This is a genomic window from Alteromonas sp. KUL42 (assembly GCF_006538325.1).
Taxonomy (GTDB): domain Bacteria; phylum Pseudomonadota; class Gammaproteobacteria; order Enterobacterales; family Alteromonadaceae; genus Alteromonas.
Genome location: NZ_BJKK01000004.1, coordinates 1 through 363,140, shown reverse-complemented (window position 1 = coordinate 363,140; position 363,140 = coordinate 1). Strand labels below are relative to the sequence as shown.

The following is a 363,140-nucleotide window of genomic DNA, read 5'->3' as shown; positions in this document are numbered from 1 at the left end:
AAAACCACTGGCCTTGATATTCCACAATAGAGTGGTGATTATTGCTTTGGTGCTCTTGCTCCATAAAAGCACCTTTGTATTCCCAAGGCCCAGTGGGCGACGTTGCCATGTAGTAGGTTAAAACGCGATTATTTTCAGGCATGGTGTAGTAGTAATATTTACCGCGCTTAAAAATCCATGGGCCTTCCATTTTAGGTTCATAGCCGCCCATATCCATCTTGATAAAATCGCCTTCAACGCCACGCATGTCATCACGCATTTTTATCACGTTGTAATCTTGACCCTTTCCGTGAAAATACAAATAAGCTTGGCTATCATCATCAATGAAAATACTGGGGTCGTTAGCGTAGGGTGTTGTCCAAAGTGGCTTGCCAATCATGTCTTTGAAAGGGCCAGTAGGTGAGTTGCTCTCTGCAATGCCAATACTCATCCACTTGGTACTGTTCTCTGGATTGACTCTGTCTTTAAACCCTGTGCCAGCGGGAAATACAAGGTAGTATTTTCCGTTCTTGTAAGCCGCATCGGGCGCCCATGCGTAATTGTCAGCCCAGCTCAAATCTTCAAGGCTTAAAATAGCGCCATGATTAGTCCAACTCTTTAAATCAGTTGAAGAGAACGCCATCCAATCTTGCATGTGAAAGTCTTTTTGGCATTCCAGGTCATGGCTAGTATAAATATACATTTTACCGTCTGGCCATACGCGGGCAAAAGGGTCGGCTGTGCGTAAGCCCTCACCTAACGGGAGGGGGTTAGCTTGTACGCTTAGTGCAACACTTAGGAGCGTAAAAATACTCAGTTGACGAACATGCTTATTGCACATTATTTTCATCGTCTTTTCCTTTAATTAGCATGCATCATAGAAACGTTTTAGGTGTGAACGCCAATGTTTACACTGAGTTCAAAGTTCACCGGTCAACGATTACTGCGCTTAATAGCTTAACTTCAAGTGCTTTGGGTCTACCCTGCGCAAGGGTTTTGACAAAGGGTGGTTTGCTGCTTTTAATTCAGCCAATACCAATTGCGCAACCTCCCGCGCACCTAATTCATTAAAATGTGTATTGTCTTTTACCCCGTTAGGGTAGTTAGGGTGTGTGTTGGGCTTTATGTGCATAAAGCGCAGTTGCGACAGTGCATCGCCTTGCTCTTGAAAATAGCGGCGGGTTATTTCATCCATATCAATAAACAGAAATTTGCTTTCATCAGAATTATTGTACGATTTCGCCAGCTTTCTTACGTATTGAGAATAGGCATGAGTTTGCTCAATGTGTTCATTTTCATCAAAGTAACGTCGGGTGACAGGGGTCATCAAAATTACACTCATTTCCTTTTCTTGCGCAAAGGCAATCATGTTGCTGATGTTTGTTTGATATTCTTCAGGTGTGGTGTATCTGTCTTTTTTAGCTTCAGACTCGTCGTTGTGACCAAACTGAATGATCAGAAAGTCACCTTTCTTGGCATTGTCTACGATGTGTTGCCATAAGCCTTCTTCTATAAAGGTTCTTGTACTTCTACCATTTTTAGCAAGATTAATAACATCTACTTGGTCTGAAAAGAAAGTAGCAAAAGGAACACCCCAGCCTGTCTCAGGGTAATCTTTAGGATCCTTAATCGCCATTGTAGAGTCGCCAGCCATAAACAATTGCTGTTTTGCACAAGCCGTAAGTGAGAAAGCCACTAATAAAATTGTAGAGAGAATACGAGTACAAGTTGCCATTTTTTACCTTATTCTTAGATATGTTTGAACTGAACGTTGCCAACAGGCCCTTGATGATAGGGCGTAGTATACCTACTTTAAATATAATTGCCACCGGTGGCAATTATATGAATTAAGTGTAAAGCTTTTGTGGGTGTAGAGGGGGAGCTATTAGAGTGTGCTGACCTTAGCGCTTTACAACTGCGAAAGTGCAATATCAGTTTGACGTTGTAGCTCGCTATTTATTTTCCAGTGTTCAGGGCTCCATCCGGCTAAAAAGCGATGAAAGTCGGCACACGCAAAACTATACAAGTATTTCCATTCTTCAATGAGTTCATCTATCTGTTGTGTATTAAGACATGTCTTTTCATTGGGACTTATAATATTGCGCTGGGTGAGGGCTTGTTTTAATAGGGTAAAATAGTCAGATAAACAGCTTTCGCCATGTGCCCGCTGATCTTCATCACTTAATGCGCTTCCCAGAAAGTAGGCGACATCTTTGACGCCTATTCCAAACCCTACGTATTGAAAGTCTACGGCGGCGCAAGCGCTAAAATCAGAAGAAAAACAGAAGTTAGCCACTTTGGCATCGCCGTGAATCAATGTTTTATATTTCGCATTGGCAAGCCTCATTGCGATAGTTGCTGCATGCGTTTTCAGTGCTCCCTTTGGCATGCGTTGGTACTCATCTTGTCGGGTATCTAAATGCCAATAGCTTCCTTCTGACCAAACATCCACATCCTTTAATACTGTGCTTGCATCGAATGATAAAAACCGAGCGTGAAAGTTTGCAAGCCATGCTAGTACCGTTTTTGCTCGCTTCACGGTTAAGGTGAGCGTGGTATTGGAAAAACCCGCTGATACTAAATCTTCCATGACTAACATTGAGCCTTGTTGCCATTGTTTAACGGCAATACACCTTGGTACATAACAATCTTGATTGGTAAGCGGCTGAAGGTGTTGATAAAAGCTATTTTCAATTTTAAAAGAAGCTAATTTTCTATTGTGGCCGGCTTCGCCGTTCCAGCCTTTTGGGTGCGATAAAACATCCGGTGGTGTTACGCATTTTGCCACCACAGGCGTTGGTTTTGAGAAGCGCTTATTTGAGGTGTTAACCGAAGATAGGGTGGCACGAAAGCATACACCATATCCACTCCACAAATGTTGAATAATTTGAGGTTCACTGACTGAGGCGCCGCAGGCATCTTCAAGGTACTGAATAAATCGAGTATCTATGGTTTCTGGCATGGATTTAAGGTTACTTTTGACGAACTTTCCATTGGCAATTCTTTATATACTTCACAATACATCATAACGTCGATAAAAGAACATTTGTTTTTAAATTCATGAATGTAACGTGTTTGCTTGCTAAAAGATCTAAAGAGATATCACTCGATAAATAGTTCATAATAAAGTAGGACCGAACGGAACGAAAGAGTACTGGTTTAGTTTTCATAAAAAGGGTATTAAGTTTACATGGTGAAAGTTTTGGACAGTGAAAAGTTAAACGGATTTGAAGTTGCGGATTTTTTAATACAGCGAATCGAAGCGAAGCTTCCAACATCTCTAATTCGCCTTGGCGATGGCGAAGGTGAACTAATGGGATTTCCAACTATCTCGTCTAGGAAAGAAGTGAATAGAAGCTTGAGGGTATGGTTTGATGATGTGAGTATGCCTGATGAAGAGCTAGAAGTGCTGAGTCATTCAATAAGGGAGGCTGTTCGGAATGCAGATGTTTTGGGTATTCCTAGGGAAAAGCAAAAATTGCGTCATAAGGGTTACCAACAAGTTTTCGATACAATTGAGCATTATAACTTAGCCAAGAGTAATATGGCTTTTACTGATGCCGGTATTCACCGCTATCTAACGTTCTGTCAGCTTTATAGAAAAATACTAAAAGACAGAGAGTTCGTTGGGTTAATTGGTGCGAGAGATATCAGTGGCATAATTAAGGAATATTTTCGAGTAAACGAGACTAAGAATTACATTGTACGCGCTGAACGTGAATTTTTAGGCGAAGAGCTTGGGTGCCATTTTCCCGATAGATATAAAGAAATATATGAAACGCTTGATGTCCCTTATCAAGGTGCGCTGTTTTTAGTTGGTGCTGGTGGACTGGGAAAAATATACTGTCATTGGATAAAGCAACGTGGAGGTATAGCCATAGATGTTGGCGCGTTGTTCGATGCGTGGTCAGGTGTTCGCTCGCGACTTGTTCATCCTTGTCATCATATTGAAAGGTACATTGAAACACCGATTATCACTATGTCAGATGCAATAGAAAAATATAATGCTTGTTGCGATATCTGGGACTTAGATACTCCGAGGGTCGATATAGGTAATTATCAACACAGATTAGATGAAGTTTGGTAATTCCCTCATTTGATCGCTAAAAAGTTGCATAATTCACTGCTGGCTTTGATTTCCTATTTGTAGGGCTCATTAAAAAAGCCGCTTAATGAAAATCATTAAACGGCTTTTGCGTGTTTTAAACTACTTGCAACTCGCTGTTAGGCTTCGACTGCTTGTGTAGTTTCATCACTGTTTTCTATTGCGTCAACTGTTGCAGGTAGCGTCATAGGCGCAGATGCCTTGGCTGTTGCAAACGACAATGCTGCTGCTTTGCCTGATACGCTCAGTACTGGGCGAGCATCGTCGGCTTTAGCAGTTAATGCGACGTCAACAAATGTGTCATTTACTGATGTAGGAAGGGCCATAGCGTGCGATGCACGGCGTTTGCCTGCTCCGCTTGCCGCTAGACTTGGCGCAGTTGCTTCGGTTGCTGCTGAAACTCTGCTTTCAATTGCTGGAGTTTCATCTTTTGCTACCGCAGCAGGCTTATCATCATTTGCTGTTTCTGTAACAGGCGCTTCGTTTTCTGCGCTAGTAACTTTGCTTACTTCAGTGTCCGACGCGGTTTCATCTGAGCTAGATAAGTTTATTTCTACTTGCTCAGGTGGAGTTGCGGCATCAGAAACTTCAGCTTTCGCTTCAACAGCTTCTTCTACTGGCGCTTGCGTAACCGTTTCAGGCTGCTCAATCTCAGTAGATTGTTCAGTTTCAGAAGGTTTGTCCTCGGCTGAAGTTTCACTTTCAGTTGAGGGCTCTTTCTTCGCTGAAGGCTCTTCTTGCGCTGAAGGCTCTTTCTCAACGGAAGGTTGGCTATCTTCTGAAGATTTATCAGTTGTAGGTTCAGCAACAGGTGCCTCTACCTTCTCTGAAGCGACCGGTGCTGGCTCAACATCAAATTGAAGTTCATCTTGAACCGCTTCAGTCTTAGCAGGCTGCGTTTGCGTTACGCCATCTGAAATGCTGTCTTCATCGTGCTGTTGCGCTTCTTTCTTACGGCGTTGACCCGCTGCACGTACATGACGCGGAGAACGACGTGAACGTCCACGGCCTTCGCGTTTTTGCGCCGTATCGTCTGAAGTATTGTCCTGCGTTTGTTCAGTCTCAACTACGTCGGCCGCTTTTTCTTCCACGTTGCTTTGCGCAATATCTTTACTATCTTCGATACCATCGCTTTGCTTTGCAGAATTGGCTTTTTCAGCCACAGCTGCCTTTGCTTTAGTTTTTTCTGTATTTTCAACGCGCTGCGTTTCTGGTTTTGTAGTAGATTCAGGTTTATCAGCCTTTTGTTGTTTAGGCTTAGATTCTGATTTTACTTCTTTTGGCACAGCAGGTGTGTTGTCTGCGCTAATTACACCAGAGTCGCTTTGTTCGTTTAACGCTTGACCGTTTTCATCTTTCTTCACACGCACTGTACGGCGTTTATCACGACGTTTTCTGCGCTCTGCAACTTCACGCTTTTTCTGCGCTTGATTTTCTTGTTGCTCACCTTCTGGCTTGTCATGCTTAGGCTTTTGCTGCTCATCACGCGGCTGCTGTTGCTTACGAGGCTTGCGACCTTTGTTATTGCGCTTGTCATCTTGCTCTGAACGTTGTTCTGTGCGTGACCTGCGATTGTCTTGCTGCTCGTTATCTTTGTTTTGATCACGGCCTTGAGCATTGCGGCGATTATTCTTGTTGCGCGGCTTACGGCGACGATCGTCATTGTTGCGGTTACGTGCGTTTCTATTATTACTTTCAGAACTCTGTTTTTTCTCTTTTGAACTGTCTTGCTCGCTATCACTGCCAAACAGATCGCTTATCCATTTGCCAAAACGTGCAAACATCGATGGAACGTCATCGCTCTTCGTCGCTACAGTTTCTTCTTTAGGCGCAACTACAGGGGCTGCTGTTGGCGCAACAAGGCCTTTAAGCGCTGGTTCTTCACGCTTAGCTGGGGCTGTCGTTGTCGATTCCGTTTCAGCTTCAACTGCAGGCATTAGCTCAACGTCGTAGCTTGCTTCTGACACTATGTCATCTGGACGACGACGCAATACTTGATAGTGTGGTGTTTCCAAATTTGCATTTGGAATAAGTAGCAAATTCACACCGTGACGTTTTTCTAATAGTTGAATAGACTTACGCTTCTCGTTAAGAAGGTAAGTTGCAACTGGCACAGGTAATTGCGCTTCAATTTGCCCGGTGTTTTCTTTAATACTTTCTTCTTCAAGAATGCGAAGAATAGACAATGCAAGTGATTCTGTACCACGGATAGTACCGTGACCAGAGCAGCGCGGGCATACGTGGTGGGCAGACTCACCTAGTGATGGACGCAAACGCTGACGTGACATTTCAAGCAGGCCAAAGCGAGATATTCGACCTAACTGTACACGTGCACGGTCACTTCTTACCGCATCTTTCATACGGTTTTCTACTTCGCGTTGGTGTCTTACTGGTGTCATATCGATGAAGTCGATAACCACTAAACCACCTAAGTCGCGAAGGCGCAATTGACGAGCGATTTCGTCTGCAGCTTCTAAGTTAGTGTTAAGTGCTGTTTCTTCAATATCACCGCCTTTTGTCGCGCGTGCTGAGTTGATATCGATAGAGGTTAGTGCTTCAGTTGGGTCGATAACAATTGAACCGCCTGAGGGCAGGCGCACTTCGCGTTGAAACGCAGATTCAATTTGGCTCTCAATTTGATAGTGACTGAACAGAGGAACTTCGCCTCTGTATAACTTCACACGACTAGCAAAGTCAGGGCGAACCAACTGGATATGCTGAAGTGCTTGTTCGTAAATACTGGTCTTGTCGATAAGAATTTCACCAATGTCACGACGCAGATAGTCGCGAATTGCACGAACAATAACATTGCTTTCCTGGTGAATAAGAAATGGCGCTTCGCGCTCTTCAGCGACACTTGAAATTGCTTCCCAGTGAGTAAGTAGAACTTTTAAATCCCACTCTAATTCTTCGTATGATTTACCTACACCTGCGGTACGTACAATGAGACCCATGCCATCAGGTAAATCTAATTTGCTCAGTGATTCTTTTAACTCGGTACGCTCATCGCCCTCTATGCGGCGAGAAATACCACCAGCACGTGGGTTGTTCGGCATAAGAACAAGGTAACTACCGGCTAGCGACAAAAAGGTTGTTAACGCTGCGCCTTTTTGTCCGCGCTCTTCTTTGTCAATTTGAACGATAACTTCTTGACCTTCCTTGATAACATCTTTGATGTTTGGACGGCCTTCAAATTTATAACCTTTGGGGAAGTAAGTGCGCGCTATTTCTTTTAGAGGAAGGAAGCCGTGGCGTTCTGCGCCATAATCGACGAAAGCAGCTTCAAGACTAGGTTCTACGCGGGTTATTTTACCTTTGTAGATGTTGGCTTTCTTTTGTTCGTGTCCAGGACTTTCAATATCTAAATCGTACAACCGTTGCCCGTCAACAAGGGCAACGCGCAACTCTTCTTGCTGAGTTGCATTGATCAACATTCTTTTCATTGTATCTAACTCTGTTTTTGTACAGCCGTTTAGACACAAAATTAAAGTGACATGTGCAAACCCTCACCGCGCAACCTCACGGCTGGACGGGGACTTTGTTGTAACACCGCATTATCCATTTGTAGATGACCATTGCGTTTTATTGAACGCGTAAGTTTTAATCCTGTGCATACACGCGAACGTTTGAATTTCCACGAGTCAGCTTAAGTTAGATCACACTACATTAAAGATGTCGGGAGCGATAAACCCTTATTACTCTTTACTTTATTTATACAAGCGACTTTTTTATATCGCTTGTTTGTCATTTAATTCTGTTAGCTAAACGGCGAACTTATTTTATGTTACGCAAGTAAGACTTCGCTGTTTACGGCAGTGTAGTCGTTGCCTCTGAGGCGGTGTTGGTATGAAAGTGATTTCATTGCTGATGCTACCAACGTTAAGCCTTACTTTTTCGTTTACAAGTTAAAGCAACCCACAAATTGGTTTGTGTGCACTGCTTTTTTCGGTCTTGTTAAAATGTTTTTATAACGTTGTGATCCGCATTCAATTCGCATTCAAGCTGTCTGGCTTTTCAAGCCGATGCTTATTTGTTCGAGCGCCTTGAAGTCGCTCACGAATTGTTGTGAAGTTAATCGTATTAAAAACGTTGGCAATTATCGCACCAAATACTCAATTTACGCAAGGAATGCAATCTAATAAATTGAGCTTATTCACATTTATTGCTGCCAAATTACCACTCTTGTACAAAAAAAGAGCTAGGCAAAGAGTTTTTCACAATTTTCATCTTTCCCAGTGTGGCTAATTCTCACAATGAGGTATACTAGCGGCATGAAAGAAGAAACCCCTCAAAAAGTTCGTTTTGTAACTATCGAAGCTGATTTAGCTGGACAGCGCGTTGACAATTTTCTGCGTACTCAGTTAAAAGGCGTGCCCAAAAGTATGATTTACCGTATTTTGCGAAAAGGCGAAGTTCGTGTGAACAAAGGGCGTGTAAAGCCAGAATATAAATTGCAAGCTAACGATATTATTAGAATTCCGCCCGTAAGAGTGTCGGAAGGTGCGCCTGCGCCATCGCCAAAACTCGATAAAATCGCTTCACTTGAATCACATATTCTTTTTGAAGATGATCGTATCCTCGTTATAAATAAGCCCTCAGGTATGGCCGTTCACGGCGGCAGTGGATTGAGCTTTGGGCTAATTGAAGGCTTACGAGCATTAAGGCCAGATGCAAAATTCATGGAGCTTGTACATCGTCTCGACAGAGATACCTCTGGGTGTATTTTAATTGCCAAAAAGCGCTCAGCACTTCGACACATGCACGAGCAATTGCGAACTGGGAAAATGGACAAACGCTATAATGCGCTGGTTGCTGGGGAATGGCCTGAAAACCGATTTAAAGTAAAAGCGCCGCTTCGCAAGAATATTCTCCAATCTGGTGAGCGGATGGTAAGCGTTAGCGAAGATGGTAAACCGTCTGAAACCCGTTATCGAATTTTGCAAACCTATTCGGGAGCAACACTGGTTGAAGCATCGCCAATAACAGGGCGTACTCATCAAATACGTGTACATTGTTTACATGCTGGGCATCCCATTGCTTGCGATCCAAAGTATGGCGATAGCGATTTTGATAGTGCAATGCGCCAAAAGGGTTTGAACCGATTGTTCTTGCACGCAAAAAGCATTTCTCTTCTGCACCCTGCAACTGAGGAACGTGTGACGTTTACGGCACCACTTGACGATACACTGACCGCGACACTAAAAGCACTTTAGATGATGAATAACAACGCTTCTACGCCAATACAAGATGTATTGGAATCTCCACGCTATAAACTCGTGATCTTTGATTGGGACGGCACCTTAATGGATTCAGCCGATAAAATTGTTAGCTGCATGCAAATGGCCGCCAAACAATGTGATATGCCCATACCCACGCCAGAAGAGGTTGGGCACATCATAGGAATAAGTTTAAAGCCCGCCATTATGCAGTTATTTTCGATTTCTGATAATGTGTTAGCAGATAATCTTGTTGCGGCATATAAAGATGCATTTGTTTCTAAAGACGTCACGCCTTGCCCCCTATTTAGTGGCGTAGAGGCAATGTTATCTCGACTTAACTCTGCCAATTGCACACTAGCTGTTGCAACAGGTAAAGCGCGCAGAGGATTAGATAGAGCGTGGAAGCAAACCGACACAGGGCATTATTTCAGTGCTTCGAGAACGGCAGATGAAGCAGAATCTAAGCCTTCATCAGATATGTTGTTGCAGCTTCTTGATGAGCTAAATATGAATGTTAGCGATGCGGTTATGATTGGTGACACAACGTATGACATGCAAATGGCAAAAACCATAGGTATGGATAGAATAGGGGTGTCATATGGTGTGCATGCGCAGGTGCATTTAGAAGCGTTGCAACCTGTAGCATTGGTTCATAGCATCGAAGAGCTTGAGCAAGCTTTGTTTCAACAGGCATAGAGCCTTAACTAGCGAAGTTATGCTTCGCTAGTTGCTAGTGCCAGTAAATCAACGTCAAAATAGGTGCTCAACATTTCATTGAGTAACATTATTGGTAACCCAATAAGGCTATTGGGGTCGCGACTTTCAATGCTCTCAAAAAGCAACACGCCTAGTCCTTCACTTTTAAAACTGCCTGCGCAGTCTAAAGGGCGCTCCTTTTTAATGTAAGCGCGCAGTGATGATTCTGTGTTGTGCCTAAAGTGAACGCGGGTCTCGTCTACTTTAGTTATTGTCGTGTTAGTTGACGCTTGATGAAGGCATAAGGCAGTAAAGAAAGAGACTGTTTTTCCTTGGCAAGCTAGAAGTTGTTCTAATGCGTTTTCTTCTGTTCCAGGCTTCCCCAACAATTGCTGGCTTTTTTGATTGCTCAATGGATTGTAGATTTGATTATTGGGTTGATAGTCATTGAGCGTACCCACAAGGGCAACTTGGTCGCTACCAATAATAATGTTGTCTGCTTTGTCTTTCCCCAAGCACAATGCAACTTTCTTTGCTTTTTGCTCTGCAAGACGCACACTTAGTGCGGTAGGGAGCTCTCCTTGCAAAGGTGTTTCATCAATATCGGGGGAAAAGGTGTCTAGGGCAATGCCAATGTTAGTGAGCAACATTTTTCTATAGGGAGATGACGAGGCAAGTACAAGTGTTGTCACACAATATCCTTCATTTAAAAATCAACATGTTGTATGTGAAATTAGAAACAAACAATGCTACCTTATTCCTTCAGGCAAATTACAGCCTTTTATTGTGCGCGAAATAGTAATTATACTTTGACAGAACTGGGTTGACCCTATATCATGCGCGCCCTATGCAGAAAGTGAAACTCCCTCATTCGGTTGAACCGACTAAAAGTGCCATGAAACGCTCCGATTATCGGGGTGTGATTGCGTCTAAAGATATGGAACGATTGACCGAGGCAGTTGTTAGATGCAACGACTATGTGGACGCAGAAGTACAGTTCGAAAAAGACGCGCAGGGTCTTACTGTCTTTCACGGCCGCTTAGCCACGCAGGTAACACTTATCTGTCAAAGGTGTAATGGTGAACTCGATTATCCCGTGGAAGCGGAATTCTGTTTTACTCCAGTGCAGGGAGAAGAACAGGAAAGCGATGACATCATTCCCGAAGCTTACGAACCGGTAGAGGTCAACGACCACGGAGAAGTCAATCTGCTTCAAATTTTTGAAGATGAACTTCTGTTGTCATTGCCAATTGTGCCCCTTCATGCAGAGTCGGAGTGTGCAGTAACGCAAGATGATATGACGTTTGGAAAGATTGAACCGGAACAAGAGCGAGAAAACCCTTTCGCGGTTTTGAAAGAACTTAAGCGAGACCAGGAGTAAGTTATGGCAGTACAACAAAATCGTAAAACGCGTTCTAAGCGCGGCATGCGTCGCTCACACGATGCATTGACAGGCGCGACTTTGTCTGTCGATTCAACGTCAGGCGAAACTCACCGTCGTCACCATGTGACCGCTGACGGTTATTACAAAGGCAAGAAAGTAATCGGCGCGTAATACGGCGACTACATTTTGTCTACACTAACCATCGCGTTAGATATCATGGGGGGCGATCATGGTCCCCCTGTTATCCTTCCCGCTGCCGTTAAGGCAATCCAATTACACGCTCATATTCATTTCATACTGTGTGGTGATGAAAACGTCATTCAATCCGGTATTCTTTGCTTAACTGACTCAGAGCGCAAACGCGTTACTGTTGTGCATTGCAGTCAAGTGGTTGAAATGGGTGAGCAACCTACATCTGCGCTACGCAATAAAAAAGACTCGTCGATGCGACGGGCAATTGAGCTAGTTGAAAGTGGCGAAGCGGATGCTTGTGTTAGTGCCGGAAACACTGGTGCACTATTAACCTTATCTTTTTATCTTCTTAAAACGTTACCTGGAATAGATAGACCAGCACTAATTAACATGATGCCAACCACAGGGCATCACAATGTGTTTTTGCTCGATTTAGGGGCCAATGTAAATTGTACACCTGAAATTCTATTTCAATACGGTGTAATGGGCTCGGTACTTGCGCAGTCTGTTTCTGGTATTGCCTCACCAAGAGTGGCGCTACTGAACGTGGGTGAAGAGGATATTAAAGGCAATGCGCAGGTCAAATCTGCTGACCAACTTTTCAAAGATGCTCCCGGCATAAATTATATTGGCTATGTTGAAGGTGATGACATTTTCACTGACCATGCCGATGTGGTGGTCACGGATGGGTTTACCGGCAATGTTGCGTTAAAATCAAGCGAAGGATTGGCCAAGCTCGTGATAAACGAGGTTAAACGTCAATCACAAAAGAATTTCTACACGCGTTTACTCGCGAAAATTGCGTTCCCTTTACTGAAATCTATCTATAACAGTGTGAACCCCGACCAGTATAACGGTGCGAGTCTGATAGGATTGCGCGGCATTGTTATCAAGAGTCATGGTAATGCACAAAAAGATGCCTTTTATTACGCCATCGTACAGGCGATTAAAGAAGCAAAAATGCATTTACCAGAAAAGATAAAAACAAAGATAGAAACGGTATTGTTGGAGCAGCTTTGAGCATATATTCACGCTTTATAGGAACAGGTAGCTATTACCCCAGTGACGTGCGTACTAACGCCGATTTAGAATTAATGGTGGATACCAGTGACGAATGGATCACTGATCGCACAGGCATTAAAGAGCGACGCATAATAGGTGCAGATGAAACTGCTGCAACCATGGGGGCTGAGGCCAGTAAGAAAGCCATTGAGATGGCTGGTATCGACCCAAAATCCATTGACATGATAGTATGCGCTACTACAAGTGGACGTTACGCGTTGCCCAGTACCGCGTGTGAAATTCAGCGCATACTCGATTTAGACGGTATTCCTGCTTTTGACGTTGCCGCCGCTTGCGCAGGGTATTGCTACGCACTAAGTGTGGCAGACCAATATATCAAGTCAGGTATGGCCAAGCGCATTCTCGTTATTGGAACAGATTGTTTAAGCCGCCTGATTAACCCCGAAGACCGCACTATGGTTATTTTATTTGGTGATGCGGCGGGTGCAACAATTATAGAAGCCAGTGACGAGCCTGGTATTTTATCCACGCACATTAATGCAGCAGGTTCACATGGCGACTTGTTGTATGTAGGAAACCCAACCCGCGGCGATGAACAGTCTGTGCATGAGAACTGGGGTGTAATGCGTGGCAACGAAGTATTCAAAGTTGCAGTTACCAAATTGTCAGAAGTGGTTGAACAGACACTTGCAGCTAATGGTATGCAAAAATCTGATCTTGACTGGTTAGTGCCTCACCAAGCAAACTTTAGAATTATTAAGGCGACAGCGAAAAAGCTTAATATGTCCCTTGATCAAGTTGTACTAACATTAGAACAATACGGTAACACGTCTGCCGCAACTGTACCTACCGCGCTCGATACTGCGATCCGCGATGGGCGTATTCAGCGTGGGCAGCATTTATTACTAGAAGCGTTCGGTGGTGGTTTTGCATGGGCTTCAGCGTTAGTGCGATATTAACGGCTAAGTGTGTGTAAAAACACTTTCATATTACCGATGTATTTTACAACGTTTTCTCGTTTCTAGTAGTGTAAGAATAATAAGGAATCGACATGACAAAGACAGCCTGCGTATTTCCAGGTCAGGGCTCGCAAAGTGTGGGAATGCTAAAAGAGTTAGCTGAATCTTATCCCGTAATTGAAGCGACATTCCAAGAGGCGTCTGACGCATTGGGTTATGACCTTTGGGCTTTGGTACAAAACGATACTGATGGCAAGTTGAATGAGACCCATGTCACTCAGCCAGCGCTATTGACCGCCAGTGTCGCTATTTGGCGAGTCATTCGCGAGCAGGGTCTTGAAGTGAGCTATCTTGCCGGTCACAGCTTGGGTGAATATTCTGCCTTGGTTTGTGGTGGCGCAATGGCCTTCAGTGATGCAGTAAAATTAGTTGAAGCTCGTGGTAAGTACATGCAAGAAGCCGTGCCTGCTGGAGCGGGTGCTATGTATGCCATCATTGGTCTTGAAGATGCCGCCATTGCGGATATCTGCCAACAAACGGCTATTGCTACGGGTGACGTGGTTGCCCCAGTTAACTTTAACTCACCGGGTCAAGTGGTTATCGCGGGAGAGAAAAGCGCTGCTGAACAGGCCGCAACTGCCTGTAAAGAAGCGGGCGCGAAACGCGCATTGCCACTAGCGGTAAGTGTACCGTCACATTGCGAATTAATGCGTCCGGCAGCAGATAAGCTTGAAGATGCGCTGTCTTCACTTGACGTTCATGAACCTGCAATCAATATTGTGAACAATGTTGACGTGACAATAGAAACACAAGGCGATGCGATTAAGAACGCGCTAATTCGTCAACTTTATTGCCCCGTTCAATGGACTCGCAGTGTTGAGTATCTAGCCGCAGCAGGCGTAGAAAGAGTAATTGAAGTGGGGCCAGGCAAAGTACTTACTGGCCTAAATAAAAGAATTAGCAAAAATCTTGAATGCCTTTCTGTTAATACGCCTGAAGGCGTGGAAGCATTAAAACAATAAGGAAAAGCAATGAGTCAATTAGACGGTAAAATTGCCCTTGTCACTGGCGCAAGCCGTGGTATTGGTAAAGCCATCGCAACTCAGCTTGCACAACAAGGTGCAACGGTTATTGGCACGGCAACAAGCGACAATGGAGCCAACGCAATCAGTGAATACCTTGCTGAGTTTGGCGGTAAAGGTTTGGCGCTAAATGTCACTGACAAAGACAGTGTTGATGCAACAATAAAAGCCATAAACGAAGACCATGGCGGTATTGATATTTTGGTCAATAATGCGGGTATCACACGCGATAATCTGTTAATGCGTATGAAAGACGATGAGTGGCAAAGTATTATTGATACCAACTTGAGCTCAATATTTACTTTGTCAAAAGCGGTTTTACGCGGCATGATGAAAAAGCGTTTCGGACGTATTGTAAACATTGGTTCAGTGGTGGGAAGCGCGGGTAATGCCGGTCAAGCAAACTATGCTGCAGCCAAAGCAGGTGTTATTGGTTTTTCTAAATCAATGGCACGGGAAGTGGCTTCAAGAGGCATTACTATTAACGTAGTGGCGCCTGGATTTATCGATACGGACATGACAAAAGCACTGACCGACGATCAAAAAGACGCCATTTTTAAAGATATTCCGGCAAGTCGTTTGGGTCAGCCTGATGAAATTGCCGCCACTGTTGCTTTTTTTAGTGAGCGATGGTGCTGCCTATATTACAGGCGAAACCATCCATGTAAATGGTGGCATGTACATGGGTTAAATTCGTAAAAATTACGAATTTAACGTAGATTAGGGTGGTATTTACCCTAACTTGGATGTAAAAATAGAAACAACAAAATTTGGAATGTCGCTGGTTTGACCAGAAAATTAGTTTAAACTGGTACTTGCAAGGGCGGACCTTGCAAAATAAACTAGCGACACTTTTATTATCTAGTGACGTTTAAGGGAAACCTAGAATTATGAGTAACATTGAAGAACGCGTTAAGAAAATCATCGTTGAACAACTTGGCGTGAAAGAAGAAGAAGTAAAAGCAGAAGCTTCATTCGTTGACGACTTAGGCGCTGATTCACTTGACACAGTTGAACTGGTAATGGCTTTGGAAGAAGAATTCGATACTGAGATTCCAGACGAAGAAGCTGAAAAAATCACTACAGTTCAATCTGCTATTGATTACATCAACGCGAACAAAGACGCTTAAGTCTTAAGTAGCGAAAAAACGGCTCTTATCAAGAGCCGTTTTTGTATCTCCTACCTTTAGTTCCAAAGCGAGGGCTTTTTGTGACAAAACGTCGCGTAGTTGTTACTGGTCTTGGAATGCTTTCACCATTGGGTCTTAACAGTGAAGACACATGGCGCAAACTGCTCGCAGGCGAGAGCGGCATTGGTGAAATCACCCATTTTGATTGCAGTAACTATTCAACCCGTTTCGCAGGTCAAATAAACGATTTTGACCCGCAAGAATACATCGAAAAGAAAGAAACCAAAAAGATGGACCGCTTTATCCAGTTGGGTATTGCTGCGGGTAAGCAAGCATTAGCTGACTCGGGTTTGTCTATCACTCCAGACAACGCACACCGCGTAGGTGTGGCTATCGGCTCTGGAATTGGTGGTTTAGAGCAAATTGAGCAGAATCATATTAAATTGCTTAATAGTGGCCCTAAGCGCGTTTCTCCTTTCTTTGTACCTTCAACTATTACAAACATGATTTCAGGCTTTCTGTCTATCATGGAAGGGTTGAAAGGACCAAATTTGAATATTGTGACCGCATGTACAACCGGTGTTCACAATATTGGTGTTGCCGCAAGAACGATTGCTTACGGTGACGCTGACGCCATGCTTGCAGGCGGCGCAGAAGCGACCATTACACCATTAGGTATTGCTGGTTTCGCTGCAGCGCGTGCACTGTCTTCGCGCAATGACGACCCTAAGGCCGCTAGCCGTCCTTGGGACAAAGATCGAGATGGTTTTGTCATGGGTGAAGGAGCAGGTGTTGTCATGCTAGAAGAGTATGAGTCTGCCAAAGCACGTGGTGCGACTATTTATGCCGAGCTTGTTGGCTTCGGTATGAGTGGTGATGCATATCATATGACTTCGCCTCCAGAAGATGGCGAAGGTGCAGCAGCATCGATGGAAAATGCCTTACTTGACGCGAAAATCGATCCGAAAGAGATTGGTTATGTAAATGCGCATGGTACGTCAACGCCCGCAGGTGACATCGCTGAAGTGTCTGCGGTCAAACGTGTGTTTAACGAACACGCTTATGACCTGATGGTAAGTTCGACAAAATCGATGACTGGTCACCTTTTAGGTGCAGCGGGTTCCGTTGAGGCTATTTTTACGATCCTTGCTTTGCGTGACAAGATGGCACCGCCAACCATTAACTTAGATGAACCTAGTGAAGGTTGCGATTTAGATTTTGTCGCCAATAAAGCTAAACCATTTTCAGCTGCATATGCACTATGCAACTCATTTGGATTTGGTGGCACAAATGGCTCGTTAATTTTTAAGCGAATTAATTAAGCTTTATTGATAAAGCATTAATTAACCATCGATTAAGTTCAGAAAGGCGGCAATTATGCCGCCTTTCTTGTTTGCTCTCAGCATCTTGGTATACTCCCCAGATAGCATCAAGTCCAGCACAAGCAAGAGCCTGTAGTGAAAATAGTACCGAGTGATACTCTCATTTTAGCTTCCGATCGCGCGTTCAATTATGGCGATGGAGTTTTCACTACGATTTGTGTTGAAAACTATACGCCTCAGCTTATCGACTTGCATCTTATGCGTTTGTGCCACGATGCAAATGCTATTGGTCTTCAACTTGAGCAGAATAGGCTTATGCCAGCTATTTGTAATGAGATAGAGCGCTTAAAAGTCGATGCCCTTCAAAGTAACCTTCATGCTGATTCGTCGAATGATGATAGATACGTATTAAAAGTACATGTTTCAGGTGGCGATTCTGGACGAGGATATGCGCGAGACAAACACACTCCGCCAATTGTTCGATTTAGTCAGCATGCCTACCCAGCGAACTACGCCTCACTTGAAAAATCTGGCTTATCACTAATTTGCGCACAAACTACACTTGCTATTCAACCTTTACTCGCAGGTGTAAAGCATTTGAATAGGTTAGAGCAAGTTTTAGTAAAACAGGAAGTAGTCGCAAAGGGCGTGGATGATGCCATTGTTTGTGACACTCAAGACAATGTTATTGAAGCAAGTGCGGGAAATGTGTTTTTTTTCGCTCACGGCACATGGTATACACCTTCGCTAAAAGGGTGTGGCGTTAATGGTGTAGTTAGACAAGCGCTGGTTCAGGCCCTTCATAATGAAAATGCGCCTTTGCACGTGGGAGAATATTCCCTAAAGTCGGTTGAAGAAGCCGAGGCTGTTGTTGTGACCAATGCGCTAATGGGCGTTATGCCGGTTAAACGTATTGCGTTTAATGACGAACATTGGGTGGATTACAATATAGATAACGCAGCTATAAGATACCTTCAGAGTTTGTTGCGTATCGCGGTGTATGGAAAGTAGAAGAGCCTAAGTAAAGCTAACAGAAAGCAACACAACAGCTAAAAGTAGTAATGAAAGGAATGAATGGGAATGAAGCGAATTATTATTTTGCTTATAGCGATGTTGTTTATTGGAACCGTGAGTATTGCTGGCAGCGTACTGTATATTTCAAACATGGTTACGCGCCCACTTACAATTGAGCACGACACGTTTTTCACCATTGAAAAGGGCAGTAATGCATACCGAATAGTTAAACAACTCAGAAATAATGGGGTTACACAGGTATCCCCATTTATTGCCAAAGTGTGGTTAAAGTTCTTCGCGGGTAACACGTCTGTTAAATCTGGTACTTATTTACTGTCTCCTAATCTTTCCTTGGTCGATGCCTTCACGGTATTTACTCAGGGTGAAGAACACTTATTTGCGGTAAGCCTAGTGGAGGGGTTAACACTTTCCCAGTGGTTAGAGACCCTACAAGGACATGGCGAAATAACCTTTGATATCGATGAACAAAGTCTGTCAGATACAACGTCTTCAAATGGTGTAGATTGGTGCTGCGATGAGGTAGAACATTATGAAGGGCTGTATTTAGCCGACACGTATTTTTTCACCAAAGGAACACATGCCAGTGATATTTTGCGCCGTGCTCACCGTGCGCTGGTTAATTTTACCGCTGAAGCATGGCGCAATAGAGCACTGGAGTTGCCACTTACCACGCCTTATGAAGCGTTGATCCTTGCCAGTATTATAGAAAAGGAAACCGCAGTACCTTCTGAACGCGAGCAAATAGCGGGGGTTTTTGTAAATAGGCTCAATAATAATATGCGCCTTCAAACAGACCCCACTGTTATTTACGGTATTGGCGCAGATTTCGACGGCAACATAACACGTAAACACTTGCGCACAGCCACACCATACAATACTTATGTAATAAAAGGGTTACCGCCTACGCCAATTGCGATGGCAGGAAAAGAAGCAATTGTAGCAGCTCTTATGCCTGAGCAAACAGATGCGTTATACTTTGTGGCTAAAGGTGATGGTACCCATCAGTTTTCTACAACGTTGGAAGCACATAATGCCGCGGTTCGAAAATATCAGCTAAACCGTTAATAGCTATATCAAAAATGTCAGCAGATAACGGCCATGCTCCAGTGGGGCTGGGCAATTTTGACCGCCAAAACAAAAAACTGAACGAAGATACACAGGCTCTAGGCTAGTTTAACGATGCATAAACTAAATAGGAGTTACCTAGAAGCAGTTACAAGCTCTTAATTTGGGATTTACTCTAAATATCTAATTTAAAAAACTTTTTACAATTAAAGCGTTGAGCTTTGTTTTTTCGCTGTTTATAGTGCGCCAAAAGTATTTAAGCCATCATATGTACCTTCACACGAATCTTAAGCTAAGATCTACTAATTACGCACCGGTATGGGGGTGTTTGTGTGCGACAAGCATTGCCATTGGGTGGACTGTCATTTTTATCATCCAACCTGAATTTTTAACTGATCTAGACGCTAGACAGCAACTCATCAACAAGCATAGTGCTCTGCTGATACTTTGGTATATCATTGATTGGCTTGTATTTGGTTTGTCACTTGCATTTTTTAGTTTCTCAATAACGGGGTTAATCAGGAGTCAGTTTAGTATCAAAGAACTCTTGATTAATCTGACCAGTATTCTTTCCGCTTCATATTGCATTTCTGTGGGGTTAGCAGAAATTTTAGGCTTATTAAGTCAAATGTCTGCGACCCCTTATGGTAATAGCCAGCTACAGTTTCAAGCCTTTATCATGGTCCTCCAAAAACTACGAGGCAGTACAGAGTTCTCCTGTGATATTTGGTTACTACTTTTAAATACCTGGTTATGGTCAAAGAAATTAGTTCACAAATCAGTATGTCTACTAGGTATTATCGTTGGCCTACTTGGTTTTCTCATTTTGTTTTATCAGTTTTATATACTTGTGATGTGTTATGTCGCACTCCACTGTTTCTGGTTTGGGAGTATTTCAATGCTACTGTTATTCAAATCTGACCAAATTAAGGAAAGCTTGAATACTCAAGCAGAACCCCACCGATAATCAAATGCAATTTAATTATTGAGCTGTTAGAGGCGAATTTGAACAATGACAAACAGGCTCTAGTGGCTGAATAAGGTTTAAGCGTACCATTGGCTATAGCATCTTATGTATCGTTGTCAGTGAATTTTATCCAATAAATTTAGTATGCTACTCGCTAGCTCTTTATTTCTAGCTGAACCTTTAACCGCTTTAGATGTGTCTTCTGCGAGCGAATCAACATTACCAGCAACTAAATTCAGTTTTTCTCCAACTTCAGTAAGTGACTTATTGAAGTGGTTTAGTTTAGTAACTACGTCTTCTGAAGCTTTTGAAACCGAATGGGTCGAGGTTTGGATGGAGTTTCCGCTGGCATCTGTTGCCGATGTTGCGTTTACCATATACGTATTTAGTTGTGTTAACGCTTGGCTGACATTGTTTTGTTTTTCAGACAGTTTATTTAAGTGTGAATTAATTTGCTCTGAGTTTTGTTTCGTTTTCTGTGCAAGGGCTTTAACTTCATCAGCAACTACGGCAAAGCCTCTACCAGCTTCTCCTGCCCGAGCTGCTTCTATCGCTGCATTGAGCGCGAGCAAATTCGTTTGTTCAGATGTACCTGAAATTTCTACGGCTAACGTTGAGATACTTTTAAACTCAGCCAAGAATTCATCGAGCTGACTTGTTAATTTTGTACCTGCAATATAAGCATTATTGATTTCAGCAGTTATATTTTGTATTTGATGACAAACCGCGTTAAACGCATTCACCATATCATCCAAACGCAGTTTACTTTGCTCAGTTTCTTTTATGAGCATTTCGTTTGTTTCGATTGTTAGACGTGCAGTTGATGCTAGGTCTTCCACAAATATTACGCGTTGAGTCGAGGCAATGTTTACATTATGTGCATTTTGCTCAATTTGTTCTGCGAAAGTTTTAATTTCTGTTTTAGCAGGTTCGTTGAAATTGACTATATCGGCATGTTCAATACAGTTTTTCTTTAACTCCATTTGTTCTATCGCGCATTTGTATGAACTGCTTGCTCCTGAATATGTTGTTACACAGTACGGTACGCAATAGGTTAGAAACAGCTTTGACCAGGTGATTGTTGCCCCAAAAAACAAACCGTCAAATTGATTAATAATATTTAAAATACTGCCTACTATGAGCGCTACAGTGAACGAACGTTTGATTAATTCTCTTCTGAATGCAAAATCTACCCAAGATAAATGAGAAGTAGAAATAGTGGTTTCGGTCATCAACAGGTTCCTATTATTGATTAAGGATGACATATAGCTAATAAAATCGGATAGTAGACCTTATGTTGAAAAATAAACTTTCAAAATTTCTTAATTTTGTGCTGATGTTTGGTTATCGATATAAAGTATTGAAAAATTGCTTACGATCGTAACAATTAGATGCAGAATTTAATTCTGAAGAGACCCACATTGTCTAATGAAACAATGTTTCGCAATATGTTAAATGTTCCAGCGGGCTGGTTAGCACTGAGAGTTGTTATTTGAGCTCGTATATACCAAAAATCACGTAAGCAATAGTAGCTGCCCTTATGCCTGAGCAAACAGATGCGTTATACTTTGTGGCTAGAGGTGATGGTACCCATCAGTTTTCCACAACGTTGGAAGCACATAATGCCGCGGTTCGAAAATATCAGCTAAACCGCTAATTACTGTGAAGTTTGAACGGATTAAGCGGCTACGTAAAAACAAGAAAGAGATAAAGAAAAATACATGCGCGGAAAATTTATTGTTGTAGAAGGCTTAGAAGGTGCGGGAAAGAGCTCGGTGATAAGCCTAATTGTTGATGCGCTAACGGCATCGGGAAAAACGGTTGAGCAAACTCGCGAACCCGGTGGTACACCAATGGCAGAAGCCATTAGGGAATGTGTTAAGCACGATTGGGGTGAATCTGTTGCTGAGGAAACTGAGTTACTGTTGATGTATGCCGCACGAGTACAGCTACTGACCAATCGTATATTGCCGGCACTGAACGACGGCAAGTGGGTAGTGGGTGATAGGCACGATTTGTCCTCTCAAGCCTATCAAGGTGGTGGCCGAGGTGTGAGCGCAGACACTATGTCGGCCATCAGTCATATAGCACTAAAAGGTTTTAAACCTGATTTAACGATTTATTTAGACGTTGAACCTGCAGAGGGCTTGGCTCGGGCCCGTGGTCGCGGCGAACTCGATCGTATAGAGCAAGCTGGATTGGCTTTTTTTGAGCGTACTCGTGAGCGATATTTAGCATTGGCGAAAGAGGATGACAGCATTAATGTTGTTAGTGCTATGCAGCCAATGAAAAAGGTGCATCAAGATGTTATTGAAATTGTTGAGCGCTATGCACGCAGTGTTCAACCTACGTTAAAGCGTGATGACTGATGTTACCTTGGTTCTCTAGTATTTATACCTCACTGACAACGCGCTATTTGGCTAAGTCACTTCACCACGGTTTGTTATTTAGTGGCGTCAAAGGAATTGGAAAATTTCAATTGGCGCTTGAGTTGAGTCACACTTTGCTATGTAAGCAGTCATCGGTACAAGGTCCCTGTGGCCAATGTCAAAGTTGTAATTTACGCCAAGCTGGTAACCATCCAGACTTTCACATTCTTGAAAGCGAGAAGCAACTAGGGGTGGATAAAATTCGAGAAGGCATTGCGAAACTAATTGGCACAGCGCAAATGGGAGGGAATAAAGTGTTGTTGATCCCCAAAGCGGATTCAATGACAGAAGCTGCGTCGAATGCCTTATTGAAAACACTTGAAGAGCCGACGTTAAATACCTACTTAATACTGATAACAAACAGTGTTAATAAGCTCATGCCCACGATTTTAAGTCGTTGTGAGAAACACACCCTTGGCCTGCCTACGGAGCAAGAGAGTATGCAGTATTTAGTGCAGAAGGGGTTTAATGATGTGAGCCCTGCGCTATTAGGGGCGTACGGCAATGCTCCGCTTAGTGTGGAAGATGCATTGAGTGGTGAAGATGATTTCAGCTATCGCCTATTTAGTGATGGTATGCGGGCTCTTTTAGCAGGCGACGCTGATAAGCAACCGCAAATGCTGGCCAATAAATGGAAGGATAACGCGGGCCAAGTTGCACTTTGGTGCCAACAACATGCTCACGAGCGTTTCATGCAACGTCAGCAGCCAGATGATTATGTGCGTTATAAGGCTTGCGTAGACGCCGTTAAAACCCTACAGCACCCGGGGGTAAATAAATCTATGGTGCTATTTGGTTTGCTAAAGCAATTTCAGCGCTAGTAAAAGGAAAAAATTAGGGCAGGCGATTTGGGGGCAAAAAGCATAAGGTAAAAAGCCTAACGCAAAAAACCTAAAGCAAAAAAACGTGAGCATCAGGTTAACTTCCTAACCCTTAATTTTGAACCTTATATACATAAATGCGTATTGCAGTTTAGCTTTGACCAACGTTTTTCATTTTTTCATTAGTTATACAGGTGTAATTTGTTTGTAGATTCTCATTGTCATTTAGATAGATTAAAGCAAGGGCCACAAGCACTGGCAGAAACCTTAGATTTTGCGAGAACTCGCGGTGTTGAGCACTTTTTGTGTGTTTGTGTATCGGTTAAAGACTACGACAGTATGTTAGACACAGTCGCGCAATTTGACGATGTGTCTGTATCTTGTGGTGTCCATCCACTGCATCAAGACGATGCATGTACCTATGAAGAACTGTTAGAAAAGGCACAACGAGATGAAGTGGTAGCCATTGGCGAAACGGGGTTAGACTATTTTTACAGCCCAGAAAGCAAAGAAGTGCAATTAACATCGTTTATCGACCATATCAAAGTGGCCAACGAAACACGAAAGCCACTAATCATACATACCCGAGATGCACGGGAGGATACGATAAACTTACTCCGCACACACAAAGCACCGCATACAGTTGGCGTACTTCACTGTTTTACTGAGTCATTGGAAATGGCACAAGCAGCAATTGATATGGGCTTTTACATTTCTATATCTGGCATTGTTACATTTAACTCTGCTGATGAATTACGTGAAGTGGTAAAAGCCGTTCCATTAGAACGATTACTGATTGAAACTGACTCACCATGGTTGGCCCCTGTACCGCACCGAGGAAAGCAAAATCAGCCAGGCTATGTAGTAGAGGTCGCTGAATTTATTGCTGAACTTAAAGGAGTGTCTGTGGCGGAACTTGCCCGTATTACCACAGAGAATTTTTACACCTTGTTTTCTCGTGCAAAAATGCAAGCAGCATAAATACACAAAGGGGGAAGGGAATGCCACAGTGGAAACAAAGTCTCACCAAAAGTCTGCATCAAACCCGCAGTACGCCTGAAAGTCGTTACTTTCAGTTAGCGACAGTCGATAAAGATGGCTTCCCTTTTTGTCGAACAGTAGTGTATCGAGGGTTAACTGATAACAACCAATTGGTAGTGGTTTCAGATACCCGCACTGAGAAATATCAACAACTCATGCAAAACCAACATGCAGAAGCATGTTGGTACTTTGCGAAAACACGGGAGCAATATCGCTTTCGTTGTACAGGAAGCATTGTCACCGTTTTAGACGATCAGCCGTTAGTCTCAGCGCATTGGAATAAATTGTCTGATGCGGGTAAGAAGCAATTTTTATGGGGCAACCCGGGAAGTGAACGAACCAGCGACAGCGCATTACAAGTGGTAGGTGATTTTCAAAACGTCCCCTCGCACTTTTGTGTGTTATTACTACAAATAAATAAAGTGGATTACCTGAATTTACGCGGTAATCCACAGTGTCGTGAATGGTTTTATCAAAACAGCGAAGGAACTTGGGTTAGTCAGTCTGTCATCCCTTAGCGGCCCCCTAAAGCATAAATAGTTGTTATGCTTTAGGGTCAAAGATATCTTCAATGCGTTGCTCAAATACCTCAGCCAAAGCAAAAGCGAGCGTCAATGATGGGTCGTGCTTGCTCGTTTCTACCGCGTTGATTGCTTGTCGAGATACATTTAATTTCTCTGCCAAATCTGCCTGAGACCAACCTTTTTCAGCTCGAAGTACCCGTAATCTATTCTTCATTAAAATCACTCTTAAGCTGGAAATATTGCGCTACCCCGAAGGTAAACGCTATTGCTGGCAACATGAACGCTGGACTAAAGCTGGGTAACTCTATCATTTCTGCCGCCAAACCATACGCCATTGCGCTGCATCCGACGATACCCACTGCCCAGAGCAAGCTTTCTCCCATTACGCTTTGAATATACTCATCTAAAGAGCGGTAGTGAGCCACGACTAATCGCAATAAAAATATAACGGGAATGATAGGCGTTACGGCAAGTAATGCTGTTGTATATGAAGACAAGTTATTTGTCTCATTGATTACTACTGACATCCCCAAAACAACTAAAAACATAGCAATGTACATCATGAATTTAACAAGAAATGTCTTTGCTTTTTTCTCAGATATATTACTCATATCGATCTCCATTTTTAACAGAATGTATTAGTTCGTATCTACATTGTGTAATAAGTTCCCTACATAATGTCAGGTTAACCTTACTTCCTGCTCTCTCTTATGTCAAGTATGCCTGACATAAAGTACAGTTGTTATTACATTGTCTTGGTTATGACGGTAATTAATGTTTGTCGTTTTAATTGTAGTTCTCTGATTTTCTAACGGGGAGGAGGGAATGAATTACATGGCCACAGTGCAGATTTTACTTACAAGTATGTAAGTGCGGTGCGCATGTTTCAGAAAATTATATAAAAATCAGATGATTGGTGTTTGTGGTGGCTTGGAACAGCAGTTGCAATCCTTAGGTTGAAGTACGTTTAAATTTAAGGAGAGAATAATGGCTACATCAAAATCTACCGCAAATGGTGCAGATACTTCAGGTCACCCTATGACAGATAAGCTGCAATCCACACTGCATGAATCGTTGGACACGATTGCAGAGAAAGCGGCTACCGCTGAACAAAGCTTACGTGATTCGGCATCAGGATCAGCAGAAAACCTCGCTGCCCGTCGTCGTCTGATGAAACAAAAATGGTTGGGTTCATCAGTACGAAATTACGCTGTGGAAAATCCTGTAGCGGCTGCAGGAATTACATTCGCTGCTGGTATGCTTGTGGCCTCATTGCTGAAAAAAAGCAAATAGTCAGAGGTAAAGGATGAGCCAATCATCTGTCGATGGACATACAACGCCCCGCCCAGAAAGCGATGTTTCCAGCGGGGCGTCATCGCATCAAGCTCAACATAACGAGAAGGTGTCACAGCTGGACATTTCGCTGGACGAAGTGGTTGAAGCGGTGTCAGATCTCGTTGAAGCAAAGAAATTGCAGTTTGGCGCGCAATGGGCGTTAGTAGGGGCAGAAGCAAAATTACTGAAACAATCTGTACTTGTTACTGTACTCGCCACGCTGGCAACGTTTGCGTTTGGTTGTGTTTGCTGGCTAATTCTTAATATTGCTTCTGCAGTTTTATTGACCAAAGCTGAATTACATGCAGCGTTAGTGGCTGGGATCCTACTCTTGATAAACGGCTCGCTTATGTTTATGACGTGGCGTGTGGCGAGACAGGCTTTTCAGTTTATTTCTATCAACCCGCTGGTGGCCACCTTTAAAGGTGAGCCTGAAGATAGTCAGACTAGGGAACAGCGAAACGAGCCGGAGAGTTAAAATGGCCAATCTGTTTTTACGACGTGCTATTGCTGAGCGAGACCTACGAGTCCACGAATACAAAGAACTTAAGTTGCTTAGTGAATACTGTCAGGAAGATGCCATAGTTGCGTCAAAACAACTGCTGGTAACTCCTCTGGGGTTAATGGGAAGCTTTTCTGCAGGTGCGTTTAAAGGTTGGCACTTAGATGATCCACACAAGGCTAACAGACGACGTAAAGCTGTTTGGCGTTTTGCCAGAATGTGGTTGCAACAGGTTGTATTCTGACATTAAAAAACCTCGCCGAAGCGAGGTTTTTCAAGTTTAGTCTTTTTAGGTCAAGGCTTTTAATGTAAAGGCCTCTTAGACTCGAGTTGCATTAACTATTTAGTAAGTACAATCTCTACCAACCACATTGGCGCGTTGCGTTTTGTTCGTCTAACCACGCTTTAAGTGGAGCAAAGTAGGCGGCAATTGTACTAGCATCCATTTCAGGTGAGCCTGTAAGCGTTTCTAGTGCGTTTTGCCATGGTTGGCTCATGCCCATTTCTAGCATTTCATTCAGAGCTTTACCTGCTTCCTCACTGCCGTAAATAGAGCAACGATTAAGTGGGCCTTCATCGCCTGCAATATCACACAGTGCTTTGTGGAACTGGAATTGAAGAATGTGTGCTAAGAAATAACGCGTGTAAGGTACATTTGCTGGAACGTGATATTTTGCACCTGGATCAAATGCATCAGCGCTGCGTTCAACCGGCGGCATTACACCTTGATATTTCTCACGAAGCTCCCACCACAAATCGTTGTACTGCTCTGGTGTAACTTCACCTGATAGCACTTTCCAACGCCATTGGTCCACCATTAAACCAAATGGAATAAAGGCAATTTTGTCTAACGCTACTTGCATTAGCATACCGATATCATTCGATGCATCAGGGATGGTATCAATAAGGCCAATTTCCTTGAGGTACTTTGGTGTAATTGAGAGTGCAATAGTGTCACCAATTGCTTCGTGGAAACCATCATTTGCCGAGCCACGGTAAAGCAGAGGTTGATTTTTGTAGGCGCGCTGATAGTAGTTATGACCAAGCTCATGGTGGATAACGTTAAACTCTTCACCTGTCTTTTGAATACACATTTTTATGCGTAAGTCGTCTTTGTCATCAAGGTCCCAAGCAGAAGCGTGACACTGAACGTCCCGGCCTTCAGGTTTTTGAAACATGGAGCGCTCCCAAAACGTCTCTGGCAGTTCTTCAAAGCCAAGGGAAGAGAAAAACGACTCAGCTTGCTTAACCATCGCAATTTCGTCATAACCTTGCGCATTAAGTGCAGCGGTAACATCAGGAACCGTCATTTCTTGTTGAGGCTTAACGATATCGTAAATATTTCCCCAAGACTGTGCCCACATGTTGCCAAGTAAGTGTGCAGGAATAGGTTTGTCTTGTGGTACAACATCTTCACCGTAGTGTTCACCTAGTTCAGCACGCACGTGGCAATGCAACGCTTCATAAAATGGCTCTACTTGTGACCATAAGCGATCAAGCTCTTTTGGGAATGCCTCAGCAGTCATGTCATACTTGCCACGCCACAATTCACTAACATTGGCAAAACCTAGTTCCGCAGCCCCTTCATTGGCCAGTGAAACTTGTTCGGCGTATAACGGCGCCATAGGTTTAGACACTTCGCGCCAACCTTTCCAATATTCAAGTAGCAAATCTGCGTCACGTACAGTGGCCATCTCACCACTCATTTCAACCAAGCTCTTACACGTACCGTCTTCACGACAATATTCGCCAGCGCCATACATTGCGCTCAAGTCAGAGCCAATTTTTGCGAGGCGCTCTGCTTTAACTGGATCAGAGGGCGGGGGCATAGTTAGGCCATTTTTCAAAAGATTTAGTTGTCGACGAGTATCAACATCAACATCGACATCATTAAATTTAGCGGCTTCTTTCGCCAAGTTAGCCACTTTTGTAGACAACACTTCGTTAAAATAAGCACTTACGGCCGCGGTGTCGAAGTTAATGTTCGTAGCATAGCTCCACTCTGCGTGAGCGGCAGGAACCTGCATTTTTTCAATGTCGTTTTGGGCCTGTGTTAAAAATGCTTTAGCATCAGCAGCGGTTGGTGCTGGTGCAGCGTTGGTTTGCGTAGCTTTTTCGCCACAGCCAAACAAAGATATACTAACCAAGGCAGCCAGTAGTGTACGTTTGTGCGTGATCATTATTTGTCCTTCATTATTGTGGTTTTTGCTGTTGGCCCTTCATTAGTTTGTCGTTAAGAACTATTGAGACTAACAGAGACATGCCTTCCCATTGTGAAACGCTACTGCTGATTTGTAAAATAAAATTGTAAAACCACTCTAGCCTCTATCATGTGTTTGGATACTTAATTGATAAGTTCGCTGCGCTTTAGTAAAGGAATAAGAATAACGGAGTAAGTTTTTGGGAACATATGCTTACAAAAAACGAAGGTAAAAGGAGTTAGCTACACACATTTTATTGTTGTGTCGTGCTACTGTGATGCAGTGTGTTAAAGCCATAAATTTGCTTTAACGCATAAATTCTTAACTAATGCGCATTATTGAGTGTTTCCGTGCGTTGAAACTTGTAATAGAAGGAAAGGGTTGTTATGAAAATTATACTTCGACTGGTTCTAATACTAACTTTGTTGGCGGCGGCCATTGCTTCATACAGTGCGGGAATTAGTTCAGGAGTATTTATTTTTATCGTACTCGGCTTTTTATTCGAGGCGGGTTTTTGGTCGGGCTTATTTCCTACATCTCGACGCGGAAAAAAAGTCAACATAGGATGACTAAACCACTAAACCACTAAACCACTAAACCACAATAACGCTCAGTAATAGTTCGGTTATCTTCTGATTTTACACCAAAGCAGACAGCGCAACGGCTATGTAAAAGATTAATAGATAATGTTTGGGCTTTAATAACAACATAATTACCTCAGAAACCTAGTAACCAGAAATCTTACTACTTGTAACAGTCGGAACCTTAAGTGCTTTTATTATTAACAGCTGAACGCTTAGAAAATTGGCATTTTAAAGCGTGGATGTTGCTTTATTGCGTAACTTCAATTTAGCACGCTCAACAATGATGCCAATACACAATTAGTCTAAAATGGTCTAAAGTCATAAAAGTCACAAAAATTTTATTAGTCGCGTAAATTGTGAGTGGTTAGCCAATTCTGGCAAAGAATATTGAGAGGTTAGTAATGAATATAGGTTTATTTATTTACAACGATGCAGAAGTACTCGATTTTTCCGGGCCGTTTGAAGTATTCAGTGTCGCCAAACGCTTGGGTTTATCACATTGGAATGTCTATTTAATTTCAGAAAGTTCACAGCCCATACGTGCTCGAGGAGGTATGAATGTCACTGCTCATTACTCAATTGATGATGTACCAAAGTTAGATGTGCTATGTGTTGTTGGTGGTGAGCACACTGCAACAATGCAAAACACATCGGTATTAGCTTGGCTGGCACGGGTAAATGCCAGCACAACAATTACATGTAGTATATGTACTGGCGCATTTATTCTAGCTGCTGCAGGTGTATTACAGCGTGAAACGGTGACGACACATTGGCAAGACTTAGATGAGCTTAAAAAGCAATTCCCGTATTTAGGTGTGGTAAGTAACAAGCGTTGGGTCGAAGATGGGAAATACGTTACTTCTGGAGGTATTTCGGCAGGTATTGATATGAGCCTGTTTTTGGTTTCGAAATTGACAGATATGCCTTACGCAAAGACTGTAGCCCGCCAGATGGAATATGAGTGGTGTGAGTGAAACGTTACAGCGTTGTTTTAGTTAGTTGTAATACATATTAGTTACTTCTTTCAACGAGTACCTAAGATACTTAGCGCGCTTTTAGCGCACAACATTGCTTAAACTTTTTATTGCTTGCACACAAACAAGGTAAATTGCGACCATATTTCACTTTGCCACAGTCGTCGTGCAATGTGCCATCATGATATCGCCACACCCCATTTTCTTTTATAAAAAGTGATGTCTCATGAAGTTGGAATACGTTCTTATTCTCAAAATAAAAAGCCGTAAACTCAACCGTGTCATCGTTTTGCTGTTTTTTTGAAGGGCGATGAATAGTAAGTGCAAACCAGTTAGCGCCGTCGGCACTGTCCTTCAATTGTTGTGCAGACAACCCTTGTTGCTTGTCATTACTATACGTATTTAATACGTAATCATAGTTATGCACAGCGTAAGCTGAAAAACGAGAACGCATTAGTTGTTCTGCGGAATCGGGTACTTTTATACCGTCAATAAAAGGTTTACAACATTGCTCGAAAGACAAAGAAGAACAACAAAAGCAACGCATAATCCTGTAACACCCAACACGTAGTAATAAACGGCCATTATAAAGAGAAGCGATGAGTTACCCAAGTAATTAATGGTAAATACGCTAGCGCCAATTGATAGTTGCTGAACCGTTTTTTCTAAAAGCTTTTCTTACTTAGGACCTTTATTGCAAAAGGTTTTTACTACCACAGGATTAATTACCAAGGGCCTAGCGCCACATTTTGTCCGTGATTCGATTTGTCTACACGTACATTAACTAAACAAACAGAATAATGCTTGCAGAGCTTTCGGATCAGCTCACTGTCTGTAGGCTGCAAATCCAAGTCGATGTCTTCAACATAAAGCGTACTGCACTGTCCTCCAGTAATCAGCTTACTTATCCACTCGGGCATTTTTTCTTTTTCAGGCTTTTGAATGCGAATAGCATGATCAACGTTTTTTGAAAAAGCCACAGAGTTTGAAATAAGGTAGTTCCAACCTTTGCCATTTCCGCCTTTACCTTCACCTGGGTAGCCTTCAAAAGGAAGCGGAAGCTGTACAACATTGGATACCGAAGAGCGCAGTGCGTTGAATCGTGAAACAGGTGATGTGTTCATGGCAATACCTTTTTAAGTAAACTGACATTTAACTGTTATAATATACAGTATGTATGTGTATACAGTAGTTCGGTGTTGCCTAATTTGCAAGCACTTAATTGTATTTTTTTCGTTCAATGTTGTTTTTTGATGGTAAGTAGTTGTATGTAAGGTTTTTTTATTGGAGCTGTTTGGTGGGTTTGGTATTCTCACTAACCGAAATGCCCCATGGCATCATAATCTAAATAGCCATTGGTTAGGTCTATGTTCACAGTAGGGAAAGATAGTATTGAGTAGTCTGATTAACATTGGATATATGGGCATGTTTTTATCTGCCCTGTTAGCCGCTACTATCTTACCGTTTAGTTCTGAAGTGGTGCTTTTAACTCTTTACACCAATGGCTTATCACCCGTTTTTCTGCTTTTAGTTGCTTCTTTGGGAAATGTACTTGGTTCGCTGATCAATTATGCTTTAGGTTATCGATATGGTGAAATTGTCGCAACGCGTTGGTTGAGGGTAAATGAAAGTAGCTTTACCCGTGCTCAAAACACCTTTACACGTTGGGGGCAATGGAGTTTGTTTTTGTGTTGGGTGCCGATTGTTGGCGATCCAATTACCTTGGTTGCTGGCGTGCTTCGAAGTAATTTTAGTTTTTTTCCTATGCAGTGTCGCAATAAGTAAGACCGCGCGTTATGCACTTTTGCTTTATTTTCTTAGTTAGTCGCTCTGTTGCTCACTGAGCTCTTCTGAATTACTCATTTAAACATATGAAAACACACATTTTGCGTGGAATCTATTAAGCGCTACCGCTTCGATTAGCTCGTACTTTGTTGGCCCATTTTTTTATACGCGGGCTCATTATGAGTAATCCGAGAAGCCAGTACCATACGGGCTCTTGCCAAAAGGTTTTCTGCGACCAGCTAAAATGCAACAGTGCTAAAGGAAGGATGATGTAGATGGTATTGTGTAGGCGCTGCCAGTTCCGTCCCATTTTCCTTTGTAATGTCTTAAACGACGTGGCGGTTAATATGAATAATAGTAACAGTGCCGTCATACCCACAACGATATAGGGACGGCTGATAATTTCACTGGCAACTAGTGCCATATCAAATTGAAGCTCAAAAGCGATATAGGTAAGTAAATGGGCGAGGGCATACACGAAAGTGTAAACGCCAATTAAACGCCTAAACTGCATGGGCTCTGCACTGGGCAAGTTCTTAGCCATTGGGCTAAGGCTCAGCGTCAGCAGTAAAAAATGTATTGCCCAGGTACCGGTTTCGTTTATCAATACTTCAACGGGATCTGGCCCTAATTTGTCGCTCAAGCCTGCGAGAAATAGCCACGCTAGGTATCCTATTGCCATTATATGTATAACAGCTTTTGTACCACGTCTTTGCCACAGCGACAGTCTTACCGGCTTTTTAAGTAACGGCATTTATATCCTACATATTCTTCGTGAGGCTTTACTCACTTCTTAGTAGTAACGGGATAAATCCATACCACTGTATAACGGAGCGACTTCTTGATAACCATTAAACATCTGTGTGTCGATACGGTTGCGCGCCAATAGCCCGCCCGTCGTTATTCTGCGCTCGCTTGCTTGGCTCCAGCGAGGATGGGCAACTTGTGGATTTACATTGGCATAAAATCCATATTCATTTGAAGCAAGTCTGTTCCACGTGGTAGGTGGTTGTTTGTCAGTTAGTCGAATTCGAACGATAGACTTAATACTCTTGAAACCGTATTTCCAAGGAACCACTAAACGTATTGGGGCGCCGTTCTGTGCGGGTAATGTTTTACCGTATAAACCTACTGACATTAACGTAAGCGGATGCATTGCTTCATCTAATCTCAACCCTTCGACATAAGGATACTCAATCCCACCGCCCACAAAGCGGCTGCGTTGCCCCGGCATTTGTTCAGGATCATACAGGGTTTCAAATGCCACATACTTAGCCGACATTAGCGGCTCTGCTTGCTTGATTAGGGCTGCCAGCTCAAAGCCAATCCAGGGTACTACCATAGACCAGGCTTCAACACATCGAAGTCTATAAATACGTTCTTCTAATGGAAAACGAGATGTGAGCGATTCATAGTCCAATACAAATGGCTTTTTCACTAACCCATCAACTTTTAATGTCCATGAATTGGTTTGAAATTCTGTCGCGTTTTTAGCGGGATCATCTTTCCCCGTGCCAAATTCATAGAAATTATTGTAAGTGGTTACCTTGTCTTCGGGGGTACGTGTTTCATTAATTTGAAATTGACTAGGTTGTGTAAATTTAAGTGGTTTTAACTGTGGCTTTAATTCCGACTTTGGGGCATCAACGTCGTCTTCCCAAAACCATCCAGCGGCACCGGCTGATTTAGCCAACAGTGTTGAAGCACCAACAAAACCTAATGACTTAAGTAATGTCCTGCGGTTCACATATACACTTTCATCAGTGACGTCGTTGTCTTTTAAATGCACTGAGGGCTTAAACGGTTTTGCCATCACGAGACCTATTTTGTTTAGCTATGATTTAATTGAACAAAGATTTTTCTGGCTAACGCTATGAGAGCTGAGTATTACCTAAAGCTCCCAAAAACGCTTACTTACGCGTTTTCATTACAAACGTACGCAACAACGTACTTACTATGTTACGTAAATAAATAGACCTGAAGTTCAATAAAACTATTTCAATTAAACATGATTAATGTTTACATGTGAAAACTGTCTTGAATTCCACCGTGTTTCGGAGAAAATATCGTGGCGTAGAGGCGGGATGCAAATTCATCGGTCATACCTGAAATGTAGTCAGCAATAACACGCATACCCTCGCCATTTTCCTTTGCTGTGCGCCAGCGTTCTTGGGTGTTTTCGGGTAATAAGCGCTCTGGGTCTGAAGCAAACGCTTCAAACAATTCCATTACTACCAATTGGCCTTTGTATTCCAAAAGTTGTACGTCAGGTCTTCTAATGACTTTATTAAAAACAAAGCGCTTGAATAACTCTAATGCATTAGAAAATGCCGTAGGCATGACAGCATTATACGCAAACAGTGGGTGGGAAAACCCTTCTACATCACGAATTTCTATAGCAGTAATAAAACTATTAACTAAGGCGCCAATAGCATTTTTGCGCTCGTGATGCACGTTGCTAAATAGCTTGGATGTCAATGTTTCAATGTTATCAGAAAGCCAAGGTACATCTAATGCGCGCAAGGGTAAGGTGACATCTTCAATAAAATGTTGCTTTTGGACCATATCCATCACAATGGCATCTTCTAAATCGTGGATGCCATAGGCAATATCATCGGCCAACTCCATAATGGAGCAATCAAAAGATTTAAATTGCGTCTTACTGTGACCTTCAGGCTTTTCTATAAAGGTCATAAAACCTGTTTTGTCTGCATCTGAAAAAGGTGCCAATAGCCAGTTAAACAGTGACTCATCACAGCGGAATAAACCTTTTGGAGGATGCCACTCATCTGCTTTAACGCGTCGAAAGTTAGCCGGTTGCTTAGGTGTAATATGTGTATTCTGCAATGCATCAATAAAGTTTGGGTATTTCACCAACCCCAAAACGCTACGACGACACAGGTTCATACCGTGGTCGGCAGTGTAGGGCTCAAGTTGAGTGATAATACGAAAGGTTTGCCCATTGCCTTCAAAGCCGCCGTGTTCATACATCATATAGTTCAGAGCGACTTCACCGCCATGGCCAAAAGGCGGGTGGCCGATATCATGTGCTAGGCAAAGTGTTTCAATTAATGTGGCGTCAAGAGAAAGTGTTTCGGCAATAGCAGGAAACTTTCCACATAACTGAGCCGTGATCCCTGTGCCAATTTGAGCAGCTTCAAGGGAATGAGTAAGACGCGTGCGATAAAAATCACTTAATCCCACCCCCAAAACTTGGGTTTTTGCCTGTAGTCGTCGAAAAGCAGCACTATGAAGTACACGTGCCTTATCCCGTTGATAGGGGTTTCTATGATCGCCGTCCCGACTAGCGCTGCGCGGCAATCGCCTTTCTTGTAATGCGTTTTCCCATTGTTTTGTGGTCACATCATCTCCTGATTTACCCGTCACATAATTTCGAAAGTTCACTTTCCTTTTTAAGCGCTCTCTTAGCTACCTCATCAATGTTGAAATTAAAGTGCAACTTGGGCGACTCAAACAATTACGGTGGCGATGTTTTGTTTACGCCAATGAACCGATAATTCGAAAAATAGAAAGTTCAGTATAGTTAAACACATAGAAGGGAAACAATAGATTATTCTGATTTTCTACTGGTATATAACCCAGGGCAATAAAACACCAGACTTGCTTATAAAAGCGGCCTATTTTACTCAATCTTTAAGGGCAAAATTCAGCTTGCCAATTAACCAAAACCACGTATTCTTTTTAAAAGTGTTTCCACCGCTAAAGGATTTTACAAAGGTGAAAAGTGGTAAGGACATAAGAATTTTAATTGTCGATGATGTATCTGAAAACATCCAAGTGGCAATGAATATTCTCAAAGAAGAGAGCTATACGTTTTCATTTGCTACTGATGGTCAAGAAGCGCTCAACCTCATTTCAAATCAGGCGTTTGATCTAATATTGCTCGATATTATGATGCCGAAGGTAAACGGTTTCGATGTATGCCGTGCAATAAAGGAAATGGAGCACGCAAAGTCTATTCCTGTCATCTTTCTTACTGCCAAGTCAGACGCCGACTCAATTAACGAAGGGTTTGAAGTAGGTGGCGTTGACTACATTATAAAACCTTTTCATGCCAACGAATTGTTGGCTAGGGTGAGAACCCATATTGAACTTGCTCTTTCACGCGAAGCTATTAAAAAGCGCGCCGACGAAATTGAAGTAAAAGCGCGACTTCAGGCAAAACGTCTGGCTGGTGAAATAGAAGCAGGCCAGGTAGAAATGATCTACATCCTTATGGAAGTGATGGAGTCAACATCTGATGAAACCGGGCAACACATCAGGCGCGTAGCAGAAATGTGCAGACTGTTGGGGAGCTATGTTACGTCGCTAAGTGAAGAGGACGTCAATACATTATTTTTGGCTTCTCCTATGCACGATATTGGAAAAATTACTGTTCCCGAAGAAATTCTTCACAAGCCTGGTAAATTAACGGCAGAAGAAATGACGGTAATGCGCACCCATGCAGAAAAAGGGTACGACTTACTCAAAAACTCTAAACGAAGACTATCCACCGCGGCTGCAGTCATTGCCCATGAGCATCACGAAAAGTGGGACGGAACTGGTTATCCACGAGGGCTTAAGGGCGACGAAATTCATATTTATGGTCGTATAGTTGCCCTTGCTGATGTATTTGACGCTTTAACTCACAAACGGCAATACAAGAGCGCTTGGACCATAGATGATGCAGTTGATTACATTCAGCAACACAGTGGTAGTCATTTCGATCCTGCGCTAGTCAATATCTTAGTTGAGCACCTTCCTGAATTCCTTGAAATCATTAGGCAGTGACATGCGCATCTTTAAATGGATGTTATGCGTATTGTGTTTTTTTGTGTTTGGCGCGCTAGCGCAAGTTTCACAGCAAACGGTAGAACTTAATGCTGAAGAACGGCAGTGGCTAGAGCGACACACTTCTATTTCGGTGGGAGGCAGCCTCGATTGGACGCCCTTTAACTTTGTTGACGACAGAGGGCAATATCAAGGCATAGCGAAAGATTACCTCGACCTTGTTTCACACTACACTGGCTTACAATACACGGTTGTTACCGATACCTGGCAAAATAATTTGGCTAGGATGAAAAGAGGGGAGTTGGACGTGCTTCCTGCGGTTTATAAAACCCCTGAAAGAGAAACGTTCCTCCATTTTTCTAAACCTTATTTTGAGGCGCTGGATTACTTTTTTGTTCATCAGGATGTTCCTGTAAGCTCCTTTAAAGATCTTGACGGTAAACGACTCGCCATACCGAAAAGTTATGCTCATCGCGAACTCATTCAACAGCATTTTCCCAACATTATTATCAAAGATACAGAGACGTTTGGGCAAGCTATAGATATGGTATTGGAGCGTAAGGCAGATTTGCTTTTCGACACATATGGCGCACTGATGTACACCCTTGAAACAGAAGGGATCAGCACAATCAAACCGTTTAAGTCGACGCGCCACTTAGGCAAGAACCCTATTCATATTGTAACAGCCAAAAACCAAGCAATTTTATCCGGTATCATTCAAAAGGGCCTAGATGCCATTACTGACAGTGAACGCCGAAAAATCTACAACAAGTGGTTTAAGATAGGCATTGCCCAAAGCGATAAGGTGAGTGCTGCCCAGAGCGGTGAAGTAAAAACGAGCTTTGACAAAGTGAGCTTACCGTTAACTGAAGCGGAACAAGATTGGATAGCGGAACACCCCGTTATCAGTGTGGCGGGTGATTATGCTTGGGCACCGTTTGAGTTTCGTAATGACCAAGGGCTACACGATGGTTTAGGTCACGATATACTACAACAAGTATCTTATCTTACTGGCTTGCAGTTTCACTACACCACCGATGTGTGGGAGAAGTCCCTAGAACAGGTTAAAAACAAAGAAAAAGACGTGGTAGTGGCTGCGTTTAAAACCAAAGAACGCGAAGCGTATTTGCTGTTCTCAAAGCCTTACGTAAGTGCGTTAAATTATTTCTTTGTGCGGAGCAGCGATAAAGTAGAGCGCTTAGGACAGTTAGCGGGCAAGCGGTTGGCTATTATTAAGGACAGTGCACGGGCAGAAGAAATAAGCCAGTTAATTCCCAATTTAACTTTAGTGTACGTAGAGTCACCTGAACAAGCCATTGACTATGTCGTGTCAGGCCAAGCCGACTTTCTTTATGATTCCCATGCAGTTATCAATTATATTCTGAATTATCGCTCTATTACCGAAATCTCTGCGTTCAAGAGTATTCCTAATTCACCAGTTAATAACCTTCATGTTGGCGTTAGAGACGACTACGCCCCGCTAGTCGAAATAATTAATAAAGCCTTAGTTTATCTAGAAAATCACAATATGCAGCAACTAATGGATAAGTGGTTGGGGGCAAACCGGCTGACGCCGGATGATATAGCGATAGTGTTGTCTGACGAGGAACGTCAGTGGCTCGATGCACACCCTCAAATAACGTTTGTGGGCGATCCATTTTGGATGCCATTTGAAGGAACAGATGAAACTGGGAAGCACATTGGAATAATTCAAGACTATTTGGACATATTTACTGAAGCTACAGGCGTGCGGTTTGAAAATATCCCAACTGAAAGCTGGGAGGAAAGCCAAGCGTTGGTGTTGTCTAATCAGGTGAATATGGTCTCTGCATTTCCTGATTATAAACCACTAGAGCATTTAGTTTTTACAACAAGTTACATTAACACGCCAATTGTCTTTGTAACCCAAAACGACAATCAGTACATTGACAATATTACCCAAGTGTTAGAGCGCAGAATTACCTTGCTTGAGGACTATCCGAGTACGCAGGATTTGTTAAGGCGTTTTCCCAATGTGGCGTTTTCTTTGGTTTCCTCTCCGCAACAAGGGTTAGATGATTTATCTTCGGGTAAAACAGACATATTTGTAGGGTCGCTAGCGCAAGTAAATTACTTTATTGCCGAAAGCGGTTATTCAGGTTTGCGAGTTGTAGGTAAAACAGATTACAAACTAGAAATTAGCTTTGCTGTTCAAAAAGAATTCGCTCCAATTATTCCTATCCTAGAGCGGGTATTGAACAATGTCAGTATCACGCGTAAACAGCAGATATCAAATAAGTGGGGCAATAGAGAACTCGTTGTTAAAACAGATTACACGATTGCTGCAATTGTTGTGCTTGTTTCAGTATTTGTTATCGCTTTTGTTTTTATTTGGAACCGACGCTTACAAAACGAAGTGGCACTGAGAACGCAGACAGAGCTGTCGCTTAAACAGAGTGAAAAAAACCTCTCTGTTGTAATAGAAAATATCCCGATCATTATTTACGTAGTTGATTTAACGACTCGAAAATTGTTGATGGCAAATCAATACGCTATTGATGTACTCAATATTGATGATGCACATGTTACTGATGTTCCTTCTCGCGCCTTTCTCGATGAAGATGTTGATGAGATGTTTGAGCAACAAGTAGAGATAACGGCTTTAAACAACAGTAAGATCGATGGATTGATGTCGATAATTCCTATTCGTTTTCATGGTAAAACGGCACTATTGCATATGGTGGTGAATCTCAATGAACGCATTGCGATGGAGCGAGAGCTAGAGGAAGCCAAAAATCACGCGGTCAGTGCTAACCAAGCGAAGTCTGAATTTTTGGCCAATATGAGCCATGAAATTCGCACGCCAATGAACGCCATCATAGGTTTTACCGAACTGCTTAGTGAACAAATTCAAGACAGTAAGTTAAAGTCATTTGTAACCACTATCCGCTCAGCTGGCAATGCGCTTCTGCTGTTGATTAATGACATTTTAGACCTATCAAAAATTGAAGCCGGCAAGCTAACGCTTACCAAAGAAGTGTGTAATCCTCATTCGTTATTTGAAGAAGTGAGCAATATCTTCACAATGAATGTCCGCAACAAAGGTCTAGATTTCATTCTGGATGTTGATGAGCTAATTCCACACGCATTGTTGTTAGATTCGGCCCGTATTAGGCAAATATTATTCAACCTGGTTGGTAATGCAGTTAAGTTTACCGATGAGGGTATTATTACACTTAGGGCCACGGCGCTCAACGAAGATGCCATCCACAGTAAAATTGATTTAAGAATTGATGTTGAAGATACGGGTATTGGCATTCCAAGTGATAAGCTGGAACAAATATTCGAGAGTTTTCAGCAGCAGGAAGGGCAGAGTATACGCAAGTACGGCGGCACAGGGCTGGGTTTGAGTATAAGTAAACGTCTTACCGAATTAATGAACGGCACCATTTCGGTGAGCAGTGAGCTTGACAAAGGGTCGTGTTTTTCAATTTATTTAAGTCAAATTGATGTCGCCTCTGTTGAGAAAACCCCGCTAGAAAGCAGTCACGATGGCGCTTCTTCTGCTATTGATGTGTTGTTTGCTCCGTGTCGCGTGCTTATCGTTGATGATGTTGCTGACAACAGACGATTATTGACGGAAATTTTTAAAACCTTATCGATTAATTTTGATGAAGCAAGTAACGGTAAAGAAGCTGTCGCCAAGGTGGATGAAGGCGATTATGACGTGGTGATTATGGATATTCGTATGCCCGAAATGGACGGTTACCAAGCGGCAAATATTATAAAGGCTTCACATCCTCATATTCCCATTGTGGCATTAACGGCCTCGGTTATGAGAGATGATTATGAACGTCAGCGAAGAGAAAACTTTGCAGGTTATTTACGAAAACCTGTGATGAAAAGAGAACTTATCGACGAGCTTAAAAAGTACCTTGCTTTTGAAGCGGTGGTGAGTGATGAAGCACAAACCAAGGTAACCAGCGACGTCAATAGTGATATGAACCACGAGCTTTTAGCGTACCTCAAAACGAACTATTACGGCCATTGTGCCGAACTCAAGAACAATAACAATTTAAACGAAATTGCTGAATTTGCGCGCCAAATTAAGCAGGTAGCAGCAGATTATGACTCTAAAACACTTGCTGCTTACGCTGATAACTTAATTAGTGCAACAGACATTTTTGACATTGTCGCCATCAAAACAGCTCTTACTGAGTTTCAGGCTTTGTTGGACTAGGCAAAGAAGTTAATATCTTTGACGGCAATGGACCATTGTCACCAAATATTCTGAAAAAATCCAAGAACAGGGCTATCAGCTACATTTAACCAACCGTGACCGTGTCGCGCTTATCAACGGTGAATGGAACTACTATCTGTATCTGGAAGACTGTAGACTGTCTGAGACAATTATTTCTGGCTGCATGCAATAACACACGTAGCCGAAACTGCGATTTTGCATGCAAATAGGTTTGTCAGCAAAGATTGGGGTTAATAAAAAGGAGTACCCAGAATGAAATTGCAACATGTTGCCAGAATGCCTTGGCTAGCCATTCCCTTTATCGGCGGGATTATAGGGTTTGTCTTTGGCAGTTTGCCTATACTATTTCTAACCAAAGTGATGGGCGATCAGTACAAAGATGACATCATAGAAACCACTTGGGTACGACATGATGGCTCTCAATACACAACAAGAAGGGGGTCTTATGCTCCCGGCTTAATCGTGTTTGTCGGACTAGGCATCATTCTAACTTCTGTTGTTTACATTTTAAACTTTATCGAAAAAACGGTTGAAAGCCCCTTTTTTGATCATTTTTATTACTTCACTTTCTTCTCATTCATTCTAGGGTTAGCCAGATACCATGCATTCGCCGATTATGTTAACTCAAAGGAAGAAAAGGATGGGATAAACTGGTTGTTCTGGGTGGTTGTTGTATTGACCTTGGCATGGCCATTCACGCCCATTGAACCGCTTTTTGAAATTCAAAAATCACACATGCCTTGGGTTTACTTACCTATTACACTATTTCTTTTTTTGGTTTTGTACTACCTATAATGGCATCTCTTCAAATTTTTACCCTAGCAATATTGAGTAAGTCGTATAAGGCTATTGCCTTGTTCTTGCTTCTGCCAATATTACAACTTATCCCTTTGGGTATTTACCATATCTCTAGAGCAGCAAACTCACTTCCATCACAAGAGAAGGCTATAGTCCCCCTGCTTGTTATAAGTTCATTTACTGCAGCTTTGATCATAGTGAATGCGAAGATATGGCAATTCGGACTCTCTAGTCGCCAAAATAAGTTATCACTTATAAAAATCCCACTAATAATATGTGGGTTAATCTCAGGTTCAATGGTTCTACTTGGCGGGGTACTATCAGTTATTCTCATTCGATTATATGATTGGAGTGGCTTTATTGGGTTAGCCCTTAAACTTGCCGAACTATCAATGCAGTATGATACGAAAGCTATTGCATACTTGCCCTTAGCTATAATTACGTTTGCATTTCTCATCAGTATCATCACAACGTTAAATCATAGAAAAATGACCAGCGGAAGTAAGTTTATTATCAGTGGAGCAAGCTCAATAGCCATTATCCCTATTATGGTATTTCTTGCTATTGCAGGTATCAAAAGTGACCCTTACCGTGACGTTATTAAAAACAACATAGAGAACAATACCGTCAGCGTGTTTATGAACGTATACAAAGCGCCTGATGGCATTAAAGAATCTGACAAGTTAAATTATATGCTTGCATTAATTAAGGAAAACTTATTATCGGACGACCCCTTATCAATAACCGTAGGGTCTTCAAGTTCAGCTTTAAGCCAACACTCCGAGGATAATTACAAAATAACTGTAAGAGGAAGTAAGCCCGCTTCTGACAATATAGAGCAAGGTTTCTCTCTAACCGAGGGAGAACATGTGATAACTTTCCAAAGAGGCAATAAGTCCGTTACAAAAACCCTATTTATCCTAGATAGCGATATCGAACACGGTTACAAAACTGGTGATATAGAAATTCATTAATTTAAGATGCTGCCTAAATCGTATGCGGTCTAGGTGGGAGTCTTTAAAAAGTTAAATTTTACGCTTGAAGTTGTTCCTTTGTTTAGATGCTATATGCGTATTTCAGGTTTTGTTGGATGATTGATAAGATAGAAAGGCTCTAAGTATCTTGCTCTGTTAACTCATCTACACTTGCTAAGCAGTTGCGCTCAAATGTATCAAGGAAATAGCGTACTTCGGGCATATCACGTTCGAAGTCAGCTAGCATTTTGGTCAGCCTGTCTTTAACCGAATTAAACTCTGCGTTTCCAAAGCGAATTTCATCGTTCGCTTTCAAATACGCTGAAATAATATCAGCCGCTTTAACTATACGCTTGTAGTCAGGGTCAACATCATCCTGCACCAATAGTGTTGCAAAAGACGCCTGTAACTCTTTGGGCAAAGAAGCAAGACATTCTTGCTCTGAAATCTTTTCAAGTTTTTTAAACTCTCGGGTAATTTCAGGGTTGTGGTATTTAGTAACATGGTTGATGTCTTGCAATTTTGATTCTGATATTTCGTGGTAAAGGGCAATGGTTGCGGCTTTTTCTGGCGAAAGTGAACCACCGTAAATCTCTTTCTTTATTACTGCCAGTAAATGAGCAATAACCGCAACCTGATGAGAGTGTTCTGCTATATTTTCGCGTTTCACGGTATGCATTAATGCCCATCTTTTGATTAAAGGCATACGCAATATCCACGCGAGGAAAGTACTTTGTTTCATAAACACTCTACTAATTCAATACGCGCAGCGCTTTACGCGCCTTGCTTGTATGTTCTAAAGAAATTGCCAATACGGTGAAGTGCAGGTACCAATACATCACTGTGTGGTAAAAACACCAAACGAAAATACACACCTTCATTTAGATTAAAAGCGCGACCGTGTACTAATAGGATCTTTTCTGAGCTAAGTAAATCCAACACCATTTGCTCGTCGTTGTGGATATTGAATTTCTTTTCATCAACGCGGGCGAAGCAGTACATTGCGCCTTTGGGTTTAACGCAGTGTATTCCCTCAATACCGTTTAGCATATCGGTAGTGACATCCCGTTGAATTCGCAAGCGACCGTTTTCTTTAACTAAATCGTCAATGCTTTGATAGCCACCCAGTGCGGTTTGAATAGCACTTTGGCAGGGCACATTGGCGCACATCCGCATAGAAGAGAGTATGTTCAGCCCTTCTATATAGTCAGATGCTAGACGCTTGTTACCACTCACTACTAACCAACCCGAGCGGAAGCCTGCTACGCGGTAGTTTTTACTTAAGCCACTAAATGTAACAAAGAACACATCATCAGCTAAAGAGGCGATGCTGGTGTGTTTTGCTTCGTCGTATAATATTTTGTCGTATATTTCATCGCTAAACACAACTAAGCCGTGCTGGCGCGCAATTTCGACGATTTCCTGTAGTAAGGCTTTGTCGTAAACTGCACCCGTTGGGTTATTAGGATTAATAAGCACAATGGCACGTGTTTTACTGGTTATTTTGCTTTTTATGTCGTCTAAGTCAGGGAACCAACCCGCTTGTTCGTCACAGCGGTAATGGACAGGTGAGCCCGAAGAGAGACTTACCGCCGCCGTCCACAGCGGATAATCAGGGCTAGGAATTAATACTTCATCGCCATGGTTAAGCAGCGCTTGCATTGCCATCATGATGAGTTCAGAGACACCATTACCGATATAAACATCATCAACGCGAATATCTTTAATGTTGCGTTGTTGGTAATACTGCATCACGGCCACGCGGGCGGCATAAATTCCTGTCGAGTCAGAGTATCCTTGAGACGTTGGCAGGTTGTGAATAACGTCTTTTACAATGTCATCAGGGGCTTCAAAGCCAAATGGGGCAGGGTTGCCTATATTGAGCTTGAGAATGCGATGGCCTTCGTCTTCCATTTTTCTGGCTTGCGCCGCAATAGGGCCTCTGATGTCGTAACAAACGTTATCTAATTTATGAGAGCGAGATACAGTTTTCATGGTCTATCTGGTTGATTTACGTCCCCCGAGATTATCGCAAACCAACCACATATGCGACGGCATTTTCACCAATTTAGGTACAAAATTGTGACTTTTTTGACTACTTGCTGTTTTTTTGTACGCAAAAAGTGATGGATATTGCAACTGTAAATTGTTGATAAAATATTTGTTAATAGCTTGTGAACTTTTCAATCTGCGCCTATCGTAGTAATAAGACGTGTAAAAAACACGTCAGTAACAGGCTAGCTTATATGCAGAGGTGATTAAAATATGTCGCACCATTTTAAAGAGACTCCTGAAAATGCAATTACGCAAAGTGGTATAGCACGCGTTATACCGTGTAAAGAATTAGATATTGGCGATCCTATCAAGTGGCTGTCGTTGGCGCTGAGGGATGCCATGCGAGCCCCAGGCCTCACGGTATTTTACGGTGTACTTTTCGCCGTAATTCCATGGTTCATTATGTACTTGGTGGAAATGACGGGTTGGCATCTAGTAATTTTACCTGCCATTGTATGCTTTATGCTGGTAGGGCCATTTCTTGCGGCCGGTCTTTACGATGTGAGTTGGGAAATGGAAAAAGGGCATAAACCTACGCTTCGTCACTCGTTAAGTGCAATGCGTAGAAATGCCATCAATGAGTGGGGTTTTGCCATACTAATGATGGTGATGATGATATTCTGGCTTCGCGTAGCATCACTTATTCACGCGCTCTATCCGCCCTACATAGAAAATGATTTAGAAAGTCTACTGCCGTTTCTAGCCCTTGGTACTATAGTCGGCGCGGTGTTTACTCTCGGCATGTTATTTATTACCGCGTTTACACAACCCATTTTGATGGAGCGCAAGGTCGACTTGGCTACTGCTGTACTTACCAGCGTTAATGCGGTATGGCTAAACAAAGTACCCATGCTAATTTGGGGAGCAATTATATTTAGTGCCGTTGCCATTGGTTTTGTGACGGGCTTCGTAGGGTTTATTATTTTAATGCCGTTGATTGGCTATGCTTCTTGGCATGCTTATATTGACGCTATCGAGACAAAACGCGAGAGAAAATACGAGTAAAAAGTACGAGTAAAATGTAATTTACTTTCAGTTTTGTTGGCGGTTTTTGTGCTTCTTGGCCATTAAGTAGTGATAAATTTTGTTAAAATTACAAAAAAGGGCTCTGTTTAGAGCCCTTTTTAGTCTTTAGTATTATATTAGTTTCTTTTTATCGTATTGTTGGTTATGCCGTTTGGTAATAAGGGGAAGGCTTAAAGCTATAAATATCAATGGCTTACTTTGTTAAAAAAACAATAACATCGTCATTTACCCTGCATTTACCAGTCTTACACAATCTTTCAACAGTAATTCTTTTTTTCTTGGTGCATAAATAAAGGGCGTTAGGTGATATCACTTGATGCACTTAAACGAGTTTGCCACAAACTTTTGAAAATGATCCATTGAGGAAATAGATATGAAATTAGTTAAAGCAATTGCTGTTACTGCAACATTGTTAAGTGTGTGTTCTGCAAATGCCGCAGCTCCACAAAAAGATGTGCGGTTCGTAGGTGAAACACAGTTCGCTGGGTTCTGCAAAGCCATCATCAATGACGACATCAAGGTGTTGCGTTCAAGCCTTTCTCGTAACGTTGGTCGCATTGGTGCTAGTCAGCGTGAAGTATTGCGTATGGTTACATCAGAAGAGGGTTTGACATGTAATGGCAGCAGTCTTATCGAGTTCTCTGTTGAGCGTGACGCGAACGCTGTTCACGAATACTTGACCTCGCGCAGCTAAGGCGTGGTGGTTGTAACCGAATCCACAGAAAAAGCGGGGAAATAAGCAACTTTCAGATAACTGAAGCTTGCTAATTAACCCCGCTTTTTGTTCGCTTACAATTTATTGCTATTTATACAAGTTCCGCGTATGCAGTTACTTCTAGGTGTCTACAACACTTTCTACGACATCTTCTATTACACCTTGATCCAACGTCCCACTCTTGCTTTGCTGGTTTTCACCAGTAATTGTGTTTTAAAGCGCAGTTTAAGTAATAAAACATAGGCAAGCGGTACCAAAAATAGACTTGTCATGGTTGAGAACACAAGGCCGCCAATAATCGCAATGGCCATTGGCGAGTAGGGCGGGCCGTCACCACCTATTCTGGTACTGCCCATAGCAAGTGGAATAAGCCCCAATACTGTTGTGGCCACCGTCATTAGAATGGGGCGAATACGTGTCATACAACCTTCAACAACAGCGTCAAATAGGGTAATACCTTCGTTGACGAGTTGGTTTATGCGATCAACCAGTACAATACCGTTGTTGACCACAATACCCATCAATATAAGCATGCCTATCATACCCATGATTGACATTGAGGTACCGGTAACCATAAAAGCCCAAAACACACCCGTAAATGAGAATAGCAGTGAGGTAATAACCGAGGTTGGTAATATGAGTGATTCGAATAACGCCGCCATCACCACGTATATCATACACAAGGCCAAAAGCATGTTCATTTGCATAACACTATTCGCTTCGTCTTGACGAGTGAAGCTGCCGTCTAGAGTCCACTGATAGCCAGTTGGCAAGGTGATGTTAGATAGCGCGTTTTCGATTCGTTCCCGGGCTTGTTCTGTGGTGGTTTCACCCGCTAAATTGGCCCCAATTGCCAGGGCTGTTTGGCGATGATTACGGTTTATTTGCGATAGTTGAGGTACAACGTTAAAGTCGGCAATCATATTTAATGTTACCGATTGTCCCTGTGCAAAGCCGATATTCACGTTTTTAAGCTCGCTGAGCGACGCTTGAATATCACTGCCATACTTTAATTGCACGCCCACTTCACCTGCATCACCGTATCTGAATGAACGCAAGTTATTACCGCGAAGCGCTGTTGAAATCAGGTTGGCGATACTATCAACTTGAATGCCGAAGCGATTGGCCTTTTGTCTATCGATATGAATTTGAACTTCATCACGGGTAGAGCCTGTATCTGCTTTAACATCTTCTAACCCCTCAATTCTGCCTAGAATAGGGATAATTTGTTCCGAAATGTCCAGAAGTGTTTCTGATGATTCACCCAAAAGGGTGACGCGTACACCACCACCATTGCCCGTATCCCACTGAAATGAAGGACGCGCACGCACGAAAGACGGCATGCTTTCACGGATGGCTTCTTTTATGTCGCTTACGGGAATGGGAAGATTGTCGTTTAGCGTAATACCACTAACAGCATGGCCTGGAGTAAAATAGGTATAAACTTGTTTTATATGAAATTTATCTTTATTTTCATACAGGTAGGCTTCCATTTTATTAACGGTTTTCTCCACTTCTTCCAACGTAAAATTCTGTGTTACGTGGTAGTTCAACCAAATGCGTTCTTGGTTGTTATTGCCTTCATCGTCTGAGGTTACAGACTGCATAGGAATAATGGTGGAACCTAAAATCGCAATTGCAATAAGGCAAGTTTTCCCTTGGTTTTTAAGCATCCATTGTAGCGCTTTCCCATAGCGTTTTATGTAGGAGGGCGTTTTAGGCTTTTTCACTACAGGGATCGCCACTTTTGTTGTTAGCAATGGAATAAGGGTTTTTGCGATAAATAAAGAGGCAAACAACGAGATACAAATCGCCACAGCCACGTGCTCTAGAAAAATAGTTAAATCGATTTTAACCCCAACAATGTTAGGCAAAAATACGATGGCTGTGGTGGCAGTACCCGCGATAACGGCCAAGCTCACTTTATTGACACCAATTTGAGTTGCTCGTGCAATATCCCGTGTTTGCTGACGCTCTTGAAATACACTTTCAGTAATAACTACCGCGTTGTCCACTAACATTCCCACTGCAAGCATTAAACCCATGAGTGACAAGATGTTAAGGGTATAACCCAGAAGGTACATTACTCCTAGCGTGATACAAATTGAAAAAGGCACTGACAGCACAACGATTAGCGTTGTTGTGAGCTGGCGCAAGAAGAGGTACAACACGATAACTGACAGCAGTGCACCAAGCAGCCCCGCGTTAACCAGGTCTCCCAATGAAGAAGTAACGCTTTTTGCCGTGTCATCCATAACGAACAGATTAATTCCGCTGAATTCAGGATCTTCCTTAGCTTTGTTAACAACCTTCATTACAGCACCAGATACTTCAACTAAGTTACTGCCAGACTCTCTAAATACGTTAAAACCAACTGCAAAAGTTCGGTCGAGATGACGACCTTCACTTCGCTCGGGAAGTTCATACGTTACGGTTGCAATGTCAGACAAGCGAACGCTGCTAGTTACCCACATATCTTTAAAATCATTAATGTCGGTAAATTCCCCTGTAGGGTTAACCAGTACTTTCTCGCCATTGTTGTACATGTAGCCCGCGGTAAGTGAGAAATTCGCGTTTTGCAGCTTTTGTTCTAAGCGTGTGGTATCAACTTGATAAGCCGTCATCTTCTTAGGATCAAGACGAATGGTAATTTGGCGCTTCATAGTGCCGTATAGTTCAACTTTTGATACACCAGGTACACGCTCTAATGGACGCTTCAAGTTACGCTCTAGCAAGTCATAGGCATGTGATAAATCTCTATCGCTTGAAACCCTAAGTTGGAATATTGGCATATCATTGGTATTGAACTTGTACACCATGATGCGCTCTATATCGCTGGGAAGCTCGTGGCGAATAGCATCTATTTTTTCTCTTGCCTCAATACTCTTTGCTTTGAGGTTTTCGTCCCAGTCGAACTCAACAACCACTTCTGCCATGTTGTCATAAGAGCGCGCACGCAATCGCTTGATGCCCGACATGGTGGCTACCGCTTCCTCTACAGGTCGGGTGATCATCGTTTCAATTTCAATGGGGGTTGCATCTGGGTAGGGAATTTGTACCACCATTTCAGGAATATCTATCCCGGGAAACTTCTCCAGGGGTAGAAGTCGGCCAGATACAACGCCAAAAAGTAGCATTGATAAGAACAGCATGCCGATGGTGACAGGTTTGTTTAAGGCAAAGCGAGCAAGTGAGGCTCCTATACCCGCTATTGCCGAACGCGGCGCTGGTAAGTCATCTTTGGGAGATGAGCTCCTATCTTTTGAAGATAAGCTCATAACGCACCTCCTTCAGACAATATCACGCTATTTGACGGCGTTTTTACATCATCGTTTAAAGGCGCCAGCTGCTTTTTGGTATCAAATAAGCTGTATAGTACTGGTATAAGAATAAGGGTAAGCAAACTGGCAAACAGTAAGCCGTAAATCACCGTAATCGCCATAGGTGTGCGTATTTCCGCACCTTCACCTAAACCAAATGCCATAGGGAGTAACCCTAAAATAGTGGTCAGTGTGGTCATTACAATGGGGCGTAAGCGCGTTTTGGCAGCATCCATTATTGCCATTTGTTTCTCTACACCTTGACGGCGAAGCTGATTGATACGGTCCACTAAAACAATGGCGTTATTCACCACAATACCACACAGCATAATAAGCCCAATGAAAACGACTACGTTAAGCGGTGTGTTAGTAAGCCATAAACCATACACCGAGCCAGCTCCCGCAAGGGGGACTGCGAATAAAATCAACAGCGGGTGCAGCAGCGACTCAAACTGAGATGCCATAACCAGGTAAACCATAAATACAGCCAGTGCTAGGGCAAACTGAAGTGACTTGAAGCTGGTTTGCATATCTTCACTTTGACCAGTTACTGAAGCGCTAAGCGACAATGGCAGTGCGGTGTCACTAATAACGCGATTGGCAATTTCTACTGCTTCATCAAGCTTCCCTGAAGCAAGGTTTGCTGAAATTAGCGCTACACGCTGTTGGCCTACACGGGTTATTTCGCTAGGACCAACACTCATGTATACGTCAGCAACTGCGCTTAATGGAATTGGCTGTGCACCATTTGGGTTAACCACGATAGCGCGCACACTTGCGATATCGTCGCGCTGATTCTCTTTCGTGCGCACTAGTACATCCACTTTGCGATCTTCAACACTGTATTGGGTAGCCACGCGACCACCTACTTTGGCGGCAATGAGTTCAGACACCGTTGCCGCATCAAGATCTAGTCTTGCCAGTTTGGCGTGATGGAAGGCAATCTTTAGTTCTGGGTTGCCATCGCGGATACTGGTTGTGACGTCAGCAAAATTGGGGTACGCAGAAAGTGACGCACCAATAGTTGCACCATATTGCTGTAGTTGATTTAAATCGTATCCAGCGATTTCTATTTGAATGGGAGCGGCGAAACTAAATAACTCAGGCTCAGAGAAGGTTGCTTGTACGTTGGGTTTTGATGACAGTACTTCACGTAGTGATGCTTTAACCTCAAGCATGTCAGCTTTGCTCGCGTTTGGTACCATAACAATATTCAATCTACCCCAGTGATCTCCACCTTGATTCGGTGCGGCGCTGATCAAACTACCCGTACCAGACATGGCATAAGTACGCAGAACCTTCGATTCACTGGTAGACATGGCAATGTTCGCAAGTTCGTTGATAACCTCGTCTGTACGAGCCAATGGAGAGCCAGCGGGTAGCGTAACCTCTACTGAAAACTCGCCTTGAGAAAGTGTAGGGATAAGTTCCATACCTAACTTGGGTACAAGCAATACTGCACCGCCTGCCAGTAAAAGTGCTGTGGTAATAACAAGTGCACGGGCTTTTAAACTGGCAAGAAGTAACTTTTCATAAGCAATGGCAAGTAAATCGAAACCTTTGTTGAAAACCCAAATAAGGGGTTTAAACAGAATATTTAGCCCTTTGGCGATGATATGCCAAGCACCAATTAACAAGGTTGCCAATGCTGCAGGAAGGTATACAAATGCCAGTTTGAAAACAAAACGCACGGGAAACGTAATTACATACCAAATTTTACCTAATAAGGTAGTTGGCTTGGCTGGCGCTTCAGCAGTGAAGGTATCTTCGTGGTCGAGTTGTTGCTTTTTCGTTTTATGAGCCATTGCCGGAATGAGTGTCAGTGCAACCACTAATGACGCGGCGAGCGCAAATGATACGGTAAGTGCTTGATCCCTAAATAGCTGGCCTGCAATACCTTCCACAAAAATGAGCGGCACAAATACCGCCATTGTTGTAAGGGTTGATGCCACAATAGCACCTGATACTTCTTTGGTGCCTTCACTGGCAGCATTGTCATCATTGTTGCTTGTATCAAGAGCACGTTTTTGCTTTTTATGGCGATCAATATTTTCAAGCACCACAATGCTGTTATCGACAAGTAACCCCACCGCCAGTGCGATTCCGCCTAAACTCATCATGTTAAGGCTAATGTCATTGGCGTACATTAGGTTGAAGGTAGCAATGACCGAAACCGGAATCGAGACCGAAATAATTATTGTCGCCCAGAAATCTCTAAGGAAAAGATAAAGCACCAACATGGCGAGTATGCCGCCCATGATTGCTGCGGATTTCACACTGTCGATTGCCTGTTTGATAAACACGCTTTGGTCGTAAATTTGCGCCAGTTGATAATCGCTAGGCAGATTCTGATTCACTTCGTTTAAGCGACTGTCGATACGCTTCGCCACATCAACCGCATTGGCATCACCTTCCTTATAAATGGCAATTTCAACGCCTTCATTACCATTAAAACGGGTAACTACATCTCGGTCTTTGTAGGCACTTTGTACCGTTGCCACGTCTTTTAGCTGAATGTTTTTGCCTTCAAAGCGGCCAATGAATAAATTTTCAATATCATTTAAGCTTTCAAATTGATTCAGTGTACGCACTAAGAATGCTTGTGCGGCATTGTCGATACGCCCACCGGCAGCGTTGACGTTTTCAGCACTAATACGGTCGATAATGCTCGTTACTGGAATAGAAAGCTGGCTAGCTTTTTGTTGGTCGATAAGAATATGAATTTCGTTTTCTAAGCCGCCACCCACGCGAACTGCGGCTACTCCTTCCACCGACTCTAATGTGCGCTTAACTTGTTGTTCAGCATATAAGCGCAGGCGTTTCATTTGCGCAACGGTGAGGCTTCCAGACTCACTGTTAGTGGTAAGTCCTAGCTTAATAACAGGGTCAAGGCTTGGGTTAAAACGCAGAAGTCTTGGCTTCTCGATGTCCAGTGGCAACTGCAAGACATCCAGTTTCTCGCGTACTTCAAGGCTGGCAAAATCCATATCCGTACCCCAAGCAAATGCTAGCACAACGTCAGATTGACCGGCACGCGACGTAGAAGTCACTTTTCTTACGCCCTTTACCACGCCAATTGCTTCCTCGATGGGTTTGGAGACTAATTGCTCTACCTCGGCGGGTGCAGCGCCATCATAATCGGTGCGGATGGTTAACGTTGGATAGGACAAATCGGGTAACAAGTTTACCGATAAGCGACCTAATGAAACCATGCCGAAAAGCAGCACGGCGAAGGTAAACATAGAAACAGCAACAGGGCGTTTAACAGCAATATCGACAATGCGCATAATAATAACTCCTTGTTAAGCCCAAATTAGCTATTCACAACTTCAACTGGTGCGCTGTCTTTTAAGTTGTGATGCCCTGCGGTCACTACTTCTTCGTTTCCTTTTAAGCCATTGACGACTTCCACCACTTCATTGTTTTCAAAACCTGTCGAAACGTCTACTTTGCGAACCTTGCCATTGTCTACCACAAACACACTGTGGCTATTATCAATAGTCACAAGGGCTTTTCGTGGGAGTAGGGTGGTGTTGACGTGCGTAGCATATTCAAGAGACACATCAGTAAACATACCTGCTTTTAATTGATGCTCTTCATTAGGTACATTGAGAGTAACTTTGAAGGTGCCGGTTGTTGCATCAATCACTGGGCTGATACGCTCAACATTGGCAGAAAGTGTTTGATCGCCTAAAGCAGTAACCGTTAGTTTGGCTACTTGCCCAACTACCACATTACGCAGTTCATTTTCAGGCAGATAAACAATACCCTGAAGGCTGCGTTGCTGCACAATGTGGAACATGCGTTCACGCTGGAATGACTCAGTAAGGTTACCCACTTTGGCGTTGCGTGAAGCAACAAAACCACTGATAGGTGCGGTAATTGTGGTTTCTTTTAAATCAAGCTCAGCTAGACGTACCGAGGCTTTAGCCGACTCATATTGGGACTTGAGCTTGTCATAAGCGTCGTCGCTGATAAGTTTTTTAGAGTACACTTTATTGACTTTGTCTAGCTCACTTTCAATGCCTGTTAAATCAGCAATTGCTTTTGATAAGCTCAGTTCATAACGACGTTTATCAAGCTGGGCGAGTGCCTGACCTTTTTCAACATAATCACCTTCTTCTACGTAAATCTCTTCAATGATCCCTGAGGCTCTTGCAACAACAAAGGCTTCTTCTTTGGCTTCAAGAATAGCCGTAGTGTCGTAAGTTGAAGTGATGTCGCCGGTAGTAATATTTTGTGTTTCAACGGGAATAGCAAAAACGGTTTCTTCTGCTGTATTAACCTTGTCAGCGGCATCTACGGCATCTGCGTCTGAACATGCACTAAGCGAGATAGAAAGGGCAATCATACTGCCACCAATAATAAGGCGACGTAATGAAGATGAAGTGAAAACTGGCGTTGTGTGAAGTGTAGTATCCATGGTCAAAAACCCTAGCGTTGTTGTCGTTATATAATAATGACCCTACACAGCAGCTAATATGCCAAAGATGTTATTAAATGTTAAATTGTTTATATTTCAATGGTTTAGTGGTTTTTCTATTGCCAAAAACAAAAAAGCCAACACAAGGTGTTGGCTTTTATCACTATTGGTTGGCGCATTTCGCCAATTCAGTAAGCTTTAGACTAAATTTGTGTGCCTTACAGACGATCACAGCAAGGTATAGCTGGTGGTTACTTCCACATTGCCCGTAAGCATTAACATTACTGAACAATATTTTTCCGCAGAAAGCTGCACTGCCCGTGCCAGTGCTTTTTCACTGATATCTTGACCTTTAACCGTGTAATGCGCGTGAATTTTGGTAAAAACGCGAGGTGGTTCTTCAGCGCGCTCAGCGTCAAGTTCACAGTCACAAGAGATCACCTCGTTGCGTCCTTTTTTCAAAATATCAACAACATCGATACTCGAACACGCACCCACTGCAACCAGTACTGATTCCATTGGTGAAATGGCATTGCCGTTACCATCCATAACGGTTTTATAGCCCGAGTCGGTAGTTCCAGTAAAAGTGAGATCTTTATCCCACGATACACGTGCTTTCATAGTCTTTCCTAACGTCTATTTTTGTAAAAAGGAGGCAACCAGTTTGAGATTGACGACGCTCAAACTCGGTTGATTAATTGGCCTTATTGAGCCTTATTGCATCAGGAGCAAGGGTTATTTTCTTTTGCTTATACAAAGCCCCTAATGCTTTTTTGTAAGCCGCTTTACTTACATTAAAATGTGAATAGATAGCGTCTGGTGCACTCTTGTCAGTTAATGTTGAAATGCCGCCATGGGCCTCAAGGTCATCAAGTATGGCCTGCTGTAGTTCATCGCGACCACTTTTATCAACACGTTGTAAAGCCACGTCAACTTTGCCATCTGGGCGGATAGTTTTGATAACACCGTCAGTCGCTTGTCCTACTTTAAGTGGTTTGAATGCATCACTGTGGAAAATAAGGCCAAGGTTTTGTTGGTTTATTACCACTTTAAAACCAAGATCTGTTTTGGCGTACACTAAACACTCAACCTTGTCGCCTTCGTTCAAATACGCGCCACCTTCTTTTAAAAAGTAATGTAACTTAGTGGCACCTAAAATACGCTTTGTCTTGTCATCAAAGAAGGTGTGCACCACGTAATGCATGCCTGCACTTACTGGCTGTGCTTGATAATCGTTAGGAACTAACAAATCGTTATCGAGGCCCCAGTCAAAAAATGCACCAAAATTGGTTGCAGATACCGCTTTTAACACTTTGGTTTCGCCTACCAAAATGTGAGGTACTTTTAGGGTGGCATACAAATCGCCGCGCTGATCAGTTGCAACAAAAACATCCACTTGTTGACCATCGGCTAGGGGAGTGGTTACTTCATCAATGGCGAGGGTGACAGTTGGTGTGTCGTCGTGCTCGCGATCCTCATATACATCACTGTCGTTGTCGATAATGGGCGCAAGCGCATAACCAAAAGGGTATTGGGCTACCACACGTAATGTATTAATTTTTCCGATATTTATCATTAGCACTGACTTTTTAAAAAGAACAGGTAACATGATACTGGATTGAGGTTAAGAGCAAAACCATTATGAAGTTAAATTGCGATTTAGGTGAGAGTTTTGGTGCATGGACCATGCCGGTAGACAGCGCCATGATGGCATTAATTGACCAAGCAAATATAGCCTGTGGTTTCCACGCCGGTGATCCTTTGGTGATGAAAAATGCACTTGCGCGAGCAAAAGCGCACAATGTTGCAATTGGTGCGCATCCTTCGTACCCGGATTTGCAAGGGTTTGGCAGACGAAGTATGCAGTTGCCAGCCAGTGAGCTAAGCGCACTTATTCAATATCAAGTGAGCGCGTTAGCTGGTATGGCATCGCTGTTTGACTTGCCATTGTCTTATGTGAAGCCACACGGTGCGCTTTACAACGACATGATGAAAAATAGTGAACTGCGACATGTTGTCATGCAAAGTATTGCGGAATTTGACGTAAACTTGTCCCTAATGGTTCAGGCAACAAATCAAAATGAGACTCTACAAAAAGAAGCTGATAGCTATGGCATATCGCTGTTATTTGAAGCCTTTGCCGATAGACGATATACCGATGAAGGGTTATTAACGTCGCGTACTTTGCAAGGCGCTGTACTTACAGAGAACGAAGCATTTGAGCAAGCGAAGCAACTTATAGAGTTTGGCACAGTTACTTCATCAACGGGCAAAACTATTCCCGTTGAAGCAGATACATTATGCGTACATGGCGATACACAGGGCGCAGTAGAGATCACTCGTAAAATTCGCCAATTATTGTCGTAAAACTGGATTTTTGTCGAAGAGCACAATCATGAAACGACATTGCCGATAATGATCTCAAAAAAACTATAAAAAAGACCCGAGAAAGACATATTTATTGAGGAAACTGAATGCAACCTTTTGGCAGCATTAGGGAATTAGTAAACGTTGGGGCAGATGCCATTATGCTTTATTTTAAAGGCGAAAGCCTAGATGAAGCGAACGACGCTTGCCAAACGTGGCTTAAGGCCATTGATGCAAAGCGTGCTGTTACTTGCCCCATAAGCTCTGAAGCCGCAACTGCAAGTGTAATCAATAGCCATAGCGGTACTAATGCGTTGGCGATTAAAAGCACAGACAATTGGTCATGGCTAGTTGAATGCGTGGTGTCGTATGACAGTATGCTGCTGGTTTTCAATGTAGAAGCAATAGACAGCCATGGTGTTTACTTAGCGCTTTCTCAACTTGCAAATGACATTCACTATGAGCAAGTAGATAGTGATGGTGGAAAAAATAAAAGTGCATTAGAGCTTGGTAGCCCTTCAGAGCATAGCAGTAAATGTAAGGTAATTCCTGTTTGGTATGGCGCACCAAACGCCAATGATTTACGTGAAGTCAGTGAAAAGACCTCGCTTTCAGTTGATGACATCATCGCATTGCATACCAGTGTGGAATACAAAGTGTATGCGGTGGGTTTTGCACCTGGCTTTGCCTATATGGGAGATGTACCTGAGGCGTTGCAATGCGCAAGGTTAAGTACACCTCGAAAGCGCGTGCCCAAAGGCGCAGTTGCATTGGCTGACAGACAAACAGCGGTATATCCCAGTGAATCTCCTGGTGGTTGGAACTTACTAGGGCTTACACCTTTGGAAATGGTATTACACGGTTCAGATGCAGGTTCATCCCTTCTAAAAGCAGGTGACAGAGTTAAGTTCAAAGCAATAAGCGAAGAGGAATTCAAACGCTTCCATGAAAATTGAGATTAAGAATAAAGGGCTGTTGAGCCTTGTCGTTGATGGTGGCAGGCAAGGTCGTCAGCGGGAAGGATTTTGTCAGTCTGGTCCTATGGATACAGAGGCTTATTCATGGGCCAACTTTCTTGCGTTTAATCTTGATAATACGCCGTGTATTGAGGCCATAGGTGAAGTGACACTAGATGTAGATAGCCCCTGCGTTATAGCGGTAACGGGCAGAAATGTAACGTTAACTGTTAACGGTATTGAGCAACCAACTTACGCCAGCGTGCGTGTAAATGCTTGTGATGAAATTAAGTTTGGCAGTCAAACGCTAGGTTCTAAAAGCTATTTGGCAATTGGTGGCGGTTGGAATGTGCCTTTGGTGGCAGGCAGCGCATGCACGGTCATGCGAGAGAAACTGGGTGGTTTAACTAATGATGGACGTCCACTTACCTTTGGTGATCATATTGAAATAAGTGCAAATAACGTAGTGAATGTGAAAGGTGTGACGCGCGAAAGGGTGTTACCTAAAGCTTTTCAGCCTGATTACCAGAGAGACAAACCCATCAGTGTTATTCCTGGTTATCAATTTGAAGCGTTTAGTCGTGCTGCCCAGCAACTTTTTGTTAGCAGTAGGTATACCGTATCTTCATCCATAGATCGGATGGGATATCGATTAGAAGGGCCTGGTGTTTCATCAACTATTACGGCCATGCGTTCAGAAGCTATTCACACAGGTGCCATTCAAATACCGCCAGATGGGCAGCCGATTGTGATGATGAGAGACAGACAAACCTTAGGGGGATACCCCAAACTCGGGTGTGTAAGCCCCGTTGATTTAAACCGACTTGCTCAAGCGGTACCGGGCGAACATATACATTTTACTTTTCAAGACCACGAAGCAGCGAGGGCGGACATGTTACTTTCCATTAATCGCCTTCGTACTCTACAAGGAAATTTACTGTGACAACTGCATTTTTAAATGGTGATTTTTTACCGCTATCAGAAGCGAAAATTTCGCCCATGGACAGAGGTTTTCTGTTCGGTGACGGTATCTATGAGGTTATTCCAACATACAGTGGAAATCCGGTAGGTTTCAATGGTCATGCAGCGCGAATGGCAGAAGGTTTACGTGCAATTGGCATAGATAACCCTTACGACAAAGAGGCATGGCGTGACATAGTGACGAATCTTGTTGCGAAGAATTCTGCTAGCTTTACAAGCAGCAATATTGGTGTGTATTTACACGTTAGTCGAGGAACCGATACCAAGCGCTTTCACGCTTATCCAAGCAACATTGCACCTACTGTGTTTGGTTTTGTCTTTGAGATTGCGCCGCCCCAGGTAGTATCTCGTACTGACGTAAAACCGTTAAAGGTCGCGCTAGAGCAAGACAAACGTTGGCAGCGTTGTCACATAAAATCAACGTCATTACTGGGCAATGTTATGCACTTTCAACAAGGCGTTGATGCAGGGGTAAATGAAACCATTCTTTACAATCAAGATGGCAATATTACCGAAGCCAGCTCATGCAATGTATTTATGGTGAAAGACGGTGTTATTTACACACCACCGCTAAATCATGAATTATTGCCAGGAATTACCCGTGCTATCGCGCTAGAAGCGTTTGCGAGTGTAGGCTTAGACGTTAAGGAAACGTGGTTCTCAAAAGAAAGTCTGCTTAGCGCAGATGAAGTGTGGCTAACCTCATCGAGCAAAGAAGTTGCCCCTGTTGTTGAAGTGAATGGCAAAACTATTGGTTCAGGTGACGTTGGCGAAGTGTGGGAGAAAGCAATAAAAGCGTACCACGCCCATAAGTTTGAAGCTTAACTGTTTTCCTGATGTCCCGTCCTAAAAGCAAAAAGCCTGCTATCGAGCAGGCTTTTTACTATGAGCTATTGGCCACTTACTGTTTAAAAAGAAGAGATATATTCACTTCTTTGGCGATACTTATTCAGTAGTATCGCAATTGCCTTCAGTGCATTCACCATACAAATAAAGGCTATGGTGTGTAAGTTTGATATTGTGCTGTTTCGCGATCATCTCTTGGCGTTCTTCAATGATGTCGTCTTCAAATTCGATCACCTTGCCACATTTTAGGCAAACTAAGTGGTCGTGATGGTCTTTATGACTGATCTCAAAAACAGATTTTCCACCTTCAAAGTGATGACGATTCAAAATGCCTGCATCATCAAATTGGTTAAGTACGCGATAAACTGTCGCTAGACCAATTTCTTCACCTTGTTCGATAAGGATCTTATAAACTTCTTCGGCACTAATGTGCTGATTATCTGGCTCTTGCAGAATTTGTAAAATTTTGAGGCGTGGCAGAGTAACTTTCAACCCTGCTTTTTTCAATTCTTTGTTTTGATCCATTACAACCTACTAAGAACTCATGACTGAATATTTGCTGGTTATTATAGGTAAGTTGAAGCATTTTAAAAGTAAAACCGTGGAATCTTTACTTCAGTGGTTGATATTTCAGCACTCAAAAATTTTTTAGTTTCATAATTTTCTCTTCTGCACCCCGTTATATGTGGCCTGACCAGTTTTTAAGTGCTAGAAATAACTAACAAATATTCAAAATAACTTAAACTTTTGATGCATTGAATTAACATCCTGTTAAACTAAACTGGTAAAGGGTGTATGTCTTTCTTAATTTTGAAATGCTTTTTTGGTGGAAGTGCCCATGCAATTAACGATAATAAATAAAATCACCTTAGGCTTTGGTCTTTTTGGTTGCCTTCTTCTACTCACTAGTATTCTGTCTTACTTCGGTTTAAGTGGAATTAAAGATTCTGCGCTAGATGTTGTTGAGCAAAAAATGCCAGTGCAAACGAGCATGGTAAAAGTTAAAACGGAAATATTGTCTTTGTCTGTCATTACAGCGAATGGCTATCATGTGGAAGACAAGACTGAATTTAATGCTAACAAAACCGCATTTGATACTTTGTCATCTTCATTTTCACAGGATCTTTCATTACTAAAAGGCCTAATGTCTGACAATACCATTGCGCAAAATTCAATAAATGTAAGCTTGGCGTACGTAAGCCACAGTAATGCAATGTATTCTGCTATCGCGCAGCGAATGGCTATCGAGCAGCAACTTGCAGCACAGTTAGAAAAGGTATTGATGCTCGCGGATGAAGCCAGTGCGTTGATGCTTGATTTGTCATATCTCGATTCCAATGACACCAGCACAGAAACACTCATTGGTGCAGGCACTGCCATAGACAATAAATTGCTGACGATGAACGACTCGTTTATTGAACTTGCTGAATCGGATAGTGCTGAACAAAGTGCTAATATCATTGAAGACTTAACGTATCAGTTAAGCAATTTGCAGGTAGATAAGGATTACGTTAATCGATTAGCGGCTGCAGTTGACGACGGCGGTATAGTGAGCGCTTTCAATGAACAATACGATGCACTTATCGACGCAGTCAGTGGCAGCCAGGGGTTAATGGCTTTACAAAAAGACAAGTTGGCCAAAATAGAAAGTGCCAGTCAGGCACAGAAAGATGCAAAAAATGCCTTAGAATCAGCATTAACTGACATTAATATGCTGTTTGACAGTGTCCAAGCTCAGTCGCTAGAGGGGCAAAATGCTATTTTAGAAGCGGTACAGGCTAACCTGGTTAAAAACATAATTGTTGCAATTGTAGGTCTGGTGGCGGCAATTGGTTTGGCTGTGATTGTTACGCGAAGTATTTCTAAACCACTTGGACGAATTAATAAGGGCTTAAGTCAGCTAAGTAAAGGGAACTTAAATACCAAATTACCGGAAGAAGGGAATGACGAGTTCTCTGCGCTTTCAGCTAAAGTAAACAGTTTGACCGACAGCTTACGAGAACTGGTAGGTAATATACTAGAACAAGAAAAACGTCTAATAGCTATTACTAAATCGAGTGTAGAGCTTGGTAATAAAAGTTTATCTGAAGTGGATAAACAGCGTGAGCAAGTGACGGTGACATCGGACAACACTAAAGATGTGCAAAGTAAGAGCCGCAGTAATTTAGAGCAGATTAACGAGGCGATGCATGCACTTCGCGATATTACGCAACAAAGCAAAGATATTGGAGACTTGGTTGAGCGTAACAGACAGCAGGTCGATAGCCAGGCTAAGCAGGCGGATCGGTCGGCAGAAATTATCGGTCGACTAGACGATAATTCGCGTAGTATTGGTAGCATACTTGACGTCATAAAAACGATCGCAGAACAAACCAATTTGTTAGCGCTTAATGCGGCCATAGAGGCGGCAAGGGCAGGGGAGCAAGGAAGAGGTTTTGCCGTAGTAGCTGATGAAGTACGTACGCTAGCGAATCGTACTCATGACTCTACAGAAGAAATAGAGCAGATGATTGGTAACTTGCAAAAAGATGCTGCTGAGGCGGTAAAAGCGATTAAATCAGGTCGTGAGCAGGCGAAAGAAGGCGTGGAAATTACGCACAATGTGTCGCAGCAAGTGGAAAGTATTCGCGATATTATTGGCCGACTCAGTCATATCAACGAGCGCATTGTTACCGACACAGAGCAACAGGATATTTTATTAGGTGACGTAGCAGAAAGCCTTAACAAGATTGTTGCGTTGGCTGACTCTAGTGCCCAAAGTACAAGACAGTCGAATGAGTCGACTATGATGCTTGACGCACAAACCGAAAGCTTGAGGAAAGCCGTAGAGCGCTTCCAGCTGTAGTTGCGTTATCAATTTTCGTTCGCACGCGGTGAACAGTTTTTATGACGACTGTTCATTTTGTTCGTATCGCTCATGAAATGGTGCACTTGTTAGTGCGGAAATGGTTTTATTTATTAGGCTCTGTAAGTCGACGCCGACTTCATCAGATAGTTCATTAAAGGTCTTTTCCGCGTTTTCACAGTATTTATCAAGTTTGAGCGCTTGTTCTGAGCCTTTTGGCGTAAGGCGGTATAGTATTTTTCGTTTGTCCTGCTCCGAAGGTTGCTTTTCTATTAACTTAAGGTTCAACAAACTCTTTAGGCGCTGAGCAATAAGTTGATGAGACAACCCCAAGGCTTTAGCTATTTCTGTTACTGTGCCTTTCTTCTTCACCGATAAAAATAAAACAGTAGATGAAGCTGAAACAGGGAAATCAATTCCTAGCTTCATATAAACGTTTCCTGCTTGCTCGTTGATTAGCAAAAATAAATCAAAAAGACGTTTATTGGTAAAAGCTGTGTTGTTATTAATATTTTTTTCAAAATCTGTCATTGTGTTCAATTTCTTCTCTAATTCTAAATTGAATAATGATTCTGCATGAGCGTCTTCGCAATTCGGCGCATAGCGCTAGCCGATTTCGAATCCATTCCTCGATTCATTAGAATTATAAATCCATCTTTTATGTCTAAATTAAAATATACAGCAGCAAATGTGCCAAGATCAGATCCCATGTGCCCTATTAAGTTATTGCGATCCCTCCAAAAAAAACGTTGGCTGTCAGATACTGATGAATCAAGTTGAAGATGAAACATTTCATTATACATGCGCTCTGATAGTATAGGTTTCCCATCTAAATCGCTATTTGACAGCACATGCTTCAAAAAATTGCTTAGTTCTTGAATACTGGCTCTTACACCACCATCAGGATATTGAGGGTTTCCGAAGTGCGGGTAGGGAACAAAGCGCTTATATTGATTTGGAGGATTTACAAATTGGTTTATTGCATAATTAACTAACGTGTCTTCTGAATTAGCACACAAATAAAACCATGGGACACATTGCTCCACCTCATAAGGAACCGCAATATTAGCAACATTCACGTCACTGAGAAGCCAACCAGCTGAAGGCATACCTAACAATGGAAAAAGGTGTTTCTTGGCATATTCAGCAAGGTTCATTCCTGTTACTTCTTCAACAAGATGACCTGCAAGTGCAGCGCCCAAATTACTATATTTTCTTTGTGAGCCTGGCGTATATTCCAGATAATACCTGCCTTCATTGTAATATTCACCGCTATTTACTAGCCTATCTTTTAGGTGGCTGCGTAGCCCAACAGGTGAATCTTTGTTTTCACTATAACTTTTAGGGTCATAATAATCATCGATTCCAGAAGAGTGGCTAGCTAGATGTCGCAGAGTAATAACTTCATTCTGCAAGAAGGGATTGTCTATAGTAAACGATGAGTATTCATTTATATCTGAATCGAGAGCTAACTTTTTCTGATCGACAAGTTGCAGAAGTATAACTCCCATTATAGGTTTGCTAATAGATGCGATATTGAACAATGTATCTTTAGTCACAAACTTTTTTTCTTCGATATTCGCAAACCCAAAAGTGTCGACATAAACCACTTCACCGTTTTCTATCTTCGCGACAGCTAAACCGGGTATGGACGCATCTTCCATAAGAACAGGTATCAGTTCATCCAGTGAGTTGAGATCTTTATTGGGCTCTTTTTGTTGTGGGTAGAATAGATAAAAAGTAATTAGCAAAACACACAAACTAATTATTGAGATAAGTTTCTTCATGAGTAATTTAAATATTATGCAACATGTTGCGCAATATATTGCATAATATATCGTAAAGCAAGAGCTCTCTAGTTCTATTAATTATGCAAAGTAGATGCGCATGGGCTAGTTGCCATTTTTAAATAGTGTCAAATTTGGTTTAACAAACGTTGCGTGAGAACAGATATGCGGTCAGCGAGTCGGGTAGTTGATTACTTATGATGAATCTAAAACTGACGAATGTTCCTTCTTTTACAAGCTAATAAATAATTAAAAGTTCAATAGAAGGTGCACGATGGATTCTTATTAAAAGAGGGCTGTTGGAAAGGAGAGTTTGTAAAAAATGCCAATCAGTAATTGATTGGCACTATTACAAGTAATTTTTGTCTTGCTGTTAGCTACGCCAACTCAGACAGGCAAAGTTCGTCGTGAATTTGCTTACACCACGCTTTAACACGAGAGTCTGTTAGCTCGGGTTGACGGTCTTCATCAATACCTAAGCCGACAAAATGATTGTCATCTGCCATGCCTTTAGACGCTTCAAAATCGTAGCCATCTGTTGACCATTGACCGACCAAAATAGCGCCTTTGGCTTCTACGATGTCACGTACCATACCCATGGCATCTAGAAAGTATTCGGCGTAGTCTTCTTGATCACCACACCCGAAGATAGCGACGAGCTTGTCAGTAAAGTCGATTTGCTCTAGCTCAGGGAAAAAGTCATCCCAGTCACACTGCGCTTCACCGTAATACCAAGTCGGAATGCCAAAAATAAGCAGATCGAATTCAGCGATGTCTTCTTTGCTGCTTTTAGCAATATCTTTTACATCAATTAGCTGTTTACCCAATTCCTTTTGGATCATTTTCGCAACATGTTCGGTGTTACCCGTGTCACTTCCGAAAAATAGGCCAACGCTTGCCATAAATAACCTCTATTAATCGTTACTAATTAAACGCCTGTGCTTAGCCAGAACCATTCAATAATTCCTTTAGCAAGAAAGCCTAAAGCGCCTAAACCTAACACGCCGTAGGTCACCACACGTCCAATGAGTGGTACATCATTCTTGCGCAGTACATCATGAACAGCAAAACCCATTAACATGAAAAGTATAAATAAGCCGCCATATAACATGACGGACTCGATGAGTTCGTAGTTTTCTGCAAGCATAGTGTTGTTACTTAAAAAAATCTGGCGCAACTATATCACAGTATGTACGCGTGTAAGAGACAAAAACGTTCAAAATTCTGTAATAATAGTCATTCGTATCTTTGCGGGCAGATTAAGCCCATAATACGCTCTATTTATTGAGGGTACGTTCAACCACAGCATTGAATGCTGCGGGCTTTTCGGCATGTAACCAGTGCCCTGTACCTTCGATAACATGTGCCTTTGCTTTAGGGAAGTAGCGAATTATGTCCTCGCGACTTGCTGACGTTATATAATCAGACTCACCACCCTTAATGAATAAGGTTACGCCATTAAACGACTGGTTAGTTTGTTCCCAATCAATAATGTGCGAATAACTTTGAATTAGGCCGTCAACATTAAAGCGCCAAGCCCATTTCCCTTGGTTGTTCTGATATAAACTCTTCAACAGAAATTGACGTACACCGGGTTCTTTTATAAAAGCGGCCATGGCTTTATCAGCATCTTTTCTATTTTCAATTTGCGTCAACGACACCGCTTTTAGCCCTTCAAACACAGCTTGATGTCGATGGCCATATATTGATGGTGCGATATCCGCCACAATTAAATGTGATATGAGATCACTGTGGTTAAGGGCGAGTTTCATTGCTACTTTGCCACCAAGCGAATGACCTAAAACTGCTGTTTTTGTAATTGCGAGCGACGTAATAATGGCGTAAATAGCTTCTGCGGCATCAGTAATATTAAAACTATTTGTCCACGGTGATTCACCATGGTCGGGCAAATCTACGCTAATAATATTAAAGTCTTTATCAAAGTGACGTTTTACTACTGCTAAATTGTCAGCACTACCAAATAAACCGTGAATTAAAATTAGCCAAGGAGCATCTTCACCACATTTTGAAAGTGAGTAGTTTAAGTTCACAATAATCCCATTATTCATTGGTGAGTTAAATGAAATAAGGTCTGTAAAAACAGACCTTATTTTTGAATTTTTCAGAATTGAAATTTAGTTAATAGAAAAATCGTCTAATGATTTGCCGTTGTCCAAGGCGTCCTTGTATACGCGAGGCATACGGCCTATACCTGTCCATAGGTGTTCTTCACCACTATTATCGACAAGCTTGTATTTTACAGGGCGCTTTTTACCCGCTTTCTTTTGAGTAGTGGTTGCGAGCGCTTGTAAATCTTCAACATTTAAACCCGCTTCTTCCATTTGTTTTTTAATAGCAGCGAGTTTCTCGCGCTTTTCTTTTTCTGCCTTTTCTTGTGCTAAGGCTTTTTCTTTTCTTTTCTCAATAATTGAACTAATTTTTTCTTGAATTGACTCAAGTTCTTCTATGCTTAATTCCTTTACAGCACCTTGTAAACGTCTTCCATGGTTTAATATATCTAGAAAATCGCTCATTAATTAACCTTAATTTGATGTACTGAATTTTCACGTGAATATTAATTAAAAATAGCACAAAAAAAAACGCGAGCCACGCTCGCTTTTAAAATTAATAAGTTGAATAGCAAATTATTTGGCTATTTTACATATTGGGGTAATTAGGGCCACCTGCACCTTCTGGTACAACCCAGCGAATATTTTGACTTGGATCTTTAATATCGCAGGTTTTACAGTGTACACAGTTCTGTGCGTTAATTTGGAAGCGTTTTTCACCTTCTTCTTCAATTACCTCGTAAACACCAGCAGGACAATAACGCTGCGCCGGCTCAGCAAATTTAGGTAAATTGATTTGAAGCGGAATTGACGCGTCTTTGAGTTGAAGGTGACAAGGCTGATCTTCTTCGTGATTCGTATTTGATAAAAATACCGAAGATAATTTGTCAAAACTCAATACGCCATCAGGTTTCGGATAATTTATTTCCGTGGCGTCTTTCGCTTCTTTTAGTTGCGCGTAATCTTTGTGTTCATCTTTCATGGTAAAGAACATATTTCCATTGAAGAAATTCTGCTCCAAAGTATTAAAAGCGCCGCCCCAGAAATTACCTAATTTATGAATTGCTGGGCCGAAGTTGCGCGAACGGAATAATTCGTCATACAACCACGAAGATTTAAATTTCTCGGTGAAGCTGGTCAGCTCTTTAATTGGTGCTTCTGCATTTTCAGAAATTGCTTCAAAGATACTTTCTGCAGCCAGCATACCTGACTTCATTGCCGTGTGATTGCCTTTTATCTTCGCGAAATTCAAGGTGCCTGCATCACAACCCACTAAAAGACCGCCAGGGAATGTCATTTTAGGAAGTGAATTAAAACCGCCTTTTGCAATCGCGCGCGCACCGTATGAAACTCGCTTGCCACCTTCAAGGTATTGCTTGAAAACAGGGTGATGCTTCAAACGTTGGAATTCATCAAAAGGGCTCAAATATGGGTTGTTATAGTTCAAATCGACAATAAGGCCTACAAAAACTTGATTGTCTTCAGCGTGATACAAATAGCTACCGCCTGTTGCATCATCTAGCGGCCAACCTGCGCTGTGCACCACCAAACCAGGTTGATGCTTCGCTGGGTCGATATCCCAAATTTCCTTGAAACCAATAGCATAATGTTGTGGAGAGCTATCTTTATCAAGTTCAAAGTGGGCAATAAGCTCTTTACCAAGGTGACCACGACAACCTTCGGCAAATACGGTGTATTTAGCGCGTAGCTCCATGCCCGGCATGTAACCGTCTTTTGGTTCGCCATTTTCACCTACACCCATATCGCCTGTGAGTACGCCACCCACGCTGCCATCGTCGTTGTAGATAACTTCAGACGCGGCAAACCCTGGGAATACTTCTACGCCAAGCTGTTCTGCTTGTTCTGCCAACCAGCGGCACACATTACCCATAGAAACAATGTAGTTTCCGTCGTTATGCATGGTTTTTGGAGTAATACCATTGGGCAGTTTCTTCGCCGATGTTTCATTGTTTAGCAAGTAAATATGGTCTTCGGTTACCGCTGTATTCAGCGGTGCGCCTTTTTCTTTCCAGTCAGGGAAAAGCTCGTTAAGTGAGCGAGGTTCAAAAACCGCCCCAGATAAAATATGCGCGCCTACTTCGGAGCCTTTTTCGACTACGCAGACCATCAATTCTTGGTCTTTTTCATTGGCAAGCTGCATAAGCTTACAAGCAGTTGATAATCCAGCTGGGCCGGCACCGACGATGACTACGTCAAACTCCATCGATTCTCGTTCCACGGGAGGCTCCTTATGTTCGTATTTTTATAGTGCACTATTGATGAAACAAATAATGCTATGTGTCAAAAACATGTAAATTAAATGTCGCTCTGAAAGGTAATGCAGGTTGACGTTTACGTCAACAGTAAGTACATTGCAGAGCAGTTTACGTTAACGTTAACTAACCGTGCATTTTATATGCTCGTAAACGTGGTGTTAACGTCGTTTTAAAGCTAGCCTTTATAAAACGTACGTTCCACGGTTTCTTTTTAACGTAGAGCACATTGTTAAAGTTTCAAAAAGCGTGGTGAAGTAATACGTTTTTAATTATTAATAGTTAATTATTAGTAAAACGTAATAGACACCGACGAACTCAACAATTGAGGTAAATATGAAAATACTCGTACCGGTCAAACGCGCGATCGACTACAACGTGAAGGTAAGAGTGAAGGCCGACGAATCTGGCGTAGACCTTACTAACGCGAAAATGGCCATCAACCCTTTTTGTGAAATTGCCGTAGAAGAGGCCGTTCGACTAAAAGAAAAAGGCGTAGCCACTGAAATCGTTGTTGTTTCAATTGGTGATAAGAGCTGCCAAGAACAAATTCGTACAGCACTAGCCCTGGGTGCTGATCGTGGTATCCAAATTGATACCGACCAAAATCTTGATTCGCTTCAAGTGGCTAAGCTTCTATCTAAAGTTGTTGAAGAAGAACAACCTCAGTTGGTTATTCTTGGTAAGCAGAGCATCGACTCTGACAACAATCAAACGGGTCAAATGCTTGCCGCATTGACCGGTATGCCACAAGGTACGTTTGCATCTGAAGTGGTAGTTGATGGTGAGAAAGTGAATGTAACGCGTGAAATTGACGGTGGCCTTCAAACGGTTGCATTGTCATTACCTGCAGTTGTTACCACTGACCTTCGTTTGAACGAACCGCGTTATGCATCGCTACCAAACATCATGAAGGCAAAACGCAAGCCTCTTGACGTAAAAGCGGCAGCAGACTTCGGTGTTGCACTTGAGTCAAACGTTAAAGTATTGAAGGTAACGCCACCACCACAACGCGAAGGTGGTATTAAAGTGGCAGACGTTGCTGAGTTGGTAGACAAGTTAAAAAATGAAGCAAAGGTGATCTCATGAGCGTACTCGTATATGCAGAACACGATAATGCAAGCTTAAAAACAGAAACGCACAAGCTTGTTAATGCAGCGCAGAAAATGGGTGGCGACATTCATGTTCTAGTTGCGGGTGAAGGTTGCCAAGCTGTCGCTGAAGCTGCTGCACAAATTGACGGCGTTGCTAAAGTTTTGGTTGCAGACAATGCAGCGTACAAGCATCAATTAGCAGAGAACACCGCGGACTTAGTGGTTGAGCTTGCAGGCGACTACTCACATGTTGTTGCAGCAGCAACCACCACAGGCAAGAACTTTATGCCTCGCGTGGCAGCGCTTCTAGATGTTGCTCAAATCTCTGACATCATCGGTGTTGAAAGCGAAGATACTTTTGTACGTCCAATTTATGCGGGTAACGCGATTGCGACAGTACAATCTTCTGATGTGAAGAAAGTTATTACCGTTCGTGCAGCATCTTTTGATGCCGCAGCAACAGGTGGAAGCGCTGAAGTAGCAGCCATTGATGTAGTAAAAGGCAGCGAGAAGTCTGATTTTGTGTCAGCAGAATTAACTGAGTCTGAGCGCCCTGAACTTACCGCTGCTGAAGTGGTTATCTCAGGTGGTCGTGGTATGCAAAATGGCGAGAACTTCAAGTTGCTTGACGGTATCGCAGATAAGCTTGGTGCTGCCATCGGTGCATCTCGTGCCGCGGTTGACGCGGGCTTCGTACCTAACGATATGCAAGTTGGTCAAACAGGTAAAATTGTTGCGCCTCAGCTATATATTGCAGTAGGTATCTCTGGCGCAATCCAGCATCTGGCAGGTATGAAAGACTCTAAAGTCATTGTAGCTATTAATAAAGACGAAGAAGCGCCTATTTTCCAAGTAGCCGATTACGGCTTGGTAGGCGATTTGTTCGATGTACTTCCAGAGCTAGAAAATACGCTTTAATTTGAAAAGCTTAAATGAAAAAGGCTGCCTTCGTGCAGCCTTTTTTGTAGGGAAATTCAGTTATTATTGTGTACAGATTTAAACGCGAACCACCGAGTTGTCTTCAAGGCTAACGGGGGACGGTACATATGCATCCGCTTCCCAATCGTTTTCCCATACTTCACCATCTAATAAATAGCGAAACTGGTATTCTTGATCTTTTTCGAGATCAACGGTTAGCGTGAAGTCACCGGTTTTTAGTTTTTTCATCACTAAAGGTTGTGTTTTCCAATCTGTAAAGTCACCGCAAAGTGCTGCTTCTTGGGCGTCGCCAGCAGCTTCCGCATTTAGTCGAAATGTCACTTTGCACAGAGGTTTAGATTTCAAATATTGCTTCTTAAGACTCATAATGTGTTTTCCCTTCAACGTAGCGAAATGATATTTCCGATACTTCATTGGTTTTCTCTCAGTCGAAATTAATCGGTATCGGTCAACTCATAAACAATGAGTGTATAAATAATCATCGAAAAATGCGTAATGATCAATGCTACTTTGTATTCTTTTGGTTATTAATTATGACGGGCTTACGTATTGGACACGTTAGTTAACCAAAAACGAAAAATATTCACAAAATTTAACAATCTATTGTGAGCACTCTGAGAATAAAATCAGTACACTATAAAGTCTAAAAATCTATATGTTTGTGCATGCGATTTGGCATGCTCTAAAACTGAAATAATAAAAAATAGTCTTGTTGGGTTATTACTCACTCATAATAGTTAATGTCTTGAAACAGATAACCATTATTTTGTTGATGTAACGGCCTTCGCACTTCTAGGGATAGTAAATGAAAAACTCCATCTTGATGAAAAGTGGCATTCCCCTTGTCATAATTATCGTCGCCTTCGTAGCTGCAGCTGTCATGATTAGTGCACGTAAACCTCCAGAACAAGTACCGGTAGAGGTGCCCGCGTTCTTGGTTGATGCAAAAGAAGTCTACTCTGAGAATGTGAGTTTTATTGTTCATTCGCAAGGCAACGTTGTACCTCGCAATAAAACGACCTTAAGTGCGCAAGTGAGCGGTCAGGTAGTCAGCCTTTCAGAAAATTTCATCGCTGGTGGCACGTTTAAAAAAGGTGATGTACTTGCTACGTTAGAGCAAGATGACTATCGCACAGATCTCAAGCTTGCTGAAGCCGAGTTAGCGCAAGCACAAGCAGCGCTTCAAGAAGAGATTGCTCGTGGAAAAGTTGCCGAGCAGGAATGGCGTTCAGTGAAAAGTGTTGCGCCGCCTGAACTGGGGTTGAGAAAGCCTCAATTGGCCAAAGAACAAGCAAATGTCAAAGCGCAAGAAGCGAAGCTTGAACGTGCCAAGCGTAACCTGTCTCGAACTCAAATTATCGCGCCATACAATGGTATTGTAGTTGAGCGCAATATTGACTTGGGGCAGTTTGTATCGACAGGCTCGTCAATTGGTATGATTTATTCTACCGATACCGCTGAAGTGCGTTTACCCATTACAGATAGCGATTTAATGTTTGTAAGCATTGCTAGTCAAAAAAGCGAAGGCGCACCGGTTAAGCTAAGTGCAACCGTAGGTGGTGTCATGCGTTCATGGCAAGGCAAATTGGTGCGCAGTGAAGGTGTCTTAGATACGGGAAGCCGTGTTATTTATGCCATCGTTGAAGTTGAAGATCCTTACTCGGTGCATGGCGAACGAGGCGCTCCATTGCGTTTTGGTCAATTTGTTGAAGCGCAAATCACATCCCGTCAAACAGAGAACTTAATGGTGCTACCGCGCAGTATTTTGCGGTTAGACAACACCATTTTAACGGTAAACGACAATCGAGAGATTGAAATTAAGCCCGTGGAAATTGCGCGAACAACCGCCAAAGACGTTTTCATTCAAAGTGGTTTGGGAGAGGGGAGTTTGGTGGTGACATCGGCAGTACCGAATCCATATAACGGAATGAAGGTACGTTTACCGGGTGACGAGCCAGTATTGTCTGATGAAGCCAAAACCGACAAAGGCGAAGATAAAGACAAAATTGAAAGTAATACCTCGAGTGGAGGTGAGTAATGAGTCGCATTGATACACAAAGTGGCTTAATTGCTTGGTTCGCGCGCAACAGCGTTGCCGCGAATCTGCTGATGTGGCTATTGATTGTTGGTGGTTTATTTGGTGCGGTAAATATTCAAAAGCAAGTATTTCCCAATTTTGAAATCAACGTGATAAACGTTCGCGTACCGTATCTTGGTGCGGCGCCGCAAGAGGTTGAAGAAGGCGTACTGCTTAAAATTGAAGAAGCCATTAAAGATCTTGAGGGTATTAAGCAGCTGAATGCGACTGCCGTTGAAGGTATGGGTACGGTCAGTATTCAAGTTGAAGATGACTATGACGTTCAGGCCTTACTTGACGAAGTAAAAGTACAGGTTGATGCCATTCCTCGTTTTCCTGCTGATACTGAAAAGCCGGTTATTTATCGTCAAAAAATTCAACAAGACGTAATTTGGTTATCTGTATATGGCGATGCGTCTGAACGTGAACTTAAGGAGTTTGCCAAAGATCTTCGAGATGACATTGCCAACCTACCCGGTATTTCAAGTGTACAAGTGGTAGGGGCTCGCGACTACGAAATTTCTGTTGAACTCTCTGAAGTCGACTTACAAAAATACAACTTAACCTTTGCTGACGTGGTAATGCGCTTAAGCCAAACCAGTGTTGATTTGCCCGGTGGCTCAATACGCACTGAAAATGGCGATATTTTGTTAAGAACGAAAGGTCAAGCGTACACCGGCTGGGATTTCTCGCAAATCGTGTTAGTAACCAATGCCAATGGTACCCGAGTCACCTTAGGTGATGTGGCGTACATTAATGATGGGTTCATTGAAAATAACCAATACGCATTATTTGACGATAAGCCGGCTGTCAGTTTGCGTGTTAGAGCGGTGGGCGATCAAAACGCGCTTGAGATTTCAAAGCAAGTAAATAACTACATCGACACCAAAAAGGCGGAGTTCCCAGCTCACATTACCGCTGATACATGGGGCGATAGCTCATTTTATCTAGCTGATCGCCTTAACATGATGTTAGAGAACATGTTTTTTGGTGCGCTGTTGGTATTTCTGGTTTTATCACTTTTCCTAAAAATCAAATTGGCGTTTTGGGTTATTGTTGGTCTGCCGGTGTGCTTCTTAGGAACTTTGTTGGTTATGCCACTAGATATGGTGGGTGTGTCAATCAACATGCTTAGCTTATTCGCGTTTATCCTTGTGCTGGGGATTGTGGTTGACGACGCCATTATTATGGGGGAGTCGGCCTATTCAGAGATAGATAAAAAGGGCCATAGCACGGATAACGTTATTGCGGGGGTAAAAAAGGTTGCTATGCCCGCAACTTTTGGTGTCTTAACCACCATAGCGGCATTTTCTCCTATGTTAATGGTATCAGGGCCTTTTGGGATCATTTGGAAAACTATCGGCATGGTAGTTATTGTCTGCCTCATTTTCTCGCTTATTGAATCTAAACTTATCCTTCCTGCCCACTTGGTGCATATGAAGCTAAAGCCTTACGATCCGCAAAAAGCCAATGCGTTTCAACGATTCAGAGACATTTTTAGCGAAGGAATAAAAACCCTTTATTCACAACTCGTATGCGCCGTTTCTGGCGAAGGCCGTTCGCAACCGTTACACCACTGTGGCCGTATTTACCGCAATGTTAATATTAACTGTGGGATTATTTGGTGGTGGTATTGTGCGCTTTGTGTTCTTCCCGAATATTCCCAGCGATTTTATGATTGCCAGCTTTGAACTTGAACCGGGTTCATCCTTGACACAGCGCGATGAAGTATTAACCACATTGCGTGAAGCCATGCATCGTATGGACGACAAAATAGCTGAAGATAGTGGCGAAAACGTCATCAAGCACGCTATTGCATTTGATAACGGTAATCTTGGTGGTGAAATATTTGCTGAGTTAACAAAAGGTGAAACGCGAACACTAACCGATTTTGAAATTCAAAATATGTGGCGTGAAGAGTTACCGGAAATACCAGGTGTTAAGTCGTTTAATATTGCCTCGCCGGGCGGCCCTGGTGGTGGCTCAGATTTGAGCTTCGAGTTTAGCTCAAGCGACATCAAATCGTTGCGTGCTATTAGCAATGAATTGAAAGAGGCGCTGGACGCTTACGAAGGTGTTACCGATATTAACGACACGTTCTCTGGGGGCAGCGAAGAAATTCAGCTGGCGTTAAAGCCACAAGCAGACGCTTTGGGCATTACCTTGCAGCAACTAGGTCAGCAAGTTCGCTTTGGCTTCTACGGTGCTGAAGTTCAGCGAATTCAGCGCGATGATGAAGAGATTAAAGTGATGGTGCGTTATCCGAAAACGGAGCGCAGCTCAGTTGAGCACTTGGAGAATATGCGTATTCGGGCGCCAAACGGTCAGGAAATTCCTTTTGAGCAAGTAGCGACATTCAAGGTTGGTCAAGGCTTTGACTCTATCATTCGCGTAGATGGTAAGCGCTCTGTTACGGTTACAGCGGCGGTAGATAAAGCCTTGCTCGACCCATCAGAAGTGACCAATGACGTTATTGAAAAAATGATGCCTGATTTACTGGCCCGTTATCCTCATGTTGAATTTCAACTACAAGGTAATTCTAAAGAGCAAGCCGAGGCGATGTTCAGCTTAATGCAGGGGCTCTTGTTTGCACTTTTTGCTATTTATACCTTACTAGCTATTCCGCTTCGTTCGTATAGCCAACCGTTCATTATTATGTCGGTTATCCCATTTGGTATTGTAGGGGCAATTGTGGGTCACCTTGTGTTGGGAATGGCCGTGAGCGTATTGTCTATCTGTGGAATAATCGCCTTGTCGGGCGTGGTGGTTAACGACAGTCTGATCATGGTTGATTTTGTCAATCGCGCGCGCAAAGAAGGTTTGTCGTTGATGGATGCGGCGATAAGTGCCGGCACACAGCGTTTTAGAGCCATAATACTCACGTCACTGACAACGTTCATGGGCCTTATGCCGATTGTGTTTGAACGTAGTCTTCAGGCTCAAGTTGTTATTCCTATGGCAATTTCTTTGGCCTTTGGCATTTTGTTCGCCACGGTAATTACGTTGCTATTGGTCCCTGCGTTGTATCTGATTTTAGATGATTTAAAAAATGTGTTTAAAGGTAGGAAGCACGCTAACGTGACAAGCGATAATGAAATAGAGAGTGCTGGTTAATACCGGCACTTTGCTTATTTAAGGACAAGAATTGATGAAAAATATAATAAAAATGACATTTGTTGCGGCAACGGCAGGTTTGGTAGTGGCATGTGCCGGTACGTATTCAACCATAGAAACAACAGTGCAGCAGCCTATGGCTATGCCTAGTGTTGGCGCTTATCCAAAAACCCGCACGGTTGATCAAGTTGACGATTATCACGGAACCAAAGTAAGTGATCCGTATCGTTGGTTGGAAGGCGAGAAAGACGCGGAAGTCTCTCAGTGGGTAAACGCGCAAAACACCTTATCTAGACCTTATTTGTCTAAACTACCATCACGTGAGCATTACAAAGAACGCCTAACTGCGTTGTGGGACTACGAGAAATACTCAACGCCCTACATGGTGAAAGATAAGTTGTTCTATAGCTATAACAATGGGTTACAGAATCAATATGTGATGTATGTCGCCGATGGTTTGAAAGGGAAGCCAAGCGTACTTATTGACCCTAATGCATTAAGTGACGACGGTACTGTGTCTATGGCATCAACCGAAGTTAGCCCGAAGGCGTCCTTTTTAGCTTATATGTTGTCGGACGGGGGCACCGATTGGAAAACTATTCATGTTCGTAATATCGAATCTAAGGCCGATATGACCGATGTGATAGAAGGGGTTAAGTTTACGGGCGTGTCTTGGTTACCTGATGAATCTGGCTTTTACTACTCTCGTTACCCTAAAAATGCACAGGGTAACTATGATGATAGCCAAAACGTGTCTATCTATTTTCATCAGTTAGGTACATTGCAAACTGAAGATAAGCTGATCTTCGGTTTTGACGATAAGCCTACGTGGAACCCTTACGCCTCGGTAGCTCAAGATGGCAACACGTTGCTGATTTCAGTTTTCGAAGGCTATCAGGCAAATGGGGTCTACGCTAAATCGCTTACTGACGAAAGCGCTGAATTAGTGCCAATTTTTGACAAGTGGGATGGACGTTATGATCTTATTGGTGAAAAAGGCAATGCGTTGTTCTTCACCTCCACAGCTAACGCCCCCACAGGCAAAGTGCTTAAAGTTGAGTTTGATAAAACAGTCAAACAAGTTTCTACGGTAATTAATAGCACAGAAGACACATTGAAAAGTGTTTCTTTATTAGGTGGGAAATTGTTTGCTCAATATCTGAAAGATGTGAAAGCCGAAGTGTCTGTTTTTGATTTAAGCGGCAAGAAAGTGGACGAACTGACCTTTGCAGATATTGGCAACGTGTCTGGTTTTTACGGTAGTGAAAGTGCAAGTACTACGTTTTACAAACTAACGGGCTTCACCAATCCTGGTCAAGTTTACACATACGATGTTAAAAGTGGTGAATCTGCTTTATTCAAGAGTATTGATACTGGTATCAATTACGACAACTATGAAACCAAGCAAGTATTCTTTACGAGTAAAGATGGCACCAAAGTGCCGATGTTTATTGTGCATAAAAAGGGTCTAGAGCTAGACGGTAACAATAAAACACTGCTATACGGCTATGGTGGGTTTAATATTTCATTAACCCCGAGCTATTCTGTATCCCGAATGGTGTGGGTTGAACAAGGTAATGTACTGGCTATCGCCAATCTTCGAGGTGGTGGTGAATACGGTCAGCAATGGCACAAAGCAGGTACAAAGCTCGACAAGCAAAATGTGTTCGATGACTTTATCGCTGGCGCAGAATATCTAATTGAGCGCGGTTATACCCAACCACAAAAACTAGGTATTCAAGGGGGCTCTAATGGAGGGCTTTTAGTTGGCGCTACGTTAACTCAACGCCCTGAATTGTTCGCCGCGGCATTACCTGCCGTGGGTGTACTTGATATGCTTCGTTATCATACACCTAGCGCAAATGCTCGTGCATGGTCATCTGACTATGGTTTAAGTGAAAACAAAGAGGAGTTTGAAGCGCTTTATGCATACTCTCCGTTGCACAATACCAAGTCTGGTACCTGTTACCCAGCAACCTTAGTAACAACAGGCGATCACGATGACAGGGTAGTACCGTGGCACAGTTATAAATTTGCGGCTCAATTGCAAGCTGATCAAAGCTGCGATAACCCTGTTTTGCTTCGCGTTGAAACGCGTGCAGGGCATGGGGCAGGTACACCGACATGGATGAGAATAGAAGGTTATGCCGATCAATGGGCATTTTTGGAGTCTGCACTTAAATAGTCAAAACAAGATAAATCAATCAGTTGTATTAAGCCGCTTAATTAGAGCGGCTTTTTTGTTTGCATTTTGTACAAATCAAATTATACTGTATAAATATCAGTATGGTTTATTTTGAATCTAATGAGTTGTTATGTTTCTAAAATTGGCTAATAGGAGAAACACTATGCAAACAGGTATTAAAGCCGTTGATCAACTTATTGCTAAGCATGGCATTTTGGCAGATTTTGGTGCCGATTCTTTTCAACGTCGTCTGCGATTATCTGGCGGCGATGAGCGCGCTAATGCACTACCTTTTTGCATGTATCAAAAGGTGGTGTACGCACCCTTGTCACAGTTTTTCACGGTGCATCATTTTTATATGCCAGGAAACAAAGGCAAATTGGCGAGCTTTTTATTTGATGAAAAGGGAACGTTGATAGAGCAGGTGTATTATCAAAAAGTGGCAAGATGGGTAAAAGTATGCCGAAAGTTACAACAACTCGTTCAGTTTAAAGCGGCGGATATGCCCATTGCCGCATAAAAAAACGCGGTAGTAACGTATTCGCTATTACCGCTTTTTGAGCGTATGTTTGCGCTGATTTACAGCGTAATTACAACTTAGAAGTAAGTGTATTTGAACTCAACACCCCAAACGCGTGGTTCGTTCATAATACCGGTTAAGTTGTTGAAGTCGATAGCGCCTTTCACGTTATCTTCATCAGTAATGTTACGGCCGAAAAGTGCCACAGTGTAGTTGTGAGCAAAGTTTTCGTAACCAATGCGAAGACCGCCTTCGAAGTTATCGTCTGTTTTGAATTCAACAGCATCATACAAGAAGATGTTGGTTTCACCTTGGAATGCCCAGTCAGTGAAAACGAAGAATTCGCCGTCGTCACCCATTGGAATGGTATAACGCGCGGTAAAGTTGAAAATTGACTCTGGCGCTTGTGGGAACGGGTTACCATCAATAGAAGCAACAAAACCGTCAGGGCGAGGATCAGTTACTGTACAGTTACCTGTAAAGCCTGAAGATGCATCAGTACCACAAGGAGAAACAGTCAATGAATCATCTTGAATTTCTGTGTGGTTGTAGCTGTAGCCAGCTGTGAACGTTAGCTCATCAGTAGCTAGCCATTGTGCATCCACTTCGAAACCATAGGCTTCACCTTTGTCTGCATTCACAAGTGCTGTAAAGTTGTTTCCACCGCCGATAGCAGAGAACTGCATATCATCAACGGTGTAGTAGAACGCTGCTGCATTTAAACGCAATGTGCGATCAAGTAGGTCTGATTTCACACCAACTTCAAATGAGTTAATTGTTTCAGCATCTGCAACAGAAGGCGCACCTTCAAAAGCAACGTCACGACCTTGGATAGTCTGAGCACGGAAACCGTTAGCATAACGAGCAAAAAGTGACATGTCGTCAGTTACGCGGTAGTTTGCACTTAACTCGTAGCTCATTTGACCGTCGTCAACATCGATGTCGTCATAGTCTTGAACGCTAGCTGCGCCAATTACCAGAGCAAACCCATTTACGTTTTGATCGCCAACTTCAAGGCGCTTCGAGTCGTGTGTATAACGCAAGCCACCCGTGATGTTAAGCTTGTCGTTTACTTGATAAGAGCTTTGGCCGAATACCGCCCATGTTTGGTTTTCATGGAATACGGTTGTCGCACCGAAGAATCCATCAATACTGGTTACATTGAAAGACGCATCGTAATAGAACGCACCTACTTGCCAGTTCATGGCATCGCGTGTGTTACTAGATAAACGGAACTCTTGAGTGTATTGCTCAAGATCATCCAAGTTGTCTTGGGTTACCGCTGAGAATGGAATAAAGCCAGGGCCTGAAGCGCCGTCAGCATTGTTGTAACCGCCGTCAACATCACCAAGGCTTGAACCTTCAGCAGTTTCAATTGCCGAGATTGAAGTGAATGTAACGTCATCCATGTCGTATTCTAGTTTCAGTGATGCACCAAAACCATCGTATTCTTGTGGGTTGTTATCGATGCCGTTACCTTCAAGGTCACCATCGTAATATACCGTTTCACGGTCGTAATTGCCGTTTAGGTCATTGCTGCCTTTGTCGAAGATGTTCGCACGGAAGATAGAAGCTGTACCTTCGAGTTCACGACCATGTACATTTAACAATGCAGAGAAATCAGCCGATGGTTCCCACAATAACTGTAAGCGGTAGGCTTTTTCGTCATAACCGCCAATAGCGTCGCTTTCGCCAGTAAAAGCATTGTCGATATAATCGTCACGCTCTTGTGATAAAACTGATAAACGTGCAGATAGGTCGTCGGTTAGACCACCACCAATAGCACCTTCAAAGTTCATCGTACCGAATGAACCAAAGCCAGCTTTGGCATAACCTTCTACATCTTGAGTAGGTTTAACCGTATCAAATTTAATGATACCTGCCGTGGTGTTACGACCGAAAAGTGTACCTTGAGGTCCGCGAAGTACTTCTACTTGCTGAACGTCGAATAATGGGAAACTTTTAAGAACAACGTTTTCCATTACCACTTCGTCCATGATAATAGAAACTGGTTGAGAAGCCGCTAAGTCGAAGTCGGTGTTACCCAAACCGCGAATATAGAAGCGAGGCGCTACGCGTCCGTTAGATGACTCTGCATATAGACCCGGCACGCGAACGGCTAGAGCAAGAATGTCTTCACCACCTGAAAATAGGCTTTCGAATTTTTCACCGCTAAGTGTTGCAACAGAAATAGGTACTTCCTGTATTGACTGTGTGCGCTTTTGCGCAGTAACGGTAATTTGTTCAAGTGAGGCTTCTTTTTTACTGTCGTTGCGGCCTCTTGTGCAAGAACTGATGAGCTGAACGCGGCACTAACAGCAAGAGCTAGCGTGGCGATTTTATGTGATCTCATGTTTCCACCAAGATGATTATTAGGTTTTTACTTATGTAGTGTTGTGAGGAACTGAATGACTACCATCCTCGGCGCGGAATTTTACACAAACTTTAATATAAAAACCTTAAATTTGTGCAAATTGCACCGATTTTGTACGATTTGTTGCCCTATTAGGGAGCTTTGGGGTTTTGGCTGAGATTTATGCACCATGCAGTGCCAAAAAGTTAAAAAGGATGCACTAACCTAGGGCGGCATACTTCAAACAAATCATCGTGTGCGATTGAATTTAGCGCGGTACTGTGAAGGCGACAGACCTGTCGTCTTTTTAAATAGTCGCGTAAATGAGCTCATGTCTTCATAGCCTACGGCATACACCAGTTTCTCTAGCGACATGCTTGTGGTTTCGAGTAGCTTTCGCGCATGCTCTATACGAAGTGATTGTAAATACTGCCACGGCGTAGTGTCACAGGCATTTTTGAACCTACGCATTAATGTACGCTCTGTCATATTATGGATATGGGCCAGCTCAGCCAAAGTAAATTTAGTGTGTAAATGTTGCTCTAGGTAAGACTGAACCGCGCTGATATCTTTGTCTGAATGAAAATGACGTTGTCGACTACTCGCGTAAATGGTCTGATTGGTTCTTGAAACGTCCAAAACGTGAGACTTAGCTGTGTCACTGGCCACTTGATGACCACAAAATCGCTCTATCAATAATATCGACAAGTCTATCCACGCCATACCACCGCCGGCACAGTAAACAGAATCAGCTTGCGTCACCATTTTGTCTGACTGCAAATCAACATCGGGGTAGCGCGCCTTGAACTTATCGGCATAACCCCAGTGGGTTGTCGCCACATTATTAGCAAGTAAACCTGTCTCTGCCAAAATAAATGTGCCGGTACAATTTGCTGCAATGTCTGCCCCCATTTTTTGTAGTCGCCTGATATGCACAAGTTGAGGTTGAATATCTTCTAATACAGCATCAATGTCACCGCCTATGGTAGGTATAAGTAAAATGTCAGTATGTGATACATCTTCAATGGCGATATTGGGGTTTAGTGTCACTTGGTTAGAGCATAAGAATGGCTGACCATGGGCACTGGCTAATTGCACCTTAAATTGAGGTGTTGTTGGCATTTGGTGGATGCGCTGCCAACTTACGCCCGCAAACGCAAATACATCGAGTGCCCCGGTAATAGCAGAGGCTAGTGCTTGATTAAAACCTAGTACGGTGACGATGTAAGGAGGTTTATTCATATAAATAATCGAATTTGTTGGTCAGTGATAATTTTCACTTATTGTTGGCGGTATTAGCCATAATTGTGTCATTAATGACAATAATGACATGATAACGAATATGACACAATGTGTTAACAAGTTTTCGTGGAGGACACCATGGCTGACCAACTGATACCCCGTCGTGAAATGCAATTTCAATTGTATGAAGTACTTAATACTGCTGCATTATGTGATAAAACTCGTTTTGAAGAGCACAATGTAGAAACGTTTAACGCTGTCATCGATATGGCAGAAAAGATGGCTGAAGAGTTGTTTCTTCCCCATAATGCGGTTGCTGACAAAAACGAACCTACCTTTGACGGTAAGAAAGTGTCAATGATTGACGATGTCAAAATTGCTTTTGACACCTACAGAGAGTCTGGCTTTATTGCAGGTCACTTCGATTACGAAGATGGTGGAATGCAATTACCTGTCACTGTGATGAATGCATGTGCAGGGTATTTTCTTGCTGCTAACCCTTCGTCGACAGCATACCCATTTCTAACCGCCGCGGCAGCAAACGTAATTAAGCACTTTGCCTCTGACGAGATCAAAAATGCGTTTCTTGCAAAGATGCTCACAGGCGACTTTACCGGCACCATGGCGCTAACCGAGCCGCATGCGGGTTCTTCTCTGGCTGATATTCGTACATCAGCAAGACCGCAAGACGACGGTACATACCGTATAAAGGGCAGTAAAATTTATATTTCAGGCGGTGAACACGAGTTGTCAGACAATATTGTTCACTTGGTTCTTGCCAAGATCCCCGGCGGCCCGGCAGGGGTGAAAGGTATCTCTCTTTTTGCCGTGCCTAAATACCGTTTAGATGCTGAAGGTAACCCTGATGCGCGCAATGACGTAACCCTTGCCGGCCTTATTCACAAAATGGGTTATCGCGGAACGACTTCTACTGCACTTACATTTGGTGAAAATGGCGATTGTCATGGATACCTCATTGGTGAGCCCCACCAAGGTTTGCGTTATATGTTCATGATGATGAATGAGGCGCGTATTGGCGTTGGTTATGGCGCAGCTATGATTGGTTATCGCGGCTATCGCTATTCACTTGAGTATGCAAAGGACAGAACACAAGGCCGCGCGGCACCGAACCTTGCTCCTGAATACGCTCCAACACCGATAATTAATCACGGTGATGTACGTCGCATGTTACTGGCACAAAAAGCCTATTGTGAAGGTGGTATGTCATTGTGTTTATACGGCAGCATGCTTATTGATGAGCTTGAAACAGAGACTGAAGAAAATGCGCGTACCGAGTTATCACAATTACTCGATTTGCTAACGCCGGTTTTCAAAGCATGGCCTTCTGAGTTTGGTCCAAAAGCAAACGACCTTGCTATTCAAATTCTAGGTGGAGCGGGCTACACCCGAGAATACCCGGTTGAGCAATGCTGGCGTGACAATAGATTAAACCCTATACACGAAGGTACTAATGGCATTCAAGCGCTTGACTTATTAGGTCGTAAACTTTGGCAGCATGACGGTAAAGGGCTTCAAGTATTACTTGCCCGCGTGACTGAAGATATGAAGCATGCAGAAACTCCACGAGCACAAGCGCTAGCTGGCAAGTTGAAACCCTATCTAGATAAATTGGGCGCCCTTATCCAACAGGCTGCTGCGGACTTACGTTCAGATAAACAAGCCATCTTAATGACCAATGCAAGTTGTTTCTTGAATGTGTTTTCAAGTTGTGTGGTGAGCTGGATCTGGCTACGTCAGGCCAATGTGGCTGAACAGGCATTGGTCAATGGCGTACAAGAACAAGACGTTGATTTTTACGAAGGTAAAATGGCCGCAGCGGAATATTTCTTAAATTGGGAGTTGCCTTTAGTCTCTCGTGATATAGAAGTACTTACCTCTCATGAGGCAACGTGTAACGCAGTAAAAGCGAGTTATTTTTAATAAGACTAAATGAATACGGCGTAGTGTTTACACCGCGCCTTATTACATTCAAATAAGGACACAATCATGGAATATAAACAGTGGCAACTTGCTAAGCGTCCTGTCGGTGAGCCTACTCGTGAAAATTGGCAACTTGCTAACGTCACATTACCTGATGTCGACGACGGTCAGATTGCCGTTAAAATTAAGTACATCTCTCTTGACCCTGCTATGCGTGGCTGGATGAACGATGGCAAAAGTTATATTGAGCCCGTTCAAATTGGTGCAGTAATGCGCGCAGGTACTGTGGGTGAGGTGATAGAGTCAAAATCTGACAAATTTGCCGTTGGCGATCATGTTTATGGTCACTTTGGCGTACAGGAATACGCAGTAGTTAGCGAGCAAGGTGTTCACAAAGTTGACCCCGCGCTTGCGCCGCTAGAGCGTTATTTAGGCGTATTAGGTATGCCGGGTATGACAGCGTATTTCGGTTTACTGAAAACTGGTCTGCCTAAAGAAGGTGAGACAGTGGTTGTCTCTGGTGCCGCTGGTGCGGTTGGTACCGTAGTAGGGCAAATTGCCAAAATAAAAGGCTGTCGTGTTGTGGGTATTGCTGGCGGCAAAGACAAGTGTGATTACCTTGTCAACGAACTTGGTTTTGACGCAGCAGTAGACTACAAAACCGAAGGGCTTCACGGTGCCTTAAAAGACGCGTGCCCCAAAGGCATTGATGTGTATTTCGACAACGTTGGTGGCGACATTCTCGATACCGTGTTAACGCGCATCAACCTGCATGCGCGTATTGTAATTTGTGGTGCCATCAGCCAATACAACAACACTACACCGGTAAAAGGTCCTGCCAATTATTTGTCTTTACTTGTTAATCGGGCGCGTATGGAAGGCATAGTTGTATTTGATAATGCCAAAGAATACCCAATTGCAGCGAAGGATATGGCTACGTGGATTGCTGAAGGCAAGCTAAAAGCCAAAGAGCACGTGGTATCGGGGCTAGAAAATTTCCCTGAAACTTTAATGATGCTGTTTAAAGGCGAAAATTTTGGCAAGTTAGTTTTGAAAGTGGAGCATGAAGCATGAACGTAGCGGCAAATGTTGAAGGAAAGCATATTCTCATTACCGGAGGCGGCTCAGGTATTGGCGCCGCGTCAGCAAGAGTACTGGCTTCTCGTGGCGCACTGGTAGGCATTGCTGATTTGAACGAAGACAACGCAATGGCTTTGGTTAAAGAAATTCAGGAAGCTGGTGGTAAAGCCTATGGCGTAGCTGTAGATGTTACAGAGCCTGAGCAAGTTAAAGCCATGTTTACCAGCGCGTTTAGTCAAGCAGAAAAAGTTGATGTCATTATCAATAACGCCGGTATCGATCATTTCCCCGCGCCTTTGACTGAAGTTGACGATGCCATGTTCATGAAAAACATTCAGGTGAATTTAGCGGGCGTGTGGTATTGCATGAAAAACGCACTTAAGCACATGACGGCTACCGGAGGTGGTCATATTATTAACATCGCCTCTGTTGCTGGCCTTCGCTCAGCACCAATGATAAGTGCTTACAGTGCATCTAAACACGGTGTAGTGGGGTTGACTAAATCGGCGGCGGTGGAATACGCACGCGCTAATATTCGCATTAATGCCGTTTGCCCGAGTTTTGTGGACACACCTATGGTACAGGGAGTGTTATCGAAGCTTGACGAGCGTGGACAAAAAAATCTCATTGGTGCAAACCCCATGAAGCGTTTGGGTAAACCAGAAGAAATTGCCAATGCCATAGCATGGTTATGTAGTGACGAGTCGTCATTTATGACCGGACAAGCTGTCGTGTTAGACGGCGGAATGCTGGCCTAGTAATAAAAATCACAACGAATTAAGGAATGTATTATGAAAGATCTTTTCGATTTGACTGGAAAAGTGGCACTGGTAACAGGTGCTAGCCGTGGTATTGGTGAATCAATTGCGCGCCTTTTAGCGCAATACGGTGCTCATGTTATTGTATCTAGCCGCAAAATTGATGGTTGTGAAGCGGTCGCGTCATCAATTCGCGATGCGGGTGGTAAGGCTACAGCATTAGCTTGCCACGTAGGTGAGATGGAACAAATTACACAAGCGTTTGAGACCATTAAAAAGGACTTCGGCAAGTTAGATATCTTGGTGAATAATGCCGCTGCCAACCCGTTCTTTGGCCACATTCTTGATACCGACCTAGGTGCCTATAACAAAACCGTAGATGTAAACATTCGCGGCTATTTCTTCATGTCTATTGAAGCCGGTAAAATGATGAAAGAGCAGGGTGGTGGCGTTATTCTTAACACTGCATCGGTAAATGGTGTAACACCTGGCGACATGCAGGGCATCTACTCAATTACCAAAGCTGCGGTTATCAGCATGACAAAATCTTTTGCTAAAGAGTGCGGCAAGCTAAATATCCGTGTAAACGCGTTATTACCTGGCCTTACTGATACTAAGTTTGCGTCAGCGCTTACCACTAATGAGCAAATTTTGAATCACGCGCTTAAAGTGATCCCACTAGGACGTGTGGCTGATCCAGACGAAATGGCGGGCACGGTATTGTACTTAGTGTCTGACGCATCAAGCTATACAACAGGCACGACAGTGGTTGTTGATGGTGGTATGCTAGCGTAAAAGTAACGCGATAGAGATAGTACTATGCATATATGGGTTGACGCGGATGCGTGCCCTTCAGTAATTAAAGATATTTTATTTAAGGCAGCCCGACGTACAGGGCTGCCTTTGTCTTTAGTTGCAAACCATTCCATGTCTGTTCCGCCAGATAAACACATTACCCTTACGCTCGTACCGTCTGGCTTTGATGCAGCAGACGATTATATTGTTGAAAAATGCAATGCAGGGGACTTGGTGATCACCTCTGACATCCCACTGGCATCTGATGTGTTAGCTAAAAATGCTATGGCCTTAAATACCCGTGGCGATGAATATGATAAATCGTCGATAAGGGCTGCGCTTACCATGCGTGATTTCATGGATACCATGCGTTCAAGCGGCGAGCATACCGGTGGGCCAAAAGCGTTTTCTCAGCGCGACAAGCAAAATTTTGCCAATGCGTTAGATAGACTACTTACCCAAGGTCTTCGCGCGCTTAAGAAATAGTTCTGAATGATTCTATGGTGCTGATTGCTTTCTCTTTTTTACGAAGTTGAATAGTTTTCTCAATCTGTTTATTCTGCATATAAGAAAAATGAGAAATAATGTTGAGCAGAGAACTATTGTCAAAACGTGCGCTAGGGAATGTGGTGTTAAATGCTGATTGATAGTAAATCGAAAAAGGCGAAGCCAGTTTGGGCAGAAGAAAAGCTGTCACAAATTCCCACCATGGTGAGCGAGATTTCTCGTAAAATATCTGAGTTCAGACAACGCTATCGCGAATTGGTTAAAGACGCAGAGCATTTCTTTGAAGATTACCCCCAAGATTACAAACGCCTTACGATACTTAAACACAAAGTAAAAACCTATCAAGACCAAATTGAATATATAGAAGGCTTCAAAAAAGAGAAGGGAAAATATCCCACAATCAAAGGTCAGCCTTCAGCTCAGCGTTATATGGCACGGTTGGTTGCACAGCAAACCAATAGCGATAAAGAACTAAAAGCTCTCGAAGATAGGCTCAAATCTGAACGTAATAATCGCTATGAACAACTCGACCATTTAACCGATTATATGCTGAACTTGCTTAACGGTGAGCGCATATTTAGTCAGTTTTTAGGGACGATAGCCCTATCTACTCCGTCTCCAAAAGAGAAAGTGCGTCATATTAGAAATGAGCGCTATAAACCAATTTATATCACTGCGTTAGCTATTGCATTGTTTGAAGAAGTGCGACAGCAACATACCTTCGACAACAAATATTTGAATACAGAATTGGCCAAGATATTTCCAAAAGGTCAGAACTACAGTTTGATGGCCGACAAAATTGTGGAAAATGACAACGATGAAACACACCCTTTACCTATGCCTGCGGAAATGAAAATGGCTTACAGGGAAAAGGTCTTAAAGCCCATCGTTAAGGCGGCATTGCTGCAATCAATTGGAATGCATAGCCCTGAAGCAAACCAAGTATTTGGTAACGACCGCTATCGAAAACTGAACTTAACTGAAAGAAACAAACTGCTGGAAATTATAGATAGAAAAAGCATTGATTATTTGAAGTTGGGTATTGGTATTCCAACTATTCCTTTTAGCAGTGCAGAAGAAAAGGTGGCATATGTTGAGCAGGAAAAACGCCAACTCTCTTTTATTTTACAAATACTGGCGTCACTAAAATCGAGTAAGCATGAACTAGGCGATCTTATTCGTATCCCCATGACGTATGCTTCGTTTTTACTTTCAACCAAAGAGGGTTTTGACTATCAGCAAATTTATCAAGCCTATGATGTATTAGCCAAAGGGCGAGACGACGATATATATCGAGAGGTTTATGTGACTGCCTTTATGAACATGGTGGGGCGCTTTCCACTAGGCTCGGGTTTGTATGTTATCCAACAAGACTCTGGTGAAATAGAAAGGGCAATTGTGTCTTCACTTTACCCGAATGATCCAGAAGAGCCTATTTGTAAGATAATTACGAGTCGACAAATTCAATTCTTGAGTCAGGCTGAATTTATTATCTCTAAACAGAGCAATATATTTTTCAGTGATAGCAGGCGAAGTAGCCACTACGATATGGACTTCTTTCATTTGCGCTTTCGCAATGAATATACGTGGAATGCAACCGACGTGTGGGAAAACCAAGTGCCTGCCATAGAGTTTTGGAAGCGCGACGACCAGCGTCGCTATAATGGCGTATTCAATCCTGATTCATACTAGAGTTTGTGTATCTTTGTTTATTTATTGCACGCTGAAAAGAACTAACTAGTTTTCAATTTGTTCAATTGTGCAATTAGCTCATGTGATGAGGCGTATATATTTGTTGCGCTCTCTTCTGATGCCTCTGAAAGTATAGCCACATCTTTGGTCGCGTCTCCAATCACAACCATATTTTTATTCAGCTCTTCAGATACTTGGCTTTGCTCTTCGGCGGCTGCTGCAATTTGAATGATGCGCTGATTTATTTCTTCAATTTGAGCCACGGTTTCGCGCATTTTTTCAAACGCGCTATTAGAGCAACTTGCCGCGCTGTCGGCTTTCACACTGCCTTGCTCTATTATATTAACCGTCTTTGTTACTTCGCTTTGCAGCGCGCTAATAACCTGAGTCGTTTCGTCAACTGATACTGCGGTTTTTGATGCTAGGGCACGTACTTCATCCGCCACTACACTAAATCCCCGTCCATGTTCACCCGCCCGAGCAGCTTCAATTGCGGCATTGAGCGCCAATAAATTTGTTTGTTCAGCTATTGAACCAATTACATCTAGAATTTTTCTAATGTCTTCGCTACGCACGGATACTGCTTTTACTGCTTCACTGGCAGTACGAATTTCCACAGATAGTTCAGAGGATTGTCTAGATGCTACCGATACTTCACTTTCAGTTGCCTTGACTGATTGGGTGGCAGCATTGGCATTATTTGCCGCAGAGGACGCGGTATTGGCAACTTCATGAGCCGTTGAAGACATTTGGGTGATGGCTGTTACTATGGTATCAATTTCGGCTTGTTGTGTTGAGATATGCTGGTGGGTCTTCTGTGCATTCGCCTTACTGATTTCACTCATCTCAATGACGCGCAGGCCAGATTGTTTGGCGACCTCCAGCAATTCTCTCACTTTCTCTCTAAACTGGTTAAAGCCGTTACTTAAATTGATCAGTTCCGCATGTGAGTGAACTTCAATTGCTTGCGTGAGATCGCCACCTTGACCGGCTAAATCTGTCATCCGCTGGGAAACTAGCTCTACGGGGCGAATGATACTTCGGGTGAACATTTGAATTAGTACAAGTGCAATCACAATCAGCACTACAGCAACAATGAGGGTAGTGGTTAAAATGCTGCTTACCTCTTTTGATATCATTGACGAGACAGTAGCAACCGGTTGCATGGCAGTATCTACGTTGATCCCCACAACCAATTGCCACTGTACGCCAGCAGTTTCAATATTAATGGGTTGCACGACGTATAAAAAGTTTCCAATGGTGGTTGTAGTATTCTCATCAGAGGTTGCTAGAAGGGCCTCACTATTTTTCATAACGTTTTTAAATGGCTTTGCTAGGCTATCTTCATTATCGGTAGCTGCAACAAGAAAGCCTTGATGACTAACAATGTAAACTCTGGCATTGCCGTTATACAGCGCGCTTTTTAAGTTAACGGCGAACTCTTGCAAAATAGGTAGGTTTAAGTCGGCACCGACTACCCCTCTAAACCGGCCTTCAGCTACCACGGGTACTACTAAGCTGGTCATCAGTTCACTGTAGCCTGGGCGTATTTCATAGTTATATGGGTTAGATGCACAAGGCTTAAGTGTATCCATAGAGCACAAATACCACTCTGCCGCTCGAAAGCCGTTTTCATCTAGTGAGGTATCATGCTTTTCTTCTGCATCTTCAATCGGCTCTTGTGAAATCGCTCCACTGTCTTCTTTAACAAAATACACCTCAAAACTACCATGGCCCGCAACCGAATGAGTGTGTCCTTGCAGAAATTCGTTGTCTCTTCCGTCGAACTGGTTGTCCTCGAACTGGGCATAAATTGATGAAACACTAGACGTTTTTATTGTGTTGCGAACAATTGCTTCAACTTGATTACGGGTAAGCGGTTGCTCGATATCGCCTTCGATATTCGCTTTTATCTGAGCAGCCAATTTTTTGGGAACCGAAAATGACTGTTCAAAAAGATGTGCAATTTGACTGGAGATAGCGTCGGTTTTCGACCGAACTGTACCTTCTATTTGGCGCGATACTTCGCCGCTCACCTGATTAACAATGACTTTTTCAGTATTATTCAGTGAATAAACACTGACGCCCATATATACCACGGACATAATGACAAACAGGGTTCCAACAACAACAAGTAGCTTAATGGATAAGCTCTTTCCTTCGAAATTCATGAGGTTGCCTTTTTTATTATTGTAAAGTGCGCCAAATCTACTTAAAGCATAGTCAAATAATTATATATGTAGAAATTTTGTGCATATATTTCCGGCACCTTATTTTTGTGAGCGATTAGGTGGCTCGAAAGTAGGTATCTGTATTGTCTCTTAAGAAAAATCGCGCATTAAGACTTTGATTTATTGTTCTCAGAAAAAAGTGTGTAAAGGTAAAGTAAATGTTTAAGTAGGAAGGGATGAAAAGCAGGCAAATAAGAAGTGGTGAGAATAAAAAGCCATCGTATTATTCAATACAATGGCTTTAAAACAAGGTAAATCAGCAATTAAATATTCGGCAACTTATACGTACCGAAAAACGTTTATTACAGTACCGATACCAACGCTTTTGCAAGGGTTTCAACATTTTGTTGATTAATACCTGCAATGTTCACGCGGCTAGAGTCAACAAAGTAAACGCTGTGTTTTTCACGCACTTCACGCACTTGCTCAGGCGTGATGCACAAGAATGAGAACATACCTTTTTGTTCGTTTACAAAACTGAAGTCTTTAGGTGAACCATTGTCGTGAAGGTTTTGGACTAACATTGCACGCAATGTCTTCATGCGCTCGCGCATTTCATTAACTTCTGACACCCACTCGTTATTGAGTGCTTCATCTGCAAGAATGATGTCTACTAATGCACCACCGTAACTAGGCGGCATTGAGTAGATAGCACGTGCGATAGATTGAATTTGAGCTTGTGCAATCTTACGCGTGTTTGAGTCTTCAGTAATAATTGCAGCAAGACCAACACGCTCGCGGTACAAACCAAAGTTTTTAGAGCAAGACGCCGCGATAATTACTTCTGGTAGATTTTCAACAAGCAAACGCATACCGTATGCATCTTCTTCAAGGCCTTCGCCAAAACCAAGGTAAGCCACATCAATAAAAGGTAAAAACTCACGTTCTTTGGCAACCGCAAGTACTTCTTCCCATTGTGCGTTAGTTAAATCTGCACCCGTTGGGTTATGGCAACAGCCGTGAAGTAACACGATATCGCCTTTTTCCGTTTTGCGTAATGTTTCCATCATGGCGTCAAAGCGGATACTGGCTGATGCTTTATCGAAGTAGGGGTAGGTTTCAATTTTAAGACCAGCTGAACCAATAAGCGGAATGTGATTCGCCCACGTTGGGTCGCTTACCCACACTTTTGCATTGTCATTACAGCGCGCAAGAAGTTCAGAAAGAATGCGTAGTGAGCCACAACCGCCTGGTGCTTGAACAGCAGCTACGCGATCGGCAAGTAGTACAGGACTATTCTTGCCCAACAATAATGACAACATCCCGTCAATGAAACCTTGATTACCTTGCGGTGTGATGTAAGTTTTGCTGGTTTCTGTGTCTAAAAGCACTTTCTGTGCTTTAGCAACACTTGAAAGAATAGGGGTATTACCTTGCTCGTCTTTATAAACACCAACACCAAGGTCAATTTTCTTTGGGTTAGTATCTTCACGATAAGCAGCTGATAAGCCAAGAATTGGATCTGGGGCTAGTAGGGGTAATACTTCAAACACGATATGTCCTCACGTTGGTATGCAAAAAGTAGCAGGCAGGCATTATGCCATTGATGGTAGAAAAAACGACCCCTATTGATTGAAAATATTTCAATTCACTAGAGCGTGTTAACTAAAATCGAAAGGTCTATTTCTTATAAATTCAAAAATACAAACTTAAGAACCATAAATTAGCGTGTTGTAAAACGTATATAACTAGACTGAAAATGAGAACTCGCGTGTTTCTGTCGCATTACCACTATTTGAAAAACACCTTTCTTTCCAGGTAATGCGATTGTGTCTATCAAGCAGCAGTATTGTTGATGTGCGTGTGCCATATTCCGGTGTGTGGATAAATATAGATGATAGTGCTTTTTCCCATTCATAGCTTATACCTGTATTGGGAAGGTGTTCATCAGGGGCTTTTTGCTCACATTTTAAAATATTGAACAGTGTTTCATGGCAAATTTTGTCTGCGTTAGATATATAGTCATTGAGTGCATCTATCCCTTGTGTCACTTTGGGCCAGTGCGTAACAATATCGGCATTAGAGAGTCCATAAACACCCTTACCAATTGCGTGAGTAGTATTGTTAGCGTTGTTATATACTTGAAGCGCGTTTACACGCCCGAAAACTAAGTTATACCCGTTATACTGTTGCCTACTTTGCTGCAGGGCTTGCTCGTATCTTTTTGCATCAACTGCTGGGTCTTTGCTGTTATTTTCTTTTAACCAGTTAGCAACTAACTCTCCCCGTGAAATAGCATCATCTCGGTTTTTTCTGGGGTCACGTATGTTGGTTAAAGCGGCTATTCTTCCTTGTTTAGTCACTCCCATCCACGTACCATTTGCCTGTAGGTCTTGCCCAGCGAGAAGCTCAGGGTGGCTCTCCCAAAAGTGAGACGGGGCAGTAGGGCGAGCATAAAATTCATCACGATTTGCGGCAATGATTAAAGGGAAGTCGTCGCGCTGATTATTTGCAATGAAAAGAATGCACATGCTATCTCACCGTTTTTATCTTTGTTGAAGCACACAAAGGATTATTCTTGTACTATATGTTAAAAAATTGTTTTAAATTGCGCTAAAGCGTTGACCATTCACCGGGTTGAAATTTTTAAGACTTATCCTCATTCGGTAAGCGCAAAAGCCTGTTCACATAATATTTGAGGTGTTCTGACTATCGTCAGATTGATTATAATGAACAAAGAACCACACAATAACACATTTCGTCGACCCATCGCTGATGTTGAGGTTGGTACCTATATTTCGCGCAAATGGCCTCAATGGCTTTCATCATTCGCGGCATGGACATTAACCAAAAGAGGTTGGGCAGTAGAAGGAGAGCTAATTAACCAGCCCAAAGCAATTCTCGCGGTGGCGCCACACACTTCAAATTGGGATTTCTTTATTGGCATATTCATTGTGTTTGCGTTTCGTTTAAACATTAATTTTTTCGGTAAGCACAGCATTTTCGTACCGCCATTGGGAAGTATTGTAAGGCGCTTAGGTGGCATTCCTATCAAGCGTAGCAAGGCACACGGAGTGGTAAGTGAAATTGCCAATAAAATTAAACACGCTGATGAGCTAATATTGGCGCTAGCCCCAGAAGGCACACGTAGTCCAATCTACCCGTGGAAAACAGGGTTCATGCATATTGCCCGCGAAGCCGAAGTTCCAATTCAAATTATCGGGTTAGATTATAAAAAAAAGGCAATTGTATTAGGACCAATTATTCAGAAAGTGACTAATATAGACGAACAAATGCAAACTATTTATGCATTTTATGATACTGTTTGCGGAAAATATCCAGAAAACTGCATTACTCGCTCATAGTTAGGCTGTTATAACGCAATCATTGCATGAAGGTGTGTGATAGTAACTTTAGTGACCTCATGGCAATGCATTCATTATCGACTTCGGAGTTTTACCGGTGACAAAATTGGGATTTACAACCCGACAGGTTCATGCCGATCGCATGCTCAACGCGCCTGAACATGGTGGTGTACACACCAGTACATCTAATTCTGTACTCTTTGAATTTAATGATGCCCAGGGCATTATTGATGCGTTTCAAGGCAAGCGCGCAGCGCATGTTTACTCGCGCTCTTCATCGCCTTCGGTGGCGGCATTGCAGAATATGCTAAATGATCTAGAAGGTGGCGCAGGGGCATTGTGCTTTGCAACAGGTATGGCTGCTATTTCCAGTGCATTATTCGCATTACTCAAAGCGGGCGATCACATCATCGTAAGCCAATACTTGTTTGGCAACACAAGAAGCTTTTTTGACACTATTGTTGATTTTGGTGTTCAGGTTACTTATGCAGATGTCACAGACATCAGTGAAGTGATGGATGCTTATCAGCCTAATACTAAAGGGGTGTACACGGAAACCGTTGCTAACCCAGTTACTCAGGTTGCTGATTTGCGTGCTATTGGCCAATTCTGTAACGAGAAGGGCATCTTGTTTATGGTCGATAACACCATGACACCGCCTCCAATGCTTTATGCCAAAGACTTCAAAGCATCATTAATTTTTTGCTCTCTGACTAAATACATTGCAGGCCATGGAAATGTTCTTGGCGGTGCGGTTATTGATACTGGTGAGTTTAACTGGCAAACCTTTAGCAATATAAAACCAGGCTACCAAGTTGAAGACGTTACCCAATGGGGTTTAACTCAAATAAAGAAAAAAGGGTTACGCGACCTTGGAGCAACGTTAGCGCCACAATCAGCCACGGCCATTGCTCTTGGAATGGAAACCTTGGCGTTGAGAATAAGCCGAAGCCAGCACAATGCGCTTCAGTTAGCCACGTTCTTGGATAACCATCCGAAGGTTGCAAAAGTGTTTTATCCTGGGATTGCCGATCACCCTCAGCACTTCTTAGCCCGCGAGTATCTAAACGACGGCTACGGCGCAATATTAAGCTTTGACTTAATCGAAGGTGCCGATCCTGTGGCGTTTTTGAATGAAATGAAACTGGTGATATGTGCAACGCATTTAGGTGACAACCGCACCTTGGCATTGCCTGTTGCGCCGACCATTTATTTTGAAAACTCGGCGGAAGACCGCGAAAAAATGGGAATTTCAGACACTATGCTGCGCATTTCAGTAGGTATTGAAGATACCGCTGATTTAATCGTCGATTTCGAAAGCGCCTTGGCAACTGTTTAAAGCAGCTTAAACAATTAATTAATTAATATGAAGAAAGGGGCTGCATGCCCCTTTCTTATTTCTCATTTTGATTACGCATTTAAACGCTCAGCGTTTACGCGTAAAGCCTTTCAATACCCAGCCGTTAATCAAAACCAAGTGTAATTTGGCCACGAATCTCTCCGCTTGGGAATGCGCTAGAATGAAAGTTGGTGTAAAAACCGCCAGCGGCCATTGTAGCCATCTGCCCAGCAGTAAGTTGAGTGTTTGCAGGAACTGACCACATGCCGTTGGTACTGTCTTCAAGACCAATCACCACACCGCCTGACACACCCGCAATACCTTCGTGAATGTGTGCCATTGAGGCTGTCATGCCTGATATAGTAACTGTACCTGAAAGGGCTCCTGTTGTGGTGTTTAGCGTAAATGCACCCGAGCCCATTGCGTCAGTTGTTACCGCGGGGACCTCTTGAGCGCCATCAGCACTAATACCGTACACTTGAATATTATCAGGTGTAATTTGGCCTCTGATTTCACCGTTAGGATACGCTTCGGTGTGAATGTTTACATAATGACCACCTGCTAGCAATTGCGTTGCAGTGGCGTTATCAAGCATGATACTACCATCGGTCATCCACACCCCTTGGTTTGATGCATCTTGCATCAGTGAAACAACCACACCGCCTGTTTCGCCTGCAAAGCCGCTATGTATATGTGCCATGGTGGCGTTGGTAATTGTTGTTACCGCAATCAGTGACACTGAATTATTTGTTGTGTCGAAAAGAGCGTAGCCAGAACCAGATGCCATCGAATCTACACTTGGTACTGATTGCATAGCACTAATTGGAAAGGTTACAACTGCGGTTGTGTCAGGCACGATTTGACCACGTACTTCACCATTTGGATTGGCAGTAGTATGCACATTTAAATACCACTCGCCGTTTGTTAGCGCGGCTAAAGCGCTGGGTAAAATGTCTGTTTTCTCAAGCATATACATTCCATTGCCCGCGTCGGTAAGTGGGAATGCGACGCCACCATTCATACCCAAATCACCATCGTGAACGTGTACGCCCGTCACGTCAGTTAGCGCTGATACGTCAATGTTTACACTAAATGCGGGTAAATCTTCGTCAATTTCAACTACAGCAGTAGCGGTAGCCATTGTGTTAACGGCAGGGACTTCCTGAGAACCGGTTAACTGCACATTGTATGTCACATCTGCATTGAACACTGGGGCAGGAGGCGCTAGGTCATCAAGCAACGCGAGTTGTGGAAGGTCGCCTTCCATTGCGCCATCAAGTGCAACTGCGGTGTAAATTCCGCCGTTTGCTAATGAAAGCACGCCCGTTTCTATGGCTGCAGTTTTGGTACCTGTTGGAGTGACAGTCACCACGTAGTCACCTTCAGCCAGACTAACATAGCCCGTTTCAGCGAGTTCACCTTCGTTGTACGCAACATCGGTAAAAGCAGGGTCGATGCCATCAATATTGCCATCTGCTGTAACGTATATGTCCACGTTACCTGCAGACGGTGATGCATGCACTATTCGTACTTTTGCTTCAGTAGCTACTTTGCGGGGCATGTCGATAAGCACGTCAAGCTCTGGACTTGCAAGGGTGTTATTCGCAATGGCGGTGTAAAACATACCTACATCAACACTAAGTGCGGCATCATTGATAGCCACAACACTATTGTCGCTATCTGCGACAACATCGATGAGATAATCCCCCGGGGTTACTGATAGGTATCCGGTGGCACGCGGAAATTGAATGCCATCAACTAAAACCACTTCATTGTTCGCTAGCACATCTACTGCTGGCGCGTCGCTGATACCATGTAATACGCGAATGTCTGACGGCGTTTGCGCATCCCAAAGTTTGATTGTATCAGTGCCATCTGCGGCAATAAGTGTAACAGGGGAGTCGCCGGTGCCTACATTATTGGTAGCTGCAATTAATAAGTCAGCACCGTCTGCTAAATTCACCGTACCGGAATCATACACCACAGTGGTATCGCCGGCCGGTGTGATACGAATTTGGTAATCACCTGCGGGAACCTGTAGTAAGTCTGTGAAATCAGTAAATGCCGCAGTAACAAGTGGCTGTTCGCTCATTAGATCCGCGTCTGGTGCAGTCACATAAATGTCAACCGTTGGAGCCATAGACGCAGCATGCACAATTTGCACTTGTGCATTCCCAGCTTCAACTGCCGTTTCGGTGCTTGTGACGGTAAGTAGCGATAAACTTTCGTCTCCTACATTACCCACTGCGAAAATGTCGTAGTTAATGTCGGCATCAAGGGTTACATCGGCTTGCAGTACTTCAGTATCATCACCGGGAAGTATAGCTGTGACGCCAATATCGTAGTTACCGGTTTCAACTTCAAAGCGCGAAGATGCGATTTGGTAATCAACGTTTTCAAGCCCATTTAAAATCGCGTCGTTCGCGGTAATGTTTACTAAAGGCGCATCTGAAGAGGCATGAATTACCCTGACGTTTGCATATTCAGGGTCGGCAGGCGGGGTTGGTTGTACACCATTATCGTCGTCATCGTCCGAGCAACCAGCCAAAAATAGTGGTAGAATTGAACAAGCAAGGAGCGCTTTGGTCCTTCTCATAATTTAATCCTCATAATTGTGTTGTGGCAAACTCGGTTACGCGGCCTAACTATGAGAAGATCATCCTCCTTGCAACATTAACGTAATGTAATCTTTTCAACTGGTTTACATCTTCCGTCAAATTTTTCATCATTCTTTTTATTAGAATGATTTCTCCACTTATTTGATATTTTCATTCTGAAGTGTTGGTTTATCATAACTGTACTTAACACATTCCTTCACAGTTTGGAGATCAACATGAAATCAGTATTAGCTATATTTTCTAGCCTTAACGGCGACCAAGGTAATTCATCAAAACTTGCCAATGCTTATCTGTCTGAAATTGCGCAAACGCAAGATGTTACTATCGAACGTGTTGATGTATCTACGCTGGAACTGCCGCATTTATCAAGCGAAGAAATGCAAGCATGGATGACAGAGCCGTCACAACGCACAGATGCTCAGCATGCACTGGCAAAACGTTCTGACGACGTTGTTGAAGCAGTGAAAAAAGCAGACGAAATTGTTTTAGCTGTACCTATGTATAACTTTGGGATTCCATCAAGCTTAAAAGCGTACTTTGACAGAATTGCACGTGCGGGTATTACGTTTAAATACACCGAAACTGGCCCAGTTGGTTTATTAGAAAATAAAACTGCAACGGTTTTCGCTGCGCGCGGCGGTGTATATTCAGGTTCAGATTTCGACACACAAACACCTTACCTAAAACACTTTTTAAATTTTGTGGGTATCAGTGACGTAAAATTCGTTTATGCAGAAGGGCTTAACATGGGTGAAGAGCAAGCCAAAGCAGCATTTTCTGCAGCGAATGAAAAAATTATTGAACTATCTCGATAAACCACACACTAAATCTATGCAGTTAGCTAATAACGACGGAAATGTGTTTTTAGTTAATAGTGTGTTCCAAGTTGAGTGTGCTTGTTGCCCCGCGAATTTCGCGGGGCTTTTTTATGCCTGAAAATATTGCTCTTCGGTATAGAGGATTACTTGTTTAAAAGTGCTTCAATGTCGCTGACAAACGACGCATCAGTAGGTTTTACTGAACTAGGGTAGTGCGTTATTTTTTCGCCTGAAGCATCTATAAGGTACTTATTGAAGTTCCAAGAAGGTGCTTTGCCCGTTGCCGTTTTTAACATGCGATACATAGGATCTGCATCTTCACCTTTTACCGAGATGGGCTCAAACATAGGGAACTTAACACCGTAGGTCAGTTCACACAGCTCAGCCGTTTTTCCTTCGTCGTCATCTTCTTGATTGAAATCGTGTGAAGGGAAACCCAACACTACAAAGTCTCTGTCTTTGTAATCACTGTATAACGCTTCTAACCCTTCAAATTGCGGTGTGTATCCACAGTAGCTAGCTGTGTTAACAACCAACAATGTTTTGCCTCCATATTCATTACACAAATTTACCGTCTCTTGTGAGTTAAGTTTGCGCTTCATGAATTTAAGAACACTAGGGCATTCGTTAGCGAAACTTGGCGTACTAAAAATGCCAAGCGCAAGTACAGCAGTTACTATTTTCATTGTTGTTTTCACTGGTCGTTACCTCTTTTTAATAGGGAAGTATTGTTGTTCTATCTGCCCGATGTTTAACCTATGGGGCTATGTAAATGCCTAACATAGTAAACGATAACGGGAATTTTATACGTTTGGTTCACTAACCACATCGACGAACGATGGCTAAATGCTTGAGCGTCTGCGTATAATGTACTGGGTTTTTATAATAACGACGTAAAATAATGAAAAAATATTCTACTTTATTTCTCGCAGCCAGCATCACTTTTGCGCTTGGCGGTTGTGCGAGTACTGCGAACGACTCTTCTACAGGTTCAGTAGCAAAAGCCACCACGCAAACCAGTTCACAGGAAATGGTTGTGCCAGAAGCGGCACCAATTACAGCACAAAATGGTGAAATTACCCTTAAGCAAATTATGGCCGACCCACAGTGGATGGGAGCATTGCCCAGTGACATGGGGTGGTCGGTAAATGGCGATAAAATTGTTTTTGAAAGAGAAAAGCAAGATAGCGCTCTTTCAGACGTATTCATTGCTGATTTAACTGATCCTGCTAACGCCACCAAAGCACCTTTATCAGAACTACATAAATACCGCTTTGATGAGCGTGTTGTGCGTCAAGATGGTGTGGTTGCATATTCATTTGAAGACAGTGTGTATGTTCAATTTACCAATGGTAAAACTGTACAGTTGACCCGTGGTGGTAACCCGCTTTCTACCTTGTCTTTCATGACAGACGGTCGACTAATGGCGCTAAGCGGCAGTAAATTCATCGCAATTAATTTGGAAGATGGCAGCCGTGAAGAGTTACTTAGTTGGGAATTTGCCGATGCGCCCACAGCCAATGAACCTGCCAAAGATTACATTGCCGAAGAACAACAAACACTGATTGAATATATCAAGCTACAACGCAAGAACAGAGTTGATAGCGAAAATGCTGACAACGCGTTAGCCAAGGCAAATAACAGTGTTGCACCTGCTCCTTTCTATTTTGATAAAGCACATCGTTTAGCTGGGATCAGCGTTTCTCCAGCGGGTAACTACGCTGTAGTGGCGACCACGGAAAGCAAGCCTAGCCGCGACGACAGCGACATCATGCCGCATTACATTCAAGAAGACAGTCGTATAGCGGCAAAGCCCGTAAGACGTCGTGTTGCTGACGCTGAGCCAGAGAACCATGTATTGTGGTTGCTCGATTTAAAAACCGGCGAAAAGACAGAACTAAAGTACTTTAGTTTGCCAGGTTATAACGACGATGTGTTAGCCGATGTGAAAGCTGAAAATGCTAAAGCAAACGGCGAAACTTACGAAGTAAATCGTCTTCCTCGCCCAATTACGTTGCTGCAAAGTTGGTACTGGACGAAGCCATCAATTCGCTGGCACAAAAATGGTAACGCTGTGGCAGTGATGCTTGAGGCGTGGGATAACAAAGACCGTTGGATAGCCACTGTCGATTTAGAAGATAAAGCGCTAGAAAATCAACATCGCTTACACGACGATGCGTGGGTGAATTACCGTTTTAATGCGTTCGACTGGTTAGCAGAAACCGAAGCCTTCTACTTCCAGTCTGAGCACAGTGGTTATTCGCATTTGTACCTACAAACACCGGGTGAAAAGCCTGTTGCGTTAACCAGTGGTAGCTATATTGTTGACGATATCACGTTATCACCAGACGACAACTTCTTGTACTTCAAAGCCAACATGGAACACCCTGGACTTTACGAAGTATACCGCGCCGATTTGTCAGATAAGTCTATTGACACCATGACAGATTTAAATGGTATGACTGACTATGTGCTAAGCCCAGACGGCAAGCAGCTATTACTTAGCCACAGTAAAGTGAATAAACCCGCAGAGCTGTTTGTGAAGCCGGCTGATGAAACAACGCCAGCTCAACAAATTACGCAAAGCACCAGTGATACTTTCAACGCACTGCCATGGGCTGTGCCAAATGTGGTTGCGATACCGTCATCACATACAGACGCACCAATTTATGCACGTGTGTATTTACCTGAAAATTACGACAGCAATGCGCCCAATAAAGCCGTAGTGTTTAACCATGGTGCCGGCTATTTGCAAAATGCGCATATGGGGTGGTCAGGGTATTTCAGAGAATACATGTTCCACAGCATGCTAGTTCAACAAGGCTATGTGGTACTTGATATGGACTATCGCGCAAGTGCAGGTTACGGGCGTGATTGGAGAACGGCAATTTATCGTCAAATGGGTACACCAGAAGTACAGGATTTGCGTGATGGTGTGAACTGGTTGGTAGAGAACGCGAATGTAGATCGTGCGCGTATCGGCACTTATGGCGGTTCTTACGGTGGTTTCTTAACCTTCATGTCGATGTTTACCGCACCTGATTTGTTTGCGGCAGGGGCTGCACTTCGCCCAGTAACCGATTGGGCGCATTACAATACGCCGTATACCGCGAATATTCTTAACACACCGAATATTGACCCTATTGCGTATGAGCGTAGCTCGCCGATTTACTTTGCAGAAGGGTTGGAAAAACCGTTGTTAATCAATGCACCTATGGTGGATGATAACGTGTTTTTCCACGATACCGTGCGTTTGGTTCAACGACTCATCGAACTTGAGAAGCAAGACTTTGAAACCGCTATTTACCCGGTAGAGCCTCATGGCTTCGTACAGCCTAGCTCTTGGTTAGATGAATACCGCCGTATTTATAAGTTGTTTGAAGAGAACTTATAAGCGCGTTACTCCAAACGTAAATTAGCGTTTTAAAACAAAAAGCCCGAAGTGTGAAATGTCTCACTTCGGGCTTTTTTAAAATGCTCAATAAATTGAAGTTCAATTAAACAACAAGCTAGGTGAATAGGTCCCGTATACTTATCTGCTATCTGTAAAGCGCTACTGACTATTTGCGTTTAGCGGTTAAAAGCATCAATAAGAAAATAATTGAACCACTAAGCGCACCAAACAGGTGAGCATCTACAGCGACTTTGGCATCTATTAATGCAGCAACTTGTGCGCTGCTACCATCAAATTGTTCATAGCCTACTTTTAGAGCAAGACCTACAAGTAAAAGCCAGCCAGAATGCATTTTTTCTTTAATGTCCATACAGGCGCCCCAAGCAAAAATACCGTGCAACGCACCTGATAGACCCGCATACCAAATAAGATCAGGAGCGTAAAAATACAAACCTGCACTGGTGCCGATACAACACCAAATGAACACTTTTAAAAATAGACCCACGCGGTAGTGCTCGCCGTGTAATGCCCAAAGTAATATCAGCCCAGCAATATTCAAAATAAGGTGGTAACCGTTAGTGTGCACCAGATTACCTGTGATAATACGCCAGGTTTCTAAACCTTGAATTGCATATCGGTCGTACGCCAAATAATCACCTGAAAGGGGTTCGAAGAAAAAGGCAACAATAGAGAAAATCGCTATTATTAAAGGGCCCGCACTGTACTTAAGCGAAAACGGCAGTGATATCATCAGTGTAAGTTATTGTTGAATTGAAAAATTGCTGGCTATGATACAGAAATTAGCCGAAGGGGAAAGTGCTCGTACACCTTCAATCAATTAGACGTGAAAGTAACGGAGTGATTATGTCTCATATTTTAACTGAGCTTAATGAACAGTGTTTAACCATTGTTCTAAATCGAGTCGATAAGAAAAATGCCTTAACCCGCGATATGTATCAGCAGATGGCTGATGCAATTGAACATGTAAAAAACGATGGCAATACCAAGGTTGTCATTATTAAAGGGGCAGGAGATTGTTTTACGGCGGGAAATGACATTAGCGACTTTGCTAATCAGCAAGAAAACGCTCACGTACCGGAAACGGCGGCATTTATGCGTGCGCTTATGGAATGCAAAATTCCGGTAATTGCACAGGTACATGGTTTGGCAGTCGGTATTGGTACGACGTTACTTTTACACTGCGATTTTGTTTATGCGACTACAGACACCCGATTTGTTCTACCATTCATCAATTTAGGGCTTGTTCCCGAATATGCATCAAGCTATCTTTTACCCAAAGTTGCAGGGCATGTAAAAGCGGCTGAATGGTTAATGCTAGGTGAACCATTTGGCGCACAAGAGGCTTATCAATTTGGTTTATTGACCAAAGTGGTTTCACCGCAAGATATTGAACAAACAGTGTTAAGTGCTGCTAAAAAGCTGGTAGAGAAACCCATGTTCTCTTTGTTACAAACTAAAAACCTTTTAAAAGGTGATCAATCGTCAGTAACACAGCAAATGAACGAGGAGTTTGATATCTTTTTAGAAGCCTTAGGTACTACTGCTGCTCAAGAAGCATTCGATGCATTCTTGAAGAAACGTCCCATCAATCCCGAAAAATTTAAATAAAAGGAAAGGTTATTTTGATTCGAAGTGCGTTGTTTAGAGCTTCCATTGTCACGCTTACACTGTCGAGCTGCTTTGCTTTTGGTGTTTCAGCTAAGCAAGCCCGTGAGGTTGGCGAGCCGGAAGCTGCCACTGGATACGTTGAAAAAAAAGCATTTGAAGCAGAAGACTACATGGTTGTAGCGGCTAATCCATATGCATCGTGGGCGGGGAAAAATATACTCGAAAAAGGCGGTAGTGCTATTGATGCTGCCGTCGCTGTGCAATCTATGTTGTCACTAGTAGAGCCTCAATCTTCTGGTATTGGCGGTGGTGCATTCATTTTATATTGGGACAACAAAAATAAAGTATTGCATACATTTGATGGGCGAGAAACAGCCCCCAAAGCGGTGAATTCCCATTGGTTTATTGAAGGAAATAAACCAATGCGTTGGATTGATGCCGTTGTTGGCGGTAAATCTGTTGGCGTACCCGGCGCGGTAAAAGCATTAGAAATGGCGCAAAGTGAATTTGGCAAATTGCCATGGACTTCGCTGTTTGACGATACCATCAAAACCGCGGAAGACGGCTTTAAAGTATCGCCGCGCTTAGCAAAGCTGGTGGCATTAGATTATCACCCGGGGCTAAAAACCTTCCCTGCAAGCTCGGTGTACTTTTTCCCAGCCGGCATGCCTTTACAAGAAGGTGTGATCAAGAAAAACCGAAAATTAGCAAAAACCTTGCGTGGCATTGCTGAAAAGGGCAGTGACTATTTACTAAAAGGGGAAGTTGCACAGAAAATTGTTGATGCGGTTAATAGCGCAGAGATAAACCCAGGCAAAATGACCCTAGAAGATCTGGCCAGTTACGAGCCAATTAAGCGCGAGCCCGTTTGTGGGCTTTACCATGAAAAGCGAATTTGTGGTATGGCACCGCCGAGTTCAGGTGGCGTAAACGTTTATCAAATTTTGAAAATGCTTGAGCAATTCGATTTGAGCCAATACAAACCTGACTCTATTGAATTTGCCAATTTGTATACACAATCAAGTGCAATGGCGTATGCCGATAGAGAAAAATTCATTGCTGATAGCGATTACACCAATTTGCCGTTTGCCGCTATGATCAATACTGCGTACCTAGAACGCCGTGCTGAAGGCATTGAGGTAGACAAAAAATGGCGCCGAGCTCGCGCTGGACAGCCTTATGCCGAAGCCAATGTAGCCTTGGGTATGTCTATGGAATTGCCAAACACTTCACATGTTTCTATTGTCGATAAAGACGGTAATGCGGTGTCGATGACAACCAGTATCGAATTTATGTTTGGTTCGGGTTTAATGGTTGAAGGTTTTTTGCTGAACAACCAGTTAACTGACTTTTCATTTTCTTCAACACAAGACCGATTCCCCGTACCCAATCGCGTAGAGCCAGGTAAACGCCCGCGTAGCGCAATGAGCCCCACAATGGTATTTGATAAAGACAATAACCTAGAAGTGGTAGTGGGTTCGCCTGGTGGCTCGCGAATTGTTAGCTATGTGGCGCAGACATTAATTGGTGTGCTTGATTTTGGTTTGGATATTCAGCAAGCCATTAACTTGCCAAAAATCACTAACCGAAATGACTACACTGCACTTGAAAAAGGCACGCCACTTGAAAAGCTAGAAGCTCCACTGACCGCCTTAGGGCATAACGTGAAAGTGATAGACTTAAACAGTGGCTTACACGGCATACAGTTCAAGTCGGGCAAATTAATTGGCGGTGCCGACCCTCGTCGTGAAGGCATTGCGGTAGGTCGCTGAAAAATCATCAGCAATTAAATCGCGTATAACATTGAAAAGTGGAAGCAAGTGCTTCCACTTTGATGTTTAGTTAGTAAGGTCTTTTTCGGTGAATTGGCTTTTAAAGCTAAAGGCGAGGGGTGTTTCACCGTGTATTCTTAAATACTCCAGTTTTTCGATTGCTTCTTGCACTGTTGGGATATGACCTTTAGGGATCCACCACATCACGTATGAGGGTGTATTCATGGTATGAAACCATTCTTTCTTTCGCTTTAGAAAGTCAATGTGATGGGTTTTGAACATAAAATCTTTTAGCGACGCCTGATTTTCCCACACAGACATATTCACTATAATGTCGGGGTTTGCATCAACTTTGATGTTGGTCGCATCACCACTGTCATCTTTTAAGCGCCAAATAAACCCAGCGCTTTGCTCCGCGATAGCATTGATTGGCTCAAGGTTATTTACAAAATCTGCCATTTCTGGCTTGTCTAAAGAAAACTTGGGTTCAGCGATATTTAGTTGCGCTAGGTACATCTTTGGTATTTCCTTATCAACTGATACAACCTAACAATAGATACCTGTTAACCTGCGCGATTAGTCTGTTTTAGTAAATACTACTACGAAGAGAGAAGCCACATTACAGGTAAGTATCGGGTTGTATCTCATTAACTTTCCATTCGCCGTCTTCTTTTATTAAATCCAGACTGCGAAGATCTTCAACTTTATCTTCACCGTACATGCCACTTAAAAACACGGTAACAGTAGATTTTTCGGCAAATTCGACGCGGCCAACACCGCCGGCGCTCTGTGGTGTAATTACAACGCTGTCATATCGCAGGTTGAGTAAGTGGCGTTGTACGTTTGAGTTTGTGTGATAGCGGGTAAGAATGCGTGACATTCTCTTACTAGAAAGGCGTATTGCTGTATCAAGATTATCATCTTCATAGACGCTTTTTAAAAACATCACAGTGGTATATTCGGGTGTGCTATCATCCAGCATTCCGTATCGGCCCAAACCGGTATCACCATCGCCTTTGTCACATGCACTTAAAAAAAACAGTGCACCTAATCCCAAAAAGAAATACTTCATACTAATTTTCATTTAGTGACCTGTAAGCGACTTATACTTTAGTTTTAATAACGCGCTCCATCATTATCTATTAAATGAATATTTTCAACTACGTTGTGTACAAGTTTTCGGATGTTGCCTGCTATTTATCGCCGAAATGAATTCCTCGGCGTTATCAACACCGATAACTATGCGCTCTATCTTGCCCATAGGTTCTGCTAACTTAATGGCCACATTTGGAAAGCCAGCGTAATTGTAGCGCTTTACAGAACGTGAACGCTTAACGAATTCACTATTCTTCTCTACTTTGGCAATGTTATTGATGGGAATGGTAAGAGGCTGATAAAGCCCGTAACGAATGACGAGGTTGGATCCTACTAAAGATATTGGCCGTCTTGAAATCGCTCGGTACTCAGCAAGGAAAAATAACACGCTGAAAGCGGTTAATAACGTAATGATGTTTGCAGCAAAGGGCGACCAGATAAAATGCAAAAATAAATGCATTATTGGTATTTCAAAGGCGATGATAAAGATAAAACCAAGTAGGTTACTGTGTGCGCCATCTTTGTTGTGATAAGTGAAATGTGGCTTGCCGTTGAAATTTTCTGGTTTCACTTGTTTATAAAACAATGTAAACGTCCACATGCGGATTTCAAAACACAGTAAACTGGCAACAATACTCTCACCAAGATATTTTTTTATGGGTTTCTCGATGGATAAATCGGGGTCTTCACAATTTTTGATAGCAACTTTAATGGCAAGGTACACCGTTACCATAGCCGTTATTTCAAATAGCAGAAATAACGCCACCACAATATAGCGCCCACTTTCAAGGTAAGGCCAAATTAGTTTGTTTTGCTCGGGAATTACGTAGCTACCAATTAATACTGCCAAACACATGAAAACCAGTGACTTTAGTAAGGCCTCTTTTTTATCTTTAATACATAAAAAACAGACTATTGGCAGCGAGATGAAAGCGTCTAAAAGAAACAACCATTCAAAATTGGCGTTACCAAACGCATTCAAGGTGCTATTCGACTGGTAATAGAACCCCCACCACAGCGAAATAACAATAAGAAACAGCAGGGGTATCTTTGACTTTATGGTGTTACTCACTGCTGTCTCCTAGAGGTAAAACTGTACTGTTTTGTATAGGGTATATATTGACTATTTTGTAAATGTAAAGCGCGCCGACTTTATATCAACCCATAATGATTCACCTTCTAATAAGTCCATAGTGGCATCATCTATAGTCATGTCAGGATAGAAGTTTGGCTGAAAAAAGCCTTCTTCGGGTAGTTGATCTCTGTGGCGCGCACTAGACCAATTCCACGGCCCATCTTGCCAATTGTCAATTATTTCAACCTCAGGCTCTGGGTAACTAAGGCCAGTTACTATTTGTACAGGCGTGTCTTCATTTATATGAGCAAGTAATGCGTGTTGAGTGATATCAAATTTAAACGTTAATACATTATCTGTTTGAGTTAACTGTACAGCGGTATTAATTTCGTCAATGGTTGTACTTATAATACTATCCGACTGATGTTTCGGTAAGTAAGTCCATATATTACTACCTAGCTCAACAATTGAAATATCATGATCACTTGGATAATTACGACTTCCTTTGAAGTGTCTAACTCTTATAGCAATATCACCGGCATCTATAACGCTATTTCGATTAATATCAAAATTAATTCCATAGTCGTATTCTACACGTCCAATGTCTTGAGCACCTCGGTTAATTTTCACAGATGGGGGTAAGTATGAAAGTTCTAAATCAATTTCGACGTTTGTAACACCGTAAAAACTTTCACACCCCGGGTAGGGATTAAAGCCTTGGGCTTTAACAAATGGGAGTTCTAGCCCATCTTCTTCCACAATGAGTACGTTACCATCCATCTCAAAGTGAGATGTAGTTCGTTCACCAGTTTGAATATCTGTTGATGTCAGGGACGTTTCGGTACTGCTATTTACAATGAAAAGCCCTGACTCGTAACAACCACGCTCTTCATCAAAAGCCACTGTGGTAATAGTATCTTTTGATATTGCCACGTAAGCTAACGAATCTATTTCCCATACCCCATAAAATTGACTATCTAGTGGGTTATTCGGCGTGACGGGGACACTAGGTGAGTTTGGTTCATCTCCACCGCTTGAGCCACCACAACCAGCCAATAGAGCGCTTTATATTATAGAAAAAGAAATGTGTTTATTCACAAAATATCCTTATTTTTAAAACAGCAGATTGATACCTGCTTATTATCCAATTTCAAACGATGTTACACCAAACACACGGTCTAACGGAAGGTTAGGGGGCGCATCTGTATACATTCTTGCGGTTTCAAATGACAATTTCATATTGTGTTGCTTCGCCAAACTAACTGCTGCCCCGTTGATTTCTGGCGTATCTAGAAAGATGGCGTCTGAGGAACTGACTTTCGATTTTAACCCTAGAAAGAGGGCTTCTGCCAAATCTGGCGTGTCGGCAAATAAGGGCCCAATTTTATACCCATTACGACATTTGCGAATGACGCCATAGCCACTTAACTTGCCATGTAGCATGATGCCAAGCGCTTTGCATTCAGGTTGGTTGACCCAAGTTTCGGTAAATAATGTTCTGCTTACAGGAAAAAACGGTAGGTCGTAAGCAGCGATGGCATCAAAAGGAATTGTCGAGAGCGCTATGATGTCAGCGCTTGACGGTGGGTTACCACCACCTAAACCTTCATAGCGAATATTGCGATAAGCTAAATTGAACCCTGACTTTTTATAGTTATCCTGTTGTTCAAGAACACCATCTAACCCAATGTTCAACCCTTTTAGGCGTTCAAGCCCTGCATTCCATATCTGTATGCCATAGCCTTGGCCTCGGTATTCTGGTTTCACAATGTAGAAGCCAATAAAGCCAAAGGCATCGTTGTACTTTGCAGCAGAAATTGTGGCAATGGGTTCATCACCAAGAAATCCAACAAGAAACCCTTCTGGGTCTGCCGCAAAATAACAATTAGCGTCATGTAACCCTGGGTTCCAGCCTTCCGTTGCTGCCCAATCAATCATAAGGTCCATTTCTGCTTTGGTCATACTTCTAATTGTGTATTTTTCATTACGCATAGGGTTTCCTTTATTGCTTGAGTGAACAAAGAGAGAGGTTACCGGCCCCGTCTAGTTCAGCATTATTTACCTGCTTTGCCCGCTTCAAGTATAGGAAGGCCCGCTTCAGTGGGAATATAGATACGCTCACCGTTTCCATCTTGAAGCCCTTTGATCCAAACGTAACGAAGGTATTCTTCATTTCCTTTGAGAGATTCTCCGATGATCCTATTTGCTTCTGCAGCAGCTTTAGCACGCTCAATGTCAGCTTGGCCCTCTGCCTTAGCTTGTACAATTTTCGCTTCACCTTCTGCTTGAGCGAGAGTAACTCTTGCTTTGGCCTGCATTAACGCTGCTTGTTCTCTGGCTTTCGCTTCTTCTATTAGTATTTGTTTGCTCCATTCTGCCTCTTTTAATGCAGCAATGCCGTCCATTTCTTTTTTGTACACTTTGTATTTTGGCCAACCCCAAAATAGCGCTGCAATTATGATAACAACTGATATCACCAAAAATACCAGACTTCCAAAAGCGATGGCGTGTCTATTCGGATGCATTTCCTCTCCTTAGAGTGTGTAAAATATAAAGACGTTTCTCTCGGTTCACTTAATCCTCCTTGTCTCTGGCGAGTGAAACTAGTGTTAATGCCTTTTTAGTTTTCGCTGTCTTCTAATATAAAATCGAGCTGCACTTTCAAATCGGTTTGCTTCACCGCAACACCGTCAATAAACTTTGGTTTGTATTTCCATTTTGATAGTGCTTTGATCGCTTCGCTTTCAAATATCCCCGATGGTGATGAGTCTATAACTTTAATATTTTCAGTAGTACCAGATGATGTTATGTCGAAAGACATGCGAACCCAGCCATCTGGAGCCTCTTTTGGCGGGTTATCAGACGTTGTTGCGGACTGGTTATTATTGCTTTGAGTTGCGCTGCACGCTGAGACTAAAGCAATAATTAATAATAGAATAATTTCCTTTTTCATAATATTTCCTTATGAGAATCAACACTTTCTACATAATTGCCTACCAACTGCTATTAGTATTCTTGAATTCTCTGATCTGAATATGATTGCCTTCTCTGTCGGCAATATTAGAGACCTTAAATATTGGGTTTGACCACTCGCCATCGAATGTCTCACCGCCTAACCTAATAGCTTCTGCTTTGGTAGCTTCCATATTATTAACGGTTAAAAATAGCTTAATAGGGCTGAAAGAATTCTTAGGTAAATCAAAAGGAGGGAGGTGGATTATAAGGTTGAAACCGTCTTTATTTAAGCTAATAAAATCTGGGGTTTCTCTTGTAACTTGCATTTCAAATAATTGCTGGTAAAACTCAGCAAGGTGCCGAAAATTACTGGAGTAGATGAGTACGCCATTTTGAGCAGGGCCTGACATATTTACTTCCTTACATTGACTAGCATTGGCAAAAATAATTGTGAAAAACACTGTCACAAACAATTTCACAAAAACCTATGCTTTTAAACCTTTATACATATGATTTTCCTGGCACATAACTTTTAAATAATGGTAGTAGCGCGTAGGTCATATTAGCTAAGTTCTCAAACAGCGCTTTGTTGTGCGTTTCCTCCCACATGTACCAAATTGAGTTTCTCAATTGCTGTTGGCGCTTCAAAATACTGGGTCACATGATGAAAAACAGCCTCAGTGTCAAACTTAGCTCTTTGTGGTTGTTCAATTCTGCGTTTAGCAATTTGAGACAAACATTGTTCATCAGTTAAGTCTAAATACCAAAGCTCATGTTCACACTCTACTTCTGCGCACATAGTTACGAACCACGCTCTTTGTTTAACAGTATTAGCGGGAAAATCCATAACAACGTTAACCCCAATATTTAGCAAGTTTTGAATATGACGTTTAATGAAAGGCTTAATGAGAGTAGAGTACGTAATATAGTCGTCAAATGTTTGAATTTGAGAAGGGTAGTGCGCTGACAACCAGTCGTCTTCTGAAACAAGGACTGCATTGTTTTCAGCCGCAACAACCTTAGATTTAGTCGATTTTCCTGCTCCCATTTTTCCACAAAAGAAAAACAGCTTTCCTTGGTTTCCCATGTTTGCTCCATTTACCAATTTGTTAGTGTCGCCAGATTGCTCTCTAGTAAACTTGCACGCGAGTTTATATGCTAGTTATTAAGTGTCTTGTTGGGCATAATGCAGTTCCATAATAGTCTCATCGAATTCATCTTGTTCAATGACTTTAAACCCAAACCGCTCAAAGAACTGTTTCATTTTATCGTGCCCTTCGACGTAGCAAATAGAAATAGAGTCAAATCCGCTCAGATTCTTAATTTCTTCAAGTACTAGCTTAGTGGCGGCCGAGCCATACCCTTTTCCTTGAAATTCGACGTCGATCAAAAGCTGGTCAATGAAGATTTCATTTGGTTTTTCGTCTCTGTAATTCGGGTAGTATTGAATAAACCCTACCGGTTTGTCGCCTAGATAAACCCCTCGGTTGATATAATATTCGTAGAATTTTGAGGCTGCTATTGCTTCAGAGGGCAATGCAACAAAGTCTTCTTGTTCTTTTGTTATCTCTAAGTTGATCATGTCGAGCCAGTTCTCGACAGTTACTTCTCTTAAATTGATATCCATTTGAAACTTCCTTGATGTTGGGTGGATGCTGGTCTTACCTACTAAAAACAAACCCTATTTAAGTTGCGAGCAGGGCATAGATGGAGACCCATTTCTATCTTTTCCCAACTAATGCTTTTTACTGCCTAGTTCTAGTTAATTGTCACAGTGACCGAAGGGAATGAGTTTAGCGCCTTACTAGGCATACTTTTTAATCAATTTTTCAGTTAAAAACATTAATAAACCCAAGATTGCTCCTCCAATGCCCAAGCCAATATAAGCAAATGGGAAAAATATTAAAATCACTCCTGATGGCTCAATATATCCAGAACCAAAATTGTAACGAACCAAAAAAGCGCTTTCATGTAATCCCTTACTTTATATGCGTAACTTCCGAATAAGAGCGTAAATGCGCGGTGACAATGGCGAGGCTACGCACGTGTTTACGTCCCAGCCTCCATAGTGGCGTTTTTAAGCGCCTTGTTATACGCCATTTTAATTACACTTGCGATGCAGAGTAAATGTGTTGCCGGAAGTGAAACTCTTGTAAGTAAAGTGCTCCTCTTCTATTTCTATGATTGTGTAAGCATCATATAAGTCTGGGTCTTTAGTGTTTGCTCGGTATGGTCCGTTTTCACCAGAAAAGCCTTGAACTGCGGTAAAATAAATTGGATATCGAACACCCCACATTCCAAATTCTGACCAGTTTTCCTGAGAACCATCCGATGCAGTAGTCGAAAAATCTACTCTGTAAGAGCCATCTTCATGCCGCTCAACATTCCATTGCTGCAATAAGCCGTCGTCATGTTTCTTAGTACCGCACCATTTTCCTAATAACTTGGTCCGAACTTCGTTACTAAATTCTTTACTAACGATTGATGATTCGGGTTTTTCTAGCTTGTTACTAGTAGAACAACCTAAAGAAATTGTTAAAAACAAACTTAAAACTAAATATTTCATCAAAATCTTCCTTGTAGCATTGGTCTTACCCACTAAAAGTGGACATCCTTGTTAAGTTTCATTTTTGCAACGACCTGTGTCACGGTAGCTACACTCACTCGGTTCTGAGCCGCTTAGTTGACAACCCTTTCCCCCAGTGAACCTTTGGATATTAGCCATTTCTTTTTTTATGATTGGGCTAAGGCTCTTTAGGTAATCGCTTATATTTGAATCTGTAGTGCCATGAGCTTTTATACCATAGCTGTCATGATATTCGATTAAATTACACAATTTTTGCGTGGGAATGGCAGTTAATTCTTCATAATTAGGTTGTGTATTCTTAAGAAGTAGAGCCGTCTGTGAAAACTTTTCATCAAACTGTTGCTTCATCTCGGGAGTAAAAGCACCTTGATCCTCTAGTAATTTAATTATCTCGAAATCGTTTGTGAGGCCAGAGGTTAAGGTTGATACATAGCCTTTTTTTGTTTCTTCGGCTAACAAATAGAAATTAGTTATCCATCCTCCAGTGAAGCCTAGTAAGAGAGTTAAAACGAAAACCGATAACTTTTTAACCATAAACTTCCTCTGAGGCATAACACTAAGCTTTGGAGCGCTGGTAAGAGACTATAATCGCGAAGTGCAGCGTGATTGCATCCCAGCGGACGAAGTTAGTGAGTTAATTGAGTTGTTAGCTGACATTGTCAAAAATACCTACTTGGCCAGCGCCTAAACAGAATAAAGCCAATACTTGCATAACCAATAAATGATTACTATTTTGACTCTTCCTTTTAGCACTTGATTCTGCTGATACACTAATGTTTGAAAAGCCTTTGTTGCGTGGTAAAAAAGAATAACCAAGCAGAGCGAAACCAGTTGCCGAAAAGGCAAACTTTGGATTAAGCGAGAGTGCCAAGCCAGTAAGGCAAAGCGCACTTAGACTGAAAGCACATATAGTTGCGATGTATTTTTCTAAGACCTGCATTCTTGAACCTTCCTTTGGCAGCTAACGCCGCGCTCTGCGGCAAATTTGGAGCGCAGCGGAAAATTTGTCCTGCAGCAGCGCCTTGTGTACGCCCAGCATGGACATGAACTAATGAGGTGAAAGTCCTCTGTAGGAAGATCACCGTTGTTTAACACACTGTTATTCAACGCTAACTACTAGCGAATGGCAAGGGCTAAATCGTGAGAGATAGTCTGGAGGAAGCCGCTAGCAAATCTGCGAGCTGATGAACAAGAACATCATATGAGGCGTAGGCTGGAGGTGAGTTGGCACAAGACAACGAAACCATGTGATCTAACGGCCACCGTAAATGATGCAGCAGTGCAGAGACAGTCCATGCTCTTATCTGGGGAGATCTGCTTTACGAGCGATCGGTAAATACCAGTAAGGCTCTGGTATACAAGTGCCTTGGCGCAGCGGAAACGCATCATCAACTGCGAGCGAATTCGATGCAAACCGATAGCGCTGTTACAGGTAACTGTGGCGGTGATAAAGCAGAAGTCAGCAGACGGCATAGTAGCCAAATGCCCAGCGTAATGGCTGGGACACGGTGAAGGCCGGAACATTTAGAACAAAGGAGGAGCCTTGTCAGACTTGAACACACGAATGCCGTCCGGTAGTGACGTGACTCAGCGTACTGATGAGCAGCCAGCCTTTAGCGCAGATCTACTCGAACTTTTTCTCAAGCCTTCCAATCTTGTGTCGGCATGGAAACAGGTTCGAGCCAACAAAGGGGCCGCTGGCATTGATGGCATGACCATTGATGACTTCCCCGCTTGGGCAAACGCCGGAAACTGGAAACGTGTTATGACTGAGCTTCGCTCAAGCCAATACCAACCTTCACCGGTGAAACGCGTTGAGATTGACAAACCTGATGGCGGAAAACGTCAATTAGGGATCCCAACTATCGTTGATCGTGTGATCCAACAAGCGATTGCTCAAGTCCTTACGCCTATTTTCGACCCAACCTTCTCAGATAATAGCTTTGGATTCAGACCAAATCGAAATGGGCAGCAAGCCGTGAAGCAGGTAAACAGCATTATCAAAACGGGACGTCGTTTTGCCGTGGATGTTGATCTGTCTAAGTTCTTTGACCGCGTTAATCACGATTTACTCATGACCTACCTTGGCTATAAAGTGAAAGATAAGCGATTGCTTAAACTGATTAAACGTTACTTACGAGCTGGGGTTATCGATAACCAGTTTTATAGTGAGAGTCGAGAAGGTGTCCCTCAGGGCGGGCCATTATCGCCGCTGTTGGCAAACATCATGCTCGACCCATTGGACAAAGAGCTTGAGAAACGGGGTCACAAATTTGCCCGATATGCGGATGATTTTACCATACTGGTAAAGACGCCCCGTTCGGGTGAACGTGTGCTCAATAGCATTAGCAGATTCCTGAGTCACCGCTTGAAGTTGGTGGTTAATACAACCAAAAGCCACGTCGTTAAAACCAGTGAAAGCAAATTCCTTGGATTCACCTTCAAGGCAGGCCGCATTCAATGGCACCCGAAGACCCTGATGAAGTTTAAACAGCAGGTTCGACGGTTAACGAATCGCAACTGGGGCGTATCGATGCAATACCAACTCTTTAAACTCAGTCAATATTTACGAGGCTGGATAAATTACTTTGGTATCGCCAGTGGATATCAGCGCTGCGTAGAACTGGATCACTGGATCCGGCGCAGAGTGAGAATGGCTTACTGGCGTCAGTGGCGAAAGCCCCGCACCAAGGTACGAAACTTAATGAGACTGGGCGTGCATGTTCAAGCTGCGGTGGCGTGTGGTATCACCAGCAAAGGACCATGGCGTAGTGCAAAATCTCCGGGGATCAATCAGGCGTTATCTCTTGATTACTTAAAATCCGAAGGGCTTTATTCACTGCGTGATGGATGGATTGCGCTTCACTATCCTAAATGAAACGCCCTGTGCGGAGCCGCATGCAGGGTGTTGTGGGGGCTGGAGGCTAGATACCACCGGCTACCCGATTATGCCGATTGTCACCTCAACTTCGAAGGAGCTAAAGGTTTAGTGCAATCAATAATAAGACTGAATATGTTTTTATTAGCATTTATTTTATTAAGTTGAGCTTCCAAGTCACTCAAAGTGTCATATTTAGTTGGTCGTTCAAACAATTCACACTTGTACCACAGAACCAAATAAATGCCATGTTTACAACGTTCACCTCTCATATAAGCTGGCAATTGTTTAGTTAACCCTTCCTCTACTTTATCTGCATGGGCTAACTTTAATTCAACACATAATCTGAGTAGTTTATTCTGACTGTTAGTAAATGAAACCAAAAAATCTATTTCTCCATTAGAGCTTTCAACTTCCCGAGAAATTTGTATTCCCATAAAATCAAAAATAGCTCTCAAGTGGCTAAATATATAAGGTTGAGACTCTGGCTCACGGCAAGGAACCTGCTTTCCTGTTTTATCGTTCTTCCACAAATATTTATAGCCGCCATGGTTTTCGATATTGTGCTTTACAAATAAGTCTACACACCTATAAACAAATTCTTTTAAGCTTTTTTCAGTTTCAATTTTGGTTGCAAGTATCAACTCTCGAATATCAATAAATCTGTCATTCAAATTTACACTATTAAGTCTTTCAATAAACCTAGTTAGAGTCTTAGAGTAGGAATCTGGATTTGTTATTGCGTATAGTTTGTGATGTATGTTTTCTCCTGTCATTTCGTCAATATGCTGAACAAAATAATTAGAGAACATATTTATATTTATATCTTTCCTATCAATTTCTATGTGTTTTTGTAGTTCTATCAAATTTTCTAAAAGTGTCTGAACAACAAATTCTTTATGTGGGTAATAAGTTCGACCAATCAAAGCTTCTTTTTCTGAGAAGTCTATATTGGTATAGCCAGTTTCATTTAATTCAACATCAGGAATATATAACTCTCTAATTGCAATAAGAATATGGGTGTAATTCCTTCCCTCTTCAGGTTCAACATCACAGTAGTGGCTCCACCCCATATTTGCTATGTTCCAACCACTCATAATTTTAAACATGGGATCAGCCCAAAAAGCTGAAACGGGGGATAATACAATTTCTAATCTTTCATCAATGTTGATTACCTGTTGATCTGTATTACAACAAGCAGATGGAATTGAGAAACGTATTAGAGTGACAACATTTTTACCCTTTGTTGAAGTTTTCGAAAGCGTTCCATTACCAAATGAAAAGCCATGAACCTGAACTCCTCCGGGTTCAGAATTCACAGTGATCTTTAAATACTCTAAATCATCATCGCTTATTACTTCTTCATATTCATCTATGAGCTCGTTAAGCTCAGCACGACTTCTTAAGTTATAGGAAGCATTGTGAGACACTATAGTATTTACTAAAACTGATCGTTCAATTGATGAATTTGCTGCTTCTAGCAGTTCATTTAAGAAATCCCCTGCTTGCATAAATTGTCCTTTAGAGACAAAGATTGCTAATGCTTTAGAGATATATGTTGAAAAAACATTACGTATAGAATTTTCATCACCAAAAATTTCATCATTGGAACTTGAAAGTCCGGTGCCGCAGAGCTTTATCCTTGCATTTATTGCTGACAAACCTTGAGAACTAATTAAAAACGATTCTTCTATTAGCTCCTTAAAATTCTTATTTTCGAAATCAATTATGTATGTTTTAGATATATCAGAGACATAGATTGACTCAAGGAACTTAGTTGTTACTTCAAAATATTTTTCGATTTTATTTAAATCTGGGGAGGATAGTATAACTGGATACAAATGATGTAATACAAAACCACAATTCTCTAGCAACTCAACATCTTTTTTTCCTTCAGGCGTTTCGATGCCTACCTTGATTGTATAGCGCTCTTTATTTCGGGAGAGTTTTTCGATTGCTTTTAAGAACGCCACTAAACAATTTAAAGCTTCTTTATGGCTGCGAGGTTCGTTCCCTTTTTGCAAAAAAGAAACATAGTTTAGTGATTTCTCTATTATTTTAATTTCAGTAGACAATTTAACTCCATTCTCGACTATCGGCATAACAATTTAGTGTACGGAAAAAGTCCTTTATGCAAGGTGGATAAAGTCCGTATATCACTCAAATAATTCATTTACTGTCGCACGTAAATAAAACTATATCAATGTCTTACGTTTTAATTTGAAAAGGGTGGGGGCTAGAAGCGGAAATTTTCTTTTATTTTTGGTGTTTCTTAAAATGTTTTTCAATGTTTATTAGTAAAGTTTTTTTGTAGCTAGAAATAAAAAAGCGAGGCATTTGCCTCGCTCTTAAAAAGTTTTCAATGTTGCGCTTATTGCACTTCTTCTTGCTCGTCGAATGCGCCAGCGAACAGTGGGCTACTTAGGTAACGTTCTGTACCACTTGCTAGTAATACTACAACCACCTTGTCTTTGTTTTCTGGACGTTCTGCAAAGCGTTTCGCTGCAACTACTGCTGCACCCGATGAAATGCCAGCAAGAATACCTTCGTCGGTCATTAGCTTGCGCGCCATTTCCATACATTCTTCGTTAGTCACTTGCTCAACCTCGTCAATTAAGCTCAAGTCCAAGTTACCAGGAATGAAGCCTGCGCCAATACCTTGAATTTTGTGTGGGCCAGGCGTTAGTTCTTCACCCGCAAGGGCTTGTGTAATAACTGGCGAGTCTGTTGGTTCAACAGCAATAGAGGTAATAGCTTTACCTTTGGTGTTCTTAAGGTAACGGCTAACACCAGTAATAGTACCACCTGTACCTACACCCGCTACAAACGCATCTACTTTACCGTCTGTGTCTTCCCAAATCTCTGGGCCAGTGGTTTTTTCATGAATAGCTGGGTTTGCTGGGTTGTCGAATTGCTGAAGCAATACGTACTTTTCTGGGTCTGAATCTACAATTTCTTGGGCTGCTGCAACTGCACCTTTCATGCCTTTAGGGGCTTCAGTAAGTACTAAGTTTGCGCCAAGCGCTTTAAGTAGTTTTCTGCGCTCAAGGCTCATGCTGCTAGGCATAGTTAAGGTAAGCTTGTAACCACGAGACGCCGCTACAAAAGCAAGGGCAATACCCGTGTTACCACTGGTAGGCTCTACAATTTCTTTGCCGGCAGTAAGGACACCGCGTTTTTCTGCATCCCAAATCATGTTTGCACCAATACGGCACTTTACGCTGAAGCTCGGGTTACGCGACTCAATTTTTGCGTAAACATTACCTGAAGTTACGCGGTTTAGCTTAACTAGTGGCGTGCGGCCAATAGATAGGGAATTGTCATCAAATACGTTCATTTTTAATCCTTACCTTGTTCCTTTAAGTCTGGGGCTCGTATAAAAGCCCTAGGAAACTCAATCTGTCGTTAACGGTACGACCTTTTTAATAGTTAATAATTCATAGCCTGAATTAGGGGATTTCGCCATACCCTTATATCATTGGTCCCAATTGCTAAAATGCAAAGTGTTTTTTAGCTATATGTTATTGTTAAAATACATGAAGACGAAAAATTAAACGGAGTACAACAAGAATGGCTTTTAGTGGCACGTCTAATTATATCGCTACCAAAGATTTACAACTTGCGGTGAACGCCGCCATCACCCTTGAACGCCCACTTTTAATTAAAGGTGAGCCTGGAACGGGTAAAACCATGTTGGCCGAAGAGTTGGCCGAAAGTTTGGGTACAGAGCTTATTCAATGGCACATTAAGTCCACCACAAAAGCGCAGCAAGGTTTGTACGAATACGACGCAGTTTCCCGTTTACGCGACTCTCAATTAGGTGACGATCGCGTTCACGATATTGGCAACTACATTGTTAAAGGTAAGCTTTGGGAAGCGTTCAGCGCAGAGAAGCGCCCGGTCTTATTAATTGACGAAATCGACAAAGCCGATATTGAATTCCCCAACGACTTGCTACTTGAGCTCGATAAAATGGAGTTCTTTGTTTATGAAACGCAAGAGCGCGTTGTCGCTAAACAGCGCCCCATTGTTATTATTACGTCTAATAACGAGAAGGAACTGCCTGATGCGTTCCTACGCCGCTGTTTCTTCCACTACATTCAATTTCCTAACCCAGAAGAAATGCAGGAAATTGTGAATGTGCATTTTCCTGATTTGAAGAAAAAGCTACTTGATGAAGCGTTAAAAGCGTTTTTTGAAATTCGCGATGTACCCGGCCTTAAGAAAAAACCGTCTACGTCTGAATTAATTGATTGGTTGAAGTTGCTTGTGGCTGAAGATATTCCACCTGAAGCTTTACACTCAAAAGACGGCAAAGCCGCAATTCCGCCGCTTTACGGGGCACTACTTAAAAACGAGCAAGATATTCACTTGTTCGAAAAACTGGTCTTTATGGCGCGCCGCTAATGCTTATTCAGTTCTTTTTCACGCTACGAAAATATCAGGTTAAAACCACGCTTCGCGAGTTACTTGATTTGCTAAGCGCCTTGGAAAAGCACGTGGTGTATGCCGATATAGAGGCCTTTTACAGCTTGTCTCGTACCATTATGGTTAAGGATGAAACCCAGTACGATAAATTCGATAGGGCGTTTGCTGAATATTTTGAAGGCGTTGAGTCTATCGATTTATTCGGCAAAGAGATTCCCGAAGAATGGCTGAGAAGGGAAATTGAGAAAAACTTAAGCCCTGAAGAGCGCGAAGCATTGCGCAAAGCTGGTGGCCTAGAAGAACTGATGGAAACCCTTAAAAAGCGCTTGGAAGAACAACAAAAGCGCCACCAAGGGGGCAACAAGTGGATAGGTACAGGCGGTACATCGCCATTTGGTGCCTATGGCGATAATCCTGAAGGTATTCGAATAGGGCAAAAGGGCAACAGAAAATTCTCTGCGGTTAAGGTTTGGGATAAGCGTGAGTTCAAAAACTTAAGCTCGGATGTAGAGCTGGGTACTCGCAATATCAAAATTGCATTGCGTAAACTGCGTAAGTTCGCTCGAACCGGTGCCAGCGAGCAGCTTGATGTGCCTACCACCATTGGTGAAACAGCGAAAAAAGGTGGGCTGCTTGACATACACATGGCGCCTGAACGGCACAACGCGGTAAAAGTACTGATGTTTTTTGATGTTGGTGGCTCTATGGATCCTCACGTCAAAAGTACCCAAGAGTTGTTTTCAGCAGTACAAACTGAATTTAAGTACTTAGAGTATTTTTATTTTCACAACTGTGTTTATGAAGAGGTGTGGAAAGACAATTTACGTCGCAACAAAGAGCGTATCTCTATTTGGGATATCATCCATCGTTACGGCAAAGACTACAAAGTTATTTTTGTGGGCGATGCCACTATGGGGCCCTATGAGATCACCTATCCTGGCGGTAGCGTAGAGCACTGGAATGAAGAGCCAGGCAGCGTGTGGATGCAGCGCTTACTCAATCATTTTAACAACGCAGTGTGGTTAAACCCACAGCCAGAAAACTACTGGCCGTACTATGCTTCGGTTAAGATCATGCGTGAAATTATGGAAGACAGAATGTATGGTTTGACACTGGAAGGCCTTACCGAGGCCATTAAAGGGTTAAGTAGAAGCCGCTAGTTTTATTTAAGTAGGAACAAGGTACTAGGATCAAGGAACAAGGAGCAAGGGCATTGCCATCTAGCGAATATTATTTAGCAAGCCTGGTCCTTGCCGGTGGCCAAAGTAAGCGCTTTGGTGGTAACAAACTGCTGTCTGTACATCCTCGCTCTAAGCAAGCACTCATTGCTCACTGTACTGATGTGCTTGTTAACACCTTATCTCAAGTTAATACTAAAGATGCTAAGAAAGACTTTCCTAACGTGCCATTGGTAGTCTGTGGTAAGTGGGTTGATAGTGTACAAAGCTCACTTCAGCCTTCTTCAGCCACTGTTGTATACAATGAAAACTGGGAAGAGGGTATTGCTTCAAGCCTTCGTACAGGCGTAAATGTTTGGTGTGGTCAGCCAAACATACCCACCCATTTGTTGGTTACGTTGGGCGATCTCGCCAGTATTAACCAAGATGATTTTTTACAGCTTATTACTGCTTCTCGTGCAAACCCAGAACACATTATTTGCAGTACATGGAGTGCATCAAATACCCATGACGTGGGAAAAAGAATGAACAAACGTACAGTGCCGGCTATTTTTCCACGCTCCGCGTTTACTGAATTACTCACACTTACTGGTGATACAGGGGCAAAGCCCATTATTGCTGCGTGGAAAAATCATGGGAAAGTTACTGATGTGTCGATACCTAACGCGCAATACGATATCGACACACCACAAGACTGGGATCAATGGCGAAGTGCCGCCGAAGGGCGCTGAATATACAATAAACGCGCACCAAGCATTACCGCAGCAGCGCTTAAACCCACGATAAAACCAATCCAAAAACCAGCTGCCGCCATTGGTTCAGCGGTTATCCAGTTGGTTCTACCCAAAATTACGCCTGTCGGAAGCCCTATAAGCCAATAGGATATAAACGTAATAATAAACATGGCTGTTGTGTCTTTATAGCCGCGTAAGGCGTTGGCCGAGATAACCTGAACGGCGTCTGACAACTGAAACAGTGCGGCGTATATAAGGAGTGCATTGGCTAAGGTATAAACAGCATCATCACTGGTGTACAAACCAATTATGAAGCTTTTGGCAACCAAGGTAAACGTAGCAGTACACGCCGCGGTGCAAAAGCCAATAAGAATTGCCGTGCGCGCGGCTATTTTGGCTTGTCGTTGATTGTTTTGGCCAATTCTATATCCAATTCTAATGGCCGCTGCCATACCAATGCTCATGGGGAACATAAACATCAGCGCCGAGAAGTTAAGGGCCACTTGGTGTGCTGCCACAGTGGTAGCGCCAAACGGGGCTAGTAATAACGCCACCAGTGAAAATAACGTTACTTCAAACAGTATGGTCATGGCAATGGGTAAGCCAAGCTTGAAGGTGCGGTTAATGGTGTTTAAGTTAGGTTTATATAAATGCCCGAACAGATTGTACTTTTGTAGTGCAGGAGAAAAGCGCACATAAACAAAGGTAGCAATAAACATGGTATAAATAACTATAGCGGTAGCAACACCACAACCCGCTCCACCCATAGCGGGAATAGGGCCTGCGCCATATATAAACAAGTAGTTGCCCACTATGTTGGCAAGTAACCCAATAACGGTAATGGTCATTGTGGGCTTGGTTTTTCCTAACCCTTCACAATAGTTACGTAGCCACTGATATAAAGCAAAACCGGGCATTGCCAGCAACACGTAATTCACATAATCAACGGTAATGCTATACAGCTCTGGCGCCATGGGGAACAGTGACACAATATTGCCAGTAAACGGCAAAAGTAATGCGACCACCAAGCCCACAAAAAACACCAAATAGCCCGCTTGCTGGCTGGTGTCGGCAATATCGTGAAGTTGTTTGTTACCTTGTAATCTGGATATTAACGGCGGAAGTGCAAGGGCAATACCCTGAATAAAGCACAATAGCGGCACCGTGATACTGAACCCCAGTGCTACGGCGGCCATGTCGGTAGCGCTGTAACGGCCAGCCATAATAGTATCGCTAACCCCCATTAACATTTGTGTTATTTGGGCAACTAATAAGGGCCACGCTAGTTTTAGTATATCTCTGCCTTCCACAAGGAAGCGTTTTTTGTTCACGTTTTGTGTCTCTGATAAAAAGGGCGTTTAGAAGGCATGCTTACGCTTTCATTAACACCAATAAAACTACAAGGAAAATGGCATTACAGGCACAATTGCTCCTTTGGGAAGCGATGCGCTATTTTCATCAACCACTAAGAAGCAATTTGCTGAGGTAATGGATGTCATCACACCAGAGCTTTGGGTTTTAAACGGGGTTACTTCCCAATCGCCATTTTGCGTTTGTACCATGGTTGCCCGTTGAAAATCTCGCCTGCCTCCTCGGTTGCGTACGTCCTGCGTTAAAGTGGCATTAACATAAAGCGGTTTAAAGGCGGCGCTTTGTCCCTGCATTTTACGAATGGCTGGCACCACAAGTAGCTTGGCGGTTACGAAAGATGACACGGGGTTACCTGGTAAGCCGCAAAAAAGCGTTTGGTTAATTTTACCTAACGCAAAAGGTTTACCTGGTTTTATCGCTACTTTCCAAAAATCGATTGTGCCAAGTTCACAAATGATGTCTTTTACATAGTCGGCATCGCCGACAGATACGCCGCCACTGCTTACCATTACATCAACCTTTTTACTGGCCTCTAAAAATAGAGCACGCAACGAGGCTTCGTTATCTTCAACAATGCCAAAATCGATAATATCGGTGTTTTCTTCCTGCAATATGCTGCTAATGCCAACGCGGTTCGACTCAAATATTTGTGTACTAAGTCGAGTAGTGCCAGGCGCTGCAAGCTCTGAGCCTGTGGCTACTATGCCTACGCGCAACTTTCTGTACACGTTAACTGTATTTAAACCTTGTGATGACAGTAGCATTAAATGTTCGGCTTTAAGGCGAGTACCTTTTTCTATCAGCACATCGCCTTTGGCAATGTCATTGGCTTGGCGACGAATATTTTCGCCTTCACTTGGGCGCTGATTAATTATCACTTTGTCATTGTTGATGTCGGTGTTTTCAATCATCACCACGGCATTAGCGCCGGCAGGTAGGGGGGCGCCTGTCATAATTTTTATCGCACTTGCTTTATTAAGCGGTGTATCCGCTTCCATACCTGCGGTAATGGTGCCTTGTATGGTTAACGGCATATTAGTGTTTACTTCATCTGCGTTAACAGCAAAACCGTCCATTGCGGAATTGTCCCAAGGCGGGACGTCAAGGTGCGCGACCACGTCTTCTGCAAGTATGCGGTTGTTTGCTTCAAATAAACTAATGGGCTCGATATCGGTGACAACATCAGCAGCATTAAGTACGTTTGATAGCGCTTCTTCCAGTGAAAGCCATTTAGATGACATGCCTATTACTCCCAGAGACTAAAAACAGCAGGATATTACAGAAAAACCGTAGCGAAACCAAAGTTTATACCAATCCACTTAGGAGTTTACCCTCTCAGAGTGGGTAAACTCCTAAGTGGATTGGTATTGCTATGTCATATAGTATGGTGTTTAACGCAAGTTAACAGTTAATAAGGTTGAGGGGCTGGAAAGCTAAGCGTCTTCAAAGCTCGGCAATTACTGCACTAGGTGAATGCAAAGCTAGGTGAATACAGAGCAAATTGAACTTGTTAATTAAAGCTAGTTACAGCTAATCACAGCGAAAGTATTTCCTCAAACGAGTCGAATACCCAATCGGGGTTGTATTGGCTTATATCTTGGCCATAGTTGTAACCGTACGTTAAGCCTATACTTTTCATGCTTGCTGCTTTCGCTGCCAGTATATCGTTTTTAGAGTCTCCCACCATGATGCATTGGTTGACGCCAACACCAAGCTCATTACAAACATGCAGTAATGGCATAGGAGAAGGTTTCTTTTCTTTCAACGAGTCGCCACCTAAGGCAATACAAAACACCGACGTAAGGGAGAATGCCTCTAATATGGGTGCAATAAATTCAAATGGTTTATTGGTAACTAAAGCCAAGTTGAAACCTTGGTTATGCAACGTCCGTAAGGTGTTTTCTACGCCCTTGTAAAGCGCTGAATGCACGCAAACCGCTTCTCGATAGTGTAGTAAAAAACGCACCAACGCGTTGTCTATATCCTCTTCTTTTGGCGAATCGATACTAGCGCGTAAACCGCGTTCTACCAATACACGAGCACCATTGCCTACCCAGTTTCTAATAACCGATTCTGCATGGGTTGGCAGCGAAAATTCAACTAACGTTTTATTTAACGCAACGGCTAGGTCGGGCACAGAGTCTACAAGCGTACCGTCTAGGTCAAAAATGAAGGTGGATATTTGCGTCATCGGGTATGCATTTTAGCTTTGGGTGTGAAGTAGGGGAAGCATAACACCTGCTGCAGTGATACAACAGGTGTTATAAGCTTGTTTTAAATAGAGTTATTCAAAATCTTGGTTACTGATCCACATAACCTGATAGGGTTTTAACTGAATAGCACCATTAGAAAGCGCTATTTCATCTCGGGTAATGAGATCTATCCAGTTGTCTGTACCAATTAAATTGATGTCGGTAAGCAGAATAGTTTGTTCTTCATCCGAGATATTACTAATACAGAAAATACTTTGCTTTCTATCTAGGCTTTGTCGCCAAAAACCGAAAATTTGATTACCTAACTGCAAAGTAAACTGCGTTGCATTTGGGTGAAATGCCGGTTGGGCTTTTCGTATGCGAATAAGTTGCGATAACCGAGTCAGCACTTTGTGATGCTGTGAAAAGGGCGAATCAAGCAAGGCTTCTAGTTCACGTAAGTCCCAGCGACGACGGTTAATTGAACGGTTTTGACCTGTGTTAGCCACTTTCTCATAGTCGTTGGACGTGCCCAACAAACTGTGAATATAGATACCCGGAATACCTTCCATACCAAGCATAATAGCGTGAGCACAAATAAATCGGTCTACTTGATATTTATCAGGCCCTTTGGTTGTACCTTGTAGTGCATCAAACAAAGTTATGTTTATTTCGTAGGGCTTTTGTTGTCCGTGATCTGAGGCTCGCCACGATACTTTGCCGCCAAAGTGCTGCATGGTATGCACAAGCTCAGATATCTCTTCTTCACTTAACAGCCCTTCCGCTGGGCGCAGGCCAATGCCATCATGCGATGCGATAAAGTTAAAATATGCCGTGCCGTTTTGTGCCGGTGGCATACTCATCATCCAACTCTTCAAGTAGGTACAGTCGCCTGTAACTAAGGTATTCACCAACAGTGGTGGTAAAGAGAAGTTATAAATGGCGTGGGCTTCGTTGGCATTCCCAAAATAGGTGAGGTTTTCTCTGTTGGGAATGTTGGTTTCGGTAATAATGATTATCGAAGGATCAACATGCTCTATAAGCGTACGAAGAAGGCGAATCACTTCGTGAGTCTGGGCCAAATTAATGCAAGTTGTGCCAAGGATTTTCCATAGAAATGCTACGGCATCTAAGCGGAATAACTTCGCGCCTTTGTCGATGTACAAACGAATAATGTCAACAAAAGCCAATAGCACTTTGGGGTTTCTAAAATCGAAGTCTACTTGGTCGTGGCTAAAAGTACACCATACGTGTTTGGTACCATTGGCGGTTTCGGTTTCACGTAAAAGAGGAGACACGCGAGGGCGTGTAACCATCGACAAATCTTCAGCCGGATCCGCGGTAAAGAAGAAATCAGAACCCGGTCCTTCGCCTTTAATAAAGTTATCGAACCAAACACTACGCGCAGAACAGTGATTAATAACCAAGTCTGCCATTAAGCCATAGTCTTTCGATATTACCTCAATATCATCCCACGAGCCCAAAGCTTCATTTACTGTTGAGTAATCGATGACTGAAAAGCCATCGTCTGAACTGTAGGGGAAGAATGGCAGTATATGTACATTATTGATAGTGTTCTTACAATAGCGATGTAAGAAGCGGTTAAGCGACACCAATGGGCGCACATTTTCTTCAATAACACTATCGCCATAGGTGATCATAACAATATCGTCTTCATCCCAATAGTTATAGTGGGATTGAGGCGCAGCGATGTCGGCTTCCGACTGTATACCTATGGTATTTAATAAATCGGTTGCGAGGGCTTCATAGGAGGTATCTAACGCCACGTCGGCGTAGATACTTTCCAAATGATGCACCACTCTTTCATGGAGTAGTTCCCATGCCATGTTATTTACTCCATAAATTCTGCTGTATCAGCTTCTACGGCTTCTAACAGGCGTTCAAGAATATCAGGAACGGCACTTGTTACACGGTTCCAACTAGGAATAAACGGCGTTTCCATTGGGTTTTCAAGAAAGTTCTGTCCAGCCTTCATAATGTTACTGGCAAACATTTCAACCGCTTTCTCTTCGCTGTGAATATCTAAGCTAAGCCCATTCATCACCGCGTCGTTGTGATAGGTTTCAATGAAATCTAGCGCAATGCGGAAGTAAGTAGCTTTAATTGAACGGAACATCTCATTACTAAATGTATAACCCTGCGTTGCTAACTTTCTGAATATTGCTTTAGTAATGTCGATAGACATTTTAGACAAACCACCTTCATCGTTATTCAACGATAAGTCTTGGTGTTTGTGATCGTAAATATCGCAGATATCCGCTTGGCATAAACGGTTGTGAGAATAGTTGCGGTGCATTTCAGACAATACGCCAATTTCTAAACCCCAATCACTTGGAATGCGAATGTCGTTAAGCACATCGCGTCTAAAAGAGAATTCACCAGCAAGCGGGTAGCGGAAGCTGTCCATGAACTCTAAGTATTCGTTGTCACCCATAATGCGCTTTAACGCGCGTAGTAGTGGGGTAACTAATAGACGTGAAACGCGACCATTGATTTTGCCGTTGGCAACACGCGCGTAATAGCCTTTACAGAATTCGTAGTTAAACATGGGGTTGGCAACAGGGTAGATAAGACGTGCCAATAAGTCCTTCTCATAGGTCACAATGTCGCAATCGTGAAGCGCGACAGATTCGGCGCGGTTTGATGCCAACACATAACCCATGCAGTACCAAACATTTCTGCCTTTACCTAGTTCCTTAGGGGCCAACCCTTGCTCTTGTAGCTCTTCATCAAGTGCTTTTAAACGCGGCCCGTCATTCCATAAAACGCGGTGATGCTGTGGCAGTTTGCCAAAGAATTTTAATGCGTGTTTATACTGATCTTGATTGGCGCGGTCTAAACCGATGACAATTTCGGATAAGTAAGGAACGCCAGTAAGTTCGTCGACAATATGAGGAAGGGCATCCCCTTCAAGTTCGGAAAAGAGTGAAGGTAAGATAAGTGCCATTGGGCGCTTTTGCGAAAACTGAAGCAACTCTGCTTCTAGCTCCTCGGTGGGACGACGAGCCAAGTTATGTAACGTTGTAACCACACCATTTTGATAAAAATCAGCCATGTGTCCTCCGGATCATAAAGATAATAATTGCGTTAGCATTTCATTCCAGCCCTCAGGGCCTGTTAGGGTGCTGGTATATACCTCTTCTTTTTTTATTGCTGGTGGAGGATTTACCGGTGATAAAATTCTGATAGGAACGTGCGCAGCCTCAAGCATAGCAACATCGTTTTTCCCATCACCAAGAGCCACTGTGTTTACTTTTGTGGCAAATTGTTTTTGGTATTCGCTGGCAAGCCATTTCAAGGCTTGCCCTTTGTCGCAGTTGCCCGAAATGTGTATGAAGCGGCCACCTTCCAGTGGAAAAGCGCCGCGATCTTTGACAATTTTCATGAAGCGTTGCTTTTCTTCTTCGTTGCCTAACCACAATATGGGCTCACCAAACTGACGTTTAGCTGCTAGCGACGCTGAGTATTCGTCGAGGCCTGTTGCCTCTTGAATCTCTTCGAGTGACATTTTAGAAAACTGCTTAAATTTTCCATCGAATTCACTGCCCATTTTTTCAAGCAGTTTTATCCAATAATTCTTATTTGATATAAATGCCTTACACCAGTACCCGTCAATCCAAACTGTGCCACTGGGTTTCTGTTTTAGAAAACCATGGGGAATAAATATCGCAGCACCATTTTCAATGATAAATGGGCCATCTAAACCAATGCGCTCGCGCAGCGGTTGCAGTTCAGCAAAGGTTTTGCTGGTGGTTGGTATCACTGGTATATCTTTTTGTTCCAATGCCGATAAAGCCGGTTTCGCCGCCTCAAAAGAGTAGGTATGGTGGTCTAACAGCGTGCCGTCCATATCAGTGAAAACAAGCGTTTTCGTCATTTATTTACGTCCTGTTTAGTTATGGCTCTTCTATCATCGAGCGTATAAACGGTGTCGCACATACTGGGTAATGTACGTAGTGCATGTTCTGTAATTCTTTGATAGTACTGCACAAACTTTGCCACTTCTTCATCACTCATCACGCCTGAAACATCGCCTTTTGCCGAATTAGCAAGTTTGTGTTCCTGTTCTAAGCGCCATTGGTAAACACAATCAAAAGATGGGGCTTTAAGCATGATGCTGTAATTGATTTGGTCAAACAGCGTTTGGTATTCACCGGCTAATTCAGTATTGACGTAAGTTCGCCAAATACCAAGTGGATCTTCATTTTCCTCCAGAGTGTTAACCGGCGATTTTAAACGTTCATTCGCTTCAGCACCTACGCCTACACACCAGCCTTCCAATATAATGAATTCAGGCATATCACTTACCAGTGGCCATGAATCGATGGGGAAGGGGTTATCTATGGCTTTGTTAAAGCGAGGTAGTGAAGAGGGTATACCTTGCGTTAACTGTCGAAAGGTTTTCAAGGCAAGAGGCAGGTTGTGCGTGCCTGGTACACCGCGGGTTTTAAGTAACGGGTGTACTTTAATTGCAAGGGCATTGCGTGCCGATTGATCTAAGTAAAAGTCGTCGATAGAAAGAACCACAACTCGCTTGTTGTGTTCAGATGTCAGGTAGGCATCGATGTAACTTGTTAATGTTGATTTACCTGAACCTTGACAACCATTAATACCAATTATAAAAGGTTTGTCCGCACCATTTTGGTGCTTGATAAGTCGTTCACATAATGGCGTGAACCATTGTTGTGCAATGTCTGCATAACTACTTGGCAATTGATGTGCTGCTAAAAAGCCATGTATGTCCATGTTGTCACCCTAATCAATGCAGAATACTTACACTCTAGCAGACTAGGGTTACAACATTTATGCCAAAATAGAATGTAGAACCACTTTGGTGAGTTTAGGCTTTGTTGGCAACAAGCACGGCTCGTTGTGGTGCAGGGTAGCCTTCAATGGTTCGTGTAATATCGTTAGGATCGAGAAAATCTTTCAAAGATTGTGTGTCCATCCATTGTGTTGCGCGTTGCTCATCTAACGTCGTATGGTTAATATCCACAACCCGTATATTTTCAAAACCTAAACGTGCAAGCCACACTGTTAGCGCTGCCGTGCTCGGTAAAAACCATACATTCCGCATTTGTGCGTAACGTTCACCGGCCATTAATACGGTGTTCTCATCGCCATCGACAACAAGTGTCTCAAGAATAAGCTCGCCACCTTTGCGCAGCTGGTCTTTAAGCTGAGTTAAGAACGCGAGGGGGTCTTTACGGTGGTACAAAACGCCCATAGAAAATACAGTATCAAAGGCCTTTAAAGGCTGCATTTCCTCGATGCCCATTGGCAAAAAGTGAATGCGTTCGCTAGCAACACTATCGTGTTGCATAAAGTGTTTGATTGCTTGAAATTGAATATAAAATAGTTGAGTTGGGTCTACGCCAATAACCTGAGACGCACCAGCACCCAACATGCGCCACATGTGATAGCCGCTGCCACATCCAACATCTAATACCTGCCTATTTGCTAACGGAGCGATATGCGGAGCAACGCGGTCCCATTTCCAATCTGAACGCCACTCAGTATCGATATGGATACCGTGAATGTGGTAAGGGCCTTTACGCCAAGGCATAAACTGTTTTAACAGTCCTTCAATTTGCTTTTGAGTGTAAGGGTTAATATCTTGCGATGGTGCTACAGTTACACTTTCTGCTAATTCTACAGTGTCTACATTGGGCGTTGGTAACTTCGCTATGAGTCGACACCATTTATCAAATTCACCGTGCTTACCCGTGCGCTGCCAGTTATCCATAAGCGCCGGCAGGGTTTGTAGCCAATGAGAAAGTGGGCTGTCTAATAACGACTGATAACACTCGTGTAACCAAGTCTGTTCTAGTTTACTCATAGTCATCTCAATTTAATGTAAACAGATAAAAGGGGGAATAAACGACAAAATACGTACAGTTAATTTATGCTTTTATGGCTACCATAGAGGTAAAGTTATAGCATTTGTACCACATTACCACATCGCTGAAGCCGGCATTTTTTAGACGCGTTTCGTGCTCACCAAAGGTGTCGGTTAACATGACTTTTTCTAACGCCGCGCGCTTTTGGCTAACTTCCAGCTCGCTGTAGCCGTTGTTTCGCTTGAACTGGTGATGTAGGTCGATAAGTAATTCGTTCCCTGCACGAGAAGGATGGCGAATTTTCTCAGACAAAACCAGTATGCCACCTGGGTTTAGACCTTGGTAAATCTTGGTTAGCAGCGCTTCGCGATCTGCTGGCGGAATGAACTGCAGCGTAAAGTTCATGATCACCATTGATGCGTTTTCAATTGCGATGTCTTGAGCCATGGCTTGTTTAATATTAATGGGGTTGGGTAACGTGAATGCTTGCACCACACGTTTGCATCGTTCAACCATAGCCGATGAGCTGTCGACGCCAATAATGTTACATGTTTTGTCTTGAGTTGCTCGAGCAACGGACAAACTCGCCGCACCCAAAGAACACCCTAAATCATAAACGGTAGAGTTATCGGTGACGGCATCTTTGGCTAACTCACCAATGGTATGAATAATGGTTTCATAGCCAGGCACTGAACGCTGGATCATATCGGGAAACACATCAACCACAGATTCGTCAAAGCTAAAGTCGGCTACTTTATTCAGTGGGGTTGCATAGATGTTGTCGTGTTTCTTCACAATAAGCCTTTAATTACAAATTTGGGCGGCAATTTTACCGTCTGATAGGAAAATGCCAATCTAAAACACCAAATTTTATTACAATTTTGATTATATTTGGGTTTTAGGGGTTTTCGTTACTAAACTAAAGTATTAATCTAGATAAATAATAAACCAAGGAAGCAGTAACGCTAATGACGAGAATTCTAGTCGCAGACGATCACCCACTGTTTCGCGAAGCGTTGAGCGGCGCGTTAGAACCCTATCTAGAAAATGCACACATTCTTGAGGCTGGTAGCCTCGACGATGCCATTGTTAAGTTAAACGAGTTTGACGGTGTCCAGTTAGTACTCCTTGATTTGAATATGCCGGGCGGGGAATACTTTAACGGTTTGATATCGTTAAAAGAGAAGTTTCCAAATATTCCTGTTGGCGTTATTTCAGGTAGCGACAGTGTCGAAGTTGTTGCACAAGTCATGAGTCTTGGTGCTCAAGGCTTTATTCCCAAGGTTTCTGCCACAAAAGCGATTGCGCAGGCGATTGTCGATATGATTGCAGGTAAACGCTGGTTACCAGAGGGAATGGATGATGAGCTTGAGAAGGTGGACGACGAGTTAAAAGTGTTGTTGCAGCGTTTCCGCGAGCTTACACCGAAGCAAATTCAAGTGTTGTCATACCTTCGTGCTGGTTTAATGAATAAGCAAATTGCCCACGAAATGAATGTTACCGAGGCGACAATTAAAGCGCACATTAGTGCCATACTTCGCAAATTAGAAATTAACACACGTACTCAAGCTGTGTTGTTGATGGACAAGCTTCAATTACATTAATGCATAAAACGACCAAACAAAACGAGCGTCCTAGTTCGTTTTGATTGGTTTAAACGTTACTTCACCGTCTTTAGTAATAATACCCAGTCCCTTGTCAGGAATGTCGTCAAACTTCTTCCTTTTAGACGTATATACTTGTTTATTCTCAGGTGTTTCATCGTCAATTCCGACCAATTTGGTTAAATAAATGGCCCAGTACTCAACATGTGGCGTAGCGTAGTCTTTATAAAAGGCAATGCCAATTTGATCTTGTTCTTGATAAAAGGGGAGTTCAGCCAGCAGGTGAATTTTATGGCTGTATGACGTTTTAAATGCAAACCACACGTCATCGGCGTCTTTATAGCCTCCAGCTAGGGCTTCCACTTGATTACTCATGGCATCGCCATAATATTCTGGTAGAACAAGGCCTGCATCGCGAATACGGGTATTTGGGCTGCCACCTAAAAAGTGTGAGACAAGCCCCCGAGAGGCCATATCTTCAGCTTTCTCTTCTGCAATCTTGACCAACGTTGGGTTGCACACTAGGCGCGTTCTCATTTGCTTAGGATCAGTGGCAATGCGCAAGGCAAGCGCTTTTGCTTGTGGCGTATTTCCACAATCAAACTGAGTGGTGTCGGCTAAGGCAGGAAATGAAAAAATAATGGCAAGACCACATAGAAAGGATTGCCATATTATCGCGTTAAGTTTGATATTGGGTATCGTATTAAACATCTTGCTAAATAGTTTATTAACCAATTTATTGACCAGTCTATTATTCAGTCTTTCAAAAAATAAAGGGCCGCTTAAGCGACCCTTGTTTACTTTCGAAAAATTAAGCAGCTTTACCGCTTCGCTTTTTCGCGGTGCTGGAAGAGTTGATTTTAGCCACAAGTTCTTCGTGGTCGAAATCGTCTACGTTAATAGTGCGTAGTCTTCCTGCTTCGGTTTTGCGTAGTAAACTTGCTTCATCCTCGTTAATAATCCCTTCTGAAAGGGCATCGTCAGCAAGCTTATCTAGTTGAGTAAACGGTAGTTTAGCTTTTTTGTGCTTACAAATACGCTCAAAAATAGGCTCACTGGCTAATACATCATCCAACGTTTGCTCCAAGTCACCCATTAGGCTGCCTTCTTCACGGGTTAAGTACTGACCATAACCTAAGCGGCTGCGTGCAGAACACGGCGTTTGAAGCATTTGAGCAATAGCGTGTTCGGTTTTGTCAGATGGCTTACCAATTCGACGTCCAAACGGAATAACCATGGCGCGCATCGCTACAGCTATCGCTCTGTTGGGGAAGTTTGCTAAAAAATCATCAATTGCCGTTTCAATGTCGTGCAGCGTGGTTTGCATTGCCCAATGAAGAAGCGGTAAGTCTTCTTTTAAACGTCCTTCTTCGTCAAAACGCTTAAGGGTAGTACTGCCCAAGTAAAGACCACTTAAAATATCACCCAAACGGGCTGACAAGCGTTCACGACGTTTAAGATCACCACCTAATACGCCCATTGATACATCGGTAAGTAGGGCTAGGTTAGCACTGTAGCCTTGAAGTAGTTTGTAATAACGTGCTGTTTCGTCAGTAAATGGCGCACTGCTGAACGCACCGTTGGTTAGCGAGAACCAGATGCTGCGAACCGTGTTAGCAACTGCAAAACCAATGTGACCAAATACTGCTTTATCAAACGCTTTCAACGCGTCTTTCTTGTCTTCAATAGATGCAGCTTGAATTTCTTTTAGTACGTAAGGGTGACAACGCATTGCACCTTGACCAAAAATCATCATGTTACGAGTAAGAATGTTCGCACCTTCAACCGTAATCGAAACCGGTACACCTTGGTATCCACGACCTAAGTAGTTATTTGGCCCAAGCATGACGCCTTTACCACCGTGCACGTCCATAGCGTCATTGATAATTTGACGCATTTTTTCGGTAAGGTGATATTTACAAATAGCAGAGATAACCGACGGTTTTTCACCAAGGTCTACACCTACGGTAGAAAAACGGGTAACGCCGTCCATCAAGTAGGCATTACCACCAATACGCGCTAGCATTTCTTCAACGCCTTCCATATGACCAACAGGCATGCGGAACTGTCTGCGAATGCGCGCATAGGCACCCGTAGCAAGAGACACTGACTTAGCACCACCTGCGGCAGAAGATGGTAATGTAATACAACGGCCTACAGATAAGCATTCAACCAACATGCGCCAGCCACGACCAGCCATTTTCGGACCACCAATGATGTAGTCGATAGGCACAAAGATATCTTCACCTTTAATAGGACCGTTTTGGAACGGTGTATTAAGCGGGAAGTGACGACGACCAATTTCCAACCCTTTAGTGTCGCGAGGAATAAGAGCACAAGTAATACCTGGCTCTTTATTGTCGCCCAATAAACCGTCTGGGTCTTGCAGTTTAAACGCAAGACCAATTACCGTCGCAACAGGCGCTAGTGTGATGTAACGCTTGTTGAAGGTAAGGCGCATACCCAACACTTCTTCACCGTTAAACTCACCTTTACACACTACACCCACATCAGGAATAGCGCCTGCGTCAGAGCCTGCTTCAGGGCCTGTTAACGCAAAACAAGGTACTTCTTCACCCGCCGCTAGGCGTGGTAAGTAGTGGTCTTGTTGCTCTTTGGTGCCGTAATGCTGTAGCAGTTCGCCTGGGCCTAATGAGTTAGGCACACCTACGGTGCTAGATAAAACCGCACTCACACCCGCCAATTTTTGAAGTACGCGAGATTGTGCGTAGGCAGAAAATTCCAAACCGCCATATTGTTTTTTGATGATCATGGCGAAGAATTTGTGTTCTTTCAGGAACGCCCAAATTTCAGGGGGGAGATCTGCGTCTTTGTGGTTAATTTGCCATTCATCTACCATCGAACAAACTTTGTCACACGGACCATCTAGAAACGCTTGTTCTTCAGCTGTTAATCGACCTTTCGGAATGCGGTGAAGTTTGTCCCAGTCGGGCTTGCCGCTGAAAATATCGCCATCCCACCACACAGTACCAGCGTCAATTGCTTCTTGCTCTGTGCTTGACATCTCGGGCATTACGCGACGATAGAAAGCAAGTAGTTTAGTAGAAATGTGCTGTTGTCTGATATTCGACAACGTAAAAGGAAGTGTTAATGCTAGGTAAACAACCCAACCGAACAGGCCGATATCACCAAATAGGGTACCTAGAACCATAACCCCTGCGCCCATGGCAACCGCCGTTACCAAGCTTGTTCGCTGATAACTCGCCACCGCTAGTGCTAAAACCACCAGCAAAAACCATATAAAATCTGCCATACTTCACTCCTGAGAGGCGTTGAACATAACGTGGGTGACTTCTCAATTGTACGAAAGAAACACTAAATTCGCCTTGAAAATTGAGGTCTGACCAGCATGGTGTAAACCTATTATTTAATGGCGTAAAGATCAAGATTTTTACATGAATATTCTACTAACAGCGAGATAAATAGTTGTTTGAAGTAACGAGTAGTTATACCAGTCCGCATAGAAGTTTACCCACTCAGCATGACTGTCAGACTTTGTGGCTAGGCTTGGTATTAGAGCGTATTTATCTTTGTAAGACGTTTAAGCAATCTGAAAAACTCAACAAATTCAGACTAAGAAAATAAGAGATTAAGATTAAAAAGAAAGGGCAAAATTGATTGCACTGCAGTAAGAGTAACTTCTAACTGCAGTGCTAAAAAAGCGCGAGGTTATTGTGAAGTTATTGAGTCACGAATGATTTCAATTTAATGTCACCTTGCTCATCGCCATCTTTAAACTGTTGAAGTCGCACTAGTGCGTAGTTCAAAGATGGAGCAAACCATGCGAAGGTTTCTCGTTTTTTTGAATCGCGAATTAGCTTAACTTTCACAGTTTCTATTTTTCCATAGGGCAGCGATAGCGTTTCATCATCGATAACTTCAACACCGTAATGCCTTAATTGACCGCGATAGTTCACAAACTGATAATCGAGTGAGGTTTCACCTTTGGCTAGCTGTTTGGCCAAATCTAAGCGATAAAGTTGATTATCGAATTCGCCCTGCCATTCAAATGTCTCTCCATTGTCGACGCTTATTTTTCCTTCTCCTTGATGGCTAAACGTTACCTTCAATGCTTTGTCTGGACCCGTACCCGAGCGATTGTAAAAGTATTGAGAGGGAATAACGCTGTTGTCATCAATGGTGAAAATGGAATGCTCACTGCGTTTATCAGAAAGAAAAAACTTTGAGACCTTAGACGTATACAGTAGCGAATATTGGTTCTCTCCAAGCTGGGAGAGTTCAATATTAGCTTCACCTACATCATCACCCCACTTATATGCGGTGTATGTGGCTTTGTAGGGGGTAAAAGAAAATGCCTCATCAGCATAAGTGGCCACTGACAATGTCAGTAGCGCACATGCCGCGAGCGGTTTAGTCGCTCGCATAACCAGATTCTGGAAGTTCTTGATCATCTAATACTGCCTTATTATTGCGCATCATCAATCTGCCTTCACTGAACCAAGACAGCACAAGTGGGTAGATACGGCGCTCTTGTTCTTGAACACGCTCAGCAAGGTCACTGGCTGTATCATCCTCAAAAACCGGCACGCGACTTTGAATGATAACCGGACCGCCATCGAGTTCGGGGGTAACGAAATGAACACTGACTCCATGTTCTTCGTCGCCATTGTCGATTGCTCTTTGGTGCGTATTCAACCCTTTGTACTTTGGCAACAAAGACGGGTGAATGTTCACTAATTTTCCAGAAAAACTATTTACGAACTCTGGCGTAAGAATTCGCATAAAACCGGCAAGAACAACACAGTCAGCTTCAAATGCGTCAATTTGTTCCTTCAGTGCTGCATCGTAGCTCTCGCGATCGTCATAGTTCATATGATCTAAGCATACTGCTTCAATACCAGCTTCTTTAGCCCGCTCTAAGCCAAAAGCATTGGGGCGATTACTGATAACACCAGCAATCGTAGCATTGAGACGTTGCGCTTTTATTTCATCGATGATGGCTTGCAAGTTACTGCCATTACCTGAAATTAACACGCATAATTTGGTAACCGGTTTACTCACGCGTTGATCTCTACTTGTTCGTCGCCGTCTTTCGCAGCAATGTCACCAATTAGCCACGCATTTTCGCCATGCGCTTTTAAGATACTTACTGCGTTATCAGCATCGGCTTCGTCTACAACAATAACCAAACCTACACCACAGTTAAATGTGCGATACATCTCGTGGCGCGTAACGTTTCCGTTCTCTTGCAACCAAGAAAAAATGGCAGGCCATTCCCACGTGCTTTCGTCAATAACTACCTTGGCATCTTCAGGTAATACGCGAGGGATGTTTTCCCAGAAGCCACCACCTGTAATGTGTGATATTGCGCTTACTTTAACGGTTTCTAATAAGGCAAGAACCGATTTAACGTAGATACGCGTAGGTTCGAGTAGGTGGTCAATAATTGGCTTGTCGTTAAGTGTTTCATTTACGTCAGCGCCGCTTACTTCAATGATTTTTCGTACCAACGAATAACCATTAGAGTGAGGACCCGAAGAACCAAGAGCAATAAGCTTTTGTCCTGGTTTAACATTGGTGCCGTCAATCACATCATCAGCTTCTACCACGCCAACGCAAAAACCGGCAATATCGTAATCGCCGTCGTGATACATACCCGGCATTTCAGCTGTTTCACCACCAATTAGCGCACAACCTGCAAGTTCACAGCCTGCGCCAATACCTGTAACAACGGATGCAGCAACGTCAACGTCTAGTTTGCCTGTTGCATAGTAGTCAAGGAAGAATAGGGGCTCTGCACCTTGAACAATAAGGTCGTTTACACACATAGCCACCAAATCGATACCTACGCCATCGTGGCGGTTTGCGTCCATAGCAACACGTAGTTTCGTACCCACACCGTCTGTGCCAGATACAAGAAGAGGCTGTTTGTATTTTGTTGGAAGCGAACACAATGCGCCGAATCCACCTAAATTACCTTTCACCTCGGGACGGTGAGTTTTTTTGGTAACAGATTTAATACGTTCAACAAGTTGATTTCCTGCGTCGATATCAACGCCTGCATCTTTGTAACTTAAAGAGGTTTTATTTTCGCTCACGGTTGGGCCCTGGAACTAAGAGGTAGAAAAACGCGGATTCTACCAGTTAGTAGGCACAAGTCCAATTTGTCACCGAGAATTTATGGTCTTTTTTATGGTTTCTACATAAATATTAGTTGAGCAAACATGATAGTGATGTGTAGTTGTGTATTTTAATCAGTTGCTTAGTCCTATTTATCGATTAATTCACTTCAAAAAACTGTCAGATACGAATTGTACTGTAGTATTGCTTCACACTTTGGAGTAGTTATTCAACGGGTTTACAATCTTTTTCATTTTGTGGGTGAAATTAAACCCAATTTAAAAGAGAATGGAGATAGATCGTATTGACATTTGCAGCCTGAAATTTCCTTGGAATAAACAAAAAGTGTACCGCAAAAGTTAACACACTCTAGTATTCGGCCCTCGTCATCAGTATTAGGTTTGGCTGACTTAACAAGAAGTAGGTAAGGATTTGCTTTTAAAAAAGTTCACTGTTCTCAATTTGATGAGACTCAAAAAACGAAAGAGAAATAGTTCTTCTCGGACTGCTATTGCTTTTAGATCACTGACAGTTTCTATTATCGTAATTTTGAACCTTGTAACCTCTGTCAGCGCGACACAACGAGTAGTGGTCAATGAAGCGCGTATTCTTGTTGAAGATCAAAGTCAGCGAACCCAGCAAAGAGCGCTGAAACAAGCTTTGCGACAAGTCTTTGTGAAAATGTCTGGTAGTGAAGATGTTCTTGATAATCCTGGTGTTAAAGCTGCGCTAGTATCACCTGACAAACTGTTGAGAGCATATCGCTTTGCGTTTGAAAATGAACTTACTTACTACGTTGCAGAATTCGACGAGGCGAAATTGACAACGCTATTGCAGCGAGAAATGTTACCACTATGGGGCGACAGACGTCCGGAAACGATAGTTTGGATTGCGCAGCAAATCGATGATACATCAAAAGTAATATTGGATGAATCCCAGCCAAGCCCCGTAAAGAAATCATTAACGCAAACGGCTAAATCACGCGGCGTTCCCTTAAGCCTTCCGTTAATGGATTTGACCGATAGCGTAAATATCACTACCTATGATATTTGGGGGCGCTTCATTGAGCCGCTTAAAGTTGCCTCGGTGCGCTATGGTATCGATAACATTATTGGTGCCCGTATTTATCGTAACGATAGTGAACATATCCCCGATATTCCAGAAAATCCTGTAGAAATTGACACTCAAGAAAACGTTGACCAAGTAAACTCGAGCGAGCAGCGTGTTGATCGAGACGCAAGATTTAACGAAATTGACTTGACCCTTATTGATGAGCTTTATACCCAAGAACAAAATGAGCTCGAAGCGCCTGAGTTTTTCGTGAGCCAGGGGGGGGTAAGGAATTGGGCAATCGCCAGAAACTCCCAGAACATTGCCATTTACGATGGATGAATTTGCAGAGTATGCCAAACGCACTAAAGAAGGAGATTACGCCCTTGATTGGGTGTTTATTGGTGGTAGTGAGGTGAGTCAAGGGAGTATTTACGGTGAGTCACCCGAGGGGCTTGCCAAGCAACTGGTAGATTCCTACTCAAATTATCTCTCTTCACTTTATGCAGTAGTCGGTGTCGAGGAATCTGCACGCAAGATAATGACTATTTCTATAGCCAATATAGGTTCGATAGCCAATTACGCTAGTGCAAAAGAATACTTAAATAGCTTAAGCGTAATTGAGGATGCGACGCTTACCGCACAAGCGGGCACGGTTGCAACTTTTTCGTTAACACTCGTTGGTACAGTAGATGACTTGCTAAACAGCCTACAATTAGAAACCAAGTTGCGCTTAGTAACCGACGCCAACGGCGAAGCTGTGGATGGTTACAGTTTTTATTGGAGTAACTAGCTTCCATGCAGCTGCCTTTACCTGTGACATTACCTGTCGATGAAAATTTCGAAAGCTTTGTCGCGAAAGGCAATGAAGAAGTGGTGGCTATACTACGTGCTATTGTTGACGCGTTACCACAGTGGCGTCAAGCCCCTGAGTTAGGGCATTTAGCACAGTTGCAGTTACCTCTTGTCACCTTGTTAGGGGCAAGCGCAGTAGGTAAAAGTCACCTGTTATTTGCCACCTGCCATCAATTGGCTAAAAGCGCAGTAAGCCACTTATATCTAAACATGAATAACTATTCGGCGTGGTCGCATGATATTTTTGACGGGCTAGAAGACTTGTCATTGATTGCGCTGGATAATATTCACGCTATAGCGGGTGAGCTTGAATGGGAAGAGGCTCTGTTCGACCTTTTCAATCGGGTCATCGAAACAAAAAGGACAGTTGTACTGTGTTCAAGTCATTTGGGGCCCTCAAACCCCGCATTTACATTACCTGACTTGCGCTCAAGGCTTGCCTGGGGTGTGATTTATCATGTTAATCAGCTAGATGACAACGGTAGGGAAGAAGCGGTGCGCCTTCGGGCTGATGAACGCGGGTTGGCGCTGTCAAAACAAGCACTGCAATTCTTACTTCATCACAGTGAAAGAGATTTAAAGAGTTTGATGTCATTATTGGCGCGCCTTGATAAGCGTTCATTACAAGAGCAAAAACGCCTTTCAGTGGCTATGGTTAAACGCGAACTCGGTATCTAAACCCGGATAGTGATAAGTCAGATAGTGATTAGAAGGCAGCGATTAGAAATAGCGAAACAGAATGGAACGCGTTATTAGCAAAAAGGGCGCTTTCGCACCCTAATTTTACCCAATAATCATCTCTTCTTATGAAACTTAACGGCGTCAAACTCTTCAGCAACGGAAATAGTTTTTCCATTTCTATGCTGGGTGCTCAAGTTTGCAGGTACATCACTTACAGAGCCGTCTTCAACGAAACCGCTAACCAGTGTGCCGTTAGCCGAGTTACTATTTGCTGATTGGGTTCCAAAAGACGCTGTATCGCGCCAACGCACCCCTTCCGGCAGCAAAAGCGGAGAGGGCAGATTATTTTGGATCTCAGGCACGTTTAAATGAGGAAAAATTCGCGTCACAGCATAGTTAATGCGCTGCTTCACCTTGTCATCATTTACGCGGTTGCGCTGCCCCCAAGTTAATGCTGTTGTACCATTATCTATGGCTTCTTGAGTAAACACGCCTACATCTGAATCTACATTTAAGCGGTAAAGCATCATGAAGCGCTCAAATAAGGTGGCGATATCCTCGCGTTCTGTAAAATATGAATAAAATGATACTGCACCATCTTCCTCAAACCAATCAGCTACCTGGCGAGCAGTGTAGGTACGCTGTGTAGACGTTGGATCTACTCCTCCATAGCGGACATCAGCTAATGCGTGAAGCTCTGCAGAAGTCAACGGTAATGCTGAGGTTAATCCCGTTGAGATAGGCGCTGCATCATTGTATGCCGATAAGGGACTTTCGCTAGAAGATAATGATGCCCACTCAGTGTAGTCAAAAAAGTCATTAGCGTGTGCTAGCTCGTGGTACAGCAACCATGTCAATGCTGCTTCTACTTCATTGTTAGTACGTGGCAGGCGGTCTGCCGCGTTAAAACTTGTCAAAATTGGGAAGTAATACGCCCCGTCTTTTACGTAACGCCACGTTGTCGTAAAGTTCAAATCATTGCCGAAATTGCTTCTGTAATCAGGACGAGTATTGAGTGTGTCGCGCTCTTCTGGCGTGCGCCAGAAATTGTTTGCGTCTAAATAGATAGCACCAGTGGCTACCCAGTAAAACGATGGGCGAACCTCGTATGAAATCACCACGGCTGTTGTGGCTCGTAACAGGTCGAGCATGTCACCTTGGCTGTCAGATGTTTCTAAAAATTGCTTAAACGCGTCGCCCATCCAAGGATGAGACACATATGTGCGATCTAAGATGTCGTCGATAGTCGGGTTTTCAGTAACTTGGCCTATTAGTGGCAGTGTAGAAAAACGGCAACTTTCATCTACGGTATTGTTATAAACACACTGAGAAAGTGCATTGGCATAAGGGCTGTCAGCACGATAAGGTTGCATGTGACTGGAAACCGTTTCAAGCGTACCGCCATCGTCATTAACGAAAAAGCCATTGGCGTCCATTGCAATGTCTTTAACGAGTACTTGCGCCACATCACTCACCTGTTGGCCGTTAGATAGCGTTATTGTAGCTTCTATGTCGATGATACTGTCTGTGGTTACACGGGGAGCTTGAAAAAAGATGTTGTATGAAAATGCACCATCATCAAAATCAATCGCATTAGCGGCAGGCCCACCCACTTGTCGCCATTGAATATTTGCTACGCTAAGTTCGCCATGTCTTTTTAGATCTACGCGCAATGAAACCCTTCCGCCTTCCGAGGTCTCATGGCCTAATCTGACTGTGGCAATAGGGGAAGTATCTTCTGACACTGACAATTGCATTGAATCCGTTAATTCTACGCCATTGTCTAATGTTGCTTGAACGTCGATGGTGTAGTCACCACTACTAGGTACATCGAAACCAATGGCTTGAGTATGCGATGCCAACGGTTGTTGGGTTAATCCCGTTACTTGCCATGAAATGGTGCTTATTCGCCTGTTTACCGGAGCAGCAACCACAAAATCAACGCTATCACCAACAACAGCCGTCTCGGGCCCTTGTATGCTTATGCTTGGCGGTGTGCTTGGATTAGTGGGAGCAGGGGAAGCTGGTGAATCGGAGCCTGAGCCACCGCAGGCACTCAGAAACGAACACAATAAACCCGTAATGAATAGATTTGACCAGCTTCTCATTGTCATTTTCCTCTATTTTTTACCTTCAAAGTACGCCTTTTCGTCTTTCATTTCGTCTTTGAGTTTTTTTAAACCTAGGCCAAGTTCGCGCCCTCGTTTTCTGGCAAAAGCACTACACCCGATAAACATCGTTGTACTCAGAATAATCTCAATAGCAGCATACCAACGCTCTGCTTGAACCGCGTAAACAACCGTGCACCCGTGGATAAGGTAAAATAACACAACGAAATTCGCCCATGCGTGCGTGTACGGTTTGCCTTTTAATACACCCCAATAAGGTAACAATAAAGGCAAAATATAAAATAAAACAATAAATAACGTTGAATAACTGTACGTTGTAGTAAATGTAAATTGCCAAAGCGTTACCCAAACAATCAGTAACGTGTGGCTAATGAGTGCAAGATAGCGAAAAAAACGCGTATCTGATGCCATATTAAATCTCCGAAGTGTCTTTTTGACTAAGCTGACGTGCAAATTTTGCTAGCCTTTTACCTTGCGCAATACAAAGGGCTTTTTCATCAGGGCTCAACTGGTTGGCATGGGCTAAATTGTGATTGGCAACATGCGTAACACCGTATGGGCTTCCACCGCTTATTGTGTTGTGTAATTCAGGTTCGCTGTAGGGGAGGCCGCATAACACCATGCCGTGATGTAGCAAAGGTAACATCATAGAAAGTAATGTTGATTCTTGGCCCCCATGCATTGAACTTGACGATGTAAACACGCATGCCGGCTTATCAATAAGTGAACCTTTCAGCCACAAGTTGCTAGTAGAATCGAGAAAGTGCTTCATAGAAGCGGCCATGTTACCAAAGCGAGTTGGACTACCTAACGCTAATGCACTGCATTGTTCCAATTCTTGTATGCTAACCACGGGGGCAAGAGCGTTGTGCGCCGCTTCTCCATCGTCTTCTTTATTTAAACTAGCAACCGTGCGCAAAATAACAGGAACATTTTCCATACTCACTCCCTGTGCAATGGCATCAGCTAACCGCTTAGTGCTGCCATGACGACTGTAGTAGAGAATGAGAACCGGTGACATTATAAAATTTCCAATACTGACTCAGGTGGACGACCAATTCGCGCGCTATCTCCTTTAATCACAATAGGACGTTCAATGAGTTTCGGTGTTTCTGCCATGGCGTTGAAGAGCGCTTCTTCAGTCACACTACTATCGCCTAAGTTTGCAGCTTTATACTCTTCTTCTTTTATACGCATCATGTCGCGAACAGATTCAATATTAAGTTTTTTAAAGATGGTTTTTAGTGCATCCACACTAAGAGGCACTTTTAAATATTCAACAACGTGAGGGGTTACACCGTTTTCTTCTAATAATGCCAATGTCTGTCGGCTCTTAGAGCAACGTGGGTTGTGAATTATAGTTACGTCAGTCATGTGTACTCTCGTAATTGGATGTGTTGGATTTATAAAAGGCGCAGACTATTGCGTTTTTATTCTTGAATTTCAAGCAGTATACCTGCATTTAAACATTGTTTTTACACAAACGCCTCTGGCAGTATGAGAAAAAACATAACGACAACGAGACGCTAAAGTGAATGGATTAATTCAAAAGTGCGCTGTAGTAATTACTATAGTAGCAGCTGGTATTGCAGGGTGGTTGGCGTATCAAAGCACACAATACGACTTTCAGACCTTAGACGGTGAAACTTATTCATGGAACAAGCTGCATGGCGAGTGGACCGTGATCAACTATTTTGCGCCTTGGTGTGCGCCTTGTTTACGTGAAATGCCAGAATTAAATACGCTTAGCCGAACCTTGCCAGCGCATACTCGCCTTTTTGCAATTAATTACGACAGACAAAGTCGTGAGCAAATTGATGAAATGGTGCGTAAGTTCAGTATAGACGTGCCTGTGATTGTTGCAGAAGATACCACACGACTGCCCATGCAAAAGCCTCCCTATTTACCCGCAACGTTTATTATCGGGCCAGATGGTGATGTGGTAGATACCATCATGGGTGAGGTAACCGCTGAAGGAATTAAGCACCGCCTTGCGCAACTGAAAAGCGGTGCTAGTTAACAGTCAAACCGTTTTAAATAAAATAAGTAATCGATATCACTTATTGATTACTTTATTGATTGTTTTACTGAGTATTTAGCGAACCCTATGTTTGTTACAAGCGCTCTAAGCGCTCTTCTTGATCTCTAAGCTGTTTGATGCGCGCGCGAATCCGCTGTTTTTGTAAGTGATCATCACCAGCAAAATTATAGGCGTATTGTAATTCATCAACGGCTCGGTTATACGCCCCGTAAAGTGCGTAGACTTCTGCCTTACTTTGATGCATTTGTGAAAAGCGCTTTGCTTTTTGATAGGCTTCGCTCATAAGCTGATGAGCAATTTGATAATCTTTCTTAATCAATAGAAAATCTTTAAGCAATGTTATTGCTTCGTCGAATTTCTGAGCACTGATATACGCGTTGGCTTGGTTTAAGGCTAATACCTGATTGCGCGGATTTAACTTAACGTGGGGTTGAAGCATCTCTATCGCTTGCAATGCCTTGCCTTGCGAAAGGTATATGTCAGTCATGGCATCTAAATAAAAATAATTGTTCTCATCACCAGCAAGTAGCTCATCCATTATTGCTTTGGCTTCATCCATTTTGTCAGCGCGCATATAAGCAAGGGCTAACCCATATAAATTGCCTTCTTTGCTGCGCTGAATATTCTGTGCAACAGCGGCCTCAAAGTATTCAACAGCATAATCGTCGTCAAACGAATAACGCGCTTTAATGCGCGCTTTGGCCAATTCAAACTGTTTGTTAATGGGTAAGTACCGGCGAGGGTAGTCATCGGCTCTAACTCGTGCATCGGCAATACGGGTTTCGGTTAATGGGTGAGTAAGCAGTCGCGCTGGTGGACGAGATACCATTCGATATTCTTCGGCCATGGTTGAAAAGAATGACGCGGCACCGCGCGGGTCGAACCCCGCACGTGCTAGCATTGCTATACCGATACGGTCAGCTTCTTGTTCATTTGAGCGGGTGTAGTCAATTTGTAGCTGCGCAGATGCAGCCGAACCCGCTTGCATAGCTGCCATACCTGCTTGCGGATTAGCAATTGCAATTAGAATACCACCAAGTAGTGATGCCAATGCCAAAGGTGAGGATCGTTGTTGTGCTTGCATTCTGCGAGCAATATGGCGCTGAGTAACGTGTGAAATTTCGTGCGCCAGCACTGACGCTAATTCACTTTCATTTTCGGCGCGGCGCATAAGACCGGTATGAACCCCAATATGCCCTCCAAAAAAGGCAAAGGCATTAATAGCGTCATTGTTTACCCAAAAAAACTCGAACGGAAACTTGGCATTTTCAGCGTGAACTACCAGTTTGTTGCCTAAATCTTGTAGGTATTCGTCTAGAACAGGGTCGGAAATTATAGGACTTTGCCCGCGCATTTGGCGCATAACAGCATCACCAATAATCATTTCTTTGTCTAAAGATATGGCATCAGATGCCACAACACCAATTTCCGGCAATGCATTTTTGTCGTTGTAATTGGCATCTTGTGCCACAGCAGCCAGACTCGCTGTGAGCATTAACGAAATGAAAACTAACGGCACGGAGAGCTTTTTTATCATGAACCTACATTTATAGTTACATTGTAATTCTTAACTGCTTAGAGGCCTAAGTGGTTAAACAGTTTCAATTTTTTATCGCGTGTTTTCGACATAATGCCGCAGTCAGCAATGATATACTACCTAATCAGCGCTTAAATGGTGACGTTGAACGCAAAATACAAAGCCACCATACACAACCAATAACATCATACCAGTTTGATTTTGAAAGATTCTTGGGTCTATCGTATTGCTAATAGCTAGGCCAATCAACTATGATGCGTATCCTATTCTTTGTAATCTCTAGGTTTAGCTATGTTCAGCGTTTTTGGTCGTTGGTACCGACGCAAGTTTTCTGATCCTGATGCAGCCATGCTGCTCATTCTCATATTATTAACCACCACAGTACTATTGTTGTGGGGTGGGTTAATTATGCCCGTACTTGTAGCTGCCGTAATCGCGTATTTACTCGACTGGCCAATTACGCGCCTAGTCAATATTGGTGTTGGGCGGACGCTTGCGTGTGTGGTTGTATTGTCTGGGTTTATCACAATTGTGATCTTGATGCTGGTAGGTTTATTACCTGTAATATCGAAGCAAAGTGTCAACCTTATTCAAGAAACACCACTTATTTGGCAAAAAGCCCAAGAATGGATTTTAACACTGCCAGACAAATACCCTGACTACGTGCAGGTTTATCAAATCCATCAGATGATGGAAGGGTTAAATGACCGACTCGTTGAAGTGGGACAGACACTTATTTCTGCGTCATTTAGCAACATCGCCAATGTGGCAGCCTTATTGGTGTATGTCATTTTAGTGCCATTGATGGTGTTTTTTATGCTAAAAGACAAACTGTTCTTCTTAGAAAGTATTTCTCGCCTGTTACCGAAAGAGCGCCGTTTGATCACTCAAGTGGGCCATGAGATGAATTCGCAAATTGCCAATTATATTCGCGGCAAAGTTATCGAAATAATCATTGTAGGTGCGGTAAGTTGTGTCACATTTGTGCTGATGGATTTGCGCTATGCTATGTTGCTGGGGGTACTGGTCGGTTTTTCAGTGTTGATACCCTATATCGGCGCTGCTGTGGTCACTATTCCTGTTGCTGTTGTCGCCATGTTTCAGTGGGGCATCTCGCCAGAGTTTTGGTACTTGATGATTGCATACGGCATTATTCAAGCGTTAGACGGTAATTTACTTGTGCCTTTACTATTTTCTGAAGCAGTGAGTTTGCATCCGCTATACATCATTATTGCTGTTCTCGTATTTGGAGGACTATGGGGTTTTTGGGGCGTATTTTTCGCTATTCCGCTTGCCACGCTGGTAAAGGCAGTGATCACCGCATGGTCGAGTAACCCCGTTGAGGTTAGTGAACAAGCCAGTTAGCCAAGCCTTATTCCCCAAATTATTAGAGCGCCTCTCGTTCATCATTCTCGTAGGCGCTTTATTTTTGCGTTTTTGTTTTCAGCGTTGAAGCCCCTCTACTTTCTGACCATTTTTCTGTAGTGATGAGGTGTGTTACCAGTCCACTGTTTGAATGCTCGGGTAAATGCTGAGGGCTCAGTGTAGCCGAGCACACTGGTAATCTGTTCAATACTAAGTTGATCGTTTGCCAGTAGGTTTAGCGCTTTATCTCGCAAGTAGACGGCTTTTAATTTTTGAAATGTCACATTTTCTGCTGCTAACTTTCGCGATAGCGTTCTTATACTCGTATTGAGACTTTTGGCTACTTTATGCATTGACGTTGAATCAAGCATTTGCATTGCATTTAGGCAGGCTCCGCTAATATCTATACTTCTTGAGCCATAGTCCATGTACTGAAACCAGAGTTTAGGTAGCTCACTTACATACCCATTTAATTCTTGCAGACTTCGTCTGCATGGTGATTTTAAAAGTGTGTTGGGTATCACGAGCTCAGCAAATTCGCAGTTGTATTCAATTTTACCACCGAATAAAAGTGGGTATTCATTAGCATGTGTAGGCGCTTTGAATGGTAATCGAACTTGTTCAAGGTGAACTCGCTCGCCAATGAGCCAACTAGGAAATCGATGCCATATTAATAACGCCAGTTCGCATAGAATAACGCTCGCATTACCATCCTTCGCTTTGATGTGAAATCGAACGCGGGTAAAACGGTCACCCTCTATCAATTCCAATGACAATTGTGTTGTCATTACTTTTAATGCGCGAGCGGTACTCTTATATATTTCATACAAATTTTGGCTGTGGATCGCGTTGCGTGCTAACAGTAAAAAACTCCCCATCGGCAATGCGTTTTCAGAGAGCCCAAGAAATTCATCGTTCATGTCTTTAGCAATCGATTTGATCACGCTGCTTAACTGAAAAGGAAGAATTCGGGCTCGAGGCGACATCAATAGCGCTTCGCTTAAAGCACCCCTTTGAATGGCACCTTGCATTACGGCTTCACTATCTACACTGCGCAGTATGGCATTAACAAAGTGAATGGAAATCGTATGGTTGTGGTGCAATGCTCATCTCACAATGTGATTGGTGATATAGAAAATGTTACTAAAGTGTAACCGTTGTGGCCTGAAATGTTAAGAATTTGTCTGGTTATATCATTCATGAAATAGGGGTATTTGATTATTCTCAGGCATAACTTTAAGAATAATTTGAGCAAAGGCATAGCAATGACAAATAACGATGAAGAGTTAGGCATTTTCCGAGACATGACGTTACGTTTCTTGCAGTCAGAAATAGAACCTTTCTATGAAGACTGGGAAGAACAAGAAGCAATGCCAAAATCGATTTGGAAAACTATGGGTGAAGCTGGCCTGTTAGGTATAGATTTACCTGAACAATATGGTGGCGCAGAAGCGCGCATAGACGTTACGCAAATGATCATGTTTGAAATGGCGCGCATGTGTTTCGGTGGCTTGGCATCTGGTTACAATATTCACGCTAATATTGTTATGCCTTACATTCTTAACTTGGGTACTGAAGAGCAAAAGCAACATTGGTTGCCAAAAATGGTTACAGGCGATGTTGTTGGCGCACTAGCGATGACAGAACCGAGCGCCGGAAGCGATGTGGCAGCTATGAAAACCCGCGCAGTTCAAGACGGTGACGAATGGGTAATCAATGGCTCCAAGATTTTTATCACTAATGGCATTCACGCAGACTTAGTGGTTGTTTGCGCAAAAACAGATACGAGCGCAGGTTCAAAAGGCATTTCATTATTTCTTGTGGACACCACACTACCTGGTTTCTCTCGAGGCAGTAAACTTAAGAAAATAGGCCAACACAGTAGTGATACGTCAGAACTCTTTTTCGATGATCTGCGCGTTCCGGCCAACAGTTTATTGGGGCAGTTAAATAAGGGGTTTATTCACCTAATGACGGAATTGCCTCGGGAGCGTTTAGGATGTGCAATTCAAGCCATTGGCGCTGGTGATGGCGCTATTGAAGCCACTGTTGATTATGTGAAAGATCGTCAAGTATTTGGCCAGTCAGTAGCCAAACTTCAAAACACCCGATTCAAACTTGCTGAGCTTAAATCACAACTTGAGCTTTGCCGAGCATATTTTAATCAGTGTTTTGAGAAGTTTAAACGAGATGAAATGACAACCGAAGATGCTGCGGTTTTAAAGCTAACCTCAACCGAGGCGCAGTGTAAAATTGCTGATGAGTGTTTGCAGTTGTTTGGTGGTTATGGATATACCCGAGAGTACAAGATTAGTCGCTTCTATACTGATGCCCGAATTCAGCGTATTTACGCAGGTTCATCAGAAATTATGAAAGAAATGATTGCGCGAGAATTGGTGGGCCGTTAAGAAGTTAAATAGAGAATGAACATGACAAAACACATGGGTAATGGTGTAGTTGTATTGAGCGCTGTTCGCACGGCAATAGGCGGCTTTGGAGGCAGTTTAAAAAGCTTTTCTCCAGCACAACTTGGCACATTGTGCGCCAAAGAAGCTATTGCACGCTCAGGAGTGAATGCTACTGATATAGAGTCTTCGGTAGTGGGGAAAGTAATACACAATGGGCCTGAAGATGCATATTTGGCCAGAGTAATTGGTATAGATTCAGGTTTGCCTGTAAGCAGTCATGCCGTTACGTTGAACCGTTTGTGTGGATCTGGACTTGAAGCCATACTAAGTGCAGCACAGCAGATTCAGTTAGGTGAGGTCGACACCGCACTTGCCGGCGGCGCTGAAAGCATGAGCACGTCAGCTTATACCCTAGACAGTAATCGCTGGGGCCAGAAAATGGGTAACAGTGTGTTGGTGGATGAACTCGCAGTTACCTTGCAAGATCCTTGGCATCACTACCCAATGGGGATAACGGCAGAGAACATTGCTGAAAAGTACGGAATAGACCGTGAGCGCCAAGATAATTATGCTGCCAATAGCCACCACAAAGCCAGTGCAGCAATTGAAGCTGGGCATTTCAAAGGGCAAATTGTACCCATTGAAATAAAAGAGCGTAAAGCCACCCGTGTTTTCGACACCGATGAACATGTTAGGCCAAGTACAACCGTCGAATCGATGTCGAGTTTGAAACCCTATTTCAAAGACGGTGGTACTGTAACCGCTGCAACATCGTCAGGTATAAACGACGGCGCTTCTATGTTGGTGTTAATGTCTGAACAAAAGGCCTTATCACAAGGGCTTAGCCCCCTTGCTAAGTTAGTTGGTTATGCTCGTGCTGGTGTCGAGCCTTCACTCATGGGCATAGGACCAATTCCCGCAGTCAAAAAAGTACTCGCGCAAACAGGGCTGAGTATTGACGATTTAGATGTTATTGAATCGAATGAAGCGTTCGCTGTACAAGCCCTTTGTGTAGCCGATGAACTGGGATTTCCAGAAGACAAAGTCAATCCAAGTGGGGGGGCAATTGCACTTGGTCATCCAGTAGGGGCTACCGGTGCTATTTTGACGACCAAGTGTTTACACGAGTTACAGAGAATAAATGGCAAATACGGTTTGGTAACCATGTGTATTGGCGGAGGGCAGGGTATCGCTGCCATATACGAAGCTCTATAGCTTAGTTTTCATAGACCGCTGTGTGCCAGGCCACATTAGTTGTGTTCTGGCACCGCCAAGGGAAGAGCAGTTATCTATTTCTAGATTGCCGTTATGCCAATGCGCGATGCGTTGAATTATATACAAGCCCAACCCATAACCACTACTTAACGCTTGATTGTGACCCTGTTCAAAGGGTTTCAATAAATCTTGGGCATTATTGGGTAAACCAGGGCCATCATCCTCTACTGATAACGTTATCTGGTCATTATTTTGGCTAACGCCAATAGCAATATTTTTGTCAGCGTATTTAAGTGCATTACCCAACATATTTTGAATGGCGATAGCCATGCTATTGGGTTCTGCCATTACACTCGTGCACTCGCATGTACTACTGATGTGTATATGTGAAAATGCGCTGGCCGCGGCTATCTGTTTTTCAATCAGCTTACGAATGTCCACTTCTTCTAATTGGTAAACCGCAAATTGATTTTCAATTCTTGCGTAGTGCAAGTACTGATCTAGTCGGCTTTCAATATCGTCAAGGGCGTGTTCGATCAGTTTTTGCTCTTCGCTATGCGTTGACTTATCTGGTTGAAGAAACGACATTGCAAGCACAATACGCGACAAAGGAATGCGGATCTCATGAGATAATATGCGCGATAAGTCTTGATGCAGCTGCAAAAAATGAGTGATTTTGCCCGACATTTCACTTAAGCCTTTTGCAAGCGGGTAAATACTAGAGCTCTTGTTTACAATGACAGGAATGTTATTTGGAGAATGACTGAAATTAACTACTGCGGATTGCAAGCGACGCAAATCGTCGAAAAGGGGTTTAAAGACCAGCAATAATGCAATGGCTAGTAAACTGTAAAAAGCAACGAACGCCCACTGATGACCTTCGGGCTCGTTAACAAGTGTAAAAGGCCCAATTTGACTAGCATGGTTAGTTGAGCCTGGTGACACTACATACAAGTAATGCTGTATTGTGTTGTCTTGCGTAGTTTCGCTTAGCAGTAATTGCCCGTTTTGTCGCAATGTGTTGGCAAGTGTATCAGGTAGTCCAAGCGTGCTGATTTCCATGGGACCTGTTTGAGGAGAAGTCATCACACGTGCCAATTCGCTTTGCGTTATCATCACGGCACGTTGGCTTTCTGGGAAGAACACGTCGTTGTATAGTTGGCCGAATAAAACAATCAAGCTAATAAGCAAAAGGGCACTTATCACATATAGCTTAATAAACTGCTGCCTCATGATGCTGACACATCCAGTGTCAGAGTATAGCCTTTCCCCCGCACCGACTTGATGTCGATATTAGAGCAATGCGCCATTTTTTTGCGTAATCGGCTTATCTTTAGGTCAATAGCGCGATCCATCCCATCGTATTCTCGCCCTACAATTTCTTTGAAAAGTAATTCTCGACTTACCGGCTTAGGATCATGCGCCAGTAGAAAACGCAGTATGTGAAATTCATCTTGCCCAACCTGCATATTTACATCACCAAAGAATGCTATTTCTCGATTCAAATCTAGTTTCAGTTGCCCTAGCTGCTGTTGAATGGGCTCTCTAGCATGGGTCTTACGTAAATTAGCTCTCACTCGCGCAAGTAACACTGCAGGTTTTATCGGTTTAACCAAGTAGTCACAAGCACCTAGGTTTAAGCCTTTCACCTGAGTATCGTCGCTATCCAAGGCTGTAAGGTAAATAAAAGGGCATTGAAACTGCGACTGGAGCATATGACTCAAGGACAAACCATCCCCATCAGGAAGCATAATGTCGCAGAGTATTAGGTTAGGTTGATAGTGATTGTCAGCGAGCAGCTGCACGTCTTTTACGCTATTTCCAATTTGCGCTTTAAATCCGGCATCATCGAGGAGGCGTTGGATAAGTTGTGCCAGCGGTTTGTCATCTTCAATTATTAGAATTTGCTGCATTTAAAACCCCCATCCAAAACGACGTCGTACCTTGGTTTTTTCAGGGTCGTAGCGCAATACTTTGATGACTTGTTCTGCGATGAGTGTATGCGAGTCGCGCTCTGACACTTTTAGCATAAATGAGCTATCTACGCTGAAATCTACCGAGTATTGAAACGTAGTGTGTGTTGAGAAGCATTGTTCATGATGTACCTCAAGAGCTTGAAAGCAAACAGGAAGTGGCGCATCTAGTTGCAACTGAATAGCAAGACTTAACGAACACGCGTCCTCTGTTTTTTTCTTTATACAAATATGCGGTTTAACATTTAAAACAGGGGCTGCATTTACTGTCGTTGCCGACATAATAAGAATAAGTAATAGAGAGGCGAACAAATGCTTTAAAACCATCGTGTTACACCTAAAAATCCTGACAAAAGCTCTGTGCGATCTACAATGACACTTTTGCGTAACTCACTATCAAGCTTTTCGTAAGTTAAGATTGCGCCAATGCTGGTATGTTCCGAGACCCAATATTGCACCTTAAATTTAACGTGAGTGTTCAAGAGATCATCAAGTTCAATACGTGCAACTCGCGTGGTGAATTCGTTGTCACGCTGAACGAAATAATAATTAGCAATTTCTTGGGTTTTATATGTCATCCCCATTTCACCGCTAACTTGCCACCGGCCAAAACTTTCACCTTTTAAAACAGAAAAGCGTATCTCTTGCCCATCATGCACACCGCTTACGTCTGTAAATACACCACCCGAAAATGTAGCGAATGATAAAGGCGCGGTAACCCCGAAACCGCCCATATAGGATAAGTTACGCTCAATTGGCTTTGAAGGGACAAAATCGGGAGGGGGAGGCTGGCTTGGCCGGGGCTTATCACGAATAGCAGGTTCAGCAAGAAAGCGACTGAGACCATCTAATTCGAAATAGAATCCGTCGTGGTTGAGTGTGCCAACAATATCGATAAGCACAGACTCGTTTTCTAATAGGTTATAGCCTACAGAAAAATTATCGAAGTACCAGTTGTCGGTGTAGTACTGAATATGCGGTACGACGGGAATAATGATGTTATCCAACCCTCTAATAGGTAATTGCTTACCACCAAAACCCAGTGATACTCCTAATTGAAGTTGCTCTGTCGATACACGCTCTTCTTCAGCCCAGACGGCTTGCGATATCAACAATAAAAAAACAACCCAAAACACCTTCACTTCGTTCTCCCATTTATTACTGATACTGACCACTGAAAGTTACTACTACCCTCATCATAGCCTACTTTTTACCTTTCTAACCTAAGTGCTGGAGAATGTATACCCACTGTACAAAATGCTACATAACACGGGATTAAGAGTTGTTACATTCAATGGCGAAATAACCGTCACTGCTCACGGTAAAAAGCAGATATAACAAAAAAGACAACGAGGAAATTCCAGTGAAACTCAAGCATATTGTAAGTGCAGTCGCAGCCGCTGTTTACAGCGCGGGCGCACTCAATGCTGCCACACTCAATGGCGAGTTGGCAGGCCAACTAGAAGCGGTAAATATCAACCCTGAAAGGCTTAAACAGCTTTCAAAGGACGTAAACCAACCTACTACCATGTTGCAAAACGATGGGCTAAATGTGCAATTGAACCCGCGTAAAAGTAAATTTGTAGAAGAAGCAGATTTACACGGCGAACATATCTACATTATCCAGCTCATTGATGCACCAGTTGCTGTGGCGGCTAAACAGCCTTCACACCCTCTAAATGAGGCATTGGTTGCGCTTAACAGCGACAAACCCGTATTGTTTAGCAAAGGCAAAGTAGTACATCCGGAAGCAGTTAACTACGAGAAAGCGTTGCTTAATCAACAGGCTACTGTTGTTACGCAAATTGAGCAAATTACAGGTCGAAATGAAGTACGCGAGACGTTTACTAAAGCGTTAAACGGTTTTTCTATGCGCATGACTCAAAACGAGGCACGACTCATTTCTCAAATGCCCAATGTGGCGCGTGTTGCACGCTCTAAGTCCTATGATCTTTTGTCAGACGCAGGCCCAGAGCTTATTGGTGCTGACAAAGTATGGCACGGTGAAGTGACAACAGCAGGTGTAGAGCACCGCGGTGAAAGGCAAATAATCGGTATTGTTGATAGTGGTATAAATACCGACCACCCGTCTTTCGCTGATGTAGGTGCTGACGGTTACGATCACACCAACCCGTGGGGCGCAGGTGTTTATGTAGGCGACTGTGAAGAAGATGCAGAGATTGTATCCTGTAATGATAAATTAATTGGTGTTCGTTCTTATGATGTGATCACCGATGCGTATGATGACATGATCCCTGGCTGGCCAGCGATTGGTGAAGATTACAATGGTCACGGTTCTCACGTTGCTTCAACCGCTGCGGGTAACTTATTACACGACGTTGATTACATGCTTGCGGGTACTGGCGATCAACAAGATGGCAACGTGTTAAAAGAGGATTTGTTTCCGAGACTGTCGGGTGTTGCACCACATGCGAATATCATTTCGTATCAGGTTTGTTATCCAAGTAACAATAGCGGTTATGCAGGATGTCCTGGTGAAGCACTCGTTGCAGGGATAGAAGATGCTATTGCCGATGGCGTAGACGTTATCAATTTCTCAATTGGTGGTGCTGACTCTAATGTATGGGCTGACCCTGTTCAATTAGCATTCTTATCTGCCAGAGAGGCGGGCATTAGTGTTGCTGCTGCAGCAGGCAACTCAGGTACCGGTGCATGTGGTTCAGAGTGTTTTGGTTACATTGACAATTCTTCACCATGGTTAACTCAAGTTGCCGCAACAACACACAACCGTGAAGTGGCTGTCGATACGCAAGTTGAATACGCGGGTTTCAATGATGAAGCAAACGGCAGTGAAATACCTAAGTGGGCAGAAACCGGTTTAAGCGGTGGCGCCATCAACCAACAAGACATTACTGGTGTGGTTGTTTGGGCGAAGGATTACGCTGATGAAACGGGAGCTACAGATAATAATGGCTACTGTGTTACCCCATATGCAGAAGGCACCTTTGATTTCTTCAAAGACGGTTCGCCTATTCCAGGTGCTGATACTGGCGAAACCAATGTTATTGTTGTGTGTCAGCGTCACAACCCAGACGATCCTAATGCCAATGCGCGCTTCGCTAAAGTAGACAATGTTGCAGCGGGTGGTGCAGATGGTTTTATCATGTATAACCGAGTAGCAGGTCAAGGCACTGTGCCTGAGTCTTATAGCTTACCAGGTGTTCACTTTACCTATGAACAATGGAATGGTGTATGGCCTGATGATGGCTTAGAAGATTGGGTAGACAGCTTCTCTGAAAAAGGTCACATGATCACAATTCGAGAAACGGTTATTGAGCGTCGCCTTGATGATGAAAAAGCAGACTGGCTTGCTGATTTCTCTTCACGTGGCCCTTCTTATCCTAATGAAGAAGTACTAGCGCCAGCTATCAGTGCGCCAGGTGTAAGTATTTATGCGGCATACTCTGATGAACATCCGTTTGTAGATGCGCCGTATGGTATGGATTTCTCCATGTCCAGTGGTACTTCTATGGCGTCACCACATGTTGCTGGTTCAATGGCTTTAGTGCGTCAGGTCAATCCTGAATGGAGCGCATCAGAAGTGCAATCAGCATTACTGATGACTGCTGACAATACCGTTCAATACCGCCGTCTTAATCAAGCAACGGGTGATGTTGGTCTGGCTGAAACATATCGCGCGGGTACGGGGCGAGTGAATGTCGCAAATGCAGTAAAAGCTGGCTTGGTTATGGATGAAAGTGCAGAAAACTTCCTAGCAGCAGACCCGCACAATGGTGGTACACCGCATCGCCTTAACCTGCCAAATCTCGTTGACTTTAGTTGTCAGCCTGAATGTCAGTGGGTGCGTACAGTAAAAGCAACACGAGACGGCACTTGGCAGGTGAATGTTGGTGACGTAGTTAACTGGAACTTTGATGTTCGCAACCAAGCTGCGCAAAACGGTGTAGATATTGAAGTTACACCTTCATCTTTCTCACTGAAAGCGGGCGAGACGCAGTCAATCATCGTAAAAGCGTCGATTATGGATACACAGGATGTATTCAGTAACTCGGAAGTAGAGCTGCACAGCGACATTACTTTTGTTGCTAATGATGCAGACATTCCAGATTCACGCTGGCCAGTTGTATTTAAATACGATGGTGGTGAATTGCCGTCTAGTTTGCTGATAAATGCACACGAAGATACAGGTAGCTACCAATTAAATGGTGTAAACATGCCTGCATCAGAAGCGCCATTTAGCAAAGTATATGCACCAGTTAAAGGTAACATGCGTGACATTACGCTTCCTGTTGATGATGACGGCACGTTCCCTTGGCGTTCTGGTGGTATTACTGAAACTACGGTCCTAGAAGATATGCTTGATGAAGCGACAGATGTTAGCTTTATCAGTGTTCCTGACAATGCCAAGCGTTTGATGGTGGAGGTTATTGACACCATTGCATCAGGCTTTGAAGGTACGTCAGAAGAAGGAAACCCATTAGTTTATGTAGGTTACGACTACAACGGCGACGGTATTGCACAGTCACAAGATGAAATCTTGTGTGTGTCTAACCACACCATGATCCGTAACTTCTGTAACATTAATAACCCTGAATCGGGTGATTACTGGGTAATTATCTATAACTCAACGTCGCGACGTGACACAGGGGTTGAGGAAACCTTCCGTGTTTCTTCTGCGGTAGTCACCGACGAAGTAAGTAATGCAATTGCCGTTACTGCACCAAGTAGCGATGGTTACGAGACTGTTGATCTTACTTTCTCTTGGTCGCAAGAAATGGAAGAAGGCGATGTGTATTACACAGTAGCTGAATTTGGCTCGTCGGAAGTTAATTCAGGCAACTTTGGCAAAATTCCTTTAAAACTTGTGCGTGGCAAAGATCGCATTTCAATGGATGTGGCGCAAACGAAAGCTAAAACGGGTGAGCAAATTCCTCTGACCTTGTCGGTAATGCCAAACCATACCGGTGCAGATCGTGCGTTTACGTTGACCACAACTTTGCCTGAAGGTATGACTCTTCACAGTGATAATGTAGTGAAGTCTAAAACGGCAGTTGATGTTGTAATGGACGGGCAAACATTAACCATTACTGGCACTCAACCTAATACAGCAGACGTAGAAGCAAGTTATAACGTTACTACAAACTTTGAAGATGCGATGTGTAGAACACCAAACTTTGGTCAGGCAGAACCGGGTGGTTATGTCGACCTTGCTGAATTTGGTATTCCACCTTCTCTATCTGGGTTTGACGACAACGGCTTGCCGCAGTATCGCAATGGTTACATCCTACCAATTAATGCGCTTTATAACGGTTACTACAATAGAATTAACCTGTACAACAATACTGAAGCAGTAAGCAATGGTATTTTGCAAATACGCGGTAACGGTATGGTTGATTTAACCGGTGCGCCGTTCTTCTTCCCATTCCATGACATCATGAATTTCAACGGCGTGCCGTTTGAAGTGTTAGCCCCTATGTGGCGTTCACGTTCGCCGCTTAACTTCTCTCAGCAAGACTTAATGTCGGTTGAGCTAAGCGGTTCAACAGGGATCTCTCTGGCCTCTACACAGACCGGCTGGGCAATCATTGAGTGGAATGGTGCAGCTGACTACGGTGACTTTGTGTACGACCGTACTACACGTAGTTACACTAGCACGAAACGCGACAGCTCATTTGACTTCGAAATAATTGTAAACGCAAACACCAGCTTTGCTGATGGCGATTACGAAATTTACTATGCTTACGACAATATTGACTTCGGTTCAAATGATGGTCGCGGAAGCATCGGTATTAAAGGTTTCAAAGGTCCAATTTCAGCGTTCGGCCCACTATATGGCTCTCTTAATGAACAGTTCGCTTTTGATAACCTTGATGAAGTACTACACGATGATTTAGTGGTATGTATGGATTATGTTGGTCCTGAGTCTTCGCAGTTTGAAGTAACCTTGTTTGCTGATATTGCGCGTGATGCCGCTGGTCAATCATTGACGGTTGAAGCGACCGCAAACGTTGAAGGTATGCAGGAAACAGTAATGACTCATACCATTGATGTTGCTAGCAATCTAACCTTGGCGCCGTTGTCTGATATGACTACAGAAGAAGAGACGGATGTTGAGTTTGTGGTTGCTTATGCTGATGAAACAAACACTGCCAATGAAGTACATGTTTCAGGTGAAAATGTTACGGCCATTGTTAATGGTACTAACGTTACACTTACACCTGCTGCTGATTTCTTCGGAGAAACCGAGGTAACGGTTACGGTATCTGATATTGAAACTCCAACTGATTCAGTGTCGCAAACATTCACGCTAACGGTAACTAACCAGCAAGATGCCCCTGTTGTTATGGTGTCTTCAGAAACGGTTAGCGTTGATGAAGGTGGCACGGTGACACTCGATGCATCTACGTCGTTCGATGCTGATGGTGACAGCTTGACGTTCGCATGGTCTGGGCCAGGTACTATTGATGATGCTACAGCCGCAACTATCTCTGTTACCGGGTTAGGAGTTGGAACTCACGAATTCAACGTTGAAGTATCAGATGGTACTGATACCAGTGAAGCCATCGTTACGGTTAACGTATCGGAGCAACGTGAAGTCTCAGTAAGCAGCCGTAAGTCAGGCGGGGCAATGGCATGGCTACTTAGCGTAATGGCGCTTGTCATGGTAATGCGCCGTCGTCGCAATTAGTGGTGCAGTGACAATATTATTCCCTGTGTGAAATGCTCTATTGCTAACGCTAGAGTATAGGTTGAAGCGGCTTGTGAAAGCCGCTTTTTTTATGTTTGTATATTGGAAAAAAGCGACTAGTAAAAAATTAATGTCTCAATGGCGAATTTAGTTTGGAGAACAGTTAGTGATCAATTAATACTTAGCCGCACCATCAACACAGCGTTTGGTTTGGGCTGTACTTGACGTATTACTATCTTTATTGACTGGTACGTACTTGGAAACGATGGATTCAATTAATCCATTGGCTTTTATCTGATCTAAAGCGTGTTGTAGCTTGCTCACTAACTCAGGGTTAGTGTTTTTATTCAAAGCTAAGTAATTGGCGACCAAAGCAATGTCTTTTAATTGTATGACAGGCTCGATATCTTTTGGCTTCAAGTTGACTTGTGTTAACTGAGAACTCAACGTAAGGGAAGACCCAATGATCAAATCGAGCTTGCCCTGTTCGAACATGGACATGTCTTCGTGCTTTTTTGAGAAAGTTAGATAATTGTTTGCTTCATTCAGTCCAATTCGTTGCAATATGTTTTCATAGATGTCACTACGTGGAATACCTACCGTATAGTTTTTCAGGGCATTGTAGTCATCTGCGGCAATGTCTCTCCTAGTCGTTAGCTTATAAAAACACGAATAGCTGGACACAATAGGGCCTACCCATATGAAGTTGTCCTCTCGCTCGTTAATCCGTGCCGTGGAGTAAAGCCCACTATTGGGTCGCCTTTTTACGCTGTCCATGGCGCGTTTCCACGGGTAAAGGCTGAACGAACAATCGATATTTGCTTGTTTACAGGCTAGTGACAATAGATCGGTGTTAATGCCAACGATTTTATCTTCTTGAACAAAGTTGTAAGGAGGAAAGGATTCTGTAAACAGCTCAATCTCAGCAGCACTGCAGGCATATGTTAAAAAGAAAATGGCAAATGCTGTTAATCTGTATTTCATTTCTTACTCGGTTTGATAATGCTTAACCATGATTAAAATACGTTGAGCATAGCGCTTTATGATCAGACTTTTGCTCGTACACATATTACTCGCCTGAATGAAAGAGTTGGATATCAACGACTAACCGTTTATATCGAAGATTTTGTTTTATAGATCATAGGCTAGCTTATAAATTGTAGCATTTAGTCAACATTTGAAAAGTTTTAGAAATTTTCATTAGCTTGATCAAAAGGAAACACTTCCACTAAATACCTTTTACTGGTTTCTACAAAAAGGCCCCAATCGCAATAGAGCAGAGGGGCCTTTTCAGTAACGGGTAGCTATGCGTATAACGGTTATCAATTAGCTATTTAGATAGTCTAGAACAACAGTGTGGTGTTCCTTTGTTTTGAACTTTGTAAATACGTGTTCTATCGTTCCATTTTCATCAATAAGGAAAGTAAGGCGATGAATGCCATCGTACTCTTTACCCATAAATTTTTTCGGACCCCACACGCCGAATGCGTCAGCAACAGCGTGTTCTTCGTCAGACAGAAGCGTAAAATTTAAATTTTCTTTCTCAATAAATTTAGGTAAGCGCTTCACTGCGTCAGGGCTTATACCTAGTACTACCACATTCTTGGCAGTTAACTGGTCATATACATCGCGTAAGCCTTGGGCTTGAACGGTGCAGCCCGGCGTCATGGCTTTGGGGTAAAAATAGACGAGAACTTTTTTCCCTTCGAAGTCAGCAAGGGAAACGGTTTCGTCGTTTTGGTTCTGCAATGAGAATTGCGGTGCATTATCACCAGCTTGTAACGTTTTCATTGGGATCCTTTTTCTGTTTGTCTACAACTTTGCCTGTTAGGTTTAACGAAGCAAATAGGGCCATTAGATCAGATTCTAAGGCATCTAAATCATCGGTGGCTGGAAGTGAAACCACAAACTTGCAGCGCATGTTATCTTTGTTCGTGGCTTTATCTTTAAATGTTCGTTGTCGAAATGCACTTATCATGGCATGGCGCTGCGCAAAGAAGCCCGTTACGGCTTTTATCAAGCCTGCCGCATCCTCACCACTAAATTCGACATTGAACAAATGCTCTAGGTTTTGTTTTTCATGATGACTGGTGCGCTTCATCATAGACAGTAAGTCCAAACGCTGAAAAACCGCAGGCAAGATACATTCGGCTTTGGTTACCGCGGGTTGAGTACCTTCAATGATCATGGTGAGCGAGAATTCGCGACCATATATAGCCTGTCTGCTGTCCAGAATATTGCACTGGGCTTCTGATACCGTGCTGGCTATCTCACTTAAAATGCCGCTTTTGTCTGTCCCTAGAACGGTAACGATAAGTTGGTGTTTAGACATCTACTTTATCTTTAAAGCTTATAATATCTGGATGTTAGCACAGAGTTTTTTTATAAGTCAGTGCCTTTTTCGGGTGTTCATATAAGATATTGTCAAATACTTGCCATTTTAGGTGCGCTATCACTTGTGTTTAAGCACCGACATATTTACCATGTGCGCTCACATTTTGCGGAGAGATTATGTTTACTGGTAGTTACGTAGCACTCGTCACGCCGATGTTTCAAAACGGCGATATTGATTACAAGTCTCTAGAGAAGCTTGTTGCTTTTCATGTTGAGCAAGGCACTCACGGCATTGTCTCTGTTGGAACTACGGGCGAATCTGCAACGCTTCCTTTTGATGAGCATGTTACTGTGGTTAAAGAAACAGTGGCAATGGCCGCTGGCGCAATTCCAGTTATCGCTGGTAGTGGCGCAAACTCAACCGCAGAGGCAATTTTCCTCACAGAACAGTTAGGTAGCGCCGGTATCAACGGTTTCCTCAGTGTTGTTCCTTATTACAACAAGCCGCAGCAAGCCGGCATGATCGCTCACTTCAACGCTATTGCTGATGCTAGCGACCTCCCAGTAATACTTTACAATGTACCTGGTAGAACCGTCGCAGACATGCTACCTGAAACAGTAGCTGAATTGGCGACACACAAGAACATCGTCGGCCTTAAAGATGCAACAGGTAGCATTGCGCGTTTAAAGCAAACCCAACCTCTTGTTCCTGATGACTTTGTATTGTTGAGTGGCGATGACGGCACCAGCTGCGAGTTTCTGTGCGAAGGTGGACATGGCGTTATTTCAGTGACGGCGAATATCGTGCCCAAAGCAATATCACAAATGTGTGAAGCGGCGTTGAAAGGCGAATTTGACAAGTGCCGAGACATCGACAGCACGATTTCACTGCTCCATAGCGAGCTATTTATTGAGCCAAATCCTGTAATGCCGAAGTGGGCGTTGTACAAAATGGGCATGATGGAGAGTGCTGTAATGCGATTACCTATGGTTTTACCGGAACTATCAAGCCAAAAACGTATCGAAGAACTATTAAAAAAATACGCATTGATTTCTGGTTAATAAGGAACACAGATGAAAAGAACGCTGGCTATGGCAAGTACAGTGGCAATGGTTGCACTTGCAGGTTGTTCAAGCCAATTAGATAGAAAGACTGCTTCTGGTAGTTACGAATATCTCAATATCCAAGAACAAGAAGTACTTAAAGTACCCTCAGAATTAGATTCTCCTGAATTTTCACGTGAGTTTGCACTGCCTGAAGTGGGTCAGACTGTTGACGGAAAGTTAGTTGGAAAGTCACTTGCTGTTCAGTCACCTTCATTGGTTCTTCCTTTGGTGACGGGCTCACATGTTGAGGAAGGTAAAGGCACTGCTACAATTTGGTTCGACCAAGTTGATGACAGTCAACCTCTGAGCCAAGCGATTTGGAATTCACTGCTTAGCTTTCTCGACGAACAGGGCATAGGCGTCGACAGCTTCAGTGCCGAAGAGCAAGTGCTTATCACAGATTGGATGATCATCACGAAAGAAGTAGACGGTCCTTGGTATAGTGTTATCGATGAAGAAAGTGAAATCGGACGCCGTTTTGAATTCAGTTTGGACGTTAAGCCTCACGGACGTAGTGCATCTTTAACTGTAGATTTGAAAGACTACCTACAAACAGTGGGCAATGATGTTATAGCAGAGGTGTCTTCACTTCAGGAGCGTCGCGAAGAAGTTGACGTGCTAAATCAAGTTATTGGGCATTATGAATATCAAATTCAACTTGCCGAAACGCGCCGTATAGCGCTTATACGACAAGGTATCAAAACTGAAATGGGCTTTAACGCAGATGGTGAGCCAGCCTATGTTGTTGACGCCAAGTATGATGTTGCCTGGCCAAGAATGCAGTTAGTATTGCGTAAGCTTGGTTTTGACGTAAAAGATTTAGACAAATCGAACGGTTTACTGTTTGTGACCTATAATGGTGATCAAGGCAGTTGGTGGGACGGTTTGTTCTCAAGTGATAAAGAGATCCTAGAAAAAGGAGACTATCGCTTGAAAATTGCCAGAGCGGGTGCAGAGCGCACAACCGTTACTTTCATGAACAATGAGAGTAAACCGTTTGAAGCAAATCAGGTTTCCGACCTTTACAGTGCGTTCGCTGAGGTCATGTCAGAAGATAACCTTGATATATAACTGAGACTGAGAATGGAAAAACGCGATGAGCTTTACCGCGGTAAAGCAAAAACAGTTTATTACACCGATGATAGTGATAAGCTAATTCTTCACTTTAGAAACGACACGTCGGCATTCGATGGTGAAAAGATTGAGCAACTTGAACGAAAAGGTGAAGTAAACAATAAGTTTAATCACTTCATTATGACAAAGCTTGAAGAAGCGGGTATTGCTACGCAAGTAGAAGCCCTTGTTTCTGATACTGAGTCTTTGGTTAAGAAGCTCGATATGATCCCTGTTGAGTGCGTTGTGAGAAACCTGTCTGCGGGTTCGTTAGTTCGCAGACTAGGTGTTGAAGAAGGCAAAGAGCTAAATCCGCCTATCTTCGAGTTTTTCCTGAAAAATGACGCTTTACACGATCCAATGGTCAACGACTTCCACATCATTTCATTCGGTTGGGCGACAGAAGCACAAATCGCTGAAATGAAAGCGTTGACCTTCAAAGTTAACAGTGTGCTTAAAGCGCTGTTTGACGAAGCAGGTATGCTACTTGTCGATTACAAACTAGAGTTTGGTGTGGATAAGGACGGTAATATCGTGTTGGGTGATGAGTTTACACCAGATGGTTGCCGTTTGTGGGATAAAGAAACCCGTAAGAAAATGGATAAAGACCGTTTTAGACAAGGTCTAGGTTCTGTAGTGGAAACCTATATCGAAGTTGCTGAGCGTTTGGGTTTATCTCTGTAAATCATACAGCCCGTCAGTTTGCTGATTCAGTAACCTGATAATCACTCAAGAAGAGGACCAGTCGGTCCTCTTTTTTTTGTAAATAGGCAATTTCTCTAGATACTCACTATGAATATTTATTAGACTGGTATTCTGATAACCTTTGCTCTCAAAAGCAGCTTGAACGAATTTATTGTGCAAATGGCTACTAAAGGATGTATAGGTGGTAAAAACGATATTATTAGTCGCATTAGCGATGCTTGCATTTGCTGCAAATTCACTGCTTTGCAGAATGGCCTTAAGTACAACGAATATTAACCCCGCTACCTTTACTACTGTTCGCATAATAAGTGGCGCTTTTGCGCTCATTTTGTTGTCGGCGTGGATAACACATAAAAATAAGTTAATAGCCAATACCATAAAAGCGACATCAGATGTTGGTTTAACTACTAGGCTCAAAGCAAATGCGAGTATTGTTGGTGGCGTTTCTCTTTTTATTTACGCAGTGTGTTTTTCATTTGCTTATGTTTCCATGTCGACGGGAGCAGGGGCGTTGTTATTATTTGGCTCAGTGCAGTTAACAATGATTGGTAGTGGCTTTATCAAAGGTGAGCGTTTTAACTGGGCTCAATGGATGGGGTTTATTTTAGCATTCTCAGGGCTCATTACTTTGTTGCTACCTAGTGCCACTGCACCAACATTCATGTCGAGCATGTTAATGGCTACAGCGGGTATTGCTTGGGGAGTTTACTCCATTATTGGTAAACGAAGTTCGTCGGCATTACTCGCTACAACAGGGAATTTTACACTGGCTAGCTTACTTTGTGGCGTAATTATAGTGCATTCTTTGTTTTTTAGTTATACCACAGCCCCAGTAAGTCAAAGTGGGGTGTTGTACGCCATTGCATCGGGTGTACTTGCATCAGCGTTTGGATACGCTATGTGGTACACGGCTTTGCCACTTATTAAATCAACTTCAGCCGCTACAGTGCAGTTAAGTGTACCTGTGCTTGCAACGCTGATGGGGTGGGCATTTTTGGAAGAGCAAGCCACATTGCAAATTATCCTCGCTTCTATAATGACCTTAGGTGGGATATTTTTCGTACTAAGGCGATGAAAAGTAAGTTTTAATTAGGGTTTATTAATGTGTGTTGACCACAAAAATGAGGTTCTTTGACGTGGGTATTTTGCTAGACTAAGTCGAATTATGTGAAGTTTGTTATTTTATGTAGGGTACACGCTTGATTACTCCACCCAAGCTTTCCAATGAGTTAGATAGGCTTAAGACACTTGCTAGACTAAAAATTATAGACACTGAGCCTGAAGAGCGTTTTGATAGAATAACTAGGTTGGCACAACAGCTTTTCAACTGTGACTATGCGTCTATCTCTTTGGTAGATGGTGAACGTCAATGGTTTAAGTCGTCAGTCAATCTGGACATAAAAGAAACGTCAAGAGAGATAGCATTTTGTGCTCATGCCATAACGCAGAAGCACTATCTCATTGTGCCAGATACACTTGAGGACGAACGCTTTTCTAACAGTCCGCTAGTACTTGAAGAGCCTAATATTCGTTTTTATGCTGGTGTTAAATTAGTCGTTGAAGGGCATGCCATTGGTACCTTATGTGTGTTTGGCAAGCAACCTCGGGATTTTTCTGAGCAACACATTGCTCAACTCAACGATCTGGGTAAGATGGTTGAGTCAGAACTGTCTCGCCAAGACTCCCAACATCTGCTTAAAGAACTTGCTATATACCAATCTCAATTCGAAGAAACTCAAAAGCTAACCCGTGTGAGAAGTGCTTTACTTGAAAAAGTGGTGTCATCTGAGCCCGTTGAAGTGGTGTTGAGTAAAATAGTTGAGGCTATCGAAAGCGAATATCCAGAACAGATTTGCAGTATATTGTTGTTAGAAGACAACAAGTTAAAAATGGGGGCTGCACCTTCGTTACCGTTTTTTTATAACGAAGCAATTGATGGAGTAGAAATTGGCCCAGGTGTTGGTTCCTGCGGAAATACAGCCTTTACTAACGAGCTCACCATAGTTGAAGATATTTCTACACATCCGTTTTGGCAAGCATGGGCAGAACTTGCTAAACAGGCGAATTTAGCATCTTGTTGGTCACAACCTATTTGTGGGGCTAACAATGAAGTATTAGGCACGTTTGCGGTTTACCACGAATATCAGTCCTGCCCTACGAGTGATGCACTCAAATTAATTGAACAATTTGCCCACATTGCAAGTATTGCAATTGAAAGGGAACGAGCCAATAGACTCATATGGCAACAAGCGAATTTTGATGTTCTTACTTCATTACCCAATCGAAATTTAATGGAAGAGCAGTTAAAGCATCTAATTGCTTCAGCAAGACGGGATAACACCTCGGTTGCAGTGCTTTTTCTCGATTTAGATAATTTTAAAGAAGTGAACGACACTTTGGGACACGATGTAGGAGATTTGCTACTGGTTGAGGTCGCAAAAAGAATCGAAGATAACATAAGGCAAGAGGACACAGCGTCAAGGCTAGGTGGAGATGAATTCGTTATTCTACTTGGCTGCATAACAGAGTCTCTCGTTCTCGATAAAATAATCCAAAAGTTACTCAGAGTTATTTCAGAGCCATATTCACTTAATCAAAAGCGCATGCATACTAGTGTGAGTATTGGGGTAACTTTGTATCCCGATGACGGAGACTGTGTAACTACTTTGTTGAAAAATGCCGACCAAGCCATGTATGGGGCAAAAGCGCAGGGTAAAAACAGTCATCAATTCTATTCCAAAGGCATGCAAGAGCAAGCGTTGAAGCGATTAGCTGTGAAGAACGACCTTAGATACGCTATTGATCACCAGCAGTTTTACTTGGAATATCAACCCATCGTCAATATACACACCAATACTATTTCAAAAGCAGAAGCCCTAATTCGGTGGAACCATCCTGAGCGAGGCTTAGTGAGACCTGACGAGTTTATTCCCATTGCTGAAGAGTCTGGTGCCATTATTGAGATAAGTAATTGGGTATTTGAGCAAGTAAGTGCCGACGCGTTAGAGTGGCGTAAACAGTGTTGCCCGAATTTGCAGATAAGCATAAATACCTCGCCTAGTCACTACTTTAGTCGCGATCCAAATATTATGGAGTGGCTACAGGTCTTGCTAGATAAAGGGCTTCCGCCCAATGCTGTATTACTTGAAATTACCGAAAACCTGCTGATGGATGCCAATAGTCTCGTGACAAAAAAACTATTTCAATTCCGCCAAGCGGGTGTGGGAATAGCGCTAGACGATTTTGGTACTGGCTTCTCCTCTATTTCTTATTTAAAGAAATTCCCAACTGACTTTATCAAAATTGACAGAAGCTTTGTGCACTCTATGACAGAGGTAAGCAACGATAAAGTACTGTGTGAGGCCATTATCGTTATGGCCAAAAAGTTGGGTATTAAAGTGGTTGCTGAAGGCATTGAAACACGGGAACAACTAAAGATATTAAAGGCAATGGGATGTGATTACGGGCAGGGGTACTGGTTCTCAAAACCGCTGGCTAAGGATGCGTTTGAATCACTGTTAAAAGCTAAATGTGCTACAAAATTATAACAACGAAGTGTAGCTTGGTATCACAAACTACACTTCGTTCATCTATCCTATGACAAGGTTGCCAACGCTTTGCCAGAGTATTGCTCAAGCTCATCTGTGCGGTTTTCTTTTATCTTGTTCGCCCAGTTGGGATCTTGTAACAAGGCACGCCCAACAGCGACTAAATCAAACTCTCCGGCATCTAAGCGTTCTAGTAAGTCGTCAACTGCACGTGTGCTCGAGTCTTGGCCTTGAAACGCACCAAAGAAATCGTCGTTAAGTCCTACTGAGCCAACCGTGATAGTCGGTTTACCTGTGATTTTTTTAGTCCAACCCGCTAAGTTAAGCTCACTATTTTCAAACTCATTTTCCCAGTAACGGCGCTGTGAGCAGTGGAAGATATCCACACCAGCATCACTCAATGGAGTAAGAAATTGCTCTAACTCTTGCGGAGTATGCGCAAGACGGGCAGTGTAGTCTTGTTGTTTCCACTGCGAGTAACGCAATACAATAGGGAAGTCTGGGGATGTTGCCGCGCGAATAGCTTTGACAATTTCAACCGCAAAGCGACCTCTGTTTTCCATGCTTCCGCCCCAACTGTCTGTACGTTGGTTGGTACCTTCCCAGAAGAATTGGTCAATCAAGTAACCATGAGCACCGTGAATCTCAACACCATCCATGCCAATGGCTTTCGCATCTGCTGCCGCTTGTGCAAATGCGGAAATAACCGACTCGATATGCGCTACCGTCATTGGCTCAGCACCCTGTTTACCCGGTTTGAATAAACCAGATGGGCCAGCGCTTGGTAGTTCTGGAAAAGGTGCTTTCTCCGCAACACGTGCCATGCCTACGTGCCACAACTGAGGCATGATTTTACCTCCTACGCTGTGCACTTCATTTACCACATTTTGCCAGCCAGTAAGTGCCGATTCGCCGTGGAATTGAGGGATATTTGCATCCATGGTCGCAACTTTATCGTTGACCGTTGTACCTTCAGTAATAATAAGGCCTGTACCGCCTTGTGCACGTCTTTTGTAGTAGCCAGCGACATCGCTTGTAGGGACGCCATTAGGAGAAAACTGTCGTGTCATGGGAGCCATCACGATACGGTTGTCTAGTGAAAGACCCTTGTTTTTAAAAGGGGTGAACAAGGTTGTGTTTGCCATTTTTGATCCTACGAAAACGTTTACTTTATTACGTGATAGTAAAGTTGGGGATGGTGAAGTCAATTTTCAATTAGTGATAGAATGTTATAAGTGACGCTCACACAGATCGTTTTATTATACAAATAGCAGTATTTAGGTGTTTTTTTACCCTCTGAACTTAATTTAGACGTTTATTTCTGGTTATACTAGCGGCGTGAAGTTCACAGAAAAACAATAATGAAAACTATAACAAACCAAGCACTTGAACCTGTAATTAACAATATTGATAAAGCAATTCAGTCCCATAGATTTTGGGTGAGGTCAATTATGCACACATTAGTCTGTGATGAAGAGCCTTCCTCAAAAGATTTGTCTGAAAGCGCACATAAATTGTGTGAATTTGGCTGTTGGTATTATGGACCTCAACCTGAAAAATTAGAGCGTCTTCAAGCCTATGCAGTTATTGAAACCCATCACATAAACTTGCATGTAGCTACTGCTGAACTTTTGAGAAAGAAAATATCTAATGTGGTAATTTCTCAAGAAGATCTAGATGTTTTTTTCGGTCATATTGACTTATTTTTGAACACCTTAGAACAGTTTAGACGTGAAGTTTATACTCTTCTGTACAACCGTGATCCCTTAACTGGCGTGTTTAATAGGCGTTCATTTGACGAAGAGTTAAACAAGCTCCAAGACTTAGTGAGTAAAGATGCTAATCTCGCGTGCATAGTTATCCTTGATCTTGATTACTTTAAGAAAATAAATGACTCTTTTGGTCATACAAAAGGGGATGAAGTTCTTAGGCAAACTGCCGAGGTTGTTCAACAAAAACTGAGGAATATCGATAAAGTGTTTCGATATGGTGGTGAAGAATTTGTTATTTCACTTCTTCATACTTCTAAAGCTGAAGCCTATCAAGTTGCTGAGAGAATCAGAGAAAGTATTGCGTCAATGAATATTGTTTTTGAAGGAAATTCAGTAAATGTTACAGCGTCGTTTGGTATAGCAGAAGTGGCTTCTAATATTAACGCCGAGCAAGCTGTCGTTTTGGCTGACAAAGCCCTTTATCAAGCAAAGAAAAATGGCAGAAACAGGGTCGAGATATTTGAATGCTAAATCGCCTTGAAACCTAGTGTATTAGGCAGGTATTGAACTAATGCTTTAGGGCGATAGCTATTAGCTTATATGCCAAAAAGTGCTGTGTTATCGCTATAAAGGTACTTTAATTTTAAGTGGCGTTTTTGCTACGCAACAACAAGGCAGGATTTCATCGTCGTCAATGAAGGCGAGGGGATCAGTGGTATACTCAACTTCGCCTTCTATCAAGGTAGTGCGACACGCACCACAAAACCCTTCGCGGCAATGATAATGAATATGCACATTGGCAGATTCAAGCGCGCTAAGTAAGGTTTTATCAGTGGGGGCGTCAATCGCACCCACATCGACAATGTCGATGCGGTGCGATGGATTTTCATTACTCATTAAGCCGTAGAATTACAGCTCAAAATCAGCAAAGTCGTCTTCACTTACCGCAGAATCAATTTGACCTACTAGATAAGAGCTAATTTCAGACTCCTGAGGGGCAACTTGTACGTTGTCAGAGTTAAGGTAACTGTTCATCCATGGAAGTGGGTTGCTGCTAATGTCAAATGGCGCATCTAGGCCAATGGCAGACATGCGTTGGTTAGCAATGTATTCAACATACTGACACAGAATTTCTTTGTTCAAGCCAAGCATTGAACCGTTTTTGAACAGATAATCTGCCCATTGTTTTTCTTGCTCAACCGCATTCATAAAAATTTCGCGGGCTTCGTCTTTGCACTCTTCTGCAATTTGCGCCATGTCTGGGTCATCTTTACCTTTCGCCCATAAGTTCAACACGTGCTGTGTTGACGATAGGTGCAGGTTTTCATCACGCGCAATTAAGCGGATGATTTTAGAGTTTCCTTCCATAAGCTTGCGCTCAGCAAACGCGAATGTACACGCAAAAGACACATAAAAGCGAATGGCTTCCAATGCATTCACTGAGTTCATGCAAAGGAATAATTTTTTCTTTAATTCATACATGTTGATAGTGTGAGCTACACCGTCTACCGTGTGAATACCTTCGCCTTGTGTTTGCCAAAGTTGTGTCGCAAAAATAAGGTCATCGTAGTACTTAGAAATGTCCGCAGCACGGCGCTTAATTTCTTCGTTAACCACAATATCTTCAAAAATTTCACTAGGATCTGAGAAAAGGTTGCGCAAAATATGGGTATAAGAGCGAGAGTGAATAGTCTCGAAAAACGACCATGTTTCTACCCAAGTTTCAAGTTCAGGCAATGAAATGATTGGCAAAAACGCAATGTTGGGGCTTCGGCCCTGCACTGAATCAAGCAAAGTCTGGTACTTTAGGTTAGAGATGAAAATGTGTTTTTCTGGATCGGTTAACTTTTGAAAATCAACGCGGTCTCTTGATACGTCCACTTCTTCTGGTCGCCAAAAAAAGCTAATTTGTTTTTCAATAAGCTTTTCAAATATGGCGTGCTTTTGCTGGTCGTAGCGAGCAACATTTACGGGGTTACCGAAAAACATTGGCTCAACCAATGGGTTTGTACTTTCCTGATTAAACGTAGTGTATTTCATGATGGCCTAACTAAAACTCAGTGATTAACGCGTGTTATTGTTATGTTCTTGCTGCGACTCTATTTAGGGTAAGCATGTTAACAAATGCTAGAAATGCTTACCCTGTTGTACGGGGTACGTGCAATTAAATCTTACACGCACCGCCTGCACAATCATCGTCTTCCTCAACAACTACTTCTTCTTGACGTGGTAGTGGCTCGTTTGCCTTTGCGTCCAGGGCCGAGGTATCAGATGCACCATCGCGAGTGTTATGGTAATACAGTGTTTTAACGCCAAGTTTGTACGTAGTAAGTAGGTCTTTAAGCAACAACTTCATTGGTACTTTATTACCTTCGTAACGGCTTGGATCGTAGTTAGTGTTCGCAGATATCGTTTGATCAATAAACTTCTGCATAATACCCACAAGCTGCAGGTAGCCATCGTTTGATGGAATATCCCAAAGCAATTCGTATTGGTCTTTTAACGTTTCGTACTCAGGCACAACTTGCTTAAGAACACCGTCTTTGCTTGATTTAATGCTAATGAAACCACGTGGTGGCTCTATACCATTGGTTGCATTTGAAATTTGCGAAGAAGTTTCTGACGGCATTAACGCAGACAATGTTGAGTTGCGTAGTCCGTAGGTTTTAATTTCTTCGCGAAGTGCATCCCAATCATAATGCAAAGGTTCGTTACATACACTATCAAGGTCTTTCTTATAGCTGTCGATAGGCATGATACCTTGCGAGTACGTTGTTTCATTGAATTTAGGACATGCGCCTTTTTCTTTCGCCAAATTGTTTGACGCTTTCAGTAGGTAATACTGCATAGCTTCAAAGGTGCGGTGTACAAGACCATTCGCACTGTGATCAGAGTACTTAACGCCGTTTTTCGCTAAGTAATATGCAAAGTTAATCACACCCACACCTAATGTGCGTCGGCCCATAGTCGCGTTATACGCGGCTGGAACAGGGTAGTCTTGATAGTCGAGCAAGTTGTCGAGTGCACGTACAGCTAAGTCTGCTAGTTCTTCAAACTCATCAAGTGATTTAATTGCACCAAGGTTAAATGCAGATAACGTACAAAGCGCAATCTCACCGTTTTCATCATTAACATGTTGAAGCGGTTTAGTAGGTAGTGCAATTTCTAAACAAAGGTTACTTTGACGAACTGGCGCAACTTCAGGGTTGAACGGGCTATGCGTATTACAGTGGTCAACGTTCTGCAAATAGATGCGGCCTGTGCTTGCGCGTTCTTGCATGAATAAGCTAAACAGTTCCATCGCTTTGATTTGCTTCTTACGGATGCTGTCATCGTTTTCGTACTTCACATAAAGTTCTTCAAACTTCGCTTGATCAGCAAAGAACGCATCGTAGAGACCTGGAACATCTGATGGGCTGAATAATGAAATATAACCATCTTTCATCATGCGCTGGTACATCAGCTTGTTAAACTGCACACCGTAATCGAGGTGACGTACACGGTTCTCTTCTACCCCTCGGTTGTTCTTCAATACTAACAGCGATTCTACTTCCATATGCCAAATTGGATAGAACAAGGTTGCAGCGCCACCGCGAACACCACCTTGAGAACAGCTTTTAACGGCTGTCTGGAAGTACTTGTAAAATGGAATACAGCCAGTGTGGAATGCTTCACCACCGCGAATTGGGCTACCTAGTGCGCGAATGCGACCTGCATTTACACCAATGCCTGCACGCTGACTTACGTATTTTACGATAGCGCTGGCTGTAGCGTTAATTGAATCAAGGCTATCGCCAGTTTCAATTAATACGCACGAGCTGAATTGGCGTGTTGGTGTACGTACACCTGCCATGATTGGCGTTGGCAGCGACAGTTTAAACGTAGAAGCGGCATCGTAGAAACGACGAATATAGTCCATACGTGTTGCTTTGTCATAATTGGCAAACAAACACGCCGCAACTAATATGTATAAAAACTGCGCGCTTTCGTAGATCTCGCCAGTAACACGGTTTTGAACAAGGTATTTACCTTCAAGCTGCTTAACGGCTGCAAAGCTGAAGTTCATATCGCGCCAGTGGTCGATATATGAATCCATTTCTGCAAATTCTTCAGCGCTATAGTCTTCAAGCAAATGTTTGTCATATTTGCCCATCTCAACCATTTTGGTCACGTGATCAAACAGGGCAGGCGGTTCAAATTGGCCATAAGATTTTTTGCGAAGGTGGAATATCGCCAGTCGAGCAGCCATATATTGATAATCTGGCGCATCTGTAGAGATAAGATCTGCCGCTGACTTAATAAGCGTCTCGTGAATTTCGCTTGTATTAATGCCGTCGTAGAATTGAATTTGCGCCTTTATTTCAACTTGTGAAACAGAGACGTTTTTAAGTCCCTTGGCTGCCCATGTAACGACCTTATGAATTTTTTCAAGGTCGATAGATTCTTTTTCACCGTTGCGTTTGGTGACAAATAAATTGTTATTCATGTTACTGGCCGTTTGTCCGTTAGCGCTTTATTGCGTGAGCTTGATGCTCTTTTATCGTTTTGATTTTTGTTTTACGTGTGTTTGTCACATCAACACTAAACGTATTTTAATGTGAGCCACACGCAAAGGCCGCCCGCTCAATATTAAAATTTACATTGAGAGAAGACTGCTAATTGTGTTCTGCTTAGTTTAAAAGTACCAGGCGGATCTGTGTTGCACGTTGCTGTGCAGATCGGTAGCGATCCCGAAAATGCGGTGTGGATCGCTCGCTGGAATAACCACAAGATAGTGAGGTTTTGACCTGATTGCAACCCAATATCTGGTGGTATTTCGAGCACTCAAACTGGCATGAAATTTACGTTAGTAACAACTAACTTTTTAGCGTTCTACAAGCTTAAATTATCGGGAATGCAAGCATTTTTCACAAAATCTTATTGCGTAAAATTAATTTATTATTAGAAACTGTTTTTTATACAAACACGACATATGGTGTTTAAAATATCACCTAAGCCCAATATGTAGTGTTGATGTTACTAACGATGTAAAGGGAAATCACCTACCGTAACACAACACATAATACGGTAGGGAAGTGGCGATAATCGATTGATAGTTAGTCTTGTGAAACAGTATACAGTAGGTAGTTTACATCAACATTGTTTGATGAGAGATAAAAGCCCTGAGAAATGGGATCCATATGAAGACCCGTTATATCACGAGGAAGCAAACCGGCCTGATCTGTCATGGCCATTAACTCAGATGGCTTAATGAATTTGCTGTGATCATGCGTGCCTTTCGGTACTAGTTTTAGAATGTACTCAGCACCAACGATTCCCATTAAGTAGGATTTGAGATTGCGATTGAGTGTTGAAAAAAATACATGACCACCTGGCTTAACTAATGACGCACATGCTTTTACAACTGACGCAGGGTCGGGCACATGTTCTAACATTTCCATACAGGTGACCACATCAAACTTACCGGCGTGCTTCTGTGCATAGTCCTCAGCTGTGGAGCAGACATAATCAACTTTAATTCCTGACTCAAGACCGTGAAGCTTAGCCACTTCTAATGAAGCCTCTGCCATATCTAACCCTGTTACGGTTGCGCCTGCGCGAGCCATTGATTCGGCGAGAATGCCGCCACCGCATCCAATGTCGATAACGTTTTTTTCAAACAAACCGCTACAGTGTTGATTTATAAAATCTAAACGCAGCGGGTTAATTAAGTGGAGTGGTTTAAACTCGCCCTCTGGATCCCACCAACGCGAGGCGAGTTCGGAAAACTTATTAATTTCTTGTTGATCGACGTTCGTCATGAGTAAAACAATCCTTAATTATTCTCTTATTAACATATCCTAATTTGTCACATCGTTTTACTGTTTTTGCTGTGAATCTGCCTTTTACCATGCTCGTGTGGGCGAATTTTAATCGCTTGCCTTCTAGTTACATAATAAGCGCAATTAAGCGCTACATAATTCTGTCATCAAGTGGTACACTCGACTTACGATTATTACCCATAAAATAATAACAGTGCGCACCTGTACAACGCTTTTAACCATCATTTAAAAGCAGTTTAAAAGGACAACGCAGAACAAACCAAGATAAAGGGATTAAGCAGTTTATGTCTGATAACGCTAAAGAAATCCTCCCCGTTAATATTGAGGAAGAGTTAAAAAACTCTTACCTTGATTACGCGATGAGCGTTATTGTCGGGCGAGCCTTGCCTGACGTAAGAGATGGCTTGAAGCCAGTGCACCGTCGTGTGCTGTTCGCAATGAACGAACTGAAAAACGACTTTAACAAGCCATACAAAAAATCTGCCCGTGTGGTAGGTGACGTTATTGGTAAATATCACCCTCACGGTGACTCCGCCGTATACGACACAATTGTTCGTATGGCTCAGCCGTTCTCACTGCGTTATATGCTGGTAGATGGTCAGGGTAACTTCGGTTCGGTAGACGGCGACTCTGCGGCTGCGATGCGTTATACCGAAGTTCGCATGGCTAAAATTGCCCATGAATTACTTGCCGATCTCGATAAAGAAACCGTTGATTTTGTACCAAACTACGACGGCACAGAACACATTCCTGAAGTTCTGCCAACCAAGGTTCCCAATCTGTTGGTAAATGGTTCATCTGGTATTGCCGTTGGTATGGCGACAAACATTCCTCCGCATAACCTAACTGAAGTGATCAACGGTTGTGTGGCGTTAATTGAAGATCCGTCAATTACCATTGATGATTTGATGACCCATATTCCAGGTCCAGATTTTCCTACCGCTGCTATGATCAGTGGTCGCAAGGGCATTGAAGATGCATATCGCACGGGGCGCGGTAAAATCTATTTGCGTGCGAAAGCGGAAATTGAAACAGACAGCAATGGTAAAGAAACCATTATTGTTAACGAAATTCCGTATCAAGTTAACAAAGCCCGCCTGATTGAAAAGATAGCCGAACTGGTTAAAGAGAAGCGAATTGAAGGTGTTTCTGCATTACGCGACGAGTCTGATAAAGACGGTATGCGTATTGTTGTTGAAGTTAAGCGCAACGAATCTGCGGAAGTATTGCTAAACCATTTGTATGCCAATACCCAACTTCAAACGGTATTCGGTATCAATATGGTTGCCCTAGACAATGGTCAGCCTAAGGTATTCAATCTTAAAGAAACACTAGAATGCTTTATTCTTCACCGTCGTGAAGTTGTCACCCGTCGTACGGTATTTGAGTTGCGCAAAGCGCGTGATCGCGCTCATATACTTGAAGGCTTGGCGATTGCGCTTGCAAACATCGACCCTATTATCGAGCTTATTAAGGCATCTCAAAGCCCTGCCGATGCTAAGAAATCACTTGTTGCACAAGGTTGGGACTTAGGTGATGTAGCGCAAATGCTTGAACGCGCTGGTGACGATGCAGCTCGCCCAGATTGGTTATTACCTGAATTTGGTATTCGCGACGGTAAATACTACCTAACAGAACAACAAGCACAAGCTATTCTAGATTTACGTTTACACAAGTTAACCGGTCTAGAGCATGAGAAAATCTTAGAAGAATATAAACAGCTTCTAGAGATTATTGCCGAATTACTACACATTCTAAATAGCCCAGAGCGTTTGATGGAAGTTATTCGCGAAGAGCTTGAAAAAGTGCGCGATGAGTTTGGTGACGAGCGTCGCACTGAAATCACAGCGGCAAGTCACGATATTGATATAGAAGATCTTATCGAACAAGAAGACGTGGTGGTTACACTGTCTCGCGAAGGTTACGTTAAGTATCAAAAACTTACCGATTACGAAGCACAGCGTCGAGGCGGTCGTGGTAAATCGGCAACGAAAATGAAAGATGAAGATATCATCGAGAAATTACTTGTTGCTAACACTCACGATCATATCTTGTGTTTCTCTACTCGTGGTCGATTGTACTGGCTGAAAGTCTATCAATTGCCATTTGCAAGCCGTAACGCACGTGGTCGCCCAATCGTTAACATTCTGCCATTAGAAGACAATGAGCGCATTACCGCTATTCTTCCTATTAAAGAATTTGAGGAAGGCAAATTTGTATTAATGGCAACGGCTAACGGTACAGTTAAGAAAACTGACTTAAGCCTATATTCACGTCCTCGTTCAAGCGGTATTATCGCCGTAAACTTAAACGAAGGTGATGAGTTAATTGGTGTTGACATTACCCACGGTGACGACGACATCATGTTATTCTCTGATGCGGGTAAAGTGGTTCGCTTTAACGAGAAATTACGTGACAGCGAAACCGGTGAAATAAAACGCGACCCAGAAACAGGTGAAGAGCTTCTAGCACTTCGTCCTATGGGACGCACCGCGACAGGTGTTCGTGGTATTCGTTTGCAAGATGGTCAAAAAGTGGTTTCACTAATTGTACCTAAAGGCGATGGCCCAATCTTAACCGCGACTGAGAACGGTTTTGGTAAGCGTACACCACTAGAAGATTACCCAGCTAAGAGCCGTGCGACACAAGGTGTGGTCTCGATTAAAGTCTCTGAACGCAATGGTAAAGTAGTGGGCGCCGTTCAAGTAGACGAAGCCAATGAAATTATGCTGATTAGCGACCAAGGTACGTTAGTTCGTACACGGGTAAGTGAAGTATCAGTAGTAGGCCGTAATACACAAGGTGTTCGACTAATACGTACAGTAGAAGGCGAACATGTAGTTGGCTTACAACGCATTGAAGAAGTAGCAGAGTTACAAGAATTTGATGAAGACGGTAACCTTATTGTTTCAGAAGATGCAACAGAACAAGCAGAAACTGCTGTTCAAGAGCAAGACAACACCGCGCAAGACGGTGAAGGCTCAACGACAGAAGAGTAGGGGTAACACGCAGTAATTTGTTGCTGCGTATTATCAGTGTTCTTTCAAACAAGCGGCTTTTGCCGCTTGTTTACCTAGTAGCCTAGTGAATTAATGTTAATTTAAATAGGACTATTAGATTCAATTTACAGGTGTTGAAAAACGCAATGAACGAGGTTTTTAACTTTTGTGCGGGCCCAGCAATGCTTCCTAAAGAGGTAATGCAAAAAGCCCAAGCTGAATTCACAAATTGGCGCGACTTAGGCTGTTCTGTTATGGAAGTAAGCCATCGCGGTAAAGATTTCATCGAAATTGCCGCAAAGGCAGAACAAGATCTTCGTGAACTCATGTCTATTCCATCAAACTATCATGTACTTTTCACTCATGGTGGCGGTCGTGGTCAGTTTGCCGCTGTTCCATTAAACCTCTCAGGTAATAATGACAAGAGTCTCCACTTAGTGAGTGGTTCATGGTCTAAAGGTGCTGTTGACGAAGCCAGCAAGTACAACAATGCAATTGTTGTCGGTAATGTTTCAGAAAAAGACGGAATGCAGTTCGTTGCGAACCCTTCATTAAGCGACATTGATCAAACAGCGGCGTATTACCACTTTTGCCCAAATGAAACGGTTGATGGTATCGCTTTTGACTGGCTACCAGAGTCAGGTGACGTCCCACTCGTATCAGACATGTCGTCTACTATTTTGTCTAAACCTATTGATGTTGCCAAGCACGGTGTTATCTACGCCGGTGCACAGAAAAATATAGGCCCAAGTGGTTTATCTGTGGTAATTGTTCGCGAAGATTTAGTCGGTAATGCACGTAAAGAAACACCGTCTATTTTTGACTACGCATTGGCTGCAAAATCTGATTCAATGTACAACACCCCGCCTACGTTTTCGTGGTATTTGGCAGGGCTTGTTTTTGAATGGCTAAAAGATGTTGGCGGTGTTGAAGCTATGGCTAAACGCAACGCAGAGAAAGCCGCATTACTATATTCAGCGATTGATAGTTCAGATTTTTACTCAAGCAAAGTACATCCAGATTGCCGTTCTAAAATGAACGTACCTTTTCATCTTGCAGATCCAGAGTTAGATAGTCTGTTTCTAAAACAGTCTCAAGAAGCAGGGTTACTTGCATTAAAAGGGCACAGAATTGTAGGTGGTATGCGCGCGAGTATCTACAACGCAATGCCTATCGAAGGTGTTGTGGCATTGGTTGAATTTATGCGTGAATTTGAAAGGGTGAATGGCTAATCATGGAGCAACTAACATTAGACCCGATTGCAAAAGTTTCGGGCGTAGTCAATGTACCAGGCTCAAAGAGTTTGTCTAACCGCGCATTACTGCTAGCCGCATTGGCAGAAGGTGAAACAGAACTGACTAATTTGTTAGACAGCGATGATATTTCACACATGCTTAATGCGCTTACTAAGTTGGGTGTAAATTACCAACTTAACGACGACAAAACACGCTGTGTCGTACAAGGCAATAATGGTGCGTTTGATGTAGCTGAGCCTTTAGAGCTCTTCTTAGGCAATGCAGGTACTGCGATGCGCCCTTTGTGCGCGGCACTTGCTGCTAGCAATGTCGATACGGTCTTAACAGGCGAGCCACGCATGGAAGAGCGCCCCATAGGCGATCTTGTCGATGCACTTCGCGAAGCTGATGCAGACATAACGTATCTTAAAAGCGAAGGTTTTCCGCCATTGCAAATCAAAGGTAAAATCTTAAATGGCGGTGAAATGACAGTAGATGGCAGTGTTTCTAGTCAATTTTTGACAGCATTGTTAATGGCTGCACCATTGTTTAACGGCGACGTTGTTATTCGTATAAAGGGCGAGTTAGTGTCAAAGCCATACATCGATATTACCCTTGATACCATGGCGAAGTTTGGAGTGTCAGTGCAAAATGATAGCTATCAAACGTTTACGATAAGTGGCAGTGCTAAGTATGTGGCACCAGGTAAATTTATGGTGGAAGGAGATGCGTCGAGTGCATCTTACTTTTTAGCTGCTGGTGCAATAAAGGGTGGAACTGTACGTGTTACCGGTATTGGTAAAAATAGTATTCAGGGTGACATCCGTTTTGCAGATGTACTTGAAGCGATGGGGGCTAAAGTTACGTGGCATGACGAATACGTCGAGGTAACCGGGGCACCACTTAAAGGAATAAATATGGATATGAACCATATTCCCGATGCGGCAATGACCATTGCTACCACCGCACTTTTCGCTGACGGTCCGACAACCATGACCAATATCTATAATTGGCGAGTAAAAGAAACTGACCGTTTAAATGCAATGGCAACAGAGTTGCAAAAACTCGGTGCAAAAGTAGAAGAAGGGCACGACTACATAACAGTATGGCCAACAGAACACATCAAACATGCGGAAATTGACACATACAACGACCATCGTATTGCAATGTGTTTCTCTTTGGTTGCACTGAGCGATACGCCCGTCACTATTAATGACCCGGGTTGTACACGCAAAACCTTTCCTGACTATTTTAAGCGCTTTAAGACACTATATAGTGCGTAGATAGAATATGCCGTTCAACACGTTTGTGCAATTTGATCCATGTCAGAATTAGCGTAGTGTTCAATGCCACCCTTGCGTGGTGGCATTGCTTATCTTGAACTTACGCGTATAATTGCGCGCGATTTTTGTAATTTGATGATGGAGCAGGTATGCATTCCACACCCGTAGTCACGGTTGACGGTCCTAGTGGCGCTGGTAAAGGTACATTAAGTAGCCTTCTGGCAACAAAATTAGGGTGGCACTTTTTAGATAGCGGCGCAATTTACCGCGTTCTAGCAGTTGCCGCATTACACCACGACCTTCCGTGTGATGATGAAGAATGTGTTGTTCCCCTAGCAACCGGTCTTGATGTGAGCTTCGAGACGAACGATAACGCTACGCGAATTATTCTTGAAGGCGAAGACGTTACAGACGACATTCGCACCGAAGAAGTTGGCGCCGTTGCATCTAAAGTGGCCGCGTTACCTCGTGTACGTGAAGCTTTGCTACGCCGACAGCGCGCTTTCCAACAAGAGCCAGGCCTAGTTGCTGATGGACGTGACATGGGCACAGTGGTATTTCCTGACGCCAAGGTGAAGATTTTTCTTACCGCAAGCGCAGAAGCCCGTGCAGAACGTCGATACAGTCAGTTGAAAGCGAAAGGTATGGATGTTAATATTGCGCGCCTTTTGACCGATATCAAAGCCAGAGATGAGCGTGATACTCAGCGCGCAGTGGCTCCCTTGGTACCGGCACAAGATGCTGTAATTATAGATTCAACGGACTTGGATATTGACCAAGTCTTTGAAAAAGCGATGGATATTATTTCCTCACGCCTTTAATGACGAGAGCTAATCGCATCCAAAGCAGTGTTGCCACAGGACGTAGCGACTAATTTTAATAACCCCACGTTGTCCGGATAAGAAGCGTGGATATCAACTTAAAAGTTATTTGAGACTTATGACTGAAAATTTTGCACAACTTTTTGAAGAAAGCTTACAAGAACTAGAAACACGTCCTGGTTCAATTGTAAAAGGTACTGTTGTTTCTATCGATAAAGACATCGTTCTTGTAGACGCTGGCTTGAAATCAGAAAGTGCTATCCCAGCTGACCAATTCAAAAACGCTGAAGGCGAACTAGAAATCGCTATCGGTGACGAAGTAGACGTAGCACTCGATGCTGTTGAAGATGGTTTCGGTGAAACTATCCTATCTCGCGAAAAAGCGAAGCGTCACGAAGCGTGGGTTGAGCTGGAAAAAGCTTACGAAGATAAAGTCACAATTAAAGGCGTTATCAACGGTAAAGTTAAAGGCGGTTTCACTGTTGAAGTTAACAGTGTGCGCGCATTCCTTCCTGGTTCACTTGTTGACGTACGTCCAGTTCGTGACACAACACACCTTGAAGGCAAAGAGCTTGAATTTAAAGTTATCAAGCTTGACGCTAAGCGTAACAACGTTGTTGTTTCTCGTCGTGCAGTTATCGAAGCAGAAAGCAGCGCAGAACGTGAATCACTTCTTTCTAACCTTGAAGAAGGTCATGAAATCAAAGGTATCGTTAAGAACCTTACTGATTACGGTGCGTTCGTTGACCTTGGTGGCGTAGATGGTCTTCTACACATCACTGATATGGCTTGGAAGCGCGTTAAGCACCCAAGCGAAATCGTAAATGTTGGTGATGAAATCAACGTTAAAGTACTTAAGTTCGACAAAGACAAGCAACGCGTATCTCTTGGTATGAAGCAAATGGGCAACGATCCATGGCAAGAAATTGCTTCTCGTTACCCAGAAGGCACTAAGATCAACGGTCAGGTTACTAACCTAACTGATTACGGCTGTTTCGTAGAAATAGAAGACGGCGTTGAAGGTCTAGTACACGTTTCTGAAATGGATTGGACTAACAAGAACATCCACCCATCTAAAGTTGTTAACCTAGGTGACACTGTAGATGTTATGGTTCTTGAAATCGACGAAGAGCGTCGTCGTATTTCTCTTGGTCTTAAGCAGTGTATTGCTAATCCTTGGGAAACATTTGCTGAGTCACACGAAAAAGGTGACAAAGTATCTGGTAAGATCAAGTCAATCACTGACTTTGGTATCTTTATCGGCCTAGACGGCGGCATCGACGGTCTAGTTCACCTTTCTGACATCAGCTGGAACAAGACTGGTGAAGACGCGGTTCGCGACTACAAGAAAGGCGACGAAATCTCTGCAGTTGTACTACAAGTCGACCCAGAGCGTGAGCGTATCTCTCTTGGCGTTAAGCAAATCGAAGAAGATCCTTTCAACAAGTATCTGACAGATAACAAGAAAGGTGCTATCGTTACTGGTACAGTAACAGCAGTTGATGCCAAAGGTGTTACTGTAAACCTAGCTGAAGAAGTTGACGGTTACATCCGCGTTGCAGATCTTGCTGTAGAGCGTGTTGAAGACGCAACTGAAATTGCAAGCGTTGGTGATAGCATTGAAGCGAAGTTCATGGGTGTAGACCGTAAGAACCGCACTGTTAACCTATCTGTTAAAGCGAAAGATCAGGCTGACGAAAAAGAAGCTATCGATAAAGTTAACCAACAAGAAGATGTTGGTTTCGCTAACGCGATGGCAGAAGCATTCAAAGCTGCTAAAGGCGAATAATGCTTTTGTGGGTGTGCATTTGCACACCCAATTCGCGATAGCTGTTTAAACAATAATATTGACAATGAGGTTAATCATGACCAAGTCTGAATTAATTGAACGGCTCGCGGATGAAGCGCGTCATATTCCAGCGAAAGAGCTAGAACTGGCTATAAAAGAGCTTCTAGAGCAAATGGCGCAAACCTTACAAAAAGGTGAGCGTATTGAAATTAGAGGTTTTGGTAGTTTCTCGCTTCACTATCGCGCGCCACGCGTCGGTAGAAATCCTAAAACGGGTGAAACTGTGAAACTGGACGGTAAATATGTACCGCACTTTAAGCCAGGAAAAGAACTTCGCGAACGGGTTGATGCCTCAATAGCATAAGATATTGAAAAGCCGCATTTTAATGCGGCTTTTTTGTTTGTGACATTCAATCTTTTCATTTAAAAATAGTAAAAGCGCTTACATTTTTGTCGCCAACTTTAAACATATCGTCTCTTTCTTCTATCTTCTTCTCTTATTTTACTTGTTGACCCCGCGTTTATTACGGTTATATATTATCCACATAATTATAATTAATAATCTTATAAGTAATGTCAGCCGGCGAAGAACAATCAATAATAAAGCAGTATCAGCCGCTAATACGTGCACTTATTCCTTACGAACAGCAAAATAAGCTGCTAGAGGGTATAAATAAATTTTCTAAACGACTTCCCAGTAGTGTTAGAAAAATAGTTAAAGAAGAGGTTGTACGTTTAACTTCGTTAACTGATGCACCAGCGGACAATTCGGCTTTTGCCCAATTCCCCGTAATGAAGTTTAAACACTTCGGTGTGCCTATGCGCCTAGATAAAGTAGGGGCACAGATACTCAAAAACGAAACCTCACTATACCAAGATCGTTATACGGTTGGCGTGTTTGAGTCGGTAATGAATTCCGATTTTTATCAAACTCAAATCAAAAAAGAACAATTTAAAAAAATCGTCGATGCGTTTAATGTAGAAAGTCAGTCGTTCACCGATATTGACTTTGGTGACGACATAGCAGTTCGGCCTAACTTTACGTTGTCTTCAGTTGAGTTTGAGAAAGGGCGTCATTGCCCGATAAGCTCGTTATCCCACAAGGGCATAGCACTTGAGACTAAGCGCCCTCCAAACGCCTCAACAGGTGATACGCTTACCTTTACGCTTCCTGAAGTCAAAGGACTCACTAAAGAACCCACTGAAATTAAGCTCGAACTGGAATCAGTTAAATACAATAAGCACTTGGGCAAGTACGAATCGTTTTTCGTTTTTAATGAAGATGTTGATGAGGCCGTATTACAGGCGATAAAACGTTACGTGTCTCTTACTGCTTATAAGCAACCTTTGCAGCGCGATCTTGAAATAGAACGAGCTATGCAAGAGCTAGAGCGTGACCGTATTTTAGAGAACAGTCCGTGGCTACCTGTATTCCTAACGCCGGAAAAAAAGTCCCTGAAACCGCTTATCGCACTATTTACTAAGGCTAATGTTGAGCACAACGATACCACTAAGTTATTAAGGAGTTTGCAGGACAAGCCAATATTTGAGACTTTGGCGCAAGAGTTGTTAACTTACAATGAAGCCTACGTATTCCATGGCGCAGTAAAAACGAAAACCGGAAATGTTCAAATTACTGCCACACATCGACAGTTGTTAGCGTTGGGCCAGTTAAACGCACTAGTTTATTTATTGGCTAAAACAGGTGACTTTATTTGTACACAATGTCGTTTAGATACAATAAGTCGAGTGGATAAACAAAAAGCCTTTGCGATACACGATTTGGCAAGTAAGGAATATGAAGAGCTCGCCAAGGTTTCACATGTTATGTATTGCAAAGACGTTTCAAGTTATCTAACTAACTTAACGTTGACTGCTAAATGTGAATTTAAACCGTTGTCAAAGTCGCTCAAAGCCAGTGGCAAGAATTGGCGAATTGACTATGTCATGGAAGAAGATCTTGATAGACGTTGTGAAACTCGCTATGTCATTGATAAACCAGCGGTAATTAAAGTGGGTTTGCTATCGTCACTTGACGCTCATGTTGCCGATTTAAGTGCAAGTGGTATGCAGTTAAAAGTGTCACCTAACAGTGAATTGCAAAAAGAAATTAGGGTGTCAGTTCCTGAACTAAAAATAAAAAATGAACGCTACAAAGTGGTTTATCACGACCCATCCTCAGGAACAGTGCGTTTGTGTTTAGTCGAAGATAATAAAAAGTCGAAAGTCGGCTCCAATGTAGACAGTATGGTAGAAGAAAATACTGCCTACTTTAAATTACGAGATATCGCGCGCATTCAACGTTCAACCCATCGCTTTATTTGGGAGCTGGCAGTAAGACATATGCCGTCACTTGCTGTACTTTGTGTGATGAACCGTTTTACCCTCGATAGACTTAAAACCGTTTATCAAAGTGAAACGTCTGACGACCTCTATCCTTTTTCTAGGACAAAGAACATTATTCCTTTGCACGGCTTTTTCGCTGATAAAGGACAAGCTAAGCCTAAATCACAAATACTAGAAGCGATGTTTAAAGAAACGTCGGAACAGAACCTCGTCGTGCACTGTGTCCGAAAATCGGATAGTCGTTTGGTTTTTATTAAAGAAAGGGATTTTCTCTATTCTAAATTGCGTACGCAGATTAGAACCCAATTATTGGATGAGAAAATTCAGTTAAGTGCTACAGATGTGACAGCTATACGTTGCCATGGTGCGTTAACGCCGCTTACCAAGAAACGTTTAGCTCAATTGTCCAAGTTAGACAAAGCAATGTATGACAAATTGGAGACTATGCAAGCGGGTTATACCCACTGTATTTTCATTACCAATATGTCAGCACTGCATCATGATCTTGTCGTCGATAATCTAATTGCCAAACCTAAAAAGCAAGACTTAGAAGGTGAAGGTGCAGCCTAAAGCTGTAATTCATATATTAAATATCTACAGGCCTTGGTTATGTGACTTATAGGCGACCTAAGTAAAACGCTTTTTCCTATTATCTCTTTACGCATTTTGCTATTCTTACGAATAAATTATCAGTAAGGGTTTAGTGTTGAAAGGGATCCTAACATTTCTAATCATTTTGATGCTGTTGGCAATTGCGTTTGTGGTGGGCTCACAGAACGAAACTCAAATAAGTGTTAATTATTTAATTGCGCAGGCTGAATTGCGTATTTCAACATTAATCGCTTTTACCCTGTCGTTAGGCGTATTGGTGGGTGTGTTAATTATGCTGGGTAGCTGGTTGCATTTACGTGTGCAACTCATGGCTACCAAGTCAAAACTTCAGCGTCTGGAACAACAAAAATAATGCTAGAATTGCTGTTTCTTCTTTTACCTGTTGCAGCAGGTTATGGATGGATAATGGGGCGCAACAGCGTCCGTCAGGCACAAAGAAAACAGTCGAGTATCCTGTCGAAGCATTATTATAAAGGTTTAAACTTCCTATTATCAGATCAACCAGACAAAGCGGTTGATACGTTAATTAAAATGATTAACGTCAATAGTGACACTGTTGAAACCCACATTGCCATGGGAAGTTTTTTTCGTCATCGTGGTGAAATAGACCGCGCTATCAAAGTACATCAAAATTTAGTCAGTAGAGAAGAGCTTCAACCTGCTCAGCGTGAAAATGCACTACGCGAATTAGGGCATGACTACACGCAAGCTGGCTTTTTGGAGCGAGCCGAGAATGCATTTCTTCAACTTCTCAATAGCGAAAAGCACTATCTAGTTGCTCAGCAACAATTGTTTAGCATTTATCAAACCACTAAAGAATGGGAGCGGGCAATTGAATTGGCAGAGCGTATGGTACAATGCCATGGCGATAACGATGAAGTTTGTGAACGTTTAGCGCATTTTTATTGTGAACAAGCCTCGGTAGAATTGAAAAATGACAGCCAAGGTGCAGCACTTACGCTACTTCAAAAAGCAGTCAACGCAGACGAATATGCCGTAAGACCTTGGTTGATGCTAGGAGAAATCGCCCTAGATCAAAAGCGCTATACAGACGCGAATGCTTATTTTACGCAAGTTGCTGAAAGAGATATCAATTGGTTTAGTGAAGCGGTGCCAAGTCTTGAGAAAATAGCTGAAGAAACCGATGATTGGGAGTCGTTCCAAAAGAATTTAGAATCTCACTGGCAAGAATGTGCGACGTCGTATTTAGCCATGGTTGACGTACTGTTAAAACGCGGTGATACCGCCAATGCGGCCGAATATCTATTGGAGCAACTGCGAAAGCGTCCGACTATGCGAGGCTTCAAAACCCTCATGGGGTTGTATATAGACCAGTTGCAGGATAAAACCACAGCAGACAGTTTGCGCTTATTAAAAGAGTTAGTTGAAAAGCAAATGTTGCAAAGGCCCAAATACCGGTGCAACAGTTGTGGCTTTTCAGGTAGAAAATTATATTGGTTATGCCCCAGTTGTAAGAAGTGGGGAATGGTAAAACCCATAAAAGGGTTAGACGGAGAGTAATGTAACATGCAAGACCCACGCGTTATTGTTGCCTTAGATTATGACAACAAAGACACCGCAATGGCTTTTATAGATAAGCTAGACCCCACGTTGTGCAAACTGAAAGTGGGCAAGGAAATGTTTACGTTATTTGGCCCCGAGTTCGTAAAGGAAATCATCGCGAAAGGCTTTGATGTCTTTTTAGATTTAAAATTTCACGATATTCCAAATACCGTAGCGAAAGCATGCAAAGCTGCTGCTGAGCTAGGCGTATGGATGGTAAACGTGCATGCATCGGGTGGGTTACCAATGATGCAAGCCGCTAAGGAAGCCATTGCGAATAGTGCTAATCCATCAACAAAGTTGATTGCAGTAACTGTACTAACCAGTATGGATGACGTGCAGCTTGCTGATGTTGTAAGTGGAGTTACGCCAGAAGAGCAAGTGCTTCGTCTTGCTGCGTTAACCGAAAAAGCGGGGTTAGACGGTATTGTGTGTTCGGCGAAAGAAGCCAACGCATTGCGTGAAAAACATAACCCTGAATTTTTGCTTGTTACACCAGGTATTCGTCCAATAGGTACAGATGCGGGTGATCAAAAGCGGGTTATGACCCCACCTGATGCCATAAATAGTGGTGTAAGTTATCTAGTAATGGGCCGTCCCATTACAAAAGCTGAAGATCCAATTGCTGTGCTTACTGAAGTGAACGCGTCTATAGCACCGCTTATTTAATAACTTAATTCACTCAGCGATTGTTTACCTATTTATCATAGGATTTAGAAACAAAAAACCGAGTATGTTTTTGCATACTCGGTTTTTTAATGAAAAAAGAAAATAGAGACTATCTTCTTTTAGTGTTTTGATTATTCGCCTTTAAGTGCTACTTCAGCAGGCGTGTAAGTTAGACCAAGCTCTTCGCCTAGCGCATCTACAACGGCTTTGTACGTTACTTTACCTTCATGAACGTTTAGGCCGTTCAACAGGTGTTTGTCTTCAAGCATCGCTTTCGCAGGGCCTTTGTTTGCCAATGCCAAACCAAACGGCAAGGTTGCATTGTTCAGCGCCATAGTTGAAGTACGTGCAACACCACCTGGCATGTTAGCAACACAGTAGTGCACCACATCATCAACCATGTAAACCGGGTCTTGGTGTGTTGTTGCTTTAGAGGTTTCGAAACAACCACCTTGGTCAATTGCTACGTCTACTAAAACTGATCCTGGTTTCATTGCTGCAATGTGTTCACGAGTTAGCAATTTAGGAGCTGCTGCGCCTGGAATAAGAACCGCACCAACAACAAGGTCAGCTTTTGAAGAATAATGTTCAATAGCGTCAACGGTAGAATAAACCGTCTTAACTTGACCATTAAAGATATCATCGATTTGACGAAGACGCGGTAGTGAGCGGTCAAGAATAGTTACATCAGCGCCTGAGCCTAGTGCCATTTTCGCGGCGTTAATACCTACAACACCGCCACCGATAATAAGTACTTTACCTGGAGCAACACCTGGTACCCCACCTAAAAGTGTACCGCTACCACCGTGTGCTTTTTCTAGGTAATGTGCACCGGCTTGAACCGACATACGACCGGCAACTTCACTCATTGGCGCTAGAAGAGGTAAGCCACCACGTTCGTCTGTTACTGTTTCATAAGCAATACAGGTAGCGCCTGATTCAACAAGTAGCTTAGTTTGTGTTGGATCTGGTGCAAGGTGTAAATAGGTGTAAAGAGTTTGACCTTTGCGAAGCATTTTACATTCGTTAGGCTGTGGCTCTTTCACTTTTACAATCATTTCAGCTTCTGCAAATACTTGCTCTGCTGTTGCCGCGATTGATGCGCCAGCCTCTACATACATCTCGTCAGTGAAACCAATTGCGTCGCCCGCTTTTGTTTCTACTAGCACGCTGTGACCATGTGTCACAAACTCTTTAACAGCAGCAGGCGTTAAGCCAACGCGGTATTCGTGGTTCTTAATTTCTTTTGGTACACCAACTAGCATGCGTGATCCTCTATTATTGTTTGAGCTTCTTAACGGCTCGTGTTTAATAAATATAGTATAGGGCCTGTTGTTTATTATTGTTTATAAATTAATCAAAAATAACAACATGCTTGATATAACTAAGGGTGTTTGTGCGGCGCAGTATACGATAATAAAATGCGAACTATCTGCTGAAGAATTGCCGTTTATGGAATATAATTTGGTAAAAATTGGGTTGTGGAAAATATTATATGCTGGTGAAAACCCCAAAACACCTTGACCGAATAGACAGGAATATACTGGTTCAATTACAGAAAAATGGCAGGATCTCAAACGTAGAGCTTGCTAAAGAAGTGGGGCTAAGCCCTAGTCCTTGCCTCGAGCGAGTGAAGCGTTTGGAAAGCCAAGGCTATATCAAAGGCTATCATGCAGTGGTTGACCCCGAAAAGCTCGGTGCGGCGATGTTAGTCTTTGTAGAAATTACGTTGACGAAAACATCGGTGGATATCTTCGCAGAATTTTCTGCTGCGGTTAAATTGCACGATGATATTCAAGAATGTCACTTAGTATCAGGGGATTTTGATTTTTTACTTAAAGCGCGAGTTGCCGATATGGGTAGTTATCGAAAACTGCTAGGTGATACATTGCTAAGATTACCGGGAGTAAGTGAGTCTCGCACTTATGTGGTAATGGAAGAAGTGAAAAGTACTTCATCCTTACGTATTAATTTGAAGTAATGAAAGCGTGGCTCACAAACCGTTTTTTGTGGTAGGCTGTGCAAAAATACAGTGTTTGCTTTATGTGCATGTATTATCAACGCAAGGGTTGGCAACGAAATACATGCGAGATATGGCAGTTACATTAAATGCTTTTTTAAAAGCAAATTAGAAAAATAATAAAGTACTTAACACGAAGTATTCGACAGAAATTGTTCGAATTTCGGCGCTTAAATATCGCGTTTAACTCAGCACAATGCTGTTGGTTAAATGCAATGGAAGAAATGAAGGTTTTTTAGGGTTATGGCGCGATTAACAGGGGTTCAGCGAGTGTGGGAAGCAGGTATGATAATAGCCTGTGTTTTCGCCTTTTTCTTATTGCTGGCACTAGCATCTTTTCATCCAGGCGATCCAGGTTGGAGTCAAGCTGGCTTGCAGCTAGACGTGAACAATTGGGTAGGCGCCACGGGTGCGTGGATTGCTGATTTATTGTTGTTTTCTTTTGGATGGCTAGCGTATTTGTTGCCTTTTGGCTCTGCATTTTTAGGTTGGTTTTTATTTCAGCACATCAAAGAACTCGATGAATTCGATTATTTAACCATCGGATTGCGTATCGTTGGTGGTCTTCTGATGGCTTTAGGTGCTACAGGCATAGCCAGTATTAATGTGAATGACATCTATAACTTCTCCGCTGGCGGTTTTGTCGGCGATGTCATTAGTTCAGCTCTCATTCCCTATTTTAATACAGCGGGTACAATTTTATTATTACTGTGTTTTTTGTGTACGGGCTTTACCTTGTTAACGGGGATCAGCTGGCTTACTATTATTGATAAATTAGGTGAGGCCACATTATGGCTTGGCCGTAAACTTACCAGTGCGCCCAAAAACCTACTTGCGCTAGACATGCCAAAAGTGGCTTTGGGCAACAAGGCTAACGATGCTCAAAGTACTTCTGAACTCGATATAACGTCTATGCGAGCAGAGCCCGTTTATGAAGGGGCTAACGCTGATGACCATCACAGTGATAGCGTTTCTGAAAGCCCACGAACTTCTGCACATAGAAGTGAGCCTCGCTTTTCTTTTAAGGAATCTAACGCAAATTGCGATAGTGCAGACAATGAACGCAATGATACGCCGCCGTTTTATTTTCAAAACGACAATGTAGATGACGCTGTCGCTAATAGTAATAATGACAGCGCTACAGATGCAGACTCATCAACTCAAGATGTAACGACCAGTGAAGCTTTAGATCAAAAGCGTTCACCATTCTCACTTTCAGGAATGCGTGACGCCGTGACTAATGGCTTTAAAGAAAAGGTCGGACTAAACAAAACTGAAGCCAGCGCTGCCGCAAGTGAAAATGAAGTAGATCATGCTGTAGACCAGCAGGAGACGAAAGTTCAACAAAGCCCAACAATCAATTTTGATGAGTTAGAAGAGTTCGACGAGGACGCACCGTATGAAACGGGCTCGCGACCTGCGGCTACTATTCATCCAGCTAGTAATGGCCAATCTTCAGTCAAGGATGTAGCTACAGCGCAGCCAGTTCGCCAACCTTTTACCCCTGTTGTTGTGGGTGCTAAACCGGTGAAAGCGAGGGCAGGGGAGAGCAATTGTGAATTGCCGCCAATGCCATCTTTTGATTTGTTAGAGCGCGCAGACAAGCATGAAAACCCATTAACGCCAGAAGAAATTGACGCAATTTCTCGTTTGGTTGAAGAAAAGCTGGCCGATTTTAATATCGAGGCTAGAGTTGTGGGGGTGTCTCCTGGACCTGTAATTACACGTTTTGAGCTTGATTTAGCACCGGGTGTTAAGGTGAGTAAAATTACCGGGCTGTCGAAAGATTTAGCCCGTGCGATGTCTGCGATTTCGGTACGTGTTGTAGAAGTTATTCCGGGTAAATCTTTTATTGGACTAGAACTACCGAATAAAAAGCGCGAAATGGTGCGTTTGAGTGAAGTAATAAGCTGTGACGCTTTTCAGTCGAATAGCTCTCCGTTAACCATGGTATTAGGCGCTGATATCTCAGGTAAACCTGTGGTGGTTGATTTAGCTAAAATGCCGCATTTACTAGTGGCCGGTACCACGGGCTCAGGTAAATCGGTTGGTGTAAACGTCATGATCTTAAGCTTGCTGTACAAGAGCACGCCTGAAGATGTGCGTATGATAATGATTGACCCCAAAATGCTTGAGCTTTCGGTATATGAAGGCATTCCTCACTTGCTGGCGGAAGTGGTCACCGACATGAAAGAAGCGGCCAATGCGCTTCGTTGGTGTGTGGGTGAAATGGAACGACGTTATCGACTGATGAGTGCATTAGGTGTGCGTAACTTAAAGGGTTACAACGCAAAAGTAGAAGAAGCCATTGCCAATGGTACACCGATAAAAGATCCGTTGTGGAAAAGTGAAGAAAGTATGGATGCTGAGGCACCAGACTTACAAAAGTTACCTGCCATTGTGGTTGTGGTTGACGAATTTGCCGACATGATGATGATTGTTGGTAAGAAAGTAGAAGAGCTAATTGCACGAATTGCACAGAAAGCCCGTGCGGCGGGTATTCACCTTATTCTTGCTACACAACGCCCGTCTGTTGATGTTATTACAGGCTTGATCAAAGCAAACATTCCTACCCGTATTGCGTTTCAAGTTTCCAGCAAAATTGATTCGCGTACGATTCTAGATCAACAAGGCGCAGAAGCTTTGCTTGGAATGGGAGATATGTTGTATCTACCACCGGGTAGTCCAGTTCCAACTCGTGTACACGGTGCCTTTGTGGACGATCACGAAGTACATGCTGTGGTTGCCGATTGGCAAAAGCGCGGTGAGCCAGAATATATCGATGAAATACTCAATGGTGAAGCTTCTGCAGAAGTCTTGTTACCCGGTGAGCAACCTGAAGGTGAAGAACAAGAATTCGATGCTTTTTATGACGAGGCTGTTGCTTTTGTTACAGAAACTCGTCGCGCTAGTGTGTCTAGTGTGCAGCGTAAATTCAGAATTGGTTACAATCGCGCCGCGCGCTTAGTGGAACAAATGGAAATGAGTGGGGTCGTAAGTGCACAGGGGCATAACGGTAATCGCGAAGTACTCGCACCGCCCCCCCACAAAGAATAGACACGGAATAAGGTTATGAAAAAAGCAGTATCAGTTTATTTCGCTGGGGCATTAAGCCTGGTATTTACTCTAGAAAGTACAGCATTTAATTCCACGGAGTTTCAAGGACCATTGTATGAAGCATCAGTAGAAGATGGCGCAAATACAGTCGTAAACGCCGCGGCCTTGAAATTGCAACAAACTTCGCATGAAACACTAAACGGTGAACAGGGAAGTAGTGGGTTAGCAGAAATTGAATTGAAAGATACCCACGCCGATATAGCGTTACATGCGCTATTGAGCAATATGAGTCAGTTTCGCGCCAATTTTGAACAAACCGTGGTGGATGCACAGCAGAACATTGTTCATGAAGCACAGGGGACGTTAACGATGACGCGTCCTAACAAGTTGCGTTGGGAAACTACTTTTCCAGATGAAACGCTGTTAATTGCCGATGGCGAAGCGGTTTGGAACGTGGATACGTTTGTAGAGCAAGTTACCGTGCTATCCCAAGAGCAAGCCATTAAAGATAACCCAATAGTGTTGTTAACCGCTAATGATGAAGCTACTTGGGATAAGTTTTCTATTCGCACGGTAGATACGTCACATACAGTCAGTGATGACAAAACCCGTAAAATGAGAAGCTTTCAAGTCACTCCAAAGCAAAGTGGCGGTCAAATTGTCACGTTAACACTTGCGTTCAATCAAAACGATGAGCTGGCGGGGCTAACCATGTTAGACATGCAACAACAAATAAGTGCCTTGGTATTTAGTGGTATTGAAACCCGTTTTCCACTTGCCGCCGACGTGTTTAGCGTAGATGTGCCTAACAGTTACATAGTAGATGACCAGCGTTAATCAAGCATTTGCGCCACTAGCGGCGCGCATGCGCCCTGTTACTGTTGAAGAATATTGCGGGCAGCAGCATTTGTTTGGACAAGACAAGCCGTTGCGTAAAATGTTGGAGTCAGGTCATTGTCACTCTATGATCCTCTGGGGTCCTCCCGGCACTGGAAAAACGACACTGGCTGAGCTTATTGCCCATTATACCAATGCCACAGTTCTTCGAATCTCTGCAGTTACCAGTGGTGTGAAAGACATTCGCGCAGCTATGGATAAAGCGCAGGACAACGCGCGTTATAATCAAAGAACCCTTTTATTTGTAGACGAGGTTCATCGTTTCAATAAAAGTCAACAAGATGCGTTTTTACCTTTTGTAGAATCTGGAGTTGTTACCTTTATTGGCGCCACCACAGAAAACCCATCATTTGAATTAAATAATGCATTGCTCTCACGTGTCCGTGTTTATGTTCTAAAACCTCTAGAGCAAGATGCGCTGTATCAGTTAATCGACCGAGCGCTTACCGACACTCCCAAAGGGCTTGGCGAGCGAAAACTGTGTATTGATGATAATGCAAAGGCTGCTTTAGTTGAACTCAGTGGCGGGGATGCACGAAGATTGTTGACTTACTTAGAGCTGTCGGCAGACTTTACCAGTGGTAAACAAATTAGCATCGGTGATATAGAACAAGCTGTAGGACAGAAAGTTGCCAGCTACGATAATAAAGGCGATACGTTCTACGATTTAATTTCTGCATTTCACAAGTCGGTGCGCGGATCAGACCCAGATGCAGCGTTGTATTGGTATGCACGTATATTAGAGGGGGGCGGTGATGCGCTTTACGTTGGAAGACGGTTATTGGCCATTGCTTCAGAGGATATTGGCAATGCAGACCCCCGTGCAATGCAGTTGTGCATTAATGCTTGGGATACCTTTCATCGAGTCGGCCCTGCAGAGGGGGAACGGGCAATAGCGCAAGCAGCGGTTTATTGTGCGCTTGCGGCTAAAAGTAACGCAGTTTACATGGCATTTAATGATGCCAGGGCACTCGCGCGAAAAACATCTGATGCACCTGTACCTATGCACCTTCGTAATGCACCTACATCGCTGATGAAAGAGTTGGGGCACGGTGATGGCTACCGGTATGCACATAATGAGCAACATGCCTTTGCCGCGGGAGAGAACTACTTTCCAGAAGGCTTAACCGGCACGCGCTTTTATCATCCTAATGAGCGAGGTTTAGAGAAAGCGTTGAAAGCCAAACGGGATTACCTTGATTCACTTAATGCGCGGAGTAAGATAAAAAGATAAGGTAAAAAGATAAGGTAAAAAGTTACGGAAAAAAGGTAAAAGAAATACCAAAGCCCAGAAGGGTAATTCCAATAGTAGATTATAAATACAATAGTCTTACATTCTATCGATTAAAAAATAAACGCAAATAACCTGTTTTAGGGAGTATTATTGTGCCTCAAGGACTTGCTTTGTATTGTTTTATTGCCATGGGTGGCGCAACCGGTGCTTGTTTGCGGTATTTTGTTACAACTACCGTTGATTCCTTATTTGGAAAACACTTGCCGTTTGGTACACTAGCCGTGAATGTAGTGGGGTCGTTTGCTTTAGCGATACTTTACGGCTTTATTGAACGGCACGATTTAAATGATTCACCTTATCGAGCATTGATTGGTGTTGGCCTTTTAGGAGCATTCACTACGTTCTCTACGTTTTCAGTAGAAACATTAACGTTGTTAGAAAATGGGCTGTGGTTAAAAGCCATAGCAAATGTATTTCTTAATGTAGGCGCCTGTTTATTAGCAGGGTGGCTTGCAATTGAATTGATGAAAGGATAAGTAGAAACACATGTTAGATCCAAAGTGTTTGCGAAGCGATATAGAACAAACAGCCGAGCGATTGGCTGCCCGTGGTTTTAACCTCGATGTAGCAGCTTTCAGTTCGCTTGAAGAAAAAAGAAAAACACTTCAGTCCAGAACACAGGATCTGCAAAACGAACGCAACGTACGAAGTAAATCCATTGGTAAAGCTAAAGCACAAGGCGAAGATATTGCCCCGTTGCTTGCCGAAGTAGGTAAATTAGGTGACGAGCTAGATTCGGCAAAAGCTGAGCTAAGCGAACTGCTAGAAGAAATTAGTATTTTCACTCAGGGTATTCCTAATTTGCCTGATGCATCTGTACCGACAGGTAAAGATGAAGATGATAATGTGGAAATTAGCCGTTGGGGTGAGCCACGTAAGTTCGACTTTGATGTAAAAGATCACGTCGATATTGCTGAAGGTTTGAATAACGGTCTTGATTTTGCGCTAGCCAGTAAATTAACGGGCAGCCGTTTTGTGGTAATGCGTGGTGACATAGCGCGTTTAAACCGTGCTATTGCGCAATTTATGCTAGATGTACATACACAAGAGCACGGTTATCAGGAAATGTATGTGCCGTACTTGGTTAATGCAGACAGCCTTTACGGCACAGGGCAATTGCCAAAGTTTGGTGAAGACTTATTCCACACCCAACCTGCAACTGAAGAAGGTCAGGGTTTAAGCCTTATTCCAACCGCCGAGGTGCCGTTAACTAACATCGCACGCGATGAAATTCTTGATGTCAAAACACTACCTGTGAAGATGACGGCGCATACACCATGTTTTCGTTCAGAGGCAGGTTCGTATGGTCGTGATACACGAGGCCTAATTCGTCAACACCAATTCGACAAAGTTGAATTAGTGCAACTGGTTAAGCCAGAAGACAGCTTCGATGCACTTGAAGCATTAACGAGCCATGCAGAGGCAATTCTTCAGAAGTTAGAATTGCCGTATAGAAAGGTATTGTTGTGTACGGGTGATATGGGCTTTGGTGCATGTAAAACCTATGATCTTGAAGTTTGGTTACCTGCACAAGACACGTATCGTGAAATTTCTTCATGTTCAAACATGCTAGATTTCCAAGCGCGCCGTATGCAAGCACGTTACCGTAATCCAGAAACGCAAAAAACAGAGTTGCTGCATACATTAAACGGTTCTGGTTTGGCAGTTGGCCGTACATTGGTAGCTATTTTAGAAAATAATCAGCAAGCCGATGGCAGTGTGACTATTCCAAAAGCACTTGTGCCTTACATGGCTGGTCAAGAAGTGATCAAGGCTCAGTAGTCGTGTTAAAGCTTGTATAGTCTTTCAAAGCCCAACGGTATTTACCTTGGGCTTTTTTGTTTATGTATGTTTTTAGGTAAGAAATGTGCCACTTGAACCCATTAGTTTAATTAATGCCGGGATAGTTATAGCCAGCATACAAGGCTGTGCCATCTTATGGAGCAAAGCAGGGCATCGTGGAATTTGTGTATTGTTACTGCTTTTAGCGCTTTCAGCATTAATGAATATACTTGAAGCAAAAGGTATTGCGCCTTATCTTACCCAGTTTACACCCACCTTTTTATTATTGTTCGGCCCAATGTTGTACTTGGCCTGTTCGCTTCTCACTAAAAATGCGCTTAATAAGCGTGACGGTTTGCAGTTTTTTACCCGCACTTCTTTCCATGGCTTTTTCACAATATGTCCAAGCTATCATTGCGTTGGGTACGCTGTCTCGTTTAGCGTATTCGGTGCTCACTGCACGTCAGTTGCAACAATATAAACGTCACCTTGATGCTGAACGTTCAGACTCAGATGAATATTCCTTTCAGTGGATGATTTGGGTTGTCGTGATCACCGCTAGTTTTAATGTAATTGACCTTGTACGACTGAATCTTCAACCTTTTATTTCTGCGGATTTAAATGTATTTGGGCAGAGCGTCAATAATACGTTGTGGTTGGTTATGGTTATGTTTATTACCTATAAACTAAACTCACAACAAAGTGCACCGGCAATTGAAAATAGGTCAAATGATAAAGCGCAAGCCCGTAGCTCTGATAGCCACAGCACTGGAGATGAAGGCTTAAGTTGTGATAGAGCTCAAAGTGCAGAAAAGGAAGACGCTGCTCAGTTTCTAGTTATATTCAGTGCCTTAGAAGAGCAAATAAAAGAGGAGCAATGGTTTTTAATAGAAAGGCTCACACTAGCACAATTATCAGAATTTTCTGGTTTTCAGCAACGAGATATATCAAGAGCTATTAACCTAAATGCCAACAAGAGTTTTAATGAGTATATCAATACTCTACGAGTGGATTACGTTTGTCAGGCTATGAGGAACCACTCGCATAAATCAATTACTGAATTAACCTTTGATGCCGGATTTAGTTCAAAGGCCGCATTTAATCGAGCATTTAAACAAGTCACTAAGATGACACCCACACAATTCAAAAATATGCAGGCTGCATAGCCTAGGAATCAGGAGCAAGGGAAAGGAAAAGCAGGAGAAGGGGAATGAGAAAAGGGGAAACGGAAAGGAAATTCTTTCGCTTGTAAGGTTTCAAATCCTGTTTTGAGACGACTTGTTTTCTTAGCGTCATCATCATTGCACTATGTTTTTCTTTTTATGGTTTTTCCCTTTATGGCTGTTCCATTGATGCCGTTAACTACGCTTAACATTAAAAATATCGCTGCAACGCTACTTCACGCTCTTATCGTCACTATCACTGCATTCGTTGTTACGCCGAATATCGCCTGGTGCTCACAAAAGGTAGATGTAAATAAATGGGAAGAAGATATCGCAGCTTATGAAACCCAACTCAAACAGGGTCACCTTGACCTGTTTCACGCTTCTTCAGAAAAAGCGTTTGATCAAAAATTGAATCTACTGAGAAGCCAATTGCCGCGGCTATCCGACAACAAAATCTTAGTTGCCTTAATGCAGTTAACCAACACCATTGGGGACGGCCACACAGCATTTCCATTGTGGGGAGCACCACTACATAAGTTTCCATTTAAGTTTATAGCCGTAGATGGAAAATTTTATGTGAGTGAAACTACTGATGAAAATGCAGGCCTGCTTAAAGCGGAACTCTTGTCTATCAATGGAAAACCAGTTGATGCGATAGTAACAATGTTGTCTGAAGTAGTCCCGTTCGCAGAAAATCAATATTCAACATCAGTTCGTATTGCCCATTATTTGCCGGTAGCAGAAGTGCTAAACGGCCTTGGCATTGTTGATGATAAATATGTTGCTCAGTTTACTTTCTTCATTAATGGTGAAACCTCTACGGTGACATTAGAAGCATTAGAAACACAAACAATGAACTTGCAGCTATCGTTAGACCATTTCCACGCTAAGGCACCAATTAAGCCTATTGCTAGCCAAAAAAACCGGCAGTTCGCTTCTAGTAACAAGACTCGTATTAAAAACGGGAGAAAACACGAAATTAAACAGGCCACACAGTGGTTGTGGTTTACGCACGCTAAACAGAAAAATGCCGTCTACGTAAAGTTTGAACGCTATCCCGATATGAGCACCATGGATCACTTTGCTAAGGAGTTACTCCAATTTATTGACAACAACAAAAGCGAAAGTCTTATTATCGATTTAAGAAACAACTTTGGTGGTGACTTTTTTGTGGGGTTGAAGTTGGCCCAGTATTTAGTACTGGCTGATAGTTTACGCTGGCAAGATGGCATTTATGTATTAATCAATAATGTGACGTTTTCCGCGGCAATGAGCAACGCCGCACAGTATGCACGTTTGTTAAATGCCACATTGGTAGGAGAGCCCACCGGCGCAAAACCGAAAGGCTATCAAGACATGGGGCAATTTATATTGCCAAACTCAAAACGTGTGGTTTCATACTCAAAGCGATTTTACGATTTTTCTATAGGGCCTAAAAAAGGCACTGAAGCGTCAAATCAGTATACAGAACTGAAAAACGACGCTATTTATCCAGATAAGCTGATTTCACTGAGTATAGATGACTATATCACTAATACAGATAAGCAATTGCAGTGGGTGTTGGAGAGAGTTAAATGGAATTAAAAGTCTATCCTTGAAGAAACTTATCGTAGGTTTGTAATAAAACGGTAGATTAAGGGACTATATGGAAAACACATAATGAGATGATGTTGCCACAAGCGAATATTGGCTCACTTGGGGTAGTTTGCTTAGTCAAGCGTAAATCAAATAAAGAGAATATGTGATGATCAAATGGGAAGATTTAAATGTGTACCAAAAAACGGCATTTTGGCTTTTTATTGGTATTGTTGGGTGGTTTTCACCGGAAATAGCGTTGCTATTTCAGTTTGGGGGGATTGAAGTTGTATTTGCTTTTTTAGCTGTTTATACCATACCAATTATCAGACAAGTATGTACGGTTTTCGACAAGGCAAAATACAAAACTAAACAGGTAATAAGGTTGGCTTATTGCACTTATGAATCAAGTGCGTCAGCAAAACCAAGTGTCTTCTTTGTTCAGGCAACATTTTGTTCATTGGCGTTTTTTACCACCGGTTATATTGCGTTCTCCGCTTTTTTCTTAATGCCGAGTTTGGTGCTAAATGGAATGCTCATGTAGCTAATTCAACCAAATGCACGTTTATAATTTGCTATATGGTTCGATTAACCGTTAAGCTCTTATCAGTTGGAAGAGATAGAGTAATAAGGATAGTTTAATGAAAAATAGCATTATTCTCGCAATACTAGGTATAGCTATATTTGTAATTGGACTACTTGCCGGCGCTTCTTTGGGAATAGCTTCAGGTGCTAACTCTAATTCAACCGAGCTTTATAATAGTGCGCTTCAACTCTCTGCTACCTATCAGTTGATAGAAAACGGTGAAATCGGTAAAGCCAAGGAATTTATTTGTGATGCCGTTAAAGCGCGTATTCAGGTTTTGGATATTAGCCAGGTTCTTGTTAAGGAGCAACGTGCTGTGGAAATTGAAAACCTCAAACGAAACTTGGTTAACATCTTTGATGATTCGCATTTTAAGGCAGATGATTTGGAGAATTCCTGTCAGTTGGTTACCCGGTAGAAGATTTTACTTTTTTGAGTTAGAAATAATTAAATGAATAAAAAAATAGCGTCGTTTTTCATTATTTCATTGAGTATTTGCCATGTTGCGAACGCCAATGTTTCAGAGTCAGAGACACAAATTAGAGAGGTTGTCGAAAAATTCAGGGTGAGCATAATTAACAAAGATAAAGCGGTTTTTGAATCTTTGTTTTACAGCGAAAGCATTCCATTTATTGCTGTTTTTAGTGAAGAAATGTTAAAAGCTAAACGCGAAGAAAGAGCGGATTACCCAGCAACTGTCGACTTTGGAAAGTTCGGGCCACCGTCTAAAATGCTGTTAGGTAACGATGCTTTAGAAGAGAAAATTTGGAATGTTAATGTACAAACCGATGGTTATTTAGCAAGTGTACATTTTGATTACAGTGATCATGAAAACGGTAAAATGAGGGCAAAAGGCACAGAGTCTTGGAGCATGGTAAAGCATGGTGAAGACTGGAAAATCACCTCTATTTCATTCACTGTTACTCAGGTAAACCAATAAATGACTATTACAAAAGGCACATGTCAGCATTACCCAGTGCTAATCGAGATTTGGGAGGCTTCTGTACGCGCTACGCATCACTTTTTACCAGAAAAAAATATTCTAACGTTAAAGCCACTTATATTAGAACACTACTTTGATGCTGTTGAACTACGCTGTGCTTTTCTTGAAGATCAGCTTGTTGGTTTCATAGGTGTAGCAAACGAAAATATTGAAATGTTGTTCATTCACCCTAATTGGTTTAGACAAGGGATTGGTCAAGCGCTTATACAGTATGCATTAGATAATCTGTCGGCTTCAAAGGTTGATGTGAATGAACAGAACCCCAACGCAATTACTTTTTATGAGCGTCTTGGTTTTAAACGCGTAGGGCGTTCAGAGCGTGATGGTCAAGGGGAGCCTTTTCCTTTAATACATATGAGTCTTGATGTGTAGTATTTGATTCTTTTTCCATTTAAATCAAATCTTATAAATAAGATTGAAGCACAACCTAGCTAATGCATAATGGTTAGTAATTAATGTATTGATTTTCAGGGAATGATAATGGAAGCGCGTGTGAAGTGGTATAAAAATCCAGAGATGCTAGTTGCACTAAGTGCCTTATTTATTGGCTTAGTGACGGCAGTCATATCAATCTATTCTGCATACATCGACCGTGCTTATGCTAAAGCGTCAGTTTGGCCTCGTATTGAGATTTACAGAAGTTACGGCGAACAAAAGTTTAGTTACGGAGTCGCTAACAAGGGAACAGGGCCAGCAATATTTCATTACGCAAAAGTAAGCTATAACGACACCGTTATAAAAAGATGGTCAGAGCGAAAAGAGTTTCGACACATCGAACAATCCCATATCGGTAATATTACACTGCCCGCAGGGCAAAGTGTTTTGCCTGTGAACTACAAAGGCGAACATACTTCAGAGATCTTAGCCGCCGACCCCTACATGTATATTGAGTTGTGTTATTGCTCTATATATGACGATTGTTGGGTTGTTGATCGCAATAATAATCCCAAGTCTGTAGAAGCATGCTCAATTGACGAATCGCAAATGTTTTTACAGTAATTGGGTTAACCCAAGGCCGTATTAAAACATGCAAGGTATAGATAATTACGACGCGTTAAGGAAAAGAGAATGGACTTTTTACTCAATTTATTGATTTGGTTTGGCGTGGGTGTTTTCGTTATTTTTATCGTTGGGTTTATGGCTGCAGCGAAATTAAATAGTAAGCAAGATCAGAAAAACAAAAAGCCAGACTAAAAATTGGTATTACACTTTTAAATATTTTCACTTTTTTCACCCCTTTTCGATTTCTCCTGCGTTTAGTAGAAAAAACAGGAGAAATACCATGCACACTATCTCGCAATGTAGTTCTAACAATACCTTTGTTTTTCAGCGAATTGGGGGAGATACATTTAAGCGTGTATCCAATGCTGTTCTTCTGATTAGTGCGGGTGCATTTGTAACTATGTCGCTTTTTGTATTAATGGCTCAGCTCATCAAGCAAGATACTGTTACTTCAACAACACTGCCTACCGTGTTTATTGACCCTATAATATTTCAGCCCGAAGATGAAAAAACGATTACAAAAGAGAAGCTCAAGCCCATAGAACAGGTAATTAAAACGCCACCTGCAAAAGTAGATAAAATTGAGGTAGAACCCAACGATTCACAGACCAACTACACGTTTAATACGCACGTACCAAAGACAAAATTGAATATTGATATAAACATAAATTCAGCTCAGGGTAACATGCAAGCTACACCACAGTTTCGGGTTGACCCTACTTATCCTTCAGAGGCAAGTCGCGATGGCATTGAAGGATGGGTCAAACTGGGGTTTACTGTTACAGCGAGTGGCGCGGTAAGTGATATCACCGTACTTGATGCACAGCCGGCAAGAGTTTTTGATCGCGCAGCGCGCCGCGCACTTAAAAAATGGAAATACAAACCTCAGTTACTTGATGGCAAACCTGTTAGTCAAACCGGTATGGTTGTAGTATTGAATTTTAAGCTAGAGCAATCGAGCTAGAGCAATAAGGAATAGGCCTATGAGTATAGGCGCAAGCTTACAAGGTATGTTGCGGCGTTCGTTCTTCAGCAACGACAAGCATGACGCTAGTTCAACAATAAAAAGCTGTGAAAGTGGCGAACGCGCTAATAGCGGCACTGGTTTGAAGGGGCTAAGTGAGCGGTTGATGAGCCAGTACGCTGAAACTGGAAACCAACAAGCCTTGTCGTCGTTGTACGACTTGCACAGCAACAAGCTGTATTATTTTTTGTTATTGATGTCAGATGACCAAACTGCACAAGATATAACGCAGCGTACATGGATGACGGTTATTGAAAAGCGTAGTACGTTTGTAAATGACAATAACTTTCAGGCGTGGCTATTCACCATAGGGCGGCGAGCACTCATAGATGAGTTTAGACGAAATGCGAAAATTACCTATAGCTGTGAAGCAGTTGAAAATCACGTTGGAGATGCGCACAGTAGCAGTGTTAACCAGAGCACTCAATTGAGCCAGCACCTTGATAAAGATAAGTTTCAGCTAGCGATGCGCCAATTGCCATTTAAACAGCGAGAGACATTGTCACTGCAGCTCGAAGGCTTTTCACTAGAGCAGATTAGCGATATTTGTCATGTGCCGAAAGAAACGGTCAAAACCCGTTTGCGCTACGCCCGTGAGACTATAAAAACACTGATGGAGCGTAAGTAACATGTCTATGTCTGATAAAGAGCTACAGGAAGCCTATAGACGCAGTCAACAAGCGCATAATATTGACAGTGACGTCAAACAGCGTGTAATGCTTCACCACGGCCAACACACAGTTAAAATGTCGGGCTTTGGTCAGGTTTTTGTTCAACACTTCTCCCAAATTTTAGCTGCATTCAGTTCGTCGGGGTTTAAGTTGGGGGCCGTTGCATTTGCTCTATTGGTGACGTTTGGTATGTACAATGTTATTCGCTGGCAAGAAAACACGGCTCCCGCTTTGGCTACGAGTAATTTAGAAACAAATGTTAATGGTGCAGTAGTAGTCAACATTGTCGATTATCACGGCTTTGATGGTGAAGGTGAGTCATATCGAGACAATAATTACCGTACGCGTTTTAATGTCTACACACAAAACTATTACGCAAGCCAAGAACTGTCACAGGCGGTAAAGTTCCAACATGCGACACTATACGCCGACAATGGCAATTGGATGCTTGTTGATTGTGAACAGGCAAAACTTGTTGTGTCTCAAGCTTTGCTTGATTCCTTGAATACGCTAAATCGTATTCAAGGAGATATTAAGGTGGGAATGCAGGTGGCACTTGCTTTTGACGAGCAAGGTAAAATCTTGACTATCACCAGAGAGACCAAGCCATTGATGTGTTGATTAATGCGCTGATGTGCTTGAAATGTAATTGGATAGTCTTTCGCTTGGTTATTTTGAATTACATGTTACGTAATGATGATAGTTCGTTTTTATAGCCAGTGGCGTTGTAATTTGTCGAGTGAGTATTCATAAATCCATGCAAGTAGGGCACTTGTCTAATAGTGACGTTATCTCTATCTTTCAATGCCAACATGACTTCATCAACACAGAAATGCTGTTCTGACATTGGAAATATGAGATTAATAGGAAAGTGCGGTTGAATATGTAAAAAGTGCCGTATTTGTGAACTGTAATAACCACGCGCACTTACCACGCGTCCTAAATGTTGGCGGTCAGATATGTTCCATATTGCCGAGGCTCCAACACTAAAACCGATAAGGTTAATAGCAGTGGTTGCGTTTTGGACTCGTTCATACAAGTAGTCTGAATATTTAACAAGCGTGACTTGCTCAGAGAAATAAGAGTAAGCGGCTTGCTCATTTTGAAATTGCATGAATTCACCGTTGTAGGGGTCAACAATTTCCGTAGGCGTTGTAAATCTAGAGGTAAATTCTTCTAACGCCTCTGTTTTGCCAAAAATATCTGATACAACAATGTTCTGCATGGGGCTCTTCAAACAATATTATCGGGTAAGGATATTCTAAACGGGTAAGTCACATTTACGTTCACAGATAGTGATTAATAGAAGTATTAACGATGTACCATTTGAACGGTTATGACGAATTCAACTTCCCTAGAATTCGCCATATTGTCTGCTACTTCTCTGCCTTTGCCAAAGCGTCGGCAAGAAAGCCACCTTTCTCTAGTTTTGCTTTTAAGCGTCGTGCGTTGTCTTTCATGGTATTGAAGTCATGCTCGCTGAGTTCGGCGAGTTTATGAGGAAGCTCTTTAAGTGAAGAGAGTACGATCCCCACACCATTTGAGGCCACGAAATCCGCCATGGCGGCTTTATCCCAAATTATGATTGGCATTTCACAAAGTAGATAAAGTGACAGTTTGTGCGGGTTATTGTATTTAAGATATTGACCATTAGGGCAGTCACAAGAATCGAGGGAGTCTCCATACCACACAATACCGAAGTCACCATCGATGCGGTCGATAACTTCATCTGCGGGGAATTTTCCGATGTAGTTTAGCTTCGTGTCATCCGCGTTGTGTACTTTTTCAGGTTTAAACCCTACGCCGTATAGGTCGACGTGATAATTGCCTTTGTCTAATGTATCAAGATCATACAAAAACTGTTGCTTGCCGCCCATATTCCCTGCAAAGACTAAGCGAAGGTCTTGCATATCTACCGATTTTCTTTGTGCATCAAACTTAGGTTCATGCAAGTAATCAAAGGCTTCTAACGAAACCATATCAGCATTAATACCGTTTTCACTGAACCAACGCGCCATAGACGTATTATGAACAATAAGGGTTTCAGAGCGTGATAAGAGCGCAATCTCTGGTGTTGGATCTAAGTGTCGCTTTTTAAGTGAAGTTACGTCGTGCACTATGGTTACTAACTTACATTTTTTTAGACGAGCACCCCAAGCAGTGTAGCGATAAAACTTCTTAAAAGGATACTGCGTGCAAACCGTGCTGCCCTTTTTTAAACGTAGTAGGGCCCAGGTAACACCCAGTGCACTTAACGCTGTGCCAATAGGGCCGTTGGAAATCCATGTTTGTTTAAAGCCAATGTTTTTCCAACCGCTCTCTGCTAGAATAGTCTCGCAGTCCATTTTGGCTTTTCCGGCAGCGTCGAATTTAGACCGATAATTTCGCGCAATATAAACTTTTTCAGACATATTATTATTTTAATTCCTGTTTACATAACGTAAGTGCAGCTTCAATAGTGTCGTCCATGTCGTAGTACTTGTAATCGGCTAAGCGTCCGCCAAAGAGATACTTCTCCTTATTTTCCGGCTTATTTGCCAGTTCTTTGTACTGTGCCAATAAGCTATTGTTCACATCGTCATTTATAGGGTAGTAGGGTTCGTTGTCTTTGCTGAATTCGTGCGGATATTCTTTAGTTACGACGGTTTTCTCTTGCGTACCAAACTCAAAATGTTTGTGTTCAAGAATACGCGTGTAAGGTACATCCCGCTCTGTGTAATTAACTACTGCATTGCCTTGATAATTTTCTTCATCAAGTACTTCTGTTTCAAAATGTAGGCTTCGATATTCTAACTTGCCCAATTGAAACTCAAAGAACTCATCAATTTTGCCTGTGTACAACACCCGTTGTGCTAGCGCATCATAGATGTCTTTATCTTCGAAATAATTCACTCCCGTCTGTACTTCTATGCCTTCTAGCAGTGCATCGGTCAGTGCGTTATAGCCGCCAATAGGTATTCCTTGGTAAAGATCATTGAAGTAGTTATTGTCAAAGGTAAAGCGGAAGGGTAAACGCTTAATGATGAATGACGGGATCTGAGTGGCAGGGCGTCCCCACTGTTTTTCTGTGTAGCCTTTTATTAACGTCTCGTATAAGTCTTTACCACCTAGAAATAACGCTTGCTCTTCTAAGTTCTTGGGTTCGATATCCTTATATGGTGCACGCTGCTCTTCAATTTTGGCTTGTGCCTCTGATGGTGTTGTAACTCCCCATAACTGATAAAAGGTGTTCATGTTAAAAGGGAGGTTATATAACTTGCCGCGATAACGTGCGACCGGGGAATTAACATAATGGTTAAAATCAACAAACTGGTTCACATAATCCCACACCTCTTTATTGCTGGTGTGAAAAATATGTGCACCGTATTTGTGAACATTAATACCTTCGATATTCTCGCAATAGATGTTGCCACCTGTGTGGTGACGTTTATCAATAACCAACACCTTGTGGCCGGCTTTTGTGGCTTCGTGAGCAAATACAGCGCCGAATAATCCTGCGCCTACAATGAGATAGTCGTATTTTTTGTTATCCATGGTGTAACCTGTTTTTATGCAACTGAACACCTCTGGTCTCGCACAAGGCGTTGACCAGTTTATTTTTTACGTAATATCCGTATTACAGTGTTGTCAGTGTTAAGTACTAATAAATGCCGATTGTAGAAGAACTTTATTTCACCTAAAAGTTCAAATTGTATTTTTCTTATATTAGTTGGGTGATTGTTTTACGTATTGGGAGATTATTTATCAAGATCGTGTGCACGAAAGGCATTTGGTAATAACGTACCAATAGTGGTTTCGTGTGTCTCGCCGCTTTTACTGACCATGGTTACTGGCGTGTCGTCAGTGGCAAATTCCGCAATTTTTTGTCTACAACCACCACACGGAAAGCAAAAATCATCGTTAGGGCTTGCGATAACAATGTGGGAAATACGTTTGTGACCATGGGTCACCATATTCCCGATAGCAGTAGCTTCGGCACACTGACCGAGGGGAAAAGCGGCACTTTCTACATTGCAACCTGAAAAGATATCACCAGAAGGAGTAAGCAGTGCGGCACCTACCTTGAAATTAGAATACGGCGAATGAGAGTTTTTTTGCGCATCGAATGCAAGTTTTGACAGTTGTTCTAGGTTATTATTCTTCATAGCTACCTTTGTTTCCCGCCTAATACGCTTTACTTTTTTCATCAAATGCGAGAAGGTGACGGCAATCGCGCCGCAACAAGCGTATACTTTGTATTCAGGCGGTTTTTTCTTTGTTTATAGAATGCTTTTTTACCATGTGCAGAAACGTTAGTCTCATCTTTTTTTCTTTATTCGTTGCCATTTTAACCGGTTGTACTCAAACGCCGCCTATTTCAGAACGCCCTCAGATGGGCAATTTATTATTGGCTGAGCCTGCACCAATAAATCCCCGTTCTGAAATGGCCATAGCACGATACAATCAGGTGCTTAATAGCCCAGCGCTCTCCGATGAAGATAAAGCAGAGTTACACTTTCAGCGTGGTATGTTATACGACAGCGTGGGGTTAGCAGGCCTTGCACAATTTGATTATTCGCAGGCGTTAAATCTTAAGCCAGACTTAGCCGAAGCCTATAACTCTATTGGCATTCATTACATTCAGCAGAGTGACTTTATACAAGCCTATGATGCGTTTGACTCAACCCTTGAAATAAAGCCGGATTATGACTACGCGTTTTTGAATCGCGGTATCGCATTGTATTATGGTGGACGCGCTGAACTAGCAACGTCAGATTTAAATACCTTTTATCAAAAAGATGAGAGCGACCCTTTTAGAGCGCTATGGGCCTATTTTGCACATCATGACGTATCACAACAAGACGGTATGATTTACTTAGCTACAATACGCCCAACCTTAGATAGTAATCACTGGGCAACAAGTTTAGTCGACTTGTTTTTAGGCACTGTTAATGAAAATCAGGTACTTAACTCTTTATTAGAAGGGGTTCGAAGCCAGAAGGGGTTAACTGACCGTTTGTGTGAAGCATATTTTTACCTCGGTAAATATCATTCTCAAAATGGCAACAGTGGCATAGCATCAAATTACTTTAAATTGGCGCTAAGTACCAACGTGTTTGATTATGTCGAACATCGTTACGCAAGGCTTGAACTCAATCGCTTGCGCGATCAGGCAAGTAACTTTGTTGCTAGTGAAGAGTAATTAAATAGCGCTATGCGTGGTCTCATACTGGCAGTATTGGCACTACTCATTGTTGCCGGTGATAGCGGACGTTATGTTCCTCAACTGCTCAGAAATGCGTTGCACTCTGTTATTTGGGCTAGTCCATCAGAGAATGCTTCTGATAGTGAGACTAATTCAAATATACCTTCGTCAAATACAGCAAATGCCCGAGATACTTCTTACAATGAAGGGCTGAACAATGCCACTTTTGCTCTGCTATGGCATGCAGCTATACAAGGCAGTGAAGATGCACAAGCGCTATTACTTCAAGCTTTTGAAAGCGCTTTTCTGAAAAATTTCTCTTCTTCTGATGCAACCCAAGCTGACACACGTTATTGGCTTGAAAAGTTGGTTAAACTGGAAAATGCAGATGCAGCATGGCTGTTGTATCAAATGCAAGGCGAAGAGGGAACGTCAGAGCGCTTTATGTACCTTGCTGCTGTAGGCGGCGTTCCAGAAGCGCAATTTGCTTATGCTATGGCTACCGAATTACCTGAAACGCGAGAAAAGTGGTTAAACAAAGCAGCACAGCAGCAGTACGCGCCAGCACAGGCCGCGCTTGCCGACTGGTATTTGTTGCACGGAAAGCAACAACTCGCTAAACCACTGTTAGCTACAACAGCAACATTGGATATGCAAAGTGCCTTCAAATACGGTCGTTTGCTGTGGGATGAAGGTCAACACAACCAGGCCAAATCACATTTTGCTCATGCTGCTGAATTAGGCCATAAGCAAGCGAAGCGCGCTTTGGTTGCTATTAATAAATATACAGCACGTTCGCTAAAAAACGTTCCGCCCTATGACTGGGCGAAACATTCGATAAACGATAAAACTTGCCTACAGCGTATCCAGCCTTTTGCGACCAGTTTGGCCACAATTATCCATGCGGATACTATTTACCAGTCTTTTCTAGAAGATGAACGTCTTGAGGCATTGTCGCTATGCATTGCTCCGCCTATTTGGCTGGAAAACAAAGCCTTAACTTGTAATGCCGATTACAAGGGAAGAGGGGTTTTAGGGTGCGATGTAACGCCTCTTTCTAATATCGCTAAAACGCGCAAATTTAGTCACGCTGTGGTGATTGCAGAGCAAGGTAAAGCGAATGTGCAAAACGGTGTTATGTATTTGGATATTAGTGACGCATATTCCGTATTTGTGCACGAGTTAGCACATTTTGCAGGGTTTGCTGATGAGTACCCCATGAATAGAAGCATGGCGCGTCAGTTGTGCCAAGAAGATCAAATCGACAACTTTTCACCGCCGAACATCATTATCGACAGTGACTATTGGTATGCACCACATGAAACTGTGAATAATTGGCTGGATATCGATCCCGCCACCATCATTGCAAGGTCAAAAACCTGTGAGTTGGTTGGAAAGCGCAGTTATAAGCCGAGTCGTCGCATCACGTTTATGGAGCACCATGACAGCGGTGTTATTCCACCGCTATACTTAGTGCTGTGGCAACAGCAGTTAACCAAGCAAAATGCACAACGCCCAATTTCAATGAACTTCTTTCAGGCATTTCACAAAAGTGGCAATCAAAAAGAGGCTGCACATTGGCTAGCGCAGTACGAGGCCTATATCACAAAGTGATCGTACTTAGCGTACTTGTATTTAGAGTACTTAGTGGATTTATCTTTTACACAGTACGTTTTATGCAAAACCTCTTATGCTTCTTATACCTCTTTTAATGTGTGTTTTAGTTCATTCACCCACATAGACGTTGCACCGCAAATCGCCACAGGCATTACAATAAAGTTAACAATGGGAATAAGCGAAAAAACATTAACCATAATACCAAATGTCATCGCTTTACCTTTATGGGTTTCAAGGTGACGACGCATACGCGTGAAATCAACTTTATGATTGTCGTAAGGGTAATCACAGTACTGTATAGCCATCATCCAAGCGTTAAATAAAAACCACAACACTTGCCCTATTACTGGAAGTAAAAAAACAAAAGTAAGAAACCTATTGCGCGAGGTAAATACCACGCGAATTTCGTCAATTCACGTCCAATAGTGCGAGGTATATCTTTAATTAGTGCAAATACGCCTTCGTCACCTAAATCTTGGCCGGTTAAGTGCCGTTCTACTTTTTCTGCAAGTACGCCGTTAAATGGCGCTGCAATCCAGTTGGCCAAGGTACCAAAAATTAGGGCAAATATAAGTAGCACACTAATAACTGCTAAAGGCCACAAGAAAAAACTGACAGCCGTTTTAAACCAACCCAGCCATTCGGGCACTAAATCGATGACATAAGTGATACCCACTTCAATCTGACCAAATAAAAAGTAAAATGCAACGGCAAATAAAAGAAGGTTGATACATAGCGGAACAAAAACAAAGCGCTTTAAGCCTTTCGTTTTTATCAAAGAAAAACCTTCAAAAAAATAATGTACTCCACCAGAACCCATTGGTACTCCTTGCATGGTAAATCAATTTAACTACTTATATACGCCCATCGCTCTAGTCGTAAAAGTCAGTTATTCAATATTGTCTATTATGTTAATAGTCGCGTTTTTTATGTCTTTTCTATGCTATTTAAAAGCTTGTTGAACGGCCATTGTACGTTGGCTGTGTACGCTACCAAAATGGCAATTGTTACAAGCTGTTAGATTTGATAGAGTCGTTTCATAATAACAAAAAACGCATTCCCGTGATGGCATCTAATTCTAAACGGCATTATTTAATTGCTAATTTTTGTCGCGCTACCTTATTAGTGCGCGGCTTTGTCGTGGTCATTACTTCGCGTGCTACCTCAGGAGAGGTCAGCTTTTGAGACTAAAGAAAATTAAGCTAGCGGGTTTCAAGTCTTTTGTTGAACCTACCACAATTCCATTTCCTGGTGAAATGACTGCCATTGTGGGGCCTAATGGTTGCGGTAAGTCTAATGTTATCGATGCCGTTCGCTGGGTACTGGGTGAAAGCTCGGCGAAGAACCTTCGTGGTGATGCAATGACCGATGTTATTTTTAATGGTTCTTCATCGCGTAAACCCGTTGGCCAATGCAGTGTTGAACTGGTTTTTGACAATAGTGCTGGGCGTATTGTTGGCGAATATGCTAACTATAACGAATTGTCGGTGAAACGCCTTGTTACCCGAGATGCTCAGTCTCACTACTTTTTAAATGGTACTAAATGCCGTCGTCGTGATATTACGGATTTGTTTTTGGGAACGGGGTTGGGCCCTCGTTCATACGCTATTATCGAACAAGGCATGATTTCACGGCTTATTGAGTCGAAACCACAAGAGTTGCGTGTTTTTATTGAAGAAGCGGCGGGCATTTCTAAATATAAAGAGCGCCGCAGAGAAACCGAGAATCGCATCAAGCACACTCAGGATAATTTAGAGCGCTTAAACGATGTACGCGACGAACTCGGTAAACAAATTGAGAAACTACAACGGCAAGCTGCAGCTGCTACGCGTTATAAAACGTTGCGAGCTCATGCGCGAGAGCTCAAAAGTCAATTAGCGGCAATTCGGTTTTTTAAAAAATAGCGACCACATCGACACCCTTCAAAAGCAGCAACAGGTATTACAGCTTGAGATGGATGACTTAGTTGCCAGAATGCATGGTGACGAAGCAGGGCTAGAATCTTATAAAACGAAGCAAGTAGCTACAAAGCAATTAATTGACGACCTCCAACAACAAATTTTCACTACCAGCAATGCTATTACGCGCTTGGAACAAAATGCACTGCATGCCAAGCAGCGAAAAGCGCAGGTAGAATTAGAGTTGTCGCGTTTAAATGAACAACAGTCATTGCTTGATGACTCGATGCGTGAAGCAGAGGACGCTCTGACTACCTCGCAAGAGGCGCTTAAACGAATTGAGCCTGAAGCTGAGCTAAAAGAAGCGGAATTAGCTCATGCGAAAGAACGTTTTGAAGATGCAGAACAAGCTTTACGGGATTTTAATGCCCAAGCGCGGGAACAAGAACAAGCTTTCAATCGTTTGAAACAAAATATCCAGCAAAGCCATAGTCAAATCCAATCCACCATGAGTATGCAATTGCGTACCACCCAACGTATTAGTGAATTAAACGAAGAGCTAAAGGCCCTAGACGAAGAAGATTTTGCTGCTCAAATGGCTGTGGTTGGGGGGCAGTTGGAAGAAATAGATGAAATTATTGACACCCACAATGAAGCACTTTTACAGATACAAGAAAAAACAAACGCTTATCAGGATGAGGCAAAAGAGTTAGCGCAAACGCAGCGTCTTACTCTTGGAGAATTACAAACTGCACAGTCAACAAAAAGTGCGCTAGAAGCGCTTCAGTTTGATGCGTCTTCTAATGATGGCGAAACCATCGAAGGGCTAACGAAATTATGGCAAGGTTTAACTGCGCCTGTTGGCCTAGAAAAGTGCGTCGAAGCCGTGCTTGTGCATTTAAAACAGCCAGCGGTTAGTGATAGCCATAACATTACAGGGTTGCTTGCCAACGTCGAACAACTGCCCAATGGTGTAAAAGTGTTTTCCGATGAGGCATTTGTAACTCAGGCTAATGCTCACACACTGGCTCATGCATTACTGGCGTTTAATGACAAAGTGCCCGCTTTTTTCGGGGAAATTGCATTGTGCGATAGCGACGAAGCACTTCACTTACTTGTTCAAAACATTACGAATGACAATGGAAGTGAGCTCCCAATCGGTTGCAACAGTGCAATATCTCCCAGTGGACTTTGGGCAAGTGGCAGTTGGATAGTTAAAGCAGGTGAATCTAATGACGGAGTATTGCAGCGAGCGAATAAAATAGCGGCATTGACCGAACAATGTAATGCGCTAGATGAGAAAAGTCGGGAAATAGAAGAAGAAATACAGCGTGTTGAAGAGAAGCTTCAACAGAGTCAATTTGCGTTGCAACAAGCAAAAATAGCATTGCAAAATGATGAAAACAAAGCTGTACAGTGGCGTAGCCAGTTGTCACTGCTTACAATGCAGCAACAACAACAGGCAAAGCGCACAGAAAAGCTAGTTGAAGAACTAGAGAAGCAGCAGCACATCTTAAGTGAAGAAGAAGCACAGTTAGAAGCGTTATCCGAACAATTAGCTGTACAAGAAGCGCAAATAATGGAGCACGAAGTTCACATAGAGGAAGTTAATACGCAGCGTGAATTTAATGAGCGCAGTGTTACCGAACTACGTGCCTTGGTTGAATCGTTGACATCTCAAAACCATGAATTGGCATTAAAAAAACAGCAGCTTGAAAATCACCAGAATTTGTATTCACAGCAAATTACCCGCAATAAAGAACAGCAACATGATTTCGCTAACAACAAGTCGCGTTTGCAACAAGAATTAAATCAACTTACTGCACCGCAAGAGATGCAAGATGCTGAACTTCAAGCGTTACTTGAAACAAAAGCAACACAGGAACAACAGCGAACAGAACAACAAACTACGTTGGATGATGTCGAGCAGTGGATCCGTGAAGCAGAAAAAGGCCATCAGTCTCTCAATAAAGATATTCAAAGCCGTCAAACTCAAATTGATAAACTGAATATTGATATAGAAGGGTATCGCGTTCGCGCTAATACAATCTTAGAGCAGCTCGACGATACGCAAATGTCATTGAAGAGCATATTAGAAACGTTACCTGAACAGGCAGAAGAAAAGCAATGGCAGGATGATCTTGAAAAGACCCAAGCCAGCTTACAGCGTTTAGGTGCGGTGAACTTGGCTGCCGTTGAAGAATTTGAAACTCAATCAGAGCGAAAGTCACACCTAGATACACAGCATAATGATTTAACCGAAGCACTTGAGACATTGCAAAGTGCCATTCGAAAAATTGATAAAGAAACCCGAACCCGATTCTCTAGTACGTTCGAGCAAGTGAATGAAGATTTAAAAATGTTATTCCCAAAAGTGTTTGGTGGGGGCTCTGCTTACCTAGCATTGACGGATGATGACTTGCTTGAAACGGGTGTGACGATTATGGCGAGACCACCTGGTAAGAAAAATAGCACTATCCACCTTTTAAGCGGTGGAGAAAAAGCGCTAACCGCTTTATCATTAGTGTTTGCTATTTTTAGGTTAAATCCAGCACCGTTTTGTCTTTTAGATGAAGTTGATGCGCCATTAGATGACGCAAACGTGGGTCGTTTTTGTAACTTGGTTTCAGAAATGTCACAAACTGTGCAATTTATTTATATCACCCACAATAAGATAGCGATGGAAATGGCTAGTCACCTAACTGGCGTTACCATGGCAGAGCCAGGTGTATCTCGTATGGTTGCTGTGGACGTCGATGAGGCTGTTGCCTTCGCAGAAGCATAACAAAGGGCGAAAGAACTAAATGGAAGATGAATTACGTCTATTTTTACTCCTTGGCGGTACTGTGTTTATCATTGCTGTACTGTCACATGGAATTTGGAAAATTAGGAAAAACACAAAGCAAGACGAAAAACCGCGTATAACCCCAAGGCAGTGGAGCGAAGATACACTTGACGACGATGCGCTTGAGGAGGACTTGTCAAAAGATTCTCATGGCTTTGATGATTTAGGTATTGGCGCTGTACGGGTAGTAGAGACAGCAGACCGTGAAAACGAACAAGCTGACGAAAGCAAACCAGCCGGTAATTATGAAACAGCCGGTAATGTAGAACACACAAGCACAACTGGTTTACAACGCGATAATCAAGAGACATCAGAGGATTCACTTGATAATTCTAACAGTGGACAATCTACAATAACTGATAAAGATGACACTGAAGAAGGTAGTAAGCAAAAGACCAGCGAGCCGCCTCCACAGCCTAAGCCAAAACTATATGGCTCTGTTGTTTCTAATCCAAAGCCTCATATGGCAGGTAATGTGCGCGGTTCATTTGATTCGATTGGTGGTGCGACAAGTTCGGCTCAAGGCAATGTCGCGCAGTTTCCAGAGCCTCCCGGCTTTCTACTTAAAGAAGGTGCTTCTGAACAAATAGAAAGTGTAAAAATTGATGAAGGCTCAGGTACGAAGCGTGAACCTGTGTTTGATGAGACGGAAGATTCAAGTGTTAAACACGATGAAAAATTAGCTCAGGAAGTTTCAGACTTTAGTCTAGATGCTCCAAAGACACCACACGAACTAACGGGTGAGAACCAAGAGCAATCTGATCAGAACAAGCGTTTTTCTCGTCACAAACGAAGTCGAACACCTATTCGCAAGCGCGAAGAACCTAATTTTGGTGATGATCAAATGCGCATTGATTTCGATGAGAGTCATGGTGCTGGCAACTACACTGAAGAAGCATTTAGTGCTAACGATGATGCGCAAGCAGAAACTTCTTCAAGTTCTGCTTCGTCTTCATCACAAAAAGGAAGTGCTGAGCAAGAGGTATTGGTATTAAATGTGCGTGCGCCAGCGGACGAGCCCATATCAGGTGCAGCGTTACTGCCTATGCTATTGACGTTGGGCTTTAAGTTTGGCGATCAAGACATTTTCCATCGCCACGTTAATTCAAACGGTAAAGGCCCGGTGCTGTTTAGTTTAGCGAACATGTTTAAACCAGGTGTGTTTGATATCGACAACTTAGAGACGTTTGAAACACAAGGCGTATCGTTGTTTATGATTTTACCTATTGAGGGCGATCCTCATCAGGTATTTAATATGATGCATAACGCAGCGCGTAAAATTGCTGATGAATTTGGTGCACAAGTGCTCGATGGACGTCGTAGTGTACTAACAAAACAAGGGTTACAGCAATACGTAGAAAAGATCCGTGAATTTGAACGCAAGCGTATGATCCCACGAAATTAACAGTTGAGTTTTGCGCGGTGTTGTAGCATATGTCAGCAGTGCTAAGCATAACGACAGAAAAACAACTTACAACAAGGGCTTGGTGATATCCAAGTCCTTTTTATTTAATAGTCAAAATGTGCTCCTTTTTAAGTGAAGCCATTGAGATATCTTCTTTAATTTTATAATGGCGTGAAAGTAACTCCATGTCTGAAAATCTAGAAAAAGCGAAACAAGACGTAGCAGCTCTGCGTCGCACACTAAACGAGTATAACTATCAATACTATGTACTAGACGATCCTTCAGTGCCTGACGCGGTATATGACAGAGATATGCAAGCCTTGATAGCACTTGAGAAGCAATATCCAGAGCTGTATAGCGATAACTCACCCAGTCAGAAAGTGGGTGGGAAAGCCTTGGTAGCCTTTGAACAAGTGACGCACGATGTTCCAATGTTGTCGTTAGATAACGCCTTCGATGAGGCATCGCTATTGGCGTTTGAAAAGCGACTTAAAGACAGACTAAAAGACGGGGCGCCTCTGACATTTGCGTGTGAGCCCAAATTGGACGGGTTAGCTGTTAGTATTTTGTATGAAAACGGTGAGTTGGTGCGCGCTGCAACACGCGGTGACGGTCAAGTTGGTGAAAATATCACCGCAAATGTGCGTACCATTTCAAATGTGCCACTGGCGCTTAGGGGCGACAACTATCCGCAACGCGTGGAAGTACGCGGCGAAGTATTTATGCCTAGAGAGGGCTTTGAAAAGCTTAATACTGCTCAGCGAGAAAGTGGTGGTAAGGTATTCGCTAATCCCCGTAATGCCGCCGCTGGCAGTTTGCGTCAGCTTGACTCTAAGATTACCGCGAAACGACCACTGATGTTCTATGCGTATTCATTGGGCGTGGTGCAACCAGAGAGTTTCGTCTTGCCCACCACACACATAGAGCGTTTACGGTTACTCGGTGAATGGGGGCTGCCGCTTTGCCCTGAAATAGATACCGCAGAAGGTGGCGAAGGGTGTTTGACCTATTACAACCGCATTCTTAATGTACGTGACAACCTTCCATACGATATCGATGGCGTAGTATTTAAAGTTAATCAGGTCGAGTTACAACAGGCTTTGGGGTTCGTTGCCCGCGCACCGCGTTGGGCAATTGCTCAGAAATTTCCTGCTCAAGAAGAAGTCACTCAACTGTTGGACGTTGAATTTCAAGTAGGTCGTACCGGCGCAATTACGCCTGTAGCGCGTCTTGAGCCTGTTTTTGTAGGTGGCGTGACGGTATCTAATGCAACACTGCACAATCAAGATGAAATCACTCGCTTAGGGGTGAAAGTGGGTGACACAGTTGTTATCCGTCGAGCGGGTGACGTTATCCCGCAGGTGGTGTCGGTAGTCGAAGCGAATCGCAGTGGTAATGAGACTGACATTGTATTCCCAAGTCATTGCCCTGTGTGTGATTCTCACATAGAAAAACTGGAAGATGAAGCAGTTGCCCGTTGTACTGGTGGCCTTATTTGTGCTGCACAGCGCAAACAAGCGCTTAAGCACTTCGCATCACGTAAAGCCTTTGATATTGATGGGCTAGGGGATAAGCTAGTTGATCAACTTGTTGATGCTGATTTAGTGCATAGTCCAGCAGATTTCTTTACATTAAACATTGGCGACTTAGTTGGCCTTGAGCGTATGGCAGAAAAATCTGCCAGCAAGTTAGTAGATGCGCTAGAGAAAGCAAAAACGACGACGCTAGCAAAGTTTTTATATGCGCTAGGTATTCGCGAAGTCGGTGAAGCCACAGCAGCAAACCTTGCCTTACATTTTGAAACCCTAGAGGCAATACGCGAAGCTTCCGTTGAAACACTCATTGAAGTTCAAGACGTAGGAGAAGTGGTAGCTGCGCACATTGCTAATTTCTTTAGTGAAAGCCACAACACTGATGTTATTGATGCCTTATTGCGTGAGGGTATTAACTGGCCTGCTATTGAAAAGCGCGATTCAGAGGCGCTACCTCTTGACGGTAAAACCTGCGTTATTACAGGAACACTCAATGAAATGGGTCGCAATGATGCAAAGATGCGCTTACAAATGTTAGGTGCAAAGGTTGCGGGATCAGTGAGTAAGAACACCGATTTTCTGGTGGCCGGCGAAAAGGCGGGGTCTAAACTAACCAAAGCACAAGAGCTTGATGTTGCGGTGTGGGATGAAGCCGCTTTACTTGCGTTCTTATTAGAGCACGAGAAATAAACGAATTTAGCGCTGCCTAGCGCTAAATAATGAACGTGCCGTAACCAATTATTGGTGCGGAGCGTTTTTGCATAAAAGCTTTTTGACCTAAGCGCTTCACGTGTAAAAGAACCGCTTAGCGAAAGTGTTATTTTGCGGTAGTTCTATGGAGTCTCAACTCCTTTCTGCGTTGCCACGCTTTTTTGACTTGTAAGCGCCAAATCCAATTCAACGAAAAATAGCCCGCTAAGCCAAATACCACTGAACATATTCCACATCCAACCAAAAATGCTGGGCCTATGGTATTGATACTTTCAACTACCCACTGCCAGCTAAATTGAAATTCAAAATGTTCAGGTTTAGTCCCAAGTACAGTAGTACCTACCTTGTATGCTCCATAAAATATTGGCGGAATAGTAAATGGGTTCGTGATCCAAACCGTGGCAATTGAAAGCGGTAGGTTTACTCGACAGGGTATAGCAATACCCGCTGAAAGCCACATCTGAAAAGGAACGGGCCAAAATGCAAAGAACAAGCCTATACCAAATGCGCCCGCAGCTGAGCGACGATTGAGATGCCATAAATTAGGCTCGTGAAGAAGGGTACCAAAAATTTTAAGGGCTTTGTTCTGCTTAATACTTTGATGATCTGGCAAAAATCGTCGAATAAATTTTTTAGGCATAAATCTCGATGCATCTCGAAAAAAAAATCAAAAAAGACAAAGCCGTTTACCGTCAATGGATAACGAATTGCTGTCCTTACGCTGTCATAGATCTTGTAACAACATGACAAATCGTATCACAATTTGGTCGAGTTGTTTCTGTATTGGTGCGTTAAGTGCCGTATTTTGGTCTCAAATGCCAAGTATTCCCAGTCTTTACGTATTGCTGTCAATTGAGATAGTTACCGGTGGCATTATTGCACTACATTCCCTTAACAACCTACAGGAACCTTCACGAAATGTCGCGGAGCCGTACCCTGATATAACAGTAAATTGCGGCGTAGCAGTAAATGGCGTTGTTGCGGGTATACTATGGCTGGCGAGTGTAGGGCATTTTTACTATGCTTGGCAACTGCCAGAAAATAAAATTCAACAAGATGTCATAATTTCTGCGCAAGTACTAAGCGGCGGTTGTGTTTCAGCAGCGCAAAATGGTTCAAAAGTGCAGGAACAGGGCGTACCACCAATTTATCGATATGTGGTAAAGGTGTCACGTATCGATAATGTAAAAGCCCGTGATCTAGTTTTTGAGCACCCACTTCCATCGTTCGTCGACTTCTCAAGTAGTTTTACGGTACAACTTTCCCATATGCCCACTGGCTATAGCGCCAAGAAAGAACCCACTGGACCGCATTTAATTTCAGACACTTCCGCAATATTAACGTGCTTACATAACGGTGACTCTTTCCAAGCAGTAGTCAAAATGAAGCCCGCTTATGGCGTTATTAACCCGACAGGGTTTAACCGACAGCAGTACCTTGCTAGTAAGGCCATTCATGCAACAGGCTATATAAAACATGTGATGGTTGACAAAATTATCCATCAACACACGCCCCGATACGTTTTCTCCCAACAATTGTTGCAAGTAGGGCTACAAAATAACCGTTGGTGGAGTGCTTTGTTATTGGGTGATAGATCGCGTTTAACACCTGATGATTGGGCATTGTTACAACAAACTGGTACAGGGCACCTATTCAGCATCTCAGGTATGCATCTTAGCATTGTGGCAGGCATAACCTTCTTGGTGTTGGGAGCCGTTATATTTCTGGTCAGTGCGCTTTTTGGCGCTTTTCAACACAATTGGCCGCATAGGGTAATGCTTGAGGTAAGCTCTTCAAATTATAAACTAGTTAGCGGAATAAGATTTTGCAGTGCTGCGCCTATTCGATTTAGTATTTTTAGTGGTGTACTGTTGGTTTCGGCTTTGTACACCATGCTAAGTGGTATGGCGTTGCCTGTATTACGTGCTTTTGTTTTATTGTGTATTGCCTTTATTTTTTCTATATCAAGTAGCGTTGCTCGCCCCATTCATATCGCTATCTTAATGCTGATGGTGTCGCTGTGCTTGTTTCCTCTAGGAATATTGAGTGCAAGTTTCTATTTGAGTATTGGTGCTGTTTTAGTTATTTGGTTTAGTGTCAATCGATTTCAATTAAATAATAAGTCATGGTGGCGCACAGCGTTTCAACTTCAATGCATACTTTGTGTTGCTACCTTACCACTTACTATGTTGTGGTTTGAACATATAAGTGTCATAAGCTTAGTAGCGAATATTGTCGCGGTCCCCTTTATCTCTCTCATTTTGCCAATTAGCCTTATTGCACTATTGATCTTGGTTCAATTTCCGCCGTCTTCATGGATGAATAGTATTGCACATACCATATTAGAATTTTGTGATGCGTCATTAACGTGGCTGATTGAACTCTTGAACGGTTTGGTTTTACACGCGGCCAGATATTATGTTGCAAGTGTCAGTCAACCAGTTGATACCTCCTTAGTAGTGTATTTATTTCTCGCTATATTTTTAGTTTTTCTTCCGACGTGGCGCTTTAAATCAACTTGCGTTGTTTTATTGATATTGCCTTTTTTCAGTTCATTTATTCCCTCAAATGACACATATTGGCATATTCATATTTTAGATGCAGGGCAAGCAAGTGCAGCGATAATAACAAAAGGCAGTAATGCCATAGTTATTGATTCAGGTGCGCGGTTTAATGATGTCGCACGCACTGCAGAAAGTGACATTTTATCTCTGTTAAAGAAACACAATGTTAGCCGTGTAGATATTGTAATCCATACCCATGGCGATAACGATCATGCAGGGGGTAAAACCGCGCTCAAACAATTTAAAGTATCTCAAAATGCAGTATTTTTATCTCCTGTACAAGGATGTGAACGTGGCAAGATGTTGGTGTGGGAAGGCTTAGAGCTTGCGTTTTTTTGGCCCCTCGCAGGAAACCGGGAAGACTCAAACGCGCAGTCTTGCGTGGTAAAAATAACCGATGGAACCACGTCAATTCTATTTTCAGGTGATATAGAAAAAGAAAGTGAGTACACATTGTTATACGCACAGCAAGACGACCCATTTACGTCATTGCAATCCAGTATACTTGTAGCACCTCATCACGGTAGTAAAACCTCTTCAACCGAGGCGTTTATCAAGGCGGTAAACCCTGATTCAGTTATCTATTCTCAAGGCTTTGCCAATCGCTGGTCGTTTCCATCAAAGTCAGTTTTTGATCGTTATAAAGCACTTGGAATAAAACAGTACCTCACCAGTTATCATGGCTACGTTAATGTGGCAATTGATACATCGCATTCTTGTAATGAAGTAGGTCGAATGAGTGACATTGAAAATCAATGCAGTAATGCTTTCCAGATTTCTACTTCACGATTACATCACAAACGAAGGTGGTATTTACCGAGTTATTGGCCAGGCCATCTTTAAAGTGGGGGCTGCGGCTTATTGATCTTTACATCGCGATTAAGTAGCGAGGCGTTTTCCGTTTGGACAGAGGTGAAAGCACTTAACGCAGACATTGATATGTTGTGTGTACAGATTAGAAATAAACGATGAAACATTGAGCATTTTTTCACTATATTAGTGAAATACATTAATTACGAGTACACTATTGGAAACAGTCGTTTCGCTCATCAATAGCCTTGTGTAAGGTGTTTCAATATAGAGTTGGTAAACGAGTATCGCGCTCACTCAAGTCATTATAAGTAAAAGCGAGCAATACCGCTTAATGACATAGCGCAATAGTACTAAACAGGTTAGAAAACTACATGCAGCAACCCGAAAATTCGGACTTCCAAATTAAGCGTTTTCTTGAATATTTGAAAGCGTATAAAATGCCGTTCGTCTTTGCCATTATTGGAATGATTGGCTACTCCGCCGTAGACACTTTCGTGTTTGCCCAGTTACAACCCATGATTGATGAATCACTAGGGAAAAATGATCACGATTATTTGCGCTTGGCCGCTTATGCCATAGTGCCGCTATTTTTGTTACGTGGTTTTTTTAATTTTTTAGGTAGTTACACACTAAGTTGGATTGGTGCTCAAGTGGTTATGCGGATGCGTCAGCAACTATTCGACAAATATATTCACTTACCAGTTCAGTTTCACGACAATCATGCAGTTGGTGGCTTAATTAGTAAAGTTACCTACGATACTGAGCAAGTTGCCAATGCTTCGGGCAAAGCACTCCTAACACTGGTACGAGAAGGCGCATTAGTTATTGGATTATTGTGTGTCATGTTCTATTACTCGTGGCAATTGTCACTCATTTTCTTACTGATAGGGCCTTTAGTGGCGATAATCGTGTCTTTTGTGAGCAAGCGCTTTCGGGTTGTTAGCAAAAATATTCAGCAATCTATGGGCAACTTGACGTCGTCGGTAGAGCAGGCGGTTAAAGGGCACAAAGTAGTGATCATGTTTGGTGGGCAAGAGATTGAGCGCGAGCGTTTCAATCAGAAGAATAACCACAATAGACAGCAAACCATGAAACTCAATGTCACCCAAATATTGAGCGTGTCTTCCATACAGGTTATTGCGTCTATTGCACTTGCTGTTGTGTTGTTCATAGCTAGCACACCCGGAATGCTAGAAAAGCTCACCGCTGGGGTATTTATCAACGTGGTATTTTGTATGGTAATGCTGTTAAAGCCACTGAAGCAGTTGACCACCATAAATAATCAGTTCCAGCGCGGTATGGCAGCGTGTGCGAGTATTTTTGAAATACTTGATGAGCAAGATGAAGCGGATAACGGCAAAATTAACATAGAGCGTGCTAAAGGCAAGATTGTCTTTGATGACGTGACGTTCGCATATCCCGGTAAAGAGCGTCCTGCGTTAACGAATGTTTCCTTTACTGCGTATCCTGGACAGTCAATTGCACTAGTTGGGCGTTCTGGCAGTGGTAAGTCCACAATATCTTCGTTGTTAACCCGTTTTTATACACCACAGCAGGGTGAAATAAGACTAGACGACAACCCGCTAACCGATATCGACTTAAAGTCCCTACGTGCGCAGTTTGCGGTAGTGTCACAAAATGTCACACTGTTTAACGACACCATCGCCAACAATATTGCCTATGGTGCGAAGCAAAACGTATCGCGAGAAGAAATTGTGAATGCCGCTAAGATGGCCCACGTGGAAGAATTTTTAGCGAATTTACCTGAAGGGCTTGATACGATTATTGGCGAGAATGGATTAATGCTTTCCGGAGGGCAAAGACAGCGTATTGCCATCGCGCGAGCCATTCTTGCACAAGCGCCTATACTTATTCTCGACGAGGCGACGTCAGCCTTGGACACAGAATCAGAGCGTTTAATTCAAGATGCGTTGGAAACGTTACAGAAACGCTGTACGAGTATTGTTGTTGCCCATAGGTTGTCTACTATTGAGAATGCAGATTGTATTATGGTGGTAGAGCAAGGGCATATTATTGAACAAGGGAAGCATGACGAACTACTATCGAAAAAAGGCCACTATGCACAACTTCACGCCCTACAATTTGGTGAAAGTAAGTGAGTCAAAAAGCAAAACCGACAATACATGATAGTTGGTATAAAGGGCATCCATTGGTTTGGTTTCTGTCGCCGTTTTCGCTGTTGTTTTTTGTTGTATCCGCATTGCGCAGGCTGTTTTTCAAAATAGGTCTTAAACGCGTTCATAGCGTCAATGTTCCTGTTATTGTCGTCGGGAATATTACCGTTGGTGGTAATGGTAAAACACCTGTAGTGTTAGCATTGGCAGAGTACTACAGTCGCCTTGGCGTGAAAGTAGGTATCTTAAGTCGTGGATATGGAGGTAACGCGTCTATTTATCCACGCGTGGTAAGTGCTACTGACAATGCTGAAGAAGTAGGAGATGAGCCTTTACTGTTGGCCACGCGAAGCAAATGTAGTGTGGTGATCGACCCCATACGCGCTCGTGGTGCTTCCTATTTGGCTGAAACGCTACAGTGTGAACTCATTATTTGTGATGACGGCTTACAACACTACGCATTGCATCGCGATGTTGAAGTTGTTGTGATGGATAATCGAAAGGTTGGCAGTGGCTTTCTTCTGCCTATGGGGCCGCTACGAGAGGGCATGTGGCGTTTATCCCATGTAGACGCCATCATACACAACAGTGATACTATGCCGACCTTTGACAATGCAGTGGCACCTCAGTTTTTAATGTCTCTGGCTGCGAGTGAGTTTGTATCGTTAGTCGACTCGAGTAGAACCGCATCTGTTGAAAGCATTAATGAACAACCATGTAAGGCATTGGCGGGCATAGGTTCACCACAGCGTTTCTTTAATCAATTGACCAAAATGGGCATAACTTTAAATGACGAGGTGGCATTGCCAGATCATCACGCGTTTAGCGAGAAGGATATACCATCTGGTAGAGTATTGATGACTGAAAAGGATGCAGTAAAGGCAAGAAAACTTGCTCATGAAGATTGTTGGTATTTGCCCGTTTCAGCAACTATTTCATCAGATTTCTACAACTTAATTAATGCTAAACTGGTAAAGCGTGGTTTGGCGATAGAACAAGACCAATAGGATTTTAAAATGGCATTTGATAAGAAGCTTTTGGACGTGTTAGCGTGCCCTGTTTGCAAAGGCAAGTTGGTGTTAACAAATGACAATTCACAGTTGGTGTGTCGATTTGACCGTCTAGCCTATGACATCAAAGAGGGTATTCCTGTGTTAATTGAAAGCAAGGCGACAGCCTTGTCTTTAGATGATGTCGACGCAACAAGATAGGGCAACTTATGTCATTTACAGTAGTAATACCTGCGCGTTTTGGGTCTAGCCGTTTTCCTGGTAAGCCCCTAGCGTTAATCAACGAAAAACCCATGATCCAGCATGTAGTAGAGCGAGCGAAAGAAGCGGGCGCAGCGTCTATAATTGTGGCTACTGATGATGAACGTATTCAACAGGTGGTTGAAGGGTTTGCACAGGTTTGTATGACATCACCTGAGCATCAATCAGGCACTGAGCGCATCGCAGAAGTAATAGCAAAGTGCAACATAGCACCTGACACGATTGTAGTTAACGTTCAAGGTGATGAGCCATTTATACCTGCAGAAAATATTAAACAGGTGGCGATGAATTTGGCGAGTGCGACTCAGTGTCAAATGGCAACCTTATCTACGCCAATTGAACAGGTAGAAGACGTTTTTAACCCAAATATTGTTAAAGTGATAGTTAACAACAACGGAGAAGCTATTTACTTTTCGCGCTCACCCATACCGTTTGAGCGCGACCGTATGATGGTAAATACCACTTCTGCCGATACAAGCTTGTATACACGACATATTGGCATTTACGCTTACCGCGCAAACTATGTAAAGCAATATGTTGAATACACGCCCAGTGCATTGGAACATATCGAATCGTTAGAGCAGCTTCGCGCCATTTGGTATGGCGATAAAATCCACTGTACAGTGGCAGTAGCGCCACCACCTATTGGCATAGATACCCCAGAAGACTTGGCGAGATTACTGGAAACGCTGAAGTGATACCGTGTTTCTAACCTATTAACGACTTGGTATCCGAAATAGCGTAGTCAATCAGTGTAAATCAAGGTGAATATGATGAATGTTGTGATAACAGGTGGTAACCGAGGCATTGGCCTTGCACTAGCAAAACAATACAAAGACAGCGGCGCAAAGGTTTATGTAACCTGTAGAAACAGTAGTGACGAGTTAAATACTCTTGGCGTGAATATCATTACGGGTGTTGATGTGTCTCAACCTGAAACGCTAGGTGATAGATTAGCTTCTTTGTTAGATGTAGAAATCGACCTTTTGATAAACAATGCGGGAGTTTTAGGTCGTGAAAGCATTGACGATTGGGATCCTCATACTATTGATTATCAATTTCGCGTTAATGCAATGGGGCCGTTACTCGTTTCTCAGGTTTTACTGCCTAGTATGTCTAAAAGCAGCAAAATAGCGTTGATTTCTAGCAGAATGGGCTCGATGGAAGACAATGGCTCTGGTGGTTATTACGGGTATAGAATGTCAAAAGCTGCGTTAAATGCAGCAGGCGTTTCTATGGCAAACGATCTGCGTCCTAAAGGCATTGCAGTTGGTGTTTTTCATCCTGGCTTTGTGCAAACAGAAATGGTCAATGGCGCTGGAGATATCGATACAGATACCTGTGCAGAACGCTTGGTTGCTCGAATTGACGAGTTAAACCTAGAGAATGCGGGTCGCTTTATTCATTCAAACGGTGACGAGCTTCCTTGGTAATAGTAAAAAGAGAAAAGGCCTGCATTTGCAGGCCTTCTCTCTTTTTAAAAAATAATAAGAAACTCATTGGCGAATTCACACAATAGGCGCGGAACTAACCGTTGCTTTCAGTCTCCTCGTCCTGATCTTCTGATAATACCGCCCACACGTCGTGCTCATTGGCATGGATCACCTCTGCCCATACACGGTCGCCGGGTTTTACGTTATAGACGCCATTTAAGTGAACCACACCGTCTACTTCTGGTGCATCAGCATAGGTTCTACCTACTGCACCTTCTGCATCTACACTATCAATCACCACTTGATATTCATTGCCAATACGCGCTTGAAGACGAGCGGCACTGATTTCACCTTGTACTTCCATAAAACGCGCCAATCGTGCTTGTTTAATATTTTCTGGAACAGGATCAGGCAAATCATTGGCTTTTGCGCCTTCTACCGGTGAATAGGCAAAAGCACCAACACGGTCTAATTGAGCTTCGCGTAAGAAATCAAGTAATTCCTCGAATTCTTCTTCAGTTTCACCAGGAAAGCCGACAATAAACGTAGAACGAATAACTAAAGAAGGGCACTGCTCACGCCATTTCTTAACACGCTCAAGCGTGCGCTCTGCACTACCTGGGCGCTTCATTAACTTGAGGATACGCTTGTTGGCATGTTGAAACGGAATGTCTAAGTACGGCAGTATTTTACCTTCATTCATTAAATCGATGAGGTCGTCAACGTGCGGGTAGGGGTAAACATAATGAAGTCGCACCCAAATGCCCATTTCACCAAGCTTTTCACATAATTGCTGCATATGTGTTTTTACCGGCATGCCATCCCAAAACCCGGTGCGGTGTTTTACATCTACGCCGTAGGCACTGGTATCTTGTGATATGACCAACAACTCTTTTACACCGGCATTTTTTAAACGCTTAGCTTCATCAAGCACATTACCTACAGGACGGCTCACTAAGTCGCCGCGCATAGATGGGATAATGCAAAATGTACAGCGGTGATTACAGCCTTCAGAAATCTTTAGATAAGCATAGTGACGTGGCGTTAGTTTCACCCCGTGATCTGGAATGAGATCGGAAAATGGGTTGTGCTGTGGTTTTGGCAGGTGATCATGAACTTGCTCAACCACAGTTTCATACGCGTGCGGACCAGTAATCGCGAGTACATTTGGGTGTAATTCACGAATTTCATCTTCTTTAACACCCAAGCAGCCGGTAACAATAACTTTGCCGTTTTCTTTAAGTGCTTCACCAATGGTGTCGAGAGACTCTTCAACCGCAGCATCGATAAATCCACAGGTATTAACAATAACTAGATCTGCGTCATTGTATGTAGGGACAACATCGTAACCTTCGGTGCGAAGTTGCGTCAAAATACGCTCTGAATCCACGAGGTTCTTAGGACACCCTAAGCTTACAAAGCCAATTCTATTGCCGTTACTGGAGCCTTGTTGCTGGTTTTCACTGAGCACTTTTACTGGCGTTTCCAGAGTAGTGGTTTTGTTAGTCGCTTGTTTAGGAGCGAACGTTTCAACTGTCATCTAATATATCACCCGTAAATGACTGCGCTTAAAATGGCCGCGGATTATACAGTAACTCTCATCATAACGCAGTAGTTTAATGAAATATGAGTACAATGGCTTTTTTTCTTCAAGTGCATCCCCATGTTTATATGCAAGAGGCTAGTACGCAAAAGATTAGTCGCCCCGTTTGAGCTTATACTGAGATGCAAAACCTGAAATGTTAAAACTCCCGCTTAAATATTATGACGAATCAGGGCGTATACTACCACCGAGCTGGCTTTATTGGCTCTTGCTTTTGCTTTGTATTGACTGGATTGCTTTTGTGTTTTCGTTAGCATCCCGTACTCAAACTACAACTTTACTCGCGTTCTTTTATCCTCAACGAGAAAGTTTAGGCGTTGGGCTAATCGCAAGTGCACCGGCACTAGTGAGCTTGTTATTGGTAAGTCAGCGTGAAAGGCTGTGGAAAAAGGGTCTAATTCAATGGCGTCGGATAATTATACCGTTTGCGCAACTGGCTACACTCTCGTTGCTTGTGATTCAGCTTTATTATTCTATGCACCATCATTGGCGTTTTGAGGTGATTACGGGGGCCAAGTTAATGTTATATACCATTGCGTTATACGCAGTATCATCGAGTCGACATATAAGGTGGATGGTGGAAGACTGGGCTGTTCTCAATGCTAAGTAAATGAGGTGCTAGAGAAGGTGGATTTTGTACCTTTGAAATGGCTCAAAAATTTCGGTTTTCATTCTTGAGCCATAATTACATATTGAATTTATTAATAACCACAGGAGCTATTAGTGCTGTAAATACTTGTGGTTATTGAACGCTTGGTCATAATAGGCTTTGACACTCACTTGGCTATCATTAACTAAGCGTTCGTAACAAATTCCTGCAAACGCATAGGTATTTTCACCAATACTTAAAAACACCGTTGGTGCATTTGGGTTAGATTGATCGTAAATCCAATCTCCGCCTATGTTGCTTTTGAGTATTTCTCCCACATAGGCACCAAAGATATTACAAATGGTAAAAACTGCCTGATCTTCTAATGCTTGATCGTGATATTTGTCTATGAAACTAAGCAATATGTCATCAACTAATGTCACGCTTTCTGGTGAGCTATCTAATGTGACGTCAAATTCAGCAGATGCAGCGGCTACCGCATCTTTGGCACAATCAGACATCAATTTGTTTAGTTCCTCGGGTGACATTTAATTCTCCTTTCACCTGTATCGGCGTTTTGCTTAGCTTGTTGTTTTTATACGTGGCACGGTATTGTTTCGTTCGTGACATGGCATTGTGACAAATATAGACACGTACAGAATATCCCACATTGTGCGTAAGTTATCGGCCGATGTCTATTTTTGTCCAGTTAATCTATTAATTACACTGGCTGCTGCGAACATTCCAAAGGTCGCTGTAACTGTGACAACGGCGCCAAATCCACCCGCACAATCTAATCGCGTGCCACCTTCCATCGACGATTTGTTATAGCAAACGGAACCATCAGGCTGCGGGTAGCGCAATTGCTCAGTTGAATAAATACATTCCACGCCGAAACGCCTTTTAGGGTTTTTACTGAAATTGTAATTACGCCTTAATTCACTGCGCAGCTTTGCTGCTAACGGATCTTGAATGGTTTTTGCTAAGTCACCTTTGGTGACTTGTGTAGGGTCTATTTGACCACCTGCGCCCCCTACAGTAACAATGGGAATTTTATTGCGTTTGCAATGAGCTATCATTGCCGCTTTGGCACGAATGCTGTCGGTTGCGTCAACAACGGCATCCAACGACGTGGTAAGTAACTGTGCAGTATTTTCAGGCGTTACAAAATCTTCTACACAATGTACTGTGCAATTGGGGTTTATTAGGGCAATTCGCTGCGCGATAGCATCTACTTTGGCGTCGCCAATAGTATTTGAAAGCGCGTGAATTTGTCGGTTGGTATTAGTAACGCAAACATCGTCTAAGTCAATTAACGTCAGAGTGCCAATGCCAGAACGCGCTAGCGCTTCAGCAGTCCAGCTTCCTACACCACCTATGCCGATAACAGCGACGTGACTATTAGCAAGATTGTTGGTTTGTTCAGCACCGTATAATCGTACAATGCCACCTAAGCGTGGATCATCTGACATTTAATTGTTCACTTACTTAAATACAAAGACAAAAACTCGTATGCTTTGATACGCTAACGAGAAAATTTGGCGCATGATCGCAAAAATGAATGATATTGCAAGAAAAGTTGAACGTTCATTTGTTCTCATAAACTAACAGATTGACAAGTTCTAATACATGACACGACAAACGCACTACGATTTGATAATTATTGGAGCCGGCATAGTCGGTGCCGCAACGCTGCAACAATATCAAATGAAATACCCTAATAAAAAAGTCCTACTTATTGAGAAAGAGAGAAAACACTCTATCCATCAAACGGGCCGAAACTCGGGTGTTATACATGCCGGCGTGTACTATCCTCCTAATTCGCTAAAAGCCGAGTATTGTCGTGAAGGATTACATGACACAATCGCGTGGTGTCAGCAATACAAGTTACCGTTTGAGCAATGTGGAAAGTTGATAGTAGCAACTAACGACATTGAAATGGCTCGACTAGATATACTTTTTAATAACTGCCAAGCAAACGAACTTCATCCTCAACGGATCTCTAAATCAAAACTGAAAGTACTTGAGCCAAATATAGAAGGACAAGAAGCAATTCTAGTGAATGCGACAGGCATAACTGATTACGCTGCAATCACCGACAGTTTATTGAATGTTGCTCGTCAGTCCCCCTTAGTTGACGTTATATATCAGCGCGAAGTAGTTGAAATTACAGAGTATCCTGACAAGGTTTCGGTAGCGATAATCAGCAACGACGTGACTAACATAAAGCACAATTCACCTGAGCAACTACGTTGTGAGCAATTAGTTTGTTGCGCAGGGGTATATTCTGATGAGCTAATTCAAAAGCAAGGTTTGGTAGCTGATTTTAAGATCATTCCCTTCAAAGGTATCTATTACAAACTGGCTGATAAGTTTAATGGTATTTCCGAAAGGCTAATTTACCCAGTTCCAGATCCAGAAATGCCATTTTTAGGTGTGCATCTTACAAAAATGATAGGCGGATATACTACAGTGGGGCCCAACGCTGTATTGGCGTTGGGAAGAGAAGCGTATGGTGAACTGCCCTCTATTTCTGAGATAGGCCGTACAGTGTCATATAGCGGACTGTATAAACTATTGTGGAAGTACCGACGAAGTGTATTTCAAGAAGTTATGACGACGTTTAGTCAAAAGAAGTATGCTGCATTGGTTCAAAAGTACTGTCCAGCAGTGAAGGCGTCAGACTTTAGTTTTTACAGGCCGGGTATCAGAGCGCAAGCCATGTTGAAAGACGGTACATTTGTTCACGATTTTAAGTTTGTTCAAACAGAGCGAGTGCTGCACGTTGGCAATGCGCCATCACCAGCAGCGACAAGTGCCATGCCAATTGCTCGTGCTATACTGAAAATGCTCATCGCTTAGAACGTCAACCATTCATTCCAGCCCGAGGTTGTGTACGTTGTTTGGTTGAGTTCTTGTTATTTATCAATTTATTCGAACGATAAATCCGTTTTTAAGCGACATACGTTCTAATCATTACGTGATTTAATAAGTCTCATGTGTTGATTTATATCGAATAAGGAGTAGCCATGGGACTTCTCGTAGATGGAAAGTGGCAAGATAAGTGGTACGACACCAGCAAGAGTGGTGGTAAATTTGAACGTCAGGCATCCAAGTTTAGGGCTACTATTTTAAACGATGAAAGCGCTGAATTTCCTGTAGCGTCAGGACGCTATCATCTTTATGTGTCATTAGCTTGCCCTTGGGCACACCGTACACTCATATTCAGAAAGCTGAAGAATTTAGAAGATCATATTGATGTCTCTGTAGTACATCCTAATATGCTTGATAAAGGCTGGGAGTTTGGTGACTATCCTGACGCCACGGGTGACAACCTATATGGCTTTGATTACGCATATCAGATTTACACAAAAGACAATCCAACTATTACAACACGGGTGACTGTTCCTATTTTGTGGGACAAGCAAGCTGAGCGCATTGTTAACAATGAATCAGCGGAAATCATTCGAATTTTTAATAGCAGTTTTAATACCTTAACGGGCAATAACGACGACTATTATCCAAGCGAGCTCAAGGCAGAAATTTATACAATCAATGAGTTAGTTTACGACAATATTAATAACGGCGTATATAAAGCGGGTTTTGCTACAACGCAAGCTGCCTATGAGGATGCCGTATTTGCAGTTTTTAGGGCGCTAGATATTATTGAAAAGCGACTTTCTGGCCAGCGCTACTTGGTGGGCAGTACAATAACCGAAGCGGATTGGCGACTGTTTACAACGTTAATTCGATTTGATGCGGTATACCATGGTCACTTTAAATGTAATATGAAGCAAATTGCTGATTATCCGAATATATTCGGCTACATGAAAGAGCTGTATCAGGTTCCGGGAATCGCTGAAACAGTGAACTTTGATCACATAAAGCGACATTATTACTACAGCCACACCATGATCAACCCCACACAAGTTATCCCTGTTGGCACTGAGCAGGATTTACTGTCTCCTCATGGTCGCGACACCAAAAACTACTTGTATGCATAATGAGTGCGTGTTGACCTTAGTTTGTTGAATGAATGACAAAGGTAAATCTGCTCTAAATAGGTTTGAATATTTTTACGAGGCACATCATGACGGATGCAAAAACATATCGACATGTAGAAAAATTGGTTACTGGGATTGCGACCAGTGATGGAGCAGGGGTGTCACTTACGCGTATTATTGGACAACCTACTTTGCCGCGTTTAGATCCGTTCTTGATGTTAGATTTTTTTGGTTCTGACAACCCTGGTGAATATATCGCTGGCTTTCCTGCACACCCGCACCGTGGCTTCCAAACGGTAACATATATGCTTGCGGGTAAAATGCGCCACAAAGACTCAGTAGGTAACAATGGTCTTATTGAAGCAGGAGGTATTCAATGGATGAACGCAGGAAAAGGAATTATTCATGAAGAAATGCCAGAGCAAGAAGAAGGCTTGCTAAAAGGTTTTCAGCTTTGGGTTAACTTGCCAGCCAGTGAAAAACTAAGTGCGCCAAACTACCAAGACATTACGCCAGACAACGTACCTACTGTAAACATTGACGATGCAAAAGTGAAGGTGCTAGCAGGAGAAGTAAGTGGTGTAATCGGCCCAGTAAAAACAACGGCTGTAGCGCCTACGTTTCTAGACGTTGCATTATCTGGCAACGTATCGATTGATATTAGCGATGAAGATAGTGCTTTTATTTACGTATACGAAGGTGACATCGCAATTTTAGATAATTTTGGTGAGAAAAAGTCATTAAAGTGTGGTCAATTGGCGGTATTGACACAACAGGGTAATGCTGTTCGTCTATCCTCTAGCAATAAAGTGCAAAAAATGTCTAAGGATGAAGCAAAGTTTATTTTGGTGTCTGGAAAACCCATAAACGAACCTATCGTACAATACGGGCCTTTTGTTATGAATACGCAACAAGAAATTGTGCAGGCGTTTAATGACTATCAAAACGGCGTGCTGACCAATTAACCGTATATCACTGTAATCAGGTAGATATCGCCTGTAAATGCGCATATTAGGTTAGTATTTACGAGCCCCTAGTGATTTAATATAGGCATAGAAAATCACAGGGAACGATAAATTTAATGACAACCCCTATCACTTGTTTCAAAGCTTATGATATTCGTGGTGAGCTTAACTCTCAGCTAACCGAAGAAATTGCCTACCGTATCGGTTTTGCTTTCGCAAAACAGTTGAATGCGAAGTCTGTCGTGGTAGGGAGCGATGTGCGCCTGACATCCACACCGCTAAAGCTCGCATTGAGCGCAGGTCTGATCGATGCAGGTGCCAACGTTACTGATATTGGTATGGCGGGTACGGAAGAGATTTACTTTGCTACCAAGCACCTAAAAGTGGATGGTGGTATTGAGGTAACGGCCAGCCACAATCCAATAAACTACAATGGAATGAAGCTGGTTAAGTCTGGCTCTATTCCAATCAGCGGTGATACCGGGCTAAATGCAATAAAAGAAGCCGCTGAGGCGCTTGATGAACAGATTGTTGCAGAGCGCCTTGGTCACTATACAAACCAGCAAGCGATAGATGCAGACGCATTTTTTAACGGCAAGGCCCATGTTGAAGCTGAAAACCTTATTGCGACGGATAAGTATACCGTTTCATCTTGCATGCAAGATTACGTTTCACATATGCTTTCCTACGTTGACCTTGCTAATTTTACACCCCTAAAGGTGGTAGTTAACGCTGGAAATGGCGCTGCAGGTCCTGCGCTTGATGCAATAGAAAATGAATTGAAAAGTCGTGGTGTTCCCATTGAGTTTGTTAAAGTTCATCACAACGCTGATGGCACATTTCCCAATGGTATTCCGAACCCTTTATTACCAGAGAATCGCGCTGATACTGCTGAAGCCGTTCGTGCAACTAAAGCAGATTTTGGCATAGCGTGGGATGGTGATTTCGACCGTTGTTTCCTGTTCGATGCCGACGGTGAATTTATTGAAGGCTATTACATTGTCGGTTTACTAGCTGAAGCCTTTATTGAGAAAAATACCGACAGTAAAATCATCTACGACCCACGTGTTTATTGGAATACAGAAGATATCGTTGCCAATGCGGGAGGCACACCAATAAAATCTAAAACGGGTCATGCTTTCATCAAAGAGCGTATGCGTAAAGAAGATGCAGTATATGGCGGCGAAATGAGCGCGCATCATTATTTTAGAGATTTCGCATACTGTGATTCAGGAATGATCCCTTGGTTGTTAATTGCCGAACTTATTTGCGTTAAAAAGAAGCCGCTTGCAGATATGGTAAAAGCGCGTATTCAAGCGTTTCCTTCGTCGGGTGAGATAAATAGCAAGCTTAATGACGCAGATGCTGCTCTTGCTCGAGTTACCGATAAGTACAAGCCTATTGCAGAGGTTGTTGATACAACTGATGGCCTAGGTCTAGAGTTCGGTAATTGGCGTTTTAACTTGCGTAAGTCAAACACTGAACCTGTAATTCGACTAAACGTTGAAAGTAAAGGCGACATTCCTTTGATGGAAGAGAAAACTGCCGAGCTACTTTCGCTGATACGCGCAGAATAAAAATCTTATTTTATTGCACTGAAAGGCGAGCGTTTTTGTGCGCTTCGCCTTTCTTGCACTTCGCTTTTCTATAGCTTTACGGTTTTTCACTAAGCCAATAAAAATATCATCCATGCGTGACACAGTACAACAACTGTGGTCAACGCCATTCGTAAACTGATATAACTCACAATTTCTGATTTAGGTAAGCTAAGCGAAAATTTGTCATACACTAAAATAGCAACATAGCTTAGTGAGAGTATACCTAGCACTTTAACATCGCTTGAAAACACCAAGCACAGCCAACCAATAATAGTAGGTAACATAGCGATATACATTTGCTTGTCGTAGCGCTGTTGGCTTATTGCGGCCCACCAGTGAACACCACCGAAAAAAGATAACAGCACCGCTGAATACTGGACAAAATAAGTAGCACTTTGCGATATGGGCATTAGATTGAGCTGATAAGCCACAGGCATAGCTAAAAACGGTATTAAACCAGCTAAGCCTAGAAAGACAACAGAATAGGGCATCGAGAACTCCTTAAACAAAAATAGCGCCCATCAGGCGCTATTTTTACGATGTAATAAATACTTGGTTCAGTATTATTTAATCGGTGTGTATTTACGCTGGTTGTGGCCAGTATAAAGTTGACGAGGACGACCGATTTTTTGCTTAGGATCGCTCATCATTTCATGCCAATGTGAGATCCAGCCAACAGTACGAGACAGCGCAAAGATACACGTGAACATATTGGTAGGGATACCAATTGCTTTTAGCACGATACCCGAGTAGAAATCTACGTTAGGGAACAATTTCTTCTCTGCGAAGTATGGGTCGCTTAACGCAATTTTCTCAAGCTCCATTGCTACTTCTAGTAGTGGATCTTTAACGTTAAGTTCGCTTAGTACTTCGTGGCAGCTTTCACGCATTACTGTAGCGCGTGGGTCGTGGTTTTTATAAACACGGTGACCGAAGCCCATAAGACGGAAAGGATCGCTCTTATCTTTAGCTCGAGCAATAAATTCAGGAATGCGGTCTACAGTACCAATTTCCTCAAGCATATTTAGACATGCTTCGTTTGCACCGCCATGAGCAGGGCCCCAAAGTGACGCAACACCTGCAGCGATACACGCATAAGGGTTAGCACCAGAAGAACCGGCTAAACGTACGGTAGACGTTGAAGCGTTTTGTTCATGGTCTGCGTGCAATGTAAAGATACGGTCCATTGCGCGTTCTACCGCTGGGCTGATTTGATATTCTTCAGCAGGTACAGAGAACATCATGTTCAGGAAGTTAGCGGCATAGCTTAAATCGTTACGTGGGTAAACAAACGGCTGACCGATGTTATATTTGTAACACATAGCAACAAGCGTAGGCATTTTCGCAATAAGGCGATGTGCGCTGCGAACACGCTGTTCTTCGTTAGAAACGTCAAGATCGCTATGATAGAAAGAAGACATCGCGCCTACGGTACCACATAGCATTGCCATAGGGTGGGCGTCGTTGCGGAAACCGTGGAAGAACATGTTAATTTGTTCGTGAACCATGGTGTGACGAGTAATTGTCGCTTTAAATTCTTCGTATTCTTCTTTATTTGGTGCATCACCGTGAAGAAGCATGTGACACACTTCAAGGTAATCTGCATCGCGTGCAAGTTCTTCAATTGGGAAGCCGCGGTGTAATAAAACACCTTGAGCGCCATCAATGTAGGTAATAGCCGATTCGCAAGATCCTGTCGCCATAAAACCTGGGTCGTACGTAAAGTAGCCATGTTGGCCTAATGCACGAACATCAATTACATCTTGTCCTTCTGTGCCAGACAATATAGGAAGCTCGATTTCCTTACCGCCGGCCTTAAGAATGGCTTTCTGATCTGCCATATAATGCTCTCCTCAGAATGGTTCTGTTTGCAGCGAAAACGGACGAAAATATCCGCTTCGTTGGGAAAAGTGGGCGTATTTGTACTTTATAATGCACCAACAAGTCAATTTAATTGCATATATGCACAATAAATATTCCGAATTGTTTAAAAAAATATTCAACAATTAAAGTTGGAACTTAACACTCGCTGGAATTTCACTCTGCCCGATACGTTGCAATTATCAATGGCTTTTCGACAAAGGTAAACCACCGAACGATAAATATATTAGCAGCTAAGTTTAAAAAGTAACCCATGCAAGTGGAATAAATACACATTCAGATTAAATGTCGTTAATTTCTGATGGATTAACGTAGTTATTGCCGTTTGCTGCTGATAAACTCTACGCGACTGTTATCGCATTAGATATAAGGGTTGTAAGCAATATTGATCTCTTTGTGAACAAAATAATTACAACATTCGTACCGATAGAGACTAAAGTCTTACTACGGCACAAAAAATTGTAATTATATACTACGCTGGATATACTCAGCGGTGCTTTGGAAACAGAATAATTATTCTGTTACAGGCATTAAAGAATAATTCACAAATTGTTAACAACTCAATGGATGAGGCAATTAACAGGTTAAAAATCGAATTTACTTACTCAGGACATTATAAGGTGAGAAATTCATTATCCCCTACGGATTAAACAGGCATACATTGTGAAAAAGCAAAGACCAGTAAATTTAGAACTCAATACTATTAAATTTCCGCCCTCTGCTATTTCGTCAATTCTCCACCGCGTAACCGGTGTTGCTATGTTCTTCGCGCTTCTATTTGTTATTTGGGCGTGGGCAGTTTCTGTTCACTCGCCTGAAGGTTTCGCGAACGTTCAAGCAATCATGGACGGTTTCCTTGGAAAATTTGTCGCAATTGGCACAGCATCAGCGCTGACATATCACATTCTAGGCGGCCTAAGACACGTTGTTATGGATTTAGGTCACTGGGAAGAATTAGAGTCGGGTAACACAAGTGCAAAAGCAGTAATCGCACTTTGGGTTGTTCTGACCGTAGTATTGGGAGTTGCACTATGGTAACCAACCAAGCAAGCATTAAGCGCGATGGCGTACAAGATTACGTTTCACTACGCGCGACAGCAGCAATTATTTTCGCGTACTCGGTTTTCATGGCGTGGTTCTTTATTACCACAGATAACCTAACGTTTATCGAATGGCGAGGGTTGTTCTCTGGCCTAGCTATGAAAGTTTTCACATTGGCAGCACTTATTGCAGTGATGATCCACGTACGTATCGGCCTTTGGCAGGTACTAACAGACTACGTTAAAGCAGCGGGTCTACGTGCAGTTCTACAATATATTCTAAATATCATCGCGTTTGGCTACGTTGCTGTCGGCCTATTCGTATTATGGGGAGTGTAAGATGAGTTTACCCGTTCACGAGTTTGATGCAGTCGTAATTGGTGCAGGTGGCGCAGGTATGCGTGCTGCACTACAGATTTCACAGTCTGGTAAATCATGTGCACTGCTATCAAAAGTATTTCCAACCCGTTCTCACACAGTATCTGCACAAGGTGGTATTACCGTAGCACTTGGTAACTCACACGAAGATAACTGGGAATGGCACATGTATGACACCGTAAAAGGCTCAGATTACATCGGTGACCAAGACGCCATCGAATACATGTGTAAAACAGGTCCAGAAGCGATCATTGAAATGGAAAACATGGGTTTGCCATTCTCACGCTTTGAAAATGGTAAAATTTACCAGCGCCCATTTGGTGGTCAGTCTAAAAACTTCGGTGGTGAGCAAGGTGCTCGTACTGCGGCAGCTGCTGACCGTACAGGTCACGCGCTTCTTCACCTTCTTTACCAACAAAACGTAAAGAACAAAACGAAAGTTTTCTCTGAGTGGTACGCACTAGATTTAGTAAAAAACCAAGACGGTGACGTTGTAGGTTGTACTGCGATAGACATCGAAACAGGCGAAGTGGTTTACTTCAAATCTCGCGCTGTTGTTCTAGCAACTGGTGGGGCTGGTCGTATCTTCGCATCAACCACTAATGCGCACATTAACACCGGTGACGGTGTTGGTATGGCATTGCGCGCTGGCGTAGCAGTACAAGATATGGAAATGTGGCAGTTCCACCCAACGGGTATTGCTGGCGCAGGTACATTGGTAACTGAAGGCTGTCGTGGTGAAGGTGGTTACCTTCTAAATAAAGACGGCGAACGTTTCATGGAGCGTTATGCGCCAAATGCGAAAGACCTTGCAGGTCGTGACGTAGTTGCGCGTTCAATGATGACTGAAATCCGTGAAGGCCGTGGTTGTGAAGGCCCTTGGGGTACACACATCAAGCTTAAACTTGATCACTTAGGTAAAGAGGTACTTGAATCACGTCTACCGGGTATCCTTGAACTATCTCGTACATTTGCGCACGTTGACCCAGTTAAAGAGCCAATTCCAGTAATCCCAACTTGTCACTACATGATGGGTGGTATTCCAACGAATGTTGATGGCCAGTGTTTGACAGTTGATGAAAACGGTAACGATAAAGTCGTTAACGGTTTATTTGCTTGTGGTGAAATCGCGTGTGTATCAGTACACGGTGCAAACCGTCTTGGCGGTAACTCACTACTTGACCTTGTGGTATTCGGTCGTGCGACTGGTTTACACCTTGGAAAATCACTTTCTGAAATGGGACCATCTCGCGATGCGTCTGAGTCTGACCTTGAAGTGGCAATGTCTCGCTTCAACCGTTGGGAGAATTCAGAAAAAGGTAAGGGCGAAGATCCTATCCAAATTAAGAAAGACTTGCAGAAATGCATGCAGCTAAACTTCTCTGTATTCCGTGAAGGTGATGCAATGGCTGAAGGTCTTAAAGAGCTAGGCGAAATTCGCGAGCGTCTTAAGACTGCACGTCTTGATGATAAGAGTTCAGACTTCAATACACAGCGCATTGAGTGTCTAGAGCTTGATAACCTGATGGAAACCGCGTACAGCACAGCAGTAGCAGCGAACTTCAGAACGGAAAGCCGTGGCGCGCACAGTCGCTTCGACTTCCCAGATCGCGATGATGAAAACTGGCTATGCCACAGCATCTATCGCCCTGAAAGTGAAACAATGCTTAAACGTGAAGTAAATATGGCGCCTAAGCTTAGGGAAGCATTCCCGCCTAAAGTGCGTTCATATTAAGAGAGGCAACGATCATGCAATTAAATTTTTCGATTTATCGTTACAACCCTGATGTGGATGCGAAGCCTCGCATGCAGGACTACACACTTGATGTAGAAGAAGGGCAAGACATGATGGTGCTTGATGCACTACTTGCGCTGAAAGAGCAGGACCCGACGTTGTCGTTCCGCCGCTCTTGTCGTGAAGGTGTATGTGGTTCAGACGGCGTGAACATGAACGGCAAAAACGGCCTTGCGTGTATTACTCCGTTATCAGCACTTGGTAAAGGCAAAGTGGTTATTCGTCCACTACCGGGTCTACCTGTTGTACGTGACCTTGTTGTAGACATGACTCAGTTCTATACTCAATACGAAAAGATTAAGCCATTCTTAATCAATGACAGTAAACAGCCTCCAGCACGTGAGCACCTTCAGTCACCTGAAGAGCGCGCAAAACTAGATGGTTTGTATGAGTGTATTCTTTGCGCATGCTGTTCAACATCTTGTCCGTCGTTCTGGTGGAACCCTGACAAGTTCATTGGACCTGCAGGCCTGCTTCATGCTTATCGTTTCTTGATTGACAGTCGTGATACTGCAACAGAAGAGCGTCTTAACGACCTTGATGATGCATTCAGCGTCTTCCGCTGTCACGGAATCATGAACTGTGTGAGCGTATGTCCTAAAGGATTGAACCCGACAAAAGCAATTGGACAAATCAAGTCTATGCTTTTACAACGGGCTGTTTAGTACTATAGTCTGATAACTTATTAAGTTATAGATGCGATACGCTAAATAGCCATCCAAAGGGATGGCTATTTTTTTATATATTCTCTGTTATAACACTTGGTTATGCTGAGAATAACCTTATAATACATCCTGATTGTTAACTAGATTTTATAAAACGTAGCAAGGCAAATTAAATGCAAGAAAGCGTGATGAAAGCGTGGTGGGATTCCTCGCACATGGCAGGTGCCAACGCTGCCTATGTTGAAGAGTTGTATGAAGCCTATTTAGAAGACCCGCAAAGTGTCTCTGATAATTGGCGACAAATCTTCGATAACCTCCCAAAAGTCGATGGCGTAGAGTTAGAAACCAATCATACAGCAATTAAGAATCAATTTAGGCAACTTGCTGCGTTAGGGCCCACAGCCCGTATGTCTAGTCCGTCAGTGCCTTCTGCCAATGTATCAGATGACAGGCAAGTAAAAGTCTTACAGTTAATCAACGCCTATCGCTTCCGCGGTCACCAAAATGCAAACTTAGATCCTCTGGGTCTTTGGAAACAAGAGCGCGTACGTGATATTGAACTGTCTCATCACAATTTATCTGAACAAGATTTCGATTCTGTTTTCAATGTGGGTTCTTACGCCATTGGCAAAGATGCTATGTCATTGGGTGAACTGTTCAAGTCGCTAAACAGAACGTATTGCGGTTCAATCGGTGCTGAGTACATGCACATCACTGATACAGACCAAAAGCGTTGGTTACAACAAAAAATCGAATCAGTACAGGCCAAACCTGAAATCTCACGTGATGAGAAGTTGAGCATTTTGAAAGGGTTAACTGCTGCTGATGGCATGGAAAAGTACTTGGGCTCTAAGTTCCCAGGTGCGAAGCGCTTCTCGCTAGAAGGTGGTGATGCGTTAATTCCAATGCTTAAAGGCCTTATAACCAAAGCCGGTACCACGGGCACAAAAGAAGTGGTTATCGGTATGGCTCACCGTGGTCGTCTTAACGTTTTGGTAAACGTGTTGGGTAAGAACCCATCGGTACTGTTTGACGAATTCTCTGGCAAGCACGATGACTCGCTTGGTGCTGGTGACGTGAAATACCATGCTGGATTTTCTTCAGACTTTGCGACGCCAGGTGGCAATGTTCACTTAGCACTCGCATTTAACCCATCTCACCTAGAAATTGTAAACCCAGTGGTTATGGGATCGGTACGTGCGCGTCTTGCACGTCGCAATGACGACACTAACACAGTGCTTCCTATTACCATTCACGGTGACTCGGCGATTGCTGGTCAAGGTGTTGTACAAGAAACCTTCAATATGTCGCAAACGCGCGGCTTTGCAGTCGGCGGTACGGTACGTATTGTTGTAAATAACCAAGTTGGTTTTACAACTTCAAAGACTGAAGATACTCGCTCAACCCAATATTGTACTGATATTGCGAAAATGGTGCAGGCACCAATTTTCCACGTGAATTCAGACGACCCAGAAGCGGTTGCTTTTGTAACGCAGTTGGCCCTTGAATATCGCAACAAGTTTAAACGAGATGTGGTTATTGATTTGGTGTGTTACCGCCGTCATGGTCACAACGAAGCTGATGAGCCGAATGCAACGCAGCCGTTGATGTATCAAAAAATCAAGAAACACCCAGTACCACGTGCTATCTATGCTGATCAGCTTGTTGCCGAAGGTGTGATTGAACAACGTGACGCAGACCGCTATGTAGAAGAATATCGCGCAGCACTAGACCATGGTGCATGTGTGGTTGAAGAATGGCGTCCAATGACTGAACACAGTGTAGATTGGTCGCCGTACCTCGGTCACGATTGGGATACACCATATGACGGTTCTTTAACTGTTGAAAAGTTAAAGGCGCTTGGTGAGTCGATTACGACTATTCCAGAATCACACAAATTGCAGTCGCGCGTAAATAAGCTTTATCAAGACCGCAAGGCAATGGTAGCTGGTGAAAAGTTACTTGATTGGGGTATGGCTGAGAACTTAGCGTACGCCACAATTGTTGATGCTGGTGAAGATATCCGTATTACGGGTCAGGACTCTGGGCGTGGTACTTTCTTCCATCGCCACGCTGTTCTACACAACCAGAAAGACGCTTCTACTTATATGCCACTTCAGCATATTCGTGAAGGTCAGGGCGAAATTGAAATTTATGACTCTGTACTTTCAGAAGAAGCGGTTATGGCATTTGAATACGGTTATGCAACGGCAGAGCCTACATGCTTAACCATTTGGGAAGCGCAGTTTGGTGATTTTGCCAACGGCGCGCAGGTTGTGTTCGACCAATTCCTGAGTTCAGGTGAAGCGAAGTGGGGCCGACTATGTGGTCTTACTGTATTGCTTCCTCATGGCTACGAAGGACAAGGCCCTGAGCACAGCTCGGCACGTCTTGAGCGTTTCCTTCAGATGTGCGCTGATCACAACTGGCAAGTGTGTGTTCCATCAACACCAGCACAGGTGTACAACATGCTTCGTCGCCAAGTGGTTCGCCCAATGCGTAAGCCACTTATTGTAATGTCTCCTAAGTCATTGTTACGTCATCCTCTGGCTGTATCTTCATGGGAAGAGCTAGCAGAAGGTAAATTCCACAATGTAATCGGTGAGATCGATGATATCGATCCGAAGAATGTGAAACGTGTGGTGATGTGTTCTGGTAAGGTTTACTACGATTTACTAGACCAGCGCCGTAAAAATGAGCAAACCGACGTTGCAATCGTTCGTTTAGAGCAACTTTATCCATTCCCACAAGAAGAATGCGCTAAAGTTGTGGCACAATACAGCCACGTAAAAGATTGGGTTTGGTGTCAAGAAGAGCCTCAAAACCAAGGCGCTTGGTACTGTAGCCAACACCATTTCTGGCAAGCAATTCCAGATGGTGCAAAATTAACATATGCGGGTCGTGATGCATCCTCGTCGCCTGCAGTAGGTTATGTATCCGTTCACAACCAGCAACAAAAAGCTCTGGTTGAAGACGCACTCACAATTAAATAAGGAACAGTAATGACAATTGAGATAAAAGTTCCGGTTCTACCTGAGTCAGTTGCCGATGCCACCATTGCAACCTGGCACGTTAAGGCCGGTGACGCAGTTAAACGAGACCAGAACCTGGTTGATATTGAAACTGATAAAGTGGTTTTAGAAGTTGTGGCGCCAGCGGACGGTACAATGGGTGAAATCCTAAATGAAGAGGGTGCAACGGTTTTAGGTGAACAGGTAATCGCTAAGCTAGAAGAGGGCGGTGCTGCTGCTCCAGCTAAATCGGAAAGCAAAGATGCGCCAAAAGCAGACGCTGCACCTGCAGCTTCTGGAAAAGCGTCAGATGTTAAAGTGCCTGTACTTCCAGAGTCAGTAGCTGATGCGACTATTGCTACATGGCACGTAGCTGTTGGTGAACCTGTATCACGCGATCAAAACTTGGTCGACATCGAAACTGATAAAGTAGTTTTAGAAGTTGTTGCTCCGGCAGATGGTTCATTGTCAGAAATTCTTGCTGAAGAAGGAGCAACGGTAACCGCTGAAGAAATTATTGCTAAGTTTGTTGAAGGCGCGGCGGGTAGTGTATCTGCAGCAGCATCAACTGAAGCTGATGACAGCGACGATAGCAGCGATGCGCTAAGCCCATCTGTACGTCGTTTGTTAGCTGAGAAAGGCGTAGATGCATCTAAAGTGAAAGGCACAGGTAAAAACGGCCGAATCACTAAAGAAGACGTTGAAAAATACCTTAAAGGTGGTGATAGCGCAGCTAAGGCAGCACCTGCAGCGTCTGAAGCGGTGGCAGCGGACCTTCCAACAGGAAACCGTACAGAGAAACGTGTACCTATGACACGTCTTCGTAAGACAATTGCGAACCGTCTTCTTGAAGCGAAAAATTCAACGGCGATGCTGACGACGTTCAACGAAGTTAACATGAAGCCAATCATGGACCTTCGCAAGCAATATCAAGACAGCTTTGAGAAGCGTCACGGTATTCGTCTTGGTTTCATGTCTTTCTATGTGAAGGCGGTAACCGAAGCGCTTAAGCGTTTCCCAGAAGTTAACGCGTCAATTGACGGTGACGATATCGTTTATCACAACTATTTCGATATCTCTATCGCCGTATCTACACCACGCGGTCTTGTGACTCCAGTGCTTAAAGACACTGATTCTCTAGGCATGGCTGGTGTTGAGAAAGGAATTAAGGAACTAGCACTTAAAGGCCGTGACGGCAAATTGTCAATGGCTGACCTCCAAGGTGGTAACTTCACTATTACCAATGGCGGTGTGTTTGGTTCACTAATGTCTACACCAATCATTAACCCGCCACAAAGCGCAATTTTGGGTATGCACAAAATTCAAGATCGCCCAATGGCAGTTAATGGCAAAGTAGAAATTCTACCAATGATGTACCTAGCGCTTTCTTATGACCACCGTATTATCGATGGTAAAGAATCAGTAGGTTTCTTGGTAACAGTTAAAGAGATGCTAGAAGATCCAACACGTCTACTACTAGACGTATAAGACTTTCGTCTCACGTAATTGTGGTTGGGCGTTTTGTTTGTGTTATCTTGCAAAGCGCCTAACGCAACGCTGATATTTACCCTATAATATCAGTCAAACTAATCAAGTCGCGAAAGCGGCTTTTGTCTTACTAAAAATCGGATAGAAACACCATGAATTTGCATGAATACCAAGGTAAGCAGCTATTCAAAGAATACGGCTTGCCTGTTTCTGAAGGATACGCAGCAGACACTGCTCAGGGTGCTGTAGAAGCCGCTGACCGAATTGGCGGAGAAGAGTGGGTAGTTAAGTGTCAGGTGCACGCGGGTGGTCGCGGTAAAGCTGGCGGTGTAAAGCTAGTTAAAAACAAAGACGACATTCGCGCGTTCGCTGAAAACTGGCTTGGCAAAAATTTGGTGACTTTCCAGACTGACGAAAATGGTCAGCCTGTGAGCAAAATCCTAGTTGAATCTTGCACAGATATCGCTAACGAGCTTTACCTTGGTGCAGTAGTTGACCGTACAACCCGTCGCGTTGTATTTATGGCGTCTACTGAAGGTGGCGTTGAGATCGAAACTGTTGCAGAAGAAACACCAGAGAAAATCCTTAAAGCTGAAATCGACCCAATTGTTGGTCCACAGCCTTACCAAGCACGCGAAATGGCGTTTGCTCTAGGTCTTTCTGGCGTTCAAATTAAGCAATTCACTCAAATTTTCCTTGGCCTAGCTAAGATGTTTGAAGAACTTGATGTTGCGCTTATCGAAATTAACCCGCTAGTAATTAAAACTGACGGTAACCTACACTGCCTAGACGCAAAAGTTGGTATTGATGGCAACGCGCTGTATCGCCAACCTAAGCTTAAAGACATGCAAGATCCTTCTCAAGAAGACGCGCGTGAAGCTCACGCGGCTCAGTGGGAACTGAACTATGTTGCACTAGACGGCAACGTAGGTTGTATGGTTAACGGTGCAGGCCTAGCAATGGGTACGATGGACATCGTAAACCTACATGGTGGCAAGCCAGCTAACTTCCTAGATGTTGGTGGCGGCGCGACTAAAGAGCGTGTAGCAGAAGCATTCAAAATCATCCTTTCAGATGACAATGTTAAAGCAGTATTGGTAAACATCTTCGGTGGTATCGTTCGTTGTGACATGATAGCAGAAGGTATTATCGGTGCGGTTAAAGAAGTAGGCGTAGAAGTACCAGTAGTTGTACGTCTAGAAGGTACCAATGCAGAGCTTGGCCGTGACGTTCTAGCGAACTCTGGTCTTGATATCATCGCTGCTGAATCGCTAACTGATGCAGCACAGAAAGTTGTTGCTGCAGCGGAGGGCAAATAATGTCTGTATTAATTAATAAAGATACGAAAGTAATTTGTCAGGGTTTCACTGGCGGTCAGGGTACATTCCACTCTGAACAAGCGATTGCTTACGGTACGCAAATGGTTGGTGGTGTTACTCCAGGTAAAGGCGGTACTGAGCACCTAGGTCTTCCAGTATTCAATACTGTACGTGAAGCCGTAGAAGCAACTGGCGCAACTGCAACAGTTATCTACGTACCAGCACCTTTCTGTAAAGATTCAATTGTTGAAGCTGCAGATGCCGGTATTGAACTAATCGTTTGTATCACTGAAGGTATTCCTACGCTTGATATGCTTTACGTAAAAGAATACGTAAATGCTAAAGGCGTTCGCATGATTGGTCCAAACTGCCCAGGTGTTATCACGCCTGGAGAGTGTAAAATTGGTATCATGCCTGGTCACATTCACAAGCCTGGTAAAGTAGGTATTGTTTCTCGCTCTGGTACGCTTACGTACGAAGCGGTTAAGCAAACTACTGACGAAGGTTTCGGCCAGTCTACCTGTGTTGGTATCGGTGGTGATCCAATCCCTGGTTCTAACTTCATCGACATCCTTCAGATGTTCCAAGATGACCCACAAACTGAAGCTATCGTTATGATCGGTGAGATCGGCGGTACTGCGGAAGAAGAAGCAGCAGCATTCATTAAAGCGAATGTTACTAAACCAGTTGTTTCTTATATCGCAGGTGTAACAGCGCCTCCAGGTAAGCGTATGGGTCACGCTGGTGCAATTATCGCAGGCGGTAAAGGTACTGCTGACGAGAAATTTAAAGCACTAGAAGATGCGGGCGTTAAGACAGTTCGCTCTCTTGCTGATATCGGTAAAGCGCTTCGCGAAACTACTGGTTGGTAAGTAAAGACTAGTTATATTGTTATGTTTAAAAACCCGCTTAGCGCGGGTTTTTTTGTGCACAAAATTTAACAAATTCATATATAGCAATGTAGAAAAATTACATGAAAGTGCTTTTGAACCGGGTTTTACAGGGATTTGTGTTGTTAAATTACATGTTAATTAAAAAAACCTTTGTTAATGACGTGTTGCATAAATTTTATTGAATACGTATGCAAGCAATTGTGCCAAACCTGTGTCCTCTATAGCATTATGCCGTCACTATCTTGTGTCATTAAATTGTCATAACAATAAGAATAAAGACAACAACATTAACCGTATGGGACACCCGTTTTATGAAACAATTTAAACCCAACCTAATTAAAGCTGCGCTGATCACTGGCGGTGTTGCCTTCGCTTCAGCTCCAGCATTTTCTCAAGAAGCAAACACTGATTCGGTGGATGAAGCAAACCTTGAAGTTATTCAAGTAAGTGGTATTCGTGGTAGTTTGCAACGTGCTCAAGCCATCAAAATGGACAACACGTCAATTGTTGAAGCGCTCTCAGCAGAAGATATTGGTAAGCTACCAGATACCAGTATTGCAGAATCAATTGCTCGTTTGCCAGGTGTAACCGGTGAACGTCGCAACGGTCGTACTAGTGGTATTTCTGTTCGTGGTTTTAACGAAAACTATGTCGGTACATCACTAAACGGTCGTGAACTTTTAGGTATGGGTGATAACCGTGGGGTTGAGTTCGACCTTTATCCTACGGAAATTATTTCAAATATTCTGGTATACAAAACGCCAGAAGCAGGTATGACTACCCAAAATATCGGTGGTTCAATTGATCTTCAAACCGTTAAGCCGCTTACTGCTGAAAGCACATTTACTGTTAATGGTTCATTTGAAAAGAACGCAGAAGATTCACCAAACCCAGATTTTGACAATAGCGGTCATCGCATATCGGTTAACTTTGTTGACCAGTTTGCAAACGATACTGTTGGTGTAGCATTAACCATTGCGAGCATGGAATCGCCACGTCAAGAGCAACACTTCCGTGGTTGGGGTTATGCAGGAATTAACTTTGATAACGAACGAAGAGCTCAAGATCAAGTTGAAGTACCCACTGATACCGTTGTTTTAGGGGGGCATGACTCGTTTCAACGTTCAGCAATGTTAGAACGCGATTCAATTGCAGCAGTAGTCGAATGGGCACCTACAGACAAGTTGAATATTCAACTTGACGCACTTTACATCGATTTTCTTGAAGATGATGTTCGTCGTGGTCTTGAAGAAGGCGGCGCAGAATGGGGCACAGGCGCATATACTATTACAGGTGTAGAAAACGGCCTTGTTACTTCTGGATTTAGTGATGGCTTCTATAGTGTTGTGCGCAACGATGCACGTCGCCAAGAAGCTGATCTAACCACAATCGGTATTAACGCAGAATACCAAATTAATGACTCTTGGACACTAGAGCTTGATTATTCTACTGGTAAAGTAGAAAAAGAAATTACTGATGTTGAAAGCTACTCAGGTGTTGGTAGAGCGGGTATTGATGGTCGTCCGTTAACAGCACGTAGCTGGGAGATGACGTCAACAGGGGTAATGTATTCTGATCACCCAACCATTGCACCAGTTGATTTAACGGACCCTAACCTGATTCGCCTTGCGGGTCCACAAGCGTGGGGTGCACGTCCTCTTCTTGCGGCAGATGCGCAAGATGGTTTCGTCAATCAACCTATTTTTGAAGAAGATCTTGATACGCTACGCTTAGACCTTAAAGGTTATGTTGATTGGGGAATTGTAACTGGTCTTTCGACTGGTGTGGTTTACTCTGACCGTTCGAAGTCAAAAGACAACAACGGCGCATACTTAACAGCGCCTTCATATCCTAGCGACGCAGCAATTCCTGATGTATTAGGTGTAGTTAACTTAGACTTTATCGGTATTGACGGTATTCTAGCTTATGACTCACTTGCACTATTTAACAGTGGTTACTACAACGCTAGCGACGCGAGCCTTGTTCAGAACGATCGTTTAGGTGATACCTATACCGTAGATGAAGAGCTATTAACCCTTTACACCAAACTTGACCTTGAAATGGAAGTTGGTGACATTTGGGTACGTGGTAATGTTGGTTTACAAGTTGTTAGCGCAGACCAATCATCTACTGGTTTCTCAGCAACGTCTGACCGTGACGGTTACACTATCGCTAGCCCTATTACAGGCGGTGCGGACTACACAGATATTCTTCCTACGTTAAATTTGTCAGCAGAAGTGGCTGAAGGACAGTTTGTACGTTTAGGTATGAGCAAAGTAATTTCTCGCCCTCGTATGGATGATATGCGTCCTAACACGCAAGTTACTTTCTCTTTCAACGACAACCAAATTACCAGTACAGACATTGAAAATGGCCCTTGGGGTGGTAGTGCGGGTAACCCAGAATTACGACCTCTTGAAGCAAATCAATTTGATCTTGCGTATGAAAATTACTTTGCAGATACCGGTTATGTTGCAGTGTCTTTCTTCTACAAGGACATCAAAAACTGGCACCGTAGTACTTCTATCGTAGGTGATTTCACTGAGTTCTATATTCCAGATCTTCACCAAGGTTCAGAAGGTCAAACCCCTGTGTTGTTTGAAGGTCAAGTTAGCAGTGTGCTTGATGGCTTCGAAGGTTTCGTACGAGGTTATGAATTACAAGGCTCACTACCATTTGACCTAATTCACGAATCGCTTGAAGGCTTTGGCTTATTTGCCAGTGCAACCTTTATGGACGGTGAAGTGGATGCGGCACCTGGTCAATCAGAAACTCGTATTCCTGGGCTTTCTGAAGAGTCATACAGCATGACTTTCTTCTACGAAAGTAACGGCTTTGAGTTCCGTGTAGCTGCAACCAAGCGCGACCAATACCTAACCGAAGAGCGCGGTGTGAGTTTAGCGCTTGTCGATGCAACCAAACAGGGCGGTACCTTGGTTGATGCGCAAATTGGTTACGACTTCAGCGAGTCAGGCATTGAATACCTAGAAGGTCTACGCGTAACACTTCAAGCACAGAACTTAACTGATGAAGACGATATTCAGGCGTCAGCTGCTGATTCTCGTCAAATTACACAGTTCCAAACTTATGGTACGAACTACTTGTTAGGATTTAACTACAAGTTCTAATTTCTTCGTGTGTGTCAAAGCCACCTGCTGCTTTTTGATTTAGCTTGTGCTAAAACGTAAAGCAGATGGTGGCTTTTCTTTTTTATAAGCAACCAAAACTCAAAACTGTGACGAGAAGTTTATGCATAATCCTTTAACAACTCCAATTAAGCGTGTAGTGATTGCTGGCGGTGGGACGGCAGGGTGGCTTGCAGCTGCGTTAATGAAAAAAGTACTCAACAGTGCGGTTGAAATAACCTTGGTTGAATCAGAGGCGATTGGTACTGTTGGCGTGGGAGAAGCGACCATACCGCCGATTCGATTAGTTAATCAGGTATTAGGAATAGACGAAGCCCAGTTTTTACACGACACCAAAGCCACCATAAAACTGGCAATACGTTTTGAAAACTGGAAAACTAAAGGACAGAGTTATTATCATACGTTTGGTGCGCCAGGTAAAAGTATGGCGTTTTGCCATTTTCATCACTATTGGCTGAAAGGTAAATCGCTCGGCCACACCGCCGATTTATGGGAATATGATTTTAATTATCATGCCGCAGAGGCCGGTAAATTTGCGCAAATTAACGCTAAAGATCCGGTATTGGAATTGCCATTTGCTTACCACTTTGATGCAACCTTGTACGCTAAATACTTGCGAAAATTAAGTGAGAACATGGGCGTAAGTCGAATTGAAGGTAAAATTGCGCACGTTGAGCGTTATCAGGATAGCGGTTACATAAAGTCATTAAGGTTGGACAATGGTCAGGAAATAGAGGGTGATCTATTTGTTGATTGCACAGGGTTTAAAGGGTTACTCATTGGTGAGGCGCTAGGTGCTGGTTATGATGATTGGTCTCACTTGTTACCGTGTGACAGCGCTATTGCTGTTCCGTCCGAGCGCCATGAAAAAACAGCGCCTTTTACGCGCTCAATTGCTCATGATGCGGGGTGGCAGTGGCGTATTCCGCTTCAACATCGCAATGGCAATGGTCATGTGTATTGTTCGCGCTATATTAGTGATCAACAAGCTCAAGATACGCTAATGGAAAACCTAGATACCAAACCCTTAGGCGACCCTAAATTGATAAAATTCACAACAGGTCGCCGCCGCAAGCAGTGGTATAAAAACGTTGTAGCCGTGGGTTTATCTAGTGGGTTCTTAGAGCCACTTGAGTCGACTAGTATTCATCTTATCCAATCAGCTATTGTGCGTTTGATTCAGTTGTTCCCACACAATGGCTTTACGCCAAGTCTGCAAGCTGAATACAATAAACAATCCGAACTAGAGTTTGAACAAATTCGCGACTTTTTAGTATTGCATTATCAAGTTAATGAACGATCGGATAGCGCAGTTTTTTTAATGATATGCGCAATATTGAATTGCCAGATTCACTAAAGCACAAAATAGAATTGTTTCGTGAAAATGGTAATTTATTTAGGGAGCAAAACGACCTGTTTCTTGAGAGTTCTTGGCTACAAGTTATGTACGGGCAGGGTATTACGCCAAACGACTATCATGGCTTAGTTAATAGCGTGCCTAATGACCAACTAAATACAATGTTAACAAAATTGCGCGAAATTAAAAAAGAACCGGTGAGTAAACTGCCCACACATGATGAGTATATCAATGGAATGATTGCTCGTGTATCGAATAGATAAGTCGTTAGCTTCCGATAATTACTTGTAACTTAGTGAATTTTAGCTTCGAAGTAAGCATACTTAATCGTAATTGAATAAAAGCAGCCATTTGGCTGCTTTTTTGTGTCTATTGATAAATGTAATTAATTTGATTGTTTTCTTGAGTGATGTGTTAACAAATGTTGCACATATGTAAATGAATACGTATGCATAGCATTGCTCCCTTTTTATACAAAACAGTAATATTTGGTGTTGAAACATAAATGGCATTTTTGGGTGTGGTAGTCCTAAAGATGTCGATAATAAAGAAGGAATGGGACACCAATGAAAACATTCAAACCCAGCACCATAATGGTGGCATTGATAGGAAGCGGAATCGCGTTTAATGCGTTACCGCTTTACGCTCAAGAGTCACCGGAAGTCACTGTCGAAGACGTTGAACGCCCTCAAGAGGAGCCCGTTGAACGCATCGAAGTAAGAGGTTTTAGCACAAGCCTTATTCAATCACTCAACCAAAAACGTTTTTCAGATACCGTATCAGAACAAATATCGGCTGATGATCTAGGAGGTCTACCCGATGTATCAATGGCTGACGCACTAACGCGTTTGCCGGGTATATCAGCGGTAAGAACCGGTGGACAAGCAGCACAAATCAATATCCGTGGTTTATCTGGCGATTTTGTATTCTCAACATTAAACGGAAGGGAACAAGTTTCAACCAGTGGCAGTCGCGCCATTGAGTTTGATCAATATCCATCAGAACTTATCAGTGAAGCCGCGGTTTATAAATCACCTAAAGCGTCGCTTATAGAAGGTGGTATCGCGGGTACGGTTGAGTTAAAAACTGCATCGCCGTTAGCGATGGATGAGCAACACAAGTTTAGTGCCAATTTACGAGGCATGTATAACGATCGCGCCTCTGAAATTTCTGATGCGAAAGAATATGGCCATAGAATCAGCTTTTCCTATCAAGGCAAGTTCCTCGATGACACGTTAGGTGTTTCACTGGGCTATGCCCGCTTATTCCAACCTAGTGTTTCTACGCAGTTTATTGGCCTTGCATACAATGGTGTAACAGATGTAGACGGCATCTACACAAATTCGGAATGTACCAATGAAGAGATAGCCCCTGAATGTGAACTCATTTCAGAGGGCTTTGAAATGCAGCACAAAGGCGGGGAAGAAACCCGTGACGGCTATGTTGCTGCATTTGAATGGGCACCTGTTGATAATTTCACGCTAAAAGCTGACGCCTTCGTTTCAAAATTCGATTCTGAAGCGTTTGCCCGTGGTTTCCGTGTAAAACTCGGTGGGATCAACGCTAACATTACCAATCCAGTTGTTGTTAATCGTAGCGTAATTGGTGGCACATTTAGTCGAACTGATGACAGCTTCACCCGTGTTGAACTGGTCAATGATGATAACCAGGATTTTGATAGTGTTACCAATTTAGGTATTAATGCCGACTGGGCTATTACATCTGACTTGTCTGTGCAATTTGATATATCACGCTCAAGTGCGGAAAGTGACTTCAGAAATGGTTTGCTATGGTCACTCGTTGGTGAAGATGCTAATGCTACGAACCCCGTCTTTGATGAAAATGTCCAAATTTCATATCTACTAAACGGTTTAGACTTACCTGATCTTGGTTTTAATCAGATGTCTGCTTTTACTGATTTAGACCGTGTTATGGTGAGTAAATATGGTATTTACCCTTATGAGAATAAAGATGAACTCGATGCCTATCGCGTTGATTTTCAGTATTACATAGACACGCCTATTTTCACGGGTATTGAGTTTGGCTATCGTTATTCAGATAGAGAGTACAATAACGATCGCTCAGTGTTTGAATATGGTAATGACAGTGCATTCTCAGTTAGCCAGCCTCCGCTTCATTTAACACCTGATATGGTCGAACAAGTTGATTGGTCAGGTGATTTTGGATACTTCCCAAGTTATTTATCTATTGACTTAAACCGTGCACTTGATGCGTGGTTCCCGGGTGGTCGTCCTCAGCCTGCGCAAACGTGGGGCCCAGGTGCTGCAGGGGTTATTAATGGCCCAGGAACTGGTCCTGCTACAGCGTGGACAATGCAAGAAAGTGGTGATGTATTTGAAACGGTTAACTCTGCCTATTTAATGGCAAATATCAACACTGAAATCGGTAATCTACCAATAACCGGTAACATTGGTGTTCGTTATATAAAAAGTAAACAAAGCTCTACTACGCTTCAACGTGCGACTCAGCTTGTCACAGATCCGGAAACTGGCGTAACGGTTGAAATTAGCGACCCGACTGCTGGGGCACAAAACATCATGGATGAATTGGGCTATATCAATAATTTCTATCGCCCAACACTCATTAGTCACGAATACACCGATGTACTACCTTCGATTAACTTAAACTTCAAATTAACCGACGATACGCAGCTACGTGTAGCGGCCGCAAAAGTAATGGGGCGTGCGCCTATAAATCGCTTTGCTGCAAATGCTTCAACCAACGTTGAAGTCGTCACCGCATTCCAAGATAGGGATTCTGGTGAAATTACGTTATCAACGCCTACCGCAAGAGTTAACGGGAATGCCCGAAACAGCCCATATCTAGAGCCGTTTTATGCAACGCAATACGATGTGTCATGGGAATACTACTTCTCAGATACGGAAGGTGCTTTGATTGTAGCGGGTTTTTACAAAGACATTGAATCGTTTGTAGAAGACATCGAAATCGACCCATACGACTTTGAAGGTAATGGCATCGTTATCCCAGATTCTGTTCAGGTTCCGGTTTTCTTGACCCCTGAGTTCAGTGGGCAAGAAGCAGAGCTCGCTCGTGATGCAAATGGTGACCCTATTTTCGTAACAGTACCGACTGAAAATGGAAGTTACAGTACTGCCGTAAATAATGCAGAAGGTGGCTATATACGCGGCCTTGAAGTTGCCTACACGCAAATTTACAGCATGCTACCGGGTATGCTTTCAGGACTTGGTGTTAGCGCAAGCTATTCTTATACCGAAAGTGAAATTCAGCGTACTTTAGGTGATGGTGTTTATGCCGCGAACTTACCAGGACTTTCAGAGAATGTGGCAACACTGACAGTGTTTTGGGAGTACGAAGGTTTCGAAACTCGCCTTTCAAGCCGTTTCCGTGATGCCTTTGTATCTCAGCAAGTTGCAGTAAATGATCAAGTGGTTAACTTCGACTCTGAATTGGTAATTGATTACCAAGCGTCATATGAAATCAACGACAACTGGAGTGTGCTGTTCCAAGTAAATAACCTTACTGACGAACCTACCAGAAGCTACTTCTCATCAGAAGAGCAAACAGGAACGATTCAATATTTCGGTACGCAGTACTTCTTAGGGATGACATATCAATTATGAAAAAGCTAATCCTAAGTTTATGTAACAAAACCGTATTGACCGAAAATAACGATCCTAATCGGGAGAATTCTATGTTGACTAAGTTGAGAGTGTGGCGTGCAGCCTTGCTCGTAATAGGCGGGTTAACGCTAGCGGGTTGTGGAGGCTCAGGTGTAGAGTCGGGTACCAACGATTTACTTACGTGTTCTGTACCTAATGTGCCGAATGAAGCCGGTACAGCGTGTGTGCCACCACCACCCATTCAATGTGAAGCACCGTTGGTGCCTAACGAGACCAATGATGCTTGTGAAGCAGGGGCTGATCCAGCGCTACCAGCACCTATATTCACGCCGTCATCTAATCAAGCTGTGTTGTACTATAACCGCGCAGACGTAGATGCTGATAACTCGAACAACGACCCCGCCTATGAGGGATGGCGTTTGCACACATGGAACAACGACAGCTGTGATGCATATGCCGACGCGGACACAGACTGGGCAAATGGTCGTGTTCATACCGGTATCGATCCTAACTACGGTGCCTATTGGGTACTTGAGTTAAAAGAAGGCTACGGCAGTTGCCACAACTTCATTATTCACAAAGGCACTGATGATGCAGGCAAAGAAATGGGGGGCGGTGACTTCAAAGGGTCATTGATTCAGGACGATGAAACTTTCACCCGAATGAACTTTACCCTATCAGGTGAGCCAACGGTATTTGAATATCCAATTATGTCTCTAGGTCCACAACCTGTTGATATTGCAGGCTTCGGTGCACACTGGTTAGATGCTAATACTATTTTGTGGGATGTTCCTGAAACTGTTGCAGAAGTTAAGCTTCACTATTCTGCTCAAGCCGACCTTGAAAGCTCGCTTGAAGCCGGTATTAACGGTACCGCGATTACGTTAATGTCAACAACGCTAACTGAAGAGCAATCGGCGCAAGCGCCGCATCTATCTTCTATGCAGGCGTGGGAAGGTGATTGGTCAGTAGAAGATGCTAAAACAGTATTAACTACGCAAGCCGTTGTCGGTGGCTATGATGCAGATGGGGTCTTGGTTGTAGCAACCGGCCTTCAAGTTGCGAACGCTATTGATTCTATCTACACCGCCGGTGAAGAGGATGCCAATGAAGCGTCATTAGGTGCAAACTACACAGATAGTGGTATTTCGGTTGCTTTATGGGCACCTACCGCGAAAAATGTTGATTTGTTGCTGTACAACAATAATAAGACACTTTCGCAACGCATCGATATGACGCGCGATGATATGACTGGCGTTTGGCACTACGATGGTGACATGTCTTTAGACAGACAGCTTTATCGCTTCGAAGTAACGGTGTATCACCCAATCACAGGAAGCATTGAAACCTTGATGGTGACAGACCCTTACTCCATGTCACTGAGCACCAATGGCCGTTTTTCTCGCTTTGTTAATTTAGCCGATGACGATTTGAAGCCAGAAGGGTGGGATGACCACACAATCCCAACAATAGAAAACCCTGAAGATGCGGTAATTTACGAAGGGCATGTACGTGACTTTAGTGTTCGTGATATGTCTACCAGTGAAGCAAATCGCGGTAAATACCTCGCGTTTACTGAAGATGGCACTGCGCCTGTTGAGCACTTGAAAAAGTTGGTTAACGCTGGCTTAAACTACTTCCATGTATTGCCTGCAAACGACATTGCCACAATTGATGAAGACCCTGCTAACACTATCGACTTGTACGATACGGTAGGGGCTTTATGTCGCTTGAATGCCAACGCAGCAGTGTGTGAAGAAGAAGATGCGTCTACGTTGTTAATTGACGTGTACAACAGTTACTCACCGTTGTCAGAAGGTGGCAAAGCACAGCAACTGACTAACGATTTACGTGGCGTTGATACATTTAACTGGGGTTATGACCCTCATCATTTCAATGCCCCTGAAGGCAGTTATGCATCAAGTGCAGAAGGTGTTGAGCGCATCATTGAAATGCGTGCAATGATAAAAGCACTGCATGAAATGGGGTTACGCGTAGCGTTAGATGTTGTTTACAACCATACTAATGCATCAGGTGTGTTTCCTAAGTCGGTATTAGATAAAGTGGTACCAGGTTATTACCACCGCTATGAAGTTGATACAGGTGCAATTGTGCGTGAGACGTGCTGTGATGACACTGAACCACGCAACGTAATGATGGAAAAGTTCATGGAAGATTCACTTCTTATGTGGACTGAACATTACAAATACGATGCATTCCGCTTTGATATCATGAGCCAAGCAACCAAAGATACCATGGTGCGTTTACGTGAAGCGGTTCAAGCTATCGACGAAGACAACTATTTCTATGGCGAGGGTTGGACGAAGATAGACCGCGGTTACGAGCAAGCCAGTCAGCTGAACATGGCGGGTACGGAAATTGGTACTTATAACGATCGTATTCGTGAAGCTATTCGCCAAGGCAATATCTTCTCGCCTGAATCTGACGCGCTACTTAGCGATCAAGACCGCGTGAAAATGGGGATGATTGGTACACTGAAAGACTACGTGTTGCAAACATCTGCCGGCACAGCTGGGGCAACCAGTAACCTAGGTGGTTATGCAGAAGACCCGGCTGACATCATTAACTACGTATCTAAACACGACAATGAAACCCTGTGGGACCAATTAAACTACACATTGCCTCAAGACATTAGCTTGAGCGAACGCGTGCGCGCTCAAAATGTAGCAATGGGTATTAACTTGGTTTCTCAAGGGATCCCATTTTTACAAATGGGTGGTGATATGTTGCGTTCGAAGTCAATGGACCGTAACACCTATGATTCTGGCGATTGGTTCAACTATGTGGATTTCACCTATGAAACCAACAACTGGAATGTAGGCTTGCCATTAGCCCAAGACAATGAAAGTCGTTGGGAAGAAATGGGTACATTCATTAATAACCCAGAACGTGCAGCGTCGATGTCTGACATTATGTTCGCATCTGACGTGTTCAATGAATTGCTTTCTATCCGTATGTCTAGCCCACTATTTAGACTTACCACAGGTGCAGACATCATTGACCGTATTGGTTTCCACAACTTGGGTGCTCGTCAGCAACGTGGCCTTATTGCCATGAGTATTGATGACGGTGTTGCCGGGGAAGGTGAAGAACCGCGTGCGGATTTAGATATGATGAACGATGCCATCATGGTACTTGTGAATACTGGATATGAAGAGAAATCGATTACCGTGAACACGGCAACGGGCTTTTCATTACATGCAACACAGATGAACTCAGTAGATGCAACGGTTCGTGGCGCAAGTTTCACCGAAGGTGAAGATGGCAATGGTACATTTACCGTACCAGCGTTAACGATTGCCGTTTTTGTTAAAGCGCAATCGGGTGCTCAAGGCTATGGTCTATCTGCCTTTGCGACAGCTGGCGCGCCAGATGTGGTTCCTTACGGTGATACTATCGCTTACCTGCGTGGTGATATGAATGGCTGGTCTACGAATGATGCATTCATGTACCAAGGCAATGGCATTTATTCAGTTACGGTTTCACTTGAAGCGGGCACGACGTACGGCTTTAAGTTTGCGTCTGAAGACTGGTCAACGGTGAACTTTGGTGCGGCTGATGGTGATGATGGTGTTGTAGCAGAAGGTGTTGAGAAAGTACTTGCTCGTACTAATACAAACCTTGCCTTCACGCCAAGTGTAACGGCAACGTACTTGTTCACTGTTGACGCTACCGATAGCGAAGCGCCTATTATCAAAGTTGAGAACGAAGAGCCCTATGTTGGAACACCAGTGTACCTTCGTGGTGCAATGAACGGCTGGGGAACCGATGAAGAGTTTGCATACCAAGGTGGACGTGTGTATACATTTGCACGTGATATGGAGCCTGGTACCTATGAATTCAAAGTGGCTTCTGCTGACTGGGATACAGTGAATTTCGGTGCGTTATCAGCAGATGATGCAGACAGAAACTTGTCTCCTGGTAATACATTGGGCTTGGCGCGTACAAATGACAACTTGGTGCTTACCATAGAAGAAGCAGACCGCTATGTGTTTGTATTCAATGTTAGCGATATGTCTGCCCCTACCATTGGTATCTTCAAAGAAGCATACTGGGGGGCAACAGAAGTCTTTGTTCGTGGTGGTATGAACGGTTGGGGCACTGCAAATATGTTTACATATCAAGGTGCTGGCGTTTATACCGCTGATGTTGAGCTAAGTGCAGGAACCATTGAATTTAAAGTGGCTTCTGAAGACTGGGCAACGGTGAATTTAGGCAATCCAAATGATGCAGCTTCAAATGCAGTTGTAACTGGGCAAGCAAAGGTACTTGGCAGCAGTAACAATAACTTGGTGATTGAAGTGTCTGATGCTGGGTTGTACGAATTCAAAGTGAGTGGTCCAGATGGAAATGCGCCATCGCTTACTGTAACCATGAAATAGCACTTCTTTAACGAAGCTAATAGGAACCGCGGCCATGTCCGCGGTTTTTTTATTTGTATTGGCACGTAACTTGTTGCAGTTAACTTGTGTTGAGTAAATGCGTAACGTTCATCTCTGCTATTTCGACACAATTCGCGATGGGTAATGACGTTTATAACTCATACATATTGCAAACATGCCCCACATACCGGAATGGAGGTTTCAATGAAAAAGGCCATTGTTGTAGAAGGGGGAGCAATGCGCGGTATTTTCGCCGCAGGTGTCTTAGATAAGTTCATGGAAGAAAGCTATTACCCCTATGACTTTGCTGTTGGTGTGTCAGCCGGGGCAACAAATTTATCTACTTATGTTTCAAGAATGCCAGGTTTAAGTAAAACCATCATCACGCAATATGCCACCAAACGAGAGTTTTACAGTCCGCTGCGCTTTATAAAAGGCGGTCACATGACTGACGTACATTGGTTGTGGCACTATTCAAAAAAACGCCCTAGATATTCCAACACCCGGTGACAAAGCGATAATGCCTTTATACGTTGGTGTGACCAATGTTGATAATGGCCAGTGCGAATATATGAAAGCCACAATTGATAATATTGATGACTTGATGGTGGCATCCTGTGCACTGCCTACAGTATTTCGAGATCAGCCGTTAATTAATGGAATATGCTACGTAGACGGTGGTGTTGCCGATGCAATTCCCGTAAAACAAGCGTATGAATTAGGTGCCCGAGACATTACTGTTGTGCTCTCTCAGCCATACGGATTTACGAAACCTGAAGTAAAATCACCTTGGCTTCTCGAAAAAATGTACGGTACCCAACCTGCCTTGTTAAAGACCATGCTTGCGCGCCCACATATCTATAATGAAACTCTTGAGTTTTTAAAACATCCGCCTGCAGATTGTCAGATAAACCTTATCGCACCAGATGAAGGATTTTGTGTTAAGCGCCTTACTATGGACAAGAAGAAATTACTTAAGGGGTATGCGCTTGGTCGCAGAATGGCTCGTCGGTATATAAAAAATGAAGATGATGTCTTAGGTAGAACTGACAGTAGATACCTTTTGGATAACGTGGCATTATCTGCGCCAAATTAAGCATTGGTAGAAAAGTGGTCAGTGGAACTTACGAAGCAAAAGGTCTCAATTGGTTTAGTTAACCCTAAAAACCCCGTTAACGTTGCATCAATTTTAAGAGCGGCGGGGTGTTATGGTGTGGCGAGTGTTTTTTACACGGGGCAGCGCTATCGCTTTGCAAAAGACTTTAACGCTGATACCAAAGCCTTCCATAAAACCATTCCTACGATTGGTGTTGACGACCTAAAAGAAACGATCCCCGTTGGCGCTTCTGTGGTTGCCGTTGAACTGGTGGAAGGAGCCATACCGCTTCCTGCCTTTGAACATCCCTCAAATGCTTACTATATCTTTGGACCGGAAGACGGCAGTGTATCAAGTGATGTACTCGCGTGGTGCGATCACGTGGTTTACGTGCCAACGTACAGTTGTATGAATTTGGCAGCAACGGCCAATGTGTTGCTTTATGACAGGTTAGCCAAGTCGCATTATGAATTCGGAGATGCTCTCATTAGAGAAAGCAGAGATACCAATAACAGAACAACCCTACTGCGTTGATAAATGCACGTTAATAGATACGCGTTGACAAACGCCCGTTAACAAAAACGCGTTAATATTCACACTATCAGTTCGGCTGCTAAATTCTGGATTGCCATGATATATAAGCGTGTTATTTAAACTCGTCATCTTCTTATTGATGAATTTTTGATACTGAATACGTATGCATGTTTTTTAACATACAGTTAACGCGTATTCTGTCCTTATGTAGAATAAAATTCATAAATTGCCATGTTTACTTTCAATTTACCCGCTCGCATCAAACCGTTATCACTTGCTATGCTTTCAATTGGTTTTATTGCGTGTACGGATCAAGTGCCTATGACGGCAAATAAAGCAACATCAAACAGTGAAGCGCCATCTTTAACAGCACCTGAATCTAATGTCACGAACGAGCAGTCTCGTGATGGTAAGCCCGTTGTCTATCAAGTGTTTACACGGTTGTTCGGGAATACCAATACCACTAATAAACCTTGGGGGACCTTGGAAGAAAATGGCGTTGGAAAATTTAACGATTTTACACCAGAAGCATTGGCATCAATTAAAGCCCTTGGCGCTTCACATGTGTGGTACACAGGCGTACCTCATCATGCTTTAGTCACCGACTATACCGCGTATGGCATTACACAAGATGATCCTGATGTTATTAAGGGGCGTGCAGGTTCTCCTTATGCAGTAAAAGACTACTATAATGTTAATCCAGACTTAGCGTCTGACCCTGCTAAACGACTTGAAGAATTTGAAGCGTTAATAAAACGTACGCACAATGCTGGTCTTAAAGTGATTATTGATATCGTTCCCAACCACGTTGCCCGTGACTATCGCTCTGTATCTGCCCCTGAAGGGGTAAGTGATTTTGGCGAAAACGATGATACCTCAGTGGAATATGCTAGAGACAACAACTTTTATTATGTGGTTGGTGAAACATTTGAAGTACCTACTAGTGAAGGGTACAAGGTATTGGGTGGAGACTCACATCCTTTATCTGACGGTAAATTCGAAGAAAACCCAGCAAAATGGACAGGTAATGGGGCGAGGGCCGCGAAGCCCGATATCAATGATTGGTATGAAACGGTAAAAGTAAACTATGGGGTTAAACCCGATGGTAGTTATGACTTTGCCACGCTACCCGAAATGTACGCAAACAAAGACACAGAAAGTCACAGTGCGTTTTGGCAAGGCAAAACCGTCCCTGACTCGTGGGTTAAATTTAAAGATATTACACATTATTGGTTAGCGAAAGGCGTGGATGGTTTTCGATACGATATGGCGGAAATGGTGCCCGTCGAATTTTGGTCTTATTTAAACAGCAGTATTAAACAGAAAAATCCCAATGCATTCCTACTAGCTGAAGTGTATCAACCTGATAAATATCGTGATTACCTGCACTTGGGGAAGATGGACTATCTCTACGACAAAGTGGGCTTTTATGACACGTTAAAGCAAATTATGCAGGGCACGGGTAAAGTCAGTGACTTGGTCCGCGTTCATAAAGAAGTCAGTGATATCGCACCACATATGCTGCACTTTTTAGAAAATCATGATGAACAGCGCATTGCAAGCCCAGACTTTGCTGGCTCAGCGGAAAAAGGAAAACCAGCCCTTGCGGTAAGTGCGCTTATTAGTGCATCACCCACATTGCTTTATTTCGGCCAAGATGTGGGAGAAGATGGCAGCGAGGAAACGGGCTTTGGCGATCCAACACGTACTTCAATCTTTGACTATGTTGGCGTACCAGCGCACCAACGTTATATGAATGATGGTCAGTTTGACGGTGGACAATCAACGCCCGAAGAAAAAGCACTACGTCATTTTTACGAAGAGGTAATGACTATTGCGGCAACAAATAAAGCTGTATTGGGTGAATTTGTTAGCTTACACGACATCAATTTAGCTATTGAAAATTCCAACTATAGTGAACAGCAATTCGCGTTTGCGCGTGTGGAAAATGGTCATGGCTTTATTGTTATAGCCAACTTTAGTGAAAACAGCGTGAACAACATCACCCTGACCATACCACAAGCCCCACTTAATATTGACGACCCTCAGCAGACACTTTCTGCGCTATTGTCACACGATGCATTACAGCTCGAAAAGCGCGGTGATAACTACAATGCAAGTATATCGCTAAATGGGCTTGAAACACGTGTGTATGCTTTTTAACTAGACGTTTTTGAAATCGCTTTTTACTCATTGGTTTGCGTACTAGTGCACTTCCTTTTTTAAAAATAAGAAGTGCACTAGTGGCCTGATATACCAATATAAACAAGTGATACACAGGCTCTAGTTTCCTTGTTGCTGTGAATACGTATGCACAAGATTGGTCTTAGGGCATAACACAGGTAGTATCAGCGATAATTTGTAAGTTAACGTAATTTTAACATGAGGTTGCTGTGCTTATTCCTAAACGCCTATTTAATGCTAAGAAAGCTGAAAGCACTTTGTACACGGCTGTATCGCTGACTTTGGGGGGCTTGTCAGCTCAAGTACTAGCCTCAGATATAACCGTGTCGCCACCCAATTGGTGGGTTGATATGAAATCACCCTCTGTAGAGCTAATGCTATATGGCAATGATGTTGCAGACGACAAAGTAAGCGTTAAAAGTGAGCATATTAAAGTAGAAAAAGTTACCGCTCTTGATAGTAAAAACTATTTGTTTGTAACCTTAAATACAACGAATGTGCAAGCAGGCGACGTTACTATAGTTTTAACAGATGACGACAGAAGCGAAAGGGAAGTAGTCTACAGTTTCAAAGAACGTGAATTAAATGCGTCTTCTCGCGAGGGTTTTGGACCATCTGACAGTATTTACCTAATTGCACCTGACCGTTTCGTTAACGGTGATACTTCAAACGATAATATTGCCGGTTACGCCGATAAGGTAGACCGAACAAATGCAGGTGGTCGTCATGGCGGTGATATTAAGGGTATTGTTGATAACCTCGACTACATAAAAGAGATGGGGTTTACGCAAGTATGGACCATGCCGTTACTTGAAAACGCCATGGATAAATACAGTTATCATGGTTATTCGACTACAGACTATTACAAGATTGATCCACGCTTTGGTACTAATGAAGATTATGTTGCGTTAAGCAAGGCGGCGAATGAAAAGGGCATTGGTATTATTATGGATATGGTACTCAACCATATTGGTAGTAATCACCAATGGATGAAAGATACCCCGTCATTGGATTGGATCAACAATGAAGGCAAGTTCATAGGCACAACACATAAGCGTGAAACACTACACGACCCGCATTTAATAGAAAGTGATCAGCGTGCGTTTAGTGACGGGTGGTTTGTTCCAACTATGCCCGATTTGAACCAGCGCAATCCACACTTAGCTAATTACCTGATACAAAATGCAATTTGGTGGGTGGAATATGCAAATTTAAGCGGTATTCGCGTAGACACTTTTTCGTATCCTGACAAAGCCTTTTTGAGTGCGTGGACAACGCGCTTAATGAAAGAGTACCCCAATTTTAATATTGTCGGGGAAGAGTGGTCAGTGAACCCCGCGATAACAGCATATTGGCAAGCTGGAAGCCATCGACATGATGATTATGTGAGTGCGCTTCCCTCAGTGATGGACTTTCCATTACAACAAGCCGTGGTAAAAGCGCTGGGGAGTGACGAAAGCTGGAACAGTGGGTTCATTAGCATTTATGAAACCTTAGCGACGGATTTTCTTTACGGCGATGCGAATAATTTAGTGGTGTTTCCTGATAACCACGATATGAGTCGAATTTATACCGAACTAGGCCAAGACCTTAATAAATGGAATATGGCTATGACGTTCTTTTTAACTACTCGTGGTATTCCGCAAGTCTTTTATGGTACGGAAATACTAATGGATAACACGGGGACAAGCGATCACGGTGTAATTCGTACTGATTTCCCTGGCGGTTGGGCTGGTGGTGACGCTGATGACGAAGCTATGTATAAGGCTAGAGATAAGACGAAAAACGCCTTTACTGGGAAAGGTCTGTCAGATCAAGAACTGTGGGCGCAATCACGTATAAAGCAGTTATTATCATTAAGAAAAGCGTACCCTGAATTTTTTGAAGGATCATTAAAACACTTCGCCCCTAAAGAAGGTGTTTACACCTATTTTAGGTTACCAGAAACACCGAGTGACAGTATGCTAATGGTGATTTTAAATAAAAAAGAAACAATCCTGTCACTTGATAATTATTCAGCGATGTTATCTGGCTTTGACCAAATAAAGCGTTTAAGCGACGGCAAGACTTGGTCAGTGGACGATACACTGTCGCTACCAGCTATGTCTGCCAATGTCTTTATTGTGCAATAAACCCGTTTTCAAGATAAAACATAATAAGAGCAAATTATGCAAACAACTCAACCTCGCCTTTCTTTTTGGCAAATATGGAATGTCAGCTTCGGCTTTTTAGGTGTGCAATTTGGTTTCGCCTTACAAAATGCTAACGTCAGTCGAATTTTGTCTGACTTAGGTGCCGACTTACACTCTCTGTCACTGTTTTGGCTTGTTGCCCCCATTATGGGGCTTATTGTGCAACCTATCGTGGGCTCAGCGTCAGACCGCACATGGAATCGAATTGGTCGACGTCGTCCGTTCATTTTAGCCGGTGCTATAGCCGCGGTGATAGGCATGATCCTACTACCAAATGCACCTATTTTTGTTGCCTTTTTAGCGCCGATGTTAATGGGCGCTTTGATGGTCGCACTAATGGACGCGTCATTTAACGTATGTTTTCAACCATTTCGTTCGTTAGTCTCTGACATGGTGCCGCCATCACAGCGTAATGTGGGTTACTCAATTCAGTCATTGTTAATAAATATTGGTGCCGTAATTGGTTCTATTTTACCGTTTGTTTTAACCAACGTAATTGGTCTAGAAAATACAGCACAGATGGGGGAAGTTGCTCCTTCTGTAATGTGGGCATTTTATATTGGTGCCACGGTGTTACTAGGTACGGTTATTTGGACCGTCATTCGCACAAAAGAATACGCACCAGAAGACTACAATCGTTACAAAGGGCTGAGCGAATCAGATATTGCGCAATCTAATAAAGAGAAAGCGCCACTATCACAGCGTTTGTCTGAGTTCTTCACATTGGTTGTGAATATGCCAACTACCATGAAACAACTTGCTGTGGTTCAATTCTTCTCTTGGTTTGCGCTTTTTATTATGTGGGTATACACCACGCCAGCGATCACTCAGCACATTTGGGGGGTAGACAAACAGTGGTTTGACCCTGCGTTTATTGCTGCCGCACCATCAATACCTGAGGCCATCACCGCTGCCAAAGGCGCCGCGGGTGATTGGGTTGGTATTTTATTTGCGGCATATTCTGTATTTGCAGCTATCTTTTCTATATTCCTGGCGCGTTTAGCCGACAAATTTGGTCGCAAAACCATCTACGCAGGCGCTTTAGCCTTGGGCGGTATTAGCTACGTGAGTTTCTTATTGTTCCAAGATTTAACGTCTGTGAATGTCAATTTGTTAATTACAGAGGTTACTGTTCCACTTGGTGCAGTTAAACTTCTTATCCCTATGGTGGGAGTTGGTATTGCATGGGCAGCTATTTTAGCCATGCCGTATGCCATGTTAGCGGGTGCACTGCCTGCTAACAAAACCGGTGTATACATGGGTATTTTTAACTTCACTGTTGCAGCGCCGCAAATTGTTTCTGGTTTAACTGCGGGTTGGATCTTAAGTAGTGTGTTCGACAACGAAGCTAAATACATTATTGTGGTGGCAGGTGTCGCTATGTTGATTGGCGCGATTGCCGTGTTTTTCGTCAAGGAAACCGACACACATTCACTTGAAGCGTCAAAAGGGGTATAACTCAATGTTTTTCAAACCTTCAGTATTAGCAATAGCACTTGCAGGTACTATCACAACGGGCTGCGTAAGTACTAAGTCTGGTGAACAAAATACTCCGTTAAACAGCAATAAAACGATTATTGGTACTGATCATCCGTTTGCCAGTGAAGCGATTTATTTTGTGGTAACCGATCGTTTCGTGGATGGCGACCCCAAAAACAACCATGAAGACCAAGGCGGCTCTCATCCCACGTGGCAATTACCGCTAGAAGGCCCTGATGGTAAAAAAGCCTATGTAGGTTATATGGGAGGAGATTTAAAAGGGATTTTAAATAATGGTGATTATATTTCCGATATGGGCTTTACCGCTGTTTGGATGACACCTGTGGTGGATAACCCAGATTACGCATTTAACGGCGACGAGCCTATTACCTACGGTGGCGCCTTTAAAGATGGCGGCAAAACAGGTTATCACGGGTATTGGGCCACTAACTATTACACACCAGATGAACACCTTGTCAGTGATGATTTGAGTGTTAAACAATACACTGATCAAATGCGCGAGCAATTCGGCCTTAAATCGGTATTCGACATTGTTGCAAACCACGGTAGCCCAAGTTTTACCATGGAGAGTGACTTGCCTGGTTACGGTGAACTTTACGATGCAGATGGAAAGTTAGTTGCCGATCATCAAAACCTTTCACCAGAAGAACTCGACCCAGAAAATAATCCGCTTCATGCCTTTTTTCACAATTATCCCGACTTAGTCAAACTATCTAATTTGGATGATGAAAATCCGATGGTAAGGGATTATCTGATTAACAGCTATTTGTATTGGATCACCCAAGGTGCTGATGCATTTAGAATTGATACAATTCGTCACGTGCCACATACGTTTTGGCGGGAAGTGTCTGATCGCGTTCGCGCTGAACATCCCAATTTCTTTATGTTTGGTGAAAGCTTTGATTATGAGGCAAATAACATAGCACAGCACACGTTACCTAAAAATGGCGCGGTAAGTGTGCTTGATTTCCCTATGCAAAAAGCAATGGTGAAAGTATTCGAAAAGCCATTAGAAACCGATTTTGCCGATTTGGAAAACGTACTTTATTTAACTCACGGTCCTTATCATAACCCTTATGAACTAACCACATTTTACGATAACCACGATATGGCGCGTATGAATGCGACAGATAATGGTTTTATTAATGCGCATAATTGGTTGTTTACGGTGCGTGGTATTCCTGTTGTGTACATGGGCTCTGAAATGGGATACATGCGCGGCACGGCTGAACATGTGGGTAATCGTAACTATGTGGGGCAGGAGCGTCTTGATGGGGCAAATACCCATCCAATTAAAAAGGCATTAACCAATATTGCTAATGTGCGTAAAGCAACGCCGGCACTGCAACGGGGTGTTCAAGTTAATCTTGAATTGCAAGGTCACCGAGCTGCCTTTTATCGTATTGTTCAAAATGGCGATAAAAACCAAATTGCCCTTGTTCTACTTAATAAAGGCGAAGAGAGTGAGCATTTTGAAATAAGCGAGTATATGCAGTCGGGCGTTTGGACTGAGCAGTTAACCGGAGAGGTAAAAAAGCTTAACGATAAAGCTGCGCTTGTAAGTAATGTTAAACCCAATGGGGTGCAAGTGTGGGTGCTGAACGATAAAGTGAAAAGTGAAGCACTTTTAGCGCGATTGGCGTTTCAGGCAGCCCGCCAATAGTCTGTTAATGTTAAAAATGGGCGTGTTATTTCTAACACGCCCATTTTGATTTAAGCAAAGTTTATCGGTATGAAAATCAGAACGTCACGTCCCACTGAAATCTAAATCGCATTTCGTCAAATGAACCCAACGCGTCGTGGTCAATATCGAAGCGAGTAATATCGGTAGTTAGCTTATTGTTGTGCCCATTAAAAAACCAATTTAGTGCGAAAGCATGTTCGTAGTGATTTTCATCTTCTTGGTGGTCGTTTTCACTGTAAGTAGCGTAGCGTACTGCAACTTCCAAAGGTTTGGGCCACCAATCAATTAAACGATTACCTAAATAGCCCAGTTGAATATAATGACCTGTAAAGGATGTTTTTAAATTGTTTCGCGAGCTATCAGTGACCGACTTTTCGTGGTATTCGGCTTGGGCACTTATACCTTTATACATCAATGCAATGTCGATATTGTGCTGTTCTATCTTGTATTGATTATCTACGCCTGAAGCAAACTGCGTTAGCTGACCACCGCCCGATGACGAAAAGCGAGTAAAGGCACTTTCGTTTGAAGAATAACTAACAGCCATGCTAGCAAGAGGCGAATCGCGTAAGGACAAATCGCTGGCTTTAAAACCATGAGGTGTGCCAAATAAGTTCCATTGCAAGCGTCCATAATATAACGGAGCGCCATCATCGTTGCTATTACTGCCTCTTCCAGTTCCCGCTGCAACACCCAACCAATAGCTAAAATATTGTGCTTGCTCTTCGCCAATATCACCATAAATGGCAGCGCCTTGCTGTCTATCTATTGTGAAAATGCGATTTATAATACTTCGGTCCAGCATTTGCTGACCACCACTGCTGATACTGCGCTCTCGAGAGTATTCGAGTTTCCACTGGCCGGTCTTAAACTTTAACCAGTCTAGTTTTTCAACGTGCAGGGTGTAATTAAGCATTACGTTATTGACTAAGTCATACTCAATACCGAATTTAAGCCACGGCTGATAAGCATAACCTTTCAATTTAAATCGAGCGCGATTAATACCGAATTCGTTTCCAGTAGAGTGGAACGCTACATAGTCTTCTATTTTATTTGGCTGATTATCGGTAGGCGTCGCAAAACGCGATTGAATACGCGTTTGAAAGAGAAGTTTGAAGTGATCTTCTGAAGTCGTGAACGTCAATCCTTTGTTTGTATAACTCGTTTCTAACTGGGTAGCCGTTGCTTCAAACCCGATTAGTCCAGTGAGTAAAACGACACAATTCTTGACAAGGTGTTGTGCACGCATTATTTCGTTAGTTTTGGTTTAACTTGAAACGTGAATGAATGCGCGCAGTCTACGTATTTAAACTATGCTGTCAAATAAACTTCATAAAAGTGTAATAAAAGTGTCACAAAAAGAAATTATTCACTTCCACATGATTGACGGACAACTATGTCGGCAGGCATGAGGAAATCTTGCACTTCCTCATTATTAATTGCTTTTAAAAGTGTAGAAACCAGCAACTCACCAGCAAGTTTGGTATTTTGCTGCACAGTGGTCAAAGACGGCGTGGTGTATGCTGATACGGCTATATTGTCATATCCAACTACTGCCACGTCATCGGGTACGCTAATTTGAGCTTGTCGTAGTGCGCGCAGTACACCCATGGCTATTAAGTCTGATGCACAAACAATGGCTTGGGGGAGTTCATTGCTTTGCAGCAGTGATTGAACGGCTTTTGCACCAGCATCCTCAGTAGATATTGCATCTCGTTGAACGCTTTTATTACCAATATTGTGCATGGTTAAAGCATCAAAATACCCGTTAAACCGCGCTTTGAATTCGGGGGCATGATCGCCATTGTCCCCAATAAAGGCAAATGACGTCTTTCCAAGAGCAATTAAATGATCCGTAATGCGTTGGCCGCCTTGGTAATTATCACAGCCAACACTGACACCTGGATGTGCTTCATCTGGTGCCCCCCAACGCACAAAATGGGTACCTTGTGATTCTAAGTGAGCCACCTTGTTTTGATAATCGGTGTAATCGCCATAGCCTAACAAAATGATGCCATCGGCTTTGTTCGAGTCTTCGTACTCGGCATGCCAATCATCGTCAAGATTTTGAAAGGATACTAGTAAATCGTAATTAGCTTGGGCGCATGCACGGGTGATGCTGCCAAGCATGGCAAGGAAGAAGGGGTTAATCATGGAGTCGTCAGATGTTGGATCTTCAAACAACAAGAGCGCAATGGTGCTACTTTTTTGCTTCCTCAAATTACTCGCATTCTTATCTACTTTATAGTTAAGTTCACGGGCGATACGCTGAACGCGATCACGGGTTTCTTGATTCACTAACGGGCTATTGTTCAGTGCTCTTGATACCGTAGATTGTGAAACGCCGGCTAAGTGAGCAATATCAAAAGAGGTCGCTTTTTCTTTCATATACACCAAGTTTTGCTGCTTCGACTGTGTTGTCGCGAAAGTAGATTAGCATAATTTTGTGTTTAAACATGTTTTTTGATGCTTTTACGTTATTAAAGGAACAAATTCGAGCGCTTTGCTTGGTCTATCGTTCTTAATTCAACCAGTTGTCAGGCTTGTATTAAGAAAACATGGTTCATCTATTTCTGACAGTGTTATACTGCTACAAATTTTTTAATAAATAGTGCATAAGGGGAACATGCGAATGGCCGAGACTGAACACCGTCCGACCAATTTTATCCGTCAAATTATCGATAAAGACCTAGCCAGTGGTTTGCATGACACCGTAAAAACGCGGTTCCCGCCAGAGCCAAATGGTTTTCTTCACATAGGTCATGCAAAATCAATTTGCTTGAATTTCGGTATCGCTAAGGATTACAGCGGAACATGCAACTTGCGCTTCGATGACACAAACCCCGCCAAGGAAGACATTACCTTTGTTAATTCTATCAAAGAGGATGTTCAGTGGCTTGGTTTTACTTGGGACGGAGAGGCACGTTACTCGTCTAATTACTTTGATCAACTTCATGCATATGCCAATGAACTGATCGACAAAGGTTTGGCTTACGTTGATTTTTCAACACAAGATGTTATGCGTGAATTGCGTGGAACGCTAAAAGAGCCTGGTAAGAACAGCCCGTATCGCGACACTGATATTGAAACAAATAAGCGCGAATTTGCCAAAATGACCGCAGGTGAATACAAAGAAGGCGAGTGTAGTCTACGCGCTAAAATTGATATGGCTTCACCGTTTATGTGTATGCGTGACCCAGTAATCTATCGCGTTAAGCACGCTCAACACCATCAAACTGGTGATAAATGGTGTGTTTACCCTATGTACGACTTTACGCATTGTATTTCGGATGCCTTGGAGGGTATTACACATTCATTATGTACGCTGGAATTCCAAGACAACCGTCGTCTCTACGACTGGGTAATAGAGAATATTTCCATCGACTGTACACCGCGTCAATATGAGTTCTCACGTCTTAATTTAGAGTACACTGTTTTAAGTAAGCGTCGCCTTATTCAATTGGTGGAAGAAGAGCACGTAAGTGGTTGGGATGACCCTAGAATGCCAACTATTGCGGGTTTACGTCGTCGTGGCTACACACCGGGTTCAGTTGTTGAATTTTGTAAGCGCATTGGCGTGACCAAAATGGACAATATGGTTGAAATGTCCATGCTTGAAGCGTGTATTCGCGATGACCTCAACGTCAACGCGCCTCGTGCAATGGCTGTACTCGACCCAATTAAACTCGTAATAGAGAACTATGACGAAGACAAGCAGGAAACACTCGTAGCACCTAATCATCCAAGTGATGAGACAATGGGGACAAGAGAAATTGGTTTCAGTCGTGAAGTGTATATTGAAGCTGAAGATTTCCGCGAATCCGCCAATAAGAAATTTAAGCGCTTGGTTTTGGATAAAGAAGTACGCCTTCGAAATGCCTATGTGGTTAAAGCAAATCGTGTTGAGAAAGACGCTGACGGAAATGTAACTACCGTTTACTGCACGTATGATCCTGAAACATTGGGTAAAGACCCAGCTGATGGACGCAAAGTAAAAGGCGTTATACATTGGGTTGATGCTAAAACGGCAGTTCCAGCGGAATTCCGTTTGTACGACCGTTTGTTCAATGTACCAAACCCGGCAGCACAAGAAAGCTTTACTGACGCGATTAATCCAGCATCACTTGAAGTGAAAAAAGGGTGGGCTGAAGCTCGTCTTGTAACGAGCAAACCTGACGTTGGTGTATGGCAGTTTGAGCGAACAGGTTATTTCTGTCTAGATAAAGACAGTACTGACGAACTACCTGTATTTAACCAAACAGTTGGTCTTCGTGACACGTGGGCTAAAATAGGCGAATGAGAGTAGGTTAACTTACCTAGTTTTCATCGGTCAAATAAGGACACAAAACGCCGCTACACAATGTGTAAGCGGCGTTTTTTTAACTATTACTTAGGTTGGCAATCTAATGATTGACCATTAACGTCTGCACTATCATTGCCCATTAAATACAAATACAACGGCATTATGTCTTTCGGTGTTTTTAATGTGTCAGGGTTTTCTGCTGGAAATGCTTGAGCGCGCATGTGGGTGCGCGTACCACCTGGGTTTATGCAATTAAACCGAAGTGACTTATTTTGATATTCATCAGCAAGTGTTTGCATTACGCCTTCGGTAGCAAATTTAGACACTGCATAGGTTCCCCAAAACGCACGTCCTTTGCGACCCACACTGGAGGTTGTGAAAACCACCGATGCCTGAGGTGCTTTTTCAAGTGCGGGAATAAGTGCTTGAGTCATATAAACCATCCCATTTAGGTTGATTTGCATGACATCTTGCCATTCTTGCGCATCTATATCTTTAAAAGCACTTAAGTGGCCCAAAATTGACGCATTATGTAACACGCCATCTAGCCGACCAAACTGATCTATAATGGTTTGCGCCATTTGTTGATAGTGTGAAGGTGTCGCTCCCTTAATGTCTAAGGGGACAATGGCAGGCTCTTTGTCACCGGCAGCTACAATCTCATCATATACGGCTTCGAGTTTTTTAACTGTACGGCCAAGAAGAATACACGTTGCACCATGAGCAGCGTATGTACGTGCGGCCTGTGCACCGATACCGTCACCGGCTCCTGTTATTAGGATAACTTTATCACGCAGTAAATCTTTTGGTGCAATATAGTCGTTCATTTTTGTCCTTAGCTTGCGTTACGTTTCATCAAGGATAGTTCGCTATTTCAATGGCAGCAGATCATACTCAGACTTGCTCACAAGTAAAACATTCATTGAAAAAACTTGGGAAACGTAAAAAAGTTAACAAAACTGGTTAACAAAACTTTGCAAAGTTGCAACAAAGTCAATAAGATTGAGCGAGATACAACTGGTCTAACATGTTTAAAACACAAATCTGCACCTGCGAGGCAGGGTAGCCCAAGCGTCTTTTTAATGCTTAGTTTTAGACACAGAATAACAACAATGCTTGTAGGGAGTAGAGATGAGAAAACTCGTATTAAGTTCCAGTGTGGCCCTTGCGCTGGGTCTAGCAGGCTGTGGTGGCTCCGATGAAACCCTTTCCGACATTCAGGCCGAAACAGAAGTCCAAACACCATTTTCCCGAATCGTTTTCGATCCAGCTACTGGTAATTTAAACGTACCAAACGACCTTTTAATGCTTCCGGGTGACGATGGATTTTTCGATTACACACTCAATATTCCAGTAGCTGATCCTACTGATTTTGGAGACCCACAAAACGCACTTAATGTGCTAGATGGTTGGTCAACGCAACATCCGTTCGTTATCGACGTTGAAACACCGCCGGGAACATCACTAGACGAATCTTCACTGTCTGCTGGTGTACTTATGTTCGAAGCCACGCTTGGTCTTGACCAAAGCGACGCACAGTGTGCTCAGGTCACCACGCCGTCTGCGGGCTGTAAATTGGGCGACCAGTTAACGTATGGCCAAGATTATGTGTTAAGTCTGGTAGATAACAATACGATTTCTTTTGTTCCGCTTAAGCCGTTGAAACCTGCACACGGTTATATGTTGGTGATGACGACAGAGCTGAAAGACTCATCAGGTAAGTCTGTTCAAGGTTCTACAACGTGGGATTCAGTTCGCCAAGACATCAACACACATCCGCTTTCAAGTGCTGCACAGTTGCAGTTGCAAGGGTTAGTGAACTCTTTAGTCAACCCTGTGCTGGGTGCGGGCTTCGCTCGTGAAGAGATCACTTATGTTTCTGCGTTCACCACACAATCTGTTGCCAATTCGCTTGATACAATTAAAAAGGTAATGATTAGTGAGTTTGCGGCACGTGCCGCAGCGGGCGACCCTACTGCTGGGCAAGCTCTACCTGCAATAGTAGTGCGTGATGTCGCGGTTAAACCAAATGCAATGGAAGCACTTGGCCTTGTTACGCAAGAAGCAGTTGCGGGCGCAGTAGCTCTTGGTAAGCAAAGTTTACCACCGGAAGCTGCTGGTCTAATTCCTCTTATTGACGCCACTGACTTCAGTGCATTGCAAACATGTGCTGGTTTAGCTGGTACGGTAAGTGGACAGTTGTCTGCTCAGTGGGGAATACTAAATGATTTCGCTGTTGCTGTATCTACTGGCATCTTAGGCCAAGCTGGCCCATTCTGTGCTGCTCAACGTTTCGAAGGTAACATCGCATTACCATATTTCCTTGGCGTACCTAGCGCAGAAAACCCATTAGCGCCAGTTAATACATTCTGGAAAGCGGCATGTGATAGTGGGATTGTACTGGCTGGTGCACCTCAAGAGGTATTGGCAGCAGCAACGCCTGGTCCAAATGCAGAGATGTGTAGTGCAATTGGTCTTGCAGATTTACGCGTTAACGGTGAAAAACTCGATCACAAGCGTAACATCACCAAGTTTAATCCATATCCTCAACCTAATGGCGGGAATATGGGTAAGGAAACGTTGGACGTTCAAGTTACCGTTCCTAATCCAGCGATTGCTGGTGCACTAGGTTTTCCAATCAGCATGCCTGATGCAGGTTGGCCTGTAGTAATTTTGGCACATGGTATTACCAGTAAAAAAGAAGATATGCTAGCAATTACTGGCACACTATCTTTAGCGGGTATTGCGTCAGTTGCGATAGACCAGCCTCTACACGGTAGTCGCGGTTTTGACCTAAACGGCGATGGCGTGGATGAAATTAATGCTACTTCGGTAAGTGCAACGCACTATATGAACTTAGCAAGTCTTCCTACTGCACGTGACAACTTACGTCAAAGTGTTTCAGATTTGCTCGGTTTGCGCTTAGGTTTAAATGCTGTGGTTGATACCACTGCAGCGCAAGGTGTGAAGTTTGATACAAATCGTGTATCTATTATGGGTGTGTCATTAGGTGCAATTACTGGTGGTAACTTTGCATCCGTTGCCAATACGTCTATGGGCGAGCCTCTGGGACAACTCGACCCTATGTTTGAAATCCAGCAAGCTTCCTTGGAATCACCAGGTGGTGGCCTAGCGCAATTCCTACTTGAGTCACCTGCATTTGGTCCGTTGATTAAAGGATTATTGCTGTCTCAAGCATCTGAAGACTTTGCTGGTCTATTAACTCAACTTTACGGTACAACAGATGTATCGGAAGAACAGTTAACAGCAGCGGTAGCCATGTTTGAAGATAACCTAACTGCGGAGCAAGCCGCTGAAGTGAATGCGGTATTTGCTCAGTTCGCGTTTGCAGCGCAAACGGTTATGGACTCGGGCGACCCAACTAACTACGCAACGGTATTAGGTGAAAATACACCTGTGCATATGATGACAGTGGTTGGTGACGGTAGCGCGGCTAACTTGCCTGATCAGGTTATCCCTGTGTCAACATCGCTTCCTCTTGCCGGTCAGTTGCCGCTTGCAGCAACAATTGGTCTTCAGCAAGTTACTACAACTGTACCACCGGGTGCAGATAAGGTTAGCGGGCTAGTGAAGTTCAATAGTGGTGCACACGCATCTAGCTTGAGTCCAGCGTCTAATCCAGCAGTAACAGCTGAGATGCAGCGTGAAGTGGCTGGCTATTTGGCTACTGATGGACGTGCAATACCAATTACGGATGAAAGTGTTATCGCAAATTAATTGATAATACATTATTGGTGACGAAAGCCGGCACTTGCCGGCTTTTTTGTTTCTTAAGAAAGTGCCTTCCTAATCAATTCTAATTAATGAAATTAATAACCAACTATGGAAATTGATATTACCTAAAAATCATTGTGTTATTTGATTGTATCTTCATGTTAATGTAGTGTTAATTGGTCGGATCTGTTGAAGTGATAGAGGTCGCTTTAGAGGAGTGCTTAAATTACTTCACAATTGGGTCGACTAATTTAATCTTCATCTGTTAGGGAACATTCGCGATGATTACAAGAAAGCACTTTTCGCCAGCAAAAACGCTTGTTGCGTTATCGGTTACGGCACTTTTAACCGCATGTGGCGGAAATGACAATGACTTTTCCAATGTGCAGGTACCAGAGCCTACGCCACCTCCAACGCCTGAGCCAGCACCTGAGCCTATTCAAGCATTCGACCCAGACGGTACGCTTAGCGCAGATATTCGATGGACGACTTACGGCGTTCCACATGTGACTGCTGATAATTTAGAAAGTATGGCCTACGGTGTAGGTTTTGCCTTTGCCAGAGACAATTTGTGTGTGTTGGCCGACCAAATTGTAAAATATAATTCAGAGCGCTCGAAGTATTTTGGACCCGATCAAGTACCAGGTAGTGGAGACTCTGCTCATTTAATCAATGATTTTGGTTATTTAACGGTTGGTATAAGAGAATTAGCGGAGGAAAACCTACCTAGGTTGTCTGCTAATGCAAGAGCGATGTTTCAAGGCTACACCGCTGGCTATAATAAGTATCTCAATGAGACTCCTGTTAGTGAACAAGATCAAAGCTGTGCAGGACAGCCTTGGGTAACCAACATAGACAGTGTTGACCTTTTAACTTACTCATTAGGCGTTGCACTATTGCCTGGGGCTGCCAATTTCTTAGGCCCTATGTTCCTTGCCGCACCGGAGGGTAAGAGTTATCTTCCCACGCCAGCAGAATCCGCGCCTGCGGCGCTCACTGCTAATCTAAAAATTACGCCATCCGTTACTTTGCCAGAAAAGAACCCTCAAGAGATGGGCTCGAACGGGTGGGGCTTAGGTAGTGATAAAACTACGAACGGCAAAGGTATGGTATTGGGGAATCCACATTTCCCCCACACCGGTAACCTTCGCTTCTGGAATTTCCATGCTCAGGTGCCAGGTCATCTAAATGTAACAGGTAGTTCATTAATGGGCCTACCTGGAGCGGTGAACATTGGGTTTAACGAAAACGTTGCATGGACGCACACGTTCTCTACAGCAGAGCATTTTGTTGTCTATCAACTTACTTTAGACGAAAACGATGCATCGGGAATGACACACATTGTAGATGGTAATCGTCGTACTATTTATGAAAAGCCAATGCAAATTGATGTTGCTGTAGCACCAGGGCAAACTATTAAACTGAATAAAACGGCCTACTACACAAACTACGGCCCTATTATTGAAGTGCCGGGTAACTTTGATTGGAACAGCAGCAACGTGTTCGCAATTAAAGACGCCAACTTACCTAATTTAGATATAGTCGATCATTGGCTTGCTATGAATATGGCAACTTCGATGGACGAATTTAAACAAGCATTTAAAGATTACGATGGGGTCATCTTCAATAATACGATGGCAGCGTCAAGTGATGGCCAAGTATTTTATATTGATGACTCAACCGTTCCCAATTTGACAGAAACAGCGATTGAACAACTCACTACCAATCCGCTGTTAATACAAACAAAGGCAGTAGCTGGTTTCACTGTATTGCCGGGGCACATTTCACAGTTCGACTTTGATGGTCCTGTACCTTATGAAGAAGCACCAAAATACGAAGGGACAGACTCAGTTCAAAACTCTAACGATAGTTATTGGTTAACGAACTTATCTTCACCTATTTCTGTTCCTAACCCCATGTATGGTAATGAAGATTATCAACAAACGTTACGCTCAAGAATGGGGCAGAAATTTATTGAAACTGAAGCGGGTAGTGACAATACGTTTACGCCGCAAGAGGTAGAGTCTTTACTACTTAATAACAGAAGTTACTTAGCCGAAGAAATTTTAGATGATTTACTTGCGCTATGTGCTGCGCAAGGGGCAACTCCCGTTAATGTTAATGGGGTCGATGTAGATATTTCTGGTGCATGTGCCGCGCTAGAAGATTGGGATGGCACCATGAATATTGCAAGTACTGGTGCGCATGTGTTCAGGGAATTTGCTTTTCAATTTAACCAAGCGCCACAGTGGGAAGTACCTTTCTCTTTAGAGTCTCCGGTGACAACGCCAACGGGCTTACTTCAAAATGACACTACGCTAATGCAAATAGCAAAAGCAGTACAAGTTATTGAGCAAGCAGGTGTTGCATTTGACGCGCCGTTTGGCGACGTACAGTTTGTTGAGCGCAGTTTACCCAATGGCACAGCATCTGGTGAGCGTTTACCGTGGGGGGGGGCACACAATATTGAAGGCGGGTTTAACGTGTTTAACATTGTAACTGGCAACAACGGGACCATGTTGCCGCGTCATACTTACTCACCATTAAGTGGCACCATTATGAGTGCTGAAGCGAAGGGTTATCACATTAACTACGGTACAAGTTGGGCAATGGTGATTAACTTTACCGATGAAGGCCCACAAGGGAGAGGAATCTTAACCTACTCGCAATCTCGTAAGTTTGGCAGCGAGCATTTTGACGACCAAACTCGCTTGTATTCAGAGCAGCCCACGTTGCGTGATATCTACTTTACTGAAGAAGATATCAATGCCAATACAATTGAACAAGTAAGCCTATCGTCAGATTAAAGCGAGACTGGTATTATAGTGTAATTGAATCAGTGATCTATCTCTGCCCAATCTTTTAGTTATAACGGTGGCAGGCTAGATCACTGTTAATACGTTTGGGTTTGTCTCTTCACAAATCCACTATTTTACTAGGAGTTAAGTTTGGAGTTTTTGTACGAATACGGTTTGTTTGTGGCCAAAGCGATAACTTTGGTATTGGCGTTTGTGGTTGTTGTTTCAACTATCGTAGGCGTTGCAAGCAAGCAAAAGCAAGGGAAGGGGCATCTAGAAATTAATTCAATTTCAGAACAACTAAAAGATGTTACCCAATATGCAAAGGAAGTGTTACTAGACAAGAATGCGCTAAAGAAATTAGCGAAAGAGCAAAAGAAAGAGCAAAAATCCAAAAGCAAAGATTCGTCGTCACAAGAAAACGCACCACGTCTTTTTGTCATCGATTTTAAAGGCTCTATGGATGCTTCAGAGGTAGATCACCTTCGTGAAGAAATCACAGCGATTCTTTGCGTAGCTGAAGCGCAGGATGAAGTCTTGGTAAAATTAGAAAGCGGTGGTGGCGTTGTTCACGGATATGGACTAGCTGCTTCTCAACTGCAGCGTATCAAAGCAAAGGGACTGTCATTGACTGTTGCTGTGGACAAAGTGGCTGCGAGTGGTGGTTATATGATGGCTTGTGTTGCCGATAAGTTAATTGCCTCACAATTTGCCTACATTGGAAGTATTGGGGTGTTAGCACAACTTCCAAACTTCAATAAGCTGTTGAAGAAAAATGACATTGAATTTGAGCAACACACTGCCGGCGAATTTAAGCGCACACTTACGGTGTTTGGTGAGAACAACGACGAAGGACGCGCAAAATTCAAAGAAGAAATAGAAGAAATTCACGTTCTCTTTAAAGATTTTGTTCAAAGTCAGCGCCCAGAAATGGACATAGACAAGGTTGCCACTGGTGAGTATTGGCCCGGTGTTAAAGCGAAAACACTTGGTTTGGTTGACGATTTAATGACATCAGATGATTACATTCTATCCCATTACCCAGAACGGGAAATTTTTAGTGTGAAGTACTCAATTAAGAAGAACGTCGCAGAGAAATTAGGCATGTCAGCTGCACAGGTAGCAGAAAGGACATTGATGAAGACGTGGAGTAAAGCACGTCATTGGTTTTAATAAGTAAAAGGCGGCTTCAAGCCGCCTTTTACTGACACTACGATAATAAGAATTATATGGCACGGCATACTAAGACCGATATAGTCGATGCGGCTGAATATCTGTTTTCCCAGCAAGGTTTTACACAAACCTCAATGCGTGAGATCACATCAAGGGCACAAGTTAACCTCGCCTCGGTTAACTATCACTTCGGTAGTAAGAAGAACTTAATTCAAGCAGTGTTTAAGCGTTACTTTGACCAACTAATGCCTGAAATAGAAAAGTGTGTTTCTACGCAACGTGACGAAAGAGGCAGTGAAGGTGTCGCGCGTCTGTTGTATTCACTTATACCTCCCATGTTAAAGTTAAATACGCTGTCTGCTAATGGCACCGCGACTTTCGTCAAGTTGCTTGGAAGAGGTTATAACGAAACGCAAGGTCACTTACGTCGTTTTATTATGAACGACTATGGCCAATGTATTCGTGCGCTGGTGAGTGCAATACAGGCATGTCTTCCTCATGTACCCGAAGAGGAGTTGTTTTGGCGAATGCACTTTGCAATGGGCAGTTTTGTTTTTTCTATGGCGTCAAGTCAAGCATTGACAGAAATAGCAGAATCGGACTTTCACAAACATGTAGATATAGAAGCGGTGATAAGACATCTTGTGCCGTTTGTCGCACAAGGTTTGTCGGGGAATATGCCCGAGTAGATTATAGTGATGAAACGTTTAACGCGCTCAAGACGAGCGCGCTAGTCTTTTAGTCGTTAACGAGGTAGCGTTGAGCCAGGATCTTGTTGTTGTAGTTTGTCAGCCCAAAATTGTTTAACGCTAAATCCACCCGCACTTTTGGGTGAGGCAGAAACGTTACCAGACGTGTTGCTTTTCTTTAGTGTTTTCGACGTCGAGATTGGTTTTGGTTTGTCGTTAGAAGATGTTACTAGCGACGCTGTCATTTCTTTTAGTTGTGAAAGACGTACATTTTTGCCACCGTCAACGCTGTACCAACCACTTTTAATTTCAAGGGAAGGCGCTTTGCCATTCACTTGGGTATACGCGTTTGTGAATTCGGTGATAACTTTGTCTTTGTCTAAGTTTGTCATTCTATTAATGCTCTTTTTTTGATTAGAAGACGAACGAATACTAACGTGCATCGACCAACGTTGAAAAAAGTATCCCAAAGGTCAATACGTGCTCAAAACTCAAATACAGGCAATGTAAAATAAGTTGTGTAAACAACCCCTTAAACTAAAAATTGATGTAGCCCTGTTTATTCAGTTAGGACTAAATCACAACAGGGTAGGTTGCACACGCTTGCACTAATACGAGGTATAATGGTAAACGTTCACGTATTTTTATAACGTTTTTTGAACAATATGTCTAACTTTCAGCCGGAGGTGTCGTGTCTATAACCAATTTAGAACTTAAAACTTATCTAGATGGCCTGCTTCGAGTAAATGAAATCAGTGATTACTGCCCAAATGGTCTTCAAGTAGAAGGCAAAGGCAATATTCAAAAAGTAGTTACGGGTGTAACAGCGTCTCAAGCACTAATCGATAAAGCCATTGACGTAAACGCAGATGCAATCTTGGTTCATCATGGCTACTTTTGGAAGGGTGAAACGCAAGCGATAACAGGTATGAAGAAAAAACGCATTGCAGCGCTGCTGGCCAATGATATTAATTTATATGGATATCATTTACCTTTAGACGTTCACCCTGAGTATGGTAATAACCGACAGTTGGGCGACTTACTTCATGTAGAAAATATCCGTGCGGCCACCCAAATAAAGCCTGTGGGCGTGGTTATGTTGGGTGAATTGGCAGAGCCAATGTCTGCCTCTTCTTTACAAGAAAAATTACAGCAGTTGTTAGGCAGACAAGTATTAGTTGAAACGACTGAAGGAAGTACGCTGAAGTCCATTGCGTGGTGTACTGGTGGCGGACAGGGGTTTATTGAAAGTGCCGTAGAATTAGGTGTAGATGGATTTATTACCGGTGAGGTATCTGAGCAAACCATACACACTGCTCGCGAAATGAATATTTCATTTTTTGCAGCTGGCCACCACGCGACTGAACGCTATGGTATCAAAGCGCTGGGGGAACATATCAAAGAACACTTTGCCATTGACGTCGAATTTATCGACATTCCTAATCCTGCGTAGTGCGTGAACATTAATGACGAAAGATCGGATTTTTGATGGTATTGCAGATAAGTTTGCAAAGAATATTTATGGCACGACAAAAGGGCGTCTAAGACACTCGCTTTTATGTGACGTATTAACGCCTTTTGTAAATCAAACCGAAAAGCCGCTGAACATTCTGGAGATAGGTGGGGGCACAGGTGTGATGAGTGCCCATCTTGCGTCCTTAGGCCACAATATTGTGCTTACGGATGCCTCTCAAGATGTATTAGAACAAGCCAATGAGCTGTTAGCTCCCTTTTCTAATGTGGTCATTAGGCACCAATATTTACAAGAAATTAAGGATATACAAAATTTTGACTTGGTCGTTTGCCACGCCGTGCTTGAGTGGTTAGAAGCTCCCTATGAAGCAATCAATACGTTGTACAACAGTATGCAAAAAGGTGCTAGGTTAAGCCTTAGCTTCTTTAATCAAGATGCTAACCTTTTCGCAAATGCTATCTACGGGAATTTTGACTACATAGCCAAAGGCATGAAAGCGAAAAAGCAAGTGCGCTTAAACCCAAATCAGCCGTTAAGCGCGATGAAAGTGGTTGAGTATTGCGAGTCTATTGGTTTTAGTATATTAGATAAATCAGGTGTTCGATGCTTTCACGATTACATGCGGGATATCAGCCACCAAAGTGCTAAATACGAAGACCTGTTGGCTCTAGAGCGGCAATATCACAGACAGCAGCCTTACTTATGGCTAGGTAAATACTTCCACTTGATGCTAGAAAAGTAGGCGTCGTTTTAAGCGTGTTTTTGCCTTCACATAAGCTTCACAGCGAGACAATATTATTGCGATAGATAATATTGTCTACGGTGATATGGGCTATTTCACTAAGGGCTTCTTGGGTGAAAAAGCCCTGATGGCCTGTAATAAGCACATTGGGAAATGTGGTTAAACGTTGGAAGTTGTCATCTTGAATTATCTCGTTAGAGTGGTCTGTGAAAAATAACTCAGATTCTCGCTCATATACATCAAGTCCTAAATAGCCAATCTTTTTGCTTTTTAGACCTTGGATCATTGCGTTACTGTCAATCAATCCACCGCGAGACGTATTTATTAGCATAACACCATCAGGCATCTGCGAAAGGGTTTGAGCATTGATCATATGCTGGCTTTGTGCGTTTAAAGGGCAGTGCAATGTAACAATTATGCTGCTTTTGAAGAGCTCTGTAAGGGTAACGTATTCACCGCCCATGTTTATAACCTCTTCATCTTCATAAATGTCATAGCACAGCACACGGCAACCAAAACCCCGTAAAATACGAATAACAGCCTTACCTATTTTTCCCGTGCCCACCACACCTACTGTTTTGCTGTGTAGGGTAAATCCAAGTAACCCACTTAACGCAAAATTACCCTCGCGAACCCTATTGTAAGCTTTGTGCGTTTTTCTATTTAATGTAAGTATTAAGGCAAGTGTGTGTTCTGCTACCGTTTCAGGGCTATAAGCTGGTACACGGCTAACTGATATGCCGCATTGAGTGGCCGCTGCAATATCAACATTGTTAAAACCTGCACAACGTAGAGCAATATGCTCAACACCACATTCGTTCAGTATCTTGATGGTAGCCGCACAAACATCATCATTAACAAAAACCACCACAACAGATATACCCTTGCATAAATGCGCGGTGTGTTTATTCAAACCATGTTCATAAAAAGATACGTTGATAGGCGGCGTCGCTTTTGTTGAAGCAGTGTCAAAAAGCGCCAAAAACGTATCTTTTTCGTATGATCGGGTACTGAAAAAAGCAATGTTCATCGTGATGTTTACTCTTATTCGCTATTGCTAAATTTGCTATTGCCAAAATACTACCGACTACTGTGTTTAAATATAATTGCTCTGATATTAGCACGACTGCAGATAGTTACTTTAAGTATTGAGCAGTGCAACAATGTCCTTTTCTATCTCTGCTGGCTTTACCGTGGGTGCATAACGCTTTAAAACTTTGCCTTCAGTGTTCACTAGGAACTTGGTGAAATTCCATTTGATGCGCTTCGTCCCCAATATACCGGGTGCTTTGTCTTTTAGCTCTACAAACAGCGGGTTAGCATTTGGGCCATTAACCTCGGTCTTCTTGAATAACGGAAAACTCACACCAAAGTTTAGCGAACAAAATTGCGCGATATCATCATCGCTGCCAGGCTCTTGATGTCCAAACTGATCGCATGGGAACCCAAGTACTTCAAAGCCTTTGTCTTTATGCGCTTTGTACAATGCTTCCAAGCCATCGTACTGTGGTGTAAATCCGCATTTGCTGGCTGTATTTACAATGAGCAATACTTTGCCCTTATAATCCTCAAGTGTACTTTCTTTGCCGTTATTTAACGTGATGCTATGTTGGTAGATGCTCAAGCTCTTCTTCCTTATTTTTTGCTCTTGAATTAAAGTGTTTTGACCATTGTCCGAATAGCCTCAAGGTCGATACGCGTTAATTTTTATTTTGAAGTATTTAGAGCGTGTTGATCATTTCGGCAAAAACGTACCGAAAAAATAGACAGGCTCTAGTTAACGTTACACTATTTTATGAATAGTATGCGAGCAACATCAACAACCTATTTCAGATGATGTTACATGAAGCAGTGTTTTACAAAGCCATTACCATAAATAGCACACATATTTCACGGTAAGTTTTTATGGTAAGAGACCTTCACGTACATGAAATGTTAAACAGGACCAAGGGTTTGTGGTACATTCTGCTGCGTTTTTTAACCACTAATTCAATCACGCTTAGAAAGCAAATGCTTTCATTTTGGTGCTTTCGATTGATTAGCCTCTAAAAGGTATTCTTAGTATGACAAATTTAAAAGTGAGTTTTCTTGGTCTTGGCGTAATGGGATACCCTATGGCTGGACACCTAGCCACTGCAGGCTTTGAGGTTACTGTTTACAACCGCACAGAACAGAAAGCAAAAGACTGGGTTAGTCAGTATGGTGGTAGGTCTGTTTCTACTCCAGAACAAGCTGCTCAGAATGCTGATATTGTCTTTATGTGTGTTGGTGACGACAATGATGTGCGTCATGTAGCTACACAAGCGTTGGGGTCAATGAATGCTGGAAGTATTCTTGTTGACCATACTACCGCTTCGGCAGATATAGCTCGAGAGCTTTACGAAATAGCAAAGAATAAACAAATTGGCTTTTTAGATGCTCCAGTGTCAGGTGGGCAAGCGGGCGCTGAGAATGGTCAACTGACTATTATGGTTGGGGGAGATGACGATGTTTACGCTAAAGCAGCGCCTGTAATGAATACGTATGCTCGACACAGCCAGCTGCTAGGTAAAATAGGCAGTGGTCAACTGGCGAAAATGATGAATCAAATATGTATTGCCGGAATTGTACAAGGGTTAGCAGAGGCACTGCATTTTGGCCAAAAGGCAGGTCTAGATTGTAATGCTGTTATCGATGTAATAAGTAAAGGTGCTGCCCAGTCTTGGCAAATGGAAAACAGAGCAAGTACCATGCTAGATAACAGTTTTGAGTTTGGGTTTGCGGTTGATTGGATGCGCAAGGATTTAAGTATTGCGCTTAACGAAGCAAGAAAGAATGGCTCGACATTAGCGTTAACGGCATTGGTAGACCAATACTATGCCGATGTTCAAAAGTTGGGTGGCGGTCGTTGGGATACGTCTAGCTTACTGACTCGTCTTAAATAGACTAACAGTTTGATTTAAATAAACTTAGGTGAATTAGTTCCGACCTACACCGTTTAGCGTGTATTACATGCGCGCTAAACCTTTCTAACATCAATTATCAAATCCATATGTAGTGCGCAACGTGCTTTTAAGCTGAAGTTTGCACTGTTAATGATCTAGACTTTTCCCTAGGCCGAATTAGATACCAAAAAAGGCGTCAAAGTGAAGAATTTTGTGTATGTTACATTGCTATGGCTTTCGCTGTATTCATACGTTCAAGCTGGAAATGTATTTAACGATGTACCTGAAACAGTAAGTAACGATAGAAGCTATATTATTTATTCCCATGGTTATATCGTAGAAGGAGACAACCCCAAACCGGTTCATGCCGAGTGGGGAGAATATGATTATCCCGGTATTCTAAATACACTTAGTGAGCTTGATAGTGACGTTATTTCGCTTCATAGACCAAACGGAAGCGACCCGCATGAACACGCTCAGATATTGTCAAAATATGTAGCACAACTCTTAAACAAAGGTGTTAACCCGCATAAAATTACTCTAATAGGTTTTTCTCGTGGTGGCTTTATCACGGCCATTGCATCTTCTCTTATACAGCACCCTGACATTAACTACGTTATCCTTGCCGCGTGTACTTCAGGTCTTTCTAGGCAAAAAGAAATTGTAGTAACCGGAAACCTTTTATCCATATATGAAACCTCTGACACGGTGGGCTCTTGCCAAGATGTTGTAAAACGTAAACCCATGGCATTAAGTTCATTTAAAGAATATGCAATATCTACTGGAAATGGACACGGCGCATTTTACCGCCCAAGGGATGAATGGATTGTGCCAATAAAGCAATGGCTTAAAACCCATGTAGAAACTGGACACTATGAAGTACCAAGAAGTTCGGTAATTGAACTTAAAGAGCTGAACACACAAAGAACGTATCCAATCTATATTCAATTACCACGTTCATATCAAACGGCAGTTGATAGGCAATATCCTGTAATATATGTCACCGATGCACCATACAGTTTTCCTATTGTTACCGGCTCTACTCGTTATCCAATGAATTCAGGTGTAATGGAGGAGGCGATAATTGTCGGTATCGGCTACGAGAAGGGCTCCAAGGGACAATCAAGCCGAGTTCGTGATTACACACCAGTATTGGCAGAAAACTGGAAAATGCAAACCGGTAACGCTGATGGCCATTTGGATTTTATAAGAAGTTCACTCTTTCAATTTATAGAAACAAAATATCGGACTGATCCATCAAAGCGCATATTTATGGGGCATTCTCTTGGAGGGCTTTTCGGGGCTTACACATTACTGACGTCACCAACAATGTTTTCGTCTTACATATTGGGAAGTCCATCAGTCTGGTTTAATAATGACTACTTATTACAGTTACCACTAGAAAGTGCGCAAAGCTTTACGAAGGTTTACGTGGCTGTAGGAGAATTTGAACGCCCACAATTTGGAGAGGGTGAGGATATGGTTCTAGGGGCGCAATCACTAGCCAAAAAGATTAAAAGTGCTGGAGATACTAGTATTGAACCCAAGTTGGTTATTATTGATGAAGCAACTCACGCAACATCTTTTCCCACTACAGCTATTCAAGGCTTAGACTGGGTCTTGGGTAAAAAGAAAAGCGGATTGTAATTAGAGTGTGTGAAAATACTATAGGTAAGTGCTATTCGATGCTCTGTTGTTATTTAGGCTAATGTAGGTTGAGAAAGTGTATGAACGAACAAATCAAAATAGAAGACACGCTTGTTGGTGAAGGAAGAGAAGCTAAGAAAGGAGCGTTAATTACAGCGCATTACCGAGGCTTCTTAGAAGATGGCACACAGTTTGATTCTTCATATGACAAAGGCCGTCCGTTTCAAACTGTGTTATCAAAAAACAAAGTAATACAAGGCTGGTTTATTGGCATTCAAGGTATGAAAGAGGGTGGAAAGCGAAAATTATGGGTGCCTGCTGAACTCGGTTATGGCGAAAGGAATGTGGGTAAAATACCACCAAACAGCAACTTATATTTTGAAGTGGAGTTAATAGAAGTGTTGAATCGAGACGACTAACTCTCAGTAGTAACGAGCCTGTATTTATTAATACAGGCTCGTATAATTCCTAGTGTAATATGAAATTGCTCGTCAGGTTGTGGGCATTATGTAGGTTGCAACCCCATAAACCAGTGCATAGCCCACTGAATAAGCGATGAGTAGAAGCAAAAAGTATTTTCCATAGCGTGCAAAGCTTAAGCCCTTAACTTTACTCATAGTTACAATACCTGCCGCAGAGCCGATGATAAGAAGTGAACCACCAACGCCTACGGCATAGGTAAGTAACATCCACTCACTCACAGACATGCCAATATTCGCTTTAAGTAGTGCTGCGGTTAACGGCACATTGTCGATTAGTGCAGAGGTTGCCCCCATAATATAATTGGCAATTAACGGAGGAAATACCTGATACAAATAGAGCAAGGAGTGCAAAGCTTCAATGTGTTCAAGCATACCAACTAAAAGAAGCACACCTAAAAAGAACAACAAGGTATCAAACTCGATATAGCGTATGTAATCCATGATGGGATCTTGATCATCATCTTCGCCCAAATGATTGGCGACCAGAAACATAATAGCCATACCCGCTAAAAACGTGAGCATCGGCGGTATTGAATACAACACATTGAGGATCAAGGTCGCTATTATCGTACATAAGAAAATGCCCGCAATGACATAGTCAAGTCGGTCTGTTTCATGAATGGTCTTACGAATTTTCACCTGACCTTTCATACCTAAACTTAGCAATCCCGTTAAAACGAGTACCGCTATAAAAGAGGGGATCAGTAACCAAAAAAGCTGGGTAATGGTGACTTTCTTTTGCATGAAGATCATAAGTGTTGTTACGTCACCTGTGATCAAAGACACGCCGCCAGAGTTCACTGCAAACACCACCAGAACAGCAAAACGCATAGTTTGATTAAATGGAAGACCCAAAGACAAGACCATCGCAATTGAGACTAAGGTAGCCGTAATATTGTCGGCAAGTGAAGAAAAGCAAAAACTGAACAACGCAGTGATGAGCATTAACTTTTTAAGCGAAATGTTAGAGGGCATGACCACATTGAGCATATTTGCTATCAAACCTTTTCTATTTAAGTATGCAACAAAGGTCATTGCCGCCACCAAGAACAGCCACAATGTGGATATTTCAGTAATGTTGTGCAGCAAGTCATCATTTACGGCGTTTGTTGCTGACGTGCTTTCAGCCGTAACAAATAGAATCATCCAAGCTAATGTGCCAAAAAATAGAGTAATTTTAGCTTTGTTTACGTGAAGAACTTCTTCGAACATGACGCCAAGTAAAGCGAGTGCCGCAAGAATAATGAGCAGGGTATCGATCATGAAGCTATTCCATCAATTTCAGAGGCGGTAGTTTACGATGAAAGTCTTCTCAGTAAAGTAGGAAAAAAGGATAAACCATGGGTTTAGCCTAATAATTAGTATTCATTGTGCTAATGCAAGACTTTAGTCTTATAAACGAGTAGTACTACGTGCTTGAGTTAGTGTTTATTTGAACTATTGTTTAATAATTGCTGAAGCTGAACTAAACGAGCTTGGTTTGCTTCTGTAAGGGTGTCTGAGTTTATTAAATCAAACAATTGATGAACATTGAATCTACGATAAACGCCCGTGTCAGATTCGATCATGCTTTGCAGCAGGTTAAGACCAAAAGCAGTTGTATCGGGAGACAGCTGATATGCATCATAAAAGTGTTTCATTGCAATTTTGGCTTGACCATCAAGAAACAATTGCATACCTGTTTCATTTATTGATACTGCTTGCGCGTGATTCAATCCCATTTGTTCGCCGCCTGAGAATATCATCTCCTCATTGGTCACTTGCTCAGATATCGCTTGAAGCTCGCGATTCTTGTCTTTGGCCATAAGCAGTAGCTCATTTGCTTTAGTGTCATTGCCTAAACTGTGATAAACCTTCGCTGCAATTACTAAAACAGAAGGCTCCGTGCGTATAAAACTATCCATATAATCTGCTTGAAGGAAGTGAGAAGCCTTTTCTACATCGTTTTCCAATAAGGCCGAAAAAGCCAACAGAAAATCGCGTTTTTGTAGTGTTTGGGGGTCACCCTGACTTCTTCCCGCAATACCTACAAGTTTTCTCGCTTGCGATAAACTTTCTGAACGGTTGGTCTCAGGAGAGGTCTCTGCTAAGACCAGATAAAATTCCGCTAATTCAAAAGTAAAATCATTAAACCTATCCTTCGCACTTCGATGCATGGCACGTTTCTTTTGTAATAGGTCTATGGCATCTATTACCTTATCTTGTTTTTGAAAAGCCATGGTCTTTAATTTTGCCGCGGGTAGGCTAAGCTCACTAAACTTGATTTGGTTTAAGTATTTCTCTACGTCATCATAAGCGCTTTGCTCAAACGATAAGGAGGCAAGCCATTCGAAAGCTTTGTCTCTCGCTAGACTTGAGTTTACCATCTGATTTAATTGGTTCTTACAATCTGGCCACAACCCTTGAGAATACTGACATTTGATTTTACCCCACTGTGCCCAAAGTACTTTATCTGAATGGGTTAAAACATCTTCGTAAATGCGTAGAGCGGTTTTTACCTCACCATTTTCAAATAGTAGCTTGGCATATAGCTTTCTTGTATCTGCTACTAATCTTGGTGGAATACCATCGCTTATTTTTCCCCGCAACAATTTTATCGCCCTACCAAGTTCTTTGTTATCTAAAGCGTGTAGGATATTTTTTACGAAACTACGATAGCTGAGATAGTGTTTAATTTGCCTTGAAAGTGATGCAATGGTATATGGCTTTATTAACAGTACATCGGGTTGCAAGTCCATGATACGCCCAATGGTTTGCGGGGCGCGATCTGACGTTAGAAAAATGATACCCGTGCTGGGTCTAATAAACCCTGATTCTCTTAATACTTGAATCCACTCGACCCCAGTTTTACCCTCACCAAGGTGATAGTCCATCAGTAATAATTCAAAGTTTTGCTTTTTTAGTGCGGCTTTTAGTTCAGTGCCCGTGGCGAAACTACTTACTGATAGATTCGCAATGGACATCAAATGTCCCCTTAGTGCTGTGCGTGCAGTTGCGTTGTCTTCAACAATGGCAATTCTAAAATCCACAATAATCTAACTTCTCGATGTGTATGGCTATAGCTTAACAGTGGCTTGCATAAAGTGCACTATACACAATGCAACGTAATTGCCTTAATGCATATACTTGTAATATACCCATTCTTTGTTTACGTCAAATTACGTCACAGAATATTTACGTTGTGGCAAACTTAATTTAAATAAAAATTTACCTTTACGTTTACGTAAGGGGTAACTATTCGTTATTGTGTGCGAAAACAAGACTAAACATCTGATTAAGGTAATCTATATGAACTTTGAATTAACTGATGATCAATTAGCATTTGAAGAAACCGCACGCCAGTTTGCCCAACAAGAATTAGCTCCGAATGCAGCATTATGGGACAAAGAACATTACTTTCCTGTAGAGGCAATAAAAAAGGCCGGTGAGCTTGGTTTTTGTGGGCTGTATGCGCCAGAAAGCGCCGGTGGCCTAGGTTTATCTCGTCTAGATTCTTCGATTATTTTCGAACAGCTATCGATGGGATGTACAACCACAACGGCCATGTTGACAATCCACAATATGGCAACCTGGATGATAGCTACATGGGGTAGCGAAGCGGTAAAAGGCATGTGGTGTGACTCACTTGTAACCGGCGACAAACTTGCATCTTATTGCCTAACAGAACCTGGTGCAGGCTCCGACGCTGCATCGTTAAAGACGAAAGCGGTTAAAACTGATAGTGGTTATTCTTTGAGCGGTTCAAAAGTATTTATATCTGGCGCTGGTAGCACAGACGTACTTGTTGTCATGGCGCGCACCGGTGGCGATGGTCCTAAAGGGGTTTCTGCTTTTGCTGTTCCTGCCGATGCCAAAGGAATTGAATACGGAAAAGCAGAAGAAAAAATGGGCTGGAATGCACAACCCACTCGCATGATCACTTTTGACAATGTCCACCTAGAAGAAGCATGGCGTTTAGGCGAAGAAGGTCAGGGCTTTAAAATGGCAATGCAAGGTCTAGACGGTGGACGTATCAACATTGCTACTTGCTCTATTGGCACTGCTCAACAAGCCTTGAATACGGCGCGTGCTTATATGACTGAGCGCGAGCAATTCGGCAAGCCCATAGCTGGCTTTCAAGCATTGCAATTTAAGTTAGCTGATATGGCAACTGAACTTGTTGCGGCGCGACAGATGGTAAGAATGGCGGCGTGTAAACTAGATAATAATGACGCTGACAAGACTACCTATTGTGCGATGGCAAAACGTTTTGCTACAGATGTGGGTTTCAATGTGTGCAATGACGCGCTACAACTTCACGGCGGTTATGGGTATATTAAAGAATATCCTTTAGAAAGACATTTCCGTGATGTGCGTGTACATCAAATTTTAGAGGGAACCAACGAGATTATGCGAGTAATTATCGGTAGACGTTTACTGGCAGACGAGAGAAGCATACTGTAATCAAGGAGTGGTGATGATGAGTAGTGAACCCGTTGTTTTGGTCGACGAGTTAAAAACCAGTTGTAGTGCATATTCGATTGGCCGATTAACACTAAATAAGCCCAAAGCACTCAATGCGCTAGATTTAGAAATGGCTGGTTTGATGTTAGACGCATTACTGCAATGGCAATCGCGCGACGATATTGTTGCCGTCGTTATTGATGCGTCGGGTGAAAAGGCGTTTTGTGCTGGTGGAGACATAGTTTCTATGTACAAGTCTATGTTAGAAGCCAAAGGCGCTATCCCGCCATTTCTGGAAGACTTTTTCAAGACAGAGTACACCCTTGACTACACTATTCATAACTACAGCAAGCCGATAGTGGTATGGGGAAGCGGTATCGTCATGGGCGGCGGTATGGGACTTCTTTGCGGCGCTAGTCATAGAGTGGTAACTGAAACTTCTCGTTTGGCTATGCCTGAGATAACCATTGGGTTATATCCTGACGTGGGCGGAAGCTATTTCTTACCCCGATTACCTGGTAAAACAGGGTTGTTCCTTGGGTTAACTGGCGGACAAATGAACGGTACAGATGCGTGTTTCGTTGGGCTTGGTGATATTTTAGTGAGTAGTAGTGAGAAAGAAAGCATGCTTTCTTCGCTGGTTGAACATCAATGGAACATTGGCGATGATTTGTCTGAGCAAGTGACGCAGGTGCTAAAATCTGTTCCTAAACCAGAGGAATTGCCCCAAGCCAATATAGAGCCACATATGTCGCTTATTAATGAACTATGTAGCGGCAATAGTGCGCCTGAAGTAGTGAATGCCATTTTAACGAACAACGTGGAAGGTGATAAATGGTTAACTCGTGCCCAGTCTACGTTAGCTAAAGGGTCGCCAATCACCATGCACCTTGTTTTTGAGCAGTGTCAGCGGGGTGGCGAAATGTCGCTTGCCGATTGCTTTAGAATGGAAGTAGATATGTCTTGTCGCTGTGGTGAGCAGGGAGAATTCCAAGAAGGCGTTCGTGCACTATTGATTGATAAAGACATGTCACCAAAGTGGCAGTATGCAAGTGTTGAAGATGTACCTGCAACAGTTGTAGAGCAATTTTTTACTTCACCATGGGAAGGCGATAAACACCCACTTGCACAGTTGGGTAGATAATCCATTTATTACTATTGGATACTAGAATGTGTAGGCCTTTACTGTAAGAAAGTGCTGCAAAGGTCAACACGCGCTAGGTGCATACCCTTAAACCTAAGGGTATGCATATGCTTTATTGTTGAATTGCTTCTATATTTGGTAGACTACATCGCAAAATTATCAGACAAAAGAACTGTATATGTGGCGATGCCCACTGTGTAAATATCCAATAGACCTCGTAAATACCCCAGTGAATTGCCCTCAAAATCATAGTTTTGATAAGGCAAAATCAGGTTACGTAAACTTATTCCCCGTACAATTTAAAAAGTCTAAAGCGCCTGGGGACGACAAAGCAATGGTCCAAGCTCGGCGCGCTTTTCACCAACTTAATGCCTATCAGCCGTTAAAACAAAGAATGGTTGAATTGGCATTAGACATCATTGAGCACTCGGAAAATTTAAAAGTTAAAACACCTATTCACATTTTTGACGCTGGGTGTGGTGAAGGTAGTTATCTCAATGAAATGGTTAATGGCCTTCGCGAAAAAGGGATCTCTTGTGTCGGTGCGGGTAGTGATATCTCTAAGATTGCAGTGGACTTGGCCGCAAAAGCCTTTAAACGTGAGCAGTTTGTAGTGGCTAGCAGTTTTGATCTGCCGTTAGAAAATCATTCACAAGATATTATGATCCAAGTATTTGCGCCAGGTAATGACGCTGAATATGTACGACTGCTAAGCGATGAAGGCATTCTTATTACTGTGGACCCATCTTACGATCACCTATATGAGATTAAGTCCCTTGTTTACGATTCGCCTCGAAAGCATACGCCAAATCACACCAATAGAGATGGTCTTGAATTAGCTAATCGAGAACGTCTAACCTTCACAATTGATCTTGTCGATAGTGAACACGCCTTAGCACTGATTAAGATGACGCCGTTTTACTGGAAGTTGCCTCAAGGTAAAATAGAAAGCATGGTTAGTGCACTTAAAAGTGTAACCGCAGACTTTAACGTTCAAGTATGGAAGAAAGCATTATGAAAAAAGCCTTCTTTCTCGACCGTGACGGTGTGGTAAATGTCGACCATGGTTACGTCGGTCATTACGAAAATTTTGAATATCTTGATGGTATATTTTCGCTAATTCTTTATGCGCAAGAGATGGACTATTTGCCTGTTATCGTCACTAACCAAAGCGGCATAGCAAGGGGGTTATACAGCGAAGATGACTTTGTAGCCTTGATGGCAAAAGTGCAGCAAGATTTCACTGCAAATGGTATTGGTGAAGTAGCAGTATATTTCTGTCCTCACCATCAGGAAGGGAATGTAGAGCGCTATGCGGTTTCGTGTACGTGCCGAAAACCTAAGCCTGGAATGATGATTCGTGCAGCCGCAGAACTGAATATTGATTTAGCCAATAGCATCATGATTGGTGATAGCTGGCGTGATATTGAAGCGGCAGATAGCGCTGGCATTCAAAAGAGTTTTTACTTGTCGAACAGCCCTGTAACACCCGCACAAAGCAGATCAATAAGCACGAGCCACAATGTATATCATGTAAATGATTTAGATGAAGTGAAAGCAGTGCTTTAGCATCAATGGAACATGCGCGGTCTACTAATAAATTATGGTTATGCGTAACTGTGTATAATGCCAGTCCGCATAGATAACTGCCCAATCAGAAGGCGCTGGCAAGTTTCCTTGCGAAGCGTGGGAATGCAGGAATGGCTGGTATAATTATGGTGACGATAGTTGAGTTGGCTGAGAGCGCAGAAAAATAAAGGCGCTACACGTCTTTACGTGCTTACTATTGACACTTCAATAGAGCGCCTTAATTTTTTTAATGCTGTGTTGAAAAGCGTGATAAATGCTTAATAGCTTGGCTGAGTAAATCAACATTTAGTGGGTCGTTACTGCGCTTTCCTGTATTCAATTCACTAATTTCATAACTACCATTACTCAGTACATCAGTGCGTTTATTGTCATGGAAAACAACAATGCGTTCACCTGAAGTACTTACAAGCCACGGGCGAGAAGGTGAAATTAGGTTTTGCCCCGTAGAGTAAAAAGTACTCGGTGCACTACATCCTAATGCGTTTAATATGGTAGGGGCCAAGTCTTCGGTACTGGCTAAATCTGCGTTTAAACCAATACTGCTATATAAACGGCCTTTACCTGAGCTTTCTCCAAAGCCTGTGGCAACAATAACATCGTGCTGACGGGAAAGCGCACTATTAACATATTGCGCAATTTCATCGCCCTTTAAAAACGCAATATGTAAGCCTTGATGATTATTTGACAACGGTTGTAAATAACCTGCAAGTTGAGGAAAAGGTAGGGCCTCTTCACTGTGAATAGACACTGGCATACCAGAGCCTAAAGGTAGTGCTAGTAACACAGGTCGTTTATTGGAAAGTGCGGCTTCATAGATTTCAGGTACGCCAAATAGCGTGGTTGTTATCAATCCTTCGATAGTACTGGCGGTCGAATAGTAGTTTTGCATAACTTGTAGCGTAGTTTTACCGTACAGCGGGTCGTCGCTGCTGTCGATTTGAACTACTACCGTCATATTTTTACTGGTTTCTACCGAGCAATAAACAGGTTCCGCAGGATAAATGATATTGTGAATGTCAGGGTTAAATTGTAGTTGCTTACGTTCTTCGTATGCAGCTAAATCGAGCAAGCCATAACGAGACATGGTGGTCTTTGCAGTTGCTGGGTAGGACAATGGAAACATATTGTCTTGCTTAATGATTGGCTGATATAACTTTGCATCTGCCCATACATGAATGGCGTGACTAGTGACAAAACAACTCACAAAGAATGTGGTAACTGGAATACCCACTTTATAACGGGTAAAACGCTCTACACGTTTCCATATTGCATTGGCAAGTACCAGTTGAAAGCCCAACCACACAATAAACAATAAGAAAAGAAATGCCCATTGTTGCCAGTTTTCTACGGATATTTGGTTTTTTGCTTCATCGCGCAGCAAATCTGCCGCATGAAAACTGATATGAAAACCTGTTCGATTGTAAAGCAGTGCATCGAAGGCGAGCAGTGCTAAGCCAACCGCAGCAATAATAGAGGCGCTGGCCTTTATAATACGCTGGTTGTTGACTAGGTAACACAACGGCAAAATGAAAATAACAAAACCAAAGAAGGTCATAAACCCAATATGACCAAACCAGTTGGCTAGCAAAAACACCGTACCGACACTCGTGCCCGGCATTGGAGACGAGAAAACAAAAATTGAGGCTATAACAATGGCAATGATAATATTTGCCAACGCAAACCAATGACCCCAATTGACGAGTTTCGTCACACGCTGACGACGCGGCGATTCTGCAAGTATCATGCGAAAGACCTAATTGCTTTTTACGCTTTTCTTAAGCACGTCGGCAAATTGTGCTGCCATGGCTTCTCGATTATCAGGGCTCACTTGTGTGTTGAGGATATGAGTAATTACATTGCCTAACACCATCAATGAAAGGTCGCGATTTGCACCTTCTTCTTCGAGTGTTAAGATCACTTTATTCATTAAAGATTCGAATTCGTCGTTGCTATAGCGGCTTTGTTGGGGCATTGCTACGCCTCTTTTTTATGATTTCTTTGATAAAAAGAATGGTTTTACTAATAAAATGATTATAATCGTTGTTTGAGTGAGTACAATCATTCATTCTAAAATCCCGCAATTCTTTGAATATTTCTGACACTTTTTAAGCAACAGGACACCCGATAGAATATGAGTGCACTGATTCATCACTTTGTAGTACATCGTTTAATTGTAAACAAAGACGATAAGATTGAAGCGATCCCGCGTGATAATTGCCTAGCAGTTACGCCTGAAATTGAACTTTTGGCCCATCAAATCAATCACAGTTTCAATTCAAAGCCAGGCAAAGGTGTGGGGCATTTCGTGACTGAAATTACGCACACTGAACAAGTTGAAAATGAAGATGGTGATATTTCTCAGCAAGAAAAAGTGAAAGACGTATCTGAATTTGCACATTCGCTAAAGCAATATACTGAGATTCAAAAAGCGGCGGGTGATAATGTGGAAGACGCTTTTCATCAATTTTCAGTGAACGCAACAGGGCGTTTAGTAAAAACACTGGCGGATATGGGCATTGTGGAAACAGGCTTTTTGATCTTTTGTCAGTATGAATATTTAGCTACCCAGTATTTAATGATTACCTTGTTGAATACCCGTTCGCATGTGGAAGTCACTAACTCTCTGGATTTATCAGCCCGTGAGCACCTAGACTTAGCGCGTATGCAATTAGCAGTGCGCTTTGACCTAACTCAGTGGCAGATACAACCAGAACAGCAGCGGTATGTAAGCTTTATAAAAGGGCGCATGGGGCGTAAAGTCTCTGACTTCTTTATGCAGTTCGTGGGCTGTGAAGAGCTGGTTGATGTGAAACAGCAAAACAAACAGCTAATTTCTACTGTAGATGCATATCTAGCGAGCGAATCATTGGATCCACAAGAGCAGCATCAGCATCGTGAAGAGGTAAAAACCTACTTCAAAGAGAAGATTGATGCGGGCGAGAGTTTATCAGTAGATGAACTAGCAAATCGCTTACCTGCTAACGAAGAAACGAGTGCAAACTTTTCATCGTTTACACAATCGTTGGAAGTGCCCCTGGAAAAAGAAATTCAGCCCGACCCCGCAGCGCTAAAACAACTAGCGAAATTCACCGGTCAAGGTGGTGGTGTATCAATTAGTTTTGAACGCAAACTAATGGGTGATAGGGTTTTTTACGACCCAGCAACCGACACGCTTACTATTCGCGGTATTCCACCAAACCTAAAAGATCAGCTAAACCGCCAATCTTCTATGGACTAATGACTGCGCGCAGTAAAGAAAAAACGTATACTAACTAAAGAATATAAACTCGATCCAAGGGTGTTATGCAATTATTTGTAAATGATTTGACAGTGATGGACTTTTCTTATCTTTGCCCAAAACGTGGCATGGTAGGTGAGAGTTGGATTGTCGATGTTGTGTTGGACGGTGAACTCAACGAAGAGAGCATGGTTCAAGACTTTGGTCATGTAAAAAAGAACTTAAAACGTTTGATTGATGAATATGTTGATCACAAGTTACTTGTGCCCGCTGAATACAGTGGCGCTGAAGTGCTTCACGATGAACAGAGTGACCAAGTAGAAGTTCGTTTTACTTGTACCGACGACCGTAAAATTATGCTGCATTGTCCGGCAGAAGCCTACGCATTTGTGTATTCAGATATTATCGATATGGACTCTGTTGGCGTTTATTTAAAAGAAGTGTTAGCCACGCATCTTCCTGAAAACGTGGAAAACATAACGCTAAATCTGCGCGCAGAAGTTATCGACGTACCTTTCTACCACTATACCCACGGTTTGAAAAAACACGATGGCAATTGTCAACGTATTGCGCACGGTCATCGCTCGCGTATTGATATCTTAATTGACGGAAAAGCGTGTTTAGAAAGCCAGCAGTATTGGGCTTCACGTTGGGAAGATATCTATATCGCGACTCTCGAAGATGAAATTCGTTACGAAGACAGGCAACTCAAGGGCGAAGTTACAGTGCCGTCTGATTATTACTGCTTTGCCTATGAATCGTCGCAAGGGTACTTTGAACTTGTTCTACCAAAAAGCGATTGTGAAGTAATAGAAACAGATTCCACCGTTGAGTGCTTAGCCCAGTATTTGTTACTTGAACAAAAAAAGCGCACACCAGAAGGCCTGTGTCAGGTAATCGCCTATGAAGGTGTTGGCAAAGGTGCAACGGTTAAAGGTTAACGATTCATAGAAGTTTTCACGCTCGGCAAACAATGATAAGTGAGGTAGAGGTAATTACATGCTTTTTAAAACAATAAGAACTGTTAGTTTAGTTTGTGTTGCACTTGTGAGCGCGTCTTCTTTAATACCGGTTTCATATGCATCGCAAAAGGTTCAGCCAGCTCTAGAAAGCAGCGTAAATTTAGTTATTAATGGCACGTTTACCCAAGGGGCCTTAGTTAGGGGGCAAGTTAATAAAGGCGCTGAAGTATTCTTAAACGGTGAGCGTATTGAAACGAATAAAGACGGCAAGTTTGTAATTGGTTTTGAGCGTGAAGCACCGCTTGAGCAGCACTTAGTGGTAAAAAGTGCATCAGGCGAAGAATTCGTAAGAGACATTACATTATCTAAACGAGAATATGATATTCAGCGCATAGACGGTCTTGAACCCAAGATGGTTACGCCACCTGAAGCGGTGTCGGCACGCATAAAACAGGACAATATCAATGTTGCTAATGCCAGAAGCGGAAATTCTGATCTGGATGCGCTTTTTACCAAGTTTGAGTGGCCAGCGAGCGGCCCAATTACGGGTGTTTATGGTAGCCAACGTGTACTGAATGGCGTACCCAAATGGCCACATTACGGCGTGGATGTAGGTGGACCAACGGGCACGCCTGTTTATGCCCCCGTTGACGGTGTGGTTACCTTGGCTGAAGATCTTTATTATTCAGGTAATACGCTAATACTCGATCACGGAATGACAGTTTTCTCTACCTTCCTGCACTTAGACAGCATGATGGTTGAAGTGGGCGATAAGGTAAAACAAGGTGAGCAAATAGGTACTATCGGTGCAACGGGCCGTGCCACTGGTCCTCATTTGGATTGGAGAATTAATTTGGGCAAGATGCGCCTTGACCCTCAAACTGTGGTTTCAGGCACACCTAATAGGTAGTTGATTTATATTTGTTGCGTTAGAAGTAACTGCATTAGAAGTAATTGAGTTTAAGTTAACTAGAAGCCTTGGCTCCATGAGGTCTTTGAATTGAATAAAGACCTCATAGTACTTCTTTTTATTACTTTTTACTTTGTTAACCACGCATTTAGTTTCTCGCTATCAACAACCTTAAAATACGCCATATCTTGTCTTGCAGGAATTATCGGCAAATCAACACATAGCAAGCGACCATCGCGTATCAAGGTAATTTCTACAGTTTTGCGTTGTGCGCTATCAAGTAGTCGTTGAAGCTTCGCTAGATTAACAACGTGGCCATCAAGGGCAATAACAATGTCATTTAATAAAATACCCGACTGCATAGCAGCGAGCCCCTCAAAAACTTGAACGACGGTTAGCCCTAGTGACGCGGGTTTTAACGTGGCACCAAATTGATGTTTAATAGCGCTAGAGGATACAGCGCCCCCTTTGTCTTCAAAAGAGGTACTTGCTCGCGTGTGGTAACTTAGCCCAATAAGACCGACAAGTTCTGAAAGCGCTACGTCTTCTGTCCCGTAAACAACGCGGTTTAAGTAAGGCATTACATCAATATTGAAATGCTCGAGACAAAGGGTTTGAATTACGCTGTCAGGCGTACCAACTACTTGTTTTCCATAGTGTTCCCATAACAACTGCATCAATGAGTCTAAACTCACAGTATTATCGCTTTCTTTTCGCAATAGTAGGTCTAGACCAAACGCAATAATGCCGCCTTTGGTGTAGTAACTTACTATGTTATTAGTTGCACTGGCGTCTTGTTTGTAAAATTTTGTCCACGCATCAAAACTACTTTGGGCCACACTTTGCTTTTTGCGACCGTTGTTTTGAAGTAATCGGCTGATGTTCTGCGCAAGAATATCTAAATATTTATGAGGCTCTATCACACCCTTGCGAGCCAAAGTGAGATCGTCATAAAAGCTTGTAAAACCTTCGTAAATCCATAATTGATTAGTATAGGTCTCAGACGCCAAATTAGGCATTACCATCACTGAAGGCTTTATTCTTTTTACATGCCAGGTATGGAAAAATTCATGGCTGCACAAACTCAAGAACGTAATGTAACTGTCGGTCTTTTTGTCGCTTTCCCCAACCATAGGTAAATCGAAACGAGGGTAAAGTAACGCGGTCGAATAATTGTGCTCAAGCCCGCCAAATCCATTATCGGCAAGCAGTGTCATAAACAAATAATTCTCTACAGGGTAGGGTTTACCAAATAGGTTTAGGTGATGCTGACAAATAGGTGTTAAGTCACGGGCAATACGTGCATAGTCGATATTATTGTTACCTGAGAACAACAAAGTAAAAGTGACATTGTCAACGTCAAATTGATAGGTGTCTGCAATACCAATGTAGATAGGGTGGTCAATAAACTCGCTGTAATCCGCGCAGTGAAAGTGCCACGATTTTTGTGTGTCTGTGATGTCTCTAACGGGCATTGACGTGTAGGTTTGCCAATTGGCTACGTGCTCGTCCGCGTCTGGAAGGTTTACATCTAGATGACATGCAGCATTTTCTAATTCTGATACCTGTAAAAACGCACTCGTACCGTTAATAAACCCATATTGATCATTGATAAACGCCGAGCGGATAGATAAGTCATTTGCATAAACCACATACTCAATTACACAGGCTTTGCCTTTTGAATCTACCACCCATGTTTGTTTGTCTCGCTTTTCAGCCGCTAAGAGAGAGTTTGAAATCTCGCACTTTGCACTAAGGGTGATTATGTTTTTAGCAAAGTCCCTCACCATATAGCTACCAGGGATCCAACTAGGTAATGCAAGGGTTAGTGTATCAGTGTGATGTGATGGAATTGAGATAGAGACGGTAAATTCGTGTGCACGCCAATTTGATAACGATAGGGCGTAGTGAAGAATCTGTTGAGACATGATAAACCTACTAGAATGTCATTGGTGTTTATACTATATCAATGTATCAAACTTAGCCCAATGCTTAATCCTTCTTACGGGCTTTCAACTTCAACCTTAAATACACAGGGGATGTTATTTGTTTTAAAACATGTAAAACAATGATCAACAACAAATTACATGCGTTTTTATCGCGTTTGTTTTTGTCAGCTGAAAGAAAACAAGTTACATTGATATTAAGAAGATGAATGCAGCATTAATAAGAAGAAATGCCAGAGAACCTCAATAGTAAACTGATCAGCGCGGATAGTTTGATGTCACTGAGGACATTGGACCCCGGTGACATTGTCGACTTGCAAATCTCAATGCCCGCAGCGCCTAAACGCGTTAAAACCGAATATGTAGGTATGTTGGTAGACGAATGCTTACTTTTTCACATTCCCACATCTGCTAAATGGATCACCATTCGCGATGCACTCACTGTTGGCAACGATATTGTTGTTCGCTCTGTGTTAGAGGGAAGTGCCGGGCAGGTTATCGCTTTCAGAGTCAAGGTACTTAAGTTAATCTCCAAACCTTCTGGCTTATTGGTAACAAGCTTTCCCAAGCGTATTGAAAGTATTGGCTTACGCGCTGCCAAGCGTGCGCAACTTGGTATCGCTGTAAACCTTAGAGCTTCAGTTTATCCGGAAGATGAAACCGTGTCTGGGATCATCCTCGATATATCATCGAAAGGGTGCAGAGTTGCCTTGCAGTTAAAACCCAATTGGGAAGTCATGATAGATGACTCAGAAGTACACTTAGTGTACAACTTAGACGGTAAAGATATTTCGTTAAAAGCGAAAGTGAAAAACCATAAACTAGAGAAAGACATTGTTTATTATGGTTTAGCGTTCGATTGCGACGATAAACTCGTTAAAACGTTGTTATCACGCCATACTTTGTTAGCGTAATGTAATGCGTTGCGCTATCAGCAATGTTAAACACCCTATAATAAAAATACTGGCAGAAGGGGAAGTTAATGAGAAGTATCGAGAGGCTTTTACAGCAATATGGCGAAAGCCATCAAAATAAAACCAATGTACTTATTCATGCTATTGCTGTACCAAGCATTTATTTTGTTACGCTTGGTTTAATATGGAGCATACCTGTTCCTGAATTTGTGGCTATGTTTTCTGTGACCTGGGCACATATTATTAGTATTCCGGTTCTTTATTACTATTTTTCACTCTCTGGTCCAATAGGCGCGGCAATGACATTGTTGACTATAGCTTGTTTCGGATTGGTTAATTTACTGGTATTAGCCGGAATTCCAGTGTGGCAATTCTGTCTGGCTTTATTCATCTTTATGTGGGTATTACAGTTTATCGGTCATAAAATTGAAGGCAAGAAGCCTTCCGTTTTTTGATGATTTGCGCTTTTTGCTTGTAGGTCCCGCTTGGTGGTGGGTTCACTGGTTGAAGCGTCTAAATATCAGTTACTAATCGGCTTAGGTAAAACAGATGTAAACTGCGACCAGACGCCTGCGTAACACGACCAAGTTTGTTGGGTAGGCAGTCTGCTTGCGTATAATCAAGGTATTGATAGTAACGTTGGTATTATTGTGAGTCGCTTTCAGCGTGTTATAGAAAGTAATGAACGCTTATTTTGGACTTTGCACAGCGCAGGTTGGGCAGGGTTCGCAATTATTTATTACATTGGTTCTTTTCTCCATGATGTAAGGCCTATATGGGTGTTCATCATTCTACTTAATGCTTATGCAGGCTGGCTATTAACCATTCCTCTTAGGTACATCTATCGTTGGGCGCGAAAACAAACACCGCTAAATATGCTCATTATTGTTGTGGTGTCTTGTTATCTCATTGCGTTGCTATGGGCCGTTGTTAAAAACATCAACTATTGGGAAATCTACAAGCACGGCTATCGCCCAGATGAATGGTATATGTATTTTACCAATACGATTAACTCACTCATCATGGTGGGGTGTTGGAGCGGCGTGTACTTTGGTATTAAGAACTTCCAAATGCTGCAAAAAGAAAAGCAAAATGCGCTAAAGGCAAGCACAATGGCCCATCAAGCGCATATTAAAATGCTTCGCTATCAGCTAAACCCCCACTTTTTGTTTAATACTTTAAACGCTATTTCAACCCTGGTGTTATTGAAAGAAAACGACACTGCTGAAGCGATGGTTTCGCGTTTAAGTGACTTTTTGCGTTATTCTTTAGATAACGATCCAATAAAGCGCGTGCCGTTGGGGCAAGAAATTAAAGCGCTCAGGCTTTACCTTGAAATAGAAAAGGTGCGTTTTGATGACCGCTTAGAAGTAGTGTGGGACATAGACGAAGAATGTGATTGTGCATTGGTGCCTAGTATGATCTTACAGCCCATTATTGAAAATGCCATAAAGCACGCCATATCTAAAATGGAAAATGGTGGTCGAATTTCTATTACGGCTCGCACGTTTGGTAACGATCTTCTTATGGATGTCGCCGACAACGGCCCGGGTGCAGATATCAAAGATGGACAATTAAGCCGTGAAAATGGTGTAGGACTGGCTAATATTAAAGAGCGTTTACAGTCACTCTATCAACGTAATTTTGCATTCTCTATTGAACACAATCAGCCTTCTGGAGTCCGAGTAAGAATTCGCATTCCTTATGAAGTAAAGGACGTATGACATGACAAAGCAAGTAATTAAAACCATTGTAGTGGACGACGAGCCGTTAGCGCGCAGAGGTTTGCGAGCAAGGCTGGAACGCCATGACGATGTGAACGTTATTGCTGAATGCCAGAATGGACTTGAAGCGGTAAGTAGTATTTCGCAGCATAGACCTGACCTCGTTTTTCTAGATATTCAGATGCCTGGCCTTAATGGTTTTCAAGTTATTCATAAACTAAGAGAGCTAAAGCAACCCATTCCAATGATTGTGTTTGTAACGGCTTATGACAGCTACGCGATTAAAGCGTTTGATATTCACGCCTTAGATTATTTGTTAAAACCAGCTGATGACGAGCGTCTTGGTGCAGCATTGAATAAAGTACGTGAATACTTTACTACCCAACACCAAGATGCGCAGTCGCAGAAATTAGTGAGTTTAGTTGCAGAACTCACTGGTGATGACTGTGAAGAAATTCTAAGGAAGCTGGCAAACGGTGAGCCAGTTGAAACTAACCCTTATCCCGACGTTCTTGCCATTAAAGATGGCTCTGAAGTAACGAGGGTAAATGTGCAGGATATCCAGTGGATTGACGCAGCGGGTGACTATATGTGTGTTCATGCATTAGACGGTATGCACATTATGCGTAAAACAATGAAAGAGCTAGAGCAAGAGCTCAACCCTCAGTTTTTTGTGCGCGTACACCGCTCAGCCATTGTGAATATTCGTTTTGTGAAAAAGCTGGTGAGCCATATAAGTGGTGAATACCATCTTATTTTACAAAATGAAACTGAGTTAAAAGTAAGCCGAAGTCACAGAGACAAAGTAAAAGCAGCAATGAAAATGTAAGAAAGCGCCGAAAGGCGCATTCTTGATAGGTTTGCTTTAGTTAAATCTCCTGGTTGTCCATAACTTGCCTAAAGCTATCTGTAGGTCGTTCTTGTAACCCATTCGCTGTCTGACTTATAAGACAAATGTTTAGCCGAAGCATCAACTATAACGTTCATTCATTAACGTTTTCATGGTGCTTACCCTGGCTTCATTGAGCGCTTTGGTTTTACTCCATGTCTCTTCAAGTGGCACCATTACGGGGCGTTGGTTAACTTCGCCAACCATGATGTTGGTATGAGTACTACCAACCAAGCCTACTGCATATTCGCCTAACGTAGTTGCTAACAGCCTGTCTTGGCTAACTGGAGACCCTCCGCGTTGAACATGGCCTAAGGTAACGGGCCTAACATCATCAATACCATGTTGATTAAGTGCTTCGGTTAACCCAGCTAGTCCATTTGGCCATACGTTTTCAGCAACAACAATAATAAAACTGACGGTGCCTTTAAATGCCCGTTGCGCTTTAATTTGCTTAATAATTAATTCAATATCGTGTTTTTCAGAGACAAAAAACTCTGGCACTATCACGTAATCTGAAGCTGAAGATAGTGCAGCATTAAGTGCCAAGAAGCCGGCGTGGCGGCCCATTACTTCTACAAGAAATATACGCTCGAATGCATCTGCAGTGTCGCGCACTTTATCTATTGAACTCATTGCGGTATCAATAGCGGTGTAATAGCCAATGGTGGCATCGGTGCCATAAATATCATTGTCGATAGTGCCGGGTATGCCAATGATTTGCCCATCCCAGAACTGGCTTAAATGAGAGGCCCCGCGAAATGAACCGTCGCCACCGATAACTATTAGTGTGTCTATTCGCGCTTTACGCAAATTTGTTGCAGCGCAATTTGCGCCCTCGATGCTGGCAAAAGCTTTGCATCTGGCACTGTGTAAAACAGTACCTCCTTGTTGTATCAAGTTATGTGTTGAGTCTAGTGATAAAGAGATAAACTCTTGTTCTAACAGACCATTATATCCGTGCTTATAACCCACAAGTTCATGTCCTGCGCCCTTACAGGCAATAGCCACCGCGCGAATACATGCATTCATGCCTGGCGCATCACCACCAGAGGTAAGAATTGCGACACGTTTTGACACAATATTATCCTTCTAAATATCGAACCGTTTAACTTTAATGTAGTCACACTGTTTTGCTCTAACTTGTCACAAATAGTAATAGAGCGTGTTTTATTGTTATTTTGATACGACTTACGTCAATTTTCATTCAGTCTGCTCGGACTTAAAGTAGAACATAGACAATTGAAGGTAAAGCACTAAGTTGATCAGATTAACGCGTTTAGCGCTAGATATATGAACTAAGCCTTAAGGGAATCGATATGCGCATAGTTGTTGCAGTTTTACTTTTATTGTCATTGTCATCATGCAGTTCTAAATTTGCTTACAACAATTTAGATTGGTGGGTGTATTGGTATTTAGATGACTATATTGAATTGAACGATAGACAAGAAGAGCAATTTGATGATTACCTTAATAACTGGTTAAGTTGGCACAAGCGTTCGGAGCTTAATCGTTACAAAGCACATCTTGAACGGGTAAAAAAAGAGGTTACCGAAGATAAGCTCAATTACGAAACCATATTACAGCACCTTCAATCGGCGAAGTCTCATTGGGAGCGCGTGCGTGATGAAGTCAGCCCCGAACTCGCCGTTATGGCAAAAGAACTGAGTGATGAACAAGTTGTCACACTTTTCGCCGCATTGGAAAAAGACAACAAAGAAGAAGAGAAAGAGCGCGAAGAGGAGCTAAAGAAAACTGAACAAGCGCGTTTAGCAAAAAGAATAGAGCGTATCGAAGAGATGGTAGAAGAGCGGATCGGGGACTTAACAAAAGATCAAAAGCAAATCGTGTCCACTTATGCAACACAATATGTTTCTACCAGTGGCGATTGGCTAAAGTATAGAAGAGATATTCAAAATGCTGCACGCAGACTTTTTGTAACCAGAGCGACCAACACTAGCTTTGCCGACGAACTTATATATTTAATGCAGCATCCAGAAGCGTATCGCAGTGAAGCATACCAACAGGCTTCAACGCATAACTCCCAAGTCATGGCTACCATGCTTTCTGAAATCATATCCGTGTTAACGGAAAAGCAGAAGAACACGTTGATAAAACATATTGATGAATTAATTGAAACAGTCAGTCGTTTTCAACAATAAGTGTGGTTTGGTTTCTACCCAGAGCGTGTTGACCTTTGGGGCACACTTTGATGCAAAAACTTACTGCAAAGGTCAACACGCTATTGCTTAAGGCGAAATTATGAAAATCGTTATTATTGGAAATTCTGGGTCGGGAAAATCGACGTTGGCAAAAGCCTTGGTTTCAAGGTATGCACTTCCGTACTTAGATTTAGATACGTTGGCGTGGAACAATACCGTTCCTCCTTCGCGCAAACCGGTTAGTGACTCGCTAATTGAAATAATGTCTTTTACTACCGCTAACTCAGATAACTGGGTTATAGAAGGGTGCTACAGTGATTTAGTTAGTGCTCTATTCTGTGAAATATCGTCATCAAGAAGTGATACTGAAATAACACTCGTGTTTATGGACTTGTCTGCAAAAGATTGCATTGAAAATGCGAAAAATAGACCTTGGGAGCCCCATAAGTATAAGAGCAAAGCTGCACAAGATGAGAATTTAGCAATGCTGATTGAATGGATAGATAATTACGACAAACGCACCGACAGTTTATCAAGACAATCACATGATAAGGTTTTTAACGAATACGCTGGAAACAAAGTGAGAATTACTGAGCGCTTGCCTGTTGAGCGTATCATCGACTTGGTAACGAAAAGCAAAACATAAAGGACTCAAAGGAACTAAAAACCGACATACTTAGCCAATTCATCTCGCAGGTTTGTGTATTTTTCTTGGTAGGGGGCTTTAAGGTGCATTTCGTCTAATTGCTTGAACAAGCGTTTGCATTCGTTAATTAGCTTGATATCTACTTTTTCTTCAATTTTTGCAATCTGTAAAATGCACTGAAGTAAGTTTAATGCCACGCCAGTGTTAACTGGCGCAAAGCCTTGGGCAAGTGTAAATGAGGTTTTTGCACGATTATAGTCTTCTTGTTGATAGTGTTGAATGCCTTCACGGTTAAATTGTTGGTAGCTCGCAAGGCTTTGCTGGGCTTTGCTGGCTTGGGTTGTTAGCATTGAAATACTATTGGGGTCTAGCTCATTTTTTCGTTCGTCGAGTACCTTAGTTAGTGCCAATGCATCATCAAATTCGCCTAATTTGTACATTACATTGATACTGTCAGGAATAAATGCGGTTGGGAGCTCTGGGTATTTGTCGTCAAGAGCCATTTGCGAATCAACCAAGTGTCTTTTGGCGTCAATCATTTTTCCATCAATAGCACTGACCCGAGCGTTGACTATTTTGCCGAAGATATCGACATCGAAGTCTCTGTCGATTCGGTAAAGATGGTCATCAAATTTACCTCGTTGCAATGTAAGCAACGCCTCCTGTTGGTATTTATTGCGTTGTCGTTTGTCTTCAGAAAATTCTGCAACATCTAACATGGCGCGTATAATGCCACACCAATGCAAACTACTTTGATTCACTGAGCGCTTTGATAGGTCCCAGATTGCTTGACTTGAATTGGCGGCTAAAACCAAGTCTTGGTTTGCACGCGCAATATCACAGGCATTAAAATGGCGCGGCAGTGAAAACGGCGAAAGTTTGATAGCTTCCTTGATGGCTTCTAGGGCTGTTTCACCTTGCCCTTGGGCTTGAGTGGCTTGCGCGATAATATCGTGGGCATCAGCACTAAATCTATTCTTTTTAAGTGTGCGCTTCGCCACAGAAATTGCTTTTTCATACTCTTTTAATTGAAGGTAAGTTTTACCAAGTGCGATCTGTGCCCATAACACAGGTTTACCATTAATGTATTCGCTAAGTACATCGAGTGCTTTTTCAGGTTGGTTGTCGCGCCAATAGAGTTCGACCAATAACTGTTCACATTGTCCTTTGTAATGTGAAGGAGAACCCAACAACTCTTCAATTTTATCAATAGCACCATTTACATCGTTTTGCTCGAGCAGTTTGTTTGCTTCTTGCATGAATTGCCGCTTTTGCCATGCTCTGACTATTCGAGACTTTAATTGTATTTGAGAAAACGGTTTAACCAAAAAATCATCGGGCCGTCTGTCGATAGACCCTAATACAATCGGGCGAGCGCTGTCTGCGCTTATTAAGATAAAGACTGTGGTGGGGGCAATTAATTTACGTGTGCGCAGCTCTTCAACAAGTTCATAACCGTTTTTGTTGTTGGCACCTAGATGTAGGTCACATACAACGATATCAAATTTGTGCTTTCTACATAATGACACAGCCTGTTCTGCAGAGGATTTAGTCACTATGTCATTAACACCCATAGAATGCAGTAGTCCTTTCAACAGTAGTAAGAAGGGACGTTGGTCTTCTACTATTAGCACTTGTTTATTACTGAATTGCATGTCTAGTCCATGAGCGGGCAAAGCTTAACGCATATCATTATCGATAATGCCTGTTAGAGCAATAATAAGCTCAAGAAAAACATTATCTTGCCGAAAACAAAAGTATGAAATTGAAACTTCCTTTTCGAGTATAAATTGAGCCAATGGTGGATAACCAAGACACAGTGCGTCCAATAGACCCCAGTATCACATGGGAGTCAAGCGGTATTCTTGCGAATGCGTCAACGAAAGGCGCTTTGTTTTCATTATATATGGCGATGTTTGAGCATGGGCTTGCAGACCCTTTCCGCATAGAAAGCCCTAAACATGAAAAGACGCAACAGTCAGAGTTAGACAGCTTAAACCATTATCGCAGGCCGAGACTACAGGCCTCAGAGAGCGACTGGAACGCAATGTATGTGCTGTCGCAATTGATGAGTAGCGATATAGACACTGCGCGTTTGTATCAAGCTATGTACCCCCAACCGTTAGCTCAAACTGACGATAAAAACCGGCTACCAGATGATGTGATAAACAACTGTACGTTAGGCGCGCAAAAGCGAATCAAGAACCTTTATAACAATGTAATACAAGAAGATAATACGCTGTTATATGACATTATTTCTAATTCTGACACCCCGTATTCAAGCGCAAATGCTTCCAAGCAGCAGGCCACTGAATCCATTTTTGCCTGATTGATCACTTTTGATTTATCTGTTCGCTATGTATTTTTGGGTATTCCTTCCCGTCAAAAACTGTTAAATACCAAAAGCTAAGCTTACGAAAAGCCGTAATCCTTAAACTTGCTAGATTTAAAGGCTTGATTTTGCTATATTGCGCGCCGCATTTTTGCACTGGTCTTACGTTCCAATCAGCAAAGGTTAAAAACTATGTCTAAATATATTGTATGTGCGATGTATAAGTTCGTCGCGCTTGAAAATTTCAAAGAAATGCGCCAACCGCTACTTGAAGCAATGGAAGCAAACGGCATTAAAGGTACGTTACTTTTGGCTCACGAAGGTATCAACGGTACCGTGTCGGGTACGCGAGAAGGCATTGATGCCTTATTAAGCTACCTTAACAGTGATGTACGCATAAACCCCATTTCATATAAAGAATCGCTTCACGCAGAGCAGCCGTTTTATCGCACCAAAGTTAAATTGAAAAAAGAAATTGTAACTATGGGTGTAGAGGGAATAGACCCTCGCAAAACTGTGGGTACATACGTTAAGCCAAAAGATTGGAACGCGTTGATAAGTGACCCAGACGTAACGGTAATTGACACACGAAACGGTTATGAAATTGAAATTGGTACGTTTAAACATGCCATTGATCCGAAGACACAAACGTTCAGAGAATTTCCTGAATACGTCTCTAAAGAACTAGACCCTACTAAACACAAAAAAGTAGCTATGTTTTGTACCGGCGGGATCCGCTGTGAAAAATCAACGGCGTACTTGAAAGAGCAGGGCTTTGAAGAGGTGTATCACTTAGAAGGTGGTATTTTGCAGTATCTTGAAGACGTGCCAAAAGAAGAGTCTTTATGGGAAGGTGACTGCTTTGTGTTTGATAACCGCGTAGCGGTTAATCATGATTTAGAACAAAGTCACTACGAGCAATGCTATGCGTGTCGTCTGCCGATAACCGCTGAAGATAAGCAAAGCGATAAATACGAACCAGGTGTAAGCTGCCCTCATTGTTATGGCACCCATACTGAAGAACAAATCTCGCGCTTTAGAGAGCGTGAAAAGCAGGTTCAATTGGCCAAAGCGCGTCAACAGGAACACGTAGGTACAGAAGCGCGTCTTACCATGGAACAAAAGCGCCATGAAAAAGCAGAAGCACAACGCCAAAGAGCACTAAAAGCAAAAGAAAATCAAGCGTAGACACTGGCAAAGAAGGACGTTAAACTCAAGGCAAATGTAGTTGGAACATAAGGAAAGCGAGTGAGTACTCAACTTTCAGATTCAAAAATTGAAGAAATCAAAAAAGATTTCAGCTTCTTTGACCGCGACGGAAATGGTCAAATAGATTTGCCTGAGTTTATTGAACTTCTTACTATTATTTCGCCTAAAACGAAAGCGAGCCATGTGCAAGAAGGGTTCAAACTTATCGACAGTAACGATGACGGTTACATCGACTTTGAAGAGTTTCTAGAGTGGTGGCAAGAGTGCTGGTGGGAATACTAAACGCTCTTTCTATAGAAAAGTGCGAAATAGTAGGTATTAAATAAACAAAAGCGAGCTGATGCTCGCTTTTGTCGTTTTGTACAAGGCGTAAACGTAAAAAGTAATTACACACCAATTACTCGTCGTCATCATTTTCATCAGCTTGATGGGCGTCAGCTTCTTGTACTCGTGGTTTTCGCTTAATGGGCACAAAGCCAACCTCTTCGCCTATCATGGTATTTACCCGTTTTTTCACCGCAGGTTTAGCCATTTTCTTTTTAGCAGATTTATTTTGACTAGTATTGTCGCGTACTGCTTTTTTCTTTTTAGGCGCGAAACCCGAGAAGGTTGCGCTAAATTCATCATGGGCCCCACACTCTAAGGCGTATTGAAGGTGAAGCTTAAGTGCTTCGAAACTCTTCCAGTCGCGCGGTCCAATAAGCGAAAAGGCTTCACCCTTTTGTCCAGCACGACCTGTACGACCAATGCGGTGAATGTATTCATCAGCATTTTTGGGTAAATCGAAATTAACGACTAGACCAACTTTAGATAAATCTAACCCGCGAGAAGCCAAATCAGTCGTTACTAAAATACTGTGTTGACCACGGGCGAAACTACTCATTATCGCAGCTCGCTGATTTTGCGGTAAATCACCGCGAAGAGCGATAGCTTCAAGTCCTTCTTCATTTAACCAATCAGCAATGCGGTTGGTGTCTTCGCGGGTAGCGGTAAATACGATTGCTTGATTGTACTCACGCTTCGCTAGCTCAAAGCGTAAGATACTGTCTTTGTTGTCGACGTTGTCTGCAAAGAAGCATTGTTGCTCAATGTCACCGTGTTGCGCGGTTGAGTCTCCCACAGCAACGCGAACAGCACTATTGGTAAGCTGTGAGGTCATGTGGTTAAGTTCAATATTGTCTAAGGTGGCAGAAAATAGCATGGTTTGGCGTTTTCTGTGATCAGCGTATGAATTAATCATTTTGAGTTGCGCAGCAAAGCCAAGGTCTAACATGCGGTCGGCTTCATCAAATATAAGCAACTCTAAACCATTTAAATAAACACTTTTGTCTAGAAGGTGATCAGCAACACGGCCGGCTGTCCCAACAATAATATGGGGATTTCGTCGCAAAGCTTTGACCTGATCATTGTAATTTTCACCGCCCACAATAAGAGAGCAGGTTAAATTTAACCCCGCACACATAGACTTAGCTTCAATAAATACCTGTTTTGCTAATTCGCGTGTTGGCGCAAGAATTAGCGCACGTGGATCTTGACGGCTCAGTGCTTTTTGAGACATCAAACGATTAATTGCTGGCACGAGAAAAGCAAAAGTTTTACCTGATCCTGTTTTAGATGACGCAATAATATCTTTACCTTGAATTGCAGGTAACATAGTGCGTTCTTGAATCTCGGTAAGCGTTGAAATGTTCTTATTTTCAAGCTTAGCTATTATTTTATGGTGAACAGGTAAATCGGTAACTAGCAAAGGTATGCCTCTCAAAGAATAATATCCGCGCATTATCTCTTAATGATAGACATAAAGAAAGAAGAGGGCATGATATGCCCTCTAAATAATAGGCTTAACCTAGATAAAAGCCTAAAGCTTCATTTCTACGACATTGTCAGGAACAATTAGTTTACCTGCTGTCTTTGCAACAATCTCATCAATACTTACCCCTGGAGCACGCTCTTGTAGCACGAATGCGCCATCCTCTACACTTAAAACGGCTAGGTCGGTGATGATACGTGTAATACAGTTAACACCAGTAAGAGGTAGCGTACACTCTGGAAGTAATTTAGAATTGCCGTGTTTATCGGTATGGGTCATGGTAACTATAATATTTTTAGCACCTGCCACCAAATCCATTGCGCCACCCATTCCCTTGATAAGCTTACCTGGGATCATCCACGACGCAATATTGCCCGACACATCGACTTCGAAGGCCCCTAATACTGTAAAGTCCACATGACCGCCTCGGATCATGGCAAAGCTTTCTGCACTGCTGAAGATTGAGGCACCTGTGATTGCAGTAACCGTCTCTTTACCCGCATTAATCATGTCTGCGTCTACTTCGTCTTCAGTAGGATAACGACCCATGCCAAGTAAACCGTTTTCGGATTGCAGCATCACACTTATATCTTCAGGTACATAGTTAGCGGCGAGGGTAGGGATGCCTATCCCTAAATTAACATAGTCACCATCTTTGAATTCTTGCGCGACGCGCATTGCTATTTGTTCTCTCGTTAGCATTAGATTGACTCCTTAGTGACTACGCGACGTTCAATACGTTTTTCAAAAGTACCTTGAATTACGCGATTAACGTATATACCCGGGGTGTGAATTTCACTGGGTGATAATGTGCCAGGTTCAACAATTTCTTCAGCTTCAACCACAGTAATTTTACCAGCGGTAGCAGCCATAGGGTTGAAGTTCTGTGCGGTATGACGATAAACACAGTTGCCGTACGTATCGGCTTTCCATGCTTTTACGATGGCAAAATCACCTGTTATGGCGTGTTCTAAAATATGTGGTCTGCCATTAAACTCTTTAACTTCTTTGCCTTCGCCAACAGGGGTACCATAACCCGTTGCTGTGTAGAATGCAGGAATACCCGCACCACCAGCACGCATCTTTTCGGCGAGTGTCCCTTGTGGTGTTAGCTCGACTTCTAACTCGCCGTTTAAAAGTTGTGTTTCGAAAAGCGCATTTTCACCCACATAAGAAGAAATCATTTTTGCTATTTGTTTATCTTCAAGCAAAACGCCTAGGCCAAATCCATCAACACCACAGTTGTTTGACACAACAGTTAGGCCGCTTACACCCATTCGTTTGATTTGAGCAATAAGCCCTTCTGGAATACCGCATAAGCCAAAGCCACCTGCGATTACCGTCATACCACTTTCAAGTCCTGCCATGGCCTCATCATATGACGCCACAACTTTATTAAAACCTGCCATCAATATTCTCCAGCATTAATTGTTAATAATAAGTATCAACATTGTGAGCGTTTATGTAAAATCGAATTTATCTTAGTATTAATAAATTATTTTAATTAATAGTTATGGATATATCATACCGACAATTACGCGCGTTTTTAGAAGTGGCAAAGTCATCAACGTTTGCCGAAGCTGCAGTAAATTTGCATTTAACACAGCCAGCGCTGTCTTCCGCTATTAAGAAATTGGAACAGCAACTCGGAGGCCGATTATTTGAAAGAAATACGCGAAACGTAAGTTTAACCCCTGAAGGCGAGGTGCTGTTTCCAAACGCACTGCGTTTGATGCGTGATTGGGATAATACTTTCTCTGATATGCAAAATTTATTCGCAATGGCGAAAGGGCAGTTAACAGTATGCGCCATGCCATCATTTGCTGAATCACATTTACCTACTATATTAAGTAAATTCCACGATGCGGCGCCTAATGTGAATATTCGCGTGGTAGATATCGTTATGGAACATGTTATCCATGAAGTGACTACAGGGCGCTGCGAGCTGGGCTTTTCATTTGAACCAGAAAGGAAAGATGGGCTTATTTTTCAGCGTTTGTTTGCCGACCAATTTGTTGTTGTTGCCAATGCCAAACAAGCGTTGTTATTAAATGAAAAACCGAGTTGGCAAGAGTGTATTGCGCAACCCCTTGTTATGATGAATAGAGGCTCTGCGGTAAGGCAGTGGACGCAGACTGCTTTATCCGAGTTTGGTGAACCTATAATTGTTGCAGAAACGGGCCAACTATCAACACTTGGGAAGCTTATTCAACACGGATTAGGCATTTCCATAATGCCTTCTATTTGTCAAATACAAATGGAAAACCTGGGCCTTTCAGTGAAGCGGATTGAAAATGCACCTCTGATTAAAAATATTGGTCTTATTCGCAATGCTAGACGAGGGCTATCGGTATCTGCGCAGTTATTGTGGGATATTGCCGTTGAACATTATGCAAGTCAGGTCTGATATTAAGTTTACTATTCCACTAATAGACGTCTGTTAAACCATCTTTCTTTATAGATGTTAATAGCATTTTCTACTTCACCACTGATAACCATTTGCTCAAGCCTTTTATCAAATTCGTCTTTTAGATAAAGACAAGATGAACGTTTACTAAAAGCGTGGTGTACTACTGCGTTGTCAATTTCTAGGATAATTTCAAAGTGAGTTTTGAGCCCTTCATTTTTTAAGTAGCTTTCAGCGGTTTGTTTTCCTATCACAAAATAATCAATACGGCCCATTTTTAGCATTTCGAAAATTTGTGCAATCCCTTTTACCTGCATAACATTTTGGACAGAGAGGTACGCGTCAACTTTCTCACCATGGCTGTCGCCCGCATTTACAGCGCCAACTCGACCATTCAAGTCTTCTAAGTTTTTAACATCCCTTAACTCTGATGTTGCTCTTCCGTAGATAGCAATTGGGTTATTGTAAAAATGGGAGTTTGTATAATTTAGAAACTGCTCTCGCTCTGTGGTTTTTTTGAGAGCGGGGATAAGGTCTACTTCACCGCTATAGGCTTTTTGCAAAACGCGTTTCCAAGGGCCTACATATTCGGCGCGCCAAGGTACACCCATTCCCGTTAAAATACTGCCTGTAATATCGATGGACGCACCTGTAAAACGTCCGTCATCAACCCAATGGAAAGGAGCGTAGTCTGGGTGAGCTGATACAACGACTTCATTACAACTTTGGTGTGAAGATGCCAAACTACTGGCAAGCGAATGTGTGGTAAAATTACCTATGAATAGTGAGAGCGCTATAACCTTATAAGAGCATTTCCTTTGCATAGTAACCATAGTGTTTTACTAGACTAGATTCAGTAACATGTAAGGTTACCACTTCTTCTTCGGTGCAAACAATTCATCCAATTCATTTCGCTCCTCTTCTTGACGTTTTGCTCGGTCTTTTTCATTTACACTCTTCAAGTTACTTTGAATTTCATACAGCCATTCATTCAACGACGCTAACCGAGAGGTAGAATATTCGTCTGGTGGATTTTGATTCTCTAGTGCGTGTTTTGCCTTTTCAAAATATTGACGAGCAGAACCAAGCATATTGGTTTGCAATGCTGCACGGCCGCGTTTAACCAATGTCTCGACGTTTACTTTAAGCTGTAGCCGCTCTAAGCTTTTATCTTCATCCAGAAAAACCTTTGAATCAATTTGGCCTTTGCTGTGCTCTGCGCGCAAAATTACCCGTAGTTTTTTAACGGCCTGAATATACTGAATAATGATTTTGTCGTTGTCGGGTAAAGAAAATTCGTGAAGGGCGGGAGAATTTTCAGACAACGCTGTTCTAGCGGCTTCTTCAGTACTAGAAATGCGTTGCTTTAGTTCGTGAGTGCTTGAGAGTTCATTCATTATTTTTAATGCGTTTAACACGCGGTTATGAAGAATACCCACTATTCTAGAAGATATAGGCATGTTTGAGCTTGCAGATAAAACCATTTCTGTTTCATCAACAATAGTGCGTTGTTTCGCTAGCTCTGCACGCCTCTCAGCCTCTTGTTTTTGACGATGTTGCTGAATGGCATTGATAAATATTGCCGCTATGAGCAATACAACTATCAAGATGATAATAATCACGTACATGCGTGTGTTTCCGTCTTCTTTTCTGTTTTTATTTTTTACATTAGTGCTTTACGCGACCAAGTGTTTATTCTTACATTACTTATCGACTCATACTACGGTATTTTTACTTCAAATACACTTCCACCGTATTTTCCTCCATTGGAAAGAGAAATATTACCAGCTCGTTTCCCTTGTGAATGGGCATTGGCAATCAATTTCGCGAAGAAAAGCCCTAAACCAGTTCGGCCTTGGCTGAGTTCAAAATCGTTAAGGGTTTCGTGACTTTTAGTAAGCATTGCAATGGGATAACCGCTTCCATCATCCTCAACTTTGATATGGAGAAAGTCTTCCTTTATGTTGGAGCTGATCAAAATTTTTGATGTGCCATAGCGCATGGCATTAATTATGACGTCATTTAATAAAAGATAGATAAGTTCTTGGTCGAGGTACCAACTTAAATCATCGTCTATGTCGATGGCAATGTCGATATCCTTTTGAATTACATAAACGGTATTTGAGCCAACAACATCTTCTACTAGATCCTTTATGAAACTCTCGTCTACGGTGATTGGTAGGCTTTCTAACTCGGCGCGATAGAGCGATAAAACTTGGACAAGATTGGTGTTAAGGCGTGATGCTTCATAATGTACATTTGCCACTTGCTCCTGTGCATTGTGATTGTCCTGAGGTATGGCCTCGCTTAACGCCTCAATAGATTGTATGAGGAGAAACAGTGAGTTTTTCATATCGTGTACAGCAGCTGCTAGTACAGATGAAAAATCTATCGATGATGTAACTTGTTTCGAATCACTCATTGTGCTTTCTATTCATAGCTAATTTTGACATTTCACATAATGTAGAAGAATCGTCATAAACGCGAATAAAATAAGATGAAATTACGCAAATTAGTTTAGCTAACGCTGCTTTGCTTGAATTTTAATGCTAAAACCGAGGAGCACTTCATCATATTCACGTGTTAACTCACTAAAATGTCACTTTATAATGGCACTTTTGTAATAGCAACTAGTAAAAAAGGTAGTTTTGGTTATAACGAAAAGAGTATAGTGTAATCATCTCGCTTTAAAGGGTGTTTAAAATGAAACTACAACAACTACGATATATCGTAGAAGTGCTAAACAATAACTTGAATGTGTCTGCCACTGCAGAGAGTTTATATACCTCGCAACCGGGTATCAGTAAACAAGTTAGAATGCTTGAAGATGAGCTTGGCGTTCAAATTTTTGGTCGTAGTGGCAAACACCTTACACATGTAACCGACGCTGGTAATGATGTGATTAATATAGCCCGAGAGATACTCGCTAAAGTTGAGAGTATTAAAGCGGTTGCACGAGAGCACACACTTCCTGATCAAGGCAAATTGAACATTGCCACCACCCATACCCAAGCTCGCTATGCGTTACCTGACGTTATCCAAGGGTTTATGAGTAAGTACCCGAAGGTGTCACTTCATATGCATCAAGGTACACCATCGCAAATAAGCGATTTAGCAGCTAAAGGCGAGGCTGATTTTGCAATTGCAACTGAAGCACTGCATTTATATAACGATTTAGTCATGTTGCCGTGTTATCACTGGAACCGAAGTGTCATCGTAAACAAAGACCATCCTTTATCGAAAAAAGGAAGTATCGATATTAGCGATATCGCCAAGTATCCATTGGTTACGTATGTCTTCGGTTTTACTGGCCGCTCCGAGTTAGATCAAGCTTTCGAACGTGCTGGACTAACGCCAAAAATTGTATTTACAGCAACTGATGCTGATGTAATAAAAACCTATGTGCGTTTGGGTGTGGGTATCGGTGTGATTGCATCAATGGCGGTTAGTGATGAGCTTGATGACGACCTAGTTAAGATAGATGCAAGTCACTTGTTTGATTACAGCACTACAAAAATTGGATTTAGAAAAGGTTCATTTTTACGCAGCTACATGTATGACTTTATCGAGAGATTTGCGCCACATTTAACCAAAGATAAAGTGGAAAAAGCAATGATGCTTAAAAACAATGATGAAGTTGAGAAAATGTTTAAAGGCGTTACATTACCCGTCAAATAGTTTTATTCGGCGTTGTATTGCGTTTAACAAAAAGGGGCGATCGCCCCTTTTTTTAATTTTTAAGCATGTACTAAAAGAATGTGTACGCTTGCAAAAACTAACACTCGATTATGTTTACGGCTAAACCACCTCGTGCCGTCTCTTTGTACTTGGTCTTCATGTCATTCCCTGTATCACGCATGGTTTTTATTACTTTATCGAGAGATACTTTGTGCTCTCCAGTACCACGTAGTGCGAGACGAGATGCATTAATTGCTTTAATTGCACCCATGGCATTTCGCTCAATACACGGCACTTGAACTAAACCACCTACTGGGTCGCAGGTTAAGCCTAAGTTGTGTTCCATACCGATTTCAGCCGCGTTTTCAACTGATGCAGCAGTACCACCCATAATTTCAGCTAAAGCGCCAGCCGCCATGGAACAGGCAACACCAACTTCACCTTGGCAACCAACTTCTGCGCCAGATATGGACGCATTTTCCTTGTATAAAATACCTATAGCACCAGCAGTAAGCAGAAAACGACTAGCAACTTCTTCATCCACAGGGCGGATAAACTTATCAACGTATTGCATTACTGCAGGTATGATGCCCGCCGCTCCGTTTGTTGGCGCAGTTACAACACGGCCACCGGCAGCGTTCTCTTCATTCACGGCAAGTGCAAACAAATTAACCCAATCCATAGTTTGCATAGGATCATTCGTATGTTCTGTTTGTAAGCGACGATAGAGACCAGGCGCACGGCGCACCACTTTTAAGCCTCCAGGTAAAATACCCTCACTTTCAATGCCCCGTTGAATGCACGCTTTCATTACAAGCCAAATATTATGTAATTGTTGCTTCACTTCATGTTTTGGACGAAAGGTAGATTCGTTACGAAGCATAAGCGAGCTAATACTTAACCCGTTGGTTTTGCATAAATTAAGTAGCTCTTCCGCTGTTTTAAAAGGAAAAGGAACAGATGCTTGAAGTGATGCTGCATGGGCTTTGGTGGCATCAAAATCTTCATCTTTAATGATAAAACCGCCACCAATACTGTAATACGTTTGCTGTGCAAGTAACTCATCATTACCATACATGAAAAAGGTGAGTGCATTAGCGTGCTTTGGTAGTGTTTTACGTCTGTGGAACACTATGGCATTTTTATTAGGGAAGTGAACAGGTTTACTGCCGTTTAAAAGCAGTGTTTCTGTGTTTCTTATATTCTCTAGCTTAGCATCAATACTATCTACATCGACATCTTCTGGTGTTTCACCTAGAAGGCCTAAGATAACGGCTTTTCCTGTACCGTGACCAATGCCTGTTTGTCCAAGCGAGCCATAAAGCTCAACTTTAACATTGTCTATTTTTTCAAAAAGTTCAGTTTGCTGCGCCAGTTCATTAGCAAACTCAGCGCCTGCTTTCATTGGGCCAACAGTATGTGAACTTGAGGGCCCTATGCCCACACTGAACATGTCAAAAACACTGATCATAACTTTTCAAAACTTATAAGATAATAATGTGATCATGCATTTCTGCTTCACTAACTACAATACAGAAATCCTAATAATATGATTAGTTTTGCTAATGGTCATTGGTAAACAAACTTTACACTTAATTAAAAAATTACCAAAGATCAACAGCCCCTAGAGCGTAGACACCTATGCATTAAACGTATTGTTGATGAAAGCACCTCTCCAGCAACAATCGAGATGGTGTGGTTTCCTCGATAAAGATAAACAAACCGTTATGGATGAATGTGATGGGAGAGATTTCGCAACATGGCTGCTGTAGCGCCCCAAATCATACGCTCTTTCCAAGGAATAAAGTAGATAGGGAAAGATTGGTTATTTCTATGAGTTGTGTGAACTAAGTGGTTTTTGCGCGCTAAAACATGAGAGAGCGGAACTTCAAATGCACTTTCAACTTCATTTTTATCAATGATTGGAGAAAAATTCGGGCTTACAAAACCAATCACAGGTACGATTTCATAACCGCTAATTGTACGGTATGGCGATAATTTCCCAACAGTTTCTACGTTTTTGGCTGGCAGGCCTATTTCTTCGTAAGCTTCGCGTAGTGCAGCATCTATCACAGTTTTATCAGTTGCTTCTACCGCGCCACCAGGAAAGCTAATTTGCCCTGGGTGATGCTTTAGATGGTGTGCACGCTCAGTTAACAACAAGCTTAAACTATTACCATAATCGACAAGGGGAATAAGTACAGCCGCAGGTCGTCCCGCGTGATTTAAGGGAAAGTCTGGTTCTACATGGGGCACACGCATATGATGAAACTGTTCAAGAAATTCGTTTTTTGTCATAGGTAATCAATAATCACTTTTCAGTAAGGTTACTATTGAGCGAAGATAAAACGGGGATAATTTTCGATACTTTATCTAAGGTCTCTTGATATTCATCTGCTGGATCTGAGTCTAAAACAATACCTCCGCCAGCCCAACAGTAAAGCGTATTATTTTCTGCAAGTACTGTCCTTATACAAATACTAGAGTCCATATCTTCTCGAAAACCCATATAAAAAATACTGCCGCAATAGATATTTCGACGATGAGGCTCTAATTCATCAATCACTTCCATAGCCCGAATTTTCGGAGCCCCGGTAATTGATCCACCAGGAAATGCACTGGCTAGTAACGTTAACGGAGAGGCGTCTTTTCTTAATTTGCCCGTTACTGTACTTACGAGATGATGAACGGCTTGATAACTCTCAAGTGCAAATAAAGCAGGGACTTTAACAGTGTGGGGCTCACAATGTTTAGAAATATCGTTCCTCAGTAAGTCGACTATCATTAAATTCTCAGCACGGTCTTTTTCAGCAGACAGTAGACTATTAGCGCTTCTCTGGTCGGCTTCTGGATCTTCAAAACGAGGTCGCGTACCTTTTATCGGCTTTGTTTCAATACATCCCGATTTCACTTTTAAAAACCGCTCGGGCGAAATAGAAGCAACACTTCCGTAAGGCGTACAAAAATAGGCGGAAAAAGGGGCTTGGTTTTGCTTTCTAAGCTCACTGTAGGCTTGCCACATATTACCTTTGAAGGTTGCGCTAAAACGCTGCGCCATATTAACTTGATAACAATCACCTGCGCGCAAATAGGCTCCAATTTTGGTCAATCTGTCTGTGTATTCCTCACGCGTAAGATTAGAAGAAAATGATGATGTCAGTTTAAATGCCTCTAGTGCTTCTGTTTCATTTTCTTCTTCAAAAATTGTTGGGAAGGTGCTTCCGTCGCAAGAACAATAGAAAAATTCTCCAGTGTGCGTGTCTTCAATGAGTGAATATAAATACAAACCCACGCAATAGTCGGGCGTAGCATAGCAACTCGTAGCTTGTGAGGGTAGAACTTCATAAAATCTACCTGAATCGTAACCTGCCATGCCTGCAACCCCAATAATGAATGGCAAATCTTGAGTTTGCGTTATTGATGTAGATAGCGTTGCGCCCTCGACATAAGAATGCAAGTATTTCTGTGTCGCTTCAAATGGTGCTTCGGATACGCTGTGACTCGTATTTGACGAAGGCTCCGTGACAAAAACCTCACCATTTTTTGCTTCGACAACACGATGTGGGCTAAATACCATAATATTGTATCGGCCATCACTTTTACTCGAGCCAGAAGTATCAAGAAGCAATGACCAAGGTTTATGAGCTATTTTTTCAAAAAGCGCATTAAACAGGTTTTCAGTGGGCGTTGTGTTTTTATTAAGCAATTCACACAAGGCTTTTTGTTTTATGGGAGTTACTTGAATATTTAAAGGGGTATGTGACATAGATTATTTTTACTTATTTTCACAGTGTCTGTGTGCGTTACTACAACGAATATTGTTTGATATTCTAAAATGTGATTTTAAGCGCGCTACCAACACGTCACTTGTGCTTCACTTATTCGTATATGAAATGTTTAGAATTCTATATACACCCTAGGTTTTGCATGGTGCGATGTCGTTAGATGCGCTAGTATACGCTTTTTTACCAAGCTAAGACCACGAAAGCTCAATAAAAAGAGGATGTCATGACCGTTATCCGTCAACAAGACTTCATTGACAGCATTGAAGATGCCCTACAGTTCATTTCTTATTATCACCCGTTAGATTACGTTAAAGCCGTTGAGGAAGCGTACAATAAAGAGCAGAGCCAAGCTGCAAAAGATGCTATGGCGCAGATCCTTATTAACTCGCGTATGTCAGCGGAAGGTAAACGTCCACTTTGCCAAGATACAGGTATTGTTACTTGCTTTGTAAAAGTAGGTATGGGTGTAACATGGGATAAAACAGATATGACAGTTCAGGAGATGGTAGATGAAGGCACGCGTCGCGCCTATACCAATCCTGATAACCCGCTGCGTGCATCAATTGTTGCAGACCCCGCTGGTGCACGTAAAAACACCAAGGACAACACGCCCGCTGTTGTACATTTAGATATGGTGGCAGGTGATAAGATTGAAGTAATGATTGCAGCTAAAGGCGGTGGTTCTGAAAACAAATCTAAAATGGTAATGCTTAATCCAAGTGATGATATTGCTGATTGGGTTGAAAAAACATTACCGACAATGGGTGCCGGTTGGTGTCCGCCAGGGATGCTAGGTATAGGTATTGGTGGTACCGCTGAAAAAGCAGCGGTACTAGCCAAAGAAAGCCTGATGGATCCTGTAGACATTCAAGAACTTATTGAACGCGGACCACAAACAACTGACGAAAAGTTGCGTTTAGAGATATTTGAGCGCGTGAACAAATTGGGTATTGGTGCTCAAGGTCTAGGCGGTTTGACCACGGTAGTGGATGTTAAAATAAAGTCTATGCCAACACATGCTGCATCTAAACCCGTTGCCATGATCCCTAACTGTGCTGCTACACGTCATGCCCATTTCTATCTTGATGGCTCTGGCCCGGCTGAACTTACCCCACCTAAACTAGAAGATTGGCCAGAAGTTACATGGGAAGTAAGCGAAAATACACGTCGTGTTAATCTTGATGAAGTTACTAAAGAAGACATTCAAGAGTGGAAAGTAGGTGAGACAGTCCTTTTATCTGGAAAGATGCTGACAGGTCGCGACGCGGCGCACAAACGTATTCAGACAATGATGGAGAACGGTGAAGGCCTACCTGAAGGGGTTGATCTAACAAACCGCTTTATCTATTACGTTGGCCCAGTAGATGCTGTAGGTGATGAAGTAGTAGGCCCAGCTGGCCCTACTACAGCTACACGCATGGATAAGTTTACCGATATGATGTTAGAGCAAACCGGTCTAATTGGTATGATTGGTAAAGCTGAACGCGGGCCTGCTACCGTAGATTCAATTGCAAAACACAAAGCAGTTTACTTAATGGCTGTTGGTGGTGCTGCATACTTAGTTTCTAAGGCAATTAAAAAGTCGCGCGTTGTTGCATTCGAAGATTTGGGAATGGAAGCCATTTACGAATTCGACGTTGAAGACATGCCTGTGACAGTTGCTGTGGATAGTACAGGTGCAAATGCACACAAAACTGGCCCTGCAATATGGAAAGCTAAAATAGAAGATTTAGACAAAACACTGTCTAAATAGAGTGTAAGTGGCGGTTTTCGCTGACATTCATACATAAATAATTAAACAGGTACCTTGTGTACCTGTTTTTGTTTGTGAATTTTGTTTATAGTGCTGTACAAAATAACAGTGTTGAAAAGTACTATGCTTAACGAAATTTTGTCATTCCAGTCACCTGCTATATCCAGCCTTATTTTCTTTTTGATCGCCATAACATGTTTATCTTTTGCGCTTTTTTATTTTTCAAGACGAGCCTTAGCACGAAAAGTAGATGAATTACGAAATGTTCAAAATGAGCTCTTGCTGTTAAACCAGCAAAATGCACAACTTAAACAAGACTCTCAACATCAAAAAGAACTAGCAGCTTCAAATGATGAACTCAAGGAACTACTGAACAATGAACGTGTAATGCTTGCACGAGCTCAAGCACAAAATGAGGCACAGCAGAATAGAATAAACGCGTTACTTGAAGCCCATGAAGACAAAATAAACACCATGGCAGAATCAGAGAGACGTCTACAAACTCAATTTGAAAACTTGGCCAATAAAATTTTCGAAGAAAAGCAGAATCATTACACCCAGCAGACTAAACACAATATTGAAGCAGTATTGGCCCCTTTTAAGTCAGACCTTGAAGGCTTTAAACGCCAAATTTCTGAACAGCACATAAGAGAAGGCCAAGAACGGGCATCTTTAAAAACAGAAATTCTTGGTTTAAAAGAACTAAACCAGAAAATAACCGCAGAAGCAGCTGCGCTCACTAATGCCTTAAAAGGTGATAACAAGAAGCAAGGTAATTGGGGCGAAGTGGTTTTAGAGCGAATATTAAAGGAGTCAGGGCTGCGCGAGGGCCACGAATTTGATACACAAGTAAATGCAACATCATATGATGGCAAACGTTACCAGCCTGATGTGGTAGTTCATCTACCTAATGATAAAGATGTCATCATTGATTCTAAAGTAAGTTTGGCCGCTTACGAACGCTATTTTAATTGTGAGGATGATAATGAGCGATCGCGATACCTTGTTCAACATGTAGCGTCAATTAAAGGCCACATTAAAGGGTTAGGAAATAAAGATTACCAAGCATTAAAAGAAATAAAGACTCTTGATTATGTGTTGCTGTTTATTCCAATAGAAGCTGCTTTTCTATTAGCGGTTGAAGAAGAGCCAGACCTGGTTACCATGGCACTTAATAACAATATTATGTTGGTAAGCCCAACTAATTTATTGGTTGCGCTCAGAACTATCAATAACATTTGGCAGTACGAATACCAAAACCAAAATGCTCAACAAATCGCAGAACAAGGCGCTAAGTTATACGATAAGTTTGTGGGCTTTATTACAGAAATGGAAAAAGTGGGTAAGTCGCTAGATAACGCACATGCAAGCTACCAAGGTGCTATGAATAAACTTAATAATGGTAGGGGAAATATAGTGCGGCAAGTAGAGAAGCTACGCGAGTTGGGTGTTCAGCCAAATAAAAAGCTTAGCGAAAATTATCAAGGGTTAACGCATGGCGAGCAATAGAAAAGGCTTAATTCACCATAATGTGTCATTGGGGTTGGTGAGATAAATAAAAATCCACATCAATATTAAGTTGTACTAATCAAGCAAAAAAGGCCGCTAATAAGCGGCCTTCTTACTATTTACATCAAAGTAAATTAACGCTTAAAACGTCTGCGTAGGAACGCAGCTGGCGCTAGAAGTAGGGCAATCCAACCCATAGAACCACCGCTCTTATCGTTAACTTTAATGCTTACTGTTTCAGTTGTAGTATCGATGCCGTCTGTGGCAGATACCGTTACTGAAATGCTTGAAGCTTGCTCATGGCTTGGCGCTGTACCGTTTAGCGACGTAGTTTGTACACCATTAATCATAATAGTTACATCGTCACCGTCCGCGTCAGACGCAGAAGCAGTTACAGTGTAAGAGCTACCTTCATCAACACTTGAAGGTGCGTTGATTGAGATAGTAGGCGCATCTTGAACACCTGCTACTGCAACAGTAACTGTACCTTCGCCAACAACATCACCAAGAACAACATTGTCTTCTGCATCAGTTGTACTTTCTTCACGTACGGTGTATGTGAATGAGTCAGTACCGAAGAAGTCAGCATTTGGTGCGTAAGTTACCGTACCATCGTCGTTTACGGTTACTGAACCATTAGCTGGCGCAGTAGACACTTCAACAGATGATAGGTCAAGGTCAGCTTTATCAATTTCGATAGGTGAGAACGTACGGAAATCACCAGCAAGCGAAGACATGGTAAAGCCATTGATGATAGTGCTGTCCATTTCGTTTGCTAAGATGTTCGCTGTAACAGAAGCATCTTCGTTAACGTGTAGCATATCATCCATTAGTTCAGCTGAATCAACAACTTCACCAGCGAAGCTGATTGAAACTGAGTCACCAGCATTTGCTGACAATGAGTACTCATCACCTGCCGCTGGCATTACGCCTATTGCACCTGAAGTTGTAAACGCTCCCATTGTAGTACCAACACTACCAGTAATGTTTTCTGCACCTACAACAGAATCGTAAACAGGAGCATCCATAGGACCATAAACGAAGTTTATAGCACCTGTTTCATAGTTAAACCACAGCTGGAAGCTAAAGCTTGTGTCTTCTTCGTTCCATAGTTGTGCGTTTGCCCACTCAACGACTAAATGACCAGGACCAGTATTTAGGCTTGCCACGTAGATCTCACCGCCACCGGCACCGCCAGCTAAGTCAAAGTCAGTCCAATAAGGTGCAATAACGTTGTTTGGCTCATTTAGGCTAGGCAAAATATCTGGGAACGGCGTTGTCATGTTACCCGAACTTGTACCCATAGATACATAGCCGTTAGATGAGATTTGCATTGTCGTGTATTGCTCACCTAGGTAAGTAATAGGAACTGGCAAGTTAATTGGAATAGACGCATCGTCACATGTGCTTGAACATGTAAGTGGCGTTACACCAAGAGCAGGCATTGGTGTATAACGCGGTAGACCAAAGCCTTCAAGCATATCTCCAATTTCTGTGTCAGGAGACATATTCATTGATGCCGTATTTAGCGCGCCTTCCCAATGAACTTCACGGGTTTCTGCATTGTATGATACAGGCTCTTGGTTGCCATTTTTAACCGCTGTGATAGAAGACGGGTTGATATCGTATTTGTCATCGATACTACCTGTAATACTAATCAAACCAGTTACATCAGTATTGTTAGCAGAAATTTCTGTTACAACCACTTCACCTTCGCTAGCAACAGATGCACTTACTACACTAGAGAATAAGTCAGGTGAATCACTGCTGATTGGGAAAAGCGCAACTGGGATAAAGTAATCCGCAGTAGTGTCATCCATATCTGACCAGTTGATGCCACCGAATGACCATGAACCTGTAGATGCTGTGGTAACGTCTACTGAAACCGTAATTTCAGCTGAAGCACCAGCAGGTAGCGTTGCAACATCAGGTGTAACTGTTGCAGAAATTGCTGGGTCATTGAACATTGCTGTAGCATCAACGGTAACATCAGAATCACTCGTGTTAGTAACAGTGATTGACATCTCACATGATAGATAACAGTTACTTTCAACTAAGCTCAAGTCGCTGTAAGTAAGCTCTACCGTTGTCGCGCGTGGCAGATCCAAACGACCTGCACCCATGTCAAAGTTGTCAGCTGGTGTTAATGCGTCTTCTTTCAATACATCGCGAATTGAAGACGTAACTAACGCACTCTTGATTTGTTGAGCAGTCCAGTCTGGGTGCATTTGTCTAAGTAAAGCGGCAGCACCGGCTACGTGAGGAGAAGCCATTGATGTGCCGTTTTTGAATGAGAAGCTCTCACCCTCATGCCCTGGTGCTTCAGGAGACTCACCAGAGAAAATACGCGTACCAGGTGCTGCGATATTTGGCTTAAGGAATGTAGGATCGCCACCCGGACCGCGTGAACTGCTCTCGTTCATGATATCAGCAAGGCTGTCAGATACCACACGTACAATTTCGCTGCCAATAGTTACATTCAACGCACCTTCAGTTTCAACAGCAAGATTAGCAAGTGCTTGACCTGGTGTAGCCGGAAGCATAAGTGAAGGAATAGTTTGATCTGGGCTCAAGCCGCCCATTAGGATAGGAGCTTCACCACGGCCATCAACGTTGTGGATTAGTACTGCAACAGCACCCGCAGCTTCAGCGTTAGCAATCTTATCTACGAAGCCACAAGAACCACGACTGATTAGTGCAATAGAGCCTTCGAAAGCTGAAGAATCTGCAAACGCTTCACAACCTTCAACGTTTTCAGCTTCAACTTCAGACGCGTAAACAACCGGAGCAGTCAGGTCAGTATCAAATACAATGTCAGGGTTACCAACAGTGTAAAGCGCTGGAATAGTGCCAATTGTTGAGTCACCTTCGATAGTGACTTCGTTTGCGAACAAACGACCTGTGGTTGTATTAGCGACAGTAATTACGTTTTCATCACAACCTGGGCAGCCAATTGTTGTGTCGCCTGGGCCATCGTTACCTGCAGCAAATACAGTTACAACGCCAGCGTCGTTCATCGCTTCAAATACACCTGCGTAGAAGCTGCTAGGCGTACCACCAGCACCACCGCCCCAAGAGTTGTTTACAATGTCTGCACCGTCTTCAAGTGCAGCTTCAAGCATCGAAAGTAGCATTGATGAAGCACCACTAGATGATGCTGGGTTTGCTGGTGTAGCATATAGTCCTTTATACACCATCAAGTACGCAGCTGGAGCAACACCTGAAATTTCAGCTTCAGCGCCATCACGCTCAGCCATTACACCGTAGTTACCAACGGCAGTACCAGCAACGTGAGTACCGTGACCATTGAAGCCAAGTGGACTCATGTGCTCTTCTGGAACAACATCGAAACCTTCAACAACTGGCGCAGCACGCGCCACGATCAGTTTGTCGTTACAAAAATCAGGATCTTCTGAGCAGTAGTCATCTGTAGGTAGCGTTGACGCATCAGGTGCAGTGAAGTTTTCACCACTGAATAATGGGTTTTCAGGGCGAATACCACTGTCAACAACAGCAACTTTAACACCTGCACCGGCACTTTCTTTACCGCCAAACTGTTCCCATGTTTGAACTGCACCAATCAAGTCCAAACTTGCATCCATTTGAGCATGGTGAACAACATCAGGATATACCGCTTTTACAGAAGCAAGGTTTGAAATTCTGTCTAGCGCATCTTTTGATACGATACCAGCAAAACCGTTGAATGCAGCAGTATAAGACAAATCAGACTTAAACGATGCGTCAATCGCCTTAATGCTTTGAATTACAGATTTCTGTTGTGCCTGAAGGAATGATTTGTATTCCTTAGCAGCGTTAGATTTGAAGTTTACCTTCTGACCTTTGTGTGCAGATGCGCTGCTAACACTTGGGTTAACACCAGCAAATTGCGCCATAGGAGCGTCGTTTAACTGAATAATAACGCGAACGCTGTTTGAGTTAACTTCAATGGCATTAGCCAGAATATTTTTCTTGTCAAAAGATGCTTCTATCGCATTTTGCTGCTCAACGCTGAAACCTTTTATAGGGCTTGCATTAGAGATGGCGTATGCGCCGAAGGCAGAGCCCGCGAGTGCGGTTGCTACTACCGTACTTAATAATGTTTTTTTCATAATTATTCTCGTGTGAAAAGTTCCCTGGAACCCAACATCTTTAATACTGAAGGTATTTTTAAAGGTCATTCGCCTTTTTTAAGATACCAATTATCGTTGGGACACATTATTTCTAGCACACTTTATACGCATTTGTAATGGGTATTTCTGAATTAAACAATTTACACAAATTGTTACATTTGCAATGAAGAATTAATTTGAAAGTTACTAAAAAGCTTGAAGGTATTTTGTATTTTAAATAAGCATTTCTTGTAGTTAGCTCAAAATATGGTTTACACAAGGGCTTGGATTAAAATATTACATTCCTTGTCAAAAAAGATGTCCATCCTATCTTGTTATCATTGTTTTTACATATGCTTTACTTTATTAGGACATATATCCCGATATACTCACAATTTTGAGTGAATTTATTTCTAAGTCCCGCAAAATGGCATTCTAATAAAAAGGACACTCCTTCACTTTCTCAACTAGCATAGTGTAATAATTCTAATCGCTTACCACCCTCATTTTTTAAGGGGACTCATTGTGAAAGACAGAAATCATTTGGCCACAGTAAAAACAACAAATACGGTCGAAATTATTACAAAAGGGGTGATAGACATCCCAATGCTTCAATTACTTTCTGCTGAAGGAGAGTTACTTGAAAACGCGGTTGAGCCTTCAATGTCAAAAGAAGAAGCATTAAAAATTTATAATGCAATGGAATATATCCGCGTTTTAGATGAACGTATGGTTGGAGCACAGCGACAGGGTAGAATTAGCTTCTACTTAGCGAGCACAGGTGAAGAAGCGGCTTCGGTTGCTAGTGCTGCTGCATTATCCGCAGATGACATGATTATGTCTCAGTATCGCGAGCAGGGTGCATTAGCTTATCGCGGTTACACCACTGAACAATTTATGAATCAGATGTTCAGTAACAAAGACGACCCCAACAAGGGGCGTCAAATGCCTATTCACTATGGTGACAAGGCACTCAACTTTATGACCATTTCTTCGCCTTTAGGAACCCAAATTCCTCAAGCATCTGGTTATGCATATGGTCAAAAGATGTCTGGAAAAGACGTAGTGACTATTTGTTACTTTGGTGAAGGCGCCGCCTCAGAAGGTGACTTTCACGCGGGCCTAAACATGGCAGCAGTGCTAAATTGCCCAGTTATCTTTTTCTGTCGAAATAATGGTTACGCCATTTCTACGCCAGCTGAAGAGCAATTTGCTGGAGACGGTATCGCCTCACGTGGTCTTGGATATGGTATTAAGACCATTCGCGTTGACGGTAATGATGCACTAGCTATATATGCCGCCACTAAAGAAGCTCGCCGCATTGCTATTGAAGAGAAATGCCCAGTACTTATAGAAGCAATGACCTATCGCCTTGCCGCGCACTCCACCTCGGACGACCCAACTGGCTATCGTTCTAGAGAAGAGGAAGACAAATGGCGCGCTAAAGATCCAATTGCGAGAATGGCAAAGTGGCTCACGTCTAAAGGGTGGTTCAATCAAGAAGAAAACCAAGCAAAAGTAGACAAAGCGCGTCAAGATGTACTCGCAGCACTGAAGAACTGTGAAAAAACCGATGTTTGCCCTATTGATGATATTGTCGAAGATGTATACGACACCCCACCTTGGCACCTTAAAGAACAGCTAAGTTCCTTAAAAACACATATTAAGAAATATCCTCAGATGTACCCTAAAACGGCAGGGAGAGTTAAATAATGGCTAAAATGAACTTATTACAAGCGATTAATAACGCGCTCATCACTGCAATGACCGAAGATGAAAAAGTCATGGTGTTTGGGGAAGACGTTGGGCATTTTGGTGGTGTATTTCGCGCAACTAGCCACCTTCAAGAGAAGTTTGGTAAAGCCCGTTGTTTTAACACGCCACTTACAGAGCAAGGTATCATAGGCTTTGCTAATGGTTTAGCGTCGCAGGGTTCTGTTCCAGTTGCCGAGATTCAGTTTGGCGATTATATCTTTCCAGCGTTTGATCAAATTGTGAATGAAACCGCAAAGTGGCGCTATCGCTCTGGTGGCCAGTTTGATGTAGGTACGTTAACTATTCGTACACCTTATGGTGGCGGTATTGCTGGCGGCCATTATCACAGTCAATCTCCTGAAGCATTTTTCGCACATTGCCCGGGTTTAAAAATTGTAATTCCTCGTGATCCATATCAGGCAAAAGGCCTTTTATTAGCCTCTATACGCGATAAAAACCCTGTGCTTTTCATGGAGCCAAAGCGACTTTATCGCGCTTCTGTGGCGGATGTGCCTGAAGAAGACTACGAGTTACCACTAGGTAAAGCAGATATCGTGCAAGAAGGTAGTGACATTACCTTGCTGGGCTGGGGAGCACAGATTGAAATCTTGCAAAAGGCCGCTGAAATGGCCCTTGAAGATGGCGTTTCTTGCGAAATTATCGACTTGCGCAGCATATTGCCGTGGGATGTAGAAACGGTCATGCAATCAGTAATGAAAACAGGGCGCTTATTGATAAATCATGAAGCGCCGCTAACGGGTGGTTTTGCAAGTGAAATTACGGCCACAATTCAAGAGCGTTGCTTCTTGTATCTTGAAGCTCCTATAGCACGTGTGTGCGGCTTAGACACGCCCTATCCATTAGCGCATGAAAAAGAATACATGCCGGATGAGACCAAGACCTATGAAGCCATTAAACGTACGTTGCATTATTAATTAGGGAGAACAAAGCATGACAATTGAATTTATTCTTCCGGACATTGGCGAAGGTATTGTTGAATGTGAGTTACTTGAATGGTTGGTTGCTGAAGGTGAACACATCGAAGAAGATCAACCTGTTGCTGAAGTAATGACAGACAAAGCCACCGTACAAATACCTGCGATGCACGCAGGTAAAGTAGAAAAACTTCACTGTGCAGTGGGCGATATAGCTAAAGTGCATGCGCCATTGTTTTCAATGACACCTGATGACGAAAAGGCTAATGAAAATGTTGCTCATAAAGCAGCCGATGAAGCGCCTCAAAAAGTCTCACAAGAAAGCACTCCAGAACAAACTGTAAGTTCACATTCAGATACTAATTCCAATATTGAAGATTTCATTTTACCTGATATCGGTGAGGGAATTGTAGAATGTGAAATTGTAAAGTGGAATGTAGCTGAAGGTGACGTTATTGAGGAAGATCAGGCTGTGGTTGAAGTCATGACTGACAAAGCCGTAGTCGAAATTCCAGCTAAAAATGCAGGTGTTGTGCACAAGCTGTATTATGCACAAGGTGATATAGCTAAAGTGCATAGCCCATTGTTTGCACTTGCGGTAGAAAGCGGTAGTGCGAACGAGCAATTATCACCGGCCAAATCGGTAGCGTCTAATGCGGATTCAAGTGCTGCAAGCAACATTGAAAATACCAATGTCACGGTTACGCATAACCGAAAGGGCGATAAGTTTGAGGATGGCTCTTTTGAACCACCTGTAGTTATCGAAGGTAAAGTGCTTGCAAGCCCTGCAGTTAGACGCATTGCAAGAGAGCGCAGTATAGACCTCAACAATGTGAAAGGGTCAGGCAAAAAAGGCCGTATTTTAAAAACGGATGTGTTGTCTATTGCAAATGTTGCAAATGGCGCACCACCGTCGGACAAAGTGGAATCTGCGCACACAACACAAAATAACGTTCAAGCAAGTCAGGTAGCGAATGCATCAGTAGCGGGGCAAACACGTACTGAAAAAGTGCGAGGTATTCAAGCAGCTATGGCTAAGCAAATGTCGGCCTCTGTTTATACTATTCCGCATTTCATGGTAAGTGATGAGTTAGTGATGGATAATTTGATGTCACTTCGAAGTTCCTTGAAGCCTGCGTTCGAAGAAAAGGGTGTAAAACTCAGTTTCATGCCGTTTTTCGTCAAAGCAATGTCACTTGCATTAAACGAATTTCCAATTATTAACAGTCAGCTCAATGAAGATGCAACCGAAATAACCTATTTCGATGATCACAATATTGGCTTTGCTGTTGATTCAAAAATTGGTTTACTTGTGCCAAATATCAAAGGTGTACAACGTTTATCGTTGTTAGATATAGCGCAGCAAATGCAGCAAATTATCGAACAAGCGCGAGATGGCAGAGTGGCTGGAGAGCACTTAAAAGGTGGTACCATTAGTATTTCCAATATTGGTGCAATAGGTGGCATAACGGCAACACCTGTTATCAATAAACCTGAAGCTGCCATCGTGGCGTTAGGTAAAACTCAGAAGCTCCCTCGTTTTGATGACAATGGAAATGTAACTGCGCAGCATATAATGGCAGTGAATTGGTCCGGCGATCACCGTCTTATAGACGGCGCAACCATGGTTCGTTTTAACAACCTATGGATGAGTTATTTAATGCAACCAGAGAAAATGCTAATGCATTTGAAGTAATTCCACCGGTTTAACAACATCGCTCTTTTTTGACAGAGGCTTAGTAAAGGGCGTAGTAGAAAATATAAAAGGTTAGCATTCTTATCAATGCTAGCCTTTTTTGTATTATGTACCTGAATACCGCTTCAATGTATGATAGCGAGACTGTGCTCTAATGTTTGTTATTATTTGTTTTACACCGAGGTATTGTGCTTAGTTATCAACACGCTTTCCATGCAGGCAATCATGCCGATGTCATAAAACACCTATGCTGGCTAGGTGTCATTAATGCGCTTAAAAAGAAAGACAAACCATTCACGCTCTACGACTCTCATGCTGGGGCTGGTTGTTACGACTTAGCTGATGCCATGTCGACAAAAAACAAAGAGTACGAATCGGGGATTTCCCGATTTATGGACGCAGATGTTAGACAGCCACTACTCAACGATTATCTTGCGTTATGCCATGATTTTTTATCGTTAAATCACTATCCAGGCTCACCAGTTATAAGTGCTCAAGCAAAGCGCGACAGTGACGTTTTACACTTAATGGAGTTACACCCAGCAGAATTCAATAAACTTAATAGTTATATTGGCAAACTGAGAAAACCTAATAGTCATGTGCATAAACGTGACGGTTACGAGGGGCTGCGAGCATTGACGCCTCCTAAACCCAACCGCGGTGCAATTCTTATCGACCCTCCATACGAAAAGGCAAGCGAATACCTTGACGTAGTAAAAGGAATTCAATCTGTATTCAAGCGCTGGCAGCAAGCGCAAATAGTGGTGTGGTATCCGCTTCTCTCAGAACGAGCTGGAGCTAAGCACGGCGCCAGTGAAAGCATGTGTGATAAATTAGCGGAATTAGGCACGCCGTGTTTTAAAGCGGAAATTTGTGTGTCACAGAATACCACAGATGCAGGTATGTACGGCTCAGGGGTATTGGTTCTTAATCCTCCTTGGCAGCTCGATCAGCAATTAAGTGACGTGTTAAATGAGATAACGCCACTTATGGGGGAGTCAGCATCGTCGTCATTACAGTGGTTGAATCAAGATAACTAATAAAAATTGTATGTCTGAGTTAAAAGGCCTCAAGCACTTCTATATTCCCGATGAACAGTCAATATATCTACTGTCACACGCTGATGCCAAAAAGTTAAAAGACTGGGTGAACTTGTGTATCAATCAGTTGCAAACATTGGGATATAGGGATATTGAGCTACTGGGAAAAGGCGCATTCGGTTTTGCATTTGCAGGAAGTGCACCTGATGGCGAGCATCGGGTGTTTAAGTTTTCTCGTATAACCTTGCCCCAACATGTTCAGGATAGGTTAGAAGAGGAAGCGTTCATGCTTTCTCATATTCATCACGAGTTTGTCCCGCGTTTTATTGAATATCAACAAATTAGAAAGCAGTCTATTTTGGTGATGGGCAGAGCACCGGGTGAAGACTTAGAAAAAGTAAGTTTGAAACAAGGTCCACTTTCCCCAAGAATTATCGTAAAAATAGCAGTACAAATGGGAGAGTTACTGGCAAGTTTTCGGGACTATACGGTTAATGGCGAAGTAAAACCCATTGTCCATGGGGACATTAAACCTTCTAACCTTGTTTGGGACGATACGTCAGAAACCGCTAATCTTATCGATTGGGGCTCCTCGGTATTTGCCCAAACAGATACTGCAGGTCAGTACGTGGGTAATAACGTAATGGATTTGATGTCAGGTGAACTGCATCAAACCAATGCGCGTCTTGGCGATGTTTATTTCATTGGTGAAGAGCAACTAAATGGCGCGCTCTCAAGCCCTCGTTTCGATGAGCAAGGCTTGGCCAGCACGTTGTATGCGCTAGCATCTGGTCAATCTTGTCGATATGGAAGCAAGGTGATCACACCTAATTCGCTTGGGCTTCCAAAAATGCTAGCATCTATTCTTGAATACATGCTCAGCGAAGAGCCTCAAAAAAGAAGGCAGGGTGGGGATTACTTCTTTAACAATCTTCACGTTCTAAAGAATATGGTGTTCACTGATGATAAGCCGCATCAATATATTCCGCTAATTCCAACGTGGGTATCGCATTCAAAAGACAGCATAGAAACGGTTGTTTATAGCTCTCGTAAGTCCTACTTGCGACAGCAAGCTATTTTGGGTGAGCAAGATGCTAACGAGCTACGTTATATTGATGATGCGCAATTTGATCGCTATTACAAAAACTATCTCCAAGGCATGGGAGATACAGAAAAAGCGTTTGTTTCGGCCATTAGTCGACTTGGAAAATATCCAGTTGTGGGTGGAATGGCTGTAAGGTGGGAGCCCGAGGGCATTTATGTTGACTCAAGCCTTAACTTGTACGATGAAACATTAAAAAATGCGTTTGAACTTGCGGTAAACAACGTCATAAACTTAGCTAGGGCAATACACAAATCAGCAGTATTCAAGTGCTGTATGTTTAATGCGAAAAATACATTACACATCGACAGAGAACATGAAAACGTTCCTTTCATCCCTGAAGACAACCTTTTTATTCCCTACGAACTATCTAAAATTTCATCGCAAAAAGACGATAGTCGCACACACTCTTATTTTGAAGATGGGGATGATCCCGACGAGTTGTTAAAGCTACCCGATGAAACCATTGAAACCATAAAGCAACTCAATACTATCCACCATACTGGTTGCATTATATTTGAAGCTTTACCTAACCATTTGAAAATACATAACTACTATACGTTGCTCGATCACAACCAAGAGTTGCGTTTTTAAAACATTATTGTCTGAGCTGGTAACTCAAATTCCTAACATAAAAGGGCTAGGCATTTCAGGGTTTATGAAGTTACCCTATAAAGATACGCGCTTTTTTGAACACAAAGCCAAATTACCAGAAAAGTACTATCCAAGAAATCCAAAAGCAGCAACTGAAGAGAAAGAAGAATATGTCTGAGATTAAACTATCATCGTTGTTTGAATTAGAAAAAGTTGAAGCAGGCATATACCGCGGCCAAAGTTGGGATTTAGGGTTCAGAGCGCTTTTTGGCGGACAAGTACTAGGGCAGGCCCTTGCTGCGGCCTATGAAACTGTTGAGGCGGGCAGAGTAGCTCATTCCTTTCACACCTATTTTCTTTTACCTGGTGATGCCCAAAAGCCAGTGGTTTACGACGTTGAAATAGTGAGGGATGGAAGAAGCTTTTCAGCAAGGCGTGTGAAGGCGATTCAAAATGGTCGGAATATTTTTTATATGACAGTGTCGTTTCAGCTGTCTGAAGACGGTATGCATCACCAGCAGCCGGTAATGCCGGATGTTCCACCGCCAGAAGAGGTACAGTCAGATCTCGAGTTTTACCAAGAACATTATGACAAGATTGCACGACCTATGCGTGAAGCTTTGAGCTATCATGAACCGGTTGATATTCGCACTATCGACGCAGCAAACTCATACCAACCGGTTAAAAGAGAGCCAACCCGTTACATTTGGATGAAATCAAGAGATACATTAACGTCTCAGCTTACCTTACATCAAGCCGCATTAGCTTATGCATCAGATTATCACTTTTTGAGTACGTCACTTCAGCCCCATGGTATCGCAGTAACAAATAAATCGTTACGCATGGCAACAATTGATCATGCAATGTGGTTTCACCGCCCAGTTAACATGAATGAGTGGCTGCTTTATGCGATGGACAGCCCGTTTAGCGGTGGAGCACGGGGCTTAGTAAGAGGCCAAATTTTTAGCCAATCGGGTGAACTTGTTGCCTCTACAATGCAAGAAGGTCTAATGAGACAGGTTGACTGAAAAAGAAAAGGTAAAGCGGTTTTAACGCAAAAGGAAAAAGCATTATGTTGTATCAATTAGACAATTTATTACCTAATTGTGCGCCAGATACATTTATCGCACCAGGCTCCCATGTCATTGGAAACGTTGATATAGCAAGAGGGGCCAGTATTTGGTTCAATGCGGTTGTGCGCGGTGATATGGATAAAATTTCCATAGGTACAAACACGAATATCCAAGATGGAAGTGTGCTTCATACTGATAAGGGTATTCCATTAACGCTAGGAACCGGGGTAACAGTAGGTCACAAGGTAATGCTCCACGGCTGTGAGGTAGGAGACTATTCGTTAATTGGAATAAACGCAGTGGTGCTCAATGGCGCTAAAATAGGGAAATACTGCATAATTGGGGCGAATGCCTTGATCACTGAAAATATGGTCATTCCTGATTACAGCTTAGTAGTTGGCTCACCAGGTAAAGTGGTTAAAACGCTGGATAGCAGTGTAGAAAGTAAGCTTGAAGCGTCAGCAAAACACTATGTGGAAAATGGTGCACATTATTTAGCTACATTGAAATTAGTTTAAGTAGAAACTGGTTTAATACTACTGATTGGAATGAGCGAAAGAAAAAATGCCCAGAACAAGCGTTCCGGGCCTAGGGGAATGGCTCATTAATGAGCCGTGCGCTAACTTTTCAAAAGGGAGAGGTTTACTAAAATTCGTTAAACCCTGAAGTATTATAGATTACATTTGGTCATAATATAAACAGATCGTGCTCTATATTTTTGTTAAATCATATTTTCTTAATGGTTGCTTTATTAAATCTTAATAAAATTCAAAACCTTGCCTTCTGGTCAAACCACTTGTTTTTCGTTAATTTTTGCTATGCTATTAAGTATATTTCAACATGTTAGTCCTCTTCTCTACATTCACTGACAAAAAGTGATAGCTTAAATTGCATTCATGTTGTTTATGTTCATTACAGGTGGTTGTGCCTTTTAATGTTCGTTGTAGTATGTGATTTTTGAATCACGTTTTCTAATGAATTTAAGGATGGATTATGCATTCGCTTTCAACTTTCTTACCCCCTGAGCGCACTTTAATGGGCCCCGGGCCATCCGATGTGCATCCTAGAATTTTAAACGCAATGGCAAGACCCACGTTAGGTCATCTAGATCCTTTGTTTATAGAACTTATGGATGAAACAAAGAAGCTATTACAGTACGCGTTTAAAACCGATAACGCACTTACCATGCCGCTATCTGCTCCCGGTTCTGCAGGTATGGAGGCCTGCTTTGTAAACTTGCTTGAGCCAGGTGATAAAGTACTTGTTTGCATCAACGGCGTTTTTGGTATGCGCATGGTCGAAAATGCTGAGCGCTGTGGTGCTCACGTATTTACAGTTAATAATACGTGGGGCGAGCAAACCGATTTAAACGAGGTTGAAGCGGTACTAAAAGCAAACCCAGACATTAAAGCGCTCGCGTTTGTGCACGCAGAAACATCTACGGGCGTTAGAAATGAAGCCAAACTACTTTGTGAACTAGCGCAACGTTATGATTGCTTAACGATTGTTGATGCAGTTACATCTCTTGGCGGTATTGAACTTGATGTAGATGGCTGGAACATAGATGCCATTTATTCAGGTTCTCAGAAGTGTCTAAGTTGTGTCCCAGGCATATCGCCAGTGTCATTCAGCGACCGTGCCGTGCATGTTATTCAGAACCGTAAAACCAAAGTTCAAAGTTGGTTCTTAGACATGAATTTGATTGTAGGTTATTGGGGACAAGGTACCAAACGGGCCTATCATCATACTGCACCAGTGAACAGTATGTATGCAATGTATGAAGCATTGTTAATTCTAAAAGAAGAAGGTCTTGAAAATGCATGGGCGCGTCATGCAAATGGTCACGCAAAACTTGCTCAGGGTCTTGAATCACTTGGATTAAAGCTGACTGTTGATAGTGCGTATCGATTACCTCAACTCAACGTCGTCAAAATTCCTGAAGGCATTGACGATGCATCTGTCAGAAAGCAACTGCTTCAAGATTACAACCTTGAGATCGGTGCTGGACTAGGAGAGCATGCTGGTAAAGTATGGAGAATCGGCCTTATGGGTTACGCTTGTAAGCCTCGCAACATAGATCATTGCCTAGCTGCCTTGAAGGAAGTACTCAAATAAGTATGTGTTCATTACCGTGAATTCGGTCGAACAATCGAGATTGCATTTGAAATAAAGGCTAGCCATACGTGTTAGCCTTTTTTATTAACGAAAAAAACGCGCTACTTAACGCATACTCTCACAACTTTTCATTTAAACCTGCATACTATTTAAGTATTCACGCTCTAATTACATTGATGAATTAAAATAGGACTATAACGGTCTTATTCATCGTACATTCAGAGAATGTTGGTAAAGTTGGTCGTGTTTATTTGTCAAAAGAAAAGGATATAACATGCTAATTTCAAAAAGCGTAAAGCGTATGACGGCAGGCCTAATAATTTTTGGCGCTTCGTGTTTAAGTGCAGCTGCGTGGGCCGATGATGCGGTTATCAACGTTCAAGGTGCCGGTGCAATTGAGGTAGTTCCCAATGCGTATTCAGTTACCTTAGTAGTTGAAGAAGAGGGGAACACGGTTGGGAAATTAAACCAACAGCTAGACAACGATGTACGTTCAATCGTGAAGTTTCTATTATCACAGGGTATAAAAGAAACACATATACAGAGTATGCAGGTACGATTGAATCCGCGTTATGTACCAACACCACAAGGCCGTCAGCAAGAAGGGTTCACTTTATCGCGTGAAATTACAGTAACATCTAACGCCTTAGACACGTACGACAAAGTGTTAGATGGCGTGTTAAAAAGAGGCGTAGATCGCATTCACAACTTTGATTTCATTACATTAAGTGAAGATAATGCATATGAAAAAGCGCTAATTGCAGCAGTTAAAGATGCAAAGCAACGTGCACAGTTGTTGGCGAAAGAACTTGGCGTGGAAGTTGGTGAAGTTGTTGCAATCTCTGAATCTGGTGGCAATATGCCGATTCCAGTTATGCGCGCAGAAGTAATGGCGAAAGACATGTCGATGTCACTACCGGGCCAAGAGCGTGTCGAAGCTAGAATAAATGTTACCTTTAAAATTGTTCAATAGCAGGAATCCCGTTTGAAAGAACAACAATACGAACAGCTTATAAACCAGGCGAAAAGCCTGGTTTCAGGAGAGCATGATCTCATCGCCAACATGGCTAATATAAGTGCTCTGCTTTTTAATAATTTAGAAAATATTAATTGGGCTGGTTTCTATCTATATAAAGAAGACCAGTTAGTGTTAGGCCCGTTTCAAGGTCAGCCAGCTTGTATACGTATTCCGCTTGGTAAAGGGGTTTGTGGTACAAGTGCTGAAACTCGCACAGTTCAACGCATTGCTGATGTCCATGAATTCGATGGTCACATTGCTTGTGATGCCGCATCTAATTCTGAGATTGTTATCCCGCTGGTTGTCAAAGGCCAGTTAATTGGGGTGTTAGATATCGACAGTCCAATATTCGATCGTTTCTCTCAGCTAGATGAAAATGGTTTAGTTGAAATTGCCGCTGTTTTACTAGATTCACAGAAGATATAATGAAATCAAGTGTAGATATTCATGTAGTGTTGTCGACCTTTGAAGATATGGAAGACTTTCACGATGACCCAGATGAGGCATCTGAACGTTTAAATTTCATCCTTCATGCAATTTACGACATGTCTGAAGAAGACATTGAAACACAGCGTTTAGAACAAATTTTGCACTATGCATGGGAATCTTGGCAGCAAGATAAACATTTATTAGAAATAGATGACGACGAATTGCTTGATTGGGTTGACCACACGCTGGCAACTTGGGATGATGCAAGCAACGATGAATCTCCTGAATAATTTAGAAAGTTAATGGAATCACCAGAGAAGTTTACCACTAGTAAGGAAGTTATATCTTTCCTTGCACAGACCTTTCCCAAATGTTTTAGCATTGAAGGCGAGGCTCGCCCACTCAAGATCGGTATTTTCCAAGATCTTGCCGAACGTCTTGATAGCGATGAACGCGTAAGTAAAACATTACTTCGTTCAACATTGCGTCATTACACCAACAGCTGGCGTTATCTTTACAGCGTCAAAGAAGGTGCACACCGTGTTGATTTAGACGGTGTAGAAGGCGACGCAATTGAAAAGGAACACGCAGATCACGCACAGCAGCAGCTTGAAGAAAGTAAAGCGAAAGCAGCTGAAAAGCGCAAAGCAAAGCAGGCTCAACAGCCGAACAGAAAAGATAAGCGTCAATTTAATCGTCCAAAAGGTGAAAAATCTGCCAATTCGGACCATGCTGAAGCTAAGCGTGGAACTAAACCGAAAAATAGCAGACCAAATAATACACCCCCGGCGAAATTGACAGACAGTGATTTACAGCAAGGCACTAAGGTTACCGTAAAATTAGGTAAAGCGCCCATGCCAGCGGTTATTACTGAAGTTGCTAAGGACGGCGTCCACGTTCAGCTCGATTCGGGTATGGTGGTAAAAGTAAACGCAGACGCTTTACGTTTGGCACGCTCCAAGAGGTCGTAAAATATGAAAGACATCCTTCGAATTTCCATTGCAAGTGCATTCCTTACCGTTGGTGTAGGGGCTGGTGCAGTTACTTCAACACCTGACGTTGATGAGCTTCCATTGCTTCAGCAAGAGTCTCAACACAGTGTTGCAGCAAAGAGAGTGAGTGCGTTGTTTACTCGGTCTCACTACAAGGAAATTTCGTTGGATGATGTACTCTCTGCAAGAGTATATGAACGCTTCATAGATTCACTTGACCACAACAAGCAAGTTTTGATGCTGTCTGACGTGATGAGTTTCGAAAAATATCGTAACCTTTTTGATGATGCCTTGAGCAAAGGTAACTTGTCAGTTGCTTATGATATGTACAATGTCAGCGCAAAAAGAAGAGTGGAACGTTACGAGTATGCGTTGTCTCTGTTAGAGAAAGGGCCTTTCGACTTCGAAAAAGAAGGGGATAAGTTCTTTTATGATAGAGAGGACGCAGAATGGCCAACTTCACAAACCGAGTTAGACGAAATCTGGCGTCAGCGTGTGAAATATGACGCGCTTAATTTAGTTCTTGCCGACAAAACCTGGGAAGAAGCTAAAGAATTGCTCATAAAGCGTTATACCAGAGCGATTAAGCGTACCAAACAGGCAAAGAGCGAAGATGTTTTTCAAACAGCTATGAATGCCTTTGCGCGCACTATTGAAGCGCATACCAGTTATTTATCACCACGTAATGCAGACCGTTTCCAGATGGAAATGAACCTATCATTTGAAGGTATAGGCGCGGTACTGCAAAGCGAAGACGACTTTACTGTAATTAAAAGCGTTGTGCCTGGCGGTCCTGCTGACGAGTCTGGTGCAATTAAACCTGAAGATAAAATCGTTGGTGTAGCACAAGATGACGAAGAGTTTGTGGATGTCATCGGCTGGCGTTTAGATGAAGTCGTAGAACTTATCAAAGGCCCTAAAGGCAGTACTGTACGTTTGCAGGTGCAAAAAGGCGCTACTGACGGTAAAAGTGTTTCTGTTGTTAAGCTGACACGTGACAAGATAAAGCTTGAAGACCGTGCTGCAAAATCAGAAGTCTATGTACCAGAAACGGGACCACACGCAGGTGAACCACTTGGTATTATTACTATTCCAAGCTTTTACAATAATTTAAGTGCGGACGTTGCTAAAGAAATTGAGAGTTTAAAAGCACAAAGCGTGCGCGGTGTTATTGTCGATTTACGAGGCAATGGCGGTGGCTCATTGACAGAAGCTACATTACTTTCTGGGTTGTTCATTGAAAAAGGCCCAGTTGTTCAAATTCGTTATGGTCATTCAAAAGTTAGTGTTAACCGCGATACTGACGGAGAAGTGGCTTATGATGGCCCACTTACTGTGCTCGTAGACCGCTACAGTGCGTCAGCATCTGAGATTTTTGCTGCAGCAATGCAAGACTATAATCGCGCGCTTATTGTTGGGGAGCAAACGTTCGGCAAAGGCACGGTCCAACAACATCGTGGGCTCGGTAAAATATACGACCTTTATGACAACCCTTTAGGAAGTGTTCAATTTACTATTGCGAAGTTCTATCGCATTGATGGCGGTAGTACACAACATAAAGGTGTTATTCCCGATATACTTTATCCGTCAGCAATTGATCCCGCTGAATGGGGTGAAAGTCAGGCTGAAAATGCATTGCCTTGGGACAGTATTAATCGTGCTAATTACACCACCTTTGCAGATGGTGCGGCTGCATTAGATGTGCTCACAGCAAAACACAACAAGCGCATAATGCAAGACCCTGAATTTTCTTACATTCAAGAAGACATTACTGAATATAAAGTGAATAAAGACAAAGATTTTATTTCTTTGGTGAAGTCAGAACGCGAAGCAGAAAAGAAGGAATCTGAGGAGAAATCATTAGTACGTGCTAACGAGCGTTTACAGCGCATGGGACTCGAAAAAGTCACATCGTTGGACGACCTACCTGAAGATATGGAAGAATTAGATCCATTCTTGGATGAAGCTGCCAATATTACCTTTGATATGATTGAAACAGGCCGCTACGCTATCACAAGAAATTAAATGAAAACGAGATAAGGGCTGGTCTGTGGCCAGCCCTTTTTTTGTGTCTATAACTCATTAAAAACAATAATAAAGGGAAACAACATGGCTATTAGAGGTGAATTTTCCTCTCGAATAGGGTTTGTATTGGCGGCGGCAGGCTCAGCAGTTGGACTAGGCAATATTTGGGGCTTTCCAACAAAAGTAGCAAGTAACGGCGGCGCCGCATTCGTACTTGTTTACCTACTACTCGCATTTGTATTAGCGTATCCGGTACTAATGGCTGAACTTATCATTGGCCGTAGTACTCGCTCTAACATGGTAGATGCTCTCGGTCGGATATCAGGTAATTTTATTGGAAGGGCAACAGGCATTTGGGGTTGTATAACGGTGTCCCTTATTTTGGCATTTTATGCCATTGTAGGGGGTTGGATGTTAGTGTACTTCGCAGATGCAGCAGCAAAAATAGTTGGGTTATCCTCTCTTAGCGATTGGTTATTAACTTCGTCGGTTACGCGTAACATTTTATTTTGCTTTGTTTTCATGGGTTTAACTGCTTTCATTGTTGTGGGAGGGGTAAAGTCCGGTATTGAGAAGTGGTCTGTTCGCTTGATGCCTACGCTTGTCATACTTATAGTAGCACTCATTGTGTACGTCAGTTTTCAGCCTGGTGCTATCGAAGGTTGGAGTGCTTATCTAGTACCAGATTTTTCTCGTGTCCTCGACCCTGATTTACTTATCAATGCCATGGGGCAGGCGTTCTTCTCTATGTCACTGGGTGTTGGTACCATGCTGGTATATGGATCTTACCTTAGTAAAAATGAAAACTTACCCAGCATCGGTGCATCGGTGGCGTTAGTTGATATTGGTGTTGCAGTTATTGCGGGTATGTTAATTATTCCATCTATGTACGTTGCACTGAATAACGGTGTAGAGATATTCACTCCAGAAGGGGCGCTAATCCAAGGTGACACGCTAATATTTAAAGTACTTCCAGCTTTGTTTGAAACTATTGGTACAGCGGGTAATATAGTCGCGTTTACCTTTTTTGCTCTGATGGTAATCGCGGCCGTTACGTCATCAATTTCCATGTTAGAAGTGCCTGTTGCTTACATGGTTGAAAGTAAAAACTTGGCTCGCAAAAAGGCAGTGCTTGTAATGGCATTGTTAATATTTGCGCTTAGCTGCATCATCATTTTTAATTTCGATACATTGTTTGGTTTTGTTATCGCCCTTACCACAGAATATAGTCAACCCTTGTTAGGCTTAGTGTTGTGTATCTTTGCTGGTTGGGTGTGGAAGCGAGACAGTATTCTTGCTGAACTAAAAGCAGGCAATGCGCAAGCCGAGCACAGTCTTTTCTGGAAAATTTGGCCATGGTACGTACGCTTCGTATGTCCAGTAATCATAGGTCTAATGTTTTATCGCTCAGTGTTCTAGACATTGAAACAATAATAAAAATAAGGTTTTAAAATTTTACGATGACCAACAATGAATTAAGAACACCTTCATTATTAGACGCGCTAATTCCTATTGCCGCCCTTGTGGTAATGATGGGTAGCGCAGTGTATTTGTTTAAAGACAATTCTTCATATGGACCTAACCAAATAGCACTATTACTTGCTATGGGTCTAGCGGCCATAATTGGAATGAAGAACGGGTATAGTTGGAGGACTATCGAAAAGGGCATTGTAGATGGTATTTCAATGTCTTTGGGTGCGTGTCTTATCTTACTTGCTGTTGGTGCATTAATAGGCACATGGATGCTAGCGGGTACCGTACCGACATTAATCTATTTTGGGCTAGAACTACTTAATCCTTCGTTTTTCTATGCAGCTGCTTGTTTGATTTGTGCGGTTGTAGCCATGAGCATCGGTAGTTCTTGGACAACTGCGGCAACCGTTGGTGTAGCCCTAATGGGCGTATCAGCTGGTATGGACATGTCTGCTGCAATTACCGCTGGTGCCGTGGTATCTGGCGCGTACTTTGGCGATAAGATATCACCTTTGTCAGAGACCACTAATTTAGCGCCGGCAGTAGCGGGTACCGATTTGTTTGAACATATTCGCTATATGCTATGGACAACCATTCCTAGTTTTGTGCTTGCGCTTATTTTGTTCACTGTGCTGGGCTTCAGTGAAGGTGGAGAAGCCCAAGCTTCGCGTATAGTTGAGATGCAAACCTTGCTAAACGAATCCTTCAAGCTAGGTTGGCATTTGTTGGTACCGCTAATTGTGTTGTTGACGCTAGCGGTAAAGAAAATGCCTGCGTTCCCTGCGGTATTCATTGGCGCGTTATTAGGTGGAATTTGGGCAGTAGTCTTTCAATGGGATGTGGTTGTCTCAATGGCAAGCAGTGAAGACTCAACGAATATCGGTGCACTAAAAGTTGTGTGGACAGCGTTATTCGATGGCGTGAGTTTTTCGACACCCGATGAAAACTTAAATAGTTTATTGTCTCGTGGTGGCATGTCGTCAATGCTCAATACCATTTGGTTGATTATATGCGCTATGTCTTTTGGGGCAGTACTTGAGCGTGTAGGCCTTCTTAAGCGTGCAGTTTCTGCTATTTTGTATGGGGCTAAATCAGCTGGTGACATGGTTTTACGTACGATTTTAACGTGCTTTGGTACAAACCTAGTTACAGCCGATCAGTATATGGCTATTGTGATGCCAGGTAGAATGTACAAAGAAGAATTCGAAAAGCGTGGTTTAGATCAGTTAAACTTATCGCGCAGTTTAGAAGATGGCGGAACTCTTACATCACCACTTATTCCTTGGAACACATGTGGTGCGTATATGCACAGCGTGCTTTTGGTTAATCCGTTTGACTATATTTTTTATGCATTTTTCAACGTTATCAACCCAATTCTTGCAGTGTGCTATGCCTATTTCGGCATTAAGATTTTACGCATTACGCCTCCAGATTCAGTGGTTAGTACGCAAGGTAATCAATAATTTAACGTAGGCTTTCTTCTAGGAGGATCTATGGCAGTTCAAGCTAAGCGTCGGGCGGATTATCAGCCGCCCGCTTTTTCTATAGCGACAGTTGACCTACACATCACACTTCATCCAACCAATACACGTGTCCTCAGCCAGCTTCACATAGAGCGTCAGGGGCAACACAATGAACCTCTTGTTCTTGATGGCGATAACCTGCCAGTGGTTTCGCTTCGAATCAATGGTCAGGAAGTAACAGACGACCAAAGTGCATCTGAATATTACGAGCTGAGTGATTCCACCTTATCCATATACACAAATCGAAGCGACTTTCAGCTGGAAGTAGAAACACAAATATCGCCAGAACAAAATAAAGCGTTGGAAGGACTTTACTTATCGGGCGGTGCCTATTGCACTCAATGTGAAGCAGAAGGCTTTAGACGCATAACATTCTTTTTAGATCGTCCGGACGTGTTATCTGTTTATACGGTAACAGTTGTAGCTGATAAATCGGTACCTATGTTGCTGGCCAACGGTAATCCGATTGACAAAGGAGAACTTACTAACGACCAACACTTTGTTAAGTGGCACGACCCGCATCCTAAACCATGTTATCTGTTTGCCTTGGTAGCAGGGGATTTTGATTTACTCACAGACCATTACACCACAGCAAGCGGAAAAGATGTTGCTTTAGAATTGTACGTTGATAAAGGCAAGAAGAGCCAAGGTCAGTTTGCTCTTGACTCCTTAAAGCGCGCCATGAAATGGGACGAAGATGTCTTCGGGCTCGAATACGATTTAGACATCTACATGATTGTTGCCGTGGATTTTTTCAACATGGGGGCAATGGAAAACAAAGGGCTCAATGTATTTAACAGCAAATTTGTTCTTGCAGACCAAGATTCAGCCACAGATGAAGACTTTTTCAACGTTGAATCGGTAATTGCTCACGAGTACTTTCACAACTGGACGGGTAATCGTGTAACGTGCCGAGATTGGTTTCAGCTAAGCCTTAAAGAAGGGCTTACGGTTTTTCGAGACCAACAGTTTAGCGCTGATATGACATCGCCATTGAGCAACCGTATTAAGCATGTGCGGGTTATGCGCGAGCACCAGTTTGCTGAAGACGCCAGTGCAATGAGCCATCCCATTCGACCTGATGAAGTGATTGAAATGAATAATTTCTATACGGTGACGGTTTACGACAAAGGTGCCGAAGTTATTCGTATGTTCCATACGTTACTTGGGCCAGAGGGTTTCAGAAAGGGTATGGACGAATATTTCAGGCGTCACGATGGACAAGCTGTTACATGTGATGATTTTGTCTCTGCTATGCAATATGCAACTGACCTTGATTTATCTCAGTTTGCGCTTTGGTATAGCCAATCAGGCACACCGATTGTTTCAGTAGAACAACGAGAACTAGAACCGGGTGTGACAGAATTTACGCTACGCCAACAAACGCCGCCTACTGCTGGACAGGCCGAAAAGGCCCCTTTGTATATGCCTATCAATATTGAAATCCTCGATGAAGATGGAAAGTCTTATCAAGATACGCAAGGTAATATCAAAAACGGCATGTTGATCCTTGATAAAGAAAGTATGCAATTTACGGTTAAGTCAGATAGCAAGTCGTTGATACCGGCAATTTTGGGCAACTTTTCAGCCCCTGTAAAAGTGGAAAATACACTTGATACATCTGCGCTACTTACAATTTTTAAGCATGCTAAAGATCCTTTCAATCGTTGGGATGCCATGCAAACGTTGTACGATAGATGTATCAAGCAATTAGAAGAAGCTCCCGGTTCAGCCATAGGTAACCACATTTGGAATGAGATTAAACAGGCTATTTCGCAAGAAGCAGATAATTTAGAGTTACTCAGTGAATGTCTGGTTATTCCGTCATTTGAAACCCTATGTCAGACACGCTCTAACATCAAGGTTTCTGAGCTGCTAACAGCTCGAAAAGCGTTTTGTCGTCAGTTTTCTACTGAACTTGAAAAAGAGTTACTTAAAGTACTCGATGCTATTCCCGAAACGGGCTACCGATACGCGCAAGATGCAGTAAACGAGCGTCGCTGTAAAAACGTAATTTTAGCGCATCTCGCTCGACTACCAGATTATGAAGAACACATTGTTAAGCAGTTTAACAATGCTGACAACATGACAGATACGCTTGGCGCGTTACGTGCTGCACAAAATACAAATGTATTTGATGAGTTGATGGCAGCGTTTGAAAGTAAGTGGAATCACAACTCTCTTGTGCTTGATAAATGGTTTGCTTTACATGCAACCCAAGCCAAAGACGATATTTTTGCTACCATTACAATGCTATGTGAGCACCCACAATTTACCATGGGTAACCCAAATAGGGTGCGTGCGGTTGTAGGCAGCTTTGCGTTTTATAATAGCGAAAAATTTCATGCGCTTGATGGAAGCGGTTATAAGTTTGTTACAGATTATCTTATGAAATTAGATGCTATTAATCCGCAGGTCGCATCTCGTATCGTGACGCCATTAACTCAATGGCATAACTTTGCGCTTGAACATCAGGTTATGATGAAGCAACAACTAGGTCGTTTACTTAATCATAAGGGGTTAAGCAACGATGTATTTGAAAAAGTGAGCAAAAGTCTTGCTTATGAGAAGCATTGATAAGTCCGACACGGTTTACTACTTTTCTATAAACGCGCCTTACAACCAATGTGAGGCGCTCTATACGCCGTCAATCCCCGATATTGTTATGCAAAGTGAATCGGGGCTTTACATTCAAGTGCCGACGAGTCGTCTTCGTCAGTTTGTTGTATCTACAGGTATACGTGGGCGTTTTCGTATGGTCGTAGATAAAGACAAAAAAATTAAATCCTTTGAACGCATTCAATAACAACCTGTGATTTTTCTAAGATCGGGCCCACCTTTCTTGCTACATAAAGCTAAAATGCAACATTAAAAAGCTGAAACGTTGCACCGAAGTTTCATCACTACTTAGTGAATTATATTCTTTTTTTTAAATCTGCTTCATAAAAAACCAAGTATTGGTGTTTTTATCAACAGAGTTATAAATGGGTTTTATACTCCCGATACATCTTTAACTATTTGATACGATTAATGTTGTAAAAATTGTTAACTGGTAGGATTAGTTCTTGCGGTTCTGGCAAAATGATGTAATGATTTTGTTAATCGTATGGTTGGTCATGATGTCACGCAATCATTCGCGTCGACTTGGGAGTATAAAAATATGAAAAACAGGCCTAGCGCTTTTAAGATGTCACCAGTAGCTGCAGGCGTTCTCACGCTTTTAGGTGCTGCTGCTCTACCTGCCCATGCAGCAAATTGGCAAGTAGGTGATGTCAGTATTTCTCTGGATTCTACATTTACGCTGGCAACGAGCATCCGAACAGAAGCTCGAGATTACAACATCATTGGTAACAGTAACCACGCGCAATTCGATTGGAGTGGTTATCATGCAGCTTTTAATCCTTTGTATCCTAGTGGTGATGTGTGGGCGCTTGCAGATGGCGGCTACTCGACGAATGGTGATCTTGGCAACCTTGCTCACGATCCAGGTGATGCGTTTGCTACACAAGTATCAGGCTCGCACGAACTGGATATCAATTTCGGTGATTACGGATTTTTTGCTCGTGGCTTTTGGTTCTATGATTTTGAGCAAATGGATGGTGACCGACCATATTCAAATCCAATAACGGGTAATCAGTACGATCTGTGTCAAGATCCTGAAGCTGAAGACTTACTGTGTACAGACGTTCGTTTGTATGATGCATTTTTCTACGGCGATTGGTGGATAGGTGATAAGCCATTAACAGTTCGCGTTGGTCGACAAGTAATCAGTTGGGGTGAAAGTACATTTATTCAACACGGTATCAATACAACTAACCCTGTAGATGTAACTCGCGCTCGAGCACCAGGTGCAGAGCTTAAAGAAGTATTCTTACCAGTGGGTATGGTGTACGCGTCTTTAGGTTTAACTGACACCGTAAGCGTATCTGGTTACTATCAGTATGAGTGGGAACGCAGCTGGTTACCAGTATCAGGCAGTTACTTCGCAGGCAACGACTTTGCGGGCGAGGGTGGCCAACGTCAAAATATTCAACTTGGCTTTAGTGGTAACCCCGATATCGACTTAGATCACTTACTTACTGCCCTTAACGGATACGGCGACTTATTGCGTGCAGGTGCAAATGCTGCGGATATTTCACAGGCCTATTTAGCATACCCAACCAAAGTAGCTATTCGCGGCTTCTCTGATGCAGCGCACCATGATGCCGATGACCAAGGCCAGTATGGTTTGCGTTTAACATGGTTTGCTGAAGAGTTAAACGAAACTGAATTCAGTTTCTATCATATTAACTACCATAGCCAACGCCCTCTGATTTCAGGTAAAACATCTGATTTCACTGCTGCAGGTATTGGCGCAGATCTCGCTTTCCTAGCTTCAAATACAGTTACACGCGATAACATAACTGAATTAGGTGCATTCACTCAGTCTGAATTCTTCTACCCAGAAGATATTAAATTGTACGGTATGAGCTTTAACACCAATATCGGCACGACAGCCCTTGCCGGTGAATTTGCTTATCGCGTTGATGAGCCGCTACAAATTGATGACGTTGAATTACTGTATATGGGCATGCCAGAGCAATTGGCAAATGCGGGGCTACGTCCAGACTTAGCGGGTATCTCTCAGCTTAACAATATTGGTCGTGCAGTAGGTCCAGGCGAAACCGCTGACGGTTACCTGTTCTCAGATACGTGGCAAATGCAATTTACCGCGTCACATGTATTTGGTCCTAAATTCGGATCTGATAACTTCGTATTACTCGGTGAAGTTGGCTATGTAAACGTTGTTGATATGCCAGATCCAAACGTAATTCGATTAAACGCGCCAGGTACTAACCGTACACCGTCTCTAGAGCCAACAGTAACGGGTAGCAATCGCGAAGGCTTACATCAGGCGCTATCTGATGGACCAGAAACTAACCCGTTTGCTACTGATGACGCTTGGGGTTATCGTTTATTAGCGGTCGCTGATTACAACTCAGTTTTTGCGGGAATGAACCTAAGAGTACGTGGCACATTCTCACACGATGTTGATGGCACAACGCCTGATCCATTGTTCCTTTTTACCGAAGATGTTAAGTCTGCAGCTATTTCTTTTACGCTTGACTACTTAAGCAAGTGGTCTGCAACAGCGTCATACAGCGCATTCTGGGGCGGCATTGGTACAACTAATACGCTATCAGACAGAGACTTTGTTTCATTTAACATCAAATATGCAATCTAAGAGTGGTATTTATGATTAAAAAAGTAGGAATTATCGCCGCAGCGCTTTCACTTGCATTATCAGGTGCAAGCGCAATGGCCAAAGTATCAGATGCAGAAGCCAACAAACTTGGCAATGAACTTACGCCTCTAGGTGCAGAAAAAGCGGGTAATGCAGATGGTAGTATTCCGGCATGGACTGGTGGTATTACATCTGCGCCTGCTGGGTATACCGTAGGTGATCACCACCCAGACCCTTATCCAGAAGACAAGGTGTTGTTTGAAATCACGGCACAGAATTACAAAGAGTATGCTGAGTTTTTGTCTGAAGGTCAGAAAAAGCTGTTCGAAGCATACCCTGAAACATTCCGTATGCCGGTGTATCCAACTCGCCGTTCAGCGTCTAACCCACAGTCTGTTTACGATGCGACAAAAGTAAATGCGACCAGCGCGGAATTGTTAGACGACGGAAACGGTCTTAAAGGCGCGGTACTAGGTATTCCATTTCCAATTCCACAAAATGGTTTAGAAGCTATCTGGAACCACATTCTTCGTTATCGTGGCGAAGCGGTTCAACGCAACGGTGGTCAAGCTGCTGTAACGACCGGTGGTGACTACAACGTTATCGGTTTTGACGAGCAACTGCTTATCAAATATGCTGAAGAAGGCGCTACACCAGAGAAGCTAACTGAAGAAAACGTGCTGTTCATGTTTAAGCAGAAAGTAACTCAGCCAGCGCGTTTGGCTGGTACCGCACTTTTGGTACACGAAACCGTAGACCAAGTTAAAGAGCCACGTAAAGCGTGGACCTATAACACAGGTCAGCGTCGTGTTCGCCTTGCGCCAAATATTGCATATGACACACCGGGAACTGCAGCAGATGGTTTGCGTACTACTGATGACTTCGATATGTTTAACGGCTCTCCAAACCGTTACAACTGGAAGTTGTTAGGTAAAAAAGAGATGTTTGTTGCATACAATAACTACGCGCTTCATTCAGCGAATGCTAAATATTCAGATATCTTAAAGCCTAACCATATCAACCCAGATCTTACACGTTGGGAAAAACACCGTGTTTGGGTTGTTGAAGCGCAACTAAAAGAAGGCTTCCGTCATATATATCAAAAACGCGTGTTCTTTATTGACGAAGATAGCTGGCAAATCCAAGTTGCCGATATGTATGATAACCGTGGCGAACTTTATCGTGTTGGTGTAGCTTATGGTGTTAACTACTATGAAGTGCCAACTCAGTGGTCTACGCTTGATGCGTATCATGATTTGAACTCGCGTCGCTACTTAGCTATCGGTTTAGATAACGAAGAGCAAATGTATGACTTCACCGTACGTCCTAAAGATGTGGAATTCACACCTCAGGCGTTACGACGAGAAGGTATGCGCTAATCGCCTTAAACAACAAACGGTTGGCAAATGCCAGCCGTTTTTGTATGCAGACAATTATAAATAGGGGGAATGGTTAACTATGAGAAAAACCATTGCAGCGTGCATAGCCGCCACTTTTGCAGTGAATTACTCTACAACTGCAATTGCTGAAGAATCTTTTATCGCTCCACTAGTTGAGCAATCGGTTCTTTTGGACATAGACGCTGATACATTTGTCGTTATTGTCGGTGAACGGGGCCATGTGCTTATTTCAGGTGATGGGGAAAACTTCACACAGAAGAAAGTACCTACACATTCAACGCTTACTTCGGCTACGGTCGTGGGTAATCATATTTGGGCGGTGGGTCACGACGCCGTAATTCTTCATTCTTCAGATAAGGGCGAATCGTGGCAAGTACAGAATTATCAACCAGATCTTCAACGTCCTTTTTTAGATGTTTTATTTTTGATGAAAAACACGGTATTGCAACCGGTGCTTACGGCTTGTTTTACCGAACTCGAGATGGTGGTGAGTCATGGGAAGCAGAGCGTCATGCTAGTTTGCTTGACCCAATGGACAGAGAGTATCTTGAAGATATTAGAAAAGAAAACGAAGACTTCTATCAACAAGAGTTGGAATCTATATTACCTCACTTAAACCGTATAACGTTAGATGGCAATACACTGTATATGGCTGGAGAAGCAGGCCTACTAGCGAAAAGTGAAAATATGGGTGAGTCTTGGGATCGTTACTACGTAGACTACACAGGTTCATTTTTTGATATCAAACCGCTCGATGAGCAAACAGTATTGGCTGTAGGGTTACGGGGTAATATTTTTGTAAATCGAAATGATAGCGAATGGGAGTATGTGCAAACATGTTCGACCAGTACGCTAAACTCTATTCTTCTTGGTTCAGATTCAACAGTATATGCGCTTGGTAATAATGGTATGCTGATAAGTGCTGAACGCCCATTACCGACAAGTATGCGGGATCCATATGCGAACCCTACAGACTGTAAAGCAGATGCTGGTATTACAGCTACTCAAATTAAAGATAAAGCCGCGCTATTAAACGCGACACAATTTAATGGAAAGAGTATAGCAGTGACCGCCAACGGCATTAAAATTTTGGATCTAAAATAGGGCAGTATAAGAACAATGACCCATTTTCTAGAAAAACTTGTCTTTGGTAACCGAAAGCTTGTCGTTGCACTTTTTGCAATTGCTACTGTGTTTTTGGGCTACCAAGCTTCTCAAATGCGTTTAGACGCAGGGTTTTGAGAAAAACCATCCCACTAAATCACGAATACATGAAAACTTATATTGAGCATCGCCAAGACTTTGGTGGCGCAAATAATA

298 protein-coding genes and 9 pseudogenes are annotated in these 363,140 nt (G+C 42.8%); 186 read left to right on the top strand and 121 right to left on the bottom strand.

Translation table 11 applies throughout. The features are described from left to right. The 3 genes from EYR97_RS08765 to EYR97_RS08755 all read right to left on the bottom strand — a co-directional run. On the bottom strand, positions 1-829 hold an 829-nt coding region (locus EYR97_RS08765), incomplete at its 3' end, for a family 43 glycosylhydrolase (RefSeq protein WP_207308046.1). Between the two features lie 99 nt (positions 830-928). After that, a complete protein-coding gene (locus tag EYR97_RS08760; RefSeq protein WP_131093457.1) occupies positions 929-1,714 on the bottom strand; it encodes a rhamnogalacturonan acetylesterase in 786 nt (261 codons plus the stop codon). 174 nt (positions 1,715-1,888) lie between these two features. Next, positions 1,889-2,941 (bottom strand): oxidoreductase family protein, encoded by a 1,053-nt coding sequence (locus EYR97_RS08755; protein ID WP_131093456.1) that lies wholly within the window; start codon positions 2,939-2,941, stop codon positions 1,889-1,891. 228 nt (positions 2,942-3,169) lie between these two features. On the opposite strand from EYR97_RS08755, the gene EYR97_RS08750 reads away from it, so the two are divergent. After that, the gene (locus EYR97_RS08750) at positions 3,170-4,066 is read left to right on the top strand and encodes a hypothetical protein (RefSeq protein ID WP_131093455.1); all 897 of its coding nucleotides are present in this window, start codon (positions 3,170-3,172) and stop codon (positions 4,064-4,066) included. A 137-nt stretch (positions 4,067-4,203) separates the two neighbouring features. Here the strand turns inward: EYR97_RS08750 and rne are convergent, their stop codons facing one another. Beyond that, positions 4,204-7,527 carry a ribonuclease E gene (gene rne / locus EYR97_RS08745; RefSeq protein ID WP_131093454.1) on the bottom strand — a complete coding sequence of 1,108 codons (3,324 nt, stop codon included), beginning with the start codon at positions 7,525-7,527 and terminating at the stop codon, positions 4,204-4,206. 828 nt (positions 7,528-8,355) lie between these two features. Here rne and rluC point away from each other — a divergent pair. Both rluC and EYR97_RS08735 read left to right on the top strand, forming a co-directional pair. Beyond that, positions 8,356-9,297, top strand: a complete 942-nt coding sequence (rluC, locus tag EYR97_RS08740) for a 23S rRNA pseudouridine(955/2504/2580) synthase RluC (protein ID WP_131093453.1) — start codon at positions 8,356-8,358, stop codon at positions 9,295-9,297. A 3-nt stretch (positions 9,298-9,300) separates the two neighbouring features. After that, positions 9,301-9,999 carry an HAD family hydrolase gene (locus tag EYR97_RS08735; RefSeq protein WP_404840960.1) on the top strand — a complete coding sequence of 233 codons (699 nt, stop codon included), beginning with the start codon at positions 9,301-9,303 and terminating at the stop codon, positions 9,997-9,999. Positions 10,000-10,016: 17 nt separating this feature from the next. Here EYR97_RS08735 and EYR97_RS08730 read toward each other — a convergent pair whose 3' ends face one another. Further along, positions 10,017-10,691 (bottom strand): nucleoside triphosphate pyrophosphatase, encoded by a 675-nt coding sequence (locus EYR97_RS08730; RefSeq protein WP_131093451.1) that lies wholly within the window; start codon positions 10,689-10,691, stop codon positions 10,017-10,019. 155 nt (positions 10,692-10,846) lie between these two features. Here EYR97_RS08730 and yceD point away from each other — a divergent pair, with 155 nt between their 5' ends. The 10 genes and pseudogenes from yceD to mltG all read left to right on the top strand — a co-directional run bounded on the left by yceD (position 10,847) and on the right by mltG (position 19,191). After that, positions 10,847-11,380 carry a 23S rRNA accumulation protein YceD gene (yceD, locus tag EYR97_RS08725; RefSeq protein WP_131093450.1) on the top strand — a complete coding sequence of 178 codons (534 nt, stop codon included), beginning with the start codon at positions 10,847-10,849 and terminating at the stop codon, positions 11,378-11,380. A gap of 3 nt (positions 11,381-11,383) precedes the next feature. Further along, on the top strand, positions 11,384-11,554 hold the full coding sequence (rpmF, locus tag EYR97_RS08720; protein WP_012518206.1) for a 50S ribosomal protein L32: 171 nt from the start codon (positions 11,384-11,386) through the stop codon (positions 11,552-11,554). Positions 11,555-11,569: 15 nt separating this feature from the next. Next, on the top strand, positions 11,570-12,595 hold the full coding sequence (plsX, locus tag EYR97_RS08715; protein WP_131093449.1) for a phosphate acyltransferase PlsX: 1,026 nt from the start codon (positions 11,570-11,572) through the stop codon (positions 12,593-12,595). Positions 12,596-12,597: 2 nt separating this feature from the next. Next, a complete protein-coding gene (locus EYR97_RS08710) occupies positions 12,598-13,557 on the top strand; it encodes a beta-ketoacyl-ACP synthase III (RefSeq protein ID WP_131093467.1) in 960 nt (319 codons plus the stop codon). Positions 13,558-13,649: 92 nt separating this feature from the next. Next, positions 13,650-14,579, top strand: a complete 930-nt coding sequence (gene fabD / locus EYR97_RS08705; RefSeq protein ID WP_131093448.1) for an ACP S-malonyltransferase — start codon at positions 13,650-13,652, stop codon at positions 14,577-14,579. A gap of 9 nt (positions 14,580-14,588) precedes the next feature. Further along, positions 14,589-15,330 (top strand): annotated as a pseudogene (gene fabG, locus EYR97_RS08700) (3-oxoacyl-ACP reductase FabG). Between the two features lie 199 nt (positions 15,331-15,529). Continuing rightward, positions 15,530-15,769 carry an acyl carrier protein gene (gene acpP / locus EYR97_RS08695; protein ID WP_012518211.1) on the top strand — a complete coding sequence of 80 codons (240 nt, stop codon included), beginning with the start codon at positions 15,530-15,532 and terminating at the stop codon, positions 15,767-15,769. Between the two features lie 80 nt (positions 15,770-15,849). Continuing rightward, a complete protein-coding gene (gene fabF, locus EYR97_RS08690; protein ID WP_131093447.1) occupies positions 15,850-17,091 on the top strand; it encodes a beta-ketoacyl-ACP synthase II in 1,242 nt (413 codons plus the stop codon). A 135-nt stretch (positions 17,092-17,226) separates the two neighbouring features. Further along, entirely contained in the window at positions 17,227-18,102 is an 876-nt protein-coding gene (gene pabC / locus EYR97_RS08685; RefSeq protein ID WP_131093446.1) for an aminodeoxychorismate lyase, read from the top strand. A gap of 69 nt (positions 18,103-18,171) precedes the next feature. Beyond that, a complete protein-coding gene (gene mltG, locus EYR97_RS08680; protein ID WP_131093445.1) occupies positions 18,172-19,191 on the top strand; it encodes an endolytic transglycosylase MltG in 1,020 nt (339 codons plus the stop codon). Between the two features lie 1,083 nt (positions 19,192-20,274). Here the strand turns inward: mltG and nrtS are convergent. Then, complete coding sequence (nrtS, locus tag EYR97_RS22605; RefSeq protein WP_165478008.1) at positions 20,275-21,390, bottom strand: nitrate/nitrite transporter NrtS; 1,116 nt, start codon at positions 21,388-21,390, stop codon at positions 20,275-20,277. Between the two features lie 290 nt (positions 21,391-21,680). Here nrtS and EYR97_RS08670 point away from each other — a divergent pair. The 5 genes and pseudogenes from EYR97_RS08670 to EYR97_RS08650 all read left to right on the top strand — a co-directional run. Further along, a pseudogene (locus tag EYR97_RS08670) lies at positions 21,681-21,815 on the top strand (endolytic transglycosylase MltG); the annotation flags it as partial. A 64-nt stretch (positions 21,816-21,879) separates the two neighbouring features. Continuing rightward, the gene (gene tmk, locus EYR97_RS08665) at positions 21,880-22,527 is read left to right on the top strand and encodes a dTMP kinase (RefSeq protein ID WP_131093443.1); all 648 of its coding nucleotides are present in this window, start codon (positions 21,880-21,882) and stop codon (positions 22,525-22,527) included. After that, positions 22,527-23,408: a DNA polymerase III subunit gene (locus EYR97_RS08660; protein ID WP_131093442.1), complete on the top strand. Its 882-nt coding sequence runs from the start codon at positions 22,527-22,529 to the stop codon at positions 23,406-23,408. The genes tmk and EYR97_RS08660 overlap by 1 nt, the downstream gene beginning before the upstream one ends. A gap of 201 nt (positions 23,409-23,609) precedes the next feature. Further along, positions 23,610-24,389 carry a TatD family hydrolase gene (locus EYR97_RS08655; RefSeq protein ID WP_131093441.1) on the top strand — a complete coding sequence of 260 codons (780 nt, stop codon included), beginning with the start codon at positions 23,610-23,612 and terminating at the stop codon, positions 24,387-24,389. A 20-nt stretch (positions 24,390-24,409) separates the two neighbouring features. Further along, positions 24,410-24,967: a pyridoxamine 5'-phosphate oxidase family protein gene (locus EYR97_RS08650; RefSeq protein WP_131093440.1), complete on the top strand. Its 558-nt coding sequence runs from the start codon at positions 24,410-24,412 to the stop codon at positions 24,965-24,967. 25 nt (positions 24,968-24,992) lie between these two features. Here the strand turns inward: EYR97_RS08650 and EYR97_RS08645 are convergent, their stop codons facing one another. Beyond that, a complete protein-coding gene (locus EYR97_RS08645; RefSeq protein WP_131093439.1) occupies positions 24,993-25,187 on the bottom strand; it encodes a helix-turn-helix transcriptional regulator in 195 nt (64 codons plus the stop codon). Continuing rightward, positions 25,177-25,584, bottom strand: a complete 408-nt coding sequence (locus EYR97_RS08640) for a hypothetical protein (RefSeq protein ID WP_131093438.1) — start codon at positions 25,582-25,584, stop codon at positions 25,177-25,179. The genes EYR97_RS08645 and EYR97_RS08640 overlap by 11 nt, the downstream gene beginning before the upstream one ends. A 376-nt stretch (positions 25,585-25,960) precedes the next feature. On the opposite strand from EYR97_RS08640, the gene EYR97_RS08635 reads away from it, so the two are divergent. Genes EYR97_RS08635 through EYR97_RS08625 form a run of 3 tightly spaced genes read left to right on the top strand, consistent with a single transcriptional unit; the run spans position 25,961 to position 27,054 of the window. Beyond that, on the top strand, positions 25,961-26,266 hold the full coding sequence (locus tag EYR97_RS08635) for a DUF883 domain-containing protein (RefSeq protein WP_131093437.1): 306 nt from the start codon (positions 25,961-25,963) through the stop codon (positions 26,264-26,266). Positions 26,267-26,279: 13 nt separating this feature from the next. After that, positions 26,280-26,786, top strand: a complete 507-nt coding sequence (locus EYR97_RS08630; RefSeq protein ID WP_131093436.1) for a hypothetical protein — start codon at positions 26,280-26,282, stop codon at positions 26,784-26,786. Between the two features lies 1 nt (position 26,787). Beyond that, the gene (locus tag EYR97_RS08625; RefSeq protein WP_131093435.1) at positions 26,788-27,054 is read left to right on the top strand and encodes a hypothetical protein; all 267 of its coding nucleotides are present in this window, start codon (positions 26,788-26,790) and stop codon (positions 27,052-27,054) included. A 115-nt stretch (positions 27,055-27,169) separates the two neighbouring features. On the opposite strand, the gene EYR97_RS08620 is transcribed toward EYR97_RS08625, so the two are convergent. Then, positions 27,170-28,990: a M2 family metallopeptidase gene (locus EYR97_RS08620; protein ID WP_131093434.1), complete on the bottom strand. Its 1,821-nt coding sequence runs from the start codon at positions 28,988-28,990 to the stop codon at positions 27,170-27,172. A gap of 407 nt (positions 28,991-29,397) precedes the next feature. Here EYR97_RS08620 and EYR97_RS08615 point away from each other — a divergent pair, with 407 nt between their 5' ends. Both EYR97_RS08615 and EYR97_RS08610 read left to right on the top strand, forming a co-directional pair. Next, positions 29,398-29,580 (top strand): hypothetical protein, encoded by a 183-nt coding sequence (locus EYR97_RS08615; protein ID WP_131093433.1) that lies wholly within the window; start codon positions 29,398-29,400, stop codon positions 29,578-29,580. Positions 29,581-29,996: 416 nt separating this feature from the next. Further along, positions 29,997-30,569, top strand: coding sequence for a DJ-1/PfpI family protein (locus EYR97_RS08610; protein ID WP_131093432.1), 573 nt, complete (start codon positions 29,997-29,999; stop codon positions 30,567-30,569). Between the two features lie 70 nt (positions 30,570-30,639). Here the strand turns inward: EYR97_RS08610 and EYR97_RS08605 are convergent, their stop codons facing one another. Both EYR97_RS08605 and EYR97_RS08600 read right to left on the bottom strand, forming a co-directional pair. Next, entirely contained in the window at positions 30,640-31,116 is a 477-nt protein-coding gene (locus EYR97_RS08605; RefSeq protein WP_131093431.1) for a YchJ family protein, read from the bottom strand. A 178-nt stretch (positions 31,117-31,294) separates the two neighbouring features. Next, on the bottom strand, positions 31,295-31,693 hold the full coding sequence (locus EYR97_RS08600) for a deoxyguanosinetriphosphate triphosphohydrolase (protein ID WP_131093430.1): 399 nt from the start codon (positions 31,691-31,693) through the stop codon (positions 31,295-31,297). A 268-nt stretch (positions 31,694-31,961) separates the two neighbouring features. Here EYR97_RS08600 and EYR97_RS08595 point away from each other — a divergent pair, with 268 nt between their 5' ends. Continuing rightward, positions 31,962-32,354, top strand: coding sequence for a YqaA family protein (locus EYR97_RS08595; RefSeq protein WP_242634959.1), 393 nt, complete (start codon positions 31,962-31,964; stop codon positions 32,352-32,354). A gap of 115 nt (positions 32,355-32,469) precedes the next feature. On the opposite strand, the gene EYR97_RS08590 is transcribed toward EYR97_RS08595, so the two are convergent. The 3 genes from EYR97_RS08590 to EYR97_RS08580 all read right to left on the bottom strand — a co-directional run bounded on the left by EYR97_RS08590 (position 32,470) and on the right by EYR97_RS08580 (position 35,717). Further along, on the bottom strand, positions 32,470-33,108 hold the full coding sequence (locus EYR97_RS08590; protein ID WP_131093429.1) for a sulfite oxidase heme-binding subunit YedZ: 639 nt from the start codon (positions 33,106-33,108) through the stop codon (positions 32,470-32,472). A 39-nt stretch (positions 33,109-33,147) separates the two neighbouring features. Further along, positions 33,148-34,167, bottom strand: a complete 1,020-nt coding sequence (gene msrP, locus EYR97_RS08585; protein ID WP_131093428.1) for a protein-methionine-sulfoxide reductase catalytic subunit MsrP — start codon at positions 34,165-34,167, stop codon at positions 33,148-33,150. Positions 34,168-34,373: 206 nt separating this feature from the next. Then, positions 34,374-35,717, bottom strand: a complete 1,344-nt coding sequence (locus EYR97_RS08580; protein ID WP_131093427.1) for an anti-phage deoxyguanosine triphosphatase — start codon at positions 35,715-35,717, stop codon at positions 34,374-34,376. Between the two features lie 375 nt (positions 35,718-36,092). Here EYR97_RS08580 and EYR97_RS08575 point away from each other — a divergent pair, with 375 nt between their 5' ends. From EYR97_RS08575 to EYR97_RS08560, 4 genes are all read left to right on the top strand, one after another. Further along, positions 36,093-37,145, top strand: coding sequence for an HD domain-containing phosphohydrolase (locus EYR97_RS08575; protein WP_242634958.1), 1,053 nt, complete (start codon positions 36,093-36,095; stop codon positions 37,143-37,145). 1 nt (position 37,146) lies between these two features. Beyond that, positions 37,147-41,364 (top strand): transporter substrate-binding domain-containing protein, encoded by a 4,218-nt coding sequence (locus EYR97_RS08570; RefSeq protein WP_131093426.1) that lies wholly within the window; start codon positions 37,147-37,149, stop codon positions 41,362-41,364. A 273-nt stretch (positions 41,365-41,637) separates the two neighbouring features. Next, entirely contained in the window at positions 41,638-42,180 is a 543-nt protein-coding gene (locus EYR97_RS08565; protein ID WP_131093425.1) for a hypothetical protein, read from the top strand. Beyond that, the gene (locus EYR97_RS08560; protein ID WP_131093424.1) at positions 42,180-43,157 is read left to right on the top strand and encodes a hypothetical protein; all 978 of its coding nucleotides are present in this window, start codon (positions 42,180-42,182) and stop codon (positions 43,155-43,157) included. The genes EYR97_RS08565 and EYR97_RS08560 overlap by 1 nt, the downstream gene beginning before the upstream one ends. A gap of 139 nt (positions 43,158-43,296) precedes the next feature. Here the strand turns inward: EYR97_RS08560 and yfbR are convergent, their stop codons facing one another. Both yfbR and EYR97_RS08550 read right to left on the bottom strand, forming a co-directional pair. Continuing rightward, positions 43,297-43,899: a 5'-deoxynucleotidase gene (yfbR, locus tag EYR97_RS08555; RefSeq protein WP_131093423.1), complete on the bottom strand. Its 603-nt coding sequence runs from the start codon at positions 43,897-43,899 to the stop codon at positions 43,297-43,299. A gap of 32 nt (positions 43,900-43,931) precedes the next feature. Next, positions 43,932-45,152 (bottom strand): pyridoxal phosphate-dependent aminotransferase, encoded by a 1,221-nt coding sequence (locus tag EYR97_RS08550; RefSeq protein WP_131093422.1) that lies wholly within the window; start codon positions 45,150-45,152, stop codon positions 43,932-43,934. A gap of 270 nt (positions 45,153-45,422) precedes the next feature. Here EYR97_RS08550 and EYR97_RS08545 point away from each other — a divergent pair, with 270 nt between their 5' ends. Next, a complete protein-coding gene (locus EYR97_RS08545) occupies positions 45,423-46,217 on the top strand; it encodes a DUF2189 domain-containing protein (RefSeq protein ID WP_131093421.1) in 795 nt (264 codons plus the stop codon). A gap of 394 nt (positions 46,218-46,611) precedes the next feature. Next, positions 46,612-46,932, top strand: coding sequence for a DUF3718 domain-containing protein (locus EYR97_RS08540; protein ID WP_131093420.1), 321 nt, complete (start codon positions 46,612-46,614; stop codon positions 46,930-46,932). Between the two features lie 176 nt (positions 46,933-47,108). On the opposite strand, the gene EYR97_RS08535 is transcribed toward EYR97_RS08540, so the two are convergent. The 5 genes from EYR97_RS08535 to EYR97_RS08515 form a co-directional block, all read right to left on the bottom strand. Further along, the gene (locus EYR97_RS08535; protein ID WP_131093419.1) at positions 47,109-50,231 is read right to left on the bottom strand and encodes an efflux RND transporter permease subunit; all 3,123 of its coding nucleotides are present in this window, start codon (positions 50,229-50,231) and stop codon (positions 47,109-47,111) included. Continuing rightward, positions 50,228-53,560, bottom strand: a complete 3,333-nt coding sequence (locus tag EYR97_RS08530; protein ID WP_131093418.1) for an efflux RND transporter permease subunit — start codon at positions 53,558-53,560, stop codon at positions 50,228-50,230. The genes EYR97_RS08535 and EYR97_RS08530 overlap by 4 nt, the downstream gene beginning before the upstream one ends. Positions 53,561-53,586: 26 nt before the next feature. Further along, positions 53,587-54,696 (bottom strand): efflux RND transporter periplasmic adaptor subunit, encoded by a 1,110-nt coding sequence (locus EYR97_RS08525; protein ID WP_131093417.1) that lies wholly within the window; start codon positions 54,694-54,696, stop codon positions 53,587-53,589. 228 nt (positions 54,697-54,924) lie between these two features. Further along, positions 54,925-55,317 (bottom strand): OsmC family protein, encoded by a 393-nt coding sequence (locus EYR97_RS08520; RefSeq protein WP_131093416.1) that lies wholly within the window; start codon positions 55,315-55,317, stop codon positions 54,925-54,927. 73 nt (positions 55,318-55,390) lie between these two features. Beyond that, positions 55,391-56,272, bottom strand: coding sequence for a S1 RNA-binding domain-containing protein (locus tag EYR97_RS08515; protein ID WP_131093415.1), 882 nt, complete (start codon positions 56,270-56,272; stop codon positions 55,391-55,393). Between the two features lie 65 nt (positions 56,273-56,337). Between EYR97_RS08515 and EYR97_RS08510 the strand changes: the two genes are divergently transcribed. From EYR97_RS08510 to EYR97_RS08495, 4 genes are all read left to right on the top strand, one after another. Continuing rightward, the gene (locus EYR97_RS08510) at positions 56,338-57,063 is read left to right on the top strand and encodes a 5-oxoprolinase subunit PxpA (RefSeq protein ID WP_131093414.1); all 726 of its coding nucleotides are present in this window, start codon (positions 56,338-56,340) and stop codon (positions 57,061-57,063) included. A 107-nt stretch (positions 57,064-57,170) separates the two neighbouring features. Beyond that, positions 57,171-58,019, top strand: a complete 849-nt coding sequence (locus EYR97_RS08505) for an allophanate hydrolase subunit 1 (protein WP_131093413.1) — start codon at positions 57,171-57,173, stop codon at positions 58,017-58,019. Further along, positions 58,009-58,962: a biotin-dependent carboxyltransferase family protein gene (locus EYR97_RS08500; protein WP_131093412.1), complete on the top strand. Its 954-nt coding sequence runs from the start codon at positions 58,009-58,011 to the stop codon at positions 58,960-58,962. Before EYR97_RS08505 ends, EYR97_RS08500 begins: the two co-directional genes overlap by 11 nt. Next, complete coding sequence (locus tag EYR97_RS08495) at positions 58,959-59,825, top strand: D-amino acid aminotransferase (protein WP_131093411.1); 867 nt, start codon at positions 58,959-58,961, stop codon at positions 59,823-59,825. The genes EYR97_RS08500 and EYR97_RS08495 overlap by 4 nt, the downstream gene beginning before the upstream one ends. A gap of 120 nt (positions 59,826-59,945) precedes the next feature. On the opposite strand, the gene fur is transcribed toward EYR97_RS08495, so the two are convergent. Beyond that, positions 59,946-60,371, bottom strand: coding sequence for a ferric iron uptake transcriptional regulator (fur, locus tag EYR97_RS08490; protein WP_131093410.1), 426 nt, complete (start codon positions 60,369-60,371; stop codon positions 59,946-59,948). Positions 60,372-60,684: 313 nt separating this feature from the next. Between fur and EYR97_RS08485 the strand changes: the two genes are divergently transcribed. Continuing rightward, positions 60,685-62,691 (top strand): methyl-accepting chemotaxis protein, encoded by a 2,007-nt coding sequence (locus EYR97_RS08485; RefSeq protein ID WP_131093409.1) that lies wholly within the window; start codon positions 60,685-60,687, stop codon positions 62,689-62,691. Between the two features lie 39 nt (positions 62,692-62,730). On the opposite strand, the gene EYR97_RS08480 is transcribed toward EYR97_RS08485, so the two are convergent. The 7 genes from EYR97_RS08480 to EYR97_RS08450 form a co-directional block, all read right to left on the bottom strand. Then, entirely contained in the window at positions 62,731-63,222 is a 492-nt protein-coding gene (locus EYR97_RS08480; RefSeq protein ID WP_131093408.1) for a MarR family winged helix-turn-helix transcriptional regulator, read from the bottom strand. Positions 63,223-63,245: 23 nt separating this feature from the next. Then, positions 63,246-64,478 (bottom strand): serine hydrolase, encoded by a 1,233-nt coding sequence (locus EYR97_RS08475; RefSeq protein WP_131093407.1) that lies wholly within the window; start codon positions 64,476-64,478, stop codon positions 63,246-63,248. A gap of 377 nt (positions 64,479-64,855) precedes the next feature. Further along, entirely contained in the window at positions 64,856-65,380 is a 525-nt protein-coding gene (fldA, locus tag EYR97_RS08470; RefSeq protein ID WP_131093406.1) for a flavodoxin FldA, read from the bottom strand. Between the two features lie 26 nt (positions 65,381-65,406). After that, positions 65,407-65,625 carry a DUF2788 domain-containing protein gene (locus EYR97_RS08465; protein WP_131093405.1) on the bottom strand — a complete coding sequence of 73 codons (219 nt, stop codon included), beginning with the start codon at positions 65,623-65,625 and terminating at the stop codon, positions 65,407-65,409. A 130-nt stretch (positions 65,626-65,755) separates the two neighbouring features. Continuing rightward, complete coding sequence (locus EYR97_RS08460; RefSeq protein ID WP_131093404.1) at positions 65,756-66,529, bottom strand: alpha/beta fold hydrolase; 774 nt, start codon at positions 66,527-66,529, stop codon at positions 65,756-65,758. Between the two features lie 84 nt (positions 66,530-66,613). Beyond that, positions 66,614-67,012, bottom strand: a complete 399-nt coding sequence (locus EYR97_RS08455; protein WP_131093403.1) for an H-NS family nucleoid-associated regulatory protein — start codon at positions 67,010-67,012, stop codon at positions 66,614-66,616. 124 nt (positions 67,013-67,136) lie between these two features. Next, positions 67,137-68,786 (bottom strand): electron transfer flavoprotein-ubiquinone oxidoreductase, encoded by a 1,650-nt coding sequence (locus tag EYR97_RS08450; RefSeq protein WP_131093402.1) that lies wholly within the window; start codon positions 68,784-68,786, stop codon positions 67,137-67,139. A gap of 370 nt (positions 68,787-69,156) precedes the next feature. On the opposite strand from EYR97_RS08450, the gene EYR97_RS08445 reads away from it, so the two are divergent. Both EYR97_RS08445 and EYR97_RS08440 read left to right on the top strand, forming a co-directional pair. Next, positions 69,157-69,909 carry an electron transfer flavoprotein subunit beta/FixA family protein gene (locus EYR97_RS08445; RefSeq protein ID WP_014979496.1) on the top strand — a complete coding sequence of 251 codons (753 nt, stop codon included), beginning with the start codon at positions 69,157-69,159 and terminating at the stop codon, positions 69,907-69,909. Further along, entirely contained in the window at positions 69,906-70,832 is a 927-nt protein-coding gene (locus tag EYR97_RS08440) for an electron transfer flavoprotein subunit alpha/FixB family protein (RefSeq protein ID WP_131093401.1), read from the top strand. The genes EYR97_RS08445 and EYR97_RS08440 overlap by 4 nt, the downstream gene beginning before the upstream one ends. Positions 70,833-70,910: 78 nt before the next feature. Here EYR97_RS08440 and EYR97_RS08435 read toward each other — a convergent pair whose 3' ends face one another. Further along, on the bottom strand, positions 70,911-71,219 hold the full coding sequence (locus EYR97_RS08435) for an isoamylase early set domain-containing protein (protein ID WP_131093400.1): 309 nt from the start codon (positions 71,217-71,219) through the stop codon (positions 70,911-70,913). 439 nt (positions 71,220-71,658) lie between these two features. Between EYR97_RS08435 and EYR97_RS08430 the strand changes: the two genes are divergently transcribed. The 4 genes and pseudogenes from EYR97_RS08430 (at position 71,659) to EYR97_RS08415 (ending at position 78,749) form a co-directional block, all read left to right on the top strand. After that, positions 71,659-72,891: an efflux RND transporter periplasmic adaptor subunit gene (locus tag EYR97_RS08430; protein ID WP_131093399.1), complete on the top strand. Its 1,233-nt coding sequence runs from the start codon at positions 71,659-71,661 to the stop codon at positions 72,889-72,891. Beyond that, positions 72,891-76,044, top strand: a pseudogene (locus EYR97_RS08425) (efflux RND transporter permease subunit). Before EYR97_RS08430 ends, EYR97_RS08425 begins: the two are co-directional and overlap by 1 nt. Positions 76,045-76,078: 34 nt before the next feature. After that, complete coding sequence (locus tag EYR97_RS08420) at positions 76,079-78,229, top strand: prolyl oligopeptidase family protein (protein ID WP_242634957.1); 2,151 nt, start codon at positions 76,079-76,081, stop codon at positions 78,227-78,229. A gap of 163 nt (positions 78,230-78,392) precedes the next feature. Continuing rightward, positions 78,393-78,749, top strand: coding sequence for a hypothetical protein (locus EYR97_RS08415; protein WP_131093397.1), 357 nt, complete (start codon positions 78,393-78,395; stop codon positions 78,747-78,749). A 77-nt stretch (positions 78,750-78,826) separates the two neighbouring features. On the opposite strand, the pseudogene EYR97_RS08410 reads toward EYR97_RS08415, so the two are convergent. Next, positions 78,827-81,102, bottom strand: a pseudogene (locus tag EYR97_RS08410) (TonB-dependent receptor). Positions 81,103-81,351: 249 nt separating this feature from the next. After that, the gene (locus EYR97_RS08405) at positions 81,352-82,344 is read right to left on the bottom strand and encodes a GlxA family transcriptional regulator (RefSeq protein WP_131093396.1); all 993 of its coding nucleotides are present in this window, start codon (positions 82,342-82,344) and stop codon (positions 81,352-81,354) included. 138 nt (positions 82,345-82,482) lie between these two features. Here EYR97_RS08405 and EYR97_RS08400 point away from each other — a divergent pair, with 138 nt between their 5' ends. The 6 genes from EYR97_RS08400 (at position 82,483) to EYR97_RS08375 (ending at position 89,117) form a co-directional block, all read left to right on the top strand. Next, positions 82,483-84,285, top strand: coding sequence for an acyl-CoA dehydrogenase (locus EYR97_RS08400; RefSeq protein WP_131093395.1), 1,803 nt, complete (start codon positions 82,483-82,485; stop codon positions 84,283-84,285). 66 nt (positions 84,286-84,351) lie between these two features. Next, positions 84,352-85,359, top strand: coding sequence for an NADP-dependent oxidoreductase (locus EYR97_RS08395; RefSeq protein ID WP_131093394.1), 1,008 nt, complete (start codon positions 84,352-84,354; stop codon positions 85,357-85,359). Further along, positions 85,356-86,123: an SDR family NAD(P)-dependent oxidoreductase gene (locus EYR97_RS08390; RefSeq protein WP_131093393.1), complete on the top strand. Its 768-nt coding sequence runs from the start codon at positions 85,356-85,358 to the stop codon at positions 86,121-86,123. The genes EYR97_RS08395 and EYR97_RS08390 overlap by 4 nt, the downstream gene beginning before the upstream one ends. Before the next feature lie 33 nt (positions 86,124-86,156). Continuing rightward, positions 86,157-86,918 (top strand): SDR family oxidoreductase, encoded by a 762-nt coding sequence (locus EYR97_RS08385; protein WP_131093392.1) that lies wholly within the window; start codon positions 86,157-86,159, stop codon positions 86,916-86,918. Between the two features lie 24 nt (positions 86,919-86,942). After that, a complete protein-coding gene (locus tag EYR97_RS08380; RefSeq protein WP_131093391.1) occupies positions 86,943-87,404 on the top strand; it encodes a YaiI/YqxD family protein in 462 nt (153 codons plus the stop codon). 150 nt (positions 87,405-87,554) lie between these two features. After that, complete coding sequence (locus EYR97_RS08375; protein WP_131093390.1) at positions 87,555-89,117, top strand: hypothetical protein; 1,563 nt, start codon at positions 87,555-87,557, stop codon at positions 89,115-89,117. Positions 89,118-89,158: 41 nt separating this feature from the next. Here the strand turns inward: EYR97_RS08375 and EYR97_RS08370 are convergent, their stop codons facing one another. From EYR97_RS08370 to EYR97_RS08360, 3 genes are all read right to left on the bottom strand, one after another. Beyond that, positions 89,159-91,288 carry a methyl-accepting chemotaxis protein gene (locus EYR97_RS08370; protein WP_131093389.1) on the bottom strand — a complete coding sequence of 710 codons (2,130 nt, stop codon included), beginning with the start codon at positions 91,286-91,288 and terminating at the stop codon, positions 89,159-89,161. 362 nt (positions 91,289-91,650) lie between these two features. Beyond that, the gene (locus tag EYR97_RS08365; RefSeq protein WP_131093388.1) at positions 91,651-92,841 is read right to left on the bottom strand and encodes an amino acid aminotransferase; all 1,191 of its coding nucleotides are present in this window, start codon (positions 92,839-92,841) and stop codon (positions 91,651-91,653) included. 195 nt (positions 92,842-93,036) lie between these two features. Continuing rightward, the gene (locus tag EYR97_RS08360) at positions 93,037-93,819 is read right to left on the bottom strand and encodes an NRDE family protein (protein WP_131093387.1); all 783 of its coding nucleotides are present in this window, start codon (positions 93,817-93,819) and stop codon (positions 93,037-93,039) included. A 198-nt stretch (positions 93,820-94,017) separates the two neighbouring features. On the opposite strand from EYR97_RS08360, the gene EYR97_RS08355 reads away from it, so the two are divergent. Continuing rightward, entirely contained in the window at positions 94,018-94,653 is a 636-nt protein-coding gene (locus tag EYR97_RS08355) for a 1-acyl-sn-glycerol-3-phosphate acyltransferase (RefSeq protein WP_131093386.1), read from the top strand. 97 nt (positions 94,654-94,750) lie between these two features. After that, positions 94,751-95,992 carry a cystathionine gamma-synthase family protein gene (locus EYR97_RS08350; protein WP_131093385.1) on the top strand — a complete coding sequence of 414 codons (1,242 nt, stop codon included), beginning with the start codon at positions 94,751-94,753 and terminating at the stop codon, positions 95,990-95,992. 124 nt (positions 95,993-96,116) lie between these two features. Here the strand turns inward: EYR97_RS08350 and EYR97_RS08345 are convergent, their stop codons facing one another. Then, a complete protein-coding gene (locus EYR97_RS08345) occupies positions 96,117-98,588 on the bottom strand; it encodes a CHRD domain-containing protein (RefSeq protein ID WP_131093384.1) in 2,472 nt (823 codons plus the stop codon). A gap of 237 nt (positions 98,589-98,825) precedes the next feature. Between EYR97_RS08345 and EYR97_RS08340 the strand changes: the two genes are divergently transcribed. Next, complete coding sequence (locus EYR97_RS08340; protein WP_131093383.1) at positions 98,826-99,425, top strand: FMN-dependent NADH-azoreductase; 600 nt, start codon at positions 98,826-98,828, stop codon at positions 99,423-99,425. Between the two features lie 146 nt (positions 99,426-99,571). Here the strand turns inward: EYR97_RS08340 and EYR97_RS08335 are convergent, their stop codons facing one another. Further along, a complete protein-coding gene (locus tag EYR97_RS08335; RefSeq protein WP_131093382.1) occupies positions 99,572-100,114 on the bottom strand; it encodes a glutathione peroxidase in 543 nt (180 codons plus the stop codon). A 215-nt stretch (positions 100,115-100,329) separates the two neighbouring features. Between EYR97_RS08335 and EYR97_RS08330 the strand changes: the two genes are divergently transcribed. Next, the gene (locus tag EYR97_RS08330; protein ID WP_131093381.1) at positions 100,330-102,822 is read left to right on the top strand and encodes a prolyl oligopeptidase family serine peptidase; all 2,493 of its coding nucleotides are present in this window, start codon (positions 100,330-100,332) and stop codon (positions 102,820-102,822) included. A 166-nt stretch (positions 102,823-102,988) separates the two neighbouring features. Here EYR97_RS08330 and rrtA read toward each other — a convergent pair whose 3' ends face one another. Then, positions 102,989-103,573, bottom strand: coding sequence for a rhombosortase (rrtA, locus tag EYR97_RS08325; protein WP_131093380.1), 585 nt, complete (start codon positions 103,571-103,573; stop codon positions 102,989-102,991). A gap of 113 nt (positions 103,574-103,686) precedes the next feature. On the opposite strand from rrtA, the gene EYR97_RS08320 reads away from it, so the two are divergent. After that, entirely contained in the window at positions 103,687-104,451 is a 765-nt protein-coding gene (locus EYR97_RS08320) for an enoyl-CoA hydratase (protein ID WP_131093379.1), read from the top strand. Positions 104,452-104,465: 14 nt separating this feature from the next. After that, the gene (gene ggt / locus EYR97_RS08315; protein ID WP_131093378.1) at positions 104,466-106,223 is read left to right on the top strand and encodes a gamma-glutamyltransferase; all 1,758 of its coding nucleotides are present in this window, start codon (positions 104,466-104,468) and stop codon (positions 106,221-106,223) included. 66 nt (positions 106,224-106,289) lie between these two features. On the opposite strand, the gene EYR97_RS08310 is transcribed toward ggt, so the two are convergent. The 14 genes from EYR97_RS08310 to EYR97_RS08250 form a co-directional block, all read right to left on the bottom strand. Then, positions 106,290-106,739, bottom strand: a complete 450-nt coding sequence (locus EYR97_RS08310; protein ID WP_131093377.1) for a DUF3291 domain-containing protein — start codon at positions 106,737-106,739, stop codon at positions 106,290-106,292. A 103-nt stretch (positions 106,740-106,842) separates the two neighbouring features. After that, complete coding sequence (locus EYR97_RS08305) at positions 106,843-107,307, bottom strand: hypothetical protein (RefSeq protein WP_131093376.1); 465 nt, start codon at positions 107,305-107,307, stop codon at positions 106,843-106,845. A gap of 72 nt (positions 107,308-107,379) precedes the next feature. Beyond that, complete coding sequence (locus tag EYR97_RS08300; protein WP_131093375.1) at positions 107,380-108,390, bottom strand: hypothetical protein; 1,011 nt, start codon at positions 108,388-108,390, stop codon at positions 107,380-107,382. Positions 108,391-108,441: 51 nt separating this feature from the next. Next, the gene (locus EYR97_RS08295) at positions 108,442-109,449 is read right to left on the bottom strand and encodes a hypothetical protein (protein ID WP_131093374.1); all 1,008 of its coding nucleotides are present in this window, start codon (positions 109,447-109,449) and stop codon (positions 108,442-108,444) included. A gap of 84 nt (positions 109,450-109,533) precedes the next feature. After that, positions 109,534-110,385: a GNAT family N-acetyltransferase gene (locus EYR97_RS08290; protein ID WP_131093373.1), complete on the bottom strand. Its 852-nt coding sequence runs from the start codon at positions 110,383-110,385 to the stop codon at positions 109,534-109,536. 62 nt (positions 110,386-110,447) lie between these two features. Further along, positions 110,448-110,918 carry a hypothetical protein gene (locus tag EYR97_RS08285; protein WP_131093372.1) on the bottom strand — a complete coding sequence of 157 codons (471 nt, stop codon included), beginning with the start codon at positions 110,916-110,918 and terminating at the stop codon, positions 110,448-110,450. Between the two features lie 95 nt (positions 110,919-111,013). After that, positions 111,014-111,346 (bottom strand): energy transducer TonB, encoded by a 333-nt coding sequence (locus EYR97_RS08280; RefSeq protein ID WP_131093371.1) that lies wholly within the window; start codon positions 111,344-111,346, stop codon positions 111,014-111,016. Between the two features lie 40 nt (positions 111,347-111,386). Continuing rightward, the gene (locus EYR97_RS08275) at positions 111,387-111,758 is read right to left on the bottom strand and encodes a VOC family protein (protein WP_131093370.1); all 372 of its coding nucleotides are present in this window, start codon (positions 111,756-111,758) and stop codon (positions 111,387-111,389) included. 164 nt (positions 111,759-111,922) lie between these two features. Further along, on the bottom strand, positions 111,923-112,435 hold the full coding sequence (locus EYR97_RS08270; protein ID WP_131093369.1) for an ATP-binding protein: 513 nt from the start codon (positions 112,433-112,435) through the stop codon (positions 111,923-111,925). Between the two features lie 78 nt (positions 112,436-112,513). After that, entirely contained in the window at positions 112,514-112,975 is a 462-nt protein-coding gene (locus tag EYR97_RS08265) for a GNAT family N-acetyltransferase (RefSeq protein ID WP_131093368.1), read from the bottom strand. Between the two features lie 177 nt (positions 112,976-113,152). Further along, the gene (locus EYR97_RS21870) at positions 113,153-113,305 is read right to left on the bottom strand and encodes a hypothetical protein (RefSeq protein ID WP_181409136.1); all 153 of its coding nucleotides are present in this window, start codon (positions 113,303-113,305) and stop codon (positions 113,153-113,155) included. Positions 113,306-113,449: 144 nt separating this feature from the next. Further along, on the bottom strand, positions 113,450-113,914 hold the full coding sequence (locus tag EYR97_RS08260) for a hypothetical protein (RefSeq protein WP_131093367.1): 465 nt from the start codon (positions 113,912-113,914) through the stop codon (positions 113,450-113,452). A 51-nt stretch (positions 113,915-113,965) separates the two neighbouring features. Next, positions 113,966-114,469 carry a hypothetical protein gene (locus EYR97_RS08255; protein WP_131093366.1) on the bottom strand — a complete coding sequence of 168 codons (504 nt, stop codon included), beginning with the start codon at positions 114,467-114,469 and terminating at the stop codon, positions 113,966-113,968. A 112-nt stretch (positions 114,470-114,581) separates the two neighbouring features. Then, positions 114,582-114,875: a hypothetical protein gene (locus EYR97_RS08250; RefSeq protein ID WP_131093365.1), complete on the bottom strand. Its 294-nt coding sequence runs from the start codon at positions 114,873-114,875 to the stop codon at positions 114,582-114,584. A gap of 603 nt (positions 114,876-115,478) precedes the next feature. On the opposite strand from EYR97_RS08250, the gene ltrA reads away from it, so the two are divergent. Beyond that, positions 115,479-116,813, top strand: a complete 1,335-nt coding sequence (ltrA, locus tag EYR97_RS08245) for a group II intron reverse transcriptase/maturase (RefSeq protein WP_131093364.1) — start codon at positions 115,479-115,481, stop codon at positions 116,811-116,813. An 80-nt stretch (positions 116,814-116,893) separates the two neighbouring features. On the opposite strand, the gene EYR97_RS08240 is transcribed toward ltrA, so the two are convergent. Together EYR97_RS08240 and cysK are read right to left on the bottom strand one after the other, a co-directional pair. After that, positions 116,894-118,888: a hypothetical protein gene (locus EYR97_RS08240; RefSeq protein WP_131093363.1), complete on the bottom strand. Its 1,995-nt coding sequence runs from the start codon at positions 118,886-118,888 to the stop codon at positions 116,894-116,896. Positions 118,889-119,184: 296 nt separating this feature from the next. Beyond that, positions 119,185-120,150, bottom strand: a complete 966-nt coding sequence (gene cysK, locus EYR97_RS08235; RefSeq protein WP_131093362.1) for a cysteine synthase A — start codon at positions 120,148-120,150, stop codon at positions 119,185-119,187. A gap of 233 nt (positions 120,151-120,383) precedes the next feature. On the opposite strand from cysK, the gene EYR97_RS08230 reads away from it, so the two are divergent. Genes EYR97_RS08230 through EYR97_RS08220 form a run of 3 tightly spaced genes read left to right on the top strand, consistent with a single transcriptional unit; the run spans position 120,384 to position 123,150 of the window. Further along, the gene (locus tag EYR97_RS08230) at positions 120,384-121,220 is read left to right on the top strand and encodes a MoxR family ATPase (RefSeq protein ID WP_120959111.1); all 837 of its coding nucleotides are present in this window, start codon (positions 120,384-120,386) and stop codon (positions 121,218-121,220) included. Further along, entirely contained in the window at positions 121,220-122,401 is a 1,182-nt protein-coding gene (locus EYR97_RS08225) for a VWA domain-containing protein (protein ID WP_131093361.1), read from the top strand. The genes EYR97_RS08230 and EYR97_RS08225 overlap by 1 nt, the downstream gene beginning before the upstream one ends. A gap of 53 nt (positions 122,402-122,454) precedes the next feature. Continuing rightward, positions 122,455-123,150 carry an NTP transferase domain-containing protein gene (locus tag EYR97_RS08220; protein WP_131093360.1) on the top strand — a complete coding sequence of 232 codons (696 nt, stop codon included), beginning with the start codon at positions 122,455-122,457 and terminating at the stop codon, positions 123,148-123,150. Here the strand turns inward: EYR97_RS08220 and EYR97_RS08215 are convergent. The 9 genes from EYR97_RS08215 to cmoA form a co-directional block, all read right to left on the bottom strand. Further along, positions 123,120-124,484 (bottom strand): MATE family efflux transporter, encoded by a 1,365-nt coding sequence (locus EYR97_RS08215; protein WP_131093359.1) that lies wholly within the window; start codon positions 124,482-124,484, stop codon positions 123,120-123,122. The genes EYR97_RS08220 and EYR97_RS08215 overlap by 31 nt on opposite strands. A 66-nt stretch (positions 124,485-124,550) precedes the next feature. Then, positions 124,551-125,765: a gephyrin-like molybdotransferase Glp gene (glp, locus tag EYR97_RS08210; RefSeq protein ID WP_131093358.1), complete on the bottom strand. Its 1,215-nt coding sequence runs from the start codon at positions 125,763-125,765 to the stop codon at positions 124,551-124,553. A gap of 293 nt (positions 125,766-126,058) precedes the next feature. Beyond that, positions 126,059-126,715: a phosphoglycolate phosphatase gene (locus tag EYR97_RS08205; protein WP_131093357.1), complete on the bottom strand. Its 657-nt coding sequence runs from the start codon at positions 126,713-126,715 to the stop codon at positions 126,059-126,061. 93 nt (positions 126,716-126,808) lie between these two features. After that, entirely contained in the window at positions 126,809-128,563 is a 1,755-nt protein-coding gene (locus tag EYR97_RS08200) for a sugar phosphorylase (RefSeq protein WP_131093356.1), read from the bottom strand. A gap of 5 nt (positions 128,564-128,568) precedes the next feature. Next, entirely contained in the window at positions 128,569-129,792 is a 1,224-nt protein-coding gene (locus EYR97_RS08195; protein ID WP_131093355.1) for a glycosyl transferase, read from the bottom strand. A gap of 12 nt (positions 129,793-129,804) precedes the next feature. Further along, positions 129,805-130,614: a mannosyl-3-phosphoglycerate phosphatase gene (locus tag EYR97_RS08190; protein WP_131093354.1), complete on the bottom strand. Its 810-nt coding sequence runs from the start codon at positions 130,612-130,614 to the stop codon at positions 129,805-129,807. Continuing rightward, complete coding sequence (locus EYR97_RS08185; RefSeq protein WP_131093353.1) at positions 130,611-131,483, bottom strand: kinase; 873 nt, start codon at positions 131,481-131,483, stop codon at positions 130,611-130,613. The genes EYR97_RS08190 and EYR97_RS08185 overlap by 4 nt, the downstream gene beginning before the upstream one ends. A 94-nt stretch (positions 131,484-131,577) precedes the next feature. Further along, positions 131,578-132,576, bottom strand: a complete 999-nt coding sequence (gene cmoB / locus EYR97_RS08180; protein WP_131093352.1) for a tRNA 5-methoxyuridine(34)/uridine 5-oxyacetic acid(34) synthase CmoB — start codon at positions 132,574-132,576, stop codon at positions 131,578-131,580. A gap of 64 nt (positions 132,577-132,640) precedes the next feature. Further along, entirely contained in the window at positions 132,641-133,372 is a 732-nt protein-coding gene (gene cmoA, locus EYR97_RS08175) for a carboxy-S-adenosyl-L-methionine synthase CmoA (RefSeq protein ID WP_131093351.1), read from the bottom strand. Between the two features lie 173 nt (positions 133,373-133,545). Between cmoA and EYR97_RS08170 the strand changes: the two genes are divergently transcribed. Then, complete coding sequence (locus EYR97_RS08170; protein WP_131093350.1) at positions 133,546-134,181, top strand: response regulator transcription factor; 636 nt, start codon at positions 133,546-133,548, stop codon at positions 134,179-134,181. Positions 134,182-134,211: 30 nt separating this feature from the next. On the opposite strand, the gene EYR97_RS08165 is transcribed toward EYR97_RS08170, so the two are convergent. From EYR97_RS08165 to purM, 5 genes are all read right to left on the bottom strand, one after another. Then, positions 134,212-134,916: a CAP domain-containing protein gene (locus EYR97_RS08165; protein WP_242634956.1), complete on the bottom strand. Its 705-nt coding sequence runs from the start codon at positions 134,914-134,916 to the stop codon at positions 134,212-134,214. A 76-nt stretch (positions 134,917-134,992) separates the two neighbouring features. Next, the gene (gene fadE, locus EYR97_RS08160; RefSeq protein ID WP_131093349.1) at positions 134,993-137,455 is read right to left on the bottom strand and encodes an acyl-CoA dehydrogenase FadE; all 2,463 of its coding nucleotides are present in this window, start codon (positions 137,453-137,455) and stop codon (positions 134,993-134,995) included. Between the two features lie 427 nt (positions 137,456-137,882). After that, entirely contained in the window at positions 137,883-138,614 is a 732-nt protein-coding gene (locus EYR97_RS08155; RefSeq protein ID WP_181409135.1) for a DUF3108 domain-containing protein, read from the bottom strand. After that, positions 138,574-139,224 carry a phosphoribosylglycinamide formyltransferase gene (gene purN / locus EYR97_RS08150; protein WP_131093348.1) on the bottom strand — a complete coding sequence of 217 codons (651 nt, stop codon included), beginning with the start codon at positions 139,222-139,224 and terminating at the stop codon, positions 138,574-138,576. Before purN ends, EYR97_RS08155 begins: the two co-directional genes overlap by 41 nt. Further along, the gene (gene purM / locus EYR97_RS08145) at positions 139,221-140,261 is read right to left on the bottom strand and encodes a phosphoribosylformylglycinamidine cyclo-ligase (RefSeq protein WP_131093347.1); all 1,041 of its coding nucleotides are present in this window, start codon (positions 140,259-140,261) and stop codon (positions 139,221-139,223) included. Before purM ends, purN begins: the two co-directional genes overlap by 4 nt. A 571-nt stretch (positions 140,262-140,832) precedes the next feature. Between purM and EYR97_RS08140 the strand changes: the two genes are divergently transcribed. The 3 genes from EYR97_RS08140 to hda are packed head-to-tail and all read left to right on the top strand — an operon-like array spanning position 140,833 to position 142,866. Next, complete coding sequence (locus EYR97_RS08140) at positions 140,833-141,675, top strand: DUF2066 domain-containing protein (RefSeq protein WP_242634955.1); 843 nt, start codon at positions 140,833-140,835, stop codon at positions 141,673-141,675. After that, the gene (locus tag EYR97_RS08135; RefSeq protein WP_242634954.1) at positions 141,668-142,126 is read left to right on the top strand and encodes a hypothetical protein; all 459 of its coding nucleotides are present in this window, start codon (positions 141,668-141,670) and stop codon (positions 142,124-142,126) included. The genes EYR97_RS08140 and EYR97_RS08135 overlap by 8 nt, the downstream gene beginning before the upstream one ends. 5 nt (positions 142,127-142,131) lie before the next feature. Next, positions 142,132-142,866 carry a DnaA regulatory inactivator Hda gene (gene hda / locus EYR97_RS08130; RefSeq protein WP_131093345.1) on the top strand — a complete coding sequence of 245 codons (735 nt, stop codon included), beginning with the start codon at positions 142,132-142,134 and terminating at the stop codon, positions 142,864-142,866. A 116-nt stretch (positions 142,867-142,982) separates the two neighbouring features. Here the strand turns inward: hda and EYR97_RS08125 are convergent, their stop codons facing one another. Genes EYR97_RS08125 through arsC form a run of 4 tightly spaced genes read right to left on the bottom strand, consistent with a single transcriptional unit; the run spans position 142,983 to position 146,372 of the window. Continuing rightward, complete coding sequence (locus tag EYR97_RS08125; RefSeq protein ID WP_242634953.1) at positions 142,983-144,977, bottom strand: hypothetical protein; 1,995 nt, start codon at positions 144,975-144,977, stop codon at positions 142,983-142,985. Between the two features lie 12 nt (positions 144,978-144,989). Then, complete coding sequence (locus tag EYR97_RS08120) at positions 144,990-145,409, bottom strand: DUF2069 domain-containing protein (RefSeq protein ID WP_131093344.1); 420 nt, start codon at positions 145,407-145,409, stop codon at positions 144,990-144,992. Position 145,410: 1 nt separating this feature from the next. Beyond that, positions 145,411-146,019, bottom strand: coding sequence for an NAD(P)H:quinone oxidoreductase (gene wrbA, locus EYR97_RS08115; RefSeq protein WP_131093343.1), 609 nt, complete (start codon positions 146,017-146,019; stop codon positions 145,411-145,413). Continuing rightward, a complete protein-coding gene (arsC, locus tag EYR97_RS08110; protein ID WP_131093342.1) occupies positions 146,019-146,372 on the bottom strand; it encodes an arsenate reductase (glutaredoxin) in 354 nt (117 codons plus the stop codon). Before arsC ends, wrbA begins: the two co-directional genes overlap by 1 nt. A gap of 157 nt (positions 146,373-146,529) precedes the next feature. Between arsC and EYR97_RS08105 the strand changes: the two genes are divergently transcribed. Beyond that, positions 146,530-147,018, top strand: coding sequence for a TlpA disulfide reductase family protein (locus tag EYR97_RS08105; RefSeq protein ID WP_131093341.1), 489 nt, complete (start codon positions 146,530-146,532; stop codon positions 147,016-147,018). 94 nt (positions 147,019-147,112) lie between these two features. Here EYR97_RS08105 and EYR97_RS08100 read toward each other — a convergent pair whose 3' ends face one another. Beyond that, the gene (locus EYR97_RS08100) at positions 147,113-148,576 is read right to left on the bottom strand and encodes a M48 family metalloprotease (RefSeq protein WP_131093340.1); all 1,464 of its coding nucleotides are present in this window, start codon (positions 148,574-148,576) and stop codon (positions 147,113-147,115) included. A gap of 291 nt (positions 148,577-148,867) precedes the next feature. On the opposite strand from EYR97_RS08100, the gene EYR97_RS08095 reads away from it, so the two are divergent. Next, complete coding sequence (locus EYR97_RS08095; protein ID WP_131093339.1) at positions 148,868-149,941, top strand: AI-2E family transporter; 1,074 nt, start codon at positions 148,868-148,870, stop codon at positions 149,939-149,941. Positions 149,942-150,036: 95 nt separating this feature from the next. Here the strand turns inward: EYR97_RS08095 and EYR97_RS08090 are convergent, their stop codons facing one another. Beyond that, complete coding sequence (locus EYR97_RS08090; protein WP_131093338.1) at positions 150,037-151,044, bottom strand: AraC family transcriptional regulator; 1,008 nt, start codon at positions 151,042-151,044, stop codon at positions 150,037-150,039. A gap of 162 nt (positions 151,045-151,206) precedes the next feature. Between EYR97_RS08090 and EYR97_RS08085 the strand changes: the two genes are divergently transcribed. Further along, positions 151,207-152,349 (top strand): acyl-CoA dehydrogenase family protein, encoded by a 1,143-nt coding sequence (locus EYR97_RS08085; RefSeq protein ID WP_131093337.1) that lies wholly within the window; start codon positions 151,207-151,209, stop codon positions 152,347-152,349. A gap of 21 nt (positions 152,350-152,370) precedes the next feature. After that, entirely contained in the window at positions 152,371-153,564 is a 1,194-nt protein-coding gene (gene bktB, locus EYR97_RS08080) for a beta-ketothiolase BktB (RefSeq protein ID WP_131093336.1), read from the top strand. Here the strand turns inward: bktB and EYR97_RS08075 are convergent. The 4 genes from EYR97_RS08075 to EYR97_RS08060 are packed head-to-tail and all read right to left on the bottom strand — an operon-like array spanning position 153,559 to position 156,679. Further along, positions 153,559-154,797, bottom strand: a complete 1,239-nt coding sequence (locus EYR97_RS08075) for a sensor histidine kinase KdpD (RefSeq protein ID WP_131093335.1) — start codon at positions 154,795-154,797, stop codon at positions 153,559-153,561. The genes bktB and EYR97_RS08075 overlap by 6 nt on opposite strands. Continuing rightward, positions 154,794-155,477, bottom strand: coding sequence for a response regulator transcription factor (locus tag EYR97_RS08070; protein ID WP_131093334.1), 684 nt, complete (start codon positions 155,475-155,477; stop codon positions 154,794-154,796). The genes EYR97_RS08075 and EYR97_RS08070 overlap by 4 nt, the downstream gene beginning before the upstream one ends. Then, entirely contained in the window at positions 155,478-155,864 is a 387-nt protein-coding gene (locus tag EYR97_RS08065; RefSeq protein ID WP_131093333.1) for a DUF3019 domain-containing protein, read from the bottom strand. It abuts the gene before it with no gap. Then, positions 155,855-156,679, bottom strand: coding sequence for a MipA/OmpV family protein (locus EYR97_RS08060; protein WP_165478007.1), 825 nt, complete (start codon positions 156,677-156,679; stop codon positions 155,855-155,857). The genes EYR97_RS08065 and EYR97_RS08060 overlap by 10 nt, the downstream gene beginning before the upstream one ends. Positions 156,680-156,900: 221 nt before the next feature. Between EYR97_RS08060 and EYR97_RS08055 the strand changes: the two genes are divergently transcribed. Further along, positions 156,901-162,207 (top strand): S8 family serine peptidase, encoded by a 5,307-nt coding sequence (locus tag EYR97_RS08055; protein ID WP_131093331.1) that lies wholly within the window; start codon positions 156,901-156,903, stop codon positions 162,205-162,207. A 174-nt stretch (positions 162,208-162,381) separates the two neighbouring features. On the opposite strand, the gene EYR97_RS08050 is transcribed toward EYR97_RS08055, so the two are convergent. The 3 genes from EYR97_RS08050 to EYR97_RS08040 form a co-directional block, all read right to left on the bottom strand. Further along, a complete protein-coding gene (locus tag EYR97_RS08050) occupies positions 162,382-163,191 on the bottom strand; it encodes an ABC transporter substrate-binding protein (RefSeq protein WP_131093330.1) in 810 nt (269 codons plus the stop codon). Between the two features lie 342 nt (positions 163,192-163,533). Continuing rightward, on the bottom strand, positions 163,534-163,998 hold the full coding sequence (gene bcp, locus EYR97_RS08045) for a thioredoxin-dependent thiol peroxidase (protein WP_131093329.1): 465 nt from the start codon (positions 163,996-163,998) through the stop codon (positions 163,534-163,536). Then, the gene (locus tag EYR97_RS08040; protein ID WP_131093328.1) at positions 163,976-164,539 is read right to left on the bottom strand and encodes a glycine cleavage system protein R; all 564 of its coding nucleotides are present in this window, start codon (positions 164,537-164,539) and stop codon (positions 163,976-163,978) included. The genes bcp and EYR97_RS08040 overlap by 23 nt, the downstream gene beginning before the upstream one ends. A gap of 179 nt (positions 164,540-164,718) precedes the next feature. Between EYR97_RS08040 and dapA the strand changes: the two genes are divergently transcribed. The 5 genes from dapA (at position 164,719) to EYR97_RS08015 (ending at position 171,014) form a co-directional block, all read left to right on the top strand. Beyond that, positions 164,719-165,603: a 4-hydroxy-tetrahydrodipicolinate synthase gene (gene dapA, locus EYR97_RS08035; RefSeq protein WP_131093327.1), complete on the top strand. Its 885-nt coding sequence runs from the start codon at positions 164,719-164,721 to the stop codon at positions 165,601-165,603. Positions 165,604-165,615: 12 nt separating this feature from the next. Further along, on the top strand, positions 165,616-166,719 hold the full coding sequence (bamC, locus tag EYR97_RS08030) for an outer membrane protein assembly factor BamC (RefSeq protein ID WP_131093326.1): 1,104 nt from the start codon (positions 165,616-165,618) through the stop codon (positions 166,717-166,719). Between the two features lie 12 nt (positions 166,720-166,731). Continuing rightward, on the top strand, positions 166,732-167,445 hold the full coding sequence (purC, locus tag EYR97_RS08025; protein WP_131093325.1) for a phosphoribosylaminoimidazolesuccinocarboxamide synthase: 714 nt from the start codon (positions 166,732-166,734) through the stop codon (positions 167,443-167,445). A 202-nt stretch (positions 167,446-167,647) separates the two neighbouring features. Continuing rightward, complete coding sequence (locus EYR97_RS08020; protein WP_131093324.1) at positions 167,648-168,541, top strand: DMT family transporter; 894 nt, start codon at positions 167,648-167,650, stop codon at positions 168,539-168,541. Between the two features lie 124 nt (positions 168,542-168,665). Further along, complete coding sequence (locus tag EYR97_RS08015; RefSeq protein WP_131093323.1) at positions 168,666-171,014, top strand: EAL domain-containing protein; 2,349 nt, start codon at positions 168,666-168,668, stop codon at positions 171,012-171,014. A gap of 47 nt (positions 171,015-171,061) precedes the next feature. Here EYR97_RS08015 and EYR97_RS08010 read toward each other — a convergent pair whose 3' ends face one another. Then, a complete protein-coding gene (locus tag EYR97_RS08010) occupies positions 171,062-172,159 on the bottom strand; it encodes an NADH:flavin oxidoreductase (protein WP_131093322.1) in 1,098 nt (365 codons plus the stop codon). Between the two features lie 216 nt (positions 172,160-172,375). On the opposite strand from EYR97_RS08010, the gene EYR97_RS08005 reads away from it, so the two are divergent. Further along, on the top strand, positions 172,376-173,257 hold the full coding sequence (locus EYR97_RS08005) for a diguanylate cyclase (RefSeq protein WP_131093321.1): 882 nt from the start codon (positions 172,376-172,378) through the stop codon (positions 173,255-173,257). Between the two features lie 93 nt (positions 173,258-173,350). On the opposite strand, the gene yfaE is transcribed toward EYR97_RS08005, so the two are convergent. From yfaE to ubiG, 4 genes are all read right to left on the bottom strand, one after another. Next, on the bottom strand, positions 173,351-173,623 hold the full coding sequence (gene yfaE / locus EYR97_RS08000) for a class I ribonucleotide reductase maintenance protein YfaE (RefSeq protein WP_131093320.1): 273 nt from the start codon (positions 173,621-173,623) through the stop codon (positions 173,351-173,353). A gap of 12 nt (positions 173,624-173,635) precedes the next feature. Then, complete coding sequence (nrdB, locus tag EYR97_RS07995) at positions 173,636-174,766, bottom strand: class Ia ribonucleoside-diphosphate reductase subunit beta (RefSeq protein WP_131093319.1); 1,131 nt, start codon at positions 174,764-174,766, stop codon at positions 173,636-173,638. 124 nt (positions 174,767-174,890) lie between these two features. Beyond that, positions 174,891-177,212 carry a class 1a ribonucleoside-diphosphate reductase subunit alpha gene (gene nrdA, locus EYR97_RS07990; RefSeq protein ID WP_131093318.1) on the bottom strand — a complete coding sequence of 774 codons (2,322 nt, stop codon included), beginning with the start codon at positions 177,210-177,212 and terminating at the stop codon, positions 174,891-174,893. 610 nt (positions 177,213-177,822) lie between these two features. Then, complete coding sequence (gene ubiG / locus EYR97_RS07985; RefSeq protein WP_131093317.1) at positions 177,823-178,527, bottom strand: bifunctional 2-polyprenyl-6-hydroxyphenol methylase/3-demethylubiquinol 3-O-methyltransferase UbiG; 705 nt, start codon at positions 178,525-178,527, stop codon at positions 177,823-177,825. 305 nt (positions 178,528-178,832) lie between these two features. Here ubiG and gyrA point away from each other — a divergent pair, with 305 nt between their 5' ends. The 10 genes from gyrA (at position 178,833) to pyrF (ending at position 191,865) form a co-directional block, all read left to right on the top strand. Continuing rightward, positions 178,833-181,547 (top strand): DNA topoisomerase (ATP-hydrolyzing) subunit A, encoded by a 2,715-nt coding sequence (gene gyrA / locus EYR97_RS07980; RefSeq protein ID WP_131093316.1) that lies wholly within the window; start codon positions 178,833-178,835, stop codon positions 181,545-181,547. 146 nt (positions 181,548-181,693) lie between these two features. After that, a complete protein-coding gene (gene serC / locus EYR97_RS07975; protein WP_131093315.1) occupies positions 181,694-182,779 on the top strand; it encodes a 3-phosphoserine/phosphohydroxythreonine transaminase in 1,086 nt (361 codons plus the stop codon). Positions 182,780-182,781: 2 nt separating this feature from the next. Continuing rightward, on the top strand, positions 182,782-184,065 hold the full coding sequence (gene aroA, locus EYR97_RS07970; RefSeq protein WP_131093314.1) for a 3-phosphoshikimate 1-carboxyvinyltransferase: 1,284 nt from the start codon (positions 182,782-182,784) through the stop codon (positions 184,063-184,065). A gap of 149 nt (positions 184,066-184,214) precedes the next feature. Beyond that, positions 184,215-184,886: a (d)CMP kinase gene (cmk, locus tag EYR97_RS07965; RefSeq protein ID WP_131093313.1), complete on the top strand. Its 672-nt coding sequence runs from the start codon at positions 184,215-184,217 to the stop codon at positions 184,884-184,886. A gap of 118 nt (positions 184,887-185,004) precedes the next feature. Then, positions 185,005-186,675, top strand: coding sequence for a 30S ribosomal protein S1 (gene rpsA, locus EYR97_RS07960; RefSeq protein ID WP_131093312.1), 1,671 nt, complete (start codon positions 185,005-185,007; stop codon positions 186,673-186,675). 76 nt (positions 186,676-186,751) lie between these two features. Beyond that, on the top strand, positions 186,752-187,039 hold the full coding sequence (gene ihfB, locus EYR97_RS07955; protein ID WP_131093311.1) for an integration host factor subunit beta: 288 nt from the start codon (positions 186,752-186,754) through the stop codon (positions 187,037-187,039). 209 nt (positions 187,040-187,248) lie between these two features. After that, positions 187,249-189,591, top strand: coding sequence for a PilZ domain-containing protein (locus tag EYR97_RS07950; RefSeq protein ID WP_131093310.1), 2,343 nt, complete (start codon positions 187,249-187,251; stop codon positions 189,589-189,591). A 133-nt stretch (positions 189,592-189,724) separates the two neighbouring features. Beyond that, complete coding sequence (locus EYR97_RS07945; protein WP_242634952.1) at positions 189,725-189,985, top strand: LapA family protein; 261 nt, start codon at positions 189,725-189,727, stop codon at positions 189,983-189,985. Continuing rightward, positions 189,985-191,154, top strand: a complete 1,170-nt coding sequence (gene lapB, locus EYR97_RS07940; protein WP_131093308.1) for a lipopolysaccharide assembly protein LapB — start codon at positions 189,985-189,987, stop codon at positions 191,152-191,154. Before EYR97_RS07945 ends, lapB begins: the two co-directional genes overlap by 1 nt. A gap of 6 nt (positions 191,155-191,160) precedes the next feature. Continuing rightward, positions 191,161-191,865 (top strand): orotidine-5'-phosphate decarboxylase, encoded by a 705-nt coding sequence (pyrF, locus tag EYR97_RS07935; RefSeq protein WP_131093307.1) that lies wholly within the window; start codon positions 191,161-191,163, stop codon positions 191,863-191,865. Between the two features lie 131 nt (positions 191,866-191,996). On the opposite strand, the gene ald is transcribed toward pyrF, so the two are convergent. Further along, positions 191,997-193,130 (bottom strand): alanine dehydrogenase, encoded by a 1,134-nt coding sequence (gene ald, locus EYR97_RS07930; protein WP_131093306.1) that lies wholly within the window; start codon positions 193,128-193,130, stop codon positions 191,997-191,999. A gap of 230 nt (positions 193,131-193,360) precedes the next feature. Between ald and lrp the strand changes: the two genes are divergently transcribed. The 17 genes from lrp (at position 193,361) to EYR97_RS07850 (ending at position 208,563) form a co-directional block, all read left to right on the top strand. Further along, positions 193,361-193,846 carry a leucine-responsive transcriptional regulator Lrp gene (gene lrp, locus EYR97_RS07925; RefSeq protein WP_131093305.1) on the top strand — a complete coding sequence of 162 codons (486 nt, stop codon included), beginning with the start codon at positions 193,361-193,363 and terminating at the stop codon, positions 193,844-193,846. A gap of 282 nt (positions 193,847-194,128) precedes the next feature. Then, positions 194,129-196,942: a DNA translocase FtsK gene (locus tag EYR97_RS07920; protein ID WP_131093304.1), complete on the top strand. Its 2,814-nt coding sequence runs from the start codon at positions 194,129-194,131 to the stop codon at positions 196,940-196,942. Positions 196,943-196,957: 15 nt separating this feature from the next. Further along, positions 196,958-197,779, top strand: a complete 822-nt coding sequence (gene lolA, locus EYR97_RS07915) for an outer membrane lipoprotein chaperone LolA (RefSeq protein ID WP_131093303.1) — start codon at positions 196,958-196,960, stop codon at positions 197,777-197,779. Further along, a complete protein-coding gene (locus EYR97_RS07910; RefSeq protein ID WP_131093302.1) occupies positions 197,766-199,073 on the top strand; it encodes a replication-associated recombination protein A in 1,308 nt (435 codons plus the stop codon). The genes lolA and EYR97_RS07910 overlap by 14 nt, the downstream gene beginning before the upstream one ends. 152 nt (positions 199,074-199,225) lie before the next feature. Then, positions 199,226-199,609, top strand: a complete 384-nt coding sequence (gene crcB / locus EYR97_RS07905) for a fluoride efflux transporter CrcB (RefSeq protein WP_131093301.1) — start codon at positions 199,226-199,228, stop codon at positions 199,607-199,609. Positions 199,610-199,619: 10 nt separating this feature from the next. Continuing rightward, positions 199,620-200,915: a serine--tRNA ligase gene (gene serS, locus EYR97_RS07900; RefSeq protein WP_131093300.1), complete on the top strand. Its 1,296-nt coding sequence runs from the start codon at positions 199,620-199,622 to the stop codon at positions 200,913-200,915. A gap of 383 nt (positions 200,916-201,298) precedes the next feature. After that, the gene (locus EYR97_RS07895; RefSeq protein ID WP_165478006.1) at positions 201,299-202,081 is read left to right on the top strand and encodes an AraC family transcriptional regulator; all 783 of its coding nucleotides are present in this window, start codon (positions 201,299-201,301) and stop codon (positions 202,079-202,081) included. A 171-nt stretch (positions 202,082-202,252) separates the two neighbouring features. Next, positions 202,253-203,665, top strand: coding sequence for a peptidase S41 (locus EYR97_RS07890; RefSeq protein ID WP_131093298.1), 1,413 nt, complete (start codon positions 202,253-202,255; stop codon positions 203,663-203,665). Between the two features lie 157 nt (positions 203,666-203,822). Continuing rightward, positions 203,823-204,200, top strand: coding sequence for a hypothetical protein (locus EYR97_RS07885; protein WP_131093297.1), 378 nt, complete (start codon positions 203,823-203,825; stop codon positions 204,198-204,200). A 97-nt stretch (positions 204,201-204,297) separates the two neighbouring features. Then, positions 204,298-204,660, top strand: coding sequence for a hypothetical protein (locus tag EYR97_RS07880; protein WP_131093296.1), 363 nt, complete (start codon positions 204,298-204,300; stop codon positions 204,658-204,660). Between the two features lie 33 nt (positions 204,661-204,693). Then, the gene (locus tag EYR97_RS07875) at positions 204,694-205,182 is read left to right on the top strand and encodes a hypothetical protein (protein ID WP_131093295.1); all 489 of its coding nucleotides are present in this window, start codon (positions 204,694-204,696) and stop codon (positions 205,180-205,182) included. Continuing rightward, on the top strand, positions 205,183-205,617 hold the full coding sequence (locus EYR97_RS07870; RefSeq protein WP_131093294.1) for a GNAT family N-acetyltransferase: 435 nt from the start codon (positions 205,183-205,185) through the stop codon (positions 205,615-205,617). A 108-nt stretch (positions 205,618-205,725) separates the two neighbouring features. Further along, positions 205,726-206,244, top strand: coding sequence for a hypothetical protein (locus tag EYR97_RS07865; RefSeq protein ID WP_131093293.1), 519 nt, complete (start codon positions 205,726-205,728; stop codon positions 206,242-206,244). Between the two features lie 69 nt (positions 206,245-206,313). Then, on the top strand, positions 206,314-206,439 hold the full coding sequence (locus EYR97_RS22315) for a hypothetical protein (protein ID WP_258313209.1): 126 nt from the start codon (positions 206,314-206,316) through the stop codon (positions 206,437-206,439). A 208-nt stretch (positions 206,440-206,647) separates the two neighbouring features. Further along, positions 206,648-207,211: an energy transducer TonB gene (locus EYR97_RS07860; protein WP_404840959.1), complete on the top strand. Its 564-nt coding sequence runs from the start codon at positions 206,648-206,650 to the stop codon at positions 207,209-207,211. Between the two features lie 19 nt (positions 207,212-207,230). Continuing rightward, positions 207,231-207,899: an RNA polymerase sigma factor gene (locus tag EYR97_RS07855; RefSeq protein WP_242634951.1), complete on the top strand. Its 669-nt coding sequence runs from the start codon at positions 207,231-207,233 to the stop codon at positions 207,897-207,899. Between the two features lies 1 nt (position 207,900). After that, the gene (locus tag EYR97_RS07850; RefSeq protein WP_131093291.1) at positions 207,901-208,563 is read left to right on the top strand and encodes a hypothetical protein; all 663 of its coding nucleotides are present in this window, start codon (positions 207,901-207,903) and stop codon (positions 208,561-208,563) included. A gap of 58 nt (positions 208,564-208,621) precedes the next feature. Here the strand turns inward: EYR97_RS07850 and EYR97_RS07845 are convergent, their stop codons facing one another. From EYR97_RS07845 to cdd, 4 genes are all read right to left on the bottom strand, one after another. After that, complete coding sequence (locus EYR97_RS07845) at positions 208,622-209,167, bottom strand: hypothetical protein (protein WP_131093290.1); 546 nt, start codon at positions 209,165-209,167, stop codon at positions 208,622-208,624. A 151-nt stretch (positions 209,168-209,318) separates the two neighbouring features. Then, on the bottom strand, positions 209,319-210,353 hold the full coding sequence (locus EYR97_RS07840) for a beta-1,6-galactofuranosyltransferase (protein ID WP_131093289.1): 1,035 nt from the start codon (positions 210,351-210,353) through the stop codon (positions 209,319-209,321). A 4-nt stretch (positions 210,354-210,357) separates the two neighbouring features. Next, positions 210,358-211,476: a UDP-galactopyranose mutase gene (gene glf, locus EYR97_RS07835; RefSeq protein ID WP_131093288.1), complete on the bottom strand. Its 1,119-nt coding sequence runs from the start codon at positions 211,474-211,476 to the stop codon at positions 210,358-210,360. 203 nt (positions 211,477-211,679) lie between these two features. Next, on the bottom strand, positions 211,680-212,129 hold the full coding sequence (gene cdd / locus EYR97_RS07830; protein ID WP_404840957.1) for a cytidine deaminase: 450 nt from the start codon (positions 212,127-212,129) through the stop codon (positions 211,680-211,682). 92 nt (positions 212,130-212,221) lie between these two features. On the opposite strand from cdd, the gene nlpI reads away from it, so the two are divergent. Beyond that, positions 212,222-213,124: a lipoprotein NlpI gene (nlpI, locus tag EYR97_RS07825; RefSeq protein ID WP_131093286.1), complete on the top strand. Its 903-nt coding sequence runs from the start codon at positions 212,222-212,224 to the stop codon at positions 213,122-213,124. Between the two features lie 12 nt (positions 213,125-213,136). Next, positions 213,137-214,741, top strand: a complete 1,605-nt coding sequence (locus tag EYR97_RS07820; RefSeq protein WP_131093285.1) for a sel1 repeat family protein — start codon at positions 213,137-213,139, stop codon at positions 214,739-214,741. Positions 214,742-214,824: 83 nt separating this feature from the next. On the opposite strand, the pseudogene cysZ reads toward EYR97_RS07820, so the two are convergent. Continuing rightward, positions 214,825-215,564 (bottom strand): annotated as a pseudogene (gene cysZ / locus EYR97_RS07815) (sulfate transporter CysZ). Between the two features lie 361 nt (positions 215,565-215,925). Between cysZ and EYR97_RS22680 the strand changes: the two are divergent. From EYR97_RS22680 to ligA, 4 genes are all read left to right on the top strand, one after another. Next, a complete protein-coding gene (locus EYR97_RS22680) occupies positions 215,926-216,648 on the top strand; it encodes a chromosome segregation SMC family protein (RefSeq protein ID WP_404840956.1) in 723 nt (240 codons plus the stop codon). A gap of 49 nt (positions 216,649-216,697) precedes the next feature. Next, complete coding sequence (locus tag EYR97_RS07810) at positions 216,698-219,427, top strand: chromosome segregation protein SMC (protein WP_404840955.1); 2,730 nt, start codon at positions 216,698-216,700, stop codon at positions 219,425-219,427. Between the two features lie 19 nt (positions 219,428-219,446). Beyond that, positions 219,447-220,892: a cell division protein ZipA gene (zipA, locus tag EYR97_RS07805; RefSeq protein WP_131093284.1), complete on the top strand. Its 1,446-nt coding sequence runs from the start codon at positions 219,447-219,449 to the stop codon at positions 220,890-220,892. 185 nt (positions 220,893-221,077) lie between these two features. Beyond that, complete coding sequence (gene ligA, locus EYR97_RS07800) at positions 221,078-223,114, top strand: NAD-dependent DNA ligase LigA (protein ID WP_131093283.1); 2,037 nt, start codon at positions 221,078-221,080, stop codon at positions 223,112-223,114. A gap of 127 nt (positions 223,115-223,241) precedes the next feature. On the opposite strand, the gene EYR97_RS07795 is transcribed toward ligA, so the two are convergent. Then, the gene (locus tag EYR97_RS07795; RefSeq protein ID WP_131093282.1) at positions 223,242-223,775 is read right to left on the bottom strand and encodes a DUF2062 domain-containing protein; all 534 of its coding nucleotides are present in this window, start codon (positions 223,773-223,775) and stop codon (positions 223,242-223,244) included. Positions 223,776-223,878: 103 nt separating this feature from the next. Here EYR97_RS07795 and EYR97_RS07790 point away from each other — a divergent pair, with 103 nt between their 5' ends. The 6 genes from EYR97_RS07790 to EYR97_RS07765 all read left to right on the top strand — a co-directional run bounded on the left by EYR97_RS07790 (position 223,879) and on the right by EYR97_RS07765 (position 231,351). Further along, on the top strand, positions 223,879-226,542 hold the full coding sequence (locus EYR97_RS07790) for a DNA internalization-related competence protein ComEC/Rec2 (protein ID WP_165478005.1): 2,664 nt from the start codon (positions 223,879-223,881) through the stop codon (positions 226,540-226,542). Between the two features lie 341 nt (positions 226,543-226,883). Further along, positions 226,884-228,632, top strand: coding sequence for a lipid A export permease/ATP-binding protein MsbA (gene msbA, locus EYR97_RS07785; RefSeq protein ID WP_131093280.1), 1,749 nt, complete (start codon positions 226,884-226,886; stop codon positions 228,630-228,632). Then, entirely contained in the window at positions 228,629-229,654 is a 1,026-nt protein-coding gene (lpxK, locus tag EYR97_RS07780; protein WP_131093279.1) for a tetraacyldisaccharide 4'-kinase, read from the top strand. Before msbA ends, lpxK begins: the two co-directional genes overlap by 4 nt. Before the next feature lie 9 nt (positions 229,655-229,663). Next, entirely contained in the window at positions 229,664-229,858 is a 195-nt protein-coding gene (locus EYR97_RS07775; RefSeq protein WP_131093278.1) for a Trm112 family protein, read from the top strand. Positions 229,859-229,866: 8 nt separating this feature from the next. Beyond that, positions 229,867-230,616, top strand: coding sequence for a 3-deoxy-manno-octulosonate cytidylyltransferase (gene kdsB, locus EYR97_RS07770; protein ID WP_131093277.1), 750 nt, complete (start codon positions 229,867-229,869; stop codon positions 230,614-230,616). 75 nt (positions 230,617-230,691) lie between these two features. After that, complete coding sequence (locus tag EYR97_RS07765; protein ID WP_131093461.1) at positions 230,692-231,351, top strand: SDR family oxidoreductase; 660 nt, start codon at positions 230,692-230,694, stop codon at positions 231,349-231,351. A 94-nt stretch (positions 231,352-231,445) separates the two neighbouring features. Here the strand turns inward: EYR97_RS07765 and rimO are convergent, their stop codons facing one another. After that, positions 231,446-232,891, bottom strand: coding sequence for a 30S ribosomal protein S12 methylthiotransferase RimO (gene rimO / locus EYR97_RS07760; RefSeq protein WP_131093276.1), 1,446 nt, complete (start codon positions 232,889-232,891; stop codon positions 231,446-231,448). A gap of 199 nt (positions 232,892-233,090) precedes the next feature. Between rimO and EYR97_RS07755 the strand changes: the two genes are divergently transcribed. Then, complete coding sequence (locus EYR97_RS07755; RefSeq protein WP_131093275.1) at positions 233,091-233,564, top strand: DUF2919 family protein; 474 nt, start codon at positions 233,091-233,093, stop codon at positions 233,562-233,564. A gap of 110 nt (positions 233,565-233,674) precedes the next feature. On the opposite strand, the gene EYR97_RS07750 is transcribed toward EYR97_RS07755, so the two are convergent. Together EYR97_RS07750 and tcdA are read right to left on the bottom strand one after the other, a co-directional pair. Beyond that, a complete protein-coding gene (locus tag EYR97_RS07750) occupies positions 233,675-234,091 on the bottom strand; it encodes a hypothetical protein (RefSeq protein ID WP_131093274.1) in 417 nt (138 codons plus the stop codon). 147 nt (positions 234,092-234,238) lie between these two features. Continuing rightward, positions 234,239-235,015, bottom strand: coding sequence for a tRNA cyclic N6-threonylcarbamoyladenosine(37) synthase TcdA (gene tcdA, locus EYR97_RS07745; protein ID WP_131093273.1), 777 nt, complete (start codon positions 235,013-235,015; stop codon positions 234,239-234,241). A 157-nt stretch (positions 235,016-235,172) separates the two neighbouring features. Here tcdA and lhgO point away from each other — a divergent pair, with 157 nt between their 5' ends. The 4 genes from lhgO to EYR97_RS07725 all read left to right on the top strand — a co-directional run bounded on the left by lhgO (position 235,173) and on the right by EYR97_RS07725 (position 240,089). Further along, on the top strand, positions 235,173-236,405 hold the full coding sequence (gene lhgO, locus EYR97_RS07740; protein WP_131093272.1) for an L-2-hydroxyglutarate oxidase: 1,233 nt from the start codon (positions 235,173-235,175) through the stop codon (positions 236,403-236,405). A 167-nt stretch (positions 236,406-236,572) separates the two neighbouring features. Beyond that, positions 236,573-237,547 carry a glutathione S-transferase family protein gene (locus EYR97_RS07735; protein WP_131093271.1) on the top strand — a complete coding sequence of 325 codons (975 nt, stop codon included), beginning with the start codon at positions 236,573-236,575 and terminating at the stop codon, positions 237,545-237,547. Positions 237,548-237,630: 83 nt separating this feature from the next. Further along, positions 237,631-238,512 (top strand): pirin family protein, encoded by an 882-nt coding sequence (locus EYR97_RS07730; RefSeq protein WP_404840958.1) that lies wholly within the window; start codon positions 237,631-237,633, stop codon positions 238,510-238,512. 116 nt (positions 238,513-238,628) lie between these two features. Further along, on the top strand, positions 238,629-240,089 hold the full coding sequence (locus EYR97_RS07725) for a phosphomannomutase CpsG (protein ID WP_131093269.1): 1,461 nt from the start codon (positions 238,629-238,631) through the stop codon (positions 240,087-240,089). Positions 240,090-240,178: 89 nt separating this feature from the next. Here the strand turns inward: EYR97_RS07725 and EYR97_RS07720 are convergent, their stop codons facing one another. Together EYR97_RS07720 and EYR97_RS07715 are read right to left on the bottom strand one after the other, a co-directional pair. Continuing rightward, positions 240,179-240,601: a DUF3429 domain-containing protein gene (locus tag EYR97_RS07720; protein WP_131093268.1), complete on the bottom strand. Its 423-nt coding sequence runs from the start codon at positions 240,599-240,601 to the stop codon at positions 240,179-240,181. A gap of 72 nt (positions 240,602-240,673) precedes the next feature. Next, a complete protein-coding gene (locus tag EYR97_RS07715; protein ID WP_131093267.1) occupies positions 240,674-241,951 on the bottom strand; it encodes a citrate synthase in 1,278 nt (425 codons plus the stop codon). Between the two features lie 703 nt (positions 241,952-242,654). Here EYR97_RS07715 and sdhC point away from each other — a divergent pair. From sdhC to EYR97_RS07625, 19 genes and pseudogenes are all read left to right on the top strand, one after another. Next, a complete protein-coding gene (gene sdhC / locus EYR97_RS07710; protein WP_071814724.1) occupies positions 242,655-243,029 on the top strand; it encodes a succinate dehydrogenase, cytochrome b556 subunit in 375 nt (124 codons plus the stop codon). Beyond that, positions 243,023-243,370: a succinate dehydrogenase, hydrophobic membrane anchor protein gene (sdhD, locus tag EYR97_RS07705; protein WP_131093266.1), complete on the top strand. Its 348-nt coding sequence runs from the start codon at positions 243,023-243,025 to the stop codon at positions 243,368-243,370. The genes sdhC and sdhD overlap by 7 nt, the downstream gene beginning before the upstream one ends. 1 nt (position 243,371) lies before the next feature. Beyond that, on the top strand, positions 243,372-245,144 hold the full coding sequence (sdhA, locus tag EYR97_RS07700) for a succinate dehydrogenase flavoprotein subunit (protein WP_131093265.1): 1,773 nt from the start codon (positions 243,372-243,374) through the stop codon (positions 245,142-245,144). A gap of 14 nt (positions 245,145-245,158) precedes the next feature. After that, entirely contained in the window at positions 245,159-245,869 is a 711-nt protein-coding gene (locus EYR97_RS07695) for a succinate dehydrogenase iron-sulfur subunit (protein ID WP_131093264.1), read from the top strand. A 173-nt stretch (positions 245,870-246,042) separates the two neighbouring features. Next, the gene (sucA, locus tag EYR97_RS07690) at positions 246,043-248,862 is read left to right on the top strand and encodes a 2-oxoglutarate dehydrogenase E1 component (protein ID WP_131093263.1); all 2,820 of its coding nucleotides are present in this window, start codon (positions 246,043-246,045) and stop codon (positions 248,860-248,862) included. A 9-nt stretch (positions 248,863-248,871) separates the two neighbouring features. Continuing rightward, a complete protein-coding gene (gene odhB / locus EYR97_RS07685) occupies positions 248,872-250,368 on the top strand; it encodes a 2-oxoglutarate dehydrogenase complex dihydrolipoyllysine-residue succinyltransferase (RefSeq protein WP_131093262.1) in 1,497 nt (498 codons plus the stop codon). 152 nt (positions 250,369-250,520) lie between these two features. Then, positions 250,521-251,687, top strand: a complete 1,167-nt coding sequence (gene sucC, locus EYR97_RS07680) for an ADP-forming succinate--CoA ligase subunit beta (protein ID WP_025255208.1) — start codon at positions 250,521-250,523, stop codon at positions 251,685-251,687. Then, a complete protein-coding gene (gene sucD, locus EYR97_RS07675) occupies positions 251,687-252,559 on the top strand; it encodes a succinate--CoA ligase subunit alpha (protein WP_131093261.1) in 873 nt (290 codons plus the stop codon). The genes sucC and sucD overlap by 1 nt, the downstream gene beginning before the upstream one ends. Before the next feature lie 332 nt (positions 252,560-252,891). Next, the gene (locus EYR97_RS07670) at positions 252,892-255,708 is read left to right on the top strand and encodes a TonB-dependent receptor (protein ID WP_131093260.1); all 2,817 of its coding nucleotides are present in this window, start codon (positions 252,892-252,894) and stop codon (positions 255,706-255,708) included. A gap of 121 nt (positions 255,709-255,829) precedes the next feature. Beyond that, a pseudogene (locus EYR97_RS07665) lies at positions 255,830-257,346 on the top strand (tryptophan halogenase family protein). A 303-nt stretch (positions 257,347-257,649) separates the two neighbouring features. Beyond that, positions 257,650-260,706 (top strand): TonB-dependent receptor, encoded by a 3,057-nt coding sequence (locus EYR97_RS07660; protein ID WP_131093259.1) that lies wholly within the window; start codon positions 257,650-257,652, stop codon positions 260,704-260,706. Between the two features lie 71 nt (positions 260,707-260,777). After that, positions 260,778-265,109: an alpha-1,6-glucosidase domain-containing protein gene (locus tag EYR97_RS07655; RefSeq protein WP_165478004.1), complete on the top strand. Its 4,332-nt coding sequence runs from the start codon at positions 260,778-260,780 to the stop codon at positions 265,107-265,109. A gap of 204 nt (positions 265,110-265,313) precedes the next feature. Beyond that, positions 265,314-265,619 (top strand): patatin-like phospholipase family protein, encoded by a 306-nt coding sequence (locus EYR97_RS22310; protein ID WP_242634950.1) that lies wholly within the window; start codon positions 265,314-265,316, stop codon positions 265,617-265,619. A gap of 10 nt (positions 265,620-265,629) precedes the next feature. Beyond that, entirely contained in the window at positions 265,630-266,205 is a 576-nt protein-coding gene (locus EYR97_RS22305) for a patatin family protein (protein WP_242634949.1), read from the top strand. Positions 266,206-266,226: 21 nt separating this feature from the next. Next, entirely contained in the window at positions 266,227-266,739 is a 513-nt protein-coding gene (locus EYR97_RS07645; RefSeq protein WP_131093257.1) for an RNA methyltransferase, read from the top strand. A 321-nt stretch (positions 266,740-267,060) separates the two neighbouring features. Next, positions 267,061-268,902 carry an alpha-amylase family protein gene (locus tag EYR97_RS07640; protein ID WP_307722608.1) on the top strand — a complete coding sequence of 614 codons (1,842 nt, stop codon included), beginning with the start codon at positions 267,061-267,063 and terminating at the stop codon, positions 268,900-268,902. Between the two features lie 278 nt (positions 268,903-269,180). Then, the gene (locus tag EYR97_RS07635) at positions 269,181-271,055 is read left to right on the top strand and encodes a glycoside hydrolase family 13 protein (protein ID WP_242634962.1); all 1,875 of its coding nucleotides are present in this window, start codon (positions 269,181-269,183) and stop codon (positions 271,053-271,055) included. Positions 271,056-271,091: 36 nt separating this feature from the next. After that, the gene (locus tag EYR97_RS07630) at positions 271,092-272,573 is read left to right on the top strand and encodes an MFS transporter (RefSeq protein WP_131093255.1); all 1,482 of its coding nucleotides are present in this window, start codon (positions 271,092-271,094) and stop codon (positions 272,571-272,573) included. Between the two features lie 4 nt (positions 272,574-272,577). Then, positions 272,578-274,278 (top strand): alpha-amylase family glycosyl hydrolase, encoded by a 1,701-nt coding sequence (locus EYR97_RS07625; protein WP_131093254.1) that lies wholly within the window; start codon positions 272,578-272,580, stop codon positions 274,276-274,278. A 76-nt stretch (positions 274,279-274,354) separates the two neighbouring features. Here the strand turns inward: EYR97_RS07625 and EYR97_RS07620 are convergent, their stop codons facing one another. Beyond that, a complete protein-coding gene (locus EYR97_RS07620; protein WP_131093253.1) occupies positions 274,355-275,548 on the bottom strand; it encodes a porin in 1,194 nt (397 codons plus the stop codon). Positions 275,549-275,664: 116 nt separating this feature from the next. Beyond that, a complete protein-coding gene (locus EYR97_RS07615; RefSeq protein ID WP_131093252.1) occupies positions 275,665-276,687 on the bottom strand; it encodes a LacI family DNA-binding transcriptional regulator in 1,023 nt (340 codons plus the stop codon). 244 nt (positions 276,688-276,931) lie between these two features. On the opposite strand from EYR97_RS07615, the gene glnS reads away from it, so the two are divergent. Continuing rightward, complete coding sequence (glnS, locus tag EYR97_RS07610; protein ID WP_131093251.1) at positions 276,932-278,599, top strand: glutamine--tRNA ligase; 1,668 nt, start codon at positions 276,932-276,934, stop codon at positions 278,597-278,599. Positions 278,600-278,685: 86 nt separating this feature from the next. On the opposite strand, the gene EYR97_RS07605 is transcribed toward glnS, so the two are convergent. Continuing rightward, a complete protein-coding gene (locus EYR97_RS07605) occupies positions 278,686-279,429 on the bottom strand; it encodes a YciK family oxidoreductase (protein ID WP_131093250.1) in 744 nt (247 codons plus the stop codon). 304 nt (positions 279,430-279,733) lie between these two features. Here EYR97_RS07605 and EYR97_RS07600 point away from each other — a divergent pair, with 304 nt between their 5' ends. The 4 genes from EYR97_RS07600 to EYR97_RS07585 all read left to right on the top strand — a co-directional run bounded on the left by EYR97_RS07600 (position 279,734) and on the right by EYR97_RS07585 (position 286,997). Then, positions 279,734-282,340 carry a VolA/Pla-1 family phospholipase gene (locus EYR97_RS07600; protein ID WP_131093249.1) on the top strand — a complete coding sequence of 869 codons (2,607 nt, stop codon included), beginning with the start codon at positions 279,734-279,736 and terminating at the stop codon, positions 282,338-282,340. A gap of 278 nt (positions 282,341-282,618) precedes the next feature. Then, positions 282,619-285,144 (top strand): acylase, encoded by a 2,526-nt coding sequence (locus EYR97_RS07595; RefSeq protein ID WP_131093248.1) that lies wholly within the window; start codon positions 282,619-282,621, stop codon positions 285,142-285,144. A gap of 141 nt (positions 285,145-285,285) precedes the next feature. After that, positions 285,286-286,308, top strand: coding sequence for a protease SohB (sohB, locus tag EYR97_RS07590; protein ID WP_131093247.1), 1,023 nt, complete (start codon positions 285,286-285,288; stop codon positions 286,306-286,308). Positions 286,309-286,364: 56 nt separating this feature from the next. Then, positions 286,365-286,997: a TetR/AcrR family transcriptional regulator gene (locus EYR97_RS07585; RefSeq protein ID WP_131093246.1), complete on the top strand. Its 633-nt coding sequence runs from the start codon at positions 286,365-286,367 to the stop codon at positions 286,995-286,997. A 56-nt stretch (positions 286,998-287,053) separates the two neighbouring features. Here the strand turns inward: EYR97_RS07585 and EYR97_RS07580 are convergent, their stop codons facing one another. Beyond that, complete coding sequence (locus EYR97_RS07580; protein WP_131093245.1) at positions 287,054-287,389, bottom strand: hypothetical protein; 336 nt, start codon at positions 287,387-287,389, stop codon at positions 287,054-287,056. A 299-nt stretch (positions 287,390-287,688) separates the two neighbouring features. Between EYR97_RS07580 and EYR97_RS07575 the strand changes: the two genes are divergently transcribed. Both EYR97_RS07575 and EYR97_RS07570 read left to right on the top strand, forming a co-directional pair. After that, positions 287,689-288,450 carry a Nif3-like dinuclear metal center hexameric protein gene (locus tag EYR97_RS07575; protein ID WP_131093244.1) on the top strand — a complete coding sequence of 254 codons (762 nt, stop codon included), beginning with the start codon at positions 287,689-287,691 and terminating at the stop codon, positions 288,448-288,450. Positions 288,451-288,463: 13 nt separating this feature from the next. After that, positions 288,464-289,213: a methyltransferase gene (locus tag EYR97_RS07570; RefSeq protein WP_131093243.1), complete on the top strand. Its 750-nt coding sequence runs from the start codon at positions 288,464-288,466 to the stop codon at positions 289,211-289,213. A gap of 37 nt (positions 289,214-289,250) precedes the next feature. On the opposite strand, the gene EYR97_RS07565 is transcribed toward EYR97_RS07570, so the two are convergent. Both EYR97_RS07565 and EYR97_RS07560 read right to left on the bottom strand, forming a co-directional pair. Continuing rightward, entirely contained in the window at positions 289,251-290,243 is a 993-nt protein-coding gene (locus tag EYR97_RS07565) for a 2-hydroxyacid dehydrogenase (protein ID WP_131093242.1), read from the bottom strand. Between the two features lie 111 nt (positions 290,244-290,354). Then, positions 290,355-290,837 (bottom strand): glutathione peroxidase, encoded by a 483-nt coding sequence (locus EYR97_RS07560; protein ID WP_131093241.1) that lies wholly within the window; start codon positions 290,835-290,837, stop codon positions 290,355-290,357. A gap of 439 nt (positions 290,838-291,276) precedes the next feature. Here EYR97_RS07560 and EYR97_RS07555 point away from each other — a divergent pair, with 439 nt between their 5' ends. The 3 genes from EYR97_RS07555 (at position 291,277) to EYR97_RS07545 (ending at position 294,203) form a co-directional block, all read left to right on the top strand. Then, on the top strand, positions 291,277-292,137 hold the full coding sequence (locus tag EYR97_RS07555) for an NAD(P)-dependent oxidoreductase (RefSeq protein ID WP_131093240.1): 861 nt from the start codon (positions 291,277-291,279) through the stop codon (positions 292,135-292,137). A gap of 201 nt (positions 292,138-292,338) precedes the next feature. Next, on the top strand, positions 292,339-293,784 hold the full coding sequence (locus tag EYR97_RS07550) for an alpha/beta hydrolase-fold protein (RefSeq protein ID WP_242634948.1): 1,446 nt from the start codon (positions 292,339-292,341) through the stop codon (positions 293,782-293,784). Between the two features lie 80 nt (positions 293,785-293,864). Then, positions 293,865-294,203: an FKBP-type peptidyl-prolyl cis-trans isomerase gene (locus tag EYR97_RS07545; RefSeq protein WP_131093239.1), complete on the top strand. Its 339-nt coding sequence runs from the start codon at positions 293,865-293,867 to the stop codon at positions 294,201-294,203. Between the two features lie 72 nt (positions 294,204-294,275). On the opposite strand, the gene nhaD is transcribed toward EYR97_RS07545, so the two are convergent. Both nhaD and EYR97_RS07535 read right to left on the bottom strand, forming a co-directional pair. Further along, positions 294,276-295,529 (bottom strand): sodium:proton antiporter NhaD, encoded by a 1,254-nt coding sequence (gene nhaD, locus EYR97_RS07540; RefSeq protein ID WP_131093238.1) that lies wholly within the window; start codon positions 295,527-295,529, stop codon positions 294,276-294,278. 158 nt (positions 295,530-295,687) lie between these two features. Next, entirely contained in the window at positions 295,688-297,277 is a 1,590-nt protein-coding gene (locus tag EYR97_RS07535) for a response regulator (RefSeq protein WP_307722609.1), read from the bottom strand. Between the two features lie 277 nt (positions 297,278-297,554). Between EYR97_RS07535 and EYR97_RS07530 the strand changes: the two genes are divergently transcribed. The 4 genes from EYR97_RS07530 (at position 297,555) to EYR97_RS07515 (ending at position 301,422) form a co-directional block, all read left to right on the top strand. Beyond that, positions 297,555-298,709: an acyl-CoA dehydrogenase family protein gene (locus EYR97_RS07530; protein WP_131093236.1), complete on the top strand. Its 1,155-nt coding sequence runs from the start codon at positions 297,555-297,557 to the stop codon at positions 298,707-298,709. Positions 298,710-298,722: 13 nt separating this feature from the next. Next, positions 298,723-299,853, top strand: a complete 1,131-nt coding sequence (locus tag EYR97_RS07525; RefSeq protein WP_131093235.1) for an enoyl-CoA hydratase/isomerase family protein — start codon at positions 298,723-298,725, stop codon at positions 299,851-299,853. 178 nt (positions 299,854-300,031) lie between these two features. Further along, entirely contained in the window at positions 300,032-300,871 is an 840-nt protein-coding gene (locus EYR97_RS07520) for a putative RNA methyltransferase (RefSeq protein WP_131093234.1), read from the top strand. Then, positions 300,868-301,422, top strand: a complete 555-nt coding sequence (locus EYR97_RS07515; protein WP_131093233.1) for a D-glycero-beta-D-manno-heptose 1,7-bisphosphate 7-phosphatase — start codon at positions 300,868-300,870, stop codon at positions 301,420-301,422. Before EYR97_RS07520 ends, EYR97_RS07515 begins: the two co-directional genes overlap by 4 nt. 247 nt (positions 301,423-301,669) lie before the next feature. On the opposite strand, the gene EYR97_RS07510 is transcribed toward EYR97_RS07515, so the two are convergent. Then, entirely contained in the window at positions 301,670-303,187 is a 1,518-nt protein-coding gene (locus EYR97_RS07510) for a DUF3413 domain-containing protein (protein WP_131093232.1), read from the bottom strand. A gap of 9 nt (positions 303,188-303,196) precedes the next feature. Next, complete coding sequence (locus tag EYR97_RS07505; RefSeq protein WP_131093231.1) at positions 303,197-303,415, bottom strand: DUF1414 domain-containing protein; 219 nt, start codon at positions 303,413-303,415, stop codon at positions 303,197-303,199. 159 nt (positions 303,416-303,574) lie between these two features. Here EYR97_RS07505 and yejK point away from each other — a divergent pair, with 159 nt between their 5' ends. From yejK to EYR97_RS07490, 3 genes are all read left to right on the top strand, one after another. Then, positions 303,575-304,681 carry a nucleoid-associated protein YejK gene (gene yejK / locus EYR97_RS07500; RefSeq protein ID WP_131093230.1) on the top strand — a complete coding sequence of 369 codons (1,107 nt, stop codon included), beginning with the start codon at positions 303,575-303,577 and terminating at the stop codon, positions 304,679-304,681. A 65-nt stretch (positions 304,682-304,746) separates the two neighbouring features. Further along, positions 304,747-305,622, top strand: coding sequence for a 6-carboxytetrahydropterin synthase (locus EYR97_RS07495; protein ID WP_131093229.1), 876 nt, complete (start codon positions 304,747-304,749; stop codon positions 305,620-305,622). 58 nt (positions 305,623-305,680) lie between these two features. After that, positions 305,681-306,553 carry a M23 family metallopeptidase gene (locus EYR97_RS07490; RefSeq protein ID WP_131093228.1) on the top strand — a complete coding sequence of 291 codons (873 nt, stop codon included), beginning with the start codon at positions 305,681-305,683 and terminating at the stop codon, positions 306,551-306,553. A gap of 128 nt (positions 306,554-306,681) precedes the next feature. Here EYR97_RS07490 and EYR97_RS07485 read toward each other — a convergent pair whose 3' ends face one another. Further along, positions 306,682-308,481: a M61 family metallopeptidase gene (locus tag EYR97_RS07485; protein WP_131093227.1), complete on the bottom strand. Its 1,800-nt coding sequence runs from the start codon at positions 308,479-308,481 to the stop codon at positions 306,682-306,684. Positions 308,482-308,729: 248 nt separating this feature from the next. Between EYR97_RS07485 and EYR97_RS07480 the strand changes: the two genes are divergently transcribed. The 4 genes and pseudogenes from EYR97_RS07480 to EYR97_RS07465 all read left to right on the top strand — a co-directional run bounded on the left by EYR97_RS07480 (position 308,730) and on the right by EYR97_RS07465 (position 311,966). Further along, the gene (locus EYR97_RS07480) at positions 308,730-309,413 is read left to right on the top strand and encodes a PilZ domain-containing protein (protein ID WP_131093226.1); all 684 of its coding nucleotides are present in this window, start codon (positions 308,730-308,732) and stop codon (positions 309,411-309,413) included. Positions 309,414-309,481: 68 nt separating this feature from the next. After that, positions 309,482-309,944 (top strand): annotated as a pseudogene (locus EYR97_RS07475) (DUF962 domain-containing protein). A gap of 119 nt (positions 309,945-310,063) precedes the next feature. Beyond that, positions 310,064-311,137: a sensor histidine kinase gene (locus EYR97_RS07470; RefSeq protein ID WP_131093225.1), complete on the top strand. Its 1,074-nt coding sequence runs from the start codon at positions 310,064-310,066 to the stop codon at positions 311,135-311,137. A 1-nt stretch (position 311,138) separates the two neighbouring features. Beyond that, the gene (locus tag EYR97_RS07465; RefSeq protein WP_131093224.1) at positions 311,139-311,966 is read left to right on the top strand and encodes a LytTR family DNA-binding domain-containing protein; all 828 of its coding nucleotides are present in this window, start codon (positions 311,139-311,141) and stop codon (positions 311,964-311,966) included. Positions 311,967-312,107: 141 nt separating this feature from the next. Here the strand turns inward: EYR97_RS07465 and EYR97_RS07460 are convergent, their stop codons facing one another. Continuing rightward, the gene (locus EYR97_RS07460) at positions 312,108-313,106 is read right to left on the bottom strand and encodes an ATP-dependent 6-phosphofructokinase (protein WP_131093223.1); all 999 of its coding nucleotides are present in this window, start codon (positions 313,104-313,106) and stop codon (positions 312,108-312,110) included. 239 nt (positions 313,107-313,345) lie between these two features. On the opposite strand from EYR97_RS07460, the gene EYR97_RS07455 reads away from it, so the two are divergent. Continuing rightward, complete coding sequence (locus EYR97_RS07455) at positions 313,346-314,188, top strand: DUF6279 family lipoprotein (protein WP_131093222.1); 843 nt, start codon at positions 313,346-313,348, stop codon at positions 314,186-314,188. Positions 314,189-314,288: 100 nt separating this feature from the next. Continuing rightward, positions 314,289-314,834 carry an AAA family ATPase gene (locus EYR97_RS07450; protein ID WP_131093221.1) on the top strand — a complete coding sequence of 182 codons (546 nt, stop codon included), beginning with the start codon at positions 314,289-314,291 and terminating at the stop codon, positions 314,832-314,834. A 14-nt stretch (positions 314,835-314,848) separates the two neighbouring features. Here the strand turns inward: EYR97_RS07450 and EYR97_RS07445 are convergent, their stop codons facing one another. Continuing rightward, positions 314,849-316,489 (bottom strand): response regulator, encoded by a 1,641-nt coding sequence (locus tag EYR97_RS07445; protein WP_131093220.1) that lies wholly within the window; start codon positions 316,487-316,489, stop codon positions 314,849-314,851. Positions 316,490-316,632: 143 nt separating this feature from the next. Here EYR97_RS07445 and EYR97_RS07440 point away from each other — a divergent pair, with 143 nt between their 5' ends. From EYR97_RS07440 to EYR97_RS07430, 3 genes are all read left to right on the top strand, one after another. Then, positions 316,633-317,163 carry a VC2046/SO_2500 family protein gene (locus tag EYR97_RS07440; RefSeq protein WP_131093219.1) on the top strand — a complete coding sequence of 177 codons (531 nt, stop codon included), beginning with the start codon at positions 316,633-316,635 and terminating at the stop codon, positions 317,161-317,163. 195 nt (positions 317,164-317,358) lie between these two features. Further along, positions 317,359-318,354 (top strand): rhodanese-related sulfurtransferase, encoded by a 996-nt coding sequence (locus EYR97_RS07435; protein WP_131093218.1) that lies wholly within the window; start codon positions 317,359-317,361, stop codon positions 318,352-318,354. A 60-nt stretch (positions 318,355-318,414) separates the two neighbouring features. Further along, entirely contained in the window at positions 318,415-318,657 is a 243-nt protein-coding gene (locus EYR97_RS07430) for an EF-hand domain-containing protein (RefSeq protein ID WP_131093217.1), read from the top strand. A gap of 115 nt (positions 318,658-318,772) precedes the next feature. Here the strand turns inward: EYR97_RS07430 and EYR97_RS07425 are convergent, their stop codons facing one another. The 3 genes from EYR97_RS07425 to EYR97_RS07415 form a co-directional block, all read right to left on the bottom strand. Next, complete coding sequence (locus tag EYR97_RS07425) at positions 318,773-320,122, bottom strand: DEAD/DEAH box helicase (protein ID WP_131093216.1); 1,350 nt, start codon at positions 320,120-320,122, stop codon at positions 318,773-318,775. A gap of 111 nt (positions 320,123-320,233) precedes the next feature. Then, positions 320,234-320,887 carry a CoA transferase subunit B gene (locus tag EYR97_RS07420; protein WP_131093215.1) on the bottom strand — a complete coding sequence of 218 codons (654 nt, stop codon included), beginning with the start codon at positions 320,885-320,887 and terminating at the stop codon, positions 320,234-320,236. Then, on the bottom strand, positions 320,887-321,594 hold the full coding sequence (locus EYR97_RS07415) for a CoA transferase subunit A (RefSeq protein WP_131093214.1): 708 nt from the start codon (positions 321,592-321,594) through the stop codon (positions 320,887-320,889). The genes EYR97_RS07420 and EYR97_RS07415 overlap by 1 nt, the downstream gene beginning before the upstream one ends. Positions 321,595-321,698: 104 nt before the next feature. Between EYR97_RS07415 and EYR97_RS07410 the strand changes: the two genes are divergently transcribed. Then, on the top strand, positions 321,699-322,592 hold the full coding sequence (locus EYR97_RS07410) for a LysR family transcriptional regulator (RefSeq protein ID WP_131093213.1): 894 nt from the start codon (positions 321,699-321,701) through the stop codon (positions 322,590-322,592). 11 nt (positions 322,593-322,603) lie between these two features. On the opposite strand, the gene EYR97_RS07405 is transcribed toward EYR97_RS07410, so the two are convergent. From EYR97_RS07405 to EYR97_RS07395, 3 genes are all read right to left on the bottom strand, one after another. Beyond that, positions 322,604-323,425, bottom strand: coding sequence for an ABC transporter substrate-binding protein (locus tag EYR97_RS07405; RefSeq protein ID WP_131093212.1), 822 nt, complete (start codon positions 323,423-323,425; stop codon positions 322,604-322,606). Positions 323,426-323,461: 36 nt separating this feature from the next. Next, positions 323,462-324,220, bottom strand: coding sequence for a hypothetical protein (locus EYR97_RS07400; RefSeq protein WP_131093211.1), 759 nt, complete (start codon positions 324,218-324,220; stop codon positions 323,462-323,464). Positions 324,221-324,312: 92 nt separating this feature from the next. Further along, positions 324,313-325,014, bottom strand: a complete 702-nt coding sequence (locus tag EYR97_RS07395) for a sensor histidine kinase KdpD (RefSeq protein ID WP_131093210.1) — start codon at positions 325,012-325,014, stop codon at positions 324,313-324,315. Between the two features lie 281 nt (positions 325,015-325,295). Between EYR97_RS07395 and cysB the strand changes: the two genes are divergently transcribed. Next, positions 325,296-326,270 carry an HTH-type transcriptional regulator CysB gene (cysB, locus tag EYR97_RS07390; protein ID WP_131093209.1) on the top strand — a complete coding sequence of 325 codons (975 nt, stop codon included), beginning with the start codon at positions 325,296-325,298 and terminating at the stop codon, positions 326,268-326,270. A gap of 97 nt (positions 326,271-326,367) precedes the next feature. Here the strand turns inward: cysB and EYR97_RS07385 are convergent, their stop codons facing one another. From EYR97_RS07385 to pabB, 3 genes are all read right to left on the bottom strand, one after another. After that, positions 326,368-327,741: an L-serine ammonia-lyase gene (locus EYR97_RS07385; RefSeq protein ID WP_131093208.1), complete on the bottom strand. Its 1,374-nt coding sequence runs from the start codon at positions 327,739-327,741 to the stop codon at positions 326,368-326,370. Between the two features lie 254 nt (positions 327,742-327,995). Further along, positions 327,996-328,568 carry a CoA pyrophosphatase gene (locus EYR97_RS07380; RefSeq protein ID WP_131093207.1) on the bottom strand — a complete coding sequence of 191 codons (573 nt, stop codon included), beginning with the start codon at positions 328,566-328,568 and terminating at the stop codon, positions 327,996-327,998. 13 nt (positions 328,569-328,581) lie between these two features. Beyond that, positions 328,582-330,036 carry an aminodeoxychorismate synthase component I gene (gene pabB, locus EYR97_RS07375; RefSeq protein WP_131093206.1) on the bottom strand — a complete coding sequence of 485 codons (1,455 nt, stop codon included), beginning with the start codon at positions 330,034-330,036 and terminating at the stop codon, positions 328,582-328,584. Positions 330,037-330,278: 242 nt separating this feature from the next. On the opposite strand from pabB, the gene EYR97_RS07370 reads away from it, so the two are divergent. Together EYR97_RS07370 and rmuC are read left to right on the top strand one after the other, a co-directional pair. Then, a complete protein-coding gene (locus EYR97_RS07370; RefSeq protein ID WP_131093205.1) occupies positions 330,279-331,808 on the top strand; it encodes a fumarate hydratase in 1,530 nt (509 codons plus the stop codon). Positions 331,809-331,931: 123 nt separating this feature from the next. Then, a complete protein-coding gene (rmuC, locus tag EYR97_RS07365; RefSeq protein ID WP_131093204.1) occupies positions 331,932-333,317 on the top strand; it encodes a DNA recombination protein RmuC in 1,386 nt (461 codons plus the stop codon). A 134-nt stretch (positions 333,318-333,451) separates the two neighbouring features. On the opposite strand, the gene EYR97_RS22600 is transcribed toward rmuC, so the two are convergent. Further along, entirely contained in the window at positions 333,452-337,426 is a 3,975-nt protein-coding gene (locus EYR97_RS22600) for a S8 family serine peptidase (RefSeq protein WP_165478003.1), read from the bottom strand. A 525-nt stretch (positions 337,427-337,951) separates the two neighbouring features. On the opposite strand from EYR97_RS22600, the gene EYR97_RS07355 reads away from it, so the two are divergent. The 21 genes and pseudogenes from EYR97_RS07355 to EYR97_RS22280 all read left to right on the top strand — a co-directional run. Further along, the gene (locus EYR97_RS07355; RefSeq protein ID WP_131093202.1) at positions 337,952-339,139 is read left to right on the top strand and encodes a thiamine pyrophosphate-dependent dehydrogenase E1 component subunit alpha; all 1,188 of its coding nucleotides are present in this window, start codon (positions 337,952-337,954) and stop codon (positions 339,137-339,139) included. Then, complete coding sequence (locus EYR97_RS07350) at positions 339,139-340,116, top strand: alpha-ketoacid dehydrogenase subunit beta (protein WP_131093201.1); 978 nt, start codon at positions 339,139-339,141, stop codon at positions 340,114-340,116. Before EYR97_RS07355 ends, EYR97_RS07350 begins: the two co-directional genes overlap by 1 nt. A gap of 16 nt (positions 340,117-340,132) precedes the next feature. Next, positions 340,133-341,812 (top strand): dihydrolipoyllysine-residue acetyltransferase, encoded by a 1,680-nt coding sequence (locus EYR97_RS07345; RefSeq protein WP_131093200.1) that lies wholly within the window; start codon positions 340,133-340,135, stop codon positions 341,810-341,812. Positions 341,813-342,000: 188 nt separating this feature from the next. After that, positions 342,001-342,852 (top strand): 23S rRNA (adenine(2030)-N(6))-methyltransferase RlmJ, encoded by an 852-nt coding sequence (locus EYR97_RS07340; RefSeq protein ID WP_131093199.1) that lies wholly within the window; start codon positions 342,001-342,003, stop codon positions 342,850-342,852. A 10-nt stretch (positions 342,853-342,862) separates the two neighbouring features. Then, positions 342,863-344,726, top strand: a pseudogene (locus EYR97_RS07335) (protein kinase domain-containing protein). Then, positions 344,719-345,576 carry an acyl-CoA thioesterase II gene (gene tesB / locus EYR97_RS07330; RefSeq protein ID WP_131093198.1) on the top strand — a complete coding sequence of 286 codons (858 nt, stop codon included), beginning with the start codon at positions 344,719-344,721 and terminating at the stop codon, positions 345,574-345,576. The pseudogene EYR97_RS07335 and the gene tesB overlap by 8 nt, the downstream one beginning before the upstream one ends. 44 nt (positions 345,577-345,620) lie before the next feature. Beyond that, positions 345,621-346,139 carry a gamma carbonic anhydrase family protein gene (locus tag EYR97_RS07325; protein WP_131093197.1) on the top strand — a complete coding sequence of 173 codons (519 nt, stop codon included), beginning with the start codon at positions 345,621-345,623 and terminating at the stop codon, positions 346,137-346,139. A gap of 475 nt (positions 346,140-346,614) precedes the next feature. Continuing rightward, on the top strand, positions 346,615-347,736 hold the full coding sequence (locus EYR97_RS07320) for an alanine--glyoxylate aminotransferase family protein (protein WP_242634945.1): 1,122 nt from the start codon (positions 346,615-346,617) through the stop codon (positions 347,734-347,736). Positions 347,737-348,010: 274 nt separating this feature from the next. Beyond that, complete coding sequence (locus EYR97_RS07315; protein WP_131093196.1) at positions 348,011-348,709, top strand: SIMPL domain-containing protein; 699 nt, start codon at positions 348,011-348,013, stop codon at positions 348,707-348,709. Positions 348,710-348,721: 12 nt separating this feature from the next. Beyond that, positions 348,722-349,180 carry a GAF domain-containing protein gene (locus EYR97_RS07310; protein WP_131093195.1) on the top strand — a complete coding sequence of 153 codons (459 nt, stop codon included), beginning with the start codon at positions 348,722-348,724 and terminating at the stop codon, positions 349,178-349,180. Further along, positions 349,180-349,473: a hypothetical protein gene (locus tag EYR97_RS07305; RefSeq protein ID WP_131093194.1), complete on the top strand. Its 294-nt coding sequence runs from the start codon at positions 349,180-349,182 to the stop codon at positions 349,471-349,473. Before EYR97_RS07310 ends, EYR97_RS07305 begins: the two co-directional genes overlap by 1 nt. Positions 349,474-349,485: 12 nt before the next feature. Continuing rightward, positions 349,486-350,154, top strand: a complete 669-nt coding sequence (gene proQ, locus EYR97_RS07300; RefSeq protein ID WP_131093193.1) for an RNA chaperone ProQ — start codon at positions 349,486-349,488, stop codon at positions 350,152-350,154. Between the two features lie 3 nt (positions 350,155-350,157). Further along, entirely contained in the window at positions 350,158-352,200 is a 2,043-nt protein-coding gene (gene prc, locus EYR97_RS07295; protein ID WP_131093192.1) for a carboxy terminal-processing peptidase, read from the top strand. 84 nt (positions 352,201-352,284) lie between these two features. Further along, positions 352,285-353,619: a sodium-dependent transporter gene (locus EYR97_RS07290; protein ID WP_131093191.1), complete on the top strand. Its 1,335-nt coding sequence runs from the start codon at positions 352,285-352,287 to the stop codon at positions 353,617-353,619. 41 nt (positions 353,620-353,660) lie between these two features. Further along, a complete protein-coding gene (gene nhaC, locus EYR97_RS07285; RefSeq protein WP_131093190.1) occupies positions 353,661-355,136 on the top strand; it encodes a Na+/H+ antiporter NhaC in 1,476 nt (491 codons plus the stop codon). A 30-nt stretch (positions 355,137-355,166) separates the two neighbouring features. Beyond that, positions 355,167-357,773 (top strand): aminopeptidase N, encoded by a 2,607-nt coding sequence (gene pepN / locus EYR97_RS07280; protein ID WP_131093189.1) that lies wholly within the window; start codon positions 355,167-355,169, stop codon positions 357,771-357,773. Next, positions 357,760-358,002 (top strand): DUF2835 family protein, encoded by a 243-nt coding sequence (locus EYR97_RS07275; protein WP_131093188.1) that lies wholly within the window; start codon positions 357,760-357,762, stop codon positions 358,000-358,002. The genes pepN and EYR97_RS07275 overlap by 14 nt, the downstream gene beginning before the upstream one ends. Before the next feature lie 354 nt (positions 358,003-358,356). Further along, on the top strand, positions 358,357-360,420 hold the full coding sequence (locus EYR97_RS07270) for a DUF1302 domain-containing protein (protein ID WP_131093187.1): 2,064 nt from the start codon (positions 358,357-358,359) through the stop codon (positions 360,418-360,420). Positions 360,421-360,431: 11 nt separating this feature from the next. Continuing rightward, entirely contained in the window at positions 360,432-361,799 is a 1,368-nt protein-coding gene (locus tag EYR97_RS07265; protein WP_131093186.1) for a DUF1329 domain-containing protein, read from the top strand. A 79-nt stretch (positions 361,800-361,878) separates the two neighbouring features. Next, positions 361,879-362,436, top strand: coding sequence for a YCF48-related protein (locus EYR97_RS22285; RefSeq protein WP_242634944.1), 558 nt, complete (start codon positions 361,879-361,881; stop codon positions 362,434-362,436). A gap of 503 nt (positions 362,437-362,939) precedes the next feature. Next, positions 362,940-363,140: pseudogene (locus EYR97_RS22280) on the top strand (hypothetical protein); the annotation flags it as partial.

Excerpts from the sequence above, each read along its gene's own strand:
- EYR97_RS22310 (WP_242634950.1), top strand. The coding sequence starts at position 265,314 with ATGAAAAAGGCCATTGTTGTAGAAGGGGGAGCAATGCGCGGTATTTTC.
- EYR97_RS08075 (WP_131093335.1), bottom strand. The coding sequence starts at position 154,797 with ATGAGGCAGCAGTTTATTAAGCTATATGTGATAAGTGCCCTTTTGCTT.
- EYR97_RS07600 (WP_131093249.1), top strand. The coding sequence starts at position 279,734 with ATGAGAAAACTCGTATTAAGTTCCAGTGTGGCCCTTGCGCTGGGTCTA.
- EYR97_RS08345 (WP_131093384.1), bottom strand. The coding sequence starts at position 98,588 with ATGAGAAGGACCAAAGCGCTCCTTGCTTGTTCAATTCTACCACTATTT.
- EYR97_RS07565 (WP_131093242.1), bottom strand. The coding sequence starts at position 290,243 with ATGAACATTGCTTTTTTCAGTACCCGATCATACGAAAAAGATACGTTT.
- EYR97_RS08195 (WP_131093355.1), bottom strand. The coding sequence starts at position 129,792 with ATGGCTGATTTTTATCAAAATGGTGTGGTTACAACGTTACATAACTTG.
- gyrA (WP_131093316.1), top strand. The coding sequence starts at position 178,833 with ATGTCTGATAACGCTAAAGAAATCCTCCCCGTTAATATTGAGGAAGAG.
- EYR97_RS08610 (WP_131093432.1), top strand. The coding sequence starts at position 29,997 with ATGAATATAGGTTTATTTATTTACAACGATGCAGAAGTACTCGATTTT.
- EYR97_RS07630 (WP_131093255.1), top strand. The coding sequence starts at position 271,092 with ATGCAAACAACTCAACCTCGCCTTTCTTTTTGGCAAATATGGAATGTC.
- EYR97_RS08010 (WP_131093322.1), bottom strand. The coding sequence starts at position 172,159 with ATGGCAAACACAACCTTGTTCACCCCTTTTAAAAACAAGGGTCTTTCA.
- EYR97_RS07620 (WP_131093253.1), bottom strand. The coding sequence starts at position 275,548 with ATGCGTGCACAACACCTTGTCAAGAATTGTGTCGTTTTACTCACTGGA.
- yfaE (WP_131093320.1), bottom strand. The coding sequence starts at position 173,623 with ATGAGTAATGAAAATCCATCGCACCGCATCGACATTGTCGATGTGGGT.
- yceD (WP_131093450.1), top strand. The coding sequence starts at position 10,847 with ATGCAGAAAGTGAAACTCCCTCATTCGGTTGAACCGACTAAAAGTGCC.
- EYR97_RS08170 (WP_131093350.1), top strand. The coding sequence starts at position 133,546 with ATGACGAGAATTCTAGTCGCAGACGATCACCCACTGTTTCGCGAAGCG.
- EYR97_RS08635 (WP_131093437.1), top strand. The coding sequence starts at position 25,961 with ATGGCTACATCAAAATCTACCGCAAATGGTGCAGATACTTCAGGTCAC.
- EYR97_RS08615 (WP_131093433.1), top strand. The coding sequence starts at position 29,398 with ATGAAAATTATACTTCGACTGGTTCTAATACTAACTTTGTTGGCGGCG.
- EYR97_RS08500 (WP_131093412.1), top strand. The coding sequence starts at position 58,009 with ATGAAAATTGAGATTAAGAATAAAGGGCTGTTGAGCCTTGTCGTTGAT.
- rpmF (WP_012518206.1), top strand. The coding sequence starts at position 11,384 with ATGGCAGTACAACAAAATCGTAAAACGCGTTCTAAGCGCGGCATGCGT.
- EYR97_RS07275 (WP_131093188.1), top strand. The coding sequence starts at position 357,760 with ATGAGAAGCATTGATAAGTCCGACACGGTTTACTACTTTTCTATAAAC.
- EYR97_RS07895 (WP_165478006.1), top strand. The coding sequence starts at position 201,299 with ATGGCTTTTTCACAATATGTCCAAGCTATCATTGCGTTGGGTACGCTG.
- msrP (WP_131093428.1), bottom strand. The coding sequence starts at position 34,167 with ATGGCAAAACCGTTTAAGCCCTCAGTGCATTTAAAAGACAACGACGTC.
- EYR97_RS07265 (WP_131093186.1), top strand. The coding sequence starts at position 360,432 with ATGATTAAAAAAGTAGGAATTATCGCCGCAGCGCTTTCACTTGCATTA.
- EYR97_RS07345 (WP_131093200.1), top strand. The coding sequence starts at position 340,133 with ATGACAATTGAATTTATTCTTCCGGACATTGGCGAAGGTATTGTTGAA.
- EYR97_RS08135 (WP_242634954.1), top strand. The coding sequence starts at position 141,668 with ATGGATGAATTTGCAGAGTATGCCAAACGCACTAAAGAAGGAGATTAC.
- EYR97_RS07920 (WP_131093304.1), top strand. The coding sequence starts at position 194,129 with ATGGCGCGATTAACAGGGGTTCAGCGAGTGTGGGAAGCAGGTATGATA.
- EYR97_RS08270 (WP_131093369.1), bottom strand. The coding sequence starts at position 112,435 with ATGGGAAACCAAGGAAAGCTGTTTTTCTTTTGTGGAAAAATGGGAGCA.
- EYR97_RS22600 (WP_165478003.1), bottom strand. The coding sequence starts at position 337,426 with ATGAAAAAAACATTATTAAGTACGGTAGTAGCAACCGCACTCGCGGGC.
- EYR97_RS07660 (WP_131093259.1), top strand. The coding sequence starts at position 257,650 with ATGAAAACATTCAAACCCAGCACCATAATGGTGGCATTGATAGGAAGC.
- EYR97_RS08155 (WP_181409135.1), bottom strand. The coding sequence starts at position 138,614 with ATGATCAAGAACTTCCAGAATCTGGTTATGCGAGCGACTAAACCGCTC.
- bcp (WP_131093329.1), bottom strand. The coding sequence starts at position 163,998 with ATGAAAACGTTACAAGCTGGTGATAATGCACCGCAATTCTCATTGCAG.
- ald (WP_131093306.1), bottom strand. The coding sequence starts at position 193,130 with ATGCTAGTTGGTGTACCAAAAGAAATTAAGAACCACGAATACCGCGTT.
- cysK (WP_131093362.1), bottom strand. The coding sequence starts at position 120,150 with ATGAACGTATTTGATGACAATTCCCTATCTATTGGCCGCACGCCACTA.
- EYR97_RS07625 (WP_131093254.1), top strand. The coding sequence starts at position 272,578 with ATGTTTTTCAAACCTTCAGTATTAGCAATAGCACTTGCAGGTACTATC.
- EYR97_RS07615 (WP_131093252.1), bottom strand. The coding sequence starts at position 276,687 with ATGAAAGAAAAAGCGACCTCTTTTGATATTGCTCACTTAGCCGGCGTT.
- EYR97_RS08750 (WP_131093455.1), top strand. The coding sequence starts at position 3,170 with ATGGTGAAAGTTTTGGACAGTGAAAAGTTAAACGGATTTGAAGTTGCG.
- EYR97_RS08120 (WP_131093344.1), bottom strand. The coding sequence starts at position 145,409 with ATGGCATCAGATACGCGTTTTTTTCGCTATCTTGCACTCATTAGCCAC.
- EYR97_RS08430 (WP_131093399.1), top strand. The coding sequence starts at position 71,659 with ATGAAAAACTCCATCTTGATGAAAAGTGGCATTCCCCTTGTCATAATT.
- cdd (WP_404840957.1), bottom strand. The coding sequence starts at position 212,129 with ATGAAAAAAGTAAAGCGTATTAGGCGGGAAACAAAGGTAGCTATGAAG.
- glp (WP_131093358.1), bottom strand. The coding sequence starts at position 125,765 with ATGTCATCTAAATGGCTTTCACTGGAAGAAGCGCTATCAAACGTACTT.
- EYR97_RS07545 (WP_131093239.1), top strand. The coding sequence starts at position 293,865 with ATGAACGAACAAATCAAAATAGAAGACACGCTTGTTGGTGAAGGAAGA.
- EYR97_RS08760 (WP_131093457.1), bottom strand. The coding sequence starts at position 1,714 with ATGGCAACTTGTACTCGTATTCTCTCTACAATTTTATTAGTGGCTTTC.
- EYR97_RS07270 (WP_131093187.1), top strand. The coding sequence starts at position 358,357 with ATGAAAAACAGGCCTAGCGCTTTTAAGATGTCACCAGTAGCTGCAGGC.
- EYR97_RS07485 (WP_131093227.1), bottom strand. The coding sequence starts at position 308,481 with ATGTCTCAACAGATTCTTCACTACGCCCTATCGTTATCAAATTGGCGT.
- tmk (WP_131093443.1), top strand. The coding sequence starts at position 21,880 with ATGCGCGGAAAATTTATTGTTGTAGAAGGCTTAGAAGGTGCGGGAAAG.
- EYR97_RS07315 (WP_131093196.1), top strand. The coding sequence starts at position 348,011 with ATGCTAATTTCAAAAAGCGTAAAGCGTATGACGGCAGGCCTAATAATT.
- yejK (WP_131093230.1), top strand. The coding sequence starts at position 303,575 with ATGAGTGCACTGATTCATCACTTTGTAGTACATCGTTTAATTGTAAAC.
- EYR97_RS08260 (WP_131093367.1), bottom strand. The coding sequence starts at position 113,914 with ATGAAATATTTAGTTTTAAGTTTGTTTTTAACAATTTCTTTAGGTTGT.
- EYR97_RS07415 (WP_131093214.1), bottom strand. The coding sequence starts at position 321,594 with ATGGCAGGTTTTAATAAAGTTGTGGCGTCATATGATGAGGCCATGGCA.
- EYR97_RS07695 (WP_131093264.1), top strand. The coding sequence starts at position 245,159 with ATGCAATTAAATTTTTCGATTTATCGTTACAACCCTGATGTGGATGCG.
- fldA (WP_131093406.1), bottom strand. The coding sequence starts at position 65,380 with ATGGCAAGCGTTGGCCTATTTTTCGGAAGTGACACGGGTAACACCGAA.
- EYR97_RS08355 (WP_131093386.1), top strand. The coding sequence starts at position 94,018 with ATGAACAAAGAACCACACAATAACACATTTCGTCGACCCATCGCTGAT.
- EYR97_RS07860 (WP_404840959.1), top strand. The coding sequence starts at position 206,648 with ATGTCGCTTTTTGTATTAATGGCTCAGCTCATCAAGCAAGATACTGTT.
- EYR97_RS07325 (WP_131093197.1), top strand. The coding sequence starts at position 345,621 with ATGTTGTATCAATTAGACAATTTATTACCTAATTGTGCGCCAGATACA.
- EYR97_RS07850 (WP_131093291.1), top strand. The coding sequence starts at position 207,901 with ATGTCTATGTCTGATAAAGAGCTACAGGAAGCCTATAGACGCAGTCAA.
- EYR97_RS08205 (WP_131093357.1), bottom strand. The coding sequence starts at position 126,715 with ATGACGCAAATATCCACCTTCATTTTTGACCTAGACGGTACGCTTGTA.
- EYR97_RS07495 (WP_131093229.1), top strand. The coding sequence starts at position 304,747 with ATGCAATTATTTGTAAATGATTTGACAGTGATGGACTTTTCTTATCTT.
- EYR97_RS08200 (WP_131093356.1), bottom strand. The coding sequence starts at position 128,563 with ATGGCATGGGAACTACTCCATGAAAGAGTGGTGCATCATTTGGAAAGT.
- bktB (WP_131093336.1), top strand. The coding sequence starts at position 152,371 with ATGACAAAACACATGGGTAATGGTGTAGTTGTATTGAGCGCTGTTCGC.
- lhgO (WP_131093272.1), top strand. The coding sequence starts at position 235,173 with ATGACACGACAAACGCACTACGATTTGATAATTATTGGAGCCGGCATA.
- EYR97_RS08420 (WP_242634957.1), top strand. The coding sequence starts at position 76,079 with ATGAAAAATATAATAAAAATGACATTTGTTGCGGCAACGGCAGGTTTG.
- EYR97_RS07910 (WP_131093302.1), top strand. The coding sequence starts at position 197,766 with ATGACCAGCGTTAATCAAGCATTTGCGCCACTAGCGGCGCGCATGCGC.
- hda (WP_131093345.1), top strand. The coding sequence starts at position 142,132 with ATGCAGCTGCCTTTACCTGTGACATTACCTGTCGATGAAAATTTCGAA.
- EYR97_RS07505 (WP_131093231.1), bottom strand. The coding sequence starts at position 303,415 with ATGCCCCAACAAAGCCGCTATAGCAACGACGAATTCGAATCTTTAATG.
- EYR97_RS07585 (WP_131093246.1), top strand. The coding sequence starts at position 286,365 with ATGGCACGGCATACTAAGACCGATATAGTCGATGCGGCTGAATATCTG.
- EYR97_RS08400 (WP_131093395.1), top strand. The coding sequence starts at position 82,483 with ATGGCTGACCAACTGATACCCCGTCGTGAAATGCAATTTCAATTGTAT.
- EYR97_RS07810 (WP_404840955.1), top strand. The coding sequence starts at position 216,698 with ATGGATGACTTAGTTGCCAGAATGCATGGTGACGAAGCAGGGCTAGAA.
- EYR97_RS08230 (WP_120959111.1), top strand. The coding sequence starts at position 120,384 with ATGGCTTTTAGTGGCACGTCTAATTATATCGCTACCAAAGATTTACAA.
- EYR97_RS08550 (WP_131093422.1), bottom strand. The coding sequence starts at position 45,152 with ATGAAAACTGTATCTCGCTCTCATAAATTAGATAACGTTTGTTACGAC.
- EYR97_RS08755 (WP_131093456.1), bottom strand. The coding sequence starts at position 2,941 with ATGCCAGAAACCATAGATACTCGATTTATTCAGTACCTTGAAGATGCC.
- fadE (WP_131093349.1), bottom strand. The coding sequence starts at position 137,455 with ATGGCAGATTTTATATGGTTTTTGCTGGTGGTTTTAGCACTAGCGGTG.
- EYR97_RS08190 (WP_131093354.1), bottom strand. The coding sequence starts at position 130,614 with ATGACGAAAACGCTTGTTTTCACTGATATGGACGGCACGCTGTTAGAC.
- EYR97_RS07580 (WP_131093245.1), bottom strand. The coding sequence starts at position 287,389 with ATGACAAACTTAGACAAAGACAAAGTTATCACCGAATTCACAAACGCG.
- acpP (WP_012518211.1), top strand. The coding sequence starts at position 15,530 with ATGAGTAACATTGAAGAACGCGTTAAGAAAATCATCGTTGAACAACTT.
- EYR97_RS08620 (WP_131093434.1), bottom strand. The coding sequence starts at position 28,990 with ATGATCACGCACAAACGTACACTACTGGCTGCCTTGGTTAGTATATCT.
- sdhD (WP_131093266.1), top strand. The coding sequence starts at position 243,023 with ATGGTAACCAACCAAGCAAGCATTAAGCGCGATGGCGTACAAGATTAC.
- EYR97_RS08590 (WP_131093429.1), bottom strand. The coding sequence starts at position 33,108 with ATGCCGTTACTTAAAAAGCCGGTAAGACTGTCGCTGTGGCAAAGACGT.
- EYR97_RS22315 (WP_258313209.1), top strand. The coding sequence starts at position 206,314 with ATGGACTTTTTACTCAATTTATTGATTTGGTTTGGCGTGGGTGTTTTC.
- pyrF (WP_131093307.1), top strand. The coding sequence starts at position 191,161 with ATGCAAGACCCACGCGTTATTGTTGCCTTAGATTATGACAACAAAGAC.
- EYR97_RS07555 (WP_131093240.1), top strand. The coding sequence starts at position 291,277 with ATGACAAATTTAAAAGTGAGTTTTCTTGGTCTTGGCGTAATGGGATAC.
- EYR97_RS08335 (WP_131093382.1), bottom strand. The coding sequence starts at position 100,114 with ATGAAAATAGTAACTGCTGTACTTGCGCTTGGCATTTTTAGTACGCCA.
- EYR97_RS08330 (WP_131093381.1), top strand. The coding sequence starts at position 100,330 with ATGAAAAAATATTCTACTTTATTTCTCGCAGCCAGCATCACTTTTGCG.
- EYR97_RS07655 (WP_165478004.1), top strand. The coding sequence starts at position 260,778 with ATGTTGACTAAGTTGAGAGTGTGGCGTGCAGCCTTGCTCGTAATAGGC.
- sucC (WP_025255208.1), top strand. The coding sequence starts at position 250,521 with ATGAATTTGCATGAATACCAAGGTAAGCAGCTATTCAAAGAATACGGC.
- EYR97_RS08525 (WP_131093417.1), bottom strand. The coding sequence starts at position 54,696 with ATGGATACTACACTTCACACAACGCCAGTTTTCACTTCATCTTCATTA.
- EYR97_RS08095 (WP_131093339.1), top strand. The coding sequence starts at position 148,868 with ATGTTCAGCGTTTTTGGTCGTTGGTACCGACGCAAGTTTTCTGATCCT.
- EYR97_RS07950 (WP_131093310.1), top strand. The coding sequence starts at position 187,249 with ATGTCAGCCGGCGAAGAACAATCAATAATAAAGCAGTATCAGCCGCTA.
- rne (WP_131093454.1), bottom strand. The coding sequence starts at position 7,527 with ATGAAAAGAATGTTGATCAATGCAACTCAGCAAGAAGAGTTGCGCGTT.
- EYR97_RS07750 (WP_131093274.1), bottom strand. The coding sequence starts at position 234,091 with ATGTCACCCGAGGAACTAAACAAATTGATGTCTGATTGTGCCAAAGAT.
- EYR97_RS07670 (WP_131093260.1), top strand. The coding sequence starts at position 252,892 with ATGAAACAATTTAAACCCAACCTAATTAAAGCTGCGCTGATCACTGGC.
- EYR97_RS07370 (WP_131093205.1), top strand. The coding sequence starts at position 330,279 with ATGACCGTTATCCGTCAACAAGACTTCATTGACAGCATTGAAGATGCC.
- EYR97_RS08250 (WP_131093365.1), bottom strand. The coding sequence starts at position 114,875 with ATGCAGGTCTTAGAAAAATACATCGCAACTATATGTGCTTTCAGTCTA.
- EYR97_RS08530 (WP_131093418.1), bottom strand. The coding sequence starts at position 53,560 with ATGCGCATTGTCGATATTGCTGTTAAACGCCCTGTTGCTGTTTCTATG.
- EYR97_RS07420 (WP_131093215.1), bottom strand. The coding sequence starts at position 320,887 with ATGCTAACGAGAGAACAAATAGCAATGCGCGTCGCGCAAGAATTCAAA.
- EYR97_RS08275 (WP_131093370.1), bottom strand. The coding sequence starts at position 111,758 with ATGTCAGGCCCTGCTCAAAATGGCGTACTCATCTACTCCAGTAATTTT.
- EYR97_RS08480 (WP_131093408.1), bottom strand. The coding sequence starts at position 63,222 with ATGACAGATTTTGAAAAAAATATTAATAACAACACAGCTTTTACCAAT.
- EYR97_RS08545 (WP_131093421.1), top strand. The coding sequence starts at position 45,423 with ATGTCGCACCATTTTAAAGAGACTCCTGAAAATGCAATTACGCAAAGT.
- EYR97_RS08265 (WP_131093368.1), bottom strand. The coding sequence starts at position 112,975 with ATGGATATCAATTTAAGAGAAGTAACTGTCGAGAACTGGCTCGACATG.
- EYR97_RS08380 (WP_131093391.1), top strand. The coding sequence starts at position 86,943 with ATGCATATATGGGTTGACGCGGATGCGTGCCCTTCAGTAATTAAAGAT.
- EYR97_RS07855 (WP_242634951.1), top strand. The coding sequence starts at position 207,231 with ATGAGTATAGGCGCAAGCTTACAAGGTATGTTGCGGCGTTCGTTCTTC.
- EYR97_RS08535 (WP_131093419.1), bottom strand. The coding sequence starts at position 50,231 with ATGAGCTTATCTTCAAAAGATAGGAGCTCATCTCCCAAAGATGACTTA.
- EYR97_RS08565 (WP_131093425.1), top strand. The coding sequence starts at position 41,638 with ATGAAATTGCAACATGTTGCCAGAATGCCTTGGCTAGCCATTCCCTTT.
- pabB (WP_131093206.1), bottom strand. The coding sequence starts at position 330,036 with ATGTCACATACCCCTTTAAATATTCAAGTAACTCCCATAAAACAAAAA.
- sdhA (WP_131093265.1), top strand. The coding sequence starts at position 243,372 with ATGAGTTTACCCGTTCACGAGTTTGATGCAGTCGTAATTGGTGCAGGT.
- bamC (WP_131093326.1), top strand. The coding sequence starts at position 165,616 with ATGAAAAGAACGCTGGCTATGGCAAGTACAGTGGCAATGGTTGCACTT.
- nhaD (WP_131093238.1), bottom strand. The coding sequence starts at position 295,529 with ATGATCGATACCCTGCTCATTATTCTTGCGGCACTCGCTTTACTTGGC.
- serS (WP_131093300.1), top strand. The coding sequence starts at position 199,620 with ATGTTAGATCCAAAGTGTTTGCGAAGCGATATAGAACAAACAGCCGAG.
- EYR97_RS08085 (WP_131093337.1), top strand. The coding sequence starts at position 151,207 with ATGACAAATAACGATGAAGAGTTAGGCATTTTCCGAGACATGACGTTA.
- EYR97_RS08285 (WP_131093372.1), bottom strand. The coding sequence starts at position 110,918 with ATGCATCCGAATAGACACGCCATCGCTTTTGGAAGTCTGGTATTTTTG.
- ligA (WP_131093283.1), top strand. The coding sequence starts at position 221,078 with ATGTCTGAAAATCTAGAAAAAGCGAAACAAGACGTAGCAGCTCTGCGT.
- EYR97_RS07440 (WP_131093219.1), top strand. The coding sequence starts at position 316,633 with ATGGTGGATAACCAAGACACAGTGCGTCCAATAGACCCCAGTATCACA.
- lolA (WP_131093303.1), top strand. The coding sequence starts at position 196,958 with ATGAAAAAAGCAGTATCAGTTTATTTCGCTGGGGCATTAAGCCTGGTA.
- EYR97_RS08515 (WP_131093415.1), bottom strand. The coding sequence starts at position 56,272 with ATGATAAATATCGGAAAAATTAATACATTACGTGTGGTAGCCCAATAC.
- arsC (WP_131093342.1), bottom strand. The coding sequence starts at position 146,372 with ATGACTGACGTAACTATAATTCACAACCCACGTTGCTCTAAGAGCCGA.
- fabD (WP_131093448.1), top strand. The coding sequence starts at position 13,650 with ATGACAAAGACAGCCTGCGTATTTCCAGGTCAGGGCTCGCAAAGTGTG.
- EYR97_RS07305 (WP_131093194.1), top strand. The coding sequence starts at position 349,180 with ATGAAATCAAGTGTAGATATTCATGTAGTGTTGTCGACCTTTGAAGAT.
- EYR97_RS07725 (WP_131093269.1), top strand. The coding sequence starts at position 238,629 with ATGACAACCCCTATCACTTGTTTCAAAGCTTATGATATTCGTGGTGAG.
- EYR97_RS07765 (WP_131093461.1), top strand. The coding sequence starts at position 230,692 with ATGAATGTTGTGATAACAGGTGGTAACCGAGGCATTGGCCTTGCACTA.
- EYR97_RS08540 (WP_131093420.1), top strand. The coding sequence starts at position 46,612 with ATGAAATTAGTTAAAGCAATTGCTGTTACTGCAACATTGTTAAGTGTG.
- ihfB (WP_131093311.1), top strand. The coding sequence starts at position 186,752 with ATGACCAAGTCTGAATTAATTGAACGGCTCGCGGATGAAGCGCGTCAT.
- EYR97_RS07820 (WP_131093285.1), top strand. The coding sequence starts at position 213,137 with ATGCGTGGTCTCATACTGGCAGTATTGGCACTACTCATTGTTGCCGGT.
- EYR97_RS08640 (WP_131093438.1), bottom strand. The coding sequence starts at position 25,584 with ATGAGTAATATATCTGAGAAAAAAGCAAAGACATTTCTTGTTAAATTC.
- EYR97_RS07875 (WP_131093295.1), top strand. The coding sequence starts at position 204,694 with ATGAATAAAAAAATAGCGTCGTTTTTCATTATTTCATTGAGTATTTGC.
- EYR97_RS08455 (WP_131093403.1), bottom strand. The coding sequence starts at position 67,012 with ATGAGCGATTTTCTAGATATATTAAACCATGGAAGACGTTTACAAGGT.
- EYR97_RS08050 (WP_131093330.1), bottom strand. The coding sequence starts at position 163,191 with ATGAAATACAGATTAACAGCATTTGCCATTTTCTTTTTAACATATGCC.
- EYR97_RS07400 (WP_131093211.1), bottom strand. The coding sequence starts at position 324,220 with ATGTACGTGATTATTATCATCTTGATAGTTGTATTGCTCATAGCGGCA.
- rimO (WP_131093276.1), bottom strand. The coding sequence starts at position 232,891 with ATGACAGTTGAAACGTTCGCTCCTAAACAAGCGACTAACAAAACCACT.
- EYR97_RS07465 (WP_131093224.1), top strand. The coding sequence starts at position 311,139 with ATGACAAAGCAAGTAATTAAAACCATTGTAGTGGACGACGAGCCGTTA.
- tesB (WP_131093198.1), top strand. The coding sequence starts at position 344,719 with ATGTCTGAGATTAAACTATCATCGTTGTTTGAATTAGAAAAAGTTGAA.
- EYR97_RS08445 (WP_014979496.1), top strand. The coding sequence starts at position 69,157 with ATGAAAATACTCGTACCGGTCAAACGCGCGATCGACTACAACGTGAAG.
- EYR97_RS08560 (WP_131093424.1), top strand. The coding sequence starts at position 42,180 with ATGGCATCTCTTCAAATTTTTACCCTAGCAATATTGAGTAAGTCGTAT.
- EYR97_RS07640 (WP_307722608.1), top strand. The coding sequence starts at position 267,061 with ATGACGGCAAATAAAGCAACATCAAACAGTGAAGCGCCATCTTTAACA.
- EYR97_RS07405 (WP_131093212.1), bottom strand. The coding sequence starts at position 323,425 with ATGGTTACTATGCAAAGGAAATGCTCTTATAAGGTTATAGCGCTCTCA.
- serC (WP_131093315.1), top strand. The coding sequence starts at position 181,694 with ATGAACGAGGTTTTTAACTTTTGTGCGGGCCCAGCAATGCTTCCTAAA.
- EYR97_RS08005 (WP_131093321.1), top strand. The coding sequence starts at position 172,376 with ATGAAAACTATAACAAACCAAGCACTTGAACCTGTAATTAACAATATT.
- EYR97_RS08185 (WP_131093353.1), bottom strand. The coding sequence starts at position 131,483 with ATGGACATACATGGCTTTTTAGCAGCACATCAATTGCCAAGTAGTTAT.
- EYR97_RS08505 (WP_131093413.1), top strand. The coding sequence starts at position 57,171 with ATGCAACCTTTTGGCAGCATTAGGGAATTAGTAAACGTTGGGGCAGAT.
- glnS (WP_131093251.1), top strand. The coding sequence starts at position 276,932 with ATGGCCGAGACTGAACACCGTCCGACCAATTTTATCCGTCAAATTATC.
- rrtA (WP_131093380.1), bottom strand. The coding sequence starts at position 103,573 with ATGATATCACTGCCGTTTTCGCTTAAGTACAGTGCGGGCCCTTTAATA.
- nrtS (WP_165478008.1), bottom strand. The coding sequence starts at position 21,390 with ATGACCGAAACCACTATTTCTACTTCTCATTTATCTTGGGTAGATTTT.
- EYR97_RS08435 (WP_131093400.1), bottom strand. The coding sequence starts at position 71,219 with ATGAGTCTTAAGAAGCAATATTTGAAATCTAAACCTCTGTGCAAAGTG.
- EYR97_RS08510 (WP_131093414.1), top strand. The coding sequence starts at position 56,338 with ATGAAGTTAAATTGCGATTTAGGTGAGAGTTTTGGTGCATGGACCATG.
- EYR97_RS08040 (WP_131093328.1), bottom strand. The coding sequence starts at position 164,539 with ATGTCTAAACACCAACTTATCGTTACCGTTCTAGGGACAGACAAAAGC.
- odhB (WP_131093262.1), top strand. The coding sequence starts at position 248,872 with ATGACAATTGAGATAAAAGTTCCGGTTCTACCTGAGTCAGTTGCCGAT.
- EYR97_RS07775 (WP_131093278.1), top strand. The coding sequence starts at position 229,664 with ATGGCATTTGATAAGAAGCTTTTGGACGTGTTAGCGTGCCCTGTTTGC.
- dapA (WP_131093327.1), top strand. The coding sequence starts at position 164,719 with ATGTTTACTGGTAGTTACGTAGCACTCGTCACGCCGATGTTTCAAAAC.
- EYR97_RS08305 (WP_131093376.1), bottom strand. The coding sequence starts at position 107,307 with ATGAAAATTAGTATGAAGTATTTCTTTTTGGGATTAGGTGCACTGTTT.
- EYR97_RS07525 (WP_131093235.1), top strand. The coding sequence starts at position 298,723 with ATGATGAGTAGTGAACCCGTTGTTTTGGTCGACGAGTTAAAAACCAGT.
- ubiG (WP_131093317.1), bottom strand. The coding sequence starts at position 178,527 with ATGACGAACGTCGATCAACAAGAAATTAATAAGTTTTCCGAACTCGCC.
- cysB (WP_131093209.1), top strand. The coding sequence starts at position 325,296 with ATGAAACTACAACAACTACGATATATCGTAGAAGTGCTAAACAATAAC.
- cmk (WP_131093313.1), top strand. The coding sequence starts at position 184,215 with ATGCATTCCACACCCGTAGTCACGGTTGACGGTCCTAGTGGCGCTGGT.
- EYR97_RS07870 (WP_131093294.1), top strand. The coding sequence starts at position 205,183 with ATGACTATTACAAAAGGCACATGTCAGCATTACCCAGTGCTAATCGAG.
- rluC (WP_131093453.1), top strand. The coding sequence starts at position 8,356 with ATGAAAGAAGAAACCCCTCAAAAAGTTCGTTTTGTAACTATCGAAGCT.
- EYR97_RS08100 (WP_131093340.1), bottom strand. The coding sequence starts at position 148,576 with ATGATAAAAAAGCTCTCCGTGCCGTTAGTTTTCATTTCGTTAATGCTC.
- sucD (WP_131093261.1), top strand. The coding sequence starts at position 251,687 with ATGTCTGTATTAATTAATAAAGATACGAAAGTAATTTGTCAGGGTTTC.
- EYR97_RS07595 (WP_131093248.1), top strand. The coding sequence starts at position 282,619 with ATGATTACAAGAAAGCACTTTTCGCCAGCAAAAACGCTTGTTGCGTTA.
- EYR97_RS08340 (WP_131093383.1), top strand. The coding sequence starts at position 98,826 with ATGAAATCAGTATTAGCTATATTTTCTAGCCTTAACGGCGACCAAGGT.
- EYR97_RS08625 (WP_131093435.1), top strand. The coding sequence starts at position 26,788 with ATGGCCAATCTGTTTTTACGACGTGCTATTGCTGAGCGAGACCTACGA.
- EYR97_RS07380 (WP_131093207.1), bottom strand. The coding sequence starts at position 328,568 with ATGACAAAAAACGAATTTCTTGAACAGTTTCATCATATGCGTGTGCCC.
- EYR97_RS07755 (WP_131093275.1), top strand. The coding sequence starts at position 233,091 with ATGTTAAAACTCCCGCTTAAATATTATGACGAATCAGGGCGTATACTA.
- EYR97_RS07510 (WP_131093232.1), bottom strand. The coding sequence starts at position 303,187 with ATGATACTTGCAGAATCGCCGCGTCGTCAGCGTGTGACGAAACTCGTC.
- EYR97_RS07715 (WP_131093267.1), bottom strand. The coding sequence starts at position 241,951 with ATGGCAGATCAGAAAGCCATTCTTAAGGCCGGCGGTAAGGAAATCGAG.
- EYR97_RS07490 (WP_131093228.1), top strand. The coding sequence starts at position 305,681 with ATGCTTTTTAAAACAATAAGAACTGTTAGTTTAGTTTGTGTTGCACTT.
- purC (WP_131093325.1), top strand. The coding sequence starts at position 166,732 with ATGGAAAAACGCGATGAGCTTTACCGCGGTAAAGCAAAAACAGTTTAT.
- EYR97_RS08660 (WP_131093442.1), top strand. The coding sequence starts at position 22,527 with ATGTTACCTTGGTTCTCTAGTATTTATACCTCACTGACAACGCGCTAT.
- kdsB (WP_131093277.1), top strand. The coding sequence starts at position 229,867 with ATGTCATTTACAGTAGTAATACCTGCGCGTTTTGGGTCTAGCCGTTTT.
- EYR97_RS08280 (WP_131093371.1), bottom strand. The coding sequence starts at position 111,346 with ATGAAAAAGGAAATTATTCTATTATTAATTATTGCTTTAGTCTCAGCG.
- EYR97_RS08390 (WP_131093393.1), top strand. The coding sequence starts at position 85,356 with ATGAACGTAGCGGCAAATGTTGAAGGAAAGCATATTCTCATTACCGGA.
- EYR97_RS07840 (WP_131093289.1), bottom strand. The coding sequence starts at position 210,353 with ATGTCTGAAAAAGTTTATATTGCGCGAAATTATCGGTCTAAATTCGAC.
- EYR97_RS08070 (WP_131093334.1), bottom strand. The coding sequence starts at position 155,477 with ATGCAGCAAATTCTAATAATTGAAGATGACAAACCGCTGGCACAACTT.
- EYR97_RS08125 (WP_242634953.1), bottom strand. The coding sequence starts at position 144,977 with ATGAGAAGCTGGTCAAATCTATTCATTACGGGTTTATTGTGTTCGTTT.
- lrp (WP_131093305.1), top strand. The coding sequence starts at position 193,361 with ATGCTGGTGAAAACCCCAAAACACCTTGACCGAATAGACAGGAATATA.
- zipA (WP_131093284.1), top strand. The coding sequence starts at position 219,447 with ATGGAAGATGAATTACGTCTATTTTTACTCCTTGGCGGTACTGTGTTT.
- nrdB (WP_131093319.1), bottom strand. The coding sequence starts at position 174,766 with ATGAAATACACTACGTTTAATCAGGAAAGTACAAACCCATTGGTTGAG.
- EYR97_RS08520 (WP_131093416.1), bottom strand. The coding sequence starts at position 55,317 with ATGAAAGCACGTGTATCGTGGGATAAAGATCTCACTTTTACTGGAACT.
- EYR97_RS08255 (WP_131093366.1), bottom strand. The coding sequence starts at position 114,469 with ATGGTTAAAAAGTTATCGGTTTTCGTTTTAACTCTCTTACTAGGCTTC.
- rpsA (WP_131093312.1), top strand. The coding sequence starts at position 185,005 with ATGACTGAAAATTTTGCACAACTTTTTGAAGAAAGCTTACAAGAACTA.
- nlpI (WP_131093286.1), top strand. The coding sequence starts at position 212,222 with ATGTGCAGAAACGTTAGTCTCATCTTTTTTTCTTTATTCGTTGCCATT.
- nhaC (WP_131093190.1), top strand. The coding sequence starts at position 353,661 with ATGACCAACAATGAATTAAGAACACCTTCATTATTAGACGCGCTAATT.
- EYR97_RS07845 (WP_131093290.1), bottom strand. The coding sequence starts at position 209,167 with ATGCAGAACATTGTTGTATCAGATATTTTTGGCAAAACAGAGGCGTTA.
- EYR97_RS08395 (WP_131093394.1), top strand. The coding sequence starts at position 84,352 with ATGGAATATAAACAGTGGCAACTTGCTAAGCGTCCTGTCGGTGAGCCT.
- yfbR (WP_131093423.1), bottom strand. The coding sequence starts at position 43,899 with ATGAAACAAAGTACTTTCCTCGCGTGGATATTGCGTATGCCTTTAATC.
- aroA (WP_131093314.1), top strand. The coding sequence starts at position 182,782 with ATGGAGCAACTAACATTAGACCCGATTGCAAAAGTTTCGGGCGTAGTC.
- EYR97_RS07455 (WP_131093222.1), top strand. The coding sequence starts at position 313,346 with ATGCGCATAGTTGTTGCAGTTTTACTTTTATTGTCATTGTCATCATGC.
- EYR97_RS07385 (WP_131093208.1), bottom strand. The coding sequence starts at position 327,741 with ATGATCAGTGTTTTTGACATGTTCAGTGTGGGCATAGGGCCCTCAAGT.
- EYR97_RS07515 (WP_131093233.1), top strand. The coding sequence starts at position 300,868 with ATGAAAAAAGCCTTCTTTCTCGACCGTGACGGTGTGGTAAATGTCGAC.
- EYR97_RS07530 (WP_131093236.1), top strand. The coding sequence starts at position 297,555 with ATGAACTTTGAATTAACTGATGATCAATTAGCATTTGAAGAAACCGCA.
- proQ (WP_131093193.1), top strand. The coding sequence starts at position 349,486 with ATGGAATCACCAGAGAAGTTTACCACTAGTAAGGAAGTTATATCTTTC.
- nrdA (WP_131093318.1), bottom strand. The coding sequence starts at position 177,212 with ATGAATAACAATTTATTTGTCACCAAACGCAACGGTGAAAAAGAATCT.
- wrbA (WP_131093343.1), bottom strand. The coding sequence starts at position 146,019 with ATGTCACCGGTTCTCATTCTCTACTACAGTCGTCATGGCAGCACTAAG.
- EYR97_RS07790 (WP_165478005.1), top strand. The coding sequence starts at position 223,879 with ATGACAAATCGTATCACAATTTGGTCGAGTTGTTTCTGTATTGGTGCG.
- EYR97_RS08370 (WP_131093389.1), bottom strand. The coding sequence starts at position 91,288 with ATGAATTTCGAAGGAAAGAGCTTATCCATTAAGCTACTTGTTGTTGTT.
- EYR97_RS07795 (WP_131093282.1), bottom strand. The coding sequence starts at position 223,775 with ATGCCTAAAAAATTTATTCGACGATTTTTGCCAGATCATCAAAGTATT.
- EYR97_RS08375 (WP_131093390.1), top strand. The coding sequence starts at position 87,555 with ATGCTGATTGATAGTAAATCGAAAAAGGCGAAGCCAGTTTGGGCAGAA.
- mltG (WP_131093445.1), top strand. The coding sequence starts at position 18,172 with ATGAAGCGAATTATTATTTTGCTTATAGCGATGTTGTTTATTGGAACC.
- EYR97_RS07410 (WP_131093213.1), top strand. The coding sequence starts at position 321,699 with ATGGATATATCATACCGACAATTACGCGCGTTTTTAGAAGTGGCAAAG.
- EYR97_RS08440 (WP_131093401.1), top strand. The coding sequence starts at position 69,906 with ATGAGCGTACTCGTATATGCAGAACACGATAATGCAAGCTTAAAAACA.
- EYR97_RS08065 (WP_131093333.1), bottom strand. The coding sequence starts at position 155,864 with ATGGTTTTAAAGCATTTGTTCGCCTCTCTATTACTTATTCTTATTATG.
- EYR97_RS08415 (WP_131093397.1), top strand. The coding sequence starts at position 78,393 with ATGCAAACAGGTATTAAAGCCGTTGATCAACTTATTGCTAAGCATGGC.
- EYR97_RS08310 (WP_131093377.1), bottom strand. The coding sequence starts at position 106,739 with ATGTACCTAGCGCAACTAAATATCGCTGAACCCAAGTTTTCTTTAGAC.
- EYR97_RS08630 (WP_131093436.1), top strand. The coding sequence starts at position 26,280 with ATGAGCCAATCATCTGTCGATGGACATACAACGCCCCGCCCAGAAAGC.
- tcdA (WP_131093273.1), bottom strand. The coding sequence starts at position 235,015 with ATGTCAGATGATCCACGCTTAGGTGGCATTGTACGATTATACGGTGCT.
- EYR97_RS22285 (WP_242634944.1), top strand. The coding sequence starts at position 361,879 with ATGAGAAAAACCATTGCAGCGTGCATAGCCGCCACTTTTGCAGTGAAT.
- EYR97_RS08645 (WP_131093439.1), bottom strand. The coding sequence starts at position 25,187 with ATGAAGAATAGATTACGGGTACTTCGAGCTGAAAAAGGTTGGTCTCAG.
- EYR97_RS07570 (WP_131093243.1), top strand. The coding sequence starts at position 288,464 with ATGACGAAAGATCGGATTTTTGATGGTATTGCAGATAAGTTTGCAAAG.
- lapB (WP_131093308.1), top strand. The coding sequence starts at position 189,985 with ATGCTAGAATTGCTGTTTCTTCTTTTACCTGTTGCAGCAGGTTATGGA.
- rmuC (WP_131093204.1), top strand. The coding sequence starts at position 331,932 with ATGCTTAACGAAATTTTGTCATTCCAGTCACCTGCTATATCCAGCCTT.
- EYR97_RS07320 (WP_242634945.1), top strand. The coding sequence starts at position 346,615 with ATGCATTCGCTTTCAACTTTCTTACCCCCTGAGCGCACTTTAATGGGC.
- EYR97_RS07350 (WP_131093201.1), top strand. The coding sequence starts at position 339,139 with ATGGCTAAAATGAACTTATTACAAGCGATTAATAACGCGCTCATCACT.
- EYR97_RS08405 (WP_131093396.1), bottom strand. The coding sequence starts at position 82,344 with ATGAATAAACCTCCTTACATCGTCACCGTACTAGGTTTTAATCAAGCA.
- EYR97_RS08290 (WP_131093373.1), bottom strand. The coding sequence starts at position 110,385 with ATGCGTAATGAAAAATACACAATTAGAAGTATGACCAAAGCAGAAATG.
- EYR97_RS08360 (WP_131093387.1), bottom strand. The coding sequence starts at position 93,819 with ATGTGCATTCTTTTCATTGCAAATAATCAGCGCGACGACTTCCCTTTA.
- fur (WP_131093410.1), bottom strand. The coding sequence starts at position 60,371 with ATGGATCAAAACAAAGAATTGAAAAAAGCAGGGTTGAAAGTTACTCTG.
- EYR97_RS08600 (WP_131093430.1), bottom strand. The coding sequence starts at position 31,693 with ATGAACACATCACCTGTTTCACGATTCAACGCACTGCGCTCTTCGGTA.
- sucA (WP_131093263.1), top strand. The coding sequence starts at position 246,043 with ATGCAAGAAAGCGTGATGAAAGCGTGGTGGGATTCCTCGCACATGGCA.
- EYR97_RS08320 (WP_131093379.1), top strand. The coding sequence starts at position 103,687 with ATGTCTCATATTTTAACTGAGCTTAATGAACAGTGTTTAACCATTGTT.
- EYR97_RS08485 (WP_131093409.1), top strand. The coding sequence starts at position 60,685 with ATGCAATTAACGATAATAAATAAAATCACCTTAGGCTTTGGTCTTTTT.
- EYR97_RS08465 (WP_131093405.1), bottom strand. The coding sequence starts at position 65,625 with ATGCTTGCAGAAAACTACGAACTCATCGAGTCCGTCATGTTATATGGC.
- EYR97_RS08570 (WP_131093426.1), top strand. The coding sequence starts at position 37,147 with ATGCGCATCTTTAAATGGATGTTATGCGTATTGTGTTTTTTTGTGTTT.
- EYR97_RS08650 (WP_131093440.1), top strand. The coding sequence starts at position 24,410 with ATGCCACAGTGGAAACAAAGTCTCACCAAAAGTCTGCATCAAACCCGC.
- EYR97_RS07890 (WP_131093298.1), top strand. The coding sequence starts at position 202,253 with ATGGCTGTTCCATTGATGCCGTTAACTACGCTTAACATTAAAAATATC.
- EYR97_RS07520 (WP_131093234.1), top strand. The coding sequence starts at position 300,032 with ATGTGGCGATGCCCACTGTGTAAATATCCAATAGACCTCGTAAATACC.
- cmoB (WP_131093352.1), bottom strand. The coding sequence starts at position 132,576 with ATGAGTAAACTAGAACAGACTTGGTTACACGAGTGTTATCAGTCGTTA.
- EYR97_RS07480 (WP_131093226.1), top strand. The coding sequence starts at position 308,730 with ATGCCAGAGAACCTCAATAGTAAACTGATCAGCGCGGATAGTTTGATG.
- EYR97_RS08735 (WP_404840960.1), top strand. The coding sequence starts at position 9,301 with ATGAATAACAACGCTTCTACGCCAATACAAGATGTATTGGAATCTCCA.
- EYR97_RS22305 (WP_242634949.1), top strand. The coding sequence starts at position 265,630 with ATGCCTTTATACGTTGGTGTGACCAATGTTGATAATGGCCAGTGCGAA.
- EYR97_RS07395 (WP_131093210.1), bottom strand. The coding sequence starts at position 325,014 with ATGAGTGATTCGAAACAAGTTACATCATCGATAGATTTTTCATCTGTA.
- EYR97_RS07435 (WP_131093218.1), top strand. The coding sequence starts at position 317,359 with ATGTCTAAATATATTGTATGTGCGATGTATAAGTTCGTCGCGCTTGAA.
- EYR97_RS07450 (WP_131093221.1), top strand. The coding sequence starts at position 314,289 with ATGAAAATCGTTATTATTGGAAATTCTGGGTCGGGAAAATCGACGTTG.
- EYR97_RS08385 (WP_131093392.1), top strand. The coding sequence starts at position 86,157 with ATGAAAGATCTTTTCGATTTGACTGGAAAAGTGGCACTGGTAACAGGT.
- EYR97_RS07865 (WP_131093293.1), top strand. The coding sequence starts at position 205,726 with ATGGAAGCGCGTGTGAAGTGGTATAAAAATCCAGAGATGCTAGTTGCA.
- pepN (WP_131093189.1), top strand. The coding sequence starts at position 355,167 with ATGGCAGTTCAAGCTAAGCGTCGGGCGGATTATCAGCCGCCCGCTTTT.
- msbA (WP_131093280.1), top strand. The coding sequence starts at position 226,884 with ATGCAGCAACCCGAAAATTCGGACTTCCAAATTAAGCGTTTTCTTGAA.
- EYR97_RS07735 (WP_131093271.1), top strand. The coding sequence starts at position 236,573 with ATGGGACTTCTCGTAGATGGAAAGTGGCAAGATAAGTGGTACGACACC.
- EYR97_RS07605 (WP_131093250.1), bottom strand. The coding sequence starts at position 279,429 with ATGAACGACTATATTGCACCAAAAGATTTACTGCGTGATAAAGTTATC.
- EYR97_RS08475 (WP_131093407.1), bottom strand. The coding sequence starts at position 64,478 with ATGAAGAAACTTATCTCAATAATTAGTTTGTGTGTTTTGCTAATTACT.
- EYR97_RS07445 (WP_131093220.1), bottom strand. The coding sequence starts at position 316,489 with ATGCAATTCAGTAATAAACAAGTGCTAATAGTAGAAGACCAACGTCCC.
- glf (WP_131093288.1), bottom strand. The coding sequence starts at position 211,476 with ATGGATAACAAAAAATACGACTATCTCATTGTAGGCGCAGGATTATTC.
- EYR97_RS07880 (WP_131093296.1), top strand. The coding sequence starts at position 204,298 with ATGAAAAATAGCATTATTCTCGCAATACTAGGTATAGCTATATTTGTA.
- prc (WP_131093192.1), top strand. The coding sequence starts at position 350,158 with ATGAAAGACATCCTTCGAATTTCCATTGCAAGTGCATTCCTTACCGTT.
- EYR97_RS07290 (WP_131093191.1), top strand. The coding sequence starts at position 352,285 with ATGGCTATTAGAGGTGAATTTTCCTCTCGAATAGGGTTTGTATTGGCG.
- EYR97_RS07720 (WP_131093268.1), bottom strand. The coding sequence starts at position 240,601 with ATGCCCTATTCTGTTGTCTTTCTAGGCTTAGCTGGTTTAATACCGTTT.
- EYR97_RS08225 (WP_131093361.1), top strand. The coding sequence starts at position 121,220 with ATGCTTATTCAGTTCTTTTTCACGCTACGAAAATATCAGGTTAAAACC.
- EYR97_RS08605 (WP_131093431.1), bottom strand. The coding sequence starts at position 31,116 with ATGCGTTGCTTTTGTTGTTCTTCTTTGTCTTTCGAGCAATGTTGTAAA.